This window comes from Arsenicicoccus sp. oral taxon 190 (assembly GCF_001189535.1).
In the GTDB taxonomy this organism is placed as follows: Bacteria; Actinomycetota; Actinomycetes; order Actinomycetales; family Dermatophilaceae; genus Arsenicicoccus.
In genome coordinates this window covers 2,249,977-2,701,754 of sequence record NZ_CP012070.1, presented here as the reverse complement: position 1 = coordinate 2,701,754, position 451,778 = coordinate 2,249,977, and the positions used below count along the sequence as shown (strand labels likewise).

Here is a 451,778-nt window from a genome sequence, read left to right as displayed (position 1 = left end):
AGCGGATCTCGGCGACCTCGGCCAGCGACGGGACCGCCGCGAGCAGGTCGGCCACGCCGAGCACCCCCGCCTGGTACCGCTTCGTGGTGGTCGCCGCGCTGGACCCGGCGATCGTCCCGCCCGTCCCGACGACGACGATGCGCGGGAGCGGCTGGCCAGAGGTGGGCGCGGTCGGCATACGACCATCATGCCCGCCCGGCAGGGACAGCGGCAGCGGCGGCGTCCGGGGCACCCCCGTGGGCGAAATATCCTTGGGGGTGCACGCCCGCACACCACCCCTCGCCGAAGGCTCACCGTGACCGTCACCCCCACCCCCGACCACCTGATGTGGGAGTTCCAGGAGCAGTTCCGGCTGTCCCTGGACCGCGCGACCGACCGCGCGACGGACCAGATCGGGGCGATCGTGTCCGCGGACGCGCTCCTGGTCGGGTTCCTGGCCGACGGGGTCAGCGCGCCGGGCGCGCCGGACGTGTGCCTGGCGCCGGCGGACCGCGGCTTCAGCCTGCAGGACCTCGAGGGGATCCGCGCCGACGCGCTGCGCCGCTTCGAGGCGCACCCGGCTCACGACGAGGCCTACGAGTCGGCCGAGGTCGAGCAGGCCCGGCTCGAGCACTATGAGGACGTGACCCGCTGCGACGCGATCGCCGCGGCGCTGGACAGCGCCCGCGCCGGCCGCGGCCGCACCTTCTTCATCGGCGCCGGCGCGCGGGTGGGCGACTACGTCGTGCACCCCTGCCTGAGCGTGGACACCAGCGCGTATGCCGAGCTCAACGCCCTGCCCTACGACGAGATCGACGGGGTGCCGCTGACCACGTCCCTCGCCCACGGCATCGTCGTGGAGCTGCTGCGGATCGCCACGCACGCACTGCTGGCCGCCCGCCCGCCCCGGTCCATCTCGCCCATCGACGACGACGTCCCCAACGACGCGATCCGCCGCTCGGCCAACCACCTGGTCTACTCGGCCGGGCTGATCGCGGGGGAGCGGCTCGGGCAGGGCCTCTTCGACGCCTTCGAGGGCCTGTCGTCGACCCCCTACGAGGGCCGGGTGGGGGCCGGCACCGTCGTCATGGCCCGCGAGGGGCACCCCCGGATCTCCGTGGCCGTGCAGCTACGCTCCGCGGTGTCGGTGCGCGAGCGACGGCAGTTCCGCAAGCTGCTGGAGATGACCCGCCCCGGCCTGCACCTGCTCATCGACGGCCAGCGCATCTACGGCCTCGGGTCGGTGGAGCCGCTCGCCCACGACGAGCCCGACGACTCCGACAACGACATCTTCCGGTTCACCCTGCTCGAGCAGGGCTCCTGGCAGATGTCCTGCAACCGCAACCCGCTGCTGCGGGTGTCCAGCGGCCACCCGCAGCTGCCCCGGCCACGGATGTCGACGAGCCTGTTCATCGACGCGATGCGCCGCGTCTTCGACGATGTCTCCGACCACGACATCCGCGGGATCTGGATGCTGGCGCAGAGCGCCGCCCAGCAGGCCCGCGGAGCCCTGCTCGTCGTCACCACGGCCGCCGCCGAGGAGGCCAGGCGGTTGGCGCCGCAGGCGCTCGCCATACGCCCGCAGTCGCTGAGCCCGGAGGTGCTCGACGCGGTGACCCGCATCGACGGGGCCGTGCTGCTGACCCCCGACGGGGTGTGCCACGCGGTCGGCGTGATCCTCGACGGCGTGGCGACCGGCGCGGGGGACCCGAGCCGCGGGTCGCGCTACAACTCCGCGGTGCGCTACACCGAGGCGTCCACGGCCCCCTGCCTGACCGTCATCGTCTCCGAGGACGGCATGATCGACGTCTACCCCGAGCTGGCCCCGCGGGTCCGCCCCGAGGACGTCGAGCAGGCGCTCGCGGACCTCGAGGCCGCCGGGTCCCTGGACGTCGACGAGGCGCGGGACGTGGACTTCGAGGCGTTCTACGCGCTGCACAAGCGGCTGCGCAGGTTCGCGTTCTACCTCTCCGAGAGCCAGTGCGAGCGCGCCAACGCCATCTGCCTGACGGTGGAGGACCTCCGCTGGGAGCGGTCCCGGACCCGGGTGCGCACCGTCCCCTTCCGCACCGACCCGCGGATGAACGCCTCCTTCTTCGCCTGACGTTCACCTGCCCCGTGACACCTGTCATGGGGCAGGTCAGGCTCACCTTCCTAGCGTCGAGGTCATCGTCATCGGCCCAGCAAGGGGGAGTCGTGTCACTGGAGACAGGGGCGTCCATCAGGGGCACTCTCGCCGTGCTCTACGGCTTGGCCGTGGCCTTCGGGCCATGGAAGGACCGCCCGCAAACCCGCCAACGCGTGGTGCTCATCGGGGCCTTCGTCCTCCTCGCATGTGCCCTCGTCCTGGTGGGCATCCCGCTCTACCGTGAAGGCGGCCTGTCATGAGCGCCCAGCCCGTCGCCCGCTATGGCAAGAACCCCGGCTGGGCCGTCACCGCGATCCTCGCGATCCTCTACGGCCTCGGCATCGCCTTCGGGCCCCAGCTCGGTGGCAGCGACGCCTTCTGGGAGCGGTGGACGATGTGGGGGTCTGCCGTCGTGGGCATCGCGTTCGTGCTCCTCATGGTCATCCCCTTCGTGCGCTGGGCGATGGGACCGGACCGCCGCCGGTAGGGTCGGTGCATGGACCGACGGATCTTCGGCATCGAGACGGAGTATGGCGTCACCGCCACCTCCCAGGGCCAGCGCCGCCTCACCCCCGACGAGGTGTCGCGCTACATGTTCCGGTCCGTCGTGGCCTGGGGACGCAGCTCCAACGCCTTCCTCGGCAACGGGTCCCGGCTCTACCTCGACGTCGGCTCGCACCCGGAGTACGCCACCGCCGAGTGCGACAACCTCCTCGACCTGGTCGCCCAGGACAAGGCGGGCGAGCGCATCGTGCAGGGCCTCGCCGACGACGCCCAGCTGCGGATGGCGCAGGAGGACATCACCGGGGACGTCTACGTCTTCAAGAACAACGTCGACTCCTCCGGCACCTCCTACGGCTGCCACGAGAACCTCCTGGTCCGGCGCAGCACCGACCTGCGGCGCGTCACCGACACCCTGGTGCCCTTCCTCATCAGCCGCCAGATCACCTGCGGCGCGGGCAAGCTCGTCGTCGACCCGCAGGGCCGGGCGAGCTACTGCGTGAGCCAGCGGGCCGACCACATGTGGGAGGGCGTGTCCTCCGCGACGACCCGCTCGCGCCCCATCATCAACTCCCGCGACGAGCCCCACGCCGACGCCGAGAAGTTCCGCCGGCTGCACGTCATCGTCGGCGACTCCACGATGTCCGAGACCACGATGCTGCTCAAGGTCGGGTCGATCGACCTGGTGCTGCGCATGGTCGAGGCGGGGATCCCGCTGCCCGACCTGACGCCCGCCAGCACCACGTCCGCCATACGGACGATGAGCACCGACCCGACCGGGCGCGTCGAGGTGCCCCTCGCGGAGGGGGGCGTGACGAGTGCGCTCGCGGCGCAGAGCGCCTACCTCGAGGCGGCCGAGCGGTTCGTCGCCGACGGGGGAGTGGGCGACCCGATGCACGAGCGCGTCGTGACGCTGTGGCGCCGGGTGCTCGCCGCCGTCGACTCCGGCCGGCTCGAGGAGGTCGGCACCGAGATCGACTGGATCATCAAGCGGCGCCTCATCGAGCAGTACTCCGCCCGGGACGACCTGCCGCTGCACCACCCGCGGCTGCAGCAGATCGACCTCGCCTACCACGACCTGCACCCGCGCCGCGGGCTCTTCAACCTGCTGCAGGCCAAGGGGCTGGTCGCGCGCGTCGTCACCGACGAGCAGGTCGAGCGGGCCGTGACGACACCGCCGCAGACGACCCGCGCCAAGCTGCGCGGCGACTTCGTCAACGCCGCCCGCGAGGCCCGGCGCGACTACTCCGTGGACTGGGTCCACCTCAAGCTCAACGACGGCAACCAGCGCACCATCCTGTGCAAGGACCCGCTCGCCTACGAGGACCCCCGCGTCGACCGGCTCATCGCGTCGCTGACGCCGCCGTCCACCACGGGCGACACCCCGGCGGTCGCGGGACAGACCCAGACCGTCGCCGGAGCGAGACAGCCCACGGACAGCGACGCGCAGTAGGCTGCGCGGAGCTCACCACCAGACCACGAGCGAAGGACCCCCTCTTGCGCCTGCGCACCACCACCTCCCTGGCCCTCCTGGCCGCGCCCGCGATCGCGCTGTCCGCCTGCGGCGGCGCCTCGACCACCACCTCGACGACGTCGACGGCGAGCCCCTCGGGCAGCGCCTCGGCCAGCGCGAGCCCCTCGGCCAGCCAGGCGAGCGCACCCGACCCGACCCCCGCCGCCCAGGGCGACGTCCCCGGGGTGACCGTTGCCGGGACCAAGGACAAGCCCACCGTCACCGTCGCCAAGCCTCCCCTCACCACCAAGACCACCACCGCCAAGGTCGTCTCCGAGGGCACCGGCCCCGTGGTCAAGGCCTCCGACATGGTCGTGGCCAACGCGATCTTCGTGTCGGGCAAGACCGGCAAGACGCTGGAGGACACGTTCTCGCGCGGCACGCCGCAGCAGATCCCCGTCAAGGGGTGGCTCTCCGGCGTCGCCAAGGGCATCGTCGGCCAGAAGGCCGGGTCCCGGGTCCTCGTCGCGATCGCCCCGGAGGACGCCTTCGGCGCCGAGGGCAACCAGCAGGCCGGCATCGGCCCCAACGAGTCGATCCTGACCCTCGTTGAGATCCAGAAGGTCGGCTTCAAGGGCGAGGCGTGCAAGGTCGTCACCAGCCCCGACGGCCTTCCCCAGGTCACCGCCCCCGACGGCAAGGCCGCCACCATGAAGCCGGTGACCACGCCGGCCCCCAAGCAGCCGACGCTCTACGTCCTCAAGCAGGGCGACGGGCCGGTCGTCCAGGTCGGCCAGACGCTGTCCTCGCAGTACACCGGGATGCTCTGGACCAACGGCACGAAGTTCGACTCGTCCTACGACAACGGCGGCCAGCCGGTGCCCTTCCCGATCGGGGTGGGCCGGGTCATCCCCGCCTGGGACAAGTGCCTCACCGGTCAGAAGGTCGGCAGCCGCGTCCTCGTCGTGGCACCCCCCGCCGACGCCTACGGCGCGCAGGCCCAGGGCAAGATCCCCGCCAACTCGACGCTGGTCTTCGTCGTCGACCTCGTCAAGGCGCAGTAGCCCCGACGCGGCACCGCCGCCACGCAGCAACCCTTTTCCCGCCATACGCATCCCGTCTGTCACCCCAGGAGGACCCATGCCGTTCGACCCCACGACCACCAAGCCCGAGATCGACTTCCCCGGCGACCAGCCGCCCGCCGACCTTGTGATCGAGGACATCTGGGAGGGCGATGGTGCCGAGGCGACGCCCGGCAAGATCGTCAGCACCCACTACGTCGGCGTCGCGCACTCCACCGGTGAGGAGTTCGACGCGTCGTGGAACCGCGGCGCGCCGCTCGACTTCCAGGTCGGCGTTGGCCAGGTCATCCAGGGCTGGGACCAGGGCCTGCTCGGGATGCGCGAGGGTGGCCGGCGCAAGCTGACCATCCCGGCGCACCTCGCGTATGGCGACCGCGGTGCCGGCTCGGCCATCAAGCCCGGCGAGGCGCTGATCTTCGTGGTCGACCTGGTGGCGGTGCGCTGACCCCGCGACCGTCCCCCCTACCCGACAACGTGGACCCTTTGTGCGCCTGAGCGACATAAAGGGTCCACGTCGTCGGGAAAGAGGGTTATGAGAGGCGGGCCTCCAGCGCGGCCACGATCGCCGGGCGCAGCCGCGACGGGGCGATGACCTCGTCGACGGACCCGACCTCGACGGCCCGGTGGATGTTGTGCACCCGGTCGAACTCCGTGGCCACCTCGCCGAGCTTCTCCGCCCGCACGTCCCGCCGGGTGTCGGCGAGCTGCGCTGCCAGGGTGGCCTGCTCGGCCTCCGAGGCGCGGGCCAGCTGCTGCTCGAGGTCCACCACGCGGGGGTCCTGAGCGGTGCGGGCGTCGACGTCGCGCGTGAAGACGACCGCCGCGGCGGGCGCCCCACCGATCACCGAGGCGTAGGAACCCTCGACGGCGAGCACGGTCATCTGCGGGTTGAGCGCCTTGGAGAAGACGACGAACGCGCCGCCGTGGTAGCGGGAGATGACGCAGAAGACGATCGGCCCGTCGAAGTTGACGATGGACCGGCCGATCTCCGCGCCGTACTCCAGCTGCAGGTTGCGCATCGACTCCGGCGAGCCGTCGAAGCCGGACAGGTTGGCGAGCACCACGACCGGGCGGTTGCCGCTGGCCGCGTTGATGGCCCGGGCGACCTTCTTGGACGAGCGGGGGAAGAGCGTGCCCGCGGTGTAGGCGTCCGGCCCGTCGGTGGGGGGGAAGCCGCGCCGCGCGACCGACTTGGACTCGATCCCGACGAGGCACACCGGGATCCCGCCGACGTGGGCGTCCTGCACCACGGAGGTCTCGGCGTCGGCCATGCCCGCCCACCGCTCCAGCGTCGCGTGGTCCTGGTCCGCGACGGCCGCCATGACGGTGCGGATGTCGAAGGCCTTCTTGCGGTCCGGGTTGGTGGCGGCGGAGAAGATGTCGCCGACCGTCGTGAAGCCCGAGTCCGCCGGGTCGTGCGGGTAGCTCGTGACGTCCCGGTCCACCGGGTCGGTGGTCTCGGCGCGGCGCGGCCCCGCCTCGCCCGGCGCGACGTAGCTGTGGTCGTAGTGGGTCATCAGGATGCGCAGCGCCCCGACCAGGTCGGGCGCCCAGTACTGCGCCTGCCCGTTGGGGCCCATGATCCGGTCGTAGCCGCCGATGCCGAAGTTGTCCTCGGCGGACACGCCCCCGGAGAAGTCGAGCGACTGCTTGCCGGTGAGGACCATCGCGCTGTCCGGGGTCATGACGAGGATGCCCTTGGTGTGCATCAGCATCGTGGCCTCGGCGTTCCAGTAGGGCTGGGCGCCGACGTTGATCCCGGCGACGACCACGTTGATCTCGCCGCCGGCCTGGGTGAACTCCACGATCCGCTTGAGGGCCTTGGCGACCCAGTCCATGTTCTCGGTGCCGGAGTCCATCGAGATGCGCGCCCCCGCGGACAGCGCGAACCACTCGACGGGCACGCCGAGGGACTCGGCGAGGTCGAGGGCGGCGATGACGCGGGAGCACTCCGCCTCGGACAGCGCCCCGAGGGCCCGCAGCGGGTCGCCGCACAGCAGCACCCGGCGCACCCCCTCGGGGTGGCGCGGCGTCGGGGTGGAGATGAGGCCGACGATGATGCCGGCGCGGTTGAGGCCGTAGGGCCGGTCCACGGGCACGAGCGCACCGGTGTCGTCCAGGTCGTACTCCGTCGCGGTGCCGCCGCGGCCGGCGATCATCGCCTGCAGCTCGTAGGGGTAGACCATCCCGCGGCGCCGGGCGCGAACCACCTTGCGGGAGTAGTCGTCCAGCGGCCGCAGCCGCTCGGCCGGGGGCTCCCCGACGGACGCGACGACGCCGGACCCGGGCTGGTAGGAGAAGCGGGCCGCCATGGGCACCAGGGTGCCGTCGGGGCGCGCCACCGTGCCGTCGACGACGACCTCCTCGATGCCGGCGCCCACGGTCATGGGCGCGATGGCGTGCCGCAGCGCCGTGAGCTCGGCGACGTCGGCGTCGATGGTCGGCCAGATGTGCACCCAGACGTGGTTCATGTCCAGGCGGGTGCCCCCGGCGCCCGCGGCGCGGGCCCGGCGGATCGCCTCCAGGCAGTTGGCGATGGCGCGCTCGACGTGGGGGAGCGCCACGATGCGGCCCTCGTCGTCGCGGACCACCGCGAACTGCCGCACCTGCGCCATCGCGACGAGCCGCACGTCGGCGTCCTGGCGCCCCGGGCCGTCCGCCTCGCAGCGGTAGAGCAGGACGTCCTCGGGCGCGTCGAGGCGGGAGACCTCGAAGTCGGTGAGCCGCCACAGGTGCAGCCGGCGCCCGACCATCGGGTGGAGCCCGCGGATCAGCGCGTCCTCGGCGAGCCTCCCCTCGCCCTGCGGCCGCAGGGTCACGTAGCGCACCGGCTCGGCGTCGTCGCTGCACACCCCGACGGCGATCCGACGCACCGCGGCGTCCGCCGGCAGCGCCGCGAGGCGCTCGGCGAGCAGGTCCGACAGCTCCGCCGGGTCGTGCGGCGCGTCGGCCCAGCGCAGGTAGAGGTCGACGACCGACTGGTGCCCGGCCGGGGCCCGCCGCACCTCGTCCGCCACCAGCTCGAGCAGCGCGCTGCCGGGGGCGATCTCGTCGATCGTGCCGATGGTGGAGACCATGTGGGTGGGCCGGTCGTCCAGGGTGTAGTCGGCCGTGACCACCGGGCGCCCCGACACCTCCTGCTCCCGGAAGTCGCGCAGGTCGTGGCGTCGGTAGTGGCGCTTGGCCAGGACCGCCAGCATCGGCTCGTAGCGCGGCAGCTCCGCGCCGGCGAGGCGGCGGCCGAGGAAGCCGGCGATCTTCTCGGGGATCTGCACGAGCCCGTCGATGCGGTCGTCACGCTCCGGCCCTGCCGGCAGCGCGGCGATGGCGTCGGCCTCGGCCGCGACGTCGCCGAGCACGCCCTCGCGCTCGGCGTCGACCCGCGGCTGGTCGAACCACCGGAAGCGGACGCTGCGCGCGAGCTCGCCGACCACGGGCACGCGCAGCTGGGTGGCGCGCACCAGGTGGTCGAGCACCTCGCGGGCGCGGGTCTCCAGGCCGCTGCCGGGGCCGGGCTCGACGAGCCAGCGCTGCAGCAGCGCGGTCAGCACCTGCACGTCGGGGGCGGAGCGCTGCTGCGCCACGAAGATCCGGAAGACGGCCTGCTCCAGCTGGGGGGTGCGGTCGAGCTCGGTGATGCCGTGGCGCAGCAGCACCGTGGCGAGCCGGGCCCGGAAGTCCTCGGGCAGCGCGGCGCGGTCGGGGTCCAGGCTCTGCAGGTAGGTGTGCAGGTGCTCCCGGGGGGAGTGGATGCGGTTCTCCAGGTGCAGGTCGGCGCCGACGGGCCGGTTGCGGGACAGCTCGGCGAGGTCGGCGAAGGCGTCCAGCAGCTCCAGCTCGTCCGCGATCGGGGACTCTCCCTGCGCGACCAGCTGGTCGCGCTCCTGCAGGTATGCCGCCAGCGCCCGCCCCTCGTCGCGCGGGTCCACGTCGTAGCCGAGGAGCATCGCGAGCAGGTCGTCGCGGTGCCGGCGGGCCCGCTCGGCGGGGGTGGTCGCGTCGGCGCCCTCGCCGGGGAGGTCGAGGTCGACCGCCTCGCCCTGCGGAGCGGCCTCCTCCTCGTCGTCGTCGACGGGCTCGAGGCGGACCAGGGGGGCGCCGGTCTCGACCTGGCTGCCGGCGGAGACGAGCAGCTCCTTGACCCGCGCGGCGAAGGGCGCGGGCAGGACGGTCTCCATCTTCATGGACTCGAGCACCAGGACGGGGGCGCCGGCGGCGACCTCGTCGCCGACGGCGGCGGGGGTGGCCACGACCAGCGCCGGGGTGGGCGAGCGCAGCACACCACCCTCGTCGAGGCTGATCCGGTGGGTGACGCCGTCGACCTCGACGAGCTGGATCGGGCCGTGGGCCGCGGTGACCAGGCGGTGCTCGCGGCCCTCGACGGTGAGGCGGCTGGTGTAGGCGTCGATCCGGTCGATGTCGGCGTCGACGGTCTGCTCGCCGGTGGGGGACGCCACGACGACGCGGAAGCGGTGCGGCCCGATCCGGGCGACGGACAGGGCGTAGGCGGTGCCGCGCAGCGTCAGCTCGACGCTGCGGCCGGGCCGGTGCTGCACCTGGGGCCGCCCACCGCGGGCGGTCTCCAGCAGCCGGGCCCGCTCGATCGCCTCGTCGCTCTCGTAGGCCTGGATGCCGGCGGCGACCAGCGCCACCCCGGCGTGCCGGTGGGAGCTGAGGCGGCCCTCGCCGCGGACCCGGTCGATCCACCCGGTGTCGGCGGTGCCGTCGAGCACCTCGGGGGCGGCGAGCAGCTCGAGGACGAAGCTCTTGTTGGTGGCGCCGCCCTCGATGACGACGGTCGTCTCCTCCATGGCCCTCTGCAGCCTGGCCAGGGCCTGGGCGCGGTCCCGGCCGGAGGCGATGATCTTGGCGATCATCGAGTCGAAGTCGGAGGGGATCGAGTCGCCCTCGGCGACACCGGTGTCCACGCGGATGCCGGGGCCGGAGGGCAGGTCGAGCAGCGCGATCCGGCCCGGGGAGGGCGCGAAGTCGCGGTCGGGGTCCTCGGCGTTGAGCCGGGCCTCGATGGCGTGCCCGGACTCGACGGGGCGCTCGCCCTCGAGCCGGCCGCCGGAAGCGACGTGGAGCTGCAGCGTGACCAGGTCGGTGTCGGTGGTGACCTCGGTGATCGAGTGCTCGACCTGCAGCCGGGTGTTGACCTCGAGGAAGGCGAAGAACTCCTCGCCCGGGTGGTAGAGGAACTCCACGGTCCCGGCCCCGGCGTAGTCGACCGCGACGGCGAGCCGCTCGGCGCTGGCCTTGAGCTCGGCCACCTGCTCGGGCCGCAGCACGGGGGAGGCGGACTCCTCGATGACCTTCTGGTTGCGGCGCTGCACCGAGCAGTCGCGCACGCCGAGGGCCCAGGCGGTGCCGTGGCCGTCGGCGATGATCTGCACCTCGACGTGCCGGGCGCCGGTGACGAGGCGCTCCAGGAAGACCACGCCGGAGCCGAAGGCGCGCTGCGCCTCGTCGCGGGTGCGCTCGTAGGCGTCGGCGAGCTCGGCCTCGGAGGACACCTTGCGGATGCCGCGGCCGCCACCGCCCGCCGTCGCCTTGAGCATCAGCGGGTAGCCGATCTCCTCGGCCGCCGCCAGCGCCTCCGCCAGGGTGTCGACCCCGCCGCGGCTCCACGCGGCCACGGGCACGCCGACCTCCTCGGCGATGAGCTTGGAGCCGATCTTGTCGCCGAGCCGGCGCATCGCCTCCGGGCTCGGCCCGATGAAGGTCACCCCGATCCGGGCGCACAGCTCGGCGAAGCCCGGGTCCTCCGCCACGAATCCCCAGCCCACCCAGGCCGCGTCGGCGCCGGACTCGACCAGCGCCCGCTCCAGCACGGCGTAGTCGAGGTAGGGCCGCGCCGAGGCGGGCCCGAGGTCGTAGGCGTGGTCGGCCTCGCGGACGAACATCGCGCGCCGCTCGCCGGTGGTGTGCAGGGCCACCGTCTCGATCCGCGGCTCGCCGGGGCGGGCCTGGGCACGCGCGGCGTCGAGGTCGCGGACGGCGTGGATGAGCCGCATGGCGGCCTCACCCCGATTGACGATGGCGATGCGCGTGAACATCAGTGTCGACTACCTCCGCGTGCGGGCTGGGTGGCGACGATCACACGCCGCTTCGGATGGAGGCTAGTCGGGACAAAGGTTACTCGCGCGTCCCAGCACGTCGGCGGCGCGCCGACCGGCGACGGCGGCGGCCACGAACGCCATACGGTCCGTGCCGAGGTCGCGTCCCATGGTGCGCAGCGGGACCGGTGAGACCGACAACGCCTCGTCGAGACCGGTCGTCGGGACGTCGACGAGCCGCAGCCGTCCGGCGGAGCCGGCGCACAGCTGCTCCGCCTGCCGCCGCACCTGCCGGGCCAGGGGGCTCGCCTCGTCGGGCACGGGCACCTCCGCGGGCGCCAGGGCGACCCGGCCGTATGCCGTCACGCTGTGGTGGCTCAGGCCTCGGTGCCGGGGACGCGCGTCCGCCTCGGACACCCGCAGCGACGCGATCGCGCGGCCGCCGAGCACGTGTGCGGCGTTGACGGCCTCCCCGGCGCTGGTGCCCGAGAAGCCCCAGCGGGTGCCGGTGCCGAGGTTGCCGGGGCCCTGCGCGACGATCGCGACGTCGGCGCCGACGACGAGCCGGGCGGCCAGCAGCCCGGTGTGGACGGTGACCGCCTCCAGGTCGCCGCCGAAGGCCTGCCCCACGGTGATGCACGCGTCCAGCCAGCCGGCCTCGCGCAGCCCCGTCACGGTCCGGGAGAAGGCCGCCGGCAGCGCCCCGCCGTCGGTCATGACGTAGGCGACCCTGACGCCCGGCCGCCCGGCGCGCAGCCCGGCGAGGACGGCGGGCAGCGCCGAGTGCAGGTCGGCCGTGACGACGGGCATCGAGGCGATGGTGTCGGCGTCGGCGAGCGTCTCGTGGTGCGGGCTCTCCTGCTCGTCCACGCCGAGCACCATGGCCTGCAGCGGGGTGTAGCGGGCCTTGACCACGTGCCCGGGCCCCGGCGGCGGGTCGGCCGGCAGCCGGTCCGGGATCGCCACGACCAGCGCGAGTCCGCCGGTGCCGAGGCCCCGCTCCAGCGCCGCGACGTTGAGCAGGACGGTGTCGCCGGGCTCGGCCCGCCCGACCAGCCCGACGTAGCCGAGCGCCCGACACGCGGCCGCCGCGCCGCGCCCGCCGCCTCCCGTCTCGAAAACAGTTACGGCATACTCGACTGCGCCGGGCCACTCGGCCCGGACGGCGTCGACTCGAGCGGTGCGCCAGCGGATCACGGCGTCAGGCTAGCCGCTCTCGAAGGGGGACCAGCTCGTGCCCAAGGCGCGCACACCCGTCAGCTCGGCCAAGACCGAGCGGTTGCTCAACCTGGTCATCTGCCTGCTCTACACCCGCCGACCGCTGCCCAAGTCCAAGATCCGCGAGGCGGTGCCGCAGTACGGCGAGGCGACCTCCGAGGACGCCTTCAACCGGATGTTCGAGCGCGACAAGGACGAGCTGCGCGAGCTCGGCATCCCGCTCGTGACCGAGCAGATCGACACCTTCTTCGACAACGAGGAGGGCTACCGCATCGACGGCCGCGAGTACGCCCTGCCCGAGCTGTCCTTCGAGCCCGACGAGCTGGCCGTGCTGGGCCTCGCGAGCCGCACCTGGGCGCAGGCCTCGCTGGCGGGCCCGGCCGCGCAGGCGCTGCGCAAGCTCGAGGCCGCCGGGGTCGAGCGCGACGACTCCAGCGTCATCGGCCTCGAGCCGCGGGTGCGCACCGCCGAGCCCGCCTTCGCCCGCGCCAAGGACGCGGTGCTGGCCCGCCGCCCCGTCCGGTTCGCCTACCGCAAGGCCCGCGACGGCGAGGTCGCCACCCGGCACGTCCAGCCGTGGGCCATCGCCGCCTGGCACGGCCGCTGGTACCTCACCGGCTTCGACCTGGACCGTGAGGCCCCCCGCGTCTTCCGGCTGGGTCGGGTGGAGGGCCCCATCGCCTGGGCCGGCCGCCCCGGGTCGTATGCCGTCCCCGCCGACCACGACCCGCTCGCCGTGATCCGCGCCCAGGCCACCGACTCGCGCCCGGTCACCGCGACGCTGCGGGTGCGGGAGGGCGCCGGGCACGCGCTGCGCCGGCGCGCCACCGCGACCCGCCCGGACCCGACCGCCCTCGGCTGGGACCTGGTCGAGCTCGCCTGCGGCGACACCGAGCGCATGGCGGACGAGCTGGCGGGATACGCGGCGGCCGTCGAGGCGGTGGCGCCCGCCGAGCTGCGCGAGGCCGTCATACGCCGCCTGCAGGGAGCCGTGACCGCCATGACGGAGGGGGCGCCATGAGCGTCGACATGAACGAGTCGGCCACCGCCCGGCTGGACCGGCTGCTGACGATGGTGCCGTGGCTGCTGCGCCACCAGGGCGTCGAGATCGACGTCGCCGCACGGGAGTTCGGGGTCTCTCCGGAGCAGGTGGAGGCCGACCTGGCACTGCTCTTCCTGTGCGGGACGCCGGGCGGCTACCACGACGACCTCATCGATGCGCAGTGGGAGGACGGGCGCGTCTACGTCTCCAACGCCGACACGATCGCCCGGCCGCTGCGGCTCGGCGTCGACGAGGCGCTCTCGCTCATGGTCGGGCTGCGGGCCCTGGCCGCGGTGCCGGGGCTGGGGGAGCGCGACGCCGTGGACCGCGCCCTCGCCAAGCTGGAGGCCGCCACCGGGGAGGTGTCCGGCGTCACCGGGGCGGGGCAGATCAGCGTCGACATGGCCGTCGAGGCCGACGACGACGGCCTCGGCGACGGCGGCCGGCACCTCACCGCGCTGCGCGGCGCGCTGGCGGCGCACCGGCGGGTGCACCTCAGCTATGTCGTGCCCAGCCGGGACGAGACCACCGAGCGCGACGTCGACCCGATGCGCCTGGTCAGCGTCGACGGGCCGTGGTACCTCGAGGCCTGGTGCCACCGGGCCCAGGACGTGCGGCTCTTCCGCCTCGACCGGATCAGCGCGCTGGAGGTCCTCGACGCCGACGGGACCCCGCCCGCGGACGCCCGACCCCGGGACCTGGACAACGGGATCTTCCGGCCCGACGAGCTGTCGCTGCGGGTCGAGCTGGACCTCGCCCCGCAGGCCCGGTGGGTGCGCGACTACTACCCCTGCGAGTCCGCGACCGAGCTCGACGGCGGTGGCCTGCGGGTCACCATCGCCACCTCCGACACCGCGTGGCTGCGCCGGCTGCTGCTGCGTCTCGGGGGCGCCGCCCACGTCGTGTCGCCCGCCGAGCTGCGCGAGACGGTGCGACAGGCGGCTCAGGAGGCCCTGGCCCGCTACCAGTAGGACGGCTGGCGACCCCGGCGCGTCACCCTGGCGTCACCGTGAGTTCACCGGCGGTCGTCGCGGACCGGGTTGCCACCCGTAGGATGAGGAACCACGACCGCCGTACCCGTCGGAAGGCACCCCCATGGTCCGCAACGTGCTCGAGCCCTGGCACCTGATCATCCTCGTGCTCCTGATCATCATCGTCTTCGGTGCCAAGCGGCTGCCCGACGCGGCACGCAGCCTCGGCCGGTCCATGCGCATCTTCAAGTCCGAGGTGTCGGCGATGCAGGACGACGACAAGCCGTCGCGCGCCAGCCGCTCCACGGTCGACGGCGAGACCGTCACCGAGGAGACCACGACCACCACGCGCACCGAGCGCCCTGCCCCGGGCCACCCGACGGACCACGCGGGCTCCACCGGCACGAGCACCACCAGCACGACCAGCACGGGCACCACGGCTCCGGCCGGCGCCACGCGCGGGGACGACTACGTGGTCGTCGACGGGGTCCGCTACAAGCGTGACCACGGCGGCGACGCGGCCCCCCGCGCCTGACCCCCGGCAGCCAGGCTCCCATGGCGCTGCAGCGCACCGCGCCCGAGGGGCGGCGGCGACGCCGGGCCCCTCGTGACCCCGAGGGCCGGATGTCGCTGGCCGACCACCTGCGGGAGTTCCGCAACCGGGTGATCAAGGCCGCGATCGCGATCTGCCTGGGCGCCGTGATCGGCTGGATCATCTACGACCCGCTGGTCTTCCGGCTCACCGAGCCGCTGCGGCTGTCGGCCGCGGCCCGGCACGCCAACGTCATCCTGGCCTTCCAGGACATCACCGGCGCCTTCTCGCTCAAGCTGCAGGTCGCGTTCTTCGTCGGCATCATCCTGGCCAGCCCGGTGTGGCTCTGGCAGATCTGGGCCTTCATCGTCCCCGGCCTGCACAAGCGGGAGAAGCGCACCGCGCTGGCCTTCATCGCCGCAGCCCTGCCGCTCTTCCTGCTCGGCTGCTGGGGCGCCCTCTACGCGCTGCCCAAGGCCATCGAGGTGCTGCTGGAGTTCACGCCCGACGGCGCCTCCAACATCCTGCAGGCCGACTACTACCTGACCTGGGTCACGCGGTTCATCCTCAGCTTCGGCCTGGCCTTCCTGCTGCCGGTCCTGCTCGTGGCCCTCAACGTCATCCACGTCCTGCCCGCACCGGTGATGCTCAAGGGGTGGCGCGTCGCCGTCGTCCTGATCTTCACCTTCTCCGCGATGATGACGCCCACGCCCGACCCGTGGACGATGTTCGCGCTGGCGCTGCCGCTGACCGGCCTCTACTTCGGCGCCTACGGGGTCGCCCGCGTGCTGGACGCCCGTCGGGCCCGCCGGCAGCCGGACTACAGCGCCCTGGCCGACGACGAGGCGAGCCCGATCGGTCCCCAGGACCTCTAGGGGGAGCGCGGGGGAGCGGCATACGGCTCGAGCGCCTGACCGGATCGGCCCGCTCACTCGCATAGCCTGCTGAGCATGGCCCTGCATCCCCTGCTCGACGACTTCCAGGGCGGGTTCGCGTTCCCGCTGGACGACTTCCAGCTCGAGGCCTGCGCCGCCGTCGAGGACGGGCACGGGGTCCTGGTCGCCGCGCCGACCGGCGCGGGCAAGACCATCGTGGGGGAGTTCGGGGTGCACCTGGCGCTCGCGACCGGGCGCAAGGCGTTCTACACGACCCCGATCAAGGCGCTGTCCAACCAGAAGTTCCACGACCTCGTCGCCCGCTACGGCGCGGACCGGGTCGGGCTGCTCACCGGGGACGCCTCGATCAACGGCGAGGCGCCGGTCGTCGTGATGACGACCGAGGTGCTGCGCAACATGCTCTACGCCGGCTCGACGTCGCTGCAGGACCTCGGGGTCGTCGTGATGGACGAGGTGCACTACCTCGCCGACCGCTTCCGCGGCGCCGTGTGGGAGGAGGTCATCATCCACCTGCCCGAGTCGGTGCAGGTCATCTCCCTGTCGGCGACGGTCAGCAACGCCGAGGAGTTCGGCGCGTGGCTGGGGACAGTGCGCGGCGACACCGCGGTCGTCGTCTCCGAGCACCGGCCGGTGCCGCTGTGGCAGCACATGATGGTCGGGCGCGAGCTCTTCGACCTCTTCGTCGACGAGGGCGGCTCGATCCTCAAGGAGGACCGGGACAGCCACAACCGCATCTCCGGCGAGATCGCCAAGGTCAACCCGGACCTCGTGCACCGGCTCCAGTCGCTCGAGCGCAGCGCGTATGGCGCCGGCCGCGGCCCCCGGTCCGGGTCTCGCGCCAACGACCCGTGGGGCTCGCGCGGCAAGGGGCGCGGCCGGGGGTCGGGCGGGCCCGGTGGCGGCCCCGGTGGCGGCTTCGGGCCGGGCGCCGGGGGTGGCCCACGGGGCTCGGCGGGGGGCTCCCGACCGGGTGGCGCCGCCTCGCGGGCCGAGGTGATCGCCCGGCTCGAGCGTGACGGTCTGCTGCCCGCCATCACCTTCATCTTCAGCCGCGCCGGGTGCGAGGCGGCGGTCGCGCAGCTGCTGGCGCAGGACGTGCGGCTGGTGCCGCCGGAGGAGGGCGCCCGGATCCGTCGGATCGTCGAGGAGCGCGTGGCCGGGGTCGGCGACGCGGACCTGGGGATCCTCGGCTACTTCGACTTCGTGGAGGCGCTGACACGGGGTTTCGCCGCCCACCACGCGGGGATGCTGCCGACCTTCCGGGAGGTGGTGGAGGAGCTCTTCACCGCCGGGCGGGTCCGCGCGGTCTTCGCCACCGAGACCCTCGCCCTGGGCATCAACATGCCCGCCCGCACCGTCGTGCTCGAGAAGCTCGTGAAGTTCAACGGTGATGCCCACGTCGAGCTGTCCCCGGCGGAGTACACCCAGCTCACCGGCCGGGCCGGCCGCCGCGGCATCGACGTCGAGGGGCACGCGGTCGTCGTGTGGTCGCGCGGGATCGACCCGCTGGCCGTCGGCGGTCTCGCCTCGACCCGCACCTACCCGCTCAACTCGTCCTTCCGACCGACCTACAACATGGCGGTCAACCTGGTCGAGCGGGTCGGCCGGGCCGACGCCCGGGAGATCCTGGAGACGTCCTTCGCGCAGTTCCAGGCGGACCGGGCCGTGGTCGGCCTGGCGACCCAGGTGCGCCGCAACGAGGAGGCCCTCGAGGGCTACCGCGAGGCGATGACCTGCCACCTCGGCAACTTCGAGGACTACTCCACGATCCGCGAGCAGATCCGCCAGACCGAGAAGGCGATGGCGCGGGAGCGGACCGCGTCCCGGCGCGCCGCCATCGAGCAGTCCCTGGAGGACCTGCAGGCCGGCGACGTCATCTCGGTCCGCGAGGGCCGGCACACGGGCATGGCGATCGTGGTCAACGCCAACACCGCCGGGCGCAACGGACCGCCGACGCCGCTGGTCATCAACCCCGACGGGCGGGCGCGGCGGCTGACGGTGCACGACGTCGATGCGCCGGTCCACCCCGTCACCCGGCTGGACCTGCCTCGCAACTTCAACGCCCGCAACACCAAGATGCGCAAGGACCTGGCGTCCACCGTGCGGGCCAAGGTGCCCTACGAGCCGCCGCCCAAGGGCCGACGCGGCGCCGCGTCGGACGACGCGGCGGCGGGGGAGCAGGCCGTTGCGGCGCTGCGCCGCCGCATGAAGGCCCACCCCTGCCACCAGTGCGAGGACCGGGAGGACCACGCCCGCTGGGCGGAGCGCTACCACCGGCTGTCCCGCGAGACGGCGGGGTTGCGGCGCAAGGTGTCAGGACGCACCAACTCCGTGGCGCGGCAGTTCGACCGCATCTGCGACCTGCTCGCGGACCTGGGCTACCTCGACCCCGCGGGGAAGGCGGTGACCGCGAGCGGCCAGATGCTGCGCAAGCTCTACTCCGAGAAGGACCTGCTCGCCGCCGAGTGCCTCGCCCACGGCCTGTGGCAGCGGCTCGACGCCCCGTCGCTGGCCGCCGTCGTGTCGGCCCTGGTCTACGAGCCCCGGCAGAACGAGACCGACGCCACCCCGCGCGTCCCCAACGAGGAGGTCGCCGAGGCCTACCGCCAGATGGTGCGCCTCTGGTCCACCATCAGCGACCGTGAGGCCGCGGCCGGGCTGCCCGAGACCGGGGAGCCCGACGGCGGCATGATCTGGCCCGTGCACCGCTGGGCCGCCGGCCAGTCCCTCGAGGTGTGCCTGCGCGACAGCGACATGGCCGCCGGGGACTTCGTGCGCCGCTGCAAGCAGATCGTGGACCTGCTGGGCCAGATCGCGACCTGCGCGCCGCAGCCCGCCCTCGCCGCCACCGCGCGCCACGCCATCGACGGCGTGATGCGCGGCGTGGTCGCCGCCGACCGCCTCGACTAGGGGCCCTTGCGGTTTGGGTGCGCTGGTGGTGGCCCAGGCCACGTCCTGGGTGGTCACGTCCGTCTTCTGATGCGTTCGACCGGGATGAGTGATCAGTGCCGGTGAGCTGCGGCGGTCTTGGGGAGGGCGAGCATCGCGAGCGCAGCGAGCAGATAGGCAGCGACCTGCCAGGGCATCACCTGGGCCAGCGCGTGACCGAACACCACCTCGGGAGGACCGGCAGGGGTGCTCCTGGACGAGAGGGCGTTGAAGAAGACGGTGCCGAGCACTGCGACGCCGACCGCGCCGCCGATCTGGATGGCGGTCGAGAGCACACCGCCGGCCGCACCGGCGGCACGACCGGGGACTCCGGCCAGGACGACGTTGACCAGGATCGGGGCGCCCAGCCCCAGCCCGAGCCCGCCGAGGAACATCACCGCAGCCAGGGCCCAGTAGCCGGGGGCGACGCCGTCGCGCACGAGCCACCACGTCAGCCCCTGCGAGGCGGCCAGGGTCAGTGACCCGGTGACGAGCAGAGCTCGTCCGGCCTTGGCAGCCAGGGCGACTCCAGCGCCTGAGGTGATCATCGACCCGATCGCGTACGGCACGATGACCAGGCCCGTATCCCAGGCAGAACGACCGGTCCCGGCTTGCAGGTAGATCGACAGCACGAGGAAGAACGAGGCCAGGCCGCCGAAGAACAGCACCGACGCCGCAAGGCCGGCCGTGAACGGGCGCACCTGAAGGAGAGCCGGGTCGAGGACGGGTTCGCCGCCGCGACGCGCCAGGACTCGTTCGTAGGTGAGGAACCCGGCCAGCAGCACCACGCCGAGGGACAGGAGGCCCCAGCCCCAGGCGGGCCAGCCCCAGTCGCGGCCCTGCACCAACGGCAGGAGGAGCAGGAACACGCCACCAGCCGTCAGGACGGCCCCGACGACGTCAAGTCGAGACCGGGCCGGTGCGTGAGACTCGGGCAGTACCCGGACGCCGAGGGCGAGGGCCACCACCGCGACAGGGACGTTGATCCAGAAGATCGTGCGCCACCCCGAGCCCCACAGGTCGGCGTCGACGAGAGCCCCGCCGATGAGCGGGCCGGCCACCGAGGCGAGGCCCTGGACAGCGCCGTACGCGCCGAAGGCCTTGGCCATCGCGGCCGGCTCGAAGGAAGAGCGGATGATGCCGAAGACCTGCGGGACCATGAACCCCCCGGCCAGTCCCTGAACAGCGCGCATGCCGGTCAAGAAACCGGCACTCGGCGCCAGCGCACACGCCGCGGACGCCAGGGCGAAGCACGCCAGCGAGACCAGGAAGACCCGGCGCCGTCCGACGTCGTCACCGACCCGGCCCCCGGTGATCAGACCCGAACCGAGTGCCAGCGTGTACGCCGCCAGCATCCACTGCAGCTGCGCCTGGGTCGCATCCAGGTCGGCGGCGATGTGGGGGGCAGCCACCGTGACGATGGTGACGTCGAGCAGATCCATGAACGAAGCGAACAGCACCACGAGCAGAGGCATCGAGGCAGCACGCCCCCCGAGACGGCCCTGTCTTTGCGAGGCAGACCCCGCGGCGTCGGCGACGCCGTCAGGTTGAACGCGGGGTGGTGCTCCGGCAGCCGCGTCGGGGGTGGGACGGTCCGAGTGAGATCCAGTCATGGAATCACCGTCTCGGGGGTAGCGGACGCCGAGTGACCGCCACTGCGGGATGCTGAGGCCATGGCCGACACCTCCGCGCGGATCCTGCGCCTCCTCTCGCTGCTCGAGGCACGCCTGGAGTGGACCGGCCGTGACCTCGCTGAGCGGGTCGGTGTCTCGCCGCGAACGCTGCGCCGCGACGTCGAGACCTTGCGAGAGCTCGGCTACCCAGTCGACTCCATCAAGGGCCCGGGCGGTGGATACCGCCTGGGCGCTGGGGGAAAGTTGCCACCCCTGGTGCTCGACGACGACCAGGCGATCGCCATCGCGCTGGCTCTGCAGACGGCCCCCGCCACCGTCACCGGCATCGACTATGCCGTCGCTCGGGCCCTGACCACCCTGCGGCACGTGATGCCCGCACGGTTGCGGGCCGCCAGCGAAGCCTTCGAGGTCACCAACCTGCGCAACTACTGGGAGTTCTCCGCCCCACCCGTCGACGTGTCCACGTTGCGGGCCATCGGATCAGCAGTTCGGACCACCCGCACCCTGCGCTTCGACTACGCCGCCCCGGACGGGGCCGTCCCTGCGCCAGGCAATCCCGCTTTCAGTCCGCCCGTCGAGGTCGAGCCGCACCACCTCGTCGTCTGGGCCGGACGGTGGTACCTCATCGCCCGGCACGCCCAGCACGGCACCTGGGCGACGTACCGCGTCGACCGCGTCCACCCGAAGACCCCCGCAGGCAGGTCATTCACCCCACACCCCCTGACCCCCGACGACATCACCCGCCTGGTCATCCAGAACCCACACCGCGGTGACACCCCCGGCCAGTGGCAGTGCATCGGAACCGCCACGCTCCAGCTGCCCGCCGACGTCGTCGCCCGCTGGCCCCCCGGCGGATCCGTCGTCACCCCCATCAACGGCACCAGCTGCGCGCTGACCATCGGCGGCTGGTCCTGGGCGGGCGTCGCCGGGCTGTTCATCACCTTCGACACCGCGATCAGCGACGCATCCCCACCCGAGCTGGCCCAGGCCTTCGCCACCATCAAGGATCGGCTCGAGACCCCGGCCACCACGAGCTGACCGACGCACCGTGGCGGTCTGCGGCTACGGACGAGTGTGGCTACAAGGCATCCCGAACCTGGGCGGCGAGACCGTCGAGCACGTCACGCGCCGGCTGTTGGAAGGTGGCCGAGACGGTGAAACCGTCCCCCTCATTCCGAGGCACGACGTGCAGATGAGAGTGGAACACCTCCTGCCCGGCCGCCCGCCCGTCGGCCGGCCACAGATTCACTCCCGCCGGTGACAGCGCGGTTCGCAACGCCCCCGCGAGGCGCTGGGCAACCACCATCATCTGCGCGGCATCTCCAGGATCGAGGTCACCGAGGCCGGCGGCATGGGCGCGCGGGACGACCAACAGGTGGCCCGGCGTCGCAGGCGCGATATCCATGAAGGCCACGACCTGGTCGTCCGCATGGACGGTGCTCGACGGGATCTCGCCACGGGTGACACGGCAGAAGACGCACTCCATGGACGCACTCTGCCCGTTCGAGAGCACCGCCGCGAGTACCACTCGGTGCTGGGCACCCTCGGCGTGGCTCGTCCAGGGGGCGCCCAGATTTCCTAGCCTGATGGGGTGAGCGCGCCGCAGCCGTCCCGCCCCGGACTCCGTCTGACCCCGCGCGGGAGGGTCGTCCTCGCCGCGCTGGGTGTGCTGCTCGTCGTGGCCGTCGCCCTCGTGTTCCGCTCGTGCGCTGCCCCGGACCCCTCGCGTGCCCCGGCACCCAGCACCAGCAGCCCTGCCGCGGCGCGTCCCAGCGCGACGGCACCCACGGTCACCTCCGCCGCCACCATGGCGACCACTCCGGCGACCACCCTGCCGAGCTCAGCGACGCCGCGGCCGACGGCGACGACGAGGTCTGCGGCGGGCGGCATACCGCACTCGGGGGTGCGGGGAGACGGGACCTGGAGCGCGGCCTCGCTCACGATCGCGCCGGCGCGCACCACCCCGCGCGTCCACCGGTATGCCGTCAAGGTCGAGGGCGGCACCGGCATCGCGGCCGATGCCGCCGCGCGCGAGATCGCGGGCATCCTCGACGACCCGCGCGGATGGATCGGGGAGAAGGACGCGTCGTTCGCCCTGGTGCCGGACGCGAGCGCGGCCGAGTTCACGATCTACCTCGCGTCGCCGCCCACCGTGGACCGGATGTGCCTGCCGCTGCGCATGCTCGGCACCTGGAGCTGCCGCCACGGCGACGACGTGATCCTCAACTCCGACCGGTGGACGCTGATGACCCCGACGTATGCCGACCTGACGGCCTACCGCGCGTACATGGTCAACCACGAGGTGGGGCACTTCCTCGGGCACGGGCACGAGGAGTGCGGCGCCGCCGGACGCAACGCGCCCGTGATGATGCACCAGAGCAAGGGCGTCGGGTCGTGCCGGCCCAACCCGTGGCCGACACTCGACGGCGCCTGACCGACCGCCGCGGGGGAGCCGGCGTCAGGGGATCGCGAGGGCGGACAGCACCCGGCCGACGCTCGACCCGACCCCGAGCTCGTCCGCGACCTGCGACAGCAGCCGCGGGTCCACGACCTCCCGAGGCAGCCGCAGCGTCTCGCGGGTGAGACCCGGCAGTGGCGCGTCGGTCGCGACCTGCACGACCGTGGGCGCGACGTCCAGGTAGTCCGAGGCCGCCTCCAGCCGGGCCCGCCGGGCTCCCTTGATGGCGGGGTCCCCGCCGTCGACCGCGGCGCGCAGGGTGCGCAGGTCGCCATACGTCTCGATGAGCTGGGCCGCGGACTTCTCGCCGATCCCGGGCACCCCGGGCAGGCCGTCGCTGGTGTCGCCGCGCAGCACCGCCATGTCGGCGTAGGCGGGGCCCGAGGAGACGGCGTACTTCGCGAGCAGGTAGGCCTCGTCGACCACGTCGGCGTCGCGCACCCCGCCGCGCGCGGTGTAGAGCACCCGCACCGAGCGCCGGTCGTCCACGACCTGGAAGAGGTCCCGGTCGCCGGTCACGACGTCGATGGGCAGCTCGCCGGCGTAGGTGTGCACCAGCGTGCCGATGACGTCGTCCGCCTCGTAGCCCGCCGCGCCGACCCGGGCGATGCCGAGGGCGGCCAGCACGTCCACGATCGCCGGGACCTGCGGCGCCAGCGCGTCGGGGGTGTCCTCGGCGACGTCCGAGCCGTCCGCGAGACGGTGGGTCTTGTAGCTCGGGATCGCCGCCACCCGGAAGTCGGGGCGCCAGTCCTCGTCCCAGCACGCCACGAGGTGCGTGGGCCGGTGGGTCTGGACGAGCGTGGCGATCATGTCGAGGAAGCCGCGCACCGCGTTGGACGGCGGCGAGTCCGGCGTCTTGCGGCGGTCCGGGACGCCGTAGAAGGCGCGGTAGTACAGCGAGGCGGCGTCGAGGAGCATCAGGCGGGGACTCGCATCCATGCTGCCAGCGTAGGGGCACCCCGCCGCTAGACTGGCCGGATGGAGGCCGTCGACCAGCAGATCGTCCAGCACCTGACGCGGGACGGCCGGATGTCCTACACCGACCTCGGCAAGGCCACGGGCCTGTCCACGTCGGCGATCCACCAGCGGGTGCGGCGGCTCGAGGAGCGCGGGGTCATCACGGGATACCACGCCCGGGTGGATCAGGCGCAGGCGGGCCTGCCGATGGGGGCGTTCATCTCGATCGCCCCGCTGGACCCGACCGAGCCCGACGACATCCCCGAGCGGCTGCGGGGGATCTCCGCGATCGAGGCCTGCCACTCGGTGGCCGGCGACATGTCCTACGTGCTCCAGGTGCGCGTGGCGACGCCCCACGCGCTGGAGGAGCTGATCGCGCAGATCCGAGCGGCGGCCAACGTGTCCACCCGCACCACGGTGGTGCTGTCCACGCCCTGGGAGGGGCGGTCGGCGCTGGAGCCTCCGCAGGCGGGGTAGGGCGGGGGCAGGGTCGGGCGGCCAAGGCAGAGGGGCCAAGGCAGAGCGGCGTATGGCGGGGCGGGGTCCGGTCTAGGCGCCGGGGTTCTCGACGACCACGGCGAGGCCCTGGCCGACGCCGATGCAGATCGCGGCGAGACCGTAGCGGCCCCCGGTCGCGGCGAGCCGGCGCGCCACCGTGCCGAGCACCCGCATCCCGGAGGCACCCAGCGGGTGGCCGATCGCGATGGCGCCGCCCCAGCGGTTGACCACCCCGACGTCCAGACCGTCGCGCTCCCAGGCGTCCAGACACGCCAGCGACTGCGCCGCGAAGGCCTCGTTGAGCTCGACCGCGTCGATGTCGCCCCAGGTCAGGCCGGCGCGCCGGAGCGCCTGCTCGGCCGCCGCCACCGGGGCGTAGCCGAAGAGCTGCGGCTCGTTGCCGGCCTCGCCGCGGGACACGATCCGGGCAAGCGGGTCGCGCCCCAGCAGGTCGGCCGCCCGCTCGGAGCCCACGAACCCGGCCGACGCGCCGTCGTTGAGCGGTGATGCGTTGCCCGCGGTGACGGTGCCGCCCTCGGCGCGGAAGGCGGTGCGCAGGCCCGCCAGCGTCGCCGGGGTGGAGTCGGGCCGGATGCCCTCGTCGCGCGTCAGGTCGGCGCCGGGGACGGAGACCACGTGGTCGGCATACCGGCCCTCGTCCCAGGCCGCGGCGGTGAGCCGGTGGGACTCGGCCGCGAAGGCGTCCTGCCGCTCCCGGGAGACGCCGTGACGCTCGGCGAGCTGCTCGGTGGCCTCGCCGAGGCTGACGGTCCACTCGCCCGGCATGCGCGGGTTGACCAGGCGCCAGCCGAGCGCGGTGTTCTCGGCGGTGAGGTTGTGGGCGGGGTAGGGCTTGCTGGTCTTGGGCAGCACCCACGGGGCGCGGCTCATGGACTCGACCCCGCCGACGAGCACGAGGTCCGCGTCGCCGACCAGCACCTGGCGGGACGCGACCATTGCGGCGTCGAGCGAGGAGCCGCAGAGCCGGTTGACGGTGCTGCCGGGGATCGAGACGGGCAGCCCGGCGAGCAGGGTGGCCATGCGGGCGACGTTGCGGTTCTCCTCCCCGGCGCCGTTGGCGTTGCCGAAGGTCACCGCGTCGATCCGCTTCGGGTCGAGGCCGGGGGAGCGATCGACCAGGGCGCGCACCACGTGGGCGGCCAGGTCGTCGGGGCGGACCCCCGCCAGGGCGCCGCCGAACCGGCCGAAGGGGGTCCGGATGCTGTCGTAGAGGAAGGCGGTGGGGCGCGTCACGAGGGACCTTTCGGGAAGGGGTCGGGCAGGGGTTCAGCGGGCGATGTCGGCGGTGGTGGCCCGGGTCAGGGTGATCAGGTCGGTGGGGGTGAGCTCGACGTCCAGGCCGCGGCGGCCGCCGGAGACCAGGACGGTGTCGTGGCCGAGCGCCGCGGCGTGCACGACCGTCGGCAGCGGGCGCTTCTGCCCGAGCGGGCTGATGCCGCCCACGACGTAGCCCGACGAGCGTTGCGCCGCAGCGGGATCGGCCATCGTGACCCGCTTGACGTGCAGGGCCGTGGCGAGGGCCTTGAGGTCCAGCTGCCGGTCGACGGGGACGATCCCGACGGCCAGCCCGGCGCCGGTGTCCACCAGGAGGGTCTTGAGGACCCGTGCCGGGTCGACGCCCAGCGCCGCGGCGGCCTCGAGGCCGTAGGACGGGGCCGCCGGGTCGTGCTCGTAGGCCCGCACCTGGTAGCGCACCCCTGCGCGGTCGAGCGCGGTGGTCGCGGGCGTGGCGGGGGAGGCTGGGTTGCCGGACGGGGCGCGCTTGCTGGCCATGGGCCGAGCGTATGCCGCCCCCGCCCGGCTCTCAGCCCGCCGCCGGGGCGAGCGCGATGTCCGAGGGGTGCGTCGCCAGCGGCGTGACCTCGATCGTCATGTACGCGAACAGCGGGAGGTTCCAGAGGATCTCGTGGAGCCGCTCGTTGCTCTCGACGTCGAAGACCGAGATGTTGGAGTACTGGCCGGCGCACCGCCAGATGTGCCGCCACTCACCACCGCGCTGCAGGTCCTGGGAGTACGCCTTCTCGCGGGCCAGGGTGGCGTCCCGCTCCGCCGGATCCAGGTCGTGGGGGATCGCGACGTCCATCTTCACGGCGTACAGCATGGTGTGCTCCTCGGTGCGGGTGGTGGGTGGTGGCAGGGTCGAGGCTGGCTCAGGCGCGGACGGGGTCGATCACGAAGTCGTAGTCCACGACCTGGCCCTGGCCGTCGGCGGCCGGCCTGGGGTCGAGCATGAGCTCGGGCTTGACGGACGTGGCGATGTCGTCCTCGTTGTGGGGGTCGCCGGGGAAGTAGAGCTGCGCGGTGAGCAGCTCGTGGTCGGGCGCCGAGACCTTGAGGTGCATGTGGGCGGGGCGCCAGGCGTGCCAGCCCGCGGCGGCGATCAGCTTGCCGCAGGCGCCGTCGGTGGGGATCTGGTAGGGGGCGGGGATGATCGAGTGGATCTCGAAGCGGCCCTCGTCGTCGGTGGTGAAGGTGCCGCGGAGGTTCCACTCGGGCAGGCCGGGGGCGTACTGGCTGTAGAAGCCGCCTGCGTCCGCGTGCCACAGCTCGACCTTGGCGTGGGGGAGGGCGGAACCGTCGGTGGTGCGCACCTGACCCTGGAAGGTCAGGGCCTCGCCGGGCTCGTCGTCGCGCATCGGGATGGTGCCGTGCGAGCCCTGCTCCGGGGAGTCCGGGACGTAGTACGGACCCTCGATGGAGCCCTTGTTGCCCTGACGGTGATCGGTGTTGACGTCCTCGACGACGTGCTCGAACCACACGTCGAGAAAGAGCGGCCACTCGCCGTCCTCGCCGACCTGGATCAGCCAGGACTTGAGGACGTCGTACTCCTCGTAGGTGAGGCGGTGCTTGCGGATGACCTCGTGGAGGGCCTCGATGGCCTCGGTGGCGATCGCGTCGACGCGCTCCTGCGGGACCTCGAGGGTGCGCTGCTTCTTGCGGAAGGCGGCGGTGGCGTTGGCGCCGGAGTCGGCGGCGCGCGCCTCGAGCGTGGTCGGGGTGGGCTGGGTGGTGTCGGTGCTCATGGTCTCTCCTTGGGGTGGCATCGGTGCCACCGGTCTGTGGTGTGCGGTGCGGGTCGTGCTGGCGGGTGGCGGCGGGGCGGTGGTGCCGTGCGGTGAGAGGCCGTATGGCGCCCCGCCGTCAGAGGTCGACGCGGTAGTGCTGGAGCTTGTCCTCGTCGACGGTGACCCCGATGCCGGGGCGGCCGCTGACGGCGAGCATGCCGTCGTGGATCTGCAGGGGCTCGGCGAGCAGGTCGTCGCTCATGTCGAGGAAGTTGGACAGCTCGCCCGCGCGGCGGGTCGTCGCGTCGTAGGCCGAGCCGAAGGCGACCGCGCACGCGGTGCCCAGCTGCCCGTCGATCTGGTTGCCGATCACGACCTCGACCCCGAGGCCCTGGCACTGGTGCAGGACGCGGCGGGAGTCGGTGAAGCCGGTGCGGGCGGTCTTGATGCTGATGGCGTTCGCGGAGCCGCCGAGCAGCTCGCGCGTCACCTCTCCGGGGGTGGTGGCGCTCTCGTCGGCGACGGTGGGGATGGTGGTGCGGGACGCCAGCCAGCGGCGACCGAGCACGTCGTCGGCGGGGCACAGCTCCTCGGCCAGGGTGAGGTCGAGGTCGGCCATCGCGTCCAGGGCGCGGGCCGCCTCGGACGGGGTCCATCCGCGGTTGCCGTCGACGTAGAGCTCCACCGCGTCGCCGAAGTGCTTGCGCAGGGCCCGGCACACGTCGACGTCGAGGCGGAATGGGCGACGCCCGACCTTGACCTTGAAGGTCGTGATGCCGTACGTCGAGCGCATGCGCTCGGCCTCGTCGACCATGGCCGCCGGGTCGGCGAAGCCCAGCATATGACTCACCTGCATGCGGTCGGCGTAGCCGCCGAGCAGCTCGGTGACCGGGCGCCCGAAGGCCTGGCCCACGACGTCCCACAGGGCCATGTCCAGGGCGGCCTTGGCCGTGGGGTTGCCGACGGTCCGGCGCAGCCGGGCGTGGATCCGCTCGCGGTGCAGCGCGTCGGTCCCGACGACGGCCGGGGCAAAGATCTGGGAGATGACGGCGACGATCGAGGCCTGGGTCTCGCCATACGTGAACGGACGAGACGGAGCCTCGGCCACGCCCACGAGGCCGCCCGCGGTGCGCACCCGGACGAGCACGTGCTCGGCGACGCTCACCGACCCGCTGGCAAAGGCCAGGGGCTTGCGGTAGGGGATGGCGAAGGGAATGGTCTCCACCTCGGTGATGGTGAGGTCGGCGCTGCTGGCGCCGGGCGCAGTGGACGCAGTGGCCGCAATGGTCGGGAGGGCGGTCATCGGGGGGCCTTCCGATCGGGGTCGGCCTGCAGGAGGTCGTGCTCCTCGAGGGTCTGCACGAAGGCCTCCACCAGGGGGTTGGGCTGGTCGGCACGCCACGCGAGCGCCAGGTCGACGGTCGCGGTGCCGGGCAGGTCGGCGAAGGTCACGCCCTCCAGGCCGGAGGCGCGGGTCGAGGCCGGGACCAGGGCGATGCCGAGGCCGCCGGCCACGAGGGAGAGCAGGGCCGACATCTCGGTGACCTCGTGCTCGATGGTGGGGTAGAAGCCGGCGTCCAAGCAGGTGCGCACCACGGCGTCGGTCACCACCGAGCGCGCGCTCGGCGCCAGGACGACGAAGGACTCCTCGACCAGGGCGTCGACGGTGACCTCCGGGTCGTCGACGAGGCGGTGGCCCGACGGCAGAGCGAGCACGAGGGGCTCGCGGGCGATCAGGCGAGTGGCCAGGCGGTCGTCGCGGACGGGCAGGCGCAGGACACCGACGTCGATGCGACCCGCGTCGAGGTCGTGCACCTGCTGCGGCGTGAGGCGGTCGGTCTGGATCTGCAGGCCCACCCCCGGCATACGGGCCTTGACCAGGGCAGCCATGCGGGGGAGGTAGCCGTAGGTCGCCGACCCGGTCAGCGCGATCCGCAGGACCCCCACCTGGCCGCGGGCGATGCGGCGGGTGCGCTCCACGGTGTCGTCGAGCGCCGCGAGGGTGCGCCGGGCGTCGGCCACGAAGACCTCGCCGGCCGGCGTCAGCGCGACGGTGCGGGTGGTCCGCTCGAACAGCTCGACCTGGAGCTCGTCTTCGAGCTGGCGGACGGCCTGGGACAGCGGCGGCTGGGAGATGTGCAGCGAGCGCGCGGCGCGGCCGAAGTGACGTTGCTCGGCCACGGCGACGACGTAGCGCAGATGACGCAGCTCCATCGGTGACCTCCTCGTCGGTGAGGGCAGTGCGTTCGCTCCGTCATCACGGTAGAGCCGCCCGATTGATCTACACAAATACCTGTTTAAGCCTCATTGATAGGCAGCAGGTGTCAATAGCACCTGGGTCAACCCTGGGCAGATGACCGGGGCGAGACCCCTCGGACGACGGCGGCAGTGGTCTGGGGCACGCGGCCAGACCGCCTCTGCCGCACCGCAGTCCGTGCCGACGACGCCACAGGAGGAACCATGCCGCACCCCACCGGCACCCCGAAGTTCGATCTGGACCAGGCCGTGGTGGAGCGCCCCGAGGAGCGCGTCTGTCGCCGGGCGCGCCCGCCTGGGCGGCGGAGGACCCGCCACCGCCCGCCTGACCGGACCCCGGCACCCCGCACGATCCAGGTGGACTGACCTCTAAGTAGGGGAGGAGGGAACAGGGGGAGGGGCGCTCAGACCAAGGAGGCGGTGCGCGAGGCCGCCGCGGCAGCGAGCTCCGCCGCGTGCGCAGCGGCCACGGCACCCTCGTCGCGCTGCTCGCGCCACCAGCGCTGCCCGCTCTCGGGGAGGGTGTAGATCGGGTCGTAGTAGGCGTAGTCCGTGCTGGTGACGTCGACCTCCTCGCCCTCGATCGACGTGCGGTAGTTCTTGCGCCACAAGGAGATTCCGCGCTCGCGGTCGTACTCCTCGACCTGGTGCACCCACCGCTTGCCGACGAACGGCACGTCGCAGACGATGCGCGGCGTCGCGAAGCCGGGCAGGTATCCCATGATCGCGTGCTGCAGCTGCTGGGCCTCGACGAGCGACAGCCGCCAGTGCTCGCTGAACGGGATCATGTCGCACATGTAGAAGTAGTAGGGGTTGATCGCTGCCTCGTCACGCATCGTGAAGCACAGGTCGAGCAGCGCCTCGGGCGTGTCGTTGATGCCGCGCATCAGCACGCCCTGGTTGCGGATCGACCGCACCCCGGCCTCGTGCAGCAGCCGGGTGGCGGTGGCGACCGCGGGGGTCACCGACTGCACGTTGTTGATGTGGGTGTGGATCGCGAGGCCGACGCCGCGCCGGGCCGCCGTCCAGGAGACCCGGCCCACACCCTCGACCACGTCGGGCGCCGACCAGTGCTGGGGCAGGCCCATGAGCGCCTTGGTGGCGAGGCGGATGTCGCGGATGTTGTCGATCTCCAGCAGGCGCATGAGGAAGGACTCGAGGTTCTTCCACGGCATGTTGGCGACGTCGCCGCCCGAGACCACGACGTCGCGGACCTGCGGGGACCCCTTGAGGTAGTCGATCATCGCGTCGAGCCGGTCGACGGGCTTGCCGGCGAGCTTGAGCTTGGTGACCTGCGCCGTGGAGTTGCCGACGAGGTCCATGCGCGTGCAGTGGCCGCAGTACTGCGGGCAGGTGGGCAGCAGCTCGGCGAGCACCTTGGTGGGGTAGCGGTGGGTGAGCCCCTCCGCCACCCACATGTCCGCCTCGTGCAGGGAGTCCCGCGAGGCGTGGGGGTGGCTCGCCCAGTCCGTGCGCCGGTCGGAGTACACCGGGAGCATGTAGCGGCGGACCGGGTCCGCGAGGAACGCGGCGCTGAACTCCGCTCCCGCCGCCGGCATGGGGGCGTCGACGGCCGGGACCATGGTGTTGAGCATCTGCGGCGGCACCAGCATCGACATGGTGGCCCGCTCGGCCTGGTCGCGCTCGAGGTCGGCGTAGACCTCCTCGGTGAGCAGGTCGCCCATGAGCTCGCGCAGCTGCCGGACGTTCTTGACGCACCGGGTGCGCTGCCACTGGGCGCTCGCCCACTCCTTGTCGGTCACGTCGCGCCAGCCCGGCAGCCGCCTCCAGTCGGGCTCCACGAGCTCGCGCCGACGGTAGACGTATGGTTGCTCCATCGCGCTCATGACCCCTACGGTAGCGGAGAGTTTGCGGCCTGCAAGAGTGTGGGCAACAGTTTTTGCATCATCACCCATCTCGGAGTGGAGAATCGGCATGGACAGTGCGCACATCACCCGTCCCGGCGCAGCTGCCCCCACGCCCCCTGCGACCGGCGCCTCGCCATACGGCCTGCACCGGGTGATCCTCGGCCCCGGCGAGCGACCCGCCCTGCCGCAGGCCGCCCGGCGGCTCGACGACCGGCCCGAGATCTGGCCCGACGAGATCCGCGTGTGCGTGGAGACCCTCAACCTCGACGCCGCGAGCTATCGCCAGCTCCGGGGGTCGTATGCCGGGAGCGCCCTGCGCCAGGCGGTGCTCGACATCGTCGGCGAGCGCGGCAAGATGCAGAATCCCGTCACGGGGTCCGGCGGCATGCTGATCGGCACGGTGGACGAGGTCGGCCCCGAGAGCCCGCTCGGGCTGCGGCCGGGGGACCGCGTGGCCACCCTGGTGAGCCTGTCCCTGACGCCGCTGCGGATCACCGACGGGCTCGCCCGGTGGGACGGCGAGGACGAGCGGATCCCGGCCGAGGGCCACGCCATCCTCTTCGGCCGCTCGATCGCCGCGGTCCTGCCCGACGACCTCGACCCCGAGCTCGCGCTCATGGTCATGGACGTCTGCGGCGCCCCGGCGCTGGTGGACCGCGTGGTGCGGGAGCACCGGTCGCGCACCGGAGCGGCGCCCGACGTGCTCGTCCTCGGCGGCGCCGGCAAGTCGGGCTCCCTGTCGCTCGCCGCCGCACGCCGGGCCGGGGCGGCCCACCTCACCGCGGTCGTCCCCGTCCAGGCGGAGGCGGACCTGCTGTCGGGCACGACGCTCGCTGACGACGTCGTCCTGGCCGACGCGCGAGACCCCCTCGGGCTCCTCGATGCCGTCGAGACCGCCCACGGCCCGGCCGACGTCACGGTCGTGTGCGTGGACGTGCCGGGCTGCGAGCACCCGTCCATCCTCGTGACCCGCGACGGCGGGACGATCGTCTACTTCTCCATGGCCACCAGCTTCAGCGCCGCCGCGCTCGGCGCCGAGGGCCTGGCGGCCGACGTGCGCATGCTCGTGGGCAACGGCTACACCCCGGGGCACGCGGCCCTGGCGCTCGACCTGCTGAGGTCCGACCCGTCGGTGCGCGCGTTGTTCGAGGGGCGTCTGGCGCCCCGGGCACACTGACCCCATGCGACGACGCACCCTCTACCGCAACGGCCACGTCTACGTCCCCACCCGCGGCTTCCCCACAGCCATGCTGGTGGACGACACGCGGGTGCTCTGGGTCGGCGGCGAGGCCGACGCCGACGGCCAGGTGGACGAGGCCGACCGGGTGGTGGACCTGCACGGGTGCCTGGTGACGACGCCGTTCGTCGACCCGATCCACTTCGTGGCCGAGAGCGCCGAGTGGCGCTCGCTGACCCAGCTGACGGGGGCGCGCTCGCTGACCGACGCGCTGGACCGGCTGGCGGCCGCCGCCCGCACGTCGCAGGGCCCGGTGACGGGCTTCGGCTACGACGAGGGACGCTGGCCCGAGCAGCGCCCGCCGGCGCCCGAGGAGCTGGCTCGCGCCGTGGAGGGACGACCGGCCGTCATCCTGCGGGCGGACAAGGGGGCCTGCGTCTGCTCCCCGGCGTTCACCGCCGGCGCCGCGCAGGTGGGGGTGGACACCCGCGGCCTGGCCGACATGACGCGCAGGCCGGGCCTCGGCGCGCTCCTCACGGCGATCGTGGCGCAGCGGACGCCCGCCCAGCAGCAGGCGATCCTCGACGGCGCCCTGTCGGCCGCGGCGGCCCACGGCATCGGCTGCCTGCACGACCACATCTCCAGCCCGCGGCTCCTGGACGGCTTCACGACGACGCGCCCGCAGCTGCCGGGCCCGGTCGTGCAGCGCTACCTGCGGCACGTCTGCCGCCCCGACGAGGACCCCGCCGTGCTCCTGCGGGAGCACGACCTGCACGGCTTCATGCTGCAGGTCGACGGGCCGGTCAACAGCCACCAGGCGGCCCTGCACGAGACCTACATCGACCTGCCCGGCCAGGTCGGCCCCGACCCGATGCCCGCCGAGACGATCGCCGAGCACCTCGTCGCGGCATCGCTCGCCGGGATCCGCACCAGCCTCGTCGCGATGGGGGACCGGGCGGCCGACGCCATGATCGACGGCATGCGCACCGCGGTGCGGACCGTGGGGCTGGACCGCTTCCGCTCGCTGCGCCACCGCACCATGACCCTGGCCCTGGCGGACCCGCGCGTGCTGGGCACGCTGATCGACCTCGGCGTGGTCGTGGTGCGCGTCCCCCAGGTGGACAGCCGTTGGGGAGGGCCGGAGGGGGACTTCACGCGGGCCCTCGGCACCGTCCGGGCGCGAGAGATGATGCGCTTCGGCTCGCTCGGCGTCGACGGCCTGCTCAGCGCCCTCGCCAGCACCTCGCCGTGGCTGGACCTCGACCCGTGGCAGACCCTGCGCTCCGCCCGCTGGCACCGGTTCGAGGAGGAGCGGGTCTCTGTGGGAGAGGCCTTCCACGCCCACACGGTGGGCGGCTGGCACGCCTCCGGCCACGACACCCGCGGCTACCTCGGCGTCGGGCTCCCGGCCGACTTCGTGGTGTGGGAGGTGCCGCCGGGCGAGCTCGGCGAGGGCCCGCACTCCCAGCTCGAGACCCCCGGCCTGCCGCGGCTGCGCCCGGAGGCCCCCACCCCCCGCGCCCTGCTGACGGTCGTCGGCGGACGCACGATCCACGAGAGCGAAGGAGCTCTGCCATGACCCGCACACCCGCGCCGGGTGCCCGCGCCCACCTCGACCTGGACCCGCAGGTCGTGCGTCGCGCGAGGAGCCTCGCCCGCCGGGCGGGACGCCCGGTCGTCCGCCTGGCGCAGGAGCACACCACGGTCTCGGTCGAGCGCGCCACGCTGCGCCTCGCGGGGCTGGCCGGCGCCGACCACGAGCGCGTCCCGTGGGTCAACCACCTGGTGGCGGGCGTGCGCGACCAGGTCGGGCTCGAGGGCGGGGTCACCACGCCGGTGCACGACGCCCTCGCGCGCGGCGAGGCCCCCGACCTGCTCACCCTGGCGCAGAAGGCCGCTGCGGGCGCCGTGACCTTCCGTGTGCCGGAGGGCAAGGACCGCACTGCCGCCCAGCGCCTCGCGAGACGTGCCGTCACCCAGGGGATGACGCGCATCGACCGCCAGCGCGCCGCCCGGGAGCGCCTGATCGCCAAGGTCGGCGACGCCCCCGCCCGCCCGTGGGTCTACCTCATCGTCGCGACCGGCGACATCTACGAGGACATGCCGCAGGCCCAGGCCGCGGCCCGCGGGGGCGCGGACGTCATCGCCGTCATCCGCTCGACCGGCCAGTCGCTGCTGGACTACGTCCCGGAGGGCGCCACCCGTGAGGGCTACGCGGGCACCTACGCCACGCAGGAGAACTTCCGGCTGATGCGGGCCGCGCTGGACGAGACGAGCAAGGAGCTCGGCCGCTACGTGCGCCTCACCAACTACGCGTCGGGGCTGTGCATGCCCGAGATCGCCACGCTGGCCGGCCTCGAGCGGCTGGACATGATGCTCAACGACTCGATGTACGGCATCCTCTTCCGCGATATCAACCCCATCCGCACCTTCGTCGACCAGCGGTTCTCCCGCCAGATCCACGCGCGCGCGGGGATCATCATCAACACCGGCGAGGACAACTACCTCACCACCGCCGACGCGGTGGAGGCGGCGCACACGGTCACCGTCAGCCAGCTGCTCAACGAGTACTTCGCCAAGGAGGCGGGGCTCGCCGACTGGCAGCTCGGTCTGGGGCACGCCTTCGAGATCAACCCGGACCTGCCCGACTCCTTCCGGATGGAGCTGGCCCACGCCATGCTCGCCCGGGACCTCTTCCCCCGGGCCCCGCTGAAGTGGATGCCCCCGACCAAGCACATGACCGGCGACGTCTTCCGCGGCTACCTGCTCGACGGGTTCTTCAACCTCGTCGGCGGCCTGACCGACCAGGGCATCCTGCTCGTGGGGATGATGACCGAGGCCGTCGTCACCCCCTTCCTGTCCGACCGGGACCTCGCCCTCCAGAACGTCCGCTACGCCCTGGAGGCCGGCCGCGGGTTGCGCGAGGACTTCCGCCCGCCCACCGACGGCTTCATCCAGACCCGGGCCCGCCGGGTGCTCTCCGAGGCCGTGGACCTGCTGGTGCGCATCGCCGACGACACCCTTCTCGAGGCCATCGCGGACGGCACCTTCGGCCTCATGAAGCGCCCTGCTAACGCCGGCAAGGGGCTGGACGGCGTCGTGCGCAAGGGACCCGACTACGACAACCCGACCATGACGCTGCTGGAGGAGGGGAGCGCGCGATGAGCGACCTGATCAGGCCGTATGGCGACACCACCGGCGACGGGATGGTGCAGGTCTCGTTCACGCTGCCCGTGCCCCACGACAAGCGTGCCGAGGGCGCGGCGCTGCAGCTCGCCGAGAAGATGGGGATGCGGCCCGCGCTGCTGGTTCACGCCAAGGCGATCGGCCCGGACTTCACGTTCTTCGTGGTCTACGGCAGCGTCACGCACCTGGTCGACCTGCGCGACGTGCAGGTGGTCGAGCGCGACTACCCGCTGCTCGCGGCCAAGGACGTCAACGCCGCCCTCAAGAAGCAGCTGCGCCGCCCCCTCGTCGTGGTGGGGGCGTGCATCGGCACCGACGCGCACACCGTCGGCATCGACGCGATCCTCAACATCAAGGGCTTCGCGGGGGAGAAGGGCCTGGAGTACTACTCCGAGATCACCGTCGTCAACCTCGGTGCCCAGGTGCTGGTGCCGGACCTCGTCGAGCGCGCCCGCGCCGAGCAGGCCGACGCGGTGCTGGTGTCCCAGGTTGTCACCCAGCGCGACGCCCACATCCACAACACGCAGGAGATGTCCGCGGCCTTCCGGGAGGCCTACCCGGCGGGTCGGGCGCCGTTGCTCGTCGTCGGCGGACCCCGCTTCGACGAGGGCTCGGCGGCCACGCTCGGGGTCGACCGCGTCTTCGGCAAGGGGACGACGCCCGGCGAGGTGGCCTCCTACCTCGTCCACGCCATCACGACCCGGGGTGCCGACGCGTCCGGCGACCCGCCCCGGGGCACCCGCCAGCCTGCCCGCAACCGGAAGGATCCCCGATGACCACCGCCACCGTCGGCGACACCGTCGTTCACCGTCGCTACGTCCCCTACTCCCACGCCCACTACGCCGGCAACCTCGTCGACGGCGCCTACTCGCTGGCCGCCTTCGGTGACGTGGCGACCGAGATGTGCATCCGGACCGACGGCGACGAGGGGCTCTTCGCGTCCTACCAGGACGTGCAGTTCCGGGCGCCGGTGCGGGCGGGGGACTGCCTGGAGATCAGCTGCACCGTTGTGCGGGTCGGGCGCCGGTCCCGGGAGCTGGACTTCGAGGTCCGCGTGGTCGCCCGTGGCAACCCGGCCCGGGGCGAGTCCGCCGCCGACGTCCTGGACCCGCCGCTGGTCGCGACGACGGCCCGCGGGGTCGTGGTGGTCCCCGGCCCGGCCGCATAGCGGTCGTCGGTGGGCCCGGCTGTTGGAGCAGACCGCCCTGATGCCGCACCTGCCACGGAGCGCTGAGTCCGGTTTGACGGTGGGTCACCGCATTAGTCCGGACGGTGAATCGCGTCACTCCTCGGCGTGTCGCACGCGACACGCCGAGGTTCGTGATCGAAACGAGACCCGTCAGCACCCCGCTGACCTGCAGGGATGCGTAAAACCGCTGGTCAGCGGGGGTTTGACAGCTGCAGTGGGCAGGGCTCTAGGTTGTCGGTGGTTGTCCGGCCTGGGAGCGAGGCACTCGCGACCGTTCGGGGCTCTGGGATCGCTGTGCGCAACCGCGCACGGAGGGGACCCGCTCCAACCCTCGGACAGCAGCTCGGCCCGCACGCCTAGTAGAAAACGGTGCGGCCTCGACCATGCGTCGGCCGCGGCGGTCCCAACGGCGTGCGGGCTGTGCTGCGCCCAGTGCCGGCACCACTAAGGTGTCGCGGGTGCGCCGCATCCTCTTCGCCGCTGCCGGCGGTCTCGCCCTGTGGCTGTCGTGGCCGTCCCACGACCTCTGGGCGCTGGCCCCGGTCGGCATCGCCCTGCTCGCGCTGGCCAGTCACGCCGCGGGCGCGCGACGCGGCTTCGGCATCGGCGTCGTGGCCGGCCTGGCGGCCTACCTGCCGGCGCTGCACTGGTCCGGGATCTACGTCGGCAACCTGCCCTGGGTCGCGCTGAGCGTCCTGGAGGCGCTCTACGTGGGCCTGACCGCGGCGGCCTGCGGCTGGCTCTCGCAGCGACCGGGACGCGCCCTGCCCTACCCGCTCGTCGTGGCCGCAGCCTGGACCGTGGGGGAGTGGCTGCGGTCGGTGACCCCCTTCGGCGGCTTCCCCTGGCTCAAGATCGCCTTCGGCCAGGCCGACGCCCCCATCCTGCCGCTCGTGCGGTGGGTCGGCACCCCCGGCCTGACGGCCGCGGTCGCCCTCGTCGGCGGGCTCCTCGCCGCTGCGGCGCTCGCCGTGGTCCGGGCCCGTGGGGGCGTGACCAGGGCGGCCGGGCGGGCGGGCGGGCCCCGGCATACGGCCCGGGTCCTCGCGCCGCTGCTCGCCGCGGCGGCCATCACCTGGGGGCCCGCGCTGCTGCCGGTGCCCACGGACGGCGACCCGATGGACGTGCTCGCGGTGCAGGGCAACGTCCCCCGCGCCGGGCTGGACTTCAACGCCGAGCGTCGCCAGGTGCTCGACAACCACGCCGCGCAGACCCGTCGCGCGATCGACCAGGGGAGCGCGGCCGGGCGCCCCACCCCCGCCCTGGTGGTCTGGCCCGAGAACTCCTCCGACATCGACCCGGTCCGCAACCCCGATGCCGGCCAGGTCATCTCCGACACCGCGGCGCACGCCCAGGCGCCCATCCTGGTCGGCACGCTGCGCACCGACGACCACGGCCTCATCAAGAACACCACGATGCTGTGGAGCCCCGGCCGCGGCCCGGTCGCCGACTACGCCAAGCGGCACCCCGTGCCCTTCGCGGAGTACATCCCCTACCGGTCCTTCTTCCGGCACTTCAGCGACAAGGTGGACCTGCTGACCCACGACTTCAGCGCCGGCACCACCGTCGGGGCGATGCCCGTGCCCACCCGCTCCGGGCCGGTCACCGTGGGTCTCGGGATCTGCTTCGAGGTCGCCTACGACGACATCATGCGCGACGCCATCACCCACGGCTCGCGCCTGCTGGCGGTGCAGACCAACAACGCCACGTTCGGCTACACCGACGAGTCCTACCAGCAGCTCGCGATCTCCCGGGTCCGGGCCGTGGAGATGGGCCGGTCCGTCGTGCACATCTCCACCGTGGGCGCGTCCGCGCTGATCACCCCCGACGGGGTGGCGCACCAGCAGACCGCGCTCTTCACCCCCGCCGGGCTGCGCGCGGACCTGCCGCTGCGCTCGGAGACGACACCCGCTGTCCGCATCGGCGACCTCCCGGTGTGGCTCGGCATGGCGGTGCTGCTGGCCGGGGCCCTGTGGAGGACGACCGGGCGCCGCACCCGCCGCGGCTAGGCTGACCGGAACCAACGCGACCCCTGGACGGTTGACACTGACATGCGCACCCTGGTCCTCATCCCGACCTACAACGAGCGGGACAACCTGCCGCTGATCGTGCGCCGCCTGCGCGACGCGGTCCCCGACGCCGACCTCCTGGTCCTCGACGACAGCTCCCCGGACGGCACCGGGGACGTCGCCGACGCGCTCGCCGCGGCCGACGACCGGGTGCGGGTGCTGCACCGGCGCGGCAAGGAGGGGCTCGGCGCCGCCTACCTCGCCGGGTTCCGGCAGGGCCTCGCCGAGGGCTACGACGTCCTGGTCGAGATCGACGCCGACGGCTCCCACCAGCCCGAGCAGCTCCCGAGCCTGCTCGCCGAGCTCGCCGACCCCGACGTCGCCCTGGTCATCGGGTCGCGGTGGGTCCCCGGCGGCGGCATCGTCAACTGGCCGTGGCACCGCAAGCTGCTCAGCGTCGGCGGCAACGCCTACATCCAGGTGATGCTCGGGATGCCGGTGCGCGACGCCACCGCGGGGTTCCGTGCCTACCGCGCCGACACGCTGCGGCGGATCGGGCTGCACGACGTCGAGTCCCTCGGCTACTGCTTCCAGACCGACCTGACCTGGCGCACCGCTCGGGCCGGCCTCGCCATCCGGGAGGTCCCGATCACCTTCGTCGAGCGCGAGATCGGTGACTCCAAGATGAACGGCGACATCGTCCGCGAGTCCATGCTGCGGATCACCCGCTGGGGCCTGAGCCACCGCGGCGGCCAGCTGCGCGCCCTCGCGCCGGCGCCGCGCACCGAGCGGTGGGAGTCGCTGTGAGCACCCCCACGCGGCATCGCTCCCGGTGGCCCGCGCTCGTCCTGGTGCTGCTCGTCGTCGTTCCGGTCGTCGAGGTCGCCGTCATCATCGCCGTCGGCAAGGTGATCGGCGGCTGGCCGACCGTCGCGGCGCTGCTGCTGCTGTCGGCACTCGGCGCCTACCTGCTCAAGCGGGAGGGCCGCGCCGCCTGGCGCGCTCTGCAGGAGGCGATCGCGAGCGGGCGGATGCCCGCCGGTGAGCTGTCGGACGGCGCCCTGGTCCTCGTCGGCGGGACGCTGCTGCTGGCCCCCGGCTTCGTCACCGACGCGCTCGGCCTGCTGTGCCTGCTGCCCGTCACCCGACGCCCGGCGCGCACCCTGCTGACCCGGGTCGTCACGCGGCGGCTGCTCTCGAGCGGTCCCGGCGTGCGGGTCTACCGGCCGTATGCCGGCGGCCCACCGCACGGCCAACCGCCCACCTTCGGCCGCCCGCCCACCTCCGGCGCCGACGGTCGCACCGGACCGCAGCGCCCCGACGACGACATCATCGAGGGCGAAATCCTCTAGCTCCCCTTCCCCCCTTTGCCCGCGATCGTGGACGTCTTGGGCGCCGGGGGAACCAAACCCGTCCACGTTGTCGGGGGGCGGGGGCGTGGGCGCCGGGGGAACCAAACCCGTCCACGTTGTCGGGCGGGGGCGGGGGGGACATGACGACGGCCCGGACCCCAGTCGGGGTCCGGGCCGTCGTGGCGTCAGCGAGGCGTCAGGCGGTGCGCTTGGGGCGCGGCTTCTCCCCGCGCGACTCGCGCAGCAGGGTGAGGCGCTCCTCCAGCAGCTCCTCCAGCTCCTTGACGGAGCGACGCTCCAGCAGCATGTCCCAGTGGGTGCGGGCGGGCTTGGCGGGCTTCTCCTCAGGAGCGTCACCGCCCTGCAGCCGACCCAGCTCGCCGCAGCGGCACTCCCAGGTGCCGGGCACCTCGGCCTCGATGGAGAAGGGCAGCTCGGTCACGTGGCCCTGCGGGCACGTGTAGGCGACGATCTGCCGCTCGCTGGGGACGACGCCGTCATCGGTCTCCATGCTGAAGGACCCGAGTCGCGATCCACGCAGTGAACGCTCGGCCATGTCAAACCCCTTTCGATCGGCTCCGCGGAGCCATCCGGTCTACGGATCACCCAGGTGAACGCCGGCACGACCGGGGTTGTTCCTGGGATGCGGCCCGCTGGTTGGATGCCGCCACGGGCGGCGCCATGCTGGCGAGACCGACCCAAAGCCTTCATTCTAGACGACTGCGGGCTGCGCATTGCCGGCTGCGCGGATACCGGCGCGCACGTCGACCTTGGACAGCAGCACTCCGCCGACGACGAAGAAGACCACGAGCGCGACGATGGACAGGCGGTAGGAGTGCGTCCACTGCTGCATCAGGCCGAAGAGCAGCGTGCCGAACCAGCTGGTCCCGCGCTCCATCGCCTGGTAGAGGCTGAAGAACTCCGACTCCCGCCCGCGGGGGACCAGCTGGCTGTAGAGGGAGCGCGACAGGGCCTGGGTGCCGCCAAGCACGACACCGATGAGCACCCCGAGCGCCACGAAGGCGGGGAAGCTGCCCCGGGGCACCACGAACGCCACGGCCACCACCACCGTCCACACGACCAGGCTGGCCAGCACCGTGCGGTGCGCACCGAATCGCGCGGCCAGCCGCCCGAAGCCGAGCGCCCCGCCGACGGCGACGACCTGGACGACCAGGAAGGTCAGCAGCACCTGCGACTGCGCCATACCGAGCTCGCTGGACCCGAAGAGGCTCGAGGCGCTGATCACCGTCTGGATGCCGTCGTTGAAGAAGAGGTAGGCGAGCAGGAAGAGCAGGGTCTGGGGGTAGCCACGCAGCTCGGTGAGGGTGTCGCGGAGCTGGGCGAAGGCCCCGCCCACCGTGCCGGCGCGCGGGCCGGCGTCCGGTGGCAGGTCGTCGGGCAGCGGCTGCGGTGGCAGGTCCCGCAGGCCGAGCACGGGGATCAGGGTGAAGACGCCCCACCACAGCCCGGCGGAGAGCAGGCTGATCCGCACCGCCTGGTCCGTCGTCAGCCCGAGCCTGTCGTGGACCGTGAGCAGCCCGAAGTTGGCCGCCAGCAGCAGCGCCCCGCCGACGTAGCCCAGCGCCCAGCCGCGGGACGAGACGCGGTCCCGGTCGTCGGGTCCGGCGATCCGGCACAGGATGCCGTCGTAGATCACGAGCGTGCACCCCAGGCACAGCGACGCCACCATGAGCAGCGCCACCCCGAGCTGCCAGCCGGTGCCCTGGACGAAGACCATGGCCGCCGCCGCGGCCGCCCCGACGGCCGCGAACCAGCCGAGCAGCCGCTGCGGCGCCGCGGACCGGTCGGCGACGGCGCCCACCGCGACGAGCAGCACCGCGGACAGGACGGTGGTCACCGTCGTGACGTAGGGGTAGAGCGACCCGGGGGACACGGGCACCCCGAGGACCGACAGGTCGGTCCGGCACACCTGCGTCACGGGCTGGCCGGGGCACGCCGCGCGGTTGGCGATGCTGGTTAGGTAGGGGCCCATGAGCACGGTGGCCGTCGTCGTGACGTAGGCGGAGTTGGCCCAGTCGTACCAGTACCAGGCGCGCTGGTGGCGGGTGCTGCGTCGGCGCGCCCGCGCCGCGGTCGTGCTGGACATCCGTGTCTCCTCGGCCGGCGACCTCGCCGCCCGAGGACCGTCGAGCCGGATGCTAGCGCCAGGATCGTCCCGATCTGCCGCACCACGACCCGAGGTCACCCGGACGGCATGATGGGACGGTGCGTAGATCGGACGTCACCGGGGACCGGGCCCGCCGGCGCGCTCCGTGGTGGCTCGCCGCCGGCGCGGTCCTGCTGCTGGCGACCGCCTGGGGCCACGCGAACCCGACCGGGTCGCTGCTCGTCCACGAGCTGCTCGACCACCCGGTCGTGCACGGGGTCGCGGGCTACCTGCTCCTCGCCTGGGGTCTGCGCTCGCTGGTGCGGGAGCCGCAGGGCCGCCTGGTCGTGACGATCCTGCTGGCTGCGCTGGGCGCCACGGTGTTCGGCCTCGTCGGCCTGGTGATCAGCGCGGGAGTCCACCCGGGGCGGGACCAGCAGGTGGTGCCCGCGCCCCGGCAGGCGGGCGTGGCGGCATACGCGGCAGAGGTGACGACCGACGGGGACGAGCTGTCGCCGGTGATCACCGTGGTGTTGCGGCACCTCGACCAGGCGCCCTCGTCGCGGCGGTGGGAGGCCGCGTGCGTCAACGAGGACGATCCGGGCGGCGCCCTCGCCGGCCTCCGGTGGGAGGGGCCGTCGCGGCTCGTGCTGCGGCTCGAGAGCGGCCGGGAGGTGGCCGTCCCCGTCGAACCAGCCACCGCGGCGCCACGGGAGGTCGTCCGCGTCGGACGACGGTGCGGGCGCCCCTGACGTCGGCGGGGCGTCACCTCTCGGAACCCGTCCCGCCGCGTGGTTGTCCACAGCGCGTCGCGGTCCCGGCCGTTCGTCCACAGGCCGGCTCTCCCCGCCTGTCCCGTATGCCGCCTGCGCGGCACCGTGGTCCCGAGCCCCCGGACGAGGTGGAGGAGTGGACGTGGCACAGGTGGAGACGGTCGAGACGAGTGACCGGGCGACGGGTGACCGGGTGACGGATGACCGGGCGACGGGTGACCGGGCAGGGAGCAGCGTGGTGGAGGCGGTCAACGAGGTGCGCCTCGTGGGGCGGGTCAGCGCCGACCCGGAGGTCCGTGAGCTCCCCAGCGGGGCGAGCCCCGTGACGCTGCGGCTGGTGGTGCGGCGGCCGCCCGACCCGACGGCGCGTGACCAGGGTCGCCGGCCCGCCACGGTCGACACCATCGACGTCGCCTGCTGGCAGGGGCGGGCCCGGGAGGTCGGGCTCGTGCTGGCGGCCGGGGACGTGGTCGAGGTCACCGGCGCGCTGCGGCGGCGGTTCTTCCGGGGGGCCGTCCCGGCCCAGTCGCGATACGAGGTCGAGGCGGAGGTCGTCACGATCGTGCGCCTGTCCGGGGACCCGGACGAGGTGGACGGCCGTGAGCAACGACCGGCACCCCGTCTCCCGTCGGGAGGCGATGCCTCCTAGAGTCGTGCCATGGCGAATCGACCGGAGAAGTTCGACGTCGTCGTGTCCGCGGTCGTCCGCAGCGGCCCCCGGGTCCTGCTGACGCGGCTGACTGACCACGACTACTGGTTCCTGCCGGGCGGGCCCGTGCAGCTGGGGGAGTCCGCCAAGGACGCCCTGCACCGCGACATCCTCGACGAGCTGGGCCTGGAGGCCAACGTGGCGGACCTCGTCGCGGTGGTCGAGAACGCCTTCGTCCTCGACGGGGTCGCCCACCACGAGATCAACCTCGCCTTCGAGGTGCGGGTGGACCGGGCCCGATCCGACGCGCTGGTGCCGGGGATGGAGTTCCGGTGGTTCGACGCGGAGGCGCTCTACGACGTGGACATCCGGCCGGCGAGCCTCGCCACGGTGGTGCGCTACGGCCCCGAGGCGGCCCGGCTGCCGCTGCACTCGCACGGCCTCGGCCGCTGACGCGGGCCGGGCCGGGCCGGCCGGTCAGCGCGGCGCCGCGCGACCGGGGTGGGACCTGCCGAGCCGGTGCAGCTCCAGCGCGAGCTGCAGCTCGAAGACCCGCGACGGCTCGCGCCAGCCCGGTCCGAGCAACCGGTCGATGCGGTGCAGCCGCTGGTAGAGGGTGTTGGCGTGGATGCCGAGGCGCTGCGCTGCCGCGGAGTGCGAGCGCCCCTCGGCCAGGTAGGCCCCCAGGGTGTCGACCAGGTCGCTGCCGGTGTCCGCGTCACGGTCGAGCAGCGGGCCGAGCTGCCAGCGGACGTGCCGTCGGGCGGCGTACCTCACCGACCGGCCGGCGGACGCGACCTGGCTGACCGAGGACGAGCGGGACTGGCTGACCCGCCGCATCGCCCAGGAGCACGACCAGACCCAGCGGGCCCACGGCTGGTCCGTCCGCAAGGCCCTGACCAGCGGCCGGGTGCTCGCGCTGTCCTTCGTGTACTTCGGCATCTGCTACGGCCTCTACGCCCTCAGCTTCTTCCTCCCGACGATCGTCGCCGGATTCTCCAAGCAGTTCGGCTCGGCATCGTCGGGTCGATCCAGAGCCGGGCCGTGGTGCCGGTCAAGGCTCCCGAGCGGTTCGAGGGGGACGAGGTGGTGCTGACCGACGGCACCCGGCTGCGTCCCGACGCGGTCGTCGTGGCGGCGGGCTACCGGCACAACCTCGAGCCCCTCGTGGGCCCGCTGGGGGTGCTCGACGGTCGCGGTCTGCCGAGGGCCCACGGGGCCGAGCCGGCGCTGCCGGGGCTCTACTTCACGGGGTTCGCCAACCCGATCTCGGGCATGTTCCGGGAGCTGCGGATCGACGCCGACCGGATCGCCCGGGCCATCCGCCGTCAGTGCGCTCCGAGCAGGTCCGCGACGCGCTGGCTGCTGCGGCGCGCCGCCGGCGTGGTCGCCACCAGGCCGGTCGCCACCAGCAGGGCGCCGCAGCCGGCCATCACGTGCCACCCGGTGCGGGAGGCGAGCGCGAGGCTGCTCGTGGTCGTGCCGAGGGCCGAGAAGGCCAGGGTCCCGAAGACCGCCACGCCGAGCGCTGCGCCGACCTGGCGTGAGGTCGAGGCGACGGCCGCGGCCACGCCGGCCCGGCTGCGCGGCATCCCGGTGACGGCGGCGTTGGTGATGGGCGCGTTGAGCAGCCCGAAACCGCACCCGAAGAGCACGTAGGCCAGCAGCAGCACCGGGGTGCTCGTGGTCGCCGTGATGGTGCCCAGCACCAGGGCGGACGCCGCGATCCCGAGGCCGGCCAGGACCATCGGCAGCCGCGGGCCCCGGACGCCGACGACCCGGCCGGACACGGGCGCGAGGAGCCCGGTGCACACCGCCATCGGCACCGTCATGAGGCCGGCGTGCAGCGGCGACAGACCCCGCTCGGACTGCAGGTAGAGGGTGTTGACCAGCAAGAACCCCGCCTGCGCGGCGAAACCTACTACCGCGGAGGCCACGGCCCCGGTGAAGGGCAGGCTGAGGAAGAACCGGGGGTCGATCAACGGCTCGGCGGCGCGCAGCTCGACCGCCACCAGCGTCGCCGTGGCGACCACCGACGCGGCGAGGCAGCCGAGCACCAGCGGCGAGGCCCAACCGGCCTCGCGCCCCTCGATGAGCGCGAAGGTCACCGAGCCGAGCCCGACCATGACCAGGGCCTGCCCGGCCGGGTCGAGGCGGCGCGGGCGGGGAGCACGCGACTCCGGGACGTAGCGCGCTGCGAGCGCGAACGCCGCGAGCGTCACCGGCACGTTCATCCAGAACACCGCCTGCCAGCCGAGCGTCTCGACCAGGACGCCGCCCACGACTGGTCCGAGGGCCATGGACAGCCCGATCGTCCCGCCCCAGAAGCCGATGGCCTGGGCGCGCTCGCGGGCGTCGGTGAAGGTCGTGGTGATGATCGACATGGCCACCGGGTTGAGCATCGAGCCGCCCACCGCCTGCAGCACCCGGCAGGCGATGAGCATCTCCCCGGAGGTGGAGAAGGCGCACAGTGCCGAGCCGATCCCGAAGGTGACCAGGCCGACCTGGAAGACGCGGCGGCGTCCGACCCGGTCGGCGACCGAGCCGGACAGCATCAGCAGGCTTGCGAGGACCACGGTGTAGGAGTCGAGCACCCACTGCAGCCGGGAGGGGCTCACGTGCAGGTCGCGCTGCAGCGACGGCAGCGCCAGGTTGAGGGCCGACACGTCGAGCCCCACGATGAAGAGACTCATGCAGCAGATCGCCAGCACCAGCCAGCGGTTGCGGGGCTGGGTCATCGGGCCTCCTGGACCTTGGTGAGCAGGGTGTGCAGGGTGGCCAGCTCGTCGGGGGAGAGCGCCGCGAGCGCGGGGACCGGCTCAGGCAGTGCTCGTATGTCGTCCATGAGCCGCCGTCCCTCGTCGGTGACGGTGATGATCTTGCGCCGTCCGTCCTCGGGGTCGGCCTCCTTGCGGACCAGCCCTCGTGCTGCGAGGTCGCCGACGATGACGCTCGCGGCGGGGGCGTCGACGCGCAGCGAGGTCGCCAGCTCGCCGCCGCTCATGGGGGCCTGCTCGAGCCGGCGCAGCGCTCGGAACCGGCTGAAGGGCATGCCGGTCCGCTCGACCACGCGTGGCTGCCAGTAGGCCCGGTTGTCGGAGAAGACCGTGGCGAGCTGGATCCACACCTCGGCCGCATCGACCCTGGTGGTTGTTGTCATACAACTATTGTATCCCAGCAAGTAAAGTTGCTATTGTTAGCGACTAACGTTTCTGTCATGCTGGGGGGCATGGCAGGCAAGGGGCAGCGCACCCGCGAGCGCATCCGCGCGGTCGCGCTGGAGCTCGTCCTCGACCGCGGCTTCGACCAGGTGACCGTCCAGGAGATCGCGACCGCGGCGGGTGTCTCCCACATGACCTTCTTCCGGCACTTCCCGACCAAGGAGGACGTCGTCCTGAGCGACGGCGAGGACCGCGCCATGGCCGAGGCGGTCGCGCGGCAGCCGGTGCAGCTGGCCCCGCTGGAGCGGGCGCGGCGCGGGATCCTGCAGGCGTGGGAGGCCCTGGCTACCGAGGAGCCGGCCGTCGCAGCCGTGCGCCGCCAGCTGCAGATCGTCGCCGGGCACCCCGGCCTGCGGGCACGGTCCTGGGAGAGCAACCGCGCCACCCACCAGGGGATCGTGGCCGCCCTCGTGGACGGCGGAGCACCTCCGGAGGTGGCCGAGGCCTGCGCCGGCGCCTGCCTGGGGGCGCTGACGGCGGCGCTGCTGGCCCGCGGACCGCGTGGCGACGACCTCGGCATGGTGGTCGTGGAGGCGCTCGCCGTCCTCGCCGCGCCGGGGGAGGAGCGATGACCGCGCTCGAGGCCCGGTCGGTGTGCGCTCGCGCCGGGGGCCGTCTGCTGCTCGACGGGGTCGACCTGCGGGTCGAGGCGGGGACGGTCCACGCTCTCGTCGGGCTCAACGGGGCCGGCAAGACCACGCTGATGCGGCTGCTCCTCGGGATGCAGACGCCGGCGTCCGGGCAGGCGCTCGTGCTGGGGGGGCGCGCCCGGCGCGCCCGACCGGCCGTGTGGCGCCGGGTGGGGCACCTGGTTGAGACGCCCCTGTGCTACCCGGAGCTCACGGTGCGGGACAACCTGCTGGCCGTGTCGCGGCTGCGGCAGCTGGCGCCCGTCGAGGCGCGCCGCCGTGTGGTCGCGGCCTGCGAGGAGGTCGCGCTCACCCCGTGGCTGGACCGTCGCGCCCGCACCCTGTCCCTCGGGACGCGCCAGAAGGTCGGGCTCGCCGCTGCGCTGCTGCACGACCCCGACGTGCTCGTCCTGGACGAGCCCACCAACGCCCTGGACCCCGTCGCGGTGCTGCGGCTCCGCGCGTCGCTGCGGCGACGGGCCGACGACGGGGCCGCCGTGCTCGTCTCGGGCCATCACCTCGACGAGCTCGCCCGCATCGCCACCGTGATCACGGTGCTGCACCGCGGCCGCGTCGTGGGGGCCATCGATCCGGCCGTGCCCGACCCGGGGGCCGCCTTCTTCGACGCGGTGCTGCGGGCCGGGCGGACGACCGCCGATGCCGGAGGGGAGCTCGGATGGCCCGCCTGACCGGACTCCGCAGCGCGGTGGCCGTGGAGTGGCTCAAGCTGCGGCGCAGCCGGGTGACCCTCACCGCCTCTCTCGCCCTCCTGACGCTGGTGCCCGGGGCGACGGCGCTGCTCCACCTCGGGGTCGGCCGCGGCGGGTCGTCACCGCTCGCGGCCAAGGCCGCCGCCCTCGTCCCGGTGGCCGGGCCCGACGGACTGCTGGCGTCCGCGGCGCAGCTGTCGGGCGGTCTGACCGTGCTGGGCGTGGGGATCGTCATGGCCTGGTGCGTGGGCCGGGAGTTCCAGGACGGCACGGTCACCGGCTTGTTCGCCCAGCCCACCCGGCGACGGGACGTGGCCCTCGCCAAGTGCGTCGTCCTGACCGGCTGGGCGGTCGTCGTCTGCGCAGGCGTGGCCCTGATCGTCGGCCTCCTCGGTCTCGCGACGGGCCTGTCGGCAGGAGAGTGCGGGCGGGTCGTGGGTCGGCTCGCCGCCCTGGGGGTGCTGCTCACCGCCGGAGCGTTCCCGGCGACCCTGGTGGCGACGGTCGCCCGGGGCGTGCTCGCCCCGGTCGCCGTCATCCTGGGTCTGGTCGTGGCGACGCAGCTCGCGGTGGGCCTCGGTGCCGGGGCATGGGTGCCGTGGGCTGCCGGGGTCCTGTGGGCCGGCGGCGCTGGTCCCCAGGCCGCCGCCACGGTGAGCCCGCTGCAGCTGGGGGCGGTCCTGGCGCTCGCGGTGGCCTCGGTCGCCGCCACCGTCGCCGCCTGGGACCGGCTACAGCTCGGGCGCTCCCGGTGACCCCGGGGGCCGGGGTCCTGACGACCATGGGGGTGGGGCCCCGGTGACCCCGGGGGGGCGGCATACGGCTCGGGTGATCGGCTGACCGCCGGAGCGGGTGCCGCTAGCCTGAGGCGCGGCGCTGCACCAGGGCGGGGCCGGAGGGAGACACCGATGACCAGCGACGGCACGGGCCGGCCCGCCGACAGCCACGACCTCATCCGCGTGGTCGGCGCGCGGGAGAACAACCTCAAGGACGTCAGCGTCGAGCTGCCCAAGCGGCGGCTGACGGTCTTCACGGGCGTGTCGGGGTCCGGCAAGAGCTCGCTCGTCTTCGCGACCATCGCGGCCGAGAGCCAGCGGATGATCAACGAGACCTACAGCTCCTTCGTGCAGGGCTTCATGCCGTCCCTGGCTCGGCCGGACGTGGACCACCTCGAGGGGCTCACCACCGCGATCCGGGTGGACCAGGAGCGGATGGGCGCCAACCTGCGCTCCACGGTCGGCACTGCCACCGATGCCAATGCCATGCTGCGAGTCCTGTTCTCCCGCCTGGGGACTCCGCACGTCGGATCGCCGCAGGCCTACTCCTTCAACGTGCCGTCCGTCACCGGCGCGGGTGCCGTGACGATCCAGACCGGGGCCAAGAAGGGGACCAAGGAGAAGCGCACCTTCGCCATCGTCGGCGGCATGTGCCCCGAGTGCGAGGGCACCGGCCGGGTCTCGGACTTCGACCTCAGCGCGATCATCGACGAGTCGAAGTCGTTGGCGGACGGGGCGATCCTGGTGCCGGGCTACTCCATGGACGGGTGGTACGGCCGGATCTTCTCCGGCTACGGCTTCGACATGGACAAGCCCGTCGGGAAGTTCACCAAGGCTCAGCGCGAGGACCTGCTCCACAAGGAGCCCACCAAGATCAAGGTCGAGGGCATCAACCTGACCTACGAGGGCATCATCCCGCGCATCCAGAAGTCGATGCTGTCCAAGGACCGCGAGGCGATGCAGCCGCACGTGCGGGCGTTCGTGGACCGCGCGGTCGTCTTTGCCCCCTGCCCGGCCTGCGAGGGGACCCGGCTCGCGCCGCACGCGCTGGAGTCGCGCGTCGAGGGCGTCAACATCGCCGACTGCTGCGCGATGCAGATCACCGACCTCGCGGCCTGGGTGCGCTCGTTGGACCGGCCCGAGGTGGCGCCGCTCCTCACGGGTCTGCTGCACCTGCTGGACTCCCTCGTCGAGATCGGCCTCGGCTATCTGTCGCTGGACCGCCCCGCCGGGACGCTCAGTGGGGGAGAGGCGCAGCGCACCAAGATGATTCGTCATCTGGGGTCGTCGCTGACGGATGTCACCTATGTCCTCGACGAGCCGTCGGTCGGGCTGCACCCGCACGACATCCAGCGGATGAACGAGCTGCTGATCCAGCTGCGCGACAAGGGCAACACCGTCCTGGTGGTCGAGCACAAGCCGGAGATGATCGCGATCGCCGACCACGTCGTCGACCTCGGGCCGGGTGCCGGGTCCGCGGGTGGCGAGGTGTGCTTCGAGGGCACCGTGGCGGGTCTGCGGGGGAGCGGGACGATCACGGGCCGGCACCTGGACGACCGTGCCCGGCTCAAGGACGAGGTGCGTATGGCGAGCGGGGCCGCCGAGATTCGCGGCGCGACCAGCCACAACCTGCAGTCCGTCGACGTCGACGTGCCCCTCGGCGTGCTCTGCTGCGTGACGGGCGTGGCGGGGTCGGGCAAGTCGTCGCTGATCCACGGGTCGCTGGGGCCCCGCGAGGATGTCGTGGTCATCGACCAGGCGCCGATCAAGGGGTCGCGGCGGTCCAACCCGGCGACCTACACGGGGCTGCTGGAGCCGGTGCGCAAGGCCTTCGCCAAGGCCAATGGCGTGAAACCAGCTCTCTTCTCGGCGAACTCGGAGGGCGCGTGCCCCAACTGCAAGGGCGCGGGCGTGGTCTACACCGAGCTGGGCTTCATGGACACGGTGTCCGCGCCGTGCGAGGTGTGCGAGGCCAAGGGATTCCAGGCCGAGGTGCTCGACTACCTGTTGGGCGGCAAGGACATTGCCGCCGTGATGGCGATGTCGGTGGACGAGGCATGCGCCTTCTTCGCCGAGGGCGAGGCCAAAGTCCCTGCCGCACTCACGATCCTGACGCGCCTGTCGGACGTGGGACTGGGCTACCTGACGATCGGCCAGCCGTTGACGACCCTGTCCGGAGGCGAGCGGCAACGCCTCAAGCTGGCCGCGCAGATGGGGGAGAAGGGCTCCGTCTACGTCCTGGACGAGCCCACCACGGGCCTGCACCTGGCCGACGTGGAGAACCTGCTGGCCCTGCTGGACCGGCTCGTGGACTCCGGGAAGTCGGTCGTGGTGATCGAGCACCACCAGGCGGTCATGGCCCACGCGGACTGGATCATCGACCTCGGCCCGGGCGCCGGCCACGACGGCGGGCGGATCGTCTTCGAGGGCACCCCGGCCGACCTCGTGCAACGGCGGGACACGCTCACCGGCAAGCACCTCGCCGCGTACGTCGAGGCCTAGGCTGGACGTCATGGACAGCCGCAGCAAGCAGCAGGTCAAGGACGATCTGATCGCCCACCTGGCGGGCCAGCTAGCCGGGGGTGCCCGGGCGGGCCAGGACGAGGCCGCAGCGGCATCAGCCGAGCTGGGCGAGCGACGGGTCGACGGCGACGCCCAGCGCGATGAGGCCGGGGACCTGCACGGTGTGCTCGGCGCCGTCGACGCCCGGCAGCGACTGGACCTCAAGGAGGCGCGGGCGCTCGACGTGGCCACCACGGACACGGTGCAGCCGGGCGCAGTGGTGGAGCTGGGGGGACGTCACTACGTCGTCGGCGTCGTGACGGACGAGTTCGAGTCCGGCGGCGTGAGCTACCAGGGCATCGCGACCGACGCCCCGATCTACGACGTGATCCACGGGTTGCGCGCAGGCGACACCTTCAGCTTCGGCGGCCAGGACCAGACCATCACCGCGGTCGACTGACCTGCTGCAGGCAGGCAGCGCTGAGCGACGCCGTGCCTCTCGACCCCTGCCGGGGTGGCTGGGCTGCAGCGCGGCATACGGGCTAGGACCAGTGCACCGACCTGGCCAGGGCCACGAAGCCGAGACGTTCGTAGACCCCCAACGCGTCCTCGGAAGCACTGAGGGTCGCGGGCAGCGTTGGCGCTGAGGCGATCACGCTGCGGGTGAGGGCGCTACCGATGCCCCGCCCGCGGGCCTCCGGGAGGACGGCGACGGCGCTCACGGTCACGCAGCCGGACGCGACGATGCCGAGAGACGTGCCGACGGGGCGGCCGCCCCGCACGGCCAGCCACAACGTCAGCCCGGCCTGTCGCTGCGACCCGCGGGGGTGGAGCTCACCGGGCCGATCCGGAGGAGCGCCGTTGGCCTCGAAGGTGATCCGCTCCCACAGCTGCACCTCGTCGTCGGTGACGACGGGCCGGACGTCGAGACCCGGCAGTGATGGCGAGGGCGGCAGGGGAGCCGGGTGGCGGACCATCCACACATTCTCCGGCTCCGGGGCCCGACCCGGCAGATCCGCCTGCGACAGCGACCCGAAGGAGTCGCACACCGTGCCTGGCAGACCCACCAGCCGCGCCGCGGGGACGTCGGGTCGCAGGGTGACCGCCCCCAGCAGGTATCGGTGCGGCGCCGGGTCCAGCGACCAGGCGATCTCGTCGTCAGCGCGCCACCGGCTGCCGAGGCCGACATGCAGGACACGCTGCATGGCCGCCTCGCCTTGGGCGCACAGGGCCACGTCGGCGAGCCCTGTGCGGCCGTCGGGCGTACTCACGACATCTCCTGGTCCATGGGGCGCGATGGGTGGCCAGCCCGACCGTCAGCAGGGGCGAGCGCGACCCGCGATGGCGGTTCGTCAGGGACCTGGCTCCAGACGTCGATCAGAGACATGACCCCATGGTCCAGCATCAGCCTCGTGCCGGAGGGCGCCGTTGGTCACGACGAACAGCGACGGGACCTGGACACGCAATACCTGGACGTGCCCGCCGCCATCGCCGAGGCCGCCGCGGAGTCCATGCGGTGATCGCTGACGACACGAACGTGCTGGTGCGGTTCCTCGCGGGGGATGACCCGCACCAGAGTCAGCTCGCGCAACGACTCATCGCCGGCGCCTCGCGAGAGGACCCGATCTTTCTGGGTTCCGTCACGATCGTCGAGACATGGTGGGTGATGCGTCGGGTCCACGGAGTGACCGCCGATCAGATGGTGGAGACACTTCGTCGCCTGTGCCTGGATGACGCTCTTGTCCTGGAACATCGACAGGCCGTCATCCGCGCGCTGGACCGGGCCGCAGAAGGAGCCGACTTCGCCGACGCGCTGATCGCGGCGGTGGCGACTGGCCGAGGATGCCGGGCGACGGTGACCTTCGACCGGAAGGCGACCGCACGCGCAGGGATGACCCTGCTCGATGAGCACTACCTGGGCTTGCGGCAGGGGTGAAGAACCACCCAGGCCAACGCCGATAATCTACATTATGTCATTCTGCTGAGCGGACCGCCCCCCGGGCGGTCACAACTGCAGATGGAGTCGCAACGCGTCGTCGACCGCGGCCATGAGGCGCGGCGGGACCCTGCCGACCGCGGCACCGACCCTCTCGACTGCGACCGAGCGCACCTGCTCCGCCTGGGCCTTGGAGTCCATCCGCAGTCCTGTCTCGTCAGCGGGCAGCAACACCTGGAAGGGAAAGACCCGCTCCACGTTGCTGGTGACGGGCACGACCGTGACTACGCCGCGACCGAGTCGTTGGGCCATCATGTTGGCCCGGTCATTGCTGACGAGCACCGCGGGGCGCCGCTTGCTGGCCTCGCTGCCGCGCACCGGGTCCAGATCGACGAGAACGATCTCACCGCGCAGCATCGGTGAGCCCGTCCAAGGAGGCCGTTGCCCAAGCCTCCTCATCCCCCGCCGCGGACCATTCCTCCCAGGCGGCGGCATAGGCCGCCTCCAGCTGTGGGTCTTGCAGGCGGCGGATGGCCTGCTGGACCGCGGCAGACCGCGACTCGAGGCCGGCCTCCTCGACGAATCGATCGAGGACCGCGACGTCCTCGTCACTCAAGCTCACACTCAGCTTCATGGATAGATCCTACCGTGGTAGCACAGTTGCTGCTACCACGGTAGCAGCCTCTTCCAGAGGCGACCGTCAGCTGGCGAGGATGGCCATGTAGTCCACGTCGATCCACTGGTCGTCGAACCGCAGCGCCTCGCGGCCCGTCCCCTCGTGGACGAAGCCGGCCTTCTCGTAGACGTGCCGGGCGCGGGGGTTGAAGGCGTAGACCTCGAGAGTGATGCGGTGCAGGCCCATGGTCCTGAGGCCGTGTCCGGTAATGAGCCGGGTCGCCTCGGTGCCGAGCCCACGGCCGCGGCCAGCTGCGCCGATGAAGATGCGGAAGGCGCAGGACTCGTTGTCCTCGTCCCACTCGTTGAGGACTGCCTCGCCGACGAGTTCGCCGGATGTGTTGTCGATGACGGCGAGCACAAGCCGGTCGTCGGCCACAGCCCAGGCGGCGTAGATCTCGCGGAGCCGGTCCATCGGCATGCCGGCGGGCTTCTCGCTGCTCGAGTGCACCGACCCCGTCAGCCTGGCGATCTCGTCATCAGCGCGGATGACCGCGTCGATCGCGTCGGCGTCCTCCGCTCGGATGGGGTGAAGGGTCACCAGCTCGCCCCGCAGGGTCGGCTTGTCCGTGAACGGCGTCGTCTCCATGCGGCCACGCTCTCAGAGTGACCACCCCGTCGGAAGCGGGTATGCCCGTGCGCCCACCACGGGGGCCGCGCGCGCCGCGCCACCTACACTCGCCGCATGGCCAGGATGCGTCTGGAGGACCTACCAGCGACCGGGACCTGCGACCTCACGACGATCGGCCGCCGCTCCGGGACGGAGCGGACGGTCGAGATCTGGTTCGTCCGGGTCGACGGGGCCGTGCACGTCGTCGGCACCCCCGGCCCCCGCAGCTGGATCGCCAATCTGCGAGCCGACCCACGAGCGTCATTGTCGTTCGGGGACAGCGAGTTTCGCGTCGTGGCCACCGAGGTGACCGATGTCTCCGCCCGTGAGCACGTCGCGCGTGGCGCCTGGGACGTGCAGCCCTGGTATACCGCCCAGGGGCACAGCATCGACGACTGGGTGGCCCGCTCCCCCATGGTCCGCCTGGCGCTCACGCCATGACCGAGGACGAGCCGCACCGCAGGGGCCCCCGCCGACGGGCAGTGCTCGCGACCGGCGCCGTGACCGCGCTGGGCCTCGCTGGGGCGTGGGTGGCGCGAGATCCCTTGCAGGAGACGATGGATCAGCTGGCACAGGACGACCCTGCGACGCCTTCGACCGACCCCACGAGCGTCGCGGCTGAGCAGCTCCCGCGGCACGACCAGCTCGCCGGGACCCGCCTCTACTACGAGATCTCCGGGACGCCGACGGGATTCCGGATCGAGCCGGCGTTCGCCGCACGACTGTCCGCCACCCTCGCGCGGCACTGGACCTACCTGCCGGCACCGGCGCCCACCCAGATCTGGTCGTACGGCGCCTGGGTCAGGCCCGAGGACCGACCTCGCCCCTCATGGCACCACGCCGGACGCGCCTTCGACCTCGCGCGGGTACGAGCGTCGGACGGCCAGGACCTCGTGAGCTGTCGATATGACCTGTGGCAGAACAGCTCCGGGGCGCAGCGCGCTGCCATCGAGCGCGCCTACTGGCGGATGGCCGCCAGCCTCCACCACGACTTCGAGTTCGTCCTGACCTATCTCTACGACGAGGCGCACCACAACCACATCCACGTGGACGACGGGCGCTCCGGACCGGCCGGGAGCACCTTCTCCCCCGGGTCGCGTGTGCAGGTCCAGGCGGTCCAGGCGATGTGCCGTCACGTGTGGGGCCACGACATACGGGCGAGCGGGTCCTGGGACGACGACACGCGGTCGGCCACGCAGGACGTGCTCGAGCGCGTGGGCGTGGGCGGGCGGCTCACGCAGGGGCAGCGCCACTGGCGGGCCTTCCTGGACGGCACTGCGCGCCGGAGCTGAGGGCCGCACTCCCCCGCCTGTGGATGACGCCGGCCATGTCCTGGCTCTGAGGTCCCCTCACCACCGCCACCGGTCACACCTGAGGTGTCCCAGGAGTCACTACCCATGACGGACCACGTGATGGGAGTGTGACGACCATGGACCAGACGGACGCCTTCGAGGCGGCGCGACCGCGGCTGCTCCGGATCGCCGGCGGCGTGCTCGGCGACCGGACCGAGGCCGAGGACGTGGTGCAGCAGGCGTGGATCCGCTTGCAGGGCAACGACGGTCAGATCGACAACCTGACCGCGTGGCTCACCACGGTGACCACCCGCCTGTGCCTGGACCGGCTCCGAGCCCGCACTCCCCTGCCGGTCGACACCCTCGAACCGCCCGGCACCGCATCGGACCCGGCGGACGAGGTCGCCTTCGCGGACACCGTGGGCGTGGCGCTGCAGGTGGTGCTCGACCGCCTGACCCCGGCCGAGCGCGTGGCCTTCGTGCTGCACGACACCCTGGCGATCGACTTCCCGACGATCGCTGCGATCCTCGACACGACCCCTCCCGCCGCCCGCAAGCTCGCCTCCCGAGCCCGCAGCAAGGTCACCCAGCCGCGGGCAGAGGGCCGACGCGCCGACTGGGAGGTCGTGGACGCCTTCCTCGCCGCGGCGCGCGAAGGCGAGTACGCCCGCCTGCTGGAGCTGCTCGCGCCCGACGCGGTCGTGGCGGCCGACGCCGCCGCCATCGCCGCGGGCACCCCGGCCCGGCTCGAGGGCCCCGAGGCGGTGGCAGCGATGTTCGACGGCGCGGCCAAGGCAGCGCTGCCGACCATGCTGGAGGGGCGCCCTGGGGCGGCGTGGTTCCACCGCGGCGAGGCCCGGGTCGCCTTCGACTTCACGGTGGTCGACGGCCGGGTGCAGCGCATCGACTTCCGCGCCGCGCCCGAGGTGCTCGCCGCGCTCGCCCGTCGGTGAGTCCGCCGGATCCGTCACACTCCCCCGCGCTCCCCCGTCACCAGGGCATCACCACCATCACCACCACCGTCACCACGACCACGAAGGAGCACGACCATGAAGACCATGACCTGCCGTCAGCTCGGCGGCCCCTGCGACACCGCTCACACGGGCGCGACCGCCGACGACGTGATCAAGGCCCAGGACCGCCACCTCAAGGAGGCCGTCGCCGCCGGTGACGCCACCCACGAGGACGCCGACCGCGCGATGCGCGGCCGCTGGAAGAACCCCGTCAAGGGGATGGGGTGGTACCGCGACGCCAAGAAGACCTTCGCGGCGCTCCCCGAGGACTGAGGGTCGTCGGCAGCGGGCAGCCGGGGGCGGTCCCCCAGCCGTCAGCGGGCGTTCTCGTCGGGCTGGTGGATGCCGAAGACGTTGCCCTCGGTGTCGAGGTAGTAGCCCTGCCACGCCATCCCCGGCAGGGCGTAGCGCGGGACCGCCACCACGCCACCCGCCTCGAGGATGCGCTCCTCGGTCTCGGCATACGACTCCACGCCCATGGTGAGCACCGCCCCCTTGACGGCACCGTCGGCCTGCGGCGAGGGGCCCTGCCGCTGCATCAGGGCGCCGTTGATGCCGGGCGCCCCGTCCTCCCCCGTCGTCACGCCGGCGTACGGCATGCCGGCGAACTCGCTCCAGTCCTCATAGCTCCACCCGAAGGCCGCGGCGTAGAACTCCTTGGAGCGCTCCAGGTCGTCGACGTGGATCTCGAAGTGCACAGGACGGGACATGGTCGCCTCGTTCGCTCGTCGGTGCTCGGTGCCCGGCCCTCGCCGGTGACGGGGGTCGCGATCGAGTCTGCCGGACTAGCGTGGTCTTCGCCAGACCCACGACAACGAATGGCGCCACCATGACCGAGCACGTCGAGACCCCGCCCCTGCGCTCCTGCACCCGCGACGGACTGACCTTCGAGGTCGTCGACGGCGGACCCCGAGACGGCGAGGTGGTCGTGCTGCTGCACGGCTTCCCTCAGGACGCGACAGCCTGGCGGGCGGTGTCAGAACGTCTGCACGCCAGTGGTTTTCGCACGCTGGCGCCGGACCAGCGAGGCTACTCCCCCGCCGCCTCGCCGACCGGCGTCGCCGCCTACCGGGTGAGCGAGCTGGTGCGGGACGTGCTCGCGCTCGTCGACGCCGCCGGCGTCCCGCAGGTCCACCTCGTCGGGCACGACTGGGGCGGCGCGGTGGCCTGGGCGACGGCGCTGACGGCCCCGGAGCGCCTGTCGAGCCTCACGGTCCTGTCCACACCGCACCCCACCGCGATGGAGCGCGCCATGCGGTCACCGGACCAGGCGCGGCGCAGCTGGTACATGCTGGCCTTCCAGGTGCCCGGGCTGCCCGAGCAGGTGCTCGCCCGGTCGATGCGACGGTTCCTGACCGGCGCCGGGCTGCCGGTCGACCACGCCGAGCGGTATGCCGCCCGCTTCGCCACCCCGTCGAGCCTCCGCGGCCCGATCAGCTGGTACCGCGCCAGCGCGCCGTGGCGGGGCGTCTCCCGCAGCCGGGCGGGAGGCAGCGGTCGGGATCCACGCGTGCTGGTGCCCACGACCTACGTCTGGGGGCGGCACGACGTGGCGCTCGGACGGGCCGCGGCGGAGTCGACCGCCGAGTTCGTCTCCGCCGACTACCGGTTCGTGGAGCTGGACGCGGGCCACTGGCTGCCCGAGTGCAACCCGGCGGAGGTGGCGGACGAGATCGTCGCCCGCGCCACGGCTCCTCGGTGAGCGCCCGGACCTGACCCGCGTGGCGGGCAGGTCCGGCCACTCCCGGTGCGGCTCAGTCGGACTCGGGCATCTCGATCTCGCCGAGCTCGTCCCAGCCGGTGCCCGGCGTCTCGACGGAGATCACCTTGGGACGCGAGGCGGCATACTGCCCCTGCGTCTTCATCGCCGTGGCGAAGTGGTCGGACTCGACGTGCGCCTTGCCCGCGGCGGCGTCCTTGTAGGCCTCGATGAGGATGTACTCGTGGGGGCGCTCGCAGGACCTCGACCACTCGAACCACAGGCAGCCCGGCTCGGCGCGGCATGCCTCAGTGAACTCCCGTGTCAGCTCGAGGAAGTCGTCGGCGTACTCGGGCTTGACGTCCCACTTGACGGTGATGGCGATCATCGGTCCTCCTACGAATCTGCAGTGCTGTCACCTGCATTGTCCGCAACACTGAGGGCCATGACGCAACTCTCCCCCACCGACCTGCTCCAGACGTATGACGCGCAGCTGCGTGCCGAGCACGAGTTCGTCGCGGAGGACGACGTGGAACGACACGGCCCGTTGTGGTGGGGCGTGTTCCGCGGGACCAAGGGCTTCGTGACCTACCGGGACCTCGATGGTCTGGACGCGCGCGGCATCGACCGGCTCGTCGCGGACACGCTCGCGCACTACCGCGCCGACCCCCGGATCACGAGGCTGGAGTGGAAGACCCGCGGCCACGACGACATGCCTGGGCTGCACACCGCCCTGGTGTCACGGGGATTCGTCAGGCAGCCGGACGAGTCGGTGATGATCGGGGAGGCCGCGGCGCTCGCGGTCGACGTGCCCGTGCCGGCCGGCGTGGTGATCCGCCGGGTCGAGTCCGAGGACGACGTGCGCGCCCTGTGCGCCTGCGCCGACGAGGCCTTCGGGGAGCCGGTCCCCGGGATGGCCGACGAGCTGCTGCACCGCCTGGCGCTCGGCCGGGACGACCTGGAGCTGTGGGTGGCCGAGGTCGACGGTGAATTCGTCTGCACGGGGCGGCTCGAGCCGGTCACGGGCACGGACTTCGCGGGCCTGTGGGGTGGCGCGACGCTCGAGCGGTGGCGGCGGCGCGGGGTCTACCGCGCCCTCACCGCGGAGCGCGCCCGGTCAGCAGTCCGGCGAGGGATCCGGCTGCTGCAGAGCGACTCCACCGAGGACTCCCGCCCCATCCTCGAGCGATCGGGCTTCGTGAAGGTGACCACGACCACGCCATACGAGTGGCGGCGCAGCGAGGACTGATGGGTCTGCGCGCGCTGGTTTTTGCCGGCTCGGGGGGCCGGGCGAGCGGACCGAGCGGGGCGGCTGATCTCGCTCAGAGCACCCTCTACTGACTCCTGGTGAGGTGCGGGTGAATCGGGTGACAGACCCTCGTCTTTCGCCCCTGTGTTCGATAGAACTCCAGCATGACGAACACCGAGGTCGCCGACGCACGGGCCGCCATCACGGCGGCCCTCGGTGCGCTGCGCATCCTCGGTGAGAGGCTGGCCTTCGTGCAGGGCGAGGACCTCGCGGAGGTCGCCCGGGAGGCGTCGTCGCTGGCGGCAGCGGCGCGGGGCGCGACCGTCGCCATCGCCGGGGAGGCCGACCAGCGCGGCCTCGTGCTCGAGTCCGGCTCCGGGACCGCCGGCCAGTGGCTGCGCGACCAGGGAGCGGCGGTGACCGACCCGGACGCCCGGGCGATCGGCCGCCACCTGCGCGGCTCGCGCGGCCCCACCTTGAGGCCGCTGCGGGAGGCAGTCACCTCCGGCGAGGTGACCCCCCGCCGATGCCTGCACCGCGGCGAGGGTCTACGACGAGCTGCGGCACCGGACCGACCAGTCCATGCAGTCGAGCATCGTCGACGGGCTGGTGGATCTCGCGAGGACCGGGTTCAGCAGTGCGATCCTCAACGACTTCCGGACCGAGATGCTGACGCGGTTCGGGTCCGAGGCCGACCAGGACCGCGAGCACGACCACCAGCAGGCGGTCCGCGGAGTCACGGGCTGGCGGCTGCTGGACGACGGCATGTGGAGGTGCGAGGCGACGCTGACGCCGACCGACAAGGCCGTCGTGGACGCAGCGATCACCGCCCTGGCCGCCCCGCAGCCCGCCGACGACGGGACCACCGACACCCGCTCCCCCGCCGCTCGGCGCGCCGACGCCCTCGTGACGCTGTGCGGCATCGCCTCCGGCCAGGACACCACCGGGCCGATGGGCGCCACCACCCGGGTCACCCTGACGCTGCCGGTCGAGGCCCTCACCGGAGAGGCCGCAGCGCACGACGAGCTGGGCACCCCGTTGCTCCCGGCAGCAGCCCGCGAGCTGTCCTGCGGCGCCACCCTGACGACGGTGGTGCTCGGGGTCCACGGCGAGCCGCTGCAGGTGGGCCGCGAGCACCGGACCGCCACCGCGGCCCAGCGCCGCGCCCTCGCCGTCCGGGACCGGGGCTGCACCTTCCCCGGCTGCGACGCCCCGCCGTCGTGGACGCAGGCCCACCACATCACCCACTGGATCGACGGCGGTGCCACCGATCTGGACAACCTGGCGCTGCTCTGTCACCGGCACCACCGCTCCGTCCACCGCTACCGCATCACCGGCGCCGTGCGCGACGACGGCAGCGGGGTCGACTGGGACGTGGTGCGGACCGGCCTCGGGTGGCGGCCGCCGCCCCCGCCGGACCCGTGGACTCGAGCCGCCTGAGCGGCCGGAGCCTCCTGAGCCGCCGCCGGCGGCATACGTCCCCACGTCCTCGCCCGTCATGGCGCCGAGCTGGCCCGAGCCGCTGCGGCAGGATAGGGACCGTGCCGCCCCGCTCACCGCTCCCACCCCGCCACGGGCTGCAGTCGGCCTGGGTGCGCACCCCCGACCGCGGCCCGGGGCCTCCGCTCTGGGCGACGATGCGAGAGTGGTTGCGCCACAAGCTCCCCGACGAGGTGCCGGTCGAGAGCATGCTCGCAGCAGGGCGATTCGTCGACGATCATGGCCGGGCGTGGACGGGGGACGAGCCCTACCGACCGCACACCTTCGTCTGGTTCCACCGCGACCTGCGCGAAGAACCGCCGGTGCCAGGCGAGCTCACGATCCTGCACCAGGACGAGCGACTCGTCGTCGTCGACAAGCCCCACTTCCTGTCCACCATCCCGCGGGGCCGCCACGTCACCGAGTCGGTCGTCGTCAAGGCTCGACAGCTGCTCCACCTGCCGGAGCTCGGCCCCGCCCACCGGCTCGACCGCCTCACCGCCGGCGTCCTCGTCCTCACCACCGAGCGCCGGTGGCGCGCCCCCTACCAGCGGATGTTCGAGCAGCGCGTTCCCGTCAAGACCTACGAGGCCATCGCCGGGTGCCGCCCCGACCTGCCGCTGCCCACCGTGCGGCGCTCCCACATCGTCAAGGAGCGCGGCGTCCTCACCGCGCACGAGGTCCCGGGGCGGCCCCCCAACGCCGAGACCCTCGTCGAGCTCCTCGAGGCGCGAGGCGGTCTCGCGGCATACCGGCTGCGGCCGCGGACCGGCCGCACCCACCAGCTGCGGCTGCACCTGAGCGCGCTCGGCATCCCCATCGTCGGCGACCCGCTCTACCCCACCGTCCTGCCCGATGCCGTCGACGACTTCACCGAGCCACTGCGGCTGCTCGCCCGCACCCTGGAGTTCGTGGACCCCGTGGACGGCCACGAGCGCAGGTTCGACAGCCGCCGTGAGCTGGCGTGGCCGCAGCGCCCGTAACCTGGGCCGGTGCAGTGCGACTACTTCGACGCCGGCCGGTGCCGCTCGTGCACCCTGATGGGGGTGCCCTATGCCCCGCAGCTCGCCGACAAGCAGCGGACCGTCGAGGCGGCGCTCGCCGGTCGCGTCCCCGGCTCCGCCTGGCACACCCCGCATGCCAGTCGTGAGAGCGGTTTTCGCAACAAGGCCAAGCTGGTCGTGGGGGGCACCACGGCAGCCCCGACCATCGGCATCCTCGACCGCGGCGGCGAGGGCGTCGACCTGCGCGGCTGCGGCCTCTACGAACCCGGCCTGCACCAGGCGGTGCTCACCCTCGCCGAGCTCCTCCCCGAGCTCGGGCTCCAGCCGTATGCCGTCCCCCGCCGCCAGGGTGAGCTCAAGCACCTGCTCGTGACGCACTCCCCCACCGGTCAGCTCATGATCCGCTTCGTGCTGCGCTCCACCAACCAGCTGGGCCGGCTGCGGCGGGGGCTGCCCGCGCTGCTGGCGGCGCTGCCGACGACCCGCGTGGTCTCGGTCAACCTGCAACCGGCGCACGCCGCGATCCTCGAGGGCGACGACGAGCTGGTCCTCACGCCGGAGGACACCCTCCCCATGCCCGTGGGCGGGGTGACGCTGCACCTGGGGACACGCAGCTTCTTCCAGACCAACACCGCGGTCGCGGCGGCGCTCTACCGCCAGGCCGGCGACTGGATCCAGGCGGCCGCCCCCCGCCTGCTGTGGGACCTCTACTGCGGCGTCGGCGGATTCGCCCTCAACGCCGCCCGCCGGGGCGCGGTGGCGCAGGTTCTGGGCATCGAGGCGTCGGCCGAGGCGATCCGCAGCGCCCGCCGCTCCGCCGCCGAGCTGGGCCTCGCCTCAGCGGACTTCGTCACCGGCGACGCGACCGTCCTTGCGGCGCAGGCAGATCCACAGCCCGACCTCGTCGTCGTCAACCCGCCCCGCCGCGGCATCGGCGCCGACCTGGCCGGCTGGCTGGAGCGGTCCGGCGCCACCTCGGTCGTCTACTCCAGCTGCAACCCCACGACGCTCGCCCGCGACCTCGACGCCATGCCGTCGTGGCGGGTTGCGGACGCACGCCTCTTCGACATGTTCCCGCAGACGGACCATGCCGAGGCGCTCGTCCGGCTCGAGCGCTGAGCCGGCCATGATCCCGTGGGAGGATCGACGGGTGCCTCCCGTCATACGGCCGCTGACCCTGGACGACGTCCCTGAGCTCACCGCGCTGCTCGTCGACAGCCGCGAGCACCTGGCACCCTGGGACCCGCTGCGCCCTGAGCGGTTCTTCACCGAGGCGGGGCAGCGGGAGATGGTGCGGCTGGCGATCACCGAGCGCGAGGGCGGCCGGATGGGTCCCTACGCCATCGTCGCAGCGGACGGCCGACTGGCGGGGCGCATCAACCTCAACAACGTCGTCCGCGGCGCGGGTCAGTACGCCAGCATCGGCTACTGGGTGGGGGCGCCCTTCGTGCGGCAGGGCCTCGCGACCCAGGCGGTCTCGCAGCTGTGCACGACCGCCTTCGAGCAGTGGGGGCTGCACCGGCTCGAGGCGGGGACCCTGCTGCACAACGTCGCCTCGCAGCGCGTCCTGGAGCGCAACGGCTTCGAGCTCTACGGCCTGGCCCGCAAGTACGTCATGATCGCCGGCCGCTACCAGGACCACCGCCTCTACGAGCTCCTCGCCCCCGAGCTGCGCTGACGGACCCGCTATTGAAGTGGGCCTCCACCGGGTTGACTGGTTCAGGTACGGTTGACTGTTTTCAGTGCAACTGCCATCCAGATCCCCCACGCATGATGGGTGTGCGCGTGTGGAACGGCAGCGTCACCCTCGGGTTGTGAAACATGAAGATATTAGGCGTTCTTGGCATTCTTTCGGCCGTGGTGTTGGCGTGCTGCTCCTGCGGATCGTCCCGCGCCATGAATGTACCCAAGTCAGTGACTCCCGCTCCGGAGAATTCTGCCTCATCATCAGCCTCATGCTCCCTCACCAGTGTCAAGACAGCTGCGCCGTTGACTCACAACACTGCAGAGACGCTGCCGGGCTCGCAGATCAGGGTATGCATCGTGAACACCAGCCCCCAAAGCACTCAGGTGCGTGAACAAACTGTGCTGGCACCCACTGACGGCGCGAAAGAATGGGCTCGAAGGCTGGCTGTAGATGGGGGCCCGCTGCGCGCTGGCGTCACCGTATCGTCGAACACTCGGACCTACGTCGAGGTCCACGGTGAGTGGCTCGAGGGAAGGTCCACCATGGCCAGCCCGTAGTTCTGGTCGTCCTCAGCTCGGATCACGGTCGTCCGCGCGAGAGCCCATGCCCGCGATCGCCGCCATCCCCGACATAGTCTGACAAGATCACCCGCCCGCCCGCGTCCACAGGTCATCGGAGACCCGCAGCTCGGCAGCATCAGCCGGCCATCACCAGGACCACCCCCTCTACGAGCTCTCCCATACGGCGCCTCGCCGCGCGACAATGGGTCGGGTGACGATGGCAGGACGACGGCTTCGTCAGGAGGCGCGATGACGGTGCGACCACCCGCCGTGGCGGGCAGCTTCTACCCGGCCGACCCCGACCAGCTCCGGGCCCAGGTCGACGACCTGCTCGACCACGCCCCGGGGGCGGGCTCGCACCGCGCCGTCGTGGCCCCCCACGCCGGCTACGTCTACTCCGGGTCGACCGCCGCCGTCGCCTACCACGCGCTGCGCTGGGACGACGTGGCCCAGGTCGCGATCCTCGGCCCCACCCACCGCGTCCCGGTCCGCGGGATCGCCGCCCCGCAGAGCACGACCTGGCGCACCCCGCTCGGCGACGTCGCCGTGACGATCCCCGACGCCGTCGCCGCGCTCCCCCACGTCGTCCGCGACGAACGCGTCCACGCCCCCGAGCACTCCCTCGAGGTGCACGTCCCCTTCGTCCAGCGGCTGCGACCGCACGCCACCGTCACCCCGCTCGCGGTCGGTCGCGCCGACGAGCACGAGGTGGCCGGCGTCCTGGACGTGCTGCTCGCCGACCCCGCCACCGCCGTGATCATCAGCTCCGACCTGTCCCACTACCTGCCGTATGCCGACGCCCGCCGCCTCGACGACCAGACCCTCGCGCAGGTCACCGGCCTCGACGGCACGATCACCCACGAGCAGGCCTGCGGTGCCACCCCCGTCAACGGGCTCATGGAGCACGCCCGACGCCACGGGCTCGCGCTGCGGACCCTGGCCAGCTGCTCGTCCGGGGACACCGCCGGGGACCGCTCCCGCGTCGTGGGCTACGCCACCCTCGTCCTGGAGGACCGACCGTGAGCAGGCTGCCCGCCGACGCCGAGACCGTGCTGCTGCCGCTGGCCCGCAGCGCCATCGAGCGCGCGGTCGGCCTGGACGCCCCTGTCGCCACTGACCTGCCGCGGTGGTGCCGCGAGGACGGCGCCTCCTTCGTCACCCTGCACCTCGACGGGCGGCTGCGCGGATGCATCGGCAGCCTGTCGGCATACCGGCCTCTCGCCGCGGACGTGAGCCGCAACGCCCGGGCCGCTGCCCTCGACGACCCGCGGTTCGCGCCCGTGACGGCGCAGGAGGCCCCGGACCTGCACCTCGAGGTGTCCGTGCTGAGCAGCCCCGAGCCGCTGCCGGCAGGCTCGGAGGCGGAGGTGGCCGCGCTGCTGCGTCCCGGCGTCGACGGCGTCGTCCTGGAGGGACGGGGCCGTCGCGGCACCTACCTGCCGCAGGTGTGGGCGCAGATCCCGGAGCCGGCGGCGTTCCTGCGCCACCTCAAGGCCAAGGCGGGACTGCCCGCCGACTGGTGGGGTGAGGACGTGCGCGTCTGCACCTACACCGTGCGCTCCTTCGAGGAGGGACAGCCATGAGCGCGACCGCCCGCTACTGGCACACCACCGACGACGGCCGGGTGCAGTGCGACCTCTGCCCACGCGAGTGCCGGCTCCGCGACGGGCAGCGCGGCTACTGCTTCGTGCGGCGCCGGGAGGGGGACGAGCTGGTGCTCACCACCTACGGACGGTCCAGCGGGTTCTGCCTGGACCCGGTCGAGAAGAAGCCGTTGCGTCACTTCTACCCCGGCACCAGCGTGCTGTCCTTCGGGACCGCCGGGTGCAACCTCGGCTGCAAGTTCTGCCAGAACTGGGACATCTCCACGTCGCGCGAGATGGACCGGCTGCAGGACGACGCCACCCCCGCGCAGATCGCCGAGACCGCTCGCGGCTGGCAGGCCGACAGCGTCGCCTTCACCTACAACGACCCGGTGATCTTCGCCGAGTACGCCATCGACGTGGCGCACGCCTGCCACCAGCGGGGGGTGCGGACCATCGCCGTGACGGCGGGCTTCGTGCAGGGGCAGGCGAGGCGCGACTTCTTCGCCCCCATGGACGCCGCCAACGTCGACCTCAAGGGCTTCTCCCCGGAGTTCTACCGCGGGGTCACGGGCGCCCGGCTGGAGACGGTCCTGGAGACGCTGACCTATCTCGTCCACGAGACCGACGTGTGGGTGGAGCTGACCACCCTGCTCATCCCGGGTCACAACGACAGCGTCGACGAGATCACCCGCATGTGCCGGTGGGTGGTCGCCGAGCTCGGGCCCGACGTGCCGCACCACTTCACGGCCTTCCACCCGGACAACCGGATGCGCGACGTCCCCCGCACCCCCGTCGACACCCTCGAACGCGCCCGTCGGATCGCCGTCGACGCCGGTGAGCACTTCGCCTATACCGGCAATGCCCGCAACCCGGAGGGCGACACGACCCGCTGCCCCGGCTGCGGGCTCGCGGTGCTCGAGCGGCGCGGCTACACCGTCACGCGCTACCGGCTGGACGGGCAGGGGCGCTGCGAGCGCTGCAGCACTCCCCTGCCCGGCCGGTACGCCGCCTCCCCCGGCGACTTCGGCACCCGCCGGATCCCGGTGCGCATCGCCCCGCCGGGGATGCGTCGCGCCGGCGGCGGGGCCGTCACTTCAGGCGCTTGACCACGGCCTTGGCGACGCTGGCCGCGCTCTGCGGGTTCTGCCCGGTGATGAGGTTCTTGTCCCGCACCACGTTGTCCTTGAAGGGCACCAGCGCCTTGGTGTACTTCGCGCCGAGCGCCTTGAGCTCCTCGTCGAGGCGGAACGGCACGGCGTCCTGGCGCTTGGCGAGCTTCTCCTCCGGCCAGGAGAATCCGGTGACCTTGCGGCCCTTGATGACCGGGGTGCCGTCCGCGCGGCGAGCCCCGAGGAGCCCCGCCGGGCCGTGGCAGACCGCCGCGACGACCTTGCCCTGGGCATCGAGCTCGGCCACGAGGGACGCGAGCGCCTCGCTGGTCGGGAAGTCGAACATCGTCCCGTGGCCGCCGGTGAGGTAGATCGCGTCGATGTCGTCGGCGGACACGTCCGCGATGCTGACCGTCGCGTCGAGCAGCGACATGAACGCCGGGTCGGCGTAGCGGTCGCCGGTGCCGCCACTCTTGAGCATCAGCGTGGACAGGCTCTCGGGGTCCAGCGGCACCATGCCGCCGTCGATGCTGGCGATGACGACGTCGTGACCGGCGTCGGTGACCACGTCGTAGAAATGGGTCAGCTCACCCAGCCACAGCCCCGTGCGGTAGCCGGCGGTCGTGTAGCGGGGGGTGCTGGACGTCACGATGAGGATGCGTCGGGGGTTCTTGGTCATGGTGTCCCGGCATACCCAGGGAGCATTGGTGGCAGTCCCCGGCCGGGCTCGGTCGCGTCACCCGGCTCCCGGGCCTGGTGAGCACTAGGTTGGGGACCGTGCCGTCCGCCGTCCGCGTCCCCACCGTTGCCGCCGTCCCCGTCGTCCTCGGTCTGTGCTCCCTCGCGCTCGTGCTCGCCGTCTCGGGCTGCGGAGCCCCCGTGACGACGGCGAGCAGTCGGGCCGGGGCCACGCTGGTGACCTACACCGGCACCCCGGCGGGCGTCGCCACCAGCCGGACCACGGCGCTCGTGTCGCGCAGCGACCGCGGCTGCTTCCTGCTCGACGGCTTCCCGCTGACCTTCCCCGCCGGGTCCCGCTGGGGGTCCGACGACGGCACGGTGGTGCTGCTGCCGTCGGGTGCGGACGTGCGGGCCGGCGACGTGGTGTCGGGGATGGTGGCCACCGTGGCGCCGCTGCCCGACCTCGCGAGCTATGACTGCGGCGTCGCCGTGAGCGACCCGGTCCGGGGGCTGGTCGGCAGCGTCACGGTGCAGCCCCGCCAGTGACTCCCGGGTGGCACTCGGGTGTCCACCAGCTGCGCTGCACGATCCGCCACAGGCCGCACGGCTGCGTCGACCCTGCCCGCACCCCGAGGCACAGGCAGACCGCCCCGATCGGACCGTCCCACGCCACCGCCAGCAGCCGCGGGTCCACCTCGTATCCCCGCAGGTGCACCTCGCAGTCGCAGCCCGCCCCGCGGGCCTGCATCCGCCGCTCGAGCCGGCTCGCCCGAGGTGCGCGCTGCTCGCGCCAGGTCTCCACCCACCGCCAGGTCCCGTCGCACCCGAACCGGTCCACCATCCGCCCCACGTAGCAGACCACGCACTCCTGCGCCCGCACGCCCATCAGCTCGAGGACGATCGCGCTGCCGGTCTGGCTCGTCGCCGTCATGTCCCACCTCCTGGCAGCCCATGCTGGTCCAGACCGGGGCTCGGCTGCAGAGCACGGGCCGCAGCCTGTGGACAGCGGGCTCGGGACCGAGGCGGGCTGTGGACAACCCGCCTCAGACGCGGACCACGGCCACCGGCGCCTGCGAGGTCTGCAGCAGCTGGCGGCTCGTCGAGCCCAGCAGCATCCCGGCGAAACCACCCCGCCCACGACTGCCCACCACGACCAGGGACGCCCCGCGCGAGGCCTCGGTCAGCGCGGAGACCGAGGTGCTGCGCACGATCCGGTGCTCCACCGGCACGTCGGGGTGCGCCGCTCGGGGGTGCTCCAGCACCCGGGTGACCAGCTGCGACTGCTGCTCGCGCATCGAGGTGTAGGGCTCCGACCCCTCCTCGGTCGGCACCACGCCGCCGTGGAAGGACAGCGTCCAGGCATGCACGGCCACGACCGGGACGCCGCGCCCGTCGGCCTCCGCCAGCGCGAACGCCGCCGCCCGGGCGCTCTCGGCCGAGTCGTCGACCCCGACCACCACCGGCCCCTGCGGGTCGGTGTGCTCGCACCGGTCGGGCACCACGACGACGGGGCAGTGCCCGTGGGCCGCCACCGCCCCGGACACGCTGCCGAGCAGCAGCCCGGGCCAGCCCCCGGCGCCGCGGGACCCGACCACGACCAGCGTGGCGTGCCGTGACGCCTCGATGAGCGCGGCCGCCGGGCTGCCGAAGACCCCCTGGGTGGTGACGTCCAGGTCGGGGTGCCGCCGGCGCACGAGCTCGGCGGCCTCGTCGAGGAGACGCTCGGTGCTCTCCCGGAGCACGTCGTCCAGGCCAAAGGTCCAGCCGGCCTCCGACGGGGCGGGCACGGCCAGCTCCTGCGCCATCACGAGGACCAGGGTGGCTCGGCGCCCCTCGGCCTCCCGCGCCGCCCACTCCAGGGCGGGTCGGGCTCCGCTGGACCCGTCGACCCCCACGACGACCCGGTCCGTGCCGGTGCTCTCGATGCTCATGGCTCCTCCTCGACGTCGTCGTCGCAGTGCCGGGGGTGCTCCGTCACGACGGTCGGGAGTCGTCCCCGGTGCGTCCTTCGATGGTAGCGATGGGGGACCCGAGCTTCACGGTGCACCCCACCGTGCACAGCCGGTCATGGGACATCCGGATGGCCCGCGGCAGCATCCGGCGGGCCTCGTCCCCGGCCTCCCCCTCGGGGAAGGTGACCTCCCAGCGCACGCTGAGCCCCTGCATCTGCGCCACGCCGTCGACGGTCACCTTGTCACCCCCCACCTCCACCGCGAACCCGGTGGGCTCGGCGCGCCGGGACGTGAGGTGGTCCACGTCGATCATCGTGCACCCGCCGATGGCCGCCAGCAGCAGCTCCACGGGCGTGAAGTCGTCGGTGTCGCCGCTGCCCACCGCCAGCGTGCCGCCGCGGACGTTGGTGGCGGTGTAGGCCCCGAGCGCGTCGCGCGCCAGGGTGACCGAACGGTGGTTGTCAGCGTGCTGCGGCGTCGTCATGGGGGCTAGCCTGCCACCGTGAGCAACGACACCGGCGCCCGCCCCGTCCCCGAGGGACGCCTCGTCCTGCTGCGCCACGGGGAGACCGAGTGGTCCCGCGCGATGAAGCACACCGGCCTGACCGACGTCCCCCTCACCAGCGCGGGCGAGGAGGCCGCCCGCCGGTCCGCCCCCCTGCTGGCGGAGTTCGACTTCGGCCTGGTGCTCGTCTCCCCCAAGGAGCGCGCCCGCCGGACCGCCGAGCTCGTGGGCCTGACGAGCAGCACCGTGGAGCCCAACCTGGTGGAGTGGGACTACGGCGGCTACGAGGGCCGGACCACCACGGAGATCCGCGAGGAGCTCGGCTACGACTGGACGGTGTGGGAGGACGGCGTGGTCCCCGGCGACAGCCCCGGCGAGTCGATCGAGCAGGTCGCCGCCCGCGCCCGCGCCGTCATCGACCGGGTCATGCCGGTGCTCGAGGAGGGCAAGGACGTCGCCCTCGTCGGCCACGGCCACACCAACCGCGTGCTCACCAGCGTGTGGCTGCGCACCGAGCCCCGCTTCGGCGCCCAGCTCGAGCTCGACGCCGGCTCGATCTGCGTGCTCGCCTACGAGCGCCACTTCCCCTCGATCGCCCGCTGGAACCAGCCCGCCCCCGCCTGACCGCTCCCCTCCCCGACTGCTCCCCCCTCCGAGTGCCTCCCCGCCGGACCGCAGCGGTCCGGCAAGGCCGTATGCCGCCCGCGCGGGGGCGGCGGCATACGGGCGGTCAGCGCGGGAGGGTCCAGGTGTGGACCGGCTCGCCCTCGTGCATGAGCTCGATGTAGCGGTAGAGCATGCGCCGCAGCGCCTCGTCCCGGTTGGCGCCGCGCTCCTGCAGCCGGTCCACGCACGCGACCTGCCAGGACGCGCCGTTGCGCTCGGCCTTGCAGCGCTCCTCGATGATCCCGAGGTAACGGTCGCGGACCTTGGCCGAGACGCCCCAGCCCTCCAGGCCGGAGTCCGCGAGCGGCAGCAGGTGCCGCAGCACCAGCTCGTCGACGGGCACGTCACCGCGCCCGGGCCAGTAGAGGTTGGCGTTGAAGCCGCGCCGGGCGCCGGCGAAGAAGTTCTCCTTGGCCGCGGTGAAGCTCATCTTGGACCACAGCGGGCGCTCCTCGCTGACGAGCGCGTTGACCAGGCCGTAGTAGAACGCGGCGTTGGCGATCGTGTCGGCGACGGTCGGGCCGGCGGGCAGGACGCGGTTCTCCACGCGCAGGTGCGGCCTGCCGTCGACGGTGTCGTAGATCGGCCGGTTCCAGCGGTAGACAGTGCCGTTGTGCAGCTTGAGCTCGGACAGCGCGGGCGCCTCCCCCGTCTCCAGGACCTGCACCGGGTCCTCGTCGCTGACCTCGGGCAGCAGCGCCGGGAAGTAGCGGACGTTCTCCTCGAAGAGGTCGAAGATCGAGGTCACCCACCGCTCCCCGAACCACACCCGGGGCCGCACCCCCTGGTTGCGCAGCTCGATCGGTCGGGTGTCCGTCGCCTGGTGGAAGAGCTGGATCCGGGTCTCGGCCCACAGCTGCTGACCGAAGAGGTAGGGGGAGTTGGCGCCCACCGCGAGCTGCACGCCGGCGATGGCCTGGGCGGCGTTCCAGAACGCCGCGAAGTCCCGCGGCGCGACCTGCAGATGGCACTGCACCGACGTGCACGCCGACTCCGGGGCGATGGTGTCGACGAAGGTGGCGATGCGCTCCCCGCTGCGCCCCTCGATGTCCAGGATCAGATCCTCGCCGCGGGCCTCCATGATGGCCTCGTCGAGCGCGAGGTAGCGCGGGCTGGGCGTCAGGCTGTCCCGGTCGAGGTGCTCCTTGAGCAGGGTCGGCAGAATCCCCACGAGCACGATGTCCGTGTCGCCCGTCTTCTGCCGCGCGGCGCCGACGTGCTTGCGCAGCGTCTCCTCGAGCACGTGCAGGCGGTCCCCCGCGAGCGGCTGGGGCTCGAGGTTGAGCTCGATGTTGAAGCGCGCCAGCTCGGTCTGGAACACCGGGTCGTCGATGGCCTCCAGCACGACGTCGTTGGTCATGCTGGGGCGCTGGTCGGCGTCCACGAGGTTCATCTCCACCTCGAGACCGGCCATCGGCGCGCTCGTCTCGAAGTCGCGGTGGCTGAGCATGCGCTCGAGCACGTCCAGGCACTGCCTCACCTTCTCGCGGTAGCGCTGGCGCAGCTCGCGGGCGTTGAGCCCGGCCGTGATCTCCTGACCCATGGCGCATAGGGGAACACATGCGGGGCCGCTGCGCCCGTCGTGTCCGGGTCCCGGCGCGTCTCAGCCGTATGCCGCAGCCTCGGTGCCGACCAGCCGTGCCGCCGCCGTGCCGCTGCCGTGCTGCCGTCTCGCGGCACGTCTCCCAGGGTCTGTCGGTGGTCGCTCCTAGAGTGCGAGACATGCGGATGCTGCACACCTCGGACTGGCACCTCGGCCGCTCCTTCCACCACGTCGGCCTGCTGCCCGCGCAGGAGATGTTCGTCGACCACCTCGTCGACGTCGTGCGCTCGGAGCGGGTCGACGTCGTGGCGGTGGCCGGGGACGTCTACGACCGGGCGCTGCCCGCGCCGCAGACCGTGGCGCTGCTGTCCGACGCGCTGTGGCGGATCACTGATGCCGGCGCCCAGGTGGTGCTGGCGAGCGGCAACCACGACTCCGCGGTCCGGCTCGGCTTCGGTGGCCGGCTGCTGGAGCGCTCCGGGGTGCACCTGCGCACCACCGTCGCCGACCTCGCCCGGCCCATCGACGTGGCCGGCACCCGCATCTACGCCCTGCCCTACCTCGAGCCGACCGTGGTGGCCGCCGAGCTGGACGAGTGCGAGCGATCGCACCACGGGGTCCTGTCCACCGCGCTGTCGCGGGTCGCGCGCGACGCCGAGCGGCACGAGGGCCCGGTCGTGGTGCTCTCCCACGCGTTCGTCACCGGCGGGGAGGCCAGCGACAGCGAGCGCGACATCGCGGTGGGGGGCGTCGGCGACGTCCCGTTGTCGCTGTACCGCGAGGCCGACTACGTGGGGCTGGGTCACCTGCACGGGCGGCAGACCCTCGACGAGCGGGTCCGCTACTCCGGGTCGCCGATCGCGATGAGCTTCTCCGAGGCCCGGCACACGAAGTCCTCCTGGTTGGTGGACCTGCCCGAGCGCCGCGGCGAGGCGCTGCACGTGGAGGGGGTGACCGCGCCGGTGCACACCCCGCTGGCGATCCTGCGCGGCGAGCTCGACGAGCTGCTGCGCGCCCCGGAGCACCAGGCCGCGGAGCGGTCCTACTGCCAGGTGACCTTGACCGACCAGGTGCGCCCGCTCGACGCGATCGACAAGGTCCGGGCGCGGTTCCCGCTGACCCTGTCGTTGCAGTTCGACCCCCAGGGCCTGCCGCAGCGGGAGCAGGCCAGCTATGCCTCGCGGGTGCGCGTGGCCAGCGACCTGGAGCTGGTCGACGGTTTCCTGGAGCACGTCCGTGGAGGCGCGGCGGCGAGCCGTGCCGAGCAGGCGGTGGTCCGGCAGGCGGTGGAGGCCGTGCGGGTCTCGACCAGCGGGGAGGGGACACGATGAGACTGCACTCGCTGCGGGCGACGGCGTTCGGGCCGTTCGCGGACACGGTGGAGGTCGACCTGGACGCGTTGGGGGCGGCCGGGCTGTTCCTGATCAACGGGCCGACGGGCGCCGGCAAGACCTCGCTGCTCGACGCGATCTGCTTCGCGCTCTACGGCGACATCCCGGGAGCCCGCCCCAAGGGCGCGCTGCGGTCGGACCACGCCCCGCTCGACGTGGTGCCGCAGGTCGAGCTGGAGTGGTCCGTCGGGGCGCGCCGGCTGCGGATCGTCCGCTCCCCCGAGTTCGAGCGCCCCAAGAAGCGGGGCTCCGGCACCACCAGGCAGCAGCACAAGGTCGTGATGACCGAGCTCGTCGACGGCGCCTGGGTCGACCGGGGCTCCGGGCGGGCCGACGAGGTGGCCGCGCTGGTGCGCGAGCTGCTGGGGCTCGGGCTGGAGCAGTTCGCGACGGTGGTGCTGCTCCCCCAGGGCGACTTCGCCCGGTTCCTGCGCGCCTCGACCGAGGACCGGGCAGCGATCCTGCAGCGGCTCTTCGACACCGGTCGCTTCGAGCAGGTGCAGCGGTGGCTCGAGGGGCACCGGCGCGACGCCGAGGCCGAGGTGCGGGACGGCCGCGAGGAGCTGCGGTCGACGCTGACGCGGGTCAACGACGCCGCGGCCCAGGTGCTGTCCGTGCTCCCCGACCCCGAGGCGGAGGAAGGGGGCTCTGGTGACCTCGCAGCGCCGGGTGGTGCCAAGCTCGTGGCGCCGTCGGCTGGGGAGCACGCGGCGCCGGGTGGTGCCGAGCTCGTGGACCCGGACGCCACCGACCCGGAGGTCGTCGGCGGCGCCCTCGCGCGGCTCGTCGAGACCGTCGCGCAGGTCGTGGAGCAGGTCGAGCAGGAGGCCGGCGGGCACGAGGCCCGGCGCGAGCGGGCGGCCGCGGCCGACGAGGCGGGCCGGCGGGTGGTCGAGCTCCGCCGCAAGGGCGACGCCGCCACCCGTTCCGCCACGGACCTGCTGGCCCGCGCCGAGGACATCGAGTCGGCGCGGCAGCGGGTGCAGGAGGCCGCCCAGGCCGGCGAGCTCCTCCCCTACGTGGTGGCCGCGACCGACCGGGCCGCCGCGGCCGCCGCCGCCCGGGACGAGCGTGACCTCGCCCTGGCGGCGTTGCCGGACGCGCTGCGGGCCGCGCTGGGCGGCACGGCGCGGCCGCACGAGGCACTGCCCGGCGCCGAGGCGTTGCGCGCGCTGGACGAGCAGGTGGAGGCCGCCGCCGAGGTCGCGGGCCGGCTCGGCGAGCAGGTCGTCCGTGCCCGCGCGACCGTGGGCACCGTGGACGAGGCCCACGCCGCCCTCGCCAGGTCCGCCACGCGCGTGGAGCAGGCCGAGCTGGGGGTGACCGTCACCCGAGACGCCCTGACGTCCGCCAAGGCCGACGTCGCTGCCCTGACCGCCGAGGCCCACGACGAGGCCGGGTTGCGGGCCCGGGTGCAGCAGCTCGAGGAGGCGGGGACCCGGCTCGAGACGGTGGCGCGCGACGCCACGTCCGTGGAGCGTGCGACGACCGCCGCCGAGCAGGCGACGAAGGAGCGGACCCGGCAGCAGCAGCTGCTCGCCGACCTGCACCGCGCCCGCGCCGACGGCCTCGCGGCCGAGCTGGCCCTGGACCTCACCGACGGCGACCCCTGCCCGGTGTGCGGCGCCACCGAGCACCCGCTCCCTGCGACGGGTGACCGGGCCGAGCGGGTCACCCAGGACGCGGTCCAGGAGGGCGAGGCGGCCCTGGGGGCGGCGCAGTCCCGGGAGACCGCCGCCCTGGCCGGGCTCGAGTCCGCTCGCGCCACACTGACCGCCCACGAGCAGGACCTGCAGGACCGCCTGTCGGCCCTCGACGACCTGCCCCGGGACGGCGTGGCCGCCGCGCTGACGACGGCGCGGGCCGAGCATGCCCGGGCGAAGGCTGCCGGAGCACGGCTCGAGGCGGCGACGCGCGCGGTTGCCGCCGCCGAGGCCGGGGTGGACCGGGCCGGTCAGGACCACGCCAGGGCGACCGCCGAGCTGGCCGCCGCCCGGTCGCGGCTGGCCGAGGTGGAGTCCCGCCGGGACGACGAGCGCACGCAGGCCTGGCGGCTGCTCGACGCCCTGGTCGCGGTCGACGCGCTGGCCTTGGAGCCGGTGGCCGCCGACGACCCGCGTCGTGAGGCACCGCCCGACGACCGGTTGCTGCGGTCCGTGGTCACCGTGGTGCGGGACGCGGTCGAGGGGCTGCGCCGCGTGCACGAGACCCGGCGGACGGCGGACCACGCCTCTCAGGAGGAGACCGCAGCGGCCGAGGCCCTGGCGCAGCGGCTGGCCGAGCCCGACTTCGCCGACGCCGCGGCGGTGCGCGCCGCCGCCCTCCCCCGGCCGAGCGGGCACGGCTGCAGCGTGAGGTCGCCGAGCACGACCGCGCCCTGGACGCTGCCCGCGTGGTGCTGGCCGACCCCGAGGTCGCTGCCGCGCTGGAGGCCGAGATCCCGGACCTCGCCGCCCTGGCCGAGGAGCTCGCTGCCGCGCGGACGACGGCGCGGGAGGCGGCCGGTCGTGTCGGCCTCGCCCGCAGCGGCGCGGAGGCGTTGCAGCGGCATACGGCCGCGGTGAGGGACCTGCTGGACCGGCTGGGGCCGGCCGTGCACCGAGCCGAGGTGATCCGCGAGGTCGCCGACACCGTCGCCGGGGTCGGCGCCAACAACGTCAAGCGCATGAGCCTGCCCACCTACGTGCTCGCCGCGCGGCTGGAGGAGGTGGTGGCGCTCGCCAACCAGCGGCTCTCCCGGATGACCGACGGGCGCTACGAGCTGCGGCACTCCGACGAGCTGGCCCGGCACGGTGCCCGCAGCGGTCTCGGCCTGCAGGTGGTCGACGCGTGGAGCGGGAAGGCTCGCGACACGGCGACGCTGTCCGGAGGCGAGACGTTCATGGCATCGCTCGCGCTGGCCCTCGGGCTCGGCGACGCGGTCCGCGCGGAGAGCGGCGGGATCGACCTGGACACGCTCTTCGTGGACGAGGGCTTCGGGACCCTGGACGAGCAGGCGCTCGAGCAGGTCATGGAGGTCCTCGACGGCCTGCGCGAGGGAGGTCGCAGCGTGGGCATCATCAGCCACGTCCTCGAGCTGCGCCAGCGCATCCCGGCCCAGCTCCGGCTGCAGCGTGGCCACCGGGGGTCCAGCCTGGAGGTGCGCGCCGAGCCCGACGTCGCCTAGGTCGAGGAGGGCGCCGAGCTGGCGTGGTCCGGTCGCCCGGTCCGGTCAGCGCTGGTCGTGCAGGACGACGTCGAGCCACGTCTGCGGACCCAGGGCGCGAAGGTCCAGGACGTGAGCGTCCAGGGCGTGAGCGTCCAGGGCGTGAGCGTCCAGGGCGTGACGGTCCGAGGCGACGTGCTGGACGTAGGTCGGGTCCGGCAGGAATCTCACGCTGGTCCCGGTCACCGAGCCTGGCGGGCCGTGCGGGGACGGGTCGTCCACCTCGGTCAGCAGGGTCGTCGGCGCCCCGTGGTCGTAGCGCTGCGACCACGTCCCATCACCTCGACGGTTGGTGTGCACCAGCCACCGCGACACGGCCGACACCGACGACATCCCCGCCCGCGGCAGACCGTCCGCGAGCCGTGGCGCCTGCTCGGGGTCGACGAACCGCACGTCCGGCGTGGCCATCACGGGCTTGCGCACGACCCGTCCCGCGTCGTCGCGACGCGTGTCGGTCCCCCGCCCGTCGTCGCTGATCTCCACGGAACCATCCGCGTGCCACGCCACCACCGCACGACCGCGACGCCCCAGGGCCTGCGCCTCGTCGCTCGGGTAGGCGAGCACCTCGAGCAGCAGGTGACGCAGGCTGACGCCTCCCTGGGCCGCCGCGCGGGCGCGCTGCTCGGCGAGGTGCCCGTGGTCGATCGAGGTGCCCCAGTCGTGGGTCGTCGTCAGCCAGTCGTGTGTCGGGCGCCCGAACCGCGCCGTCAGGTGCCACAGCTGCTTGATGCTCTGCGGGTGGTGCCGGCCGGTGCGCGCCGCCGCGCCGATGATCGCCGCGTCGAGGAGGCCGTCCCGCGCGATCGCTCGCCCCACGGCCGTCGCGTCCGGGTCCCGGTACGACCGGCGGCGTTCCAGCTCGGAGAGGGTGAGAACCCGGCCCTCGTGCCACTCGACCGGGACCCCGAGCCCCATGGCCGACTCCTCGACCTCGGTGCCCCGGTATGCCGGGTCGAGCACCACCGCCTCGACGTCCTCCGCCAGGGCCACGACGCCGTGCACGTGAGCCTCGACGTAGTCGTCGAGGATCCCACCCTGCTCAGCCTCCTCCTGCTCCGAGCGGCACTGCGCCACGACGCTGTCGAAGGCGTCCGCGAGCGGCAGCAGGGCAAACCGTCGGGCGGTGCCGAAGTCGCTGGGCTCCCGGAACGAGTCCGGGAAGCAGAAGGTGGCCCGGTCCAGGACGTGCTCGGCGAGCCGCAGGTGCGACGACCCGAAGCGGACCGCCCCGCCGACCCCGCGACGGCGGTGGTTGAGCGCGCCGTACCGGGGACGCTCGGAGGCGGGCGCGTCGTCATACGCGCTCCCGAAGATCCCTGCCTCGCAACGGAACCGGTCACCACCCACGTGAGCAGTGAGACCACCGTTGCTGGTGCCGGTCTCGAACTGGTTGCGGTAGATGCCTTCTCGCGCCAGGCGGTCCACCACGGTGTCGCCGACCGGCCCGCGGTCCGGGTGGAAGTTGAGCGTGATCCGCAGCGAACGGTCCAGCGGGGGACCGCTGCTCAGCCCCGCGACGTGCGTCACGGCGGCGCGCGCCCACCGGCTCGCCCCCGTCACAGCGGTCCTCGGCGACGACCGTGCGGCGCGGTCACGAGCGCCACTCCCGGGCCAGCAGGCCGTACGTCGCGCCGTCGACCCACCCGTGGTCGGGATGCCAGGAGTCGCGGACGCCGTACTGCTCCAGGCGCAGCCCGAGGCCGGACAGGAGGCGCGCGGAGGCCAGGTTGTCGGCATACAGACCGGCTGTGGCGCGCCGCACCCCGAGCTCGCGGAAGCACCGGTCGAGCCCGGCCGCGGCGATCTCGCGGCCGTAGCCCTGCCCATGGAAGGCCGGGTCGAGGATGTAGCCGATCTCCGCCTCGCAGCCCTGCACGGGCCCGCCTGGTTGGCCGCTGCCGTCCCGCACCTCGACCGTGCAGCTCCCGACGACCCTGCCGCGCAGCCTGGCCACGAAGGACCGGTCGCCCTCCCCCGGCTCCAGCCACGCCCGGCGGAAGGCCTCCGGCTCCACCTGCGCGCGCAGCGTCCAGCGCCCGACCTCGGGCAGGTTGCGATAGCGCAGCATCTGCGCGACGTCGTCCTCGGTCGCGTCGCCGACGACGAGCCGGGCCGTATGCCGCTCCCCCGTCTCCCACGCCACCGCTGGTGGGAGGGGCCGCCGCAGTTCGACGCGCGCCGAGGCGTCCCGGATCTCGGGCAGGCCGCGGGCCTCTCCGTGCCACTCCTCCGCCAGGATCGCGTAGCCATACCCGTCGACCCAGCCGTGCTCGGCGTGCCAGGAGTCCTCGACGCCGTGCTCCTCTCGCCGGAGACGAGCCTTCTCCAGGACCCGCGCGGAGGCGGGGTTGTCGCGGTTGCAGAAGGCCTTGACCCGCCGCAGCCCCAGGTCGTCGAAGGCTGCCGCCACCAGTCCCCGGGTCAGTCGGCTGGCAATGCCCTTCCCGGCGCGATCCGGCCGGACGATGTAGCCGATCAGCCCCTCGACGCCGCTCGGCGTCTCAGGGTGCGCGCCGTGGTCGACGATCTCCAGGAAGCCCATCGCCACCACCTCGCCGTCGAGCTCGACGACGCACGAGTGGTTGGTGTCGCTGGTCGGCGCCCCCAGCCACTCCTGACGGAAGTCCACGGGGTCGACCGAGGTGCGCATCATCCACTCGTTGACGCGAGGATCGTTGCGCCAGAGCAGCATCCCGTCCACGTCGCTCGGCGTCGCGTCGCGCAGGAGCAGGTCGGCGTAGCGCTGCGGCCAGACAGAGTGCATCCACCGACCCTAGCCAGCGGCGACGGCCCGGCGCACGCGGGTAACCCCCGGGCGTCGAGCCCCGAGCACCGCGGTGGCTCAGCGCTGTGGGCTCGGCGTGATCACCAGGTGGTGGGTGCCATCGGCGTCGATGCGGATGTCGACGCTCCCCGTCAGGTCTGCGAGATCGCCGGTCCCCGACCGGGGCACGATCGTGCCCTGCGGGTCCTGCCGGTCCGCGCCGTCGATCGTGGTCGCCGCGTGCCAGAAGTTCACCGTCCCGGTCCGCTTCCCGATGCGCCCCTCGAAGGACTCCATCGCCACATAGCTGCCGGTCGTCGTCTCGGCGTCGAAGGCGAAGACGAACTGCGTGATCGACCGCCCCTCGATCGCGCCCGTGAACTCCTTGACCATGTGCGCGTGCCCGGTCGGCAGCGCCGTCGTCACCTCCGGCGCCCAGTCGACCGGCTGCACCGAGGCCACGGTGAACTCTCCAATGATCTGTGTCATGTCCATGACGGCAGCCTGGCAGGATCGCTACGTGACGTCTTGGACGGACCCGACACGGGACGGCCCGCCCCGCCCGCCGGGGGTCGTCCTGCACCCGGCGCGCCAGGACGCGGTGGCTCCGCCGGTGGCGCTCCCGCCCGGGCCGGCGCTGGCCGTTCTCGTCGAGCGGCACTGGGTGCTCTCGTGGCACCTGCCGGAGCGCACCAGCTTCCCCAGCTCGCTGGTCCCCAACCTCTCCCACAACCTCACCCGAGAGGTGGGGTCGGGTCGGCCGGGCGTGCCGTATGACGCCGTCGTGGTCACCGGCGTCCCGACGCGGCGGTTCGACGTCGACGTGGTGGGGCGGGGCTTCGTCCTCGGGACGAAGTTCCATCCCGGCGCCCTGGCGGCCGTCACCGACGTCCCCGCTGCGGCCCTCACCGACCGCACGGTCCTGGCCACGGACCTGCTGCCCCCCATGGTCGTCGCCGCGTATGCCGGTGTGCGCGACGACGGTGACCCCGCGGCCTTCCGGCATACGGCCGAGGCGGCTCTGGCGCCGCTGCTGGACCGGGTGGACCCGGCGTGGGCCGAGGCTCGCGACCTGGTCGCGCGGATCGCCGAGGACGACGGCCTCACCACCGTGGCCGCGCTCGGCGCGGTGAGCGGGCCGACCGAACGCACCCTGCAACGGCTGTTCCGCCGATTCGTCGGGGTGAGCCCCAAGCAGGCGATCACGCGGTACCGCCTGCAGGACGCCGTCCACGCCCTCGACCGGCGCACCGAGGAGACGCTGGCCGACCTCGCCGCCCGGCTAGGGTTCTTCGACCAGGCGCACCTCGCGCGGGAGTTCACGCGATTCGTCGGGATCGCACCGAGCGCCTACCGAGCCGGCCACCCCGTCCGCGACTGACACCCCTACCGGCGGTAGGTTTTTCGGGCTCCCCGCCCCGCTCCTGCCATTCCCCGTCTCCGCGCCCGTCCCCCGTCTACCTGGCCATCCCCGGTCTCCAGCTGCAGCCCCAGACCGGCACTGCACGCCAAGACCGGGGACACAACCCCAGACCAACACCACCCAGAGACACGCGAGCGGGGCCGGATCCCCGGCCCCGCTCCTGCGTCGCTCGTGTCCTCGCGCCGTCGTCAGTCCTCGAACCCTCTGGTCGGACTTCCTCCGCGCTCCGGGCCTCGCTCCTGCGTCGCTCGTGTCCTCGCGCCGTCGTCAGTCCTCGAACCCTCTGGTCGGACTTCCTCCGCGCTCCGGGCCTCGCTCCTGCGTCGCTCGTGTCCTCGCGCCGTCGTCAGTCCTCGAAGGCCTCGGGGGACGGGCACGAGCAGATCAGGTTGCGGTCGCCGTAGGCCCCGTCGATGCGGCGCACCACCGGCCAGTACTTCGCCCGCGGGTCCACGCCGGCCGGGAACGCTGCCGTCGCGCGGTCGAAGCCGTAGTCCCACTCCCCCGCCAGCGACTCGGCAGTGTAGGGCGCGTGCCGCAGCACCGAATCGGCCGCCGCGACCTCGCCCGAGCCGACCTCGTCGATCTCCGCCTTGATCGCGATCATCGCGTCGCAGAACCGGTCCAGCTCGCCCTTGTCCTCGGACTCGGTCGGCTCGACCATCAGCGTCCCCGCCACCGGGAAGGACATCGTGGGCGCGTGGAACCCGTAGTCGATGAGCCGCTTCGCCACGTCGTCGACGGTCACGCCGGTGTCGTGGGTGATGCCGCGCAGGTCGAGGATGCACTCGTGGGCGACCAGGCCGTCCTGGCTGTAGAGCACCGGGTAGTGGTCGCGCAGCCGCGCCGCGATGTAATTGGCGTTGAGCACGGCCGCCAGCGTCGCCTGCCGCAGACCCTCCCCACCCATGAGCCGGATGTAGGCCCACGAGATCGGCAGGATCGACGCGGAGCCGTACGGCGCGGACGCCGCCGGCCCGGACCCGGTCTCGGGGCCGGCCTCCGCCGCGAGCGGGTGGTTGGGCACGTATGGCGCCAGGTGCGCCCGCACACCGATCGGCCCCACCCCCGGCCCGCCGCCGCCGTGCGGGATGCAGAAGGTCTTGTGCAGGTTGAGGTGCGACACGTCGGCCCCGAACTTCCCGGGGCGGGCGACACCGACGAGGGCGTTCATGTTGGCGCCGTCGACGTAGACCTGACCGCCGGCCTCGTGCACGAGCTCGCACAGCTCGACGATGGTGTCCTCGTAGACGCCGTGGGTGGACGGGTAGGTCACCATGATCGCGGCGAGCCGCTCGCAGTGCTCCTTGACCTTGCCCCGCAGGTCCTCCATGTCGATGGAGCCCTCGGCGGTGGACTTGATGACCACGACCTTGAATCCGGCCATCACCGCCGAGGCGGCGTTGGTGCCGTGGGCGCTGGACGGGATCAGGCAGATGTCGCGCTCGCCCTGACCACCGGCCTGGTGGTAGGAGCGGATCGCCAGGAGCCCCGCCAGCTCGCCGGACGCGCCGGAGTTGGGCTGCATCGACACGGCGTCGTACCCGGTGATCTCGACGAGCCACTGCTGCAGGTCGGCGACGATCTTGCGGGAGCCCGCGGACTGGTCCGCCGGCACGAAGGGGTGCAGCGACCCGAACTCCGGCCAGGTGATGGGCTCCATCTCGGTGGTGGCGTTGAGCTTCATGGTGCACGAGCCGAGCGGGATCATGCCGCGGTCGAGCGCGTAGTCCCGGTCGGACAGCCGCCGCAGGTAGCGCAGCATCGCGGTCTCGGAGCGGTAGGAGTTGAACACCTCGTGCGTGAGGTAGTCGCTGGTCCGCACCAGCGCCTGCGGCCAGGTCGACTCGAAGTCGGCCGGGACGGCCCCGGAGAAGGTCGCGCCGAACGCCTCGACCACCGCCTCCACCTGGGCGCGGTCGGTGGTCTCGTCGAAGGACACCTGCACCGTGTCGGCGTCGACGCGCCACAGGTTGATGCCGCGCTCGAGGGCGGCGGCCAGGACCTCGTCGGCCCGCCCCGGCACCCGCACGGTCAGCGTGTCGAAGAAGCAGTCGGTGCGCACGTCCACGGACGCCGCCACCAGCGCCTTGCGCGCGGCCTGGGTGTGGCGGTGCACCCGCTCGGCGATGGCGCGCAGCCCCGCCGGGCCGTGCCAGACGGCATACATCGATGCCAGGACGGCCAGCAGCACCTGCGCGGTGCAGATGTTGGAGGTGGCCTTCTCGCGCCGGATGTGCTGCTCGCGGGTCTGCAGCGCCAGCCGGTATGCCGGTGCCCCCGCCTCGTCCACCGACACCCCGACGAGACGCCCAGGCATCGAGCGCTCCAGCCCCTTGCGCACCGACATGAAGCCGGCGTGGGGCCCGCCGAAGCCCATCGGCACGCCGAACCGCTGGGAGTTGCCGACTGCGATGTCCGCGCCCCACTCCCCGGGCGGCGTCAGCAGGGTCAGCGCGAGCAGGTCGGTGGCCGCCGTGACGAGGGCCTTGGACTCGTGGGCGGCGTCGGCGAGGGCGCGCCAGTCACGGACGGCTCCGTCCGCGCCGGGGTACTGCACGACGACGCCGAAGACCGCCTTGCCCCCCACGGCCTGCTCGAGGTCGGCGGCGGAGGCGACCTCGGACAGGTCGGTGCGCAGCACCTCGATGCCGAGCGGGCGGGCGCGGGTGGCGATGACGGCGTAGGACTGCGGCAGCACCTGCGCGTCGACGAGCAGCACGGCGTCCTTGGCGGCCTTGGAGGACCGGCGCATCAGGGTCATGGCCTCGGCGGCGGCGGTGCCCTCGTCGAGCAGCGAGGAGTTGGCGATGTCCAGGCCGGTCAGGTCGTTGACCATGGTCTGGAAGTTGAGCAGCGCCTCGAGCCGGCCCTGGCTGATCTCGGGCTGGTAGGGCGTGTAGGCGGTGTACCAGCCGGGATTCTCCAGCACGTTGCGCTTGACCACGGGCGGGGTGATCGTGCCGTAGTAGCCGAGCCCGATCAGCGACGTGCGCACCTGGTTGCGGTCGGCGATGGCGCGCAGCTCGGCGGTGACGGCCTGCTCGGTGGGCGCCCCCTCCAGCGCCAGCGCGGGGCCGCCGAGGATCGCGGCGGGGGCGGTGCGCGCGATGAGCTCCTCGACGCTCGGCTGGCCGATGACCTCGAGCATCTGCGCGACGTCGTCCTCGCGCGGACCGATGTGGCGGGAGACGAACTCCGGCACGGTGGTGGTGCTGTCTGCGCTCACGGCAGGCTCCTCGGGGCAGGACGGGTGGCGAGCCGGCCGCACCGCTCGGTGCAGCCGTCCCCGCCAGTCGGCGCCACGGTGACGCGCCTCCAAGGTGCCTGCCCACGCGGTCCTGGTGCCTGAGAGGTTCCGGGGATGTTGCCCCTTCGGCGCCCCGCCGACGCTCGGTCCCCCGCGCCGTCGCGACCGGGACGACCTCACGTCGCGGGAGCTCTCCCGCGTGAGGTGATCAGCAGGCTCACCCTAGCAGGGCGGTGGGTCCGGTCAGCCGGCGTGGCGCGCGCGGCGGCGGGCGCCGAGCTCGTCGCCGGGGAAGTCGGGCGCGTTGTCGTCGTCCTCGAAGCGCTCCGACGGCAGCGACGCCAGCTCGCCCTCGATCTCGCGCCAGACCCGGCCGACGGCGATGCCGAAGACGCCCTGCCCGCCCTGGACCAGGTCGATGACCTCGTCGGCGGAGGTGCACTCGTAGACCGAGGCACCGTCGCTCATCAGCGTGATCTGCGCCAGGTCCTCCACGCCGCGCTCGCGCAGCGTGGCGATGGCGACCCGGATCTGCTGCAGCGAGACGCCGGTGTCGAGCAGCCGCTTGACCACCTTGAGCACCAGGATGTCGCGGAAGCCGTAGAGCCGCTGCGTGCCCGACCCGGTCGCGCCGCGCACCGAGGGCTCCACGAGCCCGGTGCGGGCCCAGTAGTCGAGCTGGCGGTAGGTGATGCCGGCGGCCTTGCAGGCGGTGGGGCCGCGGTAGCCGATGTCCTCGGAGAGCTCCGGCAGGTCGTCGTCGAAGAGCAGCCCCTGCGACGCGGTGCGTGTGACCGGCCGGTCGGTGTGCTCCGGACCCACGGCCCCTCCCCTGCGCGCTCGCGCCCGCTCTCGGGTCCCCGCTGGTCGCGGTCCGGTCAGGCTCCGTCTCGACGGTACGTCCCCCCTGGGGGGTCGTCAATCACCCGGGCCTCGCCGCGGTCTCGCGTGTCGGGCCCTCACCAGGACAAACCCGCCCAGGAGCACCAGACCCGTATGCCGGGACCGCCCGCTCGTCGCACGGCGGCTCGTCATACGGACTCGTGGGGGCCCTCGTCCTCGTGGCCCTCGAAGTCCTCGGGGGTGACCTGGTCGAGGAACTCGCGGAACCGCTCGAGCTCGTCGGCCTGCTCCTCGCCGCCCTCCTCGTCGGCGAGGGTGACGCCGGCCTGCTCCAGGAGGTCCTCGGTGGTGACGACCTCGGTGGCGGTCCGCAGCGCCAGCGCGATCGCGTCGGAGGCCCGGGCGTCGACCTCGGTGCCGTCGTCGAAGACCAGGGTGGCGCGGAAGTAGCTGTCCTGCAGGGCGCTGATCTGCACCTGGGTGAGGCTGCGCCCGAGCGCGGTGATGGTGCTCGCGAAGAGGTCGTGGGTCAGCGGGCGCGGCGGCTGCACCCCCTGCTGGGCGTAGGCGATGGCCGTGGCCTCGGCCGCGCCCACCCAGATCGGCAGGTAGCGGCGCCCCCCGCTCTCCTTGAGCAGGACGATCGGCTTGTTGGTCGGCATCTCGACCCGGACCCCGAGGACGTCTAGCGGCTTCACCAGGTCAGCCTAGCGCGCGGGGCTGTGCGGTCAGCGGGTCAGACCGCCACGCACCAGGGCGGCGTGCAGCGACAGGCAGGCGCCGAGGATCGCGGCCGTAGGGTCGTCCTCGCCGCTGCGGCGCGCCGCCGGCCCGCGCACCTGCTCGACCAGCGCGAGCTCGCGGTCGGCAGCGGTGCGGAAGGCGCGCAGGTGCCGAGCCTCGATGCCGAAGGCGGCGAGCTGGCCGGCGGCCCGCGCCACCGCCAGGTCGTCCTCGTCGTAGTGCCCGAGGTCGTCGGGACGCACGAGGCCGTAGCCCTGCAGGCCGTCCAGGGTGCCCGCCTCGATCCCGGCGGAGCGGCACAGCTCGCGAGCGGTGAGCCGCAGCGTGGTGCCGGGGTGCGCCAGCAGCGAGTCCACGGCGTCGGACGCGGCGATCTCCGGGACGGTCGGCATCGGCGCCTCGACCGGGCCGGCCGGGGTGAGCCCGCGGTCGATGGCGTCGAGGGCGTCCTTGATGACCTCCAACGGCCAGAACCGGTCGCGCTGCGCGGTCAGGACGTAGCGCAGGCGCTCGACGTCTTCGTGGGAGAAGACCCGGTAGCCGGAGGGGCGCCGCTCGGGGGTGACCAGGCCCTTGCTCTCGAGGAAGCGGACCTTGCTGATCGTCAGGTCGGGGAACTCCGCGGACAGCTCCGCGACCACGGACCCGATGGTCGACGTGCGCCGGGGCGAGCGGTCCTCGCCGGCCGGCATCACTGGGTGGAGGGCGCGTAGAACACGAGCCGGAACTTGCCGATCTGGACCTCGTCGCCGGCCTGCAGGCGGCTGGCGTCGGTGCGCTCGCGGTTGACGTAGGTGCCGTTGAGCGAGCCCACGTCGCGCACCTCGAAGGTGTCGCCCAGGCGGACGAAGACCGCGTGCCGCCGCGAGACCGTGACGTCGTCGAGGAAGATGTCGCTGTCGGGGTGCCGGCCCGCGCTGACCTCGTCGGCGTCGAGGAGGAAGCGGGCGCCGGTGTTGGGCCCACGCAGCACCACGAGCAGGGCCGTGCCGGGACGCAGCGCGTCGACGGTGGCCTGGTCCTGGGTGGTGAGGCCGCGCTCGAGGTCGGCGTTGCGGTCCAGCGGCTCGCCGCCGACCCCGTGGAACTGCATCGTGGACGGACCCTCGTGGCGGACCGGGCGCGCCTCGCGGTCGGGGTTGCTCGGTGTGCTCATCGGAGTCCCTCCTTGACGGTCAACGGTGTCACCCGCAGCCCACCACGCGGTGCAGAGGGTGACGGCGGGTGACACCGTATGAGAAATGTGCCGCTGGTGCCAGCCTAGCGTCAGCCCAGCTGGGCCTTGTAGGTCTCGACGTCCATGAGACCGTCGAGCTCGGCGGTGTCCGAGACCTTGACGGTGAACATCCAGCCGCCCTCGTAGGGGTCGGAATTGACCGTCTCCGGGGCGCCGTCGAGGTCCTCGTTGACCGCGACGACCTCGCCGCTCACCGGCGAGTAGAGGTCGGAGACCGACTTGGTGGACTCGACCTCGCCGCAGGACTCCCCCGCCGAGACCGTGTCGCCCACCGCGGGCAGGCTCACGTAGACGACGTCGCCCAGCGCGTCCTGCGCGAAGGCGGTGATGCCGATCTTGGCCTGGTCACCGTCGACGGCGACCCACTCGTGCTCGGCGGTGTAGCGAAGGTTCTCGGGGTAGGACAGCTCCGACATGACGCTCCTCGGTGGGGACGGGCGACGGCTCCGACGAGGCCTGTGTCACGGAGTGGGTCTCGTCGTCGGGGCCGGCACGGGTTGGGCGTGACGTGGCTGCGCTGGTGTGGTCAGCGCGTCCACGGTGATCGTAGCGGCCTTGCTCACGGTCGCCGTCGCCCCCTCCTGCTTCATGCTCTCGACGACCCCACCGGGGATCCGCATCGCGGCGTCCATGGTGGCCGGGTCGCCGATGGCGCGGATGAGGTAGGGGGCGCTCAGCCGGGCGTCGGAGGCGTAGAGCGCGCCGTCCTTGGGGGCGAACCACGTGCCGGCCGTGACCCGCGCCGGGCCGACCTGGATCGCCTCCGCGCCCGCGTCGCGCAGCTCCTGCACCACGTCGAGCAGCATCGCGGCAGTCACCTTGCCGCCCGGGTCGCTGACCGTGATCGTGACGCCGGGGCCGGTGGCCTTGGCGGTGCCGGCCAGGATGCCGAGCGTGTCGAGACGCTCCTGGGCGGCCTTGACAGCGGCCTGGCCCTGCTGGGAGCCGTCGACGAGCTCGTCGCGGGTCGCCTGCAGCTTGCGCGCGTCGGCGTCCAGGCGGTCCGAGCGGGTGTTCTGGTCGTCGAGGATGCGCACCAGGTCGGTGGTGCGCAGCGACTCCAGCCCCCTGCGGCTCTGCGACTGGACCTGGGTGGCGAGGGCGAAGCCGAGCAGCAGCGCCAGGGCCGTGGCGGCGAGGTTGGCCTTGGTGGGCCGGGGCCGCCCGACCCGCGCTAGCCGCCGCCAGGGCGACTCCGGCTGCGGCTGGGACGGCTGCTGCGTCGGCTGCTGCGGGGTCCGGGGCTGCTCGTCGCTCATGCGTGGAAGAGGTGCCGGCGGATGGAGGCCACGTTGGAGAAGATCCGGACCCCGAGGACCACGACGACGCCCGTCGACAGCTGCGCGCCCACGCCGAGCTGGTCGCCGAGGAAGACGATCAGCGCCGCGACGACCACGTTGGACAGGAACGAGATCACGAAGACCTTGTCGTTGAAGATGCCGTCGAGGACGGCCCGCAGGCCGCCGAAGACGGCGTCGAGCGCTGCGACCACGGCGATGGGCAGGTAGGGCTGCAGCCACGCCGGGACGGACGGGTCGAGGAAGACGCCGAGCACGATGCCGAGCAGCAGTCCGAGGGCGGGGATCACGGGCGGGCCTCCGTCGTGGTGGTGGGCGGTGCGGCCGTCGTCGCCTGCGGCGACGACGCGGGTGGGGACGTGGGTGATGGCGTCGGTATGGCCGACGCCACCGGCTTGGCGTAGCGCAGCGTCACGGTGCTGTCGCCGCGCAGCGTGAGGTCCTGCTGGGCGGCGATGCCGTGCTGGATGCCGTAGCCGCGGCCGAGCTGATCCAGGGATCGGCCACCCTCGGTGGCCAGGAACCGGCTCTGCAGCGACGCCGGGTCGCCGATCGCGTGGATGACATAGGGGCGCGGGAGCGGTCGGTAGTCGACCAGGATCGCCTCCCCGGCGAAGCGGATCGCCGACGTCGAGGTGAGGCGGTGGCCGTTGATGTCGATGGCCTCGGCGCCCGCCTGCCACAGCCCGTTGACCACGAGCTGGAGGTCGCCGGACTGCACCCGGCCGGGGTCGTCCGACCCGGTCCGGGGGTTGCCGTCGGCGCTGGGGGCACCGGCCGAGCGGGCGTCGTCGACGGTGACCTCGAGGCCGGGCCCGTGGACCGTGGCGGTGGCCGCGGCCAGCTCGGCCTGCTGCACCCGCGCCGCCAGCTGCTGCTGGTCGGCGGAGGTGAGGGCGCGGGCCCGGGCGGCCCCGATCTCGGTCTCCCAGGTGGCCAGCCGCGCCTCGAGACGGTCGGACTCGGCCTGGCGGTGCTCGATCTGCGCGATGAGCGCGGACTTCTGCTGCGAGACCGCCGCCTTGGGCTGACGCAACGCCTGGGCGGCGACCGCGACGAGCAGCCCGATGGCGAACAGCACGAGCGCCATACGCCAGGTGCGCCCTCCCGGGGTGCGGGAGAGTCCGGCTGCCTCCCGGCGATCGGCCTCGGCGGCGTAGCCGGGGTCGAGCGGGCGCTGCATCATCTCGGTGAGCAGCGTCATGCTCTCGTCGGGCCGCCGCGGGCGCGCCGGGGGCGCGGGGCTGGACGGGGTCACGGCGCCTCCTTCGGGGCTCGCTGGGGGTGTCACCTCGGGTCCTGGCGGACGACCTGCTGGGCCTGGACGTAGTACATGATCGCCGACACCCAGTAGAGCCCGAGGCCCCACCAGCCGAAGGCCCAGCCCACGGACCGGACGATCCCGGCTGCAAGCCCGGACACCGCGTGCCCGAGCAGCAGCAGGGGGAAGGCGCTCAGCAGGCAGAAGGTCGCGGCCTTGCCCACGAAGGTCACGGGTAGCCGGCGCAGGCCTCGACCGCGGAGCCGGAGCAGCTCCGTGACGCCCCAGAAGTCCCGTGCGAGCAGGGCCACCACGAACCACCACGGCACGATCCCGGCGAGCAGCAGCCCGGCCAGGGTCGACAGCACGAAGAGCCGGTCGGCGACCGGGTCGAGGAGCTGCCCCAGCCGCGACACGAGGCCGAAGCGGCGGGCCATCGCGCCGTCGAGCCAGTCCGTGGCCGCCGAGGCGGCCAGCACCCAGAACGCGGCCAGCTCGTCGCGGCGCCCGAGCAGCAGCCACAGGAAGACGGGCACGAGCAGGATCCGGGTCACGGTCAGCGCGTTGGGCGTCGTGAGCACGCGATCCGACACCGGTGGCCGGACCCGGTCCTCCGCGCGCCGCTCACCCACCCCTCCAGGCTAGGCCGTGGGCACCCTGCGCGTCGCGGCAGACACCCCGCGGGACGGCGGGATTCACCAGGTGGTGGCTGCGGGCCTCGCGGGTCGTCGTGGCAGGATGCGGCCATGACGACGACGGCGCGCCAGGCTGCCCGCTCCGACCGCGGGCGGGTCAGCGACCACAACGAGGATGCCTTCGCCCTGGACGACGACCTGTGGGTCGTGGCCGACGGCATGGGCGGTCACGCCAGCGGGGAGATCGCGAGCGAGGTGGCAGTCGAGGCCGTCCTGCACGTCGCCGGCGGCGGCGCGGTCCGGGGGCCCGCCGACCTGGCCGACCTGCTGGCCGACGCCGTGGTGGGGGCCCGCGGCGCGGTGGTCGACCGGGCCCGCCAGGACCCCGCGTCGGCGGGCATGGGGACCACGCTGGTCGTGGCCGGGCGCCGCGACGACACGGTGGGGGTCGCGTGGGTCGGGGACAGCCGGGCCTACCTGCTGCACGAGGGCAGGCTGATGCTGGTCAGCAGCGACCACAACGTCGCCCAGGAGATGCTCGCGCTCGGCATGATCGACGCGGAGCAGGCCCGCACCCACCCGGGGCAGTACCAGCTCACCAGAGCCGTCACCGACGACAGCGTCAGCGACGCCACGCCCGACGTCGTGACGGTGCCCGCCCGAGGGCGGCTGCTGCTGTGCTCGGACGGCCTCAACGGCGAGCTCGCCGACGCGACCATCGCCCGGCTGCTCGGCGAGGGCGACCCGGAGACCGCCGCCCGGGCGCTGGTCGACGCGGCCCTGGACGAGGGCGGCCGCGACAACATCACCGTGGTGGTCGTCGACCTCTGAGGCGTGACGTCCTCCCCCGATGGTCGGCGGTAGGTTGGCCGGCATGATCCGGATCGCGACGATCGGCACGAGCGTCATCACCGAGACCTTCCTCGGTGCCGCGCGGGGGCGGGTGGCGGTGTCCGTCGTCCACTCCCGCGACCCGCAGCGCGGCGCGCACCTGGCCCGGACGTATGCCGTGCCCGCCACCACCTCTGACCTCGATGCGCTGCTCGCCCGCGACGACGTGGATGCGGTCTACGTCGCCTCCCCCAACTCCGTGCACCCCGAGCAGGTCCGGGCCTGCCTCGAGGCCGGTCGTCACGTGCTGGCCGAGAAGCCGCTCGCCCCGACCGGCGCCGAGGCCCAGGAGCTCTTCGCGCTGGCGCAGTCCCGGGGGCTGGTGCTGCTGGAGGCGATGCGGTCGGCCTTCGACCCCGGCACCCAGGCGGTGCGCGAGCTGCTGCCGCTGCTCGGGCAGGTGCGGCGGGTGTCCTTCTGCTACCACCAGCGGTCCTCGCGCTACGACCGGGTGCTGGCCGGGGAGCGCGTCAACGTCTTCGACCCCGCGATGGCGGGGGGCGCCCTGCTGGACCTCGGCGTCTACTGCGTGCGGCCGCTGGTCGACCTCTTCGGGATGCCGGAGCGGGTCACGATGGCGCAGGTCGAGGTGACCACCGGGGCGGACGGGGCCGGCGTCGTGCTGGCGACCTACCCCGGGATGGTCGCGGACCTCAGCTACTCCAAGATCACGCGTTCCTCGCTGCCGAGCGTGGTCGAGGGCGAGCTGGGCACCCTGACCATCGACCACGTCGCGGCTCCCCGCGAGCTCGTCGTGGAGCTGCTCGACGGCACCCGCCGCGACGTGCAGGTGCGGGGCGAGGAGCCCAACCTGGGCTACGAGATCGACCGGTTCGCCGAGCTCGTGGAGAGCGGCGACCTGCCGGTGCGCGAGACGGAGGGATCGCTGCTGGCGGCGCGGGTCGTGGACCTCGCCCGGGGACTCTGAGCCGGCGACGCGGGCGCCCCTCGAGCACGCGCCCCGACCCGACGACCGGCGGCCGTCAGCCCGCCGTCAGCCTGCCGTGGGGTCGCTGCCCGGCGAGGGTCGCCGCCGTCGCAGCTGGTAGCGCGACACCCGCCCGAGGAACCACGCCGCGCTGGCCACGCTGGACCCCACGACCAGGCCGATGGCGGTCCCGCAGACGACGCCGACGGACAGCCCGAGCGTGGAGGACGCCAGCCCCGGCTCGAGGCCCAGCTGCGTGACCGACATGAGCCCGAGCGAGCCCGGGACGAGCAGCCAGAAGCTCGGCAGGAAGACCACGAGCCGGGGCAGCCGGGGTCGGACGGCCTCGACCGCTCGCGCACCGAAGCTCGCGGCCACGGCCCCCAGGAACGCCCCGAACCACGGGCTCGGCACCAGCGCCTGCCCCACCACCTGGGCGGTGAAGGTCCCGGCCAGGATCAGCAGGACCCACGGCACCAGCCGGGGCGGCACCGACTCCATCAGGCTCATCCCCACCGTGAGCACGGGCAGCCCGAGCACCGGTGCCCACCAGCCGATCTCGTGGGCGCGGACGTTGGCCAGCATCTGCGGGGGCACCTCGAGCAGCACCGCGGCGGCCCCCACCCCGAGGGCGAAGAGCAGCAGCTGGCTCGCGCCGTAGACCAGCCGGGAGGTCCCGGCCACCATCGCGGTCGCGGCGAGCTCGGACAGCCCGGTCACGATCAGGCCGCCGGGCAGCAGGACCGCCAGCGGCGGCAGCAGGGTGCGCAGCGGCCCGGGGACCCACCCGGCGCGGGCGCACCAGAAGGCCGCGAGGCTGACGAGGAAGGCCGCCACGCTGGGGAAGAGGATCGACAGCAGCTGGTGCCGGCCGCTGTAGCGCATCAGCAGCACGACCAGCGGGCTGCACGCCACGGCGAAGGCGACGCTGCGCAGCGACGGCTGCAGGATCATCGCGATCCCGAAGGCCACGAGGGCGCCGCCGGCATACAGCCCCCGCACCCGGTAGCGGTGGGGGCGGGCCCGCAGCGCCACCAGGCGCTCCAGGGCCGCGGTCGGCGACATCGACCCGGACTCCAGCCCCCGCTGGATGACGTTGACCTCGGCGCTCTGGTCGAGGCGCAGCGGCCCCTCCACGGCCTCGAAGGTGGCGGCGGAGCCGTAGCCGAGCGACAGCGAGACACCGGTGGGCAGCGCCGAGAGCTGGCAGCCCGGCTGGCCCATCGCCCGGGCGCACCGTCGCACGTCGGCCTCGACCTCGTGGACGGGCATGCCGCCCGCGACCAGCGCCGCGGCCAGGTAGACCAGCACCCGCCGGGTGTGCCGCTCGTCGGGAGCGCCGCTGGTCGGCACGGGGTCCGTGGTCACGGGGGGCAGACTACCGTCGGTGACGGCCGTGCCACGGGTGGCGCGGTCCCGGGCGGTGTGGCCGGGGGTCTGTCGGTGGGGCGGCATACGGTGGAACCATGACGAGCACCCGCACCGAACGCGACAGCATGGGCGCCATCGAGGTGGCCGCCGACCGTTACTGGGGCGCCCAGACCCAGCGCAGCCTCGGCAACTTCGACATCGGCCGCGACACCTTCGTGTGGGGGCGGCCCATGATCCGGGCCCTCGGGATCCTCAAGAAGTCCGCGGCCCTGGCCAACGCCGAGCTCGGTGAGCTGCCGCAGGACGTCGCCGACCTGGTGGTGCGCGCCGCCGACGAGGTGGTCGACGGCCGGCTCGACGAGCACTTCCCGCTGGTGGTCTTCCAGACCGGGTCGGGCACGCAGTCCAACATGAACGCCAACGAGGTGGTGTCCAACCGCGCGATCGAGCTCGCCGGGGGCACCCTCGGCAGCAAGGACCCGGTCCACCCCAACGACCACGTCAACCGCGGCCAGTCCAGCAACGACACCTTCCCCACCGCGATGCACATCGCGGTGGCGCTGGAGCTGACCGAGCGGCTCTACCCCGCGGTGACCGCGCTGCGCGACGAGCTGGAGCGCAAGGCCACGGAGTTCGCCGACGTCGTCAAGGTCGGCCGCACCCACCTGCAGGACGCGACACCCATCACCCTCGGCCAGGAGATCGGTGGCTGGGTCGCCCAGCTCGACCAGGCGCTCGCCGAGGTCCGCCACGCCGAGCAGGGTGTCCTCGCGCTCGCGATCGGCGGCACGGCCGTCGGCACCGGGCTCAACGCCCACCCCGACTTCGGGGCCCGCGCGGCGCAGCGGATCGCCGACGAGACCGGCCTGGGCTTCCACCAGGCGCCCAACCTCTTCGCGGCGCTGTCGGCCCACGACGCGCTCGTCACCGTCAGCGCCACCCTGCGCACCCTTGGCGGCGCCCTGATGAAGGTCGCCAACGACGTGCGCTGGCTCGCCTCCGGGCCGCGCAACGGCATCGGCGAGATCACCATCCCGGAGAACGAGCCCGGCTCCAGCATCATGCCCGGCAAGGTCAACCCCACCCAGTGCGAGGCGCTGACCATGGTCGCGACCCGGGTCTTCGGCAACGACGCGACGGTGGCCTTCGCCGGGTCGCAGGGCAACTTCCAGCTCAACGTCTACAAGCCCGTCATGGCGCACGCGGTGCTGGAGTCGACCCGGCTGCTCGCCGACGCGTGCGAGTCCTTCCGCGTGCACTGCGCCGTCGGCATCGAGCCCGCCCGCGAGCGGATCGCCGACAACCTCGAGCGCAACCTCATGGTCGTCACCGCGCTCAACCGCCACATCGGCTACGACAAGGCCGCCGCCATCGCCAAGAAGGCGCACAAGGAGGGCACGACCCTCCGGGAGGCCGCCCTGGCGACGGGCGACGTCTCCGAGCAGGACTTCGACCGGTGGGTCGTGCCGATGGACATGACCCACCCCTCCGCGGGCTGACCCCGGGCGCAAGCCCCACCCCACCCTGTCGCCATGACAGGGTGGGACGATCGCCGAGTCCGACCACCCCCCCAGGAGGTTTCGAATGTCCGAGCAGGACCAGCAGGACCAGCCCGTCGACGAGCGCGCCAACGCCGAGTCCCGCGTGGCCGAGCAGGAGGCCAGCCAGACCCGGCAGGGGGCGTCCTCGGGCGGCCCGGTGCCGGCCGACTACCCTGCGGCGGGGCGCACCCCCGCCGAGCAGGACGAGGCCGAGGACGTGCCCGGCGGCACCGCTGCGGGCAGCCCGCTCGCCGGCGTGCGCATCTCCGACGAGGACGCCGCGGACGCCGTGTCGGGCGACCAGGGCCCCGAGCACCCGGGCCGGCGCTCCCAGAGCCCCACGACGGACTGACAGCCCTACGACGAACCGAGGACAGGTCCGACCACGCAGGCGCCCCGGCCCCACCGAGCGGTGGGACCGGGGCGCCCGGCATACGCACCGTCACGGTGTCAGCAGGGCCGCTCCTGCGGGGCGCGCGCCGCCGTCTGGGCGGGGTCGCGCTGCACCACGTCGCCAAGAGCGTCGTCGATGGCCTTCATCACGTCGGCCTCGAGCGTGACGCCGGCCGCCTTGACGTTGTCCTTGATCTGCTCGGGCCGGGAGGCACCGACGAGCGCGGCGGCGACGTTGGGGTTCTGCAGCACCCACGCGACGGCGAGCTGCGGCATGGTCAGGCCGGCGTCGGCGGCGATCGGCTTCAGGCCCTGGACCGCCTCGAGCACCTCGTCGCGCATGAGCTCCTTCATGGACTGCCCGGCCTCGGCGTGCCCGGCGCGGGTGTCCTGGCCGGGCTGCTGGCCGGGAAGGTACTTGCCGGACAGCACGCCCTGCGCCATCGGGCTCCACACGATCTGCGAGAGGCCGAGCTCCTCGCAGGTGGGGACGACCTGGTCTTCGATGACGCGCCACAGCATGGAGTACTGCGGCTGGGAGGAGATCAGCGGCACGTGCAGCTCCTGCGCCAGCCGGTGGCCCTCGCGGATCTGCTCCGCGGTCCACTCGCTCACGCCGATGTAGAGCGCCTTGCCCTGGCGCACCACGTCGGCGAAGGCCTGCATGGTCTCCTCGAGCGGCGTCTCGGTGTCGAAGCGGTGCGCCTGGTAGAGGTCGACGTAGTCGGTCTGCAGCCGGCGCAGCGACCCGTCGATGGACTCCATGATGTGCTTGCGGGACAGGCCGCAGTCGTTGTGGCCGCCGGGGCCGGTGGGCCAGTAGACCTTGGTGAAGATCTCCAGCGACTCGCGGCGCTGCCCCTGCAGGGCCTCGCCGAGCACCGTCTCGGCCTTGGTGTTGGCGTAGACGTCGGCCGTGTCGAAGGTCGTGATGCCCTCGTCCAGGGCGGCGCGCACGCACTGCTTGGCGGTGTCGTTCTCCACCTGCGAGCCGTGGGTGAGCCAGTTGCCGTAGGTGATCTCGCTGATCTTCAGTCCGCTGTTTCCGAGGTATCGAAACTCCATGGCTGCCACGCTAGTCCGGCGCGGCGTCCCGTGGTGGCTCGCCGGTGGTCGAGGTTGCTCAGGCGCAGTGGACGCAGCGCACCGCGGTCGGTCGGGCGAGCAGCCGCCCGGTCGCGATGGGCTCCCCGCAGACCTCGCAGCGGCCGTCCCAGCCGGCGTCGACGCGCGCCACGGCCGCGTCGATCTCCGCCAGCCGGGCCCGGGCCGAGCGCAGCAGCGCGGCCGTCTGCTCCCGGTCCCACGCGATGGTCTGGCCCTCGGGGTCGTGCTCGTCGTCGGCGTTGCTCGCCGCGCTGGCCGCCACGATGCGCGACCGGTCCCGCTCCAGGTCAGCGATCCGCTCGGCGGTGCGCGCCCGCAGGTCCGCCAGGGCGCCGGGCAGCTCTCGAGGGATCATCCAGGCAGTATGCCGCGCGTCGCCGCCGCCTCACCGTGTCACGATTCATTCGTATGCCGATTGCATTGCCCCACCCGTATTTGTCATACTGGAACAGCCACAACGGTGTGCCTCGTACCCGCAGATCGATCAGCAGGAGGTCACCCCATGGCTCTCGTCAAGACCTGGCTCCGTTCCTTCGACCGGTGGACGCTCGTCGCGTTCAACCCGGAGGTTCCGGGCTACCGGGGTCGCTGAGCGACCCCATCCCCCTCGCACGGCTCCGTCGCGTCCCTCACGCGGCGGGGCCGTCGCCATGCCCCGAGGTCCGTGCACCCCGAGCGGAGCCGATCACTCCTGTGGGCTGCGGCGGTCAGTACCCGACCGCACTCAACTGCCGATGGTCGGACGTTGCGATCGTGCCGAGAAGCGGAAGCCCGAGGCACGACCACAGGCGGTCCAAGGAGGAACCCCACCGCCGCCCGCACGGCCGCAGTCACCGGGGCCTGCCTCGACGCCCTGGCCGACCGGAGCCTGCCGGTGGCCTTCCTCGGCACCGGCGTGCAGGCCCGCTCCCACCTGCAGGTGCTGGCGGCGCTGGGGTTCCCCGACGTGCGGGTCTACGGCCGACGACCGCAGGCACGCACCGCGGTAGCGGCCTGGGCGCGGCATACGGTCCCGGGGGTGACGGTGGAGGTGACCGACGACCGGGAGGCCGCCGTCCGCGGAGCCGCCACCGTCATCACGGGGCCTGACCATCGGGCTGCGCGGGCTCGAGCTCGAGCCCGGGTGGGTGCGCGAGGACGCGCTGCTGCTGCCGCTGGACTACGCCAGCAGCGTCGGCGCCGACCTGGCGCGCACCGCCACCCTCGTCTCCGACGACGTGGAGCAGCTGGCCGCGGTGGCCCCGGCCAAGCTGGCGCTCGACTACCCGGCGGGGACGGGGTGGACCGGGGACGCGATCCGGGCGCCCCGCCCCGACGGGCGGCTGGTCTGCCTGAACCTCGGGATCGCGGCGGCCGACATCGTCCTCGCGGCCTACGTCACGGACCGGGCCGAGGACCAGCGGGTCGGCACGGTGCCCGCCCGCTGACCGCGCCGATCCGCGGGTCGAGGGTCCGCCAACCTCCCCCCGGGCCACCAGCCCTGGTGGGATGGGGAGGGCCACCCCCACCACGAAGGAGGCACGACCGTGAAGCGCATCGGCTACTTCCTGTCCTGCGAGGAGTACTCCCCCACCGAGATCGTCGAGCAGGCCCGCCTCGCCGGCGAGGCGGGCTTCGACGCCCTGTGGATCAGCGACCACTTCCACCCGTGGACCGACGCGCAGGGCGAGTCCGCCTTCGTCTGGTCGGCCATCGGTGCCATCAGCCAGGTCTGCGACCTGCCCGTCACGACCGCCGTCACGTGCCCGACGGTCCGGCTGCACCCGGCGATCGTCGCGCAGGCCGCCGCCACGAGCGCCTGCCTGCTCGGCCCCGGGAGGTTCACCCTCGGCGTGGGCAGCGGCGAGGCAATCAACGAGCACATCCTCGGCGATGTCTGGCCGCACGCCGGCCAGCGGCTCGAGATGCTCGAGGAGGCCATCGGGCTGATCCGCGAGCTGTGGACCGGCGAGGTCGTCTCGCACGAGGGGCCCTACTACACCGTCGACACGGCGCGGATCTACTCCCTGCCCGAGGAGACGCCGCAGATCTTCGTGTCCGCCTTCGGCCCCAAGGCCCTGGACCTCGCCTGCCGCGTCGGCGACGGCTTCGTGACGACCATGCCCGACGCCGACAGCGTGAAGACCTTCCGCCAGGCCAGGGGCGCGGACGCCCCCACCCAGGCCGGCTTCAAGGTCGGCTGGGGCCCGGACAAGGAGCAGGCCATCGACGACGCCTTCCGCCTGTGGCCCAACGCCGGGGTGCCCGGCGAGCTCAGCCAGGTGCTGCCGAGCCCGCAGCACTTCGAGCAGGCCGCCGAGCTGGTCACGCGGGAGAAGTTCGCCGGGTCCGCGACCTTCGGCGACGACGTGTCCGCCCACGTGGAGGCGTTCGCGCCGTTCGCGGAGGCCGGGTTCGACGACGTGTATGTCGCCAACATGGGCCCCCGCTACGCCGACATGATCGAGGTCTACGGCAAGGAGGTCCTGCCCGAGCTGCGGTCCCGCCACGGGATCCGCTGACGCCGGCACGCACGCTCACCCGAGCACTCGCCCTTCCCACCACCCGAGCCTCCGCGCCACTCGCGCATCGCGCCACCCGAGCATCGACAGTCAGGAGCCGCCATGACCACCTCCCCCGGGCGCCCCGCCCACCGCACCCCCGTCGCCCCCGCTCTGCACGCGCTGGAGCAGGCCGGCACCCTCGACCCGGTCGTCGACGCCGCCGACCAGGCCGCCGGCGCGCTCGTCGCCGACCAGGCACGCCGTGACCTGCTGCAGGGCGCCTGGCTCGGCCACGCCGTGCACCCCCTGCTCGTCGAGGTGCCGATCGGGACCTGGATGAGCGCGGCCGTGCTGGACCTCGCGGGCGGCGAGCGTGCCCGGGACGGCGCGCAGCTGCTCACCGGCGTCGGCCTGCTGGCCGTCGTGCCGACCGCCCTCACCGGATGGGCGGAGTACCCCCAGGGCGGGCGCCGGTCCCGCCGCGTCGCCGTCGTGCACGCCGGGGCCAACGGCCTCGGGGCCGGGCTGCAGCTCGCCTCGTGGGGCGCCCGCCGCTCGGGCCACCACCGGCTGGGGGCGGCGCTCGGTCTCGCGAGCCTCAGCCTCGTCGGCGCCGCCGGCTACCTGGGCGGGCACCTGGCCGCGGCCCGCAAGGTGGGCAGCCACGACCCGTCCTTCGGCCCGGACCCGGCGGACGCGCCCGGCACGGCAGGGACGCCCGGGACGACCACCGACAGCGAGCACCACCCGGCCACGCTGGTGTAGGTGAGCGAGGGAGGCGGCATACGGCCCTGGCTGTCGTCGCCCACCCCTCACGGTGACGTCGACGGCGCTCGCGAGCGAGCTAGCCCGGCAGGTGCGCCCGGCCGCCCGGGGTGAGCCGGATGCTGCGCGGGTGGGTGCCGCGTTCGATCCAGCGGTGCGCGAAGGCGTGACAGGCGAGGCCTTCTGCCAGGGGTCCGGCGAGGTGAGGCCGGCGCTCCGTCCAGTCCAGGCAGGGCCGCAGCCGCGGACCCGCGCCGGCGCTGGGAGGATCGACGCCCCGCTCGGCGAACCAGGCGAGACCGTCAGCCGTGAGCTCGTAGCCGGGCGTGATGAGCTCGCTGCCCAGGAGGTGGTCGTGGAGGGCGACACCGATGCGGCCGGCGAGGTGCCGGTAGCATGTGCGCCCCTCGGTGAGCTCACGGGCATGCCGGACGCCACGCAGGCTGGCCGGTGCGGGCCGCTCCGGGGCGAGCAGGCTCAGCGACTCCAACGCGGCAGCGACCTGCGGGCCGGCGAGGGTCACGTAGGTGTGCCGCCCCTGCCGCCGCAACCGGACCAGGGCCGCCGTCTCCAGGTGGTGGACGTGCTCGCTGGCGGTGGAGCGGGCGATCCCGGCGCGGGTGGCGAGCTCACCCACCGTCCACGCGGTCCCGGTCATGAGCGCGGTGAGCATCGATGCCCGGGACGGGTCGGCCAGAGCGCGTCCGATCACGGACAGGTCGACGTCGACGATGCGGGAGGTCACGGTCTCCAGTGTGACCGGTGCTCGTGTCGGCGCTCACCGACCCGGTCAGCTCGCAGCGCTCGCGGCATGACGCCGCACCAGAGGCCCCGGCATCTGTCACGGCGACCTCCGCCCACGCCGGGCACGTCGCGCGAGAGCGTCCCGTAGGGTCCAAACATGCTCGATGCCGTCGCCATGGTCGCGATGTGGCTGCTCCCGATGCTGGCGGCCTTGGCCACGATCCGGCACACGCATCCCCTCGACGAGCCGCGCCTGCCGAGCCCACGCGTCCCGTCGCTGGCGCTCTGGGGTGTCGTCGCGATCCCAAGCCTGCTCCAGCTCGCGGCACCAGCCCTGCTCAGCGGGCTGCGTCGCGACTGGTCGCTCATCGAAGCAGGGGAGCTGTGGCGGCTCGGCACATCAGCGGTCGTCCAGGACGGCGGCCTGGCGGGCACGGCATTCAACCTCGTCATCCTCGCCGTCGTCCTCCTGGCCGCTCAGGACCACTGGCGGCCCGCGAGGACCTGGGCGACCTTCTGGGTCGGGGCCGTCCTGGCCAACATCGTCGTCGGCCCCAGCCTGTACCCCGTCGGCGCGGGCAACTCGATGGCGACCTTCATCCTGGCGACGGCGCTGGCCACCAACGTCCTGTCCAGCCACACCTCGCGAGCAGCCCGCGTGCCGGCCATGGGCGCCCTGGCCTGCGTCGGGTTCCTGCTGCTCGTCGGCGACTACCACGGTTACGCGGCGCTGCTGGGTCTGCCCGCCGGACTGCTGCGTGTCGGGAAGGCGGGCCCACGTCCCGGTCCCCGCCCCTCCAGGTCGGTCTAGCCGGCCACGACCCGGACCGCCCCGCGGTAGACCAGCGGTGCCCGTCCCGCCACGTCGACCAGGTGGTCGCGGACGACGTCGTGACGGGTGGCGGCCACCAGCCCGTGCGTCAGCAGCCGGGCGGCCAGCCCGATCCGGCGCCACGCGCGCTCGTACTCCTGCGGCCGACCCTCGGCCACCGCCGTCACCGCCGCGCGGGCCTGCTGCCACCCCACGGTCAGCCCCTCCCCGGTCAGCGCATCGACATACCCCGCGGCGTCGCCCACGAGCAGCACCCGCCCGGCGACGCGCCGCGTCGAGCGCTGCCGCAGCGGCCCCGCACCCCGGACGTCGTCGACCGGCTCCGCCTCCACCAACCGCTCGACCAGCCACGGGATCTCGGCGAGCTGCTCCTCCAGCGGCGCCCGCCGCCGGGTGAGCACCGCGACGCCGACCTCGTCGGGAGCGACCGGCGTGACGTACGCCTCGCACCCCGCCGCCCAGTGCACCTCGACGTGGTCGGTCCACGGCGCGACCCGCACGTGCCGGCGCAGGCCATATCGCCGCTCCCCGCGGACCGGGCGATCCAGCCCCAGCATCCGGCGCACCGGCGAGTGCAGCCCATCGGCCGCGATGACATGCCCCACCGTGAGCGGCGTCCGCCCCAGCCACGCCCTCACGTGTCCCGGCCCCTGGTCGAGCGCGGTCACCGTCGCCTGCTCCAGCCGTATGCCGCCCGCCCGCCCGTCCGCCTCCGCCACCACTTCCGCCACCGCCTCGGCCAGGGCCCGGTGCAGCACGGTGCGGCGGACCCCGAGTCCGGGGCGGGGCCCGAGCGGCGCGGCGGCGCAGCGGCCCCGGGCATCGACATACCGGATGCCGCGCAGCGGCTGCCCGACGGGAGCGAGGCCGAGGCCCGCCAGCTCGGCGACGCCCGCCGGCATGATCCCCTCGCCGCAGGCCTTGTCGACCGGGGTGGCGCGGGGCTCGGCGACCACGACGGACAGGCCGCGGCGGGCCGCGTGCAGCGCGGCGACCAGCCCCACCGGGCCCCCGCCGACGACGAGCAGGTCGGCGTCCATGTCAGGCGAGCGGCTGCAGCTGCCGCAGCGCCGCCTCCTCGACCCGCAGCCGGTGCCGCAGCAGCAGCGCGTTGGCCAGCGTGAATCCCGTTGCGGTCCAGCGTGCCCCGTGCACCATCGGCAGCGCGACACCCTCGACGACGACAGCGACGTAGTTGGGGTGGTCGAGCCAGCGGTAGGGGCCGGTCGTGACGCGGGAGGCGCCAGGCACGACGATCACCCGGGTGTTCCACTGCGGGCCGAGCGTGCGGATGCACCACCACCGCAACGCCTGCGCCGCCGCCACCCCGCCGAGCGCGACCCACCCGCCGCGGCCGAATCCCCTGCGGCCCCAGGTTGCCTCGGCGACCGAGGCGACCAGCAGCCCGGAGTGCAGCGCCACCATGACCGGGTAGTGGCCCTGGCCCAGCTCACGACCGCCGCGGGCCAGCGACCAGGCGGCGTTGCGCCGCGAGACCACCAGCTCGGCGAGCCGCTCCACCCCGACCGCGGCGACGAGGGCGGCATACGCCCGCCTGCTGTCCATCAGCGCCCCTCGGGAGCGCGCAGCAGGACCATCTCGAGGCAGAAGCCGGGCCCCATGGCGAGCAGCAGCCCGAGCGAGCCTGGGGCGGGCGGCCGGGTCCGCAGCGTGTCGGCGAGGACGTGCAGCACCGACGCGGAGGACAGGTTGCCGATGCGGGCCAGCGAGTCCCAGGTGACCCCGAGGGCCTCGCGGGGCACCTGCAGGGCCTCCTGCATCGCCTCGAGCACCTTGGGGCCGCCGGGGTGGGCGACCCACCAGCCGATGTCCTCACGGGTGAGCCCGTGGCCCGAGAGGAATCCGTCCACGTCGTCGCGTACGTGGCTGCGCACCAGCTCGGGCACCTCCACCCCGAGGACGATCCGCAGCCCGGTCGGCCCGACGTCCCAGCCCATGGCGCGCTCGGTGCCGTCGTAGAACCGGGAGCGGGTGGCGAGCACCTCCGGCCGCGCGGCCGGTGCGCCCGCCCCCGGCAGGGAGGCCGCCCCCGGCAGGGAGGCCGCCCGGTCGCGACCGACGAGGACCACGGCCGCGGCGCCGTCGCCGAAGAGCCCGCTCGCCACCATGTTGGCCGGCGAGGTGTCGTCGCGCTGGACCGTGAGGCTGCACATCTCCGTGGCGAGCAGGACCGCGACGTCGCCGGGGTGGCCGAGCAGGTAGTCGTGGATCCGCGCGATGCCCGCGGCCCCAGCCACGCAGCCGAGCCCCACGAGGGGCATCCGGCGCAGGTCCGTGCGCATCCTCAGCCGGGCGGCCACGCGCGCCTCCACCGACGGCACCGCGAGCCCGGTGACGGTCGCCCCGACGAGCAGGTCCACGTCGGTCGGCGCCAGGCCGGCGGCGGCGAGGGCGTCCGTCACGGCGCGGGCCCCCAGCTCGACGGCCGCCTCGATGAAGGCGTCGTTGGCCTCCCCGAAGTCCCGCAGCGCGGTGTACCGCTCCAGCGGCAGCGCCAGGTGACGCTGCCGGACCCCGGCGTTGGCGTGGACCTGGGTCAGCATCCGCCGCCTGGGCCCGTCGCCCGCGCCCATGACGTCGGCGACCGCCGCGGTGATCTCCTCCTGCGGGTAGACGTGCTCGGGCAGCGCCCCCCGCACCGCGACGACGACGCTGCCGGCAGCGCGTGCGTGCCCGCCGGTGCCCTCTAGCGTGGACCCATGCGTCGAGGACTGCCCCTGCTGGTGGCCAGCTGCCACCCCGGGCCCACCGTGGTGGTCACCGGCCTCGCCACCGCGCTCGCCGCGGGGCGCGGCCTGCCGCTGCGCCGGGTGGCCCTGGTCGCCGGCGCGGTGCTCGCCGGCCAGCTGACCATCGGGTGGGGCAACGACCTGGTCGACGCCGAGCGGGACCGGGTCGCCGGCCGGCTCGACAAGCCCCTCGCCGAGGACCCCGCGGCCCGCCGTCAGGTCCGTATGGCGCTCGCCGGCGCCACCGTCGGGTGTCTCGTGCTGTCCCGGTGGTGTGGTCGCGGTGCGGGTCTCGTCCATGTCGTCCTCGTGGTCGGGTCGGGCTGGGCCTACAACGCCGGGCTCAAGCGCACGACCTTGTCGATCCTGCCCTACGCCGTGGCGTTCGGGGGGCTTCCGCACGTGCCGCATCTGACCGGCGCCGGTCCCGACGGGGGGCGGGGGCCGGCTGCCGGGCCCGCGCCGCTCTGGCAGACGGCGGCGGGTGCCCTGCTGGGGTGCTCGGCGCACCTGCTCAACGTGCTGCCCGACCTCGACGACGACGCCCTGACCGGGGTGCGCGGATACCCGCACCGCTGGTCCCCGGCAGCGTTGCGGGCCCAGGCGGCCGCAGGGCTGGTGGGGGCCCAGCTCGCCGTGCTGCTCGGCGCCCGGCCGTCGCGGCGAGCCACCCTGGGCGGCCTCGCGCTGGCGGCACCGCTGGCCGTGGGAGTGGTGCGCGGCCGTGGTCGCACGCCCTTCTGGTGCGCGGCAGCCCTCGCGGCCGTCGACGTGGTGACCTGGGTGGGCACGGCCTCACGCTGACGGCAGGTCTTCCACCAGCTGGTCGTCCACCAGCCGGCCGTCCACGAGCTGCAACGACCGGTCGGCGAACCCGACGATCACCGGGTCGTGGGTGGTGACGACCGCGGTCATGGCGCGGTCCCGCACCAACGACACGACCAGACCCATGATCTCCCGCGCCGTCTCCGAGTCCAGCTGGCCCGTGGGCTCGTCGGCGAGCAGCACGCTGGGCTCGGCGACGAGGGCCCTGGCGAGCGAGACGCGTTGCTGCTGGCCCCCGCTCAGCTGGCGGGGCGTCTGGTTGGCGTGGGGCCCGAGGCCCACCCGGTCGAGGATCTCGGCGACGCGGCGGTCCCGCTCCGTGGGGGCGACGCGGGCGATGCGCAGCGGGAGCGAGACGTTCTCGGCGGCCGAGAGCTCCGGGACCAGGCCGAACGACTGGAAGACATAGGACACGGCGTCCCGGCGCAGCGCCAGCCGCCCCGGCTCGTCGAGCGCGCGGACGTCCTGGTCCCCCACCCGGATCGTCCCGGCGTCGGCGTCGTCCAGGGCGCCGACCAGGTGCAGCAGCGTCGTCTTGCCGGACCCGGAGCGACCGCGCACAGCCAGCAGCTCGCCGCGGCGCACGGTGAGGTCGATGCCCTGCAGCGCGTGCACGGCGCGCTCCCCCTGGCCGAAGCTCTTGGTGACGCCCCGCAGCTCGATGAAGGCCTGCTCACGCATCGGTGTCCTCCCTGCGGTGACGTCCGGACGGGCGCCGGGTGTGGCCGGGCCAGACCCCGATGTGGTCGGTCTCCAGGTCCAGCCGCACCCGGTCGCGCAGGTCCAGCGCCGCGGTGAACTCCCGGGGCAGCTGCAGCCGCCCGGCGCGGTCGAGGACGGCATACTCCTCGGTCACGTGCGCGGCCTGGCCGTGCTCGTCGACCTCGGTGCGACGCAGCACCTCCGAGGAGGTGCGCCCGTCGCGGATGCCCACCGTGCGCTGCACCTGCCCGGAGACGGTCTGGTCGTGGGTGACGACGACGACGGTCACGCCGAGCTCGGCGTTGGCCGACCGTATGGCGGTGAAGACGTCGTCGGCGGTCCGGGTGTCGAGCTCACCGGTGGGTTCGTCGGCGAGGAGCACCTGCGGGTGGTTGGCGAGGGCCACGGCGAGCCCGACCCGCTGCTGCTGACCGCCCAAGAGCTCGGCGGGACGCCGCGCGCCGCAGTCGCCGAGCCCGACCAGCTCGAGCAGCTCGTCGACCCTCCCGTCGACGTCGGGGCCGCGGTGCCCGGCCAGCCGCAGGGGGGCCGCGACGTTGTCCGCCGCGCTCAGGTAGGGCAGCAGGTTGTCGGCCGCCTGCTGGTAGAGGAAACCCACCGTCTCGCGCCGGAACCGCAGCCGCTCCCGGCGGCCCATCGCGACGAGATCGTGCCCGGCGACCCGGGCGCTGCCCGCGGTGGGGCGGTCAAGGCCGGAGAGGATCCGCAGCAGGGTGGACTTGCCGCTGCCGGAGGCCCCGACCACCGCGACCAGCTCGCCGGCGTCGACGGCGAGGTCGAGGCCCTGCAGGGCGACGACCTCGACCCCTTCGGCGGTGAAGATCCGCACGACGTTGTCGCAGCTGATCAGCGGATGCTCCGTGGTCGACGCAGTGGTCGGCCCGGTGGGCGGCGCGGGCGGCGGCGCGGTGCTGGTCATGGGTGGTCTCCTGCCCTGAGGTGGCGGGTGAGGCTGAGTCGGGCGGTGGCCCGCAGGTCGAGCAGCGCGGCGCCGACCACGAGGGCCGAGAGCGCCGCCGCGACCGCGAGCACCGCCGGCCAGGACGGCTGCAACGGTGGGTACGGCCCACCGCCCGCGACGGGCGCCAGGTCCAGCAGCCGCGGCAGCAGCGCCGGCAGGCCAAGGCCCACGAGCAGCCCGGCGAGCACGGCGGCGAGGGCGGCGGGCAGGACCGCGACGAGGACGGTCGTACGCCGCGCGCCCCCCGCCATCCCGAGCACCCGGGCGCGCGCGAGCAGCTGCCTGCGGGAGGCCGCCGTCGCCGTCGTCAGGGCGTGGGCGCCGAGCGCGGCCAGCACGGCCGCGGCCAGCCAGGTGAGGGTCACGACGGTCGCGACGTGGCGGGCGAGCGGCCCGGCGGCGGACTGTGACTCGAGGGCCCGGCGGTCGGTGAGCTGCACCGGCAGTCGCGCCGAGCCGGTGGCGGCGCGGACTCCGGCCACGCTGGTGGTGCCGGTGGGGGCGGTGCGGACGAGCAGCGTGGTGGGGGGCACCACGGTGTCGAGGGCTCGCTCGAGGACGGGACGGGGCACCAGGACCCGCGTGGTCGACCCCGTCGCGCGCAGGGCCGGGTCCACGACGACCTGGGTCACGGGGAGGCGCCGCCGCTCGACGACGAGCGTGAGACCCGGCTGGTGCAAAACGGGCAGGTCGGCGGAGGTGACCAGGGTGAGGCCCGGCTCGCCGGCGGCCCGGGCGGCCGCCGGGTCGAGCGCGACCGGTGAGCCGGCACGCACCTGCGCCACCTGCTCGCTGGACCCGACCAGGACCGTGACCGGGGCGCGGGAGGTGGCGCCGGTCCGGTCGCTGACGAGCTCGCCGGTGCGCTCCCCCAGCGGCGCGACGGCCTCCACGCCGGGGGCGGCGGCCACCGCGTCGACGACGCCGGGGTCGATCCGGTCGCTGGTCAGGGCGACGTCGGCGCCCACCTGGCGCCAGGTCTCGAGGGTGCGGGTGGTCGCGAGCGTGCTGCCGACGGTGCTGGTGAGCACCGCGACCGCGCCCGCCACCGTGATCGCGACGAGCGGCAGCCGGGCCGAGCCGGACGCCCGCGCGGTGTGCACGAGCCCCAGCCAGCCCCCGGCGCCCGCCCGGCGCGTCGCCGCCCGGGCCGCGGCGCCCGCACCCCAGCGCACCAGCAGCAGGAGCAGCATCCCGGCGCACACGGCGACCAGCGCCGGCGTCGCCTGCAGCAGCAGGTCCGGCTGGTCCCCCGCCACGAGCGCCCCGGTGCTCGCCCGGGTCAGCGACCCGCTCGACGCCGTGGGCGTCTCGGCGGGGCGCTGCCGCACCGTGACGACCGCCAGGGCGGTGATGCCGACGAGCGCCAGCGGCGGCAGGAACCGGCCGGTCAGGTCCAGACCGGCGCGCAACCGGGTCCGACGCCCGGGGACGTCGCGCCCGGCGGCCCGCACCGCGGTGACCGCGGCGACCGCCGCGGTGAGGGTCACGAGCACCACGGCCGGCCACGGCGCGAGCCACCGTCCCGCGAGCAGGCACGCGGCGGCGTGCCCGGCCGCCCCGGCGAGCACCACCGGCGGCAGCACGTCGAGGGCCGCGAGCGCGGCCAGCTGCCCGACGGCCGCCCCCCGGGACCGCAGCAGGGTGTCGTCGGCGGCACGGCGCTCCGCCCGCAGCCCGGCGAGCAGCAGCGCGAGCGCCGCCACCAGGACGGTCAGGCCGGTCGTCACGGTGCCGTCGAGGACGCGCGTGGTGCGGACCCCACCCTGCCAGGCCGACAGCGTGTCGGGGATGGAGCTGCGGACCTGCGCCGCCCCGGTGATGCCCAGGTCGGGCTGCCGCGCCAGGCGAGCCAGCCCCTGCGTCAGCTGCGGCATACGCTCCGGGGTGGCGCGGGCCGGGTCGACCTGCCAGATCCAGGTGTGGCCCAGCCCGTTGGCCATCTCGGTGACCATCACCGTCGCGTAGTCCTGCGGGCACAGGGCCACGGCCACCGTCGGCTTCACACCGGCGTTGGGGTCGCTGCCGGCCACGCGGACCACGTCCGTGAGCTCGCCGAACCACTGCCAGAAGGGGTCCGCGGGGTCCAGAGGTTCGTAGATGCCGCTGATCACCATCGGGATCTGCGTGGTCAGGCCCGCGGCGGCCGGCAGCCGCCACCGGTCACCGACCCGGACCTGCCACTGCGTGGCGGCTCGCCGGGACAGGGCGACCTCGAGCACCGGGACGGTGGCGGAGGACTCGACGGCGTTGCCCGTCTCGTCGAGGGACGTGATCGTGCGCGTCTCCTCCCGCGTCGACGGTGCGGGGGCCCGGCCCTGGACCCACCGCACCCGTGGTCCGAGGGCGGGGCTGAGCACCGGGATCCCCATCCGCTCGGTGCCCTGCGGCGAGGGGGTGATGGGGACGGGGTCGACGGCATACGCCGCGGTGACCACGGGCTGGAAGAGCTCCGTGGCCGGGCGGAGGGCGCCCTGGACGGCGTCGCGGGTCGGGGCGTAGGGGTCACCGGCCGGGACCTGCCCCGGCGCGGTCAGCGAGACCCCCTTGCCGGACTGCACGAGCAGCGCCCGGCCCGTCGGCGGGGCCGAGCTCCAGCGGTCGGCGAGCCAGGCGGCCGAGGCGGTGTCGGTCAGCGCGGGCAGCGCCGTGACGAGGGTGGTGGTGACCAGGACGACCACCGCCAGCAGCAGGGTCAGGGCACGGGTGCGCGCAACGGCGGGGCGCACGAGACGCAACCAGCTCATGACCGGTCCCCCTCGCGCAGCAGCGACGACCAGGACCGGGCCGGGGCCCGCAGCGCGAGCCACCCGACCAGCCAGAGCACCAGCGCCAGCCCGGCGGTGACGAGCAGCAGCGGCGGCCAGGCGAGCTGCGGCCCGGTCGCGCTGCCGTCGGGAGACCAGGGGCGGGCGACGGCCAGGGAGGCCAGCAGCCCGACCGCGGCCCCGGCCACGACCGCGAGCACCACCTGACCGAGCTCGCCGAGGAGCACGCCGCGCCGGACGTGCCGCTGCGGGGCGCCGAGGGCGTGCAGCACGGCTCGGGTGCGTTGCCCCGCGGACAGCGCCGCCACCGTCCCCGCGAACGCCGCCACCAGGCACAGCACCAGCGTCGCCCCGGCGAGCAGCACCAGGATCCCGCGCAGCGCGAGGGGCACCGTGACGTCGGCGGAGGCGGCCAGGGTGCGACGCAGGACGACCTCCTGGACGCCGTCGCCCGGGAGGGTCAGGGCGGCCGCCGCGTCCGGCGAGCCGTCGGACCACAGCTGGTCGGGGGCAGCGGCCGTCGCGCCCGGCAGGCGCTGCAGGCTCGGCCGGTCCACGAGCACTGCCGACGGCACGTCGAGGGGTTGGCCGGGGAGGCGGTCCGCCACCCCCACCACCCGCAGCGCCACGCTGCGGCCGGCATCCTGGACCGTGGTCGTGGCGCCCGGCCCCACGGCGAGGGTGCGGGCCAGGTCCGTGGTGATCACCGCCGGGACCGGTGGCGCCGCGCCCGCGTCGCGGGTCGGCAGCGCGGCCAGGGCGGCCCGCCAGGCCGGCCCCTGCGCGGTGGTCCAGCCCGGAGCCCCCAGCAGCGCCGGGTCGGCGACGACCGCCGGGTCCAGGTCCACGGCGACGAGCGACGCCCGGCCGGCGGCGCCGACGTCGACGGTGCTCACCCGGGCGGCCGTGGCCGTGCCGCCGAGCCGGGTGCGCACGGCGGCGAGCCGGGCCGGGCTCTGCGCCGCAGCCGGGTCGAGCCGCACCACCACCGGCGCCGGCGAGCGCCTCAGCAGCTGACGGGCCATCACGTCGTCGTTGGTGGTCAGCTGCACGACCGTCAGCACCCCGACGGCGGCCGTGAGCACCGTCAGCAGCCGGGTCCCGAGCGCCTCCCGGGAGGGTGCCCGCCAGGTCCAGCCGGCCCAGGACAGCGGCAGCCCCCGGGCGCGCCGCGCCAGCCGCGCGGCCGGTCGCCCGAGCACCGGCAGCAGCCGTATGGCGACCACCCCCGCCCCGAGCACCACGAAGGCCGGCGCCGCCACCGTCACCGGGTCGGCCGGTGCCACCGACCGCAGCCGCCACCAGGCGAACGCGGCCAGGGCGACGAGGACGGCGTCGACGAGCCGGCCGGCGCGGCGGGGTTCGTCGAGGCCGGAGCCGAGGGTGCTGGCGGTCAGGACGAGCACCCCGAGCGCGGCGGTGGTCAGGCCGACCAGCCACGTCTGCCAGGACATCTCGGCCCGGGCCACCGGGGCGCCGGGCAGCAGCCCCGCGACCAGGGGTGCCAGCAGCACCGCCGCCACCGCGCCCGGCAGCACCACGAGGGCCCCGGCCAGGGCCAGCGTCACGAGCTGCCCGGCCGAGGCGCCGCGGGTGCGCAGCAGCCGGTCCGAGCCGCGGTGCAGGGCCCCGAGGAGCAGGCCGGTGAGGGCGATCCCCACCAGGGCGACCGCGCCGAGCAGGACCGTCGGGCCGGCGATCGCCGCGGACGTGCGGGCCCGGTCCGCGTCGGCGCGGGCCAGCACCTCCGGGATGCTGGAGCGCACCTGCAGGCCGTCCAGCAGCGACTCCTGCCCGGCCGCGGCCACCACGTCGGTCACGCGCCCGGCGAGGTCGGGCGCGCCCATCGGCGGCAGCACCCGCCAGGTCACCGAGGCGCTGCGGTCGAGCGCCGGGACGGCGGCGGGCGCGGCGTCGCGGGCCACCAGCACCGGCCCCACCGTGAGGAAGTCGCCGTCGGTCAGGCCCGCCGCGTGCCGCGGGTCGTCCCGCCAGGCGGGGTCCTGGCCCGATCGAGGTCGGTAGGTGCCCACCACCCGCAGCGGCGGGCCGGGGGGCTGGGTGGGCACCAGCTGCCGCAGCCGGACCGTGGTGCCCGGGCGCCACCCGAGCCGGTCGGCCGCGACCTGCGGGACCGTCACCTCGGCCGCCTCCTGCGGCCAGCGGCCGGTCACGACGGTGCTCGCGTCCATCGCGTCCGGGGCCTGCGCCAGCTCCACCCGCAGCCGCTCCTCACCGCCCTGCACGCCGTAGACGCTGGACGTCACCCACCGCCGCACCTGCGCCCCGGGCAGCCGGTCGGCAAGCGCGCGCACCACCACCTCGGTGCGGGCCACCCCCGCGGTGGGAGTGCCGCTGATGACGACGCTGCGGCCGTCGGGCGGCGCCTGCGCGATCACCTGGTCGTGCGCGGCGGTGCTCGTGGCGGCGGCGTGGACCTGGGCGGTGGCGGTCGCCATACAGGCCACCAGCGCGCACGCGACGACGGCCAGGACCGCGCCCGGCCGCTCGCGGACACGGCGCAGCGCCACCCCGATCAGGAACCCGACCGACCCCATCTCCCTCCCCGCGGCGGGGCACCGGTGCACCGCCAGCCAGCATCCTTGCACGGCGGCTCTCCCGGCCCGTCCGGTGGGGCGGGTGGTTCAGCCCGCGGGCGCGGGGTATGCCGATCCCGAGGCACCACCTGTCCGCACACGTGAAGAGTCACCATGAGCCGCACAGGTCACCGCGTCGTCGCCGTCACCGGCGCCTCCGGAGGCATCGGTCGAGCCACCGCCATCGAGCTCGCCCGCCGAGGGGCCGACGTGGCCCTCATCGCTCGCGGCGAGGCCGGGCTGGCGGGTGCCGCCCGCGAGGTCGAGCAGGCGGGCGGGCACGCCCTGACGGTGCCCACCGACGTCGCCGACCCGGACGCGGTGCGCGCGGCGGTGGAGCGGGTCGAGCGGGAGCTGGGACCCATCGACGTATGGGTCAACGTGGCCTTCACCAGCGTCTTCGCGCCGTTCGAGGAGATCTCGCCGGAGGAGTACCGCCGGGTCACCGAGGTCAGCTACCTCGGCTACGTCTACGCCACGATGGCCGTGCTGCCGCTCATGAAGCAGCGCGGCCGCGGCACCATCGTCCACGTCGGCTCCGCCCTCGCCTACCGCGGCATCCCGCTGCAGACGGCATACTGCGGGTCCAAGCACGCGCTGCAGGGGTTCCACGAGGCGCTGCGCTGCGAGCTGCTGCACGAGAAGTCCCCGGTGCACGTGACGATGGTGCAGATGCCCGCGGTCAACACGCCGCAGTTCTCGTGGGTGCTGTCGCGGCTGCCCAAGCACGCGCAGCCGGTGCCCCCCATCTACCAGCCCGAGGTGGCCGCTCGGGCCGTCGCCTAAGCCGCGGACCACCCGCGGCGGCGGGAGTACTGGGTGGGCGGCAGCACCATGGGCACCCTCGCCGCCAACGCCGCGGCTCCCGGGGTGCTGGACCGCTACCTGGCATGGGCCGGCTTCTCCTCCCAGCAGAGCAAGCAGGACCGCGGCCCCGACCAGCCCGCCAACCTGTGGGAGCCGGCCGACGCGGACCGCGACTTCGGCACCCACGGCGTCTTCGACGCGCGGGCCAAGAGCTGGTCGAGCCAGCTGTGGGCCTCCCAGCACCACGGCCTGCTCGGGGCGGTGGGGGGCGCCGGTGCCGTGGCCGTCGCCGGGCTGCTGGCGCGACGCCGCTGACCCGAGCGCCGTCGACCGACCCGGGGGCAGCGTCAGGGGCCTCCCCGATGCGCAGGCCGGATCCCCAACAGCACGCCAGCTGCGCGCGTTACTCACACTTCTCCCCGAAGTGTTAGTAACATGCTAGCCGTGGACACACTTCCGGTCCCCGCTCTCGACCGCGAGGACCACACCTGGGTCGCCGAGAGAGACGGCATGTCCTCGCGCGCGAGGACGGCCGCTGCCTCGGGTCCCTACCGTTCCGCCGTCGTACCGGCGATCGCCGTGTACGCCCCCCGCCTTCCGGTCGACCTCGCCGCCGACGCGGAGGAGGCCACCGCCGCGCTGTCCCGGTTCGACTCCTACGCCCGCGCCGTGCTCGGGGCCGACTCCCCCACCCTGGACCCGATGTCGTCCATCCTGCTGCGCACCGAGTCCACCTGCTCCTCGCAGATCGAGAACCTCACCGTCGGCGCACGGCAGCTCGCCCTTGCCGAGATCGACCAGCCCAGCTCCGGCAACGCACGCGTCGTCGTCGCCAACGTTCGCGCCATGGAGGCCGCCCTCGAGCTCGCCGACCAGCTGGACGAGCACGCGGTCCTGACCATGCAGGCCGAGCTGCTGCGCGGCCAACGCGGGTGGGAGCAGCACGCAGGTCGATACCGTGACGGTCTCGTATGGGTCGGCACCAGCGCCCTCACCCCGCGCGGCGCCGCCCACGTCGCCCCGCAGCCCGAGCAGGTGCCCGCCGCCATGAGCGACCTGGTCCGGTTCATGCGCCGCGACGACCTGCCGGTGCTCGTCCAGACCGCCGTCGCGCACGCCCAGTTCGAGACCATCCACCCCTTCGCCGACGGCAACGGCCGCACCGGCCGCGCCCTCGTGCACGCGTTGCTGCGCGCCAAGGGGGTGCTCCGCTCCACCACCGCTCCGGTGTCCGCTGGGCTCCTCAGGGACACCGACGGTTACGTCGACGGACTCACCGCCTACCGCGCCGGCGATGCCCGCCCCATCGTGGAGCGGTTCGCCGACGCCTCCCGCTTCGCTGCCGCGTCCGGTGCCCAGCTCGTCGACGACCTCGCCGCCCAGGTGGACGACGCCCGCCGGCAGCTCCACGGGCTGCGACCCCAGGCCGCGGCATGGCGCGTGATCCCGCACCTGGTCGCGCACCCCGTGCTCAACGCCAACCTGCTGACCACCACCCTCGGCCTCAACCAGATGGCCGCCCAACGCGCCCTCGCCCAGCTCGCTGACGCCGGTGTGCTGCAGGAGCGCACCGGCAAGCAGCGCAACCGCGTCTGGCAGCACCCCGGGATCATCGAGGTCCTGGACGTCTACTCCCAGCAGCTGCGCCGCACCTAGCCCCTGCGACCGAGTCCCGCTGGACACGACGAACCCCGGGCACGACGAACCCCCGGGCACGACGAAGCCCTGGCGAGAGGAAACCTCTCACCAGGGCTTCTCGGTCGGGCTGACAGGATTTGAACCTGCGACCCCTTGACCCCCAGTCAAGTGCGCTACCAAGCTGCGCTACAGCCCGTTGCCCGCGTGCGAGCGACACGTCACCTTAGCGCACGAGCGACCCGGATTCCCAATCAGTCCGGGCGCGCGGCGGCAGCCACCTGGGGCTCCGGCAGCGGCAGCGCGCGCAGCCGCGCGAGCGGGCTCAGCAGCACCAGCCAGCAGGCGATCACGTGGACGCCGGCCATCAGCAGGATCGTCGTCCGGACCCCCACCGTGGAGCCCAGCCAGCCGGCGAGCACCCCGGCGAGCGGCATCGTGCCGTAATTGACGGTCGAGGTGGCGGTCAGGGCTCGCCCGAGCATCTCGCGGGGGACGTACCGCTGCCGCCAGGACCCGCGGACCACGTTGCCCGCCACCACCATGGTCCCGACCAGGATGTAGCCGAGCAGCGAGAGCCACAGCTGGCCGCGCTGCGTCGGCAGCCCGACGAGGAAGGCCGCGGGTGCGCCGAGCAGCAGCACCGTGGACGCGCGTCCGGTGCCGATCCGCCGGGCGAGGCGCGCCCCGACGGCGGACCCGACGACCCCACCGAGGGCCGCGATCATGAAGTACGTGCCGACTCCCCCGTCGTCGAGGCCGAGCCCGACGAGGTAGAGCACCAGCAGCGCGCCATACCCGGTCAGGCCGAGGTTGGACAGGGCCCCGATGACGGCGAGCCAGCGCAGGTAGGGGTCGTGCACGACATACCGGACGCCCGCGGCCACCCGGGCGAGCAAACCCTCCCGCTCCTCCTCGTCGGGCTGCTCCACGCGCCCGGCGCGGATCGCCGTCAGGCACAGGGCCGAGACGATGAATCCCCCGACGGTCACCACGAGCCCCAGCGCGGGCCCGAGCACCGAGGAGAGCCGACCGGCGACGCCGGGCCCGACGACCATGCTCGCCGCCTCGGTCCCGAAGAGCCGGGAGTTGGCGGAGTCGAGCTGCTCGTCGGGCACCACGGCGGGGATGAGCTTGACGTAGGCGGTGCGGAAGAACACCGCGGCGGTCCCGGTGACCAGGGCCGCCACGAGCAGGTGCGGCAGGGTCAGCCGCCCGAGCCACCACGCGAGCGGGATCGACGCGGTCGAGGCCGCCGACACCAGGTCGGCGGCGATCATGACCCGGCGCACCGGCCAGCCGTCGACCCAGGCCCCGGCGGGCAGGCCGACGACCAGCCACGGCAACCAGGTGGCGGCGGTCAGCGCGCCCATCCACCCCGGTCCGGCGTGCAGGTGCAGGACGGCGAGCAGCGGCACCAGGATCGTGCCGGTCGTGGCGCCGAGGATGCTCACTCCCTCCCCTGCCCAGAGCAGGTGGAAGTCGCGGCCGCGGGCGGTGGTCGAGCTGGTCATGGGGCCCTCCTCGGGCAGGACGAGATGGCCGTATGGCGGGTGCGCCGACGGCGTGCGGATGTGGGGGTTGGGCGCGGCTGGCGGTGGTCCCGTCGGCCGCTCGGGGTCACGGCTGGGCCGGGAACCCGCGGGCGAAGACGAAGACGGTGTCGCGCTCGGCGCCGTCGTCGGGGAGGTCGCGGTACTGCCAGCGGTGAAGCACAGCCAAGAGCTCCTCGGACAGCGCGCGCAGCTCGGCGGCGGACAGGGTCAGCCACTGCTGGGTGGCGAACCCTCCGGTGTCGGTCTCGTGGTCACCCTCGGTCGCGAGCACCGCGTCCCGGGCCCGGTCGAACTGGCGCTGCAGGGTCACCAGCTCGGCCTCGTAGGCCGCGGCGCGCGCCGAGGGGTCGGTCATCTCGGTGCGCGACCAGCGGGTGTGGGCGTGCGCGAGCCGCCAGTGCCGCTGGCGGCGGTCCTCGGTGAGGCCGGGCGCCTCCTCGACGAGGCCGGCCTCCGCGAGCACCTTCAGGTGGTGGGAGGCGCTGCCCACGGCCATGCCCACGCGGTGGGCGAGCTGGCTGGCGGTGGAGGGTCCGTCGACCGCGAGGGCGTCGAGGATCCGCGACCGGGCAGGGTTAGCGAAGGCCGCGAGCGCCGTGGCCTGGGTCAGGCGGTGGGCCTCGACTGGGTCGGTGGGAGGCGTCATACGGCCAGCGTAGATCCACAAGAGTAGTTGCACAAGAGCTCTTGTCGAACTGATGACCCCGCGGGAACATTTCCGCCCCGTGACTCGTTGAATGTTCAGCAAGCCCTACGAGAGGAACCCATGACCCCACGTCGCACCAAGGCCTACGCCGACGCCCGCCACCTGCTGCGCAAGCACCAGCAGCACCACGGAGACCTGCGGGGCGTCATCGCCCGCCGTCCCGAGCGCGAGCCCGCCGCCGAGGAGTGACGGGCCGAGGGCCCACAGACCGGCGCGGAGCCACTCCTCATCCCCCTTGGAGCGGCTCCGCGCCTTCTCGTTTGCCGTGACACCGCCTGGCCGCCCGGCTCTCGCGGGCGGCAGCGGGCGTCAGCGGGACTGGCGCCGCCGTTTCTCGCGGACGCGCACCGAGATCTCGATCGGCGTCCCCTCGAAGCCGAACTCCTCGCGCAGCCGCCGCTCCAGGAACCTCCGGTAGCCCGCCTCGATGAAGCCGGACGCGAAGACCACGAACCGCGGCGGCCGCGTGGACGCCTGCGTCGCGAAGAGGATGCGGGGCTGCTTGCCGCCGCGCACCGGGTGCGGGTGGGCCGCGACGATCTCGCCGAAGAACGCGTTGAGGCGCCCCGTCGGCACGCGCGTGTCCCACGAGTCCAGCGCGGTCTCGAGGTAGGGCACGAGCTTGCCGGTGTTGCGGCCGGTCATGGCCGAGATGTTGACCCGGGGCGCCCACGCCACCTGGACCATCTCCCGCTCGATCTCCCGCTCGAGGTAGTAGCGGCGCTCCTCGTCGACGGTATCCCACTTGTTGTAGGCGATGACCAGGGCGCGGCCGGCGTCGACGACCTGCTGGATGACCCGGATGTCCTGCTCGGTGAGCGGCTCGCCGGCGTCGACCAGCACGATCGCGACCTCGGCCTTCTCCAGCGCCGACTGGGTGCGCAGGCTGGCGTAGAAGTCCGCGCCGCGGGTCTGGTGCACCCGGCGCCGGATGCCCGCGGTGTCGACGAACCGCCAGGTGGTGTCCCCGAGTCGGATCAGCTCGTCCACGGGGTCGCGGGTGGTGCCGGCGACGTTGTCGACGACGACGCGCTCCTCCCCCGCCAGGCGGTTGAGCAGCGAGGACTTGCCGACGTTGGGGCGGCCGAGCAGCGCGACCCGACGAGGGCCGCCACGCTCGTAGGCGCCACCGACCTTGGACACCTCGGGCAGCACCCGCAGCACCTCGTCGAGCACGTCGCCGGAGCCGCGGCCGTGCAGCGCCGACACCGGCCACGGCTGGCCCAGCCCGAGCCCCCACAGCATCGCCGCGTCCGCCTCGCCGCGCTGGTCGTCGACCTTGTTGGCGACGAGGATGACCGGCTTGCCGGAGCGGCGCAGCATCTTGACGACGGCCTCGTCGGTGTCGGTGGCGCCGACGGTCGCGTCGACGACGAAGAGCACCGCGTCGGCCAGCTCGACGGCGACCTCGGCCTGCTCGGCGACGCGCAGGTGGATGCCCGTCGCGTCGATCTCCCAGCCACCGGTGTCGACCAGCGTGAACCGCCGCCCGGTCCACTCGGCCTCGTAGGCGACGCGGTCGCGGGTCACGCCCGGCACGTCCTCGACGACCGCCTCCCGGCGACCGAGGATGCGGTTGACCAGGGTGGACTTGCCGACGTTGGGTCGCCCGACGACCGCGAGGACCGGCAGGGGCCCGGTCGCGCCGTCGAGGTCCTGGCTGCCGGGCTCGGCGTCGATGAGCGCGCGGTCCTCGTCGGTCAGCTCGAAGTCCTCGAGCCCGGCCCGCAGCGCCTGCTCCACACCCTCGTCCAGGGTCGAGTCCACAGGGGTCTCGTCGAGACGCTCCTGGGGGGTGGGGTGGTCGTGCTCGGTCACGTCAGAGGTCCTTCAGCAGTCTGGTCCGTATGCCGCGGAGCGGGCACCGGCCTCCCATTGTCCCTCATCCCCGGTCACCGCCCGACCTGGTGACGGGCGGGGAGGGATGTGACGACGGGCCCGAGGACGGCCGGTCGGCGTGCGCCGCGGCCACGCGCCTCATGCGGACGAGCAGCGACGCTGCGGGCGAGACCTTGCCCGACGCGTAGGTCGACAAGCGGGACGGCGACGTGCCGATGCGTGCCGCGAAGTCCTTCCGGGACAGGCCGCTGGCGGCGATGAGGCTCGTGACCTCGCTGGCCACCGCCCGCGCCTCGGCCTCCTCGGCCGCGGCGCGCGCAGCGGCGATGGATCGCTGCAGCAACGGCGTCACGCCATACGGCTGCTCGTAGCCGAAGTAGTCCTCCAGGGATCGTGCGACCGGGCCCCAGGGGTCGGCCTGGACGGCGCTGTGGATCCGCCGCCAGTCGCTCAGGCCGCCGCGCTCGACCGCAGTGACCAGCGCCTCGTAGGGCCAGGTCTCCACCGGGTCGCTCGGCCGGGCATCGACGTTGCGGAAGGCGAGCGGCATCACGCACCTCGTTCCAGCATCGCCGTGGCGAGCTCCCCGCACGCCCGCTCGACGACGGACCAGTCGTGCCACCTGGGCACGAGCCCCTTGTAGCGCGGCAGCTCCCGGATCGTGCGGGTGTCGCGCGGGTCCGGCTGCGCGAGGCGCTGGGCGACGATGGTCGACACCGCCCCCGGTTCACCAGACCGGTCCATGTAGTAGTCGTCGATCCCGAGCAGGGTCCGGACCGCTCTCTCGCTCCCCATGGCCTCGGCGAGAGCGACGACGTCGAGGTAGTCCCGGGTCTGGTTGCGCTGCACCACGAGGTAGGCCTTGACCCGCAGGGTCTCCTCGATCGTGGGCACGGTCAGCCGCTGGCCGCCCGCGATCTCGACGACGGCGACCTCCAGGGCGCGGGAGCGGCGTAGCTGACGCAGGCCGGCCTCGACCCCGTCGAGGGTCCCCAGGATGGTGAATGGTGGGGACGAGGCGCGGACGCTGGTGGCCCAGCCGTCGCTGGCCTCCACGGCGTCCAGAACCGCGCCGTATCGCTCGGCGAGGTCGGGCAGGACGTGGTCGTGGTCGTAGGACGCGCGGTGACCCGCGTAGTACGCGGCTGCGCTTCCGCCGACCAGGACGGCGTCCGGCACCAGCAGCTGCAGCCGAGCGGCCGACTGCAGCACCCGCTCCAGATCCTCATCCACAGCATTATCATATCCGATAACCACAGGCCGGCGGGAGAGAGCGGACGGGGGTCAGCCTGCCTGAGCGCGGCGGCGGCCGACCTGCGACATGGGTCGCCCGGGAGGGTGGCTACCGGGGAGGGGCCGCTAGCGGGGAGGGGTGGCGGCGACGTGGTCGCGCAGGCGCTGGTGCACCTGCAGCGTCGCGTCCCGCAGCCGCTCCCGGCCGGGCAGGGGCCGACCGTCGTCCCGGGTGCCGGGCCGCACCACGAAGGGCTCGCCGAAGGCCACGAGGATCCGCGCGCGCGGCCGCGGGAGCGCCCCCGCCCCCCGCCCGGCCGGCCGGGTCCCGCGGCAGGCCACTGGCACGACGGTGGCCCCGGACTGCAGCGCGAGCCACGCGGCGCCCTGCTGGATCGACTCGACCTCGCCCGCGCCGCGCGTCCCCTCGGGGAAGACGCCCACGCACTCCCCCGCGTCCAGCACCTCCCGGGCGGCCGCGAGGGCGCGACGGTCCCCCGTCGAGCGGTCGACCGGGATCTGGCCGAGCGCGGTCAGGAGGCGACCGACGAGCCCGGCATACAGCTCCTGCTTGACCAGGAAGTGCGGCACCCGAGGGCACAGCGACGCCACGAGCGGGCCGTCGAGCACGCCGCTGTGGTTGGCGACGAGGATGACCGGCCCCGAGGTCGGCAGCTGCGCCTGCCCGAGCACGGTGACGCGGTAGGCGAGGCGAAAGATGCGGTCGAGGACGGGGTGCACACGGCGCATGAGGGGTCGGGCGGCGAGCGGGCGGAGCGAGTCAGTCACGGATGCGCCCCATGGCCGCGGCGATCTCGTCGAGCACGGCCTCCACCGACCCGGCAAGGGTCAGGTCGGAGGTGTCGATGGTGGTCACGCCGGGCGCCGCGGTCAGGAAGGTCGACACCGTCGAGTCGTCGCGGTCGCGCCGCACGACCTGGTCGCGGGTGGCGGCCACGGCCTCGGCGGAGGCGGTGCCGTGCAGCTCGGTGGAGCGGCGACGCAGCCGCGCCTCCTCCGAGGCGACCAGCAGGATCCGCACGTCGGCGTCGGGGGCGACGACGGTGGTGATGTCGCGGCCCTCGGCGACGATCCCGCCGAGGTCCCGGCCCACGAGGCCGATGATCTCCCGCTGCCTGCGGCGCAGCTCCGCGCGGACGGCCAGGTTGGTGGCGACCTGGGAGACCTGGGTGGAGATCTCGGTGGCGCGGATCGGTATGCCGATGTCCTCGCCCGCCACCTCGACGGTCGGGGACGCGGGGTCGGTGCCCATCGCCAGCGGCATCGCGAGCACCGCCTCGGCGACGCGCTCCTGGTCGCCGAGCGGGAGCCCCTCGCGCAGGCACCACCAGGTGGCGGCGCGGTACATCGCGCCGGTGTCGAGGTAGCCGTAGCCGAGGCGCTGCGCCGCGAGGCGGGACACGGTGGACTTGCCCGAGCCGGAGGGTCCGTCGATGGCGACGACGACGAGGTCCGGGCCGTTCATCTGGTCCTGAGGAGACGGGGGACGCAGGGTGGGCTCGGGGCGGCTCGTCATGGGCCGGACTCTAGTGGATGCGCCACCCGGCGGACCCGAGGTGGTCGCGCAGCCGGTCGGCCACCGCCGGGAGGACGGACACCTCGGCGAGCGCGACCGGGTGGCCGACCGCGTGCTCCAGGTGGAGGTCCTCGAGGTTGATGTCGGCCTCCCCCATCGCCGCGAAGAGCCGCCCGAGGGCGCCCGGCTCGTCCGGCACGACGACGGTGACGACCTCGTAGGTCGTGGGGGCGCCACCGTGCTTGCCGGGCACGAGGGCCCGGCCGCGGTTGCCGTCGTCGAGGAGGCCGGCGAGCACGGCCCGGGCGCCGCGGGCGTCCTCGCCGCGCGCCAGCTGGTCCAGCGCCTGCACGGTGACGGCGAGGTCGTCCTGGACGCCGCGGAGCACGTCGCGGACCCCCGCCGCGTTGCCGGCGAGGATCTGGGTCCATAGCAGCGGGTCGCTCGCGGCGATCCGGGTGACGTCGCGCAGGCCCTGACCGGCCAGACCCACGGCGTCCTCGGCCTGGTCGCGCAGCCGGGCGGCGGTCAGCGTCGCCATGACCTGCGGCAGGTGGGAGACGGTGGCGACGGCCGCGTCGTGGTCGGCGGCGCTGAGCTGCACGACCTCGCCCCGGGCCGCGCGCGCCAGCGCGACCACCCGCTCCACGGCCTCGTCGCTGGAGGCCGGCGTGGGTACCACGACCCACGCGCGCCCCTCGAAGAGGTCGGGCCGCGCCGCCACCGCCCCGGACCGCTCGCGCCCCGCCATCGGGTGGCTGCCAACATACCGGCTGAGGTCGCCGCCCCGGGCGCGCACGCCGTCGGCGACCACCCCCTTGACCGAGGCGACGTCCGTGACGACGGCGTCCGGCCAGCGCTCCAGCTGCTTGGTGACGACCTGGGCCGCGACGTCCGGCGGGGCCGCGACCACGACGACGTCGGGCGGCAAATCGTCCAGCTCGCCCGCGCCGAGGTCCCGGGCGAGCAGCGCCGCGGTCGGCGACGGGTCCTGCAGGCTGACCTGCCACCCGGCCGCGCGCAGCGCCAGCCCGACGGACGTGCCGATCAGGCCGGTGCCGACGATGCGGGCGCGGCGGGACGGGCCCGCGCTCACAGCTGGGCGGCCTCGTAGAGCGAGGACACCTCGGCGCGGGTCAGCGCCCGCATCTTGCCCGCCTTGAGGTTGCCGAGGCCCACCTCGCCGACCTTGATCCGCACGAGGTGGATGACGGGGTGACCGACTGCCTCGAGCATCCGGCGCACGACGTGCTTGCGGCCCTCGTGCAGCACGATCTCGACGACCGCCTTGCCGGGCGAGGAGTCGACGACCTTGAAGGAGTCCGCGCGGACCGGGCCGTCCTCGAGCTCGACGCCGTCGCGCAGCTGCTTGCCGAGGTCGCGGGGCAGCGGCCCGGGCACCTGGGCGAGGTAGGTCTTGGTGACGCCGTAGGCCGGGTGCTGCAGCCGGTGCGCGAGCTCCCCGTCGTTGGTGAGCAGCAGCAGGCCCTCGGTGTCCTGGTCGAGCCGACCCACGTGGAAGAGCCGCTGCTTGCGGCCCTCGCCGAGGTAGTCGCCGATGTCGACGCGCCCCAGCTCGTCGTGCATCGAGGTGACCACGTTGAGCGGCTTGTTGAATGCCAGGTAGACCTTGGTCTCGTCGAAGATCACCCGCACGCCGTCGACGTGCACCTGCTGGGACGCCGGGTCGACGCGGACCCCCATGTCGGTGACGACCTGGCCGTCGACCTGGACGTGGCCCTCGGCGATGAGGTTCTCGCAGGTGCGCCGCGAGCCGATGCCGGCGGCGGCCAGCAGCTTCTGGAGGCGCGTGCCCTCAGGGTTGTGCACGTCGACGTAGGGCTCGGTGCTGCGGGCGGGTCGCTGCGGGCGCTGCGGGCGCTGCGGGCGCTGCGCGCGCTGGTCGGGCTGGGGCCGGCCACGGCCCTGCCCCGCCACGCGGCCACCGGCTCCCGTGCCGCGGCGCGGGCCGCCACCCCGGAAGCCCCCGGCGCGGGGACCGCCCTGGCGACCGGCACCCCGGCCCCCTCCCTGGCCACCCTGGCCGCCGCGACCTCCCTGGCCGCCACGGCCTCCCTGGCCGGATCCGGAGGACCTGTTGGACTGCGGACTCATGGTCAACGCCCCTGTTCTGCGATCTCGTCGAGGATGTCAGAGTCTGGCAGGTACGGCGCCAGGGCCGGCAGCTCGTCCAGGCTGGTGAGGCCCATCCGCTGCAGGAAGTAGGGGGTGGTCCCGTAGAGCACCGCTCCCGTCGCCTCGTCGTGCCCGGTCTCGGTGATGAGGCCGCGCGTCATGAGGGTCCGGATCACGCCGTCGACGCTGACCCCGCGGACCGCGCTGACCCGCGCCCGCGACACCGGCTGGCGGTAGGCGATGACGGCGAGGGTCTCCAGCGAGGCCTGGGTCAGCTTGGCCCGCTGGCCGTCGAGCAGGAACTTCTCCACGGCCGGGGCGTAGTCCGGCCGGGAGTAGACCCGCCAACCGCCGGCGAAGGCCCGCAGCTGCCAGCCGCGGGCTCCCTCGTCGTACTCCCGCGCCAGGTCGACGAGCTGCTCGTGCACCTGGTCCTGCGGCACCTCGAGGGCCGCGGCGAGGGTGGGCTCGTCGATGGGCTCCTCGACCACCATGAGGACCGCCTCGAGCGCGCCGCGCAGCCCGGCCGGGAAGTCCCGCATGTCGAACCGCGCCTCGACCTCCACCTCGACCTGAGCCTGATCGGAAGCCTCCAGACCGTCGACCTCTACCTGAGAGTCAGTCATGCCTCTCACCTTTTCCGGTCGTCTGACCAGCACGTATGCCGCCGTCGCGCAGCCACTGCACCGCCATCGCGCGCTCCTCGTCCTCCGACGGGGCACCGTCGCGGTCCGTCACCGACTCGCCCTCCACCACCGGTGGCGGCTCGTCCCCCTCGTCGAACTCACCCTGGATCTGCACGTCCTCGCGGTCCTCGCCGGTCCACCGGACGTCCAGCTCACCGAGCGGCTCGGCCTGCTCGAAGGCGACCACGGCCTCCTTGAAGAGCTCCAGCAGCGACAGGAACCGCGCCACGATGACCAGGGTCGAGTCGGCGTCGGCCACCAGGGACCGGAAGGACATCGTCCCCCGCGACCGCAGCCGACCGACGACGAGCGCGGCCTGCTCGCGCACCGACACCTGGGGGGCGTGCAGATGGGCCAGCCCGACCGTCGGCGGCTCCTTCGGTGTCAGCGCCCGCGCCGCGATCATGGCGAGCTGCTCGGGGGTGATGGTCATGACCAGCTCCGGCAGCAGCGACGCGAACTGCGGCTCGAGCCCCGCCTGCCGCGGGGTGATCCGGCCGTGGGTCGCCATACGGTCCGCGAAGGTGCCGGCGATCTGCTTGTAGGCGCGGTACTGCAGCAGCCGGGCGAAGAGCAGGTCGCGGGCCTCGATGAGGGCGAGGTCCTCCTCGTCGTCCGGCCCCGCGCTCGGCAGCAGCCGGGCCGCCTTGAGGTCGAGCAGGGTGGCCGCGACGAGCAGGAACTCCGAGGCCTGGGACAGGTCCCAGTCCTGGCCGCCCTGCTCGGCGGCCCGCTGAGCGGCGCGGATGTGAGCGATGAACTCGTCGGTGACGGTCGCCAGCGCGATCTCGGTGATGTCGAGCTTGTGCTTGCTGATCAGACCCAGCAGGAGGTCGAACGGCCCGTCGAAGTTGGCGAGGTGCACCTCGAAGGGGGTGGCCGCAGCGCGGCGGGTGATCACCCCTCCCGGGGTGCTCGCGGCCGAGGCGTCGGTCATGACGCTCAGGCGGCACCACCGCGCGCGATGAGCTCCCGCGCCAGCCGGCGGTAGGCCTCGGCCCCGCTGTGCGCCGACGCGTAGGACGTGATCGGCTCGGCGGCCAGGGTCGCGTCCGGGAACTTCACCGTGCGGGAGATGACGGTGTGGAAGACGACGTCGCCGAAGTGGTCGACGACGCTGCGGACGACCTCTCGCGAGTGGAGGGTGCGGCCGTCGTACATGGTCGCGAGGATGCCGTCGATCTGCAGGCGCGGGTTGAGCCGGTCGATGATCTTCTCGATCGTCTCCACGAGCAGGGCCACGCCGCGCATGGCGAAGAACTCGCACTCCAGCGGGATGATGACGCCGTGCGCCGCGGTGAGGGCGTTGACGGTGAGCAGGCCGAGGGACGGCTGGCAGTCGATCAGGATGACGTCGTAGTCGTCCATGACCGGCCGCAGCACCCGCGCCAGGATCTGCTCGCGGGCGACTTCGCCGACGAGCTGGACCTCGGCGGCCGACAGGTCGATGTTGGCGGGCACCACGTCGACGCCCTCGGTGCGGGTGGGCTGGATGACGTCGCGGACGTCCAGGCCCCGCTCGACGAGCAGGTTGTAGATCGTCACGTCGAGGTCGTTGGTGCGGATCCCGAAGCCGACGGAGAGCGCGCCCTGCGGGTCGAAGTCGACCATCAGCACCTTGCGCCCGAGCTCGGCCAGCGCCGCCCCCAGGTTGATGGTGGTCGTGGTCTTACCGACGCCACCCTTCTGGTTGCACATGGCGATCACGCGCGCCGGGCCGTGGCTGGTCAGCGGCGGCGGCTCCGGGAAGTCAACCATCGGCCGACCGGTCGGGCCCATCGTCCCCTCGAAGACCCCGTCGGTCCCGGGGAGGACGTCGTGACGCGGCGACTCGTAGGTGCTCGGCTGAGGCTGGGTCTGGTCCGGGTGGCTCACCGGTCGATCATCTCCCACGCTCGTGCGGCGGTCTGCGTCGCGCAGATCAGTCAGACGTGACCTTACCGTGACCACGGTGCGTGATCACACTTCGGTCACGTGGCGACCTGCGCCAGCGCCACGGCGACCTGCAGCGCCACCTCGTCGACCACGTCGGGACCGGAGCCACGAGCGACGACGGCGGCACAGCTGCTCCCGGCGGACCCGTCGAGGCTCCAGGCCTCCACCTCGACCACGGAGCTCCCCCACCAGAACCTCGCGAGCCGCGCCTCGAGCGCCACCCCCGGCACGTCGTCGACGCTCCCCCGACCGGTGCGGACGACCTGCTCCGCACACTCCCTGGCCCGGGGGCTCCAGCGGGCACGGGCTGCGTCCGCGTCACGCCTCTCCCGCTCGAGGTCCGCCTCGTCCGGCTCGGGCATCGGGTGGTCCGCCTGCCACCGGGCCAGCTCCGCGGCGTCGAGCGGCTCCTCGGTGAGCGGCACGTATGGCGCCGACCCGCGCGGCAGCTCGGTGCCCATCGGTGGCATCGGCGAGCGGCGACGGAGGTACCGCTGCGCCGGGGGCAGCGCCCACCACACCAACCACTCGGGCAGCATCACACCCCTCAGGCTAGCGGCGCCTCACCGGGCCCGCGGGTGCGACTCGGCATACACCTCTCGCAGTCGCTGCACGGTGACCAGCGTGTAGATCTGCGTCGTCGTGACCGAGGCGTGGCCGAGCAGCTCCTGGACGACCCGGACGTCCGCGCCCCCGTCGAGCAGGTGGGTCGCGAAGGAGTGCCGCAGCGTGTGCGGCGAGACGTGCTCGCTCAGCCCGGCGCGGGCGGCGGTCGCCTGGAGGACGGCCCACACGCTCTGTCGGGACAGCCGTCGTCCGCGCTGGTTGAGGAAGACCGCAGCCCCGCCGGATCCCCTGGCCGCGAGGGTCGGGCGGGCGCGGACGACATACGCCGAGAGCGCCTCGCGCGCGAACGAGCCCAGGGGCACCAGCCGCTCCTTGCCGCCCTTGCCGAGCAGCCGGACCACGGCCTCGTCGTCCGGCACGTCCGCGCCGGGGAGGTCGTCGAGGTCCAGCCCGACGGCCTCCGACACGCGGGCGCCGGTGGCGTAGAGCACCTCCAGCAGCGCCCGGTCGCGCAACGACTCGGGAGGGTCACCCACCGAGGCCGCGTCCAGCAGCCGCTCGACCTCGCCGATGCCGATCGCCTTGGGGAGCCGGGTGCCGGTCGCCGGCGGGCGCACCTCCCGGGCCGGGTCGACGGCGGTGACCCCCTCGAGGAGCAGCCAGCGGTGCAGCCCGCGGACCGCGATGAGGGTGCGAGCCGCCGAGGACGCCGACAAGGGCCGCCGGGCGGGAGCGTCGCCCTCCCCCGGCGCCGACGTGCGCAGGTGCGCGAGGAAGGACGCAACGTCCTCCTCGCGCACCTGGGCGATGTCGGGGGCGCCTCGCTGCTGCAGGTAGTCCTGGTAGCGGCGCATGTCCCGGGAGTAGGACGTGAGCGTGTTGGCGGACACGCCCCGCTCCACGGTCAGGTGGTCCAGCCACCCGCGGATGGCGCGCTCCGGCGTCAGCGCAGCACCTCGTCGAGCTCGACGCACTCCATGTCGAAGGCCTCGGCGACACCGTGGAAGGTGACGTCGCCGTCGTAGGTGTTGAGGCCGAGCGCCAGCGCGTGGTCACCCTTGAGCGCGTCGCGCCAGCCCTTGTCGGCGAGCGCGACGGCGTAGGGCAGCGTGGCGTTGGTCAGGGCGTAGGTCGACGTGTTGGCCACGGACCCCGGCATGTTGGCGACGCAGTACATCGTGGACCGGTGCACCGTGAAGACCGGGTCGGCGTGGGTCGTCGGCCGCGAGTCCTCGAAGCAGCCGCCCTGGTCGATGGCGATGTCCACGAGCACCGAGCCGGGGCGCATCTGCGAGACCAGCTCGTTGGACACGAGCTTGGGGGCCTTGGCGCCGGGCACCAGGACCGCACCGATGACGAGGTCGGCCTCCCGGATGGCGTTGGCGACCTCGAGGGCGTTGGAGGTGATGGTCTGCATGTGCCCGTGGTAGATCGCGTCGAGGTAGCGCAGCCGCGCGACGTTGATGTCGAGCATCTTCACGCGGGCGTGCATGCCCACGGCGATCTGCGCGGCGTTGAGGCCCGCGACGCCGGCACCGAGGACGACGACGTTGGCGCCCTGCACGCCCGGGACACCGCCCATCAGCACGCCGCGGCCGCCGTTGGTCTTCATCAGGTAGTAGGCGCCCACCTGGGACGCGAGCCGGCCGGCCACCTCGGACATAGGCGCGAGCAGCGGCAGCGACCGGTCGGGCAGCTGCACGGTCTCGTAGGCGATGGCGGTGACCTTGCGCTTCTTGAGCTCCTCGGTCAGCGGCCGGTCGGCGGCCAGGTGCAGGTAGGTGAAGAGCGTCTGACCCTCGCGCATCCGGTGGTACTCGGCCTCGATGGGCTCCTTGACCTTGAGGATCATGTCGGCCTGGGCCCACACGTCGTCGGCGGAGTCGATGATGGTGGCGCCGGCGGAGGTGTAGTCCTCGTCGGTGATGGACGAGCCGAGCCCGGCGCCCTTCTCGACCACGACGTCGTGGCCGTGCACCACCAGCTCATGGACGCCCGAGGGGGTGATGGCCACCCGGAACTCGTTGTTCTTGATCTCGCGGGGGATGCCAACCTTCATGACTGCTCCTGTCATATCCGGGGACGCCGTCGGCCCCGATCGCTCCTGCTCCCTGCACCGTGGCGGTGGCCAGGTGCCTCGCATCCACGAGTCTAGCCACGGCCATGTCGTGCGCCCATCGGGGGTGGGTCTAGGGACACTGGGGCGCATGAGCCTGTATGCCGAGACCCCCTCCCGCCGCCTCGCCCAGGTGCTGGGCGACCTGCTGCTCCTGGCATGGATCGCCGTGTGGGTGTGGGTCGGCCGGCTGGTGCACGACATGGTGGTGGCCCTGGCCGAGCCGGTCGTGGGGATCGAGGGCCGGGCCACCGACCTCAGCCGCACGCTGCGGGAGGCGGGGGCGTCGGTGAGCGACGTCCCGCTGGTCGGCGACCGGTTGCAGGTGCCCTTCGAGCGGGCGTCGGGCACCGGGGACGGCATCGCGCGCTCCTCCGCGGACCTCGTGCAGCGCATCCACGACGTCGCCACCCTGCTCGGCGTGCTGCTCGCGGCGATCCCGATCCTCGTGGTGGGGCTGCTGTGGGTATGGCGCCGGGTGGCGTTCGCGCGGCGGTCGGCGGCGGCGCAGCGGTTCGTGGACGCCGACGCCGACCTGGACCTCTTCGCGCTGCGGGCCATCGCCGGGCAACCGCTGCCGGTGCTGGCGCGGATCAGCGACGACCCGGCCGGCGCCTGGCGGCGGCGCGACCCCGAGGTGGTGCGGCAGCTCGCCGTGTTGGAGCTCGCGCACCACGGGCTGCGGCCCCCTGCCGGCACGCCGGCGGCCCCGCCGCGCTGACGCGACCGGAGGGCGGCTGTGGTTGCGGCTGGCGCTGCGGCGCCCGGCCGGCTCGTCGAGCGTCGGCCCCGCACAGATCGGTCACGAATGCCACGTCAGATCCGCTCAGACGTGGCAGGTGTGACCTGTCTGTGGGCCGCTGGGCCGGCCGCGCCGGCGGCTCGCGCCGCGAGGACGGCCAGGTGCTCGCGCAGCTCCGGCGGTGACCGCACCTCCACCTCGTCGGCCAGGCGCAGGACGTGCCAGGCCGCGGCGGCCAGGTCGTCCGCCCCCGCGGTGAGCACGCAGTGGTCGGGCCCGTCCGGGACGACCGTGCCCATGGTGGCGGGCACCTGCTCGCGGACCTGCTCGACCGAGGCGGCGAGCCGCACCACGACGCGGTGGCGGTACCCCTCCACGCCGATGGACCGCTGGACGTGCTCGGCCGGGTCGGGGCAGTCGCGCGGCACGAACCGCCAGGTGGTGACGTGGATCCGCGACATGCGGTCCACGCGGAAGACGCGCCAGTCGTCCCGGTCCAGGTCGAAGGCCAGGAGGTACCACCGGCGCCCGGCCACCACGAGGTGGTAGGGCTCGACGCGCCGCTCCCCCTGCCGGCCCGTCCGCGTCCGGTAGCCGAACCGCGCCTGCAGCCGGCCCCGGGCCGCTGACGACAGCGCGGTGACGGCCCCCACGTCGACCCGCTCGCCCCCGGCCGGCAGCGTCACCGTCGTCGTCTGCAGCGCTGCCACCTGCTCGCGCAGCGGCGCGGGCATCACCTGCTCGAGCTTGCCGAGAGCCCGCGCCGACGCCTCCTCGATGCCCTCGACCGTCGCCTGGGTGGCCAGCCGCAGCGCGACGCCGAGCGCCACCGCCTCGTCGTCCTCCAGCAGCAGCGGCGGCAGCTCTCGCCCCGTGACCAGGCGATATCCCCCGCCGGAGCCGGCTGTGGACTCCACCCGGTAGCCGAGGTCGCGCAGCCGCAGCACGTCGCGCCGCAGCGTCCGGTCGGTGACGGCGAGCTCGTCGACCAGCTCCCGACCGCTCCACACCGGCCGGGACTGGAGCAGGGACAGCAGGCGCAGCGCCCGCGCGGTGGTGTCCGCCATACGGCACATCCTGCCGGAGATCGCGGACAGAAGGTGTCCGCATGGGTGGAGACCGTGGAGCCATCCACCCACGGCGCCGAGATCGCCCTGGTCCGAGACCTCTACGACCACCGAGACACCCTAACCGACAAGGAGATCCGCTGATGTATGCACCGACGACCGACCCCGAGGTCCACATGCTCGCGGGCTACGCCGACTCCCAGGTCGACGCGCTACGGGCCAGCGCGGCCGACCTGACCGACGACCAGGCGCGGCAGCGGCCGGCACGCAGCGAGCTGTGCCTGGGCGGACTGCTGCGCCACGTCACCTATGTCCTGCGCCAGCATGCCGAGGGCGGGCGCTCCGGTGAGATCGACGAGGCGGGCTACCACGCGTTCATGGACTCGTTCGCGTTCGACGAGCGGCACACCCTCGCCGAGGTCCTGGCCGAGCTGGACCACTGGCGGGCGGCCTGCCGCGAGCGCACGCTGCGCTCGGACCCGGACGAGGAGTCGCTGCAGCCGCCCGCGCCGTGGGACGGGCTGCCGGCGATGATGGGGACTCGGCGCTACGAGATGCTGCACCTGGTCGAGGAGCTCGCCCGGCACGCCGGCCACGCCGACATCCTGCGAGAGCAGCTCGACGGCCGGCTCGTCCCTGACCTCGAGGCGCGCGCCGCCGGGCGGGAGGTGTGGGACCCCGCGGCGTCGTGACGGACGCCGGCCGCCCGCCCCTCACTCCAGATCGGGGTCGTCGTCGCGGGGCCGGTATCGGCGTCCGAGACCCATCCGGGCCACGACCACGCCGATGACCGCGAGGAAGCCGACCAGCGTCACCGGGAAGGTCCACTCCGGCACCTCGCCGCCGGGACGGTGCGCGGCGACCCCGATCTGCACGTCGGCGGCCGCGAGCAGCCCGACCGTGGCCGCCGACACCAGCATCATGTCCTCGCGCACCAGCCGTTCGAACCTCACCAGCCGCCGCGGCCGCTCCAGCCACCACTCCTTGTGAGGCACGTTGATCCCGTCCGGCCAGACCAGCGCCAGCCGGGACAGCCAGATCATCGGGTAGGCGACCGCCGGCGGCAGCAGCGCCGACATCGCGAGCGCCGACGCGCGGCTGGACCAGCCGTCGGGGGCCGGTCCGGTGCCCCAGTGCGTCGGCACCCGCTCGGGCAGCGTGGCGACCAGCCACACGAGCGTTGCGAGCCAGGCGACGGTGGCGAGCCCGAGCGCGAGCCGCGGTCCCCAGGACGACGGCTCGCGCGGGAGGGTGCGGGCCTCTCGGGAGACGGCCTGGCGTCGTTGCTCCTGCTGCTGCCACGTCCCCCCGGACATCGTCATACGGGCACTGTATGCCGCCCGCCCGCCGGCCTCATCACCGCCTGCCGACGACAACCACACCCAGGGGCACGTCGTGGTCGCCCCAGCACCCCAGAACGACCACAACCACACCCCCGGGACAGGTTGTGGTCGCCCCAGCACCCCAGAACGACCACAACCACACCCCTGGGGCACGTCGTGGTCGCCCCGGCCGCCCGACTCGGGCGAGGACGCTCAGCCCTCGACGCGTTCCAGCACGGGCCGCAGGTCCTCGGCGGGCGGGGTCCAGGTGGCCGACTCGGCGTCGACCTGCTCCCCTGAGCGGATGTCCTTCACGGAGTCCGAGTCCCCCTCGGCCCCGAGGAACCACACGAAGGGGATCGAGCGCCGGTCCGCAAATTTGATCTGCTTGCCGAACTTCGCTGCGCTGGGCGCGATCTCGGTGGCGATGCCGCGCCCACGCAGCTCGGCGGCCACGGCCAGGGCACGCGGACGGTCCTCCTCGACACCCAGCGCCACGACCACGCAGGTCGGCGTCGGGCGCGAGGCCCGGACCGCCCCGGTCGACACGAGGCGGGCGAGCAGGCGGGACAGGCCGATGGAGATCCCGACACCGGGGTAGGTGGTGCGCCCGTCGGAGGCCAACGCGTCATACCGGCCACCGGAGCAGACCGAGCCGTAGGACTCGTGGCCGACCAGCTGGGTCTCGTAGACGGTCCCGGTGTAGTAGTCCAGGCCGCGCGCGACGCGCAGGTCGGCGACGAGCACGCCGGGTCGCTGCGCCATGGCCGCCTCCATGACCGCGGTCAGCTCGGCCAGCCCCTCGTCAAGGGTGGGGTGGGAGACGCCCAGGGCGCGCACCCGGTCGGCGAAGGACGTGTCCGTCGACGAGATCTCCGCGAGCGAGAGGCACTGCCCGATCTGGTCGTCCGTCGCGCCGGCCTCCGCCAGCAGCTCGGTGACGCCCTCCGGCCCGATCTTGTCGAGCTTGTCGACGATGCGCAGCGTCCCGACGATGTCGGTGAGGCCGAGGCCGAGGTAGAAGCCCTCGGGGATCTTGCGGTTGTTGACCTGGATCCGGTAGTCGCCGATCGGCAGCTTGCTGAAGACGTCCGCGATGACCAGCGGCATCTCGGCCTCGTAGTGCGCGGCCAGGGAGCCGGCGTCGACGATGTCGATGTCGCACTGCGTGAACTCCCGGAAGCGCCCCTCCTGCGGCCGCTCCCCCCGCCAGACCTTCTGGATCTGGTAGCGGCGGAAGGGGAAGGTCAGCTTGCCGGAGTTCTCCAGGACGTAGCGCGCGAACGGCACGGTCAGGTCGAAGTGGAGCCCGAGGGCCTTGTCGGGATCGCCGTCGGCGCCGGCGCCGGAGTCGGCGCCGGAGTCGCCGTCAGCCGCGAGGCGGTGGACGCCGTAGATCTCCTTGTCGGCGTCCCCGCCCTTGCCGAGCAGGCGGGACACGGGCTCGACGGCGCGCGTCTCGACCGACACGAAGCCGTGCAGCTCGAAGGTCTCGCGGATGATGTCGAGGAACGCCTGCTCGACCACGCGCTCGGCGGGCAGCCACTCGGGGAATCCGGACAGCGGGGCGATCTTGGTGCTCATGTGGTGTCAGAGTCCTGTGAGGTAGGGGTTGGCGGCCCGCTCGCGGACCATGGTGGTCGCGGGGCCGTGGCCGGGGAGGATGAGGGCGTCGTCGGGCAGCGGCAGGACGACCTCGCGCAGGCTGCGCATCATCGCGTCGTGGTCGCCGCCGGGCAGGTCGGTGCGTCCGATGGAGCCGGCGAAGAGCACGTCCCCGGCCAGCACGGTGCTGGAGGCCTCGACGGGGACACCGTCGGGCGCGCCGGGGAGCGTGAACATCACCGACCCCTCGGTATGCCCGGGTGCGTGCAGCACGTCGACGCCGAGGCCTGCGAGGTCCAGGTGCTGGTGGTCGCGCACCTGCTCGACCACCGGCGGCTCGCGCCAGGTCCACGCCGCGCCGAACTGCTGCTCGAACATCGCCACCAGCTGCGGGTCCAGGGAGGCCGCCGGGTCCTGCAGGCGGTAGCGGTCGTCGGCGTGGATGTAGGCGGCAAGGTCCGCGTCGTCGCCCGTCGTGCACACCGGCGTCACGGAGAAGACGTGGTCGAGGTGGCCGTGGGTGAGCAGCACCGCGGCGGGCTTGAGCCGGTGCTCGGCGAGCACCTCGCGCAGCTGGTCGACCACACCGATGCCGGGGTCGACGACGAGCGCCTGCTCGCCCGCGGCGGGGGCGACGACGTAGCAGTTGGTCCCGAACGCCTGGGCGGGGAATGCGAGTACGAGCACCAGGTCAGCCTAGTCGGCCGGTCCCTACACTCGTGCGGGTGACGAGAGAGCAGGAGCGGGCCCGCGCACGGCGCCGCCACGAGAAGGTCCAGGCGGCGCGGGTCGCCAAGGCGCAACGGGCGGCACGCCGCCGGCAGCTGCTCGCGGTGGTCGCGACGGTGGCGATCGTGCTCGCCCTGGTCACCGGGGTCGCCCTGGCGATGCGCGGCAAGGACGATGCCCGTATGCCGGACGCCCGCTCCTCGGCCTCCGCAGGACCTCCCGCAAGCACGGGCACCGCCGCGGGGCTGCACTGCACCCCCGCCCCGGCGCCGCAGGCGACCCCCAAGACCTTCGGGACCGTCCCGGACCGCGCGACCGCCGCGGGCAAGTTCTGGGTCGCCACCCTCGAGACGACCTGCGGACCGATCACCGTGGAGCTGGACGGCCGCACGGCCCCGCAGACCGTGGCGTCCTTCCTGCACCTCGCGCGGGAGGGCTACTGGGCGCCGAGCCCGTGCCACCGGCTGACCGCCTCCGGCATCTACGTGCTGCAGTGCGGCGACCCCACGGGGACCGGCTCGGGCGGCCCGGGCTACGGCTTCGGCATCGAGCACGCGCCTGCGGACGGGGTCTACCCCCGCGGCACGTTGGCGATGGCCCGCACCCAGGACCCGCAGAGCAACGGCGGCCAGTTCTTCGTGGTCTACCGGGACACCCAGCTGCCGACGCAGGGCGGCGGCTACACGATCTTCGGCAAGGTCACCGCCGGTCTGGATATGGTGGACCGCATCGCCGCCGCAGGGTCCGACGACTCCAACGGGCCCGGCGACGGCCATCCGAAGACCGCGATCAGCATCCTCAAGGTCTCCGTCACAGAGAAGAAGGCATGACCGTGTCCAACCAGCCTGAGCAGCCGACCACCCCGTCCGTCGACACCGAGGCCGACGCCGCGGTGTCGGCCGAGGCCCCCCAGGCGGCCCCCGCCGAGACCGGGGTCGAGCCGACCACCTCGGGCGACCAGCCGGCCGAGACCTCCACCAGCGAGGGAGCGCAGGCCGAGCCCGCCGCGACCACGTCCGTGAGCGAGGGCGTGACGACCGACGAGCCCACCACTCCTGAGCCGGAGACGAGCGAGCCCGCCACCCCTGAACCGGAGACGAGCGAGCCGGAGACAGGCGAGCCCGCGGCGAGCGAGCCCACGGCCGACGCCCCAGAGACGAGCGAGCCCGTCACCGAGCCGGCCCGGCCCACGCCGCCGGCCGCGCGACCCACGCCCGCCTCGATGCCCCGGCCCCCGGCGCGCCCGGCGGCCACCCCGGCCGCCGCCGCACCCGCCCCGACCCCCGCGCCGCCGAGCAACGCCGCGAGCTTCGGCCGCGTGGCCGAGGACGGCACGGTCTACGTGCGCACCCCCGACGGCGAGAAGCCCGTGGGTTCCTACCCCGGGGCGTCCGCCGAGGAGGCGCTGGCCTACTTCGCGCGCAAGTACGACGAGATGTGGGCCGCCGCGGACCTGCTCTACCACCGCGTGCTGCAGACGGGCCTGTCCGCCAAGGAGGCGTCCGACGACCTCGGCACGCTGCGCGAGCACATCGGCGAGGCCAACGTCGTCGGCGACCTGCCCGAGCTGGACGCCAAGGTGGAGTCCATCGCCACCGCGATCGAGGCCCGCAAGCAGGTGGAGGCGACCGAGCGGGCCGCCGCCCGCGAGCAGGCCCGCGCGGAGCGGGAGGCGATCGTCGCCGAGGCCGAGCAGATCGCCGCCCAGGACCCCGCCAAGACGCAGTGGAAGGCCTCGGGCGCGCGCATCCGCGAGCTCCTCGAGGACTGGAAGAAGCACCAGCGCTCCTCCGCCAAGCTCGACCGCGAGTCCGAGAACTCCCTGTGGCAGCGCTTCTCCGCCGCCCGCAACTCCTTCGACAAGGCCCGGCGGGTCTACTTCGCCGAGCTGGAGTCCACCCAGTCCGACGCCAAGGAGGCCAAGGAGAAGCTCGTCGCCGAGGCCGAGAAGCTCGCGACCAGCAAGGAGTGGGGCTCCACCGCGGGCGCGTTCAAGCGGCTCATGGACCAGTGGCGTCGCGCGGGCCGCGCGGGGCGCAAGGACGACGACGCGCTGTGGGCCCGGTTCAAGGCGGCGCAGGACTCCTTCTTCAACGCCAAGGACGAGATCGCGGCCGAGGAGGACAAGGAGTTCCGCGCCAACCTGGAGGTCAAGGAGGGGCTGCTCACCGAGGCCAAGGCGCTGCTGCCGATCAAGGACCTGCAGGCGACCAAGGCCCAGCTGCGCACCATCCAGGACAAGTGGGACGCCGCCGGCAAGGTCCCCCGCTCGGAGATGGGGCGCATCGAGGGCGAGCTGCGCAAGGTCGAGCAGACCGTGCGGGACGCCGAGGACGCCCGGTGGAAGAAGTCCAACCCGGAGGTCAACCACCGCGCCACCGCCTTCGCCGAGCAGATCGAGCGGGCCCTGGAGAAGGAGAACAAGGCCCTCGACAAGGCCAGGGCCTCCGGCGACGAGAAGAAGATCAAGGCCGCCGAGGAGTCCCTCGCCTCCCGCCGGGCGCTGCTCGAGATGGTCCACAAGGCCCAGTCCTGACCTCCCTCAGGTAGTCACCTCCGCCTGGGTTCGCACCCCAGGCGGACGTGTCGAACCCAGGCCGACACCGGCGCAGGGCCCGCACCCGCGAGGGGCGGGCCCTGCGGCATACGCCCTCGCAGCCTGCCCGACGGCGCCCCCGACAAAAGTTCTAGAACTATTTTGTTCGAGTTGCTCTAGAACAACTAGATTGTTGGCATGTTGATCACCATAGACCCCGAGTCGACCGAGCCGCTCTACGGGCAGCTCGTGGCGCAGGTCCGGGGCGCCATCCTGCGCGGTGACGTGGGCCCGGGCGACAAGCTGCCCGGCGCCCGCGACCTTGCCGCCAGCCTGGGCATCAACATGCACACCGTCCTGCGGGCCTACACCACGCTGCGCGACGAGGGGGCCATCGAGCTGCGACGTGGGCGGGGTGCCGTCGTCACCGCCAAGGGCCTCGACAGCCACGAGATCGAGCAGGCCGCACGTCGGCTGCTCGAGGTGGCCCGCCGGCACGGCCTCACCCTCCCCCAGATCCACGCCGCGCTCGACCAGGAGGCATCGTCGTGACGCGCGTCCCCGAAGCCGACCACGCTGGAGCAGACCGTGCCGCCCTTCAGCAGGACGCCCGGGCCCGGCGCGGCCAGCTGACCGTCGCCTCCGTGGCCCTCGTCCTCTGCTGGGCCACGGTCGCGGTCGTCACGGTGCTGTGGTGGTCGCGCCTGCCGGGCGACCTCGCCCACCAGTTCGCCACCGACGGCGCCGCCCAGGCGGTCCGGCCCCGCGCCGCGGCCGTCGTCAGCTCCCTGCTGGGCCTGGTCGTCCCGCCCGCCGCCTTCCTCGCCGTGATCGCGTCGCGATGGGCACCCCGGACCGCCAGCCGGCTCTACGTCGGGTCGCTGGTCGGGCTGACCGCCGGCCTCACCTGCGGCTACGTGATCCTGCTGCACGCGCACCTGGACCTCACCGACGCCTGGCAGGCGCGGCTCCCCGCCGCCGCACTCGAGCCCAGCGTCCTCGCCGGGGTCGCGCTCGGCGCCGTCGCCGCCTGGGTCGCCCCCGCACGACCGCGGCTGGACCGCCCCACCGGCCCGTTGCGGCGGCTGCCGCTGGCGCCCGGCGCCGTCGCGGTCTGGACGGCACGCGGCGTCGCCCCCGGCTGGGCGCGTGGGGTGCTCGCCGCCGCGGTCGTCGTCTCCACCGTCACGCTCCTCCTGCAGAGCCGCTGGACCATGCTGTGGCTGCCGCTGCTGATCGCCGTCCTCGCCGTCGCCTGCACCTCCGTCCGCGTCACGGTCGACGCGCGCGGCCTCACCTGGCGCACCCCGCTCGGCCTGCCGCGCGGTCGGGTCCCGCTGGAGGACGTGACCGGCGCCGAGGTCGTGCAGGTCAACCCCGCGGAGTATGGCGGCTGGGGGGGCTTCCGCATCGCCCCCGGCCACGGCTTCGGCGTGGTCATGCGGGGCGGCTCCGCCCTGCGGGTCACCCGCCGCTCCGGCCGCCGCCTGACCGTCACCGTCGACGACGCCGACACCGGCGCCGCCCTGCTCGACCAGCTCGCCCACCGCGTCTGACCCCAGGAGGCCAGCATGAGCACCCAGACCGCTCTCGCCCTCGCACCCCTCGCGGCGCTCGCCCTCGGGCTGGTCGTGTGGTGCCTGGTGGACATCGCCCGCAGCCCGAGCACCAGATACCTCCCCCGGTGGGCGTGGGCGGTGCTGTGCCTGGCGTCCTTCCCGGCCGGCGTCCTCGCCTACCTGCTCCTCGGCCGGGAGCACCGGCCGTGACCCTCGCCGTGCGCACCGAGCGGCTCGGCATCGACTTCGGCGGCGGGGTCGGGCTGCACGACGTCGACCTGCGCGTCCCCGAGGGTGGTGTCCACGCCCTGATCGGCCCCAACGGCGCGGGCAAGACGACGCTCTTCAGCCTCCTCACCGGCCTCGTCCGCGCGCACACCGGGACCATCGAGAGCGGCGGTCGCATCGCCTACTGCCCCGACACCCCCGAGCACGAACCCTGGCTCACCGCAACCGAGGTCGTCGCCCAGTCCCGCACCCTCTCGCGCGCCGAGGGCGATCGTGAGCAGGACCGCGAGGTGCTCGACCGGTGCGGTCTGGGGAGCGCGGCCGGTCGTCGCGTGGGTGCCTTCTCCCGCGGTATGACGCAGCGCCTCGGCCTCGCCGCCACCATCGTCACCGGCGCGCCCGTGCTGGTGCTGGACGAACCCACCTCCGCCCTGGACCCCTTCGGGCAGGCGGACGTGCTGGCCCTGGTCCGTGAGCTCGGCCGCGACCGCACCGTGCTGATCTCGAGCCACTCGCTGGCGGCCGTCGAGCAGGTCGCCGACACGGTCGCGATCCTGCACGAGGGTCGGCTGCGCTGGCAGGGCACGTTGGTGGACCTGCTCGGCTCCCAGCTGCGGCCGACCTGGCAGGTGCGCACCACCTCGAGCGAGGCGGCGGCCCACCTCCTGGGAGCCCTCCGCGGCGCGCCTGGTGTCACGGGCGCGGCACCGGACGGCCCGGTGGGGGTCGCCGTGACCTACGCCGACGTGGACGCGGGGCTGCGCGACCTGTCTCGAGCGCTCGCCGAGGCGCGGGTGCCGGTCGTGTCCAGCGTGATGCAGGCGAGCGACCTGGACGGGGCGTTCGTGGCCCTCCTCGCCGACGATGACCGTCGAGAGGCAGGTGCCCGATGAGCGTCTGGCGCGTGGAGTGGCTCCGGCTCGTCCGCACCCCCCGGCTGGTGAGCCTGCTGGTGGTCTTCACCTTCCTCGGCCTCGCCCAACCGGTCTTCGTGCGCTTCGGCCCGCAGCTCCTCGAGCGGATGGGCGGCAGCGGCGGCGCGCGGGTCCAGCTGCCGCCCCCGAGCGTCGAGCAGGCCCTGCCGGCCTATCTCGGCCAGGCGGGGGGCCTCGGGATGCTCGTCGCGGCCGGCATCACGGTCGCCGCGTGCGCCGTCGACGCCCGCTACTCCCTCTCGGTCTACTACCGCACCCGCTCGAGCCTCGTGGCCCAGCTCGTCCCGCGCCTCGTCGTCAACGCGGCCGCGGCGGTCGCGGCGTTCACGCTGGGGCTCGGCGCGGCGGCATACGAGACGGCCGTGCTCATCGCCCCGGTCGGCCCGGCCGCCCTGGCCCGGTGCTGGGCCGCGGGGGCGGCCTTCCTCACCCTCGCCTGCGCAGGGGCGCTCGTGGCGGCGGTCCTGAGCCGCAGCGTGCTGGCCGGGTTCGCCTGCGTGGCAGGGACATTCATGGTGCTGGTGCCGCTGCTCGGCACGGTGCCCGCGCTGCGCCCCTGGGTGCCGACCGCGGCCCCGGCGGGCCTGCTCGACGCGCTGCCCTGGCGGCCCGCCGTGGTCGCCCTGACGCTCGCGGCGGCCCTCGTCGCCACCGGGCTGCTCGTCGCGAGACGCAAGCCGCTCCCCCGGCACTGACCCCGCGGGTCAGGCCAGCGCAGCCGCGGTCAGCTCGGACAGGCGGGTCCGCTGGCGCCCCTCGGCGTCGAAGTTGCCCGCGGACAGCCACTGCTCGTATGCCGGACGCAGCCGCCGCCACTCCTCGTCGGTCATGGCGTACCACGCGGTGTCGCGGTTGCGGCCCTTGTAGACCACGGCGTTGCGGAAGGTGCCCTCGTAGGTGAAGCCGTAGCGCACCGCCGCGCGCCGCGACGCGTCGTTGAGGTCGTCGCACTTCCACTCGTAGCGGCGGTAGCCCAGCTCGTCGATGGCGTGCCGGGCCATGAGGTACATCGCCTCGGTGCCGCCGCGGTGGCGCTGCATCTGCGGGGAGAAGGTGATGGACCCGACCTCGATGGTGCCGTTGACGCGGTCGGCGCGCAGCCACGACGCGGTCCCGACGACGCGGCCGGTCTCGTTGCCGATGATGGCCAGCGGGATCGTCGTGGGGTTGTGGGCGAGCTTGCCGACGTAGGCCGCCAGCTCGGTCGTGGTGCGGAAGGGCCCGGCCGACAGGTAGGTCCACAGCGCCTCGTCGCCCTCCCCGCAGGTCAGCTCGTAGAGGCTCGGCACGTGCTCGTCGGTGAGGTCGACCAGGGTGACCTCCTCCCCCACGAGCCGCACGTCGCGGGGCAGCGCCCGCGGGTGCCAGCCCCACACGTCGTCGCCGATGGGTTGACCGAACTCGTTGCTGCGCACGGGGTTTCCTTCTACTGCTGCGGCATCTTGCGGGCGCCCCCGACGCGGCTGACGTCGAAGACGCCGTCCACCTTGCGGAGCCCGCGCATGACGTGGTCGAGGTGGGCCGGGTCACCCATCTCGAAGGTGAACTTGAAGATCGCGACACGGTTGGCCGTGGTCGAGGAGCTGGAGGAGATGAGGTTGACGTGCTGGTCGGCGAGGACCCGGGTGACGTCGGAGAGCAGCCGCGACCGGTCCAGGCCCTCCACCTGGATCTGGGCCAGGAAGACCGACGAGGCGGTCGGGGCCCACTGCACGTCGATGAGCCGCTCCGGCTCGGTCATCAGGTCGGCGGCGTTGACGCAGTCGCGCAGGTGCACCGACACGCCGTGGCCGCGGGTCACGAAGCCGATGATGTCGTCGCCGGGCACCGGGGTGCAGCACTTGGCCAGCTTGACCCAGACGTCGTCGGTCCCGACCACGACCACACCCGGGTCGGTGGCCCGCACCCGGCGGGTGCGCCGCGACGGCGACACCGCCTCCGCGGCATCCTCGGTGACGCCCTCCTCGCCCCCGGCCTGGGCGAGCATCTTGGACACGACATGCTGGGCCGAGACGGTGCCCGTCCCGACGGCGGCATACAGCCCGGCGATGTCGACGTAGTGCAGCTCGCGGGCCAGCGCCGTCAACGACTCCACCGAGGTGAGCCGCTGCGCCGGCAGCCCCTGCTTGCGCAGCTGCTTGGCGATGGCGTCCTTGCCGGACTCGACCGCCTCCTCGCGGCGCTCCTTGGAGAACCACGCCCGGATCTTGTTGCGCGCCCGCGGGCTCTTGACGAAGTTGAGCCAGTCCTGGCTCGGGCCCGCGTCGGGCGCCTTGGAGGTGAGCACCTCGACGACGTCGCCGTTCTCGAGCCGCGACTCGAGCGGCACGAGGCGACCGTTGACCCTGCCGCCGATGCAGTGGTGGCCGACCTCGGTGTGGACGGCATACGCGAAGTCGACGGGGGTGGACCCGGCGGGCAGGCCGATGACCTCGCCCTTGGGGGTGAAGACGAAGACCTCCTGGGTGTTGATCTCGAAGCGCAGGCTGTCGAGGAACTCCCCCGGGTCGGTCGTCTCGGACTGCCAGTCCACCAGGGACCGCAGCCAGGACATGTCGGTCTGGCCCTCGTCGCTGGTGGTGACGGCGCCCGGGGCGTCCTCCTTGTACTTCCAGTGCGCGGCGACGCCGTACTCCGCCCGACGGTGCATCGTGTGGGTGCGGATCTGGATCTCGACCGGGTTGCCGCCGGGGCCGATGACCGTGGTGTGCAGCGACTGGTACATGTTGAACTTCGGCGTCGCGATGTAGTCCTTGAAGCGCCCGGGCACCGGGGTCCAGCGCGCGTGCATCGCCCCCAGCGCCGCGTAGCAGTCGCGCACCGACTCCACGAGGACCCGGACCCCGACGAGGTCGTAGATCTCGTCGAACTCCTTCCCCCGCACGATCATCTTCTGGTAGACGCTGTAGTAGTGCTTGGGGCGGCCGGTCACCGTCGCCTTGATCCGGGCCTGCCCGAGGTCGTGCAGCACGATCTCACGGACCCCGGCGAGGTACTCCTCGCGGGCGGGGGCGCGCTCGGCGACGAGGTGCTCGATCTCCTCGTAGACCTTGGGGTAGAGCGTCGCGAAGGACAGGTCCTCCAGCTCCCACTTGATGGTGTTCATGCCGAGCCGGTGCGCCAGCGGCGCGTAGATCTCCAGCGTCTCGCGCGCCTTCTTCTGCGCCGAGGACGCCGAGACGTAACGCCAGGTCCGGGCGTTGTGCAACCGGTCCGCGAGCTTGATGACCAGGACGCGTATGTCGCGAGCCATGGCGACGACCATCTTGCGGACGGTCTCGGCCTGCGCGGCGTCGCCGTAGGTCACCTTGTCGAGCTTGGTCACGCCGTCGACGAGGCGGGCGATCTCGTCGCCGAAGTCGCGCCGCAGCTGGTCGAGGGAGTAGTCGGTGTCCTCGACCGTGTCGTGCAGCAGCGCCGCCGCGATCGTCGTGGGCGGCATGCCGAGGTCGGCGAGGATCGTCGACACCGCCAGCGGGTGCGTGATGTAGGGGTCACCGCTCTTGCGCAGCTGCCCGCGGTGGCAGCGCTCCGCCACGACGTAGGCGCGGTCGATGAGCGAGGTGTCCGCCTTGGGGTGGGTCAGGCGCACCGAGCGCAGGATCGGCTCCAGCACCGGGTTGGTCGACTGCCGCCCGCCGAACCTGGCGAACCGCGCCCGCATCCGCGCCGGCGACGGCAGCGCCACCGTGGGCTCGTTGACCGCAGCGCTCGTGACGGCGCTCGCGGCGGGGGCGCCCCCCGGGACGGTGGGGTCCGGCTCCGCCCGCAGGGCGGAGGCGCCCACGTCGCCGCGGTGGCGTCCGGTGCGGCGCAGCTCGTCCTGGTCGGTCATCCCGTCATCCTAGGCGTTGCTCAGGCGTGGACCAGCGAGGTGACCTCTCGTCCCGCCAGCTGGGACCGCCCGCCCAGCGCGTCGATCTCGACGACGAACTCGCAGGCCGCGACCACGGCGCCGCACTCCTCGACCAGCCGGCACGTGGCCGCGGCGGTGCCGCCCGTGGCGAGGACGTCGTCGAGCACGAGCACCCGCTGCCCCGGGTGCAGCGCGTCGGCGTGCATCTCCAGGGTGGCCGAGGCGTACTCCAGCGTGTAGTCGACCGAGACGGTCCCGCCGGGCAGCTTGCCGGCCTTGCGGACCGGCACGAAGCCGACCTCGAGGGCGTAGGCCACGGCCGCGCCGAGGATGAAGCCGCGGGCCTCCATGCCCACGACCACGTCGCACCGGCCGCGGTAGCGACGGGCGACGTCGTCAACGAGGCGGCGTAGCGCCGCACCGTCGGCGAGCAGCGGCGTGAAGTCCTTGAAGAGGACCCCGGGGGCCGGGAAGTCGGGGACGTCCCGCATCAGGCCGGCGACCAGCTGCGCGGTGTCGCGCAGCTGCTGGTCGGGCAGCTTCTGCTCGGTGGTCACGAGGCCGAACCTACCCGGCTACCGCTTGGCGCGGGGGGTGCGTCGCGGCTGGTTGCGCGGTCCGCTGCCCTGCGTGACGTTGGGGTGCAGCGGTCGGCGGCCACCGCCGGCGGGGCGCTCCTGCGCCGGCGAGGCGGGACGGGCGGTCGGCATACTGACGCTCGTGGCTCCGGCCGGGACCGGCTCGGCGCGGTCGAGCATCGTGCTGTGCGTGTCGTGGCTGCCCAGCTCGGACAGCAGCACCCCGGAGAAGTTGGCTCCGCCCCGCGCCTCCTGGTAGCGGTGCGCCCGCTTGGCCTGGTCGCGCAGGCCCGGCTCCCCCTCGCGCAGCATCGCCAGCACGGGCGTGGCGATGAAGACCGAGGAGTAGGCGCCGACCAGGATGCCGACGAGCAGCACCAGCGACAGGTCGAGCAGCACGCCCGGCCCGATGACGAGCAGGCCCACGATCAGCACGACGCTGACCGGCAGGACCGACATCATCGAGGTGTTGATGGACCGCACCAGGGTCTGGTTGACGGCGAGGTTGGCGGCCTGGCTGAAGCTCTGGCGACCGGTGTGGCTGGCCGACCGGACGTTCTCCTTGACCTTGTCGAAGACCACGACGGTGTCGTAGAGGGAGTAGGCGAGGACCGTCAGGAAGCCGATCATCGTCGCGGGGGTGATCTCGAACCCCAGCAGCGTGTAGAGGCCGACCGTGATGACCATGTCGTGCAGCATCGCGATGATCGCGGCGGCCGACATCTTCCAGGTGCGGAAGTACAGCGCCAGCACCACCGAGACGATGACGAAGAAGATCAGCAGGGCGCGCAGGGCCTGCTGCGACACCGACTGACCCCAGGACGGCCCCACGAAGGTGCTCGAGACCTGGTCCGTGCCGACCTTGAACTCCTGGCCGAGGGCGTTGCGGACGGCCTGGGTCGGGCCCTCCTCGAGCTTCTCGGTCTGCACGCGGATCGAGTTGGCGCCGATCTTGGTGACGGTCACGTTGCCGGCCTGCTCGCCGGCCTTGGCGGCGGCGGTGTCGACGGTCTGCTTGGCGCGGGTCTCGAAGGAGGACGGGTCGGCGATCTGGGACACCCGGAACTCCGAGCCGCCCCGGAACTCCAGGCCCAGGTTGAGCCCCTTGACGGCGAGCCCGGCCACGCAGACGGCGAGCAGGATCCCGGACAGCAGGAACCACAGCTTGCGGCGGCCGACGTAGTCCAGGCCGCGTCGACCGGTGTAGAGGTCGTTACCGAAGTCTGACACCTTGCTCACAGCACGGCCCCGCCTTCCTTGGTGTAGCTGCCCTCGCGGGTCCTGGCGGCCTCGCGCTCGGCGTCGAGCTGCTCGAGCTCGGCGTCGGGGTTGCGGAACCGGCCGCGCCCGATGTAGCGGGCCGGCTTGGCGCCCAGCGCCTCCGCGTCGAAGCCGGACATCTTGTGCCCCTGCCCGAAGAACCTGGTGCGGGACAGCAGCGCCAGCATGGGGTGCGTGAAGAAGAAGACGATCACCACGTCGATGATCGTGGTCAGCCCGAGGGTGTAGGCGAAGCCCCGGACGTTGCTGGAGGCCAGCAGGTAGAGGACGACGGCGGCGATCAGGTTGACCGCGTCGGAGATGATGACGGTGCCCTTGGCCCGCTGCCAGCCGGCCTCGACGGCCGCCGGGACCGACCGGCCCTCACGGATCTCGTCGCGGACGCGCTCGAAGTAGACGATGAACGAGTCCGCGGTCATGCCGATGGACAGGATGAGCCCGGTCACGCCGGCCATCGAGAGCCGGAAGTTCTGGGACCACCCGAGCAGGGTGATGGCGACATACGTCGCTGCGGCCGCCATGAGCAGCGACGCGACCGTGACCAGGCCGAGGGCGCGGTACTGGAACAGCGCGTAGATGATGACGAGCAGGAAGCCGATGAGGCCGGCGACCAGGCCCTTCTGCAGCTGGTCCGCGCCGAGGGTGGGGCTCACCGTGTCCTGCGTCTCCACGCGGAAGGACATCGGCAGCGCGCCGAACTTCAGCTGCTGCGCCAGCGCCTCGGAGCTGGTCTGCGTGAAGGACCCGGTGATCGACGACTTGCCGTCGTAGATCGGCACCGTGATCCGCGGGGCCACGATGACCTCGCCGTCGAGCACCGACGCGAACTGGTTGCGCGGCTCCGGCAGGTTGAGCAGCCGCTTGGACAGCTCGGCGAACTTCTTGGCGCCGTCGGAGTCCAGCGTCAGGTTGATGCCGTACTCCGTGCCGGTGCCGCCGGCCTGGTTGGGCTGCAGCCCCGACGTCGCATCGGCAATGTTGCCGCCCTCCAGCTCGGCCGGCCCGAGGACGTACTTCGCGCGGCGGTCCGTCGAGCAGGTGACGAGCGGCTTCTGCGGGTCGTCGTTGATCTTCAGGTCGAGGTTGGGGTCCGTGCAGTTGAGCTGGGTGAACTCCTGCTGGATCGCCGGGGTGATCCACGCGGGGTCGCTGGCGTTGGCGGGCTTGCCACCCGGGGCGGGCGTCGCGCCGGGGGCCGCGGGGGTCGTGGCCGGCGTCGCGCCGGGTGCCGCAGGCGTCGTGGCTGCGGGCGCAGGAGTGGCCGCCGGCGCGGGCGTCGTGGCGGCAGGAGCCGGCGCGGTCGCGGTGGGCGTCGGGGACACGGTGGCCCGGGGCGCGGCCTGCGCCGCCGCGGGCGGCAGCACCGCGGGGGCGGCGCTGGACGTGGCCGTGCCCGGCGCCGGCACCGAGGCCGGGCTGGAGGCCTTGGCCGAGGCCGGACCGCTCGGCGCTGCCGAGGCCTTGGGGGTCGCGGGCGCCGTGGGCGTCGTCGTGCCGGTCGCGCCCGGGGTGGGGGTGCCGGTGGCGCCGGGGGCGGGCTGGGTCGAGCCGGGCGCCTCGGCCAGCACCGCGCGGAACCGCATCATCGAGGACTTCTTCAGCGAGTCCACGGTCTCCTGCGGGGTGCCCTTGGGCAGGGAGACGACGATGTTGCGCCCGCCCTGGGTGGAGACCTCGGCCTCGGCGACGCCGGAGCCGTCGACGCGCTTCTGCATGATGTCGACGGCCTGGCTCATGGTCGACTCGTCGAGCTGCTTGCCGCCCTGGACCTGCGGCGCGAGCACGACCTGCGTGCCGCCGGCGAGGTCGAGGCCGAGCTTGGGGGTCCACTGGGCGGTGCCCCAGGTGGCGACGCCGGCGAGCAGCGCGTAGAGGCCGAGCAGGAGCACGAAGAACCAGGTGAGGGTCCGGCGCGCTCCTCTCGTGCGGGGGTTGCGGGCCATCAGTCGGTTTCCTTGGACGGTGCGGTCGGGCCGGCGTCCCCGCCGGCGGGGTGCGTGGTCGACGGCGCCTCGCCCATCAGCGCGCGCTCGTCGAAGGTCAGGACGACGCCGGGGGCGGCCTCGATGCGCACCAGCCCGCCCTCGCGGGACACCAGGGTGCCGACGAGCCCGGCGGTGGTGATGACCCGCTGCCCCGGCGCGAGGGCGGACACGCGGTTGCCCTGCTCGCGCTGACGGCGCCGGTTGGTCAGGAAGAGCCAGAGCAGGACCAGCAGCGGCAGCAGGAACAGCACGTATGACGCCGCCCCACCCTGGTTGGCCTCCGCGGCAAGCATGCTGGCACTGATCATGGTGACGTCTCTCGATCGGGATGGCGGGCGTGACCCACAGCCTCATCGACGGAGCGTGACGATGACGACACAACGGGCGGCGCGGGTAATTCTTTTCGGCAGTGTACGGGTCGCCCCTGTCCGGGCCCAATCACCACGCCCGCCGGGCCGGGGCGCCCCGGCTCAGGTGAAGCGGCCCTCGCCGCCCTCCAGGGGCAGCTGCGGCGCCCCGGCTCCGGGTGCGTCGACGGGGGCGGTCAGCCCGAGGTGCTCCCACGCGAGGGCGGTCGCGGCGCGGCCCCGCGGGGTGCGCACCATGAAGCCCTCCCGCACCAGGTAGGGCTCGGCGACGGTCTCGACGGTGTCGGGCTCCTCCCCCACGGCGACGGCCAGCGTCGACAGACCGACCGGCCCCCCGCCGAAGCGGGTGCACAACAGCTCGAGGACCCCGCGGTCCAGCCGGTCCAGGCCCCGCGGGTCGACGTCGAAGAGCGCCAGCGCGGCGCGCGCCGCCTCCAGGTCCACCACGCCGCGACCGTGCACCTGCGACCAGTCCCGCACGCGGCGCAGCAGCCGGTTGGCGATGCGGGGGGTGCCGCGGGAGCGCCCGGCGATCTCGGCGATCCCCTCCTGCTCCGCCTCGACGCCGAGCAGCCGGGCCGAGCGCCCGAGGATCGCCGCGAGGTCCGCGGCCGAGTAGAAGTCCAGGTGCCCCGTGAAGCCGAACCGGTCACGCAGCGGCGCCGGCAGCAGCCCGGCGCGGGTGGTCGCCCCCACCACGGTGAAGGGTGGCAGCTCGAGCGGGATCGCCGTCGCCCCCGGCCCCTTGCCGACGATCACGTCGACCCGGAAGTCCTCCATGGCCAGGTAGAGCATCTCCTCCGCCGGCCGCGCCATCCGGTGGATCTCGTCGAGGAAGAGCACCTCCCCCTCGGCGAGGCTCGACAGGATCGCGGCGAGGTCACCGGCGTGCTGGATCGCGGGCCCGCTGGTCACCCGGATCGGCCGTTCCAGCTCGGCCGCGACGATCATGGCGAGCGTCGTCTTGCCGAGCCCGGGCGGGCCCGACAGCAGGATGTGGTCGGGCACGGCGTCGCGGCGTCGGGCCGCCTCGAGCACCAGCGACAGCTGGTCGCGGACCCGCGGCTGCCCCGGGAACTCGGCCAGCCGCCGGGGCCGCAGGGCCGCCTCCACCCGCTGCTCGTCGTCGCTGCCCCGGGCGTCGACGACCCGCGCCGTCGCGTCATAGCTGCCGTCGCCATACGCCTGCTCGTCGCCGGGATCCCAGATCTCCGCCACGGCTCAGCGCCCCAGCTCGCGCAGCGCGGCGCGCAGCATCTCGCTCGTCGTCCCCGGCGCCTCACCGGTCTTGAGGACGCGCCCGACGGCATCCTCCGCCTGCTTGGCTGACCACCCGAGGCCGACCAGCGCCTCGACGACCTGCGGCTGCGCGCCGGCGGTGGCGGTCCCGGTCGTCGCGGCAGGCGCCGCCCCCGGGAGCGCGCCAACCTTGTCGCGCAGCTCGAGCACGAGACGCTCGGCGCCCTTCTTGCCGATGCCCGGCACCTTGGTGAGCGCGACGATGTCGCCCCCGGAGATGGCCGCGCGCGCCACGTCGGGCGCGTGCACCGACAGGATCGCCAGGGCCACCTTGGGGCCCACCCCGCTCACCGTCTGCACCTGCTCGAAGAGCGCCCGCTCGTCGTCGTCGCCGAAGCCGTAGAGCGTCAGCGAGTCCTCCCGCACCACCAGGCTCGTCGACAGCCGCGCCTGCTGCCCGGTGCGCAGCGACGCGGCCGTGGCCGGGGTCGTGTGCACGAGCATCCCCACCCCGCCGACCTCGACGACGACGGAGTCCAGGTGCACCGAGAGCACCGTGCCGGCGACCGACGCGATCATGAGTCCTCCTGTGGTCCAGTCTGTTTCATCGTATGCCGCTGCCGCGGCGCACCGCCTGGCGCCGGGCCGCCGCCACCGCCTGGTTGCCGCCACCGGCGCGGTGCTCGGCGACGGCCTGCTCCCACCGGTTGGGGGTGGCCCGCTGCTGCCGTCGCGCCGCGTCGAGGGCATCGGCGACCCGGTTGTCGTCCACGGCGCCGGCGAGGCGAGCGGCGGCGCCTCCTCGCCATACGTGACAGATGGCGAGAGCGAGGGCGTCGGCGGCATCCGCCGGGGTGGGGCGCTCCTGCAGGCTCAGCACCCGCATGACCATGGCGGTGACCTGCGCCTTGTCGGCCCGGCCGTTGCCCGTGACGGCGGCCTTGACCTCGCTGGGCGTGTGCAGGGCGAGCGGGATCCCGCGGCGCGCGGCGGCCAGCATCGGCACCGCGCTGGCCTGGGCCGTCCCCATGATGGTCGACACGTCGCCGCGGGCGAACATCCGCTCCACGGCGATGGCGTCCGGGTCGTGGTGGTGCAGCCAGTCCTCCAGCTCGGTCTGGATCGTGAGCAGCCGCTGGTGGATCGGGTCGCCGCTCGGGGTCCGGATCACGCCGACGGCGATCATCCGCAGCGGCCGGCCGGGGACGCCCTCGACCACCCCGATGCCGCACCGGGTCAGGCCGGGGTCGACGCCGAGCACCCGCATGCCGTCCCCTCTCGCCGGAAGTGTTGCGTGTCAGTAGCCGTGACGCGCACCGCCAGTGCGCGCTGACAGTGTCCCAGGCGGCCGGCGCCCGGGGACGCTGACACACCGAGGCTCCGAACACACGTTCGCCGACCCCAACCCACCCCGTCCCCGTCTGCCCCGCCGTCCCCCCGTCTGCGCGCCCATCCCCCGTCTGCCCCGCCGTCCCCCGTCTGCGCGCCCATCCCCCGTCTGCCCCGCCGTCCCCCCTCTGCGCGCCCATCCCCCGTCTGCCCCGCCGTCCCCCGTCTCCACGCCCATCCACGGTCTGCCTGGCCATCCCCGGTCTACCTGGCCATCCCCGGTCTCGAGCTGCAGCCCCAGACCGGCACTGCACGGCAAGACCGGGGACACAACCCCAGACCACCACCACCCAGAGACACGCGAGCGGGGCCGGATCCCCGACCCAGCCCCTGCGTCGCCCGTCTCGGCGCCCGTCCCCCGTCTACCTGGCCATCCCCGGTCTCCAGCTGCAACCCGAGACCGGCACTGCACGGCAAGACCGGGGACACAACCCCAGACCACCACCACCCAGAGACACGCGAGCGGGGCCGGATCCCCGGCCCCGCTCGCGTCGCCCTCAGCAGCCGCTCGCGCCGTCGTCAGTCCTCGAACCCTCTGGTCGGACTTCCTCCGCGCTGATGGCCTCGCTCGTGTCCTCGCGCCGTCGTCAGTCCTCGTCGTCCAGACCGAGCTCGGCCGCCACCTCGTCGCTGATGTCGCCGTTGGTCCAGACGTTCTGCACGTCGTCGCTGTCCTCGAGCGCGTCGACGACCTTCATCATCTTGGTCGCGCCGTCGGCGTCCAGGTCGACCTTCAGGTTGGGCACGAACGACGCCTCCGCCGACTCGTACTCCAGCCCGGCCTCCTCGACCGCCTTGCGGACCGCTACGAAGTCGGTCGCCTCCGAGATGATCTGGAAGGTGTCGCCCTCGTCGTTGACCTCTTCGGCGCCGGCGTCCAGCACGATCTCGAGCAGGTCGTCCTCGGTGGTCTCGCCGTCCTTCTGCTTCTTCGGGACGACGACGACGCCCTTGCGGGAGAAGTTGTAGGCGACGGAGCCGGGGTCGGCGAGGTTGCCACCGTTGCGGGTCAGCGCCACGCGCACCTCGGTGGCCGCCCGGTTGCGGTTGTCGGTGAGGCACTCGATCAGGACCGCGACGCCGTTGGGGGCGTAGCCCTCGTACATGATCGTCTGCCAGTCGGCCCCGCCCGACTCAGCGCCCGACCCGCGCTTGAGCGCCCGGTCGATGTTGTCGTTGGGGACGGAGTTCTTCTTGGCCTTCTGGACCGCGTCGTACAGCGTCGGGTTGCCGGCCGGGTCGGCCCCACCGGACTTGCAGGCGACCTCGATGTTCTTGATCAGCTTGGCGAAGAGCTTGCCGCGCTTGGCGTCGATGGCAGCCTTCTTGTGCTTGGTGGTGGCCCATTTGGAGTGGCCGCTCATGCATCTCTCCTCGTGATGTCCTGCCTGGCAACTGAGCCAGTCTACGCGTGGCGCACCATGTCGACGAAGAACTCGTGCACCCGCAGGTCCCCGGTCATCTCCGGGTGGAAGCTCGTGACCAGCAGCGCTCCCTGTCGAGCCATCACGACCTTGCCGGCGGCCGGGCCCTGCGGCACCGTCGCCAGCACCTCGACCTGCTCGCCCACCTGCTCCACCCAGGGCGCCCGGATGAAGATCGCCCTGAACGGCGTCCCCGACTCGCGCATGCCCTCGACCTGCAGGTCCGCCTCGAAGGAGTCCACCTGCCGCCCGAACGCGTTGCGACGCACCAGCATGTCCATCCCGCCGAGGGTCTGCTGGTCGCGCGTCGCGTCGACCACCTGGTCGGCGAGCATGATCATGCCCGCGCACGAGCCGTAGACCGGCATGCCCGCGGCGATCCGGTCCCGCAGCGGCTGCTGCAGGTCGAAGGCGCGCACCAGCTTGTCCATCACCGTGGACTCGCCACCAGGGATGACCAGCCCGTCGAGCTCGGCGAGCTCCTCGGGTCGGCGCACCGGGATCGCCTGCACCCGTAGGCACTCGAGGGCGTGCGCGTGCTCGCGCACGTCGCCCTGGACGGCGAGGACTCCGATGCGGGTGGGCCTGGTCACCCGCGACACCCTAGTGCTCAGGCCGTATGCCGCCGAACCGCCCGTCTCCCCCACCCGCCACCTCGACCTGCGCCCCACTCTGCTTCTCGACCCGGCTGCGGTGGCATCCGCAGCCCTAGTGGTGGGAAGCGGCGTCTCGGCTGCGGCGGCAAACGTCACCAGCATGCCCGGGTCACAGACCTGCTCGTCGGGATATGTGGTCTGGGCCTACGTGCAGACCAGGACCTCCGGAGACGTCACCTTCTACAACTCGTCCGGCCTTGTTCTCTCCAAGTCGGTCGGGGGCACCGTCCACACCTAGTACTCCTCGTCACGGTCGCTCTCGTTGCCGCAGCCTGCAGGACATACCGGCACCCCCCGCGTCGAGCACTCCCTCCCAGAGCCGGTAACGGGGTCAGGAGCGCGCGAACGACCGCAGCTGCAGGTCGATGACGACTTGGGCCTGGACGTCGTCCAGGCCCAAGTCATTCCTCAGCACAGACTCGAGGTCTGCCAAGGACGAGGTTTCACTGAGGACAGTGAAGATGCGCGAACGCTGCTCGTAGGCGGTGTCTACCGCCCTCAGTATGTGTTGGCGAAACGCCTCTTGATCAACCGACATGACCTATGACCTCCGGTGAGACTCGTCGCGGCACCTGCTACCCGCCCATTCTGGGCCCAGCCGCCACTACGGGTGGGGGAACACGACCTCGATGCGCGACCCCGCGGCCCTGCTGCGCGGGGCGCTGCCGGACGCAGGCGCGTGACCGGACGCCGGCGCGTGACCGGACGCGCCGCGCGCCCGACGCCTCAGCGACCGGTGCGTTCGGCGTGCAGCGCGTGCGAGCGCAGCGCCTTCCTGCGCACCGCGAACCAGCCGGCCACGAGCGCGGCCACCACGACCGGCGTGCACGCGAGGATGAGCTGCCCGTCGGGGTCGAAGGCCATGGTGACGAGGATGAAGCACAGCGCGGCCAGGCCGAGCCACGAGGTGACCGGCGCCCCGGGCATCGGGAAGGTGGTCGCGGGCAGCTCGCCGCGGTCGATGCGGCGGCGCAGCGCGATCTGGCAGGCGAAGATCGTCCCCCAGGTCCACATGACCCCGATCGCCGCCATGTTGAGGGCGAGCTCGAAGGCCCGCGCCGGGACGACGTAGTTGAGGAACACCCCGAGGCCGTAGACGGAGGCGGTGAGCAGGATGCCGCCATACGGCACGTGGTGCTTGTTCATGCGCCCGGTGAAGGCGGGCGCCTCCCCCTCCGCGGCGAGGGAGCGCAGCACGCGACCGGTGGAGTACAGCCCGGAGTTGCACGAGGACAGGGCGGCGGTGAGCACGACGACGTTCATGGCGTCGCCGATCCACGGCTGGCCGAGGTTGGAGAACACCGTCACGAAGGGGCTCTCCCCGGCGTGGTACATCGTGTAGGGCAGCAGGCAGCCGAGCAGCAGCACGGAGCCGACGTAGAAGAACGCGATCCGGAAGATGACGGCGCGGATCGCCTTGGGGATGACCTCGCGGGCGTTCTCGGTCTCGCCGGAGGCGGTGCCGACGAGCTCGATGGTGGCGTAGGCGAAGATCACGCCCTGCATGACCATGACCAGCGGCAGCACCCCGGCCGGGAAGAAGCCGCCGGGTCCGTGGACCAGGTTGCCGAGGCCGGCCTCGTGGCCGGCGATGCCGGTGCGGGTCGCGACCAGGCCGATCCCGACGACGATGAAGGTGATCAGCGCGACCACCTTGACCATCGACGCCCAGAACTCGAACTCGCCGAACGCCTTGACGCTGATGAGGTTGATCGACAGCACCACGGCCAGCGCGACCAGGGCGGGGATCCACTGCGGCAGGTCGGGCAGCCACTTGTTGACGTACTGCGCGATGGCGGTGATCTCGGCGATCCCGGAGGTCATCCAGTTGACCATGTACATCCAGCCGGCCACGAACGCCCACTTGTTGCCGAAGAACTCGCGGGAGTAGGACACGAAGGACCCGCTCGACGTGCGGTGCATCACGAGCTCCCCGAGGGCCCGCATCAGCAGGTAGGCGATGACCCCGCACCCGGCATACGCGAGGACCAGGGAGGGGCCCGCCTTGGCGAGCCGGCCGCCGGCGCCCATGAAGAGGCCCACCCCGATGGCGCCGCCGATGGCGATCATCTGGACCTGCCGGTTGGTCAGGCTCTGGTGGTATCCCTCGTCGCCGCTGTCGCTGAGGCTGAAGCCACCCGGCTCCGGCTCGGTCGCGACCTGCGTCTGGCTCTGCTCGGATGACGTCATCGTCGGAAGGCTCCTTGGTCGTGGGGTGCCCTCGGCACGCTAGCGGGCGGGGTCGTCGGCCCGGCCGGCGGGGTCGGGTTCCCCTCACAGATCGTGGACGGTTCGTGCCGCAGGGCGCCACGAACCGTCCACGATCGCGGGGAGCGGGGAGGGGGGAGGGGGAGCTACGAGGCGGCTTACCAGCCGCGCTCGGCCAGCCGGTGCGGCTGCGGGATCTCGTCGACATTGATGCCGACCATGGCCTCACCCAGGCCGCGGGAGACCTTGGCGATGGTGTCGGGGTCGTCGTGGAAGGTCGTCGCCTTGACGATGGCCTCGGCGCGCTGGGCCGGGTTGCCGGACTTGAAGATGCCGGACCCGACGAAGACGCCCTCGGCGCCGAGCTGCATCATCATGGCGGCGTCGGCGGGCGTGGCGATGCCACCCGCGGTGAAGAGCACCACCGGCAGCTTGCCCGTCTCGGCGACCTCCTTGACGAGGTCGTACGGCGCCTGGAGTTCCTTGGCGGCGACGTAGAGCTCGTCGGGGGCCATCGACTGCAGCCGGCGGATCTCGCCGCGGATCTTGCGCATGTGCGTGGTGGCGTTGGAGACGTCGCCGGTGCCGGCCTCGCCCTTGGAGCGGATCATCGCCGCGCCCTCGGTGATGCGGCGCAGCGCCTCGCCGAGGTTGGTGGCACCGCACACAAAGGGGACGGTGAAGGCCCACTTGTCGATGTGGTTGCTGTAGTCCGCCGGCGTCAGCACCTCGGACTCGTCGATGTAGTCCACGCCGAGGGACTGCAGGACCTGCGCCTCGACGAAGTGGCCGATGCGGGCCTTGGCCATGACGGGGATGGAGACGGCGGCGATGATGCCGTCGATCATGTCGGGGTCGCTCATGCGCGACACGCCACCCTGGGCGCGGATGTCCGCGGGGACGCGCTCGAGGGCCATGACGGCGACGGCGCCGGCGTCCTCGGCGATCTTCGCCTGCTCGGGGGTGACGACGTCCATGATCACGCCGCCCTTGAGCATCTCGGCCATGCCGCGCTTGACGCGCGAGGTGCCGGTGGCGGGGGTGGACGAGGTGATGGGGTCGCTGCTGCTCATCGGTGCGGGGCTGCCTGTCGTCGGCGGGGTGGGGAACGCGCTCATGCTAGGCCCAGCCGGCGGCTGCCCCCACATCGGCCCTGCCGGGTTCCTGCCCCTTGGGCGTCACTCCAGGGCCGACGGCAGCCGGTCGTCGAACTCGATCGTCTGAGGCAGCGCCGCCCGTCCGGCCAGGTGGAAGACCCGCACCAGGCGCTTGCGGCGCACCCGCTGCACGTCGACCACGGCGTCGTTGTGGAACCTGCGGGCCAGCTGCACCCGCGTGCACGCCGACCGCAGCCGTTGCAGCAGCACCCGGCCGCCCCGCTCCCCGTCCCGGCGCAGCGCGTCGACGGTCTCCGGCGGCAGGGCCAGGTCCAGCGCCTGGGTCAGGTCGGTCTCCACCTCGGTGCGGCCGACGGCGTGCTCGTCCTCGGCGTCCAGCGCGTCCGCGGCGGCCGACGCCAGGAAGAGCGAGGTGGCCGGGTCCAGGAGCCCGCTCGCGCTCAGCTCCTGCGCGGCCTCCGCGCGCCGGACCAGCTGGGCGTCGACCGCCACGAGCGCCCCCTCGACCCGCGCGTGCAGCCGGTCCAGCCGCGCGGCCTGGTAGGTCAGCCGCCACGCGAGCAGCAGCAGCACCAGCCCGGGCAGGGTGTAGGACAGGGAGATGTCCGGGACGTGCAGCACCCGCCCCAGCGCGCTCGCGAGCGCCCCCACCAGCCCGTATGCCGTCCCCGCCGTCACGACCGCTCACCCTCGCCGCGGCCGGCTGCGCCCAGCCCCAGGCCGTGGCCGAGTCCTCGGCCCAGGGACTGCAGGCCCCGGACGACGCGTCCCGCCGGGACCTCGGGCGCCCCGAGGAGCACCGTCTCGTAGACCGCCAGCACCTGCTCCGCCACGACCGACCAGTCGAAGTCCCGGGCGCGCTGCGCACCGGCCTGGGACAGGTCGGCGCGGCGGGCCGGGTCCCGCAGCAGCGCGACGGCCGCGGCGGCGAGCTCGGTCGCGGACTCGTTGGCGAAGGTCGCCCCGCCGCGCCCCCCGTCGAGCACCCGCCGGAAGGCGGGCAGGTCCGAGGCGAGCACCGGCGCGCCCGCGCCCATGGCCTCGACCAGGATGATGCCGAAGCTCTCCCCGCCGGTGTTGGGCGCGACGTAGAGGTCGGCGGAGCGGAAGAGCGAGGCCTTGTCCGCGTCGGAGACGGCGCCGAGCAGGTCGACGGAGCAGCCCGCGGGGACCCGGGCGCGCACCGCGTCCTGGTCCCCCGGGCCGGCCACCAGCAGCCGCACGCCCGGCACCTCACGGGTGATCGCCGGGAGCGCGTCGAGCAGCAGCGGCAGCCCCTTGCGGGGCTCGCCGAGCCGCCCGAGGAAGGCCACGGTGGGCCGGTCGGGCGTCCCCCGCCACTGCGGCTGCACCGGGGCGGAGGCGAACCGGTCGACGTAGACGCCGTTGGGGATCACCACGGCGTCGCCGCCGTAGTGGGTGGTGACGGTGCGTCGAGCGTCCTCGGACACGGCGATCCGCCCCAGGATCTTCTCCAGCGAGGGCCGGTAGGCGGGGTAGACGGTCTGCATCACCCGGGAGCGCACCTGCGAGGAGTGGAAGGTCGCCACGATGGGGCACTCGGCCTGCCAGAGCGCGAGCGTGCCGATGGACGGGGTGACGGGCTCGTGGATGTGCACGACGTCGAAGCCGCCGTCGTCCAGCCAGCGGGCCACCCGGGCCGCGGTGACCGGGCCGAAGTTGAGCCGCGCCACCGACCCGTTGTAGCGGACCGGCAGCGCGCGCCCGGCCGGGACGACGTAGTCCGGCAGCCGGGTGTCCTCGTCGGCGGGCGCGAGCACCGACACCTCGTGCCCCTGCCGGATCAGCCACTCCGCGAGGTCGCGGACGTGGAACTGCACCCCGCCGGCCACGTCGAAGGAGTACGGGCACACCAGGCCGATGCGCAGCGGCGTGCCGGCGCGGGCCTTCTCCCGCGGGCTCACGACAGCTCCTGCGGGCTCATGAGAGCTCCCGCCGGCTCACGACAGGTCCTCCGCGAAGACCCGCTGCATCATGTGCCAGTCCTGGGTGTGCTCGCGCACCGCCGCCTCCAGCACGATGGCGCAGCCCTGCGTCATGGCGACCGCGCGCTCCCTGGCTCGCCCCGAGGTCGGCACCGGCACGGCGGGGTGAAAGGTGATGACGATGTCGTGGCCGCTGCCGGTGCCGCCCGGGCCGTGGTGCGGCTCGTAGTGCACCGACACCGGCAGCAGCGGCGCCCCGGTGGCGGCGGCGAGGGCGGCGGGGCCGGGCGCCATACGGGCCGGGCGGTCGCAGAAGGTGACGGTCACGCCCTGGTCGGTCAGGTCGCGGTCCGCGAGCAGCGGGACCAGCCCGCCGCGACGCACCGCCCGCACGAGCTGCGGGAAGGCGGGGTCCGCGCCGGTCAGCGGCAGGACGGTCATGCCGAGCCGCTCCCGGAAGCCCACGAAGGCGTCGTAGAGCCCCTCCGGCCGCAGCCGCTCGGCGACGGTGGTCACGGGGGCCAGGTGGTGGGTGGACCAGGCCCCGGCGAGGTCCCAGTTGCCCATGTGGCCAAGGAAGGCGACGGCCCCGCGCCCCCCGCCGAGGGACTCCCGCGCCGGCCCGTCCCCGACGACCCGCACGCTCGTCTCGAGGACCTCCTGGGTCATGTCCGGCAACCGGAACGCGTCGCACCAGTAGCGCAGGTAGGAGCGCATCCCCTCCCGCACCAGGTGCTCCAGCTCGGCCTCCCCCAGCTCCGGGCGCACCCGGGCATAGTTGGCCCGCAGCCGCTGCACCGAGCGACCGCCCCGCCCGTATGCCGCGACCGCTGCGCGGTCGAACAGCCCGTAGGCGACGGACGCCGGCAGCAGCCGGACGCACCGCCACGCGACGAGGAAGACCCGCAGCGTGAGCCAGTCGGTGACGCGCTCGCGCATGGCTCAGCCGAGGGCCTGACGGCGGACCGCCAGGATGCGCTGCAGGACGGTGACGGCCGACGCCAGCGCGAGCACCCACAGCGCGACGGCCACGACGACGTCCCCGAGCCCGAGGCCGGCGACGAAGGTCGCCACGAGGATGAGCACGAGCCGGTCGGCGCGCTCGGCGATCCCGACGTTGGCGGTCATCCCGAGCCCCTCGGCGCGGGCTCGGACGTAGGAGACGAGCAGGCCGAGCACCAGGACCGCGAGCGCCACGCAGGTCATCACCCGGTCACCGCGCCAGGCGTAGTGGAGCAGCAGGCCCCCGAAGATCGCGGCGTCGCCGATGCGGTCGAGGCTGGAGTCCAGGAAGGCGCCGAAGCTGGAGGTCCGACCGCTGTGCCGCGCCATGACCCCGTCGATCGTGTCGCTGAAGACGAACACCACGATGGCCAGGGTCCCCCACAGGAACTCCCCGCGCGGGAAGAACCACAACGCGCTCGCGGCGACCCCCAGCGTGCCGACGATCGTGACGGCGTCCGGACTCACCCCGAGCCGCAGCAGGACCGTGGCGACGGGGGTGAAGATCCGGGTGGCCAGGGAGCGGAATCGGTTCAGCATGGTGGCACCACCCTAGCCACAGCTCCACCCCGCTTGTGGGCGCCGCACGGCGGGAGTTCAGTATGGGAACAGCCGCACCGTGTCGGTGGGGTGAACGATCCGCCAACGACGAAGTTAGGTGAGATGACATGGCCGCTAACAACAGCTCTGGTCAAGGGGCCGCCAGCTCCCCTGCCCCACGCCGCCCCGAGGACATCCGCAACGTCGTCCTCGTGGGGCCCTCCGGATCGGGCAAGAGCACGCTCTTCGAGCACCTGATGGCGGCCCGCGTGCCGGGCTACCGCGCCAAGGAGACCGCCAAGGGCGGGGACACCAGGTCGGTCGGCCTCGAGGTCGCGACCATCGACGTGGCCGGCCTCGCGGTCACCGTGGTCGACACGCCGGGCTACGCCGACTTCGCCGGTGAGCTGCGCGCGGGCCTGCGGGCCGCGGACGCCGCGCTCTTCGTGGTGTCCGCCGCCGACGGCGTGGACGCCGCGACCGCGATGCTCTGGCACGAGTGCGAGACCGTCGGGGTGCCGCGGGCGCTGGTCGTCACCAAGCTCGAGTCGGGCCGGGGCGGCTTCGCCGACACCGTGGCGCAGTGCCGCCGGGTCTTCGGGGACGCCCAGCCGCTCTACCTGCCCGTCCAGGGCGACGACGGCCGCATCACCGGGACCCTCGCGCTGCTCAGCCGGCGCCACTACGACTCCTCCGGGGACACCCTGCAGGTCCGCGACGCCTCCCCCGAGCAGCTCGAGGAGATCGAGGCGGCCCGCGGCGACCTCGTCGAGGCGATCATCACCGAGTCCGAGGACGACACCCTGCTCGACCGCTACCTCGAGGGCGAGGACATCTCGGTCGACACGATCCGCGACGACCTCATGACCGCCGTCGGCGCCGCCACCTTCTTCCCCGCCATACCGATCAGCGCGTTTACCGGGGCCGGGGTGCCCGAGCTGCTCGAGATCATCACCGAGGCCTTCCCGGACCCGACCGCCCGGCGGCCGCTGCCGATGGTCACCACCCTGGACGGCGAGCCCGTGGAGCCGCTCGCCGGCGACCCCGACGGCCAGCTCGTGGCGGAGGTCGTCAAGACCTCCACCGACCCCTACGTCGGGCGGGTGTCCCTGGTCCGCGTCTTCAACGGCACGCTGCGTACGGACGACGTCGTGCACGTGTCCGGGCACCTGTCCTCCTTCGCCGGCAAGGCCGTCGAGGGTCACCCCGACCACGACTCCGACGAGCGGGTCGGTCCGTTGTCGGTGCCGACCGTCGGCGGTGAGCACACCCCCGCCAAGGTCGCCATCGCCGGGCAGCTGGTCGAGGTCGCCAAGCTCGCGCACGCCGAGACCGGCGACACCCTCTCGGCCAAGGACGCCCCCGTGGTCGTCGAGCCGTGGCTGCTGCCCGAGCCGCTCCTGCCGGTCGCCATCCACCCCGCCTCCAAGGCCGACGAGGACAAGCTGGCGAGCGCCCTGCAGCGCCTGGTCGCCGAGGACGTCACGATGCGGCTGGACCACAACGCCGAGACGCACCAGACCGTGCTGTGGACGATGGGTCAGGCCCACGTGGACCTGCTGCTCGCCCGGCTGCAGGACCGCTACCAGGTCACGGTCGAGGCCGAGCCGCTGCGGGTGGCGCTGCGGGAGACCTTCGTGGCCCCCGCCGCCGTGGTGGGCCGGCACGTCAAGCAGTCCGGCGGGCACGGCCAGTTCGCCGTCTGCCACCTGCGGATCGAGCCCCTGGAGCGCGGCGCCGGCTTCGAGTTCGTCGACAAGGTGGTGGGTGGCGCGGTGCCGCGCCAGTTCATCCCGTCGGTGGAGAAGGGCGTCCGCGCGCAGATGGCCAAGGGCACGCTGGCCGGCTACCCCATGGTCGACATCCGCGTCACCCTGGTCGACGGCAAGGCGCACTCGGTGGACTCCTCCGACATGGCCTTCCAGACGGCGGGCGCGCTCGCCCTCAAGGAGGCCACCAGCTCGGCCACGGTGACCCTGCTGGAGCCCGTGGACAGCGTGGACGTCACGGTGGCCGACGACTTCGTCGGGGCCGCCATGAGCGACCTGTCGACCCGGCGCGGCCGCGTGAGCGGCACCGAGCCCGCCGAGGAGGGGCGCACCGTGATCCACGCGGAGGTCCCGGCCCTGGAGCTGACCCGCTACGCCATCGACCTGCGGTCGGTGTCCCACGGGACGGGCAGCTTCACCCGGGAGCTGTTGCGCTACGACCCGCTCCCCCAGCACCTGGCCGCCCAGGTGATCACCGGCTGACGCAGCTGCGGCCCCGGGGTGTGGACCCGGGGGCCGCAGTGACAGACTCTCCCCATGGACCTCTTCGTCATCCGCCACGGCCAGTCCGAGAACAACAAGCTGTATGCCGAGACCGGCAGCCGCGCGGGGCGCACCCCCGACTCCGAGCTGGCCGAGCTCGGCCAGGAGCAGGCGCGCCGGCTGGCGGAGGCGGTCCGCGGCGACCGCTCCCACCTGGACGTCGACGTCCTCTACACGGCCCTGACGCACCGCTGCCTGCAGACCGCCACCCCGCTCGCCGACGCCCTCGGGCTCGAGCCGATCGGGCGCGCCGACCTCGGCGAGGTGGGCGGCCTCTACGCGGCCCACCCGGCGACCAACGTCCGTCGCCCCTACCCCGGGCTCAGCGTGCAGGACATGCGCGACCTGGCCCCGCGGCTGCAGCTCCCCGCCGACGTCGAGTCCGCGGGCGGGTGGGACGGCGGCTTCGAGGAGGAGCACGACCAGGCCCAGGGCCGCGCCGCGGCCGTGCTCGCCGACATCGCGGCCCAGCACGGCGACCGCGCCAAGGTCGGCATCCTCACCCACCAGCACTTCGGGCAGCTGCTCATCGGCGCCGCGGCGGGCATCGGCGAGGCCGGCCGCAAGTTCGAGCTCTCCAACTCCTCGGTGACCGCACTGCGGCACGAGGACGGGCAGTGGCGGGTGCTGTGGGTCAACCGGGTCCGGCACCTCGACAGCGACCAGATCAACGCCTGAGCCCCGGGCCCCGCGCGACCCGCGGGCCGCTTGGTGGCGACCCGGCCGCGCCGCTATCGTGGGCAGCCGAAAGGGAGTAGTCCCCAACAGTCGAGTCGACACATTGGCCCTCGGGCCCGGCTCGGCAGGCCACGACGGTGGCGGACGAGACTTTCGACCAGACCCCCATCGATGGATGGCCTGGCCGAAGTCCGTCCTCCAGGCCGGCTCGGCGGGCCGCGAGAGGACCCCCACCGTGCAAGCCTTCCTGCTGAGCACCGCCGTGATCTTCGTGGCCGAGCTCGGCGACAAGAGCCAGCTCATGGCGATGACCTTCGCCGCCCGCTACCGCGCCCGGGACGTGCTCCTCGGCATCACCGTCGCCACCGCCCTGGTGCACCTGGCCTCGGTCGGCATCGGCTACGCCATCGGGGACGTCTTCGCGGGGGCCCAGCCCATCATCGAGATCCTCGCCGGCGTCGCGTTCCTCGCCTTCGCCGCGTGGACGCTGCGCGGCGACGAGCTCACCGACGCCGAGGCCGCCAAGGCCCGCAACAGCACCGGCCTCGCGATCGTCGCGGTGGGGACGGCCTTCTTCCTCGCCGAGCTCGGCGACAAGACCATGCTGGCCACCATCACCCTCGCCACCCGCGAGGGCTGGCTGGGCACCTGGATCGGGTCGACGCTGGGGATGGTCGCCGCCGACGCGCTGGCCATCGGCGTCGGGGCGCTCCTCGGGCGGCGGCTGCCCGAGCGTGCCATCAAGATCGGGGCCGCCGTGCTCTTCGCGGTCTTCGGCGTGGTGATGATCGTCAGCGGCGCCCGGGCACTCTGAGCGCGCGGTCGACCAGCAGCGCCACCGGCCCCACGAACCGGTGCCCGCCGTGCAGCACCGCCGGGACGACACCGCGCCGGCCCCGCACCACGGTGCCGTCGCCGGCGACCCAGACCAGGCGTCGCCGACAGTCCTCCGGCGTCAGGCCCCAGCGCGCCAGCGGCAGCTGCTGCCACGGGCGGATCTCGAACCGGTCGCGTCCCACGAGGTGCCAGACCGCCCGCATCGCGGCGCGCGCCCGCGGGTCCTCGTCGTCGAAGACGAGCAGGGGCAGCGGGACCGGCGCGTCGGCGAGCTCGTCGGCGAGCTCGTCGGCGAGCTCGTCGGCGAGCTCGTCGGCGGGCTCGTCGGCCGACGGCGGGCGCGGCGGCATACGGCTCACTCCCCCGGCCAGGCCGCCACGATCTGCTGCCGGGTGTCCTCGAGCAGCACCGGCAGGGCCTTGGTCTGACCGACGATGGGCAGGAAGTTCATGTCGCCGCCCCAGCGGGGCACGACGTGCTGGTGCAGGTGGGCGGCCACGCCCGCGCCCGCGACGGCGCCCTGGTTCATGCCGAGGTTGAAGCCCATCGGGCGGCTGGCGGCCTCCAGCGCCCGGATCGCCTGCTTGGTGAGCCGGGTGAACTCCTCGGTCTCCGCGTTGGTGAGGTCGAGGTAGAGGGGGACGTGGCGGTAGGGGCACACGAGCAGGTGGCCGGGGTTGTACGGGAAGAGGTTCATGACCACGAAGCACAGCTCGCCGCGGTGGACGATCAGCCCGTCCGCGTCCTCCTTGTCGGGCGCCGCGCAGAACGGACACCCCTGTCCTGCATCGGTGCTCGGGCGGTCAGCCTGGATGTAGGCCATGCGGTGCGGTGTCCACAGACGCTCGAACCCGTCGTCCACACCGGCGAGCTGGCCGGCGTCCTCGATGCTGCGCGGGCCCTGGAGGTCTGTCACCCCTCGATCCTAGACTCGACCGTATGACGACGACACCAGCCCCCACGCCCTCCACAGGACCGGGCGAGGACCCCTGGGCCGCGCTCGACGCCCCCGCCGCCCCCAACGCGTCCGAGTGGGTGCGCCGGCAGCTCGACGACATCCACGCCGCCGGCACCACGGACGCCGCCGACATCGAGGGCATGCGCGTGGTGGTCCTCACGATGCTCGGCAAGTCCTCCGGCAAGGTGCGCGAGGTGCCGCTCATGCGGGTCGAGCACGACGGGGTCTATGCCGCCGTCGCCAGCAAGGGTGGCGCCCCCGAGCACCCGCAGTGGTACTGGAATCTCGAGGCCCACCCGCACCTGCTCCTGCAGGACGGCACCACCGTGACGCGGCGGGTCGCGCGCCTCGCCGACGAGGCCGAGCACGCCGAGTGGTGGCCGCGGTGCGTCGAGGCCTTCCCGCCCTACGCCGACTACCAGACCAAGACCGACCGCCAGATCCCGATCTTCCTGCTCGAGCAGCCGTGAAGGAGAGCCCCGAGGAGCTCGATCGCCTCCAGATGCTCCTCGACGCCTCGCACGCCCGCTCGACCGCGCACCTGCGCAGCATCATCGACGACCATCGGACGCTGAGCGCCGACCAGGTCGTGGCCCTGATGACGGGGATGAAGGTTCTCGCCCTCGGCACGGTCACGTCCCGGTCCGAGCCACGCATCAGCGCGGTGGACGGCCACTTCCTGCACGGCACGTGGACCTTCTCGACGGCGCGCGACTCGGCGCAGGCACACTAGATCGCCCACCGCGACGCGGTCTCGGTGGCACACATCGACGGGGAGGCCGTGGCGGTCTATGCGCACGGTCGCGCCGTGGAGATCACCGATCCGGACGAGCTGGCCGACGCGGATGCCCACTGGACGGCGCACTACGGGTCGTCGCCGTTCAGCTGGGGCGACGTGGTGATGTACCGCCTCGAGGCCCACTGGATGGTCGGCTACGCCTTCGAGCGCGAGACGCTGCTGCGCGGGCGCGGGGTGGACCGCTGAGGCGCGATCCGGCACGCGATGCCCTCGCGGTGAGCCGCACGCAGTGAGCCGCGCGCAGCCGCCTGGCATGCTGGGCGCCATGACCAAGCACGCCGACACCCGCCGGGCCCGCATCCGCGCCCGGCTCGAGGACGCCCGTAGCGACCGCACCTGCCTGCGGATCGCCACGACGACCGGCGACGACGTGGTCGGGTTCGTCGTCGGGGTGGGGCGTCGCTGGGCGGCGCTCGCGGTGGCCGCGCCCTGGCCGGACGGCCTGACCGTGGTCCGCCTCGCCGGGATGGAGCGGCTGCACGCCGTCGAGCCCGCGTCCGTCGAGCGCCACGCCTTCGAGCGCGAGGACGCCTGGCCGCCGGCCACCCCGCAACGGCTGGACCTCGACCGGACCGACGTCATGCTGGTCGAGCTCGCAGCGCGCTACCCGGTGCTGGGGCTGCAGCTGCGGGACAGCGACGACGACCTCTTCGTCGGGGCACCCGCCCTGGTGGCCGAGGGCACCCTGCTGCTGCACGAGCTGGGACCCGACGCGACGTGGGACGCCCTGTCGACGTGGCGGCTTCGGGACCTGTCGCGGGTCAGCGTGGGTGGCCGCTACCTCACCCTGCTGGCCGACCTGGCGCCCGCCCGCCCGGAGCAGCCGAGCCCCTTCGCCGACTGACCCCGGCCGAAAGGGCGGACAGAGCTGGCAGGGTCGACGGGGCCGGTAGGATCGGCGGTGCCGGTGGCCCCCCTCACCGCACCCACTGCGGGAAGACGTGCTGCAGCCCGGCCACCACCATCTCGACCGCGATCGCGGCGAGGATCATCCCCATCAGCCGCGTCATGATCACCCGCAGCGTCTGCGACATGTGGTGCCCGATGGCGGGGGCGAACCACAGGACCACCAGCAGCGCCAGGACGACCACCACGAGGGCGGCGGCCACGGCGGCATACGCGCCGGTGCCCTGCGAGCCGCCGGTCAGCACGATGAGCGTGGTGATGGTGCCCGGCCCCACCATCATCGGGAAGGCCATCGGGTAGAAGGACACGTCGGACGTCGCGGCGTGCTCGGCCTGGTGCTGCTGCTCGGCGGAGGTGCCCGAGTGCGCGCTGCTGCCCTGCCCGCCGAGCATGCCCAGCGCGATCGTCAGCAGGACGATCCCTCCCGCGATCCGGAAGTCGTCCACCTGGACCCCGAAGAACCCCAGGATGGCCTTCCCCGCCACCATCACGACGAGGGACATCACGAGGCTGTAGGCCGCCACCCGGACGGCGGTCGTGCGCTGCCGGGCGGCGTCGTACCCGCTGGTGAGGGTCAGGAACATCGGCAGCGCGACGAACGGGTTCATGATCGCGAAAAGTCCGCCCAGGGCCTTGACGAGCACGGTCTGGTCCATGGACCCGATGATCTCAGAAGAGGGTGGCGGGGACCTTCAGCACCGACTCGAACGAGCCTTCCGACGTGGGTCGGGCCCCGAGCCGACGCGCGATCCCGGCAGCGGCCGGCCCCAGCTCGGTGAGGTCGCCGCGCAGGTGGGTCAGGCCCTCCGCCGACGCCCAGGCGAAGACCTCGCGGGCCAGCTGACCACCGATGCCGCACCGGCGGAAGGTGGGGGTCACGAAGACCGTGTGCACCTGGGCCCACCGCGCCCGCCGCGCGCCACCCAGCGACGGCAGCTGCTCGACGAGCGTGATCCCGGCGATGCCGAGCGGCCGCTTCTCCACCTCGGCGAGCCAGAAGGGGTGGCGCCCCTCGGCCCGCAGCCACGAGTCGGCGAACCGGTCGATGAACTCCGGGTCCGGGCTCGCGCCGCGCTCGCGGCCGATCTGCACCGCCATGGCGGCGACCGCGAACGCGTCGTGCGGCCGGGCGCGGCGGATGTGGGCGGGCGCGCTCATGGCCACAGTGAACCATCGGTCGAGGGATCGCGCGTCCCCCTGTGACCAAACCGTCACCGTGCGCTGCTCACCAGCCCAGGCAGGTCACGTGCTCCTGCCCTCACCCCCGCGCGAGGGTCCGTATGCCGGGACGGGGGTCACGGCATACGGCCGGGCGCCCCTATGGTCGCCGCAGGTCATGAGTGTCAGCCTCGCAGGCCCCGGCCGGCTGACCGGCAACCCTCCCACCGCGGCGGGGTGCCCCGGGTGACGACCTGGCCGCGCGCCGACCGGAGCGCGGCAAGCGCGATCACGCGAGGAGCCAGCCATGAGCGACCAGTCCACGTGGGCCTTCGAGACCAAGCAGATCCACGCCGGGCAGAACCCCGACGCCGAGACCGGCGCACGGGCGCTGCCGATCTACCAGAGCACGTCCTTCGTCTTCGACGACGCGCAGACCGCCGCGGACCGGTTCGCGCTGTCCGACCTCGGGCCGATCTACACCCGCCTCGGCAACCCGACCAACAACGTCATCGAGGAGCGCATCGCCGCCCTCGAGGGCGGGGTCGGGGCGCTGCTGCTCGGGTCGGGGATGGCGGCGACGACCTTCGCGATCCTCAACGTGGCGCAGGCCGGCGACCACGTGGTCGCCTCCCCCGCCCTGTATGGCGGCACCTACAACCTGCTGCGCTACACGCTGCCCAAGCTGGGCATCACGACGACCTTCGTCGACGACCAGGCCGACCTCGAGCAGTGGCGGGCCGCCGTCCGCCCGGAGACCAAGCTCTTCTTCGGCGAGACGATCTCCAACCCCGACCAGAAGATCCTCGACATCGCCGGGGTGGCGGGCGTCGCCCACGACGCCGGGGTGCCGCTCTTCGTCGACAACACCGTGGCGACGCCCTTCCTGATCCGCCCGATCGAGCACGGCGCCGACGTGGTGATCCACTCGGCCACGAAGTTCCTCGGCGGCCACGGCACGTCGATCGTGGGTGCGCTGGTCGACGCCGGGACCTTCGACTACGCGCGCGAGCCGGAGCGCTTCCCGCAGCTCAACACGCCGTCGGAGAGCTACCACGGGCTGGTCTACGCCCGCGACCTCGGCGTCGGGTCGGCGCTCGGCGCCAACCTCGCCTTCATCCTCAAGGCCCGCGTCGAGCTGCTGCGCGACCTGGGGTCGGCGTGCTCGCCGTTCAACGCCTTCCTGGTCGGGCTCGGGCTGGAGACGCTGTCGCTGCGCATGGAGCGCCACCTCGCCAACACCCGCCGCGTCGTCGAGCACCTGCAGGGCCACCCCCAGGTCGAGCGGGTGTACTACGCCTCCCTCGACGGCAGCCCCGACAAGGAGCGCGCCGACCGCTACTGCCCCGCGGGGTCCGGGTCGGTGTTCTCCTTCGACATCACCGGCGGCGTGGCCGCGGGCCGGGCCTTCGTGGACGGTCTGGAGCTGCACTCCCACGTCGCCAACATCGGCGACGTCCGGTCGCTGGTCATCCACCCCGCCTCGACCACGCACTCGCAGGGCTCGGACGAGGACCGGCTCGGCGCCGGCGTCACCCCGGGTCTGATCCGGCTGTCGGTGGGGCTGGAGAACATCGACGACATCCTCGCCGACCTGGACAAGGGTTTCGCGGCTGCTGCGGGGTAGCCCATCCCGGGGCCGCCGTCGTCGGGGTGGCTGCGGCTCCACGTCGTCGTCGGTGGGGCCGCGGCTCCACGCGATCGGGTGACTTCGGCCGGGGTCGTTGGCGGGGCTGCGGCTCGACGCCGGCGGGTGGCTTCCACCACCGTCCTCGACGGTCAAAGCCACCCGATGAGCCCGCGGTCCCGATCGCCACCCCCCAGCGGTGCGCCCCACCAGCGCCGCCGGCGGCGAAACCGCAGCCCGACACCAGCGGGTGGCTTCCACCACCGTCCTCGACGGTCAAAGCCACCCGATCAGCCCCGCCCACCCGAGGCCCCGCGCAGCGCAGCGACGAAGCGCGAAGCGCCCACCCCGAGGGGCAGGCGCTTCACGGCATACGAGACATGCTGCGGGACAACGGATCACGCTGGATCACGCCTGCGTCGCGGGCTCCTCGCTCGCGGCCGTCTGCCCGGGCGCCGTCATGACCTGCTCACGCGACTCGATCGCCCGCACGATCTCCTCGATGGCCTCCGCCACCGGGATCCCGTTGCGCTGCGACCCGTCGCGGTAGCGGAAGGACACCGCCCCCGCCTCGACGTCCTCGCCGCCCGCGATCAGCACGAAGGGCACCTTGGACTTGGAGGCGTTGCGGATCTTCTTGGGGAAACGGTCGTCGCTGTGGTCGACCTCGACGCGCACCCCGCGACGACGCAGCTGGCGCGCCACGTCCTCCAGGTAGTCCGCGAAGTCCTCGGCGACCGGGATCCCCGTGACCTGCACCGGCGACAGCCACACCGGGAAGGCCCCGGCGTAGTGCTCCACCAGCACCCCCATGAAGCGCTCGATCGACCCGAACTTCGCCGAGTGGATCATCACCGGGCGCTGACGCGACCCGTCGCTCGCCTGGTACTCCAGCCCGAAGCGCTCCGGCTGGTTGAAGTCGTACTGGATCGTCGACATCTGCCAGGTGCGGCCGATGGCGTCGCGGGCCTGCACCGACACCTTGGGGCCGTAGTAGGCGGCCCCGCCCGGGTCGGGCACGAGCTCCAGGCCGGACGCGAGGCACACGTCCTCGAGCACCTTCGTCGCGACCTCCCACTGCTCGTCGGAGCCGATGAACTTGTCCTTCTTGGCCCCGTCGTAGTCACGCGTCGACAGCTCGAGGTAGAAGTCGGACAGCCCGAAGTCGCGCAGCAACCCGAGCACGAAGTCCAGCAGGTGCTTGATCTCCGCCGGCGCCTGCTCGGCCGTGACGTACGAGTGCGAGTCGTCCTGGGCGAAGCCGCGCACCCGCGTCAGCCCGTGGATCACCCCGGACTGCTCGTAGCGGTAGACCGACCCGAACTCGAAGAGCCGCAGCGGCAGCTCGCGGTAGGACCGGCCGCGGGAGCGGTAGATCAGGTTGTGCATCGGGCAGTTCATCGCCTTGAGGCGGTAGTCCTGACCCGGCTTGGTCACCTGGCCGTCGGCGCCCCGCTCCTCGTCCACGTGCAGGGGCGGGAACATCGTGTCCGCGTAGTACGGCAGGTGCCCCGACGTGTGGAAGAGCCCGTCCTTGGCGATGTGCGGGGTGCCGACGTACTCGAAACCCTCCTCGATGTGCCGGCGCCGGACGTAGTCCTCCATCTCCCGCTTGATGATCCCGCCCTTGGGGTGGAAGACGGGCAGGCCGGAGCCGATCTCGTCGGGGAAGGAGAACAGGTCAAGCTCGGCGCCGAGCTTGCGGTGGTCGCGCTTCTCGGCCTCTGCCAGGCGGTCGAGATAGGCCTTCAGCTCATCCTTGGTCGGCCACGCCGTGCCGTAGAGCCGCTGCAGCTGCTCGTTGGCCTGGTTGCCGCGCCAGTAGGCCGCGGCCGAGCGCATCAGCTTGAAGCCGTTGGCGATGATCTTGGTGCTCGGCAGGTGCGGACCACGGCACAGGTCGCCCCACGCGACGCTGCCGTCGCGGCGGACGTTGTCGTAGATCGTGAGCTCGCCGGCCCCGACCTCGACGCCCGCGCCGGCGTCCTCGTCGTCGTGCGTCATCGAGCCCTTGAGGCCCACCAGCTCGCACTTGAACGGCTCGCCCGCGAGCTCCTCCAGCGCCTCGGTCTCGCTCACCACGCGCCGCCGGAAGGTCTGCCCCTCGTTGATGATCTTCTGCATCACCTTCTCGAGGGCCTTGAGGTCCTCGGGGGTGAAGGGCTCCGCGACGTCGAAGTCGTAGTAGAACCCGTCGCGGATGGGCGGGCCGATGCCGAGCTTGGCGGAGGGGTTGACCTGCTGCACGGCCTGCGCCATGACGTGGGCGCAGGAGTGCCGCAGCACGTCCAGGCCGTCGTCGCTGGCGATGTCGACAGCCTCGACCTGGTCGCCGTCGCGCAGCTCGGTCGCGAGGTCCTTCAGCTCGCCGCCGATGCGGGCGACGACGACGCGGCGGTCGTCGGCGAACAGGTCGGCGGCAGTCGTGCCCGGCGCCACCGTTCGCTCGTCTCCGGCGATGGTCACGGTGATGTCGGCAGACACGGTTCTCTCCAGCTTCGTCCAGTCGTATGGCGCCCCGCTGCCTCGCGGGGTCACCGCCGCCGAGGTCGGCGGGGGTGCTCCAAGGTTATCGGCGGCCGCAACGCCGTTTGGCGCGGCGTGCCGCCCCCGTCAGGCGTGCCGGCGGGTCAGGCCGTCGGCGGGTCAGGCCGTCGGCGGGTCCGGGCGTGGGCTCGGTCAGAAGGACGCGCAGCACCGCACGACGCGGGCGCGGTCCCCGACGAGGACGTCGCCGCCCTGGACGGTCTCGGCATACAGGCCGTCGCAGGCGCTAGGCCGCGCGCCGAGGCGCACCACGACGTCGCCGATGCGCAGCTCCTGGCCCTGCAGGCCGTCGAGCTCCTCGTCGGTCATGTCGACGACGAGGTTGGCCCGCAGGTCGCCGTCGGCCTGGCGGGAGGTGGCGACGAGCAGCGGGCGCTTCTTGGCGCGGTCGCCCACGAGGCCGGAGTCGGTCAGGACCGCCTGGCGCAGGCTGCGCCCGGGCTCACCCTTGACGGGGTAGACGTTGATGCCGGTCAGGGTCCACGCGGGCGCGACGCTCGTTGCCATGGCACCAGCGTGCACCCACCCGCCCGTCGAGGGCCAATCCGTCTCGTCCGGCCGTCGGCCGACGGCAGCGCGAGGCGAGGCCGGCAGCTCGACGCAGGGCAGCACGACGCAGGGAGCGTGGGGCGGGATGCGCGAGGGGCTGGGCACGCTCCCGTGCCCGGCCCCTCGAGGTGGTGGACGTGAAGGGACTCGAACCCCTGACCTCTCGCGTGTGAAGCGAACGCTCTAACCAACTGAGCTACACGTCCAGGATGCAGCCCGCCGCGGCGGACAACTCCCGAATCTTAGCCGGTGCGGCCGCCGGTCGCGAAATCGCTCACGGGAGCACGTCCCGCAGCGGGTCCTCGACGACGTCGGGCAGCCAACCCGGCACTCCGGCCACCGCCATCGTCCCCAGGACGACGAGCCCGACGAAGGCCGCCGTGGCGAGGCCCACGAGGCACCGCACCCACACCGGCTGGGCCTGGACCCAGTCGGTCCAGCGCCGCAGGTGCCCCATCCCCCACCGGTGCAGCCGCTGGGCCCACGCGAACTCCGTCGACCACAGCAGCACCCCGAGGAAGACGATCAACCACCCGGGCCCGGGGAACGGCACGAGGATCAGTCCCACCACGACGATCACCAGCCCCACGACCCCCACCACCGCCCGGTAGACGGCGTGGGACCGGCGGTCGGACCTGATCCGCCGTCGCCACTCCCAGTCGCGCTCGGTCACGCTCGGTGGTCCGGTGTCGTGCGAATCGTCCGGGTAGGACACGTATTGCCCCCTCGTGGCTGGGAATGCGATGGGAATCTTCCGAATCGGGGGAAGACAGGACGCTCATGAGTAGTATCGACTCGAGGGAGCCCGCGACGAGTCGCCCCACGCTCTTTCGCAGACGATCCTCAGGTCTAGAAGACGGCCGCAATCACGTCGACCCATCGGAGTCCTCCTGTGAGCACGTCCACCCATCACGTCGTCTTCGGTCTCCCCCATGTCCGTCCTGTCGACACCGGCGAGTCCGAGCGACTCCTGGCCTCCATCCCGACCCTGCCCGCCGAGGAGCGGCAGGCCGTCTACAACCGGGTGATCCAGTCCAACATCGGGCTGGCCAAGCGGCTGGCCTCGCGCTACCGCAACCGCGGCGAACCCCAGGACGACCTGGAGCAGGTCGCCAACCTGGGCCTGGTCATGGCGGTACTGCGCTTCGACCCGTCCCACGGTGTCAGCCTGGTCGACTTCGCCACCCCCACGATCATCGGCGAGCTGCGCAAGCACTTCCGCGACAAGTGCTGGTCGGTGCGGCCCCCGCGCCGGCTGCAGGAGCTGCGGCCCCGGGTGCGCGAGACCGAGCAGGAGCTGGAGCAGAAGCTCGGCCGCGCCCCCACCTCCACCGAGGTGGCGGACGCCATGGGCCTCACCCCCCGCGAGCTGGCCGACGTCGAGCAGGCGGCGACGGGTTACCAGCCTCTGTCCCTCGAGCACCCCACGGGTGAGGGCGCCGCATCCACGCTCGGGCACCTCATCCCCGACGAGGAGGACGACCTCGAGCACCTCATGGACGAGATGATGGTGCACACCCTCCTCGACTGCCTCACCCCCCGCCAGCGCAAGATCATCGAGCTGCGCTACTTCTCGGAGATGACCCAGCAGGAGATCGCCGACGAGATCGGGGTCAGCCAGGTGCAGGTGTCGCGGCTGCTCACGCAGATCCTCAACAAGCTCCGCAACGTGCTGCAGATCCAGCGGGCCCCCGTCGGGTCCACCCGCGCCCTGCGCATCCCCTCGGAGTCCGTCGCCTGACGGCAGCCGCTCCACCCCTCGATGCCGTCGCCCCTGCGGGTGGCGGCATCGTCGTGCCCGGCCCGTATGCCGCTCCCCCGCCCCCGCCGGTGACGGCGCGGGCGGGGGTGTACGGCATACGACGACGGCCCGCCGGATCATCCGGCGGGCCGTGAGAGCTGGTGGGCGATACTGGGTTTGAACCAGTGACCTCTTCCGTGTCAAGGAAGCGCGCTACCGCTGCGCCAATCGCCCTAGCGAGAGGGGCGCGATCTCTCGCGCCCCTCGGCTGAGCGGACAACCGGGCTCGAACCGGCGACCTCAACCTTGGCAAGGTTGCGCTCTACCAACTGAGCTATGTCCGCCTGCAACCGCTGCGCGGTGCGTGAGAACAGTAGCCGATAGGTGACGTCCGGCCCAAATCGCGGTGACGTGGCGTGGCCCTTCCGGGGCTACCGGCGAGGGGGCAGCTGCACCCCCGGGTCGGAGCCCGCGGACAGGGTCAGCGTCGCGCTCCCGGAGAGGCCGACCGCGGTGCCGGGGGCCGGCTGCTGGGACACGACGACGTCCTTGCCGAGCAGCGCGTCCGGGGCCGCCGTCGTGGGCGCGAGCCGCACGTCGAAGCCGGTGGCCTGGATCACCTGCACCGCCTGGTCCCGGGGCAGGCCGCGCACGTCCGGCATCACCGCGTGGGTTCCGCTGAGCTCGGCCGGCCCGACCGGGGCAAAGGCCTGCATCGGCAGCCCCTCGTGGAGGGCCGTCATCGTCGCCTGCCAGATCGGGCCGGCGGCGGTCGACCCGAAGACCGAGCTGATCCGGCGGCCGTAGAGCTGCACCGACTCGATCGGGTAGCGCTGCCCGCCGCGGGGGTCCCCCACCCAGACCGCGGTCGCCAGCTGCGGGGTGTAGCCCGCGAACCAGACCGCCGAGTTGCCGTCCATGGTGCCGGTCTTGCCGGCGACGGGCCGGCCGATGGAGAGCTTCTTGCCCGTGCGGTAGGGGTCGGAGCCGTCGATGGTCTCCGCCAGCCCCGCCGTCACCGCGTCGGCCACGCCGGGGCGGATCTCCTGGTGGCAGGCCGGGTCCTGCGCCGGCCGTGGCTTGCCGTCCGATCCGGTGATGGCGACGATCCCGACCGGCTTGCAGACCCGGCCGTGGGCGGCGAAGGCGGCGTAGACCGACGCCAGCTGGATCGGCGAGACGTCGTGGGTGCCGAGGGTGGTGGAGCCCTCGTCCGGGCCGATCTTGGCGGCGGGCAGGGACATCCCGAGGCGGTTGGCCATCTGCACCACCTTGGGGACGCCGACCTTCTCCTCCAGCATCACGAACCACGTGTTGGACGAGCGGGCCAGCGCCTGCCCCGCGGTGAGGCGACCCGCGTCGGCGGCCATCGAGTTGCGGTAGCCACCAGGGGGATAGCTCAGCGTCTTGGGGCGGAACCGCGCCGGCGCGTCCTGCACCCCGTCGACCGGGAACCCGCCCTCCAGGGCGGCGGCATACGTGATCGGCTTGAAGGTGGACCCGGGCTGGAAGGCGGCCACGGCCGGGTAGATCTGGTTGGTGCGCCCCTCCCCCAGGCCGAAGGAGCGGTTCTGGGCGAAGGCAACCACGTGGCCGGTGCCGGGCTGCACGACGGCCACGCCGGCGGCGAACTGGTTGTCCCGGCCGAGCGCGTCGTCGGCGGCGCGCTGGGCCGCGTCGGCGGCCTTGGGCTGCAACGCGGTCCGGATGGTCAGGCCGGAGTTCATGAAGCGGCGGCGCTGCGCCGGGGTGGCCCCGAAGACCGGGTCGGACTCGAGGGTCTGCCGGATCCACTGGCAGTAGAACGGGTAGCGGCTGGCGGTGCAGCCGTTGGCCGCCTCGGAGGGCTTGAGCCCGAGCGGGGCGCGCTGCGCCGCGGCGGCCTGCGCAGCCGTGATCACCCCGGTGTCGCGCATCCGAGCCAGCACCACGTTGCGGCGGGTGAGGGCCTGCTGCGGGTGGACCACCGGGTTGTAGCCGTAGGGGTTCTGCACCAGGCCGGCCAGCAGCGCGGCCTGGGTGAGCGTGAGCCGCGAGGCGGGCACCGAGAAGAAGTGCTGCGCGGCGGTCCCGATGCCGTAGGCACCGTCGCCGTAGTAGGCGATGTTGAGGTAGCCCTCGAGGATCTTGTCCTTCGGCAGGTCCCGGTCCAGCTGCGCGGCGAGCTTGGCCTCCTGCGCCTTGCGCGTGATCGTCGTCTCCGTCGCCCGGGCGCGGTCCTCGGTGGTGTCGGCGTTGTTGAGGAGGACGTTCTTGACGTACTGCTGCGTGAGCGTCGACCCGCCCTGCGTGCCACCGTCGCCGGCGTTGTGCACCACGGCGCGCAGGATGCCGCGCGGGTCCACGCCCCCGTGCTGGTAGAAGCGGTCGTCCTCGACCGCCACCACCGCCTGCCGCGCGACCGGCGAGACCGCGGACAGCGGCACCTCGACCCGGTTCTCGGAGTAGAAGGTGGCGATCTGGCTGCCGTCGGCGGCGAGGATGGTGGAGCGCTGCGGCACCGGCTCGATCGGCAGCGTCGTGGGCAGCGACTCCCAGTAGTCGGCGACGGAGTTGGCAGCCGCCCCCGCCGTCATGACCGCGGGAGCCAGCGCCGCCGCCGCGGCCAGGCCGGCCGCCGACGCCACCGCGGTCAGCCGCAGCACGGCCCGGCCCCGGGAGCGGTCACGCGGGGCACGACCGGACCGGGCGCGCTCGTCGAAGGGGATGCTCACGTCACGGCCTCGGCGTCGGTCGGGGGTCGGGCGGCGGGCTCGGCGACGCGGGCGGCGGCGCCATCGGCAGGTCCAGGGACGGGTCCCGGGTCGGCGGGCACCCGGGCACCGTCGGGGGTGGCGCGACGGTCGGCGGCGCGCCGGGTGGAGGTGGCGCGGGGGTCGACGGGACGGGCGGCGTGGCGGTGGCGCACCGGGCCAGCTGGGCATCATACGTGGCCTGCAGGCCCTGGCGCCGGGTCAGCTCGGCCTGGTAGGCGGCCGTCGCCTGCTGGTACTGCGCGAGCGACTGGCGATAGGCCTCCTGCTGCACCCGTATGACGGCCCACGCCGCCTCGACCTCCTGCGCCTTGGTCGCGTAGTCGGTGTAGGCCTTGGCCCGTCGCTCGTAGTCGCCCCACGCCTGCTCGTAGGCCTGCACCGCGGCCGGGTAGGCCGCCACGGCCGCCTGCATGGCGGTGACGGCGGCCTGCCGGCGCTGCTCCTGGGTGCGCGCGGCGGCCTGCTCGTCGAAGGTGGGCGGGGCCATCCCGGTGAAGGCCCACCCGCACCCGGGGCCGCGGTCGTCGCGGGCGGGCGCCGGGTAGGTGGTGCGCACCGGGTAGGGCGTCGGGGCCGGCGGCTCGGAGGGGCTGGGGACCGGCGCCGGGGCGGCCTCCGGCCAGTAGGGCGCGGCCGGGGTCGTCGGCGTCACCTGGGGCGGCAGCGGCGCGCCGACGTGCGCCGCGACCAGGTCGGGCAGCGGGGTGCCCTGACCCGGCAGGTCCACGCCGGCCAGCACCTGCAGGCCGGTGTAGTCCTGGCGGGCGACCAGCGGGGACCGCGCGAAGTCCGCGGTGGTGGAGCGCTGCTGGGCGCACACCGGCGCCAGGGCCTGGTCGAGTCGCCGGTCCAGGTCCGCGGCGACGGCCGTCGGCAGCGGCAGCCCGGTGCCGGACACCGACACGAGCACGTCGCCGCGCCGCAGCACCACCGACCGGGTGTCGACCTGGCCGCGCTGCTGGGTGGCCAGCACCGCCTGCACGCCATACCCGTCGGTGCGGGTGACGGTCGCGTCGGCCACGCACTCCTTGCGGGCGACGACCATCGCGTCGAGCGCCGGCGCCCCCGCGCCGGCGCTGTAGGCCGTCACGGTGACCGTGACCCCGGACCCGGCGGCGGCACCCGGCGCCGGGGGGCGCGCCCAGGTGCGGGACCGCGACACGACCGGCGCCACCGGGCTGTCGCAGCTGAGCGCCACGGCGGGAGCAACCGTGCCGGGGACCGACGAGGCGTCGACCAGCCCCTCGGGCAGCCCCGCCGGGGTGGCCGCGAGGAGCCGCTCGACGACCGTGGTGGCCGGGGCCGCGGCCGCGCGCGCCACAGCCGGCTGCTCCGTGATGGTGGCCGGCGCCGGCGCAGCGGTCGTGCGTTGCGGTCGAGCGGCGGTGAAGCGGAGCGCGGGGTACATCGCGGTGAGCAGCAGCACCGCCGCGAGAGCCCCCACGAGGACGCCCAGCAGGGCACGACCGGCATACACCCGGGCCTGACGCTCGGGGTCGCCGGGCGGGGTCGCGAGCCACCGACGCCGCGGGCGCCCGGACGGGTCGTCCTGCGGCGTCGCACCGGGCTGCTCCACCGGATCCAGGGCGGCGTCCCTTCGCTCGTCGCGGCGGCGAGGCCCAGGTGGCCTGCCGGTGGTCCGAGGGGCCCGGACCGCAGTGCCACGCTACCAACGCGGAGATGGGGCGCCCGGGACCGACGGGCCCCGCGCCCCGGCACCGACGGGTCACGCCCTCCGACGACCGGGACGCGACGAAGCCCCCGACCCATCGGTCGGGGGCCTCGATGGTGGGCGATACTGGGTTTGAACCAGTGACCTCTTCCGTGTCAAGGAAGCGCGCTACCGCTGCGCCAATCGCCCGAGGTGGAGACGGGATTTGAACCCGTGTACACGGCTTTGCAGGCCGTTGCCTCGCCTCTCGGCCACTCCACCGTGCCGGCGCGCCGAGTCCAGCAAACGCGCCAACGCCGGGTCCGTGGACCCTGGAGCGGACAACCGGGCTCGAACCGGCGACCTCAACCTTGGCAAGGTTGCGCTCTACCAACTGAGCTATGTCCGCATAGCAGCGCCGGACGACCGGGTCTTGGTGAACCCGGCGGGGGACGTCGTCACCCTCCGTGCGTGCTGACCGACACTAACCGATTCCGCTGCGGTGCGTCCAATCTGGTGACGCCCCACGCGTCCCCGCCGGAGGCCGCCGGGACCAGTCCCGCGATGACCGGGCCCCAGGGCGAGCGGGCAGCCGCGGCCGGGGGCGTCGGCTCGCGCCGCGTCTCGAGCTCGGTGCGCACCCGGGAGACCATGCGCTCCCGGGCGCTCGCCCGGTCCGGGACCGGCCACAGGTGACGGACGGCGGCGTTCATGGCGGCTCCGATCAGGACGGCGATGGCGAGGAAGTAGAACCAGACCAGCAGGACGATGGGGGCGGCGAGCGGCCCGTAGATCGAGGTGCCCCCGACCGACGCGCCGAGCCAGGCCCGCACCACGTAGGAGATCACCACCCAGAGCACGACGGTGAGCACCGCGCCGGGCAGGTCGCGACGCCACGGCGAGCGGCGGGGCGTCGCGATGTGGAAGAGCGAGGTGATCGCCCACACGACTGCGCCGGTCACGAGCGGCCAGTAGAGGACGCTGACCAGGGCGGACGGCCCGGGCAGCGCGCGGGCCAGCAGGTCCGGGCCGGCCAGCACCAGCGGCAGCACCACGGCGCCCACGACCACGGCGACGGTGTAGAGCGAGAAGGACAGCGCCCGGGAGCGCACGATGCCGCGGACCCCGCTCTGGCCGTACATGATCGAGATGGTGTCGAGGAAAACGTTGAGGGCCCGCGAGCCGGACCAGAGCGACAGCACGAAGCCCAGCGAGAGGACGTCGAGACGCCCCGAGCGCAGCACCTCGTCCATCGTCGGGACGAGGACCAACCCGACGCTCTCGTCGGTGAGGAAGCGCTGGGCGTAGCGCGCGAGGTCGGCGACCAGCAGGTCCACCGTGCCCTGGCCGAGCCAGGCGCCGACGTAGCCGAGGCCACCCACCAGCCCCAGGATCAGTGGCGGCAGCGACAGCAGCGCGAAGAAGCCCGCCTCGGACGCCAGCCCGGTGACCCGGTAGCGCAGGCAGACGCGCACCGTCTCGCGGACCAGGCGCGCGGCGACCAACCCGCCGGGCACCCTGGCCAGCGCACGGGTGGCGGTGCGGCGGGGCGACATACGGCCACCCTCGCGGCAGGGGCCGCTGGGGCTGGAGTGACACGAGGGACCTGACCCGGCTTGTTGTGGAGCCGTGACCTGGCGGTGGGGCCGGCGGCCGCGGTCCGGGCCTCGCCTCCTCGGCCCTCGGCCCGGCATGCCGTCGGCACGGCCTCGCGGCCAGTAAAGTGGAGAGTTGATCGATCCCACCCGATAGAACGAGGACGACACCCTTCATGGAAATCTGGCCTGGCAAGCCGTACCCCCTCGGCGCCACCTACGACGGCAGCGGCGTCAACTTCGCCGTCTTCTCCGAGGTCGCGGAGTTCGTCGAGCTGTGCCTCATCGACGACGAGGGCGCCGAGCAGCGCCTCGTGATGACCGAGGTCGACGGCTACGTGTGGCACTGCTACATCCCCCAGCTGCAGCCCGGGCAGCGCTACGGCTACCGCGTCCACGGTCCCTTCGACCCGGCGCAGGGCAACCGGTGCAACCCGGCCAAGCTGCTGCTCGACCCCTACGCGAAGGCCATCGACGGGCAGATCAGCAACGACGAGTCGCTCTTCTCCTACACGTTCGACGACCCGTCGGCGTTCAACGACGAGGACTCCCTCGGGCACACCATGCTGTCCGTGGTCATCAACCCCTACTTCGACTGGGGCCACGACCGCCCGCCGCGCCGGGAGTACCACGACACGATCATCTACGAGGCCCACGTCAAGGGCCTGACGATGACCCACCCCGAGGTCCCCGAGGACATCCGCGGCACGTATGCCGCCATCGCCCACCCCGCCGTGGTCGCGCACCTCAAGCAGCTCGGCGTCACCGCGATCGAGCTGCTGCCGGTGCACCAGTTCATCCAGGACACCTCGCTGCAGGAGAAGGGGCTGCGCAACTACTGGGGCTACAACACGATCGGCTTCCTCGCCCCGCACAACGAGTACGCCTCCTCCGGCACCCGCGGCCAGCAGGTCACGGAGTTCAAGTCCATGGTCAAGGCGCTGCACGAGGCGGACATCGAGGTCATCCTCGACGTCGTCTACAACCACACCGCCGAGGGCAACCACATGGGCCCGACCCTGGCCTTCCGCGGCCTGGACAACAACGCGTACTACCGCCTCGTGACCAACGACCTGGCGAGCTACTACGACACCACCGGCACCGGCAACTCCCTGCTGATGCGCAACCCGCACGTGCTGCAACTGATCATGGACTCGCTGCGCTACTGGGTCACCGAGATGCACGTCGACGGCTTCCGCTTCGACCTGGCCGCGACCCTGGCCCGGCAGTTCCACGAGGTCGACAAGCTGTCCGCGTTCTTCGACCTGATCCAGCAGGACCCGGTGGTCAGCCAGGTCAAGCTGATCGCCGAGCCGTGGGACGTCGGCGACGGCGGCTACCACGTCGGCAACTTCCCGCCCCTGTGGACGGAGTGGAACGGCAAGTACCGCGACACGGTCCGCGACTTCTGGCGCGGCGAGCCGGCCACCCTCGGCGAGTTCGCCTCCCGGCTGACGGGCTCCAGCGACCTCTACGCCCACTCGGCCCGCAAGCCCATCGCCTCGATCAACTTCGTCATCGCCCACGACGGATTCACGCTGCGGGACCTGGTGTCCTACAACGAGAAGCACAACGAGGCCAACGGCGAGGGCAACAACGACGGCGAGTCCCACAACCGCTCCTGGAACTGCGGGGTCGAGGGACCGACCGACGACGAGGCCATCAACGCGCTGCGCGCCCAGCAGCAGCGCAACCTCCTGACCACGCTCCTCGTGTCGCAGGGCGTCCCGATGATCGCCCACGGCGACGAGCTCGGGCGCTCCCAGGGCGGCAACAACAACGGCTACTGCCAGGACAACGAGATCTCCTGGATCGACTGGGACCTCGACGAGGACCAGCGCGCGCTGATGGACTTCACCGCGAGCCTCACCGCGCTGCGCTCGGCCCACCCGGTCTTCCGCCGCCGCCGCTTCTTCAAGGGTGACGCCGCTCACGGCGGCACCTCCGACCTCGGCGACATCGAGTGGTTCACCGCGCACGGCTCGCAGATGTCGGACCAGGACTGGAGCTCCGGCTACGCCAAGACGCTGTCGGTCTTCCTCAACGGCCACGCCATCAACGCGCCGGACCAGCGGGGCCGGATGGTCGTCGACGACGACTTCCTGCTGCTCTTCAACGCCCACCACGACGTCATCGACTTCACGATGCCGCCGGAGGACTACGGCCAGGAGTGGGAGGTCGTGCTGGACACCTCCGAGCCGCAGCTGGCCGAGGAACGCGTCTGGGAGGCCCGCAGCGTCAACCGCGTCGCCCCGCGCTCGGTCGTGGTGCTGCGCTCCAGCGGCCAGGCCGAGGAGCCGTCGCCCGGCGTCGCGACCGCCCCGACCGCCAAGTCCGGGCCGTCCATCCCCGCTGCCCCGGCCCTCGACCCCGCGGCCCGACGGCCGCGCACGGCGCCCCAGCCGACCGAGCAGGGCTGACGGCACGGTGGTCCCGGGTCGGCCCTGCCCGACCCGGGACCACGCCGCACGGCGCGAGGAGCATACGGGCGGGGGCGTCAGCTCTGCGCGAGGCGCTCCTTCTCCTCGGCGACGTCGAAGGTCGCCTCGGGCCACTGCAGGTCCAGCCCCCGCAGGTGCTCGAGCAGGATCTGCTGGACGGCGAGCCGGGCGTACCACTTGCGGTCGGCCGGCACGACGTGCCAGGGCGCCCCACGGGTGCTCGTCTTGGCGAGCACCGCCTGGTAGGCCTCCATGTAGTCGCCCCAGCGGCCGCGCTCGTCGATGTCGCCGGGGTTGTACTTGTAGTACTTGTCCGGGCGGGCCAGCCGCTCCCCCAGCCGCTCGCGCTGCTCGTCGGAGGAGATGTGCAGCATCACCTTGACGACGGTGATGCCGCGCGCCAGGGCCTGCCGCTCGAAGGCGTTGATCTGGGCGTAGCGGCGCATCCACTCCGACCGCGGCACCAGGTCGTGGACCCGCACCACCAGCACGTCCTCGTACTGCGAGCGGTCGAACACGCCGAGCTGGCCGGGGTCGGGCAGCGCGCGCTCGATGCGCCAGAGGAAGTCGTGGGCCCGCTCCTCCGCGGTGGGCGCCTTGAACGCGGTGTACCTCACGCCGCCGGGGTCGGTGGACCCCACGACGTGCCGCATGATCCCGCCCTTGCCGGAGGTGTCCATGCCCTGCACGACCAGCAGCACCGACGGGCCGTCGCCGTCACGGCCGTTGGCCCACAGGCGCTCCTGCAGGTCGGACAGCTCGCTCTGGCCCTCGGCGAGGTCGAGCGCCGCCGACTTCTTGTCGCCGGCGTAGCCGGGGGTGGAGCGGGGGTCCAGGTCGGCCAGGACGAAGCCGCGGTCCACGCGCAGCGTGTCGCTGAAGGTGAAGTCCTCGTCGCCGAAGACCGCGTCACCCTCGTGGGCGGACGGTCGGTCCTCCGGGTCCACCACCTTGGCGCGCTTGTCCTCCTGCTTCTGGGCCTTCTCCAGGGCCTTCTGCACCTTCTCGGCCTTCTTGGCGGCCTTCTTCTCGGCCTTCTTGGCTTCCTTGGTGACGGCCTTGGCGTCGGACGTCACGTCTGCGTCCGCCTTGGCCTTGGAGGTCTTTGCCATGGGCCTATGGTTGCACCTTCGCGGGCGTATGCCGCGCACCCTGCGTGACGAAGTCCGCCACGACGCGTTCCCACCGCTCCTGGTCGACGTTCCACTCCTTGCAGTGCCGCGCGACGCGCCAGGTCTCGAGCCGCACCAGGTCGGGGCGGGCGGCGGCCAGGTCGAGGGACCGCGCGGCGGGCACGAACTCGTCGTCGAGGGAGTGGATCAGCAGGATCGGGTGGCGCAGCTCGTCGGCGCGGGCCACCACGTCGGTGGCGCTGAGGTCGAGCACCGACTCCACGCCCACGAGGTGTCGCGCGGACGGCACGCCCAGCAGCCGCATGCTCAGCACGGTCAGCTGCCCGGGCACCCGCATCGCGCGTGCGTGGTGGTGCAGGACGTCGGGCCAGTCCACGACCGGGCCGTCGAGCAGCACCTGCGAGACGTGGTCGGCGTGCTCGGAGTTGATCACGGTCTGCAGCACGATCGCGCCGCCCATGGACCACCCGGCGAGCAGCACGTCGGTGGCGCCGTGGGTGACGGCATACGCGATGGCGGCGTCGACGTCGCGCCACTCCGACAGCCCCAGGCCGTAGAGCCCGTCGCTGGAGGCGGGCGCCACGAGGTCGTTGCGGTAGGAGGGGGTCAGGCAGGTCAGGCCAGCGCGGTGCAGGGTGGCGACGGCGCGGACGGTCTCCTCGCGCCCGGCGCCGCGACCGTGCACGAGGACCGCCCAGCGGGTGCCCTCGGTGACGCCGTCCGGCGGCGGGACCAGCCAGGACGGCAGGGGGCCGATGTCGCTGGGCACGTCGACGTCGTGGGTGACCAGGCCGAGCGCCTCGCGCGGGCTCGTCGGGTAGTAGTAGGAGTGGAACCGCGCCGGCCCGACGTGCAGCGTCCCGAGGTCGACCCCGTGCAGCCGCCGCGTGATGGTGCCGCGACCGGGGTCGTCGGCCAGCACCCGCCCGAACCTCACGTGCGACTCGCCGCCGTCGAGGAAGAGGCCGTACTTGCCGGGGACGACGGTCTCGGCGGTGCGCGCCAGCGTGATGCTGTGGTCGTCGAAGGCCACGACCTCGGTGTCGTCGGGACGTCGACGCTCGGGCGTCACGACCTTCTTGGCGAGGTAGATGGCTGCGCTCAACCAGCCCGTGGCGGCGCCCACGGCGAGCACGGCGGTGGCCGCGGTGGCGACGACGAGCCGTGGGTACGAGCGCAGCAGCCCGGCGCGTGGCTCGGGTCGGTGGCGGCGCGTCACGTCCCCATGGTGTCATCCGGGCCGCGCCGGCTGCGAGATTCGGCGGGCGCGCGTGGCGCGCCCCGGCGCCCCTCTCCCCCACAATGAGCCGTATGACGCTCCCCATCGCCACCCCCGTCTCGCCGATGCTGGCCAAGGCCGTGAGCGACGTGCCGGACGCCGACGCCGTGCCCGGCGGGCTCTCCTACGAGCCGAAGTGGGACGGCTTCCGGTGCATCGTGGTCCGCGACGGCGACGACATCGTGCTGGCCTCGCGGGGCGCCAAGCCGCTGACGCGCTACTTCCCGGAGGTCGTGGAGCGGGTGCGCGAGCACCTGCCGCAGCGGTGCGTCGTGGACGCCGAGATCGTGGTGCGCGCCGGCCGCGCCGGCGCCGAGCACCTGGACTGGGACCTGCTCTCGGCGCGCATCCACCCGGCGGCGTCCCGGGTGACCAAGCTGTCGCAGGAGACGCCGGCGGAGCTGGTGTGCTTCGACCTGCTCGCGACCGGCGACCGGGCCCTCGTGGACGAGGCCTTCGCCGACCGGCGGGCTGCGCTGGAGGAGCTGCTCGCGGGCGTCGCCCCGGACAGCGGCATCCACCTGACCCGGGTGACCCGGGACCCCGACGAAGCCCGGCGCTGGTTCGAGGACTTCGAGGGCGCCGGGCTGGACGGGGTGGTGGCCAAGCCGCTGGCGCAGCCCTACGCCCCGGGCAAGCGGACGATGCTGAAGGTCAAGCACAAGCGCACCGCCGAGGCGGTGGTCGTGGGCTACCGGATCCACAAGAGCGGGTCCGGCGTGGGCTCGCTGCTGCTGGGGATGTACACCGACGCCGGCGACCTGGTCAACGTCGGCGGCATCGCCGCCTTCACCGCGGCCCGGCGGGCGGCGCTGGTCGAGGAGCTCGAGCCCCTGGTGCTGCGCGACGAGGCCGGCGAAGTGGTCGCGGCCGAGACCGACCGCTCCCGGTTCAGCTCCTCCAAGGACGTGTCCTACGTGCCGTTGCGCCCCGAGCGCGTGGTGGAGGTCGCCTTCGACCAGCTCGAGAAGGCGAGGTTCCGGCACGCCGTGACCTTCCTGCGGTGGCGGCCCGACCGTGAGCCGGGGTCGTGCACCCTGGCGCAGGTGGACCGCGCTCCCGCCTACGACCTGGGGGACGTGCTGGTCCGCTGAGCCCACGGGTGAGTCTGCCGGGGAGCCTGCGGGGGGCGCCGGGGAGCCTGCGGAGGGCCTGCGGGGCGGCTCGACAGGGCGCGTTCGGCCTATCGGTGCTGCACGTTCGGTGGCGGCCTCGCACCCTCGGTCATGGCGACCTGGGCACTCAGGTGAAACCTCCTGATAGTGCTCTCGGTAGCCTCTACCAGCGAGTTCGTGCGTGTGACAGTGGACGGGTGACCGCATCTCAACCCGCTTCGTGGCTCGGCCGGGACCTCCCTGTCCTGCGCGCCGTCGAGCAGCTCGACCTCACCGAGGAGAGCACCCACGACCTGACCCGCGTGGTGGAGCGCTGCGGCCTGCCGCCGGCCGACGTGTCCGAGGCCCTGGAGGTCCTCCAGACCCTGTCCGCGCTGCGCCTCGAGCAGGTCGGGGGCCAGGCGCCGCGCGTCGGGCGGGTCACTGCCATCGGCTCGGCGATGCTCGCCATCCAGGCCGAGAGCGACCTGGCCAGCTGACCGCCCGCACCTGCCGCCGCCGCCTCGCTGCGGGCCCGCTCCTGCTGGTTGACTCCCGCTAGTTGGCTCCGGCTGGTTCACTCCTGCGCCGGGCGTGCCCGGGACGGCTGCACCCGCGGTGGTTCTCCCGCCATCTTGGGGTAGTCCGGCGGGAAGTTGAGCTCTCCCAGGCCTCGCTCCTGCACGTCCCGGTCCCACCACTGCAGCGCCACGTCGATGGGGGCGGCGTGCTCGTCGAGGTCCGCCCACGGGTCGGCCACCGTGCCCAGGGCCTGCGGGATCGTCCGGAGCGTCCAGTCGCGAGGGGCGGTGTCCCCGAGGTCACGCCAGGCGATCGGCATACTGACCGGCGCACCCGGGAGCGGACGAGGGCTGTAGGCGCTCGCCAGGGTGCGGTCCCGGCAGGCCTGGTTGAAGTCTGCGAAGATCCGGGCGCCCCGCTGCTCCTTCCACCAGGCGGTGGTGACCAGGTCGGGCAGCCGCCGCTCGAGCTCGCGGGCGATCGCGATCACCGCGTGCCGCACCGCGAGGAACTCGTGGGCTGGCTCGATGGGGGCGAAGACGTGCAGGCCACGGTTGCCGCTGGTCTTGACGTACGGCGTCAGCCCCGCCTCCCCCATCACCTCCCGCAGCGTGGTCGCCGCCTCCACCGCCTCCGCGAAACCGGTGCCCGGCTGCGGGTCCAGGTCGATGCGCAGCTCGTCGGGGTTGTCGTTGTCGCCGGTCCTGACCGGCCACGGGTGGAAGGTCACCGTGCTCATCTGCACCGCCCACACCGCCGTCGCGACCTCATCGATCACCAGCTGCGGGTGGCGGCGGCCGGAGGGGTAGGTACACATCGTGGTGCGGGCGAAGTCGGGGACGCCGCGAGGGGGGTTCTTGGAATAGAACTCCTCCCCCTCGATGCCCTCCGGGAACCGCTGGAGCGTGACCGGCCGGTCCGCGAGGCGCGGCAGCAGCCGCTCGCCGACCGCGACGACGTAGCGCGCCAGGTCCTCCTTGGTCACGGGCTGCTCGTCGGCGGTGGCCGGCCACATCACCCGGTCCGGGCTCGACAGGCGCACACTGCGGGTCTGCCCGTCCGGGCCGGGCACCTCGATCTGGATCGCCTTGCTCGCCACCGCTGCTCCTGCCGCCGGCCGGGCGGAATCCGCGACCGGACCCCGTGGTTGGACCCAGTATGACCGAGCGCGAGTACCCCGTGACCAAGACCGACGAGCAGTGGCGTGCCTCGCTCACGCCCGCCGAGCATGCCGTGCTGCGTCAGGCCGGCACCGAGCGACCGTTCGTCGGGGAGTACACCGACACGACCACCGAGGGCGTCTACAGCTGTCGCGCCTGCGGCGCCGAGCTGTTCACCCACGCCGAGAAGTTCCCCTCCCACTGCGGGTGGCCGTCGTTCTATGCCCCCTCCGAGGCCGACAACGTCGAGCTGCGCGTGGACCGGTCGCTCGGGATGGTGCGGGTCGAGGTGCTGTGCGCGCAGTGCGGCTCGCACCTGGGGCACGTCTTCGAGGGCGAGGGCTACCCGACGCCGACCGACCAGCGGTACTGCATCAACTCGATCTCCATGCGCCTCTCCCCTTCCTGACCCACCGGGGGCCGGGGCATCGACCGGCCTTCCTTCACCAGGCTGATGTTCCCAGGGCCGGCCGATCGTGGGGGACGGCCCTCCCGTATGCCGTCAACCTGCCGCCCGGCGCCGCCCCGTCAGGAGTGGGCGATCTCGTGACGGGGCTGGTAGACCAGGATCCCGTCCGCTCCGGGCACCTGCACGATCGCCCCGATCCCCCATCCCATGTCCTGCGTCTCCCCCGAGAAGGTCGCACCGCGGCGCTCCAGCTCGACGCGCGTCTCCTCGATGTCGTCGCACATCAGCGCGATCTCGTGACGGCGCGCGGTCGACCAGGACTCGCCGTCCTGCTCGGCGCTCGTGGGGTGCACGCCCAGCTCGGACGGGCCGGTGCGGTAGATCGGCCAGTCATCACCGCCGACGCTGGGCAGCTGCAGCACGTCGCGCAGGAAGGCGCGGGTGGCGTCGGGGTCGTCGGAGTAGATGAGGGTGTGGACGGCGGTGATCATGCGTCGACCCTAACGACGGTTCAGCTCGAGCCGCTCGAGGAAGCGATGGTGGCCGCGGTGATCGCCGCGATCATCGCCGTGTTGGCGGACTGCACCGCGCGGGCGACGCCGTCGGACCCGGGTCCGGCCGACTCGGCGACGGCCTTGAGGCGGCGCTTGAGGTCCCCCTTGTCCAGGCCGACCTCGTCGGGGTGGAACACCTTGGTGCCGAGCTGGAGTCCGTGGATCAGCCCGATCAGGGAGTGCTGCTCGGCGGTCGGGCTGGCTCCGCGCAGCACCTCCACCAGGCCCCGGCGCAGCTCGGACTCACGGCTCGGGTCGACGATCGGGTATCGCTGCGGCTTGAGCCCCAGCATCCCACCCTCCTCGACCCGCACCACACCACGCTCGGCGAGGTAGTCGCCGACCGCCCGCTCCAGCTTGCGCGCGACGGCGGGGATGACCGAGGTGAGCCGCTTGCCGTCCCTCTCCGCGAAGCGCCGCAGCCCCTCGTCGAGCAGCGCGTCCCCCGTGGGTGCCGGGCTGAGCACGTGGAGCTTCTTGCCGTCGTCGCTGACGGCGAGCCGGCCGGCGGCGACGAGGTCGGTGAGGAGGGCGCCGGCGAGGCCGTAGCCGGTCTGCTGGCCCATGGACTCGGGCTTGCCGTCGTCCTTGAGCACGAGCAGGAAGAGGGCGGTGGTCGTGGTGGGCTGGTTGGTCGTCATACCGACGACGCTAGGCGGGTCCGGAGCGCCAGACATCCCCCCGGAGGACGGTTCGCGTCGGCATACCTCATCCTGCAGTCGGAGATCAGCCCGCCTTGGTCCCATCCGCCTGGGGTGCTGACCCAGGCGGATGGGACGACCTGAGGCAGGTCAGGGCAGGTCGGCGACGAGCTGGTCGAGGTCCACGCGCGGGCCCGTGAAGAACGGCACCTCCTCGCGGGTGTGCCGACGCGCTGCCGCGCCCCGCAGATGACGCATCAGGTCGACGATCCGGTGCAGGTCGTCGGCCTCGAAGGCCAGCAGCCACTCGTAGTCACCCAGGGCGAAGCTGGCCACGGTGTTGGCCCGCACGTCCGGGTAGTCGCGCGCCATCCGGCCGTGCTCGACGAGCAGGTCGCGGCGCTCCTCGTCGGCGAGGAGGTACCACTCGTAGGACCGCACGAAGGGGTACACGCACACGTAGGCGCGGGGCGTCTCGTCGGCCATGAACGCCGGGATGTGGCTCTTGTTGAACTCCGCCGGCCGGTGGATCGCGACGTTGGACCACACCGGGTCGCAGGCCCGCCCGAGCTCCGTGCGCCGGAACGCGTGGTAGGCCCGCTGCACCGCCTCGACCGACTCGCCGTGCCACCAGATCATGAAGTCCGCGTCGGCCCGCAGCCCCGCCACGTCGTAGATCCCCCGCACCGTCACCTGGCCGTCGGCGGCCAGCTGGTCGAAGAAGGCCTGCGCCTCGGCCAACAGACCCTCGCGCTCGTCGCCCACGCTGTCGACGACCTGGAAGACCGACCACATCGTGTAGCGGATCGAGTCGTTGATCGCGCGGACCTCGGCGGGAGACGGACGGCGGTGCTGCTGGGGCTTCAGACTCATGCCCGCATCATCCCACCCACCGCTGACAGCTCGGCACACGGATCGTCACCCGTCCGTGACCCCCCCGGGTCGGAACGCCCTCGCCCGAGCGTCCGGTCTCACCTGGCATGAGGCGCAACGCAGCTCCCAGGCCGTATGCCGCACCCCTCGCTCTCGGGGTCGCCGCACTGATCGCCGTGACCGCCTGCACCAGCAGCTCCGGGTCGGCCTCCAACGCCGTGGCACCGGCCGACGCGGGCACCGAACGCGTCGGCTCCGCGCCGGCGCCCCTCTCGGCCACCCCGTCGGGGTCCCCGCCCGGAGCGACACCCGGCACCAAGGCAGTCGAGAGACGCGACATCGTCCGCACCGGGACCCTGGGGGCCACCGTCACCGATCTCGGGGCCGCGGCGGCGCGGGTGCGGGCTCTGGTGGCGTCATACGGCGGGATCGGCGCCAACGAGGAGCTGCGCCGGTCCACGGATCAGGGATCCTCCCCCACCGACACCTTCACGCTGCGGGTGCCCGAGGCACGGTTCGGCGCCGCGGTCGAGGAGCTCGCCACGGTGGGCACCGTGACGGCGCGGACGGTCCGGGCCGAGGACGTCACGGGCCAGGTCGCGGACACGGCCGGCCGGGTCAAGACGATGCAGGCGAGCCTGGACCGCACCCGCGCGCTGATGGCCCGCGCGGCCTCCATCGAGGACATCACCCGGCTCGAGTCCGAGCTCACCCGACGCGAGGCCGACCTGGAGGGGATGCAGGCCCAGCTGGCCACGCTGCGCTCCCAGGCCGCCATGTCGACCATCACCTTCCGCTGACGCAACCGTCGCCGCAGGCCCGCGCCGACGAGGGCCGCTCGGGCTTCGCCGCAGGGTGGCACCAGGGGTGGCGGGCATTCCTGGCGCTCCTCACGGCCCTGGCGGCGCTGCTGGGATTCAGCCTCCCGCTGGCGATCGTGATCGTGCCGCTGGTCCTGTGGTGGCGGCGGCGCAGGGCACGCCGGCGCGGCTGAGCCCGCCGGGAGAGCACGAGACCCCGGGGCCGGTCACCGTGCGGCGACCGGCCCCGGGGCTCACGGCATTCGGCTCAGGCGTTGTGGGCCTGGTAGCGCACGATCTTGGCGAACTCCTCGGGGTCCAGCGACGCGCCGCCGACCAGGGCACCGTCGACGTCCTCCTTGGCCATGATCTGCGCGACGTTGCCGGACTTGACCGAGCCGCCGTAGAGGATGCGGACAGCGTCCGCGAGCTCGGCGGAGTAGAGCTCGGCGAGCTTGCCGCGGATCGCCCCGCACACCTCCTGCGCGTCCTCGGGCGTGGCGACCTCGCCCGTGCCGATGGCCCAGATGGGCTCGTAGGCGATGACGATGCTCTTGGCCTGCTCCTCGGGGAGGCCGGCGAGGTCGGCCTCGATCTGGGCGAGCACGTGCTCGACCTGCTTGCCCTCCTTGCGGACCTCGAGCGCCTCGCCGCAGCACAGGATCGGGGTGAGGCCGTGCCGGTAGGCCGCCTTGACCTTGGCGTTGAGCAGCTCGTCGGTCTCGCCGTGGCCCTCGCGACGCTCGCTGTGCCCGACGATGACGTAGGTGCACCCCAGCTTGGCCAGGAACGCCCCGGAGATGTCCCCGGTGTAGGCGCCGGAGTCGTGCTCGGACAGGTCCTGAGCGCCGTAGCGCAGGTCGAGCTTGTCGCCCTCGACGAGGGTCTGCACCGACCGCAGGTCGGTGAACGGCACCAGCACGGCGGCCTCGACGGTGCTGTGGTCGTGCTTGGCGTCGCGCAGCGTCCAGTCGAGCTTCTGCACGAGGTGTGTGGCCTGCAGGTGGTCCTGGTTCATCTTCCAGTTGCCGGCCATGAGCGGCGTGCGGTTGGCCATGAGGCCTCCTTCGGGTCAGGTGATGTCAGTCGTATGCCGGGCGGCCCCGCGCCCCGCCACGGGGATCACGGGGCCGCCAGGTGTCGTGCAGTCGGTGTCAGCCGAGGATGGAGATGCCGGGAAGGTCCTTGCCCTCGAGGTACTCCAGGCTCGCGCCGCCACCGGTGGAGATGTGACCGAACTGGTCGTCGGAGAAGCCCAGCTGGCGCACGGCGGCGGCGGAGTCGCCACCGCCGACGACCGTCAGCGCGCCCTTGGCGGTCGCGTCGACGAGCGCCTGCGCGACGGCCTTGGTGCCGGCCGCGAAGGGGGCCATCTCGAACGCGCCCATCGGGCCGTTCCAGAAGACCGTCCTGGCGTCGGCAACCTTGGACGCGTAGAGCTCCGCGGAGCGCGGGCCGATGTCCAGGCCCATCTGACCGGCCGGGATCTTGTCGGCGTCGACGGTGATGATGTCACCCTCGGCGCTGAACGCGGCGTTGCACACCACGTCCACCGGCAGCACGATCTCGACGCCCGACTCCTGGGCCCGCTCGAGGTAGCGCCGACAGGTGTCCACGTTGTCCTCGTCGAGCAGGCTGCCGCCCACCTCGTAGCCCTGGGCCTTGAGGAAGGTGAAGGCCATGCCGCCACCGATGAGGAGGCGGTCGGCCTTGCCGAGCAGGTTGTCGATCACGGCGAGCTTGTCGGCGACCTTCGCGCCGCCGAGGACGACGGCATACGGCCGCTCGGGGTCCTCGGTGAGGCGCTGGAGGACGTCGACCTCGGCCTTGACCAACCCGCCCATGGCGGCCGGCAGGATCTGCGCGACGTCGTAGACGGAGGCCTGCTTGCGGTGCACGACGCCGAAGCCGTCGGACACGTAGGCGTCCGCCAGCGACGCGAGCTCCTGGGCGAAGGCCCGACGCTCGGACTCGTCCTTGCTCGTCTCGCCGGGGTTGAACCGGAGGTTCTCCAGGAGGGCCACCTGACCGTCCTGCAGCCCCTCGACCGTGGCCTTGGCCGACTCCCCCACCGTGTCGGTGGCGAAGGCGACGTCCTGACCGAGCAGCTCGCCGAGGCGGGCCACGACCGGCTTGAGGGAGTACTTGTCCTCCGGGGCGCCCTTGGGGCGGCCGAGGTGGGCGACGACGACGACGCGCGCGCCCTGGTCGGTCAGCTCCTGGATGGTGGGCACGGAGGCCCTGACCCGGCCATCGTCGGTGATGCGGTCACCGTCGAGCGGCACGTTGAGGTCGGACCGGACGAGGACCCGCTTGCCGCGCAGGTCGCCCAGGTCGGCAATGGTCTTCATCGGCGGACCTCGCTCAGAGCTTGGAGCCGACGAGGACGGTCAGGTCGACGAGGCGGTTGGAGTAGCCCCACTCGTTGTCGTACCAGCCGACGACCTTGACCTGGTTGCCGATGACCTTGGTCAGCTGCGCGTCGAAGACGCAGGAGGCCGGGTCGGTCTCGATGTCCTTGGAGACGATCTCGTCCTCGGTGTAGACGAGCTTGCCCTTCATGGCGCCCTCGGCGGCCTTCTTGACGATCGCGTTGACCTCCTCGACGGTGGTCTCGCGGGCGGCCTCGAAGGTGAGGTCGGTGGCGGAGCCGGTCGGGGTGGGCACGCGCATGGCGTAGCCGTCGAGCTTGCCCTTGAGCTCGGGCAGGACGAGGGCGACGGCCTTGGCGGCACCGGTGGTCGTGGGGACCATGTTGAGGGCGGCGGCGCGGCTGCGGCGCAGGTCCTTGTGCGGGCCGTCCTGGAGGTTCTGGTCCTGGGTGTAGGCGTGGATCGTGGTCATCAGACCCTTGACGATGCCCAGGCCGTCGTTGAGCGCCTTGGCCATGGGGGCGAGGCAGTTGGTGGTGCACGAGGCGTTGGAGATGATCGTCTGCGAGCCGTCGTACTGGTCGTCGTTGACGCCCATGACGATGGTGATGTCCTCGTTCTTGGCCGGGGCCGAGATGATGACCTTCTTGGCGCCCGCGTCGATGTGCGCCTTGGCCTTGGTGGCGTCGGTGAAGAAGCCGGTGGACTCGATGACGACGTCCACGTTGTTGGCGGCCCACGGGAGGGCGGCGGGGTCCTTCTCGGCGAAGGCCAGGATCTTCTTGCCGTCCACGGTGATCGACTCGTCGTCGTAGGTGACCTCGCCCGGGAAGCGGCCCAGGATCGAGTCGTACTTCAGCAGGTGGGCCAGCGTCTTGTTGTCGGTGAGGTCGTTGACGGCAACCACCTCGATGTCGGCACCGGAGGCCACCGCGGCGCGGAAGAAGTTGCGGCCGATGCGGCCGAAGCCATTGATCCCAACGCGAACAGTCACGTCTTGAGCCTTCCTAGAGGGTCTTCAACTTGGCGTTTTCCACCCTAGTGCAGGCGTGCACGATGCGCGTGGCCGGGCCGTGACCGTCCCGAGATGTGATCCGGGTCTCTCAGAGGTCGAGCATGTCGGCGGTGAGGTTGGCGTCCGTGCCTGGGATGCCGAGGTCCTGCGCCCGCTTGTCGGCCATGGCCAGCAGCCGGCGGATGCGGCCCGCGACGGCGTCCTTGGTCATCGGCGGCTGCGCCAGCTGGCCGAGCTCCTCGAGGCTGGCCTGCTTGTGCTCCAGCCGCAGCGCACCCGCCTGCCGCAGGTGGTCGGGGACCTCGTCGCCGAGGATCTCCATGGCCCGCTCCACCCGGGCGCCCGCAGCGACGGCGGCGCGCGCGGACCGGCGCAGGTTGGCGTCGTCGAAGTTGGCCAGCCGGTTGGCGGTGGCGCGCACCTCGCGGCGCATCCGCCGCTCCTCCCACGCGAGGACCGCGTCGTGGGCCCCCATCCGGGTCAGGATCTGGCTGATCGCGTCACCATCACGTATGACGACCCGGTCCACCCCGCGGACCTCGCGGGCCTTGGCCTGGATCCCGACCCGGCGGGCCGCTCCGACCAGCGCCAGCGCGGCCTCGGGGCCGGGGCAGGTGACCTCGAGGGCGCTGCTGCGGCCGGGCTCGGTGAGGGATCCGTGGGCGAGGAAGGCACCGCGCCACGCGGCGACGGCGTCCTCCATGGCGCCCGAGACGACCTTGGGCGGCAGCCCGCGCACGGGTCGGCCGCGGGTGTCGATGAGCCCGGTCTGGCGGGCCAGGGCCTCGCCGTCCTGGACCACCCGGACCAGGTAGCGGCTGCCCTTGCGCAACCCCCCGCCGGACAGCACCCCGATCTCGCTGGTGTAGCCGTAGACGTCGGCGATGTCCTTGACGAGCCGGCGGGCCACGGAACCGGTGTCGAGCTCGGCCTCCACGACGATGCGTCCCGCGACGATGTGAAGACCACCGGTGAAGCGCAGCATCGCCGAGACCTCCGCCTTGCGGCAGGAGGGCTTGGTGATCTGGAGCCGACTGAGCTCGTCCTTGACCATGGCCGTCATCGACATGGGTACATCCTGACAGGTAGGGGTGCGGAAAGCGGGCGAAACGGGTGAATCGGGCACGACAGGTGTGACGTTGACAGCGGACCGTAGCCGCCGTCAACTCATGATGTCACGGTAGGCGGCGGCCAGCCGCAGCGAGTCGTGGTGCCCCGGGCGGCCGGGGACCGCGACATTGGCGATGACCAGCTCCGCGCCCAGCGAGGCCGCCGTGGCGCGCAGCGACGCCTCGTCGATGATCACCGAGGGGTCTGCGAGCACCACGTCGAGGTGCAGCCCCGGGACGTGGCCGGCGAGGACCTCCAGGTGCCGCTCGGCCGTGAACCCCGTCGTCTCGTGGGTGTCGAGCTCGAGGTTGAGGTTGAGCAGCCGCCGGGCGGACGTGCCGAGCAGCGCGTCGCGCAGCTCGGGCACCAGCAGGTGCGGCATGACGGAGGTGAACCACGAGCCGGGCCCGAGCACGGCCCACTCCGCCTCCTCGACGGCCTGCAGCGCCTCCGGGTGGGCCGGCGGGGAGGGTGGCACGACGCTCACCGAGACCACCTGACCGCGCGTCGACGCGACCTGCGCCTGGCCGCGGACCACCCGGTGCAGGTCGGGGTTGAGGCCGTCCAGCCCCTTGACGACCGCCTCGATCGTCAGCGGCACGGCCGCCATCGGCAGCACCCGGCCCCGGGCGTTGAGCAGCCGGCCCACCATGTCGAGCCCCCGCACGGTGTCGCCGTAGTGCTCCCACAGCGACAGGATCAGCAGGTTGCCGAGGCTGTGCCCGGCGAGCGGCCCCTCCCCCGCGAAGCGCTGCTGCAGCACCGCGGCCCAGGTGGTCCCCCACTCGTCGTCGTTGCAAAGCGCCGCGAGCGCCATACGAAGGTCACCAGGAGGGAGGACGTCGAACTCCTGGCGCAACCGGCCGGAGGAGCCGCCGTCGTCGGCGACCGTCACCACCGCCGTGATCTGGTCGGTCACGAGGCGCAGCGCCGCGAGGGAGGCGGCGAGGCCGTGGCCGCCGCCGAGCGCGACGACCCGGCGGCCCCTCACTCGCGCCCCAGGTCTCGGTGGACGGTGAGGGTGCCGACCTCCGGCCCGGCGAGCTCGCGGGACAGCCGCTCGGCGACGGCGACGGATCGGTGCTTGCCGCCGGTGCACCCCACGGCCAGGGTGACGTAGCGCCGGCCCTCGCGGACGTAGCCGGAGATCATCGCGTCCATCATCGCCACGGCGCGCTCGACGAACTCGTCCGCGCCCAGCTGGTCGAAGACGAAGCCCGCGACCTCGGGGTCGCGGCCGGTCTTGCTGCGCAGCTCGGGCACCCAGAAGGGGTTGGGCAGGAAGCGCATGTCCAGCACGATGTCGGCGTCGAGCGGGATGCCGTACTTGAACCCGAAGGACATGACCGCGATGCGGAGCCGTGGCCCCCGCTCGGTGTCGAAGATCTGGCTGATCTTGGCGGAGAACTGGTGGACGTTGAAGCCGGAGGTGTCGACGATGACGTCCGCCACCGACCGGATGTCGCCGAGCAGCTCGCGCTCGGCCTGGATCGCCTCCAGCAGGCCCCCCTCGCCCTGCAGCGGGTGGGGGCGCCGCACGCTCTCGAACCGCCGCACCAGCGTCTCGTCGGTCGCGTCGAGGAAGACGACGCGGGGCTGCCAGCCCAGGTCGCGCAGCTCCTGCAGCGCCTCCGACAGGGAGGCGAACATCGTGCGGGAGCGGACGTCGACGACCGCGGCGACCCGCAGCACCTCCGGCTGCTTGTCGAGCAGCAGCGTGGCCATCGGGGCGAGCATCTGCGGGGGGAGGTTGTCGGTGACGTACCACCCGGTGTCCTGCAGCACGTTGGACGCGGTCGAGCGCCCCGCCCCCGACAACCCGGTCACCACGACGAACTCGTGCTTGCCGGACACCTGGGGCATGTCGGCGGTGTCGGGGTCCTGCCCGCGCGACGTGCCGCGGGCTGACGTGGTGGGCTCGGCCACGGTGGCTCCTTCGCAAGACGGGGTCCGCGCCAGTCTAGGTCCCCCGGCTGCGCCTCAGCCGAAGCTGGGCCTAGGAGATGACCTCACCGGTCGTGAGGTTGATCGCCGGCTCCGCCGCGCCTGCGCCCAGCCGCTCGTGCACCGTCTCGGCGAGGGCCGGTCCGATGCCCGGCACGGCCTGCAGCTCCTCGACGCTGGCGGCGCGCAGCCGCTTGACCGAGCCAAAGGTCTTGAGCAGCGCCTTCTGCCGCGCCGCCCCGAGCCCCGGTATGCCGTCCAGCGCGCTGGTGGTCATGGCCTTGGAGCGCCGCTGCCGGTGGAAGGTGATCGCGAATCGGTGCGCCTCGTCCCGGACCCGCTGCAGCAGGTAGAGCCCCTCGCTGGTGCGGGGCAGGATGACGGGGAACTCCTGCCCCGGCACCCAGACCTCCTCGAGGCGCTTGGCGAGACCCACGAGCGCGACGTCGTCCACCCCGAGCTCGTCCAGCACCGCCTGGGCGGCATTGACCTGGGGCAGGCCGCCGTCGACCACGACCAGCTGAGGGGCGTAGGCGAACCGCCTGGCCCGCCCCGTCTCGGGGTCGATGCCGGCCGGCACGTCCGGCGCCGGGTCCGCGGCGACCTCGCCGCTGCGGGTCAGCTCGGTGACCTGGGGGCCGTCCTGCCCCTCCTCGCCACCCGCGACCGACTGCGCCACGTGCCGCCGGAAGCGGCGGGTCAGCACCTCGCGCATCGCCGCGGTGTCGTCGACCACCGGGGCCTCCCCGGGCGGCCCGTCGCCGCGGACGATGAAGCGGCGGTACTCCGCCTTGCGGGGCAGGCCGTCCTCGAAGACCACCATCGACGCGACCACGTTGGTGCCCTGGACGTGCGACACGTCGTAGCACTCGACGCGCAGCGGGGCGTCGTCGAGCTCGAGCGCCTCCTGCAGCTCCTGCAGCGCCTGGCTGCGCGCCGTGAGGTCGCCGGCCCGGCTGACCTTGTGCCGCGCCAGCGCCTGGTCGGCGTTGCGCCGGACCGTCTCGAGCAGGGCGCGCTTGTCGCCGCGCCGCGGCACCCGCACGTCGACCCGCGAGCCGCGCAGCCCGGACAGCCACTCCTCGACCGCGGCGGCGTCGTCGGGCAGCACGGGGACCAGCACCTCGCGGGGGACGCCGTCGCCGGACTCCCCGCCATACACCTGCTGGAGGAGGCGCTCGGTGAGCCCGGAGAGCGAGGCGACGTCCTCGGAGTCGCGCTCCACCACCCACCCCCGCTGGCCGCGGATGCGGCCGCCGCGCACGTGGAAGACCTGCACCGCGGCCTCCAGCTCGTCGTCGGCGACGGCGAAGACGTCGGCGTCGGTGGCGTCGCCGAGCACGACGGCAGACTTCTCCAGGGCCTTGGTCATCGCCTGCAGGTTGTCGCGCAGCATCGCGGCCCGCTCGAACTCCAGCGCCTGGGAGGCGGCCTGCATCTCGCGCTCCACGCGGCGCACGAACCTCGTGGTGCTGCCCGCCATGAAGTCGCAGAAGTCCTCGGCGATCTCGCGGTGCTCCTCGGCCGTCACCCGCCCGACGCAGGGCGCGGAGCACTTGTCGATGTAGCCGAGCAGGCACGGGCGACCCACCTGCTCGGCGCGCCGGAAGACGCCGGCGGAGCAGGTGCGCAGCGGGAAGACCTTGAGCAGCAGGTCCAGGGTCTCCCGGATCGCCCAGGCGTGACCGTAGGGACCGAAGTAGCGGGTGCCCTTGCGCTTGGCGCCCCGCATCACCTGGGCCCGCGGGAACTCCTCGCCCATCGTCACCGCGAGGTAGGGGTAGGACTTGTCGTCGCGGTACTTGACGTTGAAGCGCGGGTCGAACTCCTTGATCCAGGAGTACTCCAGCTGCAGCGCCTCGACCTCGGTCTTGACGACGGTCCACTCGACGCTGGCGCCGGTGGTGACCATGCGGCGGGTGCGGGGGTGCAGCGCCGCGATGTCCTGGAAGTAGGAGCTCAGCCGGCTGCGCAGGCTCTTGGCCTTGCCGACGTAGATGACCCGCCCCTCCTTGTCACGGAACCGGTAGACGCCCGGGTCCACGGGGATCTCGCCGGGGCGAGGGCGGTAGGTCGAGGGATCAGCCACGGCCCCAGGGTATGTCGCGGCACCGACAGACCCTCGGGTCGCTCGCGCGACACCCTGCTGAGGGCCGATCGGGTGAAGAGGTGACTCATCTCGAGCATGCGGACCGGCACGAGACGAGCGGTCGGTATGGCGGGACGAACGGTCGTCCAGCGCCAAGGCCCGGCGCCATACGGCAGGCAAACAGCCACAAACCATGACAAACGGCACCCCCGGGCACTCAACCCGTCAGGTCACGACCCTGTCACGGCCGACACCACGTCGGCCTCAAACCCTGGTGCGGGCCCCCGCACCGCCCTATTGTCAGGGCCACTCAAGGCGGACGTCAGCGGTGACCCCGCCTCCTGCATCCCTTGGAGGAAACGTGCAGCAGCGTTCCTGGATGGCTCTCGGCGCAACCGCGCTCGCGGCCTCTCTCGCCCTCTCGGCCTGCGGATCGCGCGGCGAGAGCGGCTCGTCCGGCGGTTCCGGTGGCTCGGGCGGCTCCGGCTCCGGGTCCACCAAGACCGTCAAGATCGGCGTCATCGCCCCCGTCTCCGGCGACCTGTCCGCCCTGGGTCTCGGCATCCAGCACTCCGTCGAGCTCGCCGCCAAGAAGGCGAACGACTCCGGCGCCGTGTCCGGCTGGAAGTTCGAGGTCGTCACCAAGGACGACGAGGCCAAGCCCGACGTCGCCAAGAACGCCGCCACCTCGATCGCCGCCGACAAGGACGTCATCGGCGTGGTGGGGACGCTCAACTCCTCGACCTCGCAGTCGGTGCAGCCGGTCCTGTCGACCGCCAAGATCGTCCAGGTCTCCCCCGCCAACACCAACCCCTCGCTGACCCGTGGCGCGAAGTTCAAGGACGCCCCGCAGCGGATGTACCCCACCTACTTCCGCACCTGCACCACCGACTCCGTGCAGGGCCCCTTCGCCGCGAAGTACCTCCTCGAGCAGGGCATCAAGGAGGTCGCGACGATCCACGACAAGAAGACCTACGGCCAGGGTCTGGCCGAGGCCTTCTCGGAGGAGTTCACCAAGGGCGGCGGCAAGGTCGTGGCCGCCGAGACCATCAACCCCGACGACTCCAACTACGGCCCGGTGATCTCCAAGATCAAGCCGTCCGGCCCCAAGGCCATCTACTACGGCGGTGAGTACCCGCAGGCCGGGCCGCTGTCCAAGCAGGCCAAGGCCGCCGGGCTCAACGTGCCGATCATGGGTGGCGACGGCATCTTCGCCGCCGACTTCATCAAGCTGGCCGGCACGACCGCCACCGGTGACCTCGCCACCTCCGTCGGCGCCCCGACCGACTCCCTGGAGAAGGGCAAGACCTTCCTCGCGGACTACAAGGCGGCCGGCTACGCCGAGCCGTCCGAGGCCTACGGCGCCTACTCCTACGACGCCGCCAACGCCATCATCGAGGCCGCGAAGACCGCCCTCAAGGACGCCAAGACCGTCGAGGACGCCCGCGCCAAGATGTCCGAGGCGCTCGGCAAGGTCTCCATCGACGGCGTCACCGGCAAGGTCGAGTTCGACGAGTACGGCGACACCAAGACCCGCATCCTGACCGCCTACAAGGTCGAGGGCGGCAAGTGGGTCCCGGCCAAGACCGGCTCCGCCTGAGCCCGTCGCGACACCGGTGACCGGGGCGGACCGGGTGACCGGCTCGTCCCGGTGACCCCGACGCCCGACATACGGCACCAGCTCCTGGGGGCGGGGAGGTCGACCACCTCCCCGCCCCCTCCCCTGCTCACCACACGACCAAAGGTGCACGCATGCAGATCCTGCAGTACCTCGTGGACGGAGTGACCCTCGGTTCCCTGTACGCCCTCATCGCCGTGGGCTACACCGTGGTCTACGGCATCGTCCAGCTCATCAACTTCGCCCACGGCGAGGTCTTCATGATCGGGGCCTTCGGGGCCCTGTCGACCTACCTGATCCTCTTCAAGGACCAGCACGCGCTCTGGGTGCTGCCCGTCATGATCGTGGGAGCCATCATCTCCTCGGTCCTGGTGGCCGTCCTCATGGAGCGCATCGCCTACCGCCCGCTGCGCCACGCCCCCCGGCTCGCGCCGCTGATCACCGCCATCGGCATCTCCGTGATCCTGCAGGAGGGCGTGCGCCTGTTCTACGACCGCCCCAGCCTGGTCACGGACTGGAACCCCTTCCACTTCCCCTCCGCCAAGTCCAAGATCTCCTTCCCCGCCATCGACGGGGTCACCGGCGAGGCCTGGTCCCTCGGCGGGGTCAGCCTGGCCCGGCCCGCGGCGTTCACCATCGCCTCGCTGCTCGTCTGCGCCGCCTTCCTGTGGTGGTTCGTCAACCGCACCCGCACCGGCCGCGGCATGCAGGCGGTCTCCCAGGACCCCGACACCGCCCGCCTGATGGGGGTCGACGTGGACCGGATCATCGTCGTGTCCTTCGCCCTCGGTGCGGCGCTCGCGGCGGTCGCCGGCGTCGCCCAGGGCCTGCAGGACACCACCATCGGCTTCCGGATGGGCTTCCTCTACGGCCTGAAGGCCTTCACCGCCGCCGTCCTCGGCGGCATCGGCAACATCCAGGGCGCCGTCGTCGGCGGCGTGGCCCTGGGCATCGTCGAGGCCTTCGCCACCAACCTCTTCCCCTCGGACTGGAAGGACGTGTGGGCGTTCGGGCTCCTTATCGTCTTTCTCGTCTTCCGTCCCCAGGGGATCATGGGCGCGCGGGTGGTGGACCGGGCATGAGCACCGTCACCTCCTCCTCCACCTCTCCCTCTCCCGAGGGCCGTATGCCGTCCTCCGCCGACCCCGCCACCGACCCCCGCCAGGACCGGGCGCTGACCCGGGCGTGGGCGATCGGGCTCGCGGGCTCGGTGCTGCTCGTCGTCAGCGGCTTCATGTCGTGGACCTACAACCGCGACCTGCTCGGGGACGTCACGCTCTACGGCAACCCCGCGCCGGTGCAGCTCTTCGCCGTGGTCCTGGGTCTGCTGGCGCTCTTCATGACGCTGGTGCGCAAGGGCCCGCTCGCGCGGTTCGGGCGCCGTCTGGGGTCGCCGTCCGGCCTCAAGCCGCTCGGCATCGGGGCCACGGTCTTCATGGCGCTCGCCCTCGTCGCCGTCGCCGCCTCCGACCCCGCCATGGTGGCGGCGGCCGACCCCGGCCTCTGGGTCGGGCTCGTCGGCGCGGTGCTCGTCGCCGTCGCGGGCTTCCTGCTGCCGGTGCACAAGGTGCGGCGCGAGCAGCACCAGCGGTTCCCGGCGTGGGTCGAGATCCTCGTCATCGTGGCGCTTGTGGCCCTCGTGCTGCTCGGGGCGGCATACGGGCTCGGCATCGACGACGCCTGGCTGTTCGTGCTGTTCCTGGTGTTCGTCTTCGCGGCCGGGGCCGGGCTCGCGGGCGGCGGGTTCTTCGACTGGCTGTCGATCGTCGCCGCCCACCACAGCCGGGTGCTGCTGCTGGCGGCCTTCGTCGCGGCCTTCGCCTTCCCCTTCACCCAGGGCGGCTCCAACGCCAACATGTCGATCGCCACGCAGGTCATCATCTTCGCGGCGACCGCCCTCGGCCTCAACATCGTCGTCGGCCTGGCGGGCCTGCTCGACCTCGGCTACATCGCCTTCCTCGGGGCGGGCGCCTACGTGGCGGCGACCCTGTCGGAGTCGACCTTCGCGACGATCGGGTGGCACCCGCCGTTCCTGGTCGTGGTGCTGCTGGGCGCCGGCTTCTCCGCCGTCCTCGGCCTGATCATCGGCTCGCCGACGCTGCGCGTGTCCGGCGACTACCTGGCGATCGTGACCCTGGCCTTCGGCGAGATCTTCCGGCTGGCCATGAACAACCTCGACGGCGCCCACGGCCCCAACATCACCCGTGGCCCCAACGGCATCCCCGCGATCCCCGACCTGGAGTTCTTCGGCTTCAACTTCGGGGACACCCACAACATCTTCGGCGTGGACATCCCCCGGTTCGCCAACTACTACTTCCTGCTGCTGCTGCTCATCGGCCTGATCACCCTGGTGTTCAGCCGGCTCAACGACAGCCGCATCGGTCGTGGGTGGATCGCGATCCGCGAGGACGAGAAGGCCGCGGAGGCCATGGGCGTCAACGTCTTCGGCCTCAAGCTGCTGGCCTTCGCCGGCGGCGCCTTCCTCGCCGGCCTCGCCGGCACGGTCAAGGCGCACCACGACCAGTCGGTCACGCCGGACCAGTACCAGTTCCTCGAGTCCGCGTTCCTGCTCGCCGCGGTGGTCCTCGGCGGCATGGGCACCATCGGCGGCGTGCTGCTCGGCGCCGTGGTCCTCAAGCTGCTCCCGGAGAAGCTGCGATTCTTCAGCGAGTACCGCCTGCTGCTCTTCGGTCTGCTGCTCGTCGTCATGATGCGCTTCCGGCCCGAGGGCCTGGTGGCAAGCAAGCGTCGCCAGCTGGAGTTCCACGAGGACGACGAAGAGCTGGCCGACGAAGTCGAGTCCGTCCACGTGGAGAAGGTGTCATGAGTACCCGAGTCGACGAGCGCGCCGGTCACCCCGGCGACGCCGCCGCGCCCACCGGCGCCGTCCTGCTGGAGGCCCGCGGCGTCACCATGCGCTTCGGCGGTCTCACGGCCGTCAACCAGGTGGACATGGTCGTCCACGAGGGCGAGATCATGGGGCTCATCGGCCCCAACGGCGCCGGCAAGACGACCTTCTTCAACTGCCTCACCGGGCTCTACAAGCCGACCGAGGGGCGGGTCGCCCTCGCCGGCAAGGAGATCCCGCCGAAGCCCGGGCTGGTCGTCAAGGCGGGCATGGCCCGCACCTTCCAGAACATCCGGCTCTTCGGCAACATGACGGCGCTCGAGAACGTCATGGTCGGGCGGTTCTGCCGCACCTCGGCCGGTCCGATCACCTCGATCCTGCGCGGCCCGAAGTATCGCCGCGAGGAGCGGGAGACCACGGAGCGGGCGCAGGAGCTGCTGGACTTCGTGGGCCTCGGGGCCTCGGCGGAGAGCCTGGCGCGCAACCTGCCGTATGGCGACCAGCGCCGCCTCGAGATCGCGCGGGCCCTCGCCACGGACCCGTCGGTGGTGCTGCTCGACGAGCCCACCGCGGGCATGAACCCGCGCGAGACCGAGCAGGCCCAGGAGCTGATCTTCCGGATCCGCGACAACGGCATGGCGGTCGTCGTCATCGAGCACGACATGCGCTTCATCTTCAACCTGTGCGACCGGGTGCTGTGCCTGGTGCGCGGGGAGGCGCTCGTCGAGGGGCCGCCCGGCGTGGTGCAGTCCGACCCGCGGGTGATCGAGGCCTACATCGGTGGCGCCGACGAGCCCGCGGAGGACGCCGACGGGGTCCGCGAGGACGGGCGCCGCGAGGAGGAGACGCGATGAGCATGCTCGAGGTGAAGGGCCTGCGGGTCGCCTACGGCAAGATCGAGGCCGTCAAGGGCATCTCCTTCGACGTCGAGGAGGGCCAGGTGGTGTCGTTGATCGGCACCAACGGCGCCGGCAAGACCACGACGCTGCGCACCATCTCCGGGCTGCTGCGGCCCGCCCGGGGGTCGATCACCTTCGAGGGCAAGCGGATCGACGACGTGCCGGCCCACAAGATCGTGACGATGGGCCTGGCGCAGTCACCCGAGGGGCGGCGGATCTTCCCGCGCATGACGGTCGAGGAGAACCTCATGCTCGGGGCCTTCGCCCGCAAGGACTCGGCGGCGGCCGTGCGCGAGGACCTGCACGCCGCCTTCGAGCTCTTCCCGATCCTGCAGGAGCGGCGCTCGCAGCCGGCCGGGACCTTCTCGGGCGGTGAGCAGCAGATGCTGGCGATGGGGCGCGCCATGATGTCGCGGCCCCGGCTGCTGCTGCTCGACGAGCCGTCGATGGGTCTGTCCCCGCTGATGATGAAGCGCATCATGTCGACCGTGCAGACGCTCAAGCAGCAGGGCACCACCATCCTGCTGGTCGAGCAGAACGCCAACGCGGCCCTGTCGATCTCCGACGTGGGCTACGTGCTCGAGGTCGGCAAGATCGTGCTGCGGGGCACCGGCGCGGAGCTGCTGTCCTCGGACGAGGTGCGCAAGGCCTACCTCGGCGAGGAGTAGCCGCTCACCACGCCCGTCGCGTCCCCGATCAGGGCCGAGCCGCCCAGCGCCGGCCCTGATCGGGGAACCCCGAGTGGGTCAGGGGCACGCAGCGTTCCCCGCAGACGCCGGCCGGCTGCCGTGAACCGCGATCGGGGAACCCCGAGTGCGCCACGGGCACGCAGCGTTCCCCGATCAGGCGGGCGTCGGATCCGACGCCGTCGCCCCGGCCTCCCCGGTCGCCCCGGTCGCCCCGGACGCCGCGGCCTCGAGGGCCGCCACGTCGAGCTTGACCATCCGCTGGTTGACGCGGGCCACCACCTGCGGGTCCGGGTCGCCGAAGAGCTCGAACAGCCGCTTGGGCACCACCTGCCAGCTGAACCCGAAGCGGTCCTTGAGCCAGCCGCACTGCGACTCGCTGCCGCCGCCCTCGAGCAGGGCGGCCCAGATCCGGTCGACCTCGGCCTGGTCGTCGCAGGTCACCTGCAGCGACACGCACTCGGAGAACGGGAACTGCGGGCCGCCGTTGAGCCCCGCGTAGCGGCGCCCGTCGAGCTCGAAGTCCACCACCATCACGGTCCCGGGGTCGCCCTTGTCACCGCCCTCGGGGTAGGGGATGTCGGTGAGGATCCGCGAGTTGGGGATCACCGACGTCCACAGCCGAGCGGCGTCCACCGCGTTGCCGTCGAACCACAGGACCGGGGTCACAGATTGCATGAGCTCACCTCGTGGGGCCGGGCCACGACCGTCGTATGCCGCCTCGCCCACCCAGTGTGCCGGGTGGGGGCGCCGCGCGACACCCCCGTCCGGTCAACCCGCGCCGCGACGAGGCCGCCTTGTCGATGCCCGCCCGGTCAACCCGCTCCCCGACGAGGCCGCCTTGCCGGTGCCCGCCCGGTCAGCCGCGCCGCGACGTGGCCGTCTTGCCCGAGGCCTTGCCCGTGGTCCTGCCGGAGGTCCTTGCCGCAGCCTTCGCGGCAGTCTTGGCCGTGCCCTTGGCCGCAGTCTTCGCCGTGCCCTTGCCCGCGGTCGTGGTCACGGCCTGGCTGGTCGTGGGCTTGGACGCGCTCGCCGCCGCGGACTTGCGGGCGGCCGCGGCTGCCCGCTTGATGGACCCCCGCACCGGCGCGTCGACCCGAGGGGCCACCTTGGCGTCGAACCGCTCCGTGGTCTTGTCCAGCACCGGCCGCAGGAACTGCCCGGTGAACGACCCGGCCACCGCGGCCACCTCCTCCGGGGTGCCGGTCGCGACGACGGTCCCGCCCCGCGAGCCGCCCTCCGGGCCCATGTCGACGATCCAGTCGGCATTCTTGATCACGTCGAGGTTGTGCTCGATGACCAGCACCGTGTTGCCCTTGTCGACGAGGCCCTGCAGGACGAGGAGCAGCTTGCGGATGTCCTCGAAGTGCAGCCCGGTGGTGGGCTCGTCGAGCACGTAGATGGTCCGGCCCGTCGACCGCTTCTGCAGCTCGGCCGCGAGCTTGACCCGCTGCGCCTCGCCGCCGGACAGGGTGGTTGCCGGCTGCCCGAGGCGGACGTAGCCGAGGCCCACCTCGACGAGGGTCTTGAGGTGGCGCGAGATCGCGGGCACGGCCTCGAAGAAGGAGGCGGCCTCCTCGATCGGCATGTCCAGGACGTCCGCGATCGTCTTGCCCTTGTAGTGCACCTCGAGCGTCTCGCGGTTGTAGCGCGCCCCGTGGCACACCTCGCAGGGGACGTAGACGTCGGGCAGGAAGTTCATCTCGATCTTGATGGTGCCGTCGCCGTTGCAGTTGTCGCAGCGACCGCCCTTGACGTTGAACGAGAACCGGCCGGGCTGGTAGCCCCGCACCTTGGCCTCGGTGGTCTGCGCGAAGAGCTTGCGCATGTGGTCGAACACGCCGGTGTAGGTGGCCGGGTTGGAGCGCGGCGTCCGCCCGATCGGTGACTGGTCGACGTGGACGACCTTGTCGAGGTGCTCCAGGCCCGTGACGGTCTGGTGCCGGCCGGGGACCTGGCGGGCGCCGTTGAGCTTGTTGGCGAGCACGGTGTAGAGGATGTCGTTGACGAGCGTGGACTTGCCGGACCCGGAGACCCCGGTGACCGCGACGAGGTTGCCGAGCGGGAAGCTGACGTCCACCCCGTCGAGGTTGTGCTCCCGGGCCCCGTGGACGGTGACCTCGCGCCCCGGCTCCTGCGGTCGGCGCACCGCGGGCATGGGGATCTCCCGGCGGCCGGAGAGGTAGAGGCCCGTCGCCGAGTGCTCGTTGGCGAGCAGCTCGGCGACCGGGCCGCTGTGGACGACCTTGCCGCCGCGCTCCCCCGCGCCCGGGCCGATGTCGACGACCCAGTCGGCCGTGGCGATGGTGTCCTCGTCGTGCTCGACGACGATGAGCGTGTTGCCCAGGTCCCGCAGCCGGGTGAGGGTCTCGATGAGCCGGTGGTTGTCGCGCTGGTGCAGACCGATCGAGGGCTCGTCGAGGACGTAGAGCACCCCCACCAGCCCGGACCCGATCTGGGTGGCCAGCCGGATGCGCTGCGCCTCCCCGCCGGACAGCGTCCCCGCCGGGCGGTCCAGGGACAGGTAGTCCAGGCCCACGTCGAGCAGGAAGCCGAGCCGGGCGTGGATCTCCTTGATGACCCGCTCGGCGATCTGCCGCTCCCGCTCGCTGAAGTCGACGGTGCGCAGGAAGCGCGCGGCCTCGTCGATGGACAGCGCGCACACCTGCGCGATGGACTTGCCGCCCAGCAGCACGGCGAGGACCTCCGGCTTGAGGCGGGCGCCCTGGCAGACCGGGCACGGCACCTCGCGCATGTAGCCCTCGTAGCGCTCGCGGGACCACTCGGACTCGGTCTCGGCGTGCCGCCGGCGCACGAACGGCACGACGCCCTCGAAGCCGGTGGTGTAGGACCGGTCCCGGCCGTAGCGGTTGCGGTACTTCACGTGCACCTTGTAGTCCTGCCCGTGCAGCAGCGCCTGCTTGGCCCGCTCGGGCAGCGAGCGCCACGGCACGTCCATGCTGAAGGAGAGGTCCTCCGCGAGGGCCCCCACCACCCGCTGGAAGTGGTCCTGCGCGCCGCTGCCCTGGGCCCACGGCGCGATGGCGCCGTCGCGCAGGCTGAGCTCCTCGTCCGGGACGACCAGCTCGGGGTCGACCTCCAGCTCGGTGCCGAGGCCCGTGCAGGCGGGGCAGGCGCCATACGGCGCGTTGAAGGAGAAGGAGCGGGGCTCGATCTCGTCCAGCGAGAGGGGGTGGTTGTTGGGGCAGGCCATCTTCTCGGAGAAGCGGCGCTCCGAGGCGACCGGGTTGCCGTCGTCGTCGAGCTGCCCCTCCGCCACGTCGACGAGGTCGATGGTGAGGATGCCGCCGGTGAGCCCGAGCGCGGTCTCCACCGAGTCGGTGAGCCGCTGCTTGCTGGAGGCGTCGCCCCCCTTGGACACCAGCCGGTCGACGACGACCTCGATGGTGTGCTTGCGCTGCTTCTCCAGCTTGGGGACCTCGGTGAGCGAGAGCACCTCGCCGTCGACGCGCGCGCGGGAGAAGCCCTTGGTCTGCAGCTCGGCGAAGAGGTCGACGAACTCCCCCTTGCGCCCCTGCACCACGGGCGCCAGCACCTGGAAGCGGGTGCGCTCGGGCAGCGTGAGCAGCTGGTCGACGATCTGCTGCGGGGTCTGGCGACCGACCACCTCGCCGCACACCGGGCAGTGCGGTCGCCCCGCCCGCGCGAAGAGCAGCCGCAGGTAGTCGTAGACCTCCGTGATCGTGCCCACCGTCGAGCGCGGGTTGCGGTTGGTGGACTTCTGGTCGATCGACACCGCGGGCGAGAGCCCCTCGATGAAGTCGACGTCCGGCTTGTCCATCTGCCCGAGGAACTGCCGCGCGTAGGCCGACAGGCTCTCGACGTAGCGCCGCTGGCCCTCTGCGAAGATCGTGTCGAAGGCGAGCGACGACTTGCCCGACCCGGACAGGCCGGTGAAGACGACGAGCGCGTCGCGCGGCAGGTCGACGGAGACGTTGCGCAGGTTGTGCTCGCGCGCGCCCCGGACGATCAGGCGGTCGTGGAGGCGGCGCGGAGCGAGGGAGGATTCAGGCACGCCCGCCATGCTAGGCGCCAGCACCGACAGACCCCCCTCCTGCCGCCCGCCGGGCCACCGGTCGGGCCGTCACCTGCCCCGCCCCGGCCGACCGGCACCAGGGTCCCGATGCGTCTAGTCTTGTCCGTATGACGGACGCCACCGCGCAGCAGCCGGCTGCCTTCCTCGCCGAGCTGCAGCTGCTGCGCCGCGAGACGGACCGCCTCCTCGACACGGGCGGGCGGCTGGACGACGCGGCGCTGCAGGCCCCCAGCCTGTGCCGCGGTTGGACCCGCGCCCACGTGCTCAGCCACATCACCCGCAACGCCCGCGCCATGGGCAACCTGGTGGCGACCGTCGAGGGGACCCCCACCCCGATGTATCCCTCGCGCGCCGAGCGGGACGCCGACATCGAGCGCGGTGCCGGGGCGACGCGACAGACCCTCCTCGAGGAGCTGCGGACCTCTGCCGAGGAGCTCGGGGCCGCCTTCGCCGGCATGCCCCCCGCAGCCCTCGCGCAGAGCGCCCAGGCGGGCAACGACCCCGCCGCCATGACCCGGCTCACCGGCGCCGACCTGCCCGCCCACCGGCTGCGGGAGGTGGTGTGGCACCACGTGGACCTCGACGCCGGCTACACCTTCGCCGACGCGCCGGAGGCGGCGGTGCGGCGGTGGTTCGAGGAGGCCGTCGCTGACCTGCGCCAGAGCCCCGACGTGCCCGCCATGACGCTGCGCACCGACGAGCGCGACGTCGTCGCCTTCGGCGACGGCCGACCCACCGTCAGCGGACCCCGGGCCGGCCTGCTCCTGTGGCTCGTGCGTGACCGGCCCGACCAGGTCGCCGCGCCCCCACGAGACCAGCTCCCCCACCTCTCCCCCGACCACCAGGAGGACAACACGTGAGCACCTACTCCGGCGACGTCGCCCCCGGCGGCCCCAGCGACGTGCGGGACCTGCCGCACCTCGTGATCCGCAAGGCCGCCGTCTCGTCGATGCACAACAACGTCTACCTGCTGACCGACAAGGCCACCGGGCGGCAGCTGCTCATCGACGCCGCCGACGACGCCGGTCGCATCACCCGTCTCGTCCAGGAGGGCACCGGCCGGCTGGACCTGCTGGTCACCACCCACCAGCACTGGGACCACACCCGCGCCCTGAAGGACATCGTCGAGGACACCGGGGTGACCACCGCGGCGTCCGAGGCCGACGGGTCGGCGCTGCCGGTCCGCCCCGAGCGGGTGCTGGCGCACGGTGACACCATCGAGCTCGGCGAGAGCACGCTGCGCGTCATCGAGCTGCGGGGGCACACCCCCGGCGGCATCGCGCTGGCCTACGACGACCCCGAGGGCGACTCGCACCTCTTCACCGGCGACAGCCTCTTCCCGGGCGGCGTGGGCAACACCAAGAACCCCGGCCAGTCCTTCGACCAGCTGATCGACGACGTCGAGGACCGCATCTTCGGGGAGTACGACGACGCCGACTGGGTCTACCCCGGCCACGGCGGCGACACGACGCTCGGCGCCGAGCGGCCCAACCTCGACGAGTGGCGAGCCCGCCGCTGGTGAGCAAAACCGGTGAGCCGCCGGTGAGGCGGCCCGCCCCGGGAGGCGGGGGCGGCGGCATACGGCCCCCGGCGTCAGCCGGCCGCCAGGCCTACCGCTAGATTTGTCGCCGCACCCGACGTTCGCCGAAGAATTGTGTGGAGGAAGTGGTCTCATGCGCGCACTCGTGAAGCCCCATGCCGGTCCCGGGCTCGAGCTGCGGGAGGTTCCCGAGCCGCAGGTGGGGCCCGGCGAGGTCAAGGTGAGGGTGCTGCGGGCGGGCCTGTGCGGCACCGACCTGCACCTGGAGCAGTGGGACGACTGGGCGGCCTCGATGGTGCACCCCCCGATGACCATCGGGCACGAGTTCTACGGCGAGATCGTGGACATCGCCGACGACGTCTTCATCACGCACGGCTCCGGCGACCTGCAGGTCGGTCAGCGCTGCTCCGTGGAGGGCCACGTGGTCTGCGGGATGTGCCGCAACTGCCGGGCCGGCCGCCGCCACATGTGCCTCAACACGAGCAGCATCGGCGTCAACCGCGACGGCGCCTTCGCGGACTACGTCGTCGTCCCCGCGAGCAACGTGTGGGTGCAGCCGGACGGCATCGACCCCGAGCTCGGCGCGCTGTTCGACCCCTTCGGCAACGCCACGCACACCGCCCTGCAGTTCCCCATGGTCGGCGAGGACGTGCTGATCACGGGAGCCGGCCCCATCGGCGTCATGGCCGCCGCCATCGCCCGCCACGCCGGCGCGCGCCACGTCGTCGTGACCGACATGAGCGACTTCCGGCTGCGGCTCGCCGCGGGCGCCGGCGCCACCCGCACCGTCGACGTCAGCCGCGAGGACCTGCAGGACGTGCAGCGCGAGCTGGGGATGACCGAGGGCTTCGACCTGGGGCTGGAGATGTCGGGCGCCCCCGCGGCGATGCGCCAGATGATCGACAACTGCACCTTCGGCGCCAAGATCTCCATGCTCGGGCTGCCCAAGGAGGGCTTCCCCGTCGACTGGGGCAAGATCATCACGCACATGCTCACCATCAAGGGCATCTACGGCCGGGAGATGTTCGAGACCTGGTACCACATGACCTTCATGCTGCAGACCAGCGCGCAGCTGCGCGACGCCGTGCGGTCGGTCATCACCCACCGGGTGTCCCTCGAGGAGTGGCCGCAGGCGTGGGCGGCCGCCCGCTCCGGCGAGTGCGGCAAGGTCATCCTCGAGATCGCCGACTGACAACCCCTGCACGACAAGGAGATTCCGCTCATGTACCCCATCAAGGACGAGCTCGCCGCCACGCTGCAGGAGATCAAGGACGCGGGGCTGTGGAAGGCGGAGCGGCAGCTCACGGGCCCGCAGTCCGCCCACGTGACCACCGCGCAGGCCGACGCCCTCAACTTCTGCGCCAACAACTACCTGGGCCTGGCGGACCACCCCGAGGTGGAGCGCGCCGCCGCCGACGCGCTGCGCGAGTGGGGATTCGGTATGGCGAGCGTCCGGTTCATCTGCGGGACGCAGAGCCAGCACAAGCAGCTGGAGGCGGCGCTGTCGGACTTCCTCGGCACCGACGACACGATCCTCTACAGCTCCTGCTTCGACGCCAACGGCGGCGTCTTCGAGGTCCTCTTCGGCGCCGACGACGCCATCATCAGCGACGAGCTCAACCACGCCTCGCTCATCGACGGCATCCGGCTCTCCAAGGCGATGCGCCTGCGCTACAAGAACGCCGACATGGCCGACCTGCGGGCCCAGCTCGAGGCGGCGCGCGAGCGCGGGGCCCGGCGCGTCGTCGTCGTCACCGACGGGGTCTTCTCCATGGACGGCTACCTCGCTCCGCTGACCGAGATCTGCGACCTGGCCGAGGAGTTCGGCGCCATGGTGATGGTCGACGACTCGCACGCCGTCGGCTTCGTCGGTGACGGCGGCCGCGGCACCCCCGAGCACTTCGGCGTGATGGACCGGGTCGACATCCTGTCGGGGACGCTCGGCAAGGCGCTCGGGGGCGCCTCCGGCGGCTACATCAGCGCCCACCAGGAGATCGTGGACCTGCTGCGGCAGCGCTCGCGGCCCTACCTCTTCTCCAACGCGGTGGCGCCGTCGGTGGTCGCGGGCTCGCTCAAGGCCCTGGAGATCGCCCGGGACTCCGCCGAGCCGCGACAGGTGCTGCGCCGCAACGCCGAGCTGTTCCGGCAGCTCATGACCGACGCCGGTTTCGAGCTGCTGCCCGGGGAGCACGCCATCATCCCCGTGATGTTCCCGGGCGAGGACGGCGCCCGGCTGGCCGGTCAGGTGGCCGACGCCATGCTGACCCGGGGGGTCTACGTGATCCCCTTCAGCTACCCCGTCGTCCCGCAGGGCAAGGCCCGGATCCGCGTGCAGCTGTCCGCCGCCCACTCCGAGGACGACGTGCGGGCCTGCGTGGCGGCGTTCGAGGCAGCCCGGGACGACGCCACGGCCGGCTAGGAGCCTAGGAGCCGGTCAGGTAGCCCAGCACGGCCTCTCCGACGGCGGCGAGCGCTGGCAGGACGCTCACCGAGTAGTCCTGCCGGTGCCGCTCGTCGTACATCCCCGTCGCCGTGACCGCCACCGTCGCCCACGACCCGCCGGTCTCGACGAGGGCCACGTCGTGCCGCACCCCGGGCAGGTCGCCCGGCTTGGAACCCCGCACCACCCCGTCGGGCAGCAACGCCGTGACGCCATAAGCGTGCTGCTGCTCGGCCAGCAGCGCCAGGGCGAGCCGGGTCGAGGCCCCGCCGAGCACCTGACCGGCCCGCAGCGCTGCGAGCAGCCCCGCCTGGTCCGCGGCCGTGGTGGTGTTGTCGCGCCCGGACTCCGCGGCGGCCCGATCCCTCAGGTTCCGCGCGACCTGGGTGTGCTGCAGCCCGATCTCGCGGCCGGTCCGGGTGACCCGGTCGTGCCCGAGCAGATGCAGCAGCAGGTTGGCGGCGTCGTTGTCGGACAACGTGACCATGAGCCGCAGCAGCTCCACCACGGCCAGCTCCGTCACCGACGGCAGCAGCGAGAGCGCTCCCGACCCGCCGACCCGCTCCTCCGGGAGCTGCAGCGTCTGGTCCAGGCTGAGCCGGCCGCCGTCGACCTCACGCAGCGCCGCGACGAGCACCAGCACCTTGACGAGACTTGCCGCGGGCACCTCGCGGTCGGCGTCCCACCCCGCGACCACGCCGGTCGGCCCAACCACCTGGATGGACAGCCGGCCCGGGGCGTGCCGCACGATGTCCTTCAGATCCCGCTGGAGAGACTGGCTCGCGTCGATGACGGTCATGTGGGCAGTATGACGTCCATGCCCGCCTCCCCCGCCACCCGGTCCGGGGCGGACGCCCCTTCACCTCGCGCCGCGACGCCGCTGCTGCTCGTCCTCGCCGCGATCGTGTCCGTCCAGTTCGGCGGGGCACTGGCCGCGCTGCTGGTCGCGCACGTGGGCCCGGCCGCCACCGTGACGCTGCGGCTGGCCCTCGCGGTCCTGATCATGCTGGCCGTGTCCCGCCCTCGGCTGCGGGGCCACAGCCGCGCCGCGTGGCTCGCGGTGGTCGCGTTCGGGGTGAGCCTCGCGCTGATGAACTCCACGTTCTACGCCTCCCTCGCGCGGCTGCCGATCGGGGTGGCGGTGACCATCGAGTTCGTCGGTCCGCTGGCCCTCGCCGCGGTGCTCTCGCGGCGCCTCAGCGACGCCCTGGCGGTGACAGCGGCGCTCGGCGGGGTGGCGCTCATCTCCGGCGCGCTCACCGTCCCCTGGCACGAGCTGGACCACGTCGGCATCGCCTACGCGGCCGCGGCGGGGGCCTGCTGGGCGGCCTACATCCTGTGCAGCCAGCGGGTGGGGCACCACTTCCCCCAGCTCGAGGGCCTGACCCTGGCGATGATCGTCGCCGCGCTGCTCGTGGCACCCCTCGGCCTGGTCACCCTCGACCCGGCTCGGCTGTCGTGGGGCCTCCTCGGTGCGGGGCTGGGCGTGGCGCTGCTGTCCAGCGTGCTCCCCTACTCCTTCGAGCTGCTGGCGCTGCGCCGCCTGGACGCCCGGGTTTTCGGGGTCCTGCTGTCGCTCGAGCCCGCCACGGCCGCGCTGGCAGGCTTCGTGGTCCTTGGGCAGCGGCTGTCGCCGCTGCAGCTCGCCGGGATGGCGCTGGTCGTCGTCGCCAGCGCCATCGTCATGGGCGCCCGGCGCCGCGGCCCCGACCCGGCCGGGGACTCCGCCGAGGTCGGCTGAACCGGCGGGCCGTCAGCTGAGCCGGCCCGTCACGCCTCGCTGCCGGTCCGCTCGTCCCGGCGGGTCCGCCACAGGCTCGCCACGGTCGTGACGCCGAGGATGAGCACGATCATGCCGAGCGAGACGCCGATGGGGATCTCCGGGGCCCACTCGATGTGCTCGCCGCCGTTGACGAAGGGCAGCGTGTTCTCGTGCATGGCGTGCAGGATCAGCTTGATCCCGATGAAGGCGAGCAGCACCGCGAGGCCCAGCCCCAGGTAGACGAGCTTCTTCAGGAGGCCGCCGATGAGGAAGTAGAGCTGCCGCAGCCCCATCAGCGCGAAGATGTTGGCCATCAGCACGAGGAAGGGCTCCTTGGTGAGCCCGAAGATCGCGGGGATCGAGTCGAGCGCGAAGAGCAGGTCGGTGGTCCCGAGCGCCAGGATCACCAGGAACATCGGCGTGATGACGCGGCTGCCGTCGACCCGGGCGAAGAGCTTGGTCCCCTGCCACTCCTGGGTGGCGGGGAAGCGGGACGCCACCCACCGCGTGAAGGCGTTGTCCTCGTACTCGTCGTCGTCGCTCTCCCCCTCGAAGGCGAGCTTGACGGCGGTGTAGATGAGGAAGGCGCCGAACAGGTAGAACACCCAGGCGAACTGGTTGATCAGGCTGGCCCCGATCGCGATGAAGATGCCACGGAGCACCAGCGCGATCATGATGCCGATCATGAGCGCGGTCTGCTGGAGCTTCTCCGGCACCGCGAACTTGCTCATGATGATGAGGAAGATGAAGAGGTTGTCGACCGACAGGGAGTACTCCGTCAGCCAGCCGGCGAAGAACTGCAGACCGAAGTCGTGGCCCGCGAGCACCCAGACCCCGATGCCGAAGACGACGGCCGCGCCGACGTAGAACGCCAGGTAGCGCAGGCACTCCTTCATGCTCGGGGTGTGGGGGTGACGCGCCATGTGGATGACGTCGAAGATCAGGAAGGCAACGGTGATCCCGACGGACAGGATCCAGACCCAGACAGGGACGTTCACGGCAGGCGGCAGCCTTTCAGACGAGGGGGCAGGCGTCAGCAGACGCCGGAGGTCTCTCCCGCCCTGGGGGACCGGCGCCCCGGGCCCGAGCAGCTCGGACCGTGATGACGAGGCCACCGCGTTAGGGGATACTCCCCTCCGTGATCTCGCCATCCTCCCACAGATCATTCAGGTGAGTGTGCCGCGACCGCGTCGGCCGCAGTCGCGGCGGTCGCGGCGGCCACGTGGCGCGGGTCAGCGCGTCGCCTCGGTCATCTGACGCAGCTCCTTCTTGAGGTCGCCCAGCTCGTCACGCAGCCGCGCCGCCAGCTCGAAGTGCAGCTCGGTGGCGGCCTGGTGCATCTGCTGGGTGACCTCCTGGATCAGCTCGGCGAGCTCCGCGGCCGGCATCGACTGCGCCTGCTCGAGCAGCGCGCCCCGGTCTCCGGAGGTCGCGCCCGCCACGGCACCGCGCCCCTTGGTCTTGCCGCGCGACTGCCCGCGGCCGCTGCCGAGGAGAGCCTCGGTGTCGGCCTCCTCCTTGGCGATGAGGTCGGTGATGTCGGCGATGCGCTTGCGCAGCGGCTGGGGGTCGAGCCCGCGCTCGGTGTTGTAGGCGATCTGCTTCTGTCGGCGCCGGTTGGTCTCGTCGATGGCCTCCTGCATCGACGGGGTGATGGTGTCGGCATACATGTGGACCTGGCCGGAGACGTTGCGGGCCGCACGTCCGATGGTCTGGATCAGCGACCGGGTGGAGCGCAGGAAGCCCTCCTTGTCGGCGTCGAGGATGCTCACGAGCGAGACCTCGGGCAGGTCCAGGCCCTCGCGCAGGAGATTGATGCCGACGAGGACGTCGTACTCCCCCAGCCGCAGCTCGCGCAGCAGCTCCACGCGGCGCAGCGTGTCGACCTCGGAGTGCAGGTAGCGCACCCGCACCCCCTTGTCGAGCAGGTAGTCGGTGAGGTCCTCCGCCATCTTCTTGGTCAGCGTGGTCACCAGCACGCGCTCGTCCTTGGCCGTGCGCTGCCGGATCTCGTCCAGGAGGTCGTCGATCTGGCCCTTGGTCGGCTTGAGGACGATCTCGGGGTCGACCAGGCCGGTCGGTCGGATGATCTGCTCCACGACCCCGTCGCCCTTGGCGAGCTCGTAGGGCCCCGGGGTCGCCGACAGGTAGATGGTCTGCCCGATCCGCTCGAGGAACTCCTCCCACCGCAGCGGCCGGTTGTCCATGGCGCTCGGCAGCCGGAAGCCGTGGTCGACGAGCTGCCGCTTGCGGGACATGTCGCCTTCGTACATCGCGCCGATCTGCGGGACCGTCACGTGCGACTCGTCGATGACCAGCAGGAAGTCCTCCGGGAAGTAGTCCAGCAGGGTGTTGGGCGCCGAGCCCGGCGCTCGTCCGTCGATGTGCATCGAATAGTTCTCGATGCCCGAGCAAGTCCCGACCTGGCGCATCATCTCGATGTCGTAGGTAGTGCGCATCCGCAGCCGCTGCGCCTCGAGCAGCTTGCCCTGCTGCTCGAAGGTGGCGAGCTGGTGCTCGAGCTCGCGCTCGATCCCGCCGATGGCGCGCTCCATGCGCTCCTCGCCGGCGACGTAGTGGGTGGCGGGGAAGACATACATCTCCTGCTCCTCGCGCACCACCTCCCCGGTCAGCGGGTGCAGGGTGTAGAGCCGCTCGATCTCGTCGCCGAAGAACTCGATGCGGATCGCGAGCTCTTCGTACTGCGGGATGATCTCGACGGTGTCGCCGCGCACCCGGAAGGTGCCGCGGGTGAAGGACAGGTCGTTGCGGGAGTACTGCATCGTCACGAACTGCCGCAGCAGCTCGTCCCGCGCGATCTCCTGCCCCACCTTGAGCCGGACCATGCGATCGACATACTCCTGGGGGGTGCCGAGACCGTAGATGCACGAGACCGACGCCACCACGATGGTGTCGCGGCGGGTCAGCAGCGAGTTGGTGGCGCTGTGCCGCAGGCGCTCCACCTCGTCGTTGATCGAGGAGTCCTTCTCGATGTAGGTGTCCGTCTGCGGGATGTAGGCCTCGGGCTGGTAGTAGTCGTAGTAGCTGACGAAGTACTCGACCGCGTTGTCGGGCAGCAGCTCACGGAACTCGTTGGCCAGCTGGGCGGCCAGGGTCTTGTTGGGCGCCATCACCAGGGTGGGGCGCTGCACCTGCTCGATGAGCCAGGCGGTCGTGGCGGACTTGCCGGTGCCCGTGGCGCCCAGCAGCACGACGTCCTGCTCGCCCGCGTTGACCCGTCGCGCCAGGTCCGCGATGGCCGCCGGCTGGTCGCCGGAGGGGGAGAACTCGGAGACCACGTGGAAGGGCGCCACGCGGCGCTCGATGTCGGTCGTCGGTCGCATGGTGCCAGCCTAGGCCGCACCACTGACAGACCCCCTCGGAGCGGACGCCCCAGCTGCGCCGCAGACCTCAGGAGTGCCAGCCCGAGTGCCGCGCCCACGCCTGCATCCGCGGCCAGATGTGGTTGAACCACGGCTCCTTGGCCTCGGCATACTCGCTGGTGGTGGCGCACGTGGCCGCCAGCCGCTGCTTCTCCGCCAGGTAGTCCGCCCGTGCCTGCTCGTCGGCCCGCAGCCAGTCGCGGTAGAGCAGGGCGTACTGCCAGCCGGCGCCCTCGGTCTCGCGGACGTGCACGTGCACGACCCGCCCCGGGTCGCAGCTGCCGTGGAACCTCTTGACCCACATCGAGGGGTCGGGCACCTCGTCCTTGACGTTGTCCATGGTGTTGCCCGCCGACCGCGGGAAGCCCAGCGCCTCCAGCCGCTCGACGAACTCCGGGGCGTCGGCGTCGTGCAGGTCCGCCACACCGATCTGCAGGTCGATGACGTCCTTGCCCGCCAGACCGGGGACCGCCGTCGAGCCGATGTGCTCGATCTCGGGGACCAGCTCGCCCATCCCCCGGCAGATCCGCTCGATGAGCCGCTGCGCCTGCTGCGGCCAGGTCTCGTCGTAGTCGACCAGCGTCGGCACGTCCGGCCGCCGGGCCCGCACCCGCCCCCGCAGGTTGTGCTCGAAGGGCACCAGCCGGTCCTCCCAGAGCCGGTCGACCGACGCCACGAGGTCGTCCTCCGTGCCGGTGTTGTCCAGGAGGACGTCCGCGGCGGCGCGCCGCTGCTCGTCGCTCACCTGGTGCTCCATGCGAGCCCGCGCGTCGGCCTCGCTCATGCCGCGCTGCTCGACGAGGCGGCGCACCCGGTCCTCGGTGGGGGCGTCGACGACCACCACCAGGTGGTAGGCGGGCCCGAGGTGCTTCTCCACGAGCAGCGGCACGTCATGGACGATGATGGCGTCGTCGCCGGCTCCGTCCATGAGCTCGGCGGTGCGCGCGGCGATCAGGGGGTGCGTGATCTCCTCCAGCTCGCGGCGGCTGCGCTCGTCGCCGAAGACGACCGCGCCCAGCGCAGCCCGGTCCAGGGAGCCGTCCGGGCCCACCACCCCCGCTCCGAACCGCTCCTGCACGGCCCGCAACCCCGCACTGCCCGGGGCGACTATCTCGCGGGCCACCTGGTCCGCGTCGACCACCACGGCGCCCCGCTCCCGGAGCCGACGGGCCACCGTCGACTTGCCCGATCCGATACCTCCGGTGAGACCGATGCGCATCATGACCCGAGACTACTCGGGGTCGCCCCCACGCACCCGACCGGGCACCCGCCCGTATGTCGCCCGCGCCCGCCGGCCGACGAGGCCCGGGTCTCGCGCGCTCAGCGCACGAAGCGGTAGCCGTTGCGGGTGACGTCGAAGCCCTGCCCGGTGCCCGAGTCGCGGCACTCCACCCCGGTGTCGGTCACGGTGCAGCGCGTGGTGCCGACCGCCATGGAGCTGCCATGACCCAGCACGGCGAGACGGCCCTTGGGCATCGGCGGCTGCGTCGGCAGGTAGGCGTCGCGGCCGTTCTGCCACCAGGCGGTGTGGGGCGTCCCGAGCAGGGCCTGCTCGACCAGCGGCTCGACCACGCAGCCCTGGGCGGCGCGGCCGGCCGTGAGCCCGAGCACCGTCCTGCTCTCGCCCGGGCAGTCCGAGCGCGGGGCCATGGGGGCGAAGCCGGCCGGGGCGAAGGTGCAGCTCACCGACGTCCCCTCGCCGTTGGTCACCACGCAGACGGTGCGGCCGCTCGGGACGGCAAAGCCGAAGGACGCTCCCGTGGGGACCTGCACGACCCGGGTCACGCCGCCGACCACCCCGCCCCCGGGGGGAGTCCCCTGCGGCGTCCCCGGGGAGGTGCTGCTGGGGCTCGCCGAGGTCTCGCCGCCAGACGGGGTCGTGCTCGGGGTCGTGCCGGAGGTCGTGCTCGGGGTCGCGCCGGAGGTCGTGCCCGAGGCGGCGGGGCTCGACGCTGCGGGGCTCGACGCGGGCGCGCTCGCGCCGCTGGGAGTGGCCGGTCCGGCGGACTGCTGCTGGCCGCATCCTGTGAGGGCGACGAGTGCGGCAGCGACCAGGGCGGACGAGACAGTGGTGCGGCGGCGCATCGGGATCCCCTTCGAGCGATGGACGGCGGGTCGAGCATGGCCCGCCACGAGGTTGGACCTCGCAGCCTGCCACCTGGTTGCACTGCGCCGCGAAAGACGCTCTCACCAGCGGTTCCTCACGCGCGGACGGCCCCGCCCACCGTGATGGTGAGCGGGGCCGTCCGGGTCTCGGTCACGGCGTCGCGCCGCGGCCGAGGTGGGCTCAGTTGGAGCCGGTGAGCTTCTCGCGCAGCGCGGCCAGCGCCTCGTCGGAGGCCAGGGTGCCCTCGCCGGAGGACGCGGAGACGCTCTCCGAGACACCGCCGGAGGAGTAGGACGTCGGCGCGGCGTCGCCCGAGGTCGCAGCCTCGGCGTCGGCCTTGGCGGCCTCCTCGACCTGCGTCTTGTGGGCCTCCCACAGCGAGTGGGCCTCGGCGTACTGCTTCTCCCAGGCCTCGCGCTGCTTGTCGTAGCCCTCGAGCCACTCGTTGGTCTCGGGGTCGAAGCCCTCGGGGTACTTGTAGTTGCCCTGGTCGTCGTACTCGGCGGCCATGCCGTACTGCGTCGGGTCGAACTCGTCGGAGACGACGGACGCGTCGTTGGCCTGCTTGAGCGACAGCGAGATGCGGCGACGCTCAAGGTCGATGTCGATGACGCGGACGAAGATGTCGTCGCCCACGTTGACGACCTGCTCCGGCAGCTCCACGTGGCGCTCGGCCAGCTCGGAGATGTGGACCAGACCCTCGATGCCCTCCTCGACGCGCACGAACGCACCGAAGGGGACGAGCTTGGTGACCTTGCCCGGCACGACCTGGCCGATGGCGTGGGTGCGGGCGAAGTGCTGCCACGGGTCCTCCTGGGTCGCCTTCAGCGACAGGGAGACACGCTCGCGGTCCATGTCCACGTCGAGCACCTCGACGGTGACCTCCTGGCCGACCTCGACGACCTCGGACGGGTGGTCGATGTGCTTCCAGGACAGCTCGGAGACGTGGACGAGACCGTCGACGCCACCCAGGTCCACGAAGGCACCGAAGTTGACGATCGAGGACACGACACCGGACCGGACCTGGCCCTTGCCGAGCTCCTTGAGGAAGGTGGTGCGGACCTCGGACTGGGTCTGCTCCAGCCACGCACGGCGCGACAGGACCACGTTGTTGCGGTTCTTGTCGAGCTCGATGATCTTGGCCTCGATCTCCTTGCCGACGTACGGCTGGAGGTCGCGGACGCGACGCATCTCGACGAGCGAGGCGGGCAGGAAGCCGCGCAGCCCGATGTCGAGGATGAGGCCGCCCTTGACGACCTCGATGACGGTGCCGGTGACGACGCCGTCCTCCTCCTTGACCTTCTCCACCGTGCCCCAGGCGCGCTCGTACTGGGCGCGCTTCTTGGACAGGATCAGACGACCCTCCTTGTCCTCCTTCTGGAGGACCAGGGCCTCGACCTCGTCGCCCACGGAAACGACCTCGGACGGGTCGACGTCGTGCTTGATCGAGAGCTCGCGGCTCGGGATGACACCCTCGGTCATGTAACCGATGTCGAGCAGGACCTCGTCCCGGTCGACCTTGACGATGACACCGTCGACGATGTCTCCGTCGTTGAAGTACTTGATGGTCTCGTCGATCGCGGCGAGGAAGTCCTCCTCAGATCCGATGTCGTTGATCGCGACCTGAGGGGCGGTCTTTTCGACCGGGCTGGCAGTCATGTAGTAGGAACTCCGATGGTGGACAGGTTGAATAGGTGGGATCGTGCACGTGCCCCGGGCCGCCGGCTGGTGCGCGCGGTCACGCACGAGACACTCGTCCACCCTAACGGTCCTGTCACGCACCGGTCAAAGCAGGAGGTCGTATGACGAACGCCCACCGCGGCCGCTTCGCCGGTGTCAGCCGGCGGGACGCCGACCAGGGCGAGTCGGCCCGGGCCAACAAGGGCTGGTGGGACGCCGAGGCGGGCGACTACTACGCCGAGCACGGCGCCTTCCTGGGTGACGCCGACCTGGTGTGGGGCCCGGAGGGGCTGCGGGAGTCCGATGCCCGGATCCTCGGCCCGGCCGAGGCGCTCGTCGGGCTGCGGGTCCTTGAGGTCGGCGGTGGCGCGGCCCAGGGTGGCCGGTGGCTGGCGGAGCAGGGTGCGGTCGTGGTGTCGACGGACCTGTCGACGGGGATGCTCGCGCAGGCGCGCAGCATCGACGCGCGGCGGGCGGACGGCATACGGGCCGGCAACGTGGACGCGGGGAGCTCAGTGGGAACGGTGGGCGCGGCGCTCCCCCTGCTGGCGTGCGACGCAGCGGCGCTCCCCTTCGCGGACGCGAGCTTCGACCTGGTGATGACGGCGTACGGCGCGGTGCCGTTCGTCGCCGACTCGGCCGCGGTGATGCGGGAGGCGGCGCGTGTGCTGCGCCGGGGCGGTCGGTTCGTCTTCTCGACGACGCACCCGGTGCGGTGGGCCTTCCCGGACGTGCCGGGCGAGGCGGGGCTGACCGCGACCAGCTCCTACTTCGACCGCTCGCCGTACGTCGAGGAGGACGACCAGGGACGCGCGCTCTACGTCGAGCACCACCGCACCCTCGGCGACCGGGTCCGCGAGATCACGGCCGCGGGGCTGCGCCTGGTGGACCTCGTCGAGCCCGAGTGGCCGGCGGGGCACGATCAGGTGTGGGGCGGCTGGAGCCCGCTGCGGGGGCGGCTGATCCCCGGCAGCGCGATCTACGTGTGCGAGCGCCCGGCGTAGCCTGACGGCATGGCTCGTCACGTCCCCACGCCCCGGTGCCCCGTCCGGCCCGGCGAGCCCTGCGGGCTGTGCCACCCGGGGGCCACCGGGCCCGCCGACTGCGGCGTCGTCTACCTCGCCCTGTCCGACCCCGACCTGCGGGAGGCCTACCGCCTCGCCCGCGAGGCCGCACGCCGGGCCGCCGGGTAGCGGCAACCAGAGGGGCAGTCCACCCCCGGCCGGGAGGGGGCGCGGGCGGTCCGGCATACTCGCGGTCGTGGACACAAAGCCGTTTCCCTCAGACATCGAGATCGCGCGATCCGCTGATCTCGCCCCCATCCCCGAGGTCGCCGCCACCGTCGGCATCGACGCCTCGCACCTGATCCCCTACGGCCCGCACGTGGCCAAGGTGGAGCTCGCCGTCATCGACGAGATGCGGGACCTGCCCGACGCGAAGTACGTCGTGGTCACCGCCATCACCCCCACCCCGCTCGGCGAGGGCAAGACCACCACGGCGGTCGGCCTCGCCCAGGGCCTGGCGCGCATCGGCCGCAAGCCGGTCCTGGCGCTGCGACAGCCCTCCCTCGGGCCCGTTTTCGGGGTCAAGGGCGGCGCGGCCGGCGGCGGCTACAGCCAGATCGTCCCGATGGAGATGCTCAACCTGCACCTCACGGGCGACTTCCACGCCATCACCGCGGCGCACAACCTGCTCGCCGCGATGGTCGCCAACCACCTGCACTTCGGCAACGAGCTCGGGCTCGACGACATCCAGTGGCGCCGGGTCATGGACGTCAACGACCGCTCGCTGCGGCACATCATCGAGGGCTGCGGCGCCAAGACCGACGGCGTGACGCGCCAGGCCGGATTCGACATCACCGCGGCGTCCGAGGTCATGGTCATCATGGCCCTCGCCACCTCGCTGCGGGACCTGCGCGAGCGCCTCGGCCGCATCGTCGTCGGCTTCACCAAGGACAAGAAGCCCGTCACCGCGGAGCAGATCGGCGCGGCGGGCGCGATGTGCGTGCTGCTCAAGGACGCCCTCAAGCCCAACCTGATGCAGACCCTGGAGCACACCCCGGCCTTCATCCACACCGGCCCCTTCGGCAACATCGCCATCGGCAACTCCTCGATCATCGCCGACCGCGTCGGCATCAAGGCCGGCGACATCCTCCTGACCGAGGCGGGGTTCGCCGCCGACATGGGCGCCGAGCGGTTCTTCAACGTCAAGTGCCGCGCCGCCGGGCTCACCCCGCAGGCCGCCGTGCTCGTCGCCACGGTCCGGGCCCTCAAGTCCCACTCCGGGCGCTACGAGGTCAAGGCCGGCAAGCCGCTGCCCGAGGGGATGCTGCTCGAGTCGCCCGAGGACGTCGAAGCGGGCTGCGACAACCTGCGCAAGCATATCCAGATCATCCAGGACTTCGGGGTGCAGCCGGTCGTCGCCATCAACGCCTTCCCCACCGACCACCCGTCCGAGCACGCGGTGATCCGACGCGTCGCGGAGGAGATGGGCGCGCGCTGCGCCGTGTCCACCCACGTCAAGGACGGCGGCGCCGGCGCCGAGGACCTCGCCCGCACGGTCGTCGAGGCCTGCAACGACGAGGTCCACTTCACCCCGACCTACGACTTCGAGGACTCCCTGGAGACCAAGATCCGCAAGGTCGCCACCAAGGTGTATGGCGCCAACGGGATCTCGCTCGACCCCGCCGCGGCCAAGGCCCTCGCGATGTACACCGACCAGGGCTACGGCCACCTGCCCGTGCTCATCGCCAAGACCCAGATGTCGCTGTCCCACGACCCGACCCTCAAGGGCGCGCCGCGCGGCTGGACGCTGCCGGTGCGCGAGGTGCGGCTCGCCGCCGGAGCCGGCTACGTCTACGCGATCTGCGGGTCGATGATGACGATGCCGGGCCTGTCGAAGTCCCCCGCCGCGATGCGCATCGACATCGACGCCGACGGCAACACGGTGGGGCTCTTCTAGCAGCCGCTCCCCCGCCGCCGGGGGCCGTATGCCGCGCCCGCCGTCTCAGTCCGCAGGGTCGGACGGCGGGGGCTGCCCGGCGTCCTCGTGGGGCAGCCGCTGGGACGACGGGCCCTGCCCGGCGTCCTTGCGGGGCACCCGCTGGTCCTCCCGGACCCCCGTCGCCTGACCGGTGTGGACCGCGGCCCGGCTCAGCAGGTGGGAGGACACCGGGGCCGTCGCCAGCTGGAAGACCGCGACGAGCAGCAGCATCCCGACGTCCAGCCCGGCGTGCCGGCCGACCCCGACCCCGAGCAGGACGAGCAGCAGCCCGAGGGTCTGCGGCTTGGTCGCCGCGTGCATCCGGGACAGCAGGTCGGGGAACCTCACCAGCGCGATCGCCGCGCACAGGCAGAGCATCGACCCGAGCGTGAGGAAGACGAGGGCGACGACGTCCGCCACGTGGTCGGGGTTCATCGGCTGCTCCCGTCGTCCTCGACCCCGCGGTCCTCCGCGAAGCCGCTGGGGAAGGTGGCCTCGTCGGCCTTGTCCGGCGGGGCGGCCGCGTCGGTGTCCCCGGCCACGAACCGGGACACCGCCACCGTCGCCACGAAGCCCACCAGGGACAGCGACACCAGGATCGGCAGCGTCGTCGAGTGCTCCCCGACGACCGCCTCCACCCCGAGCGCGCAGATGACGATGCTGATCAGCAGGTCGCTGGCCAGCGTGCGGTTGAGCACCGTCGGGCCGGTGACGAGCCGCCATACGGCCAGGAGGGCGGAGACGAGCAGCATCGACACGATCAGCACCACGAGGACGGTCACCGGGCCACCTCCTCACGACCGAGGGCGCGGCGCACCCGACGCTCCAGCCGGCCCACCCGGTCGCGCTCGGCCTGCAGGTCGGCGGGGTCGCTGCGGTCCAGCACGTGCATGACGAGGATCCCGTCCTCCGGCTCGAGGTCGACGACGACGGTGCCGGGCACCAGGGAGGTGAGCTCGGCCACCGCGGTGCGCAGCAGGTCGTCCCGCTCGGTCAGCTGCACCTCGATGACGGTGCCCTTGCTGATCGGCCGGGGCCGGACCGCGAGCCAGGCGACCCAGACGCTGGCGACGACGAGGTCACGCAGGAAGGCACCCAGCAGCACGAGGAAGCCCCACGGGTGCACCCGCACCCCGGACATGACCCGCGGCAGCGGGAAGAGGAGCTGCACCACCACGGCGACCGCGAGCCCCGCAACCACGTTGCCCCAGGACACGTTGCCCCAGAGCAGGATCCAGACGACGGCCAGGCCGACGGTCGGCGTCAGCCGCATGCGTCCGCTCACGGGTGACCACCTCCCAGCACGTCTCGGGCGTAACCGGCGCGGTCGGCCAGCTGGGCGGCGGCGGCATCCGTGATGCCGTAGAGCGGGCCCGCCACGAGCGTGATCGCGACGGTCACCGCCACCAGGGCGGTCGTGGGGACGACCGCGCCGAGCGGCAGCGGCCGGGCGGCGATGGCGCGGGCCGCGGCCTCGCCGGTGACGACCTCGCCGTCCTGGCCGTCGCCGATCGACACAGCGCGCGGCGCCCGCCAGAAGACGCGGCCCCACACCCGGCTGATGGCGTAGAGCGTCAGCAGGCTGGTGACCACCGACCCGGCCACCAGCGTGAACGCCAGCGGCGTGCCCGCGTCGACGCCGGCCTGGATGAGCCCCACCTTGCCGAGGAAGCCGGACAAGGGCGGGATGCCGGCGAGGTTCATGGCCGGGATGAAGAACAGCAGCGCCAGGCCCGGGGCGAGCCGCCCCAGCCCTCCGAGGTGGCTCAGCGAGGTCGACCCGGCCCTCGACTCCACCAGCCCGGTGACCAGGAAGAGCGCGGTCTGGATGGTGATGTGGTGCGCCGCGTAGAAGATTGCCGCGGACATGCCCGCCCGGTTGGCCACGGCGATGCCGAAGACGAGGTAGCCGATGTGGGACACGAGGGTGAAGGACATCAGCCGCTTCATGTCGTCCTGCGCCACCGCGCCCAGGATCCCCACCAGCATCGTGAGCAGGCCGGCCCACATCAGGACCGTGTCCAGGCGACCGTCGGGGAAGAGCAGGGTCTCGGTGCGGATGATCGCGTAGACGCCGACCTTGGTCAGCAACCCCGCGAAGACCGCCGTGACCGACGCCGGGGCCGTCGGGTAGGAGTCCGGCAGCCAGCCGGACATCGGGAAGACCGCGGCCTTGATGCAGAAGCCCAGCAGCAGCATGCCGTGCAGCAGCCCCTGCTGGCCGGACGGCAGGGCGTCCAGCCGCCCGGCGAGCTCGGCGAGGTTGACGGTGCCGGTGGCGGCATACACCAGGGCGATCGCCACCAGGAAGACCAGGGACGAGAGGAGGTTGACCACGACGTAGTGGGCGCCCGCCCGCACCCGCGGGGCGGTCCCGCCGAGGGTGAGCAGGACGAAGCTCGCGAAGAGGAGCATCTCGAAGCCCACGTAGAGGTGGAACAGGTCGCCGGAGACGAAGGTCGTGGACACGCCCGCCGACAGGACCAGCATCGTCGGGTGGAAGATCGGCAGCGAGCGCTCGCTGTCGCTCTCGGTGTCGTCGGCGGCCCGGCCCTGCCCGATCGCGCAGAGCATCACCGCGAGCGTGACGACCGAGGAGACCAGCAGCATCAGCGCCGACAGCCGGTCGACCACGAGGGTGATGCCGTCGGCCGGGGGCCAGCCACCGACCCGGACCACCTGGGTGCCCCGGGTGTGGGCCGCCCACAGCAGCAGCGCCGCGGCCACGACCGACGTGGTGAGCACGACGGTGCTGATCAGCCGCTGGGTGCCGCGGTGCCCGGAGGCCACCACCGTGAGCCCGGCGCCCACCAGCGGCAGCACCACCGGCAGCGGCACGAGGTCGGTGGGGGTCATCGGTGTGCCTCTTCGTCGGTCACGGCGTCGGCCAGGGCGTGCGGGTCGCTGGTGTCCTGGTAGTCGGTGTCTGGCACGGCGTTGGTCTCGGCCAGCTGCCCGATCCTGGTGTCCTCGGGGTCGTCCTCGACGTTGTCGCTGGACGACAGCTGCCAGGCCCGGTGGGCCAGGGCCAGGCAGTATGCCGTCACCGCCAGCGTGATGACGATCGCCGTCAGGACCATCGCCTGCGGGAGCGGGTCGGAGATGCCGCCGGCGCCGATGGTGACCGAGGCCGCGGACTCCTTGGAGACGATCGGGGCCCGACCGGGTGCTCCCGACGCCACGAGGAAGACGACGTTGACGCCGTTGCTCATGAGCAGCACGCCGAGCAGCGCCCGGACCAGGCTGCGGGCCATCAGCAGCACGACGCCGGAGCCGAAGAGCACGCCCGCGAGCAGGGCGAGGGTGAGGTTGACGGTCATGGCGACGCCTCCTCGTGGGTCGCGACGGTGTGGTCGTCGGGGTCGGAGGCCTCGGCGATCTGCCGGTCCAGCGCGGACCCGAGGGCCCGGAGGATGTCCAGCATCAGCCCGATGACCACGAGGTAGACGCCGAGGTCGAAGAAGACCGAAGACACCAGGTGCAGGTGCCCGATCAGCGGCAGGTCGAGGTCGGCGTCCCAGCTCTGCAGCACCGAGCCCCCGACCAGCATCGAGACGAACCCGAAGCCGGCGGACAGGAAGAGCCCGGTGCCGAGCAGGGCGCCCGGCATGAGCGGAAGGGCCAGCCGCAGCTCCACGCGGCCGCCGGCGAGGTAGCGGACGGTCAGCGCCAGCCCGGCCACCAACCCGGCCGCGAAGCCGCCCCCGGGGTTGTTGTGCCCGGCGAAGAGCAGGAACACCGACCACACCATGATCACGGGGAAGAGCAGCCGGGTGACGACGGCGAAGATCAGCGACGGCTCCCCCGGGCGGTCCTTGACGGGGGTCGCCAGCCAGCCGGGGGGCCGCGGCGGCTCGTCCGGGTGCGGGCGCCCGGCCTGATGCAGGCTGCGGCGGGCCTCGCTGAGCCGTCGTCGGGTCGCGGTCACGCGGGCCTGGCTGATGTAGATGAGGCTGGCGACGCCGGTGGCGGCCACCACCACGACGGAGATCTCCCCCATCGTGTCCCACGCCCGGATGTCCACCAGGGCGACGTTGACGGTGTTCTCGCCGCCGCCGAAGGTCGTCGCCTCGACGGGCCACCCGACCGACCCGGCCGGCGCCGTGCGAGCGCCGGCGGCGGCGAGCGCGGCACCGCACACCAGCACCCCGGAGACGACGCCGAGGGCGATCCGCAGGCTGCGGTTGCCGCGGGAGGGGTCGTCGTTGAACTTCCCGCTGAGCCGCCGCAGCACGAGCACGAAGACGACGATGGAGACGGTCTCGACCAGGACCTGCGTGAGCGCGAGGTCCGGGGCGCCGTGCAGGAGGAAGAGGACGGCCACGCCGTAGCCGGTGGCCCCCACGAGGAAGACGCCGCGCAGCCGGCGCCGGGATCGCACCGCGGCGACGGCCGCGACCGTGATCACGAGCGCCACCCCGGCCTGGGCGGGCGTGTCCCACCAGCGCAGCGCCGGCCGCTGCTGGACGCCGAGGAGCCCGGACACGGTCAGCCCGGCGAAGACCACGAGGATCAGCCCGAGCGTCAGGGGCAGCGAACCGCGCTGCAGACCACCGGTGACCTCGATCGACCCGCGGTCCAGGGCGCGCATGACGACGCGGTAGGCCGACACCGCGGCGGGAGGGTGCGGCAGCGCCCGCTGCACCCGCTCGACGGACGTCCGCACGGCCACCAGGGCCAGTCCCGCGAGCACGGTGAGGACGGTCAGCCACAGGGCTGGTGTGAGACCGTGCCACAGCCCCAGGTGGATCGGGTGGTCCCCCTCGGGCCACGCGGCGGCGTAGCCCTCGAGGAGGTGCTGCGCCTGGCCCAGGAAGGGGCTCGCGATCACGCTCAGGGCCCCGAGCACAGCCGGTATGGCGACCACGGGCGCGGGCAGCGCGTGGTAGTCGGTGGGGCGCTGCCCCGGCACGTCGCTCCAGGCCCCCAGGACGAACCGTGCGCTGTAGGCCAGGGTGAGGATCGAGCCCGTCACGAGGACGGCGAGCACCGGGCGGCTCCACGGCTGGGTGCCGTGCCAGAAGGTCTCGTAGACCGCCTCCTTGCCGACGAAGCCCAGGGTGGGAGGCAGGCCGGCCATCGAGACGGCGCACGCGGTGGAGGCGAGCCACACGGCCGGCATCCGGTGCCGCAGGCCGCTCAGCCGCCGGATGTCGCGGGTCCCGGTCGCGTGGTCGATCGCGCCGACGGACAGGAACAGCCCTGCCTTGAAGACGGCGTGGGCGACGAGCATGGCGAGGCCGGCATACGCCGCCTCGGCGGAGCCGGTGCCGACCAGGACGATCAGGAAGCCCAGCTGGGAGACGGTGCCGTAGGCCAGGAGCAGCTTGAGGTCCACCTGCCGCAGCGCCCGGTAGCCACCGATCAGCATCGTGAGGCAGCCCAGCGTCAGCACGACGGGGTGCCAGCTGGGCGACGTGGCGAAGCCGGGGGCGAGCCGCGCCACGAGGTAGACGCCCGCCTTGACCATGGCGGCGGCGTGCAGGTAGGCGCTGACCGGGGTGGGCGCCGCCATGGCGCCGGGGAGCCAGAAGTGGAAGGGCACCAGCGCCGACTTGCTGACGGCGCCGACGAGGAGCAGCACCACGGCGACGGGGATCGTGCCCCCTGAGGGGGGTGCCGCGAGGATCGCCGAGAGCGAGTAGGTGCCGGCGGCCTGGCCCACCATGACGATGCCCACGAGCATCGCGAGCCCACCGGCGGTCGTGACGACGAGCGCCTGCGTCGCGGCGTTGCGGCTGTCCTCGAGCTGCGACTGGTGGCCGACGAGCAGGTAGGACAGGACCGTCGTCAGCTCCCAGAAGAGGTAGAGGAGCAGCAGGTCGTCGCTGAGGACCAGCCCCGTCATGGCCCCCGCGAAGGCGGTGAGGTGGGCCGCGAACCGGTCCAGCCCCGGCTCGTCGTCCTCGAAGTAGCCGGCGCAGTAGATGAGCACCATCGCGCCCACGATCCCGACGACCAGGCACATCAGCCAGGCCAGGGAGTCCATCCGCAGCGTGATGCTGAGGTGCAGCGACGGGACCCAGTCGAGGCGCTCGACGGGTCCGGTGCCGCCGCGGGCGTCGGCGGTGCGCGCCAGCGCGTAGCCCGCGGTGGCGACCGAGGGCAGGGCGAGCGCCCAGAAGGCCCGCCGTCCCCACCACCGCACCAGCAGGGGGGCACCGACGGCTGCGAGCAGGTGCAGGCAGACCAGGACGAGCATCGAGCTCCTTGGGAGGCGGGGGTTGGGCCAGTCTAGGAGGAGGCCCTGGGCCCAGGCTGGTTGCGCGACGGCGCCGTCAGCGGGTCAGTGCTCGGCGTCCTGCCAGGACCGCCCCAGGCCCACGTGGACGTCGAGCGGGACGTCCAGCGGCACCGCAGCGCCCATCTCGGCCCGGACCAGCTGCTCCACGGCCTCCCGCTCCCCCGGCGCGATCTCGAGCAGCAGCTCGTCGTGCACCTGCAGCAGCATGCGGGAGCGCAGGTCGGCTTCCCGCAGCGCCCGGTCCACGCCGAGCATGGCCAGCTTGATGATGTCGGCGGCGGAGCCCTGGATGGGGGCGTTGAGCGCCATCCGCTCCGCCATGTCGCGGCGGTTGCGGTTGTCGCTTGTCAGGTCCGGGAGGTAGCGACGGCGCCCGAGGATGGTGGCGGTGTATCCGGTGGCCCGGGCCTGGGCCACCACCTCCCGCAGGTAGTCGCGCACCCCGCCGAACCGCTCGAAGTAGCCGTCCATCAGGCCCTGGGCCTCGGAGGTGGAGATGCGCAGCTGCTTGGACAGCCCGAAGGCCGAGAGGCCGTAGGCGAGGCCGTAGCTCATCGCCTTGACCTTGGACCGCATCGCGGCCGTCACGTCCTGGGGCTCTACCCCGAAGACCCGGGACCCCACGAACCGGTGCAGGTCCTCGCCGCTGCGGAAGGCCTCGATGAGCCCGGCGTCACCGGACAGGTGGGCCATGATGCGCATCTCGATCTGGCTGTAGTCGGCCGACATGAGCGACGCGAAGTCCACCGGCTGGTCGTGGTGCCGGCCGTGACCCACGACGAAGACCGAGCGGATGCGCCGGCCCTCCTCGGTGCGGATCGGGACGTTCTGGAGGTTGGGCTCGGTGGAGCTGAGGCGGCCGGTCGCCGCCACCGTCTGCAGGTAGGTGGTGTGGATCCGGCCGTCCTCGGCCACCGACTTGCGCAGGCCCTCGATGGTGGAGCGGAGCTTGGCGGCGTCGCGGTGGCGCAGCAGCGCCTCCAGGAAGGGGTGCGGCTCCTTGGCCTGCAGGTCCGCGAGCGCCTCCGCGTCGGTCGTGTAGCCGGTCTTGGTGCGCTTGGTGCGCGGCAGCCCGAGGGTCTCGAAGAGCACGGTCTGCAGCTGCTTGGGCGACCCCAGGTTGATGGTGTCGTCGCCGATCGCGTCGTGGGCGTCCTGCTGCGCCTGCTGCACCTGGTCGGCGAAGTGCCCCTCCAGCGCGGCCAGCGACTCCTCGTCCACGCCGATGCCGACGCGCTCCATCTGGGCCAGGACCGTCAGCAGCGGCAGCTCGACGTCGCGCAGCAGCTCCCGCTGGCCGGTGTCGGCCAGCTGCGTCTCGAGCACGCCGGCCAGGTCGAGCACGGCGCGGGCCCGCACCATCGCCTCCCGGGCCTCGGTGTCCTGGTCCGCGGAGAAGTCGAGCATCCCCTGCGGCTCCGAGCCGCCCTCGACCCGCAGCTCGCGGTGCAGGTGGCGCAGCGCCAGGTCGGCGAGGTCGTAGGAGCGCTGGTCAGGACGCACCAGGTAGGCCGCGAGCGCGGTGTCCAGGTCGACGCCCGCCACGTCGGTGAACCCGCGGGCCCACAGCGCCTGCAGCTGACCCTTGGCGTCGTGCAGCGCCTTGGGGACGTCGGCGTCGGCCAGCCAGCGGCCGATCGCCTGCTCGGCGTCGGGGTCCAGCGAGGTCATGTCGACGTAGGCGCCGCGGCCGTCGCCCGCCGCGATCGCGAGCCCCTCGACGTCGCCGGTCCCGCGGGCCCAGCGCCCCACGACGGTCAGCCCCGCCCGACCGGAGCGGCCGTGCTCCGCCAGCCAGGCCGCGACCTCCCCCGCCTCGAGGACGTCCCCCTCCACCTCGAAGCCCGCCTCGGCCTCGGGGGTGGTCGCCTCGACCGTGGCGAAGAGGCGGTCCCGCAGCACCCGGAACTCCAGGCCGTCGAAGACCCGGTGCACCTCGTCGCGGTCCCAGTTGGTGCGGGCCAGGTCGGCCACCGTGAGGGGGAGCTCGACGTCGCGCACCAGCTGGTTGAGGCGACGGTTGCGCAGCACCTGGTCGAGGTGGGCGCGCAGCGACTCCCCTGCCTTGCCCTTGATCTCGTCGACGTGGGCCACGATGCCCGCGAGGTCGCCATACTGCGTGATCCACTTGGCGGCCGTCTTGGGACCCACCCCGGGGACCCCGGGGAGGTTGTCGGAGGTCTCGCCCACCAGCGCGGCCAGGTCGCTGTAGCGGTCGGGGGGCACGAGGTACTTCGTGGTCACCGCCTCGGGGTCCATCCGCCACACCTCGGACACCCCGCGCACCGGGTAGAGGAGGGTGGTGCGCTGGTCCACGAGCTGGAAGGCGTCCCGGTCCCCGGAGCAGATGATCACCTCGTCCAACCCCTCGGCGGTCGCCTGCGTCGTCAGCGTCGCGATGATGTCGTCCGCCTCGTAGCCCTCGACCGACACGTGCCGGATCCGCAGCGCGTCCAGCACCTCCTGGACCAGCGACACCTGCCCCTTGAACTCGTCCGGCGTCGTCGCCCGACCCGCCTTGTAGTCGGAGTACTCCTGGGTGCGGAAGGTCTGCCGCGACAGGTCGAAGGCCACCGCGACGTGGGTGGGGTCCTCGTCCCGCAGCAGGTTGATCAGCATCGACGTGAAGCCGTAGACCGCGTTGGTGGTCTGGCCGGTGGTGGTCGAGAAGTTCTCCGCCGGGAGCGCGAAGAAGGCGCGGTAGGCCAGCGAGTGTCCGTCGAGGAGGAGAAGTCGGGTCACGCATGGCAGCCTAGGCGCTATGACCGACACACCGGCAACGACGACCGCCCCGGACGAGCCCCTCACCGTCGAGCAGCTGCGCGACCTGGGGCGCGGCACGTTGATCGAGCGGATGGAGATCCAGCTCACCGAGGCGTCGGCGCAGCGGTGCAGCGGCACCATGAGCGTGGAGGGCAACACCCAGCCGTACGGCCTGCTGCACGGCGGGGCCTCGGTGGTGCTGGCGGAGACGCTCGGCAGCGTCGCGGCGATGCTCGCCGCCGGGCCGGGACGCTACGCGGTCGGGGTGGACATCAACGCGACCCACCACCGGGCGGTGCGCGAGGGCGTCGTCACCGGGGTCGCCTCCGCGGTGCACGTCGGCCGCTCGACCGCGTGCTACGACGTCGTGATCAGCGACGAGCGCGGGCGCCGGGTGTGCACCTCGCGGATCACCTGCGCGCTGCGCGACGAGGTCTGAGCCTCACGAGGTCCGAGCCTCGGGAGGTCGGTCTCAGGAGACCCGCGCGGTCGGGTCCAGGACCGGCAGCGGCTGGGTCAGGCCGGTGCGGGCGCGCAGCGAGCGGCGCCGCGCCAGCACCCGGTCGAAGGGGCGCACGTCCTCCCCCGCCAGCCGGCGCCGCAGCGCTGCAGGGGTGGTGATCCGCCGCGTCACGGTGGACACGAAGCCCATCCGCGCGAAGAACCGGTTGAGGTCGCGGCCCTGGCTCGGCACGTTGGTGGCCACGTGGGTGGCGCCGGTCTGCTCCGCCAGCAGGGTCGCCTTGGCGAGCAGCTGGTGCCCCACGCCGCGGCCGCGGGCCGCCGGGGAGACGTAGAGCACCTCCAGGGTCACGCAGCCGGCGTCGGTCAGGGCGCTGAGGGGGCTGGCGGTGGCGATGGTGAAGCCGACGAGCTCGTCGTCCTGGGCGGCCACCAGCGTGTAGACGCCGGACCTCGCGAGGACCTGCTCGAGCCGGTCCTGGGTGAGCGGCCGACCGGCCGTCTCCCCCACCAGCGCACCGTCGGCCACGGCCTGGGACCAGAGGGCGAACAACGCGTCACCGTCACCGACTTCGAGGGAGCGGACGACGGTCAGGGACCGACTCATGAGAAACCTCCAGGGACACAACATCGCTTGCCAGTGGCGCATGCCTCCCCCGAAGCACTCTCCAGGGAGAAATATGGCACGTCCGGCAAACCTTGGGTAGGCCGGGTCGGCCCTCGATCGTGATCAGTTCGTGATCTGTCCACCAACGGTGGTCACCTGGTCACGGATGGCGTATGACGCCCTACGCTGCGGCCATGAACGCTGCCTTCCCCGGCCTGGGTACCGTCATCAACGTCGTGACGGTCCTCGTCGGCGCCTCCCTCGGGATGCTCGTCGGGCACCGCCTGTCCGAGCGCACCCGCTCGATCGTCACGGACTGCCTCGGCCTGACCACGCTGCTCATGGCCCTGCTGTCGGCGTGGGAGGTCACCGACCCAGGGCTGAGGGCGGCCGTCGGCACCGGCGCCCCCATGCTCATCGTCCTCGGGTCGCTGCTCGTCGGCGCGATCGTCGGCTCCGCGCTGCGCATCGAGGAGCGACTGGAGGGCCTCGCCGGCGTGATCCAGCAGCGGCTGCACCGGGGCCGGTCCGGCGGGGAGGACGCGCACGCCGAGCGGGAGCGGTTCATCGAGGGCTGGCTGACGGCGTCGCTGCTCTTCTGCGTCGGGCCGCTGACGATCCTCGGGTCGCTGAGCGACGGCCTGGGCCGCGGCATCGACCAGCTCGCGCTGAAGTCGGTGCTGGACGGCTTCGCCGCCCTGGCCTTCGCGTCGACCTTCGGGGTGGGGGTGCTGCTCTCGGCCGCGTCCGTGGCCGTCGTGCAGGGCCTGCTCACGATCGTGGGCGTGCTGCTCGGGTCGGTGCTGCCCGCGGCGCACATCTCCGCGCTGACCGCCACCGGTGGCCTGCTCCTGGTCGCGATCGCGTTGCGGCTGCTGCGGATCCGGGAGATCCCCGTGGGCGACCTGCTGCCCGCGCTGGTCGTCGCGCCGCTGCTGACGCAGGTGGTGATCGCGCTGCGCTGACCGGGCCGCCCGCCTCAGGGCTCGGGGCTACTTCTTGTCCTTGCCCTCACCCATGCCCGTGATGACGGCCTCGGCGACCTGGCGCATGCCCATGCGGCGGTCCATGGCGGTCTTCTGGATCCAGCGGAAGGCGTCGGCCTCGGAGAGCTTGAGCTTGCTCATCAGCACGCCCTTGGCCCGGTCCACGGCCTTGCGGGTCTCCAGCCGGTCGGACAGGTCCGCGATCTCGGACTCGAGGGCTTGGTACTCCGCCCAGCGGGACACCGCGATGTCGATGGCCGGGGCGAGGTCGGCCGCGGTGAACGGCTTGACGATGTAGGCCATGACGCCCGCGTCCCGCGCCCGCTCCACCAGCTCGGTCTGGCTGAACGCCGTCAGCATGACCACCGGGCAGATCTTGGCGTTGCCGATCTGCTCCGCCGCCGAGATCCCGTCGAGGACGGGCATCTTGACGTCCATGATGACGACGTCCGGCTTGTGCTCCTGGGCCAGCTCCACGGCCTGCTCGCCGTTGCTCGCCTGCCCGACGATCTCGTGGCCCGCGTCGCGGAGCATCTCCACGAGGTCCAGTCGGATGAGGGCCTCGTCCTCGGCGACGAGGATGCGGCGGCCGGTGTTCACGGGGTGCTCAGTCACCCCGCCACCCTATGCCCCCCGGGGCCGCGGACGCGAGATGTGGTCAGGCCACGCCGTCCGGGCCGCCTCGCGAGGAGCCGGCGAGCGCGGACGGAGGCGCGAGATCCGTGTGCCGAGGGCGGGATTCGAACCCGCACGCCCTTGCGGACGGAGCATTTTGAGTGCTCTGTGTCTGCCATTCCACCACCCCGGCGGGTGCCCGCCCATGCTACTGGCCGCACGGGCAGGGCCGGACCGCTCAGGCGGTCGCGGCGGTGCGCCCCATCCGCTCGTTGAGCGAGTCGCCCATGCGGTGCACCCGCACCGAGTTGGTCGTGCCGACGACGCCCGGCGGCGTCCCGGCCACGATGACGACGTAGTCGCCCTCCTCGACCCGGCCGGCGGCGAGCAGCGCGAGGTCCACCTGCATCACCATCTCGTCGGTGTGCGACGCGTCGGGGACCAGGAAGGTCTCCACGCCCCAGGACAGCGACAGCCGCGACCGGGTCGCCTGCTCGGGGCTGAAGGCGAGGACCGGGATGTTGCAGCGCAGCCGGGACAGCAGCCGCGCGGACTTGCCGGACTGGGTGAAGGTCACGAGGTACTTCACGTCGAGGTGGCGCGCGATGTCGACCGCGGCCTGGGTGACGGCGTCCCCGACGTGCCAGCGCGGCTCGGGCGTGGGCAGCACGCGGGAGAGGCCGTGCTCCTCGGTGGACTCGATGATGCGGGCCATGGCCTGCACCGTCTCGATCGGCCACTTGCCGACCGAGGTCTCGCCGGACAGCATGATCGCGTCGGCGCCGTCGAGCACCGCGTTGGCGCAGTCGGAGGCCTCCGCCCGGGTGGGCCGGGAGTTCTCGATCATCGACTCCAGCACCTGGGTGGCGACGATGACGGGGCGGGCGTACTTGCGGCACAGCTCGATCGCGCGCTTCTGGACGATCGGCACGTCCTCGAAGGGCAGCTCGACGCCCAGGTCCCCGCGGGCGACCATGACGGCGTCGAAGCGCTGGACGATCTCCTCGAGGTTGTCGATGGCCTGCGGCTTCTCGATCTTGGCGATGACCGGAACCCGGCGACCGACCTCGTCCATGATGCGGTGGACGTCGTCGACGTCGGCGGCGCTGCGCACGAAGGACAGCGCCACCATGTCGCAGCCGAGGCGCAGCGCGAAGCGCAGGTCGGCCTCGTCCTTGTCCGACAGCGCGGGCACGCTGACGGCCACGCCCGGGAGGTTGATGCCCTTGTTGTTGGAGACGAAGCCGCCCTCGACGACCTCGGTGACCACGTCGGTGGCCGTCACCTCGACGGCGCGCAGGCTGACCTTGCCGTCGTCGATCAGCAGCCGGTCGCCGGGCTTCACGTCACCCGGCAGGCCCTTGTAGGTGGTGCCGACGCGCTGCTGGTCGCCCTGGACGTCGTCGGTCGTGATCGTGAACCGGTCCCCCTTGGTGAGCAGGATCGGCCCGCTCGCGAACCGGCCGGTCCGGATCTTGGGCCCCTGCAGGTCGACGAGGACACCGACCGCGTGGCCCACCTCGTCCGAGGCGCTGCGGACGTTGGCGTAGACCTGCTGGTGGTCCTCGTGCGATCCGTGGGAGAAGTTGAGGCGTGCCACATCCATGCCGGCCGCGACCAGCTTGCGCATCTGCTCGATGGAGGAGGTGGCCGGCCCGATGGTGCAGACGATCTTGGCTCGGCGCATGGCTCCCATCCTAGTGGCAGTGGCGTGCGTCACCCTGCCAGGCGGGCCCGCGACCTCGGGTGGTCAGGGCGCACCGGCGGGCACCGGCACGAGCCGCAGCAGGCCGTATGCCGCAGCGCCCACCACGCGGCGGGGCTGCGGCATACGGCCTGCTGGGGTCTGGAGGGGTGGGCTCAGACGGTGAGGGGCCGGTCGGTGGGGGCGATCGGCCGGGGCAGCCGCGACTGCCCGGTCAGGTAGGCGTCGACGCCCTGGGCGGCGCTGCGGCCCTCGGCGATCGCCCACACGATGAGCGACTGCCCACGACCGGCGTCACCGGCGACGAAGACACCGGGGACGGAGGTCATGAAGCTCTCGTCGCGGCGGACGTTGGACCGCTCGTCCAGCGCCACCCCGAGCTGGTCGAGGAGCCCTTCGCGCTGCGGCCCGAGGAATCCCATGGCGAGCAGCACGAGCTGGGCCGGGATGACCCGCTCGCTGCCCTCGACCTCCTCGAACCGGCCGTCGCGCAGCTCCACCTCGGTGAGCCGCAGCCCCGAGACGTTGCCGTCGTCGTCGCCGAGGAACTCCTTGGTGTTGACCGCGTAGACCCGGTCGCCACCCTCCTCGTGCGCGCTCGCGACGCGGAAGAGCATCGGGTAGGTCGGCCAGGGCTGGTGCGCCGGGCGGTGCTCGCCCGGTCGGGCCATGATCTCCAGGCTCGTGACGGAGCGGGCGCCCTGGCGGATCGACGTCCCGATGCAGTCCGCGCCGGTGTCGCCGCCACCGATGACGACCACGTCCTTGCCCTTGGCGGTCACCTGGCCCGGCACGGACTCGCCGAGCGCCGCGCGGTTGGCGGGCGGCAGGAAGTCCATCGCCTGCAGGATCCCGCCGAGCTCACGACCCGGCGCCGGCAGGTCGCGCGGCACCGTGGACCCGATGGCGAGGACGACCGCGTCGTAGCGCTCCCGCAGCTGCTGGCCCGTGAGGTCCTCCCCCACGCGGACGCCGGTGCGGAAGACGGTCCCCTCCTGCGTCATCTGGTTGAGCCGCCGGTCCAGCACGGCCTTCTCCATCTTGAACTCCGGGATGCCGTACCGCAGCAGGCCGCCGGCCTTGTCGGCGCGCTCGTAGACCGCCACCGTGTGACCGGCGCGGGTCAGCTGCTGGGCCGCCGCCAGGCCCGCGGGCCCGGAGCCGACGACCGCGACCCGCTTGCCGGAGAGGCGCTCGGGCTGCACCGGGTCGACCCGCTGCGCCTCGAAGGCGCGCTCCACCGTGGTCACCTCGATCTGCTTGATGGTCACCGGGTCCTGGTTGATGCCGAGGACGCAGGCCGTCTCGCAGGGCGCCGGGCACAGCCGCCCGGTGAACTCCGGGAAGTTGTTGGTGGCGTGCAGCCGGTCGATGGCGTCGCGCCAGTCGCCACGCCAGGCCAGGGTGTTCCACTCGGGGATGAGGTTGCCGAGGGGGCACCCGCTGTGGCAGAAGGGGATCCCGCAGTCCATGCACCGGCTCGCCTGGCGGCGCAGCTCGTCGACGGGCTGGTTCTCGTAGACCTCCTTCCAGTCCTGGATCCGGACCGGGACGGGCCGCCGCTGGGGCAGCTCCCGCTCACGGTGCTTCAGAAATCCACGAGGGTCAGCCACGAGAAGCCTCCATGATGCGCTCCCAGACCTCGGTGCCGTCGAGGTCCAGTCCTTCGGTCTCGGCCTGCGCGCGGACGTCCAGCACCCGCTGGTAGGCCCGCGGCAGGACCAGGGTCAGTCGGGCCCAGGCGGCGTCGAGGTCGTCCAGGAGACCCTGGGCGACCGCCGAGCCGGTCCACCGCACGTGGTCGCGCAGCAGCCCCTCCACGACGGGCCGGTCCACGTCCCGCAGCGGCAGGACGTCGACGAGCTCGGTGTTGATGCGGTCGGTGCGGGCGTCCAGCAGGTAGGCGATGCCGCCCGACATGCCGGCCGCGAAGTTGCGCCCCACCTCCCCGAGGATCATCGCCGTGCCGCCGGTCATGTACTCGCAGCCGTGGTCCCCGACGCCCTCCACCACGGCGGTGATGCCGGAGTTACGGACGCAGAACCGCTCGCCGGCGGTGCCCCGCAGGAACACCTCGCCGGTGGTGCCGCCGTAGCCGATCACGTTGCCCGCCACGACGTTGTCCTCGGCCACGAGCGCCGAGTGCTCCCCCGGGCGGACCACGACGCGGCCGCCCGAGAGGCCCTTGGCCACGTAGTCGTTGGCGTCGCCATACAGCTGGAGCGTCACCCCGGCCGGCAGGAAGGCGCCGAACGACTGCCCCGCCGAGCCGTGCAGCCGCACCGTGATGGTCCCGTCGGGCAGGCCGTGCGGGTGGGCGCTGGTCACGGCGTTGCCGAGCATCGTGCCGACCGTGCGGTTGACGTTGCGGACCGTCGTCTCGATGACGACCTTCTCGCCGTCCTCGAGCGCCGGCCGCGCCTGGGCGACGAGCTCGTTGTCCAGCGCGTGCTGCAGCCCGTGGTCCTGCGCGGACGTGCAGTGGCGGGCGCTGCCGTCCTCGGGCACCGCCTCGGCGAGGATCGGCGACAGGTCCAGGCCGCTGGCCTTCCAGTGCGCCACCGCCTTGCGGGTGTTGATCACCGAGGATTGGCCGATGGCCTCCTCCAGGGTGCGGAAGCCCAGCTCGGCGAGCAGCTCGCGGACCTCCTGCGCGATGTACTCGAAGAAGGTCTCGACGAACTCCGGCTTGCCGTTGAACCGGGCCCGCAGCTCGGGGTTCTGGGTCGCGACGCCCACCGGGCAGGTGTCCAGGTGGCAGACCCGCATCATGATGCAGCCGGAGACGACCAGCGGCGCGGTGGCGAAGCCGAACTCCTCCGCCCCGAGCAGCGCCGCCACGACGACGTCCCGGCCGGTCTTGAGCTGGCCGTCGGTCTGCACGACGATGCGGTCCCGCAGGCCGTTGAGGACCAGCGTCTGCTGGGTCTCGGCGAGCCCGAGCTCCCAGGGGGCGCCGGCGTGCTTGAGGCTGGTGAGCGGCGAGGCGCCCGTGCCGCCGTCGTGGCCCGAGACGAGGACCACGTCGGCGTGCGCCTTGGAGACGCCGGCCGCGACCGTGCCGACCCCGATCTCGGAGACCAGCTTGACGTGGATCCGGGCCCGCGGGTTGGCGTTCTTGAGGTCGTGGATCAGCTGCGCCAGGTCCTCGATCGAGTAGATGTCGTGGTGCGGCGGCGGGGAGATCAGGCCGACGCCCGGGGTCGAGTGCCGAGTCTTGGCCACCCACGGGTAGACCTTGTGGCCCGGCAGCTGGCCACCCTCGCCGGGCTTGGCGCCCTGCGCCATCTTGATCTGGATGTCGTCGGACTCGGTCAGGTAGAGGCTGGTGACGCCGAAGCGGCCCGACGCGACCTGCTTGATCGAGCTGCGCCGCTCGGGGTCCATGAGCCGGTCGACGTCCTCGCCGCCCTCACCGGTGTTGGAGCGGGCCCCCAGGTGGTTCATGGCGATGGCGAGGGTCTCGTGCGCCTCCTTGGAGATGGAGCCGTAGCTCATCGCCCCGGTGCTGAAGCGCCTGACGATCTCGCTGACCGGCTCGACCTCCTCGACGGGGATCGACGGGCGGTCCGAGGCCAGCTCGAAGAGCCCGCGCAGCGTCATCAGCCGCTGGGCCTGGTCGTCCACGCGCTGGGTGTACTGCTTGAAGATGTCGTAGCGGCGCTGGCGGGTGGAGTGCTGCAGCCGGAAGACCGTCTCGGGGTCGAAGAGGTGCGGCTCGCCCTCGCGGCGCCACTGGTACTCCCCACCGACGGGCAGGGTGCGGTGCGGCTGGCGCACGCCGTCGACGGGGTAGGCGGTGGTGTGCCGGGCGGCGACCTCCTGGGCGAGCACGTCTAGGCCGATGCCGCCGAGCTGGCTCACCGTGCCGGTGAAGTAGGTGTCCACCAGCTCCTGGGACAGGCCGATCGCCTCGAAGACCTGCGCCCCGCGGTAGGACGCCACGGTGGAGATGCCCATCTTGGACATCACCTTGAGCACGCCCTTGCCGAGCGCCTTGATGAGGTTCTTGACGGCCTGCTCGGGGGTGACGCCCGCGATGATGCCCTGGCGCACCAGGACCTCCACGGACTCCATCGCGAGGTAGGGGTTGATCGCGGCGGCGCCGTAACCGATGAGCAGGGCCACGTGGTGGACCTCGCGCACGTCCCCGGCCTCGACGACCAGGCCGACCTCGGTGCGCTGCTTCTGCCGGATCAGGTGGTGGTGCACCGCGGAGGTGAGCAGCAGCGACGGGATGGGGGCCAGCTCGCGGTCGGAGTCACGGTCGGACAGCACCACGAACCTCGCCCCACCACGGATCGCGGTCGAGACCTCCTCGAAGATCTCCTCGAGCCGGCGGCGCAGACCCTCGCCGCCCTCGTCGACCCGGTAGGTGCCGCGCACCACGTGGGTGGCGTAGCCCGGCAGGTCGCCGTCGGCGTTGATCTGCATGATCTTGGCCAGCTCGTCGTTGTCGATCACCGGGAAGGACAGCTCGACCTGGCGCGCCTGGCTGGGGCTCGGGACCAGCGCGTTGCCCTCGGGGCCGACGGCGGTGCTGAGGGAGGTGACGAGCTCCTCGCGGATCGCGTCCAGCGGCGGGTTGGTGACCTGTGCGAAGAGCTGGGTGAAGTAGTCGAAGAGCATCCGCGGCCGGCTCGACAGCACCGCGATGGGGGTGTCGGTGCCCATCGACCCGAGCGCCTCCGCCCCGCTGACCGCCATGGGGGTGAGCAGGATCCGCAGCTCCTCGAGGGTGTAGCCGAAGGTCTGCTGGCGGCGGGTGACCGACGCCGCGGTGTGCACGATGTGCTCGCGCTCGGGCAGGTCGGCGAGCTTGATGACGCCCGCGTCGAGCCACTCCTGGTAGGGCTGCGCGGCGGCCAGCTCGGCCTTGATCTCCTCGTCCTCGACGATGCGACCGGCCTCGGTGTCGACGAGGAACATCCGGCCCGGCTGCAGCCGGCCGCGGCGCACGACGTGCTCCTCCGCCAGCGGCAGCACCCCGGACTCCGACGCCAGCACGACCAGCCCGTCGTCGGTGACCCAGTAGCGCCCCGGGCGCAGACCGTTGCGGTCCAGCACGGCGCCGACCAGCGAACCGTCGGTGAAGGTGACGCACGCGGGGCCGTCCCACGGCTCCATGAACATCGAGTGGAACTCGTAGAAGGCCTTGCGCGCCGGGTCCATCTCGGCGTGGTTCTCCCACGCCTCGGGGATCATCATGAGCACGGCGTGCGGCAGCGACCTGCCCGCGAGGTGCAGCAGCTCGAGCACCTCGTCGAAGGACGCGGAGTCGGAGCCGTCCTCGGTGCAGATCGGGAAGAGCCGGCCGAGGTCCCCCGGGATGAGGTCGCTGCGCAGCATGGACTCGCGGGTGCGCATCCAGTTGCGGTTGCCCTTGACGGTGTTGATCTCGCCGTTGTGGGCGATGTAGCGGTAGGGGTGCGACTTGGGCCACGACGGGAACGTGTTGGTGGAGAACCGCGAGTGCACCAGCGCCAGCTCGGTGGCGAAGCGCTCGTCGGACAGGTCGGGGTAGAACTGCTCCAGCTGCGCGGTGGTCAGCATGCCCTTGTAGACGAGGGTGCGCGCCGACAGCGACGGGAAGTAGACGTGCGCCTCGTGCTCGGCGCGCTTGCGCAGGCAGAAGGCCAGGCGGTCCAGCTCGAGACCGGCGCGTCGACCGGTGATGTCGGCGACGAAGAGCTGCGCGAAGTGCGGCATGCAGTCGCGGGCCGTCTGCCCCACGCACCCCGGCTCGACCGGCACCTCGCGCCACCCGACGACCTTGAGGTTCTCCTCCGCGGCGATGCGCTCGACCGTGGCGACGGCCGCGGCGCGCTCCTCCTCGCCCATCGGCAGGTATGCCGTCCCGACCGCATAGCCGCCCCGCGGGGGCAGCGGGAAGTCGGTCACCGCGCGCAGGAAGTCGTCCGGGACCTGGGTGAGGATCCCCGCGCCGTCACCGACCAGCGGGTCGGCGCCGGTGGCGCCGCGGTGCTCGAGGTTGGTCAGGGCCAGCAGGGCCTGGTCCAGGATGTCGTGCCCGGCGCTGCCGCGCAGCGTGGCGACCATGGCGACACCGCAGGCGTCGTGCTCCTGGTCCGAGCGGTAGAGGCCCTGGTCGGCCGGCTGGGCGCCGAACCGGGCGAACGTCTGGGGAATCGCGGGAATCGCGGGAATCGCAGGAACCGCGGGAACCGCAGGGACCCCGGGGCGCTCAGGCATCTCCGACATCTCGTGTCACCGTCCTCGTACTCGGCCGGACGGCGGGATGCCGTCCGGTCATGGAGCATCGCTGCGGGGACGGCGATGGCCACGCAACGACACGGGGCAAGAGTGCCGCCCCACCCGCGACGGGAAGTTATTCGGTCCGAAGTATGAGATTACGTCCGGTCGTCCGTCGAGATGGTGGGAGGGGTCCGCCGAGCCAGGACGAACCATGCCAGACCGAACGCGAAGACGAGGATGCTGGTCCAGACGTTGAGCCGCAGCCCGAGGACGTGGTTGGCGGTGTCGATCCGCATCATCTCGATCCACAGCCGGCCGAGCGTGTAGCCCATGACGTAGAGCGCGAACACCTGGCCCCGGCGCAGCCTGAACCGGCGGTCGACCCACATCAGCAGGACCGCGACGCCGACGCACCACAGCGACTCGTAGAGGAAGGTGGGGTGGAACAGCCCGCGGACGACCGGCGCCCCGGCGCCGTCCCGCACCGCGGCCCCCGCCGACGGGTCCCACTGGTAGATCCGCAGCGCCCAGGGCAGGTCGGTCGGTCCGCCATACAGCTCGTTGTTGAACCAGTTGCCCCACCGGCCGAGGGCCTGCGCGAGGACCAGGCCCGGCGCCAGCGCGTCGGCGAAGTCGAGGTAGGGCACGCCGGCGCGGCGGCAGCCGATCCACGCCCCGAGGGCGCCCAGGGCGACGGCGCCCCAGATGCCGAGGCCGCCCTCCCAGATCTTGAAGGCGTCCATGGGACGCCCGCCGTCGCCGAAGTAGGCCTGCGGGGAGGAGATCACGTGGTAGAGCCGACCCCCGACGATCCCGAAGGGCACCGCCCACATGGCGACGTCGACGACGCTCTCCGGGCGCCCGCCCCGGGCGGCCAGGCGACGCTGCGTCAGCCAGACCGCGACGAGGATCCCCGCGAGGATGCACAGGGCGTAGGCCCGCAGCGGGAGCGGCCCGAGGTGCCAGACCCCCTGCGTGGGGCTCGGGATCTCGGCCGGGGCGAGAGCGATCACTTGCCGGTGGCGTCCGCGACGGCCTTCTCCAGGACGGTCGGGTCCTGGGCGAAGGTCTGGAAGGCGATCTCCTTGCCGTTGAGGAGGTACTGCGGCGTCCCGGTGTTGCCCTTCTGCTGGCCGACCTGCTCCATCTTGGTGGCGTAGCCCTTCATCTTCTGGTCCTGCACGCAGGTCCCGAAGCCCTGGAGCCGGTCACCGGACAGGCCGGCCTCCTTGGCGAAGGTGTCGGACAGCTGCTGGTCGGTGTAGCCCTTGCCCTCCTCGGGCTGGTGCTTGTAGACGACGTCGTGGTAGGCCTTGAAGGCTCCGGCCGCGTCGGCGCAGCCGGCAGCAGCGGCCGCCCGGAGCGAGGAGTCGGGGTTGGGCACCTTGCCGCCGAGGGCGTTCTGGATGTTGGCGTCCAGGAAGCTGCGCAGGTGGTACTCCAGGCGCACCTTGCCCTCGTCGGCGAGCTTGGTCAGGGTGGGGCCGACGGCGTCCTCGACGTGCTTGCAGATCGGGCACTGGAAGTCCTCGTAGATCACGAGGGTGGGGGCGCCGGGCTTGGCCTTGCCGGGGTTGGCGACGATGCCACCGCCGTCGCTGGTCGCGTTGGGCGGGTTGGTGGCGTTGGCGATCTGGTCGGCCACCGAGCTCTTGTGGCTCTGCTGGGACAGCACGGCGTAGAGCACGCCCGCGAGGACGAGCAGCGCGACGACGACCGCGGCGACGACGACCTTGCCCTTGTTGTTGCGGGGCGCGGCGGCCTGGGCCTTGGCGCGGCGTTCCTCGTAGCTGGTGCTCATCGGCGGTGCTCCTGGTGGTCGGGTCGGCTCGGGTCGTGACGGTCGTGGCGGTCGTGGTGGACCGGCTGCGCAGGGGCGCCGTGCAGCCACCGGTCCATGCTGACAGGGGTGGCTGGGCGGAGCGTGAGCCACACGCCGCAGGCCATCAGGGCGAGGTCGCGGACCACGTCCCAGAGGTAGTTGGTGTCGGCCGGGTCGACGGCTCCCCCGCCGCCGAAGCAGCCGCAGTCGATGGAGATCCCGCGGACCCAGACGCTGATGATGCCGGCGGTGAAGACCAGCATGAGCAGCGCGCCGAGGGCCCCGGCGAGGCGGGTGAAGAGGCCGAGGACGAGCAGCGCCCCGAGGGCGAGCTCCACGACGGGCAGGACGTAGCCGACCATGTTGGCGAGGTCGAAGGGCAGGATCTTGAAGGCGCGGACCGCCTCGGCCGAGGCCTCCAGGGCCCCGATCTTGAGACCGCCGGAGATCAGCAGCGTGATGCCGAGGACGAGCCGGGCGAGCAGCCCCACCCACGGTGACCAGCGGTTCATCGGTGTCCCTCCCGCACGCCGGCGGCAAGCTCTCGCACGACCCCCTGCAGGGCCGGTATGCCGTCCCCCAGCGCGCGGACGAGGGCCGACCCCACGATGACCCCGTCGGCGTATGCCGCGACCTGGGCCGCCTGCTCCCGGGTCGAGACCCCGAGCCCCACGCACAGCGGGGTGTCGGTGACGGCGCGGGCGCGGGCGATCAGCGCGGCCGCCTCGGGGCCGACCGCGGCGCGGGCGCCGGTGACCCCCATCAGCGCGGTGACGTAGACGAAGCCGCGGCAGGCGGCCGCGGTGCGCGCCAGCCGCTCGGTGGTGGACGAGGGTGCCACCAGGAAGATCGGGTCGAGGTCGTGGCGATCGGCCGCGGCGAGCCAGTCGCCGGCCTCGTCGGGGATCAGGTCGGGGGTGATCAGCCCGGACCCGCCCGCCGCGGCCAGCTCCCCGGCGAAGCGGTCCACGCCGTAGCGCAGCACCGGGTTGTAGTAGGTCATGCAGACCGCGGCGCCGCCGGCGTCGGTGATCGCCCGCACGGCGCGGAAGGCGTCGGCGAGGCGCACCCCGCCGGAGAGGGCCTGCACCGCGGCGTCCTGGATGACCGGGCCGTCCATCACGGGGTCGCTGTAGGGGATGCCGACCTCGACGACGTCGACGCCGGCCTCGACCATCGCGACCATGGCCGCGATCGAGCGGTCGGCGTCGGGGTAGCCGACGGGCAGGTAGCCGACCAGCGCGGCCCGGTGCTCGTCGCGGCACCGCTTGAGCACGTCGCTGACGCGGGAGATGCCGCTCACTGTCCCTGCCCCTCGTTGTCCTGCACCGGCTCGGCGGCCTTGATCTGCTCGGCCCGGGCGAAGTCCTCGCCGTCCATCAGGCCGAACCACCGGGCCGCCGTGTCCACGTCCTTGTCGCCGCGGCCGGACAGGCTCACCAGGATCAGCGCGTCGGGCCCGAGCTCGCGGCCGAGCCTCATGGCGCCGGCGAGCGCGTGGCTGGACTCGATGGCGGGCAGGATCCCCTCGGTGCGGGTGAGGAGCTGGAAGGCCTCCATCGCCTCGTCGTCGGTGACGGGGTGGTACTCCGCCCGGCCGGAGGCGTGCAGCGCCGCGTGCTCGGGTCCGACGCTGGGGTAGTCCAGCCCGGCCGAGACCGAGTGGGACTCGATGGTCTGGCCCTCGTCGTCCTGCAGCAGGTAGGTGAAGGCGCCGTGCAGCACGCCCGGCGTGCCGGTGGAGAAGCGGGACGCGTGGCGGCCGGACGCGACGCCCTCGCCGCCGCCCTCCAGGCCGACGAGCCGGACCTGCTCGTCCCCCACGAAGGCGTGGAAGATGCCCATGGCGTTGGAGCCGCCGCCGACGCAGGCGCACACGACGTCGGGCAGCCGGCCGGTCAGCTCGAGCACCTGGCCCCGCGCCTCCTCGCCGATGATCGCGTGGAAGTCGCGCACCATCTCCGGGAAGGGGTGGGGGCCGGTGACGGTCCCGAGGACGTAGTGGGTGTGCTCGACGTTGGCCACCCAGTCCCGGAAGGCCTCGTTGACGGCGTCCTTGAGGGTGCGCGAGCCGTGGCGCACGGGCACCACCCTGGCCCCGAGCAGCCGCATCCGCGCGACGTTGAGGGCCTGCCGCTCGGTGTCCCGCTCCCCCATGTAGACCACGCACTCCAGCCCCATGAGGGCGGCCGCCGTGGCCGTCGCCACGCCGTGCTGCCCCGCGCCGGTCTCGGCGATCACCCGGGTCTTGCCCATGCGGCGCGCGAGCAGCGCCTGGCCGAGGACGTTGTTGATCTTGTGCGAGCCGGTGTGGTTGAGGTCCTCGCGCTTGAGGAGGACCCGGGCGCCACCGCAGTGCTCCGCGAACCGCGGCACCTCGGTGATGATCGACGGGCGACCGGTGTAGGTGCGGTGGAGCCGGTCCAGCTCGGCGACGAACTCCGGGTCGGCCCATGCCTTCTGGCGCTGCTCGTCGAGCTCCTCCAGGGCCGCGATCAGGGCCTCGGGGACGTAGCGGCCGCCGAAGTCGCCGAAGCGCCCGACGGGGTCCCCGGGTTGGGCGTCGCTCGGGGAGCGGTGGCTGGGGTTCGGCATACGGACCTCTCTGCGGTCGATCAGTGGCGCAGGGCCGGGTGGGCCCCGGCGGCGATCAGGGTGGCGACGGTCTCCCGGGGGGTGCCGCCGGTGACCAGCGACTCGCCGACGAGCACCGCGTCGGCGCCGGCGCGGGAGAAGTCGAGCACGTCGTGGGCGCCCCGGACCCCGGACTCGGCGACCCGCACGACCGTGGTCGGCAGCTGGGCCGCGACCCGGGCGAACGTGGACCGGTCGACCTCGAGGGTCTTCAGGTTGCGGTTGTTGACGCCGATGACGGTGGCGCCGGCGTCCAGGGCACGGCGGGCCTCCTCCTCGTCGTGCACCTCGACCAGCGCGGTCATGCCGAGGGACTCGGCGCGCTCGCGCAGCGACACGAGCACCGGCTGCTCGAGAGCGGCGACGATGAGCAGGATGACGTCGGCGCCGTGGGCGCGCGCCTCCCACAGCTGGTAGGGCTCGACCATGAAGTCCTTGCGCAGCACCGGCACCTCGACCCGCGCCCGCACCGCCTCGAGGTCGGCGAGGCTGCCGCCGAACCTGCGCTCCTCGGTGAGCACCGAGATGACGCTCGCTCCCCCGGCCTCGTAGTCGGCGGCGAGCCCCGCGGGGTCGGCGATGAGCGCCAGGGCGCCCTTGCTGGGGCTGGACCGCTTCACCTCGGCGATGACCCGGATGCCCGCGGTGCGTCCCGCGGCGAGCACGGCACGGGCGTCCCGGGCCGGCGCGCGGCGGGCCGCCTGCGCCTTGAGGTCGTCCAGCGACGTCTGCTGCTGGCGACGCGCGAGGTCCTCGCGGACGCCGGCGATGATGTCGTCTAGTACGGAGGGCACGGCCTCAGGCTAGTCACGCGGGCCCGCCTGGTCCGAATCCGGCGGCGGGTGTCCTACCTTTCGGGCACGCGCGCGGGCGGCAGCTGGGTGCGCCACGTGGTGCGGCAGACGGGTGCGGCACGGGGGTGAGGCTACGGCTGCAGCCACGCGAGCGGGCCCCACCACCGCAGCACCCCGAAGGCGCACCACAGCAGCAGCGCCGCGGCCACCCATCGCCCGACGGGTGCCTGCTCCAGCCGTATGGCGACCGGGTCCGGCTCGCCCCGACGTGCGGCCCGCCAGGCCGCCGCGGTCCACGCCACCGTCGCGACGAGCGCGAGGACCGTCGCGAGCACCATGACCGCGTTGGACGACACGGCTCCGGCCAGGTCCGCCCGGGTGAGGTCGTTGAGGGCGCGCAGCCCGCCGCAGAAGGGGCACGGCAGGCCGGTCAGCGCCAGGAAGGGGCAGCCTCCCCAGCTGCCCGGGACGTGCGGGTCGCGCAGCCGCAGCGCCGCCAGCGCCACGACCTGGGCACCCAGCAGCGAGGCCGGGAGGGCGGCCGAGGCCCGGCTCACGAGGCGCGGCGACGTGGTCACGCAGCCACGATAGGCGCACGACACGCCGGTCCCCCGCAGCGACGAGCACCCGGGAGGCGAGGTGGCCCCGCTAGCGTGGCGCGTGAGCCGCGACCGCGCGGCCACGACGAACGCATGAGGGGAGCATTTGCATGACCGACCGTCCGCAGAATCCCTATCCCGGCGAGCCCGAGCAGCCCGGGGCCTCGGGGTCCGGCTCGAGCAGCTACGGCGGCCAGCCCGCCGGTCAGCCCTACGGCCAGCAGGGGCAGGGCCAGCCGTACGGCCAGCAGCCCGGCGGCCAGCAGGACCAGCCGTATGCCCAGCAGCCCGGCGGTCAGCAGGACCAGCCCTACGCCCAGCAGCCCTACGGCCAGCAGCAGTACCCGGGCCCGGCGCAGGGTGGCGGCCAGCCGCCCTACGGCACCGAGCCCTACGGTCAGGGCTACGCGCCGCAGCCGCGCAAGACCAACACCCTCGGGATCATCTCGCTGGTCCTCGGCATCCTGTCGATCCCGCTGGTCTGCTGCGGCGGCTGGCCGGGCCTGATCGCGGGCATCGTCGCGATCGTCCTCGGCGTCCTCGGGATGCGGCAGGCCAAGCGCGGGCTCGTGGGCGGCCGCGGCCTGGCGATCTCCGGCCTGGTGCTCGGCATCATCGGGGCGCTGCTGTCGGTCGCCCTGCTGGCCTTCGCGAGCGCCAACGGGCCGCTCTTCGAGCGCTGCTCCAACCAGTACCAGAACAACCCCGAGCAGATGCAGAAGTGCATCATGGACGGCCTGTCCAGCAAGTGACCGGGAGTCCGGCCCAGCGCGGAGGCCCGCCACCGTCGTCGGTGGCGGGCCTCGGCGCGTGTCCGGCTCGGCGTCGTTGGCGTCGGCGCGGCGCTCAGCGGTGGGGGCTGTTGGTGAAGCTGTCCTTGGCGCCGCCGGCGCCGTAGCCCGCGCGGCTCAGCGCGATCCCGACGACCGGGCCGGCGAGGACGATCAGCGCGCCGACGGCGATCCACACCCAGTGGGCGAAGATGACGGCCACCGAGAGCACGAGCGACCCGAGCAGCAGGACTCCCACGGTTGCCCACGCGGCGATCGACTGGCCGTGGGCGTCGTGGGTGGCGCGCTCGTTGGCCGAGGGGGCGGACTGGGGGCGGTCTTCCATGGTGGCTCCTGGTCGGGCGGACGTGCTTGCGGTCATTGTGTCAGGTCAGGGTGTCAGCGGGCACCGCGCGGGGGCTCCTCGTCGTCCGCCTGCTCGTTGCTGACACGATCCCACAGGGACTCCCGGCGTGGTGTCTCCCGCGCTGTCGGGTCGCTCACGGGGGCGTCGTACCTCGGGGACAGCCCGCGCGTCTCCCCGGCGTGGCGCAGTGCCAGGACGCCCGCGGCGACCGGCGCGAGGCTCGCGGCGAGCGCCGCCCAGGCGGCCCAGGTCGCCGTGGCGGTGACGGTGGGCGGCGAGCTGCGCCCGGACCGGGCGGCGAGGTCGTCGGCGAGCGGGGTGGCCGGGTCCGCGAGGAACCACCCCACTGCCGCGGCGCACCCGAGCCCCGCGAGCAGCAGGACGGCTGCGGCCACGAACCTCACCACCCGCCCTCCGGTCACGGCGACGATCGCGGCGGCGGCGGCCACGAGGGTGAGGGCACCCGCGAGCGGGACGAGGGTCGAGCCGGTGGCCGACATGGCCGAGCCGGGGACGAGCGCGTCGGGCGACCGGCCCGTGGCCCAGGCCTGGGTGACGAGGCCGAGGACGGCACCGGCGCCGAGGAGCGCCGGCAGCAGCACCACCCGGGCCGTATGCCGCCCGCCTGCGGCGGGGGCGCCCGCCGCCTCCCGGGGTCGCCCGCTCACGGCGCCCGCAGCCCGCTCGCGGCGGCGACGGCCCGCAGCGCGGCGGCCGCCTTGTTGCGCGACTCCTGCAGCTCCAGCTCGGGCACGGAGTCGGCGACGATCCCGCCGCCGGCCTGCACGTGGGCGACGCCGTCGCGGATCAGGGCGGTCCGGATCGCGATGGCCATGTCGAGGTCGCCGTGGAAGTCGAGGTAGCCCACGACACCGCCGTAGAGGCCGCGGCGGCTGGGCTCGAGCTCGTCGATCAGCGACAGCGCGCGAGGCTTCGGGGCGCCCGACAGCGTCCCGGCGGGGAAGGTGGCGGCGAGCACGTCATACGCGCTCCGACCGTCGCGGAGGTGACCCACCACGGTGCTCTCGATGTGCATGATGTGGCTGTATCGCCGGATCGTCATGAACTCCACCGTGTCGACGGTCCCGGCGTCGCAGACGCGCTGCAGGTCGTTGCGGGACAGGTCGACGAGCATGACGTGCTCGGAGCGTTCCTTGGGGTCGGCGAGCAGGTCCTTCTCGAGGGCGACGTCCTCCTCGGGGGTGGCGCCGCGGGGCCGGGACCCGGCGATGGGGTGGGTGATGACGCGGCGGCCCGTGACCTTGACCAGCGCCTCCGGGCTGGACCCGACGATGTCGTAGCTGCCGCCGTCGGGGTCGGGGCAGCGCAGGAGGTACATGTAGGGGCTGGGGTTGGAGGCCCGCAGCACGCGGTAGACGTCGAGGGCGTCGGCGGGGCAGGGCACGCTCCAGCGCTGCGCCAGCACGACCTGGAAGACCTCGCCGGCGCGGATCGCCTCCTTGCCCTCCTCGACCATGGCCCGGAAGTCCTCGGGGGTCATGGTGCTGGTGGCCTCCGGCGTCCGCGGCTCGACCACGGCGACGGTGGAGGGGGCAGGGGCGCCGAGGTCGCGCACCATCTGGTCAAGGCGGGCGACGGCATCGGCGTGCGCCTCGTCGACCCGCTCGTCGGTGTCGTCGATGTTGATGGCGTTGGCGACCAGCAGGATCGAGCCGTCGGCGTGGTCGATGACCGCCAGGTCGGTGGCGAGCATCATCGCGAGCTCGGGCAGCTGCAGCAGGTCCTCGGCGTGGTCGGGGACCCGCTCCCAGCGCCGGACCGCGTCGTAGCCGACGAAGCCGACCATGCCGCCGGTCAGCGGCGGCAGGCCCTCGATCGCGGTGGTGCCGAGCGCGGCGACGGTGTCGCGCAGCACCTCGACCGGGTTGCCGGCCGTGGGGATCCCGGCGGGCGCCTCGCCGAGCCAGGTGGCCTCGCCGTCGCGCTCGGTGAGGGTGGCGAGGCTGCGGGCGCCGACGATCGAGTAGCGCGACCACACGCCGCCGTGCTCGGCGGACTCGAAGAGGAAGGTCCCGGGGCGGTCCTGGGCGAGCTTGCGGTAGACCGAGACAGGGGTCTCGGCGTCCGCCAGCAGCCGCCGCACGACCGGGATGACCCGCCGGTCCCTGGCGAGCTCGCGGAAGGTGTCCAGGCCGGGCCAGGTGACCCCGAAGCCCAGCTCGGGGATGTGCTCGCTCACTGCGGGCTCCCTTCTACCGCAGCCAGGTCCGTGAAGAAGCAGGTGCGCTCCCCGGTGTGGCAGGCCGCGCCGACCTGGTCGACGCGCACCAGCAGGGCATCGCCGTCGCAGTCGATCGCGACGCCCTTGACCCACTGCGCGTGGCCGGAGGTGTCGCCCTTGCGCCAGTACTCCTGCCGGCTGCGGCTCCAGAACGTCACCCGCCCCTCGGTGAGGGTCCGACGCAGCGCCTCGTCGTCCATCCAACCGACCATGAGCACATCGCCGGTGTCGTGCTGCTGCACCACCGCCGCGACCAGTCCGTGGTCGTCGCGCTTGAGGCGGCTCGCGATGCTCGGGTCCAGGGCGGGAGGCCGTATGCCGTCGTCGGGGGTCACCGGGTCATTGTGCCAAGGCCACCGGGGTGCTGGGTCCCGCCGTCTCAGGCGTGCTCGGATCAGCCCTCGTCCCCCGCCAGCACGTGCCCGAGGAAGGCCAGGGAACGCAGCCGCAGCTCGTCGACCCGCTGCTGGGTCCACCAGGCCCGGTCCTGCGCCGACGCCGCGCCCACCTCCATCGGGGTGGGCGCGCGGCGCACGTTGCGCGAGCACGAGAAGTCGGTGCAGATCAGCGTCCCGACGGTGCTGCCCGCGCGGCCTGCGGCGCCGGCGCGGCGGGCGACATACATGGTCACGTCCTCGGTCTCGGTGATGTCCTGGCACCAGGAGCAGACCTTGCGGCGCCGGGGCGCGCCGGCGGACTCCGCGGCGGGGCGCAGCAGGACCGCCCGGGCCGCCCCCTCGTCGTCCTCGTCGCCGACGTCGCCCACGAGCACGACGTAGGCGAGCAGCGGCCGCTTCGGGTCGCGCCACCCGAGCACCTCGAGGGCCGACCACTCCATCGCGTCCAGGTCCGGCAGCACCGCCTGCGCGGCCTCCCGGCGAGAGGCATTGACGAAGGCCGCACGGATCTCCGGCTCGGTGAGGGCACGCATGGATCGAGTGCAGCACACCTCACCCGCCCCGGCGAACGCTTCGGGTGCCAGGATGGGCTCATGACCTCGCTCGCCCACGCCCAGCGCCAGGCCCTGTCCGACCTCTTCGACCGGGTCGGCCCCGACGCCCCCACCCTCGCCGAGGGATGGACGACGCGCGACCTCGCCGCCCACCTCGCCACGCGCGACCGCCGTCCCGACGCCGCCGCCGGCATCATGGTCAAGCCGCTGGCCGGCTACACCGAGCGGGTGCAGCAGTCGTATGCCGCCCGCCCCTGGCCCGAGCTCGTCGACCTGGTGCGGTTCGGCCCCCCGGCATACGCGCTCACCCGGATCCCGGCCGTGGACGCCCGGGTCAACCTGGCGGAGTTCTACCTGCACCACGAGGACGTGCTGCGCGCCCAGCAGCCGCCGGCGCACGTGCCGATGACGCCCGAGCTGGAGAGTGCGCTGTGGCGGCTCGTCGCCACCATGGGCCGGCTGCTGCTGCGCCGCTGCCGCGTCGGGGTGACCGTCGACGCCCCGGGGCACGGCGAGCAGGTGCTGCGCAAGGCGGGCGCCGACGGGGGGGTGCTGCTCACGGGGCGCCCCGGCGAGCTGCTGCTCTACCTGTCCGGGCGCACGGAGGCGGCCGACGTGCGGGTCGAGGGCTCGCCGCAGGCCGAGGAGGCCTTCCGCAGGACCTCGCTGGGGCTGTGACGCGGGGCTGCGGGCCCGGCCGGTCGGACCCGGCCCGTCAGCGCACCTCGTGCCCGGCGTCGCGCAGGGCCGCCTTGACCTGGCCGATCGTCAGCTCGCGGTAGTGGAAGACGCTGGCGGCCAGCACGGCGTCGGCACCGGCCTCGACGGCGGGCGCGAACTGCTCGAGCGCGCCGGCTCCCCCGGACGCGATCAGCGGCACCGTGACCTCCCGGCGCACGAGCCGGATCAGCTCGAGGTCGAAGCCGTCCTTGGTGCCGTCGGCGTCCATGGAGTTGAGCAGGATCTCCCCCGCCCCCAGCCGCTCGGCGCGGGCGCACCACTCGACAGCGTCGATGCCGGTGCCGCGGCGACCGCCGTGCGTGGTCACCTCGAATCCCCCTGTGGCCACGCCCTGCTCGTCGCGTCGGCGGCGCACGTCCGCGGAGAGCACGAGCACCTGGTTGCCGAACCTGTCGGCGATCTCGCTGATCACCTCCGGGCGCGCGATCGCGGCGGTGTTGACCCCCACCTTGTCGGCGCCGGCCCGCAGCAGCCGGTCCACGTCCTCCGGGGTGCGCACTCCCCCGCCGACGGTCAGCGGGATGAACACCTGCTCCGCGCAGTGACGCACCATCTCGTAGGTCGTCTCCCGGTTGCCGGAGCTCGCCGTGACGTCGAGGAAGGTGAGCTCGTCGGCCCCCTGGTCGCCATACGTCTGGGCGAGCTCGACGGGGTCGCCCGCGTCGCGCAGGTTGTCGAAGTTGACCCCCTTGACGACGCGGCCGGCGTCGACGTCGAGGCACGGGATGACACGGATGGCGACGCTCACGCCCTAGATCCTAGTTGGTGATCCGGGGAACGGGTTGTTTCTGCGCCTTCTTGACTCCCGGACCCCGTCGTGCCAGACCGTGTGCCGCGTGCTCTCCGGGGTCGCCCGAACCCGTCGGGTCACGGTCCTCGCATCGGGGTGAATAGGTCTGGTGTTTCGATCCCCTGATCCATAGAATCAGACCATGAACTTCGTCGAGGTGGACGACGCGCGGCAGGCCCTCAGCGGCCTCGTCGCGACGCTCGGCACCCTGACGACGGGAGTGGTGCACGTGCAGTCCGGCGACCTCGGGGAGCTGGCCGCCCAGGCGGGCGCTGCGCTCGCGCTGGCGCGAGGCCTCGTCACCGCGTGCGCCGCCGAGGCGAAGTCGCGAGGTGTCCTGTGGGACTCCGGCTCGGCGACCACCGCCCACTGGCTCTGCGACCACGACACCGGCCTGACCCGCAAGGACGCCAACGCCATCCGCCGCGCCCTCGAGGACACCGCCGAGCCGGCCCTCGCGGAGCTGCGGTCCGGGCTGCTCGACGGGTCGGTCACGCCGGCCGACGCCTCCCTCGCCGCCCGGCTGCGGGCCGAGCTGTGCGGGGCGACGGACCCGGCCTTCCACGACGACATCGCCCGCGGGGTGGCGCATCTCGCGCGGCAGGACGACGCCTACCAGCAGCTGCACGCCTTCCGGGTGAGCATGCTGGCGCGCTACGGCACGACCTCGGACGACCAGCGCTGCCGCGACCACCAGGAGGCGCGGCGCGGACTGTCCACCTTCAGCCGGACGTCCGACGGGCTGTGGTCCTTCCACGGCCTCCTCGGTGACGCGGACAAGGTGGCCCTGCACGCGGCGATCACGGCGTTCTGCGCCCCACGGTCAAGCACCGACGAGGCGACCGGCGAGGTGGTGCGCGACGAGCGCACGGCGGGCCAGCGGCGGCTGGACGCACTCCTGACCCTCACCCAGCGCGCCGCCGACACCGGCGCCACCGGACCCATGGGCGCCACCTGCCGCGCCTCGCTGGTGCTGCCGATGGATGCGTTGCGGCTCCCCTGCCCCCACCGGGCCAAGGACGCCTTCGGCCTGTGGCGGGGCATCTCCGGCGAGCCCTGCGACTGTCCCCTGCCCACCGCGTCCACGGACGACCTCGGGACCGTGCTCTCACCGGTCGTGGCCCGCGAGCTGACCTGCTCCGCGGAGGTCACCCCCGTGTGGGTCGACCACCTCGGCCAGCCCCTCGACGTCGGCCGCAGCACCCGTCTCGCCACGCTGCGGCAGCGGCGGGCGCTGCAGGTGCGGGACCAGGGTTGCAGCTTCCCCCGGTGCAGCGCCCCGGCATCGTGGACCCAGGCCCACCACATCGTCCACTGGGCCGACGGTGGCCCCACCGACGTGGCCAACCTCGCGCTGCTGTGCACCCAGCACCACCGGTTCGTGCACCATCAGGGCATCACCGGGCGGGTGAGCAGCGACGGCAGCCGGGTCGTCTGGGACGTCGTGCGCGCGCCCGGCGGCTGGCGGCCCGCGCCACCCGACCCCGGCGGCCCACCGGACCGGCCCGACGGAGACCATCCCCACGGGGACCATCCCGACGGAGACCGGCCACCCGACCCGCCACCCCCGTGCCGTACCGCACACCCAGCTCCCGACCACGCCCTGACAGCCTGAGCGTGACGGCCTGAGTGTGAGGACCCGAGTGTGACGGCCTGAGCCCTGTGCCGGGCCCACCTCGACGTGCGAGCGACGCCCGAGCAGCCACCGCAGGCTGCCCGGCGCGCTCGCACGTCTGCGCAGGAGCCGCGTGGCTAGGGTGCGCCTCATGCGCCCGCCCCGCTCCCCCGACCCCGGCCCTGCGCCCGACAGCCTGCCCAGCCCCGCACCCGACAGCCGCCCCGGCCCTGCCCTCGACGTCACGCAGGACCACGCGCCCCAGACGGTCGAGGAGCTCGTCAGGCTCGCCACCGCCCGCGGCCCACGCGCCGGCTCCCCACCGTCATCGCCGTGGACGGCCCCAGCGGCGCCGGCAAGACCACCCTGGCCACCCGTCTCGCAGAGCGGCTGCGGCGGCCCGACGGCACGGGCGTGACCGTCATACGGATGGATGACCTCTATCCCGGCTGGGACGGCCTGGCCGCCGCCGCCCCGCTCCTGGCCGAGGACGTCCTCGCGCCGCTCGCGCGTGGCGAGGACGGTCGCTACCGCCGGTTCGACTGGCAGGCGATGGCGTATGCCGAGCCCCACGACGTCCCGACCAGCACCCCCTGGCTCGTGCTGGAGGGAGCCGGCAGCGGCGGCGCAGCCACCCGGCCCTGGCTCAGCGCCCTCGCCTGGCTCGACGCCGGCCCGCAGACCCGCCGGAGGCGAGCGCTGGAGCGCGACGGCGACGCCTACCGGCCGCACTGGGAGCGGTGGGCGCGGCAAGAGGCCGCGTGGTTCGCGGAGCAGGGCACGCGCCTGCACGCCGACGTGGTGGTGGATACGGGAGACTAGGGGCGTGGGCAACGAACCGAAAGACATGGTGGACGCGGTCTCCCGCTCCATGCAGGCACGCACCGGTCGCAGCGTCGCGCATTGGGTCGCCCTCGTCGACGCGGAGGGGCCCGACCCGCTCGACCAGAAGGCCGTCCGCGGCTGGCTCAAGGACGTCCACGGCGTCCCGCAGAACTCCCAGTGGGCGATCGCGTCCGCCGCGGCCGAGGCTGCGGGCTGGCAACCACCGAGCGTCGACCAGCTCACCGACGAGCTCTACTCCGGCGCCCGGTCCCACCTGCGTCCGCTCCACGAGGCGGTCGTGGGGCTGGCGACCTCCCTCGGGGACGACGTCGAGGTGCAGGGGCGCGGCAGCTACATCCCCGTGGTGCGCACCACGCAGTTCGCCGCGGTGGCGCCGGGGCCGCGCGGCACCCTGCGGGTCGGGCTCAGGTTCCGCAGCGACCCGCCGCAGGACGACCGGCTGGGCCCGGCCAAGGGGTTCGCCCAGGCCACGCACTGGATCCACCTTGCGCCGGACACTCCCGTGGAGCAGGTGAGCGCGCTCGAGCCGGTGCTGCGCGCGGCATACGAGCAGAACTGACGATCCCGTGACCAACCCCTCCCCGTCCTCCAGCCACGACAGCGACCACGGCAGCGATCACGGCCGCGATCACGGCAGCGATCACGACGGAGACCGTCGAGCCGGCGCCACCCGGGTCAGCCGCTGGGGTGAGCGCGCCGCCCACCTGGGGCGCTCGTCGGCCCGGGTGACCCGTCGGGGGGCGCTGCGCAGCGGCCGCCGGCTGCGGCAGCGGCTCTTCTTCATCGCCCAGTGCTCGCTGGCGGCGATGACGGCCTACACGGTGGCTCACTACGTCTTCCAGGTGCACGTGCCGCTCTTCGCGCCGGTCGCCGCCATCGTCGCCCTCGGCATGACCTACGGCCAGCGTCTGCGGCGGGCGGTCGAGATCACCGTCGGCGTCGCGGTGGGGGCGTTCATCGGCGAGTCCTTCGTGCACCTCTTCGGGATCGGCCCCTGGCAGATCCTGCTCATCGTCTCGGCCGGCATGACGATCGCGACCCTCCTCGGCGCGGGCACCCTGATGGCCAACCAGGCGGGCATCCAGGGGATGATCGTCGCGCTGCTGGCAGCCGCGCCGGGCGGTGCCTTCGGGCGGTGGTTCGAGGCGCTGCTGGGGGCCGTGATCGCCCTGGTCTTCGCATCGGTCGTGCCCAGCTCGTCGCTCATCAAGCCGCGCAGCCAGGCCAGCAAGATCCTGGACGCCCTGGGTGACCTGCTCCACGAGACGAGCGCGGCGCTGCGCGACGACGACCTCGACGGCTGCGAGGACGCCCTGGCCGCGGCCCGCGCCACCGAGCGCGACCTGACCGCGCTGCGGGGCTACTCGGCCGACAGCCTCGAGGTGATGCGGGTGACGCCGTTCCACCGTCGTCACCGTCCTGCGGTGCAGGAGATCGCCCACCTCATGGAGCCGATGGACCGCGCCATCCGCAACGCCCGGGTGCTGATCCGGCGGGCCACCGTAGCGCTGCAGAACGGCGAGCGCGTCCCCGACCGCTACACCACCGCCATCGACCAGCTGGCCGGCGCGGTGGACCACATCGCGGATGCCCTCAGTGCCGGGCAGCTGTCGGAGGACCTGGAGCCCGAGCTGCTCGGGATCGGCCGGTTGACCCGGGACCCGGACCCGGCCGCCACGCTGTCGGCCGAGGTGATCCGGGCCCAGCTGCGCTCGATCGTGGTGGATCTGCTGCAGGTCATCGGCCTGTCCTTCGCGGACGCCCAGCACGAGATCCGCCAGGTGCTGGAGACCGACCTCGGCAAGGACACCCGTCCACCCGTCACCGAGTGACTCAGCCCCGCGTGCCGGAGCCGGCCCGGTGCCGGGGGTCGTCCTCGCGGTAGTCCTCGTCGACATACATGCCGGGGGTGTCCAGGACGAGGTTGGTGCCGCCCGCCGTGTCCCGCAGGTGCTGCGGCGCGACGGCGTGCGCCAGGTGGTAGACCAGCACGGTCACGAGGGTGCCGAGGGCGATGCCGCCGAGGGTGAAGCCGTCGGAGAGCCGCAGCGACGTGTCCCCGATGCCGATGATGATGCCGGCCGCCACGGGCACCAGGTTGACGGGGTTGCCGAAGTCGACGCCGTTCTCCTTCCAGATCTTGGCGCCGAGCAGCCCGATCATCCCGTAGAGCACGACGCAGATGCCGCCGAGGACGCCACCGGGCGTCGCGGAGATGATCGCGCCGAACTTCGGGGAGAAGCCGAAGAGGATCGCGACGAGCGCGGCGACCACGTAGGCCGCCGTGGAGTAGACGCGGGTGGCCGCCATGACGCCGATGTTCTCGGCATACGTGGTCGTGGGCCCCGCACCGACACCGGTGGCGAGGATCGAGCCGAGGCCGTCCGCGGCGATGGCCTTGCCCATCTCGCGGTCCAGCGGGGTGCCGGTCATCTCGGCGACGGCCTTGACGTGGCCGGTGTTCTCGGCGATCAGGGCGATGACGATGGGCAGCGCGAGCACGGCGTAGTGCCAGGAGAACTCGGGCAGGTGCCAGCCCACGACGGTGCCCTCGGTGCGCGGCGGGAAGCCGAACCACGGCGCCGCCGCCACGGCGGACCAGTCGACGCGGAGGTGCTCGACGATGCCGGTGGGGTTCTGCGCGGTCACGGCGCCCGGCTGGAAGCTCGTGATCGGGCCCGTGGTCAGGTCGAGCAGCCAGGACAGCAGGTAGCCGATCACCAGCGACAGGAAGATCGCGACGCGCGACAGGAACCCGCGCACGCCCACGTTGAGCACCACGACCACGAGCATCACCGCGAGCGCGACCCACTGGTCCTGCGGCCAGTAGGTACGCGCGACCACGGGCGCGAGGTTGAAGCCGATGAGCATGACCACCGCGCCGGTGACGACGGGCGGCAGGGTCCGGTGGATCGCGCCGGCGCCGACGAGGTGGATGACGACGCCCACGGCGGCGAGCGCGACGCCGCACCACAGCATCGCCCCCGACACGTGGGCGGGCTTGCCGCCGGCGGCGTAGATGGCGGTAGCGACGCCCACGAAGGACGCCGAGGAGCCCAGGTAGCTCGGCACGCGGCCCCGCACGATCGCCAGGAAGAGCAGGGTGGCGACGCCGCTCATCATCACGGCGAGCTGCGGGTTGAGCCCCATCAGGATCGGGAAGACGAAGGTCGCCCCGAACATCGCCACCACGTGCTGGGCGCCGAGCCCGATCGTCTTGCCCCAGCTCAGTCGCTCGTGCGGGGCCACGACGGCTCCCGGCTCGAGGACTCCATCGTTGTGCAGCGTCCACAGCGCCATGGGTTGTGCTCCTTGCCGGCCGGAGCGTCCGGCCCGGGTCATCCTAGCGATGCCCGGCCCGTATGCCGCAGCCGCCGCCGCGCGTCCTCAGCGGCCCGACGTCAGCGGCCCGACGTCAGCGACCGGACGTCAGCGGCCGGACGTGGCCACCACGACGTCGCCGCGCCCCGTGAGCACGAGGCCGGTGTCGGCGGCGGAGGCGTAGCAGGAGTCGCCGCGTCCGAGCTCGAGCTCCTGCCCGGCGGCGTCGCTGACGACGACCTGCCCGTCGAGGCACAGCAGGAGCCTCGGGCCGTTGTCCTCCGGCAGCGGGCACCGGCCCTCGACGGTGCACCGCAGCAGGTCGAACTCCGGTGCCGGGGTCTCCAGGTGGGCCACGCCGGGGGCGACCTCGACGAGGTGCAGCCGCGGCACCTGCACCGTCGGGTCGACGAGCCGCAGCAGCTCGTCGACGTCGATGTGCTTGCCGGTCAGGCCGGCCCGCACGACGTTGTCGGAGTTGGCGAGCAGCTCGACGCCGGTCCCCTGCAGGTAGCAGTGCAGCCCGCCGGCGCCCATGAAGAGCCCCTCGCCGGGGCGCAGCGTGACGTGCCGCAGCAGCAGCGCCGCCACGAGCCCCACGTCGCCGGGGTGCTGGCGGGCGACGCGGACCGCGGCGCGGAAGGTGGCGCGGTCCTCGGCGGCGACACCGGGGTCGTCGGCGAGCTCGCCGCAGCGCCACTCGACGTCCGCGAGCAGCTGCGGGCGGTGCTCGGCCGGCCAGTGGAGCAGCTGCGAGAGTGCGTCGAGCGGGGCCCGCTCGGACCCGCTGCGCAGCGTGTCGACGACGGCGTCGAGGCCCTGGACCCCCAGGGTCTCGAGCAGCCGGGCGGCCTCCTCGGGCTCGCGGAACCCGGCGAGCGCCTCGAACTCGGTGAGCGCGAGGACCACCTCGGGCTTGGGCCAGTCGTCCTTGTAGTTGCGGTGCGGGTCGCGCAGCGGCAGGCCGGCCGCCTCCTCGCGGGTGTACCCCTCCTGCGCCTGCTCCCGGTCGGGGTGGACCTGGATGGACAGGGCCTTCTCGACGGCGAGCACCTTGAGCAGGAAGGGAAGTCGGCCGCCGAAGCGCTCCTGGCACCCTCGGCCGAGCTCACCCTCGGGGTCGCCCGCGATCACCCGCTGCAGGGTGGTCAGGCCCTCCTCGCGCTCGAGGATCGCGGGGGCGCCGGGGTGGGCGCCGATCCACAGCTCGGCCTCGGGTCCAGGGGATGGGGTGGGTCGGCCCTGCAGCTCCGCGAGGATGTAGCGAGAACCCCAGTCGTAGGGCTGCACGACGGCTTCGAGACGGTCCACCGCACCACTCTAGCCACCGGCGGGCCCGGCTGCCGCTAGTCGGCCGAACCTCCGCCGGGCTCGTCCGGCCGGTCCGGGTCGTCCTGGTGAGCCGCCACCAGCGCGGCCAGCCGGGCGGCCTCGGCCCGGGAGGTCAGCCCGTCCGCCCGCTGGATCGCCATGACCGCCACCTCCTCGGTGTCGTGCAGCAGCAGCGACACCCAGGGGTCTCCGTGACCGAACCTCACCTCGTCGATCTCGCGCCACCCGATGTGCCGCCTCACGACGAGGTTGCGGACCACCAGGCCGTCCTCGTCGACGTCCGCCCGGATCGCCGCGTAACGGGCCAGCAGCGCCGCGATCGCGACCCCGCACCCGAGCAGCAGCAGCCGGTCCATCACGCCGAAGCCGCGCGGCCCGCCCGGCATCAGCGCCGCCAGCACGCAGAACAGCAGCAGCGAGAGCACCCCGCCGGTCAGCGCGACGGCCCGCCCGCGGCGCGGTCGGAAGGGGTCGTAGGGCGCCGGGGCGCGGCTCTCGAGTCCGGGCACGGCAGCCTCAGAGACGACAGGCGGCGATGTCGGTGACGAGGATCGCGCGGGCGCCGATGCGGTAGAGCTCGTCCATGACGGCGTTGGTGCTGCGGCGGGGCACCATCGAGCGCACGGCCACCCACGCGGGGTCGCGCAGCGGCGACACCGTCGGGGACTCCAGGCCCGGGGTCACCGCCACGGCCTGCTCGACCAGCTCGGCCGGGCAGTCGTAGTCCACCAGGACGTAGCGGCGCGCCACGAGCACGCCGTGCAGCCGGCGGCACAGGGTGTCGACCGCGGCGTCGTCGGCCACGGCACCGTCGGAGGCGTCGGCCGCCGCCGACGGCTGCGTGCGCCGGATCAGCACCGCCTCGCTGCGCAGGATCGGCTCCCCGAAGACCTCCAGGCCCGCGTTGCGCAAGGTGGTGCCGGTCTCGACGACGTCGGCGATGAGGTCCGCGACGCCCAGCGTGACGGCGGTCTCCACGGCACCGTCCAGCCGGACCACCTCGGCCTCGATGCCCCGGTCGTGCAGGTGGTGACCCACGAGGCCGGCATACGACGTCGCGACGCGACGGCCGTGGATGTCGGCGACGGACTGCATGCTGCCGGCGGGCGCCGCGTACCGGAAGGTCGAGCCGCCGAACCCCAGCGAGAGCACCTCCTCCGCCGTCGACCCGGAGTCGAGCAGCAGGTCGCGGCCGGTGATGCCGAGGTCGACGGTGCCGGCGCCGACGTAGACGGCGACGTCGCGCGGGCGCAGGTAGAAGAACTCGACGCCGTTGTCGACGTCGGTCAGCACCAGCTCCTTGGTGTCGCGGCGCTGCGCGTAGCCCGCCTCCTTCATCATCGCGGAGGCAGGCTCGGACAGAGATCCCTTGTTGGGGATGGCAACTCGCAGCATGGGCGGCAGGCTCCGTGAGGTGGCGGGAGAGGTCACAGGTGCGTGTAGACGTCGTCCAGGCCGATGCCACGGGCGACCATGAGGACCTGCAGGTGGTAGAGCAGCTGGCTGATCTCCTCGGCCGTGCGCTCGTGCCCCTCGTGCTCGGCAGCCATCCACACCTCGGCGGCCTCCTCGACGATCTTCTTGCCGATGAAGTGCACGCCCTGGTCGAGCTCGGCCACGGTGCTGGAGCCTGCGGGCCGCGTCGTGGCCTTCTCGGTGAGCTCGGCGAACAGCTGGTCGAAGGTCTTCACGACCTACACCCTACGGCTCCCGGTGACCGGGGTCCGACGGCGTCCGTGTCGCGGGACCACCACGGGATAGGTGGTCCGGCGCTCGTGCCCCCGGGCCAGCGCCGGTGCTCGACGGAGGTACTCCACTGCCGTGCTGGTCACGTCGTCACCACCTTGCTGGTCCGCCCTGTCGTCTACTCATCGTAGAACAAAAGGTACGCAGAGTCGCGAAAAGGGACAGATGAATCGTAACGGGCCGTCAGTGCCCGTGGCCCCGGACCAGGTCGCGCAGCTCGGTGACCGCCGCGGCGGCGTCCTCGGCGCCGTAGACCGCGGAGCCCGCCACGAACACGTCGGCGCCGGCCTCTGCGCACTGCTCGATGGTGCTCGCCGAGACCCCTCCGTCGACCTGGATCCACACCTCGCCGCCGTGCCGACGCACCGCCTCGCGGACCTCGCGCACCTTGGGCATCTGGTCGGCCATGAACCGCTGCCCCCCGAAGCCGGGCTCCACCGTCATGACCAGCACCATGTCCAGGTCCGGCAACAGCTCCGCGTATGGCGCCCACGGCGTCCCCGGCTTGAGGGCCATGCCCGCCCGGCCCCCCGCGGCCCGCAGCGCCCGGGCCAGCGCCCGCGGGTCGCGGGCCGCCTCGACGTGGAAGGTCGCCGACCCGGCGCCCGCCTCGACGTACTCCGGCGCCCAGCGGTCCGGGTCCTCGATCATCAGGTGGCAGTCGAGCGGGATCGGGCTCACCCGCGCCAGCGCCTCGACCACCGGGAGCCCCAGCGTCAGGTTGGGCACGAAGTGGGCGTCCATGACGTCCACGTGCGCCCAGTCGGCGTTGCTGATGCGGTCGAGCTCGGACTGCAGGTTGGCGAAGTCCGCGGACAGGATGCTGGGCGAGATCTGCACGCAGGCCACCCTATCCGGGTCGCTCTCAGCCGTCGGCGGGCCGCTTGCGCAGCAGCGCCAGGAACATCCCGTCGGTGGCGTTGCGGTGCGGCCACAGCTGGGCGTGCGGGCCCTCCCCCGCCAGCTCGATGCCCGGCGCGACCTCCCGCAGCACGGCCTGGGCGTCCAGGACCTCCACGTCGTCGCGGTCCCGCAGCACGTAGGCGACGGCGTAGACCGTCTCGGTGGCGTGGGGGCTGCAGGTGGCGTAGCCGACGACCCCGCCGGGGCGGGTGGCGTCCAGCGCGGACCCCAGCAGCTCGCGCTGCAGGCTGGTCAGGGCGGCGAGGTCGGCGGGGGTGCGGCGCCACCGGGCGTCGGGGCGGCGGCGCAGCGCGCCGAGCCCGGTGCACGGCGCGTCGACGAGGACGCGGTCGTAGCGGCCCGGCTCGTCGAGCCCGACCTCCCGGCCGTCGGCCACCCGCACCTCGACCCGGGCTCCGGCGGCGACGGCGGCGCGCAGCCCCTTGCGGACCAGGTCGGCGCGGTGCGGGCTGATCTCGTTGGCGGTCAGGTAGGCCCGGTCCAGGGACAGCGCCGCGAGCAGCCCCGCCTTGCCTCCCGGCCCGGCGCACAGGTCGAGCCACTCCTCGTCGTAGTCGTCGCCCTCGACCGGCACGGCCGCGAGCGCCAGCGCCAAGAGCTGGGACCCCTCGTCCTGCACCGCGGCGCGACCGTCGCGCACCGGAGCGAGGGAGCCCGGGTCGCCGGCGGGCAGCACCGCACCGACCGGGGAGACCGGGGCCGGCCGGGCGCCGAGCGCCACCAGCTCGTCGACGGTCACGAGCCCGGGCCGGGCGACCAGGGTGACCTCGGCCGGGTCGTTGTCGGCGCGCAGCAGCGCCTCCAGCTCGGCGTCGACCGTCTCGGCGGTGGCGACGCCGTGGCCGAGCAGGGCCGTCCGCAGCGCCCGCACGATCCACTCGGGGTGGGAGTGCTCGACGGCGAGGGCCTCGAGGTGGTCGCCGGTGGGGACCACGCGCTCGAGCCACTCCTCGCGGCTGCGCTCGCTGACGCGCCGCAGCACGGCGTTGACGAAACCGGCGGCGCCGGCGCCGTTGACCTGCCGGGCGAGGCCGACGGTCTCGGCGACGGCGGCGTGCGTGGGCACCCGCATCGCGAGCAGCTGGTGCGCGCCGAGCCGCAGCGTGTCCAGGACCGGCGGGTCGATCGCGGTGACGGCCCGTCCGGACGCGTCGGCCACGACGGGGTCGTAGAGGCCGCGCCAGCGCAGGGCGCCATACGTGAGCTCGGTCGCGAACGCCGCGTCCCGGCCGTGCAGGCCGTGGGCGCGCAGCACCGCGGGCAGCTCGAGGTTGGCGTAGCCGCCGTCGTCGACCGAGCGCAGCACGGTGTAGGCGGCGAGGCGCGCCGGGTCACCTGACCGCGAGCGCTCCGAGGGTCGCTGCGCGCTGCGGGCGCGGGGTCCACGCCGGCCGGGGCTGCCCGGGCTGCCCGGGCTGCCGGGACTGCCGGCGCGGCCAGGGCCGTCGGGTTGCCGTCCGGTCATGCGCCCATCACGTCCTGGTCGGTGATCCGCACGCCGCGGGCCCAGTCGGCCGCGGCCATCTCGCGCTTGCCCTGGGGCCGCACGGTCGTCAGGCGGACGGCGACGGTGCCGGTGCCGACCGCGACGTCGCGCTTGCCGGCCTCGATCTCCCCGGGGGCCAGGTCGGGGCGTGAGTCGAGGTGGACCGGGCCGAGGCCGAGGCGTTCGCCGCGGAAGACCGTCCAGGCACCCGGGTCGGGGGTGCACCCGCGGACCTGGCGGTCCACGGCGAAGGCCGGGCGGGACCAGTCGACCTCGGCATCGGCAGCGGTGAGCTTGGGCGCCTGGGAGATCCCGTCGTGCCGCTGCGGCACCGCCTCGATCTCGCCGCTCTCGATCGCGTCGAGGGTCTCGACGAGCAGCCCGGACCCGGCGACGGCGAGGCGGTCCAGCAGCTCGCCGCTGGTGTCCTGCGGCCGGATCGTCTCGGTCATCCGGCCGAGCACCGGGCCGGTGTCCAGGCCCTCCTCCAGCAGGAAGGTCGTCGCGCCGGTGATCTCATCGCCGGCCATGATGGCGCGCTGCACGGGAGCGGCTCCGCGCCAGGCCGGCAGCAGCGAGAAGTGCAGGTTGACCCACCCGTGGGCCGGGATCCGCAGGGCGTCGCGGGGCACGAGGGTGCCGTAGGCGACGACCGGGCAGCAGTCCGGCGCCAGCTCCCGCAGCGCGTCCTGCGCCTCGGCGTCCCGCAGCGACGTGGGGGTGAGCACCGGGATGCCCTCGGCGAGGGCCCGCTGCTTGACCGGCGACGCGGCGAGCGACCGGCCGCGCCCGGCCCGGGCGTCGGGTCGGGTCAGCACGGCGACGACGTCGTGGGAGGACCCGATGAGGGCCTCGAGACTGGGGACGGCGACGGCCGGGGTGCCGGCGAAGACGACGCGCATGGCAGCTCCTAGAGCCCGAAGGCTGACTGTCCGGTGGGCGGGCCCTGGCGGTGGGGGCTGGTCTTGACGGTCGGCGCGGGGGCGTCGGCCCACTCGGCCTCCCGGATGGCGCGCATCGCGAGGCGCCGCTGCTCGGGGTCGAGACGGTCGATGAAGAGCACCCCGTCCAGGTGGTCGGTCTCGTGCTGCACGCAGCGGGCCAGCAGCTCGGACCCCTCGAGGCGGACTGGCTCGCCGTGCATGTCCTGGCCGGTCGCGACGACGCGCATCGCCCGCCGCGTGGGCAGCTGCACGCCGGGGATCGACAGGCACCCCTCGGCGCCCTCTTGCTGCTCCTCGGACAGGTCCAGGGACGGGTTGACGAGGTGACCGAGGACCCCGTCGACGTGGTAGGTGAAGACCCGCAGGCTGACCCCCAGCTGGGGGGCGGCGAGGCCGGCGCCAGGGGCGTCGATCATGGTGTCGGTCAGGTCGCGCACCAGCGCCCGCAGCTCCGCGTCGAAGTCGGTGACGGGCGCGGCCGGGGTGCGCAGGACCGGGTCGCCGAAGAGGCGGATGTCCATGACTGACACGGTGGGGCGGTCCTCGCGGGTCTGGGCTGGGGTGGGCCGGGCCAGTCTACGCGGGGCGCAGGGGTGCTCCACGGGCGACCAGGTCACGCCGCAGCTGCTCGGGGCCGGTAAAGCGGACCGCCTCCAGGCCGCAGGCCTGCCCGGCCAGGACGTTGCGGGGGTTGTCGTCGGTGAAGCAGCACTGCGTCAGCGGGATGCCCATGCGCTGCTCCAGCACGTGGAAGATCGCCGGGTCGGGCTTGATCACGCCCTCCGCCCCGGACACCACGATGTCGAGGAACCCGGCCAGGAACGCGAACCGCGGCCGGGCGTAGCGCTCGAACAGCTCGCTGGACCAGTTGGTGAGGGCGAAGAGCGGCACCTTCGCGTCGTAGAGCTCCCGCAGCAGCTGCACCGACCCGTTGATCTGGTGGGTCAGGGACTTGTCGAAGTTTGCTGCGTAGGAACGGATCTCGTCGGCGAAGTGCGGTGCTCGCTCGATGGCCTGCTCCTCCGCCTCGGCGACGGGGACGCCCTTGTCGAGGGTGAGGTTCCAGTCGTGGAAGCTGAAGTCGTCGGCCTGCAGGAAGGCGCGCGCCCGCTGCTCGCCCACCCCGGCAGCCACAGCGGGCAGCGGGTCCCACGCGATGAGGACCTGTCCGAGGTCGAAGACCATGGCCGTCGTGTGTCGCGTCACCTGGCCCATCCTGCCCGCTCCCCCGCCGGAGCCGTATGTCGAAACGCCCACCGCGCCCCCTCCGCCGTCTCCCGCGCCGCTCAGGCGAGGCCGTCGGGCGGGTCGACGACGACGTGGACCGTCTCGGGCTCCTTGCGCGCCGAGCGGGTGGCGCGGACCGCCCGCAGCGCGTCCGCCAGCTCCAGGGCGTGGGCGTGGTCGGTGCGCAGAAGGATGCGCTGGCGCGGGCGCTCCTCGGCGTCGCGGCTAACCCCGGGTGCGCGACCGCTCCCGGAGGCTCGTCCCGTCCCAGGTGCGCCGCCACTCCCAGGTGCGCGGCCGCTCCCGGACGCTCTGCCGCTCCCGGCGGCGCGACCGCCCGCGGGGGCGGGGGGCACCGGCAGCGGCCCGAGGCGCTCGACGGTGTCGGCGAGCCCCACGGCGGCGACGGCGTCGGCCAGGGCGTGCCGCTCGGCCTCGAGCCGAGCGAGGGCGACGGTGGGTGGCAAAGCGAGCTCACGCCGCTCCGCGAGCTCGCGGGCGGCGAGCCAGCCCGGGTCCCAGCGCACCAGCGCCTCGACCGGTGGCACCGGCACGTCGACGGGGGCACCGCACAGCACGGCGGTGGCGCCGGCGGAGGCGGACCGCGCGAGGGCGGCTGCCCCCAGCCAGCGCCGCAGCGCCTCCACGGACGCGTCGAGGTCGGGGCGGTCCAGGCTGGCCCAGGCGTCGAGCAGCAGCACCGCGGCATAGCCGCCCTCGGCCACCGGTTCGGCGCCGGGCGTCGCGATGACGAGCGCCGGCCGGTCCGGCACGGCCGCGACGACCTCGCCGCTGCCGGAGGCCACCACCGGGACGCCCGGGAAGGCTCGCCCCAGCTCCTCGGCGGTCCTCCGCGCCCCGACGACCGAGGACCGCAGGCGGGTGCCCTCGCACTGCGGGCAGGCGTAGCGCTCCACGGTGCTGCCGCACCAGCGGCACCGCGGTGGCGCGTCGCGGCCGCCGAGCGCGAGCGGGCCGTGGCAGGCGGGGCAGCGGGCCGGGGCGCGGCAGTCCTGGCAGGACAGCGACGGCGCGTAGCCCCGGCGCGGCACCTGCACCAGCACCGGCCCGTGCGCCAGGGCGGCCTTGGCGGTGCGCCACGCCAGCGACGGCAGGTGAGCGCTGGCGGCGGCCGCGTCGCGCTCCTGCTCATGGCCCTCCCCGGCCACGACGACGCGGGGCGCGCGGCGGCGCACCGTCGCCGGGTCGCCGGCGACGACGGCCATGACGCCCTCCTCCACGAGACGCTGCACCGCCACCGACCGGGTGAATCCCCCGCTCAGCGCCGCCGCGCCCTCGCGTCGGGCCCGGGCGAGCAGCACCTCGCGCACGTGGGGGTAGGGCGCGCGGGGCTCGGCGAGCAGGTCGTCGCCGTCGTCCCACCACGCGACGAGCCCCAGGTCGGGCACCGGGGCGAACATCGCGGCCCGGGTCCCGACCACGCACCGGACGTGCCCGCGCAGCAGCTTGAGCCAGGCGGTGTACCTCGCCTGGGGGCCCTGCGCTGCGGTCAGCCGCACGTGAGCCCCCTTGCCCAGCACGGCGGTGAGGGCGGCGTCGACGCGGTCGACGTCCCGGTGGTCGGGCACCACGACCAGCACCCCGCGCCCTGCGGCCAGGGCCGTGGCGGCGGCGACGGCCAGCAGCGCGGGCCAGTCCGCGTCGGCGTCCCCGCCGCTCGGCGTCGCCAGCCAGGAGGCGTATGGCGCTCCCCCCTGCGCGACGTGCCGCAGGAAGGCCTCCCCCGCCCGGTGGTCGCGCCACGCCCCGGCGTCGGGGGGCTGCGGCGGGGTGGTGCCCTCGTCGGTCGGGGGGCGCTCGGAGAGGGCCCGCTCGGCGGCGGCGTGCCGCGGCGGCACGGCCAGCCGCAGCAGGTCGGAGAGCGTGCCGGCATACCTCCTCGCCACCTCGCGGCAGGTCGCGAGCACGGCTGGGGTGAGGACCGGCTCGGGGCTGACCACCCGCCGCAGCGGCGCGAGCCGGCCGGTGTGCTCGGCGGCGTCCTTGCGCGCGACCACGAAGCCCTCGACGTCCTGCCCCGCGAAGCGCACCCGCACCCGCGCGCCCGGGACGGCCTGCTCGCCCAGCTCGACGGGCACGGAGTACTCGAACGCGCGGTCGAGGTGGGCCAGCGGCACGTCGACCAGCACCTCGGCGACGGGGTCGCGGGGCGCGGCCGGCTCCGGAGGCGTGACGGTGCCCTGGGGCGCGATCGGCTCCGGCGAGGCCGTCGTGGCGTCCGGCCGGGCACCGGGCAGGGTGCGCTCGCCGCGCACCCGCGAGCGGATCAGCGACAGCTGCTCGCCGGTGCCGGCCTCCTCGCTCCCCTGCCGAGGGGCGCCGTGGTCCACGTCCGTCATGGCCTTTTCCTATCGCACGGCACCGACAGACCCTCCGGCGCGCACAGGCCGCCGCACGAGGCCCGCAGGCCCGGCAACGGCCGGCAGCGCGTCAGCCGCGGACGGCCCGCTGCAGCGCCTCCACGCGGTCCGTGGCCTCCCACGGGAACTGGCCCTCGGCCCCGCTGCGGCCGAAGTGACCGTAGGCGGCGGTGGCGGCGTAGATCGGGCGGAGCAGGTCGAGGTCGTCGATGATCGCGGCGGGGCGCAGGTCGAAGGTCTCGTCGATGGCCTTCTGGATGGCGTCGACGGGGGCGGTCTCGGTGCCGAAGGTCTCGACGTAGAGCCCGACCGGCTGCGCCTTGCCGATGGCGTAGGCGACCTGGATCTCGCAGCGCTTGGCGAGGCCGGCGGCGACGACGTTCTTGGCGACCCAGCGGGTGGCGTAGGCCGCGGAGCGGTCCACCTTCGACGGGTCCTTGCCCGAGAAGGCGCCGCCGCCGTGGCGGGCCATGCCGCCGTAGGTGTCGACGATGATCTTGCGACCGGTCAGGCCGGCGTCACCCATCGGACCGCCGATCTCGAAGCGCCCCGTGGGGTTGACCAGCACCCGGTAGCCCTCGGTCTCGATGCCGGCGGCGTGCTCGCCGAGCACCGGCTCGAAGACCTGCTGGACGATGTCGGGCTGCAGCAGGCCGTCCAGGGAGATGTCCCCGGCGTGCTGCGTGGAGAGCACGACCGTGTCGAGCCGCACGGCGCGGTCGCCGTCGTAGGCGATCGTGACCTGGGTCTTGCCGTCGGGGCGCAGGTAGGGCAGCGTGCCGTCCTTGCGCACCTCGGTGAGCCGCTCGGCGAGGCGGTGGGCCAGCTGGATCGGCAGCGGCATCAGGTCGGCCGTGTCGTCGCAGGCGTAGCCGAACATCAGGCCCTGGTCGCCGGCGCCCTGCTTGTCCAGCGCGTCGACGCCGCCGGTGCGCGACTCGTAGGCCGTGTCCACGCCCTGGGCGATGTCGGGGCTCTGCTGGCCGATGGACACCTCGACGCCGCAGGACTGCCCGTCGAAGCCCTTGGTGGAGCTGTCGTAGCCGATCCGCAGCACGGTGTCGCGCACGATGCGCGGGATGTCGACGTAGCCCTCGGTCGTGACCTCGCCGGCCACGTGCACCAGGCCGGTGGTGACCATCGTCTCGACCGCCACGCGCGAGTGGGGGTCCTGGGCGAGCATCGCGTCGAGGATCGAGTCGGAGATCTGGTCGCAGATCTTGTCGGGGTGGCCCTCGGTCACGGACTCGGACGTGAACAGACGCGACACGTGGTGCTCCTTGGCGCTGGACGGCAGGTTGCCCGGAGTCTAGCGCCGCACCTCCGCGGCGATGACGTCCAGGAGGGCATGTGAGACGCGCGTCTTGCTGGCCGGCCCGACGGTCACGGGGGCCGCGCCGTCCTGGCGCAGGATGGTGACCGTGTTGTCGTCCTGGCCGAAGGTGACGCCGACGCCCACCTGGTTGACGACGAGCAGGTCGCAGCCCTTGCGCCGCAGCTTGTCCTGCCCGAGCTCGAGCACCGAGTGCTCGGCGTCCCCGGTCTCGGCGGCGAAACCCACGATGTAGGGCCGCTCGGCGCCGGCGCGCGCCCGCTCCCGGACCAGGCCGGCGAGGATGTCGGGGTTGCGGACCAGCTCGATGGTGGGCGCAGAGTCGTCATCGCGGCCGTCCTCGGCGTGGGTCTTCTTGATCTTGGCGGTGGCCACTGACCGCGGCCGGAAGTCGGCGACCGCGGCGGCCATGACCACCACGTCCGCGCGGGCGCGCAGCTCCTCGACCTCGCCCTGCAGCCCCAGCGCGGACTCGATCCTGCGGGTCTCGATCCGCGGGTGCTGCGGCAGCGGTATGTCGACCGCGCCCGCCACCAGCACCACCCGGGCCCCGCGCGCGGCCGCCGCCTCGGCGATCGCGATCCCCTGCTTGCCGCTGGACCGGTTGCCGAGGTAGCGCACGGGGTCGAGGGGCTCGCGGGTGCCGCCCGCGGTGACCACGACGACCAGCCCGTCGAGGTCCAGGTCCTCGGCCGGACGGCTGGTGGGGTCGGCCAGAGCGGCCAGGGCGGCGGCGTGGATGTCCTCGGGCTCGGGCAGCCGGCCGGGGCCGGAGTCGGCGCCGGTGAGCCGTCCGGAGGCGGGGTCGATCACGGTGACCCCGCGGGCGCGCAGCGTCGCGACGTTGGCGACGGTGGCGGGGTGCTGCCACATCTCCGTGTGCATGGCGGGCGCCAGGACGACGGGGCAGCGCGCGGTCAGCAGCACGTTGGTGAGCAGGTCGTCGGCCAGGCCGTGCGCGGCCTTGGCCAGCAGGTTGGCGGTGCAGGGGGCGACGACGACGAGGTCGGCCTGCTGGCCGAGGGCGACGTGCCGGACCTGCTCGACGCCGTCGAAGACCTCGTGGGTCACCGCCTTGCCGGACAACGCCGACCATGTGGGCGCCCCGACGAACCGCAGCGCCGCCTCGGTGGGGACCACGGTGACGTCGTCGCCGGCCTCGGTGAAGCGTCGCAGCAGCGAGGCGGCCTTGTACGCAGCGATGCCCCCGCCGACGCCGAGGACGACGCGACGGGGGCGGGCGATGGCCGGCTGGTCGGCCATGGCGCGGGTCAGCCCTCGGTGGGCTCGGAGGTCAGCAGACCGTCGTTGATCTCGCGCAGCGCGATCGACAGCGGCTTCTCGTGCACCTGGGTCTCCACCAGGGGGCCGACATACTCCAGCAGGCCCTCGGAGAGCTGGGAGTAGTAGGCGTTGATCTGCCGGGCACGCTTGGCCGAGTAGATGACCAGGGCGTACTTGGAGTCTGCGACCTCGAGGAGGTCGTCGATCGGCGGGTTGGTGATCCCGATGGGGGCAGCAACGGTGCCAGGCACAGTCAGTCTCGCTTCGGTTGGTGGTCGGATCTCATCAATGATACGAGTTCCTCGGCCGCCCGGCGAACGTCGTCGTTGACGATGGTCACGTCGAACTCCTCCTGCGCGGCCAGCTCGGCCCGCGCGGTGGTGAGCCGACGAGCCCGCTCGGCCTCGTCCTCGGTGCCGCGGCCGACCAGCCGCCGCACCAGCTCGTCCCAGCTCGGCGGGGCCAGGAAGACGAACAACGCGTCGGGCATGCTCTCGCGCACCTGGCGGGCGCCCTGCAGGTCGATCTCGAGCAGCGCGGGCCGCCCGGAGGCCAGGACCTCGTGCACGGGCCCGCGGGGCGTGCCGTAGTAGTTGGTGCCGTGCACGACCGCCCACTCGAGGAGCTGCCCGGCGTCGCGCTGCGCCTCGAAGTCCGCGCGGTCCAGGAAGTGGTAGTGCACGCCGTCGCGCTCGCCGGGGCGGGCCGGGCGGGTGGTGCAGGACACGGACAGCCACACCTCGGGGTGGTGCTCGCGCACGTAGGCCGCGACCGTGCCCTTGCCGACGGCGGTGGGCCCGGCCAGCACGACCAGCCGGGGGGCCGGGACGGGGACGTCGACCGGCACGCTCAGTTCTCGAAGCGCGCGAGGAGCGCGGCGATCTGGTTGGCGCCGAGGCCGCGCACGCGGCGGGTGCGGGAGATCCCGACCTCTTCCATGATCTGGCGGGCGCGGACCTGCCCGACGCCGGGCAGCGACTCGAGCAGGACGTAGACCTTCATCTTGCCGATGACGTCGTTGGTCTTCCCCTCGGCCAGGACCGAGCGCAGCGACCCCTGGCCGTACTTCAGCTGGTTCTTGACGGCGGCACGCTCCCGGCGGGCGACCGCGGCCTTCTCCAGGGCCTCTGCTCGCTGCTCGGGGGTCAGGGTCGGCAAGGCCACGGGAGTCTCCTAGGTGGTGAGGTGGGTGCTGGGCATCCGGTCGGGTCTGACGTGGTGACAACGTACTGGCGGTGACGGCGGAGCCGCAACGGCGGCCCGGTCGGCGTCCGGCGTGGGACGAGCCTAGCGGCGGCGTGGTTCCCACCGTGACGAAACCGGGCAAAGGGTGCGGCTGTTCGGCGCGCCCCGGCCCCGCCGGTCGCCCGTCGCCGCGCCCGTGTCAGGCCCCGGACGGGTCCGCATCCGCCACGAGCTGCCGCAGCTGCTCCCCCGTCCGGCGGGCGGCCTCGCACAGGGCCGCCACGTCCGGACCGGCGCCCAGCACCTCCCGCGAGCTGGACGGCAGCACCTGTGGCAGGGCCGCGCCGAAGACCTGGCGCAGGGTGTCGGCGGTGCCTCCCTGGGCCCCCACGCCGGGGGCGAGCAGCGGCCCTCCCATGGCCGGCAGGTCGAGCCCGAGGTCGCGCACGGCGCTGCCGATGGTGGCACCCACCACGAGCCCCACCGACCCCAGCTCTCCGGCTGCGCGTGCCACCGCGTTGTCGGCCGTCGCCCCGGCGACGATCTCGCCGGCGACGCTGCGGCCCCCGGCGGACCCACCCACGCGGGCGTGCTGCACGGCCGCCCCCTCGGGGTTGGAGGTCAGCCCGAGCACGAAGACGCCCCGCCCAGTCCCCTGCGCCAGGTCGATCGCCGGGCGCAGCGAGCCGTAGCCGAGGTAGGGGGACAGCGTGATCGCGTCGACGGCGTCGGGGTTGTCCTTGCCGAGGAAGGCCTCGGCGTACGCCGTCATCGTCGACCCGATGTCCCCCCGCTTGACGTCGAGGATCGTCAGCGTGCCGGCCTCGCGCAGCCCGGCCTGGACGCGTTCGAGGAGGGCGACCCCCCGCGACCCGAAGACCTCGAAGAAGGCGGACTGCGGCTTCACGCAGGCCACCTGCCCCCCGAAGGCCTCGACGCAGGTCAGGGCGAAGCGCTCCACGCCCGCGAGGGTGTAGGGCAGCCCCCACGACTCGACGAGCTGCTGGTGCGGGTCGATGCCCACGCACAGCGGCCCGTGGGTGTCCATGGCGGCGCGCAGGCGCGCGCCGAAGGTCGGCTGGGTCACGAGTCCTCCTCGGCTCGGTCCGGGGTCGCGGCGCCGGCCGTATGCCGCTCGGCCGTGTGCCGCCCGGACATGTGCCGCCCGGTCGTATGCCGTTCGCCCGCCGGCTGCGGGCCGGTCACGTGCGGACGGATCACTGTGCGGCGTGCGCGCCGTGCTCGGCGAGGCGCTGCGCGTGCTCCTGCAGCGACATGACCGAGACGGGCTGGTCGCGCAGCGACTCGATCCCCTGCACCGCGGCCGCAAGCTGCTGGACGGTGGTGATGATGGGCTTGTCCATGCTCGTCGTCGCGGTGCGGATGGTGTAGCCGTCGGCGCGGGCCTCCTGGCTCGTCGGGGTGTTGACCACCATGTCGACCTGGCCGTCGAGGATGAGGTCGACGATCGTCGGCTCCCCCGCCGGGCCGCGACCCTCGGAGTGCTTGCGCACGGCCTCGGCCCGGACCCCGTTGCGGCGCAGCACGTCCGCGGTGCCGTCGGTGGCGAGGATCCGGAAGCCCAGGTCGGCCAGCCGCTTGCACGGGAAGATCATGGCGCGCTTGTGGCGGTTGGCGACGGAGATGAAGACCGTCCCCTGCGCCGGGAGGCCGCCGAAGGCGCCGAGCTGGCTCTTGGCGAAGGCGGTGCCGAAGTCGTCGGCGAGGCCCATGACCTCTCCGGTCGAACGCATCTCCGGCCCGAGGATCCGGTCGACGAACTCCCCGTCCTGCGTGACGAACCGCTTGAACGGCAGCACGGCCTCCTTGACCGCGGTCCCCGCCTCGATCGGCAGCGTCGCGCCGTCCCCCTCGCGCGGGAGCAGGCCCTCGCGGCGCAGCTCGGCGATGGAGGCGCCCAGCATGATGCGCGCCGCGGCCTTGGCGATCTGCACCCCGGTGGCCTTGGCGACGAAGGGGACGGTGCGCGAGGCCCGCGGGTTGGCCTCCAGGACGTAGAGAATGTCCTGGGCGAGCGCGAACTGGACGTTCATCAAGCCCCGGACGCCGATGCCCTCGGCCAGCCGCCGGGTGGACTCCCGGACCCGGTCGATCTCCGCGCGCCCGAGCGTCACCGGCGGCAGCACGCAGGACGAGTCGCCGGAGTGGATGCCGGCCTCCTCGATGTGCTCCATGATCGCGCCGACATACATCTCCCGCCCGTCGAAGAGGACGTCGACGTCGATCTCGATCGCGTCGTCGAGGAACCGGTCGACCAGGATCGGGTGGTCCGGCGACGCCTTGGCCGCCCGGGTGACGTAGTCGGTGAGGGTCTGGTCGTCGTAGACGATCTGCATGCCGCGGCCGCCGAGGACGTAGGAGGGCCGCACCAGGACGGGGTAGCCGATCTCCCGGGCGACCTCGAGGGCCTCCTGGGCGGAGTAGGCGGTGCCGAACTTCGGTGCGGGCAGCTGGGCCTCGTGCATGACGCGGCCGAAGGCGCCGCGGTCCTCGGCGAGGTGGATCGCCTCCGGGGACGTGCCCACGATGGGCAGCCCCTCGTCCTTGAGCGCCTGCGCGAGCCCCAGCGGAGTCTGCCCGCCGAGCTGCACGATGACCCCGGCGACCGGCCCGGCGGCCTGCTCGGCGTGGTAGACCTCGAGCACGTCCTCCAGCGTCAGCGGCTCGAAGTAGAGCCGGCTGCTGGTGTCGTAGTCGGTGGAGACCGTCTCGGGGTTGCAGTTGACCATGACGGTGTCGTAGCCCTGGTCGCGCAGCGCGAAGCTCGCGTGCACGCAGGAGTAGTCGAACTCCACGCCCTGGCCGATCCGGTTGGGGCCGCTGCCGAGGATGATCACGGCCGGCCGCCGGCGCGGCTGCACCTCGGTCTCCTCGTCGTAGGAGGAGTAGTGGTAGGGCGTCTGCGCGGCGAACTCGGCGGCGCAGGTGTCGACGGTCTTGTAGACCGGCCGGACGCCGAGGGCCTGGCGCACCCCGCGCACCACCGGCTCGGACATGCCGGTCAGCTGGCTGATCTGGCCGTCGGAGAAGCCGTGGCGCTTGGCCAGCCGCAGCTGCTCGGGGGTCAGCGTCGCGGAGCCCTTGATCGAGCGGGCGACCTCGTTGAGCAGCTCGATCTGGTCCAGGAACCACGGGTCGATGCCGGTCGCGTCGTGCACCTCCTCCACCGTCATCCCGGCGCGCAGGGCCTGCTGCACCAGCAGGATCCGGCCGTCGGTGGGGCGGGTCGCCTGCTGCAGCCACTGGACGCCCTGGTCGCGCCCGGGCCGCTCGCCGCGCCAGTGGAAGGTCGAGTCCTTCTTCTCCAGCGAGCGGAGCGCCTTCTGCAGCGCCTCGGTGAAGTTGCGCCCGATCGCCATGGCCTCCCCCACCGACTTCATGGTGGTGGTGAGGGTCGCGTCCGCGGAGGGAAACTTCTCGAAGGCGAACCGCGGCACCTTGACGACCACGTAGTCCAGGGTCGGCTCGAAGGACGCGGGCGTCTCGCGGGTGATGTCGTTGGGGACCTCGTCGAGGGTGTAGCCGACGGCCATCTTCGCGGCGATCTTGGCGATCGGGAAGCCGGTCGCCTTGGACGCCAGCGCCGACGAGCGCGACACCCGGGGGTTCATCTCGATGACGATGATCCGGCCGTCGTCGGGGTTGACGGCGAACTGGATGTTGCAGCCGCCGGTGTCGACGCCGACCTCGCGGATCACGGCGATGCCGATGTCGCGCAGCCGCTGGTACTCCCGGTCCGTTAGGGTCAGCGCCGGGGCCACGGTGATCGAGTCGCCGGTGTGGACACCCATGGGGTCGAAGTTCTCGATGGAGCAGACGACCACGACGTTGTCGGCGTGGTCGCGCATCACCTCGAGCTCGTACTCCTTCCACCCGAGGATGGACTCCTCCAGCAGCACCTCGGTCGTCGGCGACGCGAAGAGCCCCGCCCCGGCGATGCGGCGCAGGTCCGCCTCGTCGTACGCGAAACCGGACCCGAGGCCACCCATGGTGAAGGACGGGCGCACCACCAGGGGGTAGCCGAGATCACCTGCCGCGGCGAGACACTCGTCCATGGTGTGGCAGATGATCGAGCGGGCGGACTCGGCCCCGCAGCGCTCGACGACACCCTTGAAGCGCTCCCGGTCCTCGCCCAGCTGGATCGCCTCGACGTTGGCGCCGATCAGCGGGCAGCCGTACTTCTCCAGGACGCCCGCCTCGTGCAGCGCCATCGCGCAGTTGAGCGCGGTCTGGCCGCCGAGCGTGGCGAGCACGGCGTCCGGCCGCTCCTTGGCGATGATCGCCTCGACGACCTCGGGGGTGATGGGCTCGACATACGTCGCGTCGGCGAACTCGGGGTCGGTCATGATGGTCGCCGGGTTGGAGTTGACCAGGACGACCCGGATCCCCTCCTCGCGCAGCACCCGGCAGGCCTGGGTGCCGGAGTAGTCGAACTCGCAGGCCTGGCCGATGACGATCGGCCCGGAGCCGATGACCAGGACGCTGGTGATCTCGGGGTTGCGGGGCATCAGGCGTCGACCTTCTTGTCGGACTTGTCGGACTTGTCGGACTTGTCGGAGCGGGCGGTGGTGATGAGGTCCACGAAACGGTCGAAGAGGTAGTCGGCGTCGTGCGGCCCGGCCGCGGCCTCGGGGTGGTACTGCACCGAGAAGGCCGGCACGTCGAGGCACTGCAGCCCCTCCACGACCTGGTCGTTGAGGCCGACGTGGCTGACCCGCGCGCGCCCGAAGTCGGTGTCGAAGTCCTCCCCGATCGGCGCGTCGACGGCGAAGCCGTGGTTGTGGGCGGTCACCTCGACCCTGCGCGTCGCGAGGTCCATCACCGGCTGGTTGACGCCGCGGTGGCCGTACTTCAGCTTGTAGGTGCCGAGGCCGAGCGCCCGGCCGAGGATCTGGTTGCCGAAGCAGATGCCGAAGAACGGGATCCGCGCGGCGAGCACCTCCCGCAGCACCGCCACCTCGTGGTCCGCGGTGGCGGGGTCGCCCGGCCCGTTGGACAGGAAGACCGCGTCGGCGCCCACCCGCTGCAGGTCGGCGAAGGTCGAGGCCGCCGGCAGCACGTGCACCTCGAGGCCGCGCTCGGCCATCCGCTGCGGGGTCATCCCCTTGATCCCGAGGTCCAGCGCCGCGACCCGGCCGATCGGCTCGCCCTGCGGGCGCACGACGTAGGCCTCCGTGGTGCTGACCTCGCCGGCGAGCGCCGACCCGGCCATCGCCGGCTGCGCGCCGACCTGCTCGACGAGCCGGTCCACGGGGGTGACGGCCTCGTCGCCGGAGAAGATGCCGACCTTCATCGACCCGCGCTCGCGCAGGTGCCGGGTCAGGGCCCGGGTGTCCAGCTCGCAGATGCCGACGACGCCCTGGCGCACCAGCTCGTCCTCCAGGGTCCCGGTGGCGCGCCAGCTGGACGGCCGGATCGCGGGGTCCCGGACGACGTAGCCGGCCACCCAGATGCGCCCCGACTCGTCGTCCTCGCCGTTGACGCCGGTGTTGCCGACGTGCGGCGCCGTCATGACGACGACCTGGCGGTGGTAGGACGGGTCGGTCAGGGTCTCCTGGTAGCCGGTCATGCCGGTGGAGAAGACCGCCTCGCCGACGGTGCGACCCACCGCGCCGAAGGACCGGCCGGTGAAGGTCCGGCCGTCCTCCAGGACGAGGAGCGCCGGACGACGCTCGGTGATCTTGGCTGTCGGGCTCACGAGATGCTCCGCTCGTCGAGGTGGTCGTGCGTATGCCGGGCGCGCCGGCCCCCGCCCACCGGGGCCGGGGCCGCACGCCCGTGGTGCTGGGTGCGCCGGCCGGGCGGGTCGCCCGGCCGGCGGGTGGCTCAGGCCAGGGCGCCGTCGCGCGCGGTGACGCGCCCGCGCAGCAGCGTCGCCCGGACCGCGCCGGTGAGGGTGCGCCCGTGCCACGGATTGTTGCGCGAGAGCGAGGCGCTCGCAGCGCGGTCCACGGTCAGAGACCGGCTCGGGTCGACCAGCACGAGGTTGCCGGGCTCGCCGACGGCCAGCGGCCGGCCGTGCCCCTTGAGCCGCGCGATCTGCGCCGGGGTCGTGGACATGACCCGCGCGACGTCGGCCCAGGTCATCCGGCCCGTCGTGACCATGAGGTCGCTGACGACGGCGAGCGCCGTCTCCAGCCCGAGCATCCCGAAGGCCGCGTCCGCGAAGGCGTGGTCCTTGTCGTGGGACACGTGCGGGGCGTGGTCGGTGGCCACGATGTCGATCGTGCCGTCGACCAGGGCCGCGCGCAGCTCCTCGGCGTACTCGCTCGGGCGCAGCGGCGGGTTGACCTTGTAGACCGTGTCGTAGTCGGCCAGCAGGTCCGTGGTGAGGGCGAGGTGGTGCGGCGTGACCTCCGCCGTGACCGCGACGCCCCGCGCCTTGGCCCAGCGGATGACCTCCAGCGACCCGGGGGTCGACACGTGCGCCACGTGGACCCGGCCACGGGTCGCCTTGGCGAGCATCACGTCCCGCGCGACGATCGCCTCCTCGGCCGCGTCGGGCCAGCCCGGCAGCCCGAGCCGGCCGGACAGCTCGCCCTCGTGGCAGCAGGCCGTGGCGTCGGCGAGGCGGGGGTCCTGGCTGTGCTGGGAGATGACTCCGTCGAAGGCCGTGGAGTACTCCAGGGCGCGCCGCATCAGGCGGCTGTCGTGCACGCAGCGGCCGTCGTCGGAGAAGACCCGGACCTTGGCCTGGGAGCGGGCCATGAGGCCCATCTCGGACAGCTCCTCCCCCGCGAGGCCCTTGGTGACCGCGCCGACCGGGACGACGTCCACCAGACCGACCTCGCGGCCCCGGCGCCAGACCTCCTCGGCCTTCTCAGGGGTGTCGGTGACCGGCTGGGTGTTGGCCATCGCGAAGACGGCGGAGTAGCCGCCGACCGCCGCCGCGGCCGAGCCGGTGTGGATGGTCTCGGCGTCCTCCCGGCCCGGCTCGCGCAGGTGGGTGTGCAGGTCGACCAGCGCCGGCAGCGCGACCAGGCCGTCGGCCTCGACGACCTCGGCGTCCTTGACGGATCCCGCGTCCAGCGAACCGATCTCGCGGATCACGCCGTCCACGACGAGGATGTCCGCGGCGCGCTCGCCGAGCAGGCTCGCGCCGGTGATCAAGGTGGTGGGCATCAGGCGTTGTCTCCTTCGCCGGCGAGCAGGTGGTAGAGCACGGACATGCGGACGGCCACGCCGCCGGAGACCTGGTCGAGGATGATCGACCGGGCGCCGTCGGCCGCGTCGGAGGAGATCTCCAGGCCGCGGTTCATGGGGCCGGGGTGGGCGATGAGGGCGTCGTCGCGCATCAGCTCCAGGCGCCGGGGCGTCAGGCCGTATCCCGCGATGTACTCCCGCGGCGTCGGGAAGAAGCCGCCCGACATGCGCTCCTTCTGCACGCGCAGCATCATCACGACGTCGGCCTTGGGGATCTCGGCGTCGAAGTCGTAGGACCACGTGAAGCCGTCCCGCTCGGCCCAGGTCGCGAGGCCGTCCGGCATCAGCGTGGGCGGTGCGACCACGGTGACCGTGGCGCCGAGCTTGTGCAGGCACAGCACGTTGGAGCGGAAGACGCGGCTGTGGCGCAGGTCGCCGCAGATGACGACGTGGCGCCCGTCGAGGTCGCCCAGCTCGCGCCGCATCGTGTAGGCGTCGAGCAGGGCCTGGGTCGGGTGCTCGTGGGTGCCGTCGCCGGCGTTGATGACCACGCCGGTGACCCACTGGGCGATGAGCTGCTGGGCGCCGGAGGCCATGTGGCGGATGACGAACCCGTCGACGCCCATCGCCTGGAGGTTCATCACGGTGTCCTTGAGGGACTCGCCCTTGGACAACGACGACCCCTTGCCCGCCATGTTGAGCGAATCGGCGGACAGCCACTTCTCGGCGAGCTCGAAGGAGCCGCGGGTGCGGGTGGAGTCCTCGAAGAAGAAGTTGACGATGGTGCGCCCGCGCAGGGTCGGGAGCTTCTTGATGTCCCGGTGCTGCACCTCGTGCATCTGCACGGCGGTGTCGAGGATCTGGGTGATGTCCTGGCGGGACAGGTCGTTGATGGACAGGAGGTGCTTGTTCACCGATGGCCTCCGGAGATGACGACCTCGTCGGTGCCGTCGCGCTCGGCGAGCTTGACCGAGACCCGCTCGGCGGAGGAGGTCGGGAGGTTCTTGCCGACGTGGTCGGCGCGGATGGGCAGGTCGCGGTGGCCGCGGTCGACCAGGACCGCGAGGCGCACCGCCAGGGGGCGGCCTAGGTCCGTCAGCGCGTCGAGCGCGGCGCGGACGGTGCGGCCGGAGTAGAGCACGTCGTCGACGAGCACGACGACCTTGTCGTCGATGCCGCCGGCGGGGATGTCGAGACGCTCGGCGTGCCGGATCGGCTGGCGGCGCAGGTCGTCCCGGTACATCGTGATGTCGATCGCCCCCACGGGGACGTCGACGCCCTCGACCTCGCCGATGGCGGTGGCGAGCCGGTGGGCGAGCGGGACTCCGCGCGTGGGGATGCCGAGGACGACGAGGCCCTGTGCTCCCTTGTTGCGCTCGATCACCTCGTGGGCCATGCGGCGCAGGGCCCGAGCGATCTCGTGGTCGCTCATGACGACCCGGGCGTCGCTGCTCCGGTCGTCGGTGTCGGTGGATGACTGGGGATGGTCTGGGGCAGGCGTCATCACGTCTGACCTCCTTCTCGCCTCGCTGGACGTCGTTAAAGGATGCCGATCGGGTCGATCCTAGCCTGCCGCGGGTGGTGCTCCGGACCACCCTGGCCTACCCGCCCGCGGCACCCCGCCCGGGGCCACACTGCTGGACCATGCTGCTGGGACCACGGTGCGCGCTGGCTCGACTACGCCTGATCAGCAGCCGTCACATTCGGTCAAACGACTACCCATATGGATGAAACGCTCGGCGCGTTTCCCGGTTGGGCTTGCCGCGACCGTCACAGTGCGTAACCATCTCAGGTGTTACAGACAGTTACGTGATCGGAGTCAAGATCCATGGCCAGCGACTACGCCAAGGCCCTCGGCGCCCGGCTGCGTTCCATCCGCACCCAGCAGGGGCTGTCCCTGCACGCGGTCGAGGAGCGCTCCCAGGGCCGGTGGAAGGCCGTTGTGGTGGGTTCCTACGAGCGTGGCGACCGCGCGGTGACCGTGCAGCGCCTCTCGGAGCTCGCCGACTTCTACGGCGTGCCGGTGTCGGCGCTGATGCCTGACTCCGAGGTCGCCCCCGCCACCGAGGCCCCCGCCAAGCTCATCATCGACCTCGAGGCGCTGTCCCAGGTCTCCGCCGAGCGCGCCGGGCCCCTCGCCCGCTACGCCGCGACGATCCAGTCCCAGCGCGGCGACTACAACGGCAAGGTGCTGTCCATCCGCCAGGAGGACCTGCGCACCCTCGCCGTCATCTACGACACCTCCCCCGGCCAGCTGGCCGACGAGCTCGTCGGCTGGGGCGTCCTGGACCCGGCGGCCCGCCGCGGCATCCCCGAGGCCTGACCCACCCCCACCCCCACCCCCACACGATCGTAGACCCTTCTGGTCGCTGAGCGACCAGAAGGGTCTACGATCGTTGAGAGGGGGGCCGCTCAGACGAGGGTCGGCTTGACCTCCTGCAGCCGGCCGAGCAGGCCGTTGACGAAGCCGGGCGACTCATCCGTCGACAGCTCCCGGGCCAGCGACACGGCCTCCGCGATCGCGACGCCCTCGGGGACGTCGTCGCCGTAGAGCAGCTCGAACGCCCCGATCCGCAGGATGGCGCGGTCCACCGCGGGCATCCGGTCCAGGGTCCAGCCCTGCGCGTAGGTGGTCAGCGCCTCGTCGATCTGCGGCCAGTGCGCCAGCAAGCCGTGCAGCAGCACCGAGGTGTACTCCGGCACCGGGTGGTCGTCCTGACCGGCGCGCCGGGGCTCGGCCAGCCGCTGCGCCAGCAGGTCGCCGACGTTCAGGCCCCGCGACTCGGCCTCGAAGAGGATGTCCAGGGCGCGCTTGCGCGCCTTGCCTCGTGCCGACACGTCAGTTGACGCGACCGAGGTAGGAGCCGTCGCGGGTGTCGACCTTGACCTTGGTGCCGGTCTCGAGGAAGAGCGGCACGGCGATCTGCGCGCCGGTCTCCAGCGTCGCGGGCTTGGTGCCACCGGTGCTGCGGTCCCCCTGCAGGCCCGGCTCGGTGTAGGTGATCTCCAGGATCACGGAGGCCGGGAGCTCGACATACAGCGGAGCACCCTCGTGGGTGGCGACGATCGCCTCCTGGTTCTCCAGCATGTAGTCGGCCGCGCTGCCCACGACGTCCTCGCTCACGTGGAGCTGGTCGTAGGTCTTGCCGTCCATGAAGACGAAGTCGGTGCCGTCCTTGTAGAGGTACTGCATCGTGCGCTTGTCGACGTTGGAGGTCTCGACCTTGGTGCCGGCGTTGAAGGTCTTGTCCACGGTCTTGCCGGTGGTCACCGACTTGAGCTTGGTCCGCACGAAGGCCGGGCCCTTGCCGGGCTTGACGTGCTGGAACTCCACCACGGACCAGAGCTGGCCCTCCAGGTTGAGCACCATGCCGTTCTTGAGGTCGTTGGTCGTTGCCACAGGGCCGTCCATCTCTGTCGTCGGGGCGCGCTGCAGCGCCTCAGGTCGGTCGGGGTTTCCGACCCAGTCTAGACCGTATGCCGCCCCACCGATTCACGCCATCACCTGCCGCCGGGGCCGGACGGGGGCACACTCGTGGCATGAAGCTCACGACTGCCGCCCTCGGAGGGCTTGCCGCGGTGGCCGGGGTGGCCGCCCACGACCTGACGCAGAAGAAGCACTCGCTGCTGCGCACCTTCCCCGTGCTCGGCCACGCCCGCTATCTCGTGGAGACGATCGGCCCCGAGATGCGGCAGTACATCGTGGCCGCCAACGACGAGGAGCGGCCGTTCAGCCGGGACCAGCGGCGCTACATCTACTCGTCGGCCAAGGGCGAGAACTCCTACTTCGGCTTCGGCACGGACAACGATCTGGACCGGGCCGAGAACTACCCGGTCATCAAGCACCGCACCTTCGCGGACGTGGCGCCGGCGACCCACCACGACGGCGGGGAGGGCATCGCGCTGCCCGGCGCCAAGGTGCTCGGTGGTCCGCGCGGGCGGGCCAAGGCGTTCCGCCCGGGCTCGGTCGTCAACGTGTCGGCGATGAGCTTCGGCTCCTTGTCGGGGGCGGCCGTGCGGGCCATCAACCGGGGGTGCGCGCAGGCCGGCGCGATGCACAACACGGGTGAGGGTGGCCTGTCCGAGCACCACCGTCAGGGCGCGGACCTGGTCTGGCAGATCGGGACGGGCTACTTCGGGTGCCGGGACGACCGCGGTGACTTCTCTCTGGACCGGTTGCGCGAGACGGTGCAGTCGGCGCCGGTGCGGATGCTGGAGATCAAGCTCAGCCAGGGCGCCAAGCCCGGGCTCGGCGGGGTGCTGCCCGCCGCGAAGGTCACGCCGGAGATCGCGGCGATCCGTGGCATCCCGGAGGGCGAGGACTGCATCTCGCCGTCCCGGCACTCGGCCTTCCGCGATGTCGACTCGATGCTGGACTTCGTCGAGCTGCTCGCCTCGGAGACGGGGCTGCCGGTCGGCATCAAGTCGGCGGTGGGCCACCAGGGGTTCTGGCGCGAGCTGGCCGAGGCCATGGCCGATGGTCGACGCGGCGTGGACTTCGTGACCGTGGACGGCGGGGAGGGCGGCACGGGCGCCGCTCCCCTGGTCTTCTCGGACTCGGTGTCCCTGCCCTTCCGCACCGGTTTTTCGCGGGTCTACGCCGAGTTCGCCCGGGTGGGGATCACGGACGAGGTGACCTTCATCGGGTCGGGTCGGCTGGGGCTGCCGGACAACGCCCTGGTCGCCTTCGCCCTCGGCGCGGACCTCGTCAACGTCGCCCGCGAGGCGATGCTGTCGGTGGGCTGCATCCAGACCCAGCGGTGCCACACCGGTCAGTGCCCGGTCGGGGTGGCGACCCAGAGCCCCTGGCTGGAGCGCGGCATCGACGTGCCGGACAAGGCGGAGCGTGTGGCCCGCTACCTGGCCACGCTGCGCCGGGACCTGCTCAAGGTGGCCCAGTCGGTGGGCGTGCACCACCCCGGCCTGGTCACCGTCGACGACATCGAGCTCCTCGACGGCAACGGCCCGGGCGACGGCCTGCGGCAGGCCTACGGCTACGAGCCCGGCTGGGGTGAGCTGGGTCCGCAGCTGAGCGAGGAGATCGCCGCCATCATGGACGGCGCCAACGCCGTGGGCGGCACGCACCAGGAGCGCGGCACCGCCGACCTGCCCTGACGTCGCATCTGGCCCGGTGCCCATCGTGTCCACACGGTGGGCACCGTTTTCACGGCATACATAACCCGTGATTATGGTCAGAGTCACCATTCGACGTCCTCCCACCCCCTGAGGAGCACCCCCATGGCCCTGACCGGCCTCCTTCTCGGCGCCCTGCTCGGCCTCGTCCTGCAACGCGGCCGCTTCTGCGTGACCGGCGCCTTCCGCGACCTGTGGGTCGCCCGCAACACCCGCTGGTTCACGGCCTTCATGATCGTGGTCGCGGTGCAGAGCATCGGCGTCTTCGCGCTGCAGGCGCTCGGCGTGATCACCCTCGCCGCCAAGCCGTTGCCGCTGATCGCCACCATCGTCGGCGGGCTGATCTTCGGCGTCGCGATCGTGCTGGCCGGCGGCTGCGCGACCGGCACCTACTACCGCGCCGGGGAGGGGCTCGTCGGGTCCTGGATCGCCCTCGCGATGTACGCGCTGTTCTCCGCGGTCATGAAGTACGGCCCGCTCAAGCCCGTCAACGACGGCCTGCGCGCGCTGACCGTGCCGCAGACCACGCTCTACGACACCCTCGGCGTGTCCCCCTGGATCCTGGTCCTGGTGCTCACCGCGCTCGTGGGGTGGGCGACCGCCCGGCACCTCACCCGCGCCGCCTCGACCCGTATGGCGACCCTGCCGCCCCGCCGCAGCGGTCTCGCCCACATGCTGTTCGAGAAGCCCTGGCACGCCTTCGCCACCGCCGTCGTCGTCGGCCTGATCGCGATCGCCGCGTGGCCGCTCAGCTTCGCCGCCGGGCGCAAGGACGGCCTCGGCATCACCACCCCCTCCGCCAACCTCACCCGCTGGCTCGTGACCGGCAACCCCGCCTCGATCGACTGGGGCGTGTGGCTCGTCGTCGGCATCCTCGTCGGCTCCTTCGTCGCCGCCAAGGCGTCCGGGGAGTTCCGGGTCCGCGTGCCCGACGCGCGCCAGGCCACGCGGTCGGTCGTGGGCGGTGCCCTGATGGGCGTCGGCGCCTCGCTGGCCGGAGGCTGCACCATCGGCAACGCCATGGTCCAGACCGCCCAGTTCACCTACCAGGGCTGGATCGCCCTGGCCGCGATGGTGCTCGGCGTCGGCGTCGGCGCCAAGTTCTTCGTCGGCACCCACCGCCGCGACGGCGCGCTGTCCGGCGCGAGCGGGGTCGACGCCTCCGCGGACGCCGCCGGCGAGGCCCCTGCCCGGCCGCTGCGCCTCACCCCCACCCCCTGAGTCCCCTTCCGCCACAAGGAGAAACACCGTGAAGTACACCCTCGAGACCGAAGGTCAGGTCTGCCCCTTCCCGCTGGTGGAGGCCAAGCAGGCGATGGAGCAGATCCAGGTCGGCGACGAGCTGATCATCAACTTCGACTGCACCCAGGCCACCGACGCGCTGCCGCGGTGGGCCGCGGAGTCCGGCTACCCGGTCACCCACTTCGACCGGGCCGGGGACGCGGGCTGGACCATCACGGTCCAGAAGTCCGCCTGACCCTCGCCGCAGGCACGACGACGGCCGGCCGCCGCTCCCCCCTTCGGAGCGGCGGCCGGCCGCCGTCGTGCACCCCGCTACTTGATCTCGCGTCGCAGCAGCAGCCAGCTGCCGAGCACCAGCGGGAGGAGCGTCCAGATCGCGTTGGACGTGGCGAGGTGGCCCCAGTCGGTCGCCGTCATGTGGCCGGACAGCAGCTGCCGGGACGACGGGTTGGGGTCGATCCACGGGGCGGCGTCCTTCAACCAGGACACCAGCGCCATGAGCGGCAGCAGCATCGGGATCAGGAAGTAGGCCGCGATCGCGAAACCCGGGTTGGCCAGCAGCAGCCCGAGGCCCAGCCCGCTGAGGACGCCGATCAGCTCCGCGAGCAGCACCCCGCCGACGGCGGGCCAGCGCAGGTCCCAGCTCGCCGGGGCGTCCTGGAAGGTCCCCGCGAGGACGTTGGCCGCCGCCGCCAGCGCCAGACCGAGAGCGATGGCCAGCACCCCGACGATGCACACGGCCGCCATCTTGGCGAGCACCACCCGCAGCCGCCGCGGCTCCTGCGCGAAGGTGACGAGGCCGGTCCGCTGGCTGAACTCCGACGTGGCGGTGAGCACCCCGAGGATCGGCAGCAGGATCATCTGCGGCGTCGTGGTCGCCTCGGCGAAGGTCGAGAAGGTCAGCGACTCGCGCTCGCTGAGGGACCACGTGAAGCCGATGGCGGCTGCCGTCACGAGCCCCATGGCGATGAGCAGCCACCGGCCCGAGCGGGTGTCGACGAGCTTGCGCAGCTCGACGTGCAGCAGCCGGCCGAAGGGGATGCCGGGGCGGGTGCCCGGCTCCCGGCGAGGCCCCGCCTGGGCGGCGGTGCCGGTGTCGTTGCGGGGGGCGTCGGCCCGGGTCGCGGTGCTCATGCCGCCACCTCCGTCCCGGCGGTGCCGCGGGCGTCGTCGGCGGTGAGCTCCAGGAACATCTGCTCCAGGCCGGCCCCCTGGGCGGGCCGCAGCGCCGTGAGCACCAGCTGGGCCTCCAGCGCCACCCGCCCGACCTGCTCGGCGGAGGCCTTGACGGTCAGCTCGTCCCCGTTGTGACCCGTGACCTCCAGCCCGGCGCGCTCCAGCGCGTCCCCGAGCCGGGCGGTGTCGGTGGCGGCCGCCGTCACGCCGTCACCGGCGAGCAGCTCGCGCGTCGACCCCTGGGCGACGATCCGGCCACGCCCGATCATGATGATCTCGTCGGCTGTCTGCTCGACCTCGTGCAGCAGGTGGGAGGACAGCAGCACGGTGCGGCCCTGCCCGGCAAAGCTGCGCAGCAGCCCCCGCAGCCAGTGGATGCCCTGGGGGTCCAGACCGTTGGCCGGCTCGTCCAGCACCAGCACCTCGGGGTCACCGAGCAGGGCTCCGGCGAGACCGAGCCGCTGCCGCATGCCGAGGGAGTAGTTGCGCACCCGGCGCCGCGACTCGTCCGGCGTCAGGCCCACCAGGGAGAGCATCTCGTCGACCCGGGAGCGCGGGGCGCCGATGGCGATCGCCGCCAGGGTCAGCACCTCCCGGCCGGTGCGCCCGACGTGCTGGGCCGACGCGTCGAGCAGGCTCCCCACCTGGCAGGCGGGGTTGGGCAGGTCGTGGTAGCGACGGCCGAGCAGCCGCGCCTCCCCCGAGGTGGCGGGCGTGAGCCCGGTCATGACGCGCATGGCGGTGGACTTGCCGGCGCCGTTGGGTCCGAGGAATCCGGTCACCACGCCCGGGCGGGCCGTGAACGACACGTCGTCGACGGCGGTGAACCCGCCGTACCTCTTGGTCAGGTGGTCGATCTCGATCATGGGCACCAGCCTGGTCGAGACCGTCGGGGCGCGGCATCGGGCTAGTCGCCATACCGCCCTCGACCATCGGCCAGGTGCGGATCGACCTGTGGCTGGCACCGCGGGCAGCCGCGCCCTCCTAGGCTGCTGCCATGAGCAGCCGTCCGCCCCGCGACCTGTGGGCCCCCCTCACGCTGTGGGGTCACGTATGGCGGGGGCTGCTGGCCGCGGTGACCGGCGCGGCCTTGTTCCTGATGTCGAACGACCCCCAGGTGTCGCGCCCGCTGGCGAGCTGGGTGCCGCTCGTGGACGTCGTGGTGGGTCTGCTGTCGCTGTCGCTGCTGCCGCTGCACCGGCGCTTCCCGGTGGTGGTGCCGGTCCTGCTGCAGGCCGTGACGGCCGTGTCGATGTCGAGCGCCGGCACGGCCTCGGTGGCCCTGGTCTCGGTCGCCACCCGGCGGCGCTGGCCGCGGATCCTCCTCGCCGGCGGGGTCGCGATGATGGCCTCGCTGGCGGTGTCGCGGCTCTACCGCGAGACGGATCCGATGCCGGCGCCGCTCAACATCGCCACCATGGTGCTCGTGCTCGCCGCCCAGGTCGCGTGGGGTCTCTACATCGGGGCCCGCCGAGACCTGCTCGCCACGTGGCAGTGGCGCGCCGAGGCCGCCGAGCGGGAGCAGGCCGCCCGGGTCTCCCAGGCCCAGATCGACGAGCGCAGCCGGATCGCGCGGGAGATGCACGACGTCCTCGCCCACCGGATCTCGTTGATCTCCATGCACGCCGGGGCGGTGGCCTACCGGACCGACCTCCCCCCGGAGGAGGTCCGCGCCGAGGCCGGCATCATCCAGCGGACGGCGGCCGACGCGCTCGACGAGCTGCGCGACATCCTCGGCGTGCTGCGCCAGACCCCGGTCGGGGGCGCGGAGTCGTCCGTCGAGGCGCCGCAACCCACCTTCGCCGACATCCCGGACCTCGTGGCGCAGGCCCGTCAGGCGGGGCTGTCGGTGACGGTGGTCGACGAGATCGCTCCCGGCGCCGGCGTCCCCGCGCAGGTGGGCCGGCACGCCTACCGCATGCTGCAGGAAGCGCTGACCAACGTCCGCAAGCACGCCCCCGGCGCCCAGACCACCGTGCGGGTGGCCGGTCACCCCGGGGGGCGGCTGCGGCTGGAGGTCGTCAACACCCCTGTCGCCGTATGGCGCTCGCCCGCCTCTCCCCTGCTCGGCGCCGGTCTCGGCCTGGTGGGGCTGCACGAGCGAGCCCATATCGTGGGGGGCACCATCACCCACGGCGAGACCTCCGACGGCGGCTACCGGATGACCGCCGAGCTCCCGTGGCCCAAGGAGGCGACGTGACCTCACCCGTGCGGGTGCTGCTCGTGGACGACGACGCGCTGGTCCGAGCCGGGCTGCGGCTCATGCTCGGCGGCGAGGCGACCGTGGAGATCGTCGGCGAGGCCGGGGACGGCGTCGAGGCCGAGAGCCTGGTGGCCCAGCTCCACCCGGACGTGGTGCTCATGGACATCCGGATGCCGCGCCAGGACGGCCTCACCACCACCGAGCACCTCGTGTCCCGCCCCGACCACCCGGAGGTCGTGGTGCTGACCACCTTCGACGCCGACGACCTGGTGCTGCGCGCGCTGCGCGCGGGTGCCAGCGGGTTCCTGCTCAAGGACACCCCGCCCGCCCAGATCGTGCAGGCGATCCACCGGGTGCGCGCCGGCGAGCCCATGCTCTCCCCCAGCGTCACCCAGCAGCTCATCCAGGCGGTGTCGACGCGCACCTCCGACCCGCGCCAGGACCGCGCGAGCAGCCTGGTCGCCCGGCTGACCCCGCGCGAGCGCGAGATCGCCGCGGCCATCGGCGAGGGCCGCACCAACGCGGACATCGCCGCTGCGATGTACCTCTCGGTCGCCACGGTCAAGTCCCACGTCACCCACCTGCTCACCAAGCTCGAGGCCGACAACCGGGTCCAGATCGCGATCCGCATGCACGACGCCGGGCTGCTCTAGACGGGCCACCCGCCCATCCCCCCGGCACCGGGCCGGCGCCGAGCGTCGAGACCGGCGCGGGGTCGCCGCGCAGCCTGCCACGAGGTGCTACTTGTCGCTGCCGATGTTGCGATCCGCTTCCGCGCCCTCCAGCATGAGGGTCACCTCCTCCAGACGCTGGAAGCGACCAGAGGTGTCACGGCGAGCCAAGACGTAGACCTCCTGGACGACGGTGCTGCCATCTCTCTTGGTGACCTCCACGACGTGGCGATCTGCGTACCGCTCGCCGTCGTCGTACTCGTCGAGGACGGTGATGTCGACATCGCGAACGACCTCTCCCAGGTGCTGGATGTGGTCGACGAAGCCGGCGCGATCGTCCCAGGTGCCGTTGGTCCGCTGCCGGTAGTCGTCGGTGAAGTGTCGGTCCACGACCGCGTCGAGGGGTTCGGACGTGGCGAGGAGGTCGTGCAGTGCGGAGCGGATGTCACTCATGTCTCCACCGTACGTGCCGCTCGCACCCGGGCGACGGGCGCCCGTGGCGCGAACGGACGGAGCGGGCGGGGCGGGCGGCATACGGCCCTCGGGGTCAGGGGCAGACGGCGGTGAAGGCCTGCTCCAGCCACTCCTCCCGCGGCCCCTCCAGACGCACCGGGTCGCCGACACCGCGCAGGGCGACGAAACGGAGCATGGCGCCCCGGGACTTCTTGTCGCGGGACATCGCCGTCAGGAGCGCCGGCCAGGAGGCCGGGGGTGGCGCGTCATACCGGATCGGCAGACCGACCGAGGTGAGGATCTCGCGATGGCGCGCGATGACCGAGGGGTCGAGCAGGCCTGCGGCGCAGGCCAGCTCGGCGGCGTAGACCATCCCGACCGCGACGGCGTCCCCGTGACGCCAGCGATAGTGCTCGACCTGCTCGATGGCGTGGCCGAAGGTGTGGCCATAGTTGAGGATCTCGCGCAGGGAGGACTCGGTGAGGTCGGCCGCGACGACGCCGGCCTTGACGGTGATCTTGCGCTCGATGAGCTCACGCAGCACCGGACCACTCACGTCGAGCGCCGCCGCGGGGTCGCGCTCGATCAGGTCGAGGATGACGGGGTCGGCGATGAAGCCCCCCTTGATCACCTCGGCCAGCCCAGCGACGAGGTCGGCCCGAGGGAGGGTGCTGAGGGTCGACAGGTCGCACACCACACCGCGCGGCTCGTGGAAGGCACCCACGAGATTCTTGCCCTCGGGGGTGTTGATGCCCGTCTTGCCACCGACAGCCGCGTCGACCATGGCCAGCAGGGTCGTGGGGACGTGCACGACGTCGACGCCGCGCAGCCAGGATGCCGCCGCGAAACCGCCGAGGTCGGTCACCGTCCCACCCCCGACACAGACGATGGCGTCGGTGCGGGTGAAACCAGCCTGCCCGAGCTGGGACCACAGCCGAGCGAGGACGTCCACGGACTTGGCGCTCTCGGCATCAGGCACCTCGGCCCGGTGGACCTGCACGGCGGCGGCCGCGAGCGCGCCGGCCACCTGGTCGGCGTAGGCAGCGACGGCGGGCGAGGCCACCACCAGGACCCGCAAGGTGCCCTCCCGCAGCAGCGAGGGCACCTGCCCCAGCACGTCCCGCCCGACCACGACGTCGTAGCTGTCGCCGACGGGGATGACCGTCGGGGCGGGGGCGGCGGCATAGGGCTCGGTCATGCCGACCCGCCCTGCACCAGCTCGACCACCTGGTCGGCCACGTCCTGCACGCTGCGTCCCGCCGTGTCGACGGTCCACGTCGCCACCTGGGCGTAGAGCGGGCGCCGGACCTCCATGTGCTTGAGCCACGACCGGCGTGGCAGCAGCGCCACCATGGACGCGGACTGGTCGAAGCCGATGCGTCGGGCGGCGTCGCTGATCCCGACGTCGAGGAAGACCACGACGTGCTCGCCGAGGGCCTGCCGGATCTCCGGGTCGGTGATCGCTCCCCCACCGACCTCCACGACGCCGTCGGTGCGCAGCGCCGCCAGCGTGGCCTGGCGCTCGAGCTCGCGGAAGCGTGCCTCCCCCACGTCGACGAAGACCTCCGCCACCGGGATGCCGGCCGCGTGCTCGACCTCCCGGTCGGTCTCCACGCAGCCGCAGCCGAGCAGCTCGGCGACCAGACGACCGACCGCGGTCTTGCCGGAGCCCGGGGGGCCGACGAGGACGACGCGGGGCCGGGTGCGCCCGGACAGTGCCCGCGCCACGGCGTCGGCCACCTCGGCCGGCGTCCGCCCGGACGTGGGGATCGCGACCCGCGACGCGGCGCGGTAGACGGGCTGCCGCGCGTCGTAGAGCTCCGGCACGTCGTCGCGCGCCAGCATGGGCCGCTCGGCCGGATCGCCGGCGCGGGACAGTGCCTCGGCGAGCTCGACCTCGAGGTGCACGACGTCGTGGTCCGCGAGCGCGGCGCGGACCTCGGGGCTGCCGAGCGCTCCGCCCCCAAGCGCGAGGACGCCCGGCGGCCCGGCGAGCAGCTGCAGGACCAGCCTGCGCTCCACGTCGCGGAACGCCGGCTCGCCGTGGCTGGCGAAGTACTCCGGGACGGGGACGCCGACGGCCTGCACGATGGCCTCGTCGGCGTCGACGAAGGGCAGGCCGTAGCGGTCGGCCAGGAGCCGGCCGACGGTCGACTTCCCGGCGCCCATGAACCCCACGAGGACCATCATGAGCGCATCGCGTCCGGGATCGCGTCGAGGTAGCCGCGCAGGTTGCGGGAGGTCTCGGCGACGCTGTCGCCCCCGAACTTCTCCAGGCAGGCCTCGGCCAGCACCAGCGCCACCATCGCCTCGGCGACCACCCCGGCGGCGGGCACGGCGCACACGTCGGAGCGCTGGTGGATCGCCGTGGCCTGCGCGTCCGGGTTGGTCACGTCGACGGTGTCGAGGGCCCGGGGGACGGTGGAGATCGGCTTCATCGCGGCCCGGACGCGCAGCGTGTCGCCGTTGCTCATGCCGCCCTCGGTGCCACCGGCGCGGTTGGTGCGTCGCCCGATCCGTCCCTGCTCGTCCCGCTCGAGCTCGTCGTGGGCGGCGCTGCCGCGGCGGCGGGCGGTGCGGAAGCCGTCGCCGACCTCGACCCCCTTGATCGCCTGGATCCCCATCAGGGCTGCGGCGAGCCGCGCGTCGAGGCGCCGGTCCCAGTGGACGTGCGACCCGAGGCCGGGCGGCAGGCCGACGGCGACGACCTCGACGACGCCGCCGAGGGTGTCGCCGTCCTTGTGGGCCGCGTCGATCTCCGCGACCATCGCGGCGCTCCCCGCCGGGTCGAAGGCGCGGACCGGGTCGGCGTCGAGCGCGGCGACGTCGTCGGGGCCGGGGACCGGTGCGTCGTCGGCCACCCCGGCCTGCCCGATCGCGACGGTGTGGGACACGAGCCGTATGCCGTAGGCCTGCTCCAGCAGCGCGGCGGCGATCGCGCCGAGGGCCACGCGGGCCGCCGTCTCGCGGGCGCTGGCCCGCTCGAGCACGGGCCGGGCGTCCTCGAAGGCGTACTTCTGCATGCCGACCAGGTCGGCGTGGCCGGGGCGGGGCCGGGTGAGCGGCTTGTTGCGGGCGATCTCCTTGGGCGCGTTGACGTCGTCGCTGGCCGCGTAGTCCTGCTCGGTCACGGGGTCCGGACTCATGACGGTCTGCCACTTGGGCCACTCGGAGTTGCCGATGGTGAGGGCCACGGGGCTGCCGAGGGTCTCGCCGTGGCGCAGCCCGCCGACGATCGTGACGACGTCCTGCTCGAACTTCTGCCGGGCGCCGCGGCCGTGACCGAGCCGGCGGCGCGCCAGGGCGTCCGCGATGTCGGCGCTCGTCACCCGGACACCCGCGGGGAGACCCTCGATCGTGGCCGCCAGGGCGGGGCCGTGGGACTCACCGGCAGTCAACCAACGCAGCATGGCGTCGATCCTGCCACGTCAGCCGAGGGCGCTGCGTGCGGCGTCCAGCAGCACCGCGGCGGGCACGCTACGGCCGGTCATGAGCTCGACCTGCCGGGCGGCCTGGTGCGCGAGCATGTCGAGGCCGGAGGCCACGGGGGACCCCGCGGCGGCGAAGGTACGGGCGAGCGCGGTCGGCCACCCTTCGTAGACCACCTCGAAGAGTGCGGGAAGCGGCCGCAGGTCGGCCAACGTCGCCGCGACAGGGTCCGCGGCCGTGCCGGGCAGGGTGTTGACGAGGAGGTCGTGCCGGGGCACGCGGGCGGCGACCTGGTCCAGGTCCGCCTCGGGAGCGACCAGCCCCAGGGAGCGGGCGTAGGCCAGCGTCTCCGGGCGCGTCCCCGAACGCGTCGCGAAGGTCACGAGCGTGGCCCCCATCTGGGCCACGGCGGCGATCACCGACCGTGCCGTCGCCCCCGAGCCGAGCAGCAGCACGCTCTCGACGTCCGTGATGCCCGCCGCCCGCAGGGCCTGCGAGATGCCGTGCACGTCGGTGTTGTAGGCGTCCCACCCGTCGTCCGGGCGTCGCACGAGGGTGTTGGCGCCGCCGACCTCCTGCGCCACCGCGTCGACGGTGGTGGCCAGCCGGGCGGCCTCCTCCTTGAGCGGCATCGTGAGCGACAGCCCCCGCCAGGTCTCGTCGAGGGAGGCCAGCAACGGTGCGAGCTCCGGCTCGCGGCACTCGCGGCGGTCGTAGCGCCAGTCGGTCAGGCCGAGGTGGGCGTAGGCCGCGCGGTGCATGGCCGGCGACAGCGAGTGCGCCACCGGCGAGCCGAGGACAGCCGCTCTCAGCACTGGCCCTTGTGGGCCTGGCACCATGCCTGGAATCGCAGCACCGCCTGGTCGTGCTGGGCCTTGGTCTCGCTGAACACCGTCTCGCCGGTCGCGGGGTCGATGGTGACGAAGTAGAGCCAGGGCCCGGGGGTGGGGTTGACGGCGGCCTTGATCGAGGCCTCGCCGGGGTTGCCGATCGGTCCGACGGGCAGCCCGTCGCGGGTGTAGGTGTTGTAGCCGTTGACCTGGGCGCGCTCGGCGTCGGTGGTGGTGATGACGCGCTTGCCGGTGGCGTAGGCGACGGTGGAGTCGAGCTGCAGCCGCATCGGCGCGGCGAGGCGGTTCTCCAGGACCCGCGCGACCTTGCCGCGGTCGGCGTCGAGGCGCGACTCCGACTCGACGATGCTGGCCACGATGATGGCGCGCTCGGCCTTGTCGTCGGAGACGCCCAGCTGGGTCAGCACGTCCTTGGTCTTGGCGACCATGGTGGCGAGCTGCTGCGTGGCGGTGCTCTTTGCCTTGAACTCGTAGGACGAGGGGAAGAGGTAGCCCTCGACGTTGCCCTTGGCGGAGGCCGGCAGGCCGAGCGCGGCGGCGTCCTTGGCGGCCTTCTGGTAGTCGGCGACCGGGAGCCCCGAGGCCTTGGACAGCAGAGCGTAGACCTCACTGGCGCGCATGCCCTCGGGCACCGTGACCCGCTTGACGACGCGGTTCTTGGGGTCGGCCAGGTAGGCGACGGCATCCTTGGCGGGGATGTGCTGGGCGATGGCGTAGTCCCCGGGCTGGATGGCCTGCGAGCGCGGGTCGTCCTTGGCGGCGGCCACGAAGGCCTTCACGGACTTGATGACGCCGGCCTGCTGCAGCATCTCGCCGATGGCGGTGCCGTTGGCCTTCTCCTGGACGGTGACGGTGACCTTCTTGCCGGTGGCGTCGGCGGCGGTGTAGTCCGCGCCGCTGCGGAAGCTCTCGACCATGGGCTTGAGGACGAGCCCGGCCGCCGCCAGCGCGGCTGCCAGCACAAGCAGGGCGACGAGCAGGAAGACCGGTCCGCGGCGCCGCCGGTGCGGTGGGCGGGAGGCGCCCCCACCCGTCGGGCGCCGGTGAGCGTCGTCGCCCCCCTGTCCCCCAAAGATCGAGTCGCTCAGGTGCTGGTCGCTCACGGGCTGCTGTCCTTCTGGTCGGGGGCCGCCGGTGCGGCGGGCTGGCCGGCCGGGCTGGTGCGGCCCCGGTGCCGCGGCTTGCGGCGCCTGGGGGCCTCGCCGGCGCCGGCCTGTCCCGTCTGGTCACCGGGCGCGTCGGGCGACGTGCCGGCTGGCCTCCCGGTGGCGCGTTCGTGGTCGAGCGCCACCTGGAGGATCAGCACCGCGGCGGCCTGGTCGATGACCTGACGCTGGGCCTTGGCCCGGCGCCCGCTGTCGCGGAGCTGTCGTGCGGCGTCCACGGTCGTGAGCCGTTCGTCGACGAGGCGGACCTCGGGTCGACGGCCCTGGCCGGAACGCACCGAGCCTAGGAGAGCCAGGGCGAACTCGCGCGCCCGACGCGCCGACTCGCCCTCCAGGCCCGCGAGGGTGCGTGGCAGCCCGACGTAGACGACGGACGCCTCGAGCTCGGCGGCGAGCCGCGCGACGGCGGCGACGTCGTCGTGACGGCCGGGCACGTGGGCCACGGTGGCCTCGGGCGTGGCGATCAGCCCGTCCGGGTCGCTGCGGGCCACGCCCACGCGCACGGTGCCCACGTCCACACCCAGCCGTATGCCGCGAGCCGCACCACCGTGGGCCGCACCACCGTGGGCCGGGGCGACGGTCTCGTCGTCCCGGCCCACGGGCGGCTCGTGCTGGTCCACCGGCGTCGGCTCAGCGCTGGGTGGCCCGGGCGCCGACGGTCCACTCCACCTGGGTGAGGGCCTCGTCGATCTTGCCCGCGTCCTGGCCGCCTCCCTGGGCGAGGTCGTCCTTGCCGCCGCCCCCGCCGCCGAGGGTCTGGGCGGCCACGCGGACCAGGTCGCCGGCCTTGATGCCCCACTCGCGGGCGCGCTCGTTGGTGGCGACGATGACCACCGGCCGGCCCTTGGCCTCGGTGGCCGCCGCGACGACGCCGGGCCGGTCCGCACCGAGGCGGCCCCGCAGGTCGAGCACGAGGGCGCGCAGGTCGTCGGCCCCCAGCCCGTCCGCGTGGTGACCGATGAAGCTGACGCCATACACGTCCTTGGCCTGGGAGGCGAGCTGCCCGGCCTTGGCCAGCGCCTGCTGCTGGCGCAGCTGCTGGATCTCCCGCTCGGCGTCCTTGAGCTTGCCGAGGATCGAGGAGACGCGCTCCGGGAGCTCCTCGCTGCGGACCTTGAGGTCACCGGTGAGCTGACCGACGATCGCGGCCTCGCGGGCGAGGAAGTCGTAGGCGTCCGAGCCGACGAGCGCCTCGACGCGGCGCACGCCGGAGCCGATGGAGGCCTCGCCCAGCAGCTTGACGACGCCGAGCTGGCCGGAGCGCTGGGCGTGGGTGCCGCCGCAGAGCTCGCGGGCCCACTCGCCGACGGAGATGACGCGGACCTCGTTGCCGTACTTCTCGCCGAAGAGCGCCATCGCGCCGGAGGCGACCGCCTCCTCCTGGGTCATCACGTCCGCGCGGACCTCGAGGTCCTCGAGCAGCATGGTGTTGACCTTGGACTCGACCTCCCCGAGGACGGAGACCGGCACGGCCGACGTCGCGTTGAAGTCGAACCGGAAACGGCCGGGGGCGTTCTCGGACCCCGCCTGGGTGGCGGTGTCACCGAGCGCCTCGCGGATCGCCTTGTGCACCATGTGGGTTGCCGTGTGGGCGCGACTGATCGCGCGGCGACGCTGCAGGTCCACGAGCGCGTGCGCGGCCAGGCCGGGCGCGACCTCCCCGGACACGACGGTGGCCTTGTGCACGATCAGCCCGCGGATCGGCGACTGGACGTCGCGGACCTCGATGACGGCGCCGTTGTCGAGCTCGATCCGCCCGCCGTCGGCGAGCTGGCCGCCGCCCTCGGCGTAGAACGGGGTGCGGTCCAGCACCAGCTCGACGTCCTGACCGGCCGCGGCGGCGGGCGCCACCTCCCCGTCGATGATCAGGCCGGAGACGCGCGCCTCGGAGCGGACCTCGTCGTAGCCCGTGAACTCCACGGCGTGGCCGATGGAGTCGGCGACCTCGCGGTAGGCGTGCGCGTCGCCGTGGCCCTGCTTCTTGGCCTTCGCGTCGGCCTTCGCCCGCGCCCGCTGCTCGCCCATGAGGCGGCGGAAGCCCTCCTCGTCGACGGACAGGCCCTGCTCGGCCGCCATCTCCAGGGTCAGGTCGATCGGGAAGCCGTAGGTGTCGTGCAGCTGGAAGGCCTTGTCGCCGCCCAGCACCCGCGCACCCGACGACTTCGCCTGGGAGACGGCGGAGTCCAGGATCGTGGTGCCGCTGGTGAGGGTGCGGCGGAAGGCCTCCTCCTCGGCGTACGCGATCTGGCTGATGCGCGAGAAGTCGCGCTTCAGCTCGGGATAGGACTTGCTCATCTGCTCCATCGACACCGGCAGCAGCTCCGGCAGGGCGGGCGTGGTCACGCCGAGCAGGCGCATCGAGCGCACCGCGCGGCGCAGCAGCCGGCGCAGGACGTAGCCACGGCCCTCGTTGCCGGGGGTGACGCCGTCGCCGATGAGCATCAGCGAGGAGCGGACGTGGTCGGCCACGACGCGGAAGCGCACGTCGTCGCCGGCGTCGGCGCCATACGTGCGGCCCGAGATCGCCTCGGCCCGCTCGATGACGGGATAGACCTCGTCGATCTCGTAGAGGTTGTCGACGCCCTGCAGCAGGAAGGCCACGCGCTCCAGACCCATGCCGGTGTCGATGTTCTTGGCCGGCAGCGGGCCGACGACGCGGAAGTCGTCCTTGGCCTTGACGTCGGTGATCTCCTCGGTCTGGAAGACGAGGTTCCAGATCTCCAGGAAGCGGTCCTCGTCGGCCTCGGGGCCGCCGTCGGCGCCGAACTCCGGGCCGCGGTCGATGTAGATCTCCGAGCAGGGGCCGCCCGGGCCCTCGACGCCCATGTGCCAGTAGTTGTCCTTGAGGCTGCGGCCCTGGATGCGCTCGGCCGGCACGCCGACGGAGATCCAGTGGTCGTAGGCCTCCTTGTCGCCCTCGGGGTAGTCCGGGTGGAAGCCGGGCCCGAGCACCGTGACCCACACCTTGTCCGGGTCGAAGCCGAGGAAGCCGTCCTCCTGGCGCCCGGTGACGAACTCCCAGGCGTACTTGATGGCCTTCTTCTTGAAGTAGTCCCCGAACGAGAAGTTGCCGTTCATCTGGAAGAACGTGCCGTGACGGGTGGTCTTGCCGACCTCCTCGATGTCACCGGTGCGCACGCACTTCTGCACGCTGGTGGCGCGCTTGTAGGGGGCGGTCTCCTGGCCCAGGAAGTAGGGCTTGAAGGGGACCATGCCGGCGTTGACGAAGAGCAGGTTGGGGTCGTCGTAGAGCAGCGGGGCGCTGGGGACGACGGTGTGTCCCCTGCTCTCGAAGAACGCGAGCCAGCGGCGGCGGATCTCCGCGGTTTCCATGAGTGTCAGTCCTTTTCACCAGGGGGCAGGCGCCGACATGGGTGCCGCGCACGTGCCCGGGAGGTCGTATGACGAGGGAGGGGCCACCCTGGTCGCGGGCAGCCGGGAGCGGGGGCGTCGGCCCCTAGATAGCTCGGGCTCGGCCCGCCACGCGCCCGGTCCAGCGCACTCGGGCGACGGGCGTGAGGGCGTGCCGCAGCGGCTGCGGACCGCTCGTGCTGCCGGGGGCCACCGGTCTCACCTCCGCTGGTCGGGACGTCGGCTCCCCACCCTACCGCGTCCGTGCACGGCGCCCCGAGCGCGCCGAGGCCCCCGCCACGGGAACGTGGCGGGGGACTCGGGACAGGCGGCGCAGCAGGCCCGGTCGACGCTGGTCTCGTGACCTGCGAGAGGGCGGCGGGCCTCGCTGTCAGCCCTTCTTCGTGCCCTTCTGCCAGCCGACGTTCTCCCAGTGCATGTTGAGGCTCTGGAAGAGCTGGGGGCCGATGTTGGAGATGCCCTTGCGGTAGGCCGTGATGACCGGGCCGCTGGCCACCGGCAGAGTGCCGTAGGTGGCGGTGAACCACTCCTTCTCGATCGCGTTGATCTCCTTGGCCTGCGCCTTCCCGTCCGTGATCTCGCCCAGCTTGGCGATCCGCTCGTCCAGCTCCTTGGTGCCCGCGAAGGACAGGTTGTTGGGGTTGGTCGAGCACATGAGCTGGCACACCGAGGTGACGGGCGTGTTGCTGTCGGGGGTGTAGGCCATGAGCACGATGCCGAAGTCCTTCTTCTGCATGGCCTCGGAGAACGCGGCCGAGGGCCGGATGTCGAGCTGCACGTCGATGCCCGCGTCCTTGCCCTGCTTCTTGGCCAGCTGCCCGAGCGCCGTCGTGACCGGGTCGTCGCCGAAGGACGTGTACTTCACCGACAGCTTCTGGCCACCCTTGGCGAAGAATCCGTCGGCGCCCTTGGTGTAGCCGGCGCCCTCCAGGGTCTTCTGGGCCTCGGCCGGCGACGCCTTGACCGGGAAGTTGTCCTGGTACTCCGGCTGGAAGGCGAAGTACATGTTGGAGCCGAGGTCCTTCTCGCTCCAGTTGAGCCCGTCGTACCGGATCTTCTTCCACTCGGTCCGGTCGAAGGCCTGCCACAGCGCCTTGCGGACGTTGACGTCAGCCAGGCCCTGCGACTTGGAGTTGAAGTTGTACACGACGTCCGCCAGCCGCTGGCCGCGGCGGATGTCGAGCCCGTTCGCGCCCTGGATCTGCTGGTAGCGCGACTTGTTGGCGACCCCCACCGCGTCGAGCTCGTTGTTCTTGAAGGCCGGGATCTCGGCCGAGTCCTCCATCTGGCGATAGATGATCTTGTCGAGCATCGGCTTCTCGCCCCACCACTTCGGGTTGGGCACCAGGGTGACCGTCTTGTTGGTCGCGTCCACCTTGTCGATGACGAAGGCGTTGGCACGCCACTCGTTGTGCACCTGGTCGTTGGTGAAACCCTCGTTGAAGACCTTCGGGTCGTTGCCGACCTTGGGGTGCACGAGCGACTTGAAGACCTCGGCGACCGGGTAGAAGCGCTTCTTGAAGGTGACGACCACCTGGTTGTCGCCCGAGCCCTTGACGACCTTCTCGATGTCCTCGTAGCCCGCGTTGGTGATGTTGTTGTAGCCCTCCTTGTCCATCGGCGCGCGCTGGGACTTCCACGTGGCCTCGAAGGCGCTGGCGTCGATCTTGGAGCCGTCGTTCCAGGTCGCCTTGGGGTTGAGGGTGTAGGTGACGGTCTCCTTCCCACCGTCCTCCTTGACCTCGGGCATCTTCTCCAGGAAGTCAGGGTTGTTGCTGACCGTGCCGTCGGGCGCGTAGTTGAAGAGCATCGGGTCGGTCGCCTGCAGCATCGAGCTGATCTCGCTGAGGTTGCCGTCGCCGTTCTTGGTGTTCCAGTTGACCGGCATCTGCGCGATCGAGAGGGTCAGCGTGCCACCTTGATCCAGGTTGCCACGGTCCTGCTTGTTGACGTTGACGAGCTTGGACGCCTCCGAGGAGTCCTGCTTCTCGACCGTGGACGAGGAGCTCGTCGTCTTGCTCGCGGAGCAGCCCCCGACAGCGATCGTGGCGGTGAGCGCGACGGCCAGTGCGCCGTAGATCTTGCGAGTCTTCATGGGATGGGTTTCCTTTCAGGATGAGAGCCGGTCGATGGCGCCGGCAGCCTCCGCAGCGGACGCACCGGAGTGCGTGGTGGCGAGCTCCTCCTCGGGGAAGAAGCAGGCCTGTTGGTGATCGGCCGACCCCACGGGGATCAGGGGCGGCTCCTCGGTGCGGCATCGTTGCCGCTTGTCTTCCGGCAGCAGCGCAAAGACCGGGCAACGGGTGGCGAAGTCGCACCCTTCGGGCCGATCGAGCGGGCTGGGGAGGTCGCCCGTGAGCAGGATCCGCTCACGGGAGCGTTCGACGTCGGGGTCCGGGATGGGGATTGCGGACAACAACGCGCGTGTGTACGGGTGGGTGGGACGGTCGAAGACCTCGTCCACGTCCCCGATCTCCACGATCTTGCCGAGGTACATGACGGCCACGCGGTCACCGATGTGGCGTACCACCGACAGGTCGTGGGCGACGAAGAGGTAGGAGATCCCCAGGTCGGCCTTGAGCGTGTCCAGCAGGTTGATGACACCGGCCTGGATCGATACGTCCAGGGCCGACACGGGCTCGTCCAGGATCAGCACCTTGGGGTTGAGTGCCAGGGCGCGGGCGATGCCGATCCGCTGACGCTGCCCACCGGAGAACTGCCCTGGGAAGCGGTTGATGTGGTCGGGCATGAGGCCGACCGTGCGCATCAGCTCGCGCACCCTTCCCTTCACGTCCTCGTCCTTCATCCCATGCGTCTGCAACGGCTCGGCGATCACCTCGAAGACCGTGAAGCGGGGGTCGAGAGCCCCCATGGGGTCCTGGAAGACCAGCTGTATGTCGCGGCGCAGCGCCTTGACGTCGGCGCGCCGGGCGCCGTCCTGTGCAGACCGACCGAAGACCTCGACGCGACCCTCCGCCCTGGGAGACATCTCCATGATCTCGAGGAGGGTGGTCGTCTTGCCGCACCCGGACTCGCCCACGACGGCGAGGCACTCGCCCTCGCGGACGTCGAAGGACAACCCGTCGACCGCCTTGACCGTGCCGACCCGACGCTTGAACAGCGAGCCCTTCATCAGCGGGAAGTGCTTCTTGAGGTCGGTCACCTTCAGGACCGTCCGACGCTCGCCGCGGGGGGTCCGGTCCAGCGACGACTGGGGCAGCGGCGGGACGGGGTAGATGTCGGTGACGTCGGTCCCCTCGCCGAAGCGATGCTTCTTGACGCACGCCGCGAGGTGACCGGGCGCGACCGCCTCGAGGGGCGGTTCCCCGCGCCGGCACTCGTCGCTCGCGATGGGGCAGCGGGTGGCGAAGGTGCAGCCGGTCGGTTCGTGCAACAGGTTGGGCGGGGTGCCTTCGATGGGGACGAGGGCAGTCTTGACCTTCCGGTTGATGCGCGGGATCGAACCCAGCAGTCCCACGGTGTAGGGCATCCGGGGCCGGTGGTACACCTCGGCCACGGGTCCCAGCTCCACGGGTCGGCCGGCATACATCACCATGACCTCGTCGGCCAGACCCGCCACGACACCCAGGTCGTGGGTGATCATGATGACGGCGGCGCCGGTCTCCTGCTGGGCCACCTTGAGCACGTCGAGGATCTGAGCCTGGATCGTCACGTCGAGGGCTGTGGTGGGCTCGTCGGCGATGATCACGCGAGGGTTGTTGGCGATGGCGATCGCGATGACCACCCGCTGGCGCATGCCGCCGGAGAACTCGTGGGGATAGGAGTCCACCCGTGTCCCCGGGCTGGGGATGCCCACGAGCTCCAGGAGGTGGATCGCCCGCTCCCGCGCGGCCTTCGCGCCGATCTCGCCGTGGGCCTGCAGGGCCTCGATGATCTGGTCGCCGACCGTGAAGACGGGGGTCAGCGAGGACAGCGGGTCCTGGAAGATCATCGCGATGTCCGAGCCGCGGTGGCGGCTCATCTCCTTGTCCGACAGCCCCAGCAGCTCTTTGCCGTTGTAGCTGATGGACCCGTCGACGCGGGCAGAGTCGGGCAGCAGGCCCATGACGGCGAGCGACGTCACGGACTTGCCGGAGCCGGACTCCCCCACGATGGCCAGGACCTTGCCGGGGTAGAGGTCCAGGTCGACCCCGCGCACGGCATGGACCGACCCCGCCTCGGACGGGAAACGAACGTGCAGGTCTCGGACGGAGAGGACGGGGGCCTGGTCACCACGCAGGTGCTGACTGGTTGCGGGGCTCATGCCGTGCCACCTGACTTCGAGTTGGGGTCGAGTGCGTCCCGCATGCCGTCGCCCACCAGGGCGAGCGCGACCGTGATCCACTGCAGCGCCAGGGTGGGCGCCCAGAACATCCACGGGTAGCCGGACAGCTGGCTCGACGACTGGCCGATGAGCATGCCGAGGGACACGTCCGGGGGACGGACGCCGACGCCGAGGAAGGACAGCGCGGTCTCGAGGATGATCGCTCCGAAGGTTCCGAGGACGATCTGCAGGATCAGGTAGGAGCCGATGTTGGGGATGATGTGTCGACGGATGATCTGCAGGTCGGAGACCCCCATGTAGCGCGCGGCCTGGACGAACTCCCGCTCTCGCAACGACTGGGTGGTCGCGCGGATCACGCGGGCCATCCCCATCCAGCCGAGCAGGGTCAGCAGCACCGCGAGGACGAGCGCGTTGCCCCCGAACTGCCCCATGAAGACTGCGATGAGCAAGAAGGTCGGCATGAGCAGGAGCATGTCCAGCAGCCACATGCCCGCCTTCTCGCGCCTGCCGCCCCAGAAAGCGATGGCGGTGCCGTAGATAGCAGCGATGATCGGGGCGACGACGCCCACGACGGCCGCGATCATGAGCGACTTGCCGGTCCCGCGCACGATCATGGCGTAGAGGTCGACCCCGCCGACGTTGGTCCCGAACCAGTGGTCCGGTGACGGGGGCATACCGATGTTGAGCAGGTCCTGGTCGTCGTACTGCCACTTGTTGGGCAGGTTGCCGAGCACCGAGAAGAGCAGCGCGACCAGCAGCATCACGAGCCCGATCACGGCGCCCTTGTTGCGCAGCAGCCTCCTGAGGATCAGGGACGCCTTGCCTGTGATGGCAACGTCACCCTCGGTGGCGGCCGCGTCCAGGACCGCGCCGGGTCCAGGGCCTACCGGGTTGGAGCCGGCGTTCGCCAGCGTGCCGGCATGAGCCGCGAGGACGTCCTCCTTGCCCGTCGGGTCGGTCACGGAGACGGTGGGGTCGGATGCCAGCCGACCGGGGGTGGTGTCGACGCGGTCTCGGCCGCGGGGCTGGTCGGTCATGTCAGCTCACCCTCACTCGCGGGTCCACGACCGCCACGGAGATGTCCGCGATGATGGCGCCGATTGCGAAGAGCAGGCCCCCGAAAGCCATGCTGGCCACCGTGACGTTGACGTCCTGGGTCCGCGTGATCGCGTCCAGCGTGTAGCGGCCGAGCCCCTGCCAGGCGAAAACGGTCTCGATGATGAAGGTGCCGGCGAAGATGCTGGGCACGGCGAAGGCGATGGTCTGCGCCACGGGGATGAAGGAGGTGCGCAGGGCGTGCTTGCGCACTGCCTGGGCCTTGGTCAGGCCCTTGGCGCGGGCGGTGCGCACGTAGTCCGCGCCGATGTTGTCGAGCAGCAGGGACCGCTGCAGCAGCTGGTAACCGACATACCCGAGGATGGTCAACGCCAGCGTGGGCAGGACGAGGTGCTGCACCTGGTCCACCACTCCTGCCCAGAACCCGTCGGTCCCTTCGGCGCTGGAGATCCCACTGACGTAGAAGATGCGCTGGCCGCTCGTCTCGTTGACCTTGATGCCGCCCATCTGAACGACCAGGTACAGCACCGGCGCCGGGATGGTCTGGATGAAGTAGGAAAGATAGGTGACCGCCTTGTCGCCGACGCGGTACTGCCGTGACGCGGTGTAGATCCCCAGCGCGATCCCGATCACGATCGACAGCACCATGGACAGGAACACCAGGCGGCCGGACACCAGGGCTCGGGTCACGAACTCCTCGCTGAGCCGTTGCCCGTTGGGACTGCGCCCCCAGTCCCAGTGCAGGACGACCCCCTGAAGCCATTGCCAGTAGCGCTCGACCGCGCTGAGCTGGGGGTCGAGGTCGTAGCTGGCGAGGCGGGTGCGCACGGACTCCGGCGTGGGTCTCGGCGTCGCCAGCAGCATCGGGACGTCGGGCTTGAGGAAGCTCACGGCCGCGAAGTAGGCGATCGTGGTCGTCACGAAGATCATGACCAGATAGTTGGCGAGGCGCCGCAGGACGTAGATCAGCATGTCCGCGCCCCCGTCTCGACCAGGACGTCAGAGATCGGGTGAGCAGGCCCGTCTCCGAAGAATATGGATGGCATGTGGTTGTCCTTCGGTGTCACCGTCGACCCTGGGAGTGGACCAACGGCGGATCGCCACCATGGTGGCATTCCGTGCCGACCCTCATCAGCCGGCTCCTCGCAGCCTATGCACGAGCCCACTCCGTTGTTTTGGGCGGCCACGGGTTTTGGCACGCGGGTGACCGATCGTGATGCGCCCGAGACCTCGCGTGACCCGATCGTGACGGTGTCCGGTCCGGGCTGGGGTTGTGCTGACCGCCCGGACGCGCTAACCGGCTCGGCGCCGGGTCACCGGTCGTGCAGGACCCGCCGGAGCCACTCCCACCGCTGCGCCAGGCGCTCCTCGAAGCCCCGCCGTGTCGGGCGGTAGTAGTCGGCGGCGCCGTCGAGGTCGCTCGGGAGGTACTGCTGGGCGGCGACCCCGTCGGCCAGGGCGTGCGGGTAGACATAGCCGGCGCCGTGACCGAGCTTGGCCGCGCCGGCGTAGCCCGAGCCGCGCAGGTGCGGTGGCACGGCTCCGCCCCGACCCGAGCGCACGTCGGCGATGGCCTCGTTGATGCCGGTGTAGGCCGCGTTGGACTTGGGGGCAAGCGCGTTGTGGACCACGGCCTGCGCCAGGATGATCCGCGCCTCGGGCATGCCGATCTGGGCGACGGCGTGCATCGCTGCCACGGCGGTCTGCAGGGCGGTGGGGTCCGCCATACCGACGTCCTCGGAGGCGGCGATGACCACGCGGCGAGCGATGAACCTGGGGTCCTCCCCCGCCTCGAGCATCCGCGCCAGGTAGTGCAGCGCCGCGTCGACGTCCGAGCCGCGCATCGACTTGATCAGGGCGGACGCCACGTCGTAGTGCTGGTCGCCGGTCTTGTCGTAGCGGACGACGGCCTTCTCCACGGCCTGCTCCACGTGGGCGCTCGTGATCGCCACGGGTGCGTCGTGGGCCGCGCCGGCGGGCTCGTCGCCGAGCGCCACCCCCGCGGCCCCCTCCAGCGCGGTCAGCGCGCGCCGCGCGTCTCCCCCGCTGATCCGTATGACGTGCTCCCGGGCCGGCGCCTCGAGGGCGAAGGCGCCACCCAGCCCCCGCTCGTCGGCGATCGCCTGGTCGAGCACCTGACCGACCTCGACGTCCGTCAGGGACTCGAGGGTGACCAGGACCGAGCGCGACAGCAGCGGCGCGATGATGGAGAACGACGGGTTCTCGGTTGTGGCGGCGACGAGCACGACGAGGCGGTTCTCGACCGCGGGGAGCAGCGCGTCCTGCTGGGCCTTGGTGAAGCGGTGGATCTCGTCGAGGAAGAGCACGGTGGTGCGGTCGTAGAGGTCGCGCTCGCGCACCGCCTCGTCCACGACCCGCCGCACGTCCTTGACCCCCGCGGTGATCGCCGACAGCTCGACGAACCGCCGCCCCGCCGCGGTCGCGACCAGGTGGGCCAGCGTCGTCTTGCCGGTGCCGGGAGGCCCCCACAGGATGGCGGACAGCGGCCCGACGGCGCCCTGGTGCCCCTCGATGAGGCGACGCAGCGGGCTGCCCGGGCGCAGCGCCGCCGTCTGGCCCCGCACCTCGTCCAGGGAGCGCGGGCGCATCCGGACCGCGAGCGGCGGCAGCCCCGCCCCGCCGGAGGGAGCGCCGTCGCTGAAGAGGTCGGGAGCGTCCACGGCGCACATCCTCGCAGACGGCACCGGAGCCTCGACCCGGTTGGCCCCCATCTGGTCACGAATCGGTATCGACGGCCACCCGGGGTCTCGACCTGGGGATTGCCGGACCTAGAGTGTGGCCACGGTTCCGGCTCGCCGGCGGTCGCAAGGACGCGGACGTCTCGACTGGGATCGACCCTGACCGCCATCCGTCAGGGTGACACCACGGTCCGTCCCATCAGCGGGCCCCTCGAGGAGGTCAAACACATGCGAGCCACCACTCGCCTCACCCTCACCGCGACCCTGTCCGCGACGGCCGTGCTGCTCACGGCGTGCGGCGGCGGCTCGACGGACAACGGCAGCTCGGGAAACGGCAGCGCCGCCGGCAAGTCCGGCGGTCAGATCTCGGTCCGCGGGTGCAACCCCGAGAACCCCCTGATCCCCGGCGCCACCACCGAGACCTGTGGCGGCGACGTCCTGGACACCGTCACGGCCCGCCTGGTGCACTACAACGTCGACACGGCCAAGCCGGAGAACGACATCGCCGAGTCGATCGAGACGACCGACAACCAGAACTTCACGGTCAAGCTGAAGAAGGGCTACAAGTTCTCCGACGGCACCGAGGTCAAGGCCAAGAACTTCGTCGACGCGTGGAACTACACCGCCCTGTCGACCAACGCCCAGGGCGCGTCCTACTTCATGGAGCCCATCGAGGGCTTCGCCGACCTGCAGGCCGAGAAGGACCAGCAGCCGAAGGCCAAGACGATGTCCGGTCTGAAGGTCGTCGACGACTACACCTTCACCATCAAGACCACGGACAAGGTCTCCAACCTGCCCGAGCGTCTCGGCTACACGGCCTTCGCGCCGCTGCCCGACGTGTTCATGAAGGACCCGAAGGCCTTCGGCGACAAGCCCGTCGGCGCCGGCCCCTACATGGTCGACTCCTGGACCAAGAACCAGTCGATCGTCGTCAAGAAGAACCCGAACTACTCGGGCAACAACAAGGGCGCCCTGGACCAGATCACCTTCAAGATCTACCAGGACTCCCAGGCCGCCTACAACGACGTCATGGCCGGCAACCTGGACGTGACCGACGAGGTCCCGAGCTCGGCGATCAACAGCGACAAGTACAAGTCGGACCTGCCGGACCGCAACGCCCAGAAGGAGTACGGCGGCATCGCCACGATGACCTTCGCCTCCGCCAAGGCCGACCCGTCGGTGCAGAACCCCAAGCTGCGCCAGGCGATCTCGATGGCCGTCGACCGGGACGCCATCATCAAGTCGCAGTTCAACGGCACCCGCACCCCGGCGACCGGCTGGGTCGCGACGACGGTCAACGGCTACAAGGCCGACGCCTGCGGTGAGTACTGCAAGTTCGACGCCGCCAAGGCCAAGGCCAAGCTGCAGGAGGCCGGCGGCTTCACCGGCAAGCTGACGCTCTCCTACAACGCGGACGCCTCCCACAAGGACTGGACCGAGGCCACCTGCCAGTCGATCAAGGAGGCGCTGTCCATCGACTGCGTCGCCACCCCGGTCGTGGACTTCAAGACCTTCCGCACGCAGGTCAAGAAGCGCGAGATGAAGGGTCTGTTCCGCACCGGCTGGCAGATGGACTACCCGTCGATCGAGAACTTCCTCACCCCGATCTTCGCGACCGGCGCGTCGTCCAACGACGGTGACTACTCCAACAAGGCCTTCGACGCCAAGCTGAAGGAGGCCGCGGCGGCGACCGACTCCGCCAAGGCCAACGAGCTGTACCAGGAGGCCGAGAAGATGCTGGCCACCGACATGCCGTCGATCCCGCTGTGGTACCCCAAGGCCACCATCGGCTGGTCCGACAAGGTCACCAACGTCAAGATCTCCGCGTTCGGCAAGCCGGACTACGCGGGCATCAAGATGAAGTGACCCAGCGGTCGTCCGCTGGCAGGTAACACCTGATCCGTGGGTGCCCGGCACGCCTGCCGGGCACCCACGGCTGTCACGGCCGGCTCCACCGGCGAACCCGGTGGTCGGGCTCGCGGGTGGCAACGGCTACCCTGGACCCGCTCGTAACACCCATCGGCCCCGAACGGGGTCTTGACCCAGCCATCACGTGAGCAACGGCGCCCCGTGACTCGTCCCCCGACGGCCACCCCCTCGTCGGCGACGGCGTCCGAGCTCATCCTCGGAGCACCACTCCGAGACGTCTGCGGCTCAGCCGCAGGCACGACCACCTGAGGAGGTGTCGTGACCAAGTACGTCATCCGCCGGATCCTGCAGATGATTCCGGTGCTCATCGGCGCCACGTTCTTGATCTTCGCGATGGTGTTCGCCCTGCCGGGCGACCCCACCGAGGGCAAGTGCGGTGAGCGCCCCTGCTCCGCGGCCTACGTCGAGAAGTTCCGCGCCGAGCACAACCTCAACGACCCGCTGGTCGTCCAGTACGGCAAGTACATGGGCAAGCTGGCCAAGGGCGACCTCGGCAAGAACTTCTACGACATGCCCGTGGCGCAGGACCTGTCCTCCCGCTACCTGGTGACGACCAAGCTCGCGGCGATCGCCATCCTCTTCGAGATCGTGATCGGTCTGGTCGCCGGTGTGCTCGCCGGCATCCGCAAGGGGAAGTTCATCGACAACCTCGTCATGGTCTCGACCCTCGTGGCGATCTCGATCCCGTCCTTCGTCATCGGCTCGACCCTGCAGTACCTCCTGGGCGTGCGGTTCCGGTGGTTCCCCGTGACCGCGGCCAACAACCCGACCCTCTACGACCTGATCCTGCCCGGCTTCGTGCTCGGGTCGTTGTCGATCGCGTACGTCGCCCGCCTGATGCGCACCAACCTGGTGGAGAACCTCCGCGCCGACTACGTCCGGACCGCGATCTCCAAGGGTCTGACCCGCCAGCGGGCCATCGGCCTGCACGCGATGCGCAACTCGCTCATCCCGGTGATCACCTTCCTGGGGGCCGACTTCGGTGGCCTCCTCGGCGGCGCCATCATCACCGAGCGCATCTTCAACATCCGCGGGGTCGGCGGCTACATCTTCACCGGCATCCACAACCGCGATGGCATCGCGGTCGTGTCGGCCGTGACGATGCTGGTGCTGGTCTTCCTCGTCGTCAACCTGCTCATCGACCTGCTCTACGGCCTGCTCGACCCGAGGATCAGCCATGACTGACGCCACCACCGCCACCGTCGCGGTCTCCGAGACCGCCCCCGGACCCCAGCACGGCTCCGGCGACAACGAGGTGCGTTCGCTGTGGTCGGACGCCTGGCGCCAGCTGCGCAAGAACCCGCTCTTCTGGATCTCCGCCGTCCTGATCGTGCTCTTCGTGCTGATGGCCGTGCTGCCCCAGCTCTTCACCCGGATCGACCCCAACAGCGGCTCGCTGCGGCACGTCCGTGAGTCCTGGAGCGGCGACCACTGGTTCGGCACCGACAAGCAGGGGCGGGACATCTACGCCCGCACCGTCTACGGCGCCCGCGCCTCCATCATCGTGGGTCTGCTCACCACGGTCTGCACCACCCTGGTCGGCGGCACCCTGGGCATCCTCGCCGGCTACCTCGGCGGCTGGCTCGACGCCCTGCTCATGCGCGTGACCGACATCTTCTTCGCCATCCCGATGCTGCTCGGCGGCATCCTCTTCATGGCGTCCTTCCCGTCGGACGCCAACACGGGCTACTGGTCCGTGGTGGGCAAGGTCGTCCTTGTCATGACGGTCTTCGGCTGGCCGGGCATCGCCCGGCTGATGCGCTCCTCGGTGCTGCAGGTCAAGTCGCTGGAGTACGTCCAGGCCGCTCGCGCCCTGGGCGCCCGGCCGGGCCGGATCATCCTCGGCCACATCCTGCCCAACGCCGTGGCCCCGGTGATCGTCGTCGCGACCATCAACCTGGGTGCGTACATCGCCACGGAGGCCGCCCTGTCCTTCCTCGGCATCGGGCTCGTGCCGCCGACGATCTCGTGGGGTGTCGCGATCTCCGACGCGCTCGACACCGTGCGCACGTCGCCGCACATCCTGCTCTTCCCCAGCCTGTTCCTGAGCCTCGCGGTCCTGGCCTTCATCCTGCTGGGTGACGCCGTCCGTGACGCCCTGGACCCCAAGACGCGATGAGGGGCTGACCCACTCATGACCACCACGACCCACAAGGCGCGCCATGCGCGCGACGCCGAGGCGACCCCGTCGGCATACCAGCCCGTCGACGGGCGCCTGCTCGACGTGGAGGACCTGCACGTCGAGTTCCACACCGACGACGGCATCGCCCGCGCCATCAACGGCGTTGACTTCACCCTCGACCAGGGTGAGACGCTCGCGATCCTCGGCGAGTCCGGCTCCGGCAAGTCCGTGACGGCCCAGGCCGTCATGGGCATCCTGGACATGCCGCCGGCCAAGATCCCCCGCGGCTCGGTGCGCTACTGCGGCCAGGAGCTGCTGACCATGCCGGAGGACCGGCGTCGGCACGTGCGGGGCCCCGAGATCTCGATGATCTTCCAGGACGCCCTGAGCTCGCTCAACCCGGTCTTCCCGGTGGGCTGGCAGATCGCGGAGATGTTCCGCCAGCACCGCGGGATGAACAAGTCGGACGCCCTGGACCACGCCGTGCGCCTGATGGAGCGCGTGCAGATCCCGGCGGCCAAGGAGCGCGTGAAGTCCTTCCCCCACCAGTTCTCCGGGGGCATGCGCCAGCGCATCATGATCGCCATGGCCATCGCGCTCGACCCGGCGGTCCTCATCGCTGACGAGCCGACCACGGCGCTGGACGTGACCGTGCAGGCACAGATCATGCGGCTGCTGGGTGAGCTGCAGGAGGAGCGCCAGATGGGCCTCATCCTCATCACCCACGACCTGGGCGTCGTCGCCGACGTGGCCGACCGCATCGCGGTCATGTATGCCGGCCGCATCGTCGAGCAGGCCGACGTCTACGAGCTCTACCGCAAGCCGGCCCACCCCTACACCAAGGGCCTGCTGGAGTCGATCCCCCGCCTGGACCAGAAGGGCGAGACGCTGTCCGCCATCGGCGGCCTGCCGCCCAACCTGTTGCGCATCCCGCCGGGCTGCGCGTTCAACCCGCGCTGCCGCTACGCCCAGGACATCTGCCGGCAGGAGCGTCCCGAGCTGCTCGAGGCGGCCCCGGGCCGGTTGTCCGCGTGCCACTTCTCCCAGGAGGTGCTCCATGGCTGAGCCGATCCTCGTCGCCAAGGACCTCGTCAAGCACTACCCCATCCGCGGCGGTCTGCTCCGCCAGACGACGGGTCACGTCAAGGCCGTCGACGGCGTCTCGTTCGAGCTCCTCAAGGGCGAGACGCTGGGCATCGTGGGTGAGTCCGGCTGCGGCAAGTCCACGCTGGGTCGCCTCATCATGCGGCTGGAGGAGCCCACCTCGGGCAGCCTCAGCTTCGACGGCATCGACATGTACGCCCAGTCCGGGTCGGCGATGCGCAAGCTGCGCCGCGACATCCAGATCGTCTTCCAGGACCCCTACACCTCGCTCAACCCGCGCAAGACGGTCGGCGACATCATCGGGGAGCCCTTCGAGATCCACCCGGACGTGGTGCCCAAGGGCGGCCGGCGCAAGGCGGTGCAGGACCTGCTGGACCTGGTCGGTCTCAACCCCGAGCACATCAACCGCTACCCGCACCAGTTCTCGGGCGGTCAGCGGCAGCGCATCGGCATCGCCCGCGGCATCGCGCTCAACCCCAAGGTGCTGATCTGCGACGAGCCGGTCTCCGCCCTGGACGTGTCGGTGCAGGCGCAGGTCGTCAACCTGATGGAGAAGCTGCAGAACGAGCTCGGCCTGTCCTACGTCTTCATCGCCCACGACCTGTCCGTGGTGCGGCACATCTCCGACCGCGTCGGCGTCATGTACCTCGGCAAGATGGTCGAGCTGGGCACCGAGGACGAGATCTACGAGCGGACCACGCACCCCTACACCCAGGCGTTGATGTCTGCGGTGCCGGTGCCGGACCCCACGCTGCGCGGCAAGCGCGAGCAGATCGTGCTGCAGGGCGACGTGCCCTCGCCGGCCAACCCGCCGTCGGGGTGCCGCTTCCACACCCGCTGCTGGAAGGCTCAGGAGGTCTGTACGACCGAGGTCCCCGAGTTCGTCGACCGTCCCGACGGGTTCGCCGGCCACCGCTCGGCCTGCCACTTCCCCGAGGTGCTCGTCGCGACGGGCGCCGAGGTCGACTCGGACCTGCCGGGCGGCTCGGGCGACGGGGCGACCCGGGCCGAGACCAGCCACGGCGGCCTCGGCGGCCTGATCCACAAGGTCGCCGACAAGGTGGGCCTCGGTGACCCTGCCGACGATCCCGACCAGCAGTCCGCCCGCAGCTTCCGGCCCAACACCGGGGACCGCGGCGACGTGCGGGAGGCGCGCTCGATCGCCGACAACGCCAACAAGCAGCAGGGCTGGTAGCCCCGGCCCCCGGCTCGTCATGAGCGTGAGGGTCTGGTCCATGATTCATGGACCGGACCCTCACGCTCTGTCGTGGGGAGGAAGGAACCCGATGCGCACCATCTCCACCCGTGAGCAGCTCTGCGAGATCACCGCTCCGAGCGACCTGTTCGCGACGTATGCCGTCCCCGCCCACCTCCACCAGGGCTGGGCGTGCGGGGACGCCGTGGCCTACCTGCGGCAGAGCCACTCCGGCCGGAGCAACGTCACCGCGTGGGGCCCGCGGCCGGACCTGCAGCGCCTCGTCGAGGCCCTCCTGGAGGGCGGTGAGCTGAGCCCCGGCCTGGACCACGTGACGCTGCCGCGCGACGACGCCGACGTCCTCACCGGCCGGGTCGGGACGGGCCAGGGCGGCGCGTGGGACTGGTTGGCGACGGTCGTCATACCGGCTCGGACCCCGGCGGAGGACCGGCTGGAGGAGCTGCACGACCTGGCCGACGCTGCCGAGCTGCAGGCTTTAGCGGATCGGGAGAACCCGCTGTCCGAGGGATACCCGGGCACGGGACGCAGCGAGCGCTGGGTGGGCGTGCGCGACGGCGGGCGGATCGTCGCGTGCGGCGCCGTGCACCGGTTGTCCTCCGGCGCGGCGCACCTGTCGGGGATCCTCGTGGCGGGTTCGCACCGCGGCCAGGGGCTCGGTCGGGCGGTGACGGCGGCCCTCACCCGCGACCTGCTGCGCGTCGAGCCCGTGGTGACCCTGGGCATGTATGCCGACAACGTGGTGGCGCGCTCGCTCTACCACTCGATGGGGTTCACCACGGACAAGCGGTGGTGGAGCTGCTCGCTGGAGGACCCGCACCGGCGAGCCACGTCGCCGGCGCCCCAGCGCGAGTCCGCCTGCTCCTGACCTACCGCCGGTAGAGGAATCGACCGGCCTTCCTTCACCAGGCTGATGCCGCTACCGGCGGCGGGTTCGACGGCGGCGCGTCAGAGCAGGCCGTGCCAGCGCAGGACGCGCTCGAGGCCGGCGACCCCGTCGGCATACGGCTTGTGCGCCGCCCGGATCCCGGCCGCTCGGGCGCCGACGACGTTGGGCCACGTGTCGTCGACGAAGAGCACGCGATCGCGCTGCACCCCGAGGTCCCGCACGATGTGGTCGAAGTAGGCGGGGTCGGGCTTCTTGACCCCGAGCTCGTAGGAGTAGTAGCCGCCGTCGAGGTCGTCGTAGAGCCGGCCGTCGCGCATGACCTCGGCGCGCATCCACTGCTGGTTGGTCGCGAGGTAGCAGCGGACCCCGCGGGCCTGCACCCGCCGGACCAGGTCCAGCGCGGATTCCTCGGCCGTGATCGAGGACCAGGCGGCGAAGAACTCCTCCGTCGTGATCGTCGAGCGGTGCTCACGGAGCAGCTGCGCGACCGCCTCGGGGAAGCCCTCGCGGCGCCGCCCGTCCAGGAACGGCGCCTCGATCTCGAGCAGCCGCTCGACGCCCGGCCAGGTGGGATTCCCGAGTATGGCGGAGGCCCACCGCCTCGGCATGTACTGCAGGACGCCGTCGGCGTCGAGCAGCAGGACCTCGATGCGGTGGGCCTCCGGCATACGGCTCAGGACTCCTGGGGGGCGACGGCCGACGTGTCGAGCGCGGCGGCCTCCGAGGCCTTGGGCGCGGCCGGCTTGGCGTCGATCCCGGCCTCCTTGCGCTGCTGGGCCGTGATGGGCGCCGGCGCGTCCGTCAGCGGGTCGTAGCCGCCACCCGACTTGGGGAAGGCGATGACGTCGCGGATGGACTCGTAGCCGCCGAGCAGCATGACGATCCGGTCCCAGCCGAAGGCGATGCCACCGTGCGGCGGGGCGCCGTAGGCGAAGGCGTCGAGCAGGAAGCCGAACTTCTCCTGGGCCTCCTCCTGCGTCAGCCCCATGACCTGGAAGACCCGCTCCTGCACGTCGCGGCGGTGGATACGGATGGACCCGCCGCCGATCTCGTTGCCGTTGCAGACCATGTCGTAGGCGTAGGCGAGGGCCGGGCCCGGGTCGGTGTCGAAGGTGTCGAGGAACTCCTTCTTGGGCGAGGTGAAGGCGTGGTGCACGGCGGTCCACGCTCCCCCACCGACGGCGACGTCACCGGCGGCCTCGGCGTCCGCGGTCGGCTCGAAGAGCGGCGCGTCGTTGACCCACAGGAAGGACCAGGCGGACTCGTCGATCAGGCCGCAGCGGCGGCCGATCTCCAGGCGGGCGGCGCCGAGCAGCGCGCGCGAGGCCTTGGTCGCCCCGGCGGCGAAGAAGATGCAGTCGCCGGGCTGGGCGCCGACGTGCGCGGCCAGGCCGGCCCGCTCGGTGTCGGTGAGGTTCTTGGCGACCGGGCCGCCGAGCTCGCCGTCCTCGCCGACGAGGACATAGGCGAGACCGCGGGCGCCGCGCTGCTTGGCCCACTCCTGCCAGGCGTCGAGCTGCTTGCGGGGCTGGCTCGCGCCGCCGGGCATGACGACGGCGCCGACATACTCGGCCTGGAAGACGCGGAACGTGGTGTCTGAGAAGAACTCCGTGCACTCGACCAGCTCGTTGCCGAAGCGCATGTCGGGCTTGTCCGACCCGAAGCGGCCCATCGCCTCGGCGTAGGTCAGCCGCGGGAAGGGCGTCGGCAGGTCGACGCCGATCAGCGCCCAGATCTCCTTGGCGAGAGCCTCGCCGAGCTCGATGATGTCGTCCTCCTCGACGAAGGACATCTCGATGTCGAGCTGGGTGAACTCCGGCTGCCGGTCGGCGCGGAAGTCCTCGTCGCGGTAGCAGCGCGCGATCTGGTAGTAGCGCTCCATGCCGGCCACCATGAGCAGCTGCTTGAAGAGCTGCGGGGACTGGGGCAGGGCGTACCAGCTGCCGGGGGCGAGGCGCGCGGGCACGAGGAAGTCGCGGGCGCCCTCGGGGGTCGAACGGGTCAGGGTCGGGGTCTCGATCTCGACGAAGTCGCGCTCCCCCAGCACCTTGCGGGCCGCGGCGGACACCTGCGAGCGCAGGCGCAGCGCGGCGCCCGCGGACTTGCCGGGGCGACGCAGGTCGAGGTAGCGGTGCTTGAGCCGCGCCTCCTCGCCCACGGTGACGCGCTCGTCGATCTGGAAGGGCAGCGGCGCGCTCGGGTTGAGCACCTCGATCTCGCTGGCCACGACCTCGATGTCGCCGGTGGGCAGGTCGGTGTTGGCGTTGCCCTCGGGGCGCTCGCGGACCTCGCCGACGATCCTCACGACGTACTCGTTGCGCAGCTCGTGCGCGCCGCCCGCCGCGAGGACCTCGTCACGGACCACGACCTGGGCGACGCCGCTCGCGTCGCGCAGATCCAGGAACGCCACTCCACCGTGATCGCGCCGACGGGCGACCCAGCCCGTGAGCGTGACGGTCTGTCCGGAGTGGCCGGCACGCAGGGTGCCTGCCTCGTGGGTACGAAGCACGATGGTTCCTGTTCTGTGTGGCTGCGCGCCGCGTGTCGGCGCGCCCACGCCATCCTACGGACTCACCTGTGCCCCGCTAAACGACAATGTGCCGTATGCCGCCCTCGCCCCCCGCCATCAGCCCCACCGTCCTGCGCCGCACGGTGCTGCTCGTGGCCGCCCTCAACCTGGCGTACTTCTTCGTCGAGGCGGGGGTGGCGCTGGCCATCGGGTCGGTGTCGCTCATCGCGGACTCCGTCGACTTCCTCGAGGACACGGCGGTCAACCTGCTGATCGCGCTGGCGTTGGGGTGGTCGCTGCACGCCCGGTCGGTGGCCGGCAAGGTGATGGCGGCGATCATCTGCGTGCCGGCGCTGGCGGCGGCGTGGGAGGCGTTCTCGAAGTTCCGGCACCCCGAGGCGCCTGACGTCGTGCTGCTCGTGGCCACGGCGGGCGGTGCGGTGCTGGTCAACGGGCTGTGCACCTGGATCCTGGCGCGCGCTCGCCATCACGGCGGGTCCCTCACGGCTGCAGCATGGTTGGCGGCGCGCAACGACGTGATCGTCAACCTCGCGATCATCGCGATGGGGCTGGTGACCTGGTGGACCCGGTCGGGGTGGCCGGACATCGTGCTGGGCCTGGTCATCGTGGTGGTCAACGTGTCGGCGGCGCGCGAGGTGTGGGAGATCGCGGAGGAGGAGCGGCTGGCGGCGAAGGCCCTGGCCGGTGAGGACTTCCACTGAGGCTCAGTCGCGCTCGAGGTCGAGGATGGCGGCGGCTGCCGCGACGCAGGCGTCGTCGAGCCAGGGGGGCATCGGCATGCGACTGCCGATGAAGGGGCGCACCAGCCCGTAGGGGCACTGCCGCACGCCGAGCGCCATGACCTGCTCGAGGTGCTCGTCGCGCCGGCCGTAGAAGGCCGCGGCCTGCTCGCGGCCGAGGGCCCAGATGTCGTCGTTGAGGGTGCGGACCTCGTCCTCGAGCCCGGCGGGGGGCGCGCCCAGGAGCTCGCGCTGGCGGTAGAGGGTCATGGCGACCGCGACGTCCGGGTGCTCGCGGCACCAGCGCGGGATGTGGATCGCCTGGGCCAGCAGGGCTTCTCGTGGGTCGTCGATGTCGCGCGTCGCGAGCAGCCCGACGTGGAAGGCGCGGATCGAGCGCAGCCACAGCGAGACGAAGAGGTGCTCGCGGGAGGGGAACCGGTGGTAGATGGAGCCGATGGGCGCCCCCACCTCCTGCGCCACCTGGCCGACCGTCGCCGAGGTGCCATGCCGCGCAACGGCTCTCATGGCCCCGTCGAGGAGGTCGTCGGCCGTGAACTTCGCAGGTCTTGCCATGGCGTCATCGTAGGCCTAGTTTTAGAGCATGTTCACTAGAACCTCGATTCTAGAAGGTGACAGCCCGCTTGCCTCGGCGATCCCGAGGAGCGCGTTCACCGAGCACCACGACACCGTCGTCGCCGCCCCGCCCACGCGCGTGTGGGACGCCCTGATGACCACCCGATGGGCCGACCTGGCCCTCGCCCGACCGCTCTTCGCCATCCGCAGCCTCGGTCGCCTCGAGCTCGCCAACACCCTCGTCACCGACCCCCGCGGCCCGGGCCGACCCATCCACGTCGACCCGCCGCACTACTACTCCAGCGGCATGGTGGGACGCCCCTGGGAGCCCCGGGCAGACGCTCAGCGCCCCATCGAATCCCTCGACCAGCTGAGGGAGTTCGCCGAGCCCGGCTGGCTGCGCTACGGCATGGACTTCCGCCTCACCCCCCTGCCCGGCAGCCGCACCCACCTCGAGACCACGACCCGCTGCGACCCCACCGACGAGGTCGCCCGACGCCGGTTCCGCGCGTACTGGGCGGTGATCCGGCCGTTCTCGGGCCTCCTGCGCCGAGACCTGTTGCGCGCCATACGGACTCGGGCGGAGCACGGCGGATGAGCACCGCGAGGCCGCCCCAGGCGTGGGCCCGATGGGCCGCCTGGGGCGCCTTCCTCGTCACGATCCCCTCGGCCGTATGGCGCCTGCTGATGCTCTACGGGGTGCTGCCCGGGACGACGGACCTGCGCCGCCTCCACGCCGGCGAGGAGGGCTACGTCTGGGGATTGAGCATCGTGCAGGTGCTCTGCGGGGTGCTGGCGCTCGGGCTCGTGCAGGGGTGGGGCGAGCGGGTCGGCGCGATCCGCATCAACCGGTGGGTGCCGGTCGTGGTCGGCGGCCTCGGCGCGCTGGCCGTGACCTGGCTCTTCACGATCTCCATGACCACCCAGATCCTGACGGGTCACCGCCCGGACCAATACACCATGCACGGCTGGCCGCTCGTGCTGATGGGCGCCTGCTACGTGCCGATCCTGCTGTGGGGGCCGCTGCTGCTGGTCGCGGTGGCGGGGTACGCGCTGCGTCGGCGACGCTAGAAACATGGAGCCACGCATCTCACTGATCACCCTCGGCGTCAGCGACCTGGCCCGCTCGACGGCGTTCTACTCGTCCTGGCTCGGGGTCGGCCCGGCCACCGACCACGACGACGTGGCGTTCTTCGCGACGGGCGGGACGCGGCTGTCGCTCTACGGCTACGAGGCGCTCGCGGACGACGTCGGGCCCGGTTTCGCCGACCAGCAACGGTCGCGCTTCCCGGGGATCACGCTGGCGCACAACTGCCGCGAGCGCCACGAGGTCGACGAGGTGGTGGCCGCGGCCGAGGCCGCCGGCGGCACCGTCGTCAAGGCACCTGCCGACGCGTTCTGGGGCGGCTACTCCGGCTACGTCGCCGACCCGGACGGCTTCCTCTGGGAGATCGCCTGGGGCGCCTTCCCGATCGCCGACGACGGGCAGCTCGTCCTCGGCTGAGGTCGCGTCACCGGGCCCGCTCCGCGTCGATGGCCCGCCCGATCTCGGCCCGGATCGAGTCGTGGGCCGGCCCCAGGGCACAGGCGTCGGCATCCGGTAGGCCCTCCCACCAGCTCAGGGCCCCCGGCCATCTGAAAGGCGACAAACCGGGGTCATCTCGGTCCCTTGACCCCGGTTTGTCGCCTCTCAACGGGAGGCCTCTGCGCACCAGCTGGAGCCGAGCCTTGGTCCCTACGACGCTCGCCGGCCAGGGGCGGATCTCGAGCAGCGCCAGTCGCGCCGACGTGTGCCAGCGACTCAAGCCTCCCCGGGGGTGTGCTTGTGGTCGGTATCCCGCCCCGGGGCGACCAGAGCCGTCTACCCCCTCACCAGCGCGCCTCGGGCGTACCCTCGGGTCACCATCCCGCCCGAGGTGGCACCGTGTCCCAGCTGCTGGCGTCATCCATCACCACCGACCTGCTGGCCTGGCAGATCCCGCCGGTCGAGAAGGTCATCCGCACCGTGGTGGTCTACCTGGGGATCGCCTTGATCGTGCGGCTGGCCGGCAAACGCCTCATGGCCCAGATGAACTCGCTGGACCTGGTCGTCGTGCTGCTGCTGTCCAACGTCGTGCAGAACGCCATCATCGGCGACGACAACTCGCTGTCGGGCGGCCTGCTGGGTGCGGCCGTGCTCGTCGCCTTCAACGCCCTGCTCGAGCGCCTGGCCGACACCGTCCCGTGGGTCCGGTGGCTCCTGGAGGGGCGCCCGACCGAGCTCATCCACGAGGGTGTCGTGGACGAGGCGGCCCTGCGCCGGCTCGGCATCACCGAGCTGGAGCTGCTCAACGCGATCCACAGCCAGGGCGCCGACCACACCAGCGAGGTGCTGCGGGCGCGCGTCGAGCCGGGCGGCAACGTGACGGTCCTGCTCAAGCGCGCGGACCAGGCGGCCTCCTACGGCGACCTGCAGCAGGCGGTCGCGACGCTGCAGTCGTCCCTCGACGAGCTGCAGGAGGGGCTCGAGCGTCAGTCGTCCGGGAAGTCGCCGTCGACGTAGACCCAACGCCCCAGCAGTCGTCGGAACCTGCTGATCTCGTGCAGCTCGTGGGTCTGTCCGCCGACGAGGGAGGTTGCGGCATACTCCACTTCGTCGCCGTCCGCGCGGATCACCCTCAGCCCCAACCACTCCCGCCGCGGGTCGAGGCGCAGTTCACCGGGCCGGGTGGCCGGGTCCCAGGTCTGCAGGAGATACTCCGCGTCCCCCACGGCGAAGGCGGAGTACCGCGAGCGCATCAGCTGCTCAGGGGTCTTCGCCGTATGCCGACCCAGGTGCAGCGGTCGGCAGCACTGCTCGTAGGGGTCGCCGGACCCGCACGGGCACTCCCCCGGCGTGGGCGGCCTGACGACGCCGAAGGCGGCGCCGGACCCTGACCCCGCGGTCGCCCGCCGGCCCTGCTCGCTCACCGGTGGGCCGGGTGCTCGGGCCACGGGCTGTCAGCGGGGCGGAGCGACGCCCAGCCGTCCGCCCGCGAGGCGTGCGCCGCGAGGACCCCCACCACGGTGGAGGGGTTGTGCAGCTGCCCGGCGAGCACCGCCGCACGCGCGTCGTCCAGCGACAGCCAGCCCGTCGGCATGTCGCGTTCCTCGTCCTCACGCTCGTGCCACTCGTCCTCGGGGACCAGCGACAGGTCGCGGGCGAGGTAGATGCGGATGGCCTCGTCGTTGCCGCCCGGCGTGGTCCAGTAGTCGATGAGGACGTCCCAACGCTCGGCGCGCAGGTCGGCCTCCTCGTGCAGCTCGCGGGCGACGGCGACGGCCGGGTCCTCGCCGGCCACGTCGAGCAGCCCGGCCGGGATCTCCCACTCGAAGGCGCCGACGGGGTGGCGGTACTGCTGGATCAGGACCACGCGGTCCTCGCTGTCCAGCGCCACCACCGCGACCGCTCCCGGGTGGCGCAGGAACTCGCGTCGCACCTGGCCGGCCTCGCCGAGATCGGCTGTCTCCGAGACGAGGTCGAAGACGTAGCCCTCGTGGATGACGTGGGACTCGACGACCGGTCGGGGGTCGATCCGGTCGACGACGTCGGTGCGGGCCAGCTGCGGGTGACCACGGAAGTCGTTGCGCGGCATACGGCCTCAGCTCTTTGCCGAGGCGCCCTGCGCCTCGAGGGCAGCGCCCACGAGCCCGGCGAAGAGCGGGTGCGCGCGGTGCGGGCGGCTCTTGAACTCCGGGTGCGCCTGGGTGGAGACGTAGTAGGGGTGCACGTCGCGCGGCAGCTCGACGAACTCCACCAGCGTGCCGTCCGGGGAGGTGCCGGAGAAGACCAGCCCGGCCTCCTCCAGCCGGGCGCGGTAGGCGTTGTTGACCTCGTAGCGGTGCCGGTGCCGCTCGCTGGCCTTGGTGGCGCCGTAGGCCCCCGCGACGACGGACCCCTTGGCGAGCTTGGCGGGGTAGGCGCCTAGCCGCATGGTGCCGCCCAGGTTGCCGGCCCCCTCGACGAAGGCCTTCTGCTCCGCCATGGTCGCGATGACCGGGGCGGGCGTCTCGGGGTCGAACTCCGAGGACGAGGCGCCCTCGATGCCCGCGAGGTTGCGGGCCGCCTCGATCACCATGCACTGCAGACCCAGGCAGATGCCCAGCGTGGGGACCTTGTGCTCGCGGGCCCAGCGCAGCGCGCCGAGCTTGCCCTCGATCCCGCGCACCCCGAAGCCGCCGGGCACCAGGACCGCGTCCACCCCACCGAGCGCCTCCTGCGCCCCCTCCGGGGTCTGGCAGGTGTCGGAGGCGACCCACCGGATCGCGACGCGGGCGTCGTGGTGGAATCCCCCGGCCCGCAGCGCCTCCGTCACCGACAGGTAGGCGTCGGGCAGGTCGATGTACTTGCCGACCAGGGCGATCTCGACCTCGTGGGCGGGCTGGTGGACGCGCTGCAGCAGCTGGTCCCAGTCCTTCCAGTTGACGTCCCGGAACTTCAGCCCGAGCCGTCGGATGACGTAGGCGTCGAGCTGCTCGCGGTGGACGACCTTGGGGATGTCGTAGATCGAGGGGGCGTCGACGCAGGCGCACACGCCCTCGGCGTCGACGTCGCACATGAGGGAGATCTTCTTCTTGATGCCCTCGGGGATCTCCCGGTCGGCGCGCAGGACGAGCCCGTCGGGCTGGATGCCGACCTGGCGCAGCGCGGCGACGGAGTGCTGGGTGGGCTTGGTCTTGAGCTCGCCGCTGGGCGCGAGATAGGGCACCAGCGACACGTGCAGGAAGAAGCTGTTGTCCCGCCCAATCTCGTGACGCACCTGGCGCGCGGCCTCCAGGAAGGGCAGCGACTCGATGTCGCCGACGGTGCCGCCGATCTCGGTGATGATGATGTCCGGGGCGTCCTTGCCGAGGGTGGCGGGCTCGCGCATCCGGTCCTTGATCTCGTTGGTGATGTGCGGGATCACCTGCACCGTGTCGCCGAGGTACTCCCCGCGGCGCTCCCGGGCGAGGACGTTGTTGTAGACCTGACCGGTCGTGACGTTGGCGCGGCCGACGAGGTTGACGTCCAGGAAGCGCTCGTAGTGGCCGATGTCCAGGTCGGTCTCGGCCCCGTCCTCGGTGACGAAGACCTCTCCGTGCTGGAAGGGGTTCATCGTGCCGGGGTCGACGTTGATGTAGGGGTCGAGCTTCTGCATCGTCACGCGCAGGCCGCGGGCGCGGAGCAGATGGCCGAGGCTGGAGGCCGTGAGGCCCTTGCCGAGCGACGAGGCAACGCCTCCGGTCACGAAGATGTGCTTGGTGTCCACCACGGAGTTCGATGGTACGTCATCGGATCGTGACCGACGGACACTGCCGGGCCGTATGTCGCCCCGCCCCCGTCGCCGGCTGCGGCCCCTGGACCGGGTGCGGTCAGGGCCGGACGTCCTCGAGGCACAGGGAGTACTGCGCCAGCGCCGCCTCGACCGCGTCGTCCACGGTGGGCAGGGCCTCGGCGCGGGCCCGGGCCTTGGCGCGCAGGTCCTGCGCCGCACCGGGGTCGTCGATCACCCGGCGCACCTCGCGGGCCAGGGCGTCGGCGTCACCCACCGGCACCAGGATCCCGCCGGAGCCGACCACCGCGGCGGTGCCGCCGGCGTCGGTGGCGACGATGGCGGCCCCCGCCTCCAGCGCCTCCTGCAGCGCGAGCGGCTGCCCCTCCCAGTGGGCGGAGCTGACCACGACGTCGGCGGCGGCGAGCAGGTCGGGGACGTCCCGGCGGTCGCCGAGCAGCCGCACCGGCAGCGAGCGCTCCTCGATGTTGGTCTCGAGGTCGTGGCGCATCGGCCCCTCGCCGGCGACCACGATCTGCACCGCGGTGTCCTTGAGCCGCGCGGCCGCGTCGAGCAGCACCGGCAGGCCCTTCTGCGTGGTGAGGCGGGCCACGCAGACGACCAGCGGGGTGGCGTCCTCGACGCCCAGCGCCTCCCGGACCGCCCGGCGCTCGGCCACGGCCTCGGGGAAGGGGGGCGCAGGGATGACCGCGTGCTCGACCCGGCGGGCGCCCAGCTGACGCTGGCGCTCCTCGAGGTCGCGGCTGACCGTGAGGACCAGGTCGGCCTTGCTGGCGACCAGCCGGTCCAGGGTGTTGTAGACCCCGCCCAGCCAGGAGCTGTCGGGGGTGGCGTTGTGAAGCGTGACGATCAGCGGGGCCAGGTGCCCGAGCCGCGCCAGCGAGCACAGCGCGCCGGCGCGCAGGCCGTGGGCGTGCACGACGTCGGCGCCCTCGATGAGCGCCCGCAAGGTGGTGTGGGCGCGCAGGTCGTTGGCGGGGTGCGGGCGGTCGGAGATCGGCAGGTGCACGACCCGGGCCCCGGTGCCGGTGTAGTCGAAGAGCTCGTCCGCAGACTGCGGGCACCCGACCATGACCTCGTGGCCGCGGCCGACGAGACCCTCGGCGAGGCCGTGGACGTGACGGCCCATGCCGCCGGAGCTCGTTCCCATCACCAGGAGGATGCGCATGGGGCCTATGAGACCACGACTGCCGCTCACCTGCCCGGGCTGCTCGCTCTGCGGAGCACCCGCGCGACGGCGCTGCGGTCGGCGACGGCGCCGACGGCCGCCCACACCGCGACCGCCACTGCGGCGCACCCGATCCCGAGCGCCACGCTCCCCCACGTCCCGTGCCAGGGCGCGCCGGGGGCGACGCCTGCCGGCAGCCGACCGACCAGCCCGGCGCAGGGCACCGCGACAGCGGCGGCGAGCACCGCCCGACCGGCCCCGCGGACCGCCCCGGCGCCCCAGCTGCGGCGCACCGCGAGGAGCAGGCCGACCCCCGCGACCGTCATGCCGAGGGCACTGCCGACCCCGAGCGCCACGATCGTCGCCGTCGGCCCGGTTGCGCGCAGGGTCACGCCGACCGGGAGCGCCGCCGCCACCAGCCATCCGAGGGCCGTCCAGCCCGCCGCCACGGCAGGACGACCGCGCACGTAGAGCGCGCGGCTCAGCACGGCCACGAGGCCGTAGCCCACCAGGCCCGGCGCGAAGGTCGTCAGCCCGAGGTCCACCACGCGGGTCAGGTCCAGGGAGCCCTCGCGGCCCCGGCCGGCGTCCAGGGCCGCGAAGAACCGCCCCACGGCGGGGGCCACCGCGACGAGCACCGCGGCGCCGAGCGAGCCCGAGAGGGCGACGACCCGCACCGACGTCGCGAGGCGGCGCTCGACCGCCGCCTCCACCGGCGCGTCCGGGCCACCCCGCTGGCTCAGCGACGGGAAGACCGCGGTCGCGACCGGGACCGCCAGCACGGCATACGGCAGGACGTAGACCGCCTGGAGGTACTGGTAGGCGTTGATCAGCCCTGCCCCACCACGGGCGTTGGACACCCACACCGTCGCCAGGACCGTCGCCTGCTGGGCGAGCAGCGCGACCACGCCCGCGAGGGCGAGGCTACGGGCCCGGGCCGCGGCCCCCTGCGGGAAGCGCAGGGTCGGCCGCAGCCGGAACCCGCTGCGCCGCAACGGGACCAGGAGAGGGACGCTGAGCGCGACGACCCCGGCGGTGGTGCCGCCGGCGAGGGCGGTGAGCGCACCGGCAGGCAGCGAGGCGGCCGAGGCGGCGGGGGGCGACATCCGGCCGTAGGCGAGGTAGGCGACGATCACCACGACGCTGGACAGCAGCGGCGCGACCGCCGGCCACGCGAACCGGCGCCGCGCCTGCAGCGCCCCGGCCGCGACCACCCCGAGGCCGTAGAGCGGGATCTGCGGGGCGAACCACCAGAGCATGCGGGTGACGAGGGCGTGCTGCCCGGCGCAGGGCGTGGACCCGAGCAGCGCGGTCGCGATGGGTCCGGCGAGGAGCACCACGAGCGCGGCGAGCGGCACGAGGACCACCATCGCCCACCCGAGCAGGGCCGACACGACCTGGTCGGCGCTGCGCTCGTCGTCCTCGGCGAGGTAGCCGGCGACGACCGGCACCGCCACCGCGGCGAGCGCCCCGCCGGCCGCGACCTCGTAGAGGACGTTGGGCACGGTGTTGGCCGTCGAGTACGCCGTGCCGACGCACGTGGCCCCCACCTCGTGGGAGAAGACCAGCCACCGGCCGAAGCCCACCACGCGGCTGAGGAGGGTGAGGACCGCGATGACGACGCTGGCCGCGGCCAGGCCCCGGACCGCCCGCGCGCTCACGTGGCGCGGCCCCACCGGTCGAGGGCGTCGAGCCAGGGCGTGTCGGCGATGACCTGGGTGAAGCTGACGCGCTCGCTCGCCAGGATCAGCCCGGACAGTATGCCGAGCGCCACCGCGCGGGTGCGCGTCCCGCCGCGGGCGACCAGGGCGGTCCCGAGCAGGGCCCCCGCTGCGTTTGCGCCGGTGTCCCCCAGCATGCTGTCCCCGGCGAGGTCGGTCGGCAGCAGCGCGAGGGACGCCCCGGCGGCAGCGGCGGCGCACCGCACCGCGTCCGCGCCCCGCAGGTCGTCCCCGGCCCCGGCAGCGGTGAGGGGCGCGCTCAGGAGGACGACCTTGAGCGCCCGGCCCGGCCGCAGGTCGAAGAGGTTGAGCAGGTTGGCGGCGCCGGCGATCACGGCACCACCCAGCAGGGTGGAGGCGACCGCCGCAACCCCGCCTGCCCTGGGGCGAGACCGGTCGATGACGGTGGCCGTGCCCAGCCCGACGCCGGCGAGGCCGACGATCTTGAGCACCCCGGTGGTGACCGTGCCTTGGCGCAGGGCTTGCAGGTGTCCCCGCAGCCCCTTGACCGACGTGGCGCCGGCGTGGTCGTCCACCGCCCCCACGGCGGCGGCGGCCAGGACCGCGGCGGCCGCGGCAGCCGGCACCGCGCGGCGACCGGCGGGGGCGGTCAGCGAGGCCAGCGCGAGCGGGGCGGCCGCGCCGAGGGCCCAGGCCGGTCCCTCGAGCAGCGACACGGTCCGGCCGGCGTGGTTGGTGCGGTGCCACCGCTGCGAGCCTCCCGGGGGGCGGCGGCTCAGGCCATCGTGGGCGCCGCGGGCCGAGGCTGCGCCGACGCCGACCCCGAAGCCCGCGGCGACGAGCGCGGCGAGGCCCGAGGGGACCAGCCTCGGGGCGGCACCACCGAGCGGTGCCCGGTGCCGGCTGGGGTCACGTGGCGACACGGCGGGCCTACCGCGCGAGGTCCGGCAGGACCGACTCGGCATCGGTCCCGGTGCCGTAGCGGCCGGCGCCGCCCTTCTGCTGGGCCTGGAGGGCGACGACGGTGGCCACCTGTCCCATCGCGAGGTCGGCGTCATCGACGGTGGAGACCACGGCGGCGGCGGGACGGATCGCGCGGACCCCCGAGACAACGGCGCCGGCCGACAGGTTGTCGGTGTCGTCGACGGGCTTGCTGGGCGACACCAGCACCGACCCGTCGGCGGTGGTGTCCATCGCCCGCACCAGGTTGGCGTAGGCCTGCACCTGCGGGTCGACCGGCTGGGTCCCGCTGCGGGTCAGAGGTGCCGCGACGGTCACGACCAGGGTCGCGGGCTGCGACTCGTCGCCGCGGACGGTCAGCAGGCCCTTGCTGCGCAGCGTGTCCAGGGCCTGGCGGGCGTGGCCGGGCTCGGAGCGGTAGCCGTCCTTGGCGGTGCTGGTGAGCAGGGCGCGGCCGAGCACGCTGCCCGGCAGGAGGTCGTCGGTCACCTTCGTCCGGTCGATCCCCAGGCCCCCCGCGGCCTCCTTGGTGATCGCCCCCAGGTCGCCGGAGTCGTCGGGGTGGGTCCACTGGTCGCTGAGGCGGACCACCGAGCCCACCTGCGCACCCGCCTCGCCGAGCGCGGTCTCGACCCCGGCGACGACCTGCTCGTCGGCCCCGGACGCGGCGACCACGACGGCCTGCTTGCCGCTGAGCCGGTCTTTGAGCACCACCGGTCGGGTGGCCGCGGCAAAGCTCTGGCCCGCGGTGACGTCCCGGCGCGCCTGGGTCAGCTGGGTGTTGAGGTCGGCCTTGTCCTGGCGCAGCTTGGTGAGCTCGGAGGTCAGCGTGGTGCCGATGTCCTCCTTCAGCGGCCCGGCCCCCAGCACGATCCCCACCGCCAGCGCCATGAAGATGGCGATGATCGAGACCAGGTGGTAGCGGAAGTCGATCATGTGAACAGCCCCCAGATCCAAGAGATGACGTCGTCCCACCGCGCCCCCACGGCCTGCAGCATCGCCTGGCCCCCGGGGGTCGTGGCCAGGGCGACGACCAGCGCAAGCAGGCAGGCCAGCACCAGGAAGAGCAGCGACGCGATCGAGATCCGGGTGCGGTAGAGCCGCGACACGCCCTTGGCGTCCACCAGCTTGCCGCCCACCCGCAGCCGCGTCAGGAAGGTGCTCGCCATACCGGCTCGGCCCTTGTCGAGGAACTCCACCAGGGTCGCGTGGGTGCCGACCGCGACGATGAGCGTGGCGCCGGCGTCGTCGGCGAGCAGCATCGCGATGTCCTCGCTGGTCCCGGTCGCGGGGAAGACCACCGGGTCCAGCCCGAGGGCGCGGACCCGGTCCAGCCCCGGTGCCCGGCCGTCACGGTAGGCGTGCACCACGATCTCGGCCCCCGACTGCAGCGCCTGGTCGCTGACGGAGTCCATGTCGCCGACGATGAGGTCCGGCCGCCGGCCGATCTCGAGCAGCGCGTCCGCGCCGCCGTCCACCCCGATCAGGATCGGCTTGTACTCCCGGATGTAGTGCTGCAGCGCCCGCAGGTCCTCCTTGTAGTGGTAGCCGCGCACCACCACCAGGACGTGCCGGCCCTTGATGGGGGTGGCGATGTCCGGTATGCCGACCCCGTCCAGCAGCAGCGCCCGCTCCCGCTTGAGGTACTCCATCGTGTTGGCGGCGAACGCCTCGAGCTGGTTGGACAGGCCGATCCGCGCCAGCGTCTGCGCCGCCTCGATGCTCTCCGCCGTCTGGCGGTGGCCCGTGGCGACGACCTCGCCGTCCACGACCAGGGAGTCGGCGACCAGGTCACCGGCGCTGCCCTCGCGGACGGTCATCACCTCCGGCCCGAGCCCGTCCAGGTGCGGTATGCCGGCGTCGAGCAGGATCTGCGGCCCGAGGTTGGGGTAGCGACCCGTGGTGGACCGCGCAGCGTTGAGGACGGCCGCGGGGCGGCACGCGACCAGGGCCTCGGCCGAGACCCGGTCGATGTCGGCGTGGTCGATGACGGCGATGTCGCCGGGGTTCAGGCGCTTCGTGAGGTCCTTCGTGCGCCGGTCGACGCGGACGGTGTGCGTGTCGACCGCAGGCGCGTCTCGGGCCGAGCGGCCGCGGTGCGGGAACTGGGACATCACGGTCCATCGTGCCACGGCCCCCGGTGAGCCCCGTCCGTCCACGCCGCGCGGCGCCCGCCCGGGCGTCGACGACGGCCGGTGCGGCCGAGCCGTCAACGACGGCGGGCCCGGCCGCGGCGGGCCGTGTCGAGCAGCTGCTGGGCGTGCTCCACCGCGGCGGCGCTGTCGTCGCCGCTCATCATCCGGGCGAGCTCGCGCACCCGCTCCTCGCCGCTGACCTCCACGACCCCGCTGGCCGCGACCTGTCCGTCGTCGGCCTTGCGGACCACCAGGTGCCGGTCGGCGTACGCCGCGACCTGCGCGAGGTGCGTGACGACGATCACCTGGGCGCTGCGGGCGAGCTCGGCGAGCCGGCCGCCGACCTCCACGCCGGCCTTGCCGCCGATGCCGGCGTCCACCTCGTCGAAGACGAAGGTCGGCACGCTCGAGCCGCCCCGGGCGACGACCTCGAGGGCCAGCATGACGCGTGAGAGCTCTCCCCCGGAGGCGGCCTTGGTGACGCTGCGCGGGGGTGCCCCGGCGTTGGCGGCCAGCGCGATCTCGACCTCGTCGATGCCGTTGCGGGAGTAGCGGACCCGCTCACCGGTCGGCAGCTCGAGGCCGCGGTCGTGCGCGTGCGTGGTGACGTGGACGACCAGCGTGGCCCGGGGCATGGACAGCCGGGTGAGCTCGCGGGTCACCGCCTCCCCGAGCCGGGCCGCCGCTGCCGTCCGCGCGTCGTGCAGCTGCGCCCCCTGCTGGCCGAGGCGTGGGGTGATCTCCTGGAGCCGGTGCTCGATCTCGGCGATCCGGGCGTCGTCCCCCTCGAGCGTGAGCAGGGTCGTGCTGGCCTGCTGGGCCCAGGCGAGGACCTCGTCGATGGTGTCGCCGTACTTGCGCTGCAGCCGCACCAGGTCGGCCCGGCGATCCTGCACCGCGGCCAGCCGCGCCGGGTCCACCTCGACGTCCGTGAGGTATCCCGCCAGGTCCGTCGTCAGGTCCGCGGCGAGGTAGGACAGCTCGCTCAGCCGACGGTGCAGGTCCGCGAGGGCGGGGTCGTGGGCGACCCACGGCTCGAGCGAGGTGGCCGCCTCGGCCATCGCGGCGACGGCCCCGGTGGCCGGCCCCTCCCAGCCCTGCTCGTCCCCGGCGAGCGCCGCGTGGGCCCGCGCCGCACCGTCGCGGAGCGCGTCGGCGTGGGAGAGGCGGTCGTCTTCCAGGCGCAGCTCGTCGTCCTCGCCCGGCTGCGGGTCGGCCGCCTCGATCTCCTCGAGCGCGACGCGCAGGCCGTCCGCCTCGCGGGCCCGCTCCCGGGCCGCGGAGCGCAGCCCGTCCAGCTCGGCGGCGAGGCGGTGGTGCTCGTCATACGTCTGCTGGAAGGCAGCCAGCAGCGGGGCGATCTGGGCGTCGTAGGCGTCCAGCACCACCCGGTGCTCCTCCCCGGAGCGCAGCCGCCACTGGTCGGCCTGGCCGTGCACGGCCACGAGCTGCTCCCCCACCTCGGCCAGCGTGCTCACGGGCACCGATCGGCCGCCGAGGTGGGCGCGGGAGCGCCCGGAGGTCGCGACGGTGCGCGCCAGGATCAGGCCGTCGTCGACGTCGGCACCGGCGTCGCCGGCCCGCTCCAGCGCGGGGTGATCCGGCGGCAGCTCCACGAAACCTTCGACGCTGATCCGCTCGGCCCCGGTGCGCACCAGGTCGCTGTCGGAGCGGCCGCCGAGCAGCAGCCCCAGACCGGTCACGACCATCGTCTTGCCCGCACCGGTCTCACCCGTCACCACGTTGAGGCCGGGCGCCAGCTGCAGCACCGCCTCGTCGATGACCCCGAGCCCGCGGATCGTCATGTCGCGCAGCATCGGTCACGGCTCCAGACGACCGCGGCCGCGCCAGCCGGCGATGGACAGGTCGAACTTCGCGACCAGTCGGTCGGTGAACGGCGCCGTCACCAGTCGCGCCAACCGGACCGGCACGTCGCTGCGGCGGGCCTCGACGCGGGCGCCGCGCGGCAGGTCGATGGTGCGGCGGCCGTCGCACCACAGCACCCCGGTGCCCTCCTGGTCCGGCAGCAGCTCGACCGACACCTCGGAGGAGGGGCTGAGCACCAGCGGGCGGGCGAAGAGCGCGTGGGCGGACAGCGGCACCACGAGCAGCGCCTCCACGGTCGGCCACACCACGGGCCCCCCGGCGGAGAACGCGTAGGCCGTCGACCCGGTCGGCGTCGCCATGACCACGCCGTCGCAGCCCCACGTGGACAGCGGGCGGCCGTCGATGCCGACGGCGAGCTCGAGCATCCGCTGGCGGGAGGCCTTCTCCACGGTGGCCTCGTTGAGGGCCCAGGTGCGGGTCAGCTCGTCGTCGCCCTGGTGGACCACCACCTCGAGCGTCAGCCGCTCCTCCACGGCATAGTCGCGCAGCACGATCCGCTCCACGACGTCCTCGAAGTGCTCCCGCTCGGCCTCGGCCAGGAACCCCACGTGCCCGAGGTTGACCCCCAGGACGGGTATGCCGCAGCCCCGGGCCAGCTCTGCTCCCCGGAGGATCGTGCCGTCGCCGCCGAGGACGCAGACCAGCTCGCAGCCCTCCGCGCAGTCGCCGTCGTTCCACTCGACCAGGTCGCCGAGCTCGCCGCCGAGGACCTCACGGTCGGCCGACGACAGCCGCGGCACGATCCCGGCCGCGCGCAGGTGCTCGCACAGGCTGCGGGCGAGGTGACGCGCCTCGGCGCGGCGGTGGTGAACGACGAGCAGGATCGTGCGGGTCACGGATGAGCTCCTTGCTCGGTGAGGCGCGCGGCGGTCTGCCGCCACGGCGTCAGGTCGGGTGGCGCGCCCAGGTCGCGGACGCACCACACAAGGTATTCGTTGTTGCCGTCGGTGCCGGTGATGGGGCTGGCCGCGAGGCCGCGGGGGTGCAGCCCGGCGACCGCGAGGGCGTCGAGGACCTGCTCGACGGCCGCGCGCCGGTGCCGGGGGTCGCGGACCACGCCGCCCTTGCCGAGCCGCGCCCGCCCCACCTCGAACTGCGGCTTGATCAGGGCCACGGCGTCCCCGCCCTCGCGGACCAGGTCCGCCAGCCGGCGCGCCACGAGCGTCAGGGAGATGAAGCTGAGGTCGGTGACCAGCAGGTCGAAGGGGCCGCCGACGTCCTCGGGCGCGGTGTCGCGCACGGACAACCCGCTGCGCTCGTCGACCCGGGGGTCGGCGGCGAGCTGCGCGTCGAGCTGGCCGTGGCCCACGTCGAGGGCGCACACCGTGGCCGCGCCGCGGTCCAGCAGCACCTGCGTGAACCCGCCGGTGCTCGCGCCGACGTCGATGCACCGTCTGCCGGCGACCTGCACCCCGTCGAACTCCGCCAGGGCCGCGCGCAGCTTGTGCGCCGCCCGGCTCACCCACGGGTCCGGCCCGCCCGTCACCGCCACCGCGTCCGCGCTGGTGACGGCGTGCGACGCCTTGGGGACCACGCGGCCGCCCACGGTCACGCGACCGGCGGCGAGGAGCTCGCGGGCCTGCCCGCGGGAGCGTGCCAGGCCGCGGCGCACGAGCTCGCTGTCGAGCCGTGCCGTGCTCATCGTCGCCACCCGGGCCGGGTCACGAGCCGGTGACCCCGGACAGACGCGACTGGAGCACCTCGTAGACACGACGGGCCGCGTCGATCTGCTGCTGCGGGTCGTCCCCCGCGGCAGCCTCGTCCAGGGCTCGCAGCACCTCCTCGACGGCGGGGTCCTGGCCGTCGCTCGTGCCGAGGCTCGACGGCCCGGGCGACGGTCGGGGCGTCGCCTCGCTCATGGTGCTCCTCCTGGTGGCCGGGCCCTGCGGGCTGATCCTGGTGGCTGGCCCCACGATAGCCGCGGCGACCGACAGACCCCGCGACACCACGGCCGCCTCAGCGGGGGTCGAGGGCCTCCAGCGGCTCGGCCACCCCGGCCGGGAGCGGTATGCCGACCCGCCCCGCGTCCCGGGCCGCCCACACCGCGGTGACGGCCGCCCGGACCTGCTCGATCGGGTCTCCCCCGGAGACGGTCAGGGTGGCGTCGTCCCCGTGCCCGTCGACGGTGGCCACGGCGTCGCCGCAGGACGCCGCGGGCGCCTCGGCCCCGTCGCGCAGCTGGGCGGCGGCATACGGCTCGTGCAGCGACCGCAGGTCCAGGGCGACATAGGTGGCGCGCCGGCGGTCCGGCGCGCTCGCCAGGGCGAGCGGACCGTCGACGCCGGTGAGGACCAGCAGGCTGTCCATGCCCGAGGCGTTCGCGCCCTCGATGTCGGTGTCCAGGCGGTCACCGACGGCGAGCATCCTCGCCACGTCGCGCTCGGCGCGCTCGGCGCAGCGCTCGTAGAGCGGGGGGTAGGGCTTCCCGGCGACCTGCGGGTCGCGGCCGATGACGTTGCGCACCGCCGCCACCGCGGACCCGTTGCCGGGGGCGATCCCGCGCTCGGTGGGGATGGTGAGATCCACGTTGGTCGCCATCCAGGTGGCTCCCGCCGACACCGCGTAGGCCGCCTCCTTCAGGTCCGACCAGGTCAGCTCGGTGCCGTATCCCTGCAGCACCGCGCGCACCCGACCGGCCACCTCGGGGTCCTCGATGCGCTCCCCGGGGGTGACCGGGTCGAGACCGACCTCGCGCAGCGCGATCGCGACGCCCGGGCCGCCGACCGCCAGCACCGTGGTGCCGGGCTCGAGCTGGTCCGCGAGCAGGGCAGCACCCGCCTGGGCACTGGTCACGACGTGCTCGGCGTCCGTCCGCACGCCCAGCTCCGTGAGGTGCTCGGCGACGGTGGCAGCGGGTCGGCCGGCGTTGTTGGTGGCGTACATCACCGGCAGGCCCTGGTCGACGGCCGCGTTGAGCGCATCCGCCGCGTGGTCGACGGCGTCCGGGCCGCGGTAGACCACCCCGTCGAGGTCCACGACCAGCCCCTGGTATCCCGCCAGCAGCGCGTCACTCATGCTCACGGCCTCGTATGCCGTCGGCCCGCCCACCCTCGGGGGCCGGGGGCTCGTCGACACCGGCCTGCGCCACAGCGCCGTCTCCGAGCTCGACCTCCACACCGTCCTCGTCCTCGACGCCGTCGAGCAGGTCGGTGAAGCTGTAGCCCTCCAGCTCGGCGAGTCGCTCGTCCGCGTCGGTCTCCCCCTCGTGGTCGGCGTCCGCCGACCGGTGGAACCACTGCGTCGCGCCGGCCTCGTCACCCAGCGCGAGCAGCGCCTCGGCGTAGGCATAGGCCAGCCGCGGGTACCACGGCTTGGTCGTGCCCTGCCGCAGCGCAGGCACCTCGAGCTCGACCTTGGCCGCGTCCAGCTGCCCCAGGTCCCGCCGGATCCCGGACGTCACGATCAGCAGCTCGATGCGGTCCTCCTGCGGCAGCGCGCCGGCCTCCGGGCTCTGCGCCAGCTCCAGTGCCTTGTCGGGACGGCCGAGGCCCCGCTCGCAGTCCACCATGAACGGCAGCAGGTGGTTGGAGCCGGAGAGGCGTCGCACCGTGCGGAACTCGTTGAGGGCCTTGGCCCACTCCTGCCGCCGGTAGAGCACGAGACCGAGCGCCTCGCGGGCTGCGGCCACCCGACCGGCCCGCCGCACCGCCGTCTCGGCGTGCAGCAGGGCTGTCTCGTCGTCGACGTCGAGCAGCCGAGCCGCCATGACCAGGTGCTGGCCGACGCCCTCGGCGTTCTCCTTGCTGAGGGTGCGCAGCTGGTTCTTGACGGAGCGCTCGAGCTCGAAACCGGTCACGTCCTCGTCGATGGGCGGCTCAGGCTTGCGTCCCTCGCGGGGGACCAGCCGAGAACCTCCCTGGCGGGGGGCGTCCGGGTCCATGGGGTCGCCGCTGCGACGCGGGTCGCGATCGGCGAAGCGGGGCCCACGGGGGCCCTTACCGCCCCGCGGTGCGTGACCCCGACGGTCATCGCCGAACCGCCGCGGCCGGTCATCCCCGTATCGAGCGCCCTCGTCCCGGCGAGGCCGGTCGTCCCGGTAGCCACGAGGCGCGTCGTCACGACGAGGCCGATCATCCCGGTAACCGCGAGACCCGTCCTCACGACGAGGCCGATCATCCCGGTAACCGCGAGACCCGTCCTCACGACGAGACCGATCATCCCGGTAACCGCGAGGCCCGTCGTCTCGACGACGCCGGTCGTCGCCACGGGGCCGCTCGTCCTGCTCGCCGGGGCGCCGGTAGGGCCGCCGCCCAGCAGAGCTGCGGGAAGGACCGTCGTAGGGCCTGCGACCACGGCCGGGTCCAGCGGGACCTCGCTCTCGACGGGGTCGACCGGAATCGCCCTGGGGCGCCTCATCGTTCACGAAGGTCTCCTCACGTCGTCGACGCGATGCGCCGGCGGGTCTCTATGCAGGTTGACGTGGCTCCGGCCGTCCAGTATGCCGCATGCAGCGGATCGGGCGGGGCCAGAAATGCGTGTAGCCCCTGACCGAGGGGTCAGGGGCTACACGTGAAATGTTGTCCGGCGGCGTCCTACTCTCCCACACCGTCACCAGTGCAGTACCATCGGCGCTGTCAGGCTTAGCTTCCGGGTTCGGAATGGGACCGGGCGTTTCCCTGACGCTATGACCGCCGTAACTCTATCGACTTCACCACCCACCACAGGGTTTGTGTGTCGGGAGCTACACAGTGGACGCGAGCAATCTTCGGGTCAAGTCATCGGCTTATTAGTACCGGTCAGCTCCACACATTGCTGTGCTTCCACATCCGGCCTATCAACCCAGTAGTCTAGCTGGGAGCCTCTCACCCACAAGGGGCATGGAAACCTCATCTTGAAGCGTGCTTCCCGCTTAGATGCTTTCAGCGGTTATCACTCCCGAACGTAGCTAATCAGCGGTGCCCTTGGCAGAACAACTGACACACCAGAGGTTCGTCCATCCCGGTCCTCTCGTACTAGGGACAGCCCTTCTCAAGTTTCCTACGCGCACAGCGGATAGGGACCGAACTGTCTCACGACGTTCTAAACCCAGCTCGCGTACCGCTTTAATGGGCGAACAGCCCAACCCTTGGGACCTACTCCAGCCCCAGGATGCGACGAGCCGACATCGAGGTGCCAAACCATGCCGTCGATATGAACTCTTGGGCAAGATCAGCCTGTTATCCCCGGGGTACCTTTTATCCGTTGAGCGACGGCGCTTCCACAAGCCACCGCCGGGTCACTAGTCCCGACTTTCGTCCCTGCTCGACATGTCTGTCTCACAGTCAAGCTCCCTTGTGCACTTACACTCGAAACCTGATTACCAACCAGGCTGAGGGAACCTTTGGGCGCCTCCGTTACCCTTTAGGAGGCAACCGCCCCAGTTAAACTACCCACCAGGCACTGTCCCTGATCCGGATCACGGACCGAGGTTAGACATCCAGAACGACCAGAGTGGTATTTCAACGATGACTCCACACACACTGGCGTGCATGCTTCACAGTCTCCCACCTATCCTACACAAGCCGTACCGAACACCAATACCAAGCTATAGTAAAGGTCCCGGGGTCTTTCCGTCCTGCTGCGCGTAACGAGCATCTTTACTCGTAGTGCAATTTCGCCGAGCTCGCGGTTGAGACAGTAGGGAAGTCGTTACGCCATTCGTGCAGGTCGGAACTTACCCGACAAGGAATTTCGCTACCTTAGGATGGTTATAGTTACCACCGCCGTTTACTGGCGCTTAAGTTCTCAGCTTCGCCGTGAGGCTAACCGGTCCCCTTAACGTTCCAGCACCGGGCAGGCGTCAGTCCGTATACATCGAATTACTTCTTCGCACGGACCTGTGTTTTTAGTAAACAGTCGCTTCCCCCTGGTCTCTGCGGCCACTCACGCTCAACACGCAAGGTGCGTCACGATCATGGCCCCCCTTCTCCCGAAGTTACGGGGGCATTTTGCCGAATTCCTTAACCACGATTCACTCGATCGCCTTGGTATTCTCTACCTAACCACCTGAGTCGGTTTGGGGTACGGGCGGCTCAGTCCCTCGCTAGAAGCTTTTCTCGGCAGCATAGGATCACCCTCTTCCCGCATACGCGGTCACTATCAGATCTCACCCGAATGGCATGCGGATTTACCTACACACCGGGCTACATCCTTAGACGTGGACAACCATCGCCACGCGGCGGCTACCTTCCTGCGTCACTCCATCGCTTAACTACTACTGGCTCAGGTCACCTCATCCACTCCTCACCCACCCGAAGGCGGTTAGAGAAGCTTCACCAGGTTTAGTATCACCAGCCTCGCTAGGGGCGGTACTGCGCCGGTTCCGGAATATCAACCGGATGTCCATCGACTACGCCTGTCGGCCTCGCCTTAGGTCCCGACTTACCCAGGGCAGATTAGCTTGACCCTGGAACCCTTGGTTATTCGGCGGACGGGTTTCTCACCCGTCATTCGCTACTCATGCCTGCATTCTCACTCGCGTAGCGTCCACGACTGGATCACTCCGCCGCTTCACTCGCCACACGACGCTCCCCTACCCATCGACACGCCTGAACCACAAACGGCTTAGCAATATGTCAATGCCACAGCTTCGGCGGTGTGCTTGAGCCCCGCTACATTGTCGGCGCAAAATCACTTGACCAGTGAGCTATTACGCACTCTTTAAAGGGTGGCTGCTTCTAAGCCAACCTCCTGGTTGTCAAGGCAACTTCACATCCTTTTCCACTTAGCACACGCTTAGGGGCCTTAGCTGGTGATCTGGGCTGTTTCCCTCTCGACTACGGAGCTTATCCCCCGCAGTCTCACTGCCACGCTCTCACTTACCGGCATTCGGAGTTTGGCTGACGTCAGTAACCCGGTGGGGCCCATCGGCCATCCAGTAGCTCTACCTCCGGCAAGAAACACGTGACGCTGCACCTAAATGCATTTCGGGGAGAACCAGCTATCACGAAGTTTGATTGGCCTTTCACCCCTACCCACAGCTCATCCCCCCAGTTTTCAACCTAGGTGGGTTCGGTCCTCCACGCGGTCTTACCCGCGCTTCAACCTGGCCATGGGTAGATCACTTCGCTTCGGGTCTAGACCCAGCGACTCAAACGCCCTGTTCGGACTCGCTTTCGCTACGGCTACCCCACGCGGGTTAACCTCGCCACTGAGCACTAACTCGCAGGCTCATTCTTCAAAAGGCACGCTGTCACCCCACACAGAGGCTCCAACGGATTGTAAGCGCACGGTTTCAGGATCTATTTCACTCCCCTCCCGGGGTACTTTTCACCTTTCCCTCACGGTACTTGTCCGCTATCGGTCACCAGGGAATATTTAGGCTTAGCAGGTGGTCCTGCCAGATTCACACGGGATTTCTCGGGCCCCGTGCTACTTGGGATACTCGCCCACAGTCTCGAAGATTTCAGCTACAGGGGTGCCACCTTCTCTGCCCGGCCATTCAAGACCGTTCGCCTATCCACGAGATTTCTTACTGCGCGCCCGCATGTCAGTACGGGCCGGCAAGTCCCACAACCCCGACCGTGCAACCCCTGACAGGTATCACACACGACCGGTTTAGCCTCATCCGCGTTCGCTCGCCACTACTGACGGAATCACTGTTGTTTTCTCTTCCTGTGGGTACTGAGATGTTTCACTTCCCCACGTTCCCTCCACACACCCTATATATTCAGGTGCAGGTGACTGGACACAAACTCCAGCCGGGTTCCCCCATTCGGAAACCCTCGGATCACAGTCTGGTTATCGACTCCCCGAGGCTTATCGCAGATTCCTACGTCCTTCATCGGTTCCTGGTGCCAAGGCATCCACCGTGCGCCCTTAAAAACTTGGCCACAAAGATGCTCGCGTCCACTGTGTAGTTCTCAAAACACAAACCCCAACCACCTACACACCCAAGCACACGCTCGAGCTATCAGCAGTCCAGGCAAAGACCCCAGACCCCCACCCAGCAACCCCCACAACGAGGAGCCACCAGAACAGGGAAACCGATGTCTCAGGACCCAACAGCGCGCCACGACCACCACCCCCACCAGACGCTTTCCACACCCACCCCCAACAAGGGCGAGCCGTACTCACAACCAGCAGAACCAGCAGCCAACCATTCGATGTTCCACCCATGAGCACCCCCACCACACACTCGGTGATGAAGAGGCAAATGCTCCTTAGAAAGGAGGTGATCCAGCCGCACCTTCCGGTACGGCTACCTTGTTACGACTTAGTCCCAATCGCCAGTCCCACCTTCGACGGCTCCCCCCACAAGGGTTAGGCCACCGGCTTCGGGTGTTACCGACTTTCGTGACTTGACGGGCGGTGTGTACAAGGCCCGGGAACGTATTCACCGCAGCGTTGCTGATCTGCGATTACTAGCGACTCCGACTTCATGGGGTCGAGTTGCAGACCCCAATCCGAACTGAGACCGGTTTTTTGGGATTCGCTCCACCTCGCGGTATCGCAGCCCTTTGTACCGGCCATTGTAGCATGCGTGAAGCCCAAGACATAAGGGGCATGATGATTTGACGTCATCCCCACCTTCCTCCGAGTTGACCCCGGCAGTCTCCTATGAGTCCCCGCCATCACGCGCTGGCAACATAGAACGAGGGTTGCGCTCGTTGCGGGACTTAACCCAACATCTCACGACACGAGCTGACGACAACCATGCACCACCTGTACACCGACCTTACGGGGAGCACATCTCTGCACTTTTCCGGTGTATGTCAAGCCTTGGTAAGGTTCTTCGCGTTGCATCGAATTAATCCGCATGCTCCGCCGCTTGTGCGGGCCCCCGTCAATTCCTTTGAGTTTTAGCCTTGCGGCCGTACTCCCCAGGCGGGGCGCTTAATGCGTTAGCTGCGGCACGGAACTCGTGGAATGAGCCCCACACCTAGCGCCCAACGTTTACGGCATGGACTACCAGGGTATCTAATCCTGTTCGCTCCCCATGCTTTCGCTTCTCAGTGTCAGTTATGGCCCAGAGACCTGCCTTCGCCATCGGTGTTCCTCCTGATATCTGCGCATTTCACCGCTACACCAGGAATTCCAGTCTCCCCTACCACACTCTAGTCTGCCCGTACCCACGGCAAGCCCAACGTTAAGCGTTGGGTTTTCACCGCAGACGCGACAAACCACCTACAAGCTCTTTACGCCCAATAATTCCGGACAACGCTCGCACCCTACGTATTACCGCGGCTGCTGGCACGTAGTTAGCCGGTGCTTCTTCTGCTCCTACCGTCACTCTCGCTTCTTCAGAGCTGAAAGAGGTTTACAACCCGAAGGCCTTCATCCCTCACGCGGCGTCGCTGCATCAGGCTTCCGCCCATTGTGCAATATTCCCCACTGCTGCCTCCCGTAGGAGTCTGGGCCGTGTCTCAGTCCCAGTGTGGCCGGTCGCCCTCTCAGGCCGGCTACCCGTCGTCGCCTTGGTGAGCCACTACCTCACCAACAAGCTGATAGGCCGCGAGTCCATCCTCCACCACAAAAGCTTTCCACCCCCACCCCATGCGAGGGAGGGTCATATCCAGTATTAGCCCCGGTTTCCCGGAGTTATCCCAGAGTGAAGGGCAGGTTACTCACGTGTTACTCACCCGTTCGCCACTAATCCACCCAGCAAGCTGGGCTTCATCGTTCGACTTGCATGTGTTAAGCACGCCGCCAGCGTTCGTCCTGAGCCAGGATCAAACTCTCCGTAGAAAATTCAAACCCCAGCAAACAGAACAACAATCTGACATTGCTGTCCGTCTACCAAAGGAACCTCAAACGAGGTAAAAACTTGGCATCAAATTTCGGCACGCTGTTGAGTTCTCAAACATCGGACGCACACAACGATCCATCCCGATGAGGGGATCTAGCGCCATGGCTGGTGATTTCCGAACACTCTTGGGCTTCTCGGACCAGACCCGATCGGATCTGCGGAGCGCGCTTGGCTTGTTCGGTTCCTCTACTGTAGCAGGTGTTTCTCCCGCTTCCCAATCGAGCGTTTCCGCTCATCAGGACATACCGAAGTACCTTCTCGGTAGAGGTTCGTCGTCCGCGGGACCGGCCTACTTCGCTGCGAGGTTTCCCTGCTAGCAGTGGTGTCCGTTCCTCCCTGTCCGGGCGACGAAGAGAACATTACGGGACGGTGTCCGCCAAGGACAAATCTGCTGGTCAGAGGCGGTGCGCCCGTCCACCGCCCGCACCTCACCGGGTGCCGGCGCCTCAGTCCCGCGCCCGTCGCCCGGCGGCCATCGACTTGCGACCCCGCTTGAGCAGGACCACCCGGCCGTGCAGGAAGTCCTCCTCACCCAGCGTCGCCTCCCCGTCGGTCACCTTGACGTTGTTGACCGACACCCCGCCGTCCTTGACCGCGCGGCGAGCCTCGTTGCGCGAGGCCACCAGCCCCGCCGCCACCAGGGCGTCGACCACGCTGTCCCCGAGGTGCACCGGGCCGCCGGGCAGCTCGGCCGTGGCGTCCAGCAGCGTCCGCTCGTCCAGGGACGTGAGGTCCCCCTTGCCGAACAGCGCCTCGGAGGCCGCCTGGACGGCCGCCGTCGCCTCCGCACCGTGCACGAGCGTCGTCACGTCGGCGGCGAGCACCTTCTGCGCCATACGACGGAAGGGCTCCTCGGCCACCTGGCGCTCCAGGTCGGCGATCTCCTCGCGCGTGCGGTCGGTGAAGACCTTGAGGAGCGTGACGACCGACGCGTCCTCGACGTTGATCCAGTACTGGTAGAAGGCGTACGGCGAGGTCATCGTCGGGTCGAGCCAGACGGCGTTGCCGGCGGACTTCCCGAACTTCTCGCCCGAGGAGTCCGTCAGCAGCGGTGTCGTCAGCACGTGCACCGACGCCCCCTCGACCCGTCCGATCAGGTCGACCCCCGCGGTGAGGTTGCCCCACTGGTCCTGCCCACCGGTCTGCAGCGTGCAGCCGTAGCGGCGGTAGAGCTCGAGGTAGTCGAGGGCCTGCAGGATCTGGTAGCTGAACTCCGTGTAGGAGATGCCCTGGTCGGAGTTGAGCCGCGCGGCTACGGCGTCCTTCTTGATCATCTGGTTGACCCGGAAGTGCTTGCCGTAGTCGCGCAGGAAGTCGAGGGCCGAGATCGGCTCGGTCCAGTCCAGGTTGTTGACGAAGGTGGCCGGGTTGGCCGTGTCCTCGCCGAGGATCGTCACGACCTGCGCCCTGATGCGCTCGACGTCGGCCGCGGTCTGCTCCTTGGTCTTGAGCGTCCGCTCGCTCGACGGCCGCGGGTCACCCACCAGCCCGGTCGAGCCGCCGACGAGCCCGATGACGCGGTGCCCGGCTCGCTGCAGGTGCCGCAGCGTGATCAGCTGCACGAGGTTGCCGAAGTGCAGCGAGGGCGCCGTCGGGTCGAAGCCGCAGTAGACCGTGACCGGTCCGTCCTCGAGGGCCTGTCGCAGGGCCTGCTCGTCGGTGGTCTGCGCCACCAGACCGCGCCACTGCAGCTCGTCGAGGATGGTGCTCACGGGATGGGTCTCCTTGTCGTCCGGGGCGGCGGGATCTGCCGCCGCAGCTAGCCTGCCCTACTCGCTCGCAGCTCTGCAGCCGGGTCCACGTCGGCCTGGTCGGAGGCGAGCATGGCGAAGTAGTACTCGTCGGCCCATCCCTGCTCGACCGGCACCGACTGGCGCAGCACGGCCTCCCGGGTCATCCCGAGCCGGTGCAGCAGCCGGCAGGCCGCCTGGTTGCCCTCCACGGTGGTCGCGAAGACCCGATGGGCCCCGAGCCTGCCGAAGGCGTGGTCCAGCAGCGCGCGCCCGATCTCGGTGGCGTAGCCGCGACGGTGGTACTTGGGGTGCAGGACCCAGGAGATCTCGTAGACGTCCGGGTGCTCGTAGCGGTGGAACACGACGTGCCCCACGACCTTGTCCTTGCCGCGCTTGACGAGGGCGAGCACGGGCGGGTCGTCCCCCACCCAGCGGGTCAGGAAGCGCTTGACCTGCTTGTCGGTGTAGGGGTCGTCGAGGTAGCGCATGACCTGCGGGTCGGACAGGTAGCTGCGGACCGCCTTGAAGTCGCTCTCGGCGAACGGCCGCAGGCTCAGACGCTCGGTCCTGACCGCGTCACCCACCGAGGAACGAGCCCTGCTGCTGCTCACTGCTGCTCCTCACCGGAGCGTGCGCCCCGTCGTGGTCGTGCCTGTCACCCCCAGCCTAGAACCCCCGTGCCTCCGGGGTCCGACCTCTGGACGGTGCCTGGTCGGGAGGTGGGCGGGGAGGTGGGCGGGGAGGTCGGTCCGGAGGTGGGTCCGGAGGTGGCAGCGCCGGGTGGTGCGGGCCGCCGCCGGCGGGGCGTCCCCGGGCGGTAGGCCGACACCGTCTGCTCCCCCGCGATCCAGAACCGCCAGGGGAAGCGTTCCCCGTCCCCGCCGGGCCCCGAGACCCCCACCCTGGGGCCGGTGAGCACGGAGCCGGGGGCCGGAGGATCCACCGCCGGGTCCAGGTGCACCTGCCCGTCCGGGTCCAGCAGGTCCAGCCCGTGGTGCGCCAGGTCCAGACCGAGGGCCCGGGTCAGTCGCCCCGGTCCTCGGGCCCAGTCCCGCGGCCGTATGCCGGGCCGCCGCTCGGCCACCTCGGGGGCTCCCGCCACGACCTGCGCCGCACGCAGCAGCACGGCCGAAGCCTCGCCCGTCGGCCCGGTGACGACGTTGACGGCGTGGTGCATGCCGTAGGACAGGTAGACGTACAGGTGCCCCGCCTCGCCGAACATCACCCGGGTCCTCGGGGTGGGGCCACGGAACGCGTGCGAGCCGGGGTCCACCTGACCGGCATACGCCTCGACCTCGGTGAGCCGCAACGAGACCGGGCCGTGGCGCAGGACGCACCCGAGCAGGTCGGGCGCCACCTCGAGCACGGGGCGCGCGAAGAAGTCGCGCGTCAGCATCAGTCGCGCACGACCGGGGTGGCCCCGGCGAAGTCGCGCAGCTCGGCGGCGACGGCACGGACCCGGTCGCGTTGCTCGGCGACGCGGGCCGGAGCCGTGCCGCCCTTGGCGTCGCGGGACGCCAGCGACCCGGGCACCGACAGCACGGAGCGCACCCCCGGCCGCAGGTGCTCGGAGATCCCGGCGAGGTCCTCGTCGGACAGGTCCCACAGCTCGATGCCCCGCTCCTCGCAGACCCGCACGCAGGCGCCGGCGACCTCGTGAGCGACCCGGAAGGGCACCCCCTCGCGCACCAGCCACTCGGCCACGTCGGTCGCGAGCGAGAAGCCTTGGGGCGCAAGGGACTCCAGGCGGTCGTCGTGGAAGACGAGGGTCGCCACCATGCCGCTGAAGGCCGGCAGCAGCAGCTCGAGCGTGTCGATCGCGTCGAAGACCGGCTCCTTGTCCTCCTGCAGGTCGCGGTTGTAGGCCAGCGGGAGCGCCTTGAGCGTGGTGAGCAGGCCCGCGAGGTCCCCGACCAGCCGACCCGCCTTGCCGCGGGCCAGCTCGGCGACGTCGGGGTTCTTCTTCTGCGGCATGATGCTCGACCCGGTGGAGTAGGCGTCGTCGAGGGTGACGAAGCTGAACTCCTTGGTCGCCCAGAGCACGACCTCCTCCGCGAGCCGGGACACGTCGACCGCGACCATGGCGGACACGAAGGCGAACTCGGCCATGACGTCGCGGGACGCGGTGCCGTCGATGGAGTTGTCCACGCTCGCCGCGAAGCCCAGGTCGGCGGCGACCGCCTCGGGGTCGAGGCCGAGGGACGAGCCGGCCAGCGCGCCGGACCCGTAGGGCGAGACCGCGGCCCGGACGTCCCAGTCGACGAACCGCTGCACGTCGCGCAGCAGCGCCCAGGCGTGGGCCAGCAGGTGGTGGGCCAGCAGGACGGGCTGGGCGTGCTGCAGGTGGGTGCGCCCCGGCATCGCCGTGCCGGCGTGCGCCTCCGCCTGGGCGAGCAGGGCGTCCACGACGTCGAGCACGAGGCCGCTCACGCGGCGGGCGTGGTCGCGCAGGTACATCCGGAAGAGCGTCGCCACCTGGTCGTTGCGCGACCGGCCCGCGCGGAGCCGGCCGCCCACGTCGGGGCCGGCCCGCTCGATCAGGCCGCGCTCCAGGGCGGTGTGGACGTCCTCGTCGTCCTCGGCCGGGGCGAACCGGCCCGACTCGACGTCCTCGCGCAGCGCGCGCAGCGCGTCGAGCATCGCGGCCAGGGTCTCGTCGTCGAGCAGCCCGGCGCGGTGCAGCACCCGCGCGTGGGCCCGCGACCCCGCGATGTCGTAGGGCGCGAGCCGCCAGTCGAAGTGGGTGGAGCGGGACAGGGCGGCCAGCGCGTCCGCGGGTCCACCCGCGAAGCGACCGCCCCAGAGGCTGGTGCGCTCGGAGCTCATGGAAGGTGTCCTTCGGGTCGTGGGGCGAGGAGCGGCGCCGCGGGTGGGCGCCGCCCGGGGTCAGTCCTCAGTCCTCCGTCACGCCGGCGAGGCGGAGCAGCTTGGCCGCGACCGCCTGCCCGCCGTCCGGCTCGGAGGAGATGACCAGGATGGTGTCATCGCCGGCGATGGTCCCGACGATGTCGCTCTCGCGGGCCATGTCGATCGCGGAGGCGAGGAAGTTGGCGGCCCCCGGCGGGGTGCGCACGATGACCAGGTTTGCCGAAGAACGGGCCGACACGAGCAGCTCCTCGCACACCTTGCGCAGCCGACCGGAGATCTCGGCGTGGTCGGGCGCGATGCGCGGCGTCTGGTCACCCCCGAGCCCCGGCAGGGCGTAGACCAGGGTGCGTCCCTGACGCACCTTGACCGCGCCGAGGTCGACCAGGTCGCGCGACAGCGTCGCCTGCGTGATCTCGACCCCCTCGGCCGCGAGCAGCTCGAGCAGCTCGTTCTGGGAGCGCACGGTGGTGCGGGCCAGGATGTCGGCGATGAGCTGGTGCCGGGCACCACGGGTGGGGGCGATCATGATGGTCCTCCGTGCGACGAGGCGATCCGGTCGAGCGCGGCGGGCAGGGCGGCGACGAGCTCGTCGGCCTGCTCGGTGGTCAGGATGAGCGGTGGCGCGACCCGGATGGCGTCGGGACGCACTGGGTTGACGATAAGCCCTGATGCCTCGAGCGCGGCGGTGACCTGCGCCGAGACGTCCCCGGCGAGGCCGATGGCGCGCAGCAGCCCGGCCCCGCGGACCTCCGTCGCGCCGGGGTGCCCCAGCGCCGTGACGGCCTGCGCCAGGTGCTCGCCGGTCGCCGCGGCCTGCTGCAGCAGGCCGTCCCGCTCGATGGTGTCGAGCACGGCGAGCGCAGCGGCGCAGGCGAGCGCGTTGCCGCCGAAGGTGGTCCCGTGCTGGCCCGGCCCGAGCAGGCCGCTGACGGCGTCGCCGTAGGTGACCACCGCCCCGATCGGCACGCCTCCGGCGAGCCCCTTGGCGAGGGTCATCACGTCGGGGCGGATCCCGTGCTCCTGGTGCGCGAACCACCGCCCGGTGCGGCCCACCCCGGTCTGGATCTCGTCGAGCACCAGCAGCGCGCCCGCGGCCGTGGTCGCCTCCCGCGCGGCCCGCAGATAGTCGCCGGAGGCCGGTATGACGCCCGCCTCCCCCTGGATCGGCTCCAGCACGACGGCCGCCACCGTCTCGTCCACGGCGGCCCGCAGCGCCGCCGTGTCGCCGTAGGGCACGAAGGTGACCTCGCTCATGAGGGGCTCGAAGGGCTCCCGGTAGGCCTGCTTGTGGGTCAGCGCGAGCGCGCCGGTGGAGCGGCCGTGGAAGGCGCCCTCCGCCGCGACGACCCGCCGCCGACCGGTGCGCCGCGCCAGCTTGACGACGGCCTCGATCGCCTCGGTCCCGCTGTTGCACAAGAAGACTCGCGAACCGTCCGGGGCGCCCGCCAGCTCGAGCAGCCGCTCCCCGAGCCGGACCTGGTCCGGGGTCACGAAGAAGTTGGACACGTGCACGAGCTCCCGGGCCGCCCGGCTGATCGCCTCGACGAGGGCCGGGTGGCCGTGCCCGAGGCTGCTGACGGCGATGCCCCCCAGCAGGTCGAGGTAGCGGCGGCCGTCGGCGTCCCACACGTGGCAGCCCTCGCCCCGCACGAGCGTGAGGCGGGGCCGCCCGAAGACGCCCAGCAGCACCTCCTGGGAGCGGTCGAGGGTGGCGGTGGCGGTCGTCATACGGCCTCCTGGGGCTCGGTGCCGGGCTCGTCGTCGGCAGCGGTGATCATCGTGCCGACCCCTTCGCTGGTGAAGACCTCGAGCAGCAGCGCGTGCGCGACCCGACCGTCGATCATGTGGGCCTGGCCGACGCCGCCCCGGACGGCCGCGACGCAGGCCTGCAGCTTGGGGATCATGCCGGCGTCCACGCGTCCGGCGAGCTCCTCGGCCTCGTCGACGGTCATCGTCGCGAGCAGCGAGTCGGGGTCGGGGTAGCGCAGGTAGACGCCCTCGACGTCGGTGAGGACCACGAGCTTGGTGGCCCCGAGCGCCACCGCCAGGGCGGCCGCGGCGGTGTCGGCGTTGACGTTGAGGACCTGGCCGTCCTGGTCGAGGTCCGGGGCGACGGTGGACACGACGGGGACCCGGCCCGCGTCCAGGATGTCCTGCACGGCAGCGGGGTTGACGACCTCCACGTCCCCGACGAGGCCGAGGTCCACGTCCTCGCCGTCGACGACGGTGCCCCGGCGGCGGGCCCCGAAGAGGTGGGCGTCCTCCCCCGACAGACCGACGGCGAGCGGGCCGTGCTGGTTGAGCAGCCCGACGAGCTCCCGACCCACCTGGCCGGTGAGCACCATCCGCACGACGTCCATGACCTCCGGCGTCGTGACCCGCAGGCCGCCCCGGAACTCGCTGGTCAGGCCGAGCCGCTGCAGCATCGCCGCGATCTGGGGGCCACCGCCGTGCACGACCACGGGCCGCAGCCCGGCGTAGCGCAGGAACGCGATGTCCTGGGCGAAGGCCCGCTTGAGGTCGTCGTCGACCATGGCGTTGCCGCCGTACTTGACGACGACCAGGGCGCCGCGGAAGCGCTCCATCCAGGGCAGCGCCTCGACGAGCACGGACGCCTTGGCGAGGGTGCGCGGGTGGGACTCGAGCAGTCGCGGCGTGGCCCGGGGGCGGGGGCTGGGAGTGGTCGTCATGTGCTGTACGCGGAGTTCTCGTGGACGTAGTCGTGGGTGAGGTCGTTGGTCCAGACGGTCGCTGCCGCGTCGCCGGCGTGCAGGTCCACCTGGACGTGCACCTCGCGCGGTGTCAGGTCCAAGCGATCGCGCGGCTCGCCGACACCCATGGCGCGGCACACCTGGACGCCGTTGATCGCCACGTCCAGGCGATAGGGGTCGAACTCGGCGGAGGTCGTGCCGACGGCGGCGAGGACGCGGCCCCAGTTGGGGTCGTTGCCGAAGACGGCGCACTTGAAGAGGTTGTTGCGGGCGACGGACCGGGCCACCTCCAGGGCGTCGTCCTCGTCGACCGCGTGCACCACCTCGATGCGGATGTCGTGGTGGGCGCCCTCGGCGTCGCCGACGAGCTGTCGGGCGAGGTCCTGGCAGACCTCCGTGAGCAGGTGCGTGAGCTGCTCCTCGCCGGGTGCGGTCCCGCTCGCCCCGGACGCGAGCAGCACGACGGTGTCGTTGGTGGACTGGCAGCCGTCGGAGTCGACGCGGTCGAAGCTCGCGGCGGTCGCCGTGCGCAGCGCCCGGTCGAGCGTCGCGGGGTCGACCACCGCGTCCGTCGTCAGCACGACGAGCATCGTCGCGAGGGACGGGGCGAGCATGCCGGCCCCCTTGGCCATCCCGCCGACGACCCAGCCGTCACCGCTCGCCTGCGCCTGCTTGGGACGGGTGTCGGTGGTCATGATGGCCTCTGCCGCAGCCGGACCGCCGTCGCCCGAGAGAGAGGCCGCGGCCTCGCTCACCCCGGCCCGCAGCCGGTCCATCGGCAGTCGCTCGCCGATGAGGCCCGTCGAGCACACCACGACGTCGCCGGCGCTGATCCCCAGCAGCTCGGCGACCTGCTCGGCGGTGCGGTGGCTGTCGAGGAAGCCCTCGGGCCCGGTGCACGCGTTGGCTCCCCCGGAGTTGAGCACGACCGCGTCGATACGCCCGTCGGCGAGGACCTGACGGCTCCACGTGACGGGCGCCGCCTCCACCCGGTTGCTCGTGAAGACCGCGGCGCCGTGGTGGTCGGGGCCGTCGTTGACGACGAGGGCGACGTCGGGCCGGCCGCTCGGCTTGAGCCCCGCCGTGACCCCGGCCGCCCGGAAGCCGCGGGCCGCGGTGGCGCTCACGGCGCGACCCCCACGGTCGGCAGGCCGAGGCCCTCCGGCAGGCCGAGCGCGAGGTTGATGGCCTGCACGGCGGCCCCCGCGGTGCCCTTGGTGAGGTTGTCGATGGCGGCCACGGCGACGACCCGGCGGGTGCGCTCGTCCAGGGCGACCTGCACCTGGACCTGGTTGGAGCCCAGCACGTCGGCGGTGCGGGGCCAGCGGCCGGGCGCCAGGACGTGCACGAACTCCTCTGCCGCGTAGCAGGACTCCCACGCGGCGCGCACCTCGTCGGCGGTCGCCGAGGGCACGGCCCGGGCGGTGCAGGTGGCGAGGATGCCGCGTGGCATGGGGGCCAGGGTGGGCGTGAAGGAGACGGTGACGGCGGCGCCGGCGACGCGGGAGAGGTTCTGCTCGATCTCGGGCGTGTGCCGGTGCACCCCGCCGACGCCGTACGGCGACATGCCCCCCATCACCTCGGCGCCGAGGAGGTGCGGCTTGAGCCCCTTGCCGGCCCCGCTGGTGCCGCTGGCGGCGACGACCACGACGTCGTCGGGCTCGAGCAGGCCGGCCGCGAAGCCGGGCGCCAGCGCGAGCGTCGTGGCCGTCGGGTAGCAGCCGGGGACCGCGACGCGGGTCGCACCGGCCAGGGCGTCGCGACCGCGACCTGACCCCGCCTCGAGGGGCAGCTCGGGCAGCCCGTAGGCCCAGGCGCCGGCATGGGGGGTGTCGTAGAAGGCCTCCCACGCGGCCGGGTCCTCCAACCGGAAGTCGGCCCCGCAGTCCACGACCACGACGTGGTCCGGCAGCTGCGCCGCTAGCGGCGCGGACGCCCCGTGGGGCAGCGCCAGCGCCACCACGTCGTGGCGGGCCAGCAGCGCGGGGTCGGCGGCCTCGAGACGCCGCTCGGCGAGGGGCATCAGGTGGGGGTGGACGGCCCCGAGCAGGCTGCCTGCCTGGGAGGCGGCGCAGACGGCACCGACCTCCAGCTCGGGGTGGCCGAGCAGCAGCCGGAGCAGCTCGCCGCCGGCATACCCGCTCGCACCGGCGACGGCTACGGACCTCATTGCATGATCATACGTCGGACCGCGTCATCATGCGAAACGGTCCGCAGGGTCAACCGGCCACCGGGTCGCCGTCGCCGTAACCGACCAGCCCGATGGTGCGGACGTCGTCGGTGAGCCCTTCGGCCGCGCGAGCGGCGAGGCTCTCCGGGGTGTCGGCGCCGGCCCGGACCATGCGCCCCGACCAGGCGTCGAGGTCGCCCGCGGCGAGGGCGAGCGCCAGCGCCACGACCTCCTGCGGGTCGGTCCACTCGGTGCGTCCGAGGTGCTGCGGCATCGCCTCGGTCATGTCGGTGCGGACCACGCCCGGCGCCAGGTCGAAGGCACGCAGGCCGTGCTCGGCGCCGGCGAGGTGCAGCGCGCCGGTGATCCGCGCGAGGGCGGTCTTGGACACGTGGTAGGCGCTCTGCTCCGCGTCGGCCCGGGTGCCCGAGCCGCTGTTGAGGTTGATGATGCGACCGCCGCCGGCGGCGATCATGGCGGGCGCCGCCGCCCTCGCGACCAGGTAGGGCCCGAGGACGTTGGTGCGCTGCACGCCCCACCACTCGTCGATGTCGCTCTCCCACAGCACGGTCGGCCGCTCGATGACCCCGGCGTTGTTGACGACCACGTCGAGCCGGCCGTGCCGCTCGAGCACCTGGTCCACGAAGATCCGCACCTGGTCAGGCTCGGCGACGTCCAGCGGGGAGCCGGTCGCGTCGCCACCCTCGCGCACGAGCTCGTCGGCCAGCCGGCGGGCGGCGTCACCGTCGCGCGACGTCAGCTCGACGACGTAGCCCTCCGCGGAGAAACCACGGGCCAGGTGCGCGCCGATGCCGCGCGACCCTCCCGTCACCAGCACCACCGGCGGTATGCCGGGCGCCCCTGCGGGCCGCTGCGGGGTCACCGTCTCCTCGGCCCCCGGCACCAGGCCGCCGACGGGGCCACCGTCCGGCAGGCCGGCGACGGGCGGGTCCGCGACGGGGCCACCGTCGGGCAGGTCGGTGACCGGGCCGCCGTCCGGCGCGCTGTTGCTGGTCACCTCAGGCACCTCGCTGGGTCGCGCCGGTGGCCTGGGCCGCGGCCGAGATCGCGCGGTCGCGCAGGGCGCTGACCTCCTCGGTGGTGAGGGTGCGGTCGGCGGCCCGGACGGTGAGGCGGTAGGCCAGCGACTTCTTGCCCGGCCCGAGCTGGTCGCTGCGGAAGACGTCGAAGAGGACGACGTGCTCCAGCTCGGCCCCGGCGCCGTCCCGCAGCGCCCGCTCCAGCTCGGCGGCGGGGACCCGCTCGTCGACGACGAGGGCGACGTCGCTGTGTGCGACGGGGTAGGTGGACAGCTTGTGAGCCTCGGCGACGGCCTCCCCGGCCGCCGCGGCGAGCAGGTCCACGTCGATCTCGGCAGCGCAGGTGCGGGCCGGCAGCTCCAGCGCCGCGAGCACCCGCGGGTGCAGCTCTCCGGCGTGCCCGAGGGTGGTGCCGTCGGGCAGGACGAGCCGGGCGCACCGGCCGGGGTGCCAGGGGGTCTGCTCGGCCTGGGCGACCTCGAGCCTCACCCCGAGGGCCCCCGCGGCCTCCACCACCACCGCGACCGCGTCGGTCGCGGACACCGGCCGGGCCGGGCCCCAGGGCCCTGCGGGGGCGGCGTCACCGGTCAGGACCAGCGCGGCGTGCCACGGCTGAGCCGGGACCGCCTCGTGGATGCGCCGCAGCGTCTCCTCGTCGGGACGGTGCCCGAGCGGGGGGATGGGCGCCTTGAGGCCGCGCCCGTCGGGGCGGGTCACCAGGCCCAGCTCGTAGATCGCGAGGTCCTTGGCGCCGCGGGACACGTTGCGCCGCAGCACGTCCAGCAGGGTGTCGAGCAGCGTGGTGCGCAGCAGCGGCTGCTCGTCGTTGATGGGGTTGGCGAGCCGGACCGTGCGCCGTCGCTCGTCCTGGGGGTCGTAGCCGAAGGCGTCGAACCGCGCCTCCGCGACGAAGGGGCTGCTCAGCACCTCGACGAGGCCCTGCTGCGCCAGGGTGGCCGCCAGGAGCCGGCGGGCCCGCTGCACCGGCGTCAGGCCGGTGCCTCCCGGGGCCCGCGGCAGCTCGGAGGGGATCTGCGCGTAGCCCCGCACCCGGGCGACCTCCTCCACGAGGTCGGGCCCGTTGCGCAGGTCGGGGCGCCAGCTCGGCGGCGTCACCCGGACCAGGTCGCCGTCGAGCTCCTCGACGTCGCAGCCGATCTCGCGCAGCACCGCGAGGACCTCCGGGCGCTCGAAGGTGAGCCCCACCAGGCGGGTCGGCAGCGTCACGTCGACGGTGAAGGGCTCCGGCAGCGTCACGGAACCGACGTCGGTGGCGCCAGGGTCGGCGGTGCCGCCGCCGAGCTCCACGAGGAGCTGGACGACGAGCTCGGCCGCGGCGGCGGTGAGCTCGGGGTCCACGCCCCGCTCGAAGCGCTTGGCCGCCTCGCTGGGCAGCTTGTGGCGACGCGCCGACCGGGCGATGCTCACCGGGTCGAAGTGGGCGGCCTCGACCAGGACGTCGGTCGTGGTGTCGGTGACCTCGCAGTCCGCGCCGCCCATGACGCCGGCGATGACGAGCGGGGTCTCACCGGCGTCGGTGATGAGCAGGTCCTGCGGGTCCAGCGCACGCTCGATCCCGTCGAGCGTGGTGAGCCGCTCCCCCGCACGCGCCCGCCGGACCTCGATGGAGCCGGAGAGGCGGTCGAGGTCGAAGGCGTGCAGCGGCTGGCCGAGCAGCAGCATCACGTAGTTGGTCACGTCGACGGTCAGCGAGATCGGGCGCATCCCGAGCTGGGTGAGGCGGGTCGCCATCCACGGCGGCGTCGTGGCGTGGACGTCCACGCCCCGGACGACGCGGGCGACATACCGGTCGCAGCCGGGGCGCCCGTCGAGGGGCGCCTCGTCCGCGAGCCGCACCGGATAGCCCGACCCGTCGCCGGCCGGCGCGGTCCGGGCCGGCTCGGCGGCGGGGTCGGTGAAGGGGACGCCGAGGGACAGGGCGAGGTCGCGGGCGATCCCCCGCATGCTGAAGGCGTAGCCGCGGTCCGGGGTGATGTTGACCTCCACGACCTCGTCGCCCAGCCCGAGCAGCTCGATGGCGTCGGCGCCGGGGACCGCTCGCGCGAGGCGCTCCGGGTCGTCGGCCAGGTAGTCGCCGAGCACGATGATGCCGCTGTGGTCCTCGCCGAGGCCGAGCTCGTCGAGGGCGCACATCATGCCGTTGGAGACGTGGCCGTAGGTCTTGCGGGCACTGATCCGGAAACCGCCGGGCAGGGTGGCGCCGGGGAGCACCACGACGACCAGGTCACCCACGGCGAAGTTGTGGGCGCCGCAGACGATCTCCTGGTGCTTGCCCTCGGTCACCATCTGGCCGTGCTCGCCGACGTCGACGGTGCACCACCGGATGACCTTGCCGTTCTTCTGCGGCTCGTCGGCGTAGTCCAGGACCCGCCCGACGACGAGGGGGCCGGTGACGTCCCCGCCGTGCAGGCCCTCCTCCTCCAGGCCGACCTTGACCAGGGCGGCGGCGACGTCCGCACCCGTCGTCGTGACGGGCAGGGCGTCCTCCCCGACCAGCTCTCGCAACCAGGACACGGGTGCGCGCATCAGATCTCCATCCCGAACTGCGTGCTGAAACGGACGTCGCCCTCGACGATGTCGAACATGTCGGGCACCCCGTGGCGCAGCATGATGGCGCGCTCGATGCCCATCCCGAAGGCGAACCCGGTGAAGCGGTCGGGGTCGATGCCCGCCGCCGACAGGACGTTGCGGTTGACCATGCCGCAGCCACCCCACTCGATCCAGCCGGTGCCGCCGCACACCCGGCAGGCCGGGTCCTTGCCGAGGCAGATGGGGCACTGGAAGTCCATCTCGGCGCTCGGCTCGGTGAAGGGGAAGAAGGCGGGCCGCAGCCGCGTGGTCACGTGCGGGCCGAACAGCTCGGCGGCGAACCGGTCGAGGGTGCCCTTGAGGTGGGCCATGGTCAGGCCCTCGGCGACGGCCAGGCCCTCGACCTGATGGAAGACCGGGGTGTGGGTGGCGTCGAGGTCGTCGGTGCGGAAGACCTTGCCGGGGCAGACGATGAAGAGCGGCAGCTCGCGGGTCAGCATCGCGCGCATCTGCACCGGCGAGGTGTGGGTGCGCAGCACCAGGCCGCCGTCGGTCGGCTCGAGGAAGAACGTGTCCTGCATGGCCCGGGCCGGGTGGTCCGGGCCGAAGTTGAGGGCGTCGAAGTTGAACCACTCGGCCTCGACCTCGGGGCCCTCGGCGACCTCCCAGCCGAGGCCGGTGAAGATGTCCCCGATCCGCTCGATGGTCGTCGAGATCGGGTGGCGGGCGCCGATCGGGCGGCGCGGCGCCACTACGGTCATGTCGACCCGCTCCTCGACGAGCATGCGGTCGTCGCGCTCGGTCTCGAGGACCTGCTGCCGGGCGGCGACCGCGGCCGCGACCCGGCCCCGGGCCTGCCCGACGCGCTTGCCGGCGTCGGCCTTGGCGGACGGCGGCAGCGCCCCGATCTCCCGGTTGGCGAGCGCCAGCGGCGACCGGTCCCCCGCGTGCGCCAGCCGGGCGGCCTTGAGCTCCTCGAGCGTCGTGGCGGACTCGACGGCGGCGAGCGCCGCGGCGACGTCGGCCTCGATGGCGGCAGGGTCGAGGGCGCTGACCTCGACCGGGTCGTACTGCGTGTTGGGTCCAGACATCGCTCTCACTCACGTGGGTCGGGGGTGCGGGGGCGGGCCCGGCCGTCACCGCACGCCATCCTAGTGGGCGGCACCGACGGCGCCGCCTCTGCGGACAGCAGGCGAGAGCCCCGCGGCCGGTGCGCGGCGCGCCCGGCCATCAGACGACGCGCTCAGGCGACGCGCTCAGGCAACGTGCTCGGGCGCCCCGGCGGGCAGGGTGAAGCAGAACTCGGCGCCCCCGCACGGTGCCCGTCCCACGGAGATCGTGCCCCCGTGGGCCTGCACGAGGCCGCGGACGACATACAGCCCCAGCCCGGTGCCACCCCGACGGGTCGAGTGCCAGAACCGGGTGAACACCATCGGGTAGCTCTCCTCCGGGATGCCCTCGCCCTCGTCGGACACCCGCACCAGCAGGAAGTCCTGCCCGGGGGACCCGGCGATCGCGACGGTGACCACGCCGGCGCCGTGGCGCAGGGCGTTCTCCATCAGGTTGGCCACCACCTGCTCGACGCGGTCCGGGTCGGCCCACACCTCGGGCAGCGGCTCCTGCACCTGCAGCACGAACCGGTCGGCCGCATGGCCCGAGGCGACGAGGCCCTCGACGTGCCGCTCGACGATGCGGGGCAGGTCGACCGGCTGGCGGCGCAGCTCCAGGCGGCCGCTGTCGATGCGTGACACGTCGAGCAGCTCGGCCACCAGGCGGGTGATGCGGTCGGTGTCGGACTCGATCGTCTCCAGCATGAGCCGCTTCTGGTCGTCGCTGAAGCGGTCCCAGCGGCGCAGCAGCGTCGACGTGAAGCCCTTGACGCTGGTGAGCGGGGACCGCAGCTCGTGGGCAACCGTCGAGATGAGGGCCGAGGTCTTCTGCTCCGCGCGCCGCCGGGCGGCGGCGGCCCGCAGCACGACGACCACCTGGACCACCGGGCCCCGCGGTCGCTCGCGCCCCAGCGTGGCGGTGAGGAACACCTCGCGGTCGCCGGGCAGCGCCAGCAGGGTCTCGGAGATGCGGGTCCGGGTCGCCAGGCCGCCGTAGGGGTCGGCGCAGGTCCACCAGGAGCGGCCCTCGAGGTCCTGCAGCGGGAGGGCCACCCGGGCGTCCGCACCCAGGACGGCGTCACGGTCGGCACCGAGGATGGCCAGGGCGCGGGAGTTGACGGCGGTGACAACTCCCGTGGCGTCCGTGACGACGACCCCGTCAGGGAGGACGTCCAGGTCACAGACCTGCGACGGGCAACGGACCGGCATCGAGGCGGGCCGGGCAGCCTGTCGCTCCGGCACGCCAGGTGTCACCGAGGTCATGGGAGCACCCTAGTCGGCCGCACCGACCGAGCCACCCGAACAGCCTAGTGCGGTGCGTCGTCGTGCAGGGCCCGTGCCGAAGCGTAGAGACAAACCGTTGCAGCCATGGCGAGGTTCAGCGACTCGGCGTGCCCGTGGATGGGCACCCGGACCACGTCGTCGCACAGCGCGCGGGTCTCCTCGGGCATCCCCCAGGCCTCGTTGCCCATCACCCAGGCGTGCGGCGCGGCCAGCCGGCGCTCGACGGCCGGGGCGGTCAGCAGCTGGTCGCCGTGCCCGTCGGCCGCCAGCAGGCGTATGCCGTGCCCCCGCAACCGCCCCAGCACCTCCTCGACGGGCACACCGACGACCACGGGCAGGTGGAAGAGCGAGCCGACCGTCGACCGCACGACCTTGGGGTTGTAGACGTCGACGCTGGCCTCGCTCACGACCACGGCGTCCGCGCCGACGGCGTCGGCGCCGCGCAGCACCGTGCCGGCGTTGCCGGGGTCGCGCACGTGCGTGAGGACGCACACCAGCCGGGGGTCGCCGGCCAGCACCGCGTCGAGCGTCACGTCCAGGCGGCGGCACACGGCGAGCATCCCCTGGGGGGCCTGGGTGTCCCCCATCGCGGTGAGGACCTCGTCGGTGACGGTCTGCACCCGCAGGCCCGCGGCGCGGGCGTCGTCGACGATCCCGGGGTGCCGCTGCGCCGCCGCGGGCGTCAGGTAGACCTCCCGGACCACGTCCGGCTGGAAGGCCACCGCCTCGCGCACGGCCTGCGGGCCCTCGGCGAGGAAGGCCTGCTCGCGCTCGCGCACCGCGCGGCGGGTCAGGGCGTGCACCGCGCGGACCCGGTCGGACCGAGGGTTGCTCAGCACCCCGGCGGAGGCAGGGTCCCCGGCACGCCCGTGGGGGCGACCAGCGGTCTGGTCGCCCCCACGGGAACGATGCTCAGGACGAGCGGGGCTCGGCATACGAGCTGTGCCTGGTCCGGAGAGGATCAGGCGGCGTCGGTCGCGGACTGCGCCGGGACGTTGGCCTTGGCGATCTCGACCAGCGCGGTGAACGCGGCGGCGTCGTTGACGGCCAGCTCGGCGAGCATGCGGCGGTCCACCTCGACGCCCGCGGCCTTGAGGCCCTGGACGAAGCGGTTGTAGGTCATGCCGTTGGCGCGGGCCGCAGCGTTGATGCGCTGGATCCACAGGCGTCGGAAGTCACCCTTGCGGGCGCGACGGTCGCGGTAGGCGTAGACCAGGGAGTGGGTGACCTGCTCCTTGGCCTTGCGGTAGAGGCGGGACCGCTGACCGCGGTAGCCGCTCGCGCGCTCGAGGACGACCCGGCGCTTCTTCTGGGCGTTGACTGCCCGCTTCACGCGTGCCACGTGAGTACTCCTTCAGGAAAGACTAATAAGGGAAAGCGGGCTCACTTGCCCAGGAGGCGCTTGATCTTCTTCTCGTCGGCCTTGGCGACGACGACGTCAGGCACCAGACGGCGCGTCTGACGCTTGGCGCGCTCCTCGAACTTGTGCACGTGGTGCGCGCGCTCGCGCATGACCTTGCCGGAGCCGGTCAGGCGGAACCGCTTCTTGGCACCGGAGTGCGTCTTGTTCTTCGGCATGGTGGCCGATCTCCTCTAACTCGTTGTGCGGGCGGGTAAAGCTGGGGGCGAGGGCTACTCGGTGGGCGACTCGGGGCCGTCGACGGCCTCGGGCGCCTCGTCCTGCGGCCCGCGGGCGGCGCTCTCGCGGCGCTTGCGCTGCTCGGCCTTGGCGTCGGCCTTCTTCTTGGTGGGGCCGAGGACCATCACCATGTTGCGGCCGTCCTGCTTGGGCGCGGACTCGACGAAACCGAGCTCGGAGACGTCCTCCGCGAGGCGCTGCAGCAGCCGGAAGCCCAGCTCGGGCTTGGACTGCTCGCGGCCGCGGAACATGATGGTCACCTTGACCTTGTCGCCGCCGTTGAGGAACCGGACGACGTGGCCCTTCTTGGTGCCGTAGTCGTGCGGGTCGATCTTCGGGCGGAGCTTGATCTCCTTGATGACCGTGTTGACCTGGTTCTTGCGGGCTTCACGCGCCTTCTGCGCCGCTTCGTACTTGAACTTGCCGAAGTCCATGAGCTTGGCGACCGGAGGCTTGGCCATCGGGGCCACCTCGACCAGGTCGAGGTCCGCCTCGGCGGCCAGACGCAGCGCATCCTCCACGCGGACGATGCCGACCTGCTCACCGTTGGGTCCCACAAGGCGCACCTCGGGGACCCGGATGCGCTCATTGATACGAGGCTCGCTGATGTGATGCTCCTTCTCGAACATGTCGGTGACCTGTCCGGAGAAACCGAAAGGCTCCCCGCGACCTGCGCGAGGAGCCTGCACCACCGAGAGATCCGGCGCCACGCCCGCTCGGGACGTATGACGACGCCCGCCGGCCGGCCCACGAACGGCCGACGGCGAACCGCCACGATCCGTGGCGGCGACCTCAGGACCCGAACGCCTGTCGAGCTGCTGCTCGGTCGGCGATGGCGGGTGGAAGCGGGGCTTCTCTTGCACGTGACACCCAGGCGGATGTCACCGGTCAGTGCACCAGGCTACCAGGCCGGGCCCACGCCGCACCAATCCGTCGGCCGGCCCGGGGGCTAGGCGCCGGTGAACATCTCGTGACCTGCCCCCTGCCCGGGTTGAGCGCCGCCGACGGGGGTAGGAAGGTGGAGGGAGCACCCATCCGAAGGACCCTCCCGATCCGAAGGAGTCTGCCGTGAGCACGACGCCCGACCAGCCCGTCACGCCCGCCGCGACCGCTCCCGCCCACCTGCGCCCCGCACCCCCGCTCACCGACGAGGTGCGCGAGCGGCTCGCCCACCCGTCCGACGACGAGATCGCCACCCTGGACGCCTGGTGGCGCGCCGACAACTACCTCACGGTCGGCCAGATCTACCTCATGGCCAACCCGCTGCTGCGCGAGCCGCTCGCCCCCGGGCACATCAAGCCCCGGCTGCTCGGGCACTGGGGCACCTCCCCCGGGCTCGCGTTCGTCTACGCCCACGCGTCCCGGCTGATCCGGCACACCGGGCAGCAGACGATCTACCTCGCCGGGCCCGGGCACGGCGGCCCGGCGCTCGTCGGGGCCGCCTACCTCGAGGGCGAGTACACCCCGCGCTTCCCCGAGGTGACGCAGGACGTGGAGGGGCTCACCCGGTTCTTCCGGCAGTTCTCCGCGCCGGGCGGGATCCCCTCCCACGCCTCGGTGACGACCCCGGGCTCGATCCACGAGGGCGGCGAGCTCGGCTACGCCCTCATCCACGCCTTCGGCGCAGTCATGGACAACCCCGACCTGCTGGCCGTCGCCGTGGTCGGCGACGGCGAGGCCGAGACGGGCCCGCTCGAGGGGTCCTGGAAGGGCATCTCCTTCCTCAACCCCGCCCGCGACGGCGCGGTGCTGCCCGTGCTGCACCTCAACGGCGCCAAGATCGCCGGCCCCACCGTCCTCGCCCGCAAGGACCCGCAGGAGGTGCGCGAGCTCTTCCGCGGCCACGGCTACGAGGTCATCGAGGTCGAGGGCAGCGACCTGCCCGGCATGCACCGGCGGTTCGCCGAGGCGCTGGCGACGGCATACGGCCTCATCCGGGAGATCCAGGACCGGGCGCGCGCGGGAGAGGCGCCGCAGACCAGGCCGCGCTGGCCCATGATCATCCTGCGCACCCCCAAGGGCTGGACCGGCCCGCACGAGGTCGACGGCACGCTGATCGAGGGCACCTGGCGGGCCCACCAGGTCCCGCTGTCCGGGGTCAAGGACGACCCGGACCACCTGCGGCTGCTCGAGGAGTGGCTGCGCGGCTACCGCCCCGAGGAGCTCTTCGACGAGTCGGGCGCACCGACCGAGCTGGTCACCCGCAACAACCCGCCCGGCGCGCTCAGCATGAGCGGCACCCCGCACGCCAACGGCGGGCTGCTCACCCAGGACCTCGACATCCCGGACGTCCAGGACCTGGAGATCGACGTGCCGGCGCCCGCGGTGGTCCGCCACGAGTCGACCCGGGTGCTGGGCGAGCTGATGAAGGGGCTCTACGAGCGCAACCCGCGCACCTTCCGGCTCTTCTGCCCCGACGAGAGCAACAGCAACCGGATCGGAGCCGTCTTCGACGTCTCGGACCGTATGACGATGGAGCGGGTCACCCCCGACGACGTCAAGCTCTCCTCCGACGGGCGCGTCATGGAGGTGCTGTCCGAGCACAGCTGCCACGGCTGGTTGGAGGGCTACACGCTGACCGGTCGGCACGGGCTCTTCGCGACCTACGAGGCGTTCGCGATGGTCAGCGCCTCGCAGACCATCCAGCACTGCAAGTGGCTCGAGGAGGCGCACCACCTGGGGTGGCGGGCCAGGATCCCCAGCCTCAACGTCCTGCTCAGCTCGACGGCCTGGCGCAACGACCACAACGGCTTCAGCCACCAGGGCCCCGGCCTGATCCAGAACGTCCTGCAGATGCGCGGCGACGTCGCTCGCATCTACCTCCCCGCCGACGCCAACACGCTGCTCGCCGTCGCCGACCACTGCTTCCGGTCCCGCTCGCACGTCAACCTGATCGTGCAGGACAAGCAGCCGCAGCTGCAGTACCTCACCCTCGAGGAGGCGCGCGAGCACTGCGAGCGCGGCGCCTCGATCTGGGACTGGGCCGGCAACGAGCTCGACTCCCGCGACGAGCCCGACATCGTGCTGGCCTGCGCGGGCGACGTCGTGACCATGGAGACGGTGGCGGCGGCGCAGATCCTGCGGGAGCGGCTGCCCGAGCTGTCGGTGCGCGTCGTCAACGTCGTCAACCTGATGACGCTGGCGCGCCGCAAGGACCACCCCAACGGCATGTCCGACATGTCCTTAGAGGAGCTGTTCACGACCTGGCAGGACGTGGTCTTCAGCTTCCACGGCTACCCCGGCGCGATCCACCAGCTGGTGCACGGGCGCAACGACGCCGACCGGTTCCACGTGCGGGGCTTCATCGAGCAGGGCACGACCACCACGCCCTTCGACATGGTGGTGCGCAACCAGGCGTCGCGCTACCACCTGGTGATGGACGCGCTCAACAACTCCCAGCGGCACCCGCGCGGGTCCGCCGCGCTCAAGGCCTGGTGCCAGGAGCAGCTCGACCGGCACGAGGCGTACATCCGCGAGCACCTGCAGGACATGCCCGAGGTGCGCGACTGGGTGGCTCAGGACCCCGGCTCCGAGGTCAGCGGGCGACAGGTCGAGGCCTAGCCGCCGGCGGAGCGGCGAGCGCGCGAGTCGCCCGACCCCGTCGGGGGTCGGGCGACTCGGAACACCGCTCGGCGGCGTCTCCATCCCGCTCAAGGGGCGCAGCTGGCGTGCACGCGTCGCGCTGTGCGCGACCATCCCGATGGACCGGGCCACCCCGGCCGACCTGGAGCGGGTGCGGCAGGGGCTGCAGCACGCCGCCCGCCGCCTGCGCTGAGCGCGGTCACACGACGGTGGCGCCGAGCGACTCGGCGACGAGCGCGGCCTGCGCCAGGTCGATCGTCACGCCACGCAGGTCGACCTCGGCGAGCTGGATCCCGGCCAGGTCGCTACCGACCAGCGAGGCGCCCCGCATGACCACCCCCCGGAGCACGGCGCGCGCCATACGGCAGGAGTGGATCGCGGCGCCCGTCAGGTCGGCCTCGGTGAGGTCGGCCTCCTCGAGGTTGACCTCCGTCAGCTCGAGCCGACGCAGGTCCGCCTGCCGCAGCGAGACGTAGGACCAGTCCCCGCCCTCCACGGTCAGCGGCAGGAGGGTGCACCCGACGAGCTCGCTGCCGGTCAGCTTGCAGCCGACCAGGGTGGCGTCGAAGAAGGACGACCCCTCGAAGGTGCAGCCCGTCAGGCGGGTGCGCTCCAGGCGGGCGGCGTTGAGCCGCACGTTGCGGAACCTGGTGCCCTCGAAGGCGCAGTCCGTGATCGTCGCCTCGGTCAGGTCGACGTCCACCAGCTCGCAGTCGACGAACCGCTCCCCCACGAGCTCGCGGGCATACCAGTCCTCGCCGGCGAAGCGGCGTCCCGTCACGTCGGTGGTCATGACGGCCAGCATGGCAGGGGTGGCGGCGTGCATGGCAGGGGTGGTGGCCAGCCTGGCAGGGATGGTCCCGGCCGGGAGGGCCCCCGGCCGCTACCCTCGCCCTGTGACCACACCCCTCGCGCGAGCCCTCGACCCGTGACGCGCACGCTGTGGGTCGACGCGGACCTCCGGACGCTGGACCCCGCCCACCCGGTCGCCACCGCGCTGCTCACCGAGGGCGAGCACGTCCTGGCGGTGGGCACGGCTGACGAGCTCCGGGCGCACACCACGGGGATCACGAGCACGATCGGGCTGGGCGGGGCGACGGTCACCCCGGGGCTGGTGGACGCGCACATCCACACGGCGGGCTACGCGCGCGACCTGACCACGGTCGACCTGCGGGCCTGCGCCACGCAGCGGGACGCGCTGGCGACGATCGCCCGTTTCGTCGCGGGGCTCGAGCCCGGCCGGTGGGTCTTCGGCGGCCGGTGGGACGCCAACGACTGGCCCGAGGGGCTGCCCGGCCGCGACGCCCTCGACCGGGTCTGCCCCGACCGACCGGCGGTCCTCCCGTCGATCGACGGCCACACGCACTGGGTCAACTCCCTTGCCCTGCAGCACCTCTCGATCAACGACCACACCCCCGACCCACCCGGTGGCACCATCGAGCGCGACGCCCACGGCCGCGCGACCGGGATCCTGCGCGAGTCCGCCACCCTGGGCGGGGAGCACCTCATGACGCTCCACTCCGGTGACCTCACCCAGCAGCTGCGGGTGGCCCAGCAGCGCCTGCTCGCCGTGGGCCTCACCGGGGTCCACTGCTTCGACGGGGAGGACGCGCGGGCGGCATACGAAAGTCTGCGAGCCGCAGGCGAGCTCGCGCTCCGGGTCCACAAGTCCGTCCCGCTCGAGGCCCTGGATCGGGCGATCGGCGAGGGCCGCCGCACCGGCGACGGGGACGCCTGGCTGTCCACCGGCCCGGTCAAGGTGTTCAGCGACGGTGCGCTCGGGTCGCACACGTGCCACATGGGCGAGCCCTTCCCGGACGGCGGGCACGGGATCGAGGTCGTCGGGGTGCCCGAGCTCGTGGACGTCGTGGTGCGCGCCACGCGGGCCGGGATCAGCGTCGCCACGCACGCCATCGGGGACGAGGCCAACCATCGGGTCCTGACGGCGTATGCCGAGGCCCGGCGTCTCGCGGGGCCGCCGGCCCTGCGCCACCGGATCGAGCACACCCAGCACCTGCGACCGGACGACGTGGCGCGGCTCGCCGCGCTGGACGTCGTCGCCAGCATGCAGCCGACCCACTGCACCAGCGACATCCGGCTCGTCGAGCGGCTGCTAGCCGGCCGGGACCTGCGGTCCTACGCGTGGGCGAGCCTGTTGCGGGCCGGGGCCCTGGTGGTCCTCGGGTCCGACGCCCCGGTGGAGGAGCCCGACCCGATGGCGGGGATCCAGGCCGCAGTGACCCGGCAGGAGCTCGAGACCGGTTATCCACCAGGCGGGTTCGAGCCGCGGGAGCGGCTCGCCGTCGACCAGGCGGTCCACGGCTTCACCGTGGCGCCGGCCCGCGCGGCGGGCCGACCCGCCGGCACCGGGATGCTGCGGCCCGGCGCGGTGGCGGACCTCGTGGCGTGGAGCGGCGACCCCTGGCAGCTGCCGCCGGCCGAGCTGGGTGTGGTGCGGGCGCTCACGACCGTGGTCGGCGGGACGGTGCGTCACACCACGGCGTGACGGGTCAGCCCTCGTCCCCCACGCGAGCCACGTTGCTGGACAGCCCCTGGATGACCCGCGGCTTGGGCGCGATGACCGTGGCTGCTGCAGGGACGTCACGCAGGACGGCGGCGTTGGGCCCGATGGCGGCGTGATCGCCCACGGTGATCCTGCCCGCCACGACCGCGTTGACGCCGATGCTGACGCCGTCACCCACGACCGGAGCCTGCTCCCCGAAGGTGTCGCCCCCGGTCGTCCCGCCGATCGTGCACCCCTTGCGCAGCACGCAGTCGTCACCGATCACCGACTGGGGGTGGACGCCGATGGCAGCCTCCTGGACGACGACACGTCGCCCGATGCTGGCGGTGCGGGGGAGGTCGATGCCGTAGACGTTGACCGAGACCCGGTGGCCCACCGCGTAGGCCAGCTCGGCGCCGCGCCGCTTCCACGTGGGCTCGTCGCGGGCATCGAGGGCCCACCGCCCGAGGCGGTAGGCGGCGAGCGCGTGGAAACCGGGCTCGAGCCACCCGAGGTTGGTCTGCCGGTCCTCCCGGATCGTCTGCAACAGCTGAGAGCCGGCGAGCAGGCGCGTCTTGAGGGGGTTGGCCGGCTCCGCGGCGTCGCGCTGGTGGGTGACGCCGGTCTCCGCGTCCTGCTGCGTCATCGATGCTCCTCCGCGTGCGGCAGCCTGGCTCGCCTTGACACGATCGTGGTCACGCTACGTGATGGTGAGGTGACACCTGCACCCGGGTATCAGCCTATCGGGGAAACCGGGCCAGCACCGGGACCCGCGACGACCGAGAAGGTCACGCCGTCGATCCGCGCCCGCAGCTCGACGTCCCCCGACAGCTGCCGGCCGACCTCCGCCAGCACCAGGTGCAGGGTCTGACGGTCCAGCCCGCGCGGCACGACCACGTCGACCCGCAGCTCGCCCGAGGGTGTCAGACCGCCGACCCGGACGTCGTGGACCAGTCCGTGGAGCCGCTCGTCGGCGACCACGGCGGCCCGGGCCGTGTCGACCGACTCCCCCACCACCACGTCCTGGTCGGCCGGGACCCAGGCGCGTCCCTGGGCGAGGGCGTAGACCATGGACGCCCGCAGCACCCGCGCCTGCTCGTGGCCGAGGTCGACCACGACCGCGTCGCAGCGCTCCTGCACCGCCGCCTGCGCCAGGGTCTGGGCCGTGACCGGCACCGGGCGCGCCGCGGCGTCCCACCCGGTCAGCGCGGTCAGGCTCGAGAACGCCGGCAGCGCCCGCTCCCCGTCCGGGCTGGTGAGGACGACCGTGGCCATGTCGGCCACGGAGTCGGTGCCGGCGGCCGCCTCGTCGCCGGGGGCGGCGACGACGGGCACGAACAACCGGGCCCGGGCCACCGCTGCCAGCAGGGCCTCCTCGTCCGGGTCTGCGAGGGCGGCCGCGAGCAGCGGGTCGACGTTGCCGGTGTCCTGGGCGAAGGGGTTGTCGGTCAGCTCCCGCCCGTGCCACGGCACCCCGCCGGTGTCGCGGCCGGCGACGGGTTCGTGGTCCGCCATACGGCGTCGGATCCTGGGGTCGATCGGGTGGTCGGGCATGGCGGTCAGGGGCGCCCTGCGGCGTCCAGGGCCTGGGGCAGCGTGAAGGCACCCTTGTAGAGCGCGGATCCGACGATCGCGCCCTCCACCCCCTGCGGCACGAGGCCCCGGATGGCGATGATGTCCTCGAGGGTGGAGACGCCGCCGGAGGCGACCACCGGCCGGTCGGTGGCCTGGCAGACCTGGCTCAGCAGGTCGACGTTGGCGCCGGCCATCATGCCGTCCTTGTTGACGTCGGTGACGACGTAGCGGGCGCAGCCCTCGGCGTCGAGGCGCGCCAGGGTCTCCCACAGGTCGCCGCCCTCCTGGGTCCAGCCGCGAGCAGCGAGGGTGGTGCCGCGGACGTCGAGTCCGATGGCCACCTGGTCGCCGAACTCCCCGATGGCGCGCCGGGTCCACTCCGGGTCCTCCAGCGCCGCGGTGCCGATGTTGACGCGGCGGCAGCCCGTGGCGAGCGCCCGCTCGAGGCTCGCCTGGTCGCGGATGCCTCCGCTCAGCTCCACCTGCAGGTCGAGGCGCCCGACGATGTCCCGCAGCAGGTCGTAGTTGGAGCCGCGCCCGAAGGCGGCGTCGAGGTCGACGAGATGCAGCCACTCGGCGCCCTGGTCCTGCCAGGCCTTGGCGGCCTCCCACGGGTCGCCGAACTCGCCGCCGGACCCGGCGACCCCCTGGACCAGCTGGACGGCGCGACCGTCCACGACGTCGACGGCGGGCAGGAGCTCCAGGCGAGGTGCGTCAGTCACGCCCCGACGCTATCGCGCGCCGGGAGGCGTATGCCGCCCCGCCCGACCACCGGACCGCGCGCTGACGCGTCGCTCCCGCCGCTGGCTCCTCGTCCGGCCGCTGTCACCGGGCGACGGTCCCCAGGGCCGACAGCAGCCGGTCGACGTCGTCCTCCGAGGTGTATGGCGCCAGGCCCACCCGCACGCCGACATCGGGCTCGAGGCCCAACCGCCGCCACGCCTCGTAGGCATAGAAGTGGCCGGCCGGCGCGAGTACCCCGTGCTCCAGCAGCCGGCGGCTCACCTCCTCGCCGGGGACGCCGTCGACGACGAGGTAGGAGGTGGGGGTGCGCTGCGCCGCGCGCGACAGCACCCGCACCCCCGGCAGCTCGGCGAGGCCCTGCTCCAGCAGCCGGTGCAGCCAGCTCTCGTGGTCGTGGACGGCTGCCCAGGACGCGGCCAGTCGGTCTCGGCGGCCGAGCGCGTCACCGGGGGCCAGGTCGGCCAGGTCAGCCAGGTCGGCCAGGTCGGCCAGGAGGTCGACGGTGGCCGTGACCCCCGCCAGCAGCTCGTAGGGCAGGGTCCCCAGCTCGAAGCGCTCCGGCACGGCGTCGGTGGAAGGGACCAGCTTGTCCGGGTGCAGGGTGTCCAGCAGAGCGGGGTCGGCGGCCAGGACGCCGCAGTGCGGCCCGAGGAACTTGTAGGGCGAGCACACCAGGGTGTCGACCCCGAGCGCCTCCCGGTCGATGAGCCGGTGGGCGGCGAGGTGCACGGCGTCGACGTGCAGGAGGGCCCCGGCGTCGTGGGCCACGGCCACGGCCGCGGCGACGTCGGGGAGGGTGCCGAGCAGGTTGGACGCCCCGGTCATGGCGACCAACCTGGTCCGGTCGCTGACGACCGCCGTCAGCCGGTCGAGCGGCAGCTCCCCCGTCGCCGGGTCCAGCTCCCACCAGCGCACCGTCGCCCCGGCCCGCTCCGCGGCCGTCACCCACGGGCGGATGTTGCTGTCGTGGTCCAGGGAGGTGACGACGACCTCGTCGCCCTCGCGCCAGCCCTGGGCCAGCGTGCGAGCCAGGTCATAGGTCAGCGTCGTCGAGCTGCGCCCGTGGACGATCCCCCGCGGGTCGGTGCCGAGCAGGTCTCCGCACGCCGCCCGGAAGTCCTCGACGTGCTGCTCGGCGTTGCGCTGGCTCGTGGAGCCGCTCCCGCGGTTGGAGAGCGGGGCGGTCAGCGCATCGGCGATGGCCTGCCCGATCTCCCGTGGCGTCTGGGTGCCGCCCGGCCCGTCGAAGTAGGCCGTGCCCTCGTCGAGAGCGGGGATGCGCGCGCGCAGCGCGGTGACGTCGTAGCTCATGAGGTCATCCTGCCGCGCGGCGTGCAGGTGGACCAGGCGGAGGTCAGCGCAGGGTGGCGACCCAGTTGGCGAGCAGCTGCAGGCCGGCGTCGCCGGACTTCTCGGGGTGGAACTGGGTCGCGGACAGCGGGCCGTTCTCCACCGCCGCGACGAACCGCGCTCCGTGCTCGGCCCAGGTCACCCGGGGCGCCACCACCTCGAACGGCCCGTGCGGGTCGAGCGTCCAGTCCTGCACGGCGTAGGAGTGCACGAAGTAGAACCGCTCGTCCTGCACCCCGTCGAAGAGCACCGTCCCCGCGGGCGCGTCGACCCGGGACCAGCCCATGTGCGGGACGACCTGGGCGGGGAGCCGCTCCACGGTGCCGGGCCACTGGTCGAGCCCGGGCACGGCGCCCTGCACGGACGGCTCCGTGGAGCCCTCGAACATGGCCTGCATCCCCACGCAGATGCCGAGGACGGGCCGCGACCCCGAGAGTCGCACGTCGATGAGGCGGTGCCCGTCGACGGCGCGCAGACCGCGCAGGCAGGCGTGGAAGTTGCCCACCCCGGGGACGAAGAGCCCGTCGGCGTCGAGCACCCGCCGCTCGTCCGCGGTCAGCGTCACCTGCGCGCCGACGCGCTCCAGCGCGCGCACGGCCGAGCGGACGTTGCCGCTACCGTAGTCCAGCACCACCACGTCGGGTGCGCTCACAGCCCCTCCTCCACCTCGGTGTCGAGCCGTTGCTCGTCCGTCACGACCTTCTCGAACCGTTGCACCGCCTCGTCGGCGGGGACCACCAGCTCGGCGCCGGGCAGGTCCCCGGCGGGCTTGCCGCGCAGCACCGCCGCGTGGGGCAGCCCGAGGAGGACCGCCAGGTCCTCCAGCACGTCCGCGGCGGTCCCCCCTGGGTCGCCCAGCAGGTCCCGTATGGCGCCTGGCGCGCCCTCCTGCCGCCCGAACCCGGTCGCCTGCGCGAGGTCCACCGGGCGCGCCAGGGGGAACCCCGTCACGGGCCCGGGCCCCTCGCCCGGCAGCCACTGCACCCACCGCTGGCCGCGGCGCCACCGGCTCGGCCAGCAGGTGATGACGGCGCGGTCGCCGTCCACCCACAGCCCGACGGCGGGCTTGAGCCGGAGCCGGACGGGGTGCGCGGCGAGCATGGCGACCCCGTCGGCGTAGGGCTCGGCGGCGCGGCTCGGACCGGCCGGGACCAGGGCGGTCCAGGGTGTGCCGGGCACCACGTGGACCGGCAGGGTGCCGCGTCGCACCCACCGGATCACCTGCTCACGCCTGCCCCGGACCAGGAGCACCCCGTGCTCCATGACGTCAGAGGGCTCCCTTGGCGCTGGGGATGCCCTGGACCCGCGGGTCGGGCTGGCAGGCGAAGCGCAGCGCCCGGGCGAAGGCCTTGATCTGGGCCTCGACGACGTGGTGGGGGTCGCGTCCGGACAGGACCCGGACGTGCAGCGCGATCTGCGCGTTGTGGGCGATCGACTCGAAGATGTGCCGGGTCAGCGAGCCGACGTACTGCCCGCCGATGATGACGTACTCCTGCCCGGCGGGCTCGCCCTCGTGCACGACGAACGCCCGGCCCGCGACGTCGACGACGGCCTGGGCGAGCGCCTCGTCGAGCGGGACCATGGCGTCGCCGAAGCGCGAGATGCCGCGCTTGTCACCGAGCGCCTCGCGCAGCGCCTGGCCGAGGCAGATGGCGACGTCCTCGACGGTGTGGTGGGCGTCCACGTCGACGTCGCCCTCGGCCCGCACGGTGAGGTCGATGAGCGAGTGCTTCGCCAGCGACTCGAGCATGTGGTCGTAGAAGCGGACCCCCGTGGACACCTCGCCGCGACCGGTGCCGTCGAGGTCGAGGGTCAGCTCGATGCGGGACTCGGAGGTGGCCCGCGTGATGGTGGCGGTGCGGTGGGTGGTGCCGGCGTGCTGCGGGTCGCTCATCAGGGCTCCAGTCGGTGGGTCGGGGCGAGAGCCCGGACGGCCTCGAGGAAGGTGTCGGTCTCGGCAGGGGTGCCTGCCGTCACCCGAAGATAGTGGGGGATGCCGACGTCGCGGACGAGGACGCCCCGGTCGAGCAGCGCCTGCCACAGGCCGTGGGAGTCCGCGACGTTGCCGAAGAAGACGAAGTTGGCGTCGCTGGCGACGGGCGTGAAGCCCAGGTCTGACAGCTCGGAGACCATGCGGTCGCGCTGGTCCTTGATCGCCTCGACGGTGCCGAGCATCAGGTCGGCGTGCTCCAGCGCGGCGCGGGCCACGGCCTGGGTCACCGAGGACAGGTGGTAGGGCATGCGCACCAGCCGCAGCGCGTCGACGAGCGCGGGGTCGGCGGCGAGGTAGCCGAGGCGTCCACCGGCGAGGGCGAAGGCCTTGCTCATGGTCCGGGTGACGACGAGGCGGGGCCGACCGGCCAGGAGCGTCAGGGCGGAGGGGGTGCCGGGGCGGGCGAACTCGGCATACGCCTCGTCCACGATCACCACGGCCCGCGGGGCGGCGTCGTGGACGGCTTTGACCGTGCCGAGGTCCAGGGCGGTGCCGGTCGGGTTGTTGGGCGAGCACAGGAAGACCAGGTGCGGGTCCACCTCGCGGACCTGGGCGACCGCGGACTCCGCGGACAGGTCGAACCGGTGCGCCACGTCGTCGAAGCCCTCGCCGCGGCGCCCGTGCACGAACGCGGTGCCGGTGGTCTCGGTGATGATCGGGTGCATCGAGTAGGCGGGCGTGAACCCCAGGGCGCGCCGGTCGGGCCCGCCGAAGGCCTGCACCAGGTGCAGCAGGACCTCGTTGGAGCCGTTGCCCGCCCAGACCTGCGGCGCCTCGACCGGGACCCCCGAGGTGCGGGTCAGGTAGCCGGCGAGCGCCTCGCGCAGCGTGGTGAACTCCCGGTCGGGGTAGCGGTTGAGGTCGGGCGCGGTCTTGGTGACCGCCTCGGCGACGGCGTCCACGACCACCTGGGGCACGGGGTAGGAGGACTCGTTGGTGTTGAGCTGCACCGGGACGTCGAGCTGCGGCGCGCCGTAGGCGGTGCGTCCCCGCAGGTCCGGGCGCAGCAGCCCCTCGATCTGCACGGCCGCGCGAGACGCGCTGTCGCTCATGCGCGCTCCCCCGCCGGCGTCGGCACCTCGTCGCCGAACCGCGCCGTCACCGCCTGGCCGTGGCCGGGCAGGTCCTCGGACTGGGCGAGTGCCACGACGTGGTGGGCGACCTCGCGCAGCGCGGCCTCGGAGTAGTCGACGACGTGGATGCCGCGCAGGAAGGACTGCACGGACAGGCCGCTCGCGTAGGCCGCGGAGCCGCCGGTCGGCAGGACGTGGTTGGAGCCGGCCGCGTAGTCCCCCAACGACACCGGCGCGTAGGCGCCGACGAAGATGGCGCCGGCGTTGCGCACGCGCGCTGCCACGGCGGCGGCGTCGCGGGTCTGGATCTCCAGGTGCTCGGCGGCGTAGGCGTCCACCACGCGCAGGCCGGTGTCGAGGTCGTCGACCAGGACGATGCCGGACTGGGACCCGGTCAGGGCGGTGCGGACGCGCTCGGCGTGCTTGGTGTCGGGGACCCGCCGCTCGACCGCGGCGACGACCTGGCCGGCCAGCTCCTCGGAGTCGGTCACCAGCACCGATCCCGCGAGCGGGTCGTGCTCGGCCTGACTGATCAGGTCGGCGGCGACGTGGTCGGGGTCGGCGGAGTCGTCGGCGAGGACGGCGATCTCGGTCGGGCCGGCCTCGGCGTCGATCCCGATGACCCCCTGCAGCAGCCGCTTGGCGGACGCGACGTAGATGTTGCCCGGCCCGGTCACCAGGGTCGCGGGCTCGACGGCCTCCGTGCCGCTCGCCTCGTCGGCGGGCACGCCGTAGGCGAACATCGCGACGGCCTGGGCCCCGCCGACGGCATACACCTCCTGCACCCCGAGCAGGTGGCACGCCGCGAGGATGGTCGGGTGGGGGTAGCCGGCGAAGATGCCGTGGTTCTCCCGCTGCGGGGGGCTGGTGACGGCGAGGGAGCCGACGCCGGCCTCCTGGGCGGGCACGACGTTCATGACCACCGATGACGGGTAGACGGCGAGCCCGCCGGGCACGTAGAGGCCCACCCGCTCGACCGGCACCCACCGCTCGGTCACCGTGCCGCCCGGGACGACCTGGGTGATGACGTCCTGCCGCCGCTGCGCGCGGTGCACCACGCGGGCGCGCTCGATGGAGACCTCCAGCGCGGCCCGGACGTCCGCGTCGAGCTGCTCGGCGGCCGCCTCGAGCACCTCCGCGGGCACGCGCAGCCGGGGCGGCCGCACGCCGTCGAACCGCTCCCCCAGCTCCAGCAGCGCCGACGCGCCCCGATGCCGGACGTCCTCGCAGATCGGCCGCACGACGTCGAGGGCCGCCTCGACGTCGAACTCCGCCCGGGGCAACGTCTCTCGCAGCGCACGCGCATCCAGCGTGCGACCGCGCAGGTCGTCGATCGAGAGCATGGGCGCCAGTCTAGGGGCGGGCGCCGACACACCCTCCCGACGTCTCAGCCCGGTCTGTCAGACCCCTCGGGGACAATGGCCCGTATGACGTACCCCCTGGTCCCCGCCCCACCGCGGCCGCCGGACCTGGCGCCCCGCCCCATGGAGTACCCCCAGGTGCTGCGCGGCCCCCGGCACCGCTGGTGGCGGCCGCTGCTCTCGCTGGTGATCCTCGTGGCCGGGACGCTGCTGGTCATGATCCTCGGCATGGTCGCCTCGATGGTGGCCGTGGCCCTGTCCGGCGGCGACGTCGAGAAGTGGGCGCGCTCCGCCGCGGACGCCGCGATGACGCCGGGTCTCTTCCTCGCGACCAACCTCATGCTGGCGGCGCTCATCCCCGTGTCGATGCTGGCCGTGTGGATCGGGCACGGGGTGTCGTCGCGCTGGCTGCGGTCGGTGGTGGGGAGGTTCCGGTGGGGCTGGTTCGCGCGCTGCCTGGCCGTGCTGACCCCGCTCTGGCTGGTCTACACGGGGCTCGGCATCGCGGTCGACGGCGCCCCCGAGGGGGGCCGCCCCAAGGAGTGGCTGGCGCTGCTCGTCATCATGCTGCTGACGACGCCGGTGCAGTGCGCCGGCGAGGAGTTCCTCTTCCGCGGCTGGGTGCTCACCAGCCTCGGGTCGTGGTTCCGGCACCGGTGGATCGCGCTCGCGGTGCCCATGGTCGTGTCCTGCGCAGGCTTCAGCGCGGCGCACGGCAGCAAGGACGTCTGGGTCGTCGCCGACCTGTCGGTCTTCGCGATCACGGCGTGCCTGCTGACGTGGCGCACCGGCGGCCTGGAGGCCGCGATCGCCCTCCACTGCGTCAACAACATGCTGGTCATGGGCATCTCCATCGCGCTCGGGGGCTTCGACCAGGGCTTCATCGACGGCGAGACCACGAGCTCGCCGCTGCCGGTGGTGACGTCGATCGTCGTCATGTCGGTCGCCTACGCCCTGGTCGAGTGGCAGGCCCGACGTGCCGGCATCCAGCGCCGATCCACCCCGCAGATCCCGCCGCCCCCGATGGTCCCGGCGTCCCCGGCCTCACCGGATTCCCCGGCCTCCCCGACGTCGCCGGTCGCGCCCGGCCCGGTGTGAGGTGGGACGGGCGGGGCGGCATACGTGATGTGATGGTGACGTGGGATCTGGATCCTCGCTGGTCACCGTCGGAAGCACCGCGGACGTCGTCCGCCTCGTCGTCGTCGTCGCCCTGCTGACCCTGGCCGCCGCGGCGGTGCACCACTGGGGCCGGCTCGGGCACACCTCCGCCACCGTCACCGCTGCCGCGCGGGCCACCGTCCAGTTGGGGGTCGTCGGGCTGCTGATCGCGGCGGTGCTGCGCAGCTGGTGGCTCACCCTCGCCTTCATCACGCTGATGCTGGGGGTGGCCTCCTTCACCGCCGGCCGACGCATCCTCCCCGGTCACGGGACGTGGTGGGCCGCGCTTCCGGTGTGCGCGGGGGCCGTGCCGGTCGGGGTCGCCCTGGCCGCGTCACGCCTCATCCCGCTGCAACCCATCGCGATGGTGCCGATCCTCGGGATCCTCATCGGCAACGCCATGACCGCGACGACCCTCGCCGGCAAGCGGTCGCTGGACGCGCTCACGTCGCGGCACGGGGAGTTCGAGGCGGCGGAGTCGATCGGGCTGCTCGACCGGGACGCGGCGCTGCTGGTCGCGCGGGACGACGCCGCCCTGGCACTCGTGCCGGGCATGGACCAGACCCGCACGGTCGGCCTGGTGACGCTGCCGGGGGCGTTCGTCGGCACGTTGCTCGGTGGGGCCTCGCCGCTGGAGGCCGCCGCGGTCCAGCTGGTCGTGCTCGCCGCCCTGCTGCTCGTGCAGGCCCTCGCCGTGGTCGCCACCACCGAGCTCGTCGCCCGCGGCCGGATCGGCGACTACGGCCGCCGCACCGACTGACGACCGGCCCTCCCCGCCCCACTCCCCTGGGCGTCCTCACGGGGCCGGCGGATCACCCCCGGTGCGGACTCGCGGCCGGGGCGCTAGCGTCGTGATCGCGGGCGTTCTGCCCTCCGTGCAGTCGTCCTGAGACAGCGACAGAGCGAGAGAGGGTTCACCATGAGCCAATGGCCGCTGGGCAACGGATCTCCCTTCGACGACATCTTCGAACGCTTCTTCGGCACCAGCGGGGCGTCCCGTGCGCCGGTGCAACGGGTCGACGTCTCGCGGCTGCTGACCGACGACGCGCGCGACCTGCTGACGGCTGCGGTGTCCGAGGCCGCGGAGCGGGGCAACGAGGAGGTGACTCCCGAGCACGTCGTCCTGGCGGCCGCGACCACCGATCCGGGGCGCGACGTCCTGACCCAGGTGGGGCTGTCCCCGGACACCGTCGCGGCGACGGTCTCGGGGTGGCTCGACGGTCTCCCGACGCCGGGTGACGGCACGCCCCGCCTGGGCCCCCGCCTGCGGCTGGCGATCCAGATGGCACAGACCCACCAGGCACGCAACGGTGCTGGTTACATCAGTCCCGAGGCTCTGCTGATCGGGATCGCCGCCAACCCGGAGAACCCGTCTGCCAAGCTGTTGACCCACCAGCCGGTCTCGCCGACCCGCTCGTCCCGGCCCGCCGGCGGCGGCAGGTCCGCACGAGGCAACGGGCCTGCCGGCTCGGCGCGTCCAGGTCAGCAGGAGGAGTCGAGCACGCCGACGCTCGACGAGTTCGGCGAGGACCTCACGCAGGAGGCGCGTGAAGGCCGCCTCGACCCGGTCGTCGGCCGGGCGGACGAGATCGCCGAGACCGTCGAGATCCTGTCGCGGCGGCGCAAGAACAACCCGGTCCTCATCGGCGACCCCGGTGTCGGCAAGACGGCCATCGTCGAGGGCATCGCCCAGCGGGTCGTCAACGGAGACGTCGCCTCGTCGCTGAAGGACGCGCGCGTCATCGCCCTGGATATGGGGTCCCTCGTCGCCGGTTCGAAGTACCGCGGCGAGTTCGAGGAACGCCTCAAGAAGGTGCTCGACGAGGTGGAGGAGACCGGGGAGAACGTCATCCTCTTCATCGACGAGCTCCACACCATCGTCGGAGCCGGCTCCGGTGGGGAGGGATCGATGGACGCCGGCAACCTGCTCAAGCCGGCCCTGTCCCGGGGCGACGTCCACGTCATCGGGGCGACGACCATCGACGAGTACCGCAAGTACATCGAGAAGGACGCCGCGCTCGAACGCCGGTTCCAGCCGGTCATGATCGAAGAGCCGAGCATCGACGACACGATCGAGATCCTGCGAGGCCTCATCGACGTCTACGAGGCCCACCACGGCGTCACCTACACCGACGAGGCTCTCGTCGCCGCTGCTCAGCTCTCGGACCGCTACATCACCGACCGCTTCATGCCTGACAAGGCGATCGACCTCGTGGACCAGGCCGGCGCTCGGGTGCGACTCGCGGCCAAGACCCCCGACCCGGGCACGAAGGCGCTCGAGGAGCAGGTGGAGGCGCTGACCCGCGAGATCGACGCCGCTGTCGCGTCCGAGGACTTCGAGCGGGCCAAGAACGTCAAGGGCGAGCGGGAGGAGGCGCAGGCCCGCCTGGACGACCAGGAGGCCGCCACCACCCCTGTCGTCGATGTCGAGGCCATCGCCGAGGTGGTCTCACGCCGGACGGGCATCCCCGTGTCCGACCTCACGACGGAGGAGAAGGCGCGCCTGCTCAAGCTCGAGGACGTCCTCCACGCGCGGGTCATCGGGCAGGAGCAGGCGGTCACCGCCGTGGCCGAGGCCGTGCGCCGAGGTCGCGCGGGCCTGTCCGACCCGGACCGGCCCCTGGGATCGTTCCTCTTCCTGGGTCCGACCGGGGTGGGCAAGACCGAGCTGGCCAAGGCCCTGGCGGCGGCCGTCTTCGGCGACGAGGACAGGATGATCCGCCTGGACATGTCGGAGTTCCAGGAGAAGCACACCGTCTCGCGGCTCGTCGGCGCACCTCCCGGCTACGTCGGCTATGACGAGGGCGGTCAGCTCACCGACAAGGTGCGTCGTCAGCCCTACTCGGTCGTCCTCTTCGACGAGGTCGAGAAGGCTCACCCCGACGTGTTCAACACGCTGCTCCAGCTCCTCGACGACGGCCGCCTCACCGACGCCCAGGGACGCACCGTGGACTTCACCCACACCGTCGTCATCATGACGAGCAACCTCGGTGCGCACCTCATCCTCGACCACTCCGGCGACGTGTCGGAGATCGAGCCGCAGCTGATGGAGGCGCTGCGCACGCACTTCCGTCCCGAGTTCCTGAACCGGATCGACGAGACGGTCGTCTTCCACCGGCTCACGCAGGCGGAGCTGCGCCAGATCGTCGACCTCATCCTGCGCAAGACCCAGCGGCTGCTCGCGGCCCAGGACGTCGACCTCGAGGTGACCGACGCGGCCAAGGACTGGCTCGTCGAGGAGGGCTTCGACCCCAAGATGGGAGCCCGGCCGCTGCGCCGGTCGGTCCAGCGCGAGCTCGACAACCGCCTGTCCTCGCTGCTGCTCGCCGGGACCGCGGGAGCCGGCGACACCGTTGTCGTCGACGTGTCGGACGACGACCTCGACCTGACCGTGCGGCGGACGACGACCGACTGATCGATCCCTCAGGCGCCGGGTCGGGCGTTGACGCTCGGCCCGGCCCAGCGAGGTCGTGGTGCCCCGCGCGACATCGCCCCGGCCGGGTCCGCGGCTGAGCTGTCAGGCGCTCCAGGCGATCCGGTCCACGAGCATCGACAGCGGCTCGGGCAGCTCGCCCCGGGTCAGCTCACCCGCCAGCACGCCGGCGACCTGCTCCTTGCGCCCCGACGCCACCCCGCAGAACCGGTGCAGCTGCTCGGCCAGCGGTCGGTCCGCCCACGCCGGCTGGATCTGCAGCGCCTGGAGCTTGCCGCCCAGACCGGCGCCCTCGATCGCAGCGACCGCCCGCTCCGTGCCCAGCGCCCGGATCAGCTCCTCCTCCAGGTCGGCCTCGCACACGAAGAAGCCGTAGGCCGGCAGGTCGCTCGCATCGCTCACCGGGCAGCTGTTGGCGCCGAGCGCCCGCTCGACGAACCTCGCCTCGGCCGCGTCGCACATCCCCACCACGTCGGCGTCCGGCTGGAGCTGTCGGATCTCGGGGAGCACCCGCCCGACGTTGGTCACTCCCTGCAGGTTGCGCAGCTCGACGTGGTCGCCGCCGATGTCGTTGCGGCGCATGATCGCTCGCACTGCAGCGACGTCGCTGACGCCTTCGAGCAGGACGATCAGGGATGGCGTGGCACTCATGCGGGCTACCCTAGACGCACCCCCGAGGGATCAGCCCGTATGCCGCCGCGCCCGCCTCCCACGGCGCCGACTGACCGCAGTCATGCCCCGCGAGACCCGGTGTCCGCCCACCGCAGCACCCGCAGCGCCCGCAGGGTGATCCAGCGGCTCGGTTGCCCCTCACCCTCCATCACCAGGTGCACGAGCCCGGGGTGTGTGTGGTCGAGCGTCCAAAAACCGTCCGTGCGCTGCTTCGAGCGGACGAGCGCCACCGCCTCCGCCAGGCGCGGGTCGGGAGCGGCTCCCCGCGCGCGGAAGTAGTCGAGCGCCCACAGCACGTCGTAGTGCCACTGCGTGGGGAACGAGAACTGCAGGAAGGACGGGTCGGCCACCTCCCCCGTCGACAACCGCCGACACAGGTGCCGATCCAGCAGGTACTCCTCGCCACGCCGCAGCGCCTCGGTCACGTCGAGCGCGCTGCCCCCGCGGTGGTACTCCGCCAGCCCGTCCAGGACGCAGATCGTCGAGTGGTATGACGACCGCACCGACCCCCGCTCGGCCTCGCAGTTCCAGCCACCGTCCTGCAGCTGCTCGGTCAGCAGCCGCTCCACCACGCCGTCGACCGGCACACCGAAGTAGGCCCCCAGCGCCACCGTGCCGCCGTTGATGCACGGCTCGACCTCACCGTCGAAGAACGCGAGGTCGTCATACTCCCAGCGCGTGTGCTCCCGGACAGCGGCGACGGCCGCACGGACCGTCGGATCGGCCGGGTCGATCCCGCAGTCGCGCAGCAGCCGCAGGGTGGGCAGGGTCGCGACCCACGGTTGCCCGTCCGGGTCCCCGAGCACCGGGCGGGGGGCCTGCCAGCCCGGTCCGGGGAAGCAGGCGCCCCCTGCCCAGGTCCCGTCACGCTGCAGGTCGAGGAGCTGTCGCCCCCAGCCGGTCGTCGCAACGCGGGAGCGCTCGGCGGCCACCTCCTCGGCTTGAGCGTCGGTCAGGTCGCGCAGGACCTGCCAGCGGATCGCGGGGTCGGAGTCGAGCAGCCAGTCCAGGACATCAGTCATGTCCCGCACGTTAGGAGGGATTGCGGACGTCGTCCTTCCGGTTGTCGGTGGCGGGTGGCCGGCCCCGGCGAGGCAGCGGCCCCGCGTCCTTCGGCATACGGCCTGATCGCTTGAGCGCGTCCCGCAGGACCATCTCGACCTGCGCGTTGACGCTGCGCAGGTCGTCCGCCGCCCACCGGGCGAGCGCGTCGTGGACGGCGGGGTCGAGCCGCAGCAGCACCTGCTTGCGCTCGCCCCCGCCGCGACGCTCCCGAGGAGGGGTCACTGGTAGAGCGATCCCGTGTTGACGATGGGGGTGGCCTTGGACTCGCCGCAGAGCACGACGAGCAGGTTGGAGACCATGGCGGCCTTGCGCTCGTCGTCCAGCTCGACGATGTCCTGCTCCTCCAGCTTGGCGAGGGCCATGTCGACCATGCCGACCGCACCCTCGACGATGCGGGCGCGGGCGGCGACGATGGCCGACGCCTGCTGGCGCTGCAGCATCGCCTGGGCGATCTCCGGGGCGTAGGCCAGGTGGGAGATGCGCACCTCGACGACCTCGACGCCGGCGACGACGACGCGTTCGGCGACCTCGCGGGCCAGCTCCCCCGAGACGACGTCGGTGGAGCCCCGCAGCGACTCCACCTCGGGCCGATCGGTGTCGTAGGGGTGGGAGATCGCGACGTGCCGCAGCGCCGACTCGGACTGGGCCCGGACGAAGCTCTCGTAGTGCTCCACCGAGAAGCTCGCGCGCGCCGTGTCGGCGACCTGCCAGACGACGATCGCAGCGATCTCGACGGGGTTGCCGTCGGCGTCGTTGACCTTGAGCACGTTGGTCTCGAAGTTGTTGACGCGCACCGAGACTCCGCGCTTGGAGGTGAACGGCATGACCATCGTCAGACCGGTGCGGCGGGCGGTGCCGACGTAGCGCCCGAAGAACTGGATCACCTTGGTCTGACCCGGCTGGATGATGACGACGGCGCTGGCGACGATCGCGGCGAGCAGGATGACGACCGCTCCCCCGACGAAGCGCCCGACGGGCGCGGCCCCCGTCTCGTTGGCCACGATGGCGCCGCTCACGATCAGCCACACCCCGCCCACGAAGAGCAGCAGGGACAGTGCCAGTGCCAGGAAGCCGTCGACGGCGAACGCTGGCCGCTCGTTGACGTCGACGCGCGTGCCCTGGTGGCCGACCGGTCGGGCCGACGGTGGCGCGGTCTGCGGGTCGATGGTCTCGTCGTGGATCTGCTGGGTGCTCATGCCGTTCCCCCTGAAGCGTCGTCGAGTGACATCTAAGTGATATCACTTTTCTGACGCCGCGCAACCCCGGCCGGTTCCCTTTCGATCCCTGGTCGTATGACGAGAAGCCCGCCCTGATCCCGACTCGCCCCTATCGCCGCGCTCAGCGATCGAGAGGCGCCCCATGAAAGTCTGCAGGCATGACGAGCGTGAGCCTCGGCCGGTGGGAGCCCCTGTCGCCCCAGGACGCAGCCCAGTGGATGGCACCGGCAGACTGCTTCTGGGCCATCGCCGGCGGGTGGGCCCTCGACCTCCATCTGGGCGAGCAGACGCGCGAGCACGCCGACCTCGACATCCTGGTGCTGCGACGCGACCAGTGGGTCGTCCAGGTCAAGTCCGCTGGGGTGGTGTATGAGGTTGATCCCTCGGTTGGGCGTGTCGGTCAGGCCGTGAGGGCCTGAAGTTCGAGGTCGGTGCTCACCTCCTCGGCGTGCTGGGTGTCGACGGCTTGGGCGCGGGCGAGGACGTCGAGTCCGAGGTAGCGGCGGCCTTCGGCCCACTCGTCGTGTTGCTCGGCCAGGACGGCGCCGACGAGCCGGATGATGGATGCGCGGTCGGGGAAGATCCCGACCACGTCGGTGCGTCGGCGGATCTCGCGGTTGAGCCGTTCGTTGGGGTTGTTCGACCAGATCTGACGCCAGACCTCCTTTGGGAACGGCGTGAACGCGAGGATGTCGGCACGAGCGTCCTGGAGATGTTCGGCGACGGCGGGAAGCTTCTCGGCCAGGGCGTCGACGACACGGTCGAACTGGGCGTGGACGGCGTCGGTGTCGGGCTGGTCGTAGATCGAGTGCAGCAACGCCTTGACCCATGGCCAGGACGACTTTGGGGTCGCGGACATCAGGTTCGCTGCGTAGTGGGTGCGGCAGCGCTGCCAGGCAGCGCCCGGGATGGTCGCGGCGATCGCGTTCACGAGCCCGGCGTGCGCGTCGGACGTGACGAGCTTGACGCCGGCCAGGCCGCGGGCTGTGAGGTCGCGGAAGAACGCGAGCCAGCCGGCGCCGTCCTCGCTGGTGGTGACCTGCACGCCGAGGATCTCGCGGTGCCCATCAGCGTTCACGCCGGTGGCTACCAGCACGTGCACCGGCACCACCCGCCCACCTTCGCGGACCTTGAGCACGAGCGCGTCGGCGGCGACGAAGGTGAACGGCCCGGCCTCTTCGAGCCGACGGGTGCGGAACTGCTCGACCTGCTCGTCGAGCTCCTTGGCCATCACCGAGACCTGGGACTTCGACAACCCGGTGATGCCGAGGGTCGCCACCAGCTTGTCCATCCGCCGGGTCGAGACCCCGAGCAGGTAGCAGGTCGCCACCACACTGGTCAGTGCTCGTTCGGCACGCTTCCTGCGTTCGAGCAGCCACTCCGGATACAGGCTTCCCTGGCGGAGCTTGGGCACTGCGACGTCGAGAGTCCCGACCCGGGTGTCGAGGTCGCGGTGGCGGTAGCCGTTGCGGGAGTTGACCCGCTCCGGGCTCCGCTCGTTGTAGCCGGCGCCGCACACCGCGTCGGCCTGGGCGGAGAGCAGTGCGTTGACGAACGTGGTGAGCAGCTCCCGCATCAGATCAGGGCTCGCCTGGGACAGCTGCTCGTCGAGGAAGCGGGCAGGGTCGATACTGGGTACAGCGGTCATCGTTGTGGTTCCTTCTTCGAGTCGGTTTTCGCAGATCACTCGAAGGATCCACCCGGTGGCCGCGCCTACGTTGGAGGCACGCGCTCACTCAGGTCCGTCGTACACCACTCTGCTGGACTTCACTGTCGTCCACCGGCAGTTTCCCGGCTGGGACGTGCAGGCGGCCGATCCACCGGGGTCGCTGCGCTCGTGGAAGCCCGACGAGACCCTCCCGCGGTCCGTCCACGACATCTGGTGCCGTCCTTCGCCGGGCGACCCGTGGAAGGTCCAGTTCATGATCGACGAGGCGTGCGGCCAGGATTGGGTATCCCGTCGCGACTCCCATGTGCGGCTGCCCTTAGCCGGGCTGCGGCGCACCTCGAACACGGGTATCCCCTACGTGACCCCTGAGGTCCAGCTCTTCTACAAGGCCCGGTCGCCTCGCCCGAAGGACGAGCAGGACTTCGTCGCAACCCTTCCCCACCTCGATCCTGAGCAGCGCACCTGGCTGCGTCGGGCCATCCTGCGCAGCGCGCCGGACCACGAATGGCTCGGGCACCTGTGATCCCGGCCCCGCACCACCCCTGGCTCAGGCTCAGCAATCGCGCGAGTGCTCCGAGGCGCGGCGCACCTGCTCGTCGCTGGGGCGCACACCCGTGTAGAGCACGAACTGCTCGGCCGCCTGCAGCGCGATCACCTCGGCGCCCGTGATGACCTCCTTGTCGAGCTCGCGTCCCAGCTCCACCAGGGGCGTCTCGGCAGGAAAGGCCACGACGTCGAAGACCACCTCGGCCGCCTCCACGACCGCCGAGGGCGCCGCGAGCGCCGTCGCCGCCGGGCCCCCCGCCATGCCGACGGGGGTCGCGTTGAGGACCAGGCCAGGGCGCAGGTCGACCAGCGCCGGGGCCCAGCGGTGGCCGTACTTCTCGGCGAGAGCCGGGCCGGTCTGCTCGTTGCGGGCCACGACGTAGCCCTCGGTGAACCCCGCATCGGTGAGGGCGGCGACGGCGGCCTTGGCCATACCGCCCGCACCGAGGACCGCGAAGGTGAGGTCCGGGGAGACGCCATGGGAGTCGAGCAGGGAGCGGATCGCCAGATAGTCGGTGTTGTAGGCGATCAGCCGACCACCATCGTTGACGATCGTGTTGACCGACTCGATCGTGGCGGCCGACGGGGTCATCTCGTCGACGAGGGGGATCACGTCCTCCTTCCACGGCATCGAGATGGCGCAGCCGCGGATCCCCAGCGCCCGAACCCCGCCGATCGCCGCGGTGATGTCCGAGGTCGTAAACGCCTTGTAGACATAGTCCAGGCCCAGCTCGCGGTAGAGGTAGTTGTGAAATCGCGTGCCGATGTTGGACGGTCGCGCGGACAAGGACATGCACAGCTGGGTGTCCTTGCTGATCTGCTCGATCACGAGGCGGCTCCTGCCTGGTCGATGAGCCAGGCGAGCTCGAATGCCGCCTGGCGCCAGGCGTGGTAGCGCCCGCTGACGCCGCCGTGCCCGGCCACCATCTCAGTCTTGAGCAGGATCGGGCGCGCCGCGAGGTCGTTGGTCGCGAGCTCCCGCAACCGCGCCACCCACTTCGCGGGCTCCACGTAGTAGACGCGGGTGTCGTTGAGCGAGGTCGTCGCGAGGATCGCCGGGTAGTCCCGGGCCGCGACGTTGTCGTAGGGGCTGTAGCCGCGCATGTAGGCGTAGACCTGCGGGTCGGCGAGCGGGTTGCCCCACTCCTCCCACTCCCCGACCGTCAACGGCAGGCTCGGGTCCAGGATCGTGGTCAGCGCGTCGACGAAGGGCACCTGCGCGTGGATCGCGCGGAACCGCTCGGGCGCCAGGTTGGCGACCGCGCCCATGAGCAACCCGCCGGCCGAGCCGCCCTCGGCGACAAGGCGATCCGGCGCCACCCAGCCGGTCTCGACGAGGTGCTCCGCGCACGCCACGAAGTCCGTGAAGGTGTTGCGCTTGTGCTGCATCCGGCCCTGGAGGTACCACTGCCGCCCCATCTCGCCGCCACCGCGGACGTGCGCCAGCGCCCACACGAAGCCCCGGTCCAGCAGCGACAGCCGCGCCACCGAGAACCACGGGTCCATGCTCGCCTCGTAGGAGCCGTAGCCGTAGACCAGACCCGGGGCCGTCCCGTCGGCGACGACATCCTTGCGGTGCACCACCGAGATCGGGATCCGGGTGCCGTCGGGCGCCGTGGCCCACTCCCGGCGCTGCACGTAGTCGCCGAGGTCCACCCCGCCGAGCACCGGCGTCTGCCGCAGCAGCGTCCGCTCCCCCGTGACGAGGTCGACGTCGTAGACGCTGCGCGGGGTCACCAGGGAGGTGAAGCCGATCCGCAGCACCTGCGAGGCGTAGTCCGGGTTGTCGCCGACGCTGACGGTGCCCAGCTCCTCGGCCATCTCGATCGGGCGCAGCGTCCCGAAGCCCCGGCCATCCGGGCCGACGGCCTCGCCCGTGCGGTCCATCACGGCGAGCGCGGTCAGCCCGTCGCGACGCAGCGACACCACGGCGTGCCGCTCGAAGGCCTCGACGCCGACGATGCGCTCTCCGGGGGCGGCGGCATACAGGCTCTGCCAGTCGTCGGCCGAGGTGCTGTCGAGGGGCGCCTGGGCCAGCTCGAAGTCCTCGTGGGTCGCGTTGTGGGTGATCAGGAGGCGGTCGCCGGCAGGCTCGGCGTCGTACTCGACGCCCTCGCGCCGCGGCGCGACGCACCGGGGGGCGCCGCAGGGGTCGTCGGCCGGCAGCAGCCAGGTCTCGGAGGTGTCCTTGGACCCGGCGGCGATGAGGATCCAGGCGTCGTCGCGGCTGGACCCGACGCCCACCCAGAAGCGCTCGTCGGTCTCCTCGTGGACGAGCACGTCCTGCTCCGCGGGTGTGCCGATCTCGTGCCGCCACACCTGGAACTGTCGCCACGCGTCGTCGTTGCGGGCGTAGAAGATGTGGCGCCCGTCGCGGGAGAAGGCCAGCCCGTAACCGACCTGCCGGACCGTGTCGTCGATGACCTCGCCGACCGGGCCGGTACGCGTCGGGTCGTCGCCGACGTGGGTGACCACCAGGTCGTAGAGCTCGTCGCCGGTGGTGTCCACGGCGTAGGCGTAGCGGGTGCCGTCGTGGCTGACGTCGCTGGACCCGACGCTGAAGAACTCCGCGTCCTGCGCGAGCGCCTCGGCGTCGAGCAGGACCTGCTCCCCGGCGGGCGGGGCGCCGTCGGCGAGCGCGGGCGGCTGCTCGCCGGGACGCACCGGCACCCGGCACTCGCGGCCGTACTGCTCCCCGGCGGTGATGCGCGAGTAGTACCACCAACCCTGGTAGGCCGAGGGGACGGTGAGGTCGGTCTCCTGGGTGCGCGTGCGGATCTCGTCGTAGACCTGCTCGGTCAGGGGGGCGAGGTGCGCGGTCATCGCCTCGGTGTAGGCGTTCTCGGCCTCGAGGTGGGCGATCACCTCGGGAGAGGTCTTGTCGCGGAGCCACTCGTAGTGGTCCACCACACGGTCGCCGTGATGCTCGCGGATGGTCTCGACGCGGCGCGCGACCGGTGGTCGCGGTGTTGGGTTGGTCACCCGGGCACCGTAGCCGATAGGAATGGGCCATGACCGTCCCCTCGCTGACCATCCGCCCAGAGCTGCTGCACGACGTCGTGAGCACCATCGTCCGGGCCGCCGGCAGCGACGCCCGGGAGGCGGGGCTGGTCGCCGACCACCTGGTCGCCGCCAACCTGGCGGGGCACGACTCGCACGGCGTCGGCATGGTCCCGAGCTATCTGGACTCCCTGGCCGTCGGCGAGCTCCGCCCGGGCGTCGGCGCGACCGTGGTCAGGGACGCCGGAGCGGTGCTGACCATCGACGGCGGGCGCGGCTACGGCCAGGTCGTGGCCCACGAGGCGATGGAGCTCGCCATCGGCCGGGTCCGCGAGCTGGGGGTCTGCGTCACGGCGGTGCGGGGCGCCCACCACGTCGGGCGCATCGGCCACTGGGCCGAGCAGTGCGCCCGCGCCGGCCTGGTCTCGATCCACCTGGTCAGCGTCGTCGGCGAGGCGTATGTCGCCCCCTTCGGGGGGTCCGACGCCCGCTTCGGCACCAACCCCGTGTGCGTGTGCGTGCCGCGACCGGGGCAGGACCCGGTGCTCCTGGACATGGCGACGTCGACCGTGGCCCTGGGCAAGACGCGGGTGGCGCACAACTCCGGGCTCGGGCTCGAGCCGGGGCGGGTGCTGGACGCGGACGGCCGCCCGACCACCGACCCCGGCGTGATGTGGACCGAGCCACGCGGCGCGCTGACGGCGTTCGGGCTGCACAAGGGGTCCGGGCTGGCGGTGATGGCCGAGCTGTTGGCGGGGGCCGTCAGCGGCGGGCTCACGACGCACGCGGCCTCCACCACGCACGAGGCGGCCATCGTCGACAACATGCTGTCGATCGTGATGTCGCCGGACGCCTTCGAGGGCAGCACGATGGCGGAGCAGACCGACCTGTTCCTGGAGTCCGTGGCGGCGTCCCGGCCCGAGACCGACGGCCGACCGGTGCTGCTGCCCGGCCAGCCCGAGGCGGCGGCCCGCGAGGCGCGCCGCGACGGCGTCCCCGTCGATGTGACGACCTGGGCGCAGATCGTCGACGGCGCCCGATCGGTGGGCGTCCCGGCCGAGGTGATCGCGGGCTGGCCCGCTGCCTGAGGCAGAGCCGCTGCGTGACCAGGCCGCCGTGCGCTCGCCGTCAGGTCGCGGCGGCTGCGCGGGCCCAGTGGACGAGACCGTCGCCGACGAGGTCGGCGGTCGCGGCGAGGTCGTCCGGTGCCCACCAGCGTGCCTCGTCGATGGTGGCCTGCTCGACCGCGTCCTGCCCTGACAGGTCCACCTCGGTCGCGTGGACGCGGACCGCACACAGCACCTGTCGTTGGTCGAAGGTCACACCGCCCCAGGAGAACTCGAGCGGCTGCTCCCCCAGCACCGCGACGTCGGACGTCGCGGCCACCAGGCCCACCTCCTCCCGCAGCTCCCGCAGCGCCGCCCCCACCGGGTCCTCGCCCGGGTCGATCTCGCCGCCCAGGCTGAACCACACCGGGTGCTCCCGGTCGTCCGGGTCGACGCCGTGCAGCAGCAGCACCCTCCCCTGCTCGTCCACCGGCAGGACCCGGGCCGTATGCCGGGTCCGCCGCGGGGTCACCGCCTCGGGCCGGGTCACCGGCAGCGGGGCCAGGGTCTCCAGCCGGCCCGGCTCGCAGCCCGCCACCACGAGCGCGTCGCGGATGACCTCACCCTTGGCCCTGGTGTAGTCGTCGTAGTCCGGGTCGTCGGCGTGGGCGTCGGCCGCCGCCACCTTGACCGCCTCGTAGGCCTCCGCCGGTCGTCGGTGGCCCGCAGCAGGTCCCGGAAGCGCACGGTGTAGTCGTGCCACGGCGTCCCACGGCGCCGCACGTGCAGGATCGACGGGGCCGCCGGGTCGGGTCGGTAGAACAGCCGCTTGCGGTGGTCCTCGTCGTCGCAGGCGCCCTCGAACAACGCCAGGTCGCGACCGACGCCGGGCGAGTCCGGCCGCGACCCGACCGCCGGGAGGTAGCGGCAACGCCGCAGCACCTCGTCGAACGGCCCTTGCTCGGCGGGGATCTCGCAGACGCCAAGCTGCAGGTCGACGAATCCTTTGGCCAGCAGCCCCGGCACGGCCGTCGAGCCGATGTGCTCATAACCCCAACCGGCGCCACCGGGGCCACCGGGGCCCCCAACGCCAGGATCCAGACCTGCCTCGCCCAGCGCCCGAGCCAGTCGGGACAGCAGGCGGTGCGCGGTCATGCCCCAGCGTGGGTCGTGCGGGAGCAGGCGAGGCGGGGTGGGCGCCGGCCCGGTGCGGCCCGCCATACGGGACGCGACAGGGGAGATGCGCTCGGCCCACAGGCGCTCGACGACCTGCTCACGGGAGACGCCGTGCCCCCAGTTGAGCATGACGTCGGCGCCGGCGAGCGGCGCACCGGGAGCCGCCAGCACCAGCGGTGCGACGCCCGCGCGGTCCACGACCGCGACCTCGACGAGCCCGTCGCGGTCCAGCGTGGCCAGCTGCCGGGCGACCTCGTCGTGGTGCGCCCAGCGCACGACCTCGACGCGCACGTCAGCTCGTCAGGCAGGCCGGGCCGAGCAGCGCCTTGAGGTCGCCGAAGAGCGCCGACGTCGGGTCGACGCGGGGCTCGAGCCGCATCAGCACGTGACGACCGGGCTGGGTGAGCTTGACCTGCACCTCCGTGGACCCGGGGTGGTTGAGCAGGACATCCTTGAGCATCTCGGCGACGCCGTTGGTGGCGCGCACCATCGGCAGCGTCAAGACGACCGGTCCGCGCGGCCCCTCGTGCAGGTCCGGCAGCGTCAGGTCCTGGGCGTAGATCGAAGTGCTCTCGTCACGCTTGTTGACCCGGCCCCGCACCACGACCACGGCGTCCGGCGCCAGCATCGTGGAGACCGTCATGTAGGTGGACGGGAAGAAGAGGCACTCGATCGCACCGTCGAGGTCCTCGACGGTGGCGATGGCCCACAGGTCGCCCTTCTTGGTGCGCTTGAGCTGCAGCCCGGTGATCAGCCCCGCGATGGTGACCGTCGTGCCGTCCGGCTTGCCCTCCTCGGCGTTGAGCGAGGCGATCGAGGTGTCCGCCGCCTGGTGCAGGACGTGCTCGATCCCGAAGAGCGGGTGGTCGGAGACGTAGAGGCCGAGCATCTCGCGCTCGTACTGCAGCGTGACCTGCTTGTCCCAGGTGTGTCCCGGCACCGGCGGCAGCCCGGCGAAGGCGTCCGCGCCGCCGGAGTCGCCGTCCCCCATCGCGAAGGCCGCGAAGAGCGAGTCCTGACCGGCGGCCTCGCGCCGCTTGACGTCCACGAGCGCCTCGACGTAGCCCTCGTGGATCTCGACGAGGCCGCGGCGGGACTCCCCGAGCGAGTCGAATGCCCCGGCCTTGACGAGCGACTCGATGGTCCGCTTGTTGCAGACCACGGCGGGCACCTTGGACAGGAAGTCCTTGAACGAGGTGAAGGCGCCCTTCTCCTCGCGGGCCTTGATGATCTCGGTGACGACGTTGGCGCCGACGTTGCGCACCGCCTCCAGGCCGAAGCGGATGTCCTCCCCGACGGCGGCGAAGAAGCCGATCGAGTCGTTGACGTCCGGCGGGAGCACCTTGATGCCCATGTGACGGCACTCGTTGAGGTAGAGCGCGGACTTGTCCTTGTCGTCGCCGACGCTGGTCAGCAGGGCCGCCATGTACTCGGCGCGATAGTTGGCCTTGAGGTAGCCCGTCCAGTAGGAGACGACGCCGTAGGCCGCGGTGTGGGCCTTGTTGAAGGCGTAGTCGGAAAACGGCAGCAGGATGTCCCACAGCGTCTTGACGGCGGCCTTGGAGTAGCCGTTGTCGAGCATCCCCTGCTCGAAGTTGGCGAACTCGGCGTCCAGGACCTCCTTCTTCTTCTTGCCCATGGCGCGACGGAGCAGGTCGGCGTTGCCGAGGGTGTAGCCCGCGAGCTTCTGGGCGATCTCCATGACCTGCTCCTGATAGATGATCAGGCCGTAGGTCATGGACAGGATCGGCTCGAGCGCCTCGGTCAGCTCGGGGTGGATGTAGTCCACGTCCTGCTTGCCGTTCTTGCGAAGCGCGAAGTTGGTGTGCGCGTTGGCGCCCATCGGGCCGGGGCGGTAGAGCGCGAGGGCCGCGGAGATGTCCTCGAAGTTGTCCGGCTGCATGAGCCGCAGCAGCGAGCGCATCCCGCCGCCGTCGAGCTGGAAGACCCCGAGCGTGTCGCCGCGGGCGAGCAGGTCGTAGGTGGCCTTGTCGGTCATGTCCTTGGACAGCGCGTCCAGGTCGATGGTCTCGCCGCGGTTGCTCTCGACGTTCTTGATCGCGTCGTCGAGGATCGTGAGGTTGCGCAGCCCCAGGAAGTCCATCTTGACCAGGCCGAGCGTCTCGCAGCTCGGGTAGTCGAACTGCGTGATGACCTGACCGTCCTGCAGCCGCCGCATGATCGGGATGACGTCGATCAGCGGCTCGCTGGACATGATGACGCCGGCGGCGTGGACACCCCACTGCCGCTTCAGCCCCTCGAGGCCCTTGGCGGTCTCGACGATCTCCTGCAGGTGCGCCTCGGACTGCACCAGGGCGCGGAAGTCGCCGCCCTCGTTGTAGCGCGGGTGGCTCTCGTCGTAGATCTTGGCCAGGGGCACACCCTTGCCCATGACGTCCGGCGGCATCGCCTTGGTCAGCTGCTCACCGACGCTGAAGGGGTGCCCCATCACCCGGGAGGCGTCCTTGACGGCCTGCTTGGCCTTGATGGTGCCGTAGGTGACGATCTGGGCGACCCGCTCGTCGCCGTACTTCTCGGTGACGTACCTGATCACCTCGCCGCGCCGGCGCTCGTCGAAGTCGACGTCGAAGTCCGGCATCGACTTGCGCTCGGGGTTGAGGAAGCGCTCGAAGATCAGGCCGTGCGGGACCGGGTCGAGGTCGGTGATCCGCATGGCGTAGGCGCACATCGACCCCGCGCCCGAGCCACGGCCCGGGCCGACGCGGATGCCGTTGGCCTTGGCCCAGTTGATGAAGTCGGCGACGACCAGGAAGTAGCCCGGGTAGCCCTTGCCGATGATGACCTCGCACTCGTATTCCGCCTGCTTGCGGGCGTAGTCGGGCACGCCGTCCGGGAACCGCTCGCGCAGCCCGGTCTCGACCTCCTTGACGAACCAGCTCGTCTCGTCCTCCCCCGGCGGGCACGGGAAGCGCGGCATGAACCGCCCCTCGCCCTCGGTGAAGGACACGTCGCACATGTCGGCCACCAGCAGGGTGTTGTCGCAGGCCTCGGGCAGCTCGCGCCAGACGTGGCGCATCTCCTCGGGGCTCTTGAGGTAGTAGCCGTCCCCGTCGAACTTGAACCGGTTGGGGTCCATCAGCGTCGAGCCGGACTGGACGCACAGCAGCGCCCCGTGGGCCGTGGCGTCGCCCTGCCGGGTGTAGTGCAGGTCGTTGGTCGCGAGCAGCGGGATCGACAGGTCCTTGGCGAGCCGCAGCAGGTCCTCGCGGACCCGGCGCTCGATGTCGATGCCGTGGTCCATCAGCTCGCAGAAGTAGTTGTCCTTGCCGAAGATGTCCTGGAACTCCGCGGCCGCCTCGAGCGCCTTGTCGTACTGCCCCAGCCGCAGCCGGACCTGGATCTCCCCCGAGGGGCAGCCGGTGGTCGCGACGAGCCCCTGGCCGTAGGTCTGCAGCAGCTCGCGGTCGAGCCGCGGCCACTTGGCGAAGACCTGGTCCAGGGAGGCGATCGAGCCCATCTTGAAGAGGTTGTGCATGCCCTGGTTGTTGCGGGCCAGCAGGGTCATGTGGGTGTAGGCGCCGCTGCCGGACAGGTCGTCGCCGGGCCGGGTGCCCTTGTCGCCCCACTGCAGCCGGGTGCGGTCGGTGCGGTGGGTGCCCGGCGTGACGTAGGCCTCCAGGCCGATGATCGGCTTGACGTCGTACTTCCTGCTCTTGGACCAGAACTCGTAGGCCCCGAAGAGGTAGCCGTGGTCGGTCGTGGCCACCGCGGGCATCCCCATCTCCGCGGCGGCGGCGAAGAGGTCGTCGATGCGGGCGGCACCGTCGAGCATGGAGTACTCGGTGTGGTTGTGCAGGTGCACGAAGGACTTGCTGGAGGCTGCTGGCGAGGACATCGCGGGCAGTCTATGCCCGGCCTCCGACAGACCCCTCGAGCGGCTCACCGGCACCGGCAGGACCAGCCCGTATGCCGCGCCCGCCGCCCCCCGGGGCCGGCCGGTCGCGCCCCGTCAGCCCTGCCGCAGGACGTACAGGGCGTGCTCCAGGTCGCCCGGGTAGGGGCTCTGAAAGGTCACCCACTCGCCGCTGCCGGGGTGGGTGAAGCCCAGCTCGTGCGCATGCAGCCACTGCCGGTCCAGCCCGACGCGCCGGGCCAGCACGGGGTCGGCGCCATACAGCGGGTCCCCGACGCAGGGGTGCCGCAGCGCGCTGAAGTGGACCCGGATCTGGTGGGTGCGCCCGGTCTCGAGGTGGATCTCGAGCAGCGACGCGTGCCGCATCGCCTCGAGCACCTCGTAGTGCGTCACGGAGTGGCGGCCCTCCTGGCGGACCGCGAACTTCCAGTCGTGGTTGGGGTGGCGCCCGATCGGGGCCTCGATGGTGCCCACCATCGGGTCGGGCAGGCCCTGCACGACGGCGTGGTAGGTCTTGTCGACGGTGCGGTCGCGGAAGGCCTGCTTGAGGACGGTGTAGGCACGCTCGGACTTCGCGACCACCATCAGGCCGGTGGTCCCCACGTCGAGGCGCTGGACGATGCCCTGCCGCTCGGCGGCGCCCGAGGTGGAGATGCGGTAGCCCTCGGCGGCGAGGCCGGACACGACGTCCGGCCCGTCCCAGCCGACGCTCGGGTGGGCGGCGCAGCCGGCGGGCTTGTCCACCACCACGATCTCGGTGTCGTCGTGGACGATCCGCAGGCCGGGGACCTCGCGCGGCACCACCGCGGGCGCGTCGTCGCGGGCCGGGTCGGGCAGCGTGACCTCGAGCCATGCCCCGGCGCTGACCCGTTCGGACTTGGCGACGACCTTGCCGTCCACCTGCAGGGCGCCGTCGGCGGCGAGGTCGGCCGCGCGGCTGCGCGAGAGCCCGAAGAGCCGGGCGACGGCGGCGTCGACGCGCTCGCCCTCGAGGCCGTCGGGCACGGGGAGCATCCGGACGTCAGGCATCGTGCACCTCTTCGCGGGTCGCGGGCCGGTCGGCGGGCCCGGACCCGTCATACGTGACCCCGAGGATCGCGAGGAGCCCGACCAGGATGGCGGCCGCCACGATCGCGATGTCCGCGACGTTGCCGATGAACCAGCCGTTGTAGTCGAGGAAGTCCACGACATGACCCTGCCCGAAGGAGGGCGGCCGGAACAACCGGTCGTAGAGGTTGCCGAGCAGGCCCCCCATGACGAGACCGCCCGCGACGGCCCAGGCGACGCTGACGATCCGCCGGGCGTGCCACAGCACCGCCCCGCCGATCCCGACCGCCACGAGCGTGAGCAGCCACGTCTGGCCGGACCCGATCGAGAAGGCCGCGCCGGAGTTGTGGATCAGGTTGAGCTGGAAGACGCTGCCGAGCAGCGGGCGCGGCATCCCCGGGGTCAGGTCGCGCAGCGCCCAGGCCTTGCTGACCTGGTCGGCGACGAAGGCCGCCGCGGCGATCACGGCAAGCAGCGGCCAGGTGTGCCGGCGGGGTTGCCGCGTGGCCGTCACCGCTTCTGCGCGGACTTGCACGCGACGCACAGGGTCGCGCGCGGGAAGGCCTGGACCCGCGGCTTGGGGATCGTCCCCCCGCAGCTCTCGCAGACCCCCTGCAGGTCGGCCTCGACGCGCTCGAGGGCGTGGTGGTACTGCGCGAGGACGTCGCGGGTGTTGGCGGCCATCGCGGCCTCGTGCTCCCGCTCGATCGCCTTGGACCCGACATCGGCCTGGTCGTCGCCGACGATGTCCTGGGTGTCCTGCACCAGGTCCACGAGGTCGACCTGGGCGGCGACGAGATCCCGCTCCAGCCGGTCGATCTCGGCGCGCAACGTCTCCTTGAGCTCGGTGATCTCCGCGTCGCTCCACGTCGCGTCGTCCGTCGCGGTGGTGGTGCCGGCGGACGCCGCCGTCGTGGATCGCCCTGCGGACTTGCCAGCCATGCTGTCCTCACTGATCGGTCGAGGTGTCGTCCGGAGCCGCCTGCACCGGACGTCCGACGCGGGCTCGCCCGCGTCGAGGTCTGCATAGGGTAGCCGCTGGGCCACCCCCACGAAAGCCGAGGTCCGCGCCGCACCCGTCGTGACGCGGACGCGCCGGGCAGTGTGGCGCGGACGCGCCCCGCATCGTGGCGCGGACGCGCCCGGACGGGGGCCCCATGGGGCACCCGTCCGGGCGCGCGACGACTAACGCTCCTCGGGCTCGAGCCGGGTCTGCTCCAGCTGGGTCAGCTGCCCCTTGATGAAGGTGGCGATGCTGTCGCGGTAGCTGGTCTCGAAGCCACGCAGCCGGGCGACGACCTCCTCCAGGGCGGCCCTCTCGCCGCTCAGGCTCTGCAGGATGGCCTCACGCTTCTGGGTGGCCTCGGCGATCATCGACTCGTGCTGCGCGGTGCCGTCGGCGATGAGCTTCTTGTGGCGCTGCTGGCCCTCGGCGATGAGCTGGTCGCGGCGGCTCTGCGCCGACCCGACGAGCTCGTCCCGCTTGCTGGTGCCCTCGCCGATCAGCGTCTCGCGCTGGCTGCGGCCCTCAGCGAGCAGCCGGTCGTGCTCGGCCTGGCCCTTGGCGACGTGCTCGTCGTGCAGGCGCTGCGCCAGCTCGATGAGGCCTGCGGCGCCGGCGGCCTCGCCGGTCGCAGCGGCGGGCTGCGCCTGGGCCTGCGACGAGACGTGGGCGGTGGCCTTGGCCTTGGCCTCGTCGAGCTGGGTGCGGGCCTCGGCCAGCTGGGCCTCGGCGGTGCGCAGCCGCTCGCGCAGCTGGGTGACCTCCGCGCGGGCGGCCTCGCCCTCCTGGCGGGCCGCGGCCTGCTTCTGGGCCTGGTCGCCGGCGGCGGCACCGGTCGGCGCGGCGGTGCTCGCACGCTCGGCGGCCTCGGCGCGGCGGGTCGCCTCGGCGGCCCGCTTGGTGGCGGCGTCGAGCTCGGCGCGCAGCGTGGTGACCTCGTCGTCGGCGCGACGGCCCTTGGCCGGCACCGGGGACTGCCCCTTGCTGCGGGCGCAGTCCTCGTACTTGCGCTTGTAGTCGTCGCGCTCGGCGATCAGGTCGCGCAGCTCGCTGACGACCTCGTCGAGGAAGTCGTCGACCTCGCGCTCGTCGTAGCCCCGACGGAACTGGGTCGCTCCGAAGCTCTTCTTGAGCACGTCATCCGGCGTGAGGGCCATGGTGTTTCCTTTTCGATCGTCCAGGTCGTGGCCGGGCAGGGCCCGGGGCCGCGACAGTCGTCCAGCAACTTACACCCTGGCGATGATCTGCATGAGGACCAGCACGATGACGAGCAGCGCCATGAAGGCCAGGTCGAGGGCGACACCCCCGATGCGCAGCGGCGGGATCACCCGGCGCAGCGCCTTGATGGGCGGGTCGGTCAGCGTGTAGACGCCCTCCACCAGCAGCAGGACCACCCCGCGGGGACGCCAGTCGCGCGCCAGCATCACGACATAGCTCAGCACCAGTCGCGCCATCAGCACGAGCCAGTAGAGCCAGAGGATGTCGATGAGCAGACCCTTGACGGTCATGTCCGGTCCTTCACGGGGTGGGGGGCGGGCCCTCAGCACAACGGCGCAGGGCCTCAGGGGGTTCCCGAGGCGCCTGCGCCGTCGATCCGCGCTGGGGGGCGGGTGTCAGCTCTGGTTGAAGAAGCCGCGGGCGGCGGCGGGGGCCTCGGACTCCTCGGTGGAGACCTCGACGTGCTGCGGGGTGAGCAGGAAGACCTTGCTCGTGACGCGCTCGATGGCGCCGTTGAGCCCGAAGACGAGGCCGGCGGCGAAGTCCACGAGGCGCTTGGCGTCGTCGTCGGCCATGTCGCCGAGGTTCATGATGACCGGGATGCCCTCGCGGAAGGACTCGCCGATGGTCTTGGCCTCGTTGTAGGTGCGGGGGTGGATCGTGGTGATGCGGTTCATCGGGCCGACCTCCGGGTCGCGGACGACGCGCGCCACCGGGGTGCGCTGGGGAAGGTGGGCGACGGAGGCGTGGCGCTCCTCGCGGACGGCCGTGGCACCCTCGGAGCGGCGCTCCTCGCGGCCGGACTCGACCAGGCGGGGCTCGGTGCGGGTCTGCTGACCGCCGGCCCGCTCGTCCTGGCCCTTCTTGTCGTAGTCGTAGCTCTCGTAGTCGTCCTCGGCCAGCCCGAGGTAGACCATCGTCTTGCGCAGCGCCCCAGCCATCGCGCGTCTCCTGCTCAGTCGTCGATCATCGTCACGCGGAACGCTACCGGGGCCCTGGTCGCGGACCGAGGATTGCCGACCCGACACGCAGGTGTGTCGCCCCGTGCGCGACGGCCGCCTCGAGGTCCCCACTCATGCCTGCCGAGACCAGGGTCGCGGCGGGGTGCTCGCGGCGCAGGTCGGCAGCGAGACCGGCCAGCCGGACGAAGGCCGGGTCGGGGTCCGCGCCGAGCGGCGCCACGGCCATGAGCCCGCGCAGGGTCAGGTGCGGGCAGGCGCTCACCTCCTGCGCCAGAGCTCGTATGCCGTCCGGCCGCTCTCCCCCGCGGCTCGGACCGGGCCCGCTGCGGCCGCCCGGGGCTGCTGCACGAGGCTGGGCGGGCTCGTCGGGCTCGTCGGGCTGGGCGGGCTCGTCGGGCTCGTCGAGGTTCACCTGGATCAGCACGTCCAGCGGCCGCCCACGATCGGCGGCCGCGCGGTCGAGGGCGTGGGCGACACGAGGGCGGTCGACGGTGTGGACGACGTCCGCGAAGCCGGCCACGAGCCGGGCCTTGTTGGTCTGCAGCTGTCCGATGAAGTGGACGGTGAGCCGGTCCCGCACCTGGGGAGGCAGGTCGGCGAGCTTGGCGTGGGCCTCCTGGGCCTTGTTCTCCCCGACCTCGGTGACCCCGAGGTCCACGAGGCGTGCGAGGTCCTCGGCCGGGAAGAACTTGGTGACCACGACCAGCGTGACCTCCTCCCGCGAGCGCCCGGCCGCCCGGCAGGCCGCCTCGATCCGCTGCTCCACCGCGGCGAGCCGGTCCGCCAGCTCGGCGGTGCGGGGGTCGGCGGTGCGGGGGTCGGGGCCGCTCACCGGCTGCCCCGCTCGCGCCGCACGACCACGCCGCCGAAGCGTCCGGTCGCGCCGGAGCGGCGGTAGGAGAAGAACCGGTCCTGCTCGACCGTGCACCCGGGCACCCAGGTCACCGGCACCCCGAGGGCGCTCAGCTGGGAGACCACACCGGTGGCGACGTCGATCGCGGGGGTGCCCGACCAGGTCCGGGCCGCGGACTCGGGGACCCGTTGGGCCGCGTCCTGCTGCATCTGCTCGGGCACCTCGTAGCAGCGCCCGCACACCGACGGCCCCACGTGGGCCGTGATGTCCCGCGCGCCGAGGTCGCGCATCGCCGCGACCGTCGCGGGGACCACGCCTGCCAGCATCCCGGGACGACCGGCGTGGGCGGCACCGACCACGCCTGCCTGCGGGTCCGCCAGCAGCACCGGCGTGCAGTCGGCGACGAGCACGGCCAGGGCCAGGTCGGGCCGGGTCGTCACGACCCCGTCGGCGTCACCCGCCGGGCCGCTGCACGGCCCGTCGACCTGCACGACCTCGGCACCGTGGACCTGGTTGAGGAAGACCAGCCGGCTCGCGTCGACCCCGACGCGGGCGGCCAGCAGCGACCGGTTGGCCGCCACGGCGTGCGGGTCGTCCCCGACGTGGCTGCCGAGGTTGAGCCCCTGACCGGGTGCCCCCGGCGGGGCGTATGGCGGGCGGCTCCGTCCGCCATACGCGTCGGTGAAGACCCGGAGCACGGTCCCGTCCTGCTGCTGATGAGCCAACACGCCTCCGAGGTTAACGCTCGCGGCCCGCAGCGACGCAGCGACGCGGAGCCCCGCCGACCGTGACGGTCGGCGGGGCTCCGTGGGGGCGGGCGGCGGGCCCGCTCCGGCTCACTTGAGGAAGTCGGGGACGTCCAGGTCGGCCGCGTCGTCGAAGGACACCTGCCGCGGCGGGCGCTGCGCCTGCTGCTGCTCGGCCGGGCGCACCTGGCCGGGGGTGCCCGACTGCTCCGCCTGGCCCTGCTCCTGCCGCTGCGGCTGGCCGGAGACCGAGGGCTGCTGCACCGGAGCCTGCTGGGCCGGCTGGGCCTGCTGCTGCGGGGCCTGCTGCTGCGCGGGGCGGGCCTGCTCCTGCTGGACCGGACGCTGCTGCTGCATCGGACGCTGCTGCTGCGGCTGGGCCACCGGGCGCTGCTGCTGCGGCTGCTGCGGCTGGGCGGGGCGCTGCTGCTGCGGCTGGGCCACCGGCTCGTCCCGGCGCGGCTGCGGGTCGCCGCCGTCGAAGCCGGCGGCGATCACGGTCACGCGCACCTCGTCGCCCAAGGCGTCGTCGATGACGGAGCCGAAGATGATGTTGGCCTCCGGGTGGGCGGCCTCCTGGACCAGCCGCGCGGCCTCGTTGATCTCGAAGAGACCCAGGTCGGAACCACCCTGGATGGACAGCAGCACGCCGTAGGCGCCGTCGATGCTCGCCTCGAGCAGCGGGCTGGAGATGGCGAGCTCGGCGGCCTGGACCGCGCGGTCCTCCCCGCGGGCCGAACCGATGCCCATGAGCGCCGACCCGGCGCCCTGCATCACCGACTTGACGTCCGCGAAGTCCAGGTTGATCAGACCCGGGGTGGTGATCAGGTCGGTGATGCCCTGGACACCGGAGAGCAGCACCTGGTCGGCGCTGCGGAAGGCGTCGAGCATCGAGACGTTGCGGTCGCTGATCGACAGCAGACGGTCGTTGGGGATGACGATGAGGGTGTCGACCTCCTCGCGGAGGTTGCCGATGCCGGACTCGGCCTGGTTGGCGCGACGGCGGCCCTCGAAGGTGAACGGCCGGGTGACGACGCCGATGGTCAGGGCGCCGAGGTTGCGGGCGATCTTGGCGACGACGGGCGCGCCACCGGTGCCGGTGCCGCCGCCCTCGCCGGCGGTCACGAAGACCATGTCGGCCCCCTTGAGGACCTCCTCGATCTCCTCCGAGTGGTCCTCGGCAGCCTTCTTGCCGACCTCGGGGTCCGCGCCCGCGCCCAGGCCGCGGGTCAGCTCGCGACCCACGTCGAGCTTGACGTCCGCGTCGCTCATCAGGAGTGCCTGGGCGTCGGTGTTGATGGCGATGAACTCGACGCCCTTGAGCCCGACCTCGATCATGCGGTTGATCGCGTTGACACCGCCGCCGCCGATGCCGACGACCTTGATGACGGCCAGGTAGTTCTGTGGTGCTGCCACGGTGGGGCCTCTCCTGATGGTGCAGCCGGCCCCGTGGCGAGCCGAAGGCGGCATCACCCTGAAGTTCAACTGCAGAGTTATTGTTCTGTTACCGAGTGTCGGCAAAAAGGTACGTCCTGATCAGGGTAGGGGGCAACCTCCGCCACGGTGTGTTGCCACCCGGACGGCGCAACACCCCGACCCTCCGCTCGAGGGTTGCCCCGTCAGGAGGTGGCGGGGCTGTGCGGCGCGCTGACGTTGATGGTCCCGGCGCCCTTCGACAGCAGCGCGCGGAGCACCTTGACCTTGAGTTGAGGTTCAGACTCATCGCCCCACAGGACGGTGGTCTTGTCGAGCTGGAAGGTCACCATGCTCGGGCCCTGGACCTGCACGGCGGAGACCTTCCCCCGCAGGTCCCCCGGGAGCGTGGACATCACCGAGATCGCGGCACGGAGCCCCTGCGGAGAGACCTCGCCCTTGCCCGAGGCGACGGGCACTCCCGCGGGCGCGGCACCCACCGTCTGGTAGGCCACGCCGTCGGCGTCCACGAGCTGGAAGTCCCCGGAGCGCTTGAGCGCCAGCACCGGGGTGCGCGGCGTCACGGTGATCAGCACCGTGCTCGGCCACTTGCGGGCGACCTCGACCGAGGCGTAGAGCGGGGACTGCACCACCCGCCGGCCGGGGGCGTCCAGGTCGATGCGGGCGAGGGGCACCCCGGTGGGGATGGCCGCGGCCTCCCGGACCGCTGCCTGCTGCGCCTGCGGGACGCCCTCGACCACGACGGTGCGCGCCGCGAGGACCGAGCTGAAGCCGACGAGGTAGACGCCCGCCGCCACCAGGACGACGAGCAGCAGGGCGAGCAGCACCGGGCGCCGGCGCAGCGTCCGCGCCTGGCGGGCCCGCTGCTCGAACCGCCGCCGGTCGGCGCCGTCGCCACGGGCAGGACGCACCCTCACGAGGCGGCAGCCCCCTCCAGGATGGCCAGGACCTGCGGGCCGAGGGCCGTGACGTCCCCGGCCCCGACGGTCAGCACCAGGTCACCGGGGCGCACGAGCGACGCCACCAGCGGCGCCACGGCGTCCCAGGACGCCTCGTAGTGCACCTCGCAGGCCGGCCCGGGCTCGGCCTCGGCGCAGCGGCGTGCCGCGTCGGCGACGAGCTCCCCGGTGACCCCGGGGACCGGGTCCTCGCGGGCGGCATACACGTCCATCACCACGACGACGTCGGCGGGGAGCAGCGCGGCGCCCAGCTCCTGGGCGAAGTCGGCGGTGCGGGAGTAGAGGTGCGGCTGGAAGACCACCACGAGCCGGTGGGGACGCTCCTGCAGCGCGGCGGCGGTGCCGACCACGGCCGCGACCTTGCCGGGGTTGTGGGCGTAGTCGTCGACGACGGTCACGCCGCCCGCCTCACCCTTGAGCTCGAAGCGACGCCGGGTGCCCGTGTAGGCCGCCAGACCCGCGGCGGCGCGCGAGGCGTCGACCCCGAGACCGTGGTGGGCGGCGGCATACGCGGCGGTGGCGTTGAGCACGTTGTGCGCGCCGGGGATCGCCACGGACAGCTCACGGTCCTGGCCCTCGTCGACGATCCGGGCGACGGTGCGGAAGCCGTCCACGACGTGCCCGACCACCCGCACGTCCGCGGTCGCCGAGGTGCCGTAGGTCAGGACCCGCACGCCCTCGGCCTGCGCGCGCCGCGCCAGCCGGGCCGAGCCCTCGTCGTCGGCGCAGGCGACCAGCAGCCCCCCGGGGCGGATGCTGCGCGCGAAGGCCAGGTAGGCGTCCTGCACGGCCTCGAAGGTGCCGTAGTGGTCCAGGTGGTCCGGCTGCACGTTGGTGACGATCGCGACCTCGGGGTGGTAGACGAGGAAGGAACCGTCCGACTCGTCGGCCTCGATGACGAAGGCCTCCCCCGACCCCGCACGAGCGTTGGTGCCGTACCGCGCCAGCTCGCCACCGATGGCGAAGGACGGGTCCGCCCCCGCCTCCAGCAGCAGCGCCGTGAGCATCGACGTGGTGGTCGTCTTGCCGTTGGCGCCGGCGACCGCGACCACGCGGCGCCCCTCCGCGGCGCTCGCGAGCGCCTGGGAGCGGTGCAGCACGCGGGTGCCGAGCTGACGGGCGCGGACGAGCTCGGGGTCGGACTCCCGGGTCGCGGAGGACACCACGACGGTGTCCGCGCGGTCCACGGTGTCCGGCTGGGCGCCCGCGTGGACGTCGGCGCCCTGCTCGCGCAGCGCCGCGAGGACGGGCAGGTCCTTGGGGTCGGAGCCGCTGACGGCGACGCCGCGCCCGAGCAGGACGCGGGCGACGGCGGACATGCCCGCCCCGCCGACGTTGGTGACGTGCACCCGGCCGAGGTCTTCGAGCGAGACGGTGGGCGCGCTGAGGTCGAAACGCTCCGTCACGGTCATCGCCCCTTGCTCCGGTGGGTGGTCACGGCATCCTCCACCAGGTCGGCCAGTCTCCGGTCGCCGTCGCGGGTGCCGACCGACGCGGCGGCCTGCGCCATCCGGGAGAGCCGGGACGGGTCGCCCACCAGCGGCAGCAGCATCTGGTCCACCCACCCCGGGAGCAGCTCGGCGTCGTCGACGACGAGACCGCCTCCGGCCTCCACCACCTCGGCGACGTTGAACCGCTGCTCGCCGTTGCCGATCGGCAGCGGGACGTAGACGGCCGGCAGACCGACGGCGGTGAGCTCGCACACCATGCCGGCGCCGGCCCGCGACACCACGAGGTCCGCGGCGGCGAAGGCGAGATCCATCCGGTCGCAATACTCCACCAGCACGTATGGCGCTCCCCCGCTCGCGAGGGTGGGGGCGGGCGGCAGCTTGCCGGCCCCGGTGACGTGGAGCACCTGGACACCGGCGTCCGAGAGCTCGCGCATCCGGGCGGCGAAGGTGTCGTTGAGCCGCTTGGCGCCGCTGGAGCCGCCGGTGACGAGGACGACCGGGCCCTCCTCGCGCAGCCCGAACCAAGCCCTGGCCTCGGCGCGGCGGGCGGCGCGGTCCAGGCCCGTGATCTCGGTCCGCAGCGGCATCCCCAGGTGACGGGCCCCGGGCAGCCGGGTCGCGGCGAAGGTCGTGGCGACGTGCCGGGTGAGCCGCGCGCCCAGGCGGTTGGCGAGGCCGGGGCGGACGTTCTGCTCGTGGATGACGATCGGCAGGCCGCGCCGGCGGGCAGCCAGGTAGGCGGGGGTGGAGACGTAGCCGCCGAACCCGACGACGACGTCGGCGTGGACGTCGTCGATGACCGCGCCCGCCGCGTCGACGGCCCCCTTGAGGGCGCCGGGCAGCCGCAGCAGCGCGGCGGAGGGGCGGCGCGGGAAGGCCACCTTGGGGATGGTCCGCAGGTCGTAGCCGCGCGCGGGGACCAGCCGCGTCTCCAGGCCGGAGGCGGTGCCGAGCACCGTGATCCGCACCTCCGGGTCGCGACGGCGGAGCTCGTCGGCGAGGGCCAGCAGCGGCGAGACGTGCCCGGCCGTGCCTCCGCCGGCCAGGACGACCGACGTGAGGCGGCCCGGGCCGGTGGGAGCAGCGGTCATCGGTCGGTCCTAGCGTCGGAGGTGGGGCGGACCCGCACCCGGCGCAGGGCGCGGGCCTCGCGGGCCCCCGGCTCCTCGCGGGCGAAGGCCATCAGCATCCCGAGGGCGGTGAGGGTGGAGATCAGCGCGGTGCCGCCGCCGGAGACCAGCGGCAGCGGCACGCCGATGACGGGGAGCAGGCCGGTGACGGCGCCCATGTTGATCGCGGACTGCACGATGAGCCAGGTCATGACCCCCGCGGCGGCCAGCCGCACGAAGAGGTCGTCGGTGCGGAAGACCAGGCGGTAGCAGGCATAGGCCAGGGCCGCCAGCAGGAAGAGCACCGCGAAGGTGCCGGGCAGGCCCAGCTCCTCCCCCACGATGGCAAAGATGAAGTCGTTGCGGGACTCCGACAGCCAGCCCCACTTCTCGGTGCTCGCGCCGAGACCGACGCCCCACCAGCCGCCGTCGGCGAGGGCGTACTTGCCGTTGACCACCTGGCGGCACAGGTCGGGGTTGGTGGTGCACCCGTCCCCGATCCAGGCGTTGATGCGGCCCATCCGGTTGCCGCTGCTCAGGGTCATGACGGCGACGGCGACGGCCCCGAGGACCCCGGCGATGCCGAAGAGCCGGGCCGACACGCCGGCGGCATACAGGGTCCCGGCGACGATGGCCAGCAGCACCAGCCCGGTGCCGAGGTCCTGGCCGGCCAGCTGCAGCCCGAGCAGCAGCACCGCCACCGGGACCAGCGGCACCATGGCGTGCCAGAAGTCGGACAGCTTGTCCTTCTTGCGGTCCAGGATCGCGGCGCCGAAGACGACGATGGCGATCTTGGCGAACTCCGACGGCTGCAGCTGGTAGCCGGCGATCTGGATCCAGTTGCGGTTGCCCTGGAAGGTCACCCCGAGCGGGGTGTAGATCAGGCCCTGCAGCAGCAGCGCCAGCCCGATGCCGGGCCAGGCGAGGCGCCGCCACACGCGCACCGGGATCCGCGAGGCGACGAAGCAGAGCACGGCGCCGACCCCGGCGAAGACCAGCTGCTTGAGGAAGTTGTCGTAGCTGCGGATGCTCGACGCCGAGAGGTACATCACCAGGCCGAAGATCGTCAGCGTCGCCGTGACGCTGACCAGCAGGTGGTGCGTCGTCAGGGGCGTGTCGATCCGCTCGAGGAAGGCGCTGACGCGGTCCGGGAGGGTGTCGCGCCCGGCCCGTCCCGAGCCGACCGTGCCGGCCCGCGTGGCTCCGGGGCGCGTCGTCATGCGGGGCTCCCTCCGAGCTGGCGCACCGCCTCGACGAAGGCGTCGCCCCGGGCTCCGTAGTTGGTGAACATGTCCATCGACGCCGCGGCCGGTGCGAGCAGCACCACGTCGCCTGGTTGCGCCAGCGAGGTGGCCGCGCGCACGACCTGCGCCATGGCACCAGTGTCGGTGCTGGCGACGTCGACCACGGGCACATCGGGCGCGTGTCGAGCCAGGGCCTGCGCGATCCGGTCGCGGTCGCGCCCCATGAGCACGACCCCGGCGAGCCGGTCGGCGCGGGAGCGCACCAGGTCCTCGACGTCGGCGCCCTTGAGCAGCCCGCCGGCGATCCACACCACCCGCTCGAAGGCGGCCAGGGACGCGGCCGCCGCGTGCGGGTTGGTGGCCTTGGAGTCGTCGACGTAACGGACCCCGTCGATCACGGCCACCTCGGCGATGCGGTGCGCCTCGGGGCGGTAGGCGCGCAGGCCGTCCCGCACCGCCATCGGCCCGACGCCGTAGGCCCGCGCGAGCGCCGCGGCCGCGAGGGCGTTGGCGACGTAGTGCGGGGCCACGCCGGGGGCGTCGCCCTGCAGGTCCGCGAGCGTCGCGAGCTCGGCGGCCGCGGTGTGTCGCTGCTCGACGAAGGCCCGGTCGGCCAGCACGTCGTCGACCAGGCCGACCATGCTCACGGCGGGCACCCCGAGCGTGAAGCCCACGGCGCGGCACCCCTCCACGACCTCGGCCTCCATGACCAGCAGCTCGGTCTGGGGGTCCTGGACGTTGTAGACGCAGGCCACCTGGGTCTGGTCGTAGACGCTGCCCTTGGCGCGCAGGTAGGCGTCGTAGGACCCGTGCCAGTCGAGGTGGTCGGGGGCGACGTTGAGGCACACCGACGCGAGCGGCGACAGGGAGCGCTGCCAGTGCAGCTGGAAGGAGCTCAGCTCGACGGCGATGACGTCCCACGGGGTCGGGTCGAGCATGACCTCCATGATCGGCGTCCCCACGTTGCCGGCCGCGATCGCCCGGGCGCCACCGTGCCGCAGGATCGACTCGAGCATCGTCACCGTCGTGGTCTTGCCGTTGGTGCCGGTGACCACGAGCCACGGGGCGGCGCCGGTCTGCGGACGCATCCGCCACGCCAGCTCCACCTCGCCCCAGACCGGGATGCCGGCGGCGGCGGCCTGCGCGAGCAACGGGTTGTGCGGGGGCACGCCCGGGGACGTCACGACCAGCTCGATGCCCTCGGGCACCTCGTCGGGGGCGTCGTCACCGAGCAGCACCTCGACCCCGAGGATGTCCAGGATCCGCGCGTGCTCCTCGATCTGGGGGGTCACGTCGGGGCTGATCGCGGTGACCACGGCGAGCCGCTCCCGCAGCGCGTCGGCGGCCGCGAAGCCCGACCGCCCGAGGCCGACGACCAGCACCCGCAGGCCGGACCAGTCGGCGTCCTTGTGGGTCAGGCCCGGTCGGGGCTCGTAGTCCGGGTCGAAGGGCCCGGCGCTCTCGTCGCTCATCTCCGTCACGCTCCCACGACCCACTCCGCGTAGAACAACCCGATGCCGAGCGCCACGAAGAGCCCGGCGATGATCCAGAACCTGATGACGACCGTGATCTCCGCCCAGCCGAGCAGCTCGAAGTGGTGGTGCAGCGGCGCCATACGGAAGACGCGCTTGCGCGTCGCCTTGAAGGACCCGACCTGGATGATCACCGACAGGGTCTCCAGCACGAAGAGGCCGCCGAGGATGACCACCAGGAGCTCGGTGCGGGTGCAGATCGCGAGCCCGGCCAGGCCGCCGCCCAGCGCGAGCGAGCCGGTGTCGCCCATGAAGATCTTGGCGGGCGAGCCGTTCCACCACAGGAAGCCGAAGCAGGCGCCCATGAGGCAGGCCGCCACGACGGCGAGGTCGCGCGGGTCGCGCACCTCGTAGCAGTTGGCGGACGGGGACAGCGCGCAGCTCTGGTTGGTCTGCCAGGTCCCGATGATCACGTATGCCGCGAACACCATCGTGCTCGCCCCGGTCGCGAGCCCGTCGAGACCGTCGGTGAGGTTCACGCCGTTGCTGGTGCCCGCGATCATCAGGTTGGCCCAGATGACGAAGAGCAGCACCCCCACCCACGGCAGGGTCGAGCTGAGGTCGAGGTCGAGGTTGGTGTCACGCACCGAGGAGATCACCGTCGACGCGGGGGTGACCCCGGCGCTGTTGGGGAACTCGAGCACGAGCACCGAGAAGATCAGCCCGACGAGGCCCTGGCCGGCGAGCTTCTGCCAGGACCGCAGGCCCAGGCTGCGCTGCTTGGAGATCTTGATGTAGTCGTCGAGGAAGCCCACGAGGCCGAGCCCGGCCATCAGGAACATCACGAGGAGCCCGGAGGCCGTCGGTGGCCACCAGGTCAGCAGGTGCGCCAGGGCGTAGGCGAGCAGCGACGCGAGGATGATGACCGCGCCGCCCATCGTCGGGGTGCCGCGCTTGGTGTGGTGCGACGTGGGCCCGTCGTCCCGGACGAACTGGCCGTAGTGCTTGCGCACCAGGAACCTGATGTAGGCCGGGGTGCCGAGCAGGGCGATGAGCAGGGAGAACCCCGCCGCAAACAGGACCGCCTTCACGCGCCACCTCCGTCGGACTCCATCTCACCCTCCACTTGAGGTGCACCTGCTCTCTGGTCGGGCTCATGCTTCTGCTGCTGCTTCTGCCTCTCGGCCCGGCGCCCGTGCAGGGCCTGCCGCAGCTGCTCGCGGTCGTCGAAGGGGTGGGTCTCCCCCGCGATCTCCTGACCCTGCTCGTGGCCCTTGCCGAGCACCACGACGGTGTCCTGCGGCCCACGGGCCAGCGCGACGGCGGCGGCGATGGCGTCGGCCCGGCCGGGCACCTCCCGCACCCGGTCGCCGTGGCCGTCCTGGTCGCGGTGGCCGCGCTGGTCACCGACGCCCGACAGCACCGCGGCCCGGATCGCCGAGGGATCCTCCGAGCGGGGGTTGTCGTCGGTCACGATCACGACGTCGGCGGCCGCGGCCGCGGCCTGCCCCATCCGCGGGCGCTTGCCCGCGTCACGGTCGCCGCCGGCACCGAGCACCACCACGAGGCGGCCACGGGTCTGGGAGCGCAGCGCCTGCAGGGCGGCGGTGATGGCGTCGGGGGTGTGCGCGAAGTCGACGATCCCGACCGGCGCGCCCGCCGGGCCCGGGACCTGCTCCATCCGGCCCGGGACCTGCGGGTCGCCGCACACGGCCTCGGCCGCCTGCGCGAGGTCCTCGCCCCCGAGGTGGAGGATCAGCGCGGCGACGGCCGTGTTGACCTGGTTGAAGTCCCCGGGCAGCGGGCACGTGAGGTCGAGCCGCGCGCCCGGACCGGTGAGGGCGAACCTGCGCTCGCCGAGGTCCGTCACCTGCCAGTCGGCGGGCCGTCCGGTCGCCGACACCGTCACCACGGGGATGGTGGCCTCCCGCGCGAGCCGGCTGCCCCACTCGTCGTCGACGACGACGACCCCGCGGCGGGCGCGCTCGGGCGTGAAGAGCGAGGCCTTGGCGCGGTAGTAGTCCTCCATCGACCCGTGGAAGTCCAGGTGGTCCTGGGAGAGGTTGGTGAAGGCGGCGACGTCGTAGACGACCCCGTCGACGCGGTGCATGACCAGGGCGTGGCTGGAGACCTCCATGGTGCAGCGCTCGACGCCGCGCTCGGCCATGACGGCGAGCAGCGCCTGCAGGTCGCTGGACTCGGGCGTGGTGCGGGTGCTGCGGATCCGCTCGTCGCCGATGCGGGTCTCGATGGTGCCGACCAGGCCGGTGACCCGCCCGAGCCGCCGCAGCCCGCCGTCGACGAGGTAGGCCGTGGTGGTCTTGCCGTTGGTCCCGGTGATCCCGTAGGTCAGCAGCGCCGCCCCCACGGGCCGGCCGTAGATCGCGGCCGCGGCCCGGCCGAGCGCGGCTCGGGGGTCGGGCACCACCAGGACCGGCGCCGCGACGCCCTGCGCCCGCACCAGGTCCAGGCCGGCCTGGTCGGTGAGGACGGCGGCGGCCCCGGCGTCCCGGGCCTGCGCCGCGAAACGGGCGCCGTGGACGTGGGCGCCGGGCAGGGCGGCATACAGGTCGCCGGGCTGCACCGTGCGGGAGTCCAGGGTGACGCCACGGACGGCCGCCTCGGGGGCGTCGTGACCGGCCGCCGCAGGCGGCTCACCGTCCTCGGCGGGAGCCGCGTGCAGCTCCGCGCCCAGGGTGGCGACGAGGTCGGCGACCGGCAGGGGGGTGATGGTCGTCGGGCGGGGGAAGGGGGATGACACGAGAGTCGAACCTACCGCGTCCCCGTGGCCGTGCCACCCTGGCCGGTGCCGCGCTGCGTGCTGCGGGCGGTGGTCCGCGCCGAGTCGGTCGTCTCGTCGGTCGCGTGCAGGGGCGTGCCGTCGGAGGTCACGGGCAGGTTGGGTGCGGGGCTGCCGCTGGGCGCGACCTGGTACTTCGCCAGGGCTGCCTTCATCACCTCGGCGAAGACCGGCCCGCAGGTCTGGCCGCCGTAGTGGCCCCTGACCGGCTTCTGCAGGGTGCACGCCACGACGAACCGCGGGTTGTCCGCCGGCGCGAAACCGATGAAGGACGCGGTGTGGCCGCTGTAGCCGCCGACCTTCTCGTCGTAGCGGTCGGCGGTCCCGGTCTTACCGGCGACGCGGTAGCCGGGGATCGAGGCGTACTTGCCGGCGGTGCCCTGGTCGGACACCACGGACTCCATCATCTCGGTGAGCTGCTTGGCGACGCCGGGGCTGATGACCTGCTGCGGCTCGGGCGCCTTGGCGGCGGTGAACCTGCCGTCCGCCCCGGTCTGGCCGTTGATCAGGCTGGGCGCGAGCCGGACGCCGCCGTTGGCGATGGTCTGGTAGACGCTCGCCGACTGGATGACGTTGAGGTTCATGCCCTGGCCGAACATCACGGTGTAGCGCTGCGAGCCGGTGGGGTTGGGGGGCACGATGCCGGGCTGCTCGCCGGGGTAGCCGATGCCGGTGGTGTGGCCGAGCCCGAACTTGCGGAAGTAGTCCATGAGCTTGTCGACGGGGATCTTCTCGCCGGCGAGGATCGTGCCCATGTTGGAGGAGGTCGCGAGGACCCCGCTCAGCGTGAGGTGCTGGACCCCGTGCTCCTCGGAGTCGTGGAAGACCTTGTCCGAGCGCGGCAGCTCGGAGGGCACCGTGACCGGCGTGGACGGGGTCGCGACGCCCTCCTGCAGCACGGCTGCCATGGTCATGACCTTGGCGGTCGACCCGGGCTCGAAGAGCTCCTGGAAGGCCTTGTCCGAGATGGTCCCGCCCTTGTTGAGCGAGCTCAGGTCGGCGGGGTCGAAGGTCGGGTAGTTGCCCACCGCGAGGAGCTTGCCGGTCTTCACGTCCATCGCGACGACGTAGCCGTTGCTCGCCTCGCGGTCGATGACGGCCTTGGTGATGGCGTTCTGCGCGACGAACTGCAGGTCGGAGTCGATCGTCGTCTGCACGTCGCGGCCCGGGACGGCCGGGATGAGGGACTGGTCGCCGGTGGGGATCATCTTCCCGGAGGGCGCCCGCTCGTAGGACTGCTTGCCGGGCTTGCCGCCGAGCGTGGAGTTCATGAGCTGCTCGATGCCGCCCGCGGGGGCGCCCGCGTTGGTCATGGCGCCGACGAGCGACGCCGCCGCGGTCCCGGTGGGGTAGACGCGCTTGGTGGTCAGGTCGGCGCTCAGGCCGGGGATGCCGAGGGCGCGGATCTTGCGCCAGGCGAGCGGCGTGACGTCGGTCGCGACGGGGTACCACCGCCGGCTGCCGGTCAGGCGGGTCTGCACGTCGCCCTCGGCGAGGCCGAGCAGCGGGGCGATGTCAGCGGCGGCCCCCTGGGCCCCGACCTTGGTGAGCTTCTTGTTGACGCGCTTGGAGTACTCCGTCACGGCCTGCTGGTCCACGATCAGGGTGTAGCGCTCCAGCGACTGGGCGAGCACGGTCCCCGCGGAGTCGGTGATCTGGCCGCGCGCCGCCGGGAGGGTGCGCACCACGGCCCGCTGCTCGAGCGACTTCGCGGACAGCGCCGCGGCGTCGAAGCCCTGGAGCCGCACCAGCTGGGCGGCGAAGACGGTGAGCACGATCAACGACACGATGAACATCGCGCGGACGCGCCGCTTGGGGTGCAGCGTGGACCGGGAGCCGGTCAGCCGCGCCGGCCGGGAAGGCTGTCGGGCCGGTCGGGTCGGTCGGGTCGCGGCCACGCCCTCACCTCGATCCGTCGTGCGCCCTGCGGGCGCGATCCTGCACGTCCGTATGACGACCCTGGGGCCGCCGCGTCATCGGCCCACCGGGAGCCCGGCGAGCCCGCCGACGAGACCGTTGCCGAGGCCCAGCCCCGCCACGGACGTCGCCGCCGCCATGGTGGAGTCGTCGGGCTTCGCCTGCGGCGCGACCGCGAGGCCACCGGACACCACCGTAAATTCCGAGGCGTGGGTCGCGGGCTCCGCCACGCCGGACACCGTGCCGGTCCGTGGGTCGACGAACGCGGGGGTGTTGCCGGGCCCCATGCCGAGCTGCTGGGCCTTGGCGGCGAGCCTGCGGGCGGAGGAGACGTCGTCGATGTCCTGGCGCAGCGCGACGGACGTGTCCTTGAGGGATGCCGACTCGTCCTCGAGCGCGTGGAGCTGGTAGGAGCCCTGGGAGAGCGTGAGGTTGAGCAGCAGCAGCGCCAGCAGGCCCAGGGTGAGCATCATGGCGCCGAGCACCACGAAGGGGACCTGAGAGGCCTTGCGGCTGGCCATGCGGACGACCTCCAGGTGGGGACGCTGCCCGACGAGGCGATCGTAGGCGCGCCCCGGGGTCGTGCGCGCGTTGACGGGCTGCAGCAGGCTCATGGGGTCGATCCCTTCCGGTGGGCGTGCCGGGTGGTGCGATGCGGGCGGGCGGGCGGCGAGGTGGGGGCGCTGGGGCGGGTGCGCTCGGCGGCGCGCAGCCGGGCGGAGGCGGCCCGGGGGTTGGCGGCCGTCTCCTGCGGGTCGGGCTCCTCCGCGCCGCGGGTCAGCAGCCGCAGGTAGGGGGCGTGCTCCGGGAGCTCGACCGGCAGGTCGGGCGGCGCGGTGCTGCGGGCCCCCGCGGCGAGGACCTGCTTGGTGAGGCGGTCCTCCAGCGAGTGGTAGGACAGCACGGCGAGCCGGCCGCCGACGGCCAGGGCGTCGACCGCCGCGGGCAGCGCGGCCTCGAGGGAGGCGAGCTCGCCGTTGACCTCGATCCGCAGCGCCTGGAAGGTCCGCTTGCCGGGGTGGCCGCCCTGCCGCTGCGACGCCGCGGGGATCACCCGCCGCAGCAGGTCGACGAGCCGCCCGGAGGTGGTGAAGGGCTCGGCCTCGCGCTCGCGCAGCACGGCCGAGGCGATCTGCTTGGCGAACCTCTCCTCGCCGTAGGTGCGCAGCACCCGGGCCAGGTCGCCGTGGGCGTAGGTGTTGAGGACCTCGGCGGCCGTGATGCCGGTCGACTGGTCCATCCGCATGTCCAGCGGCGCGTCGACGCGGTAGGCGAAGCCGCGGTCCACCTCGTCCAGCTGCAGCGAGGACACCCCGAGGTCGAGCAGGATCCCCTGCACGCCGTCGATGCCGAGGTCGTCGAGGACCTCGCCGATCTCGTCGTAGCGGGCGTGGACCAGCGTCACCCGGTCCCCGAAGCCTGCGAGCCGCTCCCCCGCCAGGCGCAGCGCCTCGGTGTCCCGGTCGATGCCGACGACCCGGGCCTGCGGGCAGGCGGTGAGCACGGCCAGCGCGTGGCCGCCCATGCCGAGCGTGCCGTCGACATACGTCGGGGTGGGGCTGGCGGCGGAGGGGGTGAGGGCCGGGGAGAGGAGGTCGATGATCCGGTCGCGCAGCACGGGCACGTGGCGCCCCTCGGCGCCGGTGCGCTCGGGCTGCTGGTCCATCTCGTCCTCCTCTCGGTGCGGGTGCTGGTGGCGGGTGGTGGCGGTGGTCCTCGGGCCGGCGGCCCTGGCGTCTGGTCCCCAACCGCTCCGCTCGACGTGTCCCGAGACCGGGGAAGGTGCCGCGGGGCACGGGGAGCGGGTGGAGGCCGGACGTCAGGGAGTCACAGGAGTCCGGGGACCACCTCCTCGGCCTGGTCGGAGAAGGCCTGCTCGGTGGAGGACAGGTAGCGCTCCCAGGCCTCGGTGTCCCAGACCTCGACGCGCTCGCCGGCACCGATCACGGTGCAGTCGCGCGACAGGCCGGCGTAGTCGCGCAGCGCGGCCGGGATCGTGATGCGCCCCTGCTTGTCCGGCACCTCGTCGGACGCGCCGGACAGGAAGACGCGCAGGTAGTCCCGCACCGCCTTGCTGGTCATCGGGGCGGAGCGCAGCTGCTGGGAGACCCGGACGAACTCGTCCATGGGGAAGACGTAGAGGCAGCGCTCCTGACCGCGGGTGACCACGAGCCCGTCGGCCATGCGCTCGCGGAACTTGGCGGGGAGGAAGAGCCGACCCTTCTCGTCGAGGCGGGGCGTGTGCGTGCCGAGGAACATCGCGCCCCCTCCCCTGCTCGGTCCTGCCGCAGCGGCGGCGGTGCCACGTCTGGCTCCGCTCCCTCACCCTCTGCTGTCCTCCACTTTACTCCACCACCCACCACCGTCAACGGTAGAACGCGTGTCCTGCCGTTATTTCTTCGTCATCTGCGCTGGTCAGAGTCGGTGGTGCGGAGTGGGGAGAGACGGTGGTGGGGGCGGGCGGCATACGGGGCAAACCAGCACGTATGCCGACCCGCACCCGCCCCGGAGGGGCCGACGACCGGGGTGACGGGCGCGCGTGGAGCGAAGTGGGGGACGGCGGCGAGCGCATAGAGTGAGCACACGCGTCGACGGCCGTCGTCGACCCTGCACCGCCGGGGGGAGCCCGTGAGCGATCCGACCCAGGTCCGCCCGACGGACCGCCGCGACCAGCGAGCCACGGCGCCCGGGCCGGACGTGGCCGAGCTGGCCCAGGCGCTGTCCCGCGCCGTGTCCACCGTGGTCGCGGGCAAGGACCAGCAGGTGCGCACCGCGGTGACCGTGCTGCTGGCGGGCGGCCACCTGCTCGTGGAGGACGTGCCGGGCGTCGGCAAGACCATGCTGGCCAAGGCCCTCGCCGCCGCGATGGACACCGCCGTGCGACGCGTGCAGTTCACGCCCGACCTGCTGCCCAGCGACATCACGGGGGTGTCGGTCTTCAACCAGGAGACGCGGACCTTCGAGTTCCGGCCGGGGGCGGTCTTCGCCAACGTCGTGATCGGCGACGAGATCAACCGCGCCTCCCCCAAGACCCAGTCGGCGCTGCTCGAGGCGATGGAGGAGGGCCAGGTCACCGCCGACGGCACGACCCGGGCGCTGCCGCGACCGTTCATGGTCATCGCGACGCAGAACCCGATCGAGATGGAGGGCACCTACCCCCTCCCGGAGGCGCAGCGCGACCGGTTCATGGCGCGGCTGTCGATGGGCTACCCGACCGCCGACGCCGAGGTCACCATGCTGTCCTCCCACGGCGAGCACCGCCCGCTGCGCGACCTGCGCCCCGTCACCGACGCCGGCACCGTCGAGCACGCCATCGAGGCGATCCGCCACCTGCACGCGGGCGAGGCGGTGCAGCGCTACGTCGTGGAGCTGGTGCGGGGCACCCGCGCCTCGACGGCGCTGCGGCTCGGCGCCTCCCCGCGCGCCGGGCTGCACCTGCTGCGGGCGGCCCGTGCCCGCGCGGCGGTCGAGGGCCGCGACCACGTCCTCCCCGACGACGTCCAGGCCCTCGCGGTGCCGGTCCTCGCGCACCGGGTGCTGCCGGCGGCCGGGGGCGCGGGCGACGCCGCCGAGATCATCGACCACGTCGTGCGGCAGGTGCCCGTGCTGGGCGTCGCCGGCAGCCGCTCCGGCCGCTGACCCCGCAGTCACCATGGCTCGACCCGACGGCATCCTCACGACCCGCGGCCAGTCCTTCCTGGCCTCGGGGGTCGTGCTGCTCGCCGCCGGGTTCACGCTCGGGCTCGGCGACCTCATGCGGCTCGGGCTGCTGCTGCTCCTGCTCGCCGTCGCCGCGTGGCTCCTCGCCCGGCGCCCCGCCCGCTCGCTCGTCACGCGCCGCGACGTCACCCCGGCCCGCCTCACCGTGGGCGAGGCGGGCACCGTCTCGCTCCTCGTGACCAACGAGGGTCGGCGCCGCTCCCCCTTCCTCATCGCCCAGGAGCAGCTGAGCTATGCGCTCGGCGACCGGCCCCGCTTCGTGGTGCCGGGGCTGCGGCCCGGTCAGCAGCAGCTGGTCCGTTACCCCGTGCGCTCGGTGCTGCGGGGCGAGCACGAGCTCGGCCCCCTGTCGGTGCGGGTGCGGGACGCCTTCGGTCTCACCAGCCGGCTGACCCGCTGCTCGGGCGGGGGCTCGGTGCTGGTCGTGCCGCGCGTGCTGCCCCTCGACGGCGGAGGGATGCCCGGCGCGGCGCCGGGCCAGGACGAGTCGGTGGCCGACATGGTCGCGCTGCACGGCGAGGACGACGTGACCATCCGCCACTACCGGCAGGGCGACGAGCTGCGGCGCATCCACTGGCCCGCGAGCGCCCACACGGGCAGCCTGATGGTGCGCCAGGAGGAGCAGCCGGCGCGGCGGCGAGCGGCGGTCGTGCTGGACCGGCGGGCGTCGGCGCACGCCGGCGACGGGACCCGTTCCTCCTTCGAGTGGGCCGTGACCGCGGCGGCGTCGGTGGTGGCCCACCTCATCGCCCACGGCTACGACGTGGACCTGGTGTGCGACGACAGCCACGCCCACGAGCGGCCGGTGTCGGTGGACGAGGCCCTCGAGATGCTCGCGCGCGTCGACCTCGGCGACGCCGACAGCCTCGCCGCCGCGGCCCGCTCGGTGGGGCGGCGCCCCGTCGGGGTGGTCGTGGCCGTCGTCGGGGCCGGGGACACCCGGGGTCTCGAGGACCTGCTGACGGCGCGGCGCAGCGGCATGACGCCGATCGCGCTGGTCGTCGACGCGCGGCGATTCACGTCGAGCGACGTCGGGGGCAACGCTGGTGGTGGTGGTGGTGGTGGTGCTGGTGCCGATGCCGGCGGGCCGGGCAGCCCCGCGGTCGCCCGGCAGCTCGCCGCCGCCGGCTGGCGCACGGCCGTCGCCGGCCCCGGCACCGACCCGGCCGTGACCTGGGGTCAGGCTGCTGCCCGCACGCAGGGAGCGTTGCGGTGAGCCAGACCCGACCCGCCGAGACCGCGCTCGCGGCAGCCGCCGTCGTCGTCGCCACCTGGCCGCTCACGACGCTCCTGCGGGAGCAGAGCTGGGTCGGCCCCACCATCCTCGTGGTCGCTCTCATCGCGGTCGCCGGCCTCGCGCTGCGGGCCCTGCGCACACCCGCGTGGCTCGTCGTCGTGCTGCAGCTCATCCTCCTGGCCCTCGTGACGTGCCTGCTCCACGGCCTGGGCAGCGGGCCGCTGGGACTGCCCGGCAGCGACGTCCTGGACCGCCTGGTCCACGGGCTGCAGGAGGCCGGCCGCACGATCCGGTCGTATGCCGCCCCCGCGCCCGCCACCCCCGGGCTCCGGCTCCTCGTCGGGCTGCTGGCCGGCCTCGTCGCCGTCGTCGTCGACCATCTCGTCGTGGCCCGCCGGTCCGCGACGCTCGCCGGTTTCCCCCTGCTCGTGGTCTACCTGGTGTCCGTGGTCAACACCCCCGGGTCCCTGCCGGCGCAGTACTTCTGCGCGCTCGCCGTGGCCTGGCTGCTGCTGCTCGTGGAGCAGCACCGCTCCCGGCTGGGCCGGTGGAGCACCCTGACGCCCTCCCCCACCCGCTACACCCGCGCCGACGACCCCTCGCGGCAGGTCGCGCGGTTCGCCGCGGCGGGGCGGCTGGTGGCGGTAGGTGCCGTCCTGGTCGCGGTGCTCGGGCAGCTGGCCCTGCCGGACGTCCCCACCCGGTTCGTTACCGAGGGCCTCGGGCGGCAGCAGAGCAACGCCGGCCCGGCACTGACCTTCACCTCCGACGTGGACATCACCCGCAGCCTCGGCTCCCGCGACCCGCGGCCCGTCCTCACCTACCGCACCACCGGCGACGCCGACCCGCCGCCGCTGGGGGTCGCGATGGCCAAGCAGTACGTCGACGGCCACTGGCGCATGCTGCCCACCTCGGCCACGACGCAGGGCACGGCAGGCGGCAACCGGTCGATGCCGCTGCCCGACGGCGTCGCCCCCGACCTGCCGCACACCGTCGCCACCGCCACCTTCTCCGACAACGGATCGGTCCGCCCCCCGCAGCTCGCCGCGCCGGCCCCCGTCCTGCGCGCCGACATCGACGCCCCCTGGCGCCGCGACGTGACCACCGGACTGCTCGCCGTGGGGCGGAGCGTGTCGGACTACAGCGTGCAGTACGCCGTCCCCACGCTCACCCCGGAGCGCCTCACCCGTTCCGACGGCAACCAGGAGCCCTACGCCTCCGCCGCCTTCAACGACGCCGACTACCTGGACGTCGACCCCGCGTCGCAGGACCTCGTGCGGTCGCGCACGCAGCAGATCCTCGAGGAGTCCCGGCAGAGCTACGGCCCCCGCACCAGCGCCTACCACAAGGCGATGGTGATCCAGCAGCACCTGCGCTCCCCCGCCTACACCTACAGCCTCACCCTCGCCCCCCTCACCCCGGAGGAGGAGGCGCAGGGGGTCTCCTCCGCCGACGCGGTGTCCCACTTCCTGCTGACCCGACGGGGCTACTGCACGCAGTTCTCCACCGCCATGGTCATGATGGCGCGGTCCGAGGGGATCCCTGCCCGGGTCGTGTTCGGCTTCCTCCCGGGCACCCAGCAGGCCCGGGGCGAGCGGATCGTGCGCGCCGCCGACGCCCACGCCTGGCCCGAGCTGTTCATCTCCGGGGTCGGCTGGACCCGGTTCGAGCCCACCCCTGGTGGCCGGTCCGGGCTCCCGCCCGCCTGGGCCGAGCCGCCGGCGGCCACCCCCACCCCGACCGCCTCCAGCGCCGCGGCCCCGAGCACCGCGGCCCGGCCCACCCCGACCGCCACCGCCACGACCACGGCAGCCGCCGCGCCCGGCGTCGGCGACCAGCTGCGGTCGTGGTTCACGCCAGGCCGGGTCGCCACCCTGGCGGTCCTGCTCGCCCTGGCGCTGCTGCTCTCGTTGCTGCCGTTGCGGGCCGCCGCGGTCCGCCGGGGCCGGCTGCGTCGCGCCTCAGGCCCCGCTGCCGCCGTGGAGGCCCACTGGACCACGCTGGCCGAGCAGCTCGGTGATCTCGGTATGCCGCCACCGCAGGGCCACACCCCGCGGATGCTCCGGGACCACTACACCGCCTACCCGCTGCTGGGGGACGACGGCAAGCGCGCGCTGGTGCGTGTCCTCAGCACCGTCGAACGTGCCCGCTACGCGCCCCCCGGGGCCTCGGCCTCCCCGACCCAGGTCGAGGCGGACGCCCGCACCGCGAGGAAGGCCGTGGCCCGCAGCCGCACCTGGACCGAGCGCCTCCGCGCCGCGCTCCTGCCCACCGCCGGCCGCCACTGACGGAAGCATCCCCCTCCCCGCGCCCCCTCCCCCGCGATCGTGGACGTTTTGAGCCGCCTGAGGGCCAAAACAGACCACGATCGTGGCTGCGGGCGCTGAACGTGGACGTCTTGGGCGTCCTCGGAGCACAAACAGACCACGATCGTGGGTCGGGGAGGTGCGTGGGGTGTCAGTCCAGGTAGTCGCGCAGGACCTGCGAACGGCTCGGGTGCCGCAGCTTGGACATCGTCTTGGACTCGATCTGCCGGATCCGCTCGCGCGTGACGCCGTAGACCTTGCCGATCTCGTCCAGCGTCTTGGGCTGGCCGTCGGTGAGACCGAAGCGCATCGACACGACCCCGGCCTCCCGCTCGGACAACGTGTCGAGCACTGAGTGCAGCTGCTCCTGGAGCAGCGTGAAGCTCACGGCGTCAGCGGGAACGACCGCCTCGGAGTCCTCGATGAGGTCGCCGAACTCGCTGTCGCCGTCCTCACCGAGGGGGGTGTGCAGCGAGATCGGCTCACGGCCGTACTTCTGGACCTCGACGACCTTCTCGGGGGTCATGTCGAGCTCCTTGGCGAGCTCCTCGGGGGTGGGCTCGCGCCCCAGGTCCTGCAGCATCTGTCGCTGCACGCGCGCCAGCTTGTTGATGACCTCGACCATGTGCACGGGGATGCGGATCGTGCGGGCCTGGTCGGCCATGGCCCGCGTGATCGCCTGCCGGATCCACCAGGTCGCGTAGGTCGAGAACTTGTAACCCTTGGTGTAGTCGAACTTCTCGACCGCGCGGATGAGACCCAGGTTGCCCTCCTGGATCAGGTCCAGGAAGAGCATGCCGCGGCCGGTGTAGCGCTTGGCGAGCGAGACCACCAGTCGCAGGTTGGCCTCGAGCAGGTGGTTCTTGGCCTTCTTGCCGTCCTGGGAGATCCACCACAGCTCACGCTTGAGCTTCATGTCGATCTTGTCGCCGGAGTTGAGCCGCTCCTCGGCGAAGAGGCCCGCCTCGATCCGCTTGGCGAGCTCGACCTCCTGCTCTGCGTTGAGGAGCGCCACCTTGCCGATCTGCTTGAGGTAGTCCTTGACCGGGTCCGCCGTCGCGCCCGCCGTCACGACCTGCTGCGGCGGCGCGTCGTCCTCGTCGTCCTCGCGGTAGACGAAGCCGCCGTCGGTCTCCTCGTCCTCCTTCTTGGCGTCCTTGCCGCCCTTGGCGGGGGCGGACGCGGGCGCGGCCTCGGCCGCAGCCTCGGGCGTGGCGGCCACGTCGGTGTCCGCGTCGTCTGAGGCCACGGTCTCCTCGGCGTCGTCGGTGGCCGCGGTGTCGTCCGTGTCGACGTCCTCCACCTCGACGTCCTCCACGTCGTCGAGCGACTCAGGACCGTCGTCGTCCGTCTCGTCGACCGGCTCAGCCTGGTCCGCGTCGTCGACGGGGGCGGCCTTGGTCCCTGCGGCCTTCGCGGCCGTCTTGGCCGTGGCCTTGGCGGGCTTGGCCGCGGCACCGGCGGCAGCCCTGGTGGTGGCAGCCTTCTTGGCCGCGGTCTTGCGGGCCGGCGCCTTGGCGGCCGGCACCTCCTCGTCCTCGGTGGGGGCCCCGACGGCGGCCTTCTTGGTCACGGTCTTCTTGGCCGTGCTCTTGAGCGTGGTGCGCGGCCGGCCACCCGCCGAGGCCGCCACGGCGCGGGCGTGGTCGGGGTCGAGGGTCACGGTGATCCCTGCGGCGTCGATCGCGCGCAGGACAGCCTTCATCCGCTTGGGCTCGAGGGCCACCTCGCTCAGCGCAGCGCCCAGCTGCTGGGAGTCGATGGAGCCGTGGGTGGCGCCCAGCTGCAGGAGCGCCTGCAGCGCCGGGTGCGCGAACTCGGGCGGGAGGGAAGCGGCGTTGGGAACGGTGGTCACAACAACCTTTCGTCGCATGACGGTGACGCGTGGCACCGCGGATCGTCGATCGACGAGAGCACGGTGACCACGGACGGCAGGTGCGCTGTGGGCTGGTGCAGCCTGGCGTGGCAGGGTCTGCAGGGGGCTGACCGGGGCCTCCGATGCGCTGTATCCACCATTATAAAACGACTCACCCCGTCCGGGTGACCAGACCGGTGCTTCTCCCCCTCGGCCAAAGCCCTGCGCCGCACTGCCGCGACACCCCCGATGTCACGGGGTCACCTGCGTAGCAAGGGATCTCAGCGGGAGGACGGCTTCACGGTGAGGACCGGGCAGGTGGCGTCCAGGAGGATGCGCTGCGCGCTGGAGCCCAGGATGAGCTTGCCCACCGGGGACCGGCGGCGCAGCCCGATCACCAGGCAGCTGGCCTCGGTCGCCTCCGCCACCCCGACGAGCTGCTCCGCGAGGTCCTTGCCACCCGGGGAACGCCGCTCGACGGTCAGCCCCGCCTCCTCGACCTGCGAGACCACCTGCGCCACCAGCTCCTCCATGGCGGCGAGGCTGTCGGCGTCGGCCTGGCGCCCGGTCTCCACGAGCAGCAGGGGCACCGCGCGGACCAGAGCCTCCTGGCCGGCGCGCTCGAGCGCTGCCCTGCCCTCGGGCGTGGCCACGAGGCCGACGACGATGGTCATGTTGCTCCTCCGGGTCGTGACGGGGGCCAGCAGGGGCCGAGCAGCAAACTATCCCATCCGCCGACCACGCCGCCCCCGTCGGCGGGTGCGGCCCTGCAGGCCGGGCGCCTCGTCGCGGGCCACCACGAAGTCCTGGTAGCGCAGGTGCTGCAGGACCGGGGCGAGGGACAGGCGCGCGACGGTGTAGCCGGGGTCGGCGACGAGCGCCCGCTCCAGGGCCTCGGTCGCCAGCGTCAGGTTACCGAGGGACCAGGCGACCAGGCCGGTGAGCGTGAGCACGGAGGCCGCCTCGGGGGCCGGCAGGAGCGGGCACAGGTCGAGCAGCCGGTCGAGCACGCCCTCGCGGGTCTCGTGGTCCGAGAGCGCCTCGCTCAGCGGGGTGCCGAGGTGGAGCAGGCAGGCGTCGCCGACCTCGGGGTCGAGCATCCCTGGCGCCAACAGGTCGGGCACCAGCCAGGTGAGCACACCGTCACGGACCTCCTTGTCGGCGATCACCCGCACGGCGTCGATGACCCGCTCGGCGGACCAGCCGTCGGCAGGCGCCTCGCCACGGAGGCCAAGCAGGACCCGCCAGGCGTCCAGCCCGGGGCCGAGCCCGACCGGCTGCGACGGGGGCAGGGCGGTCGCCCCCGCTCCCAGGCCGAATGCGTCGCCCGGGTGCAGCAGGCGCCGCAGCTCGCGGCTTCGTGGGTCGTCGGGGCGGGGCCGCACCAGGGCGACCAGCGCCTCGCGGTCGGCGAGCGCCCCCCGCCCCTTGAGCACCAGGTCGGCCACCGCTCGCACCTGCTCCGGCTGCGGGAGCGGGACGAGCGTGGCCGGGCAGCAGCGCTCGTCGCCGCACCGCAGCGGGCGCCAGGATCCTTCGCCGACGACGGCGGCGTCGAGCAGGGAGGTGCGGGGATGGGCCTCGATCAGGTCGCGGATGGCGCCGAGGAGACCCTCGGCGGCCACCGACCGGGGGTCCTCCACCCCGCCCGTGCCGGGCACGTAGGCCAGCAGCACCAGATCCGGGCAGCGCGGCAGCAACCTCTCCTGCAGGACCTCCCACACCGTCTCGACGTCGCTCATGACGGCGGGGAGGTCGACCCGGGTGGTGGCGCCGATGGTCGGCTTGCCCGAGGGCGTGCGGCCTCGCTCCATGCCGAGGACCACGAGGCTGTCCGCCGGGTGGAAGCCCAGCAGATGGGGCACGACGACGGCGAGCTGGCCGGTGTCGCGGACGGAGACGGTGGTGGTGGCGGCGGTGGGGGCGGTGGGTGTGGTCGTCATACGTCGACCGTGCCCGCCCGGTGCCACCCACCGAAAGGGCGGGTCCCGTGCCTGTGGACGACGACGCGGATCTCCGCGCGAGTGTCAGGGGGTTGTGGACAACCCGCCCGGGTCAGCGCACGACGTGGCTCGGGACCGTGACCGTCGCCGGGTCGCCCGGCGCGGCGCGGCCGCCGCTGCGCTCCCAGCCCAGGAAGTCCTCCGTGACGGTGACCAGGTGCGCAGCGGCCCACGCCAGCACGAGCGTGTCGTCACCGAGGCCGAAGACCGACAGGACGCCCTCGGGGAGCAGGTCCACGGGGCTCACGACGTAGGCGACCGCCGCCGCGAGCGCCACCAGCGACCCCATGCTCGTGCCGTGGTACTCGCCGTTGCCCACCGCACGGGCCAGCCGCGGCAAGGAGCGCACCCGCGTCAGCAGGCCGGCGGATCCGGGACGCCGGGCGGTGCGCACGGCCGAGGTGAAGGTGCGCAGCACCCCGATGCGGTTGGTACGGGCAGCCATGGTGTCTCCTCGCACGTCGGATGAGGCCGAAGAAGGGCGTGGCACCGGGTCGGTGCCACGCCCTTCTCAACGATCGGGGCCCGGGCGGGATTCCCCGCCCGGGACGCGTCACGGGGCCGCGACGAACTGCTTCTTGGCGTGATCGGCGATCCGACCGAGCAGGTAGTAGTCCAGGCCGCCGCCGACGACGCCGCCCACCACGGGCAGGCCCCTGCCGGCGATCTTGGCCAGGCCCTTCTCGCCGAGCCGGGCGACCAGGCGGAAGCCCACGCCCTTGTTGATCATCATCACGGCGGAGGCGGGCAGGTGCTGGGTGGCGAGGCTCGACAGGCGACCCGTCGTCACGACGCCGGCCTTGGCGAGCAGGTCGTCCCGGGAGTCGGCGCCCACCAGGGCCAGCAGGATCGCGGACCGGGTCTCGGGCTTGTCGATGTCGAAGCCGCGCAGCCGGGCGATCGCCGCGACCATCCGGGTGGCGATGATGTAGAACTCGACGACGTTGGCGGGCAGCGCCACTGGCATCGTCAGGAAGCCACCGAGCCCCGTCACGAAACCGCCCGCGGCGGCCGCCTTCTTGTGGGACTTGATGACGTCGGCCACGGCGGCCTCGACGGGACGCCCCCGGCCCGCCTTGTCGGCGACGGCGGTGGCGCCGTCCAGCGGCCCGAGGCCGTCGATGCCGAAGTCGAGGAGCTTCTGGACGAGCTCGGTGACCGGGGCGTTGAGCCGGGAGTCCCCGCTCACCTGGCCGGTGGCCGGGTCCACGGAGTTGGAGCCCGCGACCTTGCCGATGGCCGCGTTGGTGATCTTGTCGACGATGCCCACAGGCAGTCCTTTCGTCAGGTGTCGCACACTGTTCCGGTGACCGTCTTACCCCACGACCCCAGCTCGGACACCCCGCACCTGCCCGAGGCGCTGCTCGAGCTCGTGCAGGACCTCGCCGACCTGTCCCCGACGGAGCGCATGGACCTGCTCACGGAGCTGGCCGACGAGCTGCCCCCGCCCCCGCCTCAGCTGGCCGGGGACCCCGGTTTCGAGCGGGTCGAGGAGTGCCAGTCCCCCGTCAACGTGCTCGCGCAGGTGCGCGACGAGACCGTCTCGATGCACGTCGAGGCGCCCCCCTCGGCCACGGCGACGCGCGCGCTGGCGGCGATCCTGCGGGAGGGGGTGGACGGTGAGCCCGTCGCGGCCGTCCTGGCCCTGCCGGCCGACCTCCCGCTCCGGCTCGGCCTGGAGGGCACCGTGTCGCCGCTCCGCCTGGGCGGCATGGCCGGGATGCTGGCGAGGGTGCAGCGCCAGGTGCGCACGGCGACCCGGTGACCGGGGCCCCTGGTGACGCGCCCGGCAGCGTCCTCGGCGGCGTCCTCGCGATCGCGGTGGCGCAGGGTCACGGCGTGGTGCTGGACGAGACGGGCGCGGTCGTCGTGCCCCCCGCCCCGCTGGCGGCGCTGGTCGAGCAGGTCCGCGCCCTGGAGGCGTCCCGCCGCCCACGCTGGGTCTGGTGGCGGGCGCGGGAGACCGCGCGGCCGCTGGTGGAGGCCGGCGTGCACCTGGCCCGCTGCTGGGACGTAGGCGAGGTGCACCGGCTGCTCGCGGGCGGCGCGGCCGCCGACCCGGGGTCCGCGTGGGCGTGGACGCACCGCCTGGACCCCGGCGCCCAGCCCGTCGCGAGCGAGCCGGACCTGTTCGCCTTCGGCACCGACGTGCCCGCCCAGGACCCGGAGGCACTGACGACCCCGGAGGGCTACCTGCGCCCGGACGCCGTGGCCAGCACGTGGCAGGCCGCCCCGCAGGCCGGCCCCCACCGCCTGGTGGACTGGGCCCGGGCCGCCCTCCACGTCGCCCGGGCCCAGCAGGCCCTCGTCACCGAGGCGCCCCAGCCTGGCTCCGCGGGCGGGAGCCGGCGCGACCCCCGGCGGCTGCTCGGGACCGCGCTGTCGGAGTCCGCCGCGGCGCTGCTGTGCGTCGAGCTCGAGGTCGGAGGGCTGCCGGTGGACCGCCAGGCCGTCACCGAGCTGATCACGGCCGCAGCCGGGCCGCGGCCCCGCGACGAGGCGGAGGCGATCGGCATACGGGCTCGACGGGACCAGGCGGTGCTCGCCCACGTGCCCGGCCGCGAGCGGACCGACCTGCGCAACCCGCTGCAGGTCAAGGACCTGCTGGCCACCGTCGGGGTGCACGTCGACAACACCCGCAAGTGGACCCTCGCGGCCCACCGCGGCTCCCACCCGGTCGTCGAGGCGCTGCTCACGTGGCGCAAGGCGGAGCGGATCGCCACGACCTACGGCTGGCACTGGCTGGACCAGCACGTGGGACCGGACGACCGGCTGCGCGGGGAGTGGACCGCCTGCGACGGAGGAGCAGGCCGTATGACGGCCGCGAGCGGCCTCCACAACCTGCCTGCCGAGCTGCGGCCCGCCGTGGCCGCCGCTTCCGGGCACGTGCTGGTCCGCGCAGACCTCGGCCAGATCGAGCCGCGGGTGCTGGCGGCGGTGGCGCGGGACGCGGCGTTCGCGGAGGCGACGCAGGCCGACGACCTCTACTCCCCCGTCGGCACCGAGCTCGGCGTCGAGCGGCCGGTGGCCAAGGTGGCGGTGCTCGCGGCGATGTACGGCCAGACCTCGGGATCGGCGGGCGAGGCGCTCAAACGGCTGGACCGGGCCTACCCGACGGCGATGGCCTACCTGCACCGCGCCTACGACGCCGGGGTCCGCGGCGACCCGGTGGTGACCTGGGGCGGGCGGCTCGTGCCGATGTGGCAGGGCGAGCTGTCGGAGGGGCAGCGCTCGGCCCGGGGGAGGTTCGCGCGCAACGCGGTGATCCAGGGGGCGGCGGCCGAGCTCTTCAAGGCGTGGGCGGCCACCGTGCGGGCCGGCGGACGCCCGCTGGGGGCCGAGATCGTGCTGTGCCTGCACGACGAGCTGCTGGTGCACGTCCCGGCCGAGCACGCGGACGCCGCCGTCGCGCTGGTGCACCGCAGCCTGGACGAGGCCGCGCGCCGCTGGACCGGGACCGACCGGGTGCGTTTCGTCGCGGACGTCAGCGTGGTGCGGCGGTGGTCGGAGGCCAAGGGCTGACCCGGCCCGTGAGGGCCTAGCCCGTCAGGGCCGAGCCCGTCAGGCCCCCGGCCCGCGGTCGTGGGTGCGCAGGAACTGCTCGAACTCCGCGCCGATCTCGTCGGCCGTCGGCAGCTCTTCCGGCGAGGGAGCGAGCAGGCTGGGTCGGTCGAGCCCGCGGGTCCACTGGTCGTACTGCCCCTCCAGGGCCCGCACGACCTGCAGCACCTCCTCGTTGTCGCCGATCTCGGAGTCGATGGCCTCCCGGTTGACGCCCGCGACGGCGGCCAGCTCGGCGGTGGGCAGGGCCAGCCCGGTGGCGCCGGCCACGGCCCGCAGCCCGGTCAGCGCTGCGTCGGCGAAGTCGGTCTGCGCCAGGTAGTGCGGCACGTGCAGCGAGTAGCCGATGGTGTCGTAGCCGGACTCCCCGAGCCGCAGCTCCAGCAGCGCCGCGAAGGACGCGGGCACCTGCACCTCGCCGAAGACGGGGGTGTTGTCCGGGATCAGCGCGGGGTTGGAGGCGTGCTGGGTCACGCCGATAGGGCGGGTGTGGGGCACGCCCATGGGGATGCCGTGCACGCCCACGGTCAGCGTCACGCCGAAGGCGCGCACCAGCCCGCGTACCGCCTCCACCATCCGCTCCCACTGGTAGTCGGGCTCGGGGCCGGTCAGCAGCAGGAAGGGGGTGCCGTCGGAGTCGAGCACGCGGTAGAGCACGATCGCCGGGTCGTCGTAGGAGGTGTAGCGGTCGCGGTCGAAGGTCATCGCGGGACGGCGGCCCCGGTAGTCGAGCATCTGGTCGACGTCGAAGGACGCGATGACGGAGTGGTCCAGGGTGGCGAGCAGGTGGTCGGCGATCAGCCGGCCGGTGTGGCCGGCGTCGATGAAGGCACCCATGGCCACGACCAGCGACGACGCGCGCAGGTGGTGCGGGTCGCAGTCGGTCTCGAAGCGGTAGAGACCCGTCGGGTCCTGCACGGCTGCCTCCTGGTGGTCCGGCTCGCACCGGTCCGCCCGGCGCCTCATCGGGGGCAACGTCCCTGCGGCGCGCAGCATTCCACCCCGCCGGACGCGCCGCCCGCGTCATTTACTACACTTCACCTTGTGTTAATTCAGTCCGGCTCGCTGGTGCAGCGCGGCCCCCGCGCGCCCTTCCTGCTGCCCGCAGGGTTGGCGCTGCTCGCCGGCCTGGACGCGGCGCTGGTGCTGCTGCGCGTCCCCGCGCCGCTCCCGGCGGCCGGCCTGGCACCGGTCCACGCCCACCTCATGGTGCTCGGCTTCGTCGGGACCGTCATCGCCCTCGAGCGGGCGGTGGCTCTGCGGCATACGGCCGGGCTTGCGGCACCGGTGCTCCTCGGGCTGGGCGCGGTGCTCCTGCTCACCCCGCTCCCCCGCCCCCTCGGCACGACGCTGCTGCTGCTCGGCGCGCTGGCGCTGTGCGCGGTCTACGTGCCGCTGCACGCGCGGACCCAGGACCCGGCCGTGGTGGTGCAGGCCCTCGGCGCCGTGCTCGCCGCCGGGGCCGCCCTGCTGCTCGTCGTCGAGGCGCCCGTCTCGCTGTCGCTGACCTGGCTCGTCGGCTTCGTGGTGCTCACCATCGCGGGCGAACGCCTCGAGCTGGCGCGCCTCGCCATGCTCGCCCCCCGCGTGCCCGCCCAGCTGGTCACGCTGACCGTCACGTATGCCGCCGCTGCCGCGCTCTCCCTGCTCGTCCCGCCGGTCGGGCACCGCCTGGCCGGAGCCGTGCTGCTGGCCCTGGTCGGGTGGTTCACGGTGCACGACGTGGCCCGCCGGACCCTGCGCTCGACCCGGCTGCCGCGCTACGTGGCCGTGTGCCTGCTGCTCGGCTACGGCTGGCTCGCGGTCACCGGCGCACTGTGGGTCCTGCGCGGCCCGATCACCGAGGGGCCGGCCTACGACGCGGTCGTGCACAGCGCGTTCCTCGGCTTCACGATGTCGATGGTCATGGCGCATACCCCGGTCATCCTGCCGGCCGTGCTGCGCCGCCCGCTCCCCTGGAACCCGCTGCTCTACGTCGGCGCTGCCATGCTGCACGCCAGCCTCCTCGTGCGCGTCGTGGGCGGCGACCTGCTCGGCGTCGATGCCCTGCGCGTCGGCGGCTCGGTGGGCAACATCGCCGCCATCCTGCTCTTCGCCCTCGGCGCCGCCACCCTCGTCCTCACCGCTCCCCGAAGGGAACTCGCATGAGCCTGCTCACCACCCCCGACACGGCGCGGCCGGACGGACCTGGGCCGCAGGGGTTCTCGCAGCGCGCGCGCTGGCACGTCCGGTCCTTCCTGCCCGTGCTGGGTTGGCTGGTGGCGGCATTCGTGGTGTCGATCGTGCACCGCTTCGTGCCGGGCTCGCGGTGGATGCTGGTGCACTTCCTGCTCCTCGGGGCGGTCGGCAACGCCATCGTCACGTGGACCTGGCACTTCACCGGGGCGCTGGTGCGTCGGCCCGCCTCCGCGACCGAGGGCCGGCACCAGGTGGTCCGGCAGATCCTGCTCAACCTCGGTGTCCTCGGGGTCTCGGCCGGGGTGGTCGGCGGCACGTTGCGCGCGACCGTCGCCGGCGCCGTCGTCGTCGGGTCGGTGCTCGCCTGGCACGGGGTCGCGCTCGCCCTGCGGGCCCGTAACGCCTTGTCCAACAGGTTCCGTCGCACCATCGGCTACTACACCGCGGCGTGCCTGATGCTCCCCGTGGGAGCCACGCTCGGCGCCCTCATGGCCGCCGGCCGCACCGACGAGTGGCAGTCCCGGCTCGTCCTCGCGCACCTCACCCTCAACCTGCTCGGCTTCGTCGGCCTGACCATCCTCGGCACCCTCGTGACGCTGTGGCCGACCATGCTCCGCACCACGCTGCAGGAGGGGTCCGAGCGCACCTTCGCCGCGGTGCTGCCGCTGCTGCTCGGCGCGATCCTGCTCGGGGTGGGCGGGGCCCTGCTCGGCCTCACCTGGGTGATCGCGGCCGGGCTCGTCCTGTATGCCGCCGCCGTGGTCGACCTCGCGGTGCCGCTCGCCCGGACCGCCCGGCGCAAGCCGCCGGCCGACTTCTCGACGTGGTCGGTCGCGGCCGGGGTGCTGTGGCTCCTGGCCGCGCTCGCCCAGCTCACCTGGATCGTCGTCACGACCCCGCGGGTGGCCCGGATCCACGACCAGCTGGGCCTGGTCGTGTCGGCCTTCGCGGTGGGCTTCGTGGCGCAGGTGCTCTTCGGCGCGCTCAGCTACCTGCTCCCGGTGATGCTCGGCGGCGGGCCGGCGGCGGTGCGCGAGACCACCCGGATCACCCAGCGGTTCGGGGGATTTCGCGTGGCCGTGACCTCGTTGGGCCTCCTCGTGTGCCTGCTGCCCGTGCCGTCGCTGGTGCGGGTGACCTGCTCGCTGCTGGTGCTGGTGGGGCTCTGCTTCACCCCGCCGCTGCTGGTGCGCGCCGTGGTGGTGGCGCGGCGGCTGCGGCAGCACCCGGAGCGGACGCGTGACCTGCCGGGGCCTGCAGCCGGGCGCCCCGGCGCTGGACCTGCAGCGGGGGCCGCCGCCCGCCGGCGCCCGCTCGGCGGCATGGTGGTCGGCCTGGCGGCCGTCCTGCTCGCGATCGCCGGGGGCGTCGCCGCGGACCCGGCGGCGGTCTTCCGGTCCGACGCGGCCGGCGGCGTCACGCCGACGGGGCGCACCGTCACGGTCCAGGTGACCGCCAAGGGGATGCGCTTCACGCCGGACACCGCCACCGTGGACCCGGGCGACCGGCTCGTGCTGCAGGTGACCAACGCCGACGCGGACGTCCACGACCTCACGCTGGAGACCGGTCAGCAGTCGGGCCGGCTGGCCCAGGGCCAGAGCGCGACCGTGGACGTCGGCGTCGTCGGCCGCTCGATCGAGGGCTGGTGCTCCATCGTGGGCCACCGCCAGATGGGGATGGTCTTCCACGTCCGCACCACCGGGTCCGACCAGGTCGTGGCCGCGCCGGGCGTGGCCGGCGCGATGGCCGGCGGCGGTCACGCCAGCCACGGCGGCACTGCTCAGCCCGGCGCCCCGGTCGACCTGCACGGCACCTTCCCGGCGGACTTCCAGGCCCGCGACGCGACGCTGCCGCCGGCGCCCGCCGGGACCCTCCACCGGCTGACGCTGCGTGCCCAGGAGGTCGACCTGCCGGTCGGGCCCGGGGTGACCCGGCGGAGGTGGACCTTCAACGGCCAGGCGCCGGGGCCCGCCATACGGGGCAAGGTCGGTGACCGCTTCGAGATCACGCTGGTCAACGAGGGGACGCTCGGCCACTCGATCGACTTCCACGCCGGGGCGCTCGCCCCCGACAAGCCCATGCGCACCCTGCAGCCCGGGCAGTCGCTGACCTACACCTTCACCGCCACCCGCTCCGGGATCTGGATGTACCACTGCTCCACCATGCCCATGTCCGTCCACATCGCGGCCGGCATGGCGGGCGCCGTCATCATCGACCCGCCCGGCCTGCCGAAGGTCGACAAGGAGTACCTCGTCGTCCAGTCCGAGCTCTACCTCGGCGCCGGGTCGGAGCCCGTCGACGCGGCCAAGATCGCCGCCCGCACCCCGGACGCCGTGGTCTTCAACGGTGTCTCCGGCCAGTATGACGCCCGCCCCCTCACGGCGAGGGTCGGCGAGCGGGTGCGCTTCTGGGTGCTCGACGTCGGGCCGGACCTGTCGACGACCTTCCACGTCGTGGGCGGGCAGTTCGACCGGGCGTTCAAGGAGGGCGCGTGGCTGCTGCGCGCCGCCCCCGGGGAGCCGGACGCGCCCGGTGGCTCGCAGGCGCTCGACCTGGGTGCCGCGCAAGGGGGTTTCGTGGAGCTGACCTTCCCCGAGGCGGGCCGCTACCCCTTCGTCAACCACATGATGAGCCTCGCCGAGAGCGGCGCGCACGGGATCGTCCAGGTCCGCTGACGACCCCGTGCGCGTGGCTCCGCACGCCTACCGGCGCCTCGCTCACCGACGCTGCGCTCACCGGCGCCGGCCGAGCACGCCCTTCCACCCGAGGCCGTAGCCGAACGCGTAGGTGTTGCCCTGGGAGTCGCGGTAGGGCGTCATGTCCTGACCGACGTCCTCGAGCTGCGCCTCGACGGCGTCCATGTCCTTGGGGCTGGTCATGGGCAGCCGTCCGCGCGGCTCGTGCTGGCCGAGGGCCGTCTCGATCAGCGCCTGGTCGCTGACGGAGTAGCCGACCAGGATGGCGTCGGCCTGGCGCTCGAACTCCGCGGGGATGAAGCTGGTCTTGGCCTTGACGCTGACGATCACCGGGATGTGACGACCGGTGCGGCGCTCGACCTTGCGCACGGCCTGGGCCGCCCGCAGGACCGCCGTGAGGTCGTACTCGTTGCCGATCTTGGAGGTCGCGCCGTAGTAGGACCGGTTCTCCTGGGTGCCGTCGGCGCGCAGGTCACCGGCGATCGAGGTACGGCGCACGTGCGGCCCGACGGCGGTGTAGGGGCGCCACTGCAGCGACAGCGGGTAGAAGGTGCCATCCTTGTTCATGCCGGCGCCGGTGAAGTTGTCGCCGTTGTCCGGGCCGCGCATGGCCGCCAGGACCAGGTCGACGGAGGACAGGTCGGGCTGGCGGTAGTCCACGACCCTGCCCTGGGCGTCCAGCACCGGGGTGTCGGTGAGGACCTTCTTGAAGTACTTCTTCGCGGTCTCGACGTCCAGGGTGGGTCCGACGACGTCCTTGGTGGCCTGCGAGAACACGCTGGGGAAGCCGTGCCCGATGCTGCTGGGGATGTAGACGGTCCGGTCCTTGAAGGACGCCAGGGACGACTTCCTGATCGTCCGGTGCGCGTTCTTGAGCATGACGACCGAGTCGAGCTGCGCCGCGATGCCGCGCCGCAACTTGTCCTTGCTGGCCACCGTGGCCTGCGACTTCGCGAGGTCGAGGTAGGGGTTCTCGAAGAGGCCGGGCGCGAAGAGCATCCGCAGGATCCGCTCCGCGGACTGCCGGAACCGCGCGTCCGCGCTGATCGGGACCTTGCCGGCCTGGAAGTCCTGCTGCCACATGGCGTGCGCCGCCAGGACGGGAGCCGTCGCGTTGTTGCCGCCGAACATGTCCAGGCCCGCCCGCAGCACGGCGTAGTGCCGCTCCTCGACCGACGCCTTCTCCATGCCCCAGGCCATGCCGAAGGGTGAGTTGGGGTCGGTGTAGCCCCGCGTCACGCCCCAGTCGGTGCAGATGACGCCGTCGTAGCCGGCGCCCCGGGCCACGTCGATCTTGACCTTGTCGTAGGCCGAGCCGACCCGGTTGCCGGTCAGCGGCGAGCCGTCCTTGGCGATGGCGATCGAGTAGCTGCTCATCACGGCCATCGCGTCACGGGCCACCTGGAAGGGCTTGAGGTGCTCGGCCCAGTTGTTGCCGGGGTAGACGGCGTACTTGCCGGCGTTGAGGTGCGACTCGCGGCCGCCCTCCCCCGGGCCGTCGCCCGGCCAGTGCTTGATCATCGTGTTGATCGAGTCCTCGCCCCAGCCCGTCGGGTGGCCGTAGAGGTCGTAGGTGTTCTGCGAGCCCTCGACGTAGGCCTTGGCCATCGTGGACGCGAGCGCGGTGTTCTCGCCGAAGGTGCCGTCGACGCGCAGCCAGCGGGGCTCGGTCGCGAGGTCGATCTGGGGCCCGAGCGCCGTCGTGATGCCCATCGCGCGGTACTCCGCCGAGGAGGTGCTGGCGAAGTCGAGCATGGTCTTGCGCGAGAACGTCGCCGCCAGACCGAGGTTCGAGGGCCAGCGCGAGATGTCGTTGCCTGCGGCGTTGTATGCCGAGTCGTTGGCCGCCGTGGAGCGGGGATCCGACGAGAAGTTGACGGGCACGTACGGCAGGCCGGCCTTCGCCCGGGACTCGGCATACGCCTGCACCTGGTTGACCCAGGTCACGTTGGCCCGCACGTCGTTGGAGCTGGCGTTGAGGACGTTGCGCAGGTGGTCCACGCCGAGGTACTTGCGCTGGGCGTCGGTGAGCCCCGCGGCGGCGTCGCGCTCGTGCGAGCTGAAGAGCATCAGGCCCGCCACCTGCGGGATGGTCAGCTCCTGGGCGAGGGCCTTGGCCCGGACCGCGGTCGGTTGGCGCCAGTCCTCCCAGGTGTCCAGGCGGCCGTTGGCGTTCATGTCCTTGAAGGCCAGGACCGCTGTGTCCGTGGTGACCCGCAGCAGCTTCACGCTCCCGCCGGGGACGTAGCTGAGGACGGCACCGCCGGCCGGGTTGATCACCTGCGCGAAGGTCGTGCGGCCGTCGGTGACGGTGCGCTCGGTGGGGGTCGGCAGCGCGTCGTCCGCGCTCGCGGTGCCGACCGGGACGAGGGCTCCTGCCAGGGCGAGAGCGCCGGCCACCGTGGTGGCCGCAAGGGGGGTGCTTCGCATCGGGGACTCCTTCGTGCCTCGGCGTCGAATGGCGTGAGCCTGGCACCGCGGGTAAGAGCCCGCAACAGGGCGGACTCGGTTGCGCCATTCAGGTGTTACAGACCTCAGAAGACACTCGGTCGCGAGCATCTCGCCCCGCTTTTTTTGCCTGGCTTCCGATACGCGTTCGAGGCGGTGAGGAGACCTGGTTCTTGCCCGGAGACTCCTCTCGAATGTGCTTTGAACAAATCATTTCAGTGACGCTAGGTGCGCTGGCATGACATGCCGTCAATTGCTGTGCAGGCGGCTGCAAGACCTATCGCTTTAGGTCGCGTTTTCGATAGAATCGGAGCATGACCTACCAGGAGGCGACGGCGGCCCGGGACACCCTCGCGGGTGCCGCCGAGGCCCTGCGCTCCCTGGCGGCGTCGCTCCCCTTCGTGCAGGGCGACGAGATCGGTGAGGTCGTGGCCCAGCTCGCGCAGGTCGCCGCGGCCACCCGGGGCGCGCTCGCGTCGGTGGCGGTCGAGGCCCAGGCGCGTGGGGTCGTCGCCGAGTCCGGCTGTCGCGGCACCGTGGCGTGGCTGCAGCACTGCGCCCCCGGCATCAAGGACTCCGAGGCCGCCGCGCTGCACCGCGCGATCACGGCCACCGGCCGGCGAGGCAACGCCCCGCTCCGGGAGGCGCTGTGCAGCGGGGAGGCGACACCGAGCGACGCGATCTGCGCCGCGGAGACCGTCGACGAGCTGCGGCGCGCCACCGACGCCGCCCTCCACGACGCCTTCGCCGAGGGAGTCGCCGAGCTCAGCCGGGCGCAGGCGAGCCGCGCCGTGCTGCGGGAGTACCGCACCGAGATGCTGGCCCGCTTCGGCACCGAGCAGAGCCTCGACGAGCTCCACGCCCACCAGCAGGCACGCCGCGGGGTGACCGCGATGCGCCCCGTCGCGGGTGGGATGTGGCGGTTCGAGGCGACGCTGACCCCCGCCGAGAAGGCCGCCGTCGACGCGACGCTCACGGCCCTGTCCGCACCCCGGCGCGACGCGGTCAGCGGTGCCGCCGACGAGCGGTCACCGGCGCAGCGGCGCGCGGACGCCCTCGTCTCGGTCTTCACCAAGGTCGCCGGCCACGGGCAGGCGGGGCCGCTCGGCGCCAGCACCCGCGTCACCCTGATCCTGCCCGTCGAGGCGCTGCACGCCCCGTGCCCCCACCGGACCTGCGACATCTTCGGGATCCCGCACCCCGGCCAGGAGCCCTGCGACTGCCCGGAGCCCGTCGCCGCCCACGACGACCTCGGCACGGCCCTGCTGCCGGGTGACACCCGCCGGCTGTCCTGCGGGGCGGACGTGTCCCGGCTCTACGTCGGCGCGCAGGGCGAGCCCCTGGCGCTCGGCCGCACCGAGCGCTGCGCCACCCCCGGTCAGCGCAAGGCGCTGGCCGCCCGCGACGGCGGCTGCACCTTCCCCGGCTGCGAGGCCCCCAGCTCCTGGACCCAGGCCCACCACCTCGTGCACTGGGCCGACGGCGGCGGGACCGACCTGGACAACCTCGCCCTGCTCTGCCAGCGGCACCACACCTACGTGCACCAGCAACACATCGACGGCCACGTCGGGCCGGACCGCACGGTGCACTGGCACACGAGCTGGGCCGGCGGTCACTGGGCCCCCGACCCCGGCCCCTGCGACCAGCTGTCGCCACCCGCACCCGACGACCGGGCCGCCTGAGGCGTCCCTGCGTCCCAGCGTGCCCGCAGCGGGCGAGCCAGCGCCTCAGCGTGCCTCCGCCGCGTCCATCGCCTTGTAGATCCGCTGCTCGCTCACCGGGTGCGCCGTGCCCAGCGACTGCGCGAAGAGCGACACCCGCAGCTCCTCGATCATCCACCGGATCTCCACCACGTCCGGGTCGTCGACCCGCGCCGGGCGCAGCCCCTGCACGAAGTTGCGGTGCTCCCGCTCGACCGTCGCCACCACGGCCGCCCGCTCGTCGTCGCGCCGCACGTCGTCCGGCCCCTTCTGCGCCCGCCACAGGATCCCGCGGACGTAGCGCTGCAGGTGCCGCAGCCGCGCGAAGCCCACCTGCGCGACGAAGCCCGGGTGCACCAGGGCGTCCAGCTGGGCCGCCATGTCGTCCCGCATGGCCCGCGCCGCCGGGGACAGCCGGTCCAGCGCCAGCCTCGCCTCCCGCGCCGCCACGAGCGTCGGCTCGACCAGCTCGATCACCTCGATCACCCGGGCCGACACGAGCTGCTTGACGCGACGGAGGATCTCGTCATACGCCTGCTTGTCGCGGACCGTGCCGGACGCGCCCGCCATGAGCTCGGGAGACTCCGCCACGATCGAGTCGACGGCGGCGGCCAGGCAGTCGTCGAGGAGGGCCGGCACGGAGCCGTGGGGGTTGTGGCCGAGGGCGATCTTCTGCTGGTTGGTGAGGACGGCGAGGACCCGCTTCCACGGCGGGGTGATGTCGAGCAGCAGCAGGCGCCGCAGCCCCAGCCGGGACGCGGCCGCCGCCTCCTGCTCCGTGGCGAGCACCTGCACCGACACCGACGTGCCGCGGTCCACGAGTGCCGGGTAGCCGTGGATGGTCCGGCCGCCCTTCACCGTCTGCTCGAAGCTCGCGGGCAGGGTGTCCAGGTCCCAGGTCGTCAGCCCGGTGCGCTCGAGGGACGCCGCCGCGCTCGCCATGGTCTGCCGGACCGTGGGGGCGAGCCGGCGCCGCAGCCCTTCCAGCTCCTTGGACTCCCCCAGCGCCTTGCCGCGCCGGTCCTCGACGCGGAAGGTCATCCGCAGGTGGTCCGGCACCTTGGTCCAGTCCCACTCGTCGGGCCGTATGCCGTGCCCCGTGCGGCGTCGCAGGGCGGCTGCCAGCGCATCCACAAGGTCCTGCCCCGACGTCGGATCCGCCTCTGCCAGAGCCGCTCTCGCGTGGTCGGGCGCCGGGACGAAGTGCTTGCGGGTGGCCTTGGGCAGCGACTTGATCAGGGCGGTGGCGAGCTCCTCGCGCAGCCCCGGCACCAGCCAGTCGAAGCCCTCGTCGCGCACCTGGTTGAGCACTTCGACGGGGATGTGGCAGGTCACGCCGTCGGCGTCGGCGCCCGGCTCGAACTGGTAGGTCAGGCGCAGCTGCAGGTCACCCTGCTGCCAGACCTGGGGGTAGTCGGCCGACACCGAGGTGTCCGCACCCTCGGCGACAACGACGTCCTCGGTGAAGGTCAGCAGGTCCGGCGTCTCGCGCCGCGCCTGCTTCCACCACGAGTCGAAGTGCCGCCCGGACACGACGGACTCGGGGATCCGCGCGTCGTAGAAGTCGAACAGCTCGTCGTCGTCGACCAGGATGTCCCGGCGCCGCGCCCGCTCCTCCAGCTCGGCGACCTCCGTGAGCAGCCGCCGGTTGGCGTGGAAGAACTCGTGCCGCGTGTCCCAGTCCCCCTCGACCAGCGCGTGCCGGATGAACAGCTCGCGGGCGAGCGGCCCGTCGACCCGGCCGAGACCGACGGTGCGGCCCGCGACCAGGGGCACGCCATACAGGGTGACGCGCTCGAGGGCGACGCCCGAGGCGCGCTTGCGCTCCCAGTGAGGCTCGGCGTAGGTGCGCTTGACGAGGTGGCTCCCGAGCCGCTCCGCCCACGCCGGGTCGATGCGCGCGTTGGTGCGCGCCCACAGCCGCGTGGTCTCGACGAGCTCGGCCGCCATGACCCAGTCGGGCTGCTGCCGGTGCAGCACCGACCCCGGCTGGATCGCGAACCTGGCACCCCGCGCGCCGGCATACTCCCGCCGCTCGGGGTCGCGAAGCCCGATGTGCGACAACAGCCCCGACAGCATCGCCTGGTGGATGGCGTCGGGCGCGGCCGGGCTCTGGTTGGGCTGCAGCCCGAGGGTCTTGCAGGCCTGCCGCAGCTGCAGGTGCAGGTCCTGCCACTCCCGGATCCGCAGGTAGTGGAGGTACTCCCGCTGGCACATGCGACGAAAGGCGCTGCCGCTCAGGGCCTTCTGCTGCTCGCGCACGTAGCGCCACAGGTTGAGCCAGCTGACGAAGTCGCTGTGCTCGTCCTTGAACCTCGCATGCTGCTGGTCCGCCTGGGCCTGCTTGTCGGCGGGGCGCTCGCGCGGGTCCTGGATCGACAGGGCCGCCGTGATGACGAGCACCTCGGCGAGACAACCGTTGTCGTGCGCCTCCAGCAGCATCCGCGCCAGGCGCGGGTCCAGTGGCAGGGCCGCGATCTTCTGCCCGTATGCCGTCAGCCCGCGCGGCCGCTGCCCCGACCGACCCGCCGACGCCGCGTCGATGGCGCCGATCTCGTGGAGCAGGTTGAGGCCGTCGGTGACCTGGCGCGCGTCCGGCGGGTCGACGAAGGGGAACCGCGCGATGTCCCCGAGGCCGAGGGAGATCATCTGCAGGATGACGCTGGCGAGGTTGGTGCGCAGGATCTCGGGGTCGGTGAACTCCGGTCGTGCCGCGAAGTCCTCCTCGCCGTAGAGCCGGATGCAGATGCCGTCGGAGACTCGCCCGCAGCGGCCGGCGCGCTGCGCGGCGGAGGCCTGGGAGATCGGCTCGATGGGCAGCCGCTGCACCTTGGTGCGCTGGCTGTAGCGGGAGATGCGGGCGACGCCCGTGTCCACGACGTAGCGGATGCCGGGCACGGTGAGCGAGGTCTCGGCGACGTTGGTGGCGAGCACGACCCGGCGCCCCGCGTGACGGGAGAAGACCCGGTGCTGCTCGGCGCTCGACAGCCGGGCGTAGAGCGGCAGGATCTCCGTCCCGGGCAGCCGCAGGCCCTCGAGCGCGTCTGCGGCGTCGCGGATCTCGCGCTCCCCCGAGCAGAAGACGAGCACGTCCTGGTCCGAGCCGTCGCCGGACCCGGCCTCGGTCCAGAGCTCCTCGACCGCGTCCACGATCCCGGTGACCTGGTCCACGGTGTCGAGCAGATCGCCTGCGGGAGAGAGGCGTTCGAGAGGTCGGTAGCGCACCTCGACCGGGTAGGTGCGCCCCGAGACCTCGATGATCGGCGCGGGCTCGCCGGCGGCAGAGGCGAAGTGGTGGGCGAACCGCTCGGGGTCGATGGTGGCGGAGGTGACGATGACCTTGAGGTCCGGGCGTCGCGGCAGCAGCTGCTTGAGGTAGCCGAGGATGAAGTCGATGTTGAGCGACCGCTCGTGCGCCTCGTCGATGATGATCGTGTCGTAGCGCCGCAGGTCGCGGTCGCGCTGCAGCTCGGCGAGCAGGATCCCGTCGGTCATGACCTTGACGAGGGTGTCGCGGGTCGCGTGGTCGCCGAAGCGCACCTGGTAGCCGACGGGCCGCTCCTCCCCGTCCACCCGCTCTCCCGTGATGGGGTGCCCGAGCTCCTCGGCCATGCGCTCGGCGACCGACCGGGCCGCGATGCGCCGCGGCTGGGTGTGGCCGATCAGGCCCTGGATGCCCCGGCCGAGCTCCAGGCAGATCTTGGGGATCTGGGTGGTCTTGCCGGACCCGGTCTCGCCGGCGATGACCACGACCTGGTGGTCGCGGATCGCTGCGGCGATGTCGTCCTTGCGGGCGACGACCGGCAGGTGCTCGGGATAGGTGATCTCGGGGACCAGCGCACGGCGGCGCGCGAGCCGCTCCAACCGCCGCGACCGGGCGGCCTCCCGCTCCTCGGGCGTCTGCGAGCGCCCCCTCCTGCCGGAGGACCGGGGGCGGCGGGTCTGGTCAGGCACGCCTTCCAGGATAGGTGCCGCGTCGGGCTGCGGTGCACGGAGCGCAGGTCACCGGACCGCGCCGCACCCGGTGATGCGGTAGATGCTCACCGTCCCGTCGCGCCCGATCCGCTCGAGGCCGGCCACGTCCGACAGCTCCCGCAGCCCGGCGAAGGCGGGATAGCGGGGGTCGTTGTCCCAGACCCGGTCGGTGTCCTCGACGACGTAGCCGACGTGCAGCCGCTGCACCGCCGCGCACACGGCGGGGCTCATCTCGCGCAGGTGGCGGCGCAGCAGGTCGCGGTCGCCCGCCCACACCCCGCCGAAGTGGGTGATGACGCCGGGGTGCCCGCCGAGCACCCCGGCCCACTGCCCGCCCCCGAAGGGGTCGCCGATGACCCCCAGGCCGTCCGGGCGGGCACCGAGCACGTCGGCGTAGAGCCGGCCCTCGCGCTGCGAGACGACCGTGCGCCACCACTGCTGGTCGCCGTAGTTGCGTCCGACCAGGCGCCGCGCCGACGCGGTCGCAGAGGGCCAGCCCTGCAGCACCAGCGCCGCGACGAGCACCGCGACCACCCAGCGGCCGGACCTCTTGCCCGGCACCGGGATCCACCGGTCGCCCAGCCGGACCAGGGCAGCCGCCCCCGTCGCCGCGAGCAGCAGGACCGGGATCGCGATGGGGGCGGCGACCCGGTAGGGCTCGCGGTCCCACAGGGCGGTGACGATCGCGAGCCAGCCCCCGGACACCGAGGCCGCGATGACGTAGCAGGCCCCCACGAGCAGGGCGGAGACGACCAGCCAGCCGCGGCCGCGGCGCACCCCGGCCACGGCGCCGCACAGCGCGAGCAGCGCCAGCGCCAGCCACCCCGGGGTGAGGTGGGTGCCGACCGTGAGGATCTCCTGGACCGCCTGCCCCGTGTCGGTGACGGACCGCGTCCGGTTGTGCAGCAGCCCCTGCACCGGCCTGGACCTCGCGAGCAGCACGAGCAGCACGGCGAGCACCGCTGCGGCACCGGCGCCGACGGCGAGCGCGCGTCGCCGCCCCCCGGGGTGACGCCGCAGCAGCTGCGATCCCTCGGACCACCCGGCCGTGACGACCAGCGGCGCGACGACGAGCAGCACGCTGAGCAGCCCGGCGGGGTGCACCAGCCCGAGCCCGAGCGCGGCCGCCCCCGTGGACCAGAGCCAACCGATGCGCGACACGAGGCGGTGCCGCCGGTCCAGCAGCAGCGCCATCAGCGCCAGCAGGCCGGGGGCGAGGGCCACGGCGGCGGCGTTGGACCACAGCACCCCGAAGTGCAGCAGCAGCGTCGGGAAGACCAGCGTCACCGGCACCAGCCCCACCGCGGCGACGGTGGCGACCAGGTCCCCGGTCAGCAGCCGTATGGCGAGCACCATCCCGAGGGGCCAGACCACCGCGGCCAGCACCAGCGTGACCACGTTGAGCACGACGACCGGGTGCGCCCCGGTGAGCTGCGCGACGAGGGCGGCGTGGGCGTGCAGGCCGCTCGGGTAGAACGTGGTGGCCGACGACGGCGAGGAGGTGGCGCCGACGGAGTACCACCCGGCGTCGCCGGTCGCGAGGACCCGGGCGAGCGCGTTGACGTGGAAGCCCGCGTCGTGGGACTGCTGCAGCGCGTCGGGCCGCGGCACCCCCGGCAGCAGCACCCACCAGGACGCGCCGACCGCAGCGACGACCGAGGCGACGGTGAGGACCGACCGGCCCGCCGGACCGAGCCGCGACGCGGCCGGTCCGGGTGGGTCAGCGGCGCGGGGCACCGGTTGCGAGCGGAGCCGCGCCTGCACCACGCGGCGGGTGAGCAGGGCGAGCAGCCCCAGCGGCAGCAGCGTGACGAGCACCGGCAGCGGGCCCCACGCCACGCCGCCGAGGGTGGTCCAGGTGACGGCGGCGCCGAGCACACCCGCGGAGGCGGCGGGCGCGGCCGCCACCGCCGTCCAACGAGGGACGCCGGCGGCGAGGAGCAGCACGAGCCCCGGCACGAGCTGCAGGAGGAGCGACACGAGGATCGCCGGGGTCGCTCCCCACCAGGACGCGAGCGGGTGGAGCAGGGGTCAGTCGACCTTCGTGACCGTGACGGCCGCCTTGTCGGCCGCCCGCTGGGCCTCGCTGCGGTCGTCGTCGTGCGAGCCGCAGCCGCCGCCTCCGCCACAGCCGCCGCACCCACCACCGCTGCCGCAGCTGCTCGGGCGCGCGTGGGCCGCCTCCACGTCCGCGGCCACGTTGGCGGCGTAGTCCTCGGCCAGCCGGTCGGCGGCGGCGCGGGTCTCGGCATACGCCTCGGGGAAGCCGGGCTGCTGCTGCAGGACGGGCAGGAGGAGCTGGTCCTCCTTGGCGAGGTGCGCGCGCAGCAGCACCCGCAGCGCCTGCGCGTCGCCGGCCAGCTGCGCGGCGTCCTGGGCGGCGTTGACGGCGTCGACGAGAGCGGCGACGACCCGGTGGTCGGCGACGAGCGCCTGCACGAGCAGCGACGACTCGGCCACGCCGGCGGCCAGCGGGTAGAGGACCTGCTCCTTGGCGACCGCGCTCGGGATCAGCTCGAACTGGCACCAGGTCGCCAGGTCCGCGTGCGCCTGGCCGAAGGCCTGCGCGTCGGCCTGCCCGATCGCCCCGATCAGGGCACCCACGGTCGACTCGACGGTGGCGAGCAGCGCGTGGTTGTCCTCGCGCAGCCCGGGGGCGGTGGTGGTGTCCTGCTCGGCAACGGTGGTCATGCCCTGCGTTCCTTCCAGTCGTGACGCGGCACCCTCGCGACGGGCGGACGGGTGCGCCTCCCTACACTAGTGGTCGTGTCCATCTCGCCCGCTCCCGACCAGCGCGTGGATGGTGCCCACGCCACGGGGCAGGGCCCGCACCCGGCCCCCGAGAGCACCGAGCCGCAGGTCCTGACGTCCGCGCGCCAGTCGGTGCTGCGCGTCCTGCGCCGCCACGCCGCCCCGATGACCGTCGACGAGACGGCCCGGGAGTGCCGGCTGCACAACAACACCGTGCGCACCCACCTGGACGCCCTGGTCGAGGCCGGCTTCGCCCGGCGGTTCCGGGCACCCATCACCGGCCGGGGGCGGCCGGCCTGGTGCTACGAGGCGACCGTGGCCGGCACCGAGGCCGGGTCGGAGTATGCCGCCCTCGCCGTCGCCCTGGCCGACCAGGTCGGGGAGCTCCCCGAGGCACGCTCCATCGCCCACGCCGCCGGCGTCGCATGGGGGCGCTCGCTGCAGCGGGACAGCCCGGTCCGGCAGGTGGAGCACCAGCAGGGACCGCGGGACCGGCTCCGCGAGGGCCTGGACCAGATGGGTTTCGCCCCCGAGGACGAGACCGACCACGGGGGGCGGCCGAGCGGGGACGCGCTCGTGCTGCGCCAGTGCCCGATGCTCGACGCGGCGCAGCGCGTGCCGCACGTCGTGTGCACCGTGCACCAGGGGCTCGCCGCCGCGCTCGTCGAGTCCGCCGGGGGCGACCCGGGCAGCGTGCAGGTCGAGCCGTTCTCCGTGCCGGGGGGTTGCCGGGTGGTCCTCGCCGCCGACGCGACCGAGCCCGACCCGCGCCGCGACCCGCGCGACTGAGCGCGTCGGCCGCGGGACGCGGTCGGACGGCGGCGGCGTCCCGAGGCTCGGCGGGGTAGTGTTCCGCCCCGTGATGGACGCCTACCGCTCCCCGGCCGGCCGGTCCGCCGTGCAGCGGTGGTGCTCCGCGGCGCTGGACCGCTGGACGGTGCCGCATCGGACGCTGCGCCTGGACGTCCCCCTCGGCGACGGCAGCGTCGCCACCCACGTCACCGTGGTCGGCGAGGGCGCCCCGCGCTACCTCTGGCTCCCCGGCACGGCCTCCAGCGCGACCAGCTCGCTGACCGCCCTGGAGGTGCTGTCCCGCCACGGGACCGTGTGGGCGCTGGACCTGCCCGGGCAGCCCGGGCTGTCCCAGCCGGAGCGGCCCCGGCACGACCTCACGGTGTGGTACTCCACCTGGCTGGAGGCGGTCCTCGACGAGATCGCGACGCTGCCCGGCAGCGGCGACGTGACGCTCGTCGGGTCCTCCCTCGGCGCGGCCGTGGCGCTCAGCGCCGACCGGCCCGCCGTGACCGCGAGGTTCCTGCTCGCCCCCGGCGGCCTGCTGCCGGTCAGCACGTCCCCGAGCCTGGTGCGCGACCACACCCGGTGGTCGCTGCACGCCTCCCCCGCGAGCGCCCGCGCCCTGATGCGGCACCTCGTCGCCCCGGGCGAGCCGGTCTCGGACTGCGCGGTCGAGTGGCTGACCCTCGTGGGGCGGGCCTGCAAGACCATCCGCTCCCCCCGGCCGCTGCCGCAGCACTACCTGGACCGCATCGACGGCGCCCCGCTGCGCGTGGTCGTCGGCGAGGACGACAAGCTGGTGCCGCCGACCCCGCTCACGTCGTCGGTGGCGCGCCGCACCAGCGCCCGGGTGACCGTCCTGGAGGGCTGCGGGCACCTGATCCCCTCCGACCGGTGGGAGCAGGTCTTCCGGGTCCTGCCCGCCTGACCCGGTGCCCCGCGGTAGCGTCGTCGGGCAAGGCCCCAACCCCACCGGGAGCGGCATGACCGACCACCTGTGCGACCACCTGCTCTCCCGCGCTGCCGACCGCCCCGACGCGACGGCCCTGCGCGACCTGGCGACGGAGACCGCGCAGGAGTGGACCTACGCCGACCTCACCGCGCAGGTGGGGCAGGTGTGCCACGCGCTCATCGCCTGCGGGCTGCACCCCGGCGACGCCGTCGCGATCGTCTCCGACAACCGCGCCGAGTGGCTCATCGCCGAGCTGGGCATCCTCGCCGCGTCCGGCGTCGTGGTGCACCTCGGGCCCGCCACCCCGACCGAGGAGCTCGCGATCATCCTGCGGGAGACGGAGGCCCGGGTGGCCTTCGTCTCCGGGGGCGTGCTGGTGGACCAGCTGACCCGGGTGACGGGGCGGCTCCCCTCGCTGCGCGTGGTCATCAGCTTCGACGAGGGGCCCGGGGTCTCGCCGCTGCTGGACGACCAGGCGGTCCTGGCCATGGGCAGCGCGGTCGACGAGCTCGGCGTCGAGGTGGGCACCCACGGCACCTTCTCGTGGCCGCGGCTGCTCGCGGCGCCCTTCGACATCGCGACCGCGGCCGAGGCGCAGCGCCGCCGCGACGCCTGGGGCCCGGACGACATCGCCTTCATCGACTACACCGTGGGTGGCGCCGGGGAGCTGCGCGGCGTCGTGCTCACCCACCGGTCGACGCTGCTGACGGTCCGCGCCATCGCCGAGGCCTTCCGCGTCGAGGACCCGCTCCACGAGGTGGCGACGCTGCCGCTGCACCACGGGCTGCAGCACGGCAGCAGCGTCCTCGCGCTGATGTCCGGGGGGTCGGTGACCCTGGTCCGCGACCTCGAGACCGTGGGCACCGCGCTGCGCCAGGTGCGCCCGACCCTGCTGATGACGACGATGCCGGTGCTGCGCCGGCTGGTGGAGGAGGCGACCCGCCGGGCCGCCGCACACCTGCCCCTCGGGTCCTCGCTCGTCCCGTGGTGCTTGGACGCGGTGCGCCGCGACGGCCTCCGGGGCGCCCAGACCCGGTCGCCGTCCCCCGCCGACCGGGTACGGACCGCGGTGGCGCAGTCCGTGCTGGGCCGTCACGTCGCCGAGCACCTGGGCGGCCCCAAGGACGTCTTCGTCGTCGCGGGGACCGGCGCGCTCCCCGAGCTGCTCCACCTGCTCGAGCTCGCCGGCCTGCCCCCGCACCGCGGCTGGAGCACCCTGGAGAGCGGTGCCCTGGCGACGACCAACGCGCCGGGCGCCATACGGGCGGGGTCGGTGGGGCGCCCCCTCGGGAGCCTGGAGGTGGCCATCGACCCGGACGGGCAGGTGCTGCTGCGCGGGGCGGGGATCATGCGGGGCTACTTCGGGCTGCCCGCCGTGACCCAGCGCGTGCTCGCCGACGGCTGGCTGCACACCGGCCAGATCGGGCGCCTGGACGCCGACGGCTACCTGCACCTGACCAGCCGGCTCGACGACATGATCGTGACGGACTCGCTGCGCTACGTCGCGCCGCAGCTGGTCGAGTCCCGGTTGCGGGGCCTGCCGGTCGTCGCCGACGTGGTCGTCGTCGGCCACGGCCGCCCCTGCCTCGCGGCCATCGTCGAGCCCGACCTGGAGCTGGCCCGCCACATCCGGGTGGTCGGCGGGGACCCCTCGCCCGCGTCGCCCGAGGAGCTCGTCACCGACCCCCTGGTCGTGCGGGCGGTCGGCGACGCCGTGCGGCTCGCCAACTCGACGCTGTCCCAGGAGCAGCGGGTGCGGGCCTTCCGGCTGACCGCGACGCGGCTCGAGGAGCTCGGGTCCGCGGGCGCCTCGTCGTTCGTGCGCCGGCAGCGGCTGGAGCGGGAGTGCTCCGACGTCATCGATGAGCTGTACGCCCAGCTGGCGACCGACGACCCGGACCGTCGTCGGCCCTCGGGCGGTCGGTCCTCCGGCAGCAGGTCCTCGGGCGGTCGCACGTCGAGCGGTCGGTCCTCGGGAGGTCGCACGTCGAGCAGTCGCTCAGCGGGCAGTCGCTGACCCGGGAGTGGCTGACCGGCCGGGGGCGTCGGCCGCCTCTCTGTCGGCTAGCGTGACCGGTGACCACGAGCGGACGGAGAGCCGATGCCCCACCCCACCACGAGCCGCAGGGCCGCGCCCCGCTTCGCCGAGGACCACCTGGCCCGCCTCTACGCCCGGGTGATGGTCGAGCACGCCGACCGGCCCGCGACGCGGGTGCTCGACGACGAGTCGCTGACCTGGACCTACGCGCAGCTGGCGAGCCGCGTGCGCGCGCTCGCCGAGACGCTGGTCCGGCACGGGGTGACCTCCGGCGACCGGGTCGCGATCCTCTCCCCCAACACGCCGCAGTGGAGCGTGGTGGACCTCGCCGCGCTGGCGGTCGGCGCCGTCGTGGTGCCCGTCTACCCCACGTCGACCCCCGAGCAGGCGCGCCACGTGCTCGCCCACAGCGGCGCGGTGGCGGTCTTCGTGGGCGACGAGCCCCTGCTGGAGCTGGTGCGCGGCATCCGGGACGAGCTGCCCGACCTGCGGCTGGTCGGCTGCGTCGCGGACGTGGCGGGCGACGACCTCCTCGGCCGCTGGAGCGACCTGGTCACCCCGGCCGACGACTCGGCATACGGCTCTCCCGGCGACCCGGCGCACGGCGCTGCGGACGATGCGGCCGCCGAGGTCGACCGCCGCACCGCCGCCGGCCGGCCCGACGACCTCGCCACGATCATCTACACCTCCGGGACCACCGGTGTCCCCAAGGGGGTGGCGCTGTCCCACGCCACGCTGCTGCACCAGCTCCACGCGGTGGACGCGTTCTTCGGCTTCGGCCCGCACGACCAGAGCCTGGCCTTCCTGCCGCTGTCGCACGCGCTGGAGCGAGCCTGGACCTTCTTCGTGCTGTCCCACGGCGCCCTCAACACCTACGTGCGCGACCCGCGCACCGTGGCCGACCAGCTGGTGCGGGCGCGGCCAACGGCCCTGGTCGCGGTCCCCAAGCTCTACGAGACCGTCTACGCGGTCGCGCACGCCATGGCCGCGAAGTCGCCGGTGCGGCAGCGGATCTTCGACTGGGCGATCGGCGTCGGCACCGAGGTGGGTCGGCGCCGCCTGGCCGGCGAGGAGCCTTCCCGCTCGCTGCGGCTCCGGCTGCGCCTCGCCGACCGGCTCGTGCTGCACAACATCCGCGACGCCGTCGGCGGCCTCAAGTCGGTCCTGGCCGCCGGGGGCGCGCCGCTGCGCCGGGAGGTCGAGGAGTTCTTCTGGGCCGGCGGGCTGCTCGTCTGCCAGGGCTACGGCATGACCGAGACCGGCCCGCTGATGACCTTCAACTGCCCGGCGGCGGTGCGGTTCGGGACTGTGGGCCGCGTCATCCAGGACGGCGAGCTGCGCGTTGGCGAGAAGGGCGAGCTGCTCTACCGCGGCCCCAACCTGATGTCCGGCTACTGGCGCGACGAGGAGGCCACGGCCCAGGCGCTCGCGGACGGCTGGCTGCGCACCGGCGACGTGGGCGAGGTCGACGAGGACGGGTTCGTGACGGTCACCGACCGGTTGAAGGACCTGATCGTCACGCTGCAGGGCAAGAACATCGCCCCCGCCCCCATCGAGGGACGCATCGCCGAGCACCCGGCCGTCGAGCACGCCGTGGTCATCGGTGACCGGCGCCCCTGCCTCGTGGCCCTCGTGCGGCTCGCCGACGGCGCGGCCGGCGAGCTGGACGACGTGCGCCGCCACGTCGAGGAGATCAACGCGGGTCTGCCCTCTCAGGAACGCATCCGGGCCGTCGAGGCCCTGGACGTGGAGCCCACCATCGAGTCGGGGCTGCTGACCCCGACGCTCAAGGTGCGTCGACGTGCGCTGGAGGAGCGCTGCGCCGACCAGCTGGACCGGCTGTATGCCGAGGTGGCTGCCCGCCGGGCCGACGCGCGCCCGTCGTGACGGTGGCCGACGGGGTGGTCCACGGTGCCCGCCTCGGCCGGACCCCGGCGGCCGCGCGCGCCTGCAGGAGCGGCAGCGAGAGCGCCGCTCCGGTGGGCGCGATGCCGGCGGGCGTCCCGGCGGCGGGTGCCGTGCCGGCGGGCAGGACAGCTGACGGCGGCGTGACGGTGGCACGGACGACCGACCTCCCCTCCAGCCCGAGCGCGACGGCGGCGCCCACGGCCAGCACCGCGGCTCCCGCGGCGACGACCGGCGCCACCCGCGGCGGCGGCTCCACCTCCGCCTCCCGGTAGCGCCAGGTCGCGCGGCCGGGGCCCTCGGACCCGCTGGACCACCACGGCTGGTCGTGGCCGCGCTCCGTGCCCTCTCCCCCGAGGTCCCGCCCGGTCACCGGTGCGCGCCGGGTCAGGCGACGCGACGGCGGGGCCGCAGCACCGCACGCACCGCCGCGCCGACCACGTGGTCGTCGTCGTCGAGGCCGCCCGGCAGGTGGTCGGGCACCACGTCGTCGGCGTCCGCGAGGTAGGCCATGGCCGCGACCAGGACGGCGCGCTCCTCGGCCCCGAAGTGCTGCCACCCGGCCATCAGCGCCATCAGGTCGTTGGCCAGCTCGCCGATCCGCTGGGACACGAGGGGGTGGGTCTGCAGGTGCTGCTCCAGCTGCCGGGACAGGGCGACCACGCCGTCGTCGTCGAGGGCCACGCAGCGGTCCCGCACCGCGCCCCACAGGTCGCCCAGCTCGAGGCGGAAGGTCTCGAGGGCACCACCCGGAGCCTGCGGCAGTCCTGCTCGCGGCTCGCCCCGCTCCAGCAGAGTGGTGGCTGAGGTGCCGTGGGTGCCGTCGGTGGTGCTCACGAGATCGACTCTAGGCCCTGGCACTGGGTGTCCGCTGGAGATCCGCTGCACCGGTCAGCCGCAGTGCAGGTGCTCGGCGACCAGCTGGGCCAGCGCGTCGGCGTTGCCGAAGAGCCGCTCCGACAGCTGGTCGTCGTGATAGCCACGCAGCATCGCCGCCTGCGCGTCGACCAGGCCGGGTGGGAACACCCCGCCCGCCTCGTAGTGGGCGCGGTCAGCCAGCAGCGCCTCGGCGGACCGGGCGCACGAGCTGGGCAGCTGCGGCAGGTGCGGGTCGCGGGAGGCGTCCTGGGCGGCGTAGCCGCGCCGCGCCACCTCCAGCGAGTCCTCGCCCAGCAGGCCGGTCCGGGCGGCGACGGCGAGCCCGGCGAGGAGCAGGTGCACGTGGGCGCTCCCGTCGGGCGAGCGGATCTCGATGGTCTGGCTGTCGGTGGCGTCGATGTCCTGGGGAGCCTCCAGGGGGTTGGCGTCGCGGACCATGCGGTCGCCGATGCCGCGCCAGCCGAGCGGGACGCGGACCAGCACCGACCGGTTGCGGTCGCCCCAGCAGATCGCGGTGGGCGCCTCCTGGTGCGGCACCAGCCGCAGGTAGGACGTGGGCACCGTGTTGCCCCAGGCGGTCAGCGACGCGGCGCGCTGCAGGTAGCCGGCGATGACCCGGTGGGCGTCCTCGGTCAGCCCGTCGGCGTCGGCGAAGACGTAGCGCCCGTCCCGGGACAGGCGGGTGTGGAAGTGCATCCCGGAGCCGGCCTGCCCGACGACGATCTTCGGCGCGAAGCTGACCTGCAGCCCGTGCCGGTAGGCCACCTCCCGCAGCACCCACTTGCCGAGGACCAGCTGGTCGGCCGCGTCCTGGACCGGCACCGGCAGGAACTCGATCTCGTGCTGCACCATCTCCTGACCGTCGGCGACGATGTTGCCGACCTCGGCGTGGCCGTACTTGATCTGGCAGCCCATCCGGGCGAGGTGGGCCATGGTCTCCCGCCGCACGTTCCCCCACTTCGAGTAGGGGTGCGCCTCGTGGTAGCCGCGCTGCTCCACGATCGGGTAGATCGAGTCCACCTCGCTGAAGAGGTAGTACTCCAGCTCGCCGAGGGCCTCGAGCCGGGCGCCGGTGGTCTCCTCGAGGTAGGCCTGCGCGCGCCGCAGCACCTGCTCGGGCGCCGACGCGAGCGGCGCCCCGTCGACGTCGTAGAAGGAGCAGAGCAGGTCCAGCGTGGGCTCGTCGGCGAAGGGGTTGACGAAGGCGGTGCGGTAGCGGGGCACGACATACAGGTCCGACGCGCTGGCGCTCACGAACGGGAACAGGCTCGACCCGTCGACCCGCTCCCCCAGCG

At 72.8% G+C, this 451,778-nt stretch carries 417 protein-coding genes, 8 tRNA genes, 3 rRNA genes, 2 pseudogenes and 2 riboswitches (2 of these 432 only partly in view); of the genes and pseudogenes, 147 read left to right on the top strand and 283 right to left on the bottom strand.

Annotation, left to right across the window (positions count from 1 at the left end):
* Positions 1-178: the start of an asparaginase gene (locus ADJ73_RS12600; RefSeq protein ID WP_050348551.1), read on the bottom strand. 836 nt of this gene lie to the left of the window's left edge; 178 of the gene's 1,014 nt are visible here — the first part of the coding sequence; the start codon lies at positions 176-178; its stop codon lies beyond the left edge, outside the window.
* A 117-nt stretch (positions 179-295) separates the two neighbouring features.
* Here ADJ73_RS12600 and ADJ73_RS12595 point away from each other — a divergent pair, with 117 nt between their 5' ends.
* From ADJ73_RS12595 to ADJ73_RS12570, 5 genes are all read left to right on the top strand, one after another.
* A complete protein-coding gene (locus tag ADJ73_RS12595) occupies positions 296-2,083 on the top strand; it encodes a diadenylate cyclase (protein ID WP_050348550.1) in 1,788 nt (595 codons plus the stop codon).
* A gap of 280 nt (positions 2,084-2,363) precedes the next feature.
* The gene (locus tag ADJ73_RS12585) at positions 2,364-2,594 is read left to right on the top strand and encodes a hypothetical protein (RefSeq protein ID WP_050348548.1); all 231 of its coding nucleotides are present in this window, start codon (positions 2,364-2,366) and stop codon (positions 2,592-2,594) included.
* A gap of 9 nt (positions 2,595-2,603) precedes the next feature.
* Entirely contained in the window at positions 2,604-4,061 is a 1,458-nt protein-coding gene (gene pafA, locus ADJ73_RS12580) for a Pup--protein ligase (RefSeq protein WP_082176983.1), read from the top strand.
* Positions 4,062-4,105: 44 nt separating this feature from the next.
* Entirely contained in the window at positions 4,106-5,125 is a 1,020-nt protein-coding gene (locus tag ADJ73_RS12575) for an FKBP-type peptidyl-prolyl cis-trans isomerase (protein WP_050348547.1), read from the top strand.
* A gap of 76 nt (positions 5,126-5,201) precedes the next feature.
* Positions 5,202-5,588: an FKBP-type peptidyl-prolyl cis-trans isomerase gene (locus ADJ73_RS12570; protein WP_050348546.1), complete on the top strand. Its 387-nt coding sequence runs from the start codon at positions 5,202-5,204 to the stop codon at positions 5,586-5,588.
* An 85-nt stretch (positions 5,589-5,673) separates the two neighbouring features.
* Here ADJ73_RS12570 and ADJ73_RS12565 read toward each other — a convergent pair whose 3' ends face one another.
* Both ADJ73_RS12565 and ADJ73_RS12560 read right to left on the bottom strand, forming a co-directional pair.
* Positions 5,674-11,202, bottom strand: coding sequence for an ATP-binding protein (locus ADJ73_RS12565; RefSeq protein WP_050348545.1), 5,529 nt, complete (start codon positions 11,200-11,202; stop codon positions 5,674-5,676).
* A gap of 63 nt (positions 11,203-11,265) precedes the next feature.
* The gene (locus tag ADJ73_RS12560; RefSeq protein WP_050348544.1) at positions 11,266-12,399 is read right to left on the bottom strand and encodes a DUF3866 family protein; all 1,134 of its coding nucleotides are present in this window, start codon (positions 12,397-12,399) and stop codon (positions 11,266-11,268) included.
* Between the two features lie 37 nt (positions 12,400-12,436).
* On the opposite strand from ADJ73_RS12560, the gene ADJ73_RS12555 reads away from it, so the two are divergent.
* The 5 genes from ADJ73_RS12555 (at position 12,437) to ADJ73_RS12535 (ending at position 18,771) form a co-directional block, all read left to right on the top strand.
* Entirely contained in the window at positions 12,437-13,441 is a 1,005-nt protein-coding gene (locus ADJ73_RS12555; RefSeq protein ID WP_050348543.1) for a helix-turn-helix transcriptional regulator, read from the top strand.
* Positions 13,438-14,433: a helix-turn-helix transcriptional regulator gene (locus ADJ73_RS12550; protein WP_050348542.1), complete on the top strand. Its 996-nt coding sequence runs from the start codon at positions 13,438-13,440 to the stop codon at positions 14,431-14,433. The genes ADJ73_RS12555 and ADJ73_RS12550 overlap by 4 nt, the downstream gene beginning before the upstream one ends.
* 124 nt (positions 14,434-14,557) lie before the next feature.
* Positions 14,558-14,968, top strand: a complete 411-nt coding sequence (tatA, locus tag ADJ73_RS12545; RefSeq protein ID WP_050348541.1) for a Sec-independent protein translocase subunit TatA — start codon at positions 14,558-14,560, stop codon at positions 14,966-14,968.
* A gap of 20 nt (positions 14,969-14,988) precedes the next feature.
* Positions 14,989-15,840 carry a twin-arginine translocase subunit TatC gene (gene tatC, locus ADJ73_RS12540; protein ID WP_253272571.1) on the top strand — a complete coding sequence of 284 codons (852 nt, stop codon included), beginning with the start codon at positions 14,989-14,991 and terminating at the stop codon, positions 15,838-15,840.
* Positions 15,841-15,915: 75 nt separating this feature from the next.
* Positions 15,916-18,771 carry a DEAD/DEAH box helicase gene (locus ADJ73_RS12535; protein ID WP_050348540.1) on the top strand — a complete coding sequence of 952 codons (2,856 nt, stop codon included), beginning with the start codon at positions 15,916-15,918 and terminating at the stop codon, positions 18,769-18,771.
* A gap of 92 nt (positions 18,772-18,863) precedes the next feature.
* Here ADJ73_RS12535 and ADJ73_RS12530 read toward each other — a convergent pair whose 3' ends face one another.
* Positions 18,864-20,231, bottom strand: a complete 1,368-nt coding sequence (locus ADJ73_RS12530; RefSeq protein ID WP_253272570.1) for an MFS transporter — start codon at positions 20,229-20,231, stop codon at positions 18,864-18,866.
* 231 nt (positions 20,232-20,462) lie between these two features.
* On the opposite strand from ADJ73_RS12530, the gene ADJ73_RS12525 reads away from it, so the two are divergent.
* Positions 20,463-21,461, top strand: coding sequence for a helix-turn-helix transcriptional regulator (locus ADJ73_RS12525; RefSeq protein WP_050348538.1), 999 nt, complete (start codon positions 20,463-20,465; stop codon positions 21,459-21,461).
* Between the two features lie 40 nt (positions 21,462-21,501).
* On the opposite strand, the gene ADJ73_RS12520 is transcribed toward ADJ73_RS12525, so the two are convergent.
* On the bottom strand, positions 21,502-21,909 hold the full coding sequence (locus ADJ73_RS12520; RefSeq protein ID WP_050349441.1) for an HIT family protein: 408 nt from the start codon (positions 21,907-21,909) through the stop codon (positions 21,502-21,504).
* A gap of 105 nt (positions 21,910-22,014) precedes the next feature.
* Here ADJ73_RS12520 and ADJ73_RS12510 point away from each other — a divergent pair, with 105 nt between their 5' ends.
* The gene (locus ADJ73_RS12510; RefSeq protein ID WP_156188230.1) at positions 22,015-22,857 is read left to right on the top strand and encodes a DUF3152 domain-containing protein; all 843 of its coding nucleotides are present in this window, start codon (positions 22,015-22,017) and stop codon (positions 22,855-22,857) included.
* Positions 22,858-22,881: 24 nt separating this feature from the next.
* On the opposite strand, the gene ADJ73_RS12505 is transcribed toward ADJ73_RS12510, so the two are convergent.
* Complete coding sequence (locus ADJ73_RS12505; protein ID WP_050348535.1) at positions 22,882-23,823, bottom strand: 5'-3' exonuclease; 942 nt, start codon at positions 23,821-23,823, stop codon at positions 22,882-22,884.
* Positions 23,824-23,862: 39 nt separating this feature from the next.
* Here ADJ73_RS12505 and ADJ73_RS12500 point away from each other — a divergent pair, with 39 nt between their 5' ends.
* Positions 23,863-24,318: an Lrp/AsnC family transcriptional regulator gene (locus ADJ73_RS12500; RefSeq protein WP_050348534.1), complete on the top strand. Its 456-nt coding sequence runs from the start codon at positions 23,863-23,865 to the stop codon at positions 24,316-24,318.
* 72 nt (positions 24,319-24,390) lie between these two features.
* Here the strand turns inward: ADJ73_RS12500 and ADJ73_RS12495 are convergent, their stop codons facing one another.
* The 7 genes from ADJ73_RS12495 to ADJ73_RS12465 all read right to left on the bottom strand — a co-directional run bounded on the left by ADJ73_RS12495 (position 24,391) and on the right by ADJ73_RS12465 (position 31,468).
* Positions 24,391-25,593, bottom strand: a complete 1,203-nt coding sequence (locus ADJ73_RS12495) for a thiolase family protein (protein WP_050348533.1) — start codon at positions 25,591-25,593, stop codon at positions 24,391-24,393.
* Positions 25,594-25,626: 33 nt separating this feature from the next.
* Positions 25,627-26,133: a Cys-tRNA(Pro) deacylase gene (gene ybaK / locus ADJ73_RS12490; protein ID WP_050348532.1), complete on the bottom strand. Its 507-nt coding sequence runs from the start codon at positions 26,131-26,133 to the stop codon at positions 25,627-25,629.
* Between the two features lie 31 nt (positions 26,134-26,164).
* A complete protein-coding gene (catC, locus tag ADJ73_RS12485) occupies positions 26,165-26,461 on the bottom strand; it encodes a muconolactone Delta-isomerase (protein WP_082176979.1) in 297 nt (98 codons plus the stop codon).
* Positions 26,462-26,510: 49 nt separating this feature from the next.
* A complete protein-coding gene (catA, locus tag ADJ73_RS12480; protein WP_050348531.1) occupies positions 26,511-27,383 on the bottom strand; it encodes a catechol 1,2-dioxygenase in 873 nt (290 codons plus the stop codon).
* A 118-nt stretch (positions 27,384-27,501) separates the two neighbouring features.
* The gene (locus ADJ73_RS12475; RefSeq protein ID WP_082176978.1) at positions 27,502-28,668 is read right to left on the bottom strand and encodes a mandelate racemase/muconate lactonizing enzyme family protein; all 1,167 of its coding nucleotides are present in this window, start codon (positions 28,666-28,668) and stop codon (positions 27,502-27,504) included.
* Positions 28,665-29,579: a LysR substrate-binding domain-containing protein gene (locus tag ADJ73_RS12470; protein WP_050348530.1), complete on the bottom strand. Its 915-nt coding sequence runs from the start codon at positions 29,577-29,579 to the stop codon at positions 28,665-28,667. The genes ADJ73_RS12475 and ADJ73_RS12470 overlap by 4 nt, the downstream gene beginning before the upstream one ends.
* 446 nt (positions 29,580-30,025) lie before the next feature.
* Positions 30,026-31,468 carry a KamA family radical SAM protein gene (locus tag ADJ73_RS12465; protein WP_050348529.1) on the bottom strand — a complete coding sequence of 481 codons (1,443 nt, stop codon included), beginning with the start codon at positions 31,466-31,468 and terminating at the stop codon, positions 30,026-30,028.
* Between the two features lie 88 nt (positions 31,469-31,556).
* Between ADJ73_RS12465 and ADJ73_RS12460 the strand changes: the two genes are divergently transcribed.
* The 8 genes from ADJ73_RS12460 to ADJ73_RS12425 all read left to right on the top strand — a co-directional run bounded on the left by ADJ73_RS12460 (position 31,557) and on the right by ADJ73_RS12425 (position 40,402).
* Positions 31,557-32,666, top strand: coding sequence for an L-erythro-3,5-diaminohexanoate dehydrogenase (locus ADJ73_RS12460; protein ID WP_050348528.1), 1,110 nt, complete (start codon positions 31,557-31,559; stop codon positions 32,664-32,666).
* 4 nt (positions 32,667-32,670) lie between these two features.
* Entirely contained in the window at positions 32,671-34,245 is a 1,575-nt protein-coding gene (locus tag ADJ73_RS12455; protein ID WP_050348527.1) for an amidohydrolase family protein, read from the top strand.
* On the top strand, positions 34,242-35,831 hold the full coding sequence (locus ADJ73_RS12450; protein ID WP_050348526.1) for a lysine 5,6-aminomutase subunit alpha: 1,590 nt from the start codon (positions 34,242-34,244) through the stop codon (positions 35,829-35,831). The genes ADJ73_RS12455 and ADJ73_RS12450 overlap by 4 nt, the downstream gene beginning before the upstream one ends.
* Positions 35,828-36,628, top strand: coding sequence for an OAM dimerization domain-containing protein (locus ADJ73_RS12445; protein WP_050348525.1), 801 nt, complete (start codon positions 35,828-35,830; stop codon positions 36,626-36,628). The genes ADJ73_RS12450 and ADJ73_RS12445 overlap by 4 nt, the downstream gene beginning before the upstream one ends.
* Positions 36,625-37,020, top strand: coding sequence for a hotdog domain-containing protein (locus ADJ73_RS12440; RefSeq protein WP_050348524.1), 396 nt, complete (start codon positions 36,625-36,627; stop codon positions 37,018-37,020). The genes ADJ73_RS12445 and ADJ73_RS12440 overlap by 4 nt, the downstream gene beginning before the upstream one ends.
* A 479-nt stretch (positions 37,021-37,499) precedes the next feature.
* Positions 37,500-39,050, top strand: coding sequence for an apolipoprotein N-acyltransferase (lnt, locus tag ADJ73_RS12435; RefSeq protein WP_050348523.1), 1,551 nt, complete (start codon positions 37,500-37,502; stop codon positions 39,048-39,050).
* A gap of 42 nt (positions 39,051-39,092) precedes the next feature.
* The gene (locus ADJ73_RS12430; protein WP_050348522.1) at positions 39,093-39,857 is read left to right on the top strand and encodes a polyprenol monophosphomannose synthase; all 765 of its coding nucleotides are present in this window, start codon (positions 39,093-39,095) and stop codon (positions 39,855-39,857) included.
* Positions 39,854-40,402: an FxsA family protein gene (locus ADJ73_RS12425; RefSeq protein ID WP_253272569.1), complete on the top strand. Its 549-nt coding sequence runs from the start codon at positions 39,854-39,856 to the stop codon at positions 40,400-40,402. Before ADJ73_RS12430 ends, ADJ73_RS12425 begins: the two co-directional genes overlap by 4 nt.
* Before the next feature lie 196 nt (positions 40,403-40,598).
* Here the strand turns inward: ADJ73_RS12425 and ADJ73_RS12420 are convergent, their stop codons facing one another.
* Entirely contained in the window at positions 40,599-40,958 is a 360-nt protein-coding gene (locus tag ADJ73_RS12420; RefSeq protein ID WP_050348520.1) for an RNA polymerase-binding protein RbpA, read from the bottom strand.
* A gap of 156 nt (positions 40,959-41,114) precedes the next feature.
* Positions 41,115-42,509, bottom strand: a complete 1,395-nt coding sequence (locus tag ADJ73_RS12415) for an MFS transporter (RefSeq protein ID WP_050348519.1) — start codon at positions 42,507-42,509, stop codon at positions 41,115-41,117.
* Positions 42,510-42,628: 119 nt separating this feature from the next.
* Here ADJ73_RS12415 and ADJ73_RS12410 point away from each other — a divergent pair, with 119 nt between their 5' ends.
* The 3 genes from ADJ73_RS12410 to ADJ73_RS12400 all read left to right on the top strand — a co-directional run bounded on the left by ADJ73_RS12410 (position 42,629) and on the right by ADJ73_RS12400 (position 44,384).
* Entirely contained in the window at positions 42,629-43,261 is a 633-nt protein-coding gene (locus ADJ73_RS12410) for a hypothetical protein (protein ID WP_050348518.1), read from the top strand.
* A gap of 163 nt (positions 43,262-43,424) precedes the next feature.
* Positions 43,425-43,931: a single-stranded DNA-binding protein gene (locus ADJ73_RS12405; protein ID WP_253272568.1), complete on the top strand. Its 507-nt coding sequence runs from the start codon at positions 43,425-43,427 to the stop codon at positions 43,929-43,931.
* Between the two features lie 9 nt (positions 43,932-43,940).
* The gene (locus tag ADJ73_RS12400; RefSeq protein WP_050348517.1) at positions 43,941-44,384 is read left to right on the top strand and encodes an NUDIX hydrolase; all 444 of its coding nucleotides are present in this window, start codon (positions 43,941-43,943) and stop codon (positions 44,382-44,384) included.
* Between the two features lie 24 nt (positions 44,385-44,408).
* On the opposite strand, the gene ADJ73_RS12395 is transcribed toward ADJ73_RS12400, so the two are convergent.
* The 3 genes from ADJ73_RS12395 to ADJ73_RS12380 all read right to left on the bottom strand — a co-directional run bounded on the left by ADJ73_RS12395 (position 44,409) and on the right by ADJ73_RS12380 (position 47,091).
* A complete protein-coding gene (locus tag ADJ73_RS12395; protein ID WP_050348516.1) occupies positions 44,409-44,873 on the bottom strand; it encodes a PucR family transcriptional regulator in 465 nt (154 codons plus the stop codon).
* A 386-nt stretch (positions 44,874-45,259) separates the two neighbouring features.
* Complete coding sequence (locus ADJ73_RS12385; protein ID WP_050348514.1) at positions 45,260-46,669, bottom strand: MFS transporter; 1,410 nt, start codon at positions 46,667-46,669, stop codon at positions 45,260-45,262.
* A complete protein-coding gene (locus ADJ73_RS12380; protein WP_082176976.1) occupies positions 46,666-47,091 on the bottom strand; it encodes a MarR family winged helix-turn-helix transcriptional regulator in 426 nt (141 codons plus the stop codon). Before ADJ73_RS12380 ends, ADJ73_RS12385 begins: the two co-directional genes overlap by 4 nt.
* Before the next feature lie 69 nt (positions 47,092-47,160).
* Here ADJ73_RS12380 and ADJ73_RS12375 point away from each other — a divergent pair, with 69 nt between their 5' ends.
* The 5 genes from ADJ73_RS12375 to ADJ73_RS12355 all read left to right on the top strand — a co-directional run bounded on the left by ADJ73_RS12375 (position 47,161) and on the right by ADJ73_RS12355 (position 52,229).
* Positions 47,161-47,724, top strand: a complete 564-nt coding sequence (locus ADJ73_RS12375; protein ID WP_050349438.1) for a TetR/AcrR family transcriptional regulator — start codon at positions 47,161-47,163, stop codon at positions 47,722-47,724.
* Entirely contained in the window at positions 47,721-48,470 is a 750-nt protein-coding gene (locus ADJ73_RS12370) for an ABC transporter ATP-binding protein (protein WP_050348512.1), read from the top strand. The genes ADJ73_RS12375 and ADJ73_RS12370 overlap by 4 nt, the downstream gene beginning before the upstream one ends.
* A complete protein-coding gene (locus ADJ73_RS12365; RefSeq protein ID WP_050348511.1) occupies positions 48,458-49,246 on the top strand; it encodes an ABC transporter permease in 789 nt (262 codons plus the stop codon). Before ADJ73_RS12370 ends, ADJ73_RS12365 begins: the two co-directional genes overlap by 13 nt.
* A 153-nt stretch (positions 49,247-49,399) precedes the next feature.
* Positions 49,400-51,769, top strand: a complete 2,370-nt coding sequence (locus ADJ73_RS12360; RefSeq protein WP_050348510.1) for an ATP-binding cassette domain-containing protein — start codon at positions 49,400-49,402, stop codon at positions 51,767-51,769.
* 10 nt (positions 51,770-51,779) lie between these two features.
* Positions 51,780-52,229, top strand: a complete 450-nt coding sequence (locus ADJ73_RS12355; protein WP_050348509.1) for a hypothetical protein — start codon at positions 51,780-51,782, stop codon at positions 52,227-52,229.
* An 82-nt stretch (positions 52,230-52,311) separates the two neighbouring features.
* On the opposite strand, the gene ADJ73_RS12350 is transcribed toward ADJ73_RS12355, so the two are convergent.
* Positions 52,312-53,040, bottom strand: coding sequence for a GNAT family N-acetyltransferase (locus ADJ73_RS12350; RefSeq protein WP_050348508.1), 729 nt, complete (start codon positions 53,038-53,040; stop codon positions 52,312-52,314).
* Between the two features lie 114 nt (positions 53,041-53,154).
* Between ADJ73_RS12350 and ADJ73_RS17730 the strand changes: the two genes are divergently transcribed.
* Positions 53,155-53,289 carry a hypothetical protein gene (locus ADJ73_RS17730; RefSeq protein WP_301280697.1) on the top strand — a complete coding sequence of 45 codons (135 nt, stop codon included), beginning with the start codon at positions 53,155-53,157 and terminating at the stop codon, positions 53,287-53,289.
* Positions 53,286-53,705, top strand: a complete 420-nt coding sequence (locus ADJ73_RS12345; RefSeq protein WP_050348507.1) for a PIN domain-containing protein — start codon at positions 53,286-53,288, stop codon at positions 53,703-53,705. The genes ADJ73_RS17730 and ADJ73_RS12345 overlap by 4 nt, the downstream gene beginning before the upstream one ends.
* 69 nt (positions 53,706-53,774) lie before the next feature.
* Here the strand turns inward: ADJ73_RS12345 and ADJ73_RS12340 are convergent, their stop codons facing one another.
* The 3 genes from ADJ73_RS12340 to ADJ73_RS12330 form a co-directional block, all read right to left on the bottom strand.
* Positions 53,775-54,122: a type II toxin-antitoxin system PemK/MazF family toxin gene (locus ADJ73_RS12340; protein WP_050348506.1), complete on the bottom strand. Its 348-nt coding sequence runs from the start codon at positions 54,120-54,122 to the stop codon at positions 53,775-53,777.
* Positions 54,109-54,339, bottom strand: coding sequence for a ribbon-helix-helix domain-containing protein (locus tag ADJ73_RS12335; RefSeq protein WP_050348505.1), 231 nt, complete (start codon positions 54,337-54,339; stop codon positions 54,109-54,111). Before ADJ73_RS12335 ends, ADJ73_RS12340 begins: the two co-directional genes overlap by 14 nt.
* A gap of 66 nt (positions 54,340-54,405) precedes the next feature.
* Entirely contained in the window at positions 54,406-54,969 is a 564-nt protein-coding gene (locus ADJ73_RS12330) for a GNAT family N-acetyltransferase (RefSeq protein ID WP_050348504.1), read from the bottom strand.
* Positions 54,970-55,065: 96 nt separating this feature from the next.
* Between ADJ73_RS12330 and ADJ73_RS12325 the strand changes: the two genes are divergently transcribed.
* The 4 genes from ADJ73_RS12325 (at position 55,066) to ADJ73_RS12310 (ending at position 57,568) form a co-directional block, all read left to right on the top strand.
* Entirely contained in the window at positions 55,066-55,431 is a 366-nt protein-coding gene (locus tag ADJ73_RS12325) for a nitroreductase family deazaflavin-dependent oxidoreductase (RefSeq protein WP_050348503.1), read from the top strand.
* Between the two features lie 116 nt (positions 55,432-55,547).
* The gene (locus ADJ73_RS12320; RefSeq protein ID WP_156188227.1) at positions 55,548-56,282 is read left to right on the top strand and encodes an extensin family protein; all 735 of its coding nucleotides are present in this window, start codon (positions 55,548-55,550) and stop codon (positions 56,280-56,282) included.
* Positions 56,283-56,419: 137 nt separating this feature from the next.
* Positions 56,420-57,235, top strand: a complete 816-nt coding sequence (locus tag ADJ73_RS12315; RefSeq protein ID WP_050349437.1) for a sigma factor — start codon at positions 56,420-56,422, stop codon at positions 57,233-57,235.
* A 96-nt stretch (positions 57,236-57,331) separates the two neighbouring features.
* Positions 57,332-57,568, top strand: a complete 237-nt coding sequence (locus tag ADJ73_RS12310; protein WP_050348501.1) for a hypothetical protein — start codon at positions 57,332-57,334, stop codon at positions 57,566-57,568.
* A 41-nt stretch (positions 57,569-57,609) separates the two neighbouring features.
* Here the strand turns inward: ADJ73_RS12310 and ADJ73_RS12305 are convergent, their stop codons facing one another.
* Positions 57,610-58,005 (bottom strand): VOC family protein, encoded by a 396-nt coding sequence (locus ADJ73_RS12305; RefSeq protein WP_050348500.1) that lies wholly within the window; start codon positions 58,003-58,005, stop codon positions 57,610-57,612.
* Between the two features lie 119 nt (positions 58,006-58,124).
* Between ADJ73_RS12305 and ADJ73_RS12300 the strand changes: the two genes are divergently transcribed.
* Positions 58,125-58,997, top strand: coding sequence for an alpha/beta fold hydrolase (locus ADJ73_RS12300; protein WP_050348499.1), 873 nt, complete (start codon positions 58,125-58,127; stop codon positions 58,995-58,997).
* 52 nt (positions 58,998-59,049) lie between these two features.
* On the opposite strand, the gene ADJ73_RS12295 is transcribed toward ADJ73_RS12300, so the two are convergent.
* Positions 59,050-59,382, bottom strand: a complete 333-nt coding sequence (locus tag ADJ73_RS12295; RefSeq protein WP_050348498.1) for a putative quinol monooxygenase — start codon at positions 59,380-59,382, stop codon at positions 59,050-59,052.
* 57 nt (positions 59,383-59,439) lie between these two features.
* On the opposite strand from ADJ73_RS12295, the gene ADJ73_RS12290 reads away from it, so the two are divergent.
* The 8 genes from ADJ73_RS12290 (at position 59,440) to amrS (ending at position 67,665) form a co-directional block, all read left to right on the top strand.
* Positions 59,440-60,243 (top strand): GNAT family N-acetyltransferase, encoded by an 804-nt coding sequence (locus ADJ73_RS12290; protein ID WP_050348497.1) that lies wholly within the window; start codon positions 59,440-59,442, stop codon positions 60,241-60,243.
* 582 nt (positions 60,244-60,825) lie between these two features.
* The gene (locus ADJ73_RS12280; RefSeq protein WP_050348495.1) at positions 60,826-61,683 is read left to right on the top strand and encodes an HNH endonuclease signature motif containing protein; all 858 of its coding nucleotides are present in this window, start codon (positions 60,826-60,828) and stop codon (positions 61,681-61,683) included.
* Between the two features lie 101 nt (positions 61,684-61,784).
* A complete protein-coding gene (locus ADJ73_RS12275) occupies positions 61,785-62,705 on the top strand; it encodes a pseudouridine synthase (protein ID WP_050348494.1) in 921 nt (306 codons plus the stop codon).
* Between the two features lie 9 nt (positions 62,706-62,714).
* Complete coding sequence (locus ADJ73_RS12270) at positions 62,715-63,845, top strand: methyltransferase domain-containing protein (RefSeq protein WP_050348493.1); 1,131 nt, start codon at positions 62,715-62,717, stop codon at positions 63,843-63,845.
* 31 nt (positions 63,846-63,876) lie between these two features.
* Entirely contained in the window at positions 63,877-64,404 is a 528-nt protein-coding gene (locus ADJ73_RS12265; RefSeq protein ID WP_253272567.1) for a GNAT family N-acetyltransferase, read from the top strand.
* 818 nt (positions 64,405-65,222) lie between these two features.
* Positions 65,223-65,996, top strand: coding sequence for an AmmeMemoRadiSam system protein B (amrB, locus tag ADJ73_RS17200; protein WP_050348491.1), 774 nt, complete (start codon positions 65,223-65,225; stop codon positions 65,994-65,996).
* Positions 65,993-66,556 (top strand): AmmeMemoRadiSam system protein A, encoded by a 564-nt coding sequence (gene amrA, locus ADJ73_RS17195; RefSeq protein ID WP_050348490.1) that lies wholly within the window; start codon positions 65,993-65,995, stop codon positions 66,554-66,556. Before amrB ends, amrA begins: the two co-directional genes overlap by 4 nt.
* Positions 66,553-67,665, top strand: a complete 1,113-nt coding sequence (amrS, locus tag ADJ73_RS12250; protein WP_050348489.1) for an AmmeMemoRadiSam system radical SAM enzyme — start codon at positions 66,553-66,555, stop codon at positions 67,663-67,665. The genes amrA and amrS overlap by 4 nt, the downstream gene beginning before the upstream one ends.
* On the opposite strand, the gene ADJ73_RS12245 is transcribed toward amrS, so the two are convergent.
* Positions 67,649-68,347 (bottom strand): type 1 glutamine amidotransferase domain-containing protein, encoded by a 699-nt coding sequence (locus ADJ73_RS12245; protein WP_050348488.1) that lies wholly within the window; start codon positions 68,345-68,347, stop codon positions 67,649-67,651. The genes amrS and ADJ73_RS12245 overlap by 17 nt on opposite strands.
* A gap of 98 nt (positions 68,348-68,445) precedes the next feature.
* Here ADJ73_RS12245 and ADJ73_RS12240 point away from each other — a divergent pair, with 98 nt between their 5' ends.
* Positions 68,446-68,895, top strand: a complete 450-nt coding sequence (locus ADJ73_RS12240) for a hypothetical protein (protein ID WP_050348487.1) — start codon at positions 68,446-68,448, stop codon at positions 68,893-68,895.
* On the opposite strand, the gene ADJ73_RS12235 is transcribed toward ADJ73_RS12240, so the two are convergent.
* The 3 genes from ADJ73_RS12235 to ADJ73_RS12225 all read right to left on the bottom strand — a co-directional run bounded on the left by ADJ73_RS12235 (position 68,873) and on the right by ADJ73_RS12225 (position 70,785).
* A complete protein-coding gene (locus ADJ73_RS12235; protein WP_050348486.1) occupies positions 68,873-69,280 on the bottom strand; it encodes a DUF2695 domain-containing protein in 408 nt (135 codons plus the stop codon). The two genes, ADJ73_RS12240 and ADJ73_RS12235, sit on opposite strands and share 23 nt — an antisense overlap.
* A gap of 112 nt (positions 69,281-69,392) precedes the next feature.
* On the bottom strand, positions 69,393-70,280 hold the full coding sequence (locus tag ADJ73_RS12230; RefSeq protein ID WP_050348485.1) for a universal stress protein: 888 nt from the start codon (positions 70,278-70,280) through the stop codon (positions 69,393-69,395).
* A gap of 43 nt (positions 70,281-70,323) precedes the next feature.
* Positions 70,324-70,785, bottom strand: a complete 462-nt coding sequence (locus tag ADJ73_RS12225; RefSeq protein WP_050348484.1) for an OsmC family protein — start codon at positions 70,783-70,785, stop codon at positions 70,324-70,326.
* Positions 70,786-70,803: 18 nt separating this feature from the next.
* Between ADJ73_RS12225 and ADJ73_RS12220 the strand changes: the two genes are divergently transcribed.
* Positions 70,804-71,430 carry a histidine phosphatase family protein gene (locus ADJ73_RS12220; RefSeq protein WP_050348483.1) on the top strand — a complete coding sequence of 209 codons (627 nt, stop codon included), beginning with the start codon at positions 70,804-70,806 and terminating at the stop codon, positions 71,428-71,430.
* Positions 71,431-71,536: 106 nt separating this feature from the next.
* Here ADJ73_RS12220 and ADJ73_RS12215 read toward each other — a convergent pair whose 3' ends face one another.
* Complete coding sequence (locus ADJ73_RS12215; RefSeq protein ID WP_050348482.1) at positions 71,537-73,015, bottom strand: glutamate-cysteine ligase family protein; 1,479 nt, start codon at positions 73,013-73,015, stop codon at positions 71,537-71,539.
* A 179-nt stretch (positions 73,016-73,194) separates the two neighbouring features.
* On the opposite strand from ADJ73_RS12215, the gene ADJ73_RS12210 reads away from it, so the two are divergent.
* The 3 genes from ADJ73_RS12210 to ADJ73_RS17865 all read left to right on the top strand — a co-directional run bounded on the left by ADJ73_RS12210 (position 73,195) and on the right by ADJ73_RS17865 (position 77,572).
* Entirely contained in the window at positions 73,195-74,346 is a 1,152-nt protein-coding gene (locus tag ADJ73_RS12210; protein ID WP_050348481.1) for an exonuclease SbcCD subunit D, read from the top strand.
* Positions 74,343-76,970: an AAA family ATPase gene (locus ADJ73_RS12205; protein WP_050348480.1), complete on the top strand. Its 2,628-nt coding sequence runs from the start codon at positions 74,343-74,345 to the stop codon at positions 76,968-76,970. Before ADJ73_RS12210 ends, ADJ73_RS12205 begins: the two co-directional genes overlap by 4 nt.
* A 101-nt stretch (positions 76,971-77,071) precedes the next feature.
* Positions 77,072-77,572, top strand: coding sequence for an SbcC/MukB-like Walker B domain-containing protein (locus ADJ73_RS17865; protein ID WP_156188325.1), 501 nt, complete (start codon positions 77,072-77,074; stop codon positions 77,570-77,572).
* Between the two features lie 45 nt (positions 77,573-77,617).
* On the opposite strand, the gene ADJ73_RS17340 is transcribed toward ADJ73_RS17865, so the two are convergent.
* The 3 genes from ADJ73_RS17340 to ADJ73_RS12185 form a co-directional block, all read right to left on the bottom strand.
* Positions 77,618-79,171, bottom strand: a complete 1,554-nt coding sequence (locus ADJ73_RS17340) for a DUF3626 domain-containing protein (protein WP_156188226.1) — start codon at positions 79,169-79,171, stop codon at positions 77,618-77,620.
* Positions 79,172-79,202: 31 nt separating this feature from the next.
* A complete protein-coding gene (locus tag ADJ73_RS17335) occupies positions 79,203-80,375 on the bottom strand; it encodes a GNAT family N-acetyltransferase (protein WP_216593633.1) in 1,173 nt (390 codons plus the stop codon).
* A 78-nt stretch (positions 80,376-80,453) separates the two neighbouring features.
* Positions 80,454-80,870 (bottom strand): DUF3224 domain-containing protein, encoded by a 417-nt coding sequence (locus ADJ73_RS12185; protein ID WP_253272566.1) that lies wholly within the window; start codon positions 80,868-80,870, stop codon positions 80,454-80,456.
* Between the two features lie 25 nt (positions 80,871-80,895).
* Here ADJ73_RS12185 and ADJ73_RS12180 point away from each other — a divergent pair, with 25 nt between their 5' ends.
* Entirely contained in the window at positions 80,896-81,756 is an 861-nt protein-coding gene (locus ADJ73_RS12180) for a helix-turn-helix domain-containing protein (protein WP_156188225.1), read from the top strand.
* Positions 81,757-82,144: 388 nt separating this feature from the next.
* On the opposite strand, the gene gcvP is transcribed toward ADJ73_RS12180, so the two are convergent.
* The 10 genes from gcvP to ADJ73_RS12130 all read right to left on the bottom strand — a co-directional run bounded on the left by gcvP (position 82,145) and on the right by ADJ73_RS12130 (position 91,063).
* Positions 82,145-85,027, bottom strand: coding sequence for an aminomethyl-transferring glycine dehydrogenase (gene gcvP, locus ADJ73_RS12175; RefSeq protein ID WP_050348478.1), 2,883 nt, complete (start codon positions 85,025-85,027; stop codon positions 82,145-82,147).
* A 97-nt stretch (positions 85,028-85,124) separates the two neighbouring features.
* A riboswitch (glycine riboswitch) is annotated at positions 85,125-85,256 on the bottom strand.
* A 35-nt stretch (positions 85,257-85,291) separates the two neighbouring features.
* Complete coding sequence (locus tag ADJ73_RS12170) at positions 85,292-85,870, bottom strand: MerR family transcriptional regulator (RefSeq protein ID WP_050348477.1); 579 nt, start codon at positions 85,868-85,870, stop codon at positions 85,292-85,294.
* Between the two features lie 209 nt (positions 85,871-86,079).
* Entirely contained in the window at positions 86,080-86,589 is a 510-nt protein-coding gene (locus ADJ73_RS12165) for a bifunctional nuclease family protein (protein ID WP_050348476.1), read from the bottom strand.
* 30 nt (positions 86,590-86,619) lie between these two features.
* Positions 86,620-87,276 (bottom strand): transcriptional regulator FtsR, encoded by a 657-nt coding sequence (gene ftsR, locus ADJ73_RS12160; protein WP_253272565.1) that lies wholly within the window; start codon positions 87,274-87,276, stop codon positions 86,620-86,622.
* A gap of 50 nt (positions 87,277-87,326) precedes the next feature.
* A complete protein-coding gene (locus ADJ73_RS12155; protein ID WP_050348474.1) occupies positions 87,327-87,791 on the bottom strand; it encodes an FHA domain-containing protein in 465 nt (154 codons plus the stop codon).
* Positions 87,792-87,901: 110 nt separating this feature from the next.
* Positions 87,902-88,288 carry a glycine cleavage system protein GcvH gene (gene gcvH, locus ADJ73_RS12150; protein ID WP_050348473.1) on the bottom strand — a complete coding sequence of 129 codons (387 nt, stop codon included), beginning with the start codon at positions 88,286-88,288 and terminating at the stop codon, positions 87,902-87,904.
* Positions 88,289-88,333: 45 nt separating this feature from the next.
* Positions 88,334-89,131, bottom strand: coding sequence for a DUF881 domain-containing protein (locus tag ADJ73_RS12145; protein ID WP_082176971.1), 798 nt, complete (start codon positions 89,129-89,131; stop codon positions 88,334-88,336).
* The gene (locus tag ADJ73_RS12140; RefSeq protein ID WP_050348472.1) at positions 89,128-89,460 is read right to left on the bottom strand and encodes a small basic family protein; all 333 of its coding nucleotides are present in this window, start codon (positions 89,458-89,460) and stop codon (positions 89,128-89,130) included. The genes ADJ73_RS12145 and ADJ73_RS12140 overlap by 4 nt, the downstream gene beginning before the upstream one ends.
* The gene (locus ADJ73_RS12135) at positions 89,457-90,428 is read right to left on the bottom strand and encodes a DUF881 domain-containing protein (protein WP_050348471.1); all 972 of its coding nucleotides are present in this window, start codon (positions 90,426-90,428) and stop codon (positions 89,457-89,459) included. Before ADJ73_RS12135 ends, ADJ73_RS12140 begins: the two co-directional genes overlap by 4 nt.
* A 29-nt stretch (positions 90,429-90,457) precedes the next feature.
* Positions 90,458-91,063, bottom strand: a complete 606-nt coding sequence (locus tag ADJ73_RS12130; RefSeq protein ID WP_050348470.1) for a CDP-alcohol phosphatidyltransferase family protein — start codon at positions 91,061-91,063, stop codon at positions 90,458-90,460.
* 114 nt (positions 91,064-91,177) lie between these two features.
* Between ADJ73_RS12130 and ADJ73_RS12125 the strand changes: the two genes are divergently transcribed.
* Both ADJ73_RS12125 and ADJ73_RS12120 read left to right on the top strand, forming a co-directional pair.
* A complete protein-coding gene (locus tag ADJ73_RS12125; protein WP_050348469.1) occupies positions 91,178-91,897 on the top strand; it encodes a PP2C family protein-serine/threonine phosphatase in 720 nt (239 codons plus the stop codon).
* A gap of 43 nt (positions 91,898-91,940) precedes the next feature.
* Positions 91,941-92,885 (top strand): Gfo/Idh/MocA family protein, encoded by a 945-nt coding sequence (locus ADJ73_RS12120; protein ID WP_050348468.1) that lies wholly within the window; start codon positions 91,941-91,943, stop codon positions 92,883-92,885.
* A 66-nt stretch (positions 92,886-92,951) separates the two neighbouring features.
* Here the strand turns inward: ADJ73_RS12120 and ADJ73_RS12115 are convergent, their stop codons facing one another.
* On the bottom strand, positions 92,952-94,253 hold the full coding sequence (locus tag ADJ73_RS12115) for a threonine/serine ThrE exporter family protein (RefSeq protein WP_050349434.1): 1,302 nt from the start codon (positions 94,251-94,253) through the stop codon (positions 92,952-92,954).
* Between the two features lie 98 nt (positions 94,254-94,351).
* Between ADJ73_RS12115 and fumC the strand changes: the two genes are divergently transcribed.
* On the top strand, positions 94,352-95,755 hold the full coding sequence (gene fumC, locus ADJ73_RS12110) for a class II fumarate hydratase (protein ID WP_050348467.1): 1,404 nt from the start codon (positions 94,352-94,354) through the stop codon (positions 95,753-95,755).
* A gap of 85 nt (positions 95,756-95,840) precedes the next feature.
* Positions 95,841-96,149, top strand: a complete 309-nt coding sequence (locus ADJ73_RS12105; protein ID WP_050348466.1) for a hypothetical protein — start codon at positions 95,841-95,843, stop codon at positions 96,147-96,149.
* A 98-nt stretch (positions 96,150-96,247) separates the two neighbouring features.
* Here the strand turns inward: ADJ73_RS12105 and ADJ73_RS12100 are convergent, their stop codons facing one another.
* On the bottom strand, positions 96,248-97,255 hold the full coding sequence (locus ADJ73_RS12100) for an aldo/keto reductase family protein (RefSeq protein ID WP_050348465.1): 1,008 nt from the start codon (positions 97,253-97,255) through the stop codon (positions 96,248-96,250).
* A gap of 58 nt (positions 97,256-97,313) precedes the next feature.
* On the bottom strand, positions 97,314-97,652 hold the full coding sequence (locus ADJ73_RS12095; protein WP_050348464.1) for a TraR/DksA family transcriptional regulator: 339 nt from the start codon (positions 97,650-97,652) through the stop codon (positions 97,314-97,316).
* 309 nt (positions 97,653-97,961) lie between these two features.
* Here ADJ73_RS12095 and ADJ73_RS17860 point away from each other — a divergent pair.
* The 4 genes and pseudogenes from ADJ73_RS17860 to ADJ73_RS12080 form a co-directional block, all read left to right on the top strand.
* A pseudogene (locus ADJ73_RS17860) lies at positions 97,962-98,327 on the top strand (ornithine cyclodeaminase family protein); the annotation flags it as partial.
* 97 nt (positions 98,328-98,424) lie between these two features.
* Positions 98,425-98,724, top strand: a complete 300-nt coding sequence (locus ADJ73_RS12090) for a hypothetical protein (protein WP_050348463.1) — start codon at positions 98,425-98,427, stop codon at positions 98,722-98,724.
* A gap of 99 nt (positions 98,725-98,823) precedes the next feature.
* Positions 98,824-99,798, top strand: a complete 975-nt coding sequence (locus ADJ73_RS12085; RefSeq protein WP_050348462.1) for a TIGR03557 family F420-dependent LLM class oxidoreductase — start codon at positions 98,824-98,826, stop codon at positions 99,796-99,798.
* A 102-nt stretch (positions 99,799-99,900) separates the two neighbouring features.
* A complete protein-coding gene (locus tag ADJ73_RS12080; RefSeq protein ID WP_082176969.1) occupies positions 99,901-100,545 on the top strand; it encodes a DUF2231 domain-containing protein in 645 nt (214 codons plus the stop codon).
* Positions 100,546-100,624: 79 nt separating this feature from the next.
* Here ADJ73_RS12080 and ADJ73_RS12075 read toward each other — a convergent pair whose 3' ends face one another.
* On the bottom strand, positions 100,625-101,290 hold the full coding sequence (locus ADJ73_RS12075; RefSeq protein WP_050348461.1) for an ArsR/SmtB family transcription factor: 666 nt from the start codon (positions 101,288-101,290) through the stop codon (positions 100,625-100,627).
* 156 nt (positions 101,291-101,446) lie between these two features.
* Between ADJ73_RS12075 and ADJ73_RS12070 the strand changes: the two genes are divergently transcribed.
* Positions 101,447-102,100 carry a hypothetical protein gene (locus ADJ73_RS12070; RefSeq protein WP_050348460.1) on the top strand — a complete coding sequence of 218 codons (654 nt, stop codon included), beginning with the start codon at positions 101,447-101,449 and terminating at the stop codon, positions 102,098-102,100.
* Here the strand turns inward: ADJ73_RS12070 and ADJ73_RS12065 are convergent.
* The 3 genes from ADJ73_RS12065 to ADJ73_RS12055 are packed head-to-tail and all read right to left on the bottom strand — an operon-like array spanning position 102,097 to position 104,781.
* Entirely contained in the window at positions 102,097-103,161 is a 1,065-nt protein-coding gene (locus tag ADJ73_RS12065) for an NAD(P)/FAD-dependent oxidoreductase (RefSeq protein WP_050348459.1), read from the bottom strand. The two genes, ADJ73_RS12070 and ADJ73_RS12065, sit on opposite strands and share 4 nt — an antisense overlap.
* Position 103,162: 1 nt before the next feature.
* Entirely contained in the window at positions 103,163-103,687 is a 525-nt protein-coding gene (locus ADJ73_RS12060) for an isoprenylcysteine carboxyl methyltransferase family protein (protein WP_050348458.1), read from the bottom strand.
* Positions 103,687-104,781, bottom strand: coding sequence for a type III polyketide synthase (locus ADJ73_RS12055; protein ID WP_050348457.1), 1,095 nt, complete (start codon positions 104,779-104,781; stop codon positions 103,687-103,689). Before ADJ73_RS12055 ends, ADJ73_RS12060 begins: the two co-directional genes overlap by 1 nt.
* Positions 104,782-104,841: 60 nt before the next feature.
* Between ADJ73_RS12055 and ADJ73_RS17020 the strand changes: the two genes are divergently transcribed.
* On the top strand, positions 104,842-105,675 hold the full coding sequence (locus ADJ73_RS17020; RefSeq protein WP_050348456.1) for a UbiA family prenyltransferase: 834 nt from the start codon (positions 104,842-104,844) through the stop codon (positions 105,673-105,675).
* On the opposite strand, the gene ADJ73_RS12045 is transcribed toward ADJ73_RS17020, so the two are convergent.
* From ADJ73_RS12045 to ADJ73_RS12030, 4 genes are read right to left on the bottom strand one after another with little or no spacing between them, the layout of a single operon-like run.
* Positions 105,667-106,377: an ABC transporter ATP-binding protein gene (locus ADJ73_RS12045; RefSeq protein WP_050348455.1), complete on the bottom strand. Its 711-nt coding sequence runs from the start codon at positions 106,375-106,377 to the stop codon at positions 105,667-105,669. The genes ADJ73_RS17020 and ADJ73_RS12045 overlap by 9 nt on opposite strands.
* Positions 106,370-107,338 carry an ABC transporter ATP-binding protein gene (locus ADJ73_RS12040; protein WP_082177170.1) on the bottom strand — a complete coding sequence of 323 codons (969 nt, stop codon included), beginning with the start codon at positions 107,336-107,338 and terminating at the stop codon, positions 106,370-106,372. Before ADJ73_RS12040 ends, ADJ73_RS12045 begins: the two co-directional genes overlap by 8 nt.
* Positions 107,335-110,127: a hypothetical protein gene (locus ADJ73_RS17015; protein ID WP_156188223.1), complete on the bottom strand. Its 2,793-nt coding sequence runs from the start codon at positions 110,125-110,127 to the stop codon at positions 107,335-107,337. The genes ADJ73_RS12040 and ADJ73_RS17015 overlap by 4 nt, the downstream gene beginning before the upstream one ends.
* Positions 110,124-112,736, bottom strand: coding sequence for an FtsX-like permease family protein (locus tag ADJ73_RS12030; RefSeq protein WP_156188222.1), 2,613 nt, complete (start codon positions 112,734-112,736; stop codon positions 110,124-110,126). Before ADJ73_RS12030 ends, ADJ73_RS17015 begins: the two co-directional genes overlap by 4 nt.
* Positions 112,737-112,859: 123 nt before the next feature.
* Here ADJ73_RS12030 and ADJ73_RS12025 point away from each other — a divergent pair, with 123 nt between their 5' ends.
* From ADJ73_RS12025 to ADJ73_RS12020, 3 genes are all read left to right on the top strand, one after another.
* Complete coding sequence (locus ADJ73_RS12025; RefSeq protein WP_216593632.1) at positions 112,860-113,531, top strand: SDR family oxidoreductase; 672 nt, start codon at positions 112,860-112,862, stop codon at positions 113,529-113,531.
* Positions 113,532-113,564: 33 nt separating this feature from the next.
* Complete coding sequence (locus ADJ73_RS17330; RefSeq protein ID WP_216593631.1) at positions 113,565-113,867, top strand: hypothetical protein; 303 nt, start codon at positions 113,565-113,567, stop codon at positions 113,865-113,867.
* A 129-nt stretch (positions 113,868-113,996) separates the two neighbouring features.
* Complete coding sequence (locus ADJ73_RS12020; RefSeq protein ID WP_253272564.1) at positions 113,997-115,208, top strand: Fic family protein; 1,212 nt, start codon at positions 113,997-113,999, stop codon at positions 115,206-115,208.
* 104 nt (positions 115,209-115,312) lie between these two features.
* On the opposite strand, the gene ADJ73_RS12015 is transcribed toward ADJ73_RS12020, so the two are convergent.
* The 3 genes from ADJ73_RS12015 to ADJ73_RS12005 all read right to left on the bottom strand — a co-directional run bounded on the left by ADJ73_RS12015 (position 115,313) and on the right by ADJ73_RS12005 (position 117,389).
* A tRNA-Pro gene (locus ADJ73_RS12015) sits at positions 115,313-115,386 on the bottom strand.
* A gap of 55 nt (positions 115,387-115,441) precedes the next feature.
* Positions 115,442-116,701 carry an MFS transporter gene (locus tag ADJ73_RS12010; RefSeq protein WP_050348451.1) on the bottom strand — a complete coding sequence of 420 codons (1,260 nt, stop codon included), beginning with the start codon at positions 116,699-116,701 and terminating at the stop codon, positions 115,442-115,444.
* 106 nt (positions 116,702-116,807) lie between these two features.
* Entirely contained in the window at positions 116,808-117,389 is a 582-nt protein-coding gene (locus ADJ73_RS12005; RefSeq protein WP_050348450.1) for a winged helix-turn-helix domain-containing protein, read from the bottom strand.
* Positions 117,390-117,509: 120 nt separating this feature from the next.
* On the opposite strand from ADJ73_RS12005, the gene ADJ73_RS17725 reads away from it, so the two are divergent.
* The gene (locus ADJ73_RS17725; protein ID WP_301280696.1) at positions 117,510-117,638 is read left to right on the top strand and encodes a hypothetical protein; all 129 of its coding nucleotides are present in this window, start codon (positions 117,510-117,512) and stop codon (positions 117,636-117,638) included.
* A gap of 120 nt (positions 117,639-117,758) precedes the next feature.
* Here the strand turns inward: ADJ73_RS17725 and der are convergent, their stop codons facing one another.
* The 13 genes from der to ald form a co-directional block, all read right to left on the bottom strand.
* Positions 117,759-119,216 (bottom strand): ribosome biogenesis GTPase Der, encoded by a 1,458-nt coding sequence (der, locus tag ADJ73_RS12000; RefSeq protein WP_050349432.1) that lies wholly within the window; start codon positions 119,214-119,216, stop codon positions 117,759-117,761.
* A gap of 115 nt (positions 119,217-119,331) precedes the next feature.
* Positions 119,332-119,838, bottom strand: coding sequence for a helix-turn-helix domain-containing protein (locus tag ADJ73_RS11995; protein ID WP_156188221.1), 507 nt, complete (start codon positions 119,836-119,838; stop codon positions 119,332-119,334).
* Positions 119,838-120,521 (bottom strand): hypothetical protein, encoded by a 684-nt coding sequence (locus tag ADJ73_RS11990; RefSeq protein WP_050348449.1) that lies wholly within the window; start codon positions 120,519-120,521, stop codon positions 119,838-119,840. The genes ADJ73_RS11995 and ADJ73_RS11990 overlap by 1 nt, the downstream gene beginning before the upstream one ends.
* Before the next feature lie 126 nt (positions 120,522-120,647).
* Entirely contained in the window at positions 120,648-121,310 is a 663-nt protein-coding gene (locus tag ADJ73_RS11985; RefSeq protein WP_082176964.1) for a lysophospholipid acyltransferase family protein, read from the bottom strand.
* Positions 121,303-122,058, bottom strand: coding sequence for a (d)CMP kinase (gene cmk, locus ADJ73_RS11980; RefSeq protein ID WP_441293933.1), 756 nt, complete (start codon positions 122,056-122,058; stop codon positions 121,303-121,305). The genes ADJ73_RS11985 and cmk overlap by 8 nt, the downstream gene beginning before the upstream one ends.
* A gap of 10 nt (positions 122,059-122,068) precedes the next feature.
* A complete protein-coding gene (locus tag ADJ73_RS11975; protein ID WP_050348447.1) occupies positions 122,069-123,154 on the bottom strand; it encodes a prephenate dehydrogenase in 1,086 nt (361 codons plus the stop codon).
* Positions 123,151-124,173, bottom strand: a complete 1,023-nt coding sequence (locus tag ADJ73_RS11970; protein WP_050348446.1) for a pseudouridine synthase — start codon at positions 124,171-124,173, stop codon at positions 123,151-123,153. Before ADJ73_RS11970 ends, ADJ73_RS11975 begins: the two co-directional genes overlap by 4 nt.
* A 2-nt stretch (positions 124,174-124,175) precedes the next feature.
* Positions 124,176-124,820, bottom strand: a complete 645-nt coding sequence (gene scpB, locus ADJ73_RS11965; RefSeq protein WP_050348445.1) for an SMC-Scp complex subunit ScpB — start codon at positions 124,818-124,820, stop codon at positions 124,176-124,178.
* Positions 124,813-125,817, bottom strand: a complete 1,005-nt coding sequence (locus ADJ73_RS11960; RefSeq protein WP_082176963.1) for a segregation and condensation protein A — start codon at positions 125,815-125,817, stop codon at positions 124,813-124,815. The genes scpB and ADJ73_RS11960 overlap by 8 nt, the downstream gene beginning before the upstream one ends.
* A 5-nt stretch (positions 125,818-125,822) precedes the next feature.
* Positions 125,823-126,659 (bottom strand): ParA family protein, encoded by an 837-nt coding sequence (locus ADJ73_RS11955; RefSeq protein ID WP_082177169.1) that lies wholly within the window; start codon positions 126,657-126,659, stop codon positions 125,823-125,825.
* Positions 126,660-126,850: 191 nt separating this feature from the next.
* Entirely contained in the window at positions 126,851-127,357 is a 507-nt protein-coding gene (locus ADJ73_RS11950; RefSeq protein WP_156188220.1) for a hypothetical protein, read from the bottom strand.
* Between the two features lie 21 nt (positions 127,358-127,378).
* Positions 127,379-128,272, bottom strand: coding sequence for a site-specific tyrosine recombinase XerD (locus tag ADJ73_RS11945; protein ID WP_253272563.1), 894 nt, complete (start codon positions 128,270-128,272; stop codon positions 127,379-127,381).
* A 53-nt stretch (positions 128,273-128,325) separates the two neighbouring features.
* Positions 128,326-129,441, bottom strand: coding sequence for an alanine dehydrogenase (gene ald, locus ADJ73_RS11940; RefSeq protein WP_050348442.1), 1,116 nt, complete (start codon positions 129,439-129,441; stop codon positions 128,326-128,328).
* A gap of 148 nt (positions 129,442-129,589) precedes the next feature.
* Between ald and ADJ73_RS11935 the strand changes: the two genes are divergently transcribed.
* Positions 129,590-130,219 carry a hypothetical protein gene (locus tag ADJ73_RS11935; protein WP_050348441.1) on the top strand — a complete coding sequence of 210 codons (630 nt, stop codon included), beginning with the start codon at positions 129,590-129,592 and terminating at the stop codon, positions 130,217-130,219.
* 95 nt (positions 130,220-130,314) lie between these two features.
* Here the strand turns inward: ADJ73_RS11935 and ADJ73_RS11930 are convergent, their stop codons facing one another.
* The gene (locus ADJ73_RS11930) at positions 130,315-131,307 is read right to left on the bottom strand and encodes a helix-turn-helix transcriptional regulator (protein WP_050348440.1); all 993 of its coding nucleotides are present in this window, start codon (positions 131,305-131,307) and stop codon (positions 130,315-130,317) included.
* Between the two features lie 143 nt (positions 131,308-131,450).
* On the opposite strand from ADJ73_RS11930, the gene ADJ73_RS11925 reads away from it, so the two are divergent.
* Positions 131,451-131,999, top strand: a complete 549-nt coding sequence (locus tag ADJ73_RS11925) for a mycothiol transferase (protein ID WP_050348439.1) — start codon at positions 131,451-131,453, stop codon at positions 131,997-131,999.
* A gap of 21 nt (positions 132,000-132,020) precedes the next feature.
* On the opposite strand, the gene ADJ73_RS11920 is transcribed toward ADJ73_RS11925, so the two are convergent.
* The 3 genes from ADJ73_RS11920 to ADJ73_RS11910 form a co-directional block, all read right to left on the bottom strand.
* Positions 132,021-132,629, bottom strand: coding sequence for a DUF1648 domain-containing protein (locus ADJ73_RS11920; protein WP_050348438.1), 609 nt, complete (start codon positions 132,627-132,629; stop codon positions 132,021-132,023).
* Positions 132,630-132,842: 213 nt separating this feature from the next.
* Entirely contained in the window at positions 132,843-134,213 is a 1,371-nt protein-coding gene (gene hisS, locus ADJ73_RS11915; protein WP_050348437.1) for a histidine--tRNA ligase, read from the bottom strand.
* Positions 134,214-134,219: 6 nt separating this feature from the next.
* Positions 134,220-134,921, bottom strand: a complete 702-nt coding sequence (locus ADJ73_RS11910) for an MBL fold metallo-hydrolase (RefSeq protein ID WP_050348436.1) — start codon at positions 134,919-134,921, stop codon at positions 134,220-134,222.
* Positions 134,922-134,959: 38 nt separating this feature from the next.
* Here ADJ73_RS11910 and ADJ73_RS11905 point away from each other — a divergent pair, with 38 nt between their 5' ends.
* The 7 genes from ADJ73_RS11905 to ADJ73_RS11875 all read left to right on the top strand — a co-directional run bounded on the left by ADJ73_RS11905 (position 134,960) and on the right by ADJ73_RS11875 (position 140,916).
* Positions 134,960-135,793, top strand: coding sequence for a peptidylprolyl isomerase (locus ADJ73_RS11905; RefSeq protein WP_050349430.1), 834 nt, complete (start codon positions 134,960-134,962; stop codon positions 135,791-135,793).
* On the top strand, positions 135,790-137,499 hold the full coding sequence (locus tag ADJ73_RS11900; RefSeq protein WP_082176961.1) for a DUF349 domain-containing protein: 1,710 nt from the start codon (positions 135,790-135,792) through the stop codon (positions 137,497-137,499). The genes ADJ73_RS11905 and ADJ73_RS11900 overlap by 4 nt, the downstream gene beginning before the upstream one ends.
* A 198-nt stretch (positions 137,500-137,697) precedes the next feature.
* Positions 137,698-138,051, top strand: coding sequence for a GntR family transcriptional regulator (locus tag ADJ73_RS11895; RefSeq protein WP_050348435.1), 354 nt, complete (start codon positions 137,698-137,700; stop codon positions 138,049-138,051).
* On the top strand, positions 138,048-139,055 hold the full coding sequence (locus ADJ73_RS11890) for a hypothetical protein (protein ID WP_050348434.1): 1,008 nt from the start codon (positions 138,048-138,050) through the stop codon (positions 139,053-139,055). Before ADJ73_RS11895 ends, ADJ73_RS11890 begins: the two co-directional genes overlap by 4 nt.
* Positions 139,056-139,070: 15 nt before the next feature.
* Positions 139,071-139,268 carry a PLD nuclease N-terminal domain-containing protein gene (locus ADJ73_RS11885; protein ID WP_050348433.1) on the top strand — a complete coding sequence of 66 codons (198 nt, stop codon included), beginning with the start codon at positions 139,071-139,073 and terminating at the stop codon, positions 139,266-139,268.
* Positions 139,265-140,179 carry an ABC transporter ATP-binding protein gene (locus ADJ73_RS11880; RefSeq protein WP_050348432.1) on the top strand — a complete coding sequence of 305 codons (915 nt, stop codon included), beginning with the start codon at positions 139,265-139,267 and terminating at the stop codon, positions 140,177-140,179. Before ADJ73_RS11885 ends, ADJ73_RS11880 begins: the two co-directional genes overlap by 4 nt.
* Entirely contained in the window at positions 140,176-140,916 is a 741-nt protein-coding gene (locus tag ADJ73_RS11875; RefSeq protein WP_050348431.1) for a hypothetical protein, read from the top strand. Before ADJ73_RS11880 ends, ADJ73_RS11875 begins: the two co-directional genes overlap by 4 nt.
* A gap of 9 nt (positions 140,917-140,925) precedes the next feature.
* On the opposite strand, the gene ADJ73_RS11870 is transcribed toward ADJ73_RS11875, so the two are convergent.
* The 17 genes from ADJ73_RS11870 to pgsA form a co-directional block, all read right to left on the bottom strand.
* Positions 140,926-141,636 (bottom strand): GNAT family N-acetyltransferase, encoded by a 711-nt coding sequence (locus ADJ73_RS11870; protein WP_050348430.1) that lies wholly within the window; start codon positions 141,634-141,636, stop codon positions 140,926-140,928.
* 11 nt (positions 141,637-141,647) lie between these two features.
* Positions 141,648-144,056 carry a RelA/SpoT family protein gene (locus ADJ73_RS11865; RefSeq protein ID WP_082176959.1) on the bottom strand — a complete coding sequence of 803 codons (2,409 nt, stop codon included), beginning with the start codon at positions 144,054-144,056 and terminating at the stop codon, positions 141,648-141,650.
* Between the two features lie 20 nt (positions 144,057-144,076).
* A complete protein-coding gene (locus ADJ73_RS11860; RefSeq protein ID WP_050349427.1) occupies positions 144,077-144,568 on the bottom strand; it encodes an adenine phosphoribosyltransferase in 492 nt (163 codons plus the stop codon).
* A gap of 84 nt (positions 144,569-144,652) precedes the next feature.
* Positions 144,653-145,885 (bottom strand): protein translocase subunit SecF, encoded by a 1,233-nt coding sequence (gene secF, locus ADJ73_RS11855; protein ID WP_050349426.1) that lies wholly within the window; start codon positions 145,883-145,885, stop codon positions 144,653-144,655.
* A gap of 5 nt (positions 145,886-145,890) precedes the next feature.
* Complete coding sequence (secD, locus tag ADJ73_RS11850; protein WP_050348429.1) at positions 145,891-147,879, bottom strand: protein translocase subunit SecD; 1,989 nt, start codon at positions 147,877-147,879, stop codon at positions 145,891-145,893.
* Positions 147,879-148,229 carry a preprotein translocase subunit YajC gene (locus ADJ73_RS11845; RefSeq protein ID WP_050348428.1) on the bottom strand — a complete coding sequence of 117 codons (351 nt, stop codon included), beginning with the start codon at positions 148,227-148,229 and terminating at the stop codon, positions 147,879-147,881. Before ADJ73_RS11845 ends, secD begins: the two co-directional genes overlap by 1 nt.
* A gap of 162 nt (positions 148,230-148,391) precedes the next feature.
* Positions 148,392-149,507 (bottom strand): Holliday junction branch migration DNA helicase RuvB, encoded by a 1,116-nt coding sequence (gene ruvB / locus ADJ73_RS11840; RefSeq protein ID WP_441293932.1) that lies wholly within the window; start codon positions 149,505-149,507, stop codon positions 148,392-148,394.
* 3 nt (positions 149,508-149,510) lie between these two features.
* Complete coding sequence (gene ruvA, locus ADJ73_RS11835; RefSeq protein WP_050348427.1) at positions 149,511-150,107, bottom strand: Holliday junction branch migration protein RuvA; 597 nt, start codon at positions 150,105-150,107, stop codon at positions 149,511-149,513.
* Between the two features lie 25 nt (positions 150,108-150,132).
* A complete protein-coding gene (ruvC, locus tag ADJ73_RS11830; RefSeq protein WP_050348426.1) occupies positions 150,133-150,795 on the bottom strand; it encodes a crossover junction endodeoxyribonuclease RuvC in 663 nt (220 codons plus the stop codon).
* A gap of 709 nt (positions 150,796-151,504) precedes the next feature.
* The gene (locus ADJ73_RS11825) at positions 151,505-152,281 is read right to left on the bottom strand and encodes a YebC/PmpR family DNA-binding transcriptional regulator (RefSeq protein WP_050348425.1); all 777 of its coding nucleotides are present in this window, start codon (positions 152,279-152,281) and stop codon (positions 151,505-151,507) included.
* Positions 152,282-152,322: 41 nt separating this feature from the next.
* A complete protein-coding gene (pdxT, locus tag ADJ73_RS11820; protein WP_050348424.1) occupies positions 152,323-152,934 on the bottom strand; it encodes a pyridoxal 5'-phosphate synthase glutaminase subunit PdxT in 612 nt (203 codons plus the stop codon).
* A 789-nt stretch (positions 152,935-153,723) separates the two neighbouring features.
* Complete coding sequence (locus ADJ73_RS11805; RefSeq protein ID WP_082176957.1) at positions 153,724-155,187, bottom strand: amino acid permease; 1,464 nt, start codon at positions 155,185-155,187, stop codon at positions 153,724-153,726.
* Positions 155,188-155,363: 176 nt separating this feature from the next.
* Positions 155,364-156,278, bottom strand: coding sequence for a pyridoxal 5'-phosphate synthase lyase subunit PdxS (pdxS, locus tag ADJ73_RS11800; protein ID WP_050348421.1), 915 nt, complete (start codon positions 156,276-156,278; stop codon positions 155,364-155,366).
* Positions 156,279-156,383: 105 nt separating this feature from the next.
* Complete coding sequence (locus ADJ73_RS11795) at positions 156,384-157,001, bottom strand: hypothetical protein (RefSeq protein WP_367379583.1); 618 nt, start codon at positions 156,999-157,001, stop codon at positions 156,384-156,386.
* A complete protein-coding gene (locus tag ADJ73_RS11790) occupies positions 156,998-158,212 on the bottom strand; it encodes a glycosyltransferase family 4 protein (RefSeq protein WP_082177165.1) in 1,215 nt (404 codons plus the stop codon). The genes ADJ73_RS11795 and ADJ73_RS11790 overlap by 4 nt, the downstream gene beginning before the upstream one ends.
* A gap of 72 nt (positions 158,213-158,284) precedes the next feature.
* Entirely contained in the window at positions 158,285-159,208 is a 924-nt protein-coding gene (locus ADJ73_RS11785) for a phosphatidylinositol mannoside acyltransferase (RefSeq protein WP_050348420.1), read from the bottom strand.
* A gap of 3 nt (positions 159,209-159,211) precedes the next feature.
* Positions 159,212-159,811, bottom strand: a complete 600-nt coding sequence (gene pgsA / locus ADJ73_RS11780; RefSeq protein WP_050348419.1) for a phosphatidylinositol phosphate synthase — start codon at positions 159,809-159,811, stop codon at positions 159,212-159,214.
* A gap of 128 nt (positions 159,812-159,939) precedes the next feature.
* Here pgsA and ADJ73_RS11775 point away from each other — a divergent pair, with 128 nt between their 5' ends.
* The 3 genes from ADJ73_RS11775 to ADJ73_RS11765 all read left to right on the top strand — a co-directional run bounded on the left by ADJ73_RS11775 (position 159,940) and on the right by ADJ73_RS11765 (position 163,615).
* The gene (locus ADJ73_RS11775; RefSeq protein WP_050348418.1) at positions 159,940-162,063 is read left to right on the top strand and encodes an elongation factor G-like protein EF-G2; all 2,124 of its coding nucleotides are present in this window, start codon (positions 159,940-159,942) and stop codon (positions 162,061-162,063) included.
* Positions 162,064-162,117: 54 nt separating this feature from the next.
* Positions 162,118-162,801: a histidine phosphatase family protein gene (locus tag ADJ73_RS11770; RefSeq protein ID WP_050348417.1), complete on the top strand. Its 684-nt coding sequence runs from the start codon at positions 162,118-162,120 to the stop codon at positions 162,799-162,801.
* A gap of 235 nt (positions 162,802-163,036) precedes the next feature.
* Positions 163,037-163,615, top strand: coding sequence for a TMEM165/GDT1 family protein (locus ADJ73_RS11765; RefSeq protein ID WP_050349422.1), 579 nt, complete (start codon positions 163,037-163,039; stop codon positions 163,613-163,615).
* On the opposite strand, the gene ADJ73_RS11760 is transcribed toward ADJ73_RS11765, so the two are convergent.
* Both ADJ73_RS11760 and ADJ73_RS11755 read right to left on the bottom strand, forming a co-directional pair.
* On the bottom strand, positions 163,593-163,988 hold the full coding sequence (locus tag ADJ73_RS11760; protein WP_050348416.1) for a hypothetical protein: 396 nt from the start codon (positions 163,986-163,988) through the stop codon (positions 163,593-163,595). The two genes, ADJ73_RS11765 and ADJ73_RS11760, sit on opposite strands and share 23 nt — an antisense overlap.
* Before the next feature lie 5 nt (positions 163,989-163,993).
* The gene (locus ADJ73_RS11755; RefSeq protein ID WP_050348415.1) at positions 163,994-164,554 is read right to left on the bottom strand and encodes an HIT family protein; all 561 of its coding nucleotides are present in this window, start codon (positions 164,552-164,554) and stop codon (positions 163,994-163,996) included.
* A gap of 23 nt (positions 164,555-164,577) precedes the next feature.
* On the opposite strand from ADJ73_RS11755, the gene ADJ73_RS11750 reads away from it, so the two are divergent.
* The 4 genes from ADJ73_RS11750 to ADJ73_RS11740 all read left to right on the top strand — a co-directional run bounded on the left by ADJ73_RS11750 (position 164,578) and on the right by ADJ73_RS11740 (position 166,239).
* Positions 164,578-165,066, top strand: a complete 489-nt coding sequence (locus ADJ73_RS11750) for a nitroreductase family deazaflavin-dependent oxidoreductase (RefSeq protein WP_050348414.1) — start codon at positions 164,578-164,580, stop codon at positions 165,064-165,066.
* Positions 165,063-165,329, top strand: coding sequence for a hypothetical protein (locus ADJ73_RS17600; protein WP_253272562.1), 267 nt, complete (start codon positions 165,063-165,065; stop codon positions 165,327-165,329). The genes ADJ73_RS11750 and ADJ73_RS17600 overlap by 4 nt, the downstream gene beginning before the upstream one ends.
* A gap of 75 nt (positions 165,330-165,404) precedes the next feature.
* A complete protein-coding gene (locus ADJ73_RS17595; protein WP_253272561.1) occupies positions 165,405-165,581 on the top strand; it encodes a hypothetical protein in 177 nt (58 codons plus the stop codon).
* A 79-nt stretch (positions 165,582-165,660) separates the two neighbouring features.
* The gene (locus ADJ73_RS11740; RefSeq protein WP_156188218.1) at positions 165,661-166,239 is read left to right on the top strand and encodes a hypothetical protein; all 579 of its coding nucleotides are present in this window, start codon (positions 165,661-165,663) and stop codon (positions 166,237-166,239) included.
* Between the two features lie 73 nt (positions 166,240-166,312).
* Here ADJ73_RS11740 and ADJ73_RS11735 read toward each other — a convergent pair whose 3' ends face one another.
* On the bottom strand, positions 166,313-166,957 hold the full coding sequence (locus ADJ73_RS11735) for a MarC family protein (RefSeq protein WP_050348412.1): 645 nt from the start codon (positions 166,955-166,957) through the stop codon (positions 166,313-166,315).
* A gap of 13 nt (positions 166,958-166,970) precedes the next feature.
* Complete coding sequence (locus ADJ73_RS11730; protein WP_050348411.1) at positions 166,971-167,459, bottom strand: GNAT family N-acetyltransferase; 489 nt, start codon at positions 167,457-167,459, stop codon at positions 166,971-166,973.
* Between the two features lie 174 nt (positions 167,460-167,633).
* Positions 167,634-167,751, top strand: a riboswitch (SAM riboswitch).
* A gap of 15 nt (positions 167,752-167,766) precedes the next feature.
* Here ADJ73_RS11730 and ADJ73_RS11725 point away from each other — a divergent pair.
* A complete protein-coding gene (locus tag ADJ73_RS11725) occupies positions 167,767-169,086 on the top strand; it encodes a bifunctional o-acetylhomoserine/o-acetylserine sulfhydrylase (RefSeq protein WP_050348410.1) in 1,320 nt (439 codons plus the stop codon).
* Between the two features lie 408 nt (positions 169,087-169,494).
* On the opposite strand, the gene thrS is transcribed toward ADJ73_RS11725, so the two are convergent.
* The 4 genes from thrS to ADJ73_RS11705 form a co-directional block, all read right to left on the bottom strand.
* On the bottom strand, positions 169,495-171,570 hold the full coding sequence (thrS, locus tag ADJ73_RS11720; protein WP_050348409.1) for a threonine--tRNA ligase: 2,076 nt from the start codon (positions 171,568-171,570) through the stop codon (positions 169,495-169,497).
* Between the two features lie 195 nt (positions 171,571-171,765).
* Positions 171,766-172,140 carry a hypothetical protein gene (locus tag ADJ73_RS11715; RefSeq protein ID WP_050348408.1) on the bottom strand — a complete coding sequence of 125 codons (375 nt, stop codon included), beginning with the start codon at positions 172,138-172,140 and terminating at the stop codon, positions 171,766-171,768.
* Positions 172,141-172,311: 171 nt separating this feature from the next.
* A tRNA-Val gene (locus ADJ73_RS11710) sits at positions 172,312-172,388 on the bottom strand.
* Between the two features lie 68 nt (positions 172,389-172,456).
* Positions 172,457-172,897 carry a TIGR02611 family protein gene (locus ADJ73_RS11705; RefSeq protein ID WP_050348407.1) on the bottom strand — a complete coding sequence of 147 codons (441 nt, stop codon included), beginning with the start codon at positions 172,895-172,897 and terminating at the stop codon, positions 172,457-172,459.
* Between the two features lie 177 nt (positions 172,898-173,074).
* Between ADJ73_RS11705 and ADJ73_RS11700 the strand changes: the two genes are divergently transcribed.
* Positions 173,075-173,923, top strand: a complete 849-nt coding sequence (locus ADJ73_RS11700; protein ID WP_050348406.1) for a SigB/SigF/SigG family RNA polymerase sigma factor — start codon at positions 173,075-173,077, stop codon at positions 173,921-173,923.
* A gap of 159 nt (positions 173,924-174,082) precedes the next feature.
* Here the strand turns inward: ADJ73_RS11700 and ADJ73_RS11695 are convergent.
* From ADJ73_RS11695 to ADJ73_RS11660, 8 genes are all read right to left on the bottom strand, one after another.
* Positions 174,083-174,157: transfer RNA gene (locus tag ADJ73_RS11695), tRNA-Val, on the bottom strand.
* 37 nt (positions 174,158-174,194) lie between these two features.
* Positions 174,195-174,267: transfer RNA gene (locus tag ADJ73_RS11690), tRNA-Gly, on the bottom strand.
* An 87-nt stretch (positions 174,268-174,354) separates the two neighbouring features.
* A complete protein-coding gene (locus tag ADJ73_RS11685; protein WP_050348405.1) occupies positions 174,355-176,637 on the bottom strand; it encodes a transglycosylase domain-containing protein in 2,283 nt (760 codons plus the stop codon).
* Position 176,638: 1 nt separating this feature from the next.
* Positions 176,639-178,255 carry a hypothetical protein gene (locus ADJ73_RS17185; protein ID WP_050348404.1) on the bottom strand — a complete coding sequence of 539 codons (1,617 nt, stop codon included), beginning with the start codon at positions 178,253-178,255 and terminating at the stop codon, positions 176,639-176,641.
* 210 nt (positions 178,256-178,465) lie between these two features.
* Positions 178,466-178,540, bottom strand: a tRNA-Val gene (locus ADJ73_RS11675).
* Position 178,541: 1 nt separating this feature from the next.
* Positions 178,542-178,612 (bottom strand) — tRNA-Cys (locus ADJ73_RS11670).
* A gap of 51 nt (positions 178,613-178,663) precedes the next feature.
* Positions 178,664-178,739, bottom strand: a tRNA-Gly gene (locus tag ADJ73_RS11665).
* Positions 178,740-178,788: 49 nt separating this feature from the next.
* On the bottom strand, positions 178,789-179,886 hold the full coding sequence (locus ADJ73_RS11660; protein ID WP_050348403.1) for a YihY/virulence factor BrkB family protein: 1,098 nt from the start codon (positions 179,884-179,886) through the stop codon (positions 178,789-178,791).
* 215 nt (positions 179,887-180,101) lie between these two features.
* On the opposite strand from ADJ73_RS11660, the gene glgX reads away from it, so the two are divergent.
* The gene (gene glgX, locus ADJ73_RS11655) at positions 180,102-182,345 is read left to right on the top strand and encodes a glycogen debranching protein GlgX (protein ID WP_082176953.1); all 2,244 of its coding nucleotides are present in this window, start codon (positions 180,102-180,104) and stop codon (positions 182,343-182,345) included.
* A 77-nt stretch (positions 182,346-182,422) separates the two neighbouring features.
* Here the strand turns inward: glgX and ADJ73_RS11650 are convergent, their stop codons facing one another.
* Positions 182,423-183,478 (bottom strand): PPK2 family polyphosphate kinase, encoded by a 1,056-nt coding sequence (locus tag ADJ73_RS11650; protein ID WP_050348402.1) that lies wholly within the window; start codon positions 183,476-183,478, stop codon positions 182,423-182,425.
* Between the two features lie 4 nt (positions 183,479-183,482).
* Entirely contained in the window at positions 183,483-184,718 is a 1,236-nt protein-coding gene (locus ADJ73_RS11645; RefSeq protein ID WP_253272560.1) for an alpha/beta hydrolase family protein, read from the bottom strand.
* A 92-nt stretch (positions 184,719-184,810) separates the two neighbouring features.
* Between ADJ73_RS11645 and ADJ73_RS11640 the strand changes: the two genes are divergently transcribed.
* Together ADJ73_RS11640 and ADJ73_RS11635 are read left to right on the top strand one after the other, a co-directional pair.
* On the top strand, positions 184,811-185,872 hold the full coding sequence (locus ADJ73_RS11640; protein WP_050348401.1) for an ATP-dependent DNA ligase: 1,062 nt from the start codon (positions 184,811-184,813) through the stop codon (positions 185,870-185,872).
* A 218-nt stretch (positions 185,873-186,090) separates the two neighbouring features.
* The gene (locus ADJ73_RS11635) at positions 186,091-186,372 is read left to right on the top strand and encodes a hypothetical protein (RefSeq protein ID WP_050348400.1); all 282 of its coding nucleotides are present in this window, start codon (positions 186,091-186,093) and stop codon (positions 186,370-186,372) included.
* 77 nt (positions 186,373-186,449) lie between these two features.
* Here ADJ73_RS11635 and ligD read toward each other — a convergent pair whose 3' ends face one another.
* On the bottom strand, positions 186,450-187,493 hold the full coding sequence (gene ligD, locus ADJ73_RS11630; RefSeq protein WP_050348399.1) for a non-homologous end-joining DNA ligase: 1,044 nt from the start codon (positions 187,491-187,493) through the stop codon (positions 186,450-186,452).
* A 59-nt stretch (positions 187,494-187,552) separates the two neighbouring features.
* On the opposite strand from ligD, the gene msrB reads away from it, so the two are divergent.
* The gene (gene msrB / locus ADJ73_RS11625) at positions 187,553-187,963 is read left to right on the top strand and encodes a peptide-methionine (R)-S-oxide reductase MsrB (RefSeq protein ID WP_050348398.1); all 411 of its coding nucleotides are present in this window, start codon (positions 187,553-187,555) and stop codon (positions 187,961-187,963) included.
* Between the two features lie 119 nt (positions 187,964-188,082).
* Here msrB and ADJ73_RS11620 read toward each other — a convergent pair whose 3' ends face one another.
* The 3 genes from ADJ73_RS11620 to hemQ form a co-directional block, all read right to left on the bottom strand.
* On the bottom strand, positions 188,083-188,454 hold the full coding sequence (locus ADJ73_RS11620) for a VOC family protein (RefSeq protein WP_050348397.1): 372 nt from the start codon (positions 188,452-188,454) through the stop codon (positions 188,083-188,085).
* A 20-nt stretch (positions 188,455-188,474) separates the two neighbouring features.
* Positions 188,475-189,158 (bottom strand): GOLPH3/VPS74 family protein, encoded by a 684-nt coding sequence (locus ADJ73_RS11615; RefSeq protein ID WP_050348396.1) that lies wholly within the window; start codon positions 189,156-189,158, stop codon positions 188,475-188,477.
* A 150-nt stretch (positions 189,159-189,308) separates the two neighbouring features.
* On the bottom strand, positions 189,309-190,031 hold the full coding sequence (gene hemQ, locus ADJ73_RS11610) for a hydrogen peroxide-dependent heme synthase (protein WP_050348395.1): 723 nt from the start codon (positions 190,029-190,031) through the stop codon (positions 189,309-189,311).
* A gap of 107 nt (positions 190,032-190,138) precedes the next feature.
* Between hemQ and ADJ73_RS11605 the strand changes: the two genes are divergently transcribed.
* Positions 190,139-190,831 (top strand): DUF4349 domain-containing protein, encoded by a 693-nt coding sequence (locus tag ADJ73_RS11605; protein ID WP_082176951.1) that lies wholly within the window; start codon positions 190,139-190,141, stop codon positions 190,829-190,831.
* Positions 190,828-191,025 (top strand): DUF4349 domain-containing protein, encoded by a 198-nt coding sequence (locus ADJ73_RS17855; RefSeq protein ID WP_156188321.1) that lies wholly within the window; start codon positions 190,828-190,830, stop codon positions 191,023-191,025. Before ADJ73_RS11605 ends, ADJ73_RS17855 begins: the two co-directional genes overlap by 4 nt.
* Positions 191,026-191,099: 74 nt before the next feature.
* On the opposite strand, the gene tpiA is transcribed toward ADJ73_RS17855, so the two are convergent.
* The 7 genes from tpiA to uvrC all read right to left on the bottom strand — a co-directional run bounded on the left by tpiA (position 191,100) and on the right by uvrC (position 199,361).
* Positions 191,100-191,888 carry a triose-phosphate isomerase gene (gene tpiA, locus ADJ73_RS11600; RefSeq protein ID WP_050348393.1) on the bottom strand — a complete coding sequence of 263 codons (789 nt, stop codon included), beginning with the start codon at positions 191,886-191,888 and terminating at the stop codon, positions 191,100-191,102.
* Positions 191,889-191,985: 97 nt separating this feature from the next.
* Positions 191,986-193,182, bottom strand: coding sequence for a phosphoglycerate kinase (locus ADJ73_RS11595; RefSeq protein ID WP_050348392.1), 1,197 nt, complete (start codon positions 193,180-193,182; stop codon positions 191,986-191,988).
* 13 nt (positions 193,183-193,195) lie between these two features.
* Positions 193,196-194,197 (bottom strand): type I glyceraldehyde-3-phosphate dehydrogenase, encoded by a 1,002-nt coding sequence (gene gap, locus ADJ73_RS11590; RefSeq protein ID WP_050348391.1) that lies wholly within the window; start codon positions 194,195-194,197, stop codon positions 193,196-193,198.
* A gap of 109 nt (positions 194,198-194,306) precedes the next feature.
* On the bottom strand, positions 194,307-195,287 hold the full coding sequence (whiA, locus tag ADJ73_RS11585) for a DNA-binding protein WhiA (protein ID WP_050348390.1): 981 nt from the start codon (positions 195,285-195,287) through the stop codon (positions 194,307-194,309).
* A gap of 93 nt (positions 195,288-195,380) precedes the next feature.
* The gene (locus ADJ73_RS11580; RefSeq protein WP_050348389.1) at positions 195,381-196,319 is read right to left on the bottom strand and encodes a gluconeogenesis factor YvcK family protein; all 939 of its coding nucleotides are present in this window, start codon (positions 196,317-196,319) and stop codon (positions 195,381-195,383) included.
* Positions 196,316-197,191, bottom strand: a complete 876-nt coding sequence (gene rapZ / locus ADJ73_RS11575) for an RNase adapter RapZ (RefSeq protein ID WP_050349420.1) — start codon at positions 197,189-197,191, stop codon at positions 196,316-196,318. Before rapZ ends, ADJ73_RS11580 begins: the two co-directional genes overlap by 4 nt.
* A 133-nt stretch (positions 197,192-197,324) precedes the next feature.
* On the bottom strand, positions 197,325-199,361 hold the full coding sequence (uvrC, locus tag ADJ73_RS11570) for an excinuclease ABC subunit UvrC (RefSeq protein ID WP_050348388.1): 2,037 nt from the start codon (positions 199,359-199,361) through the stop codon (positions 197,325-197,327).
* Between the two features lie 379 nt (positions 199,362-199,740).
* Here uvrC and ADJ73_RS11565 point away from each other — a divergent pair, with 379 nt between their 5' ends.
* The 5 genes from ADJ73_RS11565 (at position 199,741) to ADJ73_RS11545 (ending at position 205,394) form a co-directional block, all read left to right on the top strand.
* The gene (locus ADJ73_RS11565; protein WP_082176949.1) at positions 199,741-200,961 is read left to right on the top strand and encodes a branched-chain amino acid ABC transporter substrate-binding protein; all 1,221 of its coding nucleotides are present in this window, start codon (positions 199,741-199,743) and stop codon (positions 200,959-200,961) included.
* A gap of 152 nt (positions 200,962-201,113) precedes the next feature.
* A complete protein-coding gene (locus ADJ73_RS11560) occupies positions 201,114-202,061 on the top strand; it encodes a branched-chain amino acid ABC transporter permease (protein ID WP_050348386.1) in 948 nt (315 codons plus the stop codon).
* A complete protein-coding gene (locus tag ADJ73_RS11555) occupies positions 202,058-203,806 on the top strand; it encodes a branched-chain amino acid ABC transporter permease (protein WP_156188217.1) in 1,749 nt (582 codons plus the stop codon). The genes ADJ73_RS11560 and ADJ73_RS11555 overlap by 4 nt, the downstream gene beginning before the upstream one ends.
* Positions 203,803-204,681, top strand: coding sequence for an ABC transporter ATP-binding protein (locus tag ADJ73_RS11550; RefSeq protein WP_050348385.1), 879 nt, complete (start codon positions 203,803-203,805; stop codon positions 204,679-204,681). Before ADJ73_RS11555 ends, ADJ73_RS11550 begins: the two co-directional genes overlap by 4 nt.
* A 2-nt stretch (positions 204,682-204,683) precedes the next feature.
* Positions 204,684-205,394, top strand: coding sequence for an ABC transporter ATP-binding protein (locus tag ADJ73_RS11545; RefSeq protein WP_253272729.1), 711 nt, complete (start codon positions 204,684-204,686; stop codon positions 205,392-205,394).
* 174 nt (positions 205,395-205,568) lie between these two features.
* Here the strand turns inward: ADJ73_RS11545 and ADJ73_RS11540 are convergent, their stop codons facing one another.
* Both ADJ73_RS11540 and uvrA read right to left on the bottom strand, forming a co-directional pair.
* On the bottom strand, positions 205,569-206,090 hold the full coding sequence (locus tag ADJ73_RS11540; protein ID WP_050348383.1) for a VOC family protein: 522 nt from the start codon (positions 206,088-206,090) through the stop codon (positions 205,569-205,571).
* 181 nt (positions 206,091-206,271) lie between these two features.
* Positions 206,272-209,457 (bottom strand): excinuclease ABC subunit UvrA, encoded by a 3,186-nt coding sequence (gene uvrA, locus ADJ73_RS11535; RefSeq protein ID WP_050348382.1) that lies wholly within the window; start codon positions 209,455-209,457, stop codon positions 206,272-206,274.
* A gap of 119 nt (positions 209,458-209,576) precedes the next feature.
* On the opposite strand from uvrA, the gene ADJ73_RS11530 reads away from it, so the two are divergent.
* From ADJ73_RS11530 to ADJ73_RS11515, 4 genes are all read left to right on the top strand, one after another.
* Positions 209,577-210,329 (top strand): maleylpyruvate isomerase family mycothiol-dependent enzyme, encoded by a 753-nt coding sequence (locus tag ADJ73_RS11530; protein WP_050348381.1) that lies wholly within the window; start codon positions 209,577-209,579, stop codon positions 210,327-210,329.
* Positions 210,326-210,991, top strand: a complete 666-nt coding sequence (locus ADJ73_RS11525) for an MBL fold metallo-hydrolase (RefSeq protein ID WP_050348380.1) — start codon at positions 210,326-210,328, stop codon at positions 210,989-210,991. Before ADJ73_RS11530 ends, ADJ73_RS11525 begins: the two co-directional genes overlap by 4 nt.
* Positions 210,992-211,142: 151 nt before the next feature.
* Positions 211,143-212,201: an L-threonine 3-dehydrogenase gene (gene tdh / locus ADJ73_RS11520; RefSeq protein ID WP_050348379.1), complete on the top strand. Its 1,059-nt coding sequence runs from the start codon at positions 211,143-211,145 to the stop codon at positions 212,199-212,201.
* Positions 212,202-212,231: 30 nt separating this feature from the next.
* Positions 212,232-213,428: a glycine C-acetyltransferase gene (locus ADJ73_RS11515; protein ID WP_050348378.1), complete on the top strand. Its 1,197-nt coding sequence runs from the start codon at positions 212,232-212,234 to the stop codon at positions 213,426-213,428.
* Positions 213,429-213,432: 4 nt separating this feature from the next.
* Here the strand turns inward: ADJ73_RS11515 and ADJ73_RS11510 are convergent, their stop codons facing one another.
* Positions 213,433-214,248, bottom strand: a complete 816-nt coding sequence (locus tag ADJ73_RS11510) for a serine hydrolase (protein WP_050348377.1) — start codon at positions 214,246-214,248, stop codon at positions 213,433-213,435.
* Positions 214,249-214,266: 18 nt separating this feature from the next.
* On the opposite strand from ADJ73_RS11510, the gene ADJ73_RS11505 reads away from it, so the two are divergent.
* The gene (locus ADJ73_RS11505; RefSeq protein ID WP_050349418.1) at positions 214,267-215,190 is read left to right on the top strand and encodes an EamA family transporter; all 924 of its coding nucleotides are present in this window, start codon (positions 214,267-214,269) and stop codon (positions 215,188-215,190) included.
* Positions 215,191-215,219: 29 nt separating this feature from the next.
* Here ADJ73_RS11505 and ADJ73_RS11500 read toward each other — a convergent pair whose 3' ends face one another.
* The 5 genes from ADJ73_RS11500 to rpsA form a co-directional block, all read right to left on the bottom strand.
* Positions 215,220-216,209, bottom strand: coding sequence for a TerC family protein (locus ADJ73_RS11500; protein WP_050348376.1), 990 nt, complete (start codon positions 216,207-216,209; stop codon positions 215,220-215,222).
* Positions 216,210-216,443: 234 nt separating this feature from the next.
* Complete coding sequence (uvrB, locus tag ADJ73_RS11495; RefSeq protein WP_050348375.1) at positions 216,444-218,555, bottom strand: excinuclease ABC subunit UvrB; 2,112 nt, start codon at positions 218,553-218,555, stop codon at positions 216,444-216,446.
* Between the two features lie 67 nt (positions 218,556-218,622).
* A complete protein-coding gene (gene coaE, locus ADJ73_RS11490) occupies positions 218,623-219,816 on the bottom strand; it encodes a dephospho-CoA kinase (protein WP_050348374.1) in 1,194 nt (397 codons plus the stop codon).
* Between the two features lie 98 nt (positions 219,817-219,914).
* The gene (locus ADJ73_RS17005; RefSeq protein WP_156188215.1) at positions 219,915-220,679 is read right to left on the bottom strand and encodes a hypothetical protein; all 765 of its coding nucleotides are present in this window, start codon (positions 220,677-220,679) and stop codon (positions 219,915-219,917) included.
* A gap of 202 nt (positions 220,680-220,881) precedes the next feature.
* Positions 220,882-222,360, bottom strand: coding sequence for a 30S ribosomal protein S1 (gene rpsA / locus ADJ73_RS11475; RefSeq protein WP_050348371.1), 1,479 nt, complete (start codon positions 222,358-222,360; stop codon positions 220,882-220,884).
* Between the two features lie 143 nt (positions 222,361-222,503).
* Between rpsA and ADJ73_RS11470 the strand changes: the two genes are divergently transcribed.
* From ADJ73_RS11470 to ADJ73_RS11460, 3 genes are all read left to right on the top strand, one after another.
* Entirely contained in the window at positions 222,504-223,385 is an 882-nt protein-coding gene (locus tag ADJ73_RS11470; protein ID WP_050348370.1) for a class I SAM-dependent methyltransferase, read from the top strand.
* Between the two features lie 9 nt (positions 223,386-223,394).
* Positions 223,395-223,574, top strand: a complete 180-nt coding sequence (locus ADJ73_RS11465; protein ID WP_050348369.1) for a DUF6767 domain-containing protein — start codon at positions 223,395-223,397, stop codon at positions 223,572-223,574.
* A gap of 67 nt (positions 223,575-223,641) precedes the next feature.
* Positions 223,642-225,342 (top strand): formate--tetrahydrofolate ligase, encoded by a 1,701-nt coding sequence (locus tag ADJ73_RS11460; protein ID WP_050348368.1) that lies wholly within the window; start codon positions 223,642-223,644, stop codon positions 225,340-225,342.
* A 45-nt stretch (positions 225,343-225,387) separates the two neighbouring features.
* Here the strand turns inward: ADJ73_RS11460 and mnhG are convergent, their stop codons facing one another.
* The 7 genes from mnhG to polA form a co-directional block, all read right to left on the bottom strand.
* A complete protein-coding gene (mnhG, locus tag ADJ73_RS11455; RefSeq protein WP_082176948.1) occupies positions 225,388-225,798 on the bottom strand; it encodes a monovalent cation/H(+) antiporter subunit G in 411 nt (136 codons plus the stop codon).
* Positions 225,795-226,145 carry a monovalent cation/H+ antiporter complex subunit F gene (locus ADJ73_RS11450; RefSeq protein WP_253272559.1) on the bottom strand — a complete coding sequence of 117 codons (351 nt, stop codon included), beginning with the start codon at positions 226,143-226,145 and terminating at the stop codon, positions 225,795-225,797. Before ADJ73_RS11450 ends, mnhG begins: the two co-directional genes overlap by 4 nt.
* Positions 226,142-226,648, bottom strand: coding sequence for a Na+/H+ antiporter subunit E (locus ADJ73_RS11445; RefSeq protein ID WP_050348367.1), 507 nt, complete (start codon positions 226,646-226,648; stop codon positions 226,142-226,144). The genes ADJ73_RS11450 and ADJ73_RS11445 overlap by 4 nt, the downstream gene beginning before the upstream one ends.
* Positions 226,645-228,219 (bottom strand): Na+/H+ antiporter subunit D, encoded by a 1,575-nt coding sequence (locus ADJ73_RS11440; protein WP_050348366.1) that lies wholly within the window; start codon positions 228,217-228,219, stop codon positions 226,645-226,647. Before ADJ73_RS11440 ends, ADJ73_RS11445 begins: the two co-directional genes overlap by 4 nt.
* Positions 228,216-228,683, bottom strand: a complete 468-nt coding sequence (locus ADJ73_RS11435) for a Na(+)/H(+) antiporter subunit C (protein ID WP_050348365.1) — start codon at positions 228,681-228,683, stop codon at positions 228,216-228,218. Before ADJ73_RS11435 ends, ADJ73_RS11440 begins: the two co-directional genes overlap by 4 nt.
* Complete coding sequence (locus ADJ73_RS11430; protein WP_050348364.1) at positions 228,680-231,565, bottom strand: Na+/H+ antiporter subunit A; 2,886 nt, start codon at positions 231,563-231,565, stop codon at positions 228,680-228,682. Before ADJ73_RS11430 ends, ADJ73_RS11435 begins: the two co-directional genes overlap by 4 nt.
* Positions 231,566-231,649: 84 nt before the next feature.
* A complete protein-coding gene (gene polA, locus ADJ73_RS11425; RefSeq protein ID WP_050348363.1) occupies positions 231,650-234,349 on the bottom strand; it encodes a DNA polymerase I in 2,700 nt (899 codons plus the stop codon).
* A 19-nt stretch (positions 234,350-234,368) separates the two neighbouring features.
* On the opposite strand from polA, the gene ADJ73_RS11420 reads away from it, so the two are divergent.
* A complete protein-coding gene (locus tag ADJ73_RS11420) occupies positions 234,369-234,809 on the top strand; it encodes a hotdog fold thioesterase (RefSeq protein ID WP_050348362.1) in 441 nt (146 codons plus the stop codon).
* A gap of 33 nt (positions 234,810-234,842) precedes the next feature.
* Here ADJ73_RS11420 and ADJ73_RS11415 read toward each other — a convergent pair whose 3' ends face one another.
* Positions 234,843-235,439, bottom strand: a complete 597-nt coding sequence (locus ADJ73_RS11415; protein ID WP_050348361.1) for a GNAT family N-acetyltransferase — start codon at positions 235,437-235,439, stop codon at positions 234,843-234,845.
* A 194-nt stretch (positions 235,440-235,633) separates the two neighbouring features.
* On the opposite strand from ADJ73_RS11415, the gene ADJ73_RS11410 reads away from it, so the two are divergent.
* Positions 235,634-236,404 (top strand): DUF554 domain-containing protein, encoded by a 771-nt coding sequence (locus ADJ73_RS11410; RefSeq protein WP_050349417.1) that lies wholly within the window; start codon positions 235,634-235,636, stop codon positions 236,402-236,404.
* Positions 236,405-236,431: 27 nt separating this feature from the next.
* On the opposite strand, the gene ADJ73_RS11405 is transcribed toward ADJ73_RS11410, so the two are convergent.
* The 12 genes from ADJ73_RS11405 to ADJ73_RS11350 form a co-directional block, all read right to left on the bottom strand.
* Entirely contained in the window at positions 236,432-237,040 is a 609-nt protein-coding gene (locus ADJ73_RS11405) for an ANTAR domain-containing response regulator (RefSeq protein ID WP_050348360.1), read from the bottom strand.
* 110 nt (positions 237,041-237,150) lie between these two features.
* Positions 237,151-237,233: transfer RNA gene (locus ADJ73_RS11400), tRNA-Leu, on the bottom strand.
* Between the two features lie 45 nt (positions 237,234-237,278).
* The gene (gene pyk / locus ADJ73_RS11395) at positions 237,279-238,727 is read right to left on the bottom strand and encodes a pyruvate kinase (RefSeq protein ID WP_050348359.1); all 1,449 of its coding nucleotides are present in this window, start codon (positions 238,725-238,727) and stop codon (positions 237,279-237,281) included.
* Between the two features lie 173 nt (positions 238,728-238,900).
* The gene (locus ADJ73_RS11390; protein ID WP_050348358.1) at positions 238,901-240,358 is read right to left on the bottom strand and encodes a glutamate synthase subunit beta; all 1,458 of its coding nucleotides are present in this window, start codon (positions 240,356-240,358) and stop codon (positions 238,901-238,903) included.
* Positions 240,351-244,958, bottom strand: a complete 4,608-nt coding sequence (gene gltB / locus ADJ73_RS11385) for a glutamate synthase large subunit (protein WP_082177160.1) — start codon at positions 244,956-244,958, stop codon at positions 240,351-240,353. Before gltB ends, ADJ73_RS11390 begins: the two co-directional genes overlap by 8 nt.
* Positions 244,959-245,116: 158 nt before the next feature.
* Positions 245,117-245,974 (bottom strand): prolipoprotein diacylglyceryl transferase, encoded by an 858-nt coding sequence (lgt, locus tag ADJ73_RS11380; RefSeq protein WP_082176946.1) that lies wholly within the window; start codon positions 245,972-245,974, stop codon positions 245,117-245,119.
* Positions 245,971-246,762 carry a DsbA family protein gene (locus tag ADJ73_RS11375; RefSeq protein ID WP_050348357.1) on the bottom strand — a complete coding sequence of 264 codons (792 nt, stop codon included), beginning with the start codon at positions 246,760-246,762 and terminating at the stop codon, positions 245,971-245,973. Before ADJ73_RS11375 ends, lgt begins: the two co-directional genes overlap by 4 nt.
* Positions 246,759-247,295: a MauE/DoxX family redox-associated membrane protein gene (locus tag ADJ73_RS11370; RefSeq protein WP_082176945.1), complete on the bottom strand. Its 537-nt coding sequence runs from the start codon at positions 247,293-247,295 to the stop codon at positions 246,759-246,761. Before ADJ73_RS11370 ends, ADJ73_RS11375 begins: the two co-directional genes overlap by 4 nt.
* Positions 247,292-248,077 carry a tryptophan synthase subunit alpha gene (trpA, locus tag ADJ73_RS17000; RefSeq protein WP_050349414.1) on the bottom strand — a complete coding sequence of 262 codons (786 nt, stop codon included), beginning with the start codon at positions 248,075-248,077 and terminating at the stop codon, positions 247,292-247,294. The genes ADJ73_RS11370 and trpA overlap by 4 nt, the downstream gene beginning before the upstream one ends.
* A gap of 5 nt (positions 248,078-248,082) precedes the next feature.
* Entirely contained in the window at positions 248,083-249,378 is a 1,296-nt protein-coding gene (gene trpB / locus ADJ73_RS16995; RefSeq protein ID WP_050348356.1) for a tryptophan synthase subunit beta, read from the bottom strand.
* 20 nt (positions 249,379-249,398) lie between these two features.
* Positions 249,399-250,211, bottom strand: coding sequence for an indole-3-glycerol phosphate synthase TrpC (trpC, locus tag ADJ73_RS11355; protein ID WP_050348355.1), 813 nt, complete (start codon positions 250,209-250,211; stop codon positions 249,399-249,401).
* Positions 250,212-250,342: 131 nt separating this feature from the next.
* The gene (locus ADJ73_RS11350; protein WP_050348354.1) at positions 250,343-250,789 is read right to left on the bottom strand and encodes a DUF2752 domain-containing protein; all 447 of its coding nucleotides are present in this window, start codon (positions 250,787-250,789) and stop codon (positions 250,343-250,345) included.
* A gap of 131 nt (positions 250,790-250,920) precedes the next feature.
* On the opposite strand from ADJ73_RS11350, the gene ADJ73_RS11345 reads away from it, so the two are divergent.
* Positions 250,921-251,562 (top strand): DUF4190 domain-containing protein, encoded by a 642-nt coding sequence (locus ADJ73_RS11345; protein WP_050348353.1) that lies wholly within the window; start codon positions 250,921-250,923, stop codon positions 251,560-251,562.
* 94 nt (positions 251,563-251,656) lie between these two features.
* On the opposite strand, the gene ADJ73_RS11340 is transcribed toward ADJ73_RS11345, so the two are convergent.
* The 5 genes from ADJ73_RS11340 to ADJ73_RS11320 are packed head-to-tail and all read right to left on the bottom strand — an operon-like array spanning position 251,657 to position 255,120.
* Positions 251,657-251,926 (bottom strand): DUF6704 family protein, encoded by a 270-nt coding sequence (locus tag ADJ73_RS11340; protein ID WP_050348352.1) that lies wholly within the window; start codon positions 251,924-251,926, stop codon positions 251,657-251,659.
* Positions 251,927-251,979: 53 nt separating this feature from the next.
* On the bottom strand, positions 251,980-252,615 hold the full coding sequence (locus tag ADJ73_RS11335; protein ID WP_082176944.1) for a Trp biosynthesis-associated membrane protein: 636 nt from the start codon (positions 252,613-252,615) through the stop codon (positions 251,980-251,982).
* On the bottom strand, positions 252,612-254,147 hold the full coding sequence (locus tag ADJ73_RS11330) for an anthranilate synthase component I (RefSeq protein WP_156188214.1): 1,536 nt from the start codon (positions 254,145-254,147) through the stop codon (positions 252,612-252,614). Before ADJ73_RS11330 ends, ADJ73_RS11335 begins: the two co-directional genes overlap by 4 nt.
* A complete protein-coding gene (gene hisI / locus ADJ73_RS11325; RefSeq protein WP_082176943.1) occupies positions 254,144-254,524 on the bottom strand; it encodes a phosphoribosyl-AMP cyclohydrolase in 381 nt (126 codons plus the stop codon). The genes ADJ73_RS11330 and hisI overlap by 4 nt, the downstream gene beginning before the upstream one ends.
* 59 nt (positions 254,525-254,583) lie before the next feature.
* On the bottom strand, positions 254,584-255,120 hold the full coding sequence (locus tag ADJ73_RS11320; RefSeq protein ID WP_050348350.1) for an FBP domain-containing protein: 537 nt from the start codon (positions 255,118-255,120) through the stop codon (positions 254,584-254,586).
* A 60-nt stretch (positions 255,121-255,180) separates the two neighbouring features.
* Between ADJ73_RS11320 and ADJ73_RS11315 the strand changes: the two genes are divergently transcribed.
* A complete protein-coding gene (locus tag ADJ73_RS11315) occupies positions 255,181-255,819 on the top strand; it encodes a TIGR03085 family metal-binding protein (RefSeq protein ID WP_050348349.1) in 639 nt (212 codons plus the stop codon).
* Positions 255,820-255,856: 37 nt separating this feature from the next.
* Here the strand turns inward: ADJ73_RS11315 and hisF are convergent, their stop codons facing one another.
* Complete coding sequence (gene hisF, locus ADJ73_RS11310) at positions 255,857-256,630, bottom strand: imidazole glycerol phosphate synthase subunit HisF (RefSeq protein WP_050348348.1); 774 nt, start codon at positions 256,628-256,630, stop codon at positions 255,857-255,859.
* A 184-nt stretch (positions 256,631-256,814) separates the two neighbouring features.
* On the opposite strand from hisF, the gene ADJ73_RS11305 reads away from it, so the two are divergent.
* The 4 genes from ADJ73_RS11305 to ADJ73_RS11290 all read left to right on the top strand — a co-directional run bounded on the left by ADJ73_RS11305 (position 256,815) and on the right by ADJ73_RS11290 (position 260,965).
* Positions 256,815-258,287, top strand: coding sequence for an HNH endonuclease signature motif containing protein (locus ADJ73_RS11305; protein ID WP_050348347.1), 1,473 nt, complete (start codon positions 256,815-256,817; stop codon positions 258,285-258,287).
* 333 nt (positions 258,288-258,620) lie between these two features.
* Positions 258,621-259,109: a hypothetical protein gene (locus tag ADJ73_RS11300; RefSeq protein ID WP_253272558.1), complete on the top strand. Its 489-nt coding sequence runs from the start codon at positions 258,621-258,623 to the stop codon at positions 259,107-259,109.
* Positions 259,110-259,113: 4 nt separating this feature from the next.
* Positions 259,114-259,692: a DUF5655 domain-containing protein gene (locus ADJ73_RS11295; protein WP_253272557.1), complete on the top strand. Its 579-nt coding sequence runs from the start codon at positions 259,114-259,116 to the stop codon at positions 259,690-259,692.
* 7 nt (positions 259,693-259,699) lie between these two features.
* On the top strand, positions 259,700-260,965 hold the full coding sequence (locus ADJ73_RS11290) for an FUSC family protein (protein WP_082176942.1): 1,266 nt from the start codon (positions 259,700-259,702) through the stop codon (positions 260,963-260,965).
* 1 nt (position 260,966) lies between these two features.
* Here the strand turns inward: ADJ73_RS11290 and ADJ73_RS11285 are convergent, their stop codons facing one another.
* The 23 genes from ADJ73_RS11285 to pyrR all read right to left on the bottom strand — a co-directional run bounded on the left by ADJ73_RS11285 (position 260,967) and on the right by pyrR (position 284,964).
* Positions 260,967-262,433 carry a uracil-xanthine permease family protein gene (locus ADJ73_RS11285; RefSeq protein ID WP_050348344.1) on the bottom strand — a complete coding sequence of 489 codons (1,467 nt, stop codon included), beginning with the start codon at positions 262,431-262,433 and terminating at the stop codon, positions 260,967-260,969.
* A 129-nt stretch (positions 262,434-262,562) separates the two neighbouring features.
* A complete protein-coding gene (gene manA / locus ADJ73_RS11280; RefSeq protein ID WP_050348343.1) occupies positions 262,563-263,765 on the bottom strand; it encodes a mannose-6-phosphate isomerase, class I in 1,203 nt (400 codons plus the stop codon).
* A gap of 35 nt (positions 263,766-263,800) precedes the next feature.
* Positions 263,801-264,295: a PH domain-containing protein gene (locus tag ADJ73_RS17720; RefSeq protein WP_050348342.1), complete on the bottom strand. Its 495-nt coding sequence runs from the start codon at positions 264,293-264,295 to the stop codon at positions 263,801-263,803.
* Between the two features lie 7 nt (positions 264,296-264,302).
* Positions 264,303-265,127, bottom strand: coding sequence for an ATP phosphoribosyltransferase (hisG, locus tag ADJ73_RS11270; RefSeq protein ID WP_367379601.1), 825 nt, complete (start codon positions 265,125-265,127; stop codon positions 264,303-264,305).
* Positions 265,128-265,213: 86 nt separating this feature from the next.
* Entirely contained in the window at positions 265,214-265,477 is a 264-nt protein-coding gene (locus tag ADJ73_RS11265) for a phosphoribosyl-ATP diphosphatase (RefSeq protein WP_050348340.1), read from the bottom strand.
* Positions 265,478-265,715: 238 nt separating this feature from the next.
* Positions 265,716-266,372 carry a ribulose-phosphate 3-epimerase gene (gene rpe / locus ADJ73_RS11260; protein ID WP_050348339.1) on the bottom strand — a complete coding sequence of 219 codons (657 nt, stop codon included), beginning with the start codon at positions 266,370-266,372 and terminating at the stop codon, positions 265,716-265,718.
* Between the two features lie 25 nt (positions 266,373-266,397).
* On the bottom strand, positions 266,398-267,921 hold the full coding sequence (locus tag ADJ73_RS11255) for an RsmB/NOP family class I SAM-dependent RNA methyltransferase (RefSeq protein ID WP_082176941.1): 1,524 nt from the start codon (positions 267,919-267,921) through the stop codon (positions 266,398-266,400).
* Positions 267,918-268,844, bottom strand: coding sequence for a methionyl-tRNA formyltransferase (gene fmt / locus ADJ73_RS11250; RefSeq protein ID WP_050348337.1), 927 nt, complete (start codon positions 268,842-268,844; stop codon positions 267,918-267,920). Before fmt ends, ADJ73_RS11255 begins: the two co-directional genes overlap by 4 nt.
* An 8-nt stretch (positions 268,845-268,852) precedes the next feature.
* Positions 268,853-269,416: a peptide deformylase gene (gene def / locus ADJ73_RS11245; protein ID WP_050348336.1), complete on the bottom strand. Its 564-nt coding sequence runs from the start codon at positions 269,414-269,416 to the stop codon at positions 268,853-268,855.
* 46 nt (positions 269,417-269,462) lie between these two features.
* Positions 269,463-270,092 (bottom strand): HAD-IA family hydrolase, encoded by a 630-nt coding sequence (locus ADJ73_RS11240; RefSeq protein ID WP_172669723.1) that lies wholly within the window; start codon positions 270,090-270,092, stop codon positions 269,463-269,465.
* 80 nt (positions 270,093-270,172) lie between these two features.
* Positions 270,173-272,473 carry a primosomal protein N' gene (locus ADJ73_RS11235; RefSeq protein ID WP_082176940.1) on the bottom strand — a complete coding sequence of 767 codons (2,301 nt, stop codon included), beginning with the start codon at positions 272,471-272,473 and terminating at the stop codon, positions 270,173-270,175.
* A gap of 91 nt (positions 272,474-272,564) precedes the next feature.
* Positions 272,565-273,764, bottom strand: a complete 1,200-nt coding sequence (gene metK / locus ADJ73_RS11230) for a methionine adenosyltransferase (RefSeq protein ID WP_050348334.1) — start codon at positions 273,762-273,764, stop codon at positions 272,565-272,567.
* A 39-nt stretch (positions 273,765-273,803) separates the two neighbouring features.
* Positions 273,804-275,090, bottom strand: a complete 1,287-nt coding sequence (gene coaBC / locus ADJ73_RS11225; RefSeq protein WP_050348333.1) for a bifunctional phosphopantothenoylcysteine decarboxylase/phosphopantothenate--cysteine ligase CoaBC — start codon at positions 275,088-275,090, stop codon at positions 273,804-273,806.
* An 8-nt stretch (positions 275,091-275,098) separates the two neighbouring features.
* Positions 275,099-275,362, bottom strand: coding sequence for a DNA-directed RNA polymerase subunit omega (rpoZ, locus tag ADJ73_RS11220; RefSeq protein ID WP_050348332.1), 264 nt, complete (start codon positions 275,360-275,362; stop codon positions 275,099-275,101).
* Between the two features lie 2 nt (positions 275,363-275,364).
* On the bottom strand, positions 275,365-275,958 hold the full coding sequence (gene gmk / locus ADJ73_RS11215; protein WP_050348331.1) for a guanylate kinase: 594 nt from the start codon (positions 275,956-275,958) through the stop codon (positions 275,365-275,367).
* A gap of 2 nt (positions 275,959-275,960) precedes the next feature.
* Positions 275,961-276,275, bottom strand: a complete 315-nt coding sequence (gene mihF, locus ADJ73_RS11210) for an integration host factor, actinobacterial type (protein ID WP_050348330.1) — start codon at positions 276,273-276,275, stop codon at positions 275,961-275,963.
* 220 nt (positions 276,276-276,495) lie between these two features.
* A complete protein-coding gene (pyrF, locus tag ADJ73_RS11205; protein ID WP_050348329.1) occupies positions 276,496-277,383 on the bottom strand; it encodes an orotidine-5'-phosphate decarboxylase in 888 nt (295 codons plus the stop codon).
* The gene (locus tag ADJ73_RS17715; protein ID WP_301280695.1) at positions 277,380-277,502 is read right to left on the bottom strand and encodes a hypothetical protein; all 123 of its coding nucleotides are present in this window, start codon (positions 277,500-277,502) and stop codon (positions 277,380-277,382) included. Before ADJ73_RS17715 ends, pyrF begins: the two co-directional genes overlap by 4 nt.
* 11 nt (positions 277,503-277,513) lie before the next feature.
* A complete protein-coding gene (gene carB, locus ADJ73_RS11200; protein ID WP_050348328.1) occupies positions 277,514-280,825 on the bottom strand; it encodes a carbamoyl-phosphate synthase large subunit in 3,312 nt (1,103 codons plus the stop codon).
* Positions 280,825-282,015 carry a glutamine-hydrolyzing carbamoyl-phosphate synthase small subunit gene (gene carA, locus ADJ73_RS11195; RefSeq protein ID WP_050348327.1) on the bottom strand — a complete coding sequence of 397 codons (1,191 nt, stop codon included), beginning with the start codon at positions 282,013-282,015 and terminating at the stop codon, positions 280,825-280,827. The genes carB and carA overlap by 1 nt, the downstream gene beginning before the upstream one ends.
* A gap of 128 nt (positions 282,016-282,143) precedes the next feature.
* Complete coding sequence (locus ADJ73_RS11190; RefSeq protein ID WP_050348326.1) at positions 282,144-283,439, bottom strand: dihydroorotase; 1,296 nt, start codon at positions 283,437-283,439, stop codon at positions 282,144-282,146.
* Positions 283,439-284,374 (bottom strand): aspartate carbamoyltransferase catalytic subunit, encoded by a 936-nt coding sequence (locus tag ADJ73_RS11185; RefSeq protein ID WP_050348325.1) that lies wholly within the window; start codon positions 284,372-284,374, stop codon positions 283,439-283,441. Before ADJ73_RS11185 ends, ADJ73_RS11190 begins: the two co-directional genes overlap by 1 nt.
* Entirely contained in the window at positions 284,371-284,964 is a 594-nt protein-coding gene (gene pyrR / locus ADJ73_RS11180; protein ID WP_050348324.1) for a bifunctional pyr operon transcriptional regulator/uracil phosphoribosyltransferase PyrR, read from the bottom strand. Before pyrR ends, ADJ73_RS11185 begins: the two co-directional genes overlap by 4 nt.
* Positions 284,965-285,288: 324 nt before the next feature.
* Between pyrR and bldD the strand changes: the two genes are divergently transcribed.
* Positions 285,289-285,783, top strand: a complete 495-nt coding sequence (gene bldD, locus ADJ73_RS11175) for a transcriptional regulator BldD (RefSeq protein ID WP_050348323.1) — start codon at positions 285,289-285,291, stop codon at positions 285,781-285,783.
* 89 nt (positions 285,784-285,872) lie between these two features.
* Here bldD and nusB read toward each other — a convergent pair whose 3' ends face one another.
* Together nusB and efp are read right to left on the bottom strand one after the other, a co-directional pair.
* Complete coding sequence (nusB, locus tag ADJ73_RS11170; protein ID WP_050348322.1) at positions 285,873-286,298, bottom strand: transcription antitermination factor NusB; 426 nt, start codon at positions 286,296-286,298, stop codon at positions 285,873-285,875.
* Position 286,299: 1 nt separating this feature from the next.
* Positions 286,300-286,860 (bottom strand): elongation factor P, encoded by a 561-nt coding sequence (gene efp / locus ADJ73_RS11165; protein WP_050348321.1) that lies wholly within the window; start codon positions 286,858-286,860, stop codon positions 286,300-286,302.
* Between the two features lie 140 nt (positions 286,861-287,000).
* On the opposite strand from efp, the gene ADJ73_RS11160 reads away from it, so the two are divergent.
* The 3 genes from ADJ73_RS11160 (at position 287,001) to ADJ73_RS11150 (ending at position 290,070) form a co-directional block, all read left to right on the top strand.
* Positions 287,001-288,575, top strand: a complete 1,575-nt coding sequence (locus ADJ73_RS11160; RefSeq protein ID WP_050348320.1) for an FMN-binding glutamate synthase family protein — start codon at positions 287,001-287,003, stop codon at positions 288,573-288,575.
* A 123-nt stretch (positions 288,576-288,698) separates the two neighbouring features.
* The gene (locus tag ADJ73_RS11155) at positions 288,699-289,814 is read left to right on the top strand and encodes a YeeE/YedE family protein (protein ID WP_050348319.1); all 1,116 of its coding nucleotides are present in this window, start codon (positions 288,699-288,701) and stop codon (positions 289,812-289,814) included.
* A 28-nt stretch (positions 289,815-289,842) separates the two neighbouring features.
* Positions 289,843-290,070, top strand: a complete 228-nt coding sequence (locus tag ADJ73_RS11150; RefSeq protein ID WP_050348318.1) for a sulfurtransferase TusA family protein — start codon at positions 289,843-289,845, stop codon at positions 290,068-290,070.
* A 77-nt stretch (positions 290,071-290,147) separates the two neighbouring features.
* Here the strand turns inward: ADJ73_RS11150 and ADJ73_RS11145 are convergent, their stop codons facing one another.
* Both ADJ73_RS11145 and ADJ73_RS11140 read right to left on the bottom strand, forming a co-directional pair.
* Positions 290,148-290,969 (bottom strand): ABC transporter permease, encoded by an 822-nt coding sequence (locus ADJ73_RS11145; protein WP_050348317.1) that lies wholly within the window; start codon positions 290,967-290,969, stop codon positions 290,148-290,150.
* On the bottom strand, positions 290,966-291,877 hold the full coding sequence (locus tag ADJ73_RS11140) for an ABC transporter ATP-binding protein (RefSeq protein WP_172669722.1): 912 nt from the start codon (positions 291,875-291,877) through the stop codon (positions 290,966-290,968). The genes ADJ73_RS11145 and ADJ73_RS11140 overlap by 4 nt, the downstream gene beginning before the upstream one ends.
* Before the next feature lie 131 nt (positions 291,878-292,008).
* On the opposite strand from ADJ73_RS11140, the gene ADJ73_RS17580 reads away from it, so the two are divergent.
* The gene (locus tag ADJ73_RS17580; protein ID WP_050348316.1) at positions 292,009-293,211 is read left to right on the top strand and encodes a sensor histidine kinase; all 1,203 of its coding nucleotides are present in this window, start codon (positions 292,009-292,011) and stop codon (positions 293,209-293,211) included.
* The gene (locus tag ADJ73_RS11130; protein WP_253272555.1) at positions 293,208-293,867 is read left to right on the top strand and encodes a response regulator; all 660 of its coding nucleotides are present in this window, start codon (positions 293,208-293,210) and stop codon (positions 293,865-293,867) included. Before ADJ73_RS17580 ends, ADJ73_RS11130 begins: the two co-directional genes overlap by 4 nt.
* An 87-nt stretch (positions 293,868-293,954) precedes the next feature.
* On the opposite strand, the gene ADJ73_RS11125 is transcribed toward ADJ73_RS11130, so the two are convergent.
* The 13 genes from ADJ73_RS11125 to ADJ73_RS11065 all read right to left on the bottom strand — a co-directional run bounded on the left by ADJ73_RS11125 (position 293,955) and on the right by ADJ73_RS11065 (position 311,187).
* Positions 293,955-294,338, bottom strand: a complete 384-nt coding sequence (locus ADJ73_RS11125) for a nuclear transport factor 2 family protein (protein ID WP_050348315.1) — start codon at positions 294,336-294,338, stop codon at positions 293,955-293,957.
* A 94-nt stretch (positions 294,339-294,432) separates the two neighbouring features.
* Complete coding sequence (gene aroB, locus ADJ73_RS11120; protein WP_050348314.1) at positions 294,433-295,536, bottom strand: 3-dehydroquinate synthase; 1,104 nt, start codon at positions 295,534-295,536, stop codon at positions 294,433-294,435.
* A complete protein-coding gene (locus ADJ73_RS17325) occupies positions 295,533-296,528 on the bottom strand; it encodes a shikimate kinase (protein ID WP_216593630.1) in 996 nt (331 codons plus the stop codon). The genes aroB and ADJ73_RS17325 overlap by 4 nt, the downstream gene beginning before the upstream one ends.
* Complete coding sequence (gene aroC, locus ADJ73_RS11110) at positions 296,525-297,748, bottom strand: chorismate synthase (RefSeq protein ID WP_050348313.1); 1,224 nt, start codon at positions 297,746-297,748, stop codon at positions 296,525-296,527. Before aroC ends, ADJ73_RS17325 begins: the two co-directional genes overlap by 4 nt.
* Positions 297,749-297,766: 18 nt before the next feature.
* Entirely contained in the window at positions 297,767-298,582 is an 816-nt protein-coding gene (locus tag ADJ73_RS11105; RefSeq protein WP_253272554.1) for a shikimate dehydrogenase, read from the bottom strand.
* Positions 298,576-299,721, bottom strand: a complete 1,146-nt coding sequence (gene mltG / locus ADJ73_RS11100; RefSeq protein WP_050348312.1) for an endolytic transglycosylase MltG — start codon at positions 299,719-299,721, stop codon at positions 298,576-298,578. Before mltG ends, ADJ73_RS11105 begins: the two co-directional genes overlap by 7 nt.
* Positions 299,718-300,404 carry a Holliday junction resolvase RuvX gene (ruvX, locus tag ADJ73_RS11095; protein WP_253272553.1) on the bottom strand — a complete coding sequence of 229 codons (687 nt, stop codon included), beginning with the start codon at positions 300,402-300,404 and terminating at the stop codon, positions 299,718-299,720. Before ruvX ends, mltG begins: the two co-directional genes overlap by 4 nt.
* Before the next feature lie 10 nt (positions 300,405-300,414).
* Entirely contained in the window at positions 300,415-303,117 is a 2,703-nt protein-coding gene (gene alaS / locus ADJ73_RS11090) for an alanine--tRNA ligase (RefSeq protein ID WP_050348311.1), read from the bottom strand.
* A gap of 409 nt (positions 303,118-303,526) precedes the next feature.
* Entirely contained in the window at positions 303,527-305,251 is a 1,725-nt protein-coding gene (locus ADJ73_RS11085) for an ABC transporter family substrate-binding protein (RefSeq protein ID WP_050348310.1), read from the bottom strand.
* A gap of 15 nt (positions 305,252-305,266) precedes the next feature.
* Positions 305,267-307,420, bottom strand: coding sequence for an ABC transporter ATP-binding protein (locus tag ADJ73_RS11080; RefSeq protein ID WP_050348309.1), 2,154 nt, complete (start codon positions 307,418-307,420; stop codon positions 305,267-305,269).
* Complete coding sequence (locus ADJ73_RS11075; RefSeq protein WP_082176937.1) at positions 307,417-308,478, bottom strand: ABC transporter permease; 1,062 nt, start codon at positions 308,476-308,478, stop codon at positions 307,417-307,419. Before ADJ73_RS11075 ends, ADJ73_RS11080 begins: the two co-directional genes overlap by 4 nt.
* 1 nt (position 308,479) lies before the next feature.
* Positions 308,480-309,469 (bottom strand): ABC transporter permease, encoded by a 990-nt coding sequence (locus ADJ73_RS11070; protein ID WP_050348308.1) that lies wholly within the window; start codon positions 309,467-309,469, stop codon positions 308,480-308,482.
* Positions 309,470-309,810: 341 nt separating this feature from the next.
* Positions 309,811-311,187: a replication-associated recombination protein A gene (locus ADJ73_RS11065; RefSeq protein ID WP_050349404.1), complete on the bottom strand. Its 1,377-nt coding sequence runs from the start codon at positions 311,185-311,187 to the stop codon at positions 309,811-309,813.
* A gap of 237 nt (positions 311,188-311,424) precedes the next feature.
* On the opposite strand from ADJ73_RS11065, the gene ADJ73_RS11060 reads away from it, so the two are divergent.
* The 6 genes from ADJ73_RS11060 to ADJ73_RS11035 all read left to right on the top strand — a co-directional run bounded on the left by ADJ73_RS11060 (position 311,425) and on the right by ADJ73_RS11035 (position 318,432).
* On the top strand, positions 311,425-313,062 hold the full coding sequence (locus tag ADJ73_RS11060) for a peptide ABC transporter substrate-binding protein (protein ID WP_050348307.1): 1,638 nt from the start codon (positions 311,425-311,427) through the stop codon (positions 313,060-313,062).
* Positions 313,063-313,383: 321 nt separating this feature from the next.
* Entirely contained in the window at positions 313,384-314,310 is a 927-nt protein-coding gene (locus ADJ73_RS11055; RefSeq protein ID WP_050348306.1) for an ABC transporter permease, read from the top strand.
* Positions 314,303-315,244, top strand: coding sequence for an ABC transporter permease (locus ADJ73_RS11050; protein WP_050348305.1), 942 nt, complete (start codon positions 314,303-314,305; stop codon positions 315,242-315,244). The genes ADJ73_RS11055 and ADJ73_RS11050 overlap by 8 nt, the downstream gene beginning before the upstream one ends.
* 15 nt (positions 315,245-315,259) lie before the next feature.
* Entirely contained in the window at positions 315,260-316,312 is a 1,053-nt protein-coding gene (locus ADJ73_RS11045; protein WP_082176936.1) for an ABC transporter ATP-binding protein, read from the top strand.
* Positions 316,305-317,546 (top strand): ABC transporter ATP-binding protein, encoded by a 1,242-nt coding sequence (locus ADJ73_RS11040; RefSeq protein ID WP_082176935.1) that lies wholly within the window; start codon positions 316,305-316,307, stop codon positions 317,544-317,546. The genes ADJ73_RS11045 and ADJ73_RS11040 overlap by 8 nt, the downstream gene beginning before the upstream one ends.
* Positions 317,547-317,637: 91 nt before the next feature.
* The gene (locus ADJ73_RS11035; protein WP_050348304.1) at positions 317,638-318,432 is read left to right on the top strand and encodes a GNAT family N-acetyltransferase; all 795 of its coding nucleotides are present in this window, start codon (positions 317,638-317,640) and stop codon (positions 318,430-318,432) included.
* Positions 318,433-318,512: 80 nt separating this feature from the next.
* Here the strand turns inward: ADJ73_RS11035 and ADJ73_RS11030 are convergent, their stop codons facing one another.
* Positions 318,513-319,121, bottom strand: coding sequence for an HAD family hydrolase (locus tag ADJ73_RS11030; protein WP_050348303.1), 609 nt, complete (start codon positions 319,119-319,121; stop codon positions 318,513-318,515).
* A gap of 5 nt (positions 319,122-319,126) precedes the next feature.
* Complete coding sequence (aspS, locus tag ADJ73_RS11025; protein WP_050348302.1) at positions 319,127-320,962, bottom strand: aspartate--tRNA ligase; 1,836 nt, start codon at positions 320,960-320,962, stop codon at positions 319,127-319,129.
* 95 nt (positions 320,963-321,057) lie between these two features.
* On the opposite strand from aspS, the gene ADJ73_RS11020 reads away from it, so the two are divergent.
* Positions 321,058-321,684, top strand: a complete 627-nt coding sequence (locus tag ADJ73_RS11020; protein WP_050348301.1) for a cation transporter — start codon at positions 321,058-321,060, stop codon at positions 321,682-321,684.
* Between the two features lie 3 nt (positions 321,685-321,687).
* Here the strand turns inward: ADJ73_RS11020 and ADJ73_RS11015 are convergent, their stop codons facing one another.
* On the bottom strand, positions 321,688-322,278 hold the full coding sequence (locus ADJ73_RS11015) for a TetR/AcrR family transcriptional regulator (protein WP_050348300.1): 591 nt from the start codon (positions 322,276-322,278) through the stop codon (positions 321,688-321,690).
* Between the two features lie 28 nt (positions 322,279-322,306).
* Between ADJ73_RS11015 and ADJ73_RS11010 the strand changes: the two genes are divergently transcribed.
* From ADJ73_RS11010 to ADJ73_RS10995, 4 genes are all read left to right on the top strand, one after another.
* Positions 322,307-322,876 carry a hypothetical protein gene (locus tag ADJ73_RS11010; protein ID WP_156188211.1) on the top strand — a complete coding sequence of 190 codons (570 nt, stop codon included), beginning with the start codon at positions 322,307-322,309 and terminating at the stop codon, positions 322,874-322,876.
* Positions 322,873-323,349: a hypothetical protein gene (locus ADJ73_RS11005; protein WP_050348298.1), complete on the top strand. Its 477-nt coding sequence runs from the start codon at positions 322,873-322,875 to the stop codon at positions 323,347-323,349. The genes ADJ73_RS11010 and ADJ73_RS11005 overlap by 4 nt, the downstream gene beginning before the upstream one ends.
* 4 nt (positions 323,350-323,353) lie before the next feature.
* The gene (locus ADJ73_RS11000; RefSeq protein WP_050348297.1) at positions 323,354-323,782 is read left to right on the top strand and encodes a VOC family protein; all 429 of its coding nucleotides are present in this window, start codon (positions 323,354-323,356) and stop codon (positions 323,780-323,782) included.
* A gap of 420 nt (positions 323,783-324,202) precedes the next feature.
* Complete coding sequence (locus tag ADJ73_RS10995) at positions 324,203-324,820, top strand: DUF421 domain-containing protein (protein ID WP_082176934.1); 618 nt, start codon at positions 324,203-324,205, stop codon at positions 324,818-324,820.
* Here the strand turns inward: ADJ73_RS10995 and ADJ73_RS10990 are convergent.
* From ADJ73_RS10990 to infC, 35 genes are all read right to left on the bottom strand, one after another.
* Positions 324,790-325,227 carry a YchJ family protein gene (locus ADJ73_RS10990; RefSeq protein ID WP_156188210.1) on the bottom strand — a complete coding sequence of 146 codons (438 nt, stop codon included), beginning with the start codon at positions 325,225-325,227 and terminating at the stop codon, positions 324,790-324,792. The genes ADJ73_RS10995 and ADJ73_RS10990 overlap by 31 nt on opposite strands.
* Complete coding sequence (locus ADJ73_RS10985; protein ID WP_050348296.1) at positions 325,224-325,892, bottom strand: NUDIX domain-containing protein; 669 nt, start codon at positions 325,890-325,892, stop codon at positions 325,224-325,226. Before ADJ73_RS10985 ends, ADJ73_RS10990 begins: the two co-directional genes overlap by 4 nt.
* 6 nt (positions 325,893-325,898) lie before the next feature.
* Positions 325,899-327,548 (bottom strand): CTP synthase, encoded by a 1,650-nt coding sequence (locus ADJ73_RS10980; RefSeq protein ID WP_050348295.1) that lies wholly within the window; start codon positions 327,546-327,548, stop codon positions 325,899-325,901.
* 100 nt (positions 327,549-327,648) lie between these two features.
* Positions 327,649-328,737 carry a glycosyltransferase gene (locus ADJ73_RS10975; protein WP_050348294.1) on the bottom strand — a complete coding sequence of 363 codons (1,089 nt, stop codon included), beginning with the start codon at positions 328,735-328,737 and terminating at the stop codon, positions 327,649-327,651.
* Positions 328,738-328,763: 26 nt separating this feature from the next.
* On the bottom strand, positions 328,764-330,398 hold the full coding sequence (murJ, locus tag ADJ73_RS10970; RefSeq protein WP_172669720.1) for a murein biosynthesis integral membrane protein MurJ: 1,635 nt from the start codon (positions 330,396-330,398) through the stop codon (positions 328,764-328,766).
* On the bottom strand, positions 330,395-331,342 hold the full coding sequence (locus ADJ73_RS10965) for a hypothetical protein (RefSeq protein WP_253272552.1): 948 nt from the start codon (positions 331,340-331,342) through the stop codon (positions 330,395-330,397). Before ADJ73_RS10965 ends, murJ begins: the two co-directional genes overlap by 4 nt.
* A gap of 7 nt (positions 331,343-331,349) precedes the next feature.
* Positions 331,350-332,315 carry a copper transporter gene (locus ADJ73_RS10960; RefSeq protein ID WP_050348292.1) on the bottom strand — a complete coding sequence of 322 codons (966 nt, stop codon included), beginning with the start codon at positions 332,313-332,315 and terminating at the stop codon, positions 331,350-331,352.
* Complete coding sequence (gene steA, locus ADJ73_RS10955) at positions 332,312-333,493, bottom strand: putative cytokinetic ring protein SteA (protein WP_050348291.1); 1,182 nt, start codon at positions 333,491-333,493, stop codon at positions 332,312-332,314. The genes ADJ73_RS10960 and steA overlap by 4 nt, the downstream gene beginning before the upstream one ends.
* 95 nt (positions 333,494-333,588) lie before the next feature.
* Complete coding sequence (gene recN, locus ADJ73_RS10950) at positions 333,589-335,319, bottom strand: DNA repair protein RecN (protein ID WP_253272551.1); 1,731 nt, start codon at positions 335,317-335,319, stop codon at positions 333,589-333,591.
* A gap of 15 nt (positions 335,320-335,334) precedes the next feature.
* Positions 335,335-336,237 carry an NAD kinase gene (locus ADJ73_RS10945; protein ID WP_050348289.1) on the bottom strand — a complete coding sequence of 301 codons (903 nt, stop codon included), beginning with the start codon at positions 336,235-336,237 and terminating at the stop codon, positions 335,335-335,337.
* On the bottom strand, positions 336,234-337,043 hold the full coding sequence (locus ADJ73_RS10940) for a TlyA family RNA methyltransferase (RefSeq protein ID WP_050348288.1): 810 nt from the start codon (positions 337,041-337,043) through the stop codon (positions 336,234-336,236). The genes ADJ73_RS10945 and ADJ73_RS10940 overlap by 4 nt, the downstream gene beginning before the upstream one ends.
* 19 nt (positions 337,044-337,062) lie before the next feature.
* Positions 337,063-337,260, bottom strand: coding sequence for a hypothetical protein (locus ADJ73_RS10935; RefSeq protein ID WP_050348287.1), 198 nt, complete (start codon positions 337,258-337,260; stop codon positions 337,063-337,065).
* Between the two features lie 97 nt (positions 337,261-337,357).
* Positions 337,358-338,416, bottom strand: a complete 1,059-nt coding sequence (locus tag ADJ73_RS10930) for an HAD-IIA family hydrolase (RefSeq protein ID WP_050348286.1) — start codon at positions 338,414-338,416, stop codon at positions 337,358-337,360.
* Positions 338,409-339,197, bottom strand: a complete 789-nt coding sequence (locus ADJ73_RS10925; protein WP_216593629.1) for a hypothetical protein — start codon at positions 339,195-339,197, stop codon at positions 338,409-338,411. The genes ADJ73_RS10930 and ADJ73_RS10925 overlap by 8 nt, the downstream gene beginning before the upstream one ends.
* Positions 339,194-339,607 (bottom strand): hypothetical protein, encoded by a 414-nt coding sequence (locus tag ADJ73_RS10920; RefSeq protein WP_156188209.1) that lies wholly within the window; start codon positions 339,605-339,607, stop codon positions 339,194-339,196. The genes ADJ73_RS10925 and ADJ73_RS10920 overlap by 4 nt, the downstream gene beginning before the upstream one ends.
* Positions 339,608-339,920: 313 nt before the next feature.
* Positions 339,921-340,037: ribosomal RNA gene (gene rrf, locus ADJ73_RS10915) — 5S ribosomal RNA — on the bottom strand.
* 70 nt (positions 340,038-340,107) lie between these two features.
* Positions 340,108-343,212, bottom strand: a 23S ribosomal RNA gene (locus ADJ73_RS10910).
* Positions 343,213-343,546: 334 nt separating this feature from the next.
* Positions 343,547-345,067 (bottom strand): 16S ribosomal RNA (locus ADJ73_RS10905).
* Together the 16S, 23S and 5S rRNA genes form the textbook arrangement of a ribosomal RNA operon.
* A 507-nt stretch (positions 345,068-345,574) precedes the next feature.
* Entirely contained in the window at positions 345,575-346,840 is a 1,266-nt protein-coding gene (gene tyrS / locus ADJ73_RS10900) for a tyrosine--tRNA ligase (RefSeq protein ID WP_050348284.1), read from the bottom strand.
* 47 nt (positions 346,841-346,887) lie between these two features.
* Positions 346,888-347,472, bottom strand: coding sequence for a GNAT family N-acetyltransferase (locus ADJ73_RS10895; protein WP_082176932.1), 585 nt, complete (start codon positions 347,470-347,472; stop codon positions 346,888-346,890).
* A 44-nt stretch (positions 347,473-347,516) separates the two neighbouring features.
* Positions 347,517-348,257 carry a DNA-3-methyladenine glycosylase gene (locus tag ADJ73_RS10890; RefSeq protein WP_082176931.1) on the bottom strand — a complete coding sequence of 247 codons (741 nt, stop codon included), beginning with the start codon at positions 348,255-348,257 and terminating at the stop codon, positions 347,517-347,519.
* Positions 348,257-349,687 (bottom strand): argininosuccinate lyase, encoded by a 1,431-nt coding sequence (gene argH / locus ADJ73_RS10885; protein WP_050348282.1) that lies wholly within the window; start codon positions 349,685-349,687, stop codon positions 348,257-348,259. Before argH ends, ADJ73_RS10890 begins: the two co-directional genes overlap by 1 nt.
* A 67-nt stretch (positions 349,688-349,754) precedes the next feature.
* A complete protein-coding gene (locus tag ADJ73_RS10880; protein WP_050348281.1) occupies positions 349,755-350,255 on the bottom strand; it encodes an arginine repressor in 501 nt (166 codons plus the stop codon).
* Complete coding sequence (locus ADJ73_RS10875) at positions 350,252-351,457, bottom strand: acetylornithine transaminase (protein ID WP_050348280.1); 1,206 nt, start codon at positions 351,455-351,457, stop codon at positions 350,252-350,254. Before ADJ73_RS10875 ends, ADJ73_RS10880 begins: the two co-directional genes overlap by 4 nt.
* Positions 351,454-352,419: an acetylglutamate kinase gene (gene argB / locus ADJ73_RS10870; protein WP_082176930.1), complete on the bottom strand. Its 966-nt coding sequence runs from the start codon at positions 352,417-352,419 to the stop codon at positions 351,454-351,456. Before argB ends, ADJ73_RS10875 begins: the two co-directional genes overlap by 4 nt.
* Positions 352,416-353,567: a bifunctional glutamate N-acetyltransferase/amino-acid acetyltransferase ArgJ gene (gene argJ, locus ADJ73_RS10865; RefSeq protein WP_050348279.1), complete on the bottom strand. Its 1,152-nt coding sequence runs from the start codon at positions 353,565-353,567 to the stop codon at positions 352,416-352,418. The genes argB and argJ overlap by 4 nt, the downstream gene beginning before the upstream one ends.
* Complete coding sequence (argC, locus tag ADJ73_RS10860; protein ID WP_050348278.1) at positions 353,564-354,610, bottom strand: N-acetyl-gamma-glutamyl-phosphate reductase; 1,047 nt, start codon at positions 354,608-354,610, stop codon at positions 353,564-353,566. The genes argJ and argC overlap by 4 nt, the downstream gene beginning before the upstream one ends.
* 49 nt (positions 354,611-354,659) lie before the next feature.
* Entirely contained in the window at positions 354,660-355,628 is a 969-nt protein-coding gene (locus ADJ73_RS10855; RefSeq protein ID WP_253272550.1) for an SDR family NAD(P)-dependent oxidoreductase, read from the bottom strand.
* Between the two features lies 1 nt (position 355,629).
* The gene (pheT, locus tag ADJ73_RS10850) at positions 355,630-358,197 is read right to left on the bottom strand and encodes a phenylalanine--tRNA ligase subunit beta (RefSeq protein WP_050348277.1); all 2,568 of its coding nucleotides are present in this window, start codon (positions 358,195-358,197) and stop codon (positions 355,630-355,632) included.
* Positions 358,197-359,291: a phenylalanine--tRNA ligase subunit alpha gene (gene pheS, locus ADJ73_RS10845; RefSeq protein WP_050348276.1), complete on the bottom strand. Its 1,095-nt coding sequence runs from the start codon at positions 359,289-359,291 to the stop codon at positions 358,197-358,199. The genes pheT and pheS overlap by 1 nt, the downstream gene beginning before the upstream one ends.
* Positions 359,292-359,456: 165 nt before the next feature.
* Positions 359,457-360,572 carry a sensor histidine kinase gene (locus ADJ73_RS10840; RefSeq protein WP_050348275.1) on the bottom strand — a complete coding sequence of 372 codons (1,116 nt, stop codon included), beginning with the start codon at positions 360,570-360,572 and terminating at the stop codon, positions 359,457-359,459.
* 44 nt (positions 360,573-360,616) lie between these two features.
* Positions 360,617-361,432: a TrmH family RNA methyltransferase gene (locus ADJ73_RS10835; protein ID WP_050348274.1), complete on the bottom strand. Its 816-nt coding sequence runs from the start codon at positions 361,430-361,432 to the stop codon at positions 360,617-360,619.
* A gap of 122 nt (positions 361,433-361,554) precedes the next feature.
* Positions 361,555-361,935 carry a 50S ribosomal protein L20 gene (gene rplT / locus ADJ73_RS10830; RefSeq protein ID WP_050348273.1) on the bottom strand — a complete coding sequence of 127 codons (381 nt, stop codon included), beginning with the start codon at positions 361,933-361,935 and terminating at the stop codon, positions 361,555-361,557.
* 41 nt (positions 361,936-361,976) lie between these two features.
* Positions 361,977-362,171 (bottom strand): 50S ribosomal protein L35, encoded by a 195-nt coding sequence (rpmI, locus tag ADJ73_RS10825; RefSeq protein WP_019287233.1) that lies wholly within the window; start codon positions 362,169-362,171, stop codon positions 361,977-361,979.
* A gap of 54 nt (positions 362,172-362,225) precedes the next feature.
* Positions 362,226-362,789 (bottom strand): translation initiation factor IF-3, encoded by a 564-nt coding sequence (gene infC / locus ADJ73_RS10820; protein ID WP_253272549.1) that lies wholly within the window; start codon positions 362,787-362,789, stop codon positions 362,226-362,228.
* 595 nt (positions 362,790-363,384) lie between these two features.
* Between infC and ADJ73_RS10815 the strand changes: the two genes are divergently transcribed.
* Positions 363,385-365,793 (top strand): phosphoketolase family protein, encoded by a 2,409-nt coding sequence (locus ADJ73_RS10815; RefSeq protein ID WP_156188319.1) that lies wholly within the window; start codon positions 363,385-363,387, stop codon positions 365,791-365,793.
* 220 nt (positions 365,794-366,013) lie between these two features.
* Here ADJ73_RS10815 and ADJ73_RS10810 read toward each other — a convergent pair whose 3' ends face one another.
* The gene (locus tag ADJ73_RS10810) at positions 366,014-366,607 is read right to left on the bottom strand and encodes a pentapeptide repeat-containing protein (protein ID WP_050349396.1); all 594 of its coding nucleotides are present in this window, start codon (positions 366,605-366,607) and stop codon (positions 366,014-366,016) included.
* A 135-nt stretch (positions 366,608-366,742) separates the two neighbouring features.
* On the opposite strand from ADJ73_RS10810, the gene ADJ73_RS10805 reads away from it, so the two are divergent.
* The gene (locus tag ADJ73_RS10805) at positions 366,743-368,320 is read left to right on the top strand and encodes an amidohydrolase (RefSeq protein ID WP_050348271.1); all 1,578 of its coding nucleotides are present in this window, start codon (positions 366,743-366,745) and stop codon (positions 368,318-368,320) included.
* Between the two features lie 4 nt (positions 368,321-368,324).
* Here ADJ73_RS10805 and ADJ73_RS10800 read toward each other — a convergent pair whose 3' ends face one another.
* The 9 genes from ADJ73_RS10800 to hisD all read right to left on the bottom strand — a co-directional run bounded on the left by ADJ73_RS10800 (position 368,325) and on the right by hisD (position 376,395).
* Positions 368,325-368,963, bottom strand: a complete 639-nt coding sequence (locus tag ADJ73_RS10800; RefSeq protein ID WP_050348270.1) for a serine O-acetyltransferase — start codon at positions 368,961-368,963, stop codon at positions 368,325-368,327.
* A gap of 89 nt (positions 368,964-369,052) precedes the next feature.
* Positions 369,053-369,871 (bottom strand): SseB family protein, encoded by an 819-nt coding sequence (locus ADJ73_RS10795; protein WP_082176927.1) that lies wholly within the window; start codon positions 369,869-369,871, stop codon positions 369,053-369,055.
* A gap of 5 nt (positions 369,872-369,876) precedes the next feature.
* Positions 369,877-370,614: a bifunctional 1-(5-phosphoribosyl)-5-((5-phosphoribosylamino)methylideneamino)imidazole-4-carboxamide isomerase/phosphoribosylanthranilate isomerase PriA gene (gene priA, locus ADJ73_RS10790; protein WP_050348268.1), complete on the bottom strand. Its 738-nt coding sequence runs from the start codon at positions 370,612-370,614 to the stop codon at positions 369,877-369,879.
* Positions 370,615-370,717: 103 nt separating this feature from the next.
* Positions 370,718-371,947, bottom strand: a complete 1,230-nt coding sequence (locus ADJ73_RS10785; RefSeq protein ID WP_050348267.1) for a cysteine desulfurase-like protein — start codon at positions 371,945-371,947, stop codon at positions 370,718-370,720.
* Positions 371,948-371,990: 43 nt separating this feature from the next.
* Positions 371,991-372,638, bottom strand: a complete 648-nt coding sequence (gene hisH, locus ADJ73_RS10780; protein ID WP_050348266.1) for an imidazole glycerol phosphate synthase subunit HisH — start codon at positions 372,636-372,638, stop codon at positions 371,991-371,993.
* Positions 372,635-373,237: a hypothetical protein gene (locus ADJ73_RS10775; protein ID WP_156188208.1), complete on the bottom strand. Its 603-nt coding sequence runs from the start codon at positions 373,235-373,237 to the stop codon at positions 372,635-372,637. Before ADJ73_RS10775 ends, hisH begins: the two co-directional genes overlap by 4 nt.
* Positions 373,238-373,253: 16 nt before the next feature.
* Positions 373,254-373,880, bottom strand: coding sequence for an imidazoleglycerol-phosphate dehydratase HisB (gene hisB / locus ADJ73_RS10770; protein WP_050348264.1), 627 nt, complete (start codon positions 373,878-373,880; stop codon positions 373,254-373,256).
* Positions 373,880-375,031 (bottom strand): histidinol-phosphate transaminase, encoded by a 1,152-nt coding sequence (locus tag ADJ73_RS10765; RefSeq protein ID WP_050348263.1) that lies wholly within the window; start codon positions 375,029-375,031, stop codon positions 373,880-373,882. The genes hisB and ADJ73_RS10765 overlap by 1 nt, the downstream gene beginning before the upstream one ends.
* Positions 375,028-376,395: a histidinol dehydrogenase gene (gene hisD, locus ADJ73_RS10760; protein ID WP_050348262.1), complete on the bottom strand. Its 1,368-nt coding sequence runs from the start codon at positions 376,393-376,395 to the stop codon at positions 375,028-375,030. Before hisD ends, ADJ73_RS10765 begins: the two co-directional genes overlap by 4 nt.
* 84 nt (positions 376,396-376,479) lie before the next feature.
* Here hisD and ADJ73_RS10755 point away from each other — a divergent pair, with 84 nt between their 5' ends.
* The 3 genes from ADJ73_RS10755 (at position 376,480) to ADJ73_RS10745 (ending at position 380,986) form a co-directional block, all read left to right on the top strand.
* Positions 376,480-377,511: a CPBP family intramembrane glutamic endopeptidase gene (locus tag ADJ73_RS10755; protein WP_050348261.1), complete on the top strand. Its 1,032-nt coding sequence runs from the start codon at positions 376,480-376,482 to the stop codon at positions 377,509-377,511.
* A gap of 40 nt (positions 377,512-377,551) precedes the next feature.
* Entirely contained in the window at positions 377,552-378,331 is a 780-nt protein-coding gene (locus ADJ73_RS10750) for an ABC transporter permease (protein WP_216593628.1), read from the top strand.
* A 159-nt stretch (positions 378,332-378,490) separates the two neighbouring features.
* Positions 378,491-380,986, top strand: coding sequence for an ATP-dependent Clp protease ATP-binding subunit (locus tag ADJ73_RS10745; RefSeq protein ID WP_050348260.1), 2,496 nt, complete (start codon positions 378,491-378,493; stop codon positions 380,984-380,986).
* 102 nt (positions 380,987-381,088) lie between these two features.
* Here the strand turns inward: ADJ73_RS10745 and ADJ73_RS10740 are convergent, their stop codons facing one another.
* The 4 genes from ADJ73_RS10740 to ADJ73_RS10725 form a co-directional block, all read right to left on the bottom strand.
* Entirely contained in the window at positions 381,089-381,655 is a 567-nt protein-coding gene (locus ADJ73_RS10740) for a hypothetical protein (RefSeq protein ID WP_050348259.1), read from the bottom strand.
* An 80-nt stretch (positions 381,656-381,735) separates the two neighbouring features.
* Complete coding sequence (locus tag ADJ73_RS10735; RefSeq protein ID WP_050348258.1) at positions 381,736-382,698, bottom strand: hypothetical protein; 963 nt, start codon at positions 382,696-382,698, stop codon at positions 381,736-381,738.
* Between the two features lie 10 nt (positions 382,699-382,708).
* A complete protein-coding gene (locus ADJ73_RS10730; RefSeq protein WP_216593627.1) occupies positions 382,709-382,963 on the bottom strand; it encodes a hypothetical protein in 255 nt (84 codons plus the stop codon).
* Positions 382,960-383,937 carry an SPFH domain-containing protein gene (locus tag ADJ73_RS10725; protein WP_050348257.1) on the bottom strand — a complete coding sequence of 326 codons (978 nt, stop codon included), beginning with the start codon at positions 383,935-383,937 and terminating at the stop codon, positions 382,960-382,962. The genes ADJ73_RS10730 and ADJ73_RS10725 overlap by 4 nt, the downstream gene beginning before the upstream one ends.
* A 179-nt stretch (positions 383,938-384,116) precedes the next feature.
* On the opposite strand from ADJ73_RS10725, the gene ADJ73_RS10720 reads away from it, so the two are divergent.
* A complete protein-coding gene (locus ADJ73_RS10720; RefSeq protein WP_050348256.1) occupies positions 384,117-384,377 on the top strand; it encodes a nucleotidyltransferase domain-containing protein in 261 nt (86 codons plus the stop codon).
* Here the strand turns inward: ADJ73_RS10720 and ADJ73_RS10715 are convergent.
* Positions 384,359-385,606: an IS256 family transposase gene (locus ADJ73_RS10715; RefSeq protein WP_050346957.1), complete on the bottom strand. Its 1,248-nt coding sequence runs from the start codon at positions 385,604-385,606 to the stop codon at positions 384,359-384,361. The genes ADJ73_RS10720 and ADJ73_RS10715 overlap by 19 nt on opposite strands.
* 55 nt (positions 385,607-385,661) lie before the next feature.
* Between ADJ73_RS10715 and ADJ73_RS10710 the strand changes: the two genes are divergently transcribed.
* A complete protein-coding gene (locus ADJ73_RS10710; RefSeq protein WP_050348255.1) occupies positions 385,662-386,150 on the top strand; it encodes a hypothetical protein in 489 nt (162 codons plus the stop codon).
* Between the two features lie 30 nt (positions 386,151-386,180).
* On the opposite strand, the gene ADJ73_RS10705 is transcribed toward ADJ73_RS10710, so the two are convergent.
* Positions 386,181-386,966 carry a shikimate 5-dehydrogenase gene (locus ADJ73_RS10705; protein ID WP_050349393.1) on the bottom strand — a complete coding sequence of 262 codons (786 nt, stop codon included), beginning with the start codon at positions 386,964-386,966 and terminating at the stop codon, positions 386,181-386,183.
* Positions 386,967-386,998: 32 nt separating this feature from the next.
* On the bottom strand, positions 386,999-389,155 hold the full coding sequence (locus ADJ73_RS10700) for a S9 family peptidase (RefSeq protein ID WP_050348254.1): 2,157 nt from the start codon (positions 389,153-389,155) through the stop codon (positions 386,999-387,001).
* A 29-nt stretch (positions 389,156-389,184) separates the two neighbouring features.
* On the opposite strand from ADJ73_RS10700, the gene ADJ73_RS10695 reads away from it, so the two are divergent.
* On the top strand, positions 389,185-390,261 hold the full coding sequence (locus ADJ73_RS10695; protein WP_050348253.1) for a malate/lactate/ureidoglycolate dehydrogenase: 1,077 nt from the start codon (positions 389,185-389,187) through the stop codon (positions 390,259-390,261).
* A gap of 40 nt (positions 390,262-390,301) precedes the next feature.
* Here the strand turns inward: ADJ73_RS10695 and ADJ73_RS10690 are convergent, their stop codons facing one another.
* A complete protein-coding gene (locus ADJ73_RS10690) occupies positions 390,302-390,904 on the bottom strand; it encodes an NUDIX hydrolase (RefSeq protein WP_082176925.1) in 603 nt (200 codons plus the stop codon).
* 80 nt (positions 390,905-390,984) lie between these two features.
* Positions 390,985-391,374 (bottom strand): annotated as a pseudogene (locus tag ADJ73_RS17850) (GrpB family protein); the annotation flags it as partial.
* Between the two features lie 132 nt (positions 391,375-391,506).
* Here ADJ73_RS17850 and ADJ73_RS17575 point away from each other — a divergent pair.
* The gene (locus ADJ73_RS17575) at positions 391,507-391,725 is read left to right on the top strand and encodes a hypothetical protein (protein WP_253272547.1); all 219 of its coding nucleotides are present in this window, start codon (positions 391,507-391,509) and stop codon (positions 391,723-391,725) included.
* Here ADJ73_RS17575 and dnaE read toward each other — a convergent pair.
* The 21 genes from dnaE to mraZ all read right to left on the bottom strand — a co-directional run bounded on the left by dnaE (position 391,688) and on the right by mraZ (position 415,743).
* Positions 391,688-395,251 (bottom strand): DNA polymerase III subunit alpha, encoded by a 3,564-nt coding sequence (gene dnaE, locus ADJ73_RS10680; RefSeq protein WP_050348250.1) that lies wholly within the window; start codon positions 395,249-395,251, stop codon positions 391,688-391,690. The two genes, ADJ73_RS17575 and dnaE, sit on opposite strands and share 38 nt — an antisense overlap.
* A 114-nt stretch (positions 395,252-395,365) precedes the next feature.
* Entirely contained in the window at positions 395,366-396,298 is a 933-nt protein-coding gene (locus ADJ73_RS10675; protein WP_050348249.1) for an RluA family pseudouridine synthase, read from the bottom strand.
* Complete coding sequence (locus ADJ73_RS10670; RefSeq protein ID WP_253272546.1) at positions 396,291-396,830, bottom strand: signal peptidase II; 540 nt, start codon at positions 396,828-396,830, stop codon at positions 396,291-396,293. Before ADJ73_RS10670 ends, ADJ73_RS10675 begins: the two co-directional genes overlap by 8 nt.
* A complete protein-coding gene (locus ADJ73_RS10665; protein WP_082176924.1) occupies positions 396,827-397,258 on the bottom strand; it encodes a TraR/DksA family transcriptional regulator in 432 nt (143 codons plus the stop codon). The genes ADJ73_RS10670 and ADJ73_RS10665 overlap by 4 nt, the downstream gene beginning before the upstream one ends.
* A gap of 243 nt (positions 397,259-397,501) precedes the next feature.
* On the bottom strand, positions 397,502-398,476 hold the full coding sequence (locus ADJ73_RS10660; RefSeq protein ID WP_050348248.1) for a DivIVA domain-containing protein: 975 nt from the start codon (positions 398,474-398,476) through the stop codon (positions 397,502-397,504).
* Positions 398,477-398,545: 69 nt separating this feature from the next.
* Positions 398,546-398,827 carry a YggT family protein gene (locus ADJ73_RS10655; RefSeq protein WP_050348247.1) on the bottom strand — a complete coding sequence of 94 codons (282 nt, stop codon included), beginning with the start codon at positions 398,825-398,827 and terminating at the stop codon, positions 398,546-398,548.
* Positions 398,828-398,932: 105 nt separating this feature from the next.
* On the bottom strand, positions 398,933-399,478 hold the full coding sequence (locus ADJ73_RS10650; RefSeq protein ID WP_050348246.1) for a cell division protein SepF: 546 nt from the start codon (positions 399,476-399,478) through the stop codon (positions 398,933-398,935).
* 43 nt (positions 399,479-399,521) lie between these two features.
* Entirely contained in the window at positions 399,522-400,331 is an 810-nt protein-coding gene (locus ADJ73_RS10645; protein ID WP_050348245.1) for a YggS family pyridoxal phosphate enzyme, read from the bottom strand.
* Positions 400,328-401,080 (bottom strand): peptidoglycan editing factor PgeF, encoded by a 753-nt coding sequence (pgeF, locus tag ADJ73_RS10640; RefSeq protein WP_050348244.1) that lies wholly within the window; start codon positions 401,078-401,080, stop codon positions 400,328-400,330. Before pgeF ends, ADJ73_RS10645 begins: the two co-directional genes overlap by 4 nt.
* A 108-nt stretch (positions 401,081-401,188) precedes the next feature.
* Positions 401,189-402,514, bottom strand: coding sequence for a cell division protein FtsZ (gene ftsZ / locus ADJ73_RS10635; protein ID WP_050348243.1), 1,326 nt, complete (start codon positions 402,512-402,514; stop codon positions 401,189-401,191).
* A gap of 203 nt (positions 402,515-402,717) precedes the next feature.
* Positions 402,718-403,443, bottom strand: coding sequence for a cell division protein FtsQ/DivIB (locus ADJ73_RS10630; RefSeq protein ID WP_172669718.1), 726 nt, complete (start codon positions 403,441-403,443; stop codon positions 402,718-402,720).
* A 2-nt stretch (positions 403,444-403,445) separates the two neighbouring features.
* On the bottom strand, positions 403,446-404,903 hold the full coding sequence (gene murC, locus ADJ73_RS10625; protein ID WP_050348241.1) for a UDP-N-acetylmuramate--L-alanine ligase: 1,458 nt from the start codon (positions 404,901-404,903) through the stop codon (positions 403,446-403,448).
* Positions 404,900-406,033, bottom strand: a complete 1,134-nt coding sequence (murG, locus tag ADJ73_RS10620) for an undecaprenyldiphospho-muramoylpentapeptide beta-N-acetylglucosaminyltransferase (protein ID WP_050348240.1) — start codon at positions 406,031-406,033, stop codon at positions 404,900-404,902. Before murG ends, murC begins: the two co-directional genes overlap by 4 nt.
* Positions 406,030-407,271, bottom strand: coding sequence for an FtsW/RodA/SpoVE family cell cycle protein (locus ADJ73_RS10615; RefSeq protein WP_082176922.1), 1,242 nt, complete (start codon positions 407,269-407,271; stop codon positions 406,030-406,032). Before ADJ73_RS10615 ends, murG begins: the two co-directional genes overlap by 4 nt.
* Positions 407,268-408,767, bottom strand: coding sequence for a UDP-N-acetylmuramoyl-L-alanine--D-glutamate ligase (murD, locus tag ADJ73_RS10610; protein WP_050349391.1), 1,500 nt, complete (start codon positions 408,765-408,767; stop codon positions 407,268-407,270). Before murD ends, ADJ73_RS10615 begins: the two co-directional genes overlap by 4 nt.
* A 5-nt stretch (positions 408,768-408,772) precedes the next feature.
* Positions 408,773-409,858 carry a phospho-N-acetylmuramoyl-pentapeptide-transferase gene (gene mraY, locus ADJ73_RS10605; RefSeq protein ID WP_050348239.1) on the bottom strand — a complete coding sequence of 362 codons (1,086 nt, stop codon included), beginning with the start codon at positions 409,856-409,858 and terminating at the stop codon, positions 408,773-408,775.
* On the bottom strand, positions 409,855-411,528 hold the full coding sequence (locus ADJ73_RS10600) for a UDP-N-acetylmuramoyl-L-alanyl-D-glutamate--2,6-diaminopimelate ligase (RefSeq protein WP_082176921.1): 1,674 nt from the start codon (positions 411,526-411,528) through the stop codon (positions 409,855-409,857). The genes mraY and ADJ73_RS10600 overlap by 4 nt, the downstream gene beginning before the upstream one ends.
* A gap of 11 nt (positions 411,529-411,539) precedes the next feature.
* A complete protein-coding gene (locus ADJ73_RS10595) occupies positions 411,540-413,465 on the bottom strand; it encodes a peptidoglycan D,D-transpeptidase FtsI family protein (protein ID WP_050348238.1) in 1,926 nt (641 codons plus the stop codon).
* Between the two features lie 75 nt (positions 413,466-413,540).
* Positions 413,541-414,098, bottom strand: a complete 558-nt coding sequence (locus ADJ73_RS10590) for a hypothetical protein (protein WP_050348237.1) — start codon at positions 414,096-414,098, stop codon at positions 413,541-413,543.
* Positions 414,095-415,150 (bottom strand): 16S rRNA (cytosine(1402)-N(4))-methyltransferase RsmH, encoded by a 1,056-nt coding sequence (gene rsmH, locus ADJ73_RS10585; RefSeq protein ID WP_050348236.1) that lies wholly within the window; start codon positions 415,148-415,150, stop codon positions 414,095-414,097. The genes ADJ73_RS10590 and rsmH overlap by 4 nt, the downstream gene beginning before the upstream one ends.
* Before the next feature lie 161 nt (positions 415,151-415,311).
* Positions 415,312-415,743: a division/cell wall cluster transcriptional repressor MraZ gene (gene mraZ, locus ADJ73_RS10580; RefSeq protein WP_050348235.1), complete on the bottom strand. Its 432-nt coding sequence runs from the start codon at positions 415,741-415,743 to the stop codon at positions 415,312-415,314.
* 369 nt (positions 415,744-416,112) lie between these two features.
* Between mraZ and ADJ73_RS10575 the strand changes: the two genes are divergently transcribed.
* Genes ADJ73_RS10575 through ADJ73_RS10565 form a run of 3 tightly spaced genes read left to right on the top strand, consistent with a single transcriptional unit; the run spans position 416,113 to position 420,729 of the window.
* Positions 416,113-417,123: an AAA family ATPase gene (locus ADJ73_RS10575; protein WP_082176920.1), complete on the top strand. Its 1,011-nt coding sequence runs from the start codon at positions 416,113-416,115 to the stop codon at positions 417,121-417,123.
* A 13-nt stretch (positions 417,124-417,136) separates the two neighbouring features.
* Positions 417,137-418,420, top strand: coding sequence for a DUF58 domain-containing protein (locus ADJ73_RS10570; RefSeq protein ID WP_050348234.1), 1,284 nt, complete (start codon positions 417,137-417,139; stop codon positions 418,418-418,420).
* Entirely contained in the window at positions 418,417-420,729 is a 2,313-nt protein-coding gene (locus ADJ73_RS10565; RefSeq protein ID WP_050348233.1) for a transglutaminase-like domain-containing protein, read from the top strand. Before ADJ73_RS10570 ends, ADJ73_RS10565 begins: the two co-directional genes overlap by 4 nt.
* 169 nt (positions 420,730-420,898) lie before the next feature.
* On the opposite strand, the gene ADJ73_RS10560 is transcribed toward ADJ73_RS10565, so the two are convergent.
* From ADJ73_RS10560 to ADJ73_RS10540, 5 genes are all read right to left on the bottom strand, one after another.
* On the bottom strand, positions 420,899-422,620 hold the full coding sequence (locus ADJ73_RS10560; protein ID WP_050349389.1) for an RNA polymerase sigma factor: 1,722 nt from the start codon (positions 422,618-422,620) through the stop codon (positions 420,899-420,901).
* 263 nt (positions 422,621-422,883) lie between these two features.
* Complete coding sequence (locus tag ADJ73_RS10555) at positions 422,884-423,276, bottom strand: universal stress protein (RefSeq protein ID WP_050348232.1); 393 nt, start codon at positions 423,274-423,276, stop codon at positions 422,884-422,886.
* 48 nt (positions 423,277-423,324) lie between these two features.
* Positions 423,325-424,545, bottom strand: coding sequence for a DUF4192 domain-containing protein (locus tag ADJ73_RS10550; RefSeq protein WP_050348231.1), 1,221 nt, complete (start codon positions 424,543-424,545; stop codon positions 423,325-423,327).
* 112 nt (positions 424,546-424,657) lie between these two features.
* Positions 424,658-425,050 (bottom strand): DUF1232 domain-containing protein, encoded by a 393-nt coding sequence (locus ADJ73_RS10545; RefSeq protein WP_050348230.1) that lies wholly within the window; start codon positions 425,048-425,050, stop codon positions 424,658-424,660.
* A gap of 108 nt (positions 425,051-425,158) precedes the next feature.
* Complete coding sequence (locus ADJ73_RS10540; protein ID WP_050348229.1) at positions 425,159-425,875, bottom strand: EcsC family protein; 717 nt, start codon at positions 425,873-425,875, stop codon at positions 425,159-425,161.
* Between the two features lie 36 nt (positions 425,876-425,911).
* Here ADJ73_RS10540 and ADJ73_RS10535 point away from each other — a divergent pair, with 36 nt between their 5' ends.
* Both ADJ73_RS10535 and ADJ73_RS10530 read left to right on the top strand, forming a co-directional pair.
* Complete coding sequence (locus ADJ73_RS10535; RefSeq protein WP_050348228.1) at positions 425,912-426,370, top strand: SufE family protein; 459 nt, start codon at positions 425,912-425,914, stop codon at positions 426,368-426,370.
* Positions 426,367-428,127, top strand: a complete 1,761-nt coding sequence (locus ADJ73_RS10530; RefSeq protein ID WP_253272545.1) for a DNA polymerase — start codon at positions 426,367-426,369, stop codon at positions 428,125-428,127. Before ADJ73_RS10535 ends, ADJ73_RS10530 begins: the two co-directional genes overlap by 4 nt.
* Before the next feature lie 39 nt (positions 428,128-428,166).
* Here the strand turns inward: ADJ73_RS10530 and ADJ73_RS10525 are convergent, their stop codons facing one another.
* Positions 428,167-429,084 (bottom strand): PAC2 family protein, encoded by a 918-nt coding sequence (locus ADJ73_RS10525; RefSeq protein ID WP_050349387.1) that lies wholly within the window; start codon positions 429,082-429,084, stop codon positions 428,167-428,169.
* Positions 429,085-429,210: 126 nt separating this feature from the next.
* On the opposite strand from ADJ73_RS10525, the gene ADJ73_RS10520 reads away from it, so the two are divergent.
* Positions 429,211-430,314 (top strand): hypothetical protein, encoded by a 1,104-nt coding sequence (locus ADJ73_RS10520; RefSeq protein WP_253272544.1) that lies wholly within the window; start codon positions 429,211-429,213, stop codon positions 430,312-430,314.
* Positions 430,311-433,019, top strand: a complete 2,709-nt coding sequence (locus ADJ73_RS10515; protein ID WP_082176918.1) for a multicopper oxidase domain-containing protein — start codon at positions 430,311-430,313, stop codon at positions 433,017-433,019. The genes ADJ73_RS10520 and ADJ73_RS10515 overlap by 4 nt, the downstream gene beginning before the upstream one ends.
* 57 nt (positions 433,020-433,076) lie before the next feature.
* Here ADJ73_RS10515 and ADJ73_RS10510 read toward each other — a convergent pair whose 3' ends face one another.
* Positions 433,077-435,470: a glycoside hydrolase family 3 protein gene (locus ADJ73_RS10510; protein ID WP_050348227.1), complete on the bottom strand. Its 2,394-nt coding sequence runs from the start codon at positions 435,468-435,470 to the stop codon at positions 433,077-433,079.
* Between the two features lie 332 nt (positions 435,471-435,802).
* On the opposite strand from ADJ73_RS10510, the gene ADJ73_RS10505 reads away from it, so the two are divergent.
* A complete protein-coding gene (locus ADJ73_RS10505; RefSeq protein ID WP_050348226.1) occupies positions 435,803-437,170 on the top strand; it encodes an HNH endonuclease signature motif containing protein in 1,368 nt (455 codons plus the stop codon).
* Positions 437,171-437,215: 45 nt separating this feature from the next.
* Here the strand turns inward: ADJ73_RS10505 and hrpA are convergent, their stop codons facing one another.
* The 3 genes from hrpA to ADJ73_RS10490 are packed head-to-tail and all read right to left on the bottom strand — an operon-like array spanning position 437,216 to position 443,854.
* The gene (gene hrpA, locus ADJ73_RS10500; RefSeq protein ID WP_082176917.1) at positions 437,216-441,142 is read right to left on the bottom strand and encodes an ATP-dependent RNA helicase HrpA; all 3,927 of its coding nucleotides are present in this window, start codon (positions 441,140-441,142) and stop codon (positions 437,216-437,218) included.
* Positions 441,143-441,190: 48 nt separating this feature from the next.
* The gene (locus tag ADJ73_RS10495; RefSeq protein ID WP_050348225.1) at positions 441,191-443,143 is read right to left on the bottom strand and encodes a DUF6541 family protein; all 1,953 of its coding nucleotides are present in this window, start codon (positions 443,141-443,143) and stop codon (positions 441,191-441,193) included.
* Positions 443,144-443,194: 51 nt separating this feature from the next.
* Entirely contained in the window at positions 443,195-443,854 is a 660-nt protein-coding gene (locus tag ADJ73_RS10490) for a hemerythrin domain-containing protein (protein ID WP_050348224.1), read from the bottom strand.
* Positions 443,855-443,929: 75 nt separating this feature from the next.
* On the opposite strand from ADJ73_RS10490, the gene ADJ73_RS10485 reads away from it, so the two are divergent.
* The 4 genes from ADJ73_RS10485 (at position 443,930) to ADJ73_RS10470 (ending at position 449,586) form a co-directional block, all read left to right on the top strand.
* Positions 443,930-444,703 carry a helix-turn-helix transcriptional regulator gene (locus tag ADJ73_RS10485; protein WP_156188205.1) on the top strand — a complete coding sequence of 258 codons (774 nt, stop codon included), beginning with the start codon at positions 443,930-443,932 and terminating at the stop codon, positions 444,701-444,703.
* 58 nt (positions 444,704-444,761) lie between these two features.
* Positions 444,762-445,637 carry an alpha/beta fold hydrolase gene (locus tag ADJ73_RS17180; RefSeq protein WP_172669717.1) on the top strand — a complete coding sequence of 292 codons (876 nt, stop codon included), beginning with the start codon at positions 444,762-444,764 and terminating at the stop codon, positions 445,635-445,637.
* A gap of 55 nt (positions 445,638-445,692) precedes the next feature.
* Entirely contained in the window at positions 445,693-447,678 is a 1,986-nt protein-coding gene (locus ADJ73_RS10475; RefSeq protein WP_050348221.1) for an AMP-dependent synthetase/ligase, read from the top strand.
* An 84-nt stretch (positions 447,679-447,762) separates the two neighbouring features.
* Positions 447,763-449,586, top strand: coding sequence for an AMP-dependent synthetase/ligase (locus ADJ73_RS10470; protein ID WP_050348220.1), 1,824 nt, complete (start codon positions 447,763-447,765; stop codon positions 449,584-449,586).
* A 405-nt stretch (positions 449,587-449,991) separates the two neighbouring features.
* Here the strand turns inward: ADJ73_RS10470 and ADJ73_RS10460 are convergent, their stop codons facing one another.
* Positions 449,992-450,441: a hypothetical protein gene (locus ADJ73_RS10460; protein WP_050348218.1), complete on the bottom strand. Its 450-nt coding sequence runs from the start codon at positions 450,439-450,441 to the stop codon at positions 449,992-449,994.
* A 54-nt stretch (positions 450,442-450,495) separates the two neighbouring features.
* A protein-coding gene (locus tag ADJ73_RS10455; RefSeq protein WP_050348217.1) for a glutamine synthetase family protein crosses the window boundary here: on the bottom strand, positions 450,496-451,778 show its 3' portion. It continues 199 nt past the right edge of the window; the window shows 1,283 of its 1,482 coding nt (coding positions 200-1,482); its start codon lies beyond the right edge, outside the window; its stop codon occupies positions 450,496-450,498.

What these genes read in the sequence shown, in the direction of transcription:
- ADJ73_RS12585 (WP_050348548.1), top strand. Translation starts at nt 2,364, where the DNA reads ATGAGCGCCCAGCCCGTCGCCCGCTATGGCAAGAACCCCGGCTGGGCC.
- pafA (WP_082176983.1), top strand. Translation starts at nt 2,604, where the DNA reads ATGGACCGACGGATCTTCGGCATCGAGACGGAGTATGGCGTCACCGCC.
- ADJ73_RS12570 (WP_050348546.1), top strand. Translation starts at nt 5,202, where the DNA reads ATGCCGTTCGACCCCACGACCACCAAGCCCGAGATCGACTTCCCCGGC.
- ADJ73_RS12565 (WP_050348545.1), bottom strand. Translation starts at nt 11,202, where the DNA reads ATGTTCACGCGCATCGCCATCGTCAATCGGGGTGAGGCCGCCATGCGG.
- ADJ73_RS12550 (WP_050348542.1), top strand. Translation starts at nt 13,438, where the DNA reads ATGAGCGTCGACATGAACGAGTCGGCCACCGCCCGGCTGGACCGGCTG.
- tatA (WP_050348541.1), top strand. Translation starts at nt 14,558, where the DNA reads ATGGTCCGCAACGTGCTCGAGCCCTGGCACCTGATCATCCTCGTGCTC.
- tatC (WP_253272571.1), top strand. Translation starts at nt 14,989, where the DNA reads ATGGCGCTGCAGCGCACCGCGCCCGAGGGGCGGCGGCGACGCCGGGCC.
- ADJ73_RS12535 (WP_050348540.1), top strand. Translation starts at nt 15,916, where the DNA reads ATGGCCCTGCATCCCCTGCTCGACGACTTCCAGGGCGGGTTCGCGTTC.
- ADJ73_RS12530 (WP_253272570.1), bottom strand. Translation starts at nt 20,231, where the DNA reads ATGGATCTGCTCGACGTCACCATCGTCACGGTGGCTGCCCCCCACATC.
- ADJ73_RS12525 (WP_050348538.1), top strand. Translation starts at nt 20,463, where the DNA reads ATGGCCGACACCTCCGCGCGGATCCTGCGCCTCCTCTCGCTGCTCGAG.
- ADJ73_RS12520 (WP_050349441.1), bottom strand. Translation starts at nt 21,909, where the DNA reads ATGGAGTGCGTCTTCTGCCGTGTCACCCGTGGCGAGATCCCGTCGAGC.
- ADJ73_RS12505 (WP_050348535.1), bottom strand. Translation starts at nt 23,823, where the DNA reads ATGGATGCGAGTCCCCGCCTGATGCTCCTCGACGCCGCCTCGCTGTAC.
- ADJ73_RS12500 (WP_050348534.1), top strand. Translation starts at nt 23,863, where the DNA reads ATGGAGGCCGTCGACCAGCAGATCGTCCAGCACCTGACGCGGGACGGC.
- ybaK (WP_050348532.1), bottom strand. Translation starts at nt 26,133, where the DNA reads ATGGCCAGCAAGCGCGCCCCGTCCGGCAACCCAGCCTCCCCCGCCACG.
- catC (WP_082176979.1), bottom strand. Translation starts at nt 26,461, where the DNA reads ATGCTGTACGCCGTGAAGATGGACGTCGCGATCCCCCACGACCTGGAT.
- catA (WP_050348531.1), bottom strand. Translation starts at nt 27,383, where the DNA reads ATGAGCACCGACACCACCCAGCCCACCCCGACCACGCTCGAGGCGCGC.
- ADJ73_RS12475 (WP_082176978.1), bottom strand. Translation starts at nt 28,668, where the DNA reads ATGACCGCCCTCCCGACCATTGCGGCCACTGCGTCCACTGCGCCCGGC.
- ADJ73_RS12470 (WP_050348530.1), bottom strand. Translation starts at nt 29,579, where the DNA reads ATGGAGCTGCGTCATCTGCGCTACGTCGTCGCCGTGGCCGAGCAACGT.
- ADJ73_RS12465 (WP_050348529.1), bottom strand. Translation starts at nt 31,468, where the DNA reads ATGAGCGCGATGGAGCAACCATACGTCTACCGTCGGCGCGAGCTCGTG.
- ADJ73_RS12460 (WP_050348528.1), top strand. Translation starts at nt 31,557, where the DNA reads ATGGACAGTGCGCACATCACCCGTCCCGGCGCAGCTGCCCCCACGCCC.
- ADJ73_RS12455 (WP_050348527.1), top strand. Translation starts at nt 32,671, where the DNA reads ATGCGACGACGCACCCTCTACCGCAACGGCCACGTCTACGTCCCCACC.
- ADJ73_RS12450 (WP_050348526.1), top strand. Translation starts at nt 34,242, where the DNA reads ATGACCCGCACACCCGCGCCGGGTGCCCGCGCCCACCTCGACCTGGAC.
- ADJ73_RS12445 (WP_050348525.1), top strand. Translation starts at nt 35,828, where the DNA reads ATGAGCGACCTGATCAGGCCGTATGGCGACACCACCGGCGACGGGATG.
- ADJ73_RS12440 (WP_050348524.1), top strand. Translation starts at nt 36,625, where the DNA reads ATGACCACCGCCACCGTCGGCGACACCGTCGTTCACCGTCGCTACGTC.
- ADJ73_RS12430 (WP_050348522.1), top strand. Translation starts at nt 39,093, where the DNA reads ATGCGCACCCTGGTCCTCATCCCGACCTACAACGAGCGGGACAACCTG.
- ADJ73_RS12420 (WP_050348520.1), bottom strand. Translation starts at nt 40,958, where the DNA reads ATGGCCGAGCGTTCACTGCGTGGATCGCGACTCGGGTCCTTCAGCATG.
- ADJ73_RS12415 (WP_050348519.1), bottom strand. Translation starts at nt 42,509, where the DNA reads ATGTCCAGCACGACCGCGGCGCGGGCGCGCCGACGCAGCACCCGCCAC.
- ADJ73_RS12400 (WP_050348517.1), top strand. Translation starts at nt 43,941, where the DNA reads ATGGCGAATCGACCGGAGAAGTTCGACGTCGTCGTGTCCGCGGTCGTC.
- ADJ73_RS12395 (WP_050348516.1), bottom strand. Translation starts at nt 44,873, where the DNA reads ATGCCGAAGTACACGAAGGACAGCGCGAGCACCCGGCCGCTGGTCAGG.
- ADJ73_RS12385 (WP_050348514.1), bottom strand. Translation starts at nt 46,669, where the DNA reads ATGACCCAGCCCCGCAACCGCTGGCTGGTGCTGGCGATCTGCTGCATG.
- ADJ73_RS12380 (WP_082176976.1), bottom strand. Translation starts at nt 47,091, where the DNA reads ATGACAACAACCACCAGGGTCGATGCGGCCGAGGTGTGGATCCAGCTC.
- ADJ73_RS12375 (WP_050349438.1), top strand. Translation starts at nt 47,161, where the DNA reads ATGGCAGGCAAGGGGCAGCGCACCCGCGAGCGCATCCGCGCGGTCGCG.
- ADJ73_RS12370 (WP_050348512.1), top strand. Translation starts at nt 47,721, where the DNA reads ATGACCGCGCTCGAGGCCCGGTCGGTGTGCGCTCGCGCCGGGGGCCGT.
- ADJ73_RS12365 (WP_050348511.1), top strand. Translation starts at nt 48,458, where the DNA reads ATGGCCCGCCTGACCGGACTCCGCAGCGCGGTGGCCGTGGAGTGGCTC.
- ADJ73_RS12360 (WP_050348510.1), top strand. Translation starts at nt 49,400, where the DNA reads ATGACCAGCGACGGCACGGGCCGGCCCGCCGACAGCCACGACCTCATC.
- ADJ73_RS12355 (WP_050348509.1), top strand. Translation starts at nt 51,780, where the DNA reads ATGGACAGCCGCAGCAAGCAGCAGGTCAAGGACGATCTGATCGCCCAC.
- ADJ73_RS17730 (WP_301280697.1), top strand. Translation starts at nt 53,155, where the DNA reads ATGACCCCATGGTCCAGCATCAGCCTCGTGCCGGAGGGCGCCGTTGGT.
- ADJ73_RS12340 (WP_050348506.1), bottom strand. Translation starts at nt 54,122, where the DNA reads ATGCTGCGCGGTGAGATCGTTCTCGTCGATCTGGACCCGGTGCGCGGC.
- ADJ73_RS12335 (WP_050348505.1), bottom strand. Translation starts at nt 54,339, where the DNA reads ATGAAGCTGAGTGTGAGCTTGAGTGACGAGGACGTCGCGGTCCTCGAT.
- ADJ73_RS12330 (WP_050348504.1), bottom strand. Translation starts at nt 54,969, where the DNA reads ATGGAGACGACGCCGTTCACGGACAAGCCGACCCTGCGGGGCGAGCTG.
- ADJ73_RS12325 (WP_050348503.1), top strand. Translation starts at nt 55,066, where the DNA reads ATGGCCAGGATGCGTCTGGAGGACCTACCAGCGACCGGGACCTGCGAC.
- ADJ73_RS12320 (WP_156188227.1), top strand. Translation starts at nt 55,548, where the DNA reads ATGGATCAGCTGGCACAGGACGACCCTGCGACGCCTTCGACCGACCCC.
- ADJ73_RS12315 (WP_050349437.1), top strand. Translation starts at nt 56,420, where the DNA reads ATGGACCAGACGGACGCCTTCGAGGCGGCGCGACCGCGGCTGCTCCGG.
- ADJ73_RS12310 (WP_050348501.1), top strand. Translation starts at nt 57,332, where the DNA reads ATGAAGACCATGACCTGCCGTCAGCTCGGCGGCCCCTGCGACACCGCT.
- ADJ73_RS12305 (WP_050348500.1), bottom strand. Translation starts at nt 58,005, where the DNA reads ATGTCCCGTCCTGTGCACTTCGAGATCCACGTCGACGACCTGGAGCGC.
- ADJ73_RS12300 (WP_050348499.1), top strand. Translation starts at nt 58,125, where the DNA reads ATGACCGAGCACGTCGAGACCCCGCCCCTGCGCTCCTGCACCCGCGAC.
- ADJ73_RS12295 (WP_050348498.1), bottom strand. Translation starts at nt 59,382, where the DNA reads ATGATCGCCATCACCGTCAAGTGGGACGTCAAGCCCGAGTACGCCGAC.
- ADJ73_RS12290 (WP_050348497.1), top strand. Translation starts at nt 59,440, where the DNA reads ATGACGCAACTCTCCCCCACCGACCTGCTCCAGACGTATGACGCGCAG.
- ADJ73_RS12280 (WP_050348495.1), top strand. Translation starts at nt 60,826, where the DNA reads ATGCAGTCGAGCATCGTCGACGGGCTGGTGGATCTCGCGAGGACCGGG.
- amrB (WP_050348491.1), top strand. Translation starts at nt 65,223, where the DNA reads ATGACGGTGCGACCACCCGCCGTGGCGGGCAGCTTCTACCCGGCCGAC.
- amrS (WP_050348489.1), top strand. Translation starts at nt 66,553, where the DNA reads ATGAGCGCGACCGCCCGCTACTGGCACACCACCGACGACGGCCGGGTG.
- ADJ73_RS12245 (WP_050348488.1), bottom strand. Translation starts at nt 68,347, where the DNA reads ATGACCAAGAACCCCCGACGCATCCTCATCGTGACGTCCAGCACCCCC.
- ADJ73_RS12235 (WP_050348486.1), bottom strand. Translation starts at nt 69,280, where the DNA reads ATGACGGCGACGAGCCAGACCGGCAGCGCGATCGTCCTCGAGCTGATG.
- ADJ73_RS12230 (WP_050348485.1), bottom strand. Translation starts at nt 70,280, where the DNA reads ATGAGCATCGAGAGCACCGGCACGGACCGGGTCGTCGTGGGGGTCGAC.
- ADJ73_RS12225 (WP_050348484.1), bottom strand. Translation starts at nt 70,785, where the DNA reads ATGACGACGCCGCAGCACGCTGACAACCACCGTTCGGTCACCCTGGCG.
- ADJ73_RS12215 (WP_050348482.1), bottom strand. Translation starts at nt 73,015, where the DNA reads ATGGGTCAGGAGATCACGGCCGGGCTCAACGCCCGCGAGCTGCGCCAG.
- ADJ73_RS12210 (WP_050348481.1), top strand. Translation starts at nt 73,195, where the DNA reads ATGCGGATGCTGCACACCTCGGACTGGCACCTCGGCCGCTCCTTCCAC.
- ADJ73_RS12205 (WP_050348480.1), top strand. Translation starts at nt 74,343, where the DNA reads ATGAGACTGCACTCGCTGCGGGCGACGGCGTTCGGGCCGTTCGCGGAC.
- ADJ73_RS17865 (WP_156188325.1), top strand. Translation starts at nt 77,072, where the DNA reads ATGAGCCTGCCCACCTACGTGCTCGCCGCGCGGCTGGAGGAGGTGGTG.
- ADJ73_RS17335 (WP_216593633.1), bottom strand. Translation starts at nt 80,375, where the DNA reads ATGCACTCTGTCTGGCCGCAGCGCTACGCCGACCTGCTCCTGCGCGAC.
- ADJ73_RS12185 (WP_253272566.1), bottom strand. Translation starts at nt 80,870, where the DNA reads ATGGACATGACACAGATCATTGGAGAGTTCACCGTGGCCTCGGTGCAG.
- ADJ73_RS12155 (WP_050348474.1), bottom strand. Translation starts at nt 87,791, where the DNA reads ATGAGCACACCGAGCAACCCCGACCGCGAGGCGCGCCCGGTCCGCCAC.
- gcvH (WP_050348473.1), bottom strand. Translation starts at nt 88,288, where the DNA reads ATGTCGGAGCTGTCCTACCCCGAGAACCTTCGCTACACCGCCGAGCAC.
- ADJ73_RS12145 (WP_082176971.1), bottom strand. Translation starts at nt 89,131, where the DNA reads ATGAGCGACGAGCAGCCCCGGACCCCGCAGCAGCCGACGCAGCAGCCG.
- ADJ73_RS12125 (WP_050348469.1), top strand. Translation starts at nt 91,178, where the DNA reads ATGACGACGACGGCGCGCCAGGCTGCCCGCTCCGACCGCGGGCGGGTC.
- ADJ73_RS12120 (WP_050348468.1), top strand. Translation starts at nt 91,941, where the DNA reads ATGATCCGGATCGCGACGATCGGCACGAGCGTCATCACCGAGACCTTC.
- fumC (WP_050348467.1), top strand. Translation starts at nt 94,352, where the DNA reads ATGACGAGCACCCGCACCGAACGCGACAGCATGGGCGCCATCGAGGTG.
- ADJ73_RS12105 (WP_050348466.1), top strand. Translation starts at nt 95,841, where the DNA reads ATGTCCGAGCAGGACCAGCAGGACCAGCCCGTCGACGAGCGCGCCAAC.
- ADJ73_RS12100 (WP_050348465.1), bottom strand. Translation starts at nt 97,255, where the DNA reads ATGGAGTTTCGATACCTCGGAAACAGCGGACTGAAGATCAGCGAGATC.
- ADJ73_RS12095 (WP_050348464.1), bottom strand. Translation starts at nt 97,652, where the DNA reads ATGATCCCTCGAGAGCTGCCCGGCGCCCTGGCGGACCTGCGGGCGCGC.
- ADJ73_RS12080 (WP_082176969.1), top strand. Translation starts at nt 99,901, where the DNA reads ATGACCACCTCCCCCGGGCGCCCCGCCCACCGCACCCCCGTCGCCCCC.
- ADJ73_RS12070 (WP_050348460.1), top strand. Translation starts at nt 101,447, where the DNA reads ATGCTCGATGCCGTCGCCATGGTCGCGATGTGGCTGCTCCCGATGCTG.
- ADJ73_RS12065 (WP_050348459.1), bottom strand. Translation starts at nt 103,161, where the DNA reads ATGGACGCCGACCTGCTCGTCGTCGGCGGGGGCCCGGTGGGGCTGGTC.
- ADJ73_RS12060 (WP_050348458.1), bottom strand. Translation starts at nt 103,687, where the DNA reads ATGGACAGCAGGCGGGCGTATGCCGCCCTCGTCGCCGCGGTCGGGGTG.
- ADJ73_RS17020 (WP_050348456.1), top strand. Translation starts at nt 104,842, where the DNA reads ATGCGTCGAGGACTGCCCCTGCTGGTGGCCAGCTGCCACCCCGGGCCC.
- ADJ73_RS12045 (WP_050348455.1), bottom strand. Translation starts at nt 106,377, where the DNA reads ATGCGTGAGCAGGCCTTCATCGAGCTGCGGGGCGTCACCAAGAGCTTC.
- ADJ73_RS12040 (WP_082177170.1), bottom strand. Translation starts at nt 107,338, where the DNA reads ATGACCAGCACCGCGCCGCCGCCCGCGCCGCCCACCGGGCCGACCACT.
- ADJ73_RS17015 (WP_156188223.1), bottom strand. Translation starts at nt 110,127, where the DNA reads ATGAGCTGGTTGCGTCTCGTGCGCCCCGCCGTTGCGCGCACCCGTGCC.
- ADJ73_RS12025 (WP_216593632.1), top strand. Translation starts at nt 112,860, where the DNA reads ATGAGCCGCACAGGTCACCGCGTCGTCGCCGTCACCGGCGCCTCCGGA.
- ADJ73_RS12010 (WP_050348451.1), bottom strand. Translation starts at nt 116,701, where the DNA reads ATGACCAGCTCGACCACCGCCCGCGGCCGCGACTTCCACCTGCTCTGG.
- ADJ73_RS12005 (WP_050348450.1), bottom strand. Translation starts at nt 117,389, where the DNA reads ATGACGCCTCCCACCGACCCAGTCGAGGCCCACCGCCTGACCCAGGCC.
- ADJ73_RS17725 (WP_301280696.1), top strand. Translation starts at nt 117,510, where the DNA reads ATGACCCCACGTCGCACCAAGGCCTACGCCGACGCCCGCCACCTGCTG.
- ADJ73_RS11995 (WP_156188221.1), bottom strand. Translation starts at nt 119,838, where the DNA reads ATGCCGCTCGCCTTCCGCAACGTCGATGCCCGGCCGAGCGACCCGGTG.
- cmk (WP_441293933.1), bottom strand. Translation starts at nt 122,058, where the DNA reads ATGACGAGCCGCCCCGAGCCCACCCTGCGTCCCCCGTCTCCTCAGGAC.
- ADJ73_RS11970 (WP_050348446.1), bottom strand. Translation starts at nt 124,173, where the DNA reads ATGAGTCCGCAGTCCAACAGGTCCTCCGGATCCGGCCAGGGAGGCCGT.
- scpB (WP_050348445.1), bottom strand. Translation starts at nt 124,820, where the DNA reads ATGACTGACTCTCAGGTAGAGGTCGACGGTCTGGAGGCTTCCGATCAG.
- ADJ73_RS11960 (WP_082176963.1), bottom strand. Translation starts at nt 125,817, where the DNA reads ATGACCGACGCCTCGGCCGCGAGCACCCCGGGAGGGGTGATCACCCGC.
- ADJ73_RS11955 (WP_082177169.1), bottom strand. Translation starts at nt 126,659, where the DNA reads ATGGGCCCGACCGGTCGGCCGATGGTTGACTTCCCGGAGCCGCCGCCG.
- ald (WP_050348442.1), bottom strand. Translation starts at nt 129,441, where the DNA reads ATGAAGGTTGGCATCCCCCGCGAGATCAAGAACAACGAGTTCCGGGTG.
- ADJ73_RS11935 (WP_050348441.1), top strand. Translation starts at nt 129,590, where the DNA reads ATGAGCCTGTATGCCGAGACCCCCTCCCGCCGCCTCGCCCAGGTGCTG.
- ADJ73_RS11930 (WP_050348440.1), bottom strand. Translation starts at nt 131,307, where the DNA reads ATGGCGGACACCACCGCGCGGGCGCTGCGCCTGCTGTCCCTGCTCCAG.
- ADJ73_RS11925 (WP_050348439.1), top strand. Translation starts at nt 131,451, where the DNA reads ATGTATGCACCGACGACCGACCCCGAGGTCCACATGCTCGCGGGCTAC.
- ADJ73_RS11920 (WP_050348438.1), bottom strand. Translation starts at nt 132,629, where the DNA reads ATGACGATGTCCGGGGGGACGTGGCAGCAGCAGGAGCAACGACGCCAG.
- hisS (WP_050348437.1), bottom strand. Translation starts at nt 134,213, where the DNA reads ATGAGCACCAAGATCGCCCCGCTGTCCGGATTCCCCGAGTGGCTGCCC.
- ADJ73_RS11900 (WP_082176961.1), top strand. Translation starts at nt 135,790, where the DNA reads ATGACCGTGTCCAACCAGCCTGAGCAGCCGACCACCCCGTCCGTCGAC.
- ADJ73_RS11895 (WP_050348435.1), top strand. Translation starts at nt 137,698, where the DNA reads ATGTTGATCACCATAGACCCCGAGTCGACCGAGCCGCTCTACGGGCAG.
- ADJ73_RS11885 (WP_050348433.1), top strand. Translation starts at nt 139,071, where the DNA reads ATGAGCACCCAGACCGCTCTCGCCCTCGCACCCCTCGCGGCGCTCGCC.
- ADJ73_RS11875 (WP_050348431.1), top strand. Translation starts at nt 140,176, where the DNA reads ATGAGCGTCTGGCGCGTGGAGTGGCTCCGGCTCGTCCGCACCCCCCGG.
- ADJ73_RS11865 (WP_082176959.1), bottom strand. Translation starts at nt 144,056, where the DNA reads ATGACCGACCAGGACGAGCTGCGCCGCACCGGACGCCACCGCGGCGAC.
- ADJ73_RS11860 (WP_050349427.1), bottom strand. Translation starts at nt 144,568, where the DNA reads ATGCGGGACGTCCCCGACTTCCCGGCCCCCGGGGTCCTCTTCAAGGAC.
- secD (WP_050348429.1), bottom strand. Translation starts at nt 147,879, where the DNA reads ATGGCCCGCAACCCCCGCACGAGAGGAGCGCGCCGGACCCTCACCTGG.
- ADJ73_RS11845 (WP_050348428.1), bottom strand. Translation starts at nt 148,229, where the DNA reads ATGATCAGTGCCAGCATGCTTGCCGCGGAGGCCAACCAGGGTGGGGCG.
- ruvA (WP_050348427.1), bottom strand. Translation starts at nt 150,107, where the DNA reads ATGATCGCGTCGGTCGCCGGCACGGTGCTCTCGGTGCACCTGGACTCC.
- ruvC (WP_050348426.1), bottom strand. Translation starts at nt 150,795, where the DNA reads ATGCGGGTGCTCGGCGTCGACCCCGGCCTGACCCGGTGCGGCATCGGG.
- ADJ73_RS11825 (WP_050348425.1), bottom strand. Translation starts at nt 152,281, where the DNA reads ATGAGCGGCCACTCCAAATGGGCCACCACCAAGCACAAGAAGGCTGCC.
- ADJ73_RS11805 (WP_082176957.1), bottom strand. Translation starts at nt 155,187, where the DNA reads ATGACGTCATCCGAGCAGAGCCAGACGCAGGTCGCGACCGAGCCGGAG.
- pdxS (WP_050348421.1), bottom strand. Translation starts at nt 156,278, where the DNA reads ATGAGCAGCAGCGACCCCATCACCTCGTCCACCCCCGCCACCGGCACC.
- ADJ73_RS11785 (WP_050348420.1), bottom strand. Translation starts at nt 159,208, where the DNA reads ATGCGCGAGCGCGTCACCGACTGGCTCACGCTGCGGGTCTTCCTCGTC.
- pgsA (WP_050348419.1), bottom strand. Translation starts at nt 159,811, where the DNA reads ATGCTGAACCGATTCCGCTCCCTGGCCACCCGGATCTTCACCCCCGTC.
- ADJ73_RS11775 (WP_050348418.1), top strand. Translation starts at nt 159,940, where the DNA reads ATGGCCGCTAACAACAGCTCTGGTCAAGGGGCCGCCAGCTCCCCTGCC.
- ADJ73_RS11770 (WP_050348417.1), top strand. Translation starts at nt 162,118, where the DNA reads ATGGACCTCTTCGTCATCCGCCACGGCCAGTCCGAGAACAACAAGCTG.
- ADJ73_RS11760 (WP_050348416.1), bottom strand. Translation starts at nt 163,988, where the DNA reads ATGCCGCCGCGCCCGCCGTCGGCCGACGAGCCCGCCGACGAGCTCGCC.
- ADJ73_RS11750 (WP_050348414.1), top strand. Translation starts at nt 164,578, where the DNA reads ATGACGACGACACCAGCCCCCACGCCCTCCACAGGACCGGGCGAGGAC.
- ADJ73_RS11740 (WP_156188218.1), top strand. Translation starts at nt 165,661, where the DNA reads ATGACCAAGCACGCCGACACCCGCCGGGCCCGCATCCGCGCCCGGCTC.
- ADJ73_RS11735 (WP_050348412.1), bottom strand. Translation starts at nt 166,957, where the DNA reads ATGGACCAGACCGTGCTCGTCAAGGCCCTGGGCGGACTTTTCGCGATC.
- ADJ73_RS11730 (WP_050348411.1), bottom strand. Translation starts at nt 167,459, where the DNA reads ATGAGCGCGCCCGCCCACATCCGCCGCGCCCGGCCGCACGACGCGTTC.
- ADJ73_RS11725 (WP_050348410.1), top strand. Translation starts at nt 167,767, where the DNA reads ATGAGCGACCAGTCCACGTGGGCCTTCGAGACCAAGCAGATCCACGCC.
- ADJ73_RS11715 (WP_050348408.1), bottom strand. Translation starts at nt 172,140, where the DNA reads ATGGCAACGAGCGTCGCGCCCGCGTGGACCCTGACCGGCATCAACGTC.
- ADJ73_RS11660 (WP_050348403.1), bottom strand. Translation starts at nt 179,886, where the DNA reads ATGTCGCCCCGCCGCACCGCCACCCGTGCGCTGGCCAGGGTGCCCGGC.
- glgX (WP_082176953.1), top strand. Translation starts at nt 180,102, where the DNA reads ATGGAAATCTGGCCTGGCAAGCCGTACCCCCTCGGCGCCACCTACGAC.
- ADJ73_RS11650 (WP_050348402.1), bottom strand. Translation starts at nt 183,478, where the DNA reads ATGGCAAAGACCTCCAAGGCCAAGGCGGACGCAGACGTGACGTCCGAC.
- ADJ73_RS11640 (WP_050348401.1), top strand. Translation starts at nt 184,811, where the DNA reads ATGACGCTCCCCATCGCCACCCCCGTCTCGCCGATGCTGGCCAAGGCC.
- msrB (WP_050348398.1), top strand. Translation starts at nt 187,553, where the DNA reads ATGACCGAGCGCGAGTACCCCGTGACCAAGACCGACGAGCAGTGGCGT.
- ADJ73_RS11620 (WP_050348397.1), bottom strand. Translation starts at nt 188,454, where the DNA reads ATGATCACCGCCGTCCACACCCTCATCTACTCCGACGACCCCGACGCC.
- ADJ73_RS11615 (WP_050348396.1), bottom strand. Translation starts at nt 189,158, where the DNA reads ATGACGACCAACCAGCCCACCACGACCACCGCCCTCTTCCTGCTCGTG.
- hemQ (WP_050348395.1), bottom strand. Translation starts at nt 190,031, where the DNA reads ATGAGTCTGAAGCCCCAGCAGCACCGCCGTCCGTCTCCCGCCGAGGTC.
- ADJ73_RS11605 (WP_082176951.1), top strand. Translation starts at nt 190,139, where the DNA reads ATGAGGCGCAACGCAGCTCCCAGGCCGTATGCCGCACCCCTCGCTCTC.
- tpiA (WP_050348393.1), bottom strand. Translation starts at nt 191,888, where the DNA reads ATGGCCAACCGCACGCCGCTCATGGCCGGCAACTGGAAGATGAACCAG.
- ADJ73_RS11595 (WP_050348392.1), bottom strand. Translation starts at nt 193,182, where the DNA reads ATGAAGACCATTGCCGACCTGGGCGACCTGCGCGGCAAGCGGGTCCTC.
- whiA (WP_050348390.1), bottom strand. Translation starts at nt 195,287, where the DNA reads ATGTCGATGACGGCCATGGTCAAGGACGAGCTCAGTCGGCTCCAGATC.
- rapZ (WP_050349420.1), bottom strand. Translation starts at nt 197,191, where the DNA reads ATGCCCCAGGTGTCCGGCAAGCACGAGTTCGTCGTGGTGACCGGGTTG.
- ADJ73_RS11565 (WP_082176949.1), top strand. Translation starts at nt 199,741, where the DNA reads ATGGCTCTCGGCGCAACCGCGCTCGCGGCCTCTCTCGCCCTCTCGGCC.
- ADJ73_RS11560 (WP_050348386.1), top strand. Translation starts at nt 201,114, where the DNA reads ATGCAGATCCTGCAGTACCTCGTGGACGGAGTGACCCTCGGTTCCCTG.
- ADJ73_RS11555 (WP_156188217.1), top strand. Translation starts at nt 202,058, where the DNA reads ATGAGCACCGTCACCTCCTCCTCCACCTCTCCCTCTCCCGAGGGCCGT.
- ADJ73_RS11550 (WP_050348385.1), top strand. Translation starts at nt 203,803, where the DNA reads ATGAGTACCCGAGTCGACGAGCGCGCCGGTCACCCCGGCGACGCCGCC.
- ADJ73_RS11545 (WP_253272729.1), top strand. Translation starts at nt 204,684, where the DNA reads ATGCTCGAGGTGAAGGGCCTGCGGGTCGCCTACGGCAAGATCGAGGCC.
- ADJ73_RS11540 (WP_050348383.1), bottom strand. Translation starts at nt 206,090, where the DNA reads ATGCAATCTGTGACCCCGGTCCTGTGGTTCGACGGCAACGCGGTGGAC.
- uvrA (WP_050348382.1), bottom strand. Translation starts at nt 209,457, where the DNA reads ATGGCGGGCGTGCCTGAATCCTCCCTCGCTCCGCGCCGCCTCCACGAC.
- ADJ73_RS11530 (WP_050348381.1), top strand. Translation starts at nt 209,577, where the DNA reads ATGACGGACGCCACCGCGCAGCAGCCGGCTGCCTTCCTCGCCGAGCTG.
- tdh (WP_050348379.1), top strand. Translation starts at nt 211,143, where the DNA reads ATGCGCGCACTCGTGAAGCCCCATGCCGGTCCCGGGCTCGAGCTGCGG.
- ADJ73_RS11515 (WP_050348378.1), top strand. Translation starts at nt 212,232, where the DNA reads ATGTACCCCATCAAGGACGAGCTCGCCGCCACGCTGCAGGAGATCAAG.
- ADJ73_RS11510 (WP_050348377.1), bottom strand. Translation starts at nt 214,248, where the DNA reads ATGACCGTCATCGACGCGAGCCAGTCTCTCCAGCGGGATCTGAAGGAC.
- ADJ73_RS11505 (WP_050349418.1), top strand. Translation starts at nt 214,267, where the DNA reads ATGCCCGCCTCCCCCGCCACCCGGTCCGGGGCGGACGCCCCTTCACCT.
- uvrB (WP_050348375.1), bottom strand. Translation starts at nt 218,555, where the DNA reads ATGCGACCGACGACCGACATCGAGCGCCGCGTGGCGCCCTTCCACGTG.
- coaE (WP_050348374.1), bottom strand. Translation starts at nt 219,816, where the DNA reads ATGATGCGCATCGGTCTCACCGGAGGTATCGGATCGGGCAAGTCGACG.
- ADJ73_RS17005 (WP_156188215.1), bottom strand. Translation starts at nt 220,679, where the DNA reads ATGCGCCGCCGCACCACTGTCTCGTCCGCCCTGGTCGCTGCCGCACTC.
- rpsA (WP_050348371.1), bottom strand. Translation starts at nt 222,360, where the DNA reads ATGACTGCCAGCCCGGTCGAAAAGACCGCCCCTCAGGTCGCGATCAAC.
- ADJ73_RS11470 (WP_050348370.1), top strand. Translation starts at nt 222,504, where the DNA reads ATGACGAACGCCCACCGCGGCCGCTTCGCCGGTGTCAGCCGGCGGGAC.
- ADJ73_RS11465 (WP_050348369.1), top strand. Translation starts at nt 223,395, where the DNA reads ATGGCTCGTCACGTCCCCACGCCCCGGTGCCCCGTCCGGCCCGGCGAG.
- mnhG (WP_082176948.1), bottom strand. Translation starts at nt 225,798, where the DNA reads ATGAACCCCGACCACGTGGCGGACGTCGTCGCCCTCGTCTTCCTCACG.
- ADJ73_RS11440 (WP_050348366.1), bottom strand. Translation starts at nt 228,219, where the DNA reads ATGACCCCCACCGACCTCGTGCCGCTGCCGGTGGTGCTGCCGCTGGTG.
- ADJ73_RS11435 (WP_050348365.1), bottom strand. Translation starts at nt 228,683, where the DNA reads ATGACCGTCAACCTCACCCTCGCCCTGCTCGCGGGCGTGCTCTTCGGC.
- ADJ73_RS11430 (WP_050348364.1), bottom strand. Translation starts at nt 231,565, where the DNA reads ATGCTCGTCCTGGTCTGCCTGCACCTGCTCGCAGCCGTCGGTGCCCCC.
- ADJ73_RS11420 (WP_050348362.1), top strand. Translation starts at nt 234,369, where the DNA reads ATGACCGACACACCGGCAACGACGACCGCCCCGGACGAGCCCCTCACC.
- ADJ73_RS11415 (WP_050348361.1), bottom strand. Translation starts at nt 235,439, where the DNA reads ATGAGTCGGTCCCTGACCGTCGTCCGCTCCCTCGAAGTCGGTGACGGT.
- ADJ73_RS11410 (WP_050349417.1), top strand. Translation starts at nt 235,634, where the DNA reads ATGAACGCTGCCTTCCCCGGCCTGGGTACCGTCATCAACGTCGTGACG.
- pyk (WP_050348359.1), bottom strand. Translation starts at nt 238,727, where the DNA reads ATGCGCCGAGCCAAGATCGTCTGCACCATCGGGCCGGCCACCTCCTCC.
- gltB (WP_082177160.1), bottom strand. Translation starts at nt 244,958, where the DNA reads ATGCCTGAGCGCCCCGGGGTCCCTGCGGTTCCCGCGGTTCCTGCGATT.
- ADJ73_RS11375 (WP_050348357.1), bottom strand. Translation starts at nt 246,762, where the DNA reads ATGAGCACCAGCTACGAGGAACGCCGCGCCAAGGCCCAGGCCGCCGCG.
- ADJ73_RS11370 (WP_082176945.1), bottom strand. Translation starts at nt 247,295, where the DNA reads ATGAACCGCTGGTCACCGTGGGTGGGGCTGCTCGCCCGGCTCGTCCTC.
- trpB (WP_050348356.1), bottom strand. Translation starts at nt 249,378, where the DNA reads ATGCCGAACCCCAGCCACCGCTCCCCGAGCGACGCCCAACCCGGGGAC.
- ADJ73_RS11345 (WP_050348353.1), top strand. Translation starts at nt 250,921, where the DNA reads ATGACCGACCGTCCGCAGAATCCCTATCCCGGCGAGCCCGAGCAGCCC.
- ADJ73_RS11340 (WP_050348352.1), bottom strand. Translation starts at nt 251,926, where the DNA reads ATGGAAGACCGCCCCCAGTCCGCCCCCTCGGCCAACGAGCGCGCCACC.
- ADJ73_RS11320 (WP_050348350.1), bottom strand. Translation starts at nt 255,120, where the DNA reads ATGCGTGCCCTCACCGAGCCGGAGATCCGTGCGGCCTTCGTCAATGCC.
- ADJ73_RS11315 (WP_050348349.1), top strand. Translation starts at nt 255,181, where the DNA reads ATGACCTCGCTCGCCCACGCCCAGCGCCAGGCCCTGTCCGACCTCTTC.
- ADJ73_RS11305 (WP_050348347.1), top strand. Translation starts at nt 256,815, where the DNA reads ATGAACTTCGTCGAGGTGGACGACGCGCGGCAGGCCCTCAGCGGCCTC.
- ADJ73_RS11285 (WP_050348344.1), bottom strand. Translation starts at nt 262,433, where the DNA reads ATGGCGCTGTGGACGCTGCACAACGATGGAGTCCTCGAGCCGGGAGCC.
- hisG (WP_367379601.1), bottom strand. Translation starts at nt 265,127, where the DNA reads ATGATGAAGGAGGCGGGCTACGCGCAGCGCCGCGACACCAAGGAGCTG.
- ADJ73_RS11255 (WP_082176941.1), bottom strand. Translation starts at nt 267,921, where the DNA reads ATGACCGGACGGCAACCCGACGGCCCTGGCCGCGCCGGCAGTCCCGGC.
- fmt (WP_050348337.1), bottom strand. Translation starts at nt 268,844, where the DNA reads ATGCGCGTCGTCTTCGCCGGCACCCCGGCCGTCGCCGTCCCCAGTCTC.
- ADJ73_RS11235 (WP_082176940.1), bottom strand. Translation starts at nt 272,473, where the DNA reads ATGACGGACGTGGACCACGGCGCCCCTCGGCAGGGGAGCGAGGAGGCC.
- coaBC (WP_050348333.1), bottom strand. Translation starts at nt 275,090, where the DNA reads ATGGCCGACCAGCCGGCCATCGCCCGCCCCCGTCGCGTCGTCCTCGGC.
- carB (WP_050348328.1), bottom strand. Translation starts at nt 280,825, where the DNA reads ATGCCCCGCAACCCCGAGATCACCAGCGTCCTGGTCATCGGCTCCGGG.
- ADJ73_RS11190 (WP_050348326.1), bottom strand. Translation starts at nt 283,439, where the DNA reads ATGCCCACCACCTTGATCACCGGCGCGAGCCTGCTCGGCGAGCGCGCC.
- pyrR (WP_050348324.1), bottom strand. Translation starts at nt 284,964, where the DNA reads ATGACGCCTGCCCCAGACCATCCCCAGTCATCCACCGACACCGACGAC.
- bldD (WP_050348323.1), top strand. Translation starts at nt 285,289, where the DNA reads ATGGCCAGCGACTACGCCAAGGCCCTCGGCGCCCGGCTGCGTTCCATC.
- ADJ73_RS11160 (WP_050348320.1), top strand. Translation starts at nt 287,001, where the DNA reads ATGAAGCTCACGACTGCCGCCCTCGGAGGGCTTGCCGCGGTGGCCGGG.
- ADJ73_RS11155 (WP_050348319.1), top strand. Translation starts at nt 288,699, where the DNA reads ATGGCCCTGACCGGCCTCCTTCTCGGCGCCCTGCTCGGCCTCGTCCTG.
- ADJ73_RS11145 (WP_050348317.1), bottom strand. Translation starts at nt 290,969, where the DNA reads ATGAGCACCGCGACCCGGGCCGACGCCCCCCGCAACGACACCGGCACC.
- ADJ73_RS11140 (WP_172669722.1), bottom strand. Translation starts at nt 291,877, where the DNA reads ATGATCGAGATCGACCACCTGACCAAGAGGTACGGCGGGTTCACCGCC.
- ADJ73_RS17580 (WP_050348316.1), top strand. Translation starts at nt 292,009, where the DNA reads ATGAGCAGCCGTCCGCCCCGCGACCTGTGGGCCCCCCTCACGCTGTGG.
- ADJ73_RS11125 (WP_050348315.1), bottom strand. Translation starts at nt 294,338, where the DNA reads ATGAGTGACATCCGCTCCGCACTGCACGACCTCCTCGCCACGTCCGAA.
- aroB (WP_050348314.1), bottom strand. Translation starts at nt 295,536, where the DNA reads ATGACCGAGCCCTATGCCGCCGCCCCCGCCCCGACGGTCATCCCCGTC.
- ADJ73_RS17325 (WP_216593630.1), bottom strand. Translation starts at nt 296,528, where the DNA reads ATGATGGTCCTCGTGGGGTTCATGGGCGCCGGGAAGTCGACCGTCGGC.
- aroC (WP_050348313.1), bottom strand. Translation starts at nt 297,748, where the DNA reads ATGCTGCGTTGGTTGACTGCCGGTGAGTCCCACGGCCCCGCCCTGGCG.
- alaS (WP_050348311.1), bottom strand. Translation starts at nt 303,117, where the DNA reads ATGGAAACCGCGGAGATCCGCCGCCGCTGGCTCGCGTTCTTCGAGAGC.
- ADJ73_RS11085 (WP_050348310.1), bottom strand. Translation starts at nt 305,251, where the DNA reads ATGAAGACTCGCAAGATCTACGGCGCACTGGCCGTCGCGCTCACCGCC.
- ADJ73_RS11080 (WP_050348309.1), bottom strand. Translation starts at nt 307,420, where the DNA reads ATGAGCCCCGCAACCAGTCAGCACCTGCGTGGTGACCAGGCCCCCGTC.
- ADJ73_RS11075 (WP_082176937.1), bottom strand. Translation starts at nt 308,478, where the DNA reads ATGACCGACCAGCCCCGCGGCCGAGACCGCGTCGACACCACCCCCGGT.
- ADJ73_RS11070 (WP_050348308.1), bottom strand. Translation starts at nt 309,469, where the DNA reads ATGCTGATCTACGTCCTGCGGCGCCTCGCCAACTATCTGGTCATGATC.
- ADJ73_RS11065 (WP_050349404.1), bottom strand. Translation starts at nt 311,187, where the DNA reads ATGTGCGCCGTGGACGCTCCCGACCTCTTCAGCGACGGCGCTCCCTCC.
- ADJ73_RS11060 (WP_050348307.1), top strand. Translation starts at nt 311,425, where the DNA reads ATGCGAGCCACCACTCGCCTCACCCTCACCGCGACCCTGTCCGCGACG.
- ADJ73_RS11050 (WP_050348305.1), top strand. Translation starts at nt 314,303, where the DNA reads ATGACTGACGCCACCACCGCCACCGTCGCGGTCTCCGAGACCGCCCCC.
- ADJ73_RS11045 (WP_082176936.1), top strand. Translation starts at nt 315,260, where the DNA reads ATGACCACCACGACCCACAAGGCGCGCCATGCGCGCGACGCCGAGGCG.
- ADJ73_RS11040 (WP_082176935.1), top strand. Translation starts at nt 316,305, where the DNA reads ATGGCTGAGCCGATCCTCGTCGCCAAGGACCTCGTCAAGCACTACCCC.
- ADJ73_RS11035 (WP_050348304.1), top strand. Translation starts at nt 317,638, where the DNA reads ATGCGCACCATCTCCACCCGTGAGCAGCTCTGCGAGATCACCGCTCCG.
- ADJ73_RS11030 (WP_050348303.1), bottom strand. Translation starts at nt 319,121, where the DNA reads ATGCCGGAGGCCCACCGCATCGAGGTCCTGCTGCTCGACGCCGACGGC.
- ADJ73_RS11020 (WP_050348301.1), top strand. Translation starts at nt 321,058, where the DNA reads ATGCCGCCCTCGCCCCCCGCCATCAGCCCCACCGTCCTGCGCCGCACG.
- ADJ73_RS11015 (WP_050348300.1), bottom strand. Translation starts at nt 322,278, where the DNA reads ATGGCAAGACCTGCGAAGTTCACGGCCGACGACCTCCTCGACGGGGCC.
- ADJ73_RS11010 (WP_156188211.1), top strand. Translation starts at nt 322,307, where the DNA reads ATGTTCACTAGAACCTCGATTCTAGAAGGTGACAGCCCGCTTGCCTCG.
- ADJ73_RS11005 (WP_050348298.1), top strand. Translation starts at nt 322,873, where the DNA reads ATGAGCACCGCGAGGCCGCCCCAGGCGTGGGCCCGATGGGCCGCCTGG.
- ADJ73_RS11000 (WP_050348297.1), top strand. Translation starts at nt 323,354, where the DNA reads ATGGAGCCACGCATCTCACTGATCACCCTCGGCGTCAGCGACCTGGCC.
- ADJ73_RS10985 (WP_050348296.1), bottom strand. Translation starts at nt 325,892, where the DNA reads ATGCCGCGCAACGACTTCCGTGGTCACCCGCAGCTGGCCCGCACCGAC.
- ADJ73_RS10975 (WP_050348294.1), bottom strand. Translation starts at nt 328,737, where the DNA reads ATGCGCATCCTCCTGGTGATGGGAACGAGCTCCGGCGGCATGGGCCGT.
- ADJ73_RS10960 (WP_050348292.1), bottom strand. Translation starts at nt 332,315, where the DNA reads ATGATCGACTTCCGCTACCACCTGGTCTCGATCATCGCCATCTTCATG.
- steA (WP_050348291.1), bottom strand. Translation starts at nt 333,493, where the DNA reads ATGTCCCAGTTCCCGCACCGCGGCCGCTCGGCCCGAGACGCGCCTGCG.
- recN (WP_253272551.1), bottom strand. Translation starts at nt 335,319, where the DNA reads ATGACGATCCGCGGGCTCGGGGTCATCGACGAGGCGGTGCTGCAGCTG.
- ADJ73_RS10940 (WP_050348288.1), bottom strand. Translation starts at nt 337,043, where the DNA reads ATGAGCACGGCACGGCTCGACAGCGAGCTCGTGCGCCGCGGCCTGGCA.
- ADJ73_RS10935 (WP_050348287.1), bottom strand. Translation starts at nt 337,260, where the DNA reads ATGAGCGAGGCGACGCCCCGACCGTCGCCCGGGCCGTCGAGCCTCGGC.
- ADJ73_RS10930 (WP_050348286.1), bottom strand. Translation starts at nt 338,416, where the DNA reads ATGAGTGACGCGCTGCTGGCGGGATACCAGGGGCTGGTCGTGGACCTC.
- ADJ73_RS10890 (WP_082176931.1), bottom strand. Translation starts at nt 348,257, where the DNA reads ATGCTGACGCGCGACTTCTTCGCGCGCCCCGTGCTCGAGGTGGCGCCC.
- argH (WP_050348282.1), bottom strand. Translation starts at nt 349,687, where the DNA reads ATGAGCTCCGAGCGCACCAGCCTCTGGGGCGGTCGCTTCGCGGGTGGA.
- ADJ73_RS10880 (WP_050348281.1), bottom strand. Translation starts at nt 350,255, where the DNA reads ATGATCGCCCCCACCCGTGGTGCCCGGCACCAGCTCATCGCCGACATC.
- ADJ73_RS10875 (WP_050348280.1), bottom strand. Translation starts at nt 351,457, where the DNA reads ATGACGACCGCCACCGCCACCCTCGACCGCTCCCAGGAGGTGCTGCTG.
- argB (WP_082176930.1), bottom strand. Translation starts at nt 352,419, where the DNA reads ATGACGACCACTCCCAGCCCCCGCCCCCGGGCCACGCCGCGACTGCTC.
- argC (WP_050348278.1), bottom strand. Translation starts at nt 354,610, where the DNA reads ATGAGGTCCGTAGCCGTCGCCGGTGCGAGCGGGTATGCCGGCGGCGAG.
- pheT (WP_050348277.1), bottom strand. Translation starts at nt 358,197, where the DNA reads ATGCGCGCACCCGTGTCCTGGTTGCGAGAGCTGGTCGGGGAGGACGCC.
- pheS (WP_050348276.1), bottom strand. Translation starts at nt 359,291, where the DNA reads ATGTCTGGACCCAACACGCAGTACGACCCGGTCGAGGTCAGCGCCCTC.
- ADJ73_RS10840 (WP_050348275.1), bottom strand. Translation starts at nt 360,572, where the DNA reads ATGACCTCGGTGACACCTGGCGTGCCGGAGCGACAGGCTGCCCGGCCC.
- rpmI (WP_019287233.1), bottom strand. Translation starts at nt 362,171, where the DNA reads ATGCCGAAGAACAAGACGCACTCCGGTGCCAAGAAGCGGTTCCGCCTG.
- ADJ73_RS10810 (WP_050349396.1), bottom strand. Translation starts at nt 366,607, where the DNA reads ATGACCACCGACGTGACGGGACGCCGCTTCGCCGGCGAGGACTGGTAT.
- ADJ73_RS10800 (WP_050348270.1), bottom strand. Translation starts at nt 368,963, where the DNA reads ATGACGCAGCAGGACGCGGAGACCGGCGTCACCCACCAGCGCGACGCC.
- ADJ73_RS10795 (WP_082176927.1), bottom strand. Translation starts at nt 369,871, where the DNA reads ATGCCCGACCACCCGATCGACCCCAGGATCCGACGCCGTATGGCGGAC.
- ADJ73_RS10785 (WP_050348267.1), bottom strand. Translation starts at nt 371,947, where the DNA reads ATGAGCTACGACGTCACCGCGCTGCGCGCGCGCATCCCCGCTCTCGAC.
- hisB (WP_050348264.1), bottom strand. Translation starts at nt 373,880, where the DNA reads ATGAGCGACCCGCAGCACGCCGGCACCACCCACCGCACCGCCACCATC.
- ADJ73_RS10765 (WP_050348263.1), bottom strand. Translation starts at nt 375,031, where the DNA reads ATGAGCGACAGCGCGTCTCGCGCGGCCGTGCAGATCGAGGGGCTGCTG.
- hisD (WP_050348262.1), bottom strand. Translation starts at nt 376,395, where the DNA reads ATGCTCTCGATCGACGACCTGCGCGGTCGCACGCTGGATGCGCGTGCG.
- ADJ73_RS10755 (WP_050348261.1), top strand. Translation starts at nt 376,480, where the DNA reads ATGACGTACCCCCTGGTCCCCGCCCCACCGCGGCCGCCGGACCTGGCG.
- ADJ73_RS10745 (WP_050348260.1), top strand. Translation starts at nt 378,491, where the DNA reads ATGAGCCAATGGCCGCTGGGCAACGGATCTCCCTTCGACGACATCTTC.
- ADJ73_RS10740 (WP_050348259.1), bottom strand. Translation starts at nt 381,655, where the DNA reads ATGAGTGCCACGCCATCCCTGATCGTCCTGCTCGAAGGCGTCAGCGAC.
- ADJ73_RS10735 (WP_050348258.1), bottom strand. Translation starts at nt 382,698, where the DNA reads ATGACTGATGTCCTGGACTGGCTGCTCGACTCCGACCCCGCGATCCGC.
- ADJ73_RS10725 (WP_050348257.1), bottom strand. Translation starts at nt 383,937, where the DNA reads ATGAGCACCCAGCAGATCCACGACGAGACCATCGACCCGCAGACCGCG.
- ADJ73_RS10720 (WP_050348256.1), top strand. Translation starts at nt 384,117, where the DNA reads ATGACGAGCGTGAGCCTCGGCCGGTGGGAGCCCCTGTCGCCCCAGGAC.
- ADJ73_RS10715 (WP_050346957.1), bottom strand. Translation starts at nt 385,606, where the DNA reads ATGACCGCTGTACCCAGTATCGACCCTGCCCGCTTCCTCGACGAGCAG.
- ADJ73_RS10705 (WP_050349393.1), bottom strand. Translation starts at nt 386,966, where the DNA reads ATGTCCTTGTCCGCGCGACCGTCCAACATCGGCACGCGATTTCACAAC.
- ADJ73_RS10695 (WP_050348253.1), top strand. Translation starts at nt 389,185, where the DNA reads ATGACCGTCCCCTCGCTGACCATCCGCCCAGAGCTGCTGCACGACGTC.
- dnaE (WP_050348250.1), bottom strand. Translation starts at nt 395,251, where the DNA reads ATGTCCTCGCCAGCAGCCTCCAGCAAGTCCTTCGTGCACCTGCACAAC.
- ADJ73_RS10675 (WP_050348249.1), bottom strand. Translation starts at nt 396,298, where the DNA reads ATGCCTGACGTCCGGATGCTCCCCGTGCCCGACGGCCTCGAGGGCGAG.
- ADJ73_RS10665 (WP_082176924.1), bottom strand. Translation starts at nt 397,258, where the DNA reads ATGGCTGGCAAGTCCGCAGGGCGATCCACGACGGCGGCGTCCGCCGGC.
- ADJ73_RS10660 (WP_050348248.1), bottom strand. Translation starts at nt 398,476, where the DNA reads ATGGCCCTCACGCCGGATGACGTGCTCAAGAAGAGCTTCGGAGCGACC.
- ADJ73_RS10655 (WP_050348247.1), bottom strand. Translation starts at nt 398,827, where the DNA reads ATGACCGTCAAGGGTCTGCTCATCGACATCCTCTGGCTCTACTGGCTC.
- ADJ73_RS10650 (WP_050348246.1), bottom strand. Translation starts at nt 399,478, where the DNA reads ATGGCTGGGGCGCTGCGCAAGACGATGGTCTACCTCGGGCTGGCCGAG.
- murC (WP_050348241.1), bottom strand. Translation starts at nt 404,903, where the DNA reads ATGACCGTGACGGAGCGTTTCGACCTCAGCGCGCCCACCGTCTCGCTC.
- murG (WP_050348240.1), bottom strand. Translation starts at nt 406,033, where the DNA reads ATGACCGCTGCTCCCACCGGCCCGGGCCGCCTCACGTCGGTCGTCCTG.
- ADJ73_RS10615 (WP_082176922.1), bottom strand. Translation starts at nt 407,271, where the DNA reads ATGACGACGCGCCCCGGAGCCACGCGGGCCGGCACGGTCGGCTCGGGA.
- murD (WP_050349391.1), bottom strand. Translation starts at nt 408,767, where the DNA reads ATGAGCGACGAGAGCGCCGGGCCCTTCGACCCGGACTACGAGCCCCGA.
- ADJ73_RS10590 (WP_050348237.1), bottom strand. Translation starts at nt 414,098, where the DNA reads ATGAGCCTGCTGCAGCCCGTCAACGCGCGCACGACCCCGGGGCGCGCC.
- rsmH (WP_050348236.1), bottom strand. Translation starts at nt 415,150, where the DNA reads ATGGACCAGCAGCCCGAGCGCACCGGCGCCGAGGGGCGCCACGTGCCC.
- mraZ (WP_050348235.1), bottom strand. Translation starts at nt 415,743, where the DNA reads ATGTTCCTCGGCACGCACACGCCCCGCCTCGACGAGAAGGGTCGGCTC.
- ADJ73_RS10570 (WP_050348234.1), top strand. Translation starts at nt 417,137, where the DNA reads ATGGCTCGACCCGACGGCATCCTCACGACCCGCGGCCAGTCCTTCCTG.
- ADJ73_RS10560 (WP_050349389.1), bottom strand. Translation starts at nt 422,620, where the DNA reads ATGCGACGAAAGGTTGTTGTGACCACCGTTCCCAACGCCGCTTCCCTC.
- ADJ73_RS10555 (WP_050348232.1), bottom strand. Translation starts at nt 423,276, where the DNA reads ATGACCATCGTCGTCGGCCTCGTGGCCACGCCCGAGGGCAGGGCAGCG.
- ADJ73_RS10550 (WP_050348231.1), bottom strand. Translation starts at nt 424,545, where the DNA reads ATGACGACCACACCCACCGCCCCCACCGCCGCCACCACCACCGTCTCC.
- ADJ73_RS10545 (WP_050348230.1), bottom strand. Translation starts at nt 425,050, where the DNA reads ATGGCTGCCCGTACCAACCGCATCGGGGTGCTGCGCACCTTCACCTCG.
- ADJ73_RS10515 (WP_082176918.1), top strand. Translation starts at nt 430,311, where the DNA reads ATGAGCCTGCTCACCACCCCCGACACGGCGCGGCCGGACGGACCTGGG.
- ADJ73_RS10510 (WP_050348227.1), bottom strand. Translation starts at nt 435,470, where the DNA reads ATGCGAAGCACCCCCCTTGCGGCCACCACGGTGGCCGGCGCTCTCGCC.
- ADJ73_RS10505 (WP_050348226.1), top strand. Translation starts at nt 435,803, where the DNA reads ATGACCTACCAGGAGGCGACGGCGGCCCGGGACACCCTCGCGGGTGCC.
- ADJ73_RS10490 (WP_050348224.1), bottom strand. Translation starts at nt 443,854, where the DNA reads ATGACCACCGTTGCCGAGCAGGACACCACCACCGCCCCCGGGCTGCGC.
- ADJ73_RS10475 (WP_050348221.1), top strand. Translation starts at nt 445,693, where the DNA reads ATGACCGACCACCTGTGCGACCACCTGCTCTCCCGCGCTGCCGACCGC.
- ADJ73_RS10470 (WP_050348220.1), top strand. Translation starts at nt 447,763, where the DNA reads ATGCCCCACCCCACCACGAGCCGCAGGGCCGCGCCCCGCTTCGCCGAG.